Source organism: Agromyces sp. NPDC056389, from assembly GCF_042262385.1.
Taxonomy (GTDB): Bacteria; Actinomycetota; Actinomycetes; order Actinomycetales; family Microbacteriaceae; genus Agromyces.
Genome location: NZ_JBHJPN010000002.1, coordinates 223,383 through 661,618, shown reverse-complemented (window position 1 = coordinate 661,618; position 438,236 = coordinate 223,383). Strand labels below are relative to the sequence as shown.

General features: G+C 69.4%; 407 protein-coding genes, 5 tRNA genes, 1 rRNA gene and 2 riboswitches (1 of these 415 only partly in view). Of the genes, 244 read left to right on the top strand and 169 right to left on the bottom strand.

All coding sequences use genetic code 11. The features are described 5' to 3' along the window. From rrf to pnuC, 4 genes are all read left to right on the top strand, one after another. Positions 1–94, top strand: a 5S ribosomal RNA gene (gene rrf, locus ACFCVM_RS16080); the annotation flags it as partial. Positions 95–258: 164 nt separating this feature from the next. Continuing rightward, positions 259–2,184, top strand: a complete 1,926-nt coding sequence (locus ACFCVM_RS16075; RefSeq protein ID WP_375837620.1) for a thioredoxin domain-containing protein — start codon at positions 259–261, stop codon at positions 2,182–2,184. A gap of 52 nt (positions 2,185–2,236) precedes the next feature. Continuing rightward, entirely contained in the window at positions 2,237–2,707 is a 471-nt protein-coding gene (locus ACFCVM_RS16070; protein WP_375837619.1) for a DUF3054 domain-containing protein, read from the top strand. Further along, a complete protein-coding gene (gene pnuC / locus ACFCVM_RS16065; protein ID WP_375837618.1) occupies positions 2,704–3,387 on the top strand; it encodes a nicotinamide riboside transporter PnuC in 684 nt (227 codons plus the stop codon). Before ACFCVM_RS16070 ends, pnuC begins: the two co-directional genes overlap by 4 nt. Here the strand turns inward: pnuC and ACFCVM_RS16060 are convergent. Next, complete coding sequence (locus ACFCVM_RS16060) at positions 3,338–3,670, bottom strand: hypothetical protein (protein ID WP_375837617.1); 333 nt, start codon at positions 3,668–3,670, stop codon at positions 3,338–3,340. The two genes, pnuC and ACFCVM_RS16060, sit on opposite strands and share 50 nt — an antisense overlap. Before the next feature lie 198 nt (positions 3,671–3,868). On the opposite strand from ACFCVM_RS16060, the gene ACFCVM_RS16055 reads away from it, so the two are divergent. Together ACFCVM_RS16055 and ACFCVM_RS16050 are read left to right on the top strand one after the other, a co-directional pair. Further along, complete coding sequence (locus tag ACFCVM_RS16055) at positions 3,869–4,426, top strand: RBBP9/YdeN family alpha/beta hydrolase (RefSeq protein WP_375837616.1); 558 nt, start codon at positions 3,869–3,871, stop codon at positions 4,424–4,426. A 50-nt stretch (positions 4,427–4,476) separates the two neighbouring features. Then, complete coding sequence (locus ACFCVM_RS16050; protein WP_375837615.1) at positions 4,477–6,123, top strand: methyltransferase; 1,647 nt, start codon at positions 4,477–4,479, stop codon at positions 6,121–6,123. A gap of 26 nt (positions 6,124–6,149) precedes the next feature. Here the strand turns inward: ACFCVM_RS16050 and ACFCVM_RS16045 are convergent, their stop codons facing one another. Further along, the gene (locus tag ACFCVM_RS16045) at positions 6,150–6,578 is read right to left on the bottom strand and encodes a DUF1761 domain-containing protein (RefSeq protein WP_375837614.1); all 429 of its coding nucleotides are present in this window, start codon (positions 6,576–6,578) and stop codon (positions 6,150–6,152) included. 162 nt (positions 6,579–6,740) lie between these two features. Here ACFCVM_RS16045 and ACFCVM_RS16040 point away from each other — a divergent pair, with 162 nt between their 5' ends. From ACFCVM_RS16040 to ACFCVM_RS16030, 3 genes are all read left to right on the top strand, one after another. After that, positions 6,741–7,673, top strand: a complete 933-nt coding sequence (locus ACFCVM_RS16040) for a J domain-containing protein (protein WP_375837612.1) — start codon at positions 6,741–6,743, stop codon at positions 7,671–7,673. A 50-nt stretch (positions 7,674–7,723) separates the two neighbouring features. Then, entirely contained in the window at positions 7,724–8,992 is a 1,269-nt protein-coding gene (locus ACFCVM_RS16035; RefSeq protein WP_375837610.1) for a M18 family aminopeptidase, read from the top strand. Positions 8,993–9,095: 103 nt separating this feature from the next. Further along, complete coding sequence (locus ACFCVM_RS16030; protein ID WP_375837608.1) at positions 9,096–9,638, top strand: rhodanese-like domain-containing protein; 543 nt, start codon at positions 9,096–9,098, stop codon at positions 9,636–9,638. Between the two features lie 82 nt (positions 9,639–9,720). Here ACFCVM_RS16030 and ACFCVM_RS16025 read toward each other — a convergent pair whose 3' ends face one another. Both ACFCVM_RS16025 and ACFCVM_RS16020 read right to left on the bottom strand, forming a co-directional pair. Beyond that, complete coding sequence (locus ACFCVM_RS16025) at positions 9,721–9,918, bottom strand: hypothetical protein (RefSeq protein ID WP_375837607.1); 198 nt, start codon at positions 9,916–9,918, stop codon at positions 9,721–9,723. Between the two features lie 76 nt (positions 9,919–9,994). After that, entirely contained in the window at positions 9,995–11,368 is a 1,374-nt protein-coding gene (locus ACFCVM_RS16020) for an L-serine ammonia-lyase (protein WP_375837605.1), read from the bottom strand. Between the two features lie 225 nt (positions 11,369–11,593). On the opposite strand from ACFCVM_RS16020, the gene ACFCVM_RS16015 reads away from it, so the two are divergent. Then, entirely contained in the window at positions 11,594–12,601 is a 1,008-nt protein-coding gene (locus ACFCVM_RS16015; RefSeq protein WP_375837603.1) for an ATP-binding cassette domain-containing protein, read from the top strand. Then, on the top strand, positions 12,598–13,443 hold the full coding sequence (locus ACFCVM_RS16010) for an ABC transporter permease (protein WP_375837602.1): 846 nt from the start codon (positions 12,598–12,600) through the stop codon (positions 13,441–13,443). Before ACFCVM_RS16015 ends, ACFCVM_RS16010 begins: the two co-directional genes overlap by 4 nt. A gap of 9 nt (positions 13,444–13,452) precedes the next feature. On the opposite strand, the gene ACFCVM_RS16005 is transcribed toward ACFCVM_RS16010, so the two are convergent. Beyond that, positions 13,453–16,689: a BTAD domain-containing putative transcriptional regulator gene (locus ACFCVM_RS16005; RefSeq protein WP_375837601.1), complete on the bottom strand. Its 3,237-nt coding sequence runs from the start codon at positions 16,687–16,689 to the stop codon at positions 13,453–13,455. Between the two features lie 45 nt (positions 16,690–16,734). Between ACFCVM_RS16005 and ACFCVM_RS16000 the strand changes: the two genes are divergently transcribed. Next, on the top strand, positions 16,735–17,820 hold the full coding sequence (locus tag ACFCVM_RS16000) for a GNAT family N-acetyltransferase (RefSeq protein ID WP_375837600.1): 1,086 nt from the start codon (positions 16,735–16,737) through the stop codon (positions 17,818–17,820). 16 nt (positions 17,821–17,836) lie between these two features. Here the strand turns inward: ACFCVM_RS16000 and ACFCVM_RS15995 are convergent, their stop codons facing one another. Next, positions 17,837–18,268 carry a GNAT family N-acetyltransferase gene (locus tag ACFCVM_RS15995; RefSeq protein ID WP_375837599.1) on the bottom strand — a complete coding sequence of 144 codons (432 nt, stop codon included), beginning with the start codon at positions 18,266–18,268 and terminating at the stop codon, positions 17,837–17,839. Between the two features lie 83 nt (positions 18,269–18,351). On the opposite strand from ACFCVM_RS15995, the gene ACFCVM_RS15990 reads away from it, so the two are divergent. The 6 genes from ACFCVM_RS15990 (at position 18,352) to ACFCVM_RS15965 (ending at position 23,913) form a co-directional block, all read left to right on the top strand. Continuing rightward, positions 18,352–19,119, top strand: coding sequence for an alpha/beta hydrolase (locus tag ACFCVM_RS15990; RefSeq protein WP_375837598.1), 768 nt, complete (start codon positions 18,352–18,354; stop codon positions 19,117–19,119). A 116-nt stretch (positions 19,120–19,235) separates the two neighbouring features. Then, entirely contained in the window at positions 19,236–19,487 is a 252-nt protein-coding gene (locus ACFCVM_RS15985) for a helix-turn-helix domain-containing protein (RefSeq protein WP_375837596.1), read from the top strand. Further along, the gene (locus ACFCVM_RS15980; RefSeq protein ID WP_375837594.1) at positions 19,480–19,971 is read left to right on the top strand and encodes a Clp protease N-terminal domain-containing protein; all 492 of its coding nucleotides are present in this window, start codon (positions 19,480–19,482) and stop codon (positions 19,969–19,971) included. Before ACFCVM_RS15985 ends, ACFCVM_RS15980 begins: the two co-directional genes overlap by 8 nt. 28 nt (positions 19,972–19,999) lie before the next feature. After that, a complete protein-coding gene (locus ACFCVM_RS15975) occupies positions 20,000–20,953 on the top strand; it encodes an ABC transporter ATP-binding protein (RefSeq protein WP_375837592.1) in 954 nt (317 codons plus the stop codon). Next, entirely contained in the window at positions 20,950–21,795 is an 846-nt protein-coding gene (locus ACFCVM_RS15970; protein WP_375837590.1) for an ABC transporter permease, read from the top strand. Before ACFCVM_RS15975 ends, ACFCVM_RS15970 begins: the two co-directional genes overlap by 4 nt. Positions 21,796–22,011: 216 nt before the next feature. Further along, positions 22,012–23,913: a CocE/NonD family hydrolase gene (locus ACFCVM_RS15965; RefSeq protein WP_375837588.1), complete on the top strand. Its 1,902-nt coding sequence runs from the start codon at positions 22,012–22,014 to the stop codon at positions 23,911–23,913. A gap of 99 nt (positions 23,914–24,012) precedes the next feature. Here ACFCVM_RS15965 and ACFCVM_RS15960 read toward each other — a convergent pair whose 3' ends face one another. Then, on the bottom strand, positions 24,013–24,504 hold the full coding sequence (locus ACFCVM_RS15960; protein ID WP_374191138.1) for a CoA-binding protein: 492 nt from the start codon (positions 24,502–24,504) through the stop codon (positions 24,013–24,015). A 140-nt stretch (positions 24,505–24,644) separates the two neighbouring features. Next, positions 24,645–25,940 carry an O-acetylhomoserine aminocarboxypropyltransferase/cysteine synthase family protein gene (locus ACFCVM_RS15955; protein WP_375837586.1) on the bottom strand — a complete coding sequence of 432 codons (1,296 nt, stop codon included), beginning with the start codon at positions 25,938–25,940 and terminating at the stop codon, positions 24,645–24,647. A gap of 102 nt (positions 25,941–26,042) precedes the next feature. Between ACFCVM_RS15955 and ACFCVM_RS15950 the strand changes: the two genes are divergently transcribed. The 6 genes from ACFCVM_RS15950 (at position 26,043) to ACFCVM_RS15925 (ending at position 29,668) form a co-directional block, all read left to right on the top strand. Beyond that, positions 26,043–26,342 (top strand): antibiotic biosynthesis monooxygenase family protein, encoded by a 300-nt coding sequence (locus ACFCVM_RS15950; protein WP_375837584.1) that lies wholly within the window; start codon positions 26,043–26,045, stop codon positions 26,340–26,342. Between the two features lie 78 nt (positions 26,343–26,420). Next, positions 26,421–26,485, top strand: a riboswitch (guanidine-III (ykkC-III) riboswitch). 12 nt (positions 26,486–26,497) lie between these two features. Further along, entirely contained in the window at positions 26,498–26,824 is a 327-nt protein-coding gene (locus ACFCVM_RS15945) for a DMT family transporter (protein WP_375837583.1), read from the top strand. Between the two features lie 174 nt (positions 26,825–26,998). Continuing rightward, positions 26,999–27,430, top strand: coding sequence for a hypothetical protein (locus ACFCVM_RS15940; protein WP_375837581.1), 432 nt, complete (start codon positions 26,999–27,001; stop codon positions 27,428–27,430). After that, positions 27,424–27,675: a helix-turn-helix transcriptional regulator gene (locus tag ACFCVM_RS15935; RefSeq protein WP_375837579.1), complete on the top strand. Its 252-nt coding sequence runs from the start codon at positions 27,424–27,426 to the stop codon at positions 27,673–27,675. Before ACFCVM_RS15940 ends, ACFCVM_RS15935 begins: the two co-directional genes overlap by 7 nt. After that, a complete protein-coding gene (locus tag ACFCVM_RS15930) occupies positions 27,672–28,706 on the top strand; it encodes an NAD(P)-dependent alcohol dehydrogenase (protein WP_375837577.1) in 1,035 nt (344 codons plus the stop codon). Before ACFCVM_RS15935 ends, ACFCVM_RS15930 begins: the two co-directional genes overlap by 4 nt. After that, positions 28,667–29,668: an NAD(P)-dependent alcohol dehydrogenase gene (locus ACFCVM_RS15925; RefSeq protein WP_375837575.1), complete on the top strand. Its 1,002-nt coding sequence runs from the start codon at positions 28,667–28,669 to the stop codon at positions 29,666–29,668. The genes ACFCVM_RS15930 and ACFCVM_RS15925 overlap by 40 nt, the downstream gene beginning before the upstream one ends. Positions 29,669–29,693: 25 nt before the next feature. Here the strand turns inward: ACFCVM_RS15925 and ACFCVM_RS15920 are convergent, their stop codons facing one another. Next, complete coding sequence (locus ACFCVM_RS15920; RefSeq protein ID WP_375837573.1) at positions 29,694–30,674, bottom strand: YeiH family protein; 981 nt, start codon at positions 30,672–30,674, stop codon at positions 29,694–29,696. 90 nt (positions 30,675–30,764) lie between these two features. Here ACFCVM_RS15920 and ACFCVM_RS15915 point away from each other — a divergent pair, with 90 nt between their 5' ends. Next, complete coding sequence (locus ACFCVM_RS15915; RefSeq protein WP_375837571.1) at positions 30,765–31,901, top strand: epoxide hydrolase family protein; 1,137 nt, start codon at positions 30,765–30,767, stop codon at positions 31,899–31,901. Between the two features lie 18 nt (positions 31,902–31,919). Here ACFCVM_RS15915 and ACFCVM_RS15910 read toward each other — a convergent pair whose 3' ends face one another. Beyond that, on the bottom strand, positions 31,920–33,614 hold the full coding sequence (locus ACFCVM_RS15910; protein ID WP_375837569.1) for a dolichyl-phosphate-mannose--protein mannosyltransferase: 1,695 nt from the start codon (positions 33,612–33,614) through the stop codon (positions 31,920–31,922). Positions 33,615–33,665: 51 nt separating this feature from the next. Between ACFCVM_RS15910 and rsmI the strand changes: the two genes are divergently transcribed. The 11 genes from rsmI (at position 33,666) to ACFCVM_RS15855 (ending at position 45,401) form a co-directional block, all read left to right on the top strand. Beyond that, complete coding sequence (gene rsmI / locus ACFCVM_RS15905; RefSeq protein WP_375837647.1) at positions 33,666–34,490, top strand: 16S rRNA (cytidine(1402)-2'-O)-methyltransferase; 825 nt, start codon at positions 33,666–33,668, stop codon at positions 34,488–34,490. A 114-nt stretch (positions 34,491–34,604) separates the two neighbouring features. Continuing rightward, the gene (locus ACFCVM_RS15900; protein WP_375837567.1) at positions 34,605–35,717 is read left to right on the top strand and encodes an NADP-dependent oxidoreductase; all 1,113 of its coding nucleotides are present in this window, start codon (positions 34,605–34,607) and stop codon (positions 35,715–35,717) included. A gap of 9 nt (positions 35,718–35,726) precedes the next feature. Continuing rightward, a complete protein-coding gene (gene metG / locus ACFCVM_RS15895; RefSeq protein ID WP_375837565.1) occupies positions 35,727–37,286 on the top strand; it encodes a methionine--tRNA ligase in 1,560 nt (519 codons plus the stop codon). A 22-nt stretch (positions 37,287–37,308) separates the two neighbouring features. Next, positions 37,309–38,217 carry a TatD family hydrolase gene (locus ACFCVM_RS15890; RefSeq protein WP_375837563.1) on the top strand — a complete coding sequence of 303 codons (909 nt, stop codon included), beginning with the start codon at positions 37,309–37,311 and terminating at the stop codon, positions 38,215–38,217. Continuing rightward, positions 38,214–39,086, top strand: a complete 873-nt coding sequence (gene rsmA / locus ACFCVM_RS15885) for a 16S rRNA (adenine(1518)-N(6)/adenine(1519)-N(6))-dimethyltransferase RsmA (protein WP_375837561.1) — start codon at positions 38,214–38,216, stop codon at positions 39,084–39,086. The genes ACFCVM_RS15890 and rsmA overlap by 4 nt, the downstream gene beginning before the upstream one ends. Before the next feature lie 20 nt (positions 39,087–39,106). Next, a complete protein-coding gene (locus tag ACFCVM_RS15880) occupies positions 39,107–39,679 on the top strand; it encodes a hypothetical protein (protein ID WP_375837559.1) in 573 nt (190 codons plus the stop codon). Positions 39,680–39,688: 9 nt separating this feature from the next. Next, the gene (locus ACFCVM_RS15875) at positions 39,689–40,621 is read left to right on the top strand and encodes a 4-(cytidine 5'-diphospho)-2-C-methyl-D-erythritol kinase (protein ID WP_375837557.1); all 933 of its coding nucleotides are present in this window, start codon (positions 39,689–39,691) and stop codon (positions 40,619–40,621) included. A 26-nt stretch (positions 40,622–40,647) separates the two neighbouring features. Beyond that, the gene (locus ACFCVM_RS15870) at positions 40,648–42,498 is read left to right on the top strand and encodes an ABC-F family ATP-binding cassette domain-containing protein (protein WP_375837556.1); all 1,851 of its coding nucleotides are present in this window, start codon (positions 40,648–40,650) and stop codon (positions 42,496–42,498) included. A 183-nt stretch (positions 42,499–42,681) separates the two neighbouring features. Further along, on the top strand, positions 42,682–43,596 hold the full coding sequence (locus ACFCVM_RS15865) for a MetQ/NlpA family ABC transporter substrate-binding protein (RefSeq protein WP_375837554.1): 915 nt from the start codon (positions 42,682–42,684) through the stop codon (positions 43,594–43,596). 117 nt (positions 43,597–43,713) lie between these two features. After that, positions 43,714–44,742, top strand: a complete 1,029-nt coding sequence (locus ACFCVM_RS15860) for a methionine ABC transporter ATP-binding protein (RefSeq protein ID WP_375837552.1) — start codon at positions 43,714–43,716, stop codon at positions 44,740–44,742. Next, positions 44,742–45,401 carry a methionine ABC transporter permease gene (locus tag ACFCVM_RS15855; RefSeq protein ID WP_375837551.1) on the top strand — a complete coding sequence of 220 codons (660 nt, stop codon included), beginning with the start codon at positions 44,742–44,744 and terminating at the stop codon, positions 45,399–45,401. Before ACFCVM_RS15860 ends, ACFCVM_RS15855 begins: the two co-directional genes overlap by 1 nt. A gap of 63 nt (positions 45,402–45,464) precedes the next feature. Here the strand turns inward: ACFCVM_RS15855 and aztD are convergent, their stop codons facing one another. Further along, on the bottom strand, positions 45,465–46,709 hold the full coding sequence (aztD, locus tag ACFCVM_RS15850; RefSeq protein ID WP_375837549.1) for a zinc metallochaperone AztD: 1,245 nt from the start codon (positions 46,707–46,709) through the stop codon (positions 45,465–45,467). Between the two features lie 110 nt (positions 46,710–46,819). Next, positions 46,820–47,311, bottom strand: a complete 492-nt coding sequence (locus ACFCVM_RS15845) for a MarR family winged helix-turn-helix transcriptional regulator (RefSeq protein ID WP_375837547.1) — start codon at positions 47,309–47,311, stop codon at positions 46,820–46,822. A 132-nt stretch (positions 47,312–47,443) separates the two neighbouring features. On the opposite strand from ACFCVM_RS15845, the gene ACFCVM_RS15840 reads away from it, so the two are divergent. The 5 genes from ACFCVM_RS15840 to ACFCVM_RS15820 all read left to right on the top strand — a co-directional run bounded on the left by ACFCVM_RS15840 (position 47,444) and on the right by ACFCVM_RS15820 (position 52,242). Continuing rightward, a tRNA-Gln gene (locus ACFCVM_RS15840) sits at positions 47,444–47,515 on the top strand. A gap of 54 nt (positions 47,516–47,569) precedes the next feature. After that, a complete protein-coding gene (gene glmU, locus ACFCVM_RS15835; RefSeq protein ID WP_375837545.1) occupies positions 47,570–49,012 on the top strand; it encodes a bifunctional UDP-N-acetylglucosamine diphosphorylase/glucosamine-1-phosphate N-acetyltransferase GlmU in 1,443 nt (480 codons plus the stop codon). A gap of 38 nt (positions 49,013–49,050) precedes the next feature. Next, positions 49,051–50,028 carry a ribose-phosphate diphosphokinase gene (locus ACFCVM_RS15830; RefSeq protein WP_375837543.1) on the top strand — a complete coding sequence of 326 codons (978 nt, stop codon included), beginning with the start codon at positions 49,051–49,053 and terminating at the stop codon, positions 50,026–50,028. Between the two features lie 8 nt (positions 50,029–50,036). After that, the gene (locus ACFCVM_RS15825; RefSeq protein ID WP_375837541.1) at positions 50,037–51,737 is read left to right on the top strand and encodes a long-chain-fatty-acid--CoA ligase; all 1,701 of its coding nucleotides are present in this window, start codon (positions 50,037–50,039) and stop codon (positions 51,735–51,737) included. A gap of 10 nt (positions 51,738–51,747) precedes the next feature. Beyond that, positions 51,748–52,242, top strand: a complete 495-nt coding sequence (locus tag ACFCVM_RS15820) for a hypothetical protein (RefSeq protein WP_375837539.1) — start codon at positions 51,748–51,750, stop codon at positions 52,240–52,242. A 22-nt stretch (positions 52,243–52,264) separates the two neighbouring features. Here the strand turns inward: ACFCVM_RS15820 and ACFCVM_RS15815 are convergent, their stop codons facing one another. The 5 genes from ACFCVM_RS15815 to gndA all read right to left on the bottom strand — a co-directional run bounded on the left by ACFCVM_RS15815 (position 52,265) and on the right by gndA (position 55,346). Further along, positions 52,265–52,618 (bottom strand): VOC family protein, encoded by a 354-nt coding sequence (locus tag ACFCVM_RS15815; RefSeq protein ID WP_375837537.1) that lies wholly within the window; start codon positions 52,616–52,618, stop codon positions 52,265–52,267. A 67-nt stretch (positions 52,619–52,685) separates the two neighbouring features. Further along, a complete protein-coding gene (locus ACFCVM_RS15810; RefSeq protein WP_375837535.1) occupies positions 52,686–53,054 on the bottom strand; it encodes a hypothetical protein in 369 nt (122 codons plus the stop codon). Next, positions 53,051–53,389 carry a DUF202 domain-containing protein gene (locus tag ACFCVM_RS15805; protein ID WP_375837534.1) on the bottom strand — a complete coding sequence of 113 codons (339 nt, stop codon included), beginning with the start codon at positions 53,387–53,389 and terminating at the stop codon, positions 53,051–53,053. The genes ACFCVM_RS15810 and ACFCVM_RS15805 overlap by 4 nt, the downstream gene beginning before the upstream one ends. Before the next feature lie 12 nt (positions 53,390–53,401). Beyond that, on the bottom strand, positions 53,402–53,755 hold the full coding sequence (locus ACFCVM_RS15800; protein ID WP_375837532.1) for a YidH family protein: 354 nt from the start codon (positions 53,753–53,755) through the stop codon (positions 53,402–53,404). A 10-nt stretch (positions 53,756–53,765) separates the two neighbouring features. After that, on the bottom strand, positions 53,766–55,346 hold the full coding sequence (gene gndA, locus ACFCVM_RS15795; RefSeq protein WP_375837530.1) for an NADP-dependent phosphogluconate dehydrogenase: 1,581 nt from the start codon (positions 55,344–55,346) through the stop codon (positions 53,766–53,768). Between the two features lie 214 nt (positions 55,347–55,560). Here gndA and ACFCVM_RS15790 point away from each other — a divergent pair, with 214 nt between their 5' ends. Next, positions 55,561–56,193, top strand: coding sequence for a 50S ribosomal protein L25/general stress protein Ctc (locus ACFCVM_RS15790; protein ID WP_375837528.1), 633 nt, complete (start codon positions 55,561–55,563; stop codon positions 56,191–56,193). A 144-nt stretch (positions 56,194–56,337) separates the two neighbouring features. Continuing rightward, positions 56,338–56,922 carry an aminoacyl-tRNA hydrolase gene (pth, locus tag ACFCVM_RS15785; protein ID WP_375837645.1) on the top strand — a complete coding sequence of 195 codons (585 nt, stop codon included), beginning with the start codon at positions 56,338–56,340 and terminating at the stop codon, positions 56,920–56,922. 51 nt (positions 56,923–56,973) lie between these two features. Here pth and ACFCVM_RS15780 read toward each other — a convergent pair whose 3' ends face one another. Next, positions 56,974–57,705 carry an RNase H family protein gene (locus ACFCVM_RS15780; RefSeq protein ID WP_375837526.1) on the bottom strand — a complete coding sequence of 244 codons (732 nt, stop codon included), beginning with the start codon at positions 57,703–57,705 and terminating at the stop codon, positions 56,974–56,976. 153 nt (positions 57,706–57,858) lie between these two features. Here ACFCVM_RS15780 and mfd point away from each other — a divergent pair, with 153 nt between their 5' ends. Then, a complete protein-coding gene (gene mfd / locus ACFCVM_RS15775; protein WP_375837524.1) occupies positions 57,859–61,575 on the top strand; it encodes a transcription-repair coupling factor in 3,717 nt (1,238 codons plus the stop codon). Here the strand turns inward: mfd and ACFCVM_RS15770 are convergent. Both ACFCVM_RS15770 and ACFCVM_RS15765 read right to left on the bottom strand, forming a co-directional pair. After that, positions 61,572–61,868: a hypothetical protein gene (locus tag ACFCVM_RS15770; RefSeq protein WP_375837523.1), complete on the bottom strand. Its 297-nt coding sequence runs from the start codon at positions 61,866–61,868 to the stop codon at positions 61,572–61,574. The two genes, mfd and ACFCVM_RS15770, sit on opposite strands and share 4 nt — an antisense overlap. 20 nt (positions 61,869–61,888) lie before the next feature. Next, positions 61,889–63,088: a Na+/H+ antiporter NhaA gene (locus tag ACFCVM_RS15765; RefSeq protein ID WP_375837522.1), complete on the bottom strand. Its 1,200-nt coding sequence runs from the start codon at positions 63,086–63,088 to the stop codon at positions 61,889–61,891. A 166-nt stretch (positions 63,089–63,254) separates the two neighbouring features. On the opposite strand from ACFCVM_RS15765, the gene ACFCVM_RS15760 reads away from it, so the two are divergent. Further along, complete coding sequence (locus tag ACFCVM_RS15760; RefSeq protein WP_375837520.1) at positions 63,255–63,917, top strand: LysE family transporter; 663 nt, start codon at positions 63,255–63,257, stop codon at positions 63,915–63,917. A 47-nt stretch (positions 63,918–63,964) separates the two neighbouring features. Then, complete coding sequence (locus ACFCVM_RS15755; protein ID WP_375837518.1) at positions 63,965–64,630, top strand: MazG family protein; 666 nt, start codon at positions 63,965–63,967, stop codon at positions 64,628–64,630. Between the two features lie 18 nt (positions 64,631–64,648). On the opposite strand, the gene ACFCVM_RS15750 is transcribed toward ACFCVM_RS15755, so the two are convergent. Then, on the bottom strand, positions 64,649–66,115 hold the full coding sequence (locus ACFCVM_RS15750) for a 2-isopropylmalate synthase (RefSeq protein WP_375837516.1): 1,467 nt from the start codon (positions 66,113–66,115) through the stop codon (positions 64,649–64,651). A gap of 158 nt (positions 66,116–66,273) precedes the next feature. Between ACFCVM_RS15750 and ACFCVM_RS15745 the strand changes: the two genes are divergently transcribed. After that, a complete protein-coding gene (locus tag ACFCVM_RS15745; protein WP_375837515.1) occupies positions 66,274–67,068 on the top strand; it encodes a FadR/GntR family transcriptional regulator in 795 nt (264 codons plus the stop codon). Between the two features lie 65 nt (positions 67,069–67,133). Here ACFCVM_RS15745 and ACFCVM_RS15740 read toward each other — a convergent pair whose 3' ends face one another. Further along, entirely contained in the window at positions 67,134–67,907 is a 774-nt protein-coding gene (locus ACFCVM_RS15740; RefSeq protein WP_375837514.1) for an NAD-dependent epimerase/dehydratase family protein, read from the bottom strand. Between the two features lie 196 nt (positions 67,908–68,103). On the opposite strand from ACFCVM_RS15740, the gene ACFCVM_RS15735 reads away from it, so the two are divergent. The 8 genes from ACFCVM_RS15735 (at position 68,104) to ACFCVM_RS15700 (ending at position 75,589) form a co-directional block, all read left to right on the top strand. Then, the gene (locus tag ACFCVM_RS15735) at positions 68,104–68,544 is read left to right on the top strand and encodes a hypothetical protein (RefSeq protein ID WP_375837513.1); all 441 of its coding nucleotides are present in this window, start codon (positions 68,104–68,106) and stop codon (positions 68,542–68,544) included. Positions 68,545–68,650: 106 nt separating this feature from the next. After that, positions 68,651–69,919 carry a histidine--tRNA ligase gene (hisS, locus tag ACFCVM_RS15730; RefSeq protein WP_375837512.1) on the top strand — a complete coding sequence of 423 codons (1,269 nt, stop codon included), beginning with the start codon at positions 68,651–68,653 and terminating at the stop codon, positions 69,917–69,919. A gap of 157 nt (positions 69,920–70,076) precedes the next feature. Further along, on the top strand, positions 70,077–71,357 hold the full coding sequence (gene eno / locus ACFCVM_RS15725; protein ID WP_375837511.1) for a phosphopyruvate hydratase: 1,281 nt from the start codon (positions 70,077–70,079) through the stop codon (positions 71,355–71,357). A 78-nt stretch (positions 71,358–71,435) separates the two neighbouring features. Next, on the top strand, positions 71,436–72,101 hold the full coding sequence (locus tag ACFCVM_RS15720) for a septum formation initiator family protein (protein WP_375837510.1): 666 nt from the start codon (positions 71,436–71,438) through the stop codon (positions 72,099–72,101). Beyond that, on the top strand, positions 72,098–72,673 hold the full coding sequence (locus tag ACFCVM_RS15715) for a DUF501 domain-containing protein (RefSeq protein ID WP_375837509.1): 576 nt from the start codon (positions 72,098–72,100) through the stop codon (positions 72,671–72,673). Before ACFCVM_RS15720 ends, ACFCVM_RS15715 begins: the two co-directional genes overlap by 4 nt. 83 nt (positions 72,674–72,756) lie before the next feature. Beyond that, on the top strand, positions 72,757–74,004 hold the full coding sequence (locus ACFCVM_RS15710; protein ID WP_375837507.1) for a S8 family serine peptidase: 1,248 nt from the start codon (positions 72,757–72,759) through the stop codon (positions 74,002–74,004). A gap of 49 nt (positions 74,005–74,053) precedes the next feature. Next, a complete protein-coding gene (locus ACFCVM_RS15705) occupies positions 74,054–75,463 on the top strand; it encodes an NAD(P)/FAD-dependent oxidoreductase (protein WP_375837506.1) in 1,410 nt (469 codons plus the stop codon). 52 nt (positions 75,464–75,515) lie between these two features. Next, positions 75,516–75,589, top strand: a tRNA-Leu gene (locus tag ACFCVM_RS15700). A gap of 68 nt (positions 75,590–75,657) precedes the next feature. Here the strand turns inward: ACFCVM_RS15700 and ACFCVM_RS15695 are convergent. Beyond that, on the bottom strand, positions 75,658–76,098 hold the full coding sequence (locus ACFCVM_RS15695) for an iron chaperone (protein WP_375837505.1): 441 nt from the start codon (positions 76,096–76,098) through the stop codon (positions 75,658–75,660). A 179-nt stretch (positions 76,099–76,277) separates the two neighbouring features. Here ACFCVM_RS15695 and wecB point away from each other — a divergent pair, with 179 nt between their 5' ends. Beyond that, the gene (wecB, locus tag ACFCVM_RS15690; RefSeq protein ID WP_375837504.1) at positions 76,278–77,606 is read left to right on the top strand and encodes a non-hydrolyzing UDP-N-acetylglucosamine 2-epimerase; all 1,329 of its coding nucleotides are present in this window, start codon (positions 76,278–76,280) and stop codon (positions 77,604–77,606) included. Further along, positions 77,599–78,999, top strand: a complete 1,401-nt coding sequence (locus ACFCVM_RS15685) for a glycosyltransferase family 2 protein (protein ID WP_375837502.1) — start codon at positions 77,599–77,601, stop codon at positions 78,997–78,999. Before wecB ends, ACFCVM_RS15685 begins: the two co-directional genes overlap by 8 nt. A gap of 12 nt (positions 79,000–79,011) precedes the next feature. Here ACFCVM_RS15685 and ACFCVM_RS15680 read toward each other — a convergent pair whose 3' ends face one another. After that, on the bottom strand, positions 79,012–79,938 hold the full coding sequence (locus ACFCVM_RS15680; protein ID WP_375837501.1) for a Ppx/GppA phosphatase family protein: 927 nt from the start codon (positions 79,936–79,938) through the stop codon (positions 79,012–79,014). Between the two features lie 86 nt (positions 79,939–80,024). Between ACFCVM_RS15680 and ACFCVM_RS15675 the strand changes: the two genes are divergently transcribed. From ACFCVM_RS15675 to ACFCVM_RS15660, 4 genes are read left to right on the top strand one after another with little or no spacing between them, the layout of a single operon-like run. Further along, positions 80,025–80,621 carry a TetR/AcrR family transcriptional regulator gene (locus tag ACFCVM_RS15675; RefSeq protein WP_375837499.1) on the top strand — a complete coding sequence of 199 codons (597 nt, stop codon included), beginning with the start codon at positions 80,025–80,027 and terminating at the stop codon, positions 80,619–80,621. Further along, positions 80,618–81,898: an MFS transporter gene (locus ACFCVM_RS15670; RefSeq protein WP_375837498.1), complete on the top strand. Its 1,281-nt coding sequence runs from the start codon at positions 80,618–80,620 to the stop codon at positions 81,896–81,898. Before ACFCVM_RS15675 ends, ACFCVM_RS15670 begins: the two co-directional genes overlap by 4 nt. Continuing rightward, positions 81,898–83,145 (top strand): amino acid deaminase/aldolase, encoded by a 1,248-nt coding sequence (locus ACFCVM_RS15665; RefSeq protein ID WP_375837496.1) that lies wholly within the window; start codon positions 81,898–81,900, stop codon positions 83,143–83,145. The genes ACFCVM_RS15670 and ACFCVM_RS15665 overlap by 1 nt, the downstream gene beginning before the upstream one ends. Before the next feature lie 58 nt (positions 83,146–83,203). Then, complete coding sequence (locus ACFCVM_RS15660) at positions 83,204–84,517, top strand: D-arabinono-1,4-lactone oxidase (protein ID WP_375837495.1); 1,314 nt, start codon at positions 83,204–83,206, stop codon at positions 84,515–84,517. An 81-nt stretch (positions 84,518–84,598) separates the two neighbouring features. Here ACFCVM_RS15660 and ACFCVM_RS15655 read toward each other — a convergent pair whose 3' ends face one another. The 3 genes from ACFCVM_RS15655 to ACFCVM_RS15645 are packed head-to-tail and all read right to left on the bottom strand — an operon-like array spanning position 84,599 to position 86,776. Continuing rightward, a complete protein-coding gene (locus tag ACFCVM_RS15655; protein WP_375837494.1) occupies positions 84,599–85,333 on the bottom strand; it encodes an ABC transporter permease in 735 nt (244 codons plus the stop codon). Then, the gene (locus ACFCVM_RS15650) at positions 85,330–86,121 is read right to left on the bottom strand and encodes an ABC transporter ATP-binding protein (protein WP_375837643.1); all 792 of its coding nucleotides are present in this window, start codon (positions 86,119–86,121) and stop codon (positions 85,330–85,332) included. The genes ACFCVM_RS15655 and ACFCVM_RS15650 overlap by 4 nt, the downstream gene beginning before the upstream one ends. Next, on the bottom strand, positions 86,114–86,776 hold the full coding sequence (locus ACFCVM_RS15645) for a TetR family transcriptional regulator (protein WP_375837492.1): 663 nt from the start codon (positions 86,774–86,776) through the stop codon (positions 86,114–86,116). Before ACFCVM_RS15645 ends, ACFCVM_RS15650 begins: the two co-directional genes overlap by 8 nt. Positions 86,777–86,908: 132 nt before the next feature. On the opposite strand from ACFCVM_RS15645, the gene ACFCVM_RS15640 reads away from it, so the two are divergent. Together ACFCVM_RS15640 and ACFCVM_RS15635 are read left to right on the top strand one after the other, a co-directional pair. Continuing rightward, positions 86,909–87,475, top strand: a complete 567-nt coding sequence (locus ACFCVM_RS15640; protein ID WP_375837490.1) for a LemA family protein — start codon at positions 86,909–86,911, stop codon at positions 87,473–87,475. 9 nt (positions 87,476–87,484) lie between these two features. After that, positions 87,485–88,360, top strand: coding sequence for a M48 family metalloprotease (locus ACFCVM_RS15635; protein WP_375837489.1), 876 nt, complete (start codon positions 87,485–87,487; stop codon positions 88,358–88,360). 51 nt (positions 88,361–88,411) lie between these two features. On the opposite strand, the gene ACFCVM_RS15630 is transcribed toward ACFCVM_RS15635, so the two are convergent. Continuing rightward, positions 88,412–89,623: a winged helix-turn-helix domain-containing protein gene (locus ACFCVM_RS15630; RefSeq protein WP_375837488.1), complete on the bottom strand. Its 1,212-nt coding sequence runs from the start codon at positions 89,621–89,623 to the stop codon at positions 88,412–88,414. A gap of 106 nt (positions 89,624–89,729) precedes the next feature. Between ACFCVM_RS15630 and ACFCVM_RS15625 the strand changes: the two genes are divergently transcribed. Then, positions 89,730–90,953, top strand: coding sequence for an AI-2E family transporter (locus ACFCVM_RS15625; RefSeq protein WP_375837487.1), 1,224 nt, complete (start codon positions 89,730–89,732; stop codon positions 90,951–90,953). Further along, positions 90,950–92,203 (top strand): threonine ammonia-lyase, encoded by a 1,254-nt coding sequence (gene ilvA, locus ACFCVM_RS15620; protein WP_375837486.1) that lies wholly within the window; start codon positions 90,950–90,952, stop codon positions 92,201–92,203. The genes ACFCVM_RS15625 and ilvA overlap by 4 nt, the downstream gene beginning before the upstream one ends. 54 nt (positions 92,204–92,257) lie before the next feature. On the opposite strand, the gene greA is transcribed toward ilvA, so the two are convergent. Further along, positions 92,258–92,749 carry a transcription elongation factor GreA gene (greA, locus tag ACFCVM_RS15615; RefSeq protein ID WP_375837485.1) on the bottom strand — a complete coding sequence of 164 codons (492 nt, stop codon included), beginning with the start codon at positions 92,747–92,749 and terminating at the stop codon, positions 92,258–92,260. Between the two features lie 119 nt (positions 92,750–92,868). Further along, on the bottom strand, positions 92,869–93,309 hold the full coding sequence (locus ACFCVM_RS15610; RefSeq protein WP_375837484.1) for a DUF4307 domain-containing protein: 441 nt from the start codon (positions 93,307–93,309) through the stop codon (positions 92,869–92,871). Between the two features lie 113 nt (positions 93,310–93,422). Here ACFCVM_RS15610 and ACFCVM_RS15605 point away from each other — a divergent pair, with 113 nt between their 5' ends. Next, a complete protein-coding gene (locus ACFCVM_RS15605) occupies positions 93,423–93,734 on the top strand; it encodes a hypothetical protein (RefSeq protein WP_375837482.1) in 312 nt (103 codons plus the stop codon). Between the two features lie 6 nt (positions 93,735–93,740). On the opposite strand, the gene ACFCVM_RS15600 is transcribed toward ACFCVM_RS15605, so the two are convergent. Beyond that, a complete protein-coding gene (locus tag ACFCVM_RS15600) occupies positions 93,741–94,544 on the bottom strand; it encodes a hemolysin III family protein (protein WP_375837481.1) in 804 nt (267 codons plus the stop codon). A 73-nt stretch (positions 94,545–94,617) separates the two neighbouring features. On the opposite strand from ACFCVM_RS15600, the gene ACFCVM_RS15595 reads away from it, so the two are divergent. The 3 genes from ACFCVM_RS15595 to ACFCVM_RS15585 all read left to right on the top strand — a co-directional run bounded on the left by ACFCVM_RS15595 (position 94,618) and on the right by ACFCVM_RS15585 (position 98,139). Then, on the top strand, positions 94,618–95,403 hold the full coding sequence (locus ACFCVM_RS15595) for an isoprenyl transferase (RefSeq protein ID WP_375837479.1): 786 nt from the start codon (positions 94,618–94,620) through the stop codon (positions 95,401–95,403). A 70-nt stretch (positions 95,404–95,473) separates the two neighbouring features. Further along, positions 95,474–96,592, top strand: a complete 1,119-nt coding sequence (locus ACFCVM_RS15590; RefSeq protein WP_375837478.1) for an aminotransferase class V-fold PLP-dependent enzyme — start codon at positions 95,474–95,476, stop codon at positions 96,590–96,592. Positions 96,593–96,792: 200 nt separating this feature from the next. After that, the gene (locus ACFCVM_RS15585) at positions 96,793–98,139 is read left to right on the top strand and encodes a PhoH family protein (RefSeq protein WP_375837476.1); all 1,347 of its coding nucleotides are present in this window, start codon (positions 96,793–96,795) and stop codon (positions 98,137–98,139) included. Between the two features lie 48 nt (positions 98,140–98,187). Here ACFCVM_RS15585 and ACFCVM_RS15580 read toward each other — a convergent pair whose 3' ends face one another. After that, positions 98,188–98,814: a pyridoxamine 5'-phosphate oxidase family protein gene (locus ACFCVM_RS15580; RefSeq protein WP_375837475.1), complete on the bottom strand. Its 627-nt coding sequence runs from the start codon at positions 98,812–98,814 to the stop codon at positions 98,188–98,190. A 231-nt stretch (positions 98,815–99,045) separates the two neighbouring features. Between ACFCVM_RS15580 and ACFCVM_RS15575 the strand changes: the two genes are divergently transcribed. Beyond that, positions 99,046–99,564, top strand: coding sequence for an HAD-IA family hydrolase (locus tag ACFCVM_RS15575; RefSeq protein WP_375837474.1), 519 nt, complete (start codon positions 99,046–99,048; stop codon positions 99,562–99,564). A 59-nt stretch (positions 99,565–99,623) separates the two neighbouring features. Here ACFCVM_RS15575 and ACFCVM_RS15570 read toward each other — a convergent pair whose 3' ends face one another. The 5 genes from ACFCVM_RS15570 to xseA form a co-directional block, all read right to left on the bottom strand. Next, complete coding sequence (locus ACFCVM_RS15570; protein ID WP_375837473.1) at positions 99,624–101,036, bottom strand: class II fumarate hydratase; 1,413 nt, start codon at positions 101,034–101,036, stop codon at positions 99,624–99,626. Positions 101,037–101,104: 68 nt separating this feature from the next. Further along, complete coding sequence (locus ACFCVM_RS15565) at positions 101,105–101,761, bottom strand: carbonic anhydrase (protein ID WP_375837472.1); 657 nt, start codon at positions 101,759–101,761, stop codon at positions 101,105–101,107. 11 nt (positions 101,762–101,772) lie between these two features. Beyond that, positions 101,773–102,414, bottom strand: a complete 642-nt coding sequence (locus ACFCVM_RS15560) for a DUF4245 domain-containing protein (RefSeq protein WP_375837471.1) — start codon at positions 102,412–102,414, stop codon at positions 101,773–101,775. Next, entirely contained in the window at positions 102,414–102,662 is a 249-nt protein-coding gene (locus tag ACFCVM_RS15555) for an exodeoxyribonuclease VII small subunit (protein WP_375837470.1), read from the bottom strand. Before ACFCVM_RS15555 ends, ACFCVM_RS15560 begins: the two co-directional genes overlap by 1 nt. Position 102,663: 1 nt before the next feature. After that, a complete protein-coding gene (xseA, locus tag ACFCVM_RS15550) occupies positions 102,664–103,965 on the bottom strand; it encodes an exodeoxyribonuclease VII large subunit (RefSeq protein ID WP_375837468.1) in 1,302 nt (433 codons plus the stop codon). Positions 103,966–104,052: 87 nt separating this feature from the next. Here xseA and ACFCVM_RS15545 point away from each other — a divergent pair, with 87 nt between their 5' ends. The 4 genes from ACFCVM_RS15545 to ACFCVM_RS15530 all read left to right on the top strand — a co-directional run bounded on the left by ACFCVM_RS15545 (position 104,053) and on the right by ACFCVM_RS15530 (position 109,760). Then, a complete protein-coding gene (locus ACFCVM_RS15545; protein ID WP_375837466.1) occupies positions 104,053–105,087 on the top strand; it encodes a 4-hydroxy-3-methylbut-2-enyl diphosphate reductase in 1,035 nt (344 codons plus the stop codon). 157 nt (positions 105,088–105,244) lie between these two features. Next, entirely contained in the window at positions 105,245–105,907 is a 663-nt protein-coding gene (locus tag ACFCVM_RS15540) for a TetR/AcrR family transcriptional regulator (RefSeq protein WP_375837465.1), read from the top strand. Continuing rightward, positions 105,901–107,634 carry an ABC transporter ATP-binding protein gene (locus ACFCVM_RS15535; RefSeq protein ID WP_375837464.1) on the top strand — a complete coding sequence of 578 codons (1,734 nt, stop codon included), beginning with the start codon at positions 105,901–105,903 and terminating at the stop codon, positions 107,632–107,634. Before ACFCVM_RS15540 ends, ACFCVM_RS15535 begins: the two co-directional genes overlap by 7 nt. After that, positions 107,631–109,760: an ABC transporter ATP-binding protein gene (locus ACFCVM_RS15530; protein ID WP_375837463.1), complete on the top strand. Its 2,130-nt coding sequence runs from the start codon at positions 107,631–107,633 to the stop codon at positions 109,758–109,760. The genes ACFCVM_RS15535 and ACFCVM_RS15530 overlap by 4 nt, the downstream gene beginning before the upstream one ends. Before the next feature lie 136 nt (positions 109,761–109,896). Here the strand turns inward: ACFCVM_RS15530 and ACFCVM_RS15525 are convergent, their stop codons facing one another. Then, positions 109,897–110,550: a DUF6264 family protein gene (locus ACFCVM_RS15525; RefSeq protein WP_375837462.1), complete on the bottom strand. Its 654-nt coding sequence runs from the start codon at positions 110,548–110,550 to the stop codon at positions 109,897–109,899. A 7-nt stretch (positions 110,551–110,557) separates the two neighbouring features. Further along, positions 110,558–111,589 carry a class II fructose-bisphosphate aldolase gene (fbaA, locus tag ACFCVM_RS15520; protein WP_115961915.1) on the bottom strand — a complete coding sequence of 344 codons (1,032 nt, stop codon included), beginning with the start codon at positions 111,587–111,589 and terminating at the stop codon, positions 110,558–110,560. A gap of 105 nt (positions 111,590–111,694) precedes the next feature. Here fbaA and ACFCVM_RS15515 point away from each other — a divergent pair, with 105 nt between their 5' ends. The 4 genes from ACFCVM_RS15515 to ACFCVM_RS15500 all read left to right on the top strand — a co-directional run bounded on the left by ACFCVM_RS15515 (position 111,695) and on the right by ACFCVM_RS15500 (position 115,656). Next, the gene (locus ACFCVM_RS15515) at positions 111,695–112,660 is read left to right on the top strand and encodes a fructose-bisphosphatase class II (protein WP_375837460.1); all 966 of its coding nucleotides are present in this window, start codon (positions 111,695–111,697) and stop codon (positions 112,658–112,660) included. Between the two features lie 141 nt (positions 112,661–112,801). Continuing rightward, the gene (gene glpX, locus ACFCVM_RS15510) at positions 112,802–113,803 is read left to right on the top strand and encodes a class II fructose-bisphosphatase (RefSeq protein WP_375837459.1); all 1,002 of its coding nucleotides are present in this window, start codon (positions 112,802–112,804) and stop codon (positions 113,801–113,803) included. 48 nt (positions 113,804–113,851) lie between these two features. Then, positions 113,852–115,198 carry an MFS transporter gene (locus ACFCVM_RS15505; protein ID WP_375837457.1) on the top strand — a complete coding sequence of 449 codons (1,347 nt, stop codon included), beginning with the start codon at positions 113,852–113,854 and terminating at the stop codon, positions 115,196–115,198. A gap of 62 nt (positions 115,199–115,260) precedes the next feature. Further along, the gene (locus ACFCVM_RS15500) at positions 115,261–115,656 is read left to right on the top strand and encodes a VOC family protein (protein WP_375837455.1); all 396 of its coding nucleotides are present in this window, start codon (positions 115,261–115,263) and stop codon (positions 115,654–115,656) included. 40 nt (positions 115,657–115,696) lie between these two features. Here the strand turns inward: ACFCVM_RS15500 and ACFCVM_RS15495 are convergent, their stop codons facing one another. Beyond that, positions 115,697–116,572, bottom strand: a complete 876-nt coding sequence (locus tag ACFCVM_RS15495; protein WP_375837453.1) for a serine hydrolase — start codon at positions 116,570–116,572, stop codon at positions 115,697–115,699. Positions 116,573–116,761: 189 nt separating this feature from the next. Between ACFCVM_RS15495 and ACFCVM_RS15490 the strand changes: the two genes are divergently transcribed. Next, entirely contained in the window at positions 116,762–117,691 is a 930-nt protein-coding gene (locus tag ACFCVM_RS15490; protein ID WP_375837452.1) for an LD-carboxypeptidase, read from the top strand. 99 nt (positions 117,692–117,790) lie between these two features. Then, entirely contained in the window at positions 117,791–118,423 is a 633-nt protein-coding gene (locus ACFCVM_RS15485; protein WP_375837451.1) for a MurR/RpiR family transcriptional regulator, read from the top strand. A 27-nt stretch (positions 118,424–118,450) separates the two neighbouring features. On the opposite strand, the gene rmuC is transcribed toward ACFCVM_RS15485, so the two are convergent. Both rmuC and ACFCVM_RS15475 read right to left on the bottom strand, forming a co-directional pair. Then, positions 118,451–119,809, bottom strand: a complete 1,359-nt coding sequence (rmuC, locus tag ACFCVM_RS15480) for a DNA recombination protein RmuC (RefSeq protein ID WP_375837450.1) — start codon at positions 119,807–119,809, stop codon at positions 118,451–118,453. 55 nt (positions 119,810–119,864) lie between these two features. Then, positions 119,865–120,482 (bottom strand): 3'-5' exonuclease, encoded by a 618-nt coding sequence (locus ACFCVM_RS15475; protein WP_375837449.1) that lies wholly within the window; start codon positions 120,480–120,482, stop codon positions 119,865–119,867. A gap of 146 nt (positions 120,483–120,628) precedes the next feature. Between ACFCVM_RS15475 and ACFCVM_RS15470 the strand changes: the two genes are divergently transcribed. Continuing rightward, positions 120,629–121,426: a class I SAM-dependent methyltransferase gene (locus tag ACFCVM_RS15470; RefSeq protein WP_375837447.1), complete on the top strand. Its 798-nt coding sequence runs from the start codon at positions 120,629–120,631 to the stop codon at positions 121,424–121,426. A 10-nt stretch (positions 121,427–121,436) separates the two neighbouring features. Here the strand turns inward: ACFCVM_RS15470 and ACFCVM_RS15465 are convergent, their stop codons facing one another. Next, entirely contained in the window at positions 121,437–121,844 is a 408-nt protein-coding gene (locus tag ACFCVM_RS15465) for a hypothetical protein (protein ID WP_375837445.1), read from the bottom strand. 390 nt (positions 121,845–122,234) lie between these two features. Between ACFCVM_RS15465 and ACFCVM_RS15460 the strand changes: the two genes are divergently transcribed. Then, positions 122,235–123,140, top strand: a complete 906-nt coding sequence (locus ACFCVM_RS15460; protein WP_375837444.1) for a DMT family transporter — start codon at positions 122,235–122,237, stop codon at positions 123,138–123,140. Between the two features lie 26 nt (positions 123,141–123,166). On the opposite strand, the gene ACFCVM_RS15455 is transcribed toward ACFCVM_RS15460, so the two are convergent. Both ACFCVM_RS15455 and ACFCVM_RS15450 read right to left on the bottom strand, forming a co-directional pair. Further along, a complete protein-coding gene (locus ACFCVM_RS15455; RefSeq protein WP_375837443.1) occupies positions 123,167–123,610 on the bottom strand; it encodes an SRPBCC domain-containing protein in 444 nt (147 codons plus the stop codon). After that, positions 123,607–123,921: an ArsR/SmtB family transcription factor gene (locus ACFCVM_RS15450; protein ID WP_375837442.1), complete on the bottom strand. Its 315-nt coding sequence runs from the start codon at positions 123,919–123,921 to the stop codon at positions 123,607–123,609. The genes ACFCVM_RS15455 and ACFCVM_RS15450 overlap by 4 nt, the downstream gene beginning before the upstream one ends. A 104-nt stretch (positions 123,922–124,025) precedes the next feature. Here ACFCVM_RS15450 and ychF point away from each other — a divergent pair, with 104 nt between their 5' ends. Beyond that, entirely contained in the window at positions 124,026–125,099 is a 1,074-nt protein-coding gene (gene ychF / locus ACFCVM_RS15445; RefSeq protein ID WP_375837441.1) for a redox-regulated ATPase YchF, read from the top strand. A gap of 6 nt (positions 125,100–125,105) precedes the next feature. Here the strand turns inward: ychF and ACFCVM_RS15440 are convergent, their stop codons facing one another. The 3 genes from ACFCVM_RS15440 to ACFCVM_RS15430 form a co-directional block, all read right to left on the bottom strand. After that, a complete protein-coding gene (locus ACFCVM_RS15440; RefSeq protein ID WP_375837439.1) occupies positions 125,106–125,543 on the bottom strand; it encodes a VOC family protein in 438 nt (145 codons plus the stop codon). A gap of 32 nt (positions 125,544–125,575) precedes the next feature. Then, positions 125,576–125,920 carry a LysR family transcriptional regulator gene (locus ACFCVM_RS15435; RefSeq protein WP_375837438.1) on the bottom strand — a complete coding sequence of 115 codons (345 nt, stop codon included), beginning with the start codon at positions 125,918–125,920 and terminating at the stop codon, positions 125,576–125,578. Positions 125,921–125,999: 79 nt separating this feature from the next. Beyond that, positions 126,000–126,296 carry a DUF4190 domain-containing protein gene (locus tag ACFCVM_RS15430; RefSeq protein ID WP_375837436.1) on the bottom strand — a complete coding sequence of 99 codons (297 nt, stop codon included), beginning with the start codon at positions 126,294–126,296 and terminating at the stop codon, positions 126,000–126,002. A 156-nt stretch (positions 126,297–126,452) separates the two neighbouring features. On the opposite strand from ACFCVM_RS15430, the gene ACFCVM_RS15425 reads away from it, so the two are divergent. Beyond that, entirely contained in the window at positions 126,453–126,758 is a 306-nt protein-coding gene (locus tag ACFCVM_RS15425) for an NIPSNAP family protein (protein ID WP_375837435.1), read from the top strand. Between the two features lie 59 nt (positions 126,759–126,817). Here the strand turns inward: ACFCVM_RS15425 and ACFCVM_RS15420 are convergent, their stop codons facing one another. Both ACFCVM_RS15420 and ACFCVM_RS15415 read right to left on the bottom strand, forming a co-directional pair. Then, positions 126,818–127,531, bottom strand: coding sequence for a hypothetical protein (locus tag ACFCVM_RS15420; RefSeq protein WP_375837434.1), 714 nt, complete (start codon positions 127,529–127,531; stop codon positions 126,818–126,820). 53 nt (positions 127,532–127,584) lie between these two features. Then, the gene (locus ACFCVM_RS15415; RefSeq protein WP_375837433.1) at positions 127,585–127,812 is read right to left on the bottom strand and encodes a hypothetical protein; all 228 of its coding nucleotides are present in this window, start codon (positions 127,810–127,812) and stop codon (positions 127,585–127,587) included. 160 nt (positions 127,813–127,972) lie between these two features. On the opposite strand from ACFCVM_RS15415, the gene ACFCVM_RS15410 reads away from it, so the two are divergent. After that, positions 127,973–128,155 (top strand): CsbD family protein, encoded by a 183-nt coding sequence (locus ACFCVM_RS15410; RefSeq protein WP_375837432.1) that lies wholly within the window; start codon positions 127,973–127,975, stop codon positions 128,153–128,155. Positions 128,156–128,199: 44 nt separating this feature from the next. Beyond that, entirely contained in the window at positions 128,200–128,457 is a 258-nt protein-coding gene (locus ACFCVM_RS15405) for a DUF6458 family protein (protein ID WP_375837431.1), read from the top strand. 55 nt (positions 128,458–128,512) lie between these two features. On the opposite strand, the gene ACFCVM_RS15400 is transcribed toward ACFCVM_RS15405, so the two are convergent. After that, positions 128,513–129,721 carry a phosphotransferase family protein gene (locus tag ACFCVM_RS15400; protein ID WP_375837430.1) on the bottom strand — a complete coding sequence of 403 codons (1,209 nt, stop codon included), beginning with the start codon at positions 129,719–129,721 and terminating at the stop codon, positions 128,513–128,515. Positions 129,722–129,813: 92 nt separating this feature from the next. On the opposite strand from ACFCVM_RS15400, the gene ACFCVM_RS15395 reads away from it, so the two are divergent. The 9 genes from ACFCVM_RS15395 (at position 129,814) to ACFCVM_RS15355 (ending at position 138,072) form a co-directional block, all read left to right on the top strand. Continuing rightward, a complete protein-coding gene (locus ACFCVM_RS15395; protein WP_375837429.1) occupies positions 129,814–130,662 on the top strand; it encodes a DNA-formamidopyrimidine glycosylase family protein in 849 nt (282 codons plus the stop codon). Positions 130,663–130,711: 49 nt separating this feature from the next. Continuing rightward, positions 130,712–131,155: a hypothetical protein gene (locus ACFCVM_RS15390; protein ID WP_375837428.1), complete on the top strand. Its 444-nt coding sequence runs from the start codon at positions 130,712–130,714 to the stop codon at positions 131,153–131,155. Between the two features lie 130 nt (positions 131,156–131,285). Continuing rightward, positions 131,286–131,807 (top strand): RNA polymerase sigma factor, encoded by a 522-nt coding sequence (locus ACFCVM_RS15385; protein ID WP_375837427.1) that lies wholly within the window; start codon positions 131,286–131,288, stop codon positions 131,805–131,807. Positions 131,808–131,888: 81 nt separating this feature from the next. Continuing rightward, on the top strand, positions 131,889–133,235 hold the full coding sequence (locus tag ACFCVM_RS15380; protein WP_375837426.1) for a hypothetical protein: 1,347 nt from the start codon (positions 131,889–131,891) through the stop codon (positions 133,233–133,235). Between the two features lie 59 nt (positions 133,236–133,294). Beyond that, positions 133,295–134,155 carry an Fpg/Nei family DNA glycosylase gene (locus ACFCVM_RS15375; RefSeq protein WP_375837425.1) on the top strand — a complete coding sequence of 287 codons (861 nt, stop codon included), beginning with the start codon at positions 133,295–133,297 and terminating at the stop codon, positions 134,153–134,155. A gap of 46 nt (positions 134,156–134,201) precedes the next feature. Beyond that, positions 134,202–134,786: a GNAT family N-acetyltransferase gene (locus ACFCVM_RS15370; RefSeq protein ID WP_375837423.1), complete on the top strand. Its 585-nt coding sequence runs from the start codon at positions 134,202–134,204 to the stop codon at positions 134,784–134,786. 107 nt (positions 134,787–134,893) lie between these two features. Further along, positions 134,894–135,682, top strand: coding sequence for a GNAT family N-acetyltransferase (locus tag ACFCVM_RS15365; RefSeq protein WP_375837422.1), 789 nt, complete (start codon positions 134,894–134,896; stop codon positions 135,680–135,682). Positions 135,683–135,713: 31 nt separating this feature from the next. After that, on the top strand, positions 135,714–137,390 hold the full coding sequence (locus tag ACFCVM_RS15360) for an ABC-F family ATP-binding cassette domain-containing protein (protein WP_375837421.1): 1,677 nt from the start codon (positions 135,714–135,716) through the stop codon (positions 137,388–137,390). A 67-nt stretch (positions 137,391–137,457) separates the two neighbouring features. Continuing rightward, positions 137,458–138,072, top strand: coding sequence for a GNAT family N-acetyltransferase (locus ACFCVM_RS15355; RefSeq protein WP_375837419.1), 615 nt, complete (start codon positions 137,458–137,460; stop codon positions 138,070–138,072). A gap of 17 nt (positions 138,073–138,089) precedes the next feature. On the opposite strand, the gene ACFCVM_RS15350 is transcribed toward ACFCVM_RS15355, so the two are convergent. Beyond that, positions 138,090–138,563, bottom strand: coding sequence for a hypothetical protein (locus ACFCVM_RS15350; RefSeq protein ID WP_375837417.1), 474 nt, complete (start codon positions 138,561–138,563; stop codon positions 138,090–138,092). A 93-nt stretch (positions 138,564–138,656) separates the two neighbouring features. Then, positions 138,657–140,576, bottom strand: coding sequence for an anthranilate synthase family protein (locus tag ACFCVM_RS15345; RefSeq protein ID WP_375837415.1), 1,920 nt, complete (start codon positions 140,574–140,576; stop codon positions 138,657–138,659). 182 nt (positions 140,577–140,758) lie between these two features. Here ACFCVM_RS15345 and ACFCVM_RS15340 point away from each other — a divergent pair, with 182 nt between their 5' ends. Next, on the top strand, positions 140,759–141,562 hold the full coding sequence (locus ACFCVM_RS15340; RefSeq protein WP_375837414.1) for a putative protein N(5)-glutamine methyltransferase: 804 nt from the start codon (positions 140,759–140,761) through the stop codon (positions 141,560–141,562). A gap of 30 nt (positions 141,563–141,592) precedes the next feature. Here the strand turns inward: ACFCVM_RS15340 and ACFCVM_RS15335 are convergent, their stop codons facing one another. Both ACFCVM_RS15335 and ACFCVM_RS15330 read right to left on the bottom strand, forming a co-directional pair. Continuing rightward, positions 141,593–142,243 carry a phosphoribosyltransferase gene (locus ACFCVM_RS15335; protein ID WP_375837413.1) on the bottom strand — a complete coding sequence of 217 codons (651 nt, stop codon included), beginning with the start codon at positions 142,241–142,243 and terminating at the stop codon, positions 141,593–141,595. Positions 142,244–142,365: 122 nt separating this feature from the next. Further along, positions 142,366–143,490, bottom strand: a complete 1,125-nt coding sequence (locus ACFCVM_RS15330; protein ID WP_375837412.1) for an N-formylglutamate amidohydrolase — start codon at positions 143,488–143,490, stop codon at positions 142,366–142,368. Positions 143,491–143,642: 152 nt separating this feature from the next. Between ACFCVM_RS15330 and ACFCVM_RS15325 the strand changes: the two genes are divergently transcribed. Then, complete coding sequence (locus ACFCVM_RS15325) at positions 143,643–145,349, top strand: substrate-binding domain-containing protein (protein ID WP_375837410.1); 1,707 nt, start codon at positions 143,643–143,645, stop codon at positions 145,347–145,349. Positions 145,350–145,414: 65 nt separating this feature from the next. Here the strand turns inward: ACFCVM_RS15325 and ACFCVM_RS15320 are convergent, their stop codons facing one another. The 7 genes from ACFCVM_RS15320 to ACFCVM_RS15290 form a co-directional block, all read right to left on the bottom strand. Then, positions 145,415–146,935, bottom strand: a complete 1,521-nt coding sequence (locus ACFCVM_RS15320; protein ID WP_375837408.1) for an MDR family MFS transporter — start codon at positions 146,933–146,935, stop codon at positions 145,415–145,417. 178 nt (positions 146,936–147,113) lie between these two features. Beyond that, positions 147,114–147,248 (bottom strand): hypothetical protein, encoded by a 135-nt coding sequence (locus ACFCVM_RS15315; RefSeq protein WP_281371192.1) that lies wholly within the window; start codon positions 147,246–147,248, stop codon positions 147,114–147,116. Further along, the gene (locus tag ACFCVM_RS15310) at positions 147,245–148,390 is read right to left on the bottom strand and encodes a cysteine desulfurase family protein (RefSeq protein WP_375837407.1); all 1,146 of its coding nucleotides are present in this window, start codon (positions 148,388–148,390) and stop codon (positions 147,245–147,247) included. Before ACFCVM_RS15310 ends, ACFCVM_RS15315 begins: the two co-directional genes overlap by 4 nt. Continuing rightward, positions 148,387–149,241: a carboxylating nicotinate-nucleotide diphosphorylase gene (gene nadC / locus ACFCVM_RS15305; protein WP_375837406.1), complete on the bottom strand. Its 855-nt coding sequence runs from the start codon at positions 149,239–149,241 to the stop codon at positions 148,387–148,389. The genes ACFCVM_RS15310 and nadC overlap by 4 nt, the downstream gene beginning before the upstream one ends. Next, the gene (gene nadB / locus ACFCVM_RS15300; protein WP_375837405.1) at positions 149,241–150,773 is read right to left on the bottom strand and encodes an L-aspartate oxidase; all 1,533 of its coding nucleotides are present in this window, start codon (positions 150,771–150,773) and stop codon (positions 149,241–149,243) included. Before nadB ends, nadC begins: the two co-directional genes overlap by 1 nt. A 1-nt stretch (position 150,774) precedes the next feature. Then, positions 150,775–152,127 carry a quinolinate synthase NadA gene (gene nadA, locus ACFCVM_RS15295; protein WP_375837404.1) on the bottom strand — a complete coding sequence of 451 codons (1,353 nt, stop codon included), beginning with the start codon at positions 152,125–152,127 and terminating at the stop codon, positions 150,775–150,777. Continuing rightward, entirely contained in the window at positions 152,124–152,855 is a 732-nt protein-coding gene (locus ACFCVM_RS15290; RefSeq protein ID WP_375837403.1) for an NUDIX domain-containing protein, read from the bottom strand. The genes nadA and ACFCVM_RS15290 overlap by 4 nt, the downstream gene beginning before the upstream one ends. A gap of 166 nt (positions 152,856–153,021) precedes the next feature. Then, a riboswitch (glycine riboswitch) is annotated at positions 153,022–153,128 on the top strand. 165 nt (positions 153,129–153,293) lie between these two features. Between ACFCVM_RS15290 and gcvT the strand changes: the two genes are divergently transcribed. The 3 genes from gcvT to gcvP all read left to right on the top strand — a co-directional run bounded on the left by gcvT (position 153,294) and on the right by gcvP (position 157,823). Further along, complete coding sequence (gene gcvT / locus ACFCVM_RS15285) at positions 153,294–154,478, top strand: glycine cleavage system aminomethyltransferase GcvT (RefSeq protein ID WP_375837402.1); 1,185 nt, start codon at positions 153,294–153,296, stop codon at positions 154,476–154,478. A 67-nt stretch (positions 154,479–154,545) separates the two neighbouring features. Further along, on the top strand, positions 154,546–154,917 hold the full coding sequence (gene gcvH / locus ACFCVM_RS15280) for a glycine cleavage system protein GcvH (RefSeq protein WP_375837400.1): 372 nt from the start codon (positions 154,546–154,548) through the stop codon (positions 154,915–154,917). An 8-nt stretch (positions 154,918–154,925) separates the two neighbouring features. Beyond that, positions 154,926–157,823: an aminomethyl-transferring glycine dehydrogenase gene (gene gcvP, locus ACFCVM_RS15275; RefSeq protein ID WP_375837399.1), complete on the top strand. Its 2,898-nt coding sequence runs from the start codon at positions 154,926–154,928 to the stop codon at positions 157,821–157,823. Positions 157,824–157,848: 25 nt separating this feature from the next. Here the strand turns inward: gcvP and ACFCVM_RS15270 are convergent, their stop codons facing one another. Continuing rightward, entirely contained in the window at positions 157,849–158,364 is a 516-nt protein-coding gene (locus ACFCVM_RS15270) for a DUF2231 domain-containing protein (RefSeq protein ID WP_375837398.1), read from the bottom strand. Positions 158,365–158,464: 100 nt separating this feature from the next. On the opposite strand from ACFCVM_RS15270, the gene ACFCVM_RS15265 reads away from it, so the two are divergent. The 3 genes from ACFCVM_RS15265 (at position 158,465) to ACFCVM_RS15255 (ending at position 160,268) form a co-directional block, all read left to right on the top strand. Continuing rightward, positions 158,465–158,971 (top strand): sigma-70 family RNA polymerase sigma factor, encoded by a 507-nt coding sequence (locus tag ACFCVM_RS15265; protein ID WP_375837396.1) that lies wholly within the window; start codon positions 158,465–158,467, stop codon positions 158,969–158,971. Next, complete coding sequence (locus tag ACFCVM_RS15260; RefSeq protein ID WP_375837395.1) at positions 158,968–159,669, top strand: anti-sigma factor family protein; 702 nt, start codon at positions 158,968–158,970, stop codon at positions 159,667–159,669. Before ACFCVM_RS15265 ends, ACFCVM_RS15260 begins: the two co-directional genes overlap by 4 nt. A 104-nt stretch (positions 159,670–159,773) precedes the next feature. After that, positions 159,774–160,268, top strand: a complete 495-nt coding sequence (locus tag ACFCVM_RS15255; protein WP_375837394.1) for a hypothetical protein — start codon at positions 159,774–159,776, stop codon at positions 160,266–160,268. A gap of 12 nt (positions 160,269–160,280) precedes the next feature. Here the strand turns inward: ACFCVM_RS15255 and ACFCVM_RS15250 are convergent, their stop codons facing one another. Next, the gene (locus ACFCVM_RS15250) at positions 160,281–160,484 is read right to left on the bottom strand and encodes a hypothetical protein (RefSeq protein ID WP_375837392.1); all 204 of its coding nucleotides are present in this window, start codon (positions 160,482–160,484) and stop codon (positions 160,281–160,283) included. Positions 160,485–160,677: 193 nt separating this feature from the next. Between ACFCVM_RS15250 and ACFCVM_RS15245 the strand changes: the two genes are divergently transcribed. Then, the gene (locus ACFCVM_RS15245; protein ID WP_375837391.1) at positions 160,678–161,157 is read left to right on the top strand and encodes a hypothetical protein; all 480 of its coding nucleotides are present in this window, start codon (positions 160,678–160,680) and stop codon (positions 161,155–161,157) included. Here ACFCVM_RS15245 and ACFCVM_RS15240 read toward each other — a convergent pair. Further along, positions 161,103–161,867: a CPBP family intramembrane glutamic endopeptidase gene (locus tag ACFCVM_RS15240; protein WP_375837390.1), complete on the bottom strand. Its 765-nt coding sequence runs from the start codon at positions 161,865–161,867 to the stop codon at positions 161,103–161,105. The genes ACFCVM_RS15245 and ACFCVM_RS15240 overlap by 55 nt on opposite strands. A 207-nt stretch (positions 161,868–162,074) precedes the next feature. On the opposite strand from ACFCVM_RS15240, the gene ACFCVM_RS15235 reads away from it, so the two are divergent. From ACFCVM_RS15235 to ACFCVM_RS15210, 6 genes are all read left to right on the top strand, one after another. Then, a complete protein-coding gene (locus ACFCVM_RS15235; protein ID WP_375837389.1) occupies positions 162,075–163,697 on the top strand; it encodes an ABC transporter substrate-binding protein in 1,623 nt (540 codons plus the stop codon). 187 nt (positions 163,698–163,884) lie between these two features. Further along, positions 163,885–164,814 carry an ABC transporter permease gene (locus ACFCVM_RS15230; protein ID WP_375837388.1) on the top strand — a complete coding sequence of 310 codons (930 nt, stop codon included), beginning with the start codon at positions 163,885–163,887 and terminating at the stop codon, positions 164,812–164,814. Then, positions 164,804–165,757, top strand: coding sequence for an ABC transporter permease (locus ACFCVM_RS15225; RefSeq protein ID WP_375837387.1), 954 nt, complete (start codon positions 164,804–164,806; stop codon positions 165,755–165,757). Before ACFCVM_RS15230 ends, ACFCVM_RS15225 begins: the two co-directional genes overlap by 11 nt. Next, positions 165,754–167,523, top strand: a complete 1,770-nt coding sequence (locus ACFCVM_RS15220) for a dipeptide ABC transporter ATP-binding protein (protein ID WP_375837385.1) — start codon at positions 165,754–165,756, stop codon at positions 167,521–167,523. Before ACFCVM_RS15225 ends, ACFCVM_RS15220 begins: the two co-directional genes overlap by 4 nt. A gap of 234 nt (positions 167,524–167,757) precedes the next feature. Continuing rightward, positions 167,758–169,662 carry a translational GTPase TypA gene (typA, locus tag ACFCVM_RS15215; protein WP_375837384.1) on the top strand — a complete coding sequence of 635 codons (1,905 nt, stop codon included), beginning with the start codon at positions 167,758–167,760 and terminating at the stop codon, positions 169,660–169,662. A gap of 221 nt (positions 169,663–169,883) precedes the next feature. Continuing rightward, positions 169,884–170,720, top strand: coding sequence for a M23 family metallopeptidase (locus ACFCVM_RS15210; protein ID WP_375837383.1), 837 nt, complete (start codon positions 169,884–169,886; stop codon positions 170,718–170,720). 9 nt (positions 170,721–170,729) lie between these two features. On the opposite strand, the gene ACFCVM_RS15205 is transcribed toward ACFCVM_RS15210, so the two are convergent. Continuing rightward, positions 170,730–171,542 carry an enoyl-CoA hydratase/isomerase family protein gene (locus tag ACFCVM_RS15205; protein WP_375837381.1) on the bottom strand — a complete coding sequence of 271 codons (813 nt, stop codon included), beginning with the start codon at positions 171,540–171,542 and terminating at the stop codon, positions 170,730–170,732. 152 nt (positions 171,543–171,694) lie between these two features. On the opposite strand from ACFCVM_RS15205, the gene ACFCVM_RS15200 reads away from it, so the two are divergent. The 5 genes from ACFCVM_RS15200 (at position 171,695) to ACFCVM_RS15180 (ending at position 175,492) form a co-directional block, all read left to right on the top strand. Further along, positions 171,695–172,144, top strand: coding sequence for a hypothetical protein (locus tag ACFCVM_RS15200; RefSeq protein WP_375837380.1), 450 nt, complete (start codon positions 171,695–171,697; stop codon positions 172,142–172,144). Further along, positions 172,141–172,521, top strand: coding sequence for a hypothetical protein (locus ACFCVM_RS15195; RefSeq protein WP_375837378.1), 381 nt, complete (start codon positions 172,141–172,143; stop codon positions 172,519–172,521). Before ACFCVM_RS15200 ends, ACFCVM_RS15195 begins: the two co-directional genes overlap by 4 nt. A gap of 38 nt (positions 172,522–172,559) precedes the next feature. Then, complete coding sequence (gene fdxA, locus ACFCVM_RS15190) at positions 172,560–172,880, top strand: ferredoxin (RefSeq protein WP_056658762.1); 321 nt, start codon at positions 172,560–172,562, stop codon at positions 172,878–172,880. Between the two features lie 2 nt (positions 172,881–172,882). Beyond that, positions 172,883–173,998, top strand: a complete 1,116-nt coding sequence (gene dapC, locus ACFCVM_RS15185; RefSeq protein WP_375837376.1) for a succinyldiaminopimelate transaminase — start codon at positions 172,883–172,885, stop codon at positions 173,996–173,998. Positions 173,999–174,181: 183 nt separating this feature from the next. After that, positions 174,182–175,492: a citrate synthase gene (locus ACFCVM_RS15180; RefSeq protein ID WP_375837374.1), complete on the top strand. Its 1,311-nt coding sequence runs from the start codon at positions 174,182–174,184 to the stop codon at positions 175,490–175,492. Between the two features lie 60 nt (positions 175,493–175,552). On the opposite strand, the gene ACFCVM_RS15175 is transcribed toward ACFCVM_RS15180, so the two are convergent. Continuing rightward, the gene (locus ACFCVM_RS15175) at positions 175,553–178,135 is read right to left on the bottom strand and encodes a penicillin acylase family protein (RefSeq protein WP_375837373.1); all 2,583 of its coding nucleotides are present in this window, start codon (positions 178,133–178,135) and stop codon (positions 175,553–175,555) included. A gap of 149 nt (positions 178,136–178,284) precedes the next feature. Beyond that, on the bottom strand, positions 178,285–179,238 hold the full coding sequence (gene dapD / locus ACFCVM_RS15170; protein WP_375837372.1) for a 2,3,4,5-tetrahydropyridine-2,6-dicarboxylate N-succinyltransferase: 954 nt from the start codon (positions 179,236–179,238) through the stop codon (positions 178,285–178,287). Positions 179,239–179,299: 61 nt separating this feature from the next. Between dapD and dapE the strand changes: the two genes are divergently transcribed. The 3 genes from dapE (at position 179,300) to ACFCVM_RS15155 (ending at position 181,972) form a co-directional block, all read left to right on the top strand. Next, positions 179,300–180,400 carry a succinyl-diaminopimelate desuccinylase gene (gene dapE / locus ACFCVM_RS15165; protein ID WP_375837371.1) on the top strand — a complete coding sequence of 367 codons (1,101 nt, stop codon included), beginning with the start codon at positions 179,300–179,302 and terminating at the stop codon, positions 180,398–180,400. Between the two features lie 25 nt (positions 180,401–180,425). Then, positions 180,426–181,658, top strand: a complete 1,233-nt coding sequence (locus tag ACFCVM_RS15160) for a hypothetical protein (RefSeq protein ID WP_375837370.1) — start codon at positions 180,426–180,428, stop codon at positions 181,656–181,658. A 140-nt stretch (positions 181,659–181,798) separates the two neighbouring features. Then, on the top strand, positions 181,799–181,972 hold the full coding sequence (locus tag ACFCVM_RS15155) for a DUF3117 domain-containing protein (RefSeq protein ID WP_067875042.1): 174 nt from the start codon (positions 181,799–181,801) through the stop codon (positions 181,970–181,972). A gap of 67 nt (positions 181,973–182,039) precedes the next feature. Here the strand turns inward: ACFCVM_RS15155 and ACFCVM_RS15150 are convergent, their stop codons facing one another. Then, entirely contained in the window at positions 182,040–182,672 is a 633-nt protein-coding gene (locus ACFCVM_RS15150) for an O-methyltransferase (RefSeq protein ID WP_375837369.1), read from the bottom strand. Between the two features lie 91 nt (positions 182,673–182,763). Here ACFCVM_RS15150 and ACFCVM_RS15145 point away from each other — a divergent pair, with 91 nt between their 5' ends. After that, on the top strand, positions 182,764–183,156 hold the full coding sequence (locus tag ACFCVM_RS15145) for a sec-independent translocase (protein ID WP_375837368.1): 393 nt from the start codon (positions 182,764–182,766) through the stop codon (positions 183,154–183,156). 73 nt (positions 183,157–183,229) lie between these two features. On the opposite strand, the gene ACFCVM_RS15140 is transcribed toward ACFCVM_RS15145, so the two are convergent. After that, positions 183,230–184,780, bottom strand: a complete 1,551-nt coding sequence (locus ACFCVM_RS15140; protein WP_375837367.1) for a succinic semialdehyde dehydrogenase — start codon at positions 184,778–184,780, stop codon at positions 183,230–183,232. An 89-nt stretch (positions 184,781–184,869) separates the two neighbouring features. Here ACFCVM_RS15140 and ACFCVM_RS15135 point away from each other — a divergent pair, with 89 nt between their 5' ends. Further along, a complete protein-coding gene (locus ACFCVM_RS15135; RefSeq protein ID WP_375837366.1) occupies positions 184,870–186,261 on the top strand; it encodes an MFS transporter in 1,392 nt (463 codons plus the stop codon). Beyond that, complete coding sequence (locus ACFCVM_RS15130) at positions 186,258–187,829, top strand: pyridoxal phosphate-dependent decarboxylase family protein (protein WP_375837364.1); 1,572 nt, start codon at positions 186,258–186,260, stop codon at positions 187,827–187,829. Before ACFCVM_RS15135 ends, ACFCVM_RS15130 begins: the two co-directional genes overlap by 4 nt. A gap of 3 nt (positions 187,830–187,832) precedes the next feature. On the opposite strand, the gene ACFCVM_RS15125 is transcribed toward ACFCVM_RS15130, so the two are convergent. The 6 genes from ACFCVM_RS15125 to ACFCVM_RS15100 form a co-directional block, all read right to left on the bottom strand. After that, positions 187,833–188,210: a hypothetical protein gene (locus tag ACFCVM_RS15125; protein WP_375837363.1), complete on the bottom strand. Its 378-nt coding sequence runs from the start codon at positions 188,208–188,210 to the stop codon at positions 187,833–187,835. Between the two features lie 13 nt (positions 188,211–188,223). Further along, positions 188,224–188,511, bottom strand: a complete 288-nt coding sequence (locus ACFCVM_RS15120) for a hypothetical protein (RefSeq protein WP_375837362.1) — start codon at positions 188,509–188,511, stop codon at positions 188,224–188,226. Positions 188,512–188,613: 102 nt separating this feature from the next. Continuing rightward, positions 188,614–189,510 (bottom strand): hypothetical protein, encoded by an 897-nt coding sequence (locus tag ACFCVM_RS15115; RefSeq protein ID WP_375837361.1) that lies wholly within the window; start codon positions 189,508–189,510, stop codon positions 188,614–188,616. A 4-nt stretch (positions 189,511–189,514) separates the two neighbouring features. Further along, complete coding sequence (locus ACFCVM_RS15110; RefSeq protein ID WP_375837360.1) at positions 189,515–190,708, bottom strand: Mrp/NBP35 family ATP-binding protein; 1,194 nt, start codon at positions 190,706–190,708, stop codon at positions 189,515–189,517. After that, positions 190,695–191,216 carry a DUF1003 domain-containing protein gene (locus ACFCVM_RS15105; RefSeq protein ID WP_375837359.1) on the bottom strand — a complete coding sequence of 174 codons (522 nt, stop codon included), beginning with the start codon at positions 191,214–191,216 and terminating at the stop codon, positions 190,695–190,697. Before ACFCVM_RS15105 ends, ACFCVM_RS15110 begins: the two co-directional genes overlap by 14 nt. Then, entirely contained in the window at positions 191,203–192,531 is a 1,329-nt protein-coding gene (locus ACFCVM_RS15100; RefSeq protein ID WP_375837357.1) for a magnesium transporter MgtE N-terminal domain-containing protein, read from the bottom strand. The genes ACFCVM_RS15105 and ACFCVM_RS15100 overlap by 14 nt, the downstream gene beginning before the upstream one ends. A gap of 78 nt (positions 192,532–192,609) precedes the next feature. Here ACFCVM_RS15100 and ACFCVM_RS15095 point away from each other — a divergent pair, with 78 nt between their 5' ends. After that, on the top strand, positions 192,610–193,347 hold the full coding sequence (locus tag ACFCVM_RS15095) for a general stress protein (protein ID WP_375837356.1): 738 nt from the start codon (positions 192,610–192,612) through the stop codon (positions 193,345–193,347). Positions 193,348–193,412: 65 nt separating this feature from the next. Continuing rightward, positions 193,413–193,760 (top strand): TIGR02611 family protein, encoded by a 348-nt coding sequence (locus tag ACFCVM_RS15090; protein WP_375837355.1) that lies wholly within the window; start codon positions 193,413–193,415, stop codon positions 193,758–193,760. A gap of 3 nt (positions 193,761–193,763) precedes the next feature. Here ACFCVM_RS15090 and ACFCVM_RS15085 read toward each other — a convergent pair whose 3' ends face one another. The 3 genes from ACFCVM_RS15085 to ACFCVM_RS15075 all read right to left on the bottom strand — a co-directional run bounded on the left by ACFCVM_RS15085 (position 193,764) and on the right by ACFCVM_RS15075 (position 197,054). Continuing rightward, positions 193,764–194,369 (bottom strand): hypothetical protein, encoded by a 606-nt coding sequence (locus ACFCVM_RS15085; RefSeq protein ID WP_375837354.1) that lies wholly within the window; start codon positions 194,367–194,369, stop codon positions 193,764–193,766. Between the two features lie 67 nt (positions 194,370–194,436). Beyond that, the gene (locus tag ACFCVM_RS15080; RefSeq protein ID WP_375837352.1) at positions 194,437–196,008 is read right to left on the bottom strand and encodes an aminopeptidase P family protein; all 1,572 of its coding nucleotides are present in this window, start codon (positions 196,006–196,008) and stop codon (positions 194,437–194,439) included. A gap of 26 nt (positions 196,009–196,034) precedes the next feature. Then, a complete protein-coding gene (locus ACFCVM_RS15075; RefSeq protein WP_375837350.1) occupies positions 196,035–197,054 on the bottom strand; it encodes an endonuclease/exonuclease/phosphatase family protein in 1,020 nt (339 codons plus the stop codon). Positions 197,055–197,107: 53 nt separating this feature from the next. Here ACFCVM_RS15075 and ACFCVM_RS15070 point away from each other — a divergent pair, with 53 nt between their 5' ends. After that, complete coding sequence (locus ACFCVM_RS15070; RefSeq protein ID WP_375837349.1) at positions 197,108–197,977, top strand: PHP domain-containing protein; 870 nt, start codon at positions 197,108–197,110, stop codon at positions 197,975–197,977. Positions 197,978–198,021: 44 nt separating this feature from the next. Here ACFCVM_RS15070 and ACFCVM_RS15065 read toward each other — a convergent pair whose 3' ends face one another. Then, positions 198,022–198,528, bottom strand: a complete 507-nt coding sequence (locus ACFCVM_RS15065; RefSeq protein WP_375837348.1) for a MarR family winged helix-turn-helix transcriptional regulator — start codon at positions 198,526–198,528, stop codon at positions 198,022–198,024. A gap of 26 nt (positions 198,529–198,554) precedes the next feature. On the opposite strand from ACFCVM_RS15065, the gene ACFCVM_RS15060 reads away from it, so the two are divergent. Then, positions 198,555–199,028, top strand: coding sequence for a hypothetical protein (locus ACFCVM_RS15060; protein WP_375837347.1), 474 nt, complete (start codon positions 198,555–198,557; stop codon positions 199,026–199,028). 72 nt (positions 199,029–199,100) lie between these two features. Here ACFCVM_RS15060 and ACFCVM_RS15055 read toward each other — a convergent pair whose 3' ends face one another. Then, the gene (locus tag ACFCVM_RS15055; RefSeq protein WP_375837345.1) at positions 199,101–200,684 is read right to left on the bottom strand and encodes a DEAD/DEAH box helicase; all 1,584 of its coding nucleotides are present in this window, start codon (positions 200,682–200,684) and stop codon (positions 199,101–199,103) included. A 193-nt stretch (positions 200,685–200,877) separates the two neighbouring features. On the opposite strand from ACFCVM_RS15055, the gene ACFCVM_RS15050 reads away from it, so the two are divergent. Next, the gene (locus ACFCVM_RS15050; RefSeq protein WP_375837344.1) at positions 200,878–201,594 is read left to right on the top strand and encodes a ferritin-like fold-containing protein; all 717 of its coding nucleotides are present in this window, start codon (positions 200,878–200,880) and stop codon (positions 201,592–201,594) included. Positions 201,595–201,704: 110 nt separating this feature from the next. Here the strand turns inward: ACFCVM_RS15050 and ACFCVM_RS15045 are convergent, their stop codons facing one another. Further along, positions 201,705–202,010 (bottom strand): hypothetical protein, encoded by a 306-nt coding sequence (locus ACFCVM_RS15045; RefSeq protein WP_375837343.1) that lies wholly within the window; start codon positions 202,008–202,010, stop codon positions 201,705–201,707. Between the two features lies 1 nt (position 202,011). After that, positions 202,012–202,236, bottom strand: a complete 225-nt coding sequence (locus ACFCVM_RS15040; RefSeq protein ID WP_056014418.1) for a DUF3107 domain-containing protein — start codon at positions 202,234–202,236, stop codon at positions 202,012–202,014. A gap of 93 nt (positions 202,237–202,329) precedes the next feature. On the opposite strand from ACFCVM_RS15040, the gene ACFCVM_RS15035 reads away from it, so the two are divergent. Together ACFCVM_RS15035 and ACFCVM_RS15030 are read left to right on the top strand one after the other, a co-directional pair. Continuing rightward, positions 202,330–205,437: a PD-(D/E)XK nuclease family protein gene (locus ACFCVM_RS15035; protein ID WP_375837342.1), complete on the top strand. Its 3,108-nt coding sequence runs from the start codon at positions 202,330–202,332 to the stop codon at positions 205,435–205,437. Further along, entirely contained in the window at positions 205,434–208,721 is a 3,288-nt protein-coding gene (locus ACFCVM_RS15030) for a UvrD-helicase domain-containing protein (RefSeq protein WP_375837341.1), read from the top strand. The genes ACFCVM_RS15035 and ACFCVM_RS15030 overlap by 4 nt, the downstream gene beginning before the upstream one ends. On the opposite strand, the gene ACFCVM_RS15025 is transcribed toward ACFCVM_RS15030, so the two are convergent. Continuing rightward, positions 208,649–209,914 (bottom strand): phosphotransferase, encoded by a 1,266-nt coding sequence (locus ACFCVM_RS15025; RefSeq protein WP_375837339.1) that lies wholly within the window; start codon positions 209,912–209,914, stop codon positions 208,649–208,651. The genes ACFCVM_RS15030 and ACFCVM_RS15025 overlap by 73 nt on opposite strands. A 93-nt stretch (positions 209,915–210,007) precedes the next feature. On the opposite strand from ACFCVM_RS15025, the gene nudC reads away from it, so the two are divergent. Together nudC and ACFCVM_RS15015 are read left to right on the top strand one after the other, a co-directional pair. Next, a complete protein-coding gene (nudC, locus tag ACFCVM_RS15020) occupies positions 210,008–210,958 on the top strand; it encodes an NAD(+) diphosphatase (protein ID WP_375837338.1) in 951 nt (316 codons plus the stop codon). Beyond that, on the top strand, positions 210,943–212,757 hold the full coding sequence (locus tag ACFCVM_RS15015; RefSeq protein ID WP_375837337.1) for an ATP-dependent helicase: 1,815 nt from the start codon (positions 210,943–210,945) through the stop codon (positions 212,755–212,757). The genes nudC and ACFCVM_RS15015 overlap by 16 nt, the downstream gene beginning before the upstream one ends. Before the next feature lie 801 nt (positions 212,758–213,558). Here ACFCVM_RS15015 and ACFCVM_RS15010 read toward each other — a convergent pair. Continuing rightward, positions 213,559–214,884, bottom strand: coding sequence for a zinc-dependent metalloprotease (locus tag ACFCVM_RS15010; RefSeq protein WP_375837642.1), 1,326 nt, complete (start codon positions 214,882–214,884; stop codon positions 213,559–213,561). Between the two features lie 207 nt (positions 214,885–215,091). Between ACFCVM_RS15010 and ACFCVM_RS15005 the strand changes: the two genes are divergently transcribed. The 3 genes from ACFCVM_RS15005 to ACFCVM_RS14995 all read left to right on the top strand — a co-directional run bounded on the left by ACFCVM_RS15005 (position 215,092) and on the right by ACFCVM_RS14995 (position 220,056). Beyond that, positions 215,092–216,225, top strand: coding sequence for a PDZ domain-containing protein (locus tag ACFCVM_RS15005; protein WP_375837336.1), 1,134 nt, complete (start codon positions 215,092–215,094; stop codon positions 216,223–216,225). A 71-nt stretch (positions 216,226–216,296) separates the two neighbouring features. After that, entirely contained in the window at positions 216,297–219,188 is a 2,892-nt protein-coding gene (locus tag ACFCVM_RS15000) for a UPF0182 family protein (protein ID WP_375837335.1), read from the top strand. Position 219,189: 1 nt separating this feature from the next. Beyond that, complete coding sequence (locus ACFCVM_RS14995) at positions 219,190–220,056, top strand: class I SAM-dependent methyltransferase (RefSeq protein ID WP_375837334.1); 867 nt, start codon at positions 219,190–219,192, stop codon at positions 220,054–220,056. Positions 220,057–220,144: 88 nt separating this feature from the next. Here the strand turns inward: ACFCVM_RS14995 and ACFCVM_RS14990 are convergent, their stop codons facing one another. After that, entirely contained in the window at positions 220,145–221,554 is a 1,410-nt protein-coding gene (locus ACFCVM_RS14990) for a glycoside hydrolase family 18 protein (RefSeq protein ID WP_375837333.1), read from the bottom strand. Positions 221,555–221,828: 274 nt separating this feature from the next. Between ACFCVM_RS14990 and ACFCVM_RS14985 the strand changes: the two genes are divergently transcribed. After that, positions 221,829–221,905 (top strand) — tRNA-Met (locus tag ACFCVM_RS14985). A 416-nt stretch (positions 221,906–222,321) separates the two neighbouring features. Next, positions 222,322–222,398: transfer RNA gene (locus ACFCVM_RS14980), tRNA-Met, on the top strand. Between the two features lie 226 nt (positions 222,399–222,624). On the opposite strand, the gene ACFCVM_RS14975 is transcribed toward ACFCVM_RS14980, so the two are convergent. After that, positions 222,625–224,520 carry a hypothetical protein gene (locus ACFCVM_RS14975; protein ID WP_375837332.1) on the bottom strand — a complete coding sequence of 632 codons (1,896 nt, stop codon included), beginning with the start codon at positions 224,518–224,520 and terminating at the stop codon, positions 222,625–222,627. Then, positions 224,517–225,551, bottom strand: a complete 1,035-nt coding sequence (locus ACFCVM_RS14970) for a hypothetical protein (RefSeq protein ID WP_375837331.1) — start codon at positions 225,549–225,551, stop codon at positions 224,517–224,519. Before ACFCVM_RS14970 ends, ACFCVM_RS14975 begins: the two co-directional genes overlap by 4 nt. A gap of 124 nt (positions 225,552–225,675) precedes the next feature. Here ACFCVM_RS14970 and ACFCVM_RS14965 point away from each other — a divergent pair, with 124 nt between their 5' ends. The 4 genes from ACFCVM_RS14965 to ACFCVM_RS14950 all read left to right on the top strand — a co-directional run bounded on the left by ACFCVM_RS14965 (position 225,676) and on the right by ACFCVM_RS14950 (position 228,458). Continuing rightward, positions 225,676–226,080: a hypothetical protein gene (locus ACFCVM_RS14965; protein WP_375837330.1), complete on the top strand. Its 405-nt coding sequence runs from the start codon at positions 225,676–225,678 to the stop codon at positions 226,078–226,080. A 248-nt stretch (positions 226,081–226,328) separates the two neighbouring features. Beyond that, positions 226,329–226,571, top strand: coding sequence for a hypothetical protein (locus ACFCVM_RS14960; RefSeq protein WP_375837329.1), 243 nt, complete (start codon positions 226,329–226,331; stop codon positions 226,569–226,571). A 21-nt stretch (positions 226,572–226,592) separates the two neighbouring features. Further along, complete coding sequence (locus ACFCVM_RS14955) at positions 226,593–227,123, top strand: HAD domain-containing protein (protein WP_375837328.1); 531 nt, start codon at positions 226,593–226,595, stop codon at positions 227,121–227,123. Positions 227,124–228,032: 909 nt separating this feature from the next. After that, positions 228,033–228,458: a DUF6098 family protein gene (locus tag ACFCVM_RS14950; protein WP_375837327.1), complete on the top strand. Its 426-nt coding sequence runs from the start codon at positions 228,033–228,035 to the stop codon at positions 228,456–228,458. A gap of 11 nt (positions 228,459–228,469) precedes the next feature. Here ACFCVM_RS14950 and ACFCVM_RS14945 read toward each other — a convergent pair whose 3' ends face one another. Continuing rightward, positions 228,470–228,757 (bottom strand): hypothetical protein, encoded by a 288-nt coding sequence (locus tag ACFCVM_RS14945; protein WP_375837326.1) that lies wholly within the window; start codon positions 228,755–228,757, stop codon positions 228,470–228,472. 97 nt (positions 228,758–228,854) lie between these two features. Here ACFCVM_RS14945 and ACFCVM_RS14940 point away from each other — a divergent pair, with 97 nt between their 5' ends. After that, positions 228,855–229,019, top strand: a complete 165-nt coding sequence (locus ACFCVM_RS14940; RefSeq protein WP_375837324.1) for a hypothetical protein — start codon at positions 228,855–228,857, stop codon at positions 229,017–229,019. Positions 229,020–229,292: 273 nt separating this feature from the next. On the opposite strand, the gene map is transcribed toward ACFCVM_RS14940, so the two are convergent. Then, entirely contained in the window at positions 229,293–230,063 is a 771-nt protein-coding gene (gene map, locus ACFCVM_RS14935) for a type I methionyl aminopeptidase (protein WP_375837322.1), read from the bottom strand. 70 nt (positions 230,064–230,133) lie between these two features. Between map and ACFCVM_RS14930 the strand changes: the two genes are divergently transcribed. Next, a complete protein-coding gene (locus ACFCVM_RS14930) occupies positions 230,134–230,406 on the top strand; it encodes a helix-turn-helix domain-containing protein (RefSeq protein WP_375837641.1) in 273 nt (90 codons plus the stop codon). A 145-nt stretch (positions 230,407–230,551) separates the two neighbouring features. Here the strand turns inward: ACFCVM_RS14930 and ACFCVM_RS14925 are convergent, their stop codons facing one another. The 4 genes from ACFCVM_RS14925 to ACFCVM_RS14910 form a co-directional block, all read right to left on the bottom strand. Then, positions 230,552–231,256, bottom strand: a complete 705-nt coding sequence (locus ACFCVM_RS14925) for a hypothetical protein (RefSeq protein WP_375837320.1) — start codon at positions 231,254–231,256, stop codon at positions 230,552–230,554. 91 nt (positions 231,257–231,347) lie between these two features. Continuing rightward, positions 231,348–231,677: a hypothetical protein gene (locus tag ACFCVM_RS14920; RefSeq protein ID WP_375837318.1), complete on the bottom strand. Its 330-nt coding sequence runs from the start codon at positions 231,675–231,677 to the stop codon at positions 231,348–231,350. Positions 231,678–232,194: 517 nt separating this feature from the next. After that, positions 232,195–232,785, bottom strand: a complete 591-nt coding sequence (locus ACFCVM_RS14915; RefSeq protein WP_375837317.1) for a hypothetical protein — start codon at positions 232,783–232,785, stop codon at positions 232,195–232,197. Beyond that, on the bottom strand, positions 232,782–233,027 hold the full coding sequence (locus tag ACFCVM_RS14910; RefSeq protein ID WP_375837316.1) for a hypothetical protein: 246 nt from the start codon (positions 233,025–233,027) through the stop codon (positions 232,782–232,784). Before ACFCVM_RS14910 ends, ACFCVM_RS14915 begins: the two co-directional genes overlap by 4 nt. 354 nt (positions 233,028–233,381) lie before the next feature. On the opposite strand from ACFCVM_RS14910, the gene ACFCVM_RS14905 reads away from it, so the two are divergent. Next, a complete protein-coding gene (locus ACFCVM_RS14905; RefSeq protein ID WP_375837314.1) occupies positions 233,382–233,846 on the top strand; it encodes a MarR family winged helix-turn-helix transcriptional regulator in 465 nt (154 codons plus the stop codon). A gap of 110 nt (positions 233,847–233,956) precedes the next feature. Further along, entirely contained in the window at positions 233,957–235,477 is a 1,521-nt protein-coding gene (gene guaB, locus ACFCVM_RS14900) for an IMP dehydrogenase (RefSeq protein WP_375837313.1), read from the top strand. A 452-nt stretch (positions 235,478–235,929) separates the two neighbouring features. Here guaB and ACFCVM_RS14895 read toward each other — a convergent pair whose 3' ends face one another. Next, entirely contained in the window at positions 235,930–236,271 is a 342-nt protein-coding gene (locus ACFCVM_RS14895) for a hypothetical protein (RefSeq protein ID WP_375837312.1), read from the bottom strand. Positions 236,272–236,517: 246 nt separating this feature from the next. On the opposite strand from ACFCVM_RS14895, the gene ACFCVM_RS14890 reads away from it, so the two are divergent. Then, entirely contained in the window at positions 236,518–237,801 is a 1,284-nt protein-coding gene (locus ACFCVM_RS14890) for an MFS transporter (RefSeq protein ID WP_375837310.1), read from the top strand. 60 nt (positions 237,802–237,861) lie between these two features. On the opposite strand, the gene ACFCVM_RS14885 is transcribed toward ACFCVM_RS14890, so the two are convergent. From ACFCVM_RS14885 to ACFCVM_RS14865, 5 genes are read right to left on the bottom strand one after another with little or no spacing between them, the layout of a single operon-like run. Then, on the bottom strand, positions 237,862–239,040 hold the full coding sequence (locus tag ACFCVM_RS14885; RefSeq protein WP_375837309.1) for a M20 family metallopeptidase: 1,179 nt from the start codon (positions 239,038–239,040) through the stop codon (positions 237,862–237,864). Between the two features lie 7 nt (positions 239,041–239,047). Further along, positions 239,048–240,757 carry a DUF885 family protein gene (locus ACFCVM_RS14880; RefSeq protein ID WP_375837307.1) on the bottom strand — a complete coding sequence of 570 codons (1,710 nt, stop codon included), beginning with the start codon at positions 240,755–240,757 and terminating at the stop codon, positions 239,048–239,050. 15 nt (positions 240,758–240,772) lie between these two features. Next, a complete protein-coding gene (locus ACFCVM_RS14875) occupies positions 240,773–241,618 on the bottom strand; it encodes an alpha/beta hydrolase (protein WP_375837306.1) in 846 nt (281 codons plus the stop codon). Continuing rightward, a complete protein-coding gene (locus ACFCVM_RS14870; protein WP_375837305.1) occupies positions 241,615–242,007 on the bottom strand; it encodes a RidA family protein in 393 nt (130 codons plus the stop codon). The genes ACFCVM_RS14875 and ACFCVM_RS14870 overlap by 4 nt, the downstream gene beginning before the upstream one ends. Next, a complete protein-coding gene (locus ACFCVM_RS14865; RefSeq protein WP_375837304.1) occupies positions 242,004–243,254 on the bottom strand; it encodes an NAD(P)/FAD-dependent oxidoreductase in 1,251 nt (416 codons plus the stop codon). Before ACFCVM_RS14865 ends, ACFCVM_RS14870 begins: the two co-directional genes overlap by 4 nt. A 150-nt stretch (positions 243,255–243,404) precedes the next feature. Here ACFCVM_RS14865 and ACFCVM_RS14860 point away from each other — a divergent pair, with 150 nt between their 5' ends. Next, positions 243,405–244,565: a helix-turn-helix domain-containing protein gene (locus ACFCVM_RS14860; protein ID WP_375837303.1), complete on the top strand. Its 1,161-nt coding sequence runs from the start codon at positions 243,405–243,407 to the stop codon at positions 244,563–244,565. A gap of 101 nt (positions 244,566–244,666) precedes the next feature. Here ACFCVM_RS14860 and ACFCVM_RS14855 read toward each other — a convergent pair whose 3' ends face one another. Continuing rightward, positions 244,667–246,730, bottom strand: coding sequence for a ricin-type beta-trefoil lectin domain protein (locus ACFCVM_RS14855; RefSeq protein ID WP_375837302.1), 2,064 nt, complete (start codon positions 246,728–246,730; stop codon positions 244,667–244,669). A 148-nt stretch (positions 246,731–246,878) separates the two neighbouring features. Beyond that, positions 246,879–247,904, bottom strand: a complete 1,026-nt coding sequence (locus ACFCVM_RS14850; RefSeq protein WP_375837301.1) for a LacI family DNA-binding transcriptional regulator — start codon at positions 247,902–247,904, stop codon at positions 246,879–246,881. A 98-nt stretch (positions 247,905–248,002) separates the two neighbouring features. On the opposite strand from ACFCVM_RS14850, the gene ACFCVM_RS14845 reads away from it, so the two are divergent. The 8 genes from ACFCVM_RS14845 to ACFCVM_RS14810 all read left to right on the top strand — a co-directional run bounded on the left by ACFCVM_RS14845 (position 248,003) and on the right by ACFCVM_RS14810 (position 259,368). After that, a complete protein-coding gene (locus ACFCVM_RS14845; RefSeq protein ID WP_375837299.1) occupies positions 248,003–249,367 on the top strand; it encodes an ABC transporter substrate-binding protein in 1,365 nt (454 codons plus the stop codon). Positions 249,368–249,377: 10 nt separating this feature from the next. Then, positions 249,378–250,298: a carbohydrate ABC transporter permease gene (locus ACFCVM_RS14840; RefSeq protein WP_375837298.1), complete on the top strand. Its 921-nt coding sequence runs from the start codon at positions 249,378–249,380 to the stop codon at positions 250,296–250,298. Positions 250,299–250,300: 2 nt separating this feature from the next. Further along, positions 250,301–251,245, top strand: a complete 945-nt coding sequence (locus tag ACFCVM_RS14835; RefSeq protein WP_375837297.1) for a carbohydrate ABC transporter permease — start codon at positions 250,301–250,303, stop codon at positions 251,243–251,245. 2 nt (positions 251,246–251,247) lie between these two features. Further along, a complete protein-coding gene (locus ACFCVM_RS14830) occupies positions 251,248–253,374 on the top strand; it encodes a glycoside hydrolase family 2 protein (protein ID WP_375837639.1) in 2,127 nt (708 codons plus the stop codon). 716 nt (positions 253,375–254,090) lie between these two features. After that, the gene (locus ACFCVM_RS14825) at positions 254,091–255,332 is read left to right on the top strand and encodes an NAD(P)/FAD-dependent oxidoreductase (RefSeq protein ID WP_375837296.1); all 1,242 of its coding nucleotides are present in this window, start codon (positions 254,091–254,093) and stop codon (positions 255,330–255,332) included. A 17-nt stretch (positions 255,333–255,349) separates the two neighbouring features. Beyond that, positions 255,350–256,267 (top strand): dihydrodipicolinate synthase family protein, encoded by a 918-nt coding sequence (locus ACFCVM_RS14820; protein WP_375837294.1) that lies wholly within the window; start codon positions 255,350–255,352, stop codon positions 256,265–256,267. Next, positions 256,264–257,328: a proline racemase family protein gene (locus ACFCVM_RS14815; RefSeq protein ID WP_375837293.1), complete on the top strand. Its 1,065-nt coding sequence runs from the start codon at positions 256,264–256,266 to the stop codon at positions 257,326–257,328. Before ACFCVM_RS14820 ends, ACFCVM_RS14815 begins: the two co-directional genes overlap by 4 nt. Positions 257,329–257,403: 75 nt before the next feature. Beyond that, positions 257,404–259,368: a CocE/NonD family hydrolase gene (locus ACFCVM_RS14810; RefSeq protein ID WP_375837292.1), complete on the top strand. Its 1,965-nt coding sequence runs from the start codon at positions 257,404–257,406 to the stop codon at positions 259,366–259,368. On the opposite strand, the gene ACFCVM_RS14805 is transcribed toward ACFCVM_RS14810, so the two are convergent. Beyond that, positions 259,369–260,451: a LysR family transcriptional regulator gene (locus ACFCVM_RS14805; protein WP_375837291.1), complete on the bottom strand. Its 1,083-nt coding sequence runs from the start codon at positions 260,449–260,451 to the stop codon at positions 259,369–259,371. Between ACFCVM_RS14805 and ACFCVM_RS14800 the strand changes: the two genes are divergently transcribed. The 8 genes from ACFCVM_RS14800 to ACFCVM_RS14765 all read left to right on the top strand — a co-directional run bounded on the left by ACFCVM_RS14800 (position 260,419) and on the right by ACFCVM_RS14765 (position 269,890). Beyond that, the gene (locus ACFCVM_RS14800) at positions 260,419–261,369 is read left to right on the top strand and encodes an isoaspartyl peptidase/L-asparaginase (RefSeq protein WP_375837290.1); all 951 of its coding nucleotides are present in this window, start codon (positions 260,419–260,421) and stop codon (positions 261,367–261,369) included. The genes ACFCVM_RS14805 and ACFCVM_RS14800 overlap by 33 nt on opposite strands. Continuing rightward, positions 261,366–262,325 carry an ABC transporter permease gene (locus ACFCVM_RS14795; RefSeq protein WP_375837289.1) on the top strand — a complete coding sequence of 320 codons (960 nt, stop codon included), beginning with the start codon at positions 261,366–261,368 and terminating at the stop codon, positions 262,323–262,325. The genes ACFCVM_RS14800 and ACFCVM_RS14795 overlap by 4 nt, the downstream gene beginning before the upstream one ends. Further along, positions 262,322–263,185 carry an ABC transporter permease gene (locus ACFCVM_RS14790; protein ID WP_375837288.1) on the top strand — a complete coding sequence of 288 codons (864 nt, stop codon included), beginning with the start codon at positions 262,322–262,324 and terminating at the stop codon, positions 263,183–263,185. Before ACFCVM_RS14795 ends, ACFCVM_RS14790 begins: the two co-directional genes overlap by 4 nt. Continuing rightward, entirely contained in the window at positions 263,182–265,035 is a 1,854-nt protein-coding gene (locus tag ACFCVM_RS14785; protein ID WP_375837286.1) for a dipeptide ABC transporter ATP-binding protein, read from the top strand. The genes ACFCVM_RS14790 and ACFCVM_RS14785 overlap by 4 nt, the downstream gene beginning before the upstream one ends. Positions 265,036–265,174: 139 nt before the next feature. Beyond that, positions 265,175–266,752, top strand: coding sequence for an ABC transporter substrate-binding protein (locus ACFCVM_RS14780; protein WP_375837285.1), 1,578 nt, complete (start codon positions 265,175–265,177; stop codon positions 266,750–266,752). 79 nt (positions 266,753–266,831) lie between these two features. Further along, on the top strand, positions 266,832–267,698 hold the full coding sequence (locus ACFCVM_RS14775; protein WP_375837284.1) for an alpha/beta fold hydrolase: 867 nt from the start codon (positions 266,832–266,834) through the stop codon (positions 267,696–267,698). Continuing rightward, positions 267,695–268,960 (top strand): Glu/Leu/Phe/Val dehydrogenase, encoded by a 1,266-nt coding sequence (locus tag ACFCVM_RS14770; protein ID WP_375837283.1) that lies wholly within the window; start codon positions 267,695–267,697, stop codon positions 268,958–268,960. The genes ACFCVM_RS14775 and ACFCVM_RS14770 overlap by 4 nt, the downstream gene beginning before the upstream one ends. A 687-nt stretch (positions 268,961–269,647) precedes the next feature. Beyond that, entirely contained in the window at positions 269,648–269,890 is a 243-nt protein-coding gene (locus ACFCVM_RS14765; protein WP_375837282.1) for a hypothetical protein, read from the top strand. Positions 269,891–270,022: 132 nt separating this feature from the next. Here ACFCVM_RS14765 and ACFCVM_RS14760 read toward each other — a convergent pair whose 3' ends face one another. The 3 genes from ACFCVM_RS14760 to ACFCVM_RS14750 form a co-directional block, all read right to left on the bottom strand. After that, positions 270,023–270,388 carry a hypothetical protein gene (locus ACFCVM_RS14760; protein WP_375837280.1) on the bottom strand — a complete coding sequence of 122 codons (366 nt, stop codon included), beginning with the start codon at positions 270,386–270,388 and terminating at the stop codon, positions 270,023–270,025. Positions 270,389–270,471: 83 nt separating this feature from the next. Further along, positions 270,472–271,881, bottom strand: coding sequence for an aldehyde dehydrogenase family protein (locus ACFCVM_RS14755; RefSeq protein WP_375837279.1), 1,410 nt, complete (start codon positions 271,879–271,881; stop codon positions 270,472–270,474). After that, complete coding sequence (locus ACFCVM_RS14750; RefSeq protein ID WP_375837278.1) at positions 271,878–272,984, bottom strand: oxygenase MpaB family protein; 1,107 nt, start codon at positions 272,982–272,984, stop codon at positions 271,878–271,880. The genes ACFCVM_RS14755 and ACFCVM_RS14750 overlap by 4 nt, the downstream gene beginning before the upstream one ends. Positions 272,985–273,097: 113 nt before the next feature. Between ACFCVM_RS14750 and ACFCVM_RS14745 the strand changes: the two genes are divergently transcribed. Beyond that, positions 273,098–273,787, top strand: a complete 690-nt coding sequence (locus tag ACFCVM_RS14745; protein ID WP_375837277.1) for a TetR/AcrR family transcriptional regulator C-terminal domain-containing protein — start codon at positions 273,098–273,100, stop codon at positions 273,785–273,787. Between the two features lie 57 nt (positions 273,788–273,844). Here the strand turns inward: ACFCVM_RS14745 and ACFCVM_RS14740 are convergent, their stop codons facing one another. From ACFCVM_RS14740 to ACFCVM_RS14705, 8 genes are all read right to left on the bottom strand, one after another. After that, positions 273,845–274,159 carry a hypothetical protein gene (locus tag ACFCVM_RS14740; RefSeq protein WP_375837276.1) on the bottom strand — a complete coding sequence of 105 codons (315 nt, stop codon included), beginning with the start codon at positions 274,157–274,159 and terminating at the stop codon, positions 273,845–273,847. Continuing rightward, the gene (locus ACFCVM_RS14735) at positions 274,156–274,422 is read right to left on the bottom strand and encodes a hypothetical protein (protein ID WP_375837275.1); all 267 of its coding nucleotides are present in this window, start codon (positions 274,420–274,422) and stop codon (positions 274,156–274,158) included. Before ACFCVM_RS14735 ends, ACFCVM_RS14740 begins: the two co-directional genes overlap by 4 nt. 355 nt (positions 274,423–274,777) lie before the next feature. Next, positions 274,778–275,983 (bottom strand): PIN domain-containing protein, encoded by a 1,206-nt coding sequence (locus ACFCVM_RS14730; protein ID WP_375837274.1) that lies wholly within the window; start codon positions 275,981–275,983, stop codon positions 274,778–274,780. Positions 275,984–276,403: 420 nt separating this feature from the next. Next, complete coding sequence (locus ACFCVM_RS14725) at positions 276,404–279,961, bottom strand: SIR2 family protein (protein ID WP_375837273.1); 3,558 nt, start codon at positions 279,959–279,961, stop codon at positions 276,404–276,406. A 237-nt stretch (positions 279,962–280,198) separates the two neighbouring features. Further along, on the bottom strand, positions 280,199–282,523 hold the full coding sequence (locus tag ACFCVM_RS14720) for a hypothetical protein (RefSeq protein ID WP_375837272.1): 2,325 nt from the start codon (positions 282,521–282,523) through the stop codon (positions 280,199–280,201). Between the two features lie 318 nt (positions 282,524–282,841). Then, positions 282,842–283,879 (bottom strand): prolyl oligopeptidase family serine peptidase, encoded by a 1,038-nt coding sequence (locus ACFCVM_RS14715; RefSeq protein ID WP_375837270.1) that lies wholly within the window; start codon positions 283,877–283,879, stop codon positions 282,842–282,844. 98 nt (positions 283,880–283,977) lie between these two features. Next, the gene (locus ACFCVM_RS14710) at positions 283,978–284,676 is read right to left on the bottom strand and encodes an alpha/beta fold hydrolase (RefSeq protein ID WP_375837269.1); all 699 of its coding nucleotides are present in this window, start codon (positions 284,674–284,676) and stop codon (positions 283,978–283,980) included. 80 nt (positions 284,677–284,756) lie between these two features. Beyond that, positions 284,757–287,486, bottom strand: a complete 2,730-nt coding sequence (locus tag ACFCVM_RS14705; RefSeq protein WP_375837268.1) for an AAA family ATPase — start codon at positions 287,484–287,486, stop codon at positions 284,757–284,759. Between the two features lie 198 nt (positions 287,487–287,684). Here ACFCVM_RS14705 and ACFCVM_RS14700 point away from each other — a divergent pair, with 198 nt between their 5' ends. Then, a complete protein-coding gene (locus tag ACFCVM_RS14700) occupies positions 287,685–288,548 on the top strand; it encodes an alpha/beta hydrolase (RefSeq protein ID WP_375837267.1) in 864 nt (287 codons plus the stop codon). A gap of 133 nt (positions 288,549–288,681) precedes the next feature. Here the strand turns inward: ACFCVM_RS14700 and ACFCVM_RS14695 are convergent, their stop codons facing one another. Beyond that, entirely contained in the window at positions 288,682–289,821 is a 1,140-nt protein-coding gene (locus ACFCVM_RS14695) for an epoxide hydrolase family protein (RefSeq protein ID WP_375837265.1), read from the bottom strand. A 62-nt stretch (positions 289,822–289,883) separates the two neighbouring features. Here ACFCVM_RS14695 and ACFCVM_RS14690 point away from each other — a divergent pair, with 62 nt between their 5' ends. Continuing rightward, the gene (locus tag ACFCVM_RS14690) at positions 289,884–290,849 is read left to right on the top strand and encodes a helix-turn-helix transcriptional regulator (protein ID WP_375837263.1); all 966 of its coding nucleotides are present in this window, start codon (positions 289,884–289,886) and stop codon (positions 290,847–290,849) included. 81 nt (positions 290,850–290,930) lie between these two features. Here the strand turns inward: ACFCVM_RS14690 and ACFCVM_RS14685 are convergent, their stop codons facing one another. The 5 genes from ACFCVM_RS14685 to nhaC all read right to left on the bottom strand — a co-directional run bounded on the left by ACFCVM_RS14685 (position 290,931) and on the right by nhaC (position 296,813). Then, the gene (locus tag ACFCVM_RS14685; RefSeq protein WP_375837262.1) at positions 290,931–291,986 is read right to left on the bottom strand and encodes a mechanosensitive ion channel family protein; all 1,056 of its coding nucleotides are present in this window, start codon (positions 291,984–291,986) and stop codon (positions 290,931–290,933) included. A gap of 12 nt (positions 291,987–291,998) precedes the next feature. Next, positions 291,999–292,520, bottom strand: coding sequence for a hypothetical protein (locus tag ACFCVM_RS14680; protein WP_375837261.1), 522 nt, complete (start codon positions 292,518–292,520; stop codon positions 291,999–292,001). A 72-nt stretch (positions 292,521–292,592) separates the two neighbouring features. Beyond that, on the bottom strand, positions 292,593–293,843 hold the full coding sequence (locus tag ACFCVM_RS14675; protein ID WP_375837260.1) for an arginine deiminase: 1,251 nt from the start codon (positions 293,841–293,843) through the stop codon (positions 292,593–292,595). Positions 293,844–293,862: 19 nt separating this feature from the next. Continuing rightward, positions 293,863–295,305, bottom strand: coding sequence for a basic amino acid/polyamine antiporter (locus ACFCVM_RS14670; protein ID WP_375837259.1), 1,443 nt, complete (start codon positions 295,303–295,305; stop codon positions 293,863–293,865). Further along, the gene (gene nhaC, locus ACFCVM_RS14665; RefSeq protein WP_375837258.1) at positions 295,302–296,813 is read right to left on the bottom strand and encodes a Na+/H+ antiporter NhaC; all 1,512 of its coding nucleotides are present in this window, start codon (positions 296,811–296,813) and stop codon (positions 295,302–295,304) included. The genes ACFCVM_RS14670 and nhaC overlap by 4 nt, the downstream gene beginning before the upstream one ends. 555 nt (positions 296,814–297,368) lie before the next feature. On the opposite strand from nhaC, the gene ACFCVM_RS14660 reads away from it, so the two are divergent. Continuing rightward, entirely contained in the window at positions 297,369–298,619 is a 1,251-nt protein-coding gene (locus tag ACFCVM_RS14660) for a hypothetical protein (RefSeq protein WP_375837256.1), read from the top strand. 121 nt (positions 298,620–298,740) lie between these two features. On the opposite strand, the gene ACFCVM_RS14655 is transcribed toward ACFCVM_RS14660, so the two are convergent. Together ACFCVM_RS14655 and ACFCVM_RS14650 are read right to left on the bottom strand one after the other, a co-directional pair. Beyond that, positions 298,741–299,148, bottom strand: coding sequence for a nitroreductase/quinone reductase family protein (locus ACFCVM_RS14655; protein ID WP_375837255.1), 408 nt, complete (start codon positions 299,146–299,148; stop codon positions 298,741–298,743). A 66-nt stretch (positions 299,149–299,214) separates the two neighbouring features. Further along, the gene (locus tag ACFCVM_RS14650) at positions 299,215–299,460 is read right to left on the bottom strand and encodes a hypothetical protein (RefSeq protein WP_375837254.1); all 246 of its coding nucleotides are present in this window, start codon (positions 299,458–299,460) and stop codon (positions 299,215–299,217) included. Positions 299,461–299,571: 111 nt separating this feature from the next. On the opposite strand from ACFCVM_RS14650, the gene ACFCVM_RS14645 reads away from it, so the two are divergent. Together ACFCVM_RS14645 and ACFCVM_RS14640 are read left to right on the top strand one after the other, a co-directional pair. Beyond that, entirely contained in the window at positions 299,572–300,198 is a 627-nt protein-coding gene (locus tag ACFCVM_RS14645) for a TetR/AcrR family transcriptional regulator C-terminal domain-containing protein (RefSeq protein ID WP_375837638.1), read from the top strand. Between the two features lie 92 nt (positions 300,199–300,290). Beyond that, positions 300,291–300,773, top strand: a complete 483-nt coding sequence (locus ACFCVM_RS14640; RefSeq protein ID WP_375837253.1) for a universal stress protein — start codon at positions 300,291–300,293, stop codon at positions 300,771–300,773. A gap of 13 nt (positions 300,774–300,786) precedes the next feature. On the opposite strand, the gene ACFCVM_RS14635 is transcribed toward ACFCVM_RS14640, so the two are convergent. From ACFCVM_RS14635 to ACFCVM_RS14625, 3 genes are all read right to left on the bottom strand, one after another. Then, positions 300,787–301,179 carry an SHOCT domain-containing protein gene (locus tag ACFCVM_RS14635; protein ID WP_375837252.1) on the bottom strand — a complete coding sequence of 131 codons (393 nt, stop codon included), beginning with the start codon at positions 301,177–301,179 and terminating at the stop codon, positions 300,787–300,789. Positions 301,180–301,326: 147 nt separating this feature from the next. Further along, positions 301,327–302,244, bottom strand: coding sequence for a CorA family divalent cation transporter (locus ACFCVM_RS14630; RefSeq protein WP_375837250.1), 918 nt, complete (start codon positions 302,242–302,244; stop codon positions 301,327–301,329). 68 nt (positions 302,245–302,312) lie between these two features. Further along, a complete protein-coding gene (locus ACFCVM_RS14625) occupies positions 302,313–302,477 on the bottom strand; it encodes a hypothetical protein (RefSeq protein ID WP_375837249.1) in 165 nt (54 codons plus the stop codon). Positions 302,478–302,718: 241 nt separating this feature from the next. Here ACFCVM_RS14625 and ACFCVM_RS14620 point away from each other — a divergent pair, with 241 nt between their 5' ends. Continuing rightward, on the top strand, positions 302,719–302,883 hold the full coding sequence (locus ACFCVM_RS14620; protein ID WP_375837248.1) for a hypothetical protein: 165 nt from the start codon (positions 302,719–302,721) through the stop codon (positions 302,881–302,883). Further along, the gene (locus ACFCVM_RS14615; protein WP_375837247.1) at positions 302,880–303,152 is read left to right on the top strand and encodes a hypothetical protein; all 273 of its coding nucleotides are present in this window, start codon (positions 302,880–302,882) and stop codon (positions 303,150–303,152) included. The genes ACFCVM_RS14620 and ACFCVM_RS14615 overlap by 4 nt, the downstream gene beginning before the upstream one ends. Here the strand turns inward: ACFCVM_RS14615 and helR are convergent. Next, positions 303,113–305,323, bottom strand: a complete 2,211-nt coding sequence (helR, locus tag ACFCVM_RS14610) for an RNA polymerase recycling motor ATPase HelR (protein ID WP_375837637.1) — start codon at positions 305,321–305,323, stop codon at positions 303,113–303,115. The two genes, ACFCVM_RS14615 and helR, sit on opposite strands and share 40 nt — an antisense overlap. 163 nt (positions 305,324–305,486) lie before the next feature. Here helR and ACFCVM_RS14605 point away from each other — a divergent pair, with 163 nt between their 5' ends. After that, positions 305,487–306,764, top strand: coding sequence for an AI-2E family transporter (locus ACFCVM_RS14605; RefSeq protein WP_375837246.1), 1,278 nt, complete (start codon positions 305,487–305,489; stop codon positions 306,762–306,764). 74 nt (positions 306,765–306,838) lie between these two features. After that, on the top strand, positions 306,839–307,189 hold the full coding sequence (locus tag ACFCVM_RS14600; protein WP_375837245.1) for a carboxymuconolactone decarboxylase family protein: 351 nt from the start codon (positions 306,839–306,841) through the stop codon (positions 307,187–307,189). An 8-nt stretch (positions 307,190–307,197) separates the two neighbouring features. On the opposite strand, the gene ACFCVM_RS14595 is transcribed toward ACFCVM_RS14600, so the two are convergent. Continuing rightward, entirely contained in the window at positions 307,198–309,456 is a 2,259-nt protein-coding gene (locus tag ACFCVM_RS14595) for a LuxR C-terminal-related transcriptional regulator (RefSeq protein WP_375837244.1), read from the bottom strand. A gap of 238 nt (positions 309,457–309,694) precedes the next feature. Here ACFCVM_RS14595 and ACFCVM_RS14590 point away from each other — a divergent pair, with 238 nt between their 5' ends. After that, positions 309,695–310,102: a hypothetical protein gene (locus ACFCVM_RS14590; protein WP_375837243.1), complete on the top strand. Its 408-nt coding sequence runs from the start codon at positions 309,695–309,697 to the stop codon at positions 310,100–310,102. Between the two features lie 81 nt (positions 310,103–310,183). On the opposite strand, the gene ACFCVM_RS14585 is transcribed toward ACFCVM_RS14590, so the two are convergent. Continuing rightward, positions 310,184–311,644, bottom strand: a complete 1,461-nt coding sequence (locus ACFCVM_RS14585; protein WP_375837242.1) for an MFS transporter — start codon at positions 311,642–311,644, stop codon at positions 310,184–310,186. Positions 311,645–311,842: 198 nt separating this feature from the next. Here ACFCVM_RS14585 and ACFCVM_RS14580 point away from each other — a divergent pair, with 198 nt between their 5' ends. Beyond that, positions 311,843–312,685 carry a carbon-nitrogen hydrolase family protein gene (locus ACFCVM_RS14580; RefSeq protein WP_375837241.1) on the top strand — a complete coding sequence of 281 codons (843 nt, stop codon included), beginning with the start codon at positions 311,843–311,845 and terminating at the stop codon, positions 312,683–312,685. On the opposite strand, the gene ACFCVM_RS14575 is transcribed toward ACFCVM_RS14580, so the two are convergent. Then, on the bottom strand, positions 312,672–313,922 hold the full coding sequence (locus ACFCVM_RS14575) for an aminotransferase class I/II-fold pyridoxal phosphate-dependent enzyme (RefSeq protein ID WP_375837240.1): 1,251 nt from the start codon (positions 313,920–313,922) through the stop codon (positions 312,672–312,674). The genes ACFCVM_RS14580 and ACFCVM_RS14575 overlap by 14 nt on opposite strands. A 215-nt stretch (positions 313,923–314,137) precedes the next feature. On the opposite strand from ACFCVM_RS14575, the gene ACFCVM_RS14570 reads away from it, so the two are divergent. The 5 genes from ACFCVM_RS14570 to ACFCVM_RS14550 all read left to right on the top strand — a co-directional run bounded on the left by ACFCVM_RS14570 (position 314,138) and on the right by ACFCVM_RS14550 (position 320,210). After that, positions 314,138–315,892, top strand: a complete 1,755-nt coding sequence (locus ACFCVM_RS14570; protein ID WP_375837239.1) for a S1C family serine protease — start codon at positions 314,138–314,140, stop codon at positions 315,890–315,892. Positions 315,893–316,037: 145 nt separating this feature from the next. Continuing rightward, entirely contained in the window at positions 316,038–317,069 is a 1,032-nt protein-coding gene (locus ACFCVM_RS14565; RefSeq protein ID WP_375837238.1) for a glycosyltransferase family 2 protein, read from the top strand. Between the two features lie 5 nt (positions 317,070–317,074). Next, complete coding sequence (locus ACFCVM_RS14560) at positions 317,075–317,887, top strand: CDP-alcohol phosphatidyltransferase family protein (RefSeq protein ID WP_375837237.1); 813 nt, start codon at positions 317,075–317,077, stop codon at positions 317,885–317,887. Between the two features lie 58 nt (positions 317,888–317,945). Then, positions 317,946–318,791, top strand: a complete 846-nt coding sequence (locus ACFCVM_RS14555) for a glycosyltransferase family 2 protein (protein ID WP_375837636.1) — start codon at positions 317,946–317,948, stop codon at positions 318,789–318,791. A 120-nt stretch (positions 318,792–318,911) separates the two neighbouring features. Next, positions 318,912–320,210 (top strand): hypothetical protein, encoded by a 1,299-nt coding sequence (locus ACFCVM_RS14550; protein WP_375837235.1) that lies wholly within the window; start codon positions 318,912–318,914, stop codon positions 320,208–320,210. A gap of 39 nt (positions 320,211–320,249) precedes the next feature. On the opposite strand, the gene ACFCVM_RS14545 is transcribed toward ACFCVM_RS14550, so the two are convergent. The 5 genes from ACFCVM_RS14545 to ACFCVM_RS14525 are packed head-to-tail and all read right to left on the bottom strand — an operon-like array spanning position 320,250 to position 324,168. Continuing rightward, the gene (locus ACFCVM_RS14545) at positions 320,250–320,711 is read right to left on the bottom strand and encodes a GbsR/MarR family transcriptional regulator (protein ID WP_375837234.1); all 462 of its coding nucleotides are present in this window, start codon (positions 320,709–320,711) and stop codon (positions 320,250–320,252) included. Beyond that, entirely contained in the window at positions 320,704–321,510 is an 807-nt protein-coding gene (locus tag ACFCVM_RS14540) for an alpha/beta fold hydrolase (RefSeq protein ID WP_375837233.1), read from the bottom strand. The genes ACFCVM_RS14545 and ACFCVM_RS14540 overlap by 8 nt, the downstream gene beginning before the upstream one ends. 18 nt (positions 321,511–321,528) lie before the next feature. After that, positions 321,529–322,545 carry a hypothetical protein gene (locus tag ACFCVM_RS14535; RefSeq protein WP_375837231.1) on the bottom strand — a complete coding sequence of 339 codons (1,017 nt, stop codon included), beginning with the start codon at positions 322,543–322,545 and terminating at the stop codon, positions 321,529–321,531. A 38-nt stretch (positions 322,546–322,583) separates the two neighbouring features. Beyond that, positions 322,584–323,348 carry an ABC transporter ATP-binding protein gene (locus ACFCVM_RS14530; RefSeq protein ID WP_375837230.1) on the bottom strand — a complete coding sequence of 255 codons (765 nt, stop codon included), beginning with the start codon at positions 323,346–323,348 and terminating at the stop codon, positions 322,584–322,586. A gap of 1 nt (position 323,349) precedes the next feature. Further along, positions 323,350–324,168: an ABC transporter permease gene (locus ACFCVM_RS14525; RefSeq protein WP_375837635.1), complete on the bottom strand. Its 819-nt coding sequence runs from the start codon at positions 324,166–324,168 to the stop codon at positions 323,350–323,352. Positions 324,169–324,250: 82 nt separating this feature from the next. On the opposite strand from ACFCVM_RS14525, the gene ACFCVM_RS14520 reads away from it, so the two are divergent. Then, a complete protein-coding gene (locus ACFCVM_RS14520; protein ID WP_056014263.1) occupies positions 324,251–324,799 on the top strand; it encodes an ECF transporter S component in 549 nt (182 codons plus the stop codon). 87 nt (positions 324,800–324,886) lie between these two features. Here the strand turns inward: ACFCVM_RS14520 and ACFCVM_RS14515 are convergent, their stop codons facing one another. Continuing rightward, the gene (locus ACFCVM_RS14515) at positions 324,887–325,576 is read right to left on the bottom strand and encodes an NTP transferase domain-containing protein (RefSeq protein ID WP_375837229.1); all 690 of its coding nucleotides are present in this window, start codon (positions 325,574–325,576) and stop codon (positions 324,887–324,889) included. A 343-nt stretch (positions 325,577–325,919) separates the two neighbouring features. Here ACFCVM_RS14515 and ACFCVM_RS14510 point away from each other — a divergent pair, with 343 nt between their 5' ends. The 4 genes from ACFCVM_RS14510 to ACFCVM_RS14495 all read left to right on the top strand — a co-directional run bounded on the left by ACFCVM_RS14510 (position 325,920) and on the right by ACFCVM_RS14495 (position 330,526). Then, positions 325,920–327,635: an ABC transporter ATP-binding protein gene (locus ACFCVM_RS14510; protein ID WP_375837228.1), complete on the top strand. Its 1,716-nt coding sequence runs from the start codon at positions 325,920–325,922 to the stop codon at positions 327,633–327,635. Positions 327,636–327,863: 228 nt separating this feature from the next. After that, a complete protein-coding gene (locus tag ACFCVM_RS14505; RefSeq protein WP_375837227.1) occupies positions 327,864–328,391 on the top strand; it encodes a hypothetical protein in 528 nt (175 codons plus the stop codon). 262 nt (positions 328,392–328,653) lie between these two features. Beyond that, positions 328,654–330,228, top strand: a complete 1,575-nt coding sequence (locus tag ACFCVM_RS14500) for a hypothetical protein (RefSeq protein WP_375837226.1) — start codon at positions 328,654–328,656, stop codon at positions 330,226–330,228. A 10-nt stretch (positions 330,229–330,238) separates the two neighbouring features. After that, complete coding sequence (locus ACFCVM_RS14495; RefSeq protein ID WP_375837224.1) at positions 330,239–330,526, top strand: DUF3039 domain-containing protein; 288 nt, start codon at positions 330,239–330,241, stop codon at positions 330,524–330,526. A 37-nt stretch (positions 330,527–330,563) separates the two neighbouring features. On the opposite strand, the gene ACFCVM_RS14490 is transcribed toward ACFCVM_RS14495, so the two are convergent. Next, positions 330,564–331,883: a nicotinate phosphoribosyltransferase gene (locus ACFCVM_RS14490; protein WP_375837223.1), complete on the bottom strand. Its 1,320-nt coding sequence runs from the start codon at positions 331,881–331,883 to the stop codon at positions 330,564–330,566. A 55-nt stretch (positions 331,884–331,938) separates the two neighbouring features. On the opposite strand from ACFCVM_RS14490, the gene murI reads away from it, so the two are divergent. Genes murI through rdgB form a run of 3 tightly spaced genes read left to right on the top strand, consistent with a single transcriptional unit; the run spans position 331,939 to position 334,170 of the window. Next, a complete protein-coding gene (murI, locus tag ACFCVM_RS14485; protein WP_375837222.1) occupies positions 331,939–332,784 on the top strand; it encodes a glutamate racemase in 846 nt (281 codons plus the stop codon). Beyond that, the gene (gene rph / locus ACFCVM_RS14480) at positions 332,781–333,554 is read left to right on the top strand and encodes a ribonuclease PH (RefSeq protein WP_375837221.1); all 774 of its coding nucleotides are present in this window, start codon (positions 332,781–332,783) and stop codon (positions 333,552–333,554) included. The genes murI and rph overlap by 4 nt, the downstream gene beginning before the upstream one ends. Before the next feature lie 4 nt (positions 333,555–333,558). Beyond that, positions 333,559–334,170: an RdgB/HAM1 family non-canonical purine NTP pyrophosphatase gene (gene rdgB, locus ACFCVM_RS14475; RefSeq protein WP_375837220.1), complete on the top strand. Its 612-nt coding sequence runs from the start codon at positions 333,559–333,561 to the stop codon at positions 334,168–334,170. Positions 334,171–334,341: 171 nt separating this feature from the next. On the opposite strand, the gene ACFCVM_RS14470 is transcribed toward rdgB, so the two are convergent. Further along, positions 334,342–334,590 (bottom strand): WhiB family transcriptional regulator, encoded by a 249-nt coding sequence (locus ACFCVM_RS14470; RefSeq protein WP_022893204.1) that lies wholly within the window; start codon positions 334,588–334,590, stop codon positions 334,342–334,344. Between the two features lie 204 nt (positions 334,591–334,794). Between ACFCVM_RS14470 and ACFCVM_RS14465 the strand changes: the two genes are divergently transcribed. Continuing rightward, the gene (locus ACFCVM_RS14465; RefSeq protein WP_375837219.1) at positions 334,795–335,262 is read left to right on the top strand and encodes a hypothetical protein; all 468 of its coding nucleotides are present in this window, start codon (positions 334,795–334,797) and stop codon (positions 335,260–335,262) included. Between the two features lie 64 nt (positions 335,263–335,326). Here the strand turns inward: ACFCVM_RS14465 and bcp are convergent, their stop codons facing one another. The 3 genes from bcp to aroA form a co-directional block, all read right to left on the bottom strand. Further along, complete coding sequence (gene bcp, locus ACFCVM_RS14460) at positions 335,327–335,803, bottom strand: thioredoxin-dependent thiol peroxidase (RefSeq protein WP_375837218.1); 477 nt, start codon at positions 335,801–335,803, stop codon at positions 335,327–335,329. Between the two features lie 79 nt (positions 335,804–335,882). Continuing rightward, positions 335,883–336,971 (bottom strand): ribosome small subunit-dependent GTPase A, encoded by a 1,089-nt coding sequence (gene rsgA / locus ACFCVM_RS14455; protein WP_375837217.1) that lies wholly within the window; start codon positions 336,969–336,971, stop codon positions 335,883–335,885. Next, positions 336,968–338,338: a 3-phosphoshikimate 1-carboxyvinyltransferase gene (gene aroA / locus ACFCVM_RS14450; protein WP_375837215.1), complete on the bottom strand. Its 1,371-nt coding sequence runs from the start codon at positions 338,336–338,338 to the stop codon at positions 336,968–336,970. Before aroA ends, rsgA begins: the two co-directional genes overlap by 4 nt. Before the next feature lie 112 nt (positions 338,339–338,450). Here aroA and ACFCVM_RS14445 point away from each other — a divergent pair, with 112 nt between their 5' ends. The 3 genes from ACFCVM_RS14445 to ACFCVM_RS14435 all read left to right on the top strand — a co-directional run bounded on the left by ACFCVM_RS14445 (position 338,451) and on the right by ACFCVM_RS14435 (position 341,671). Next, the gene (locus ACFCVM_RS14445) at positions 338,451–339,113 is read left to right on the top strand and encodes a sigma-70 family RNA polymerase sigma factor (RefSeq protein WP_375837213.1); all 663 of its coding nucleotides are present in this window, start codon (positions 338,451–338,453) and stop codon (positions 339,111–339,113) included. Continuing rightward, the gene (locus tag ACFCVM_RS14440) at positions 339,110–339,361 is read left to right on the top strand and encodes a zf-HC2 domain-containing protein (RefSeq protein ID WP_375837211.1); all 252 of its coding nucleotides are present in this window, start codon (positions 339,110–339,112) and stop codon (positions 339,359–339,361) included. The genes ACFCVM_RS14445 and ACFCVM_RS14440 overlap by 4 nt, the downstream gene beginning before the upstream one ends. 75 nt (positions 339,362–339,436) lie before the next feature. Continuing rightward, positions 339,437–341,671 carry an MMPL family transporter gene (locus ACFCVM_RS14435; RefSeq protein WP_375837210.1) on the top strand — a complete coding sequence of 745 codons (2,235 nt, stop codon included), beginning with the start codon at positions 339,437–339,439 and terminating at the stop codon, positions 341,669–341,671. 75 nt (positions 341,672–341,746) lie between these two features. Here ACFCVM_RS14435 and ACFCVM_RS14430 read toward each other — a convergent pair whose 3' ends face one another. Beyond that, positions 341,747–345,565: a multifunctional oxoglutarate decarboxylase/oxoglutarate dehydrogenase thiamine pyrophosphate-binding subunit/dihydrolipoyllysine-residue succinyltransferase subunit gene (locus tag ACFCVM_RS14430; RefSeq protein WP_375837209.1), complete on the bottom strand. Its 3,819-nt coding sequence runs from the start codon at positions 345,563–345,565 to the stop codon at positions 341,747–341,749. Between the two features lie 140 nt (positions 345,566–345,705). Here ACFCVM_RS14430 and ACFCVM_RS14425 point away from each other — a divergent pair, with 140 nt between their 5' ends. From ACFCVM_RS14425 to ACFCVM_RS14410, 4 genes are all read left to right on the top strand, one after another. Next, complete coding sequence (locus ACFCVM_RS14425) at positions 345,706–347,145, top strand: GuaB1 family IMP dehydrogenase-related protein (protein WP_375837207.1); 1,440 nt, start codon at positions 345,706–345,708, stop codon at positions 347,143–347,145. Positions 347,146–347,281: 136 nt separating this feature from the next. After that, positions 347,282–348,610 (top strand): hemolysin family protein, encoded by a 1,329-nt coding sequence (locus tag ACFCVM_RS14420; RefSeq protein ID WP_375837205.1) that lies wholly within the window; start codon positions 347,282–347,284, stop codon positions 348,608–348,610. Next, the gene (locus ACFCVM_RS14415) at positions 348,607–349,644 is read left to right on the top strand and encodes a hemolysin family protein (protein ID WP_375837204.1); all 1,038 of its coding nucleotides are present in this window, start codon (positions 348,607–348,609) and stop codon (positions 349,642–349,644) included. The genes ACFCVM_RS14420 and ACFCVM_RS14415 overlap by 4 nt, the downstream gene beginning before the upstream one ends. Positions 349,645–349,724: 80 nt before the next feature. After that, positions 349,725–350,159 carry a VOC family protein gene (locus ACFCVM_RS14410; RefSeq protein WP_375837203.1) on the top strand — a complete coding sequence of 145 codons (435 nt, stop codon included), beginning with the start codon at positions 349,725–349,727 and terminating at the stop codon, positions 350,157–350,159. 45 nt (positions 350,160–350,204) lie between these two features. Here ACFCVM_RS14410 and ACFCVM_RS14405 read toward each other — a convergent pair whose 3' ends face one another. Continuing rightward, positions 350,205–350,846 carry an HAD family hydrolase gene (locus tag ACFCVM_RS14405; protein WP_375837201.1) on the bottom strand — a complete coding sequence of 214 codons (642 nt, stop codon included), beginning with the start codon at positions 350,844–350,846 and terminating at the stop codon, positions 350,205–350,207. Positions 350,847–350,869: 23 nt separating this feature from the next. Here ACFCVM_RS14405 and ACFCVM_RS14400 point away from each other — a divergent pair, with 23 nt between their 5' ends. Further along, positions 350,870–351,718 (top strand): NAD(P)H-hydrate dehydratase, encoded by an 849-nt coding sequence (locus tag ACFCVM_RS14400; RefSeq protein WP_375837200.1) that lies wholly within the window; start codon positions 350,870–350,872, stop codon positions 351,716–351,718. A gap of 15 nt (positions 351,719–351,733) precedes the next feature. Here the strand turns inward: ACFCVM_RS14400 and ACFCVM_RS14395 are convergent, their stop codons facing one another. The 3 genes from ACFCVM_RS14395 to ACFCVM_RS14385 are packed head-to-tail and all read right to left on the bottom strand — an operon-like array spanning position 351,734 to position 354,259. Beyond that, positions 351,734–352,495, bottom strand: coding sequence for an amino acid ABC transporter ATP-binding protein (locus ACFCVM_RS14395; protein ID WP_375837199.1), 762 nt, complete (start codon positions 352,493–352,495; stop codon positions 351,734–351,736). Then, a complete protein-coding gene (locus ACFCVM_RS14390) occupies positions 352,492–353,370 on the bottom strand; it encodes an amino acid ABC transporter permease (protein ID WP_375837198.1) in 879 nt (292 codons plus the stop codon). The genes ACFCVM_RS14395 and ACFCVM_RS14390 overlap by 4 nt, the downstream gene beginning before the upstream one ends. A gap of 58 nt (positions 353,371–353,428) precedes the next feature. Beyond that, the gene (locus ACFCVM_RS14385; RefSeq protein ID WP_375837197.1) at positions 353,429–354,259 is read right to left on the bottom strand and encodes an ABC transporter substrate-binding protein; all 831 of its coding nucleotides are present in this window, start codon (positions 354,257–354,259) and stop codon (positions 353,429–353,431) included. A 95-nt stretch (positions 354,260–354,354) separates the two neighbouring features. Here ACFCVM_RS14385 and ACFCVM_RS14380 point away from each other — a divergent pair, with 95 nt between their 5' ends. The 3 genes from ACFCVM_RS14380 (at position 354,355) to ACFCVM_RS14370 (ending at position 357,334) form a co-directional block, all read left to right on the top strand. Further along, positions 354,355–355,656, top strand: a complete 1,302-nt coding sequence (locus tag ACFCVM_RS14380) for a hypothetical protein (protein ID WP_375837196.1) — start codon at positions 354,355–354,357, stop codon at positions 355,654–355,656. Positions 355,657–355,668: 12 nt separating this feature from the next. Continuing rightward, positions 355,669–355,986 carry an MTH1187 family thiamine-binding protein gene (locus ACFCVM_RS14375; protein ID WP_375837195.1) on the top strand — a complete coding sequence of 106 codons (318 nt, stop codon included), beginning with the start codon at positions 355,669–355,671 and terminating at the stop codon, positions 355,984–355,986. 73 nt (positions 355,987–356,059) lie between these two features. Further along, positions 356,060–357,334: an MFS transporter gene (locus tag ACFCVM_RS14370; protein WP_375837194.1), complete on the top strand. Its 1,275-nt coding sequence runs from the start codon at positions 356,060–356,062 to the stop codon at positions 357,332–357,334. A gap of 7 nt (positions 357,335–357,341) precedes the next feature. Here the strand turns inward: ACFCVM_RS14370 and ACFCVM_RS14365 are convergent, their stop codons facing one another. The 6 genes from ACFCVM_RS14365 to ACFCVM_RS14340 all read right to left on the bottom strand — a co-directional run bounded on the left by ACFCVM_RS14365 (position 357,342) and on the right by ACFCVM_RS14340 (position 364,361). Then, positions 357,342–357,992 (bottom strand): response regulator, encoded by a 651-nt coding sequence (locus ACFCVM_RS14365; protein WP_375837193.1) that lies wholly within the window; start codon positions 357,990–357,992, stop codon positions 357,342–357,344. Beyond that, positions 357,992–359,254 (bottom strand): hypothetical protein, encoded by a 1,263-nt coding sequence (locus ACFCVM_RS14360; RefSeq protein WP_375837192.1) that lies wholly within the window; start codon positions 359,252–359,254, stop codon positions 357,992–357,994. The genes ACFCVM_RS14365 and ACFCVM_RS14360 overlap by 1 nt, the downstream gene beginning before the upstream one ends. Next, positions 359,251–360,408 (bottom strand): sensor histidine kinase, encoded by a 1,158-nt coding sequence (locus ACFCVM_RS14355; RefSeq protein WP_375837191.1) that lies wholly within the window; start codon positions 360,406–360,408, stop codon positions 359,251–359,253. Before ACFCVM_RS14355 ends, ACFCVM_RS14360 begins: the two co-directional genes overlap by 4 nt. A 100-nt stretch (positions 360,409–360,508) precedes the next feature. Then, a complete protein-coding gene (locus tag ACFCVM_RS14350; protein WP_375837190.1) occupies positions 360,509–361,714 on the bottom strand; it encodes a homoserine O-acetyltransferase in 1,206 nt (401 codons plus the stop codon). Between the two features lie 136 nt (positions 361,715–361,850). Continuing rightward, positions 361,851–363,173 (bottom strand): bifunctional o-acetylhomoserine/o-acetylserine sulfhydrylase, encoded by a 1,323-nt coding sequence (locus tag ACFCVM_RS14345; RefSeq protein ID WP_375837189.1) that lies wholly within the window; start codon positions 363,171–363,173, stop codon positions 361,851–361,853. Between the two features lie 135 nt (positions 363,174–363,308). Then, positions 363,309–364,361 carry an acyltransferase family protein gene (locus ACFCVM_RS14340; protein WP_375837188.1) on the bottom strand — a complete coding sequence of 351 codons (1,053 nt, stop codon included), beginning with the start codon at positions 364,359–364,361 and terminating at the stop codon, positions 363,309–363,311. 96 nt (positions 364,362–364,457) lie between these two features. On the opposite strand from ACFCVM_RS14340, the gene ACFCVM_RS14335 reads away from it, so the two are divergent. The 6 genes from ACFCVM_RS14335 to ACFCVM_RS14310 all read left to right on the top strand — a co-directional run bounded on the left by ACFCVM_RS14335 (position 364,458) and on the right by ACFCVM_RS14310 (position 368,710). Further along, positions 364,458–365,240, top strand: coding sequence for an SDR family NAD(P)-dependent oxidoreductase (locus ACFCVM_RS14335; RefSeq protein ID WP_375837187.1), 783 nt, complete (start codon positions 364,458–364,460; stop codon positions 365,238–365,240). Continuing rightward, positions 365,240–366,046, top strand: coding sequence for a potassium channel family protein (locus tag ACFCVM_RS14330; RefSeq protein WP_375837186.1), 807 nt, complete (start codon positions 365,240–365,242; stop codon positions 366,044–366,046). The genes ACFCVM_RS14335 and ACFCVM_RS14330 overlap by 1 nt, the downstream gene beginning before the upstream one ends. A 58-nt stretch (positions 366,047–366,104) precedes the next feature. Beyond that, entirely contained in the window at positions 366,105–366,629 is a 525-nt protein-coding gene (locus ACFCVM_RS14325) for a phosphoribosyltransferase (protein WP_375837184.1), read from the top strand. Then, a complete protein-coding gene (locus ACFCVM_RS14320) occupies positions 366,626–367,357 on the top strand; it encodes a Type 1 glutamine amidotransferase-like domain-containing protein (RefSeq protein ID WP_375837182.1) in 732 nt (243 codons plus the stop codon). The genes ACFCVM_RS14325 and ACFCVM_RS14320 overlap by 4 nt, the downstream gene beginning before the upstream one ends. Positions 367,358–367,366: 9 nt before the next feature. Continuing rightward, on the top strand, positions 367,367–368,053 hold the full coding sequence (locus tag ACFCVM_RS14315; protein WP_375837180.1) for a uracil-DNA glycosylase: 687 nt from the start codon (positions 367,367–367,369) through the stop codon (positions 368,051–368,053). Positions 368,054–368,131: 78 nt separating this feature from the next. Beyond that, a complete protein-coding gene (locus ACFCVM_RS14310; protein WP_375837179.1) occupies positions 368,132–368,710 on the top strand; it encodes a GNAT family N-acetyltransferase in 579 nt (192 codons plus the stop codon). A gap of 52 nt (positions 368,711–368,762) precedes the next feature. On the opposite strand, the gene ACFCVM_RS14305 is transcribed toward ACFCVM_RS14310, so the two are convergent. Further along, positions 368,763–369,380, bottom strand: coding sequence for a hypothetical protein (locus tag ACFCVM_RS14305; protein ID WP_375837178.1), 618 nt, complete (start codon positions 369,378–369,380; stop codon positions 368,763–368,765). A gap of 48 nt (positions 369,381–369,428) precedes the next feature. On the opposite strand from ACFCVM_RS14305, the gene ACFCVM_RS14300 reads away from it, so the two are divergent. The 5 genes from ACFCVM_RS14300 to ACFCVM_RS14280 all read left to right on the top strand — a co-directional run bounded on the left by ACFCVM_RS14300 (position 369,429) and on the right by ACFCVM_RS14280 (position 375,965). Further along, positions 369,429–370,853, top strand: coding sequence for an amidase (locus ACFCVM_RS14300; protein WP_375837176.1), 1,425 nt, complete (start codon positions 369,429–369,431; stop codon positions 370,851–370,853). Between the two features lie 116 nt (positions 370,854–370,969). Then, positions 370,970–371,842 (top strand): ABC transporter ATP-binding protein, encoded by an 873-nt coding sequence (locus ACFCVM_RS14295; RefSeq protein WP_375837174.1) that lies wholly within the window; start codon positions 370,970–370,972, stop codon positions 371,840–371,842. Positions 371,843–371,907: 65 nt separating this feature from the next. Further along, complete coding sequence (locus tag ACFCVM_RS14290; RefSeq protein WP_375837173.1) at positions 371,908–372,888, top strand: iron-siderophore ABC transporter substrate-binding protein; 981 nt, start codon at positions 371,908–371,910, stop codon at positions 372,886–372,888. Then, complete coding sequence (locus ACFCVM_RS14285) at positions 372,860–374,986, top strand: iron ABC transporter permease (RefSeq protein ID WP_375837172.1); 2,127 nt, start codon at positions 372,860–372,862, stop codon at positions 374,984–374,986. The genes ACFCVM_RS14290 and ACFCVM_RS14285 overlap by 29 nt, the downstream gene beginning before the upstream one ends. Positions 374,987–375,026: 40 nt before the next feature. Then, positions 375,027–375,965 carry a siderophore-interacting protein gene (locus ACFCVM_RS14280; RefSeq protein ID WP_375837171.1) on the top strand — a complete coding sequence of 313 codons (939 nt, stop codon included), beginning with the start codon at positions 375,027–375,029 and terminating at the stop codon, positions 375,963–375,965. Here ACFCVM_RS14280 and ACFCVM_RS14275 read toward each other — a convergent pair. The 9 genes from ACFCVM_RS14275 to ACFCVM_RS14235 all read right to left on the bottom strand — a co-directional run bounded on the left by ACFCVM_RS14275 (position 375,928) and on the right by ACFCVM_RS14235 (position 385,470). Further along, on the bottom strand, positions 375,928–376,359 hold the full coding sequence (locus ACFCVM_RS14275) for a Fe-S oxidoreductase (protein ID WP_375837170.1): 432 nt from the start codon (positions 376,357–376,359) through the stop codon (positions 375,928–375,930). The two genes, ACFCVM_RS14280 and ACFCVM_RS14275, sit on opposite strands and share 38 nt — an antisense overlap. Beyond that, entirely contained in the window at positions 376,356–377,882 is a 1,527-nt protein-coding gene (locus ACFCVM_RS14270; protein ID WP_375837169.1) for a dihydrolipoyl dehydrogenase family protein, read from the bottom strand. Before ACFCVM_RS14270 ends, ACFCVM_RS14275 begins: the two co-directional genes overlap by 4 nt. A 79-nt stretch (positions 377,883–377,961) precedes the next feature. After that, on the bottom strand, positions 377,962–378,813 hold the full coding sequence (locus tag ACFCVM_RS14265; protein ID WP_375837168.1) for an arginase family protein: 852 nt from the start codon (positions 378,811–378,813) through the stop codon (positions 377,962–377,964). A 145-nt stretch (positions 378,814–378,958) separates the two neighbouring features. Next, positions 378,959–379,696: a PspA/IM30 family protein gene (locus ACFCVM_RS14260; protein ID WP_375837166.1), complete on the bottom strand. Its 738-nt coding sequence runs from the start codon at positions 379,694–379,696 to the stop codon at positions 378,959–378,961. 88 nt (positions 379,697–379,784) lie between these two features. Next, a complete protein-coding gene (locus ACFCVM_RS14255) occupies positions 379,785–381,791 on the bottom strand; it encodes a TPM domain-containing protein (protein ID WP_375837164.1) in 2,007 nt (668 codons plus the stop codon). Between the two features lie 84 nt (positions 381,792–381,875). Next, positions 381,876–383,339: a hypothetical protein gene (locus ACFCVM_RS14250; protein ID WP_375837162.1), complete on the bottom strand. Its 1,464-nt coding sequence runs from the start codon at positions 383,337–383,339 to the stop codon at positions 381,876–381,878. A gap of 159 nt (positions 383,340–383,498) precedes the next feature. Then, a tRNA-Arg gene (locus tag ACFCVM_RS14245) sits at positions 383,499–383,571 on the bottom strand. Positions 383,572–383,637: 66 nt separating this feature from the next. Continuing rightward, positions 383,638–384,819 (bottom strand): ROK family protein, encoded by a 1,182-nt coding sequence (locus tag ACFCVM_RS14240; protein WP_375837161.1) that lies wholly within the window; start codon positions 384,817–384,819, stop codon positions 383,638–383,640. A 36-nt stretch (positions 384,820–384,855) separates the two neighbouring features. Beyond that, positions 384,856–385,470, bottom strand: a complete 615-nt coding sequence (locus ACFCVM_RS14235; protein ID WP_375837158.1) for an iron ABC transporter ATP-binding protein — start codon at positions 385,468–385,470, stop codon at positions 384,856–384,858. Between the two features lie 39 nt (positions 385,471–385,509). Here ACFCVM_RS14235 and ACFCVM_RS14230 point away from each other — a divergent pair, with 39 nt between their 5' ends. The 8 genes from ACFCVM_RS14230 (at position 385,510) to prfA (ending at position 396,837) form a co-directional block, all read left to right on the top strand. Beyond that, complete coding sequence (locus ACFCVM_RS14230) at positions 385,510–387,183, top strand: arginine--tRNA ligase (protein WP_375837156.1); 1,674 nt, start codon at positions 385,510–385,512, stop codon at positions 387,181–387,183. A gap of 26 nt (positions 387,184–387,209) precedes the next feature. Next, positions 387,210–388,238 (top strand): DUF2993 domain-containing protein, encoded by a 1,029-nt coding sequence (locus ACFCVM_RS14225; protein WP_375837153.1) that lies wholly within the window; start codon positions 387,210–387,212, stop codon positions 388,236–388,238. 201 nt (positions 388,239–388,439) lie between these two features. Then, positions 388,440–389,876, top strand: coding sequence for a diaminopimelate decarboxylase (lysA, locus tag ACFCVM_RS14220; protein WP_375837152.1), 1,437 nt, complete (start codon positions 388,440–388,442; stop codon positions 389,874–389,876). Then, positions 389,873–391,183: a homoserine dehydrogenase gene (locus ACFCVM_RS14215; protein WP_375837149.1), complete on the top strand. Its 1,311-nt coding sequence runs from the start codon at positions 389,873–389,875 to the stop codon at positions 391,181–391,183. Before lysA ends, ACFCVM_RS14215 begins: the two co-directional genes overlap by 4 nt. Continuing rightward, positions 391,180–392,280 carry a threonine synthase gene (gene thrC, locus ACFCVM_RS14210; protein ID WP_375837147.1) on the top strand — a complete coding sequence of 367 codons (1,101 nt, stop codon included), beginning with the start codon at positions 391,180–391,182 and terminating at the stop codon, positions 392,278–392,280. The genes ACFCVM_RS14215 and thrC overlap by 4 nt, the downstream gene beginning before the upstream one ends. After that, positions 392,277–393,266 (top strand): homoserine kinase, encoded by a 990-nt coding sequence (gene thrB / locus ACFCVM_RS14205; RefSeq protein WP_375837145.1) that lies wholly within the window; start codon positions 392,277–392,279, stop codon positions 393,264–393,266. The genes thrC and thrB overlap by 4 nt, the downstream gene beginning before the upstream one ends. A 282-nt stretch (positions 393,267–393,548) precedes the next feature. After that, positions 393,549–395,753, top strand: a complete 2,205-nt coding sequence (gene rho, locus ACFCVM_RS14200) for a transcription termination factor Rho (protein ID WP_375837142.1) — start codon at positions 393,549–393,551, stop codon at positions 395,751–395,753. Positions 395,754–395,760: 7 nt separating this feature from the next. Further along, positions 395,761–396,837, top strand: a complete 1,077-nt coding sequence (gene prfA, locus ACFCVM_RS14195) for a peptide chain release factor 1 (protein WP_375837141.1) — start codon at positions 395,761–395,763, stop codon at positions 396,835–396,837. A gap of 75 nt (positions 396,838–396,912) precedes the next feature. Here prfA and epsC read toward each other — a convergent pair whose 3' ends face one another. Continuing rightward, positions 396,913–397,491, bottom strand: a complete 579-nt coding sequence (gene epsC, locus ACFCVM_RS14190) for a serine O-acetyltransferase EpsC (RefSeq protein ID WP_375837140.1) — start codon at positions 397,489–397,491, stop codon at positions 396,913–396,915. 89 nt (positions 397,492–397,580) lie between these two features. After that, entirely contained in the window at positions 397,581–398,516 is a 936-nt protein-coding gene (gene cysK, locus ACFCVM_RS14185) for a cysteine synthase A (RefSeq protein ID WP_375837138.1), read from the bottom strand. Between the two features lie 87 nt (positions 398,517–398,603). Between cysK and prmC the strand changes: the two genes are divergently transcribed. Further along, positions 398,604–399,488, top strand: coding sequence for a peptide chain release factor N(5)-glutamine methyltransferase (prmC, locus tag ACFCVM_RS14180; protein WP_375837137.1), 885 nt, complete (start codon positions 398,604–398,606; stop codon positions 399,486–399,488). A gap of 24 nt (positions 399,489–399,512) precedes the next feature. On the opposite strand, the gene ACFCVM_RS14175 is transcribed toward prmC, so the two are convergent. Then, a complete protein-coding gene (locus ACFCVM_RS14175; RefSeq protein ID WP_375837136.1) occupies positions 399,513–400,520 on the bottom strand; it encodes a TetR/AcrR family transcriptional regulator C-terminal domain-containing protein in 1,008 nt (335 codons plus the stop codon). Positions 400,521–400,636: 116 nt separating this feature from the next. Here ACFCVM_RS14175 and ACFCVM_RS14170 point away from each other — a divergent pair, with 116 nt between their 5' ends. The 15 genes from ACFCVM_RS14170 to ACFCVM_RS14100 all read left to right on the top strand — a co-directional run bounded on the left by ACFCVM_RS14170 (position 400,637) and on the right by ACFCVM_RS14100 (position 413,538). After that, the gene (locus ACFCVM_RS14170; RefSeq protein WP_375837134.1) at positions 400,637–401,545 is read left to right on the top strand and encodes an ATP-binding cassette domain-containing protein; all 909 of its coding nucleotides are present in this window, start codon (positions 400,637–400,639) and stop codon (positions 401,543–401,545) included. 5 nt (positions 401,546–401,550) lie between these two features. After that, positions 401,551–402,387 (top strand): ABC transporter permease, encoded by an 837-nt coding sequence (locus tag ACFCVM_RS14165; RefSeq protein WP_375837132.1) that lies wholly within the window; start codon positions 401,551–401,553, stop codon positions 402,385–402,387. Positions 402,388–402,488: 101 nt separating this feature from the next. Continuing rightward, entirely contained in the window at positions 402,489–403,316 is an 828-nt protein-coding gene (locus ACFCVM_RS14160) for an L-threonylcarbamoyladenylate synthase (RefSeq protein ID WP_375837131.1), read from the top strand. Further along, positions 403,313–404,617 carry an MraY family glycosyltransferase gene (locus ACFCVM_RS14155; RefSeq protein ID WP_375837129.1) on the top strand — a complete coding sequence of 435 codons (1,305 nt, stop codon included), beginning with the start codon at positions 403,313–403,315 and terminating at the stop codon, positions 404,615–404,617. The genes ACFCVM_RS14160 and ACFCVM_RS14155 overlap by 4 nt, the downstream gene beginning before the upstream one ends. Next, the gene (locus ACFCVM_RS14150; protein WP_375837128.1) at positions 404,614–405,090 is read left to right on the top strand and encodes a hypothetical protein; all 477 of its coding nucleotides are present in this window, start codon (positions 404,614–404,616) and stop codon (positions 405,088–405,090) included. Before ACFCVM_RS14155 ends, ACFCVM_RS14150 begins: the two co-directional genes overlap by 4 nt. 181 nt (positions 405,091–405,271) lie before the next feature. Further along, complete coding sequence (atpB, locus tag ACFCVM_RS14145; protein ID WP_375837127.1) at positions 405,272–406,054, top strand: F0F1 ATP synthase subunit A; 783 nt, start codon at positions 405,272–405,274, stop codon at positions 406,052–406,054. A 45-nt stretch (positions 406,055–406,099) separates the two neighbouring features. Further along, a complete protein-coding gene (gene atpE / locus ACFCVM_RS14140) occupies positions 406,100–406,333 on the top strand; it encodes an ATP synthase F0 subunit C (RefSeq protein WP_022888426.1) in 234 nt (77 codons plus the stop codon). 28 nt (positions 406,334–406,361) lie between these two features. Further along, a complete protein-coding gene (locus ACFCVM_RS14135; protein WP_375837124.1) occupies positions 406,362–406,925 on the top strand; it encodes a F0F1 ATP synthase subunit B in 564 nt (187 codons plus the stop codon). Between the two features lie 3 nt (positions 406,926–406,928). Then, positions 406,929–407,723: a F0F1 ATP synthase subunit delta gene (locus tag ACFCVM_RS14130; RefSeq protein WP_375837122.1), complete on the top strand. Its 795-nt coding sequence runs from the start codon at positions 406,929–406,931 to the stop codon at positions 407,721–407,723. A gap of 77 nt (positions 407,724–407,800) precedes the next feature. Beyond that, complete coding sequence (gene atpA, locus ACFCVM_RS14125) at positions 407,801–409,441, top strand: F0F1 ATP synthase subunit alpha (RefSeq protein ID WP_375837121.1); 1,641 nt, start codon at positions 407,801–407,803, stop codon at positions 409,439–409,441. 94 nt (positions 409,442–409,535) lie between these two features. Then, complete coding sequence (locus ACFCVM_RS14120; RefSeq protein WP_375837119.1) at positions 409,536–410,444, top strand: F0F1 ATP synthase subunit gamma; 909 nt, start codon at positions 409,536–409,538, stop codon at positions 410,442–410,444. A 23-nt stretch (positions 410,445–410,467) separates the two neighbouring features. After that, positions 410,468–411,931, top strand: a complete 1,464-nt coding sequence (gene atpD, locus ACFCVM_RS14115; RefSeq protein WP_375837117.1) for a F0F1 ATP synthase subunit beta — start codon at positions 410,468–410,470, stop codon at positions 411,929–411,931. Between the two features lie 2 nt (positions 411,932–411,933). Beyond that, the gene (locus tag ACFCVM_RS14110) at positions 411,934–412,194 is read left to right on the top strand and encodes a F0F1 ATP synthase subunit epsilon (protein ID WP_056014040.1); all 261 of its coding nucleotides are present in this window, start codon (positions 411,934–411,936) and stop codon (positions 412,192–412,194) included. Positions 412,195–412,204: 10 nt separating this feature from the next. Next, positions 412,205–412,777 (top strand): AAA family ATPase, encoded by a 573-nt coding sequence (locus ACFCVM_RS14105; RefSeq protein WP_375837115.1) that lies wholly within the window; start codon positions 412,205–412,207, stop codon positions 412,775–412,777. Continuing rightward, the gene (locus ACFCVM_RS14100) at positions 412,777–413,538 is read left to right on the top strand and encodes a YaaA family protein (protein ID WP_375837114.1); all 762 of its coding nucleotides are present in this window, start codon (positions 412,777–412,779) and stop codon (positions 413,536–413,538) included. Before ACFCVM_RS14105 ends, ACFCVM_RS14100 begins: the two co-directional genes overlap by 1 nt. A 43-nt stretch (positions 413,539–413,581) precedes the next feature. Here ACFCVM_RS14100 and ACFCVM_RS14095 read toward each other — a convergent pair whose 3' ends face one another. Together ACFCVM_RS14095 and ACFCVM_RS14090 are read right to left on the bottom strand one after the other, a co-directional pair. Next, positions 413,582–414,172, bottom strand: a complete 591-nt coding sequence (locus ACFCVM_RS14095; RefSeq protein ID WP_375837634.1) for a DNA-3-methyladenine glycosylase I — start codon at positions 414,170–414,172, stop codon at positions 413,582–413,584. 5 nt (positions 414,173–414,177) lie between these two features. Further along, positions 414,178–414,669 carry a methylated-DNA--[protein]-cysteine S-methyltransferase gene (locus tag ACFCVM_RS14090; RefSeq protein WP_375837112.1) on the bottom strand — a complete coding sequence of 164 codons (492 nt, stop codon included), beginning with the start codon at positions 414,667–414,669 and terminating at the stop codon, positions 414,178–414,180. 188 nt (positions 414,670–414,857) lie between these two features. On the opposite strand from ACFCVM_RS14090, the gene ACFCVM_RS14085 reads away from it, so the two are divergent. Further along, a complete protein-coding gene (locus ACFCVM_RS14085; RefSeq protein ID WP_375837111.1) occupies positions 414,858–415,994 on the top strand; it encodes a DUF4192 family protein in 1,137 nt (378 codons plus the stop codon). On the opposite strand, the gene ACFCVM_RS14080 is transcribed toward ACFCVM_RS14085, so the two are convergent. The 3 genes from ACFCVM_RS14080 to ACFCVM_RS14070 are packed head-to-tail and all read right to left on the bottom strand — an operon-like array spanning position 415,981 to position 419,333. After that, positions 415,981–417,432 carry an NAD(P)/FAD-dependent oxidoreductase gene (locus tag ACFCVM_RS14080; RefSeq protein ID WP_375837110.1) on the bottom strand — a complete coding sequence of 484 codons (1,452 nt, stop codon included), beginning with the start codon at positions 417,430–417,432 and terminating at the stop codon, positions 415,981–415,983. The two genes, ACFCVM_RS14085 and ACFCVM_RS14080, sit on opposite strands and share 14 nt — an antisense overlap. After that, positions 417,432–418,820, bottom strand: a complete 1,389-nt coding sequence (locus ACFCVM_RS14075; protein WP_375837109.1) for an aspartate aminotransferase family protein — start codon at positions 418,818–418,820, stop codon at positions 417,432–417,434. Before ACFCVM_RS14075 ends, ACFCVM_RS14080 begins: the two co-directional genes overlap by 1 nt. A 30-nt stretch (positions 418,821–418,850) precedes the next feature. Further along, positions 418,851–419,333 carry an Lrp/AsnC family transcriptional regulator gene (locus ACFCVM_RS14070; RefSeq protein WP_375837106.1) on the bottom strand — a complete coding sequence of 161 codons (483 nt, stop codon included), beginning with the start codon at positions 419,331–419,333 and terminating at the stop codon, positions 418,851–418,853. A 191-nt stretch (positions 419,334–419,524) separates the two neighbouring features. Between ACFCVM_RS14070 and ACFCVM_RS14065 the strand changes: the two genes are divergently transcribed. From ACFCVM_RS14065 to ACFCVM_RS14020, 10 genes are all read left to right on the top strand, one after another. Then, the gene (locus ACFCVM_RS14065) at positions 419,525–420,583 is read left to right on the top strand and encodes an FHA domain-containing protein (protein WP_375837104.1); all 1,059 of its coding nucleotides are present in this window, start codon (positions 419,525–419,527) and stop codon (positions 420,581–420,583) included. Positions 420,584–420,608: 25 nt separating this feature from the next. Next, positions 420,609–421,436 carry a PP2C family protein-serine/threonine phosphatase gene (locus tag ACFCVM_RS14060; RefSeq protein ID WP_375837102.1) on the top strand — a complete coding sequence of 276 codons (828 nt, stop codon included), beginning with the start codon at positions 420,609–420,611 and terminating at the stop codon, positions 421,434–421,436. A 129-nt stretch (positions 421,437–421,565) separates the two neighbouring features. Further along, a complete protein-coding gene (locus ACFCVM_RS14055) occupies positions 421,566–422,984 on the top strand; it encodes a serine/threonine-protein kinase (RefSeq protein ID WP_375837100.1) in 1,419 nt (472 codons plus the stop codon). A gap of 2 nt (positions 422,985–422,986) precedes the next feature. Then, positions 422,987–428,872 (top strand): Ig-like domain-containing protein, encoded by a 5,886-nt coding sequence (locus tag ACFCVM_RS14050; protein WP_375837098.1) that lies wholly within the window; start codon positions 422,987–422,989, stop codon positions 428,870–428,872. Between the two features lie 12 nt (positions 428,873–428,884). After that, positions 428,885–429,856 carry an AAA family ATPase gene (locus ACFCVM_RS14045; protein WP_375837097.1) on the top strand — a complete coding sequence of 324 codons (972 nt, stop codon included), beginning with the start codon at positions 428,885–428,887 and terminating at the stop codon, positions 429,854–429,856. Then, positions 429,853–431,175: a DUF58 domain-containing protein gene (locus tag ACFCVM_RS14040; protein WP_375837094.1), complete on the top strand. Its 1,323-nt coding sequence runs from the start codon at positions 429,853–429,855 to the stop codon at positions 431,173–431,175. Before ACFCVM_RS14045 ends, ACFCVM_RS14040 begins: the two co-directional genes overlap by 4 nt. Then, on the top strand, positions 431,172–433,523 hold the full coding sequence (locus tag ACFCVM_RS14035; RefSeq protein ID WP_375837092.1) for a transglutaminaseTgpA domain-containing protein: 2,352 nt from the start codon (positions 431,172–431,174) through the stop codon (positions 433,521–433,523). The genes ACFCVM_RS14040 and ACFCVM_RS14035 overlap by 4 nt, the downstream gene beginning before the upstream one ends. Then, a complete protein-coding gene (locus tag ACFCVM_RS14030) occupies positions 433,520–434,131 on the top strand; it encodes a zinc-ribbon domain-containing protein (protein WP_375837090.1) in 612 nt (203 codons plus the stop codon). The genes ACFCVM_RS14035 and ACFCVM_RS14030 overlap by 4 nt, the downstream gene beginning before the upstream one ends. A gap of 144 nt (positions 434,132–434,275) precedes the next feature. After that, positions 434,276–437,269, top strand: a complete 2,994-nt coding sequence (locus ACFCVM_RS14025; protein ID WP_375837088.1) for an FtsK/SpoIIIE domain-containing protein — start codon at positions 434,276–434,278, stop codon at positions 437,267–437,269. 148 nt (positions 437,270–437,417) lie between these two features. Next, a protein-coding gene (locus ACFCVM_RS14020; protein WP_375837086.1) for a PotD/PotF family extracellular solute-binding protein crosses the window boundary here: on the top strand, positions 437,418–438,236 show its 5' portion. It continues 396 nt past the right edge of the window; 819 of the gene's 1,215 nt are visible here — the first part of the coding sequence; its start codon is at positions 437,418–437,420; the stop codon falls past the right edge of the window.

The following is a 438,236-nucleotide window of genomic DNA, read 5'->3' as shown; positions in this document are numbered from 1 at the left end:
AACGCCCGGACACATTCCGAACCCGGAAGCTAAGACTCGCAGCGCCGATGGTACTGCAGGGGGGACCCTGTGGGAGAGTAGGACACCGCCGGACATTATTTCGAAGAGAGCCGCCCAAGGTTGGGCGGCTCTCTTTGGTTTAACACGCGTACTGCAGCCGCTGAGCTGCACCACCACGCACACGACGAAAGGCCGCCCGAGAGGGCGGCCTTTCGCCGTTAACACGACCAACACACACCACATCGCTATCCTGAGGGCATGGGGAGCCGGCTCGGCGATGCGATGAGCCCCTATCTGCGCGCTCACGCGTCGAACCCGGTCGACTGGTACCCGTGGGGCGAAGCGGCATTCGAGGCGGCCCGGCAACGGGATGTGCCGGTGCTGATCTCCGTCGGCTACGCGACCTGCCACTGGTGCCATGTGATGGCCAGGGAGAGCTTCAGCGATCCCGCGGTCGCCGCGGTGCTCAACGACGGATTCGTGGCGATCAAGGTCGACCGCGAGGAGCATCCCGATGTCGACGCGAGCTACCTCGCGGCCGCGTCCGCGTTCACGCGCGACCTCGGTTGGCCGCTCACCGTGTTCGCCTCCCCGGAAGGGCGTGCGTTCTACGCCGGCACGTACTTCCCGCCGCACGAGCTCCGCGGCGCGCCCTCCTTCACGAACGTGCTGGCCGCCGTCAGCGCAGCCTGGCGAGATCGGCGCGCGGAGCTCGACGCGACGGCGTCGGCCGTGGCCGAGGCGTTGGCCGCGGCATCCGCTGTTCGAACCGAAGGCGCGCTGCCGCGTCGTGACGAGCTGGAGGGCGCTGTCGAGTCGCTCGCCGCTCAGGAGGATCGGGTGCACGGCGGGTTCGGCGGTGCGCCGAAGTTCCCTGTCGCGCCTGTGCTCGAGTTCCTGACGGCGGCCGGCGGGTCGGGCAGGGCACTGGCCGAGCGGACCGTGCGGCTCATGGGCGCTTCCCCGCTGCACGACCCGGTCGACGGCGGGTTCTTCCGCTACGCGACGCAGGCGGATTGGAGCGAGCCGCACTACGAGCGGATGCTCACCGACAATGCGCTGCTCCTCCGGGTTGCGACCGAGCTCGGGCGGGCATGGCCGAGCGATAAGCACACGCTGTCGATCGCCGACGGAATCGCGAGGTTCCTGATCGACCGGTTGCAATTGCCGAGCGGCGGATTCGCAAGCGCCCAGGACTCGGAGAGCATGATCGACGGCGAGCGGAGCGAGGGCGGGTACTACCGACAGGATTCCGACGGGCGGGCGCGGCTCGCACCGCCGCCCCTCGATGAGAAGGTGCTCACCGGGTGGAATGGGCTCGCGATCGCCGCGCTCGCGAGGCACGGCCTCGTGCGCGGGGATAGTCGGTCGGTGGAGGCGGCGAGGCGCGGCGCGGAGCTGTTGCTGGCCACGCACGTGCGGCCCGACGGCAGTCTCGTTCGGGCATCGCGCGATGGACTGAGCTCGACGGCCGTCGCGACCCTCGAGGACACGGGCATGTTCGCCGGTGGGCTCCTCGAACTCGCAGCGGTGACCGGCGAGCCGGGTTACGCGGTCGCAGCGCGTGCACTCGTCGATGCGGCGATGGCGGCCGCGAGTACCGATCGCGATCGAGACGGCGGGCTCCCGTTCGCAACTCCGGGCGGGGGAGACCCCGTGCTGCGGGCGCGCGGCCTCCAGCTGCCCGACGATCCGGCGGAGGGCGCAGCCCCATCGGGGTTCACCGCCTGTGCGGATGCCGCGTGGCGACTGCACCTGCTGGGAGCCGGCGATGCGTATCTCGCGGCGGCGGAGCAGGCGATGTCCTCAGTGGCGGGCATCGCACTGGAGCGCCCGCTCGCCTTCGGCGGCGCACTCGCGCTCATGACGAGGCTCGCGGCCCCGGCCGTGCAGCTCGTGACGGTCGTGCCCGAGCGCGTGGACGGCGATCGCGAGCAGGCGGAAACCGACGGCGCAGCACCCGAGGAGCCCGCGCTCGTCGCAGCGACTCGGGCGCATGAGGCATCCGTCGTCGTCATCGTCGACGAGCGGCAGGCACGCGAGTTCGCGGAGGCGGGATTCTCGCTGTTCGATGAGCGCACTGCGCGCAACGGGAAGGCCGTCGCGTACCGCTGCGAGGCGTTCGTCTGCGCGCTCCCGGTCGAGGACCCGTCGATGCTCGGAGCGCTCGGCCCGCTCGAGTGAGGGCGGGGCGTATCGGTGCGCACGAGAACTCCGGGATCCGTACGATGAGAGCATGACGCAGCCCGTGAAGCACCGTCCCGGCACGATCGCGATCGCGGCGATCCTCGATGCGGTGCTCGTCGTCGTCTTCGTGTCGATCGGCCGGAGCAGCCACGCGGAGGGCCTCGACCTCGCGGGGATCGCGGGCACGGCGTGGCCCTTCCTCGCAGCCCTCGTGGCGGGCTGGCTCGCGGCGCGAGCGTGGCGGCATCCGTTCGCCGTCTGGCCCACCGGCATCATCGTCTGGGCGGTGACGGTCGTGGGCGGCATGCTGCTGCGTGCGGTGAGCGGTCAGGGCACGCAACTCGCGTTCATCATCGTCGCGACCCTGACGCTCGCCGCGTTCCTGCTCGGCTGGCGGCTCATCGCGACGTTCGTGACGCGCAGCGCACGCGCCGGAGCCGATGCGAACGCCGCCGATTCGAGCGCCGAGTCAGTCGGTGCCGCCGACGCCGCCGACCCCTCGCGAGGCGATCCGGCATGAACCCCATCGAGTGGCTCTTCGACGCCCAGCTCGTGATCGGCGACCAGGTCATCCTCTGGCGCGAGATCGTCGGCAACGTGTTCGGGCTCGCGAGCGCGCTCGGCGGGCTTCGGCGCAAGGTCTGGGCGTGGCCCGTCGGCATCGTGGGCAACGCGCTGCTCTTCACGGTCTTCATGGGCGCGCTCTTCGAGACGCCGAACCCCGTGAACCTGCTCGGTCAGGCCGGGCGGCAGCTCATGTTCATCGCCGTCTCGATCTACGGCTGGGTGCGCTGGTCGCAGCACCGTCAGGTGAGCGACTCCGCGGTCGAGCCGAGATGGGCGAGCACGCGAGCCCGCATCCTGCTCGGAGTCGCACTCCTCGGCGGCACGCTCGTGCTGACCCCGATCTTCCGGGCCCTCGGCTCGTTCGAACCGGTCTGGGCCGATGCGTGGATCTTCATGGGTTCGCTGCTCGCCACGTGGGGCATGGCCAAGGGGTGGACGGAGTTCTGGCTCATCTGGGTCGCCGTCGACATCGTCGGCGTGCCGCTGCTCATCAGCGCCGGCTACTACGCCTCGGCGCTGCTCTACGTCTTCTACGGACTGTTCACGATCTTCGGCTTCATCACCTGGATGCGCGTGCAGCGGGTCACCAGCGCGACGGCACCCGGTCGAGCACCAACCACACCGCAGAGCTGAGCTCTGGATGCTCGAGGGCGATCTCGCGCAGCAACTCGTACTCGAACTTCGCGGCGTCGCCCTCGCGAGCGGCCGGGTGATAGGCGCGGGCCCGCACCGTGCGCCAGCGCTCGGAGTGGAGCCGGTCTTCACGCAGCGTCGCGACGACCTGTTCGTCGACCGATGGCAGGTCGGGCAGGAACACCCACGGGTCTTCGCCGAGGCGGCATCGGAGCTCGATGAGCGCCGCGAGCTCGTCGCGTGCGTCCTGACGCAGCCGCTCGAGTGTCGTCGACTCTGCCATGCGCACCTCCCCTCGCCTTGTCTCGATCGTAATCAACGCTAAACGCACCGTGTGACGGGCGGGTTACAGAGCGCAACCCGACATGTACTCCAGATGACGAATCGATGACGGTCGACATCGTCGTCGTGCCGACCACCTGCTTGAATGGTGCGCACTGCCGAGAGCCGTCATGGCGGCCGAACCCGAGGGGCACGAGTCTTGCACTACCTGATCCTGCACGGCTACGAGAACCGGCGCCCCGACGGGCACTGGCAACGGTGGCTCGCGTCCGAACTCGAGGAGAGCGGAGCATCCGTCCGCTACCCCCAGCTGCCCGATCCCGACGAGCCCGTGCTCGATGACTGGATCGCCGCGATCGAGGCCGAACTGGCCGACACGGACCCCGCGTCGCTGACCGTCGTGTGCCACAGCCTCGGCTGCGCGGCCTGGCTCGCCGTCGCGGCCCGGCGCGCGGCAGCAGGGCGAACGGATGCCGCGGCGACCCGTCTGCTGCTCGTCGCCCCGGTCTCGGACCCCGTGCTCCGAGGGATCCCGAATGTCGCGGGGTTCGCCCTCGACGGCGAGGCCGTGCACGCCGCCGCCGACCACGTGATCGTGGTCTCCGGTGACGCGGACCCGTACTGCCCTGAGGGGGCCGGCCGCGTCTTCGCCGAGCCGCTCGGTGCCGAGCACATCACCGTACCGGGTGGCGGTCACCTCACGATCGACGACGGCTTCGGCCCGTTCCCGCTCGTGCTCGACCTCGCGACCCGCTGACCGAGGCCCCTGATCGGATCGCCGCGGCACGGGTGCGCTTGAATGGTCGAATGAGCACCGAGCCGAAACCGTCGCCCCTCACCGCCGTCGATGAGGCTCGTGCGGACGAGCTGCTGGGCCTCCTGCGCGCCGACCTCGTCGCCGCCGACTTCACGGTCGCCGCGCTCGAGGCGCTGTGGGGCGAGGACGCCGCTGCGGCCCTGCATCGGGGCGAGCGCGTGCCCGCGAGGCGTGTGCTCGACGCCCGCAGGCGCGAGCACGGGGCATCCGCCGGTCTCGCGACACTCGCCGAGCTCTTCGTGCTCGGTGTCGCAGTGCCGCACGGCGAGCTCGCCGAGGCTCTCGTCGGGCTCGGGGTCGAGGGGGCCATCGAGCTCGGGCTCGTCGGCGATGCCGGCGACGGCCGCGACTCGACCGGCGAGGCATCCGTGCGCGCTCGGCTCGACCTGCGTCCGTATGCGTTCACCGACGCGTACGGCGCCGACGAATGGTGGATCATCTCGGACCTCGGAGAACTCGCCCTCGGACACGCACTCGGCGAGCGCCACGTGCTCGGCGTCGGGGGAGCGTCGATGACGCTCTCGGGACTCGTGCTGCCGACGCCCGCGAGGCGGGTGCTCGACCTCGGCACCGGCTGCGGGATCCAGGCGATGCACGCGTCACGGTTCGCCGAGCGCATCGTCGCGACCGACATCTCCGAGCGTGCGCTCGAGATCGCGCGACTGAACCTGGTGCTGAACGGCATCGGAGGCGTCGAGCTCCGGCTCGGCAGCCTCTTCGAGCCGGTCGCGGGGGAACGTTTCGACCGCATCGTCTCGAACCCGCCCTTCGTCATCACGCCGCGCATCGAGGGCGTTCCCGAGTACGACTACCGCGACGGCGGCATGGTGGGCGATGCGCTCGTCGAAGCCGTGATCCGTGGGGCCCACGACCACCTCGAGCCCGGCGGTGTCGCGCAGCTGCTCGGCAACTGGGAGTATCGGGGCGAGGGCGCTTCCAGCAGCGGTTCCGCCGGCGCAGGCGCCTCCGACGGCCTCGAACGCGTCGGTGACTGGGCCGCGATGCTCGAGCACTGGGTGATCGAGCGCGAGGTGCAGCACGTCACCGAGTATGCGGAGACGTGGATCCGCGACGGTGGCACGCGGCCAGGCAGCGCGGAGTTCGACCGCCTCTACGACGCCTGGCTCGACGACTTCGCGGCGCGCGGGGTCGAGCGCGTCGGCTTCGGCTACGTGCTGCTGCGACGAGCGGATGCCGCGGCATCCGCTCGCTCGGCGGGCGGGCTCATGCGACTCGAGCGCCTGCACGGACCCCTCGGCTCGAACGAGGCCGGGCTCGGCGCCCATCTCGTGGAGTGCCTCGCCGGACACGACCGGCAGGCCGCCCTCGACGACGCCGCGCTCGCCGCGACCCGGTTCACGGCTGCCGGCGACGTCACCGAGGAGCGTCACTACTGGCCGGGCGACGACGATCCGACGGCGATGCTGCTGCGCCAGGGCGGTGGCTTCGGGCGCGCGATCAGCCTCGACACGGGGCTCGCGGCGCTCGTCGGCGCGAGCGACGGCGAGCTGTCGGCCGGCGCGATCGTGGCCGCGCTCGCCCAGCTGCTCGAGGTCGATGAGACGGCGCTCGCGGCCGAGCTGCTGCCCGCGGTGCGCACGCTCGTCGACGACGGCATGCTCCGCTTCGCCGACTGAGGCGGAGCGAGCCGGGCGGCTCCCCGTCAGACGGTGCCCGCGGGCGGCCAGACTCCGATGATGAGCGCCATGACGACCACGGTCACGAACTCGTGCCCGATGTTGAGGATGGTGAGCCCTGGCGGGCGACCCTCGAACACGTCGTGCGTGATGAAGCGTGCGGCGGTGAAGCCCGCCCACAGCATGAGCCCGGTCGTAAACGCCATCAGCAGGTAGTTGCCGCCGAGCGCGGTCCACGCCACCTGGGTCGCGATCGCGAGCACCCATGCCGAGATGAAGCTCACGATGAGCGTCGTGAGGATCGGTCCGACCGCTCCGCGCTCGCCGGAGTCGTCGACCTTCGCGACCCGCATCCAGTAGTTGCCGAAGACCTTCGGCGTGTACCAGATCGACCCCACGAGCATCGTCGACAGCGTGGCGATGATCACGGCCCAGTAATTGACGTCGATCAGCATCTCAGCTCCTCCGACGAGTCACGCGCTCGGTCACGGCAATCTTGACGTCGATCAGCATCTCTGCCTCTCCTGCGACCCCCGCGGGCCCCTGTGGTCGGCAGTCTAGACCCGCGTACAGCCGCGCCGCGGTATTCTCGTGGTCGCACATTCGAAAGCGAGCCCATGCCCGACAGTCCGCTCTCCGCCTCACCGTACGAGGTGCTCGGCGTCGCGTCCGACGCCGACGACGCGACGCTGCGGCTCGCCTATCGTCGTGCGCTCCGGAGCGCGCACCCCGACACGGGCGGCGACGTCGTGCGGTTCCACGCCGTGCAACTCGCGTGGGAGCTCGTCGGAACACCCGATGCGCGTGCGCTCTTCGACCGCGGCGCCCGCGGCGGAGCCCCGGCGCCGAGCCGAGAGGCGTGGGCGCCGGCTGCGCCGAAGCCGCGTCGCGACTCGCGCCCGCTCGCCCGCACCTACGGCCACCCCGGCGGGCTGTCGCGCGAGCGATACCTCGGGCTGATCCGCGAGTGGGCCGGCCGCGGAGTGACCCTCGCCGACCCGTACGACCCCGCGCTCGTGCGAAGTGCGCCACGCGACATCCGTCATGTGCTCGCCGATGCGCTCGCCGAGGAGGCGAGCGCCCGCTCGCTGTCGACGCTGGGCATCGCCTACACCGTCTGGCACGACGTCGCGACGGATGCCGCGGGCCACGGCCTGCCGCCGAAGCTCGACCACCTCGTGCTCGGCCCGACAGGCCTCTTCGCGATCCAGTCCGAGGACTGGGGCGGGCCCGTCGCCATGAAGCGCGGCGAACTCGTCGGCGCGGCGCTCGACGGGGAACGCCCGGTGCGAGCGCTCGCCGCACGCGCGAAGGCGATCGGGCGCGCGGCCAAGGTCAAGCCGACCGCGCTCATCATCGTCGTGCCCGACGAGCACGCCGAGGAGTCCCTCGAGCTCGGCGGCACGAATCGCGGCGCCGTCGTCGCGCTCGTGCGTCGCTCGCGCCTCGCGAGCGCGGTGCGCGAGGGCCTGCCGGGGTCGGCCCACCTCGGCGGCACCGAGGTCATGGAGGTGCGTTCGCGCCTGCAGGCCGTCGTGCGGTTCGCCTGACGCCGAGCGGCGAACTCGACCACGGGCCGCGAGCGGTGTTGGATGGGAGGATGCCCGCATCACGCACTGACGCCTACATCGCCGACTTCGCCGATTTCGTCCGCGCCTCGCCGTCGTCGTACCACGCGGCGGAAGAGGTCGCGCGCCGCCTCGAATCCGCCGGCTTCGATCGACTCGACGAGCGCGACGAATGGCCGTCGGGCGGGGGGCGCCGCGTCGTGGTTCGCGACGGCGCCGTCATCGCCTGGGTGACGCCGGTGGCCGCCGACGGCACGACGCCGTTCCGCGTGCTCGGCGCCCACACGGACTCGCCCTCGTTCAAGCTGAAGCCGCGCCCGACCTCGAGCTCCGAGGGCTTGCTGCAGGCGGGGGTCGAGGTCTACGGCGGGCCGCTCCTGAACTCGTGGCTCGACCGCGAACTCGAGCTCGCGGGCCGCATCGCCACCGACGACGGCGCCACGCACCTCGTGCGGACCGGACCCATGCTGCGCATCCCGCAGCTCGCGATCCACCTCGACCGCGACGTCAACAAGGGGCTCACCCTCGACAAGCAGCGGCACGTGCAGCCGATCTGGGGCGCTGGCGGCACGGGAGACGTCCTCGAGGTGCTCGCGGCCTCGGCCGGGGTCGACGCCGAGCGGATCGTCGGTCATGACGTGCTCGTCGCCGACACGCAGGCGCCGGCGCGGTTCGGTCTCGACGACACCCTGTTCGCCTCGGGTCGCATGGACAACCTGAGCTCGGTCTACGCCGGGCTCGTCGCCCTGCTCGAGGCGCCCGGCGATGCCGGTCATGTGAGCGTGCTCGCCGCGTTCGATCACGAGGAGCTCGGCTCCGAGTCCCGCTCGGGTGCGAGCGGCCCGTTCCTCGACGACGTGCTCGTGCGCATCGGCGCCGGCCTCGGCGCGGGCGACATCGAGCGTCGGCGCGCGTACGCGGCATCCTGGATCGTCTCCTCCGATGCGGGCCATGCGGTGCACCCGAACTATCCCGAACGGCACGACCCGGCGAACCGCCCTTCGCTCGGCGGGGGTCCGCTGCTCAAGCTCAACGCCAACCAGCGCTATGCGAGCGACGCCGAGGGTGCGGCGTTCTGGGCGGCGGTCTGCCGGCAGGCGGGCGTCGAGACGCAACCGTTCGTCTCGAACAACTCGATCCCGTGCGGCTCGACCATCGGCCCGCTCTCGGCGACACGCCTCGGTATCCGCACGGTCGACGTGGGCGTGCCGCTGCTCTCGATGCATTCGGCGCGCGAGCTCGCGCACGTCGACGACCTCGCCGCACTCGGCGCCGCGGTCACCGCCTTCTTCGCGGGCTGATTCCCACTCGTCACGGGCCGACGACCACGAGTGGCGGGATGTCGCGCCACGACGGCGCGATTCACCCTGCCCTCGACCGGCGGCGCCTGACAGTGTGAACAGCATGACCGAGACGATCACGGCCACGACGCCGCCCGCCGCCCCTGCCTCCTCACCTGCACCCTCGCTTTTCGCGCACGTCGCCGACCGCGACGCGGCGATCGCGCACTTCCGGGGCCGGCTCGGTATCGAGGCCGACGTCTCGGATGTCGCCGCCGCGCTCGCCGGTTCCGAGCCGGGCTTCGTGCTCGTCGACACCCGCAACGACGCCTCATGGTCGCAGGGGCACGTGCCCGGCGCCGTGCACCTGCCGTGGCGCGGCATCGCGGCGGGGGCCGCTGCGCTGATCCCCGCGGGCGCGCCGGTCGTCGTCTACTGCTGGGGCCCGGGATGCAACGGGGCGACGCGCGCCGCGCTCGAGTTCGCGCTGCTCGGCCACCCCGTGAAGGAGATGATCGGCGGATTCGAGTACTGGGTGCGCGAGGGATTCGCCTACGACACCGCCGACGGGCCGGCCCAGCTCGCGGCCGACCCGCTCACGAACGTCGTCGAGACGGGACTCGGCGGCGGCGCTGTCGCCGACGGCGTCATCAGCTGCGCCTGCTGACGCGGGCGCATCGAGCTCGGGTGGGCGCCGGCCGGGACACCGGCACCCACCCGGCAGTCTCATGCGGCTGCCGGCCCCGGTCTCAGCGCAACGGGCCGCGCCGGCTCTCGAGCCACATCGTGTGGTCGCGCAGGCCGTTGCGCACCGCCGCCTTGATGATCAGGTAGCCGATCCAGAGCATGAGCCCGAGTACGGCGAGATAGATCACGAGGCCGATGACGAGGCCGATGAGGCCGGCGCCCCAGAGCAGATCGGGCATGTTCGGGTCGGGGGTGTCCATCCGCACAGCGTGCCAGACGCTCGCGTGCACCGCGAGAGTCCCGATCGGGGGACACGACGAGTGCCGTGACCGGCGGTCAGCACTCGATGACGTTGACCGCGAGCCCGCCCTCGCTCGTCTCCTTGTACTTCGTCATCATGTCGATGCCCGTCTGCCGCATGGTCTCGATGACCGTGTCGAGGGAGACGACGTGCGTGCCGTCGCCGTGCAGTGCGAGGCGTGCGGCGGAGACGGCGGTCGACGAGGCGATCGCATTGCGTTCGATGCACGGCACCTGCACGAGGCCGCCGACGGGATCGCAGGTGAGGCCGAGGTGGTGCTCCATGGCGATCTCTGCGGCGTTCTCGATCTGTCGGGGGGTGCCGCCGAGCACGGCGCAGAGCGCGCCGGCCGCCATCGCGCACGCCGAACCGACCTCCGCCTGGCACCCGCCCTCGGCACCCGAGATCGAGGCGTTCTTCTTGACGAGGGAGGCGATCGCCGCAGCGGTCAGCAGGTATCGACGGATGCCGGCGGCATCGGCACCGGGCACGAACTTCAGGTAGTAGTGGCCGACGGCCGGGATGATGCCGGCCGCGCCGTTCGTCGGTGCGGTGACGACCCGACCGCCCGAGGCGTTCTCTTCATTCACCGCGAGCGCGAACGCGTGCAGCCATTCGGTCGAGGTGTCGCGCAGGTGCTCGTCGCGGTCGTACTCCTCCAGGCGCTGTCGCACGAGCGATGCGCGCCGCTTGACCCGCAGGCCGCCGGGCAAGGTGCCGTCGGCCGAGAGCCCGTTCGAGACGCACTCGGCCATCGCCGCCCAGATCGCGTCGAGACCGTCGTCGATGCCCTGCTCGCCGTGGACCGCGACCTCGTTGTACCGCGCGACATCGCACAGCGAGACGCCGTGCTCCTCGCAGAGTGCGAGCAGTTCGTCGGCGCTCGAGTAGGGCAGCGGATGCCGCAGCGCCTCGGCCTCGGACGCGGTCTCGCCCTCGCGGCGGATGAACCCGCCGCCCACCGAGTAGTACGTGTCTTCGGCGAGGGGGAGCGGGTCGTCGCCCCAGGCCTGGAGGGTCATCGCGTTGGGGTGGCCGGGCAGGCGCGTGCGCGGTTCGAGGGCGACATCGCTGCGGAGCATCCGGATCGTGTGCGTGCCGGCGATGCGCACCTCGGCGCCGTCGTCGCCGAGGTCCGACCACGCGCCGCGCACCTCGTCGGGGTCGCAATCGTGCGGCTCGAGGCCGGCCAGGCCGGCGACGACCGCGTCGGGAGTGCCGTGCCCGAGGCCGGTGGCGCCGAGCGACCCGTACAGCGAGCACGTGATGCGGGTGACCCGGTCGAGCACGCCGTCGCGCGCGAGGCGTTCGGCGAACGCCCGTGCGGCCCGCATCGGGCCGACGGTGTGGGAACTCGAGGGGCCGATCCCGATCGAGAAGAGATCGAGGGCTGAGACGAACGCTGTCACCCTCCAAGGCTACGCCGCGGGACGCGCAGTGTTGTGGCGGGAACTCGCAGATTCATGCGCATCCGTCGTTCACGGCGCGGGTTCGGCGCAAGATCGGCGACTCGCACGCACGTCGCCGATCGGGGTATCCATCGCGGGCGGCTGCGGTCGGCCGCTGTCGCGACCGTCAGCGCGCTGTGAGCGCCGCGTGAGCGTCGTGCAAGCACGGGCGCGCACTGTGTACCCATGACCACACACACATCACCCGATTGGGCCGTCGAAGCCGAGGGGCTCGTCAAGACGTTCGGCGCGAATCGCGCCGTCGACGGCGTCGACCTCCGCGTCGCCACCGGGTCCGTCTACGGCGTGCTCGGCCCGAACGGCGCCGGCAAGACGACCACCATCTCCATGCTCGCGACCCTCCTCAAGCCCGACGGCGGCAGCGCCCGCATCTTCGGCCACGACGTGCAGCGCGAGGCGCAGGTCGTTCGCCAGCTCATCGGCGTCACAGGCCAGTACGCCTCCGTCGACGAGACGCTCTCGGCCACCGAGAACCTCTTCCTGTTCTCGCGTCTGCACGGCTTGAGCGCCGCGGACTCGCGTCGCAAGGCCACCGAGCTCCTCGAGGAGTTCGGCCTGACGGATGCGGCGAAGCGACCGCTGAAGAACTTCTCCGGCGGCATGCGCCGTCGTCTCGACCTGGCTGCGAGCCTCATCGCGCAGCCGCCGCTCATCTTCCTCGACGAGCCGACGACGGGCCTCGACCCGCGTACGCGCATCCAGATGTGGGACACCATCCGCCGCCTGGTGTCGTCGGGTTCGACGGTGCTGCTGACCACGCAGTACCTCGACGAGGCCGACCAGCTCGCCGATCGCATCGCGGTCATCGACCGCGGGCGCGTGGTCGCCGAAGGCACGGCCAACGAGCTCAAGGCGTCCGTGGGGGAGTCCACGCTCGAGTTGCGACTCGTGAATCTCGGGGACGCCGACGACGCTCGCGTCGCGATCCGGCGCGTGTTGGGGGTCGAAGCATCCGCCTCGCCGGAGGCCGGTCGCATCACCGCGCCCATGAACAACCCCGACCTCGTCACCGAGTTGCTCGTGACGCTCCGCGACGAGGGCATCCACCTCGCCGAGATGAGCGTGCAGAAGCCGACGCTCGACGAGGTCTTCCTCACGCTCACCGGTCACGGCGTCGAATCCGACGACGCGGGGACCGAGGCATCCGCCGAGCTCGAAGGGAGCCGCGCATGACCACCACCACGCTTTCCCCGAAGGCGACCGCCGCGTCGCCGATCACACCGGGCGCGCAGCGCACGCTCAAGAACCGCGTCTCGATCTCCGAGACCGTCTCGCACACGCTCACCATGGCGTACCGGGGCCTGCTGAAGATCAAGCGCACCCCGGAGCAGCTCGTCGACGTGACGGTCCAGCCGATCCTCTTCACCCTGATGTTCACGTACATCTTCGGCGGGGCGATCGCGGGCGACGTCGCGAGCTACCTGCCGATCATCATTCCGGGCATCCTCGTGCAGACCGTCATCACGACCTCGGTCGTCACCGGCGTGCAGCTGCGCGAGGACATGGACAAGGGCGTGTTCGACCGGTTCCGCTCCTTGCCGATCGCGCGGATCGCGCCCCTGTCGGGCGCACTGCTCGCCGACACCGTGCGATACGGCATCGCGACGAGCCTGACCTTCGTGATGGGCTACCTCATGGGATTCCGCCCCGAGGGCGGCATCTGGTCGGTCGTCGGGGCGGGGCTCCTCGTCATCGCCTGCTCGTGGGCGATCAGCTGGATCTTCGCGTTCTTCGGCGTGATCGCTCGAACGGCATCGAGCGTGCAGGGCGTCTCGATGATCGTGCTCTTCCCGCTGACGTTCCTCTCGAACGCGTTCGTGCCGGCCGACACGATGCCCGACTGGCTGCAGTGGTTCGTCGACATCAACCCGGTCTCGCACCTCGTGACCGCGGTCCGCGACCTCGTGAACACCGGCACCTGGGGGCCCGACGCGGCGGTCTCGCTGCTCGGCGCCGCCGTGATCGTCGCGGTCTTCGCACCGCTGACGGTGCGGGCGTACATGCGGAAGGCGTAGCCGCCTCGGCTACGGGAGTCGCTCCGAGAGGAGCTCGATGGCCCGGGCGACCGCAGCATTCGGAGACACGGATGCCGCGGCCGACCGGGCTTCGTGCACCCGTGCCGCACCGAGCCGCCGCACGGCGGCCTCGACGCGTGCGGCGAGCACGAGCAGCGGCAGGTCCTGGCGGGGCGACAGCCGCTCGGCGAGGGCGAGCAGTTCGAGCGCCCGGTCCTCGAGCGCAGGCAGCGTCATCGCCCAACTCGACCAGCCGACGAGCGCGGTACCGAGTACGGGCTTGTCGATGTACCCCGGCCTGGACCGGTGCATGGCGAGCGTTCGTGCACGGAGCTGCCGTGCCGTGTCGGCGACCTCGTGCCCGTCACGGTCGTCGTCGACCCCCGCGGCGACGAAGGCCGCGAGCGAGAGGACGTACCAGGGCGACGCCCGGCGGCCGGGCAACGCGTATCGTTCGAGCGCGCGATGCGTGTGCTCGACGGCCCCGGCGGTCTCCCCGCGGGCGCGCGCCACCTCGGAGAGCCCGAGTTCGCCGATCGCGCCGAGATCGAAGCGGATGTCGCCCGTGCGATCACCCTGCGTCATCCGTTCGAAGCGCTGCTCCGCCTCATCGAGTCGACCGAGCGAGAGCAACGCCACCGCCTCGATCCACTCGAGCTGCAGCAGGTCGGGGGCCGCACCGAACCGTCGCAGACGCCGCGCCGCCTCCTCGCTCCAGCGCAGCGCCTCGGAAGGCTGAGCCGTCTGGCTGGCGAGCTGGGCGAGGGTCATCGCCGCCATCGCGCCGATCCATGCCTCCCCGCTCCGCTCCGAGAGTTCGAATGCGCGACGTGCCGCCGTCGCGGCGCGATCGATCTCGCCCTCGTTCTCGGCGACCTGGGCGGTGAGGATGCCGCCGAGCAGCGCCTCGGCGAGGTCGTCGGACGCGGTCATCCGTTCGAGCGACGCGTGGGCGTGATCGAGATCGGAGAGGCTCAGCAGGAACTCCGCAGCTCCGCGCTGCCACGGCGCGAGCGTCGCACCCGAGCGGATGATCCGGCGCAGGCGTGAGAGCGCGATGAGCCCCTGGCGGTGCTCGGCGACGAGTGCCGTCGCCGACATCGTGATGTACGCCGTCGCCGCCAACTCGATGAATCGCGGTTCGGGCGTGTACCCGGTGCTCGCCGCCAGCAGATCGCCGATGAAGGAGAGCACTTCGTCGTGGTTGCCGCGCACCGACCACGAGTAGGCCAGCACCGCGAAGACGCCGAGCGCCACGCGCGCGTCGCACTCGGCGATCGCAGCCCTGAGGATCGACACCAGGTTGTCCTGCTCGAGCGCGACTCCGTGCAGCATCTCGATCTGGCGGTGGTCGGCGGTGCGCTCGACGCCGTCGAGCGCGAACTCCACGGCCCACTCGAACATCGCGTGGCGAGCGTTCTCTGCATCGCCGGCGGCGTCGAGCTCGAGCTGGCCGAACTCCCGCACGGTCTCGAGCATGCGAAAGCGCGGGGCGGTGGAGCCGGGCGGCTCGGCCACGGCGAGCAGCGACTGGGCGACGAGCGCATCGACGACGAGGTCGGCGGTCTCCGCCGTGGCCGCGGCGCCGTCGTCGCCGATCATGCGGGCAGCCGCGTCGACGCCGAATCCGTCGACGAAGAGCGAGAGTCGCGCGAGTGCACGCTGCTCGGCCGGTTCGAGCAGGCGCCAGCTCCATTCGATGACCGCTTGCAGCGTGCGATGCCGTTCGGGAGCCGACCGGTCGCCGGAGACGAGCAGGGCGAAGCGGTGCTCGAGGCGCGCCTCGATCTGCTCGACCGACATCGAGCGAACGCGTGCCGCCGCGAGTTCGATGGCGAGCGGGAGCCCGTCGAGGTGCGTGCAGAGTCGCTCGACGGCCTCGCGGGGGAGCGAGACCCCGGGTCGCGCCGAGTTCGCCCGGTCGCGGAACAGCCGCACCGCGGCACCGGGCACCCCGTCGGCGTTCACCGTCGGGAGGGCGCCGAGCGGATAGACGTGCTCCGCGGTGATCGCGAGCGGGCTGCGGCTGGTGGCGAGCACGCGGAGATGCGGAGCCGATGCCAGGAGCGTCGCGGTCCAGCGCGCCGCTCCGTCGATGACGTGCTCGCAGTTGTCGAGCACGAGCAGCGTCGGGCGCTCGGCGAGCTGCTGGATGACGCGGGTCGCGAGGTCGGGTCGAGGTGCGGCGTCGGCGAGACGGGCGCTCACCGACGGCTCGCCGATGCCGAGCGTCGAGGCGAGGGCGAGGGTGACATCGTCATCGCTCCGGATGCTCGCGAGTTCGACCACCACGACCGCGGGATCGTCGGCGCGAGCGGCGACCGCCTGCGCGAGCCGGGTCTTGCCGAGGCCGCCGGGGCCGAGCACGGTCACGAGTCGTGCCGACTCGAGCAGCGCGGCGATCGCCGCGACGTCGTGCTCGCGGCCGAGCAGCTCGTTGGGTTCGGCGCGGAGGCCGACACGCACGCGGTGCTCGATTCCCGGCTCATCGTCGAGGAGCCGGGTGTTGAGGGCGACGAGTTCGGCGCCAGGGGAGGCGCCGAGCTCGTCGCGGAGGCGAGCGCGGAATCGCCCGAATGCCTCGAGCGCCTCCTGGCGGCGTCCGTCGTCGGCCATGGCCTGCAGCAGGAGGAGCTGCCGCCGCTCGTTCAGCGGACGCGTCGCCGCGAGCCCGGCCGCATCGTCGGCGGCGCCGCCGGCGTCGCCGGTCGCGAGTCGGGCACGGGCCCGCACCTCGTGCAGCTCGTCGTTGACCGCTGCCGCGGACTCGGCGAGTTCGGCTCCGATCGGGGCATCGCCGAGGTCGGCGCCGGGTTCCCCTCGCCACAGCGCGAGGGCATGCTCGACAACAGCCAAGGCTTCGCCCGGCTCGTGGTCGAGGAGCGCTCGAGCGTCGGCGAGCAGCGATCGTGCCAGGGCGAGATCGCTCGACCGTTCGTCGGCCGCGAGTGCGTATCCGCTCGTCGTGGAGACGATGAGGCCTTCGACCGTCGCACCGCGGGCGCGTGAGACGAGCGTCTGCAGCGCTCCACGGGGGTTGCGCGGCTGGGCCTCGCCCCAGAGCTCTGCCGCGATCGCGTTCGTGCTCAGGCCGCGCCGGCCCGGCTGGTCGGCAGCCTCGGCGAGCAGCGCGATCAGCGCCTTCGCGAGGGTGCCGGGAGGTTCGACGAGTTCGCCGCTCGGGCCTGCCACGAGCACCGGCCCGAGGAGGGCGACTCGGGGCGCATCGGTCGTGGTCGGCGGCACGCTGTCGAGCCTAATGCCGGGCTGCCCGCCGTAGGCTGGACGGCGATGCAGACCGACAGCGCCCCGTTCACCATCCGTCCGATCCGCGACGCCGACCTCGCCGCCGAACCCGACCTCATCGCCGCCGCGTTCGCTGCGGGCCCGTACGGGCACCTGCCCGTGAGCGAGGAGCGACGCGCGCTCCAGCGCGACGTGTCGGGGCGCGCGGCATCCGGGGCCGTGCTCGTGGCCGTCGCCGACGGTGACGCTGCCGCAGGCGAGCGACTGCTCGGCACGGCGAGCGTGCTGCGCGCAGGCACGCCGTACTCGCGAGTCGCGATCGGCGACGAGGCCGAGGTGCGGCTCGTGGCCGTCGACCCCTCCGCCCAGGGCGCGGGCATGGGCGAGGCGCTGATGCGCGCGAGCATGGAGACCGCCCTCGGGTGGGGCGCCGACGCACTACTGCTCGACACCGGTGATCGCAACCTCCGGGCGCAGGCCCTCTACGCGCGGCTCGGGTTCGAGCGGCAGCCCGAGCGCGACGAGCACTTCGGCGACGTGCTGGCGTTCGCGTACCGCTTCGCCCTGCAGGAACAGGCCGACATTCGCGTGCGACTCATGCGCCCTGACGAGGTCGAGCCGGTCACCGAACTCGTCGAGGCCGCGTACGCAGCCGACTTCGAGCTGAGTGATGCGTATCGCGCCGACATCGTCGCGGTCACCGAGCGCGCACGCGACCACCAGGTCTGGGTGGCGACGGATGCCTCGAGCGGCGCGCTCCTCGGCACGGCCTCGACCCCCGTGGCGGGCGCGGCGATCTCGCCGCTCGCGCGGGCGGGGGAACTCGACTTCCGCTTCCTCGGGGTCGCCGCGGATGCCCGTCGCCGCGGCGTGGGCGAGGTGCTCGTCGAGCACGTGCTCCGGCTCGCGCGCATCCGCGGCCTCGAGCGGGTCGTGCTGAACACCGGGCCCGACATGCTGGCGGCCCAGCGGCTCTACGACCGCCTCGGGTTCCAGCGGTTGCACGAGCGCGAGTTCACGTTCGAACGACCCGACGGTACGAGCTTCCTCATGATGGCCTACGGGCGCGACGCCGACGGTGCCGTCGGCGATGATGCCGGCAGCGTTCGCCGGGAGTCGGGCGCCGCCTGAGGCGCCCTGCCGCGGGTCAGTCCGCGGTGACGGGCGCCACGCGTGCCATCCACTGGTCCGGTCGTTCCAGCGCCGCGAAGCCGAACCGCTCGTAGAGGCTGTGCGCGTCGGCGGTCGTGAGCCCGATGCGACGGAGCCCGAGCGGTTCGAGCGTCGCCATGACGTGCTCGACGAGTGCCACGCCGATGCCTCGACCTCGCGCGTTCGCATCGACGAACACGTCGCACAGCCAGGCGAACGTCACGCCGTCGGTGATCACCCGCGCATAGGCGAGCTGCGTGCCGCTCGCCCGGTCGTAGACGCCGTAGTTGCGCGACGCCGCGACGGCGGCCTCGAGCGCCGCACGCGTGCGGCCGAGCGCCCAGTACGACTCCTCGGCGAGCCAGGCGTGCACTCGATCGAGGTCGAGGCGTGCAGGGTCGGCGGAGAACTCGAGGTCGTCGTGCATGCTCCGATGGAACCGCGGCGGCTCCCGCGGGGCAACGGCCAATTCGAGGTCGGTGGCCTGCGCCGCTCTGGGAGACTGGTGCGATGTCGACCACCGCACCGCACCAGCCGAGCCGCACTCCGACGGGCCGTCGCGTCGGTCGAGTGCTGCTCGCGGCGCTCGTCGTGCTCGTGCTCGTCGTCGTCGGATTCCTGGTGTGGGCGAAGACCGTGATGCAGGGCGAGCGACCGGCCTCGCTCGAGGCGTGGACCGATGAGCGCGTGAGCATCGAGTCGTTCGACGACTCGATCGTCATGGCGCCGGTCGACGGCGCATCGGATCGCGGACTCGTCTTCATCCCCGGCGCCAAGGTCGATCCGTACGCGTACATGGCCAAGCTCGTCGACGCGGTGGCGGAGACCGGCGCGACGGTAGTCATCACCAAGCCGATCCTGAACCTGGCGTTCTTCGACCAGCGGCCGCTCGAGACCTTCACACGCCATGCGCCCGAGGTGTCCGAGTGGTACGTGGGCGGCCACTCGCTCGGCGGAGTGCGTGCCTGCATGATGGCGGGTGAGGAGGACGTCGCGGGCATCGTGTTCTTCGGCTCGTACTGCGCGAACGATGTCAGCGACTCCGGACTCGCCGTGCTCAGCATCGCCGGCACCGACGATGGGCTCAGCACCCCCGAGAAGATCGGAGCCGCGGCGCATCTGCTGCCCGCCGACGCGGCCTTCGTCGAGATCGACGGCGCCAACCATGCCAGTTTCGGCGACTACGGCGTGCAGCCCGGCGACGGTGTCGCGACCGCGACAGATCGCGAGGTGCGCGACGAGATCACTCGGGCGCTCGCCGAGTTCTGGGCCGAATAAGAGGACGAGTTCCGGGGGGCGGACTCGCGCGCCGTTCCAGCCCGTGAGCGAGCGCGTTCCAGCACCTGTTAGCAACTTCGGTTGACAAATCAGAATAAGCAACCTAAGTTGCTCTTATGACCCCGCCTCCGCCGCCTCAGCAGATCCCGGATCCCACCGGCGCCGAAGCCGACGACCTCGCCGCAGTCGTCGCACTGCGCGAGCTCGCCGACCGACTCGAGGACGCAGCCGTCGAGCGCGCGATGCGCGAGGGGTGGAGCTGGACGCAGGTCGCCGAGGCCCTCGGCGTCACCCGGCAGGCCGTGCACAAGAAGCACCACCGTCGGCTCGAACTCGCCGGCATCGAACTGAGGAGGCGCAATGCCTGACCGCCTGGACGACGACGCACTCGACCCGACGCTGAAGCAGGTCATCATCAACGCGATCGACGAGGCGATCGATCGCGGCGCGTCGAGCGTCGAGGCCGAGCACCTTCTGCTCGCGATCTCGGCCGGCCACGACGCGGCCGGCCGCACACTCGCCGAGTTCGGTCTCGACCACGACGGCGTGGACGCCGCGCTTCGCGGTGAACGCGAGCGGTCGTTGCGGGCGGCCGGCATCGAGCCCGTCGCCGAGGAGCGACTCGCCGCCACGCGGAAGTCGCGGCCGGCCTGGGGCGCGACGGTGCGCGAAGCGCTGCGGCGTGCCGACTTCACGGCTCACCGGAACCGTGGCCGAGCCGAGCGCGAACGACTCGCGGTCGCCGACGCGCTCGTCGGAATCCTGCGTGCCGATCTCGGCACCGTCCCCCGTGCGCTCGCCTACGCGGGTGTCGATCGAGCCGAGCTCATCGACGCACTCGGACGAGCCTGACCACGCCGAGCACATGTCAGGGGCGGAGATGATGACGCAGGCCGATGGACTCGCGATCGAGGTCGAGGGACTCCGGCTGCGGTACGGCACGACCGACGTGCTGCACGACGTCGCGTTCCAGGTGCGCCGGGGTGAAGTGCTGGCGCTGCTCGGCCCGAACGGAGCCGGCAAGACGTCGACGATCGAGATCCTCGAGGGGTTCCGCATGCGATCCGCGGGACGCGCCGAGGTGCTGGGCACCGACCCGGCCCGCGGCACCGAGCAGTGGCGTGCCCGCATGGGCATCGTGCTGCAGTCGTGGCGCGACCACCCGAAGTGGCGCGTGCGCGAGCTCCTCGCGTTCCAGGGCTCGCTCTACGAGCCGTATTCGACGCCACTGGTCCGCCGGCCGTGGGACGTCGACGACCTCCTCGCCGCAGTCGGGCTCACCGAACAGGCCGAGCGACCGATCAAGGTGCTCTCGGGCGGCCAGCGACGACGGCTCGACGTCGCGATCGGCCTCGTGGGCCGCCCCGAGCTCGTCTTCCTCGACGAGCCGACGACCGGACTCGATCCGAAGGCGCGACGCGACTTCCATGAACTCGTCCGGCGGATCCGCGACGACTTCGAGACCACGGTGCTCATCACGACGCACGATCTCGACGAAGCGGAGAAGCTCGCCGGTCGGATCGTCGTACTGGCCCGCGGGCGAATCGTCGCCGACGGCACGTCCGAGCAGCTCACCCGGCAGATCGCCGGGCACGACGAAGTGCGCTGGGTCCAGGGCGGCGAGCGTCACGTGCGGCACGTTCCGGACTCGACCGCATTCGTGCGCGAGCTGTTCGCACGCGACGGTGCGGACGTTCGCGACCTCGAGCTCCGCCGCGCATCGCTCGAGGACGCCTACCTGGCGCTCGTGAAGGACGCCGAGTCGGACGACGGCCCAGACCCCGAGCTCGAGCCCTCGGACGCCGTTCCCGAACCGAATGGAGCACCGCGATGACCGCCGTCGCCCCCGCCCTCCGCGCCGGGATCGGACGCGGCCTCATCGAGCTTCGGCAGGCGTTCACCGGCATGGAGCTCGTGGGTCAGCTGCTGTGGCCGGTGGCCACGCTGGTGGCCGTCTACTTCCTCCGCGACGTCGCCATCGGTAGCACCGCGTACTCGCTCGGCACGATCATCCTTCCGGGTGCGCTCGGCATGTTCGTCGCGTTGGGCATGCTGCTCGTCGTGCAGCAGCTCGCTGCCGATCGCGAGGATGGCACACTCCTGCGCGCCAAGGCGACCCCGAACGGCATCCGCGCCTATCTCGTGGGCAAGCTCGTGCAGATCTCGGCGACGATCCTCGCCTACCTCGCCATCATCCTGATCCCCGGTCTCGTCCTCGTCGACGGCCTCGAGATCGCGGACCCGTACTCGTGGATCACCTTCGCGTGGGTGCTGGTGCTCGGTCTCGTCGCGACGCAGGCGATCGGCGTGCTCCTCGGATCCGTGATCGCGACGCCGCGCGGCGCGGGATACCTCTCGCTCCCGATCCTCGGGCTGATCGCGATCTCGGGCATCTTCGCCCCGATCACCGGATTGCCCGACTGGCTGCAGTGGATCGCCCAGGTGTTCCCGATCTACTGGCTCGGGCTCGGCATGCGCGCGTCGTTCCTGCCCGACGACGCGGTGGTCGTCGAGATCGGCGAATCGTGGCGCCAGCTCGAGACGGCGGCGGTGCTCGGCGCCTGGGCGGTCGTCGGGCTCGTGCTCGCGCCGATCGTGCTGCGACGCATGGCTCGGCGCGAGTCGGGATCGCGCGTCGCTGCGCGGCGCGAGCAGGCCATGCGGCGGGTGGGATAGCACCCGACCCACCGATCGAGATTGTTGACCAATCTCGGTCGCGCACCGTAGGTTGCCACATAACATCCCGGAAATCACCGGAGTGGCACGGAATCCGGTGCGCTCTTCGACACCAGTCGCCGAAGAACGCCAGCGTCCGACGTTGCCGCCGCTCCCGAAGGAAGAGCTCAGCACTCCCACTGGGACGATCTCGTCCCGCGACGGAAGGACCTCATCGTGAAATCCAGAATTCTCGCCCTCGCGGGCTCGGTGGCCATCGCGGCGCCGCTCGCGCTCGGTGCGGCGACGATGGCGAGCGCGGCACCGGGCGACAACCCACCGGTCACGCTCGTGGACGACGTCACCGCCCCGATCTACGACTACCCCGGCGCCATCCGGGAGACGGTCTGGGTCACCGCCCCCGACCTCGACGGCGATGGCGTCGACGAACGGATCGCCACCGACATCATCCGACCCCGCGAACTCGACGGCATCGCACAGGTTCCGGTCATCATGGACGCGAGCCCGTACTACCTGAGCTCCGGGCGGGGCAACGAGGCGGAGCGCAAGGTCTACGACGCCGACGGCAACCTCGTCAAGTTCCCGCTCTACTACGACAACTACTTCGTGCCCCGGGGGTACGCCTTCGTCGCGGTCGACATGGCGGGCACGGCCCGCTCGACCGGCTGCACGGATGAGGGCGGCCGTTCCGACATCGAGTCGGTCAAGGCCGTCGTGGAGTGGCTGAACGGCACGGGCGTCGCCCTCGATGCCGATGGCGCGGTCGTCGACGCCGACTGGAGCAACGGCAAGACCGGCATGATCGGCAAGTCCTACGACGGGACCCTGGCCAACGGCGTCGCCGCCACCGGGGTCGAGGGACTGAAGACGATCGTGCCGATCAGCGCCATCAGCTCGTGGTACGACTACAACCGCTGGCAGGGCGCGGTGAAGTCCTTCAACTACCCGAGCAGCCTGTCCCGGTCGGTCGCCTCCAACCGGACCATCGCAACGGACTGCTCGGCGCGGCTGAACTGGATGAACGCCAACGACGGCGACGAGACCGGGGCCTACACCGACTTCTGGGCCGAGCGCGACTACCGCGAGGGATCCTCCTACGACGTGTCGAAGGTCACGGCCAGCGTGTTCATCATGCACGGGCTGCAGGACACCAACGTCAAGACCATGAACGCGTCGAAGTGGTGGGAGGACCTCGGCGAGCAGGGCGTCGACCGCAAGATGTGGCTCACCCGCCTCGGGCACGTCGATCCATTCGACTCCGAGCGCGCGCTGTGGGTCGAGACCCTGCACCGATGGTTCGACCACGAACTCATGGACATCGACAACGGAATCGACCAGGAGCCCGCCGTCAGCGTCGAGACCGCGCCGAACCAGTGGGAGCAGTCGGACACCTGGCCGATCTCGTCGGCTCGCACCCAGACGCTGAACCTGCATGCCGACGGCACGATGATGCTCGGCAAGAAGGATCGCTCCACGGCCGGCTATGTCAACTCCACGTCGCTGAGCGAGGCGAACGCCGTCAGGATCGGCGCCAATGCCAACCGGCTGCAGTTCCTCACCGGCACGATCAAGCACGACGTCCGGATCTCGGGCACACCGACCCTCGACCTCGATGTCACGCACACGGCACCGGTCGGGCAGGTGTCGGTCATGCTGGTCGACTACGGAGTGATGGATCGCGTCAGCGCCTCGGGTGACGGTGCGCAGACGCTCAGCACCGAGTCCTGCTGGGGCCCGGCGATCGCGACCGACGACGCCTGCTACCTGGACGTCGCCAAGCGCATCTCGAGCACCGAGCTGCAGGTGCTGGCCCGCGGCTGGGCCCGCCTCGACGGGGCGGGCAACCACAAGGTCACGGTCGAACTGGCCGCCAACGACGTCGTGGTGCCGGCAGGTCACCAGCTCGGCATCGTGATCAGCGGCAGCCGGAACGGTGTCGTGGCCGTGGACAATGCGGCGACCCCGTACACGGTCGCGCTGAGCGGTTCGAGGTTGAACCTTCCGGTCTCCGGCCCGATGGCCGGCTTCGGTCCCGGCCACCTGACGGAGAAGGACACCGCGACCCTGAGTCCCGGAACCCTGGCCAACCTCGATGAGACGGTGTGGCCCGGACGCTGACGCTCAGGAGACGAGTCCCGCCGGTCGCGCGGCGACCGGGTCGGCTCAGCGGCGGACGGCCGATGTCCGTTCGCCGCTGGGCCGGCTCGTGTCCGTCGCTCAGCGAACGGTCTTGCGCGCCGTGATCTGGCCGGTGTCGAAGCCGAGCAGGTGCAGGCCCCCGTGGAAGCGGGCGTGCTCGACCTTGATGCAGCGGTCCATGACGACGGTGAGCCCCTGCTCCTCGCCGTAGTACGCGGCCTCCTGGTTCCAGATGCCGAGCTGCACCCAGATCGTCTTCGCGCCCGAGGCGAGCACTTCGTCGACGACCTGCGGGATGTCGGAACCGCGGCGGAACACCACGACGATGTCGGGCACCTCGGGCAGGTCGGCGAGGCTCGCGTAGGCGGGCTGGCCGAGGATCTCGGTCTCCATGGGGTTCACGAAGTACAACCGGTAGTCGCTCGACTGCTGCAGGTACGTGCCGACGAAGAAGCTCGAGCGCTGCGGCTTCGGCGAGGCGCCGACGATCGCGACCGACTTCGCTGCGTTCAGGATCTTCAGCCGCTGCTTCGCATCGGGCCCGGTCCAGGTGCGCTGCGACTTCAGCAGCCTCGCGAGCGGCGAGCTCGCCGGGAGTTCGCACGAGAGGCCGTTGACGAGGCGCACGGTCTCGAGATCGCCGGTTTCGAGGGCAGCGGATGCCGCGCCATCCGTCGCGCTCAGCGCTGCCGTGCTCGTGGCCTGCGTGGTCATCGTGCTGCTCCCGTCGCGATCGTGAGGGCCTGGTCGAGGTCGTCGATGATGTCCTCGACATCCTCGATGCCGACCGACAGTCGCACAACCCCCGGCAGGACGCCTGCGTCGACGAGCTGCTGCTCGGTCAACTGCGCGTGGGTGGTCGATGCGGGGTGGATGATGAGCGTCTTGGCGTCGCCGATGTTGGCGAGGTGGCTCGCGAGGTTGACGTTCTCGATGAGGGCCTGGCCGACGGCGCGGCCGCCCTTCACCTCGAAGCTGAACACCGAGCCCGGGCCCTTCGGCAGGTACTTCAGCGCCCGGTCGTGGTGCGGGTGGCCGGGCAGGCCCGCCCACAGCACGCGCTCGATGCGCGGGTCGCTCTCGAGCCACTCGGCGACGACACGGGCGTTGTCGATGTGCGCCTGGATGCGGTACGGCAGGGTCTCGACGCCCTGCGCGAGCAGGAACGCCGAGTGCGGCGCGAGCGCGGGGCCGATGTCGCGCAGCTGCTCGGCGCGGAGCCGCGTGAGGAACGCGTACTCGCCGAAGTTGCCCGACCACTGGAGTCCGCCGTAGCTCGGCACGGGCTGGCCGAAGAGCGGGAACTTCTCGGAGTGCCAGTCGAAGCGGCCCGACTCGACGACGACGCCGCCGAGCGTGGTGCCGTGTCCGCCGAGGAACTTCGTGGCGGAGTGCGTGACGATGTCGGCGCCCCACTCGATCGGTCGGTTCAGGTACGGGGTCGCGATCGTCGAGTCGACGATGAACGGGATGCCGTGCGCGTGCGCGACGTCGGCGAGCGCCTCGAGGTCGGCGATCTCGCCCGAGGGATTCGCGATGGTCTCGACGAACAGGGCCTTCGTCTTGTCGGTGATCGCGGCGGCGTAGTCGGCGGCGTCGGCGGACTGCACGAACGTCGTCTCGATGCCGAAGCGGCGCAGCGTGACATCCAACTGGGTGATCGAGCCGCCGTAGAGGTTCGCCGAGGCGACGATGTGGTCGCCGGTGCCCGCGAGGCTCGCGAAGGTGATGTACTGCGCCGAGAGGCCGCTCGCGGTGGCGACGGCGCCGAGGCCGCCCTCGAGGCTCGCGACGCGCTCCTCGAAGCTCGCAACGGTGGGGTTCGCGAGGCGCGAGTAGATGTTGCCGTACTTCTGCAGGGCGAACCGAGCTGCAGCGTCGGCCGTGTCGTCGAAGACGAAGGCGCTCGACTGGTAGATCGGCAGCGCACGGGCGCCCGTCACCTGGTCGGGGATGTTGCCCGCGTGGATGGCGCGGGTCTTGAAGCCGTATTCGCGGTCTGCCATGCGGCAACGCTACTGCGGGCGGCCACCCGCACCGCCCGGCGTCGTAACGCAGGGCAACGGATGGCGCGCAGGGGAATGCGCCCGACGCGCTACCGTGGGCCCGTGATCCTCGAACACGCACTGCTGCCCGTCGTCCCCGGCCACGAGGCCGACTTCGAAGCGGCGTTCGCCGAGGCGAAGGCGATCATCGCCGGCATGCCCGGCTTCATCGAGTTGCAGCTCTCGCGCTCGATCGAGACGCCGAACGAGTACCTGCTGCTCGTGCAGTGGGAGAGCGTCGAGGCCCACGAGGTCGGGTTCCGCGGATCGCCCGAGTACGGCCGCTGGCGAGAGCTGCTGCACCGGTTCTACGATCCGTTCCCGGTCGTCGAGCACTTCGCGGAGGTCGCTCGCGTTGCATGACCCGAGCAGATGACGCGCGCCGCGGCATCCGCTCGATCTGCTGCACAGTGCCTGCCCAGCCCCGGTTGCTAGCATCATCTCAGGCCGCCGACTGCGGCCCCGGACGAGGGATCAGTACCCGGAACGCGACAAGACTGGCCACGGGAGTGAACAACATGGCCTGGGTCATCCTCATCGTGTCCGGCGTGCTCGAAGCCGTCTGGGCCACCGCGCTCGGCAAGTCCGAGGGCTTCACGAAGCTCTGGCCGTCGGTCGTCTTCTTCGGTGCACTCGCGCTCTCGATGGCGGGCCTCGCCTGGGCGATGCGCGACATCTCCACGGGCACCGCCTACGCGGTCTGGGTCGGCATCGGCGCGGCGCTCACCGTGATCTGGGCGATGATCACGGGCGACACGGATGTCTCGTGGCTGAAGATCGTCCTGCTGTTCGGGCTCGTCGGCTGCGTCGTCGGCCTCAAGTTCGTCGACGGCGGCAGTCACTAGGCCCGCCGATCGCACTCGCTGAACGCGCGGCTCGGATCTCGAGTCGCGCGTTCGTCGTCCGATGCGGGTTCGACGTCTGGTGCGGGTCCGACGGATGTAAAAAATCATTGACATGATGTCGCCTGCGCTTTACATTGGGATGTAAACAATCTTTGACACGCAAGGGAGACGGCCATGTCGTACGAGGAGAAGGGCACGTGGGTCTACCTCGTGGTCGCCATCGTGGGCAGCACGGTGTACCTCTCGCTCGTGCTGCCGCAGCTGTTCGGCGGCACCGCGGCCGCGCAGATCGACTACGTGCCGGCCATGCTCTGGGTGATCGGCGGCGCGATCGTCGCCTCGATCGTCGGGCGCATCCTCGTCGAGATCCTCTCGCCGAGCGAGAGCACGCGAGGTGACATCCGCGACAAGGAGATCGACCGGCTGGGGGAGCGCGTCGGCAGCTCGTTCGTCGTGATCGGCGCCCTCGGGGCGCTCGTGCTCGCGATGTTCGATGCCGACGGGTTCTGGATCGCGAACACCGTCTACCTGTGCTTCGTGCTCTCCGCCGTCGTCTCGAGCATCACCAAGCTCGTCGCCTATCGCAGGGGAGTACCGGCATGGTGAAGCCCACGAGGGTCACGAACGAGATCCGCTCGCTGCGGTTCAGGGCCGGCGAGATGACCCAGGCCGAGCTCGCGAAGCGTCTCGGGGTGACCCGTCAGACCATCATCGCCATCGAGCAGGGGCGCTATTCGCCCTCGCTCGAGATGGCCTTCCAGCTCGCGCGGATCTTCGGGGTGCCGCTCGACGACGTCTTCCAGTACCCCGAACACGACGCGGCAACGGACGCGGAGGAGTCGGCATCATGAGAATCGCAGTCTACGAACGGTACGGCCCGCCCGAGGTGGTGCACCTGCAGCAGGCCGCCGATCCCGAGATCGAAGCGAACGAGGTGCTCGTACGGGTCGAGGCGAGCACGGTCGGCCCGTCCGACAGCGCCGGGCGCAGCGGTACACCGCGCTTCGCCCGCCTCTTCTTCGGACTCACGAGACCGAAGCATCCCGTGCTGGGGTCCGACTTCGCCGGCGTCGTCGAGCGCGCGGGCGCCGACGTGACCCGATTCGCGCCGGGCGACCGCGTCTTCGGCACGCTCGCGCCGGCGATGGGCGCGCACGCCGAGCTGGTGAAGATCGCCGAGGACGCGCCGATCGCGCACATCCCCGGCGGGCTCGACGCGGCCGAGGCCGTCGCAACGGTCGACGGGTTCCTCACGGCCCTGCCCTTCCTCCGCGATCTCGCCGAGTTGGCGCCCGGCCAGGTCGTGCTCGTCAACGGGGCGTCCGGCACGGTGGGATCTGCGGCGGTGCAGCTCGCGAGGCACTTCGGCGCGACGGTCGTCGGCGTGTGCAGCACCGCGAACGCGCCGCTCGTCGCATCGCTCGGCGCCGACCGCGTGATCGACTACACGAGCGAGGACTTCGCCGAGGCGCGCGGCGCCTACGACGTGATCTTCGACGCGGTCGGCAAGCGCTCGTTCGGCGCGGCCCGGCGCGCGCTCACGCCCCACGGCATCTACCTCACCACGGTGCCGTCGGCGGCGATCATGGTGCAGTGGCCGGTCACACGCTGGGTCAGCCGCGGGCGGCGGGCGGCGATCGCCTTCACCGGACTCCGCGACATCCGGCTCAAGGCGACGGAACTCGCCCTGCTCGTCGAACTCATCGACGCGGGGGAGTTCGTGCCGGTCATCGATCGCATCGTCGCCATCGACGACATCGCGGAGGCGCACCGCCGCGTCGACACCGGGCACAAGGTCGGCAGCGTCGTGGTCGCGGTGTCGCCGGCGGCATCCTCGTCGTCATGGTCTCCGTCGCCGTCACCGAAGCGGGCCGCAGCATGAGGGCGGTCGTGCAGCACCGCTACGGCGGCCCCGACGAGCTCGCGCTCGCCGAGGTCGATGCGCCGGAACCCGCGGCCGACGAGGTCCTCATCCGCGTCGCGGCGGTCGCCGTCAGCATGGGCGACGTGCTGCTCATGCGCGGCGAACCGCGGGCGGTGCGACTCGCCTACGGCCTCCGGCGGCCGAAGCGGTCGATCATCGGCCGGGATGTCGCGGGCGAGGTCGTCGCGGTCGGCGCCTCCGTCACGCGGTTCGCGGTCGGCAACGCCGTCTTCGCCGAATCCGATCAGGGCGGCTTCGCCGAGTTCGTCGCTGTGCCCGAGCGTTTCGTCGCCGCCCGACCGACCTCGGTCGACGCCGTGCACGCCGCCGCCGTCGTGGTCTCGGGTACGACGGCCCTGCAGGGCCTGCGCCTCGCGGGTGTCGCCCAGGGCCGGCATGTGCTCGTCAACGGAGCCTCGGGCGGTGTCGGCGGATTCGCCGTGCAGCTCGCGAAGGCGGCGGGCGCCGAGGTGACCGGGGTCTGCCGCGGCGCGAAGGCCGAGCATGTGCTGGCGATCGGCGCCGACCATGTGATCGACTACACGGCCGAGGACTTCACCGCGAACACCGGCCGCTACGACATCGTGTTCGATCTCGTCGCCGACCACGCCCTCGGTCGCGTGCGTCGCTCCCTCGCGCCGCGCGGCACGCTCGTGCTGTCGTCGGGCCGCGGCGGCACGGTGCTCGGGCCGATGAGTCGACTGGCCGCGGCATCCGTCATCTCGCCGTTCGTGTCGCAGCGTCTCCGGCCGCTCGCGGCGGTGCGCAGCGGCGACGACCTCGCCGAACTCGCGCGGCGCATCGACGTCGGCGAGGTGCGTCCGGTCGTCGACCGGGTGTTCCCGCTCGAGCAGGCTGCTGCGGCGGTCGCCATGCTGGAGTCGGGCGAGGTGCGCGGCAAGATCGTCATCGCGGTGTGACGGGCGACCGAGCGGGCGTCGCGGCTCAGCCGAGCAGCACGGCGCCGTAGGCGAGCCCCGCGACGAGCACCCACGAGGTGAGGCCGACGACGAGGGCCCGCCACCCGGTGCTCGCGAGCTCGCCGAGACGGATCGAGGCGCCGAGCGCGAAGAGGGCCATCGCGAGCACCGCCGTCTGCAGCGCGTCGGCGCCCGTCAGCACCCACTCGGGCAGCGGCACGAAGGTGTTCAGCAGCACGGCGGCGAGGAACCCCGCCACGAAGAGCGGCACGATCGCGGGGCGAGGGCCCTCGACCTCGACCGCCCGTCGCCGCTCGACCGCGACGGTGATCGCGACCATCGGGGCGAGCATGAGCACCCGGGTGAGCTTGACGACGACGGCAACGGCGAGCGCCGCCGTGCCGGCGATCTGCGCGGTGGCGACCACCTGGCCGACGTCGTGCACGCTCGCACCCACCCAGTGCCCGAACTGCACGTTCGAGAGCCCGAGCGGATGCCACAGGGCCGGCAGCACCGCGATCGCGAGGGTGCCGCACAGGGTGACGAGGGCGACCGGCACGGCCTGCTCCTCATCGCGGGCACGCACCGCGGCGCCCATCGCACCGATCGCCGATGCCCCGCAGATCGAGAAGCCGCTCGCGACGAGGAGCGGCTGGTGGCCAGGCAGGCCGAGCGCCCGGCCGAGGCCGATCGTGCCGACGAAGGTGAGCACCACCACGGTGATCGTCGTCGCGATCGTGATCCAGCCGAGCGACGCGATGTCGACGAGGCTGAGCTTCAACCCCAGCAGCACGATGCCGATGCGGAGCAGCCGACGGGCGGCGACCCGCATGCCCGGCGCGAGGGTGCCGCCGAGGCTCGGCCGAAGTGCCGGGATCTGCCCGACGACGATGCCGAGTGCGACCGCGGCCGTCAGGAGCGGCACGGCGGGGAAGGCCAGGTGCGCGAGCCACGCGATGAGCGCCGCGGATGCCGCGACGACGAGTCCCGGCAGCAAACGTCGCACCGCACAACGGTATCCGACGCGGACGCCGACGCCGGTATCGATCGGCGAGCTCCCGGGCCGATCGTCGGCGGTCGGCGGTAGCGTCGCCGCATGGAGCCGTTCAAGGTCGACATCGCCGACGACGTGCTGATCGACCTGCGCCGACGCATAGCCGGGCGCCGGCTCCCGCCGCCGACGCCGGGGGTGCCGTGGTCGGCCGGCACCGATCCCGCCGAGCTCGAACGCCTGCTCGCCTACTGGGGCGGTGCCTTCGACTGGCGTGCGGTCGAGCGCCGACTGAACTCGGTGCCGCAGTTCAGCGCCGATGTCGGCGGCGGCCGCGTGCACTTCGCCTGGATCCGCGCGGAGCGGCGCGACCCGGCGCCGGTGCCGATCATCCTCAGCCACGGCTGGCCGTACACCTTCGCCGAGATGCTGCCGATCGTGCCGTACCTCGTCGACCCCGTGCGTCACGGCGGCACGGCGGGCGACGCCTTCGACGTGGTCGTGCCGTCGCTGCCCGGTTTCGGGTTCTCGGATGCCCCGGGCGAAGCGCAGTTCGTCGCGAACGAGATCGCCGAGCGATGGCATGCGCTCATGCACGACGTGCTCGGCTACGAGCGCTACGCGAGCTACGGCGAAGACGTCGGCACGTGGATCAGCGATTGGACGGCGGCGCTGCATCCGGAGTCGGTGCTCGGACTCTTCGCGACCCACGCCGCGTTCCCCTCGGTCGAACGGCGCGCCGATCCCACCGAGGAGGAGCTCGCGTTCCGGGAATGGCTCGATGCGAAGTGGCTCGGCGAGTCGGCCTACAGCGATCTGCAGTCGACGAAGCCCGACACCCTCGCCGCGGCGTTGAACGACTCGCCCGCTGGGCTCGCCGCGTGGCTCGTCGAGAAGTTCCGCACCTGGAGCGGCGGCGACGACGCGTACCGGGCCGCGTGGAGCGACGACGACGTGCTCACGACGATCACCCTCTATTGGGCGACGCAGAGCATCGGCACCTCGTTCCGCGCGTACTACGACGATCGGTTCGACACCGCGCCGATGCCGCCGGTCGAGGTGCCGGTGGGCGTGGCCGTGCAGTACGGCGAGCGCGGGTTCCCGCAGAGCTACGCCGCACGCACCTACCGCGACATCCGCGACTGGCGGCAACTGCCGAGCGGCGGGCACTTCACCGTCAAGCAGTCGCCCGCGCCGGTCGCCACCGCGATGCGGGAGTTCTTCCGGCCGCTCCGCGACTGACGCCCGCCGGCCGACGCGTCATCCCCAGCTCGGCAGCCAGAAGTGCAGCTGGCGGAACGTCGGCACCACGGGAACACCAGACCAGATCGGGAAGAAGAACGCCGAGACGGCCAGTACGAAGCCGAGGTAGATCACGACGGTGGCGATGCCGCGCTCGCGTCGCCAGTACGGGTCGTCGCGCCGACCGAGCACGAGCCCGATGACGAAGACGAGCGCGAGCACCATGAAGGGTTCGAACGCGATCGAGTAGAACTGGAAGACCGTGCGGTTCAGGTAGCCGAGCCACGGCAGGTACCCCGCCGCGAGCCCGACGAGGATCGCCCCGACCTGCCACTCGCGGTACCGCACCAGCCGGTAGGCCAGGTAGAAGCACGCCGCCGCCGCCGCCCACCAGATGAGCGGATTGCCGACCTCGATGATCGACGACCAGCACGTGTCGGCGCCGCAGCCCCCCGAGCCGTCCTCCGTCGAGGAGAAGTACATGTTCGTCGGGCGGATCATGAAGAGCCAGGTGAGCGGATTCGACTGCCACGGATGGGGGCTGTGCACGCCGACGTGGTAGCCGTAGGCCGCCTCGTGGTAGTGCCAGAGGCTCTGCAGGGCGAGCGGAACCCACGAGAACATCCCGGTCGCGGCGTTGCCCGCCTCTTCGGCCCAGTGCCGGTAGTAGCCGCCGTCGGTCACGAGCCACCCCGTCCACGACGCGAGGTACACGACGGCGGCGACGGGCACGAGGAGCAGGAACGTGACCGGACCCTGTTTCAGGATCGACGCCGACAGCCAGAAGGGGACCCCGGCACGGCGGCGGGCGACCGCGTCGACGATCACGAGGTAGATGCCGAACGCGGCGAGGAACCAGAGGCCCGACCACTTCACCGCGCTCGCCGCGCCGAACGCGGCGCCGGCGGCCACCACCCACGGGCGGGCCCAGAGCGCCGGCCCGTAGTGCGGCTCGCGGCCCCAGGCGCGGGCTTCCTCGAGGCGGCCTTCGAGCAGGCGGTTCGATCGGCTGCGGTCGAGCAGCACGAACCAGAACCCGAGGAGCGAGAAGAGCATGACCCAGTTGTCGAGCAGTGCGACGCGCGACATCACGATCGCGTTGCCGTCGACCGCGAACAACAGGCCGGCGATGACCGCGAGCATCGTCGACGCGAACAGGCGGCGAGCGATGAGCGTCATCAGGAAGACGGCGATCGTGCCCGCGAGCGCGGTCGAGGCGCGCCACCAGAACGCGTCGCCGGCGCCGAAGGCGGCCATGCCGAGCGAGATCATCCACTTGCCGAGCGGCGGATGCACCACATAGGAGGGGGCGTCGTTGAAGACACCGGTGTCGCCCGCCGCGAAGTCGGCGTCGGCGCCCTCGGGCCAGCTCGACTCGTAGCCGTTCTGCAGGAGCGTCCACGCGTCCTTCACGTAGTACGTCTCGTCGAAGACGATCGCCTGCGGATGCCCGAGGTTCCAGAACCGCAGCACCGCGGCGATGAGCGTGACGAGGATCGGTCCACCCCAGTACCAGAGCACGCGCCGGCGGGGGGTCGACAGCACCCGTGCCCACCAGTCGTCGAGGCGTGTGCCCCGGCGCTCCTCGACCGGATCGTCGATCTCGTCGGTCTCGTCGGTCTCGGCGGCGACGGCGTCTGCCGGTTCGTCGTGAGCGGATGCCTCGCCGATGCGTTCATCGCGCGTCTCGGCGGCGCCCGGCTCCACTCCCATGGGCCAACCCTAAACGAGTCCGGCCGACGGGCTGGTGTCATGCTTGAGACCATGATCATCCTCGCGGCGACGCCCATCGGCAATCTCGGCGACGCTTCCGCCCGTCTGCGCGACGCCCTCGAGGCGGCGACCGTCATCGCCTCCGAAGACACCCGGGTGACGCAGCGACTGCTCGCCGGCCTCGGCATCGAGAACCGTCCGAAGCTCGTCGCCCTGCACGAGCACAACGAGCGGCAGAAGGCGGCCGAGCTGGTCGAGCTCGCTCGCGACACCGACCTGCTCGTGCTGAGCGACGCCGGCATGCCGACCGTGTCGGACCCCGGGTTCCCGCTCGTGGCAGCGGCCGCCGAGGCCGGAGTCGAGGTCACCGCGCTCCCGGGGCCGTCGGCCGTGATCACCGCGCTCGCCGTGTCGGGGCTGCCGACCGACCGCTTCGCGTTCGAGGGGTTCCTGCCGCGCAAGGCGGGTGAACGGAGCCGGCGCCTCGCCGAGCTCGCGGGCGACCGCCGCACCCTGCTGTTCTTCGAGGGGCCGTCGCGGCTCGCCGCGAGCCTCGCCGCGCTCGCCGAGGCGTTCGGGCCCGACCGGCCCGCCGCCGTCTGCCGTGAACTCACGAAGATGTACGAGGAGGTGCGTCGCGGCCCGCTCGGGGAGCTCGCGGCGTGGGCCGAGGCCGGGGTGCGCGGCGAGATCGTGATCGTGGTCGGGGGCGCAGCAGAGCAGGAGGCGAACCCCGAGAACGCGCTCGCGCGAGTGCTCGAGCTCGCGGCATCCGGCACCCGGTTGAAGGACGCGGCCGCGCTCGTCGCCGCGGAGAGCGGCCTCAGCACCCGCGATCTCTACGAGGCGGCGCTGCAGGCGCGGAAGCGAGGCTGAGTCGGGCAGGGCGCCGGCCCCTCTTACCGGGAGCGGGCGCCCCGTGTCCAGCCCTGTCGGAATCCACCCGGCAGGCGGAGAATGGCAGTACCCGGAGAGCGGTGGAGGTGCGAGATGTCTCACGACCCGACTCACGACCTGGCTCACGTCGTCCGATTCTCGGAGCACGGAGGACCCGAGGTGCTCGAGGTCGTCGAGGAGCCGATGCCGGTTCCGGGCGAGGGAGAAGTGCTCGTCGCGGTCTTCGCGACCGGGCTGAACCCCGTCGAGAGCTCGATCCGGCGCGGCGACCATCCCGATCGCTGGCCCGTGACCTTCCCGTCGCTGCAGGGTCGCGATCTCGCGGGAGTCGTCGCCACGACCGGCCCCGGCGTGTCGTCGTTCTCGCACGGCGACGAGGTCATGGGATTCGTCGATCGCGGCGCCCATGCGACCCACGTCGTCGTGCCCGAGACGCAACTGCTGACGAAGCCGCCCGAACTCACCTGGGAGGTGGCGGGCTCGCTCTACGTGGCGGGCACGACCGCATGGACGGCCGTCGAGGGGCTCGCGCTGGGGCCGTCCGACACGGTCGTCATCACGGCGGCGGCGGGCGGCGTCGGATGCCTCGCGGCCCAGTTCGCCCGAATGCGGGGCGCAACCGTGATCGGCACGAGCATCGAGACCCGCTTCGACTTCCTGCGGCAGTTCGGCGTGCTGCCCGTCGCGTACGGGCCCGACCTCGCCGAGCGTGTACGGCCGGTCGCTCCCGGGCCGGTCACCGGTTTCCTCGACTTCCTCGGCGGCGAGACCGACGCGGCGATCGCGCTCGGCGTGCCGCGGGCGCGGATCCTCACGGTGCTCGATTGGGATGCCGTGCAGGAGGAGGAGGCGGTCAAGCTCTACGCCGGCGACGTCGTGGCGCTCGGACGCGTCGCCGCGCTCGTCGCGGCGCGGCGGGCGCGGCTGCCCATCGCCGACATCTTCCCGCTCGAATCCGTCGCCGACGCCTATCGGGCGCTCGACCGGCGCGAGGCGCCCGGAAAGATCGTGCTCGGCATGCGGGTCGTCGGCTACGCCGGCCAGAAGGTGCACGAGCCCGCGATCAAGGAGCAGGACGTGACGCTCGGCGTGCCGACCCCGCACGAGCACATGGAGGTGGAGGAGGCGGTGCCCCCCGCCATCCTCGACGGGAGCGTTCGTCGGCGCCGGCGTAACCGGGACTCCGGGACATCCGGTCGCCCGTAGGATTGGGGGATGGCCGACGGCTCCTCGTTCTATATCACCACGCCCATTTTCTACGTGAATGACGTGCCCCACATCGGGCACGCCTACACGGAGGTCGCTGCCGACGTGCTCGCACGCTGGCACCGCCAGGCGGGCGACGACACCTGGATGCTCACGGGTACCGACGAGCACGGCCAGAAGATCCTGCGCACGGCGACCGCGAACGGCGTGACGCCGAAGCAGTGGGCCGACAAGCTCGTCGCCGAGGCGTGGATCCCGCTGCTCGAGACGGTCGACATCGCCAACGACGACTTCATCCGCACCACTGAGGCGCGGCACGAGCAGAACGTGCAGAAGTTCCTGCAGAAGCTCTACGACGACGGCCACATCTACACCGGCGAGTACGAGGGCTACTACTGCGTGGGCTGCGAGGAGTACAAGCAGGCCTCCGACCTCGTTGCGGGCACGGGCGAGTACGAAGGTCAGCTCGTCTGCGCGATCCACTCGAAGCCCGTCGAGCTGCTGCACGAGAAGAACTACTTCTTCCGCATGTCGGCGTTCGCCGACAAGCTCCTCGCCCTCTACGAGGAGCGGCCCGATTTCGTGCAGCCCGAGTCGGCGCGCAACGAGGTCGTCTCGTTCGTGAAGTCGGGCCTCGCCGATCTGTCGATCTCGCGGTCGACGTTCGACTGGGGCGTGAAGGTGCCGTGGGACGAGTCGCACGTCGTCTATGTGTGGTTCGACGCGCTGCTGAACTACATCACCGCGGCCGGCTACGGCGAAGACGACGCCGAGTTCGCGCGGCGCTGGCCCGCCCAGCACATCATCGGGAAAGACATCCTGCGCTTCCACGCCGTGATCTGGCCCGCGATGCTGCTCGCCGGCGGCCTCGAGGTGCCGAAGGGCGTCTTCGCCCACGGCTGGCTCCTCGTCGGCGGCGAGAAGATGTCGAAGTCGAAGCTCACGGGCATCGCCCCCGAGCAGATCACCGAGACGTTCGGCTCCGACGCCTTCCGCTACTACTTCCTGCGCGCGATCGCGTTCGGCCAAGACGGCTCGTTCTCCTGGGAGGATCTGGCGGCGCGCTATCAGGCCGAGCTCGCGAACGGCTTCGGCAACCTCGCCTCGCGGGTGATCGCGATGATCACCCGCTACTGCGACGGCGCCGTACCGACCGCCGGCACGCTGACGGCCGCCGACATCGAGATCGCGGGCGTCGAGCGCCGGGCGACGGATGCCTCGTGGCAGGCGATCGACCGACTCGCGATCCACGAGGCGATCGGCGCAGCCTGGGAGCTCGTCGACGCCCTCAACGGCTACCTCACGATCGAGGAGCCGTGGACGCTCGCGAAGGACCCGGCGCAGCGCGACCGACTCGAGACGGTGCTCGCCACGGCGTACCACGGCCTCGGCACCCTCGCCGTGCTGCTCTCTCCCGTGCTGCCGGTCGCGACGGCGAAGCTCTGGACCGCGCTCGGCGCCCCCGGCACCGTGCAGGGGCAGCGCATCGATCAGGCGGACTCTTGGGCGACCGGCACGCAGGTCGCGCCGCTCGAGGCGCTCTTCCCACGTGTCGAGGTGGCCGAATGATGCGGTTCGGAGCAGCAGCGGCGTGAGCGACCCCTCGCCCGCACACCTCCGCACCCGCTCAGACGGCGGCCGTGCCGCCGAGTACCCGCCGGCGCCCGAGGCGCTCCCCGTGGCCGTGTACGACAACCACACGCACCTCGAGATCGCCGACGGCGCGCTGCCCATCGACGTGCACGAGCACCTCGAGCGCGCGGCATCCGTCGGCATCGCCGGTGCCGTGCAGGTCGGAACTGATGTCGCGACGTCGCGCTGGTCGGCCGAGGTCGCGGCGGTCGAGCCGCGGCTGCTCGCCGCCGTGGCGCTGCATCCCAACGAGGCGCCCGAGCTCGAGGCCGCGGGCACGCTCGACGAGGCCCTCGCCGTGATCGACGAGCTCGCCGCGCGCCCGCGCGTGCGTGCGGTCGGCGAGACCGGGCTCGACTTCTTCCGCACCGGCGAAGGCGGGCGGGGCGCGCAGTTCCGTTCCTTCGAGGCCCACATCGACATCGCGAAGCGGCACGGGCTCGCCCTGCAGATCCACGATCGCGACGCGCACGACGACGTCGTCGAGACGCTGCGCCGGGTCGGCGCACCCGACCGCACGGTCTTCCACTGCTTCTCGGGCGGCGAGGAGCTCGCGCGGCTCGCCGCCGACGAGGGCTGGTACCTCTCGTTCGCTGGCAACGTCACGTTCAAGAACGCCGAGAACCTCCGCGAGGCGCTCCGGGTCGCCCCGCGAGACCGCATCCTGGTCGAGACGGATGCCCCGTACCTCACGCCCGTCCCGCTCCGCGGCCGCCCGAACGCCCCCTACCTCGTGCCGCACACGGTGCGATTCATGGCCGAGGTGCTGGGGACCGACCTCGACGAGTTCTGCGAACAGCTCGCGGCGAACACGGTGGCGGTGTACGGCTCGTGGCAGGATGAGCCCGTGATGGGGGCGACGGCGTGAACGCGCATCGACACGCGGCCGAGGGTGCCGAGACGGAGCCGCGCCTGCTGGGGCCGGCGGAGATCCGCGATCTCGCGCAGCTGCTCGATGTCACGCCGACGAAGAAGCTCGGCCAGAACTTCGTGCACGATGCGAACACCGTACGCCGTATCGTGCAGACCGCGGGCGTGCGCTCGGGTGAGACGGTGCTCGAGATCGGGCCCGGCCTCGGCTCGCTGACCCTCGGGCTGCTCGAGGCCGGCGCATCCGTCATCGCCGTCGAGATCGACAAGCGCCTCGCCGCCCAGCTGCCGCACACCGCCGGCATCATGCAGCCGGGGACCTCGCTCACGGTCGTGACTGAAGACGCGATGCGCGTCACCGAGCTGCCCGGCGACCCCGTGCGGCTCGTCGCGAACCTGCCGTACAACATCTCGGTACCGGTGCTGCTGCACCTGCTCGAGCACTTCGACTCGCTGCAGTCGGGCATCGTCATGGTGCAGGCCGAGGTCGGCTACCGGCTCGCCGCCGAACCCGGTTCGAAGGTCTACGGCGCACCGAGCGTCAAGGCGGCCTGGTACGGCGACTGGCGCACGGCCGGTCAGGTCTCGCGCATGGTCTTCTGGCCGGTGCCGAACGTCGACTCCGTGCTCGTGGGTTTCGAGCGGAGGGATGCCCCGGGAACCGAGGCCGAGCGCCTCGCCACCTTCGCCCTCGTCGATGCCGCATTCCAGCAGCGACGCAAGATGCTGCGGCAGTCGCTCTCGACGGTGCTCGGCGGGGGATCGGCGCAGGCGACGGCCGTGCTCGAAGCCGCCGGGGTCGACCCGCAGGAGCGCGGCGAGCAACTCACCGTCGCCGACTTCCTGCGCATCGCCCGCGCGGCCTGATCACGCGCTAGCGTGGTGCCGTGGGGACGCAGGGCACGGGGAAGGACGCCGTCGGCGGCAGCGTCGACGGCGTCGGCGACGACGCGGTCGTCAGCGCGACCGGGAAGTCGCGTGACGAGTGGTTCGCGCTGCTCGACGCGGCGGGCGCAGCAGAGTGGAAGCACCAGGCGATCGCGACCTGGCTCGTGCGAGACCAGGGCGTCGACTCGTGGTGGGCTCAGGGCATCACCGTCGGGTACGAGCAGGCACGAGGCATCCGCCTGCCCGGTCAGCGGCAGGACGGCACGTTCGAAGTGAGCGTCACGCGCACGATCGCGGGCGACGTCGAGCCGGCGCTCCGCGCGCTCGTGGCGGTCGTCACCGCACGGACCGGTGTCGAACCGCTCGCCCTGAACCTCGCGGCGAAGTACCCGACCGCCCGATTTCCGCTCGAGGGCGGCGAGTTCCTGCTCGCGTCGGCGTCCGCGCGCAGCGCAGGGAAGACGTCGATCGGGCTCGTGCGCGGGCGGCTGCCGAACGGCGACGACCTCGCCGAGGTCAAAGCGACCCTGCGCAGCTGGCTCGGCGCAGTGACCGTCGAAGCGGTCGGTTAGCGTGGAGTCATGACGATCGCGGCGACCGACGAGGCAGTGCACGTTCGGGCACCCGGCAAGATCAACCTCTTCATGCGGGTCGGCGCGGTGCAGGCCGACGGCTACCACGACGTGGCCACCGCGTACCAGGCGGTCTCCCTCTACGAAGACGTGCGCGCCTGGCCCGACGACCGGTTCAGCGTCTCGTTCGGCGGCAGCGTCGACACCTCGGGGCTGCCGACCGACCGCTCGAACCTCGCCATCAAGGCTGCGAAGCTCCTCGCCCGCACCGCGGGCGTGCCGGGCGGCGTGCACCTCGAGATCGAGAAGCACGTGCCGATCGCGGGCGGCATGGGCGGCGGATCGGCGGACGCGGCTGCTGCGCTCGTGGCCTGCGACGCGCTGTGGGACACCGCGCTCTCCAAGGAGGAGCTGCACGCCCTCGCCGCCAAGCTCGGTGCCGACGTGCCGTTCGCCCTCTCGGGCGGCACGGCGATCGGCACGGGCCGCGGCGACCAGCTCAGCCCCGCGCTCGCGACGGGGTCGTTCCACTGGGTGCTCGCGGTCGCGGAGTTCGGGCTGTCGACGCCCGCCGTGTACCGGGAGCTCGACCGCCAGCGGGAGTCGCGGCTCGGACTCGTGCACGACGGCACGGCGCCCGTCGTCGATGCCGCGGTGCTGCAGGCGCTCCGCGCCGGCGACGCCCACCGCCTCGCAGCGTCACTGCACAACGACCTCCAGAGCGCGGCACTGAGCCTCGCACCGGGCCTCGGCGGCATCCTCGACCTCGGCGCCGCCCACGGGGCGCTCGCCGGTCTCGTCTCGGGGTCGGGTCCGACCATCGCGTTCCTCGTCGACGACACCGATTCGGCGCTCGAACTGCAGGTCGCGCTCTCGGCCGCACGCCTGCACGCCGTGCACGTGCACGGGGCGGTGCACGGGGCGCGCATCATCTCGGGCTGAGCGACTGCAAGTAGGCTCAGGGGGACATGGCACATCTTCTGGGCGCCGAGCGCCTGCACCTCGAATTCCCGACGCGCGTCGTCTTCGACGAGGTCACCCTCGGCATCGACGAGGGCGACCGCATCGGCGTGGTCGGCCGCAACGGCGACGGCAAGTCCACGCTCCTGAAGCTCCTCGACGGTCGGCTCGCGGCCGATGGCGGCCGTGTCACGCATCGCCGCGGCATCCGCATCGGCACGCTCGACCAGTCCGACGTCGTCGACCCCGGCAAGACCGTCGCCGAGTTCGTCGTGGGCGGCATCGAGGAACACGTCTGGGCGGGCGACGCGAAGGTGCGCGACGTCATCGCCGGCCTCCTGGGCGACGTGCCGTGGCACGGGCAGATCGCGAGCCTCTCCGGCGGTCAGCGCCGCCGTGTCGGCCTCGCGGCATTGCTCGTCGGCGATTGGGACGTCGTCTTCCTCGACGAGCCGACCAACCACCTCGACGTCGAGGGCATCGCCTGGCTCGCCGGGCACCTGAAGCGTCGCTGGCCGGCCGACTCCGGCGCGCTCGTCGTCGTGACCCACGACCGCTGGTTCCTCGACGAGGTCTGCACCGCGACCTGGGAGGTGCACGACGGCATCGTCGAGCCGTTCGAGGGCGGCTACGCGGCCTACGTGCTGCAGCGCGTCGAGCGCGACCGCTCCGCCGCGGCATCCGAGGCGAAGCGCCAGAACCTCATGCGCAAGGAACTCGCGTGGCTGCGTCGCGGCGCCCCGGCGCGCACCTCGAAGCCGAAGTTCCGCATCGACGCGGCGAACGAGCTCATCGCGAACGAGCCGCCCATTCGCAACAAGGTCGAACTCGACCGGCTCGCAGTCTCGCGGCTCGGCAAGGACGTCGTCGACCTCATCGACGTCTCGGTGCAGTTCCCGATGGTCGACCCCGTGACCGGAGAGCCGGCGACCCGCACGGTGCTGCACGACGTCGAATGGCGTATCGCGCCCGGCGAGCGCACCGGCATCCTCGGCGTCAACGGCGCCGGCAAGTCGACGCTGCTGGGGCTCGTGACGGGTGCCGTCGAGCCCACGAGCGGCCGGGTCAAGCGGGGCAAGACGGTGCGCATCGCAACCCTCAGCCAGGAGCTCAACGAGCTCACCGAGTGGGCCGACTCGAGAGTCTCCGCGGTCGTCGCCGAGCAGCGGTCGAGCTATCAGGTCGGCGACAAGGAGATGACGCCCGGGCAGTTGCTCGAGCGCCTCGGCTTCACGACGGCGCAGTTGTCGACGCCCGTCAAGAACCTCTCGGGCGGCCAGAAGCGTCGCCTGCAGTTGCTGCTCATCCTGCTCCAGGAACCGAACGTGCTCATCCTCGACGAACCGACCAACGACCTCGACACCGACATGCTCGCGGCCATCGAGGACCTGCTCGACTCGTGGCCGGGCACGCTGCTCGTCGTCTCGCACGACCGCTACCTCATCGAGCGCGTCACCGACCGCCAGTTCGCGATCCTCGACGGGCACCTGCGCGACCTGCCACGGGGTGTCGAGCAGTACCTCGAGCTGCGCAGGGCATCGGATGCCGCGTCCGCCGCGACTCCGGTGGCATCGACGACGTCGCAGCCTGCTGGAGCGGCCACTGCGGCGACCGGGGGAGCGGGGAGCTCGCTCGCAGGCGCCGACAAGCGCAACGCAGAGAAGGAGCTCGCCTCGATCGATCGCAAGCTCGAGAAGCTGTCGGCCCAGATCGCCGCGCAGCACGAGAAGCTCGCGGTGCACGACCAGGGCGACTACGTCGGCCTGGCGGCACTCGGCGACTCGTTGCGCGAGCTCGAGGCAACCGTCGCCGACCTCGAAACGCGTTGGCTCGAAGTTTCCGAGTCATTGGAGGCCTAGCGTCGCAGAAGCTGTGACGCACTGTGACTCTGGCGTCGAGCAGGCAAAGATTCTTCGCCTAGCGTTGTTCATGCACCCGCGATCGCGGCATCGAAGCCCCCACCGTCAACAACTGTGGCGGAGCCATGCCTGCTCCACGCCAACAGCACCCGATCGCGTGCAATACAGCGAAAGGGAACCACCATGTCACGTCAGCACCCGTCCTCCCGTCAGTCGAAGCTCATCGCCGCACTCGCCGCAGTGCCGCTCGTCTTCGGTCTCGCCTCCTGCGCCACTCCGGCTGCCGGTGAGGGCGACGCCGCGAACGAGGTCATCAAGATCGGCGTCGTCGGCAAGGCCGATCCCCAGTGGACCGCCTTCGAAGAGGCCGCCGCCGACGAAGGCATCGAGATCGAACTCGTCGACTTCACCGACTACGCCCAGCCGAACCCGGCGACCACCGAGGGCGAGCTCGACCTGAACCAGTTCCAGCACATCGTCTACCTCGCCGACTACAACGTGTCGGCCGGCGAAGACCTCGCGCCCATCGGCTCGACCGCGATCTACCCGCTCGGGCTCTACTCGACGAAGTACGACTCGGTGAAGGACATCCCCGAGGGCGAGACCGTCGCCGTGCCGAACGACGCCTCGAACCAGGCGCGCGCACTCCTCGTGCTGCAGTCGGCCGGCCTCATCGAGCTGAAGAGCGGCGGCACGATCTTCTCCGACCTGGCCGACGTCGACGAGTCGGCGTCGAAGGTCAAGGTCACCGCACTCGAGGCCTCGCTCACGCCGACCTCGCTGCCCGACCTCGCCGCCGCCGTCATCAACAACGACTTCGTCGCCGACGCCGGCCTCACCTTCGAGGACGCGATCGCGCAGGACGACCCGTCCGACCCGAACGCGCTGCCCTACGTCAACATCTTCGCCACGCGCGCCGAAGACAAGGACAACGCGACGTACAAGAAGCTCGTCGAGATCTTCCAGACCGACCCCGAGGTGCAGGCCGGCCTCCTCGAGGCCTCCGGCGGCACCGGCGTCCCGGTGCAGACCCCCATCGCCGACCTCGAGAAGTCGCTCACCAAGGTCGAGGCCGACACCAAGGCATTCAAGGGCTGATCTCCCGAGTTCCGACCGGAGCGATCCGGCTCAGCTCTCGCGATCGACCACCCGCCGACGGGCGGCGGGCACCGACTCCGGTGCCCGCCGCCCGGTTCGGCGTTGAAGGAGAACACCATGGCGCTCGTCGCCCTGCGCAACGTCACCAAGACGTACCCTGCGCCCGAGAAGGGCGCCCCGCCGGTCGTCGCGATCGACGGCGTGACCCTCGAGGTCGAACCCGGTGACGTGTACGGCATCATCGGCTACTCGGGTGCCGGAAAGTCCACGCTCGTGCGGCTCGTGAACGCACTCGAACCCGCGACCTCGGGCTCGATCGAGGTCGACGGCCGGGAGATCACGACCATGCCCGAGCGCGAGCTCCGCAGCATCCGGCTCGGCATCGGCATGATCTTCCAGCAGTTCAACCTCTTCAACTCGAAGACGGTCTGGGCGAACATCGCCTATCCGCTGACGGTCGCGGGTGCGTCGAAGAGCGAGGTCGCGGCTCGCGTCGCCGAACTGCTCGAGTTCGTCGGCCTCACCGACAAGGCCAAGAACTACCCCGACCAGCTCTCGGGAGGGCAGAAGCAGCGCGTCGGCATCGCCCGTGCGCTCGCGACCTCGCCGCGGCTGCTGCTCGCCGACGAGGCGACGAGCGCGCTCGACCCCGAGACGACGCAGGAGGTGCTCACCCTGCTGAAGCGAGTGAACCGCGAGTTCGGGGTCACCATCATCGTCATCACGCACGAGATGGACGTCATCCAGTCGATCGCGACGAAGGTCGCCGTCATGGACGGCGGCCGCGTGATCGAGCACGGCGACGTGTTCGACGTCTTCTCGAACCCGCAGAACCCGTCGTCCCAGCGCTTCGTCGGCACGGTCGTGAAGGGCATCCCGTCGCCCGCAGAGCTCGACGTGCTGCGCGAGCGCCATGAGGGTCGCATCGTCACGATCTCGTTCCGAGACGGCGACGCCTCGCAGGCCGCGGTCTTCGTCGCCCTCGCGACCGCCGGGGTCGAGTTCGAGCTCGTCTACGGCGGCATCAACGACATCCAGGGCCGGGCGTTCGGTCACCTCACGCTCGCGATCAGGGGCACGGATGCCGCAGTCGACGCGGTCCTCGCCGAGATATCCTCCCGCGTCGACGTGACGGAGGTGTCGTGATGGATCGCCTGTTCGATCTCGGCTCCGAGTTCTGGGTCGCTGCCGTCGAGACCCTCTACATGGCGAGCCTCACGCTGCTCATCGGCGGGCTCGGCGGGTTGCTGCTCGGCCTGGTGCTCTACACGACGCGGCCGGGCAGCCTGCTGTCGAACCGAGCGGTGTTCAACATCGTGAACGTCGTCATCAACTTCTTCCGTCCGATCCCGTTCATCATCTTCATCGCCGCCGTGCAGCCGCTGTCGCGACTCGTGATCGGCACGGGCATCGGCAATGACGCGCTCATCTTCGCGCTCTCGATCGCAGCCTCGTTCGCGATCGCCCGCATCGTCGAGCAGAATCTGCTCACAGTGTCTCCCGGCGTGATCGAGGCGGCACGGGCGATGGGTGCCGGTCCGTTCCGCATCCTCCGAACGGTCGTCGTCCCCGAGGCGCTCGGCCCGCTCATCCTCGGCTACACCTTCGTGCTCGTCGCGATCGTCGACATGACCGCCATGGCGGGTTTCATCGGTGGCGGCGGGCTCGGCAACTTCGCTCTCGTCTACGGCTACCGCCAGTTCGAGCCGGCCATCACCTGGGCGGCGGTCATCATCATTGTCGTGTTCGTGCAGGGCGTGCAGTTCCTCGGCAACTGGCTCGCTCGCAAGGTCATGCGCCGATAGCGGCGCACGGATGCCGCCGAGTGCCATCGCTCGGCGGCATCCGCTGCGCTCACGCAGCCCGGCTCATTCGCCGACGGTCGACAACTCGATCGGCACGTGCGGCAGCTCGGCGCTCGCCGTGATCTCCCCGGACTCGAGGTCGACGACACGCACCGTCGACGTCGCCGGGTCGGTGACGTACGCGCGGTGCGCGTGCGTCTCGAGCGACGGACGCGCCTGCTGCCAGTCGATCGGCTCCGTCCACGCGGCGACCACCTCGATGCGCTTCGTCACCGTGCCCGTCTCCGGGTCGATGACATGGATCGCCCCGTCCGTGCCGAGCACCAGCGCTTCGCCGTGCGGTCCGCGGGCGAGCGAGCGGAACGTGTAGCTGGTGCCGAGGTCCACGAGTCGCAGCGTCGCGGCGTCGGTGTCGATGAGGCTCACCCGTTGCGGGCGCTCGAGTTCTGCCTGGGCGTCGACCTTGTAGTCGCCGAGCACGATCGCCGACTCGGGGGAGCCGGCCTGGTTGCCGATGCGGCCGTAGGCGTCGGGCGAGGCGACCTTCGTGAAGACACCGTCGCGGTACAGCACCGCGCCGTTCTCGCAACCGATCACGACGACGTCGTCGGCGGCGACGGTCTCGCCGTGCACGCCGGGGCAGTCCTCCGTGCGGGCGATCTCGGCGCCCGAGGAGTCGAGCGCGACCGCGCCCGTTCGGAGCTCGCTCGTTCCGATCGTCGTCAGCAGGCCGCCGCCGTCGAGTGCGACCGCGACGCCATGGTGCGCGTCGGGGCCCTCGTAGGTGGTCGAATCGGCGTCGCCCCCGACGAGGGCGGCGGGGTCGAAGAGCTCGACGCGTCCGGTGCCGTCGGCGAAGAGCGCGGTCGTGCCGGCGTGCGTCGTGACGTGTCCGGGGTGCTCGGCCGCGAACTCGAGGTCCGTGAGCTCGGGGGCCTCGGCGTAGTAGTGCGCGTGGTCGCCGTGCCGCTCGATCGTCACTCCGGTATCGAGCACGCGGAACGCGTCATCCGTCGACACCACGACGTGGCGCTCGTCGCCGGCAGGATTCAGGCGCAGGAAGCCGCCGAGCGGCACCTCGTCGACCGGCTCGAGCGAGTCGCCCTCGAGCAGGAGGAGCCCGCCGTCATAACTCACGACGACGCGCGGCGCGCTCACCTCCGTCGCGGTCGCGTGGTCGTCGGATGAGGCGGGGTCGCTCTCGTCGTCGGCGCCGGCCGAGCTCGAGCAACCGGCCAGGGCCAGCGCGAGGACGGGGGCCGCGACAGCGGCGAATCGGAGAGGGGATCGTCTCTTGAGTGTGTTCACGCCGTCACCGTATCGTTAATGATAATCATTATCAAAACTGTGCGTGAGTCGGCACGGACTGAGTCGGCATGGACTCAGCCGGCATGGACTGAGCCGATGGAGGGCAGGTCTCAGTCGAACCCGAGGCTGAGCTTGCGCAGCAGCCCGGCGAGTCGCTTCTGCTCGGCGGCCGGGAGGCTGCGGAGCAGCTCGGCCTCTGCGTCGACGAGTCGCGTGATGGCGGCGTCGACCCGCGTGAGCCCGGCGGCGGTCATCTCGACGAGGATGCCGCGACCGTCGTTCGGGTCGGTCTGCCGGTTCACCAGCCCGCGCTCGACGAGCCGGTCGATGCGGTTCGTCATCGTGCCACTCGAGACGAGCGTCTGCTGCAGCAGCTGCTTGGGGGAGAGCCGGTACGGCGTGCCCGCGCGGCGCAGGGCGGAGAGCACGTCGAACTCCGACGACTCGAGCTCCGAACGGGCGAACGCCTGACGCCGCGCACGGTCGAGGTGCTTCGAGAGCCGCGCGACGCGCGAGAGCACCTGCAGCGGCGAGAAATCGAGGTCGGGGCGCTCGCGTTCCCAGTCGTCGACGATCCGGTCGACCTCGTCAGCATCGGTCATCCCGTCATTATCCCGTGACCGCGCGGGGTGCCGTGGCAGAAGTCGCCGGATGCCTCGAAGCGTCAGTGGGCTCATGGGCGACCGCCCGCTCATGGCAGACTGGTTGTCGCGCGCGGCCACGCGCCCGCGCGATCCGCCATAGTGTAACGGCAGCACGGCAGCCTTTGGAGCTGTTCGGTCCAGGTTCGAATCCTGGTGGCGGAGCCGGAACGCCCGCCCGATCGATCCCACAGACCGCACCGATAGGAATCCGCGCGAATGACCGACCAGAACCTCGCCATCATCGTCCTCGCTGCAGGCCAGGGCACGCGCATGAAGTCCGCGGTGCCGAAGTTGCTCCACCCGCTCGCGGGCGCCCCGATCGTCGCGCACGTGCTCGCGACGGCGCGGGCGCTCGACGCCGTGCACATCGTCGCGGTGGTGCGGCACGAGCGCGACCTCGTCGCCACGGTCGTCGAGCGCGAACTGCCGGGCACGATCATCGTCGACCAGGACGAGATCCCCGGCACGGGCCGCGCCGTCGAGCAGGCGCTCGCCGCGCTCCCGGCGGACTTCGACGGGGAGGTGCTCGTGCTGAACGGCGACGTGCCGCTCCTGAACGCCGACACGCTCGCCGCCTTCCTCGAGCAGCACCGTGCGGATGCCGCCGAGGCATCCGTGCTCTCGGCCGTCTACGACGACCCCTCCGGCTACGGACGTGTCGTGCGCGACGCGGCCGGCCTCTTCGACCGCATCGTCGAGCAGAAGGACGCGACCGCCGACGAGCGCGCCATCGCCGAGATCAACGCGGGCATCTACGCATTCGGTGCGGCGGCGCTCCGCGACCAGCTCGCGAACCTCACGACCGACAACGCCCAGGGCGAGAAGTACCTCACCGATGTGATCGGCCTGCTGCGCGCCGCCGGCTCCGAGGTGGAGGCGGTTCCCGTCTCCGAGCCGTGGCTCGTGGCGGGCATCAACGACCGCGCGCAGCTCTCCGAGACGGCGGCCCGCCTGAACGCCCTCATCGTGCGCGGCTGGCAGCTGAACGGCGTCACGATCGAAGACCCCGCAACGACCTGGATCGACCTCGCCGTGCGCATCGAGCCCGACGTCACGATCCGCCCCGGCACGCAGCTCAAGGGGGCGACGCTCATCGCCACCGGCGCGCTCGTCGGCCCCGACACGACGCTCGTCGACTGCGAGATCGGCGAGAACGCCGAGGTGAAGCGCACCGACGCCACCCTCGCGGTCATCGGCGCCGGGGCCGCCGTCGGGCCGTTCTCCTTCCTGCGACCGGGCACGGTGCTCGGCGCCGACGGCAAGATCGGCGCCTTCGTCGAGACGAAGAACGCGAACATCGGCGAGGGCAGCAAGGTGCCGCACCTCAGCTACATCGGCGACACGACGATCGGCGAGCACTCGAACGTCGGTGCCGGTTCGATCACCGCCAACTACGACGGCGTCGACAAGCACCGCACCGAGATCGGCTCGCATGTGCGCACCGGCTCGCACGGCGTCTTCGTCGCGCCCGTTAGGATTGGGGACGGCGTCTACACGGGCGCCGGCACGGTCGTTCGCAAAGACGTCCCCGCCGGAGCACTCGCCGTGAACGTGGCGCCGCAACGCAATATCGAGGGATGGGTCCAGACGCATCGCGCCGGCACTGCGGCTGCTGAGGCAGCCGCCGCCGCCGAGACGACGGGCCCCGCTGCCGACTGACGCACCGGCCGAGGCGGGTGGAGAGGACACACCGAGACATGTCGGGAATCGAGACCACCGGTTCGAAACGCCTCGTACTCGTGTCGGGGCGGGCACACCCGTCGCTGGCGAATGAGATCGCAGCCGAGCTCGGCGCCGACCTCGTGCCGACCGACGCGCGCACCTTCGCCAACGGCGAGATCTACGCCCGCTACGACGAGAGCGTTCGCGGCTCCGACGCGTTCGTGATCCAGTCGCACACCTCGCCCATCAACGAGTGGCTCATGGAGCAGCTCATCATGATCGACGCGCTGAAGCGCGCGTCGGCCAAGCGCATCACCGTCGTGGCGCCCTTCTACCCCTACGCGCGGCAAGACAAGAAGGGCCGCGGCCGCGAGCCGATCTCGGCACGCCTCGTCGCCGACCTGTTCAAGGCAGCCGGCGCCGACCGCATCATGTCGATCGACCTGCACGCCGCGCAGATCCAGGGCTTCTTCGACGGCCCCGTCGACCACCTCTTCGCGATGCCCGTGCTGCTCGAGGAGTTCAAGAACTCCCTCGATCCCTCGACGCTCGCCGTCGTCTCGCCCGACATGGGCCGCGTGCGCGTCGCCGACATCTGGAGCGACAAGCTCGGCGCACCGCTCGCGATCATCCACAAGCGTCGCGACCCCCTCGTGCCGAACCAGGTCTCGGTGCACGAGATCGTCGGCGACGTGAGCGGCCGCGTCTGCCTTCTCGTCGACGACCTCATCGACACGGGCCGCACGATCGTCAAGGCGGCCGAGGCGCTGAAGGCGAACGGCGCGATCGGCGTGGTCGTCGCAGCGACCCATGCGGTCTTCTCCGACCCGGCGACGCAGATCCTGCAGTCCGAGTTCATCGACCGCGTCGTCGTCACCGACACGCTGCCGATCCCCGAAGAGAAGCGCTGGGACCGCCTCACGGTGCTGCCGATCGCGCCGCTCCTCGCCCGGGCCATCCACGAGGTCTTCGAAGACGGCTCGGTCACGAGCATGTTCGACGGCGCGGCATAGGCCCGACCATGGAGATCACGACACCTCGCCCCTGGCTCTCGAGCTACGCCGCGGGGGTGCCGACCGACCTCCCCGCCGAGACGGGTTCGCTCGCCGACCTGATCCGCACGTCGGTCGAGACCTACCCCGACAACGTCGCGCTCGAGTTCTTCGGCCGCACGACGAGCTATGCCGAGCTCGGCGAGCAGATCGAGCGCGCGGCCGAGGGCCTGCGACTCCTCGGCGTGCAGAAGGGCGACCCGGTCGCGCTCGTGCTGCCGAACTGCCCGCAGCACATCGTCGCCTTCTACGCGGTGCTGCGACTCGGGGCGATCGTCGTCGAGCACAACCCGCTCTACACCCCGCGCGAGCTCCGCCACCAGTTCGAAGACCACGGCGCACGCATCGTCATCGCCTGGAACAACGTCGTCGAGACCATCCAGGAGTTCCCGCCGGATGTCGCGGTGCGGACGATCATCTCGGTCGACGTGACCCGGGCCATGCCCTTCACGATGCGAGCGATGCTTCGGCTGCCGGTCGCGAAGGCCCGCGAGTCGCGCGCGGCGCTCACGACGACGGTGCGCGGCACGACCCCGTGGGAGAAGATCGTCGGTGCCGAGCCGATCGATGCGCACATCATCGGCCCCGAGGTCTCCGACGTCGCCGTGATCCAGTACACGAGCGGCACGACCGGCAGCCCGAAGGGTGCGACGCTCACGCACGGCAACCTCGGCGCGAACGCGGCCCAGGCTCGTGCGTGGGTGCCCGAGATCGAACGCGGCACCTCGGTCGTCTACGCGGTGCTGCCGATGTTCCACGCCTACGGGCTCACGCTCTGCCTCACCTTCGCGATGAGCATGGGCGCCCGCCTCGTGCTGTTCCCGAAGTTCGATCCCGACCTCGTGCTGAAGGTCGTGAAGCGGCATCCGCCGACGTTCCTGCCCGCAGTGCCGCCCATCTACGACCGGCTCACCCGGGCCGCGGTCGCCGAGGGCGTCTCGCTCGACGGCATCCGCATCGCGATCTCGGGCGCCATGCCGCTCTCGCCCGCCGTCGTCGAGCCGTGGGAGGCCGAGACCGGCGGGTACCTCGTCGAGGGCTACGGCCTCTCGGAGTGCTCGCCCGTGCTCATGGCCAACCCGGTCGCGCCCAACCGCAAGGCCGGCACCGTCGGCCTGCCGCTGCCCTCGACCGAGGTGCGCGTCGTCGACCCCGAGTCGCCCGACGCCGACGTGGCGACGGGCACCGAGGGCGAACTCATCGTGCGCGGCCCGCAGGTGTTCTCGGGCTACTGGCGCAAGCCCGAAGAGACCGAGGCCGTTTTCGTGCCCGCGACCGACGGCGGAGCCGACTGGTACCGCACGGGCGACATCGTCGCGATCGACGACGAGGGCTTCGTGCGCATCGTCGATCGCATCAAGGAGCTCATCATCACGGGCGGCTTCAACGTCGCACCGAGCGAGGTCGAGGAGGCACTGCGCGCGCATCCCGACGTCGAGGAGGCCGCGGTCGTGGGCCTGCCCGACGAGCACTCGGGCGAGCAGGTCGTCGCCGTGGTCGTGCTGCGCGACGGCGCCGCCCTCGACGAGGCGGCGCTCCGCGACTTCGTGCGCGACGGGCTCACGCCCTACAAGGTGCCGAAGCGCGTCGTGCAGGCCGACGAACTTCCGAAGTCCCTCATCGGCAAGGTGCTGCGCCGCCAGGTGCGCAACGACCTGCTGAACGGCTGAGCCGGTCGCCGTGTCGTTCCTCTCCGCCGAGACCGCCCGCGCGCTCGCCGAGCTCGTGGGGCTCGACGCGCTGCACGGCGACGTCTCAGACGACGAGACGGATGCCTCGCCGCTCGAGCGGCTCCGGGGCATCCGCTCGCTCGTCGCCGCGCTCGAAGCCGACCCGGCGTCGCTCGCCTCGGTGCGCGACGCACTGGCCGACGGGCGCACCTGGGACGAGATCGCGGATGCCGCGGGCCTCAGCTCCTCGGCGGCGAAGTACCGCTGGGCCGGTGACGACGACGAGATCGCGGCGAGGAACGAGGCCAGCCGCAAGCGCAAGCGCGAGCGCCCGTCGAGCGTGCCGACCGAGCTGCCTGGCCTCTCGGTGGCCGAGGCGGCCGCGAAGCTCGGCGTGACGCCGCAGGCGATCTACCAGCGGGTCACTCGAGGCCTGCTGCGTGCCGAGACGGTCGAGCTCGCCGACGGCCGCAAGTACAAGCGCGTCTTCCTGCCAGAGGAGTGAGCCGGGCGAACCGCCGCAGGCCTCAGGCGACCGGTTCGAGGAACTCGAGCCGGTTGCCGTTGCAGTCCTCGCTGTAGAAGCGGCGCATGCCCGGGAAGTCGTCGTCGAACCGCACGGGGTAGCCGGCGCTGCGGAGTCGGCCCGCCCACTCGTCGAGGTCGGTGACGAGGACCCCTGGATGGGCCTTCGTCGCCGGGCGGAAGTCGGGGTCGACGCCCAGGTGCAGCTCGATGCCGTCGCGGCGGAACCAGCACCCGCCACGCCCGGCGAGCATCGGAGGCTTCTCGAGTTCGGCGAATCCGAGCACGCCGAGGTAGAACTCGCGCAGTTCGGCTTCGCGGCCCGGGGGACAGGCGAGTTGGACGTGATGCAGCATGGGCGACCTCCAAAGTATCTCGATGTCAAGATACCTCGAGCCGCGGCGCGGCACCATCGGGCGAGCCTCAGGCGTCGCGTTCGTCGGGGTCGATCGGGCGGGGGGCCCCGGGCAGGAGCCCGAGCTCGGCGATGAGGGTCTCGGTGCCGTTCTCACCGACCGAGAAGCACTGCCAGCCCGGCCCGCCGCGGGCGAAGAGGTCGAACGAGACGCGCGCGCCTGCGGCATCCGTGTCGAACTGGGCCGCAGAGACCGCGCACGAGCGCTGCGCCGCCGATTGGGCGGTGCCGAAGACCGAGAGCACGATGGGCAGCAGCATGGCGCAGAGTGCCACGAGCACCGTGATGCGGATGGCGCGCCGCCGGCGTTCACCGAAGACGGGGCCGCGCGGGTCGTCGTCGTCGGCGCCCTGCAGCTCGGGGTGCGGTTCGCTCACACTGCACCCCCTGCGAAGATCGAGGCGATGCCGCCGAGGCTCGCGAGCAGGGTCGCGGCCGCGACACCCACGAGTGCGCCGCGCGGGGGAGTGATGACGAGCCGATGCCCCGCGAGCTGACGGCGCCGCACCGTGCCGATCGCGACGGCAGCACCGGATGCCGCGAACAGCACCACCCCGACGGCGACCAGCAGCGGCTGGCCGGCCACGAACCCGGCGCGCATCGAGAGCAGCGCGTTGACCGCGAGCGCGAGCGCCGTACGGCTCCACGCGAGCGCCGTGCGCTCGGGTTGGAGCCCCGGGTCGCCCGTCGCGGGAATGCTGTACGCGGCCATGTCAGTCGCCCATCACGCCACGAGGAGCAGCACCACGAGCACGGCGCTCGTCAGGAGGCACACGGCCGCCAGCGCGGGCAGCACCCAGCTGAACGGCAGCGGACGGCCGTTCCTGATCGCGATCTCGTTGGCGCGCCACCGCGTGTACGACACGACGCTGAGCACGGCGGCGACGACGCCGAGGCACGTCGACAGCAGCGTGACGACGAGACGCGGATCGAGCTCCGTCGCGAACTGGTGCAGCAGCACGCCGCCCGCGAGGAGCGCGAGCGCCGTGCGGATCCACGCGAGGAAGGTCCGTTCGTTGGCGAGGGTGAACCGGTAGTCGGGTTCCTCGCCCTCGTCACGCCATTTCGGGTCGCGCATGACCGGCCCCTCAATGCGAGGAGGGCGTCGTCTCGATCTCCGAGCGGTCGCCCGACCAGAGCGTGTGGAAGACGCCGGGCTTGTCGACGCGCTTGTAGGTGTGCGCACCGAAGAAGTCGCGCTGACCCTGGATGAGCGCGGCGGGCAGGCGCTGCGCACGCAGGCCGTCGTAGTAGGCGAGTGACGACGAGAACGCGGGCGTCGGGATGCCGGACTGCGCCGCGATCGCGACGACTCGGCGCCACGACTCCTGCGCGCCGGCGACGGCGTCGCGGAAGTACGGTGCCACGACGAGCGCGACGAGCGCGGGGTCGTCGGCGTAGGCGTCGGCGATGCGGTTCAGGAAGCGGGCGCGGATGATGCATCCGGCGCGCCAGATCTTCGCGATGTCGCCCTTCTTGACGTCCCAGCCGTACTGCTCCGCGCCGGCGATGATCTCGTCGAAGCCCTGCGAGTAGGCGATGATCTTCGATGCGTAGAGCGCGAGGCGCACGTCTTCGATGAATGCGTCGGCATCACCCTCGGCGACGGTCCATGCCTCGGCCGGGCCGGGCAGGTCGGATGCCGCTTCGCGCTGTGCGCGCTTCGAGGAGAGGCTGCGGGCGAAGACCGCCTCGGCGATGCCCGAGGTCGGCACGCCGAGGTCGAGGGCGTTCTGCACGGTCCACGCGCCGGTGCCCTTGGCGCCCGCCTCGTCGAGGATGACGTCGACGAGCGGCTCGCCGGTCGCGGCATCCGTCTGGCGCAGCACCTCGGCCGTGATCTCGATGAGGTAGCTTTCGAGCTCGCCGGTGTTCCACTCGGCGAAGATGTCGGCGATCTCGGCGGGGGACTTGCCGGTGCCCTGGCGGATGAGGTCGTAGGCCTCGGCGATCAGCTGCATGTCGGCGTACTCGATGCCGTTGTGCACCATCTTGACGAAGTGGCCGGCGCCGTCGGTGCCGACGTGCGTGACGCACGGCTCGCCCTCGGCGACCGCCGCGATCGACGCGAGGATCGGGCCGAGCGTCTCATAGGACTCGACGGATCCGCCGGGCATGATCGAGGGGCCGTTCAGTGCGCCCTCTTCGCCGCCCGAGATGCCGGTGCCGACGAAGTGGATGCCGCTGGGAGCGATCTCGCCCTCGCGGCGGATGGTGTCGTGGAAGTTCGCGTTGCCGCCGTCGACGATGATGTCGCCCGGCTCGAAGCGGGCGACGAGCTCGGAGATGACCGCGTCGGTGCCCTTGCCGGCTTGCACCATGATGATCGCGGTGCGGGGCTTGGCGAGCGAGGCGACGAAGTCGTCGTAGCTCTCGGAGGCGACGAAACCGGCCTCGGGGTGTTCGGTCGTCAGCGTTCGCGTGCGCTCGGGGGAGCGGTTGAACACCGCGACGGTGTTGCCCTCACGGCTCGCGAGGTTGCGGGCGAGGTTCGACCCCATGACCGCGAGTCCGACGACGCCGATGTTTGCTGATGCTGATGCAGGCACGAACACTCTCCTCGTGAGTTTCTTGGGATCGACTCCAGCGTACTGTGAGCGAGGCTCACCGTTGCGCGGCGTTGCTGAGAGGTCTCGGCGACGCGCGTCGGCAGGGCTGGTAGACTTCATGGTCGGTCATGCGCACTTCTGGTGCACGGGCCGTGAACTTCGGCGAGGGAGGCCCGGGTTCGTCCGCGAGAGCGGGCGCGAGGGCATCCGTGATCGACGCGGTAGGAGCAGGCTCCACGGCTTTTCCTCACGCTTCTGCGCAGTCCGACTGCGCGCGTTCGAGTCGAAAACAACAGACAACGATCTGGGCCGCGAGCCCGCAAGGAGACACATCATGGACGAAGACAACAAGGTCGTCGCAGACACGCGCGAGTCGTTCGGCAAGGGCGCTGCCCGCAAGCTGCGCGCCACCGGCAAGATCCCCGCCGTCGTGTACGGCCACGGCACGGAGCCGCGTCACATCGCGCTGCCCGCGCACCAGATCGGCCTGATCCTGCGCAAGGCCAACGCCGTGCTCGACCTGCAGATCGAGGGCAAGAGCCAGCTCGCGCTCGTCAAGGACGTCCAGAAGGACCCGGTGCACCAGGTCATCGAGCACCTCGACCTCATCGTCATCAAGAAGGGCGAGAAGGTCCAGGTCGAGGTTCCCGTGCACGTCGAGGGTGAGAGCGCCCCCGGCACGATCGCCGACGTCGACCAGCACACGCTGTCGCTCGAGGTCGAGGCGACGCACATCCCCGAGAACGTCGTCGTGAACGTCGAGGGCCTCGAAGAGGGCACCCAGATCCACGCCGGTGCCGTCACGCTGCCCAAGGGCGCGACGCTGCTGACCGACCCCGAGTCGCTCGTCATCAACGTGCACACCCCGCAGAAGGTCGACCTCGGCGAGGAGGCCGCTGAGGCCGCAGCCGAGGGCGAAGCCACCGAGGAAGCGGCCGAGGCCGCTGCCGAAGAGGCCGCCGAGTAGCACTCGAAGCACCGCGACGAGGCCCCGCCTCCCGCACCCGGGTACGCTCGGACTGCGGGGCGCGGGGCCTCGCCCGTTCCACACACGTACGGAGATCCGATGGGATTCCTCGACCTGCTGCGCACGCGCCGGAAGGACGACGCCATGCCCCAGAACACCTGGCTCGTGGTCGGCCTCGGCAACCCCGGTGCCCAGTACGCCGCGAATCGGCACAATGTCGGCCAGATGGTCGCCGACGAGCTCGCCGAGCGCATCGGCGCGCCGTTCAAGAGTCACAAGACGCCGTCGCGCGTGGCCGAGGGATTCCTCCGCCCCGGCGGACCGAAACTCGTGATCGCGAAGCCCAACAGCTACATGAACACCTCGGGCGGGCCGGTCTCGGCGCTCCTGAAGTTCTACTCGCTCAGCCCCGAGCAGCTCATCGTCGTGCACGACGAGCTCGACCTGCCGTTCGACACCGTTCGACTGAAGCAGGGCGGTGGCCACGGCGGGCACAACGGCCTCCGCGACATCCAGAAGGCGACGGATGCCGCGCCGTTCCTGCGGGTGCGCGTCGGCATCGGCCGCCCGCCCGGACGTCAGGACCCGGCCGACTTCGTGCTCAAGGACTTCTCGGCCGCCGAACGCCAGACCCTGCCGAACCTGCTGTCGGATGCCGCCGACGCCGTCGAGGCGGTCGCGAGCGACGGTCTCGTGGCGGCGCAGCAGAAGTTCCACGCACCGAGCTGAGCCCGCTCGGCGCCAGGTGTCCGTACCGGCATCGGCAGGCCGGCCGGCCGATCAGATCAGCCGGCGGAGGAACTCCTCGGGCGAGAGGCCCTCGGCCTGGGCGCGAACGCGCAGCCGATCGATCTCCTCGGTCGACAGCTCGAGGGTGACGCTGTGCCAGGCCTCGGGCTCTTCGTCGAGGCTGAACAGGGCGTCATCGAGCTCGGGCTCGACGAGCGCGAGCTCGGGCGCTCCGAGGTCGATCGGTTCGGGCAGTTCTTCGGCCACGACCGGCTCCACCGCGCGCGTGATCGGGGCCATCGAGGCCGCGTCGTCTTCGCAGTCGCCGCTCCACCCGGGCCCGGCCGGGATCTCGCGGCCGCGCTGGTAGGCCTCGGCGACGGCGCGCGCACGGGTGTCCGCCGCCTCGTTGAGCGGGTGGCCGATGTGGCCCTTGACCCACTCGAAGCGGTAGCGGCGGCCGGCGATGGCCTCGTCGATCTCCTGCAGCAGCTCGACGTTCATGACGGCCTTGCCGTCGGCCTTGCGCCAGCCCTTGCGCTTCCAGCCGGGCATCCACTTCGTCACCGAGTTGATCACGTACTGGCTGTCGCACTGCACGAGCAGCTCGTCGTCGAGGTGCGCCGTCGCGCGGAACAGCTCGAGCACGGCCTTCAGTTCGCCCTGGTTGTTGGTCGCGTGCTTCCAGCCGCCGGCCGCCCAGCACGAGTCGTCGACGTACCAGGCCCAGCCGGCAGGTCCGGGGTTTCCGAGGGCCGATCCGTCGGCGGCGGCGGTGATCATTGCGGAGGGCCTCCTGGCGTTTCGTCTGCGGCGCCCATCGTATCGGCCGGCACCGACGCACCCTGTCGACCGAAGCCGTATCGGCCGGCACCACCGCGGGCGTCGTCGGCAACCAGCGGGAGTGGTGTCGGATGCGCCGCGTAGACTCGACGGGTGAACCTCCAGGGCTTTCTCGCGGCGCTTTCGCGTGCCGAAACCGTCGACGCCGCACTCGCCGAAGCCCAGCGGAACGCAGACTTCTCGGCACCCGCAGGCCTCGACGCCCCGCTGATCGCGGGCCTGCTGCAGCGTCGGGCCGATGCCGGCCTGCCGCCTGCGCTGCTCGCCATCACCGCCACGAGCCGTGAGGGCGAGTCGCTGCGCGCCTCGCTCGCTCCCTACCTGCCCGACGCCGAACTCATCGAGTTCCCGGCATGGGAGACGCTGCCGCACGAGCGACTGAGCCCCTCGGCCGAGACGGTCGGCCGGCGCCTCCATGCCCTGCGACGCATGCACGACTGGGCCGAGGCCGGCTCGCGGCATCCGCTCGTCGTCGTCGCCTCGGTGCGGGCCGCCCTGCAGCCCCTCGCCGACAACCTGGCATCGCTCGACCCCGTCGAGCTCGTCGCCGGCGGGCGCGGGTACAACCTCGCCGAGCTCGCGGTGCGACTCGTCGACCTCGCGTATGCACGAGTCGACATGGTCGCCAGGCGCGGCGAGTTCGCCGTGCGCGGCGGCATCCTCGACGTCTTCCCGCCCACGGCCGACCACCCGGTCCGCGTCGAGTTCTTCGGCGACGAGGTCGAGGAACTCCGCGCGTTCTCGGTCGCCGACCAGCGCTCGCTGCCCGACGTGATCGAGCGGGTGTCGCTGCCGCCGAGTCGTGAGCTGCTGCTCACCGAGCCGGTGCGACAGCGCGCCCGCGAGATGGTGCACGAGTTCCCGAGCCTCGCCGGCCTCCTCGAGAAGGTGTCGGAGGGCATTCCCGTCGAGGGCATGGAATCGCTCGCCCCGGCACTGCTCGAACGGCTCGTGCCGCTCGCGCACTACCTGCCACCGGGCGCCGCGGTCGCAGTGCTCGAGCCCGAGCGCGTCGCCGGGCGCGCGGTCAACCTCGGGGAGACGAACCGCGAGTTCCTCGCCGCCGCGTGGAACGCCGCGACGGTCGGCGCCGCCGCGCCGATCGACCTCGCCGCCGGCGACTTCCTGACGGTGCGCCAGCTTCGCGATGCCGTGCTGTTCAGCGCTCCCGGCGAACCAGACCCCCAGCGCGTGTGGTGGAACTTCTCGGGCTTCGACATGGGCGACGCCGCCGAGGTCGTCGCCGCAGCCGGCGGCGAGGCCGAGTCGCACCTGACGAGCTCCTCCGCGACCGTGCGTGTCGCGGCGAACGCGATGCCGAGCTTCCAGGGCAACGTCGCCGGTGCCGTCGACCACGCGGCCGAACGTCTGCGCGACGGGTGGTCGCTCGTCGTGGCATCCGCCGGTCACGGCCTGGTCGAGCGAGCCCGCGACGTGCTCGCCGAAGCGGGCCTCGCGGCCCGGCTCGTCGACGAGGTTCCGGCCGAACTCGAGGCCGGCGTCGCCTACCTCGTGCAAGCCGACGCCGCGCACGGCTACGAGGTGCCCGAGGTCAAGCTCGGGCTCCTCGCCGAATCCGAGTTCTACGGCCGCGCCGCGGGCTACGACGCCCGTCAGGGCAAGAAGCTCGCGAGTCGCCGTCGCAACGTCGTCGACCCGCTGCAGCTGAAGGCCGGCGACTTCGTCGTGCACCAGACGCACGGCATCGGCAAGTTCATCGAGATGGTGCAGCGCGAGGTCGCCACGGGTGCACGGCCCACCGGACCGAGCCGAACCGCCGGCATCCAGCAGCAGCCCACAGCGGTGCGCGAGTACCTCGTCATCGAGTACGCGCCCTCGAAGCGCGGCCACGCCGGCGACCGGCTCTTCGTGCCGACCGACCAACTCGACCTGCTCTCGCGCTACGTCGGCGGCGAGGCGCCGTCGCTCTCGAAGATGGGCGGCAGCGACTGGGCGCAGGCCAAGGGCAAGGCCCGCAAGGCCGTGCGCGACATCGCCGTCTCGCTCGTGAAGCTCTACTCGGCGCGCATGGCGTCGAAGGGGCACGCGTTCGGGCCCGACACCCCGTGGCAGCACGAGCTCGAAGAGGCGTTCCCGTTCACCGAGACGCCCGACCAGCTGCAGACGATCGACGAGGTCAAGGCCGACATGGAGCGGTCGATCCCGATGGACCGCCTGCTCGCGGGCGACGTCGGCTTCGGCAAGACCGAGGTCGCCGTGCGCGCGGCGTTCAAGGCGATCCAAGAGGGCAAGCAGGTCGCGATGCTCGTGCCGACCACGCTCCTCGTCAAGCAGCACCTCGAGACCTTCGCCGAGCGGTACGCGGGCTTCCCGGTGCATGTGCGCGCACTCAGCCGGTTCCAGACCGACAAGGAGGCGCGCGACACGATCGCCGGTCTCGCCGACGGCACCGTCGACATGGTGATCGGCACGCACCGCATCCTCACCGAGAAGGTCACGTTCAAAGACGTCGGCCTCGTCATCATCGATGAGGAGCAGCGGTTCGGCGTCGAGCACAAGGACGCACTGAAGAAGCTGAAGACCAACGTCGACATCCTCGCGATGAGCGCGACGCCGATCCCGCGTTCGCTCGAGATGGCGGTCACCGGCATCCGCGAGATGTCGACGCTCGCGACGCCGCCCGAAGACCGCCACCCGATCCTGACCTTCGTGGGGCCCTACTCCGACCAGCAGGTGGCCGCCGCCATCCGCCGCGAGATGCTCCGCGAAGGGCAGGTCTTCTTCGTGCACAACCGGGTCTCTTCCATCAGCCGGGTCGCGGCCCAACTCGCCGAACTCGTGCCCGAGGCGCGCATCGCCGTCGCCCACGGCCAGCTGAACGAGCACGTGCTCGAGCAGATCGTGAACGACTTCTGGGAGCGCAAGTTCGACGTGCTGGTCTCGACGACCATCATCGAGACCGGCCTCGACATCACGAACGCGAACACGATCATCATCGACCGGGCCGACAAGTACGGGCTCAGCCAGCTGCACCAGCTGCGCGGCCGGGTCGGGCGAGGTCGCGAGCGCGCCTACGGCTACTTCCTCTACGACCCGGCGAAGCCGCTCTCCGAGACCGCGCACGACCGGCTGTCGACGATCGCCGCCAACAACGAGCTCGGCAGCGGCATGCAGGTCGCACTGAAAGACCTCGAGATCCGTGGTGCCGGCAACCTGCTCGGCGCCGAACAGGCCGGTCACATCGCGGGCGTCGGCTTCGACCTGTACCTGCGCATGATCGGCGAGGCGGTCTCGGCGTTCCGCGGCGACGTCGCGACCGGCCAGACCGAACTCCGGCTCGAGCTGCCGGTCGACGCGCACATCCCCGAAGACTACGTCGACTCCGAGCGACTGCGCCTCGAGGCGTACCAGAAGCTCTCCGCGGCGAGCGGGCCGGCCGCGAAAGACGGCCAGATCGACCAGGTCGTCGACGAACTCGTCGACCGCTACGGCGAGCCGCCCGAGCAGGTCAAGCACCTGGTGGCGATCTCGAGGCTCCGCCGCGAGGCGCAGCGGGCCGGGCTCTCCGACGTCATCGCGACCGGTTCGAAGCTGCGCATCGCGCCCGCGAACATCCCCGACTCGCGCCGTGTGCGCCTCGAGCGCATGTACCCGGGTGCCAAGCACTTCGCGCAGAACGACGTGATCCTCGTGCCGTTCCCCGTCACGAACGGCGAGCTGCCGGGCGACGCCGACCTCATCGACTGGGTGTCGCGGCTCATCATCGCGATCTTCCCGGTTCCCGAGGCTCCGGCGACGGATGCCGCGGGCTCCGGCGGTGCCGCAATCGTCGACGGGGCCGCCGGTTAGACCTTCAGGTGGCCCCACTCGGCGAGGAACTCCTCGACCGACATCCGCTCGAGATCGGCGTTGATCGCGCGGAGCAGCGCGTCGGCCTCATCGAGCGAGCCTGCCCGCGTCCGGATCACCGGGGCGTCGGTTCCCGTGCGCACGACCACGAGGTCGGCGATCGACGGCCCGCCCAGACCGGTCGCCTCACCGGCGATCAGCAGCGCCGTGTGCCAGGCCTTGCCGAGACCGCGGCGGCGGGTCTCCTGGAGTTCGGCTCGGAGGAACCGGGCGGCCGGTGTGCTGTCGCTCATCGTTCGAGTGTCGCACGCGGTCAGCGCGAGAACGCGCCGCCGACGCCCGCGTGACCGCCGTGGCGCTTGTAGTGGCGCGAGCGCAGGCTCACGACGATCGCCGAGACGACGATCGCGACGCCCGAGCCGAGCAGCACCGCGAGGGTGCCCTCGTCGGCGACCTCGGGAAGCCCGATGAATGCGAGCTCGTTCATGAGCAGCGACACCGTGAAGCCGATGCCGCCGAGCGCGCCGACGACGAAGAGGTCGCCGAGGGTGAGCGGGATGCCGGCACGACGTCGCACGACGAGCGCGCCGAGGCCGCCCGCCACCATGATGCCGATGATCTTGCCGACCGGCAGTCCGATGAGGATGCCCCAGAACGCCGGATCGAGCTCGCTCGGCCGCACCTGCGGCACGGCGACCATCGCCGCCGAGAACGCGAACAGCGGCAGGATCACGCCGTTCGACCAGGGCTCGAGCGCGTGCACGGCACGGCCGCCGGGGCGGCGGGCCATCACGAGGCCGAGCGCGACGCCCGCGATCGTCGCGTGCACGCCCGACTGGTAGACGAAGTACCAGGCGAGCGCTCCGAGCACGATCAGCACGAGCACGATCGGCCACTGGGGCTTCCGCGAGAGGATCCACGCCGACCGCGGCTTCATCATGCGGCTCACCGCGCCGAACAGCGCGATCGCGATGCCCGCGAAGCCGATCGACGCGAGGTTCGCGTCGGCGGTGAAGAAGAACGCGATGATGAGGATCGCGATGAGGTCGTCGAGCACCGCGAGGGCGAGCAGGAACACCCGCACGCGGGTCGGGATCCACGTGCCGAACATGGCGAGCACGCCCAGGGCGAAGGCGATATCGGTCGCGGTGGGGATGGGCCATCCGTTCACCGTCTCGGTGCCCACCGTGAACGCGAAGAAGATGAGCGCGGGCACGACGACCCCGCCGATCGCGGCGATCGCCGGCAGCAGCGCCTTCGACAGGCTGTTGAGCTCGCCGATGACGAGCTCCCGCTTCAGCTCGACCGCGACGATGAAGAAGAAGATCGCGAGCAGGCCGTCGCTGATCCAGTGGCCCGCCGACAGGTCGAGGCCGAGCCATGGTAGGTCGAGGTGGGCGTTCTTCAGCTCGATGAGCGCCGGCCCGAACGAGAGGTTCGCGACCAGGAGGCCGAGCGCGGCGGCGATGAGGAGGAGAGCGGCGGCCCAGCGCTCGGAGCGGAGGAAGTTCATGTTGGACTCCAGGAAGTCGCGTGCACGAGCTGCATGAGGAGCGCGCACGGCGTCGGCGGGACGGTGACGACGGTCTCCCGTCGGCCGACCAGACTTCCCGGCACTCCTCAGGGCAGTCTACGGGCGACGGACATTCGGGGCCGATCGCCGCGCCTACGCTGGTGCAGTGACCCTCTCGCTCTGGGCGACGCTCCTCGCCGCCTGTTTCGTCATCAGCTTCACCCCGGGCGCGGGGGCGATCAACACGATGGGCAACTCACTGAACGTGGGCTTCCGGCGCTCGATCTGGGGCATCATCGGCCAACAGGCCGCCCTCGTCGTGCACATCCTGATCGTCGCCGCCGGCCTCGGCGTGCTCGTCGCCGGGTCACCCGTCGCGTTCGAGGTCATCCGCTATGCGGGTGCCGCCTACCTCGTCTACCTCGGCATCCGGCAGCTGATCGCGAAACCGCAGCCGCCGACGGTCGGCGACGAGGAGGTCGAAGGCGAAGCGGATGCCGCGCGGCAGGCGCCGAATGCGCGCGCCGAGTCGCGCTGGTCGATGTTCCGCCGGGGGCTCTGGGTGAACCTCCTGAACCCCAAGGCGATCGTGTTCTTCCTCGCCTTCCTGCCGCAGTTCATCCGCCCCGAGCTGCCGCTGCTGCCGCAGTACCTGATCGTCGGCCTGACCGTCGTGGTCGTCGACGTGATCGTGATGTGGGGCTTCTTCGCGGTCGCCGCGCACAGCCTGCGGCGCTTCACCCGCTCGGTGCGCGGCCAGCGCACCCTGAACAGCGTCTTCGGTTCGCTGTTCATCGCCGTCGGGGTGCTGCTCGCCGTCGTGCACTGAGCCTGAATCCGGGGCCGAGTGGCGGACGGGGCACCTAGGCTGCCGGTATGACCGCAGCGCACCCCGGGCTCGACGAACTCATCGACACCGTGGCCCTGCTCCGGGCTCCGGGCGGCTGCCCGTGGGACGCGGATCAGACCCACGAGAGCCTCGTGCAGTACCTCGTCGAGGAGAGCTGGGAGCTCATCGACGCCATCGAGTCGGGCACTCGCGAGGAGATGATCGAGGAGCTCGGCGACGTGCTCTACCAGGTGCTCTTCCACGCGGACCTCGCCGCTCACACCGACGGAGAACGCTTCGACATCGACGACGTGGCCCGTCACATGACGGCCAAGATGGTGTCGCGGCATCCGCATGTCTTCGGCGATCGCGAGGCGGAGACGGCCGCCGACGTCGTCGCCTTCTGGGACGACCTGAAGGCCGACGAGAAGCCGCATCGCACGAGCGTGCTCGACGGCATCCCGCGCGGCATGCCCGCGCTCGCGCTCGCGCAGAAGGTGCTCGGCAAGGCCGAGAAGGTGGGGGTGGCGGATGCCTCGGCGACGGCCCCGCCCGCGACCACCGCGCCCACGGACGAGGACGAGCTCGGCCGGGTGCTGCTCGGGCTCGTGGCATCCGCTCGATCGCAGGGCCTCGACGCGGAGCGGGCGCTGCGGGCCGCCGTGCGCAGCCTCGAAGCCGAGGTGCGCACGGCGGAGGCGACCGCGAGCTGATCGCGCCGAGCGCGGCGGTCAGTCGTGCGCGTCGACCCCGCCGACCATCACCGCATGCGCGGCGGCCAGCTGGGGGAACGACTCGCGGAACAGCTCCCAGAGTTCGTCGCGGTCGAGCTCGCGGCCGCTCGCATCGGTCACACCCTGCACCACGCGCGCGAACGATACCTCGGTCTCACGGGACATCCGAAGCCCGGTGCGCTCCTCGATGAGGTGGGCGATGCCGCCCTTGCCCGACTGGCTGTTCACGCGGATGACGGCTTCATAGCCCAGCCCGAGGTCGGCCGGGTCGATGGGCAGGTAGGGCACGTGCCAGGCGATCTCCGATTCCTCGGCCCCGAGTGCCGCCGCTCGTACGGCGTGCTCGGCGAACCCCTTGCGGATCGCATCCTGGTGGGTGCCCGAGAACGCGGTGTGCACGAGCTCGCCGGCGTACGGGTGCCGCGGGTGCACCGGGATGCGGTTGCAGGATTCGACGACCTCCCGTACCCGCGCGAGGTCGGAGAAGTCGATCTCCGGGTCCACTCCCTGCGCATGCAGGTTGAGGGCGAGGGTCACGAGATCGACGTTTCCCGTGCGTTCGCCGTTGCCGAAGAGGCATCCCTCGACGCGCTGGGCTCCGGCGAGCACGGCGAGCTCGGCGCAGGCGACACCAGTTCCCCGGTCGTTGTGCGGGTGCACCGAGAGGATGACGCCGTCGCGACGCGGGAGGTTGCGATGCATGTGCTCGATCTGATCGGCGTAGACGTTGGGCGTGGCGATCTCGACGGTTGCGGGCAGGTTCAGAATGACGGGTCGCTCGGGTGAGGCGTCCCAGATGCCGGTGACGGTGTCCGCGAGCTCGAGCACGAAGTCGGGCTCGGTCTGGTTGAACACCTCGGGCGAGAACTCGAAGCGGACGCGAGGATCGTCGCCCGCCCCGCGTCGTACGCGCGCGCTCTCGTCGGCGACGAGCCGGGCGATCTGCTCGCGGTCCCTGCCGAGCACGTGCTGTCGCCAGATCGGAGCCGTGGCGACGTAGAGGTGCACGACGACCGGGTTTCGGATGCCGCGGATCGAGGCCATGGTGCGGTCGACGAGTTCGGGGCGGGCAGGGGTGAAGACGACGAGCGTCACGTGCTCGGGCACCGGCTCGCGCTCGGCGAGCAGGCGCACGAAGTCGAAGTCGGTCTGCGAGGCGGAGGGATAGCCGATCTCGATCTCGGTGTAGCCGAGCTCGACGAGCAGCCGGAAGAAGCGGAGCTTGCGGGCGGGATCCATCGGCTCCGCGAGGGCCTGGTTGCCGTCTCGGAGGTCGACGGGCACCCACAGCGGGGCCGCGGTGAGCCGGTTCGCCGGCCAGTCGCGAGGCGGGGCGCCGGCGCGCGCCGCCGCGATTTCGACGCGCTCGTGCACCTCGCGATATCGGTGCGAGGGCATCTCGGACGGGCGCTGGCGATTCCAGTGGGGGTGATCAGCGGCGGTGGATGGGGCGACGGCGGGCATGTGCGGACTCCTTCGGTGCGGTTCGGCGATCGGCAGCACGAACCCCGCGACGAGGAGCCGATCGGATCAGGCCCCGCCGCGGCGGCGAAGGAGAAGCTGCCATGCCATGGAGGTAGGCTATGACATATCAGCTTGTCTGACAAGTAAGGACGAACCGCATGCCCCCAGCTCGACGCCGGACCGCCGTCACGATCTCGCCGAATCCGCCGGACGGTGCAGGTCGCACCCCGCTCCCCGGGCTCTCGCGACTCCCCCTCGCCGAGCAGGCGGCCGCGGTGCTGCTCGAACGCATCGTCGCGGGCGAATGGCCGGTCGGCGCGCGCCTGCCCGGCGAGACGACGATCGCCGCCGAACTCGGCGTCGGCCGCTCCACCGTGCGCGAAGCCGTGCGCGAGCTCGCAGGTCGCGGGGTGCTCGAGAGCCGGCAGGGTGCCGGCGTGTTCGTCGTCGCGACCGACGCCGACGCCGACTGGGGCGCAACGCTGCGCCGCGCCGAAGTGAGTCAGGTGCTCGAAGCGCGTGTGGCGATCGAGGTCGAGGCTGCGCGCCTCGCCGCCGTGCGCCGCACCGCAGACGAGCTGGCCTCGCTCGAGACGGCGCTCGACGCGCGAGCGCTCGCGGCTCGAGATGACGACGACGAGGCCTACGTCGGCGCCGACATCGCCCTGCATCGGGCGATCGTCCTGGCCGCGCACAACCCGGTGCTGGCCGAGTTGTTCACCGCATTCCTGCCGAGGCTGCGCTCGGCGATGCTCGACATGCTCCGACTCGGCCGGGCCGAACCCGCCTACCGCGACGACCACGGCGAACATCGTGACATCGTCGCCGCGATCGCCGCGGCCGACGGCGAGCGCGCGGCACGGACGAGTCGCGACCACCTCACGAGCGTCGAGGCGCGCGGACACGGACGGCGCACCGATGCGTCGATGGCGGAAGCTCCGGGTTCGGCGTAGCGTCGGCCGGCCCGGAGCGAGGAGACGACGCCAGTGCCTGGTTCGTGTGACGCCGCACCGCCGGGCTAGGCCAGCCCGAGCCCCGCGCGCCAGCTCGGCCGCGTCGGCGTCCAGCCCCGCGAGCGCGCCAGGCTGTTGTCGGCGAGGCGGCCGGGGCCGCGGCTCGTCGCCCGAACCGCGCCGTCGTATCCGGCGCGACGGGCGAGCACCGTCGCCCACTCGATCAACTCGGCGGGTTCATCATCGACGAGGTCGACCGGGCCGGCCGGCCAGTCGAGGGCGGGCAGCACCGCCGCGACGGCGTCGTCGACGTGCACCCAGTTCGTGATGGGCGTGATGCCCTCCACGATGCCGGTCGCGGCCTGAGCGGTGAACGCGCCGTCTGGCGCGTACCAGGTGCGGGCGCCGTAGAGCAGGCCGAATCTCAGCACGACACCGTGCGGGAGGCGCGCGAGATCGCGCTCCAGTGAATCGACGGCCGGGTCGGCGTCCGTCCACGATACGCTCTCGGCCAGCACCCGCCAGATGCCTGCCGACAGCGCCGCGTCGACGAGGTTCGAGGTTCCGACGCTCCGCAGGTTCGCGTTGCCGGCGTAGTCGAGGTCGGCGAGGTCGGTCGCGAGGTGCACGACCGCGTCGGGCCGGATCGCGTCGAGCGCTGCGTCGACCGTGGCCCGGTCGAGCAGGTTCACCGTGACGCCCCGGATGCCCGCGGCCTCGAGGGCGGCGAGCTTCGCCGAGCCGCGGCTCGTGCCGATGACCTCGTGGCCCGCTGCCGCGAGCGTCCGCGCTGCGGGAGCACCGAGCACGCCGGTCGCCCCGATCACCAGGATCCTCATCTGCCGACTCCGTCCGTGCCACGTCGCTGCCCTCGGCAGCGGAGAAGACCGACCGTAGCCGAGATCGTGTCGCCGACGCGCGGACGATGACGCGGAATTGCGAGAGTTCACGCGCCGGCAGACGCGCCGGTGCATGGCTCGCGGATGCCTCGGCGCGGGCGTAGCGTCGGATGAGACTCACTCCCGAGGGGGACGCATGGGCATCGAGGACTGGCGGCTCGAGGAGTTCTTCGACCGGTACGCCGAGGCGCAGCGCGACTTCGACGCCGACGCCACCGCCCGGTTCTGGGGACTGCCGGGCATGGTGATCACCGACGAGTTCGCCGGTGCGCTCGAGAGCCGGGCCGACATGGCGGCGGGGCTCTCGGCGTCGTACCCGCTCCACCGCCGGCTCGGCTTCGCAGGGATCGTGCCCGAACTGCGAGCGGTGAGCTCGCTCACCGACGTGCTCTCGCTGGTGCGTGTGCGCTGGAGCCATCTCGACGCGGACGACGAGCTCATCGTCACGAGCGACGTCGAATACCTCGTGCGCGACGACGCCGACGGACTGCGCATCTACGTCGCCGTCGGCATCGACGAGGCCGACGCGCTGCGGCGGGCCGCGGCAGCCAAGGGCATCGAGCTCGACGCCGACTGACTCGATCTGCGGCACCCCACGGCGACATGTGCGAGCGGGTCGCGCGCGGGCCGCGGCGTCCGGTTCGCGCATCGCCCGACGCCCGCGTGCTGGAAGAATGGTCGGCATGGCTGCCTCCGTCACCCCTCCGCGCGGCATGCGCGACTTCCTCCCGGCCGAGAAGGCCCGGCGCGAGCACGCCCTCGGCGTGATCCGCGGGGTGTACGCGGCGCACGGCTTCGACGAGATCGAGACGCCCGTCATGGAGGACTCCTCGCGGCTGCACGCCGGACTCGGCGGCGACAACGAGAAGCTCGCCTTCGCCGTCATGAAGCGCGGTCTCGGCGCCGACGATCTCGCGCGCGCCGCGGCATCCGGCGACGCGCTCTCGCTCGCGGACCTCGGGCTGCGCTACGACCTCACCGTGCCGCTCGCCCGGTTCTACGCGACGCACCGGGCCGCCCTGCCTCCCGTGTTCCGCTCGATCCAGATCGCGCCCGTATGGCGCGCCGAGCGCCCGCAGAAGGGCCGCTACCGCCAGTTCGTGCAGTGCGACATCGACATCATCGGCGAGGAGGGGGCGCTCGCCGAGCTCGAGCTGCTCACCGCGACGGTCGCCGCGCTCGACGCGCTCGGCCTGTCGGGCTGCACGATCCGCCTGAACGACCGGCGCATCCTGGCCGGCATCCTCGGCTCGTGGGGTGTGCCCGACGAGCTTCGCGAACGCGCGCTCATCACGATCGACAAGCTCGACAAGATCGGCACCGGGGGAGTGGCGGCCGAACTCGCCGACCTCGGCATCGTCACCGGCGATGCCGATGTCGCGGGCGAACTCGAGGCGCTCACCACCGCCGACTGGCACCTCGCCGATGGGGTCGTACCGCCGCCGTCGTGGCTCGACGGCGAGGCCTACGCCGAGCTGCTCGCGCTTCGCGCCGCGCTGCCCGACGCCGCCATCGAGTTCGACCCGACCCTCGTGCGCGGCATGGGGTACTACACGGGCACGATCTTCGAGATCGCCCACCCCGACTACGGCTACTCGCTCGGCGGCGGCGGCCGCTACGACGGCATGATCGGGCGCTTCCTCGGCCAGGAGGTGCCGGCCTGCGGCTTCTCGATCGGCTTCGAGCGCATCGTCGACCTGCTCGCCGTGCGCGACGAGCAGCGCCCGCGCGCCGTCGTGCTCGTCTACGACGCGGAGGTCCCGTCCGGACGCCTGCTCGCGCTGAAGCAGGAGCTCGTGGCATCCGGTTCGAGGGTTCGCCTCGAGCGCCGGGTCAAGAACCTGCGCGCCCTGCTCGACCGCGTCACCGCCGATGGCTTCGACGCGTTCGCGCCGGTCGGCCCCGAGACGACGGATGCCGCGTCGCTCGCGTTCCGCGAACTCGGCGCGTAGTACTCGCGGCCTCTTGCGCGGCACCCGTTCCCCGGTCGGCACGACCGTGCACGGGTGGCTCGCGCCGCAAGCACGAGACATCCTCGACCTCTAGACTGGCTGGCGGATCACGACGGAGTCGTCCGCTGCATACCCACCCATCACAGAGGAGTTCACTGTGGCAATCATCGAAGCTGTAGGCGCACGCGAGATTCTCGACTCGCGCGGCAACCCGACCGTCGAGGTCGAGGTGCTGCTCGACGACGGTTCGCTGGCCCGCGCTGCGGTGCCCTCGGGCGCATCGACCGGCGCCTTCGAGGCGTACGAGCTGCGCGACGGCGACAACGACCGCTACCTCGGCAAGGGCGTGCAGAAGGCCGTCGACGCCGTGCTCGACGACCTCGGCCCCGCCATCGAAGACCTCGACGCCGCCGACCAGCGCCTCGTCGACGCCGCGCTCATCGAGGCCGACGGCACCGAGAACAAGAGCCGCCTCGGCGCCAACGCCATCCTCGGCGTGAGCCTCGCCGTCGCGAAGGCCGCCGCCGACTCGGCCGACCTGCCGCTGTTCCGCTACCTCGGCGGACCGAACGCCCACGTGCTGCCCGTGCCGATGATGAACATCATCAACGGCGGCGCGCACGCCGACACCGGTGTCGACATCCAGGAGTTCATGGTGCTGCCGATCGGCGCGCCGAGCTACTCCGAGGGCCTCCGCTGGGGCGTCGAGACCTACCATGCCCTCAAGAGCCTGCTGAAGGCGAAGGGCCTCTCGACGGGCCTCGGCGACGAGGGCGGCTTCGCGCCCGACTTCGCGCACAACCGCGCGGCACTCGACTTCATCTCCGAGGCGATCGAGAAGGCGGGCTTCAAGCTCGGCACCGACCTCGCGCTCGGCCTGGATGTCGCGGCGAGCGAGTTCTACGAGAACGGCGTCTACAAGTTCGAGGGCAAGGACCGCACGTCGGCCGAGATGAGCGCGTACTACGCCGAGCTCGCCGCCGCGTACCCGCTCGTGTCGATCGAGGACCCGCTCGACGAGTCCGACTGGGACGGCTGGGCGCAGCTCACCGCCGAGCTCGGCACGAAGCTCCAGCTCGTCGGCGACGACCTGTTCGTCACCAACCCGAAGCGTCTCGCCGAAGGCATCGCGAAGCACACCGGCAACTCGATCCTCGTCAAGGTGAACCAGATCGGCACCCTGACCGAGACGCTCGACGCCGTCAAGCTCGCGCAGCGCTCGGGATACACCGCCGTCATGTCGCACCGCTCGGGCGAGACCGAGGACACGACGATCGCCGACCTCGCGGTCGCGACCGATTGCGGTCAGATCAAGACGGGCGCGCCCGCCCGCAGTGAGCGAGTGGCCAAGTACAATCAGCTTCTGAGGATCGAAGAGGAACTCGGTGAGGCCGCGGTGTACGCCGGCCGCACGGCGTTCCCCCGCTACACGGCCTAGACAGCATCACGCGTGACGGGGGCGGCCGAGTGGCCGCCCCCGTCGTCGCGTTTCCGGGTGCGATGACGAGGAGGGGCGATGCGCGATGACACCGGTCGCTCCGGCCGCACCCCCAGGCGCCCGACCGTGCCGACATCGAAGCCCGCCGCCAAGCGCGGTGCAGCCGCTTCGAGTGCCGGCGTGAAGGCCTCGCCCGCGAAGCCGACGGCAGCGAAGAAGTCCGCCGCATCGCGGCCCTCGTCCCAACAGGCCGCTTCCGCCCGATCGGGTTGGCTCAGCGGCATCCGATTCTCAGGTTTCTCCCTCATCATGATGGGAGTGCTCGTGCTCGCCGTCGTGGTGCTCGCGCCGACGATCGCGGCGTTCGCACAGCAGCGGCAGCAGATCGCCGAGCTCCGCGCCGCCGTCTCCGCACAGGAGGAGGAGGTGCAGCGCCTGCGAGACGAACGCGAGCGCTGGAACGACGACACGTTCATCGTGACCCAGGCGCGCGAGCGCCTCTACTACGTGATGCCGGGCGAGGTGAGCTACCTCGTCATCGACGACCGAACGGCAGCGGCGAAGGCGGATGCCACGACCGAGGTCTCCGCCGAAGTGACCGAATCGAAGGGCGACTGGATGACCACCCTGCTCGACTCGGTGCTGACGGCGGGCCTCGCGCCCGATGCGGCGCCGCCGGCGGACCCGGCCACCGACCCCACGACCCAGCCGCCCGCAGATCCAGCAGCCGAGGAGACCCGATGACCCGCCCGCCCTTCGAACCGGTGAGCGAGCGCGACGTGCGCATCGTCTCGGCGCAGCTCGGCCGCCCGGCCCGCGACGTCGTGGGCATCGCGGCGCGCTGCGTGTGCGGCGCCCCGACGGTCGTGGCCACGGCGCCGCGGCTCTCCGACGGCACGCCGTTCCCGACCTTCTACTACCTCTCGCACCCGACCGCCACCGCTGCGATGTCGTTCCTCGAGGCCGCGCAGCTCATGGTGGAGTGCACCGAGCTCCTGGCTTCCGACACCGACGTCGCCGACGCCTACGGCCGCGCCCATGCCGACTACCTCGCCGATCGCGAGTCGATCGCCGTCGTGCCCGAGCTCGCGGGCATCTCCGCGGGCGGCATGCCCACGCGCGTGAAGTGCCTGCACGCGCTCGTCGCGCACTCGCTCGCCGCGGGCCCCGGGGTGAACCCCATGGGTGACATCGCGCTCGAGCGATCGACCTGGTCGCCCGAGGTGTGCCGCTGCCCCGACTACGGCGTCGACGACACCACCGGGTCAGCCGGTGAGGCGCCTGCGGCCGACCCCTCCGAAGGACCGATCGGGTGAAGCCGCCGACGCGCCTGAACCACTCCGAGCGCCCAGCGCGTTCCGGAGGTTCCCGGCGCGCCCGCCGAACGATGGCGCTCGTCGTGCGCGCCACAGCGACCCTCGCGGCCGCGACGATGCTCGCACTCACCGGAGCCGGCGCGGCACACGCCGACCTGGTGCGCGACTACGAGTACTGGCTCGCCGACTACGGCTTCACGGCGGCCTGGAACACCAGCAAGGGCGACGGCGTGACGGTCGCGGTCATCGACACCGGGGTCAACGGCAACGTCGCCGAACTCCGAGGTGCGGTCGTCGGCGGCACGGATGTCTCGGGCCTCGGCACGCCCGACGGCCAGACGCCCGTCGGGGACGACGACACCCACGGCACGATGGTCGCCGGCCTCCTCGCCGGTCGTGGCACGGGTGAGGGCGCCGGCGTCATCGGAACGGCGCCCGAGGCCGACCTGCTCACGATCTCGGTCGCATTCGGCCAGGACACCGGTGCCGCGAAGTCGAACGACGACCAGATCGCCGAAGCCGTGCGCTGGGCCGTCGACAACGGCGCCGACGTGATCAACATGTCGCTGACGCGCAACACTCCCGACTGGCCCGAGAGCTGGGACGACGCGTTCATGTACGCGTTCGAGAACGACGTCGTCATCGTCGCCGCCGCCGGCAATCGCGGCAGCGGCACGAGCCAGGTCGGGGCGCCGGCGACGATTCCGGGCGTGCTCACCGTCGCCGGCGTCGACAAGGCGAAGAACGCGAGCCTCGACGCGAGCTCGCAGGGCATCACGATCGCCGTCGCGGCGCCGAGCGAAGACCTCGTCGGCGTCCTCCCCGACGGCAGCCACGTGCAGTGGGACGGCACGAGCGGTGCGGCCCCCATCGTGACCGGCCTCGTCGCGCTGGTTCGCGCCGAGTACCCCGAGCTCGACGCGGCGAACGTCATCAACCGGCTCATCACGACGGCCGACCCCAACGGGCAGACGGTTCCGAGTGCCCTCTACGGCTACGGATTGATCGATCCGGTCGCCGCCCTCAGAGCGGACGTGCCGAAGGTCGACGAGAATCCGCTCGGCAGTCTCGCCGAGTGGATCACGCTGCACCGCCGTGCGGAGGTCGAGACTCCAGACGAGGCCAGCAGCGTCGATCAGCCCATCGTGCCCATCGCCGACCCCCCGTTGCCGCGATCGGACGGCGCCCAGACGCTGCTTCCGACGCAGTGGACGCTCGCCTACATCACCGTGCCGCTCTCACTGGTCGCAGGATTTGGTACGCTAGCAGCGCTGTTGGGCATCGGCGCCACTCGGCATACCAAGCGGACTGTCCGCATTCGCGAGCAGTGATCGCACGCAAATCAGCCCGCACGTTCCAAAACTGAGGAGTCCATTCACCGTGCCCAAGATTCTCATCGTCGGCGGTGGCTATGCGGGGTTCTACACGGCGTGGAAGCTCGAGAAGTGGTTGCGTGCCGGCGAGGCCGAGGTGACGATCGTCGACCCGCTGCCGTACATGACGTACCAGCCGTTCCTCCCCGAGGTGGCTGCAGGGTCGATCGAGCCGCGGCACTCCGTGGTCGCGCAGCGTCGTCACCTGAAGAAGACCAACGTGGTGACCGCCAAGGTCACGCGCATCGATCACGCGGCCAAGACCGCGACGATCACGCCCGAGCTCGGTGAGCCGTGGCAGTTCGACTACGACATCGTCATCGTCACGGGTGGTGCGGTCTCGCGCACCTTCCCGATTCCGGGCATCGCCGACAACGCGATCGGCCTCAAGTCGATCGAGGAGGCCGTCGCGATCCGCGACCGCGTGCTGACGAACTTCGACAAGGCCTCGAACCTTCCCCCCGGCCCCGAGCGCGAGCGCCTGCTCACGTTCGTGGTCGTCGGCGGCGGGTTCGCGGGCATCGAGGTGTTCGCAGAGCTCCGCTCCTTCGCGAGCTCGTTGCTCGAGTACTACCCGCAGCTGACCTTCGATGAGACGCACTTCCACCTCATCGAGGCCATGGGCCGCATCATGCCCGAGGTCTCCCTCGAGACCAGCCACTGGGTCATCAAGCACCTCGCTCAGCGCGGTGCCGAGATCCACCTCGACACGCAGCTCACGAGCGCGGTCGACGGCGTGATCGAGCTGTCGACCGGTGAGAGCTTCGAGACCGACCTCATCGTCTGGACCGCCGGTGTCATGGCGAACCCGGCGATCGTGCGTTCGAGCGACCTGCCCGTCGAGGAGCGCGGCCGCATCAAGACCCGCGCAGACCTGCGCGTCGGCGACGACGACGAGTTCGTGGCCGACGCCTGGGCCGCCGGCGACATCGCCGCGGTCCCCGACCTCACGGGCGGCGGCGTCGGCGGCTACTGCGTGCCGAACGCCCAGCACGCCGTGCGTCAGGGCAAGCTGCTCGCGAAGAACGTCGTCGCGGTGCTCCGCGGCGAGGAGCCGAAGCAGTACTTCCACAAGAACCTCGGTGCGGTCGCCGGCCTCGGCGTCGGCTCGGGCGTCTTCCAGTCGGGCAAGATCGCGATCAAGGGCCTCATCGCCTGGTTCGCCCACCGCGGGTACCACGGTCTGGCCATGCCGAGCTGGGAGCGCAAGTTCCGCGTCTTCTGGGGCTGGTGGAACAACTTCTGGCTCGGTCGCGACATCGTCTCGCTGAGCGCCCTGCAGCAGCCGCGTGCCCAGTTCGAGCTCTTCGCAGCCCGTCCGAAGCCTCCGGCTGTCGAGGCCCCGGCCCCGGCCGCAGATGCCGCTGCCGCGAAGGCGAGCACGTCGACCAAGAAAGAGGCCGTCGCCGCGAAGTAGCGACGAGCCCTGACTATGCTGTGACGCGGCGCCGCCCATCGGGCGGCGCCGCGCTCCCGTAGCCCAACCGGCAGAGGCAGGCGACTTAAACTCGCCTCAGTCTGGGTTCGAATCCCAGCGGGAGCACCTCGTAGGCGCGCCGCCTCGATGCCGACCGCTGTCTGCGAGCCGGCCGTGCGGTCAGCGCGGCCCCGTCAGCCGACGGCCTTTCGCACGAGGTCCGCGACCTTCGCCTCGACCGCGGGCGTCCAGTTGCGCACCGCGAAGCCGATCGGCCAGAGGTCGCCGTCGTCGAGGTGCGCACGATCCTCGAAGCCGATGGTCGCGTAGCGAGTCTTGAACTTCGCGGCCGCCTGGATGAAGACGACCATCTTGCCCTCGTCGTTCGCGAAGCCGGGCATGCCGTAGTAGGTCTTCGGCACGAGGTCGGGAGCGACTTCGGTGACGACCTTGTAGAGCCCCTCGGCGAGCGACTTGTCCGCGGGCTCCATCTCGGCGATCGCGTCGAGCACCGCCTTGTCGCCGGCGGCTCGGTTCTTGCCCGCCTTCTCCTGCTCGCGCAGCTCCTTGGCGCGCTGCTTGACGGCGTCGCGTTCTTCCTTGCTCAGTCCGCCGGACGTATCGGTCTTCGACATCTCGTGGTCCTTCCGGGATCCTCATCGGTGCCGCCGCCGTGGGCGGGGCGTCGTTGTCAGGCTATTCCGATGCGACCGCCGTGCGCTTCTCCATTCCTGATCGATCCGGAATCCGAGTCCGAGCGATCATCGACGAGTGCCTCCACCACTCCTCCCTGCTCGTGTTCTACGGTGGGCGGGTGGGGGAGAACACCGTTCAGAGAACGCTCGTCGCCGTCTTCGTGGTGGGCACGCGACCCGAGGCGATCAAGATGCTGCCGGTCATCCGCGCCTTCCGAGAGAGCAGCCGTTTCGGTGCGTTCGTCGTCTCGACGGGGCAGCACGCGGAGCTCGTCGCGGACGTACTCGCCCTCGGCGGAATCGAGCCCGACGTGACCTTCGCGCGGGCGGCGCCGGGGCGTGGCCTCAACCAGCTCTTCGCCGACGTGCTCGGCGGCATGAGCGGGGTCTTCGAGGCATTCGGGCCCACCCGTGAGACGAATTACGGTGCACCGCCAGAGGGGTTTCCGGTCGCGTGCTTCGTACACGGTGACACCTCCAGCGCTGCGGCAGCGGCGCTGGCGGCATTCCACACGAGGGTGCCGGTCGTGCACGTCGAGGCCGGACTGCGAACGGATGACACGCTCTCGCCGTTTCCCGAGGAGCTGAACCGCCAGCTCATCTCGCGCATCGCGGCGCTCCATCTCGCCCCGACTTTCCGGAACGAGCAGAACCTGATCCTCGAGGGGATCGACGAGGGGCGCATCTTCGTGAGCGGCAACACCGCGATCGACACGCTGTTCTTCGCTGCCTCGCTCGACGTGCCCTACGGGGTGGCGGGGCTCGACGATCTCGAAGACGACGTCACGACGCGCGTCGTGGTGGTGACCGCGCACCGGCGGGAGAACTGGGGCGATCCGCTCGAGCGCATCGCGGGCGCGGTCGCGACACTCGCCGAGGCGTATCCCGACGTGCGATTCGTCGTGCCGCTCCATCCGAATCCGGCGGTGCAGGAGGTGCTGCGTCGCCACCTGGCACCGCACGCGAACGCATCGCTGGTGGCGTCGATGGGCTACGCCGGATTCTCACGCCTGCTCGGTCGCGCCGCATTCGTCATCAGCGATTCGGGGGGCATCCAGGAGGAGGCGCCGGCACTCGGAAAGCCCGTGCTGGTGCTGCGGGAGACCACTGAGCGCCAGGAGGGCGTCGAGGCGGGCACCGTCGAACTCGTGGGCTCCGACTCCGAGCGCATCGTCTCCAGCGCCTCGCGCCTGCTCGACGACCCGAGGGAGTACGCCCGGCGCTCCGCCCGCTCCAACCCGTACGGAGACGGGCACGCGGCCGAACGGATCCGCGCGCTCAGCGAGCACATCGTGTTCGGCGGGCGGGCTCCGCAGCAGTTCGGCGCGGGCATCGATCGGATGGGCGTGCTGCGAGCGGCGGGATACCTCGAGGATCCAGCCGACGGGTTGGGCGAGCTGTACCACGACGGCGTCGCCGACGGCCTCGGCGGTGTTGCGGGTGCTTGAGCCGGTCGTCTGGAGCGAGCTGTTCGCCGGGGTGCCGGTCGCCTTCCAGGTGCTCTTCTGGATCGCGCTGACCCTGACGGTGATCTCCTTCGTCTCGATCACGGGCCTGGCCATCGCCGGCTTCCGGTACCGCCGGGGCCGTCGGCGACGGATCCCCGAAGGTGCGCCCGGCGAAGACGACTTCCTCTGGGTCTTCGTGGTGCCGGCACTCGACGAGGAGGTGACGATCGCCGACAGCGTGGCTCGGCTCCTCGACGCCGAAGCGCATCGCGCGGTCATCCTGGTCGTCGATGACGGTTCGACCGACCGAACGGGTGAGATCCTGCGCGGCATCGACGACCCGCGCCTTCGAGTGCTGACCCGCACCGCGCCGAACGCGCGCCGCGGCAAGGCGGCGGCCCTCAACGAGGCGTATCGGCACATCCGAGACGAGCTGCTGACCGAGCCGGGATTCAGCGGGATCGCCGAGGATCGGGTGATCGTCGGCATCATCGACGCCGACGGCCGCCTCGAACGGCATGCGCCGGACCGGGTCGCCTGGCACTTCGCCGACCCGCTCACGGCCGGGGTGCAGGTGCTCGTGCGCATCTACAACGCGAACCGGTTCCTGACCTGGGCGCAGGACGTGGAGTTCTCGTCGTTCGGGTTCGTCTACCAGGCCGGTCGCGCGTCGTGGGGGACGGCGAACATGGGCGGCAACGGTCAGTTCAACCGGCTCTCGGCGCTCACCTCGATCGCGGTCGACGACGGGCCCTGGCGCGACCGCCTCACGGAGGATCAGGACCTGGGCGTGCGTCTCATCCAGGCCGGTTGGCGCGGCGCGCAGGAGAACGGCGCCGCCATCGACCAACAGGGCGTTCCCGCGCTCCGGCGGCTCTATCGGCAACGCGTGCGCTGGGCGCAGGGCGGCTGGCAGGCGCTCGGACTGATCGGCGGATCCACTCGCCTCGAGCAGGGGATGATCGCGAGGATCGACGCCGTGCACTACCTGCTGACACCGGTGCTCATCTCGATCGCCGGGCTCGACTTCTTCGCCACGATCGTGTTGGCCGTCGCGCTGCAGGTGCCGATCATCCCGGCGTCGTTGACGGTCCTCCTGCTCTTCCTGACGCTCGGCTTCGGTCCCGGCTTCATCACGCTCTTCCTGCGGGGTCGAGGCGTTCGAGGCTTCCTGCTCGCGCTCGTGGAGACGGTGCCGTACGCGGCCTACACGTGGATCGTGTTCCCCGTCTTCCTCTCCGCGCTCGTGCGGCACTGGACTGGTCGGACGAGCTGGGCGAAGACCGCACGCGAGGCGATCGATTCCGGCCTGCCCGAACCGGTCGACCCGCTCACGGCCGAACAGGTGGAGCCGGAGGGTTCGGGCGACATCGCGGGTCGGGCCGCACGATGAGTACGACCCGGGTCAGGTGAGCCGATCGAGGCGCCGGAGGATGAGCCCCTCGCGGAGCGCCCACGGCGACACCTCGAGCTCGTCGACGCCGAAGGCGCGCATCGTCTCGGAGAGCACGACGGCGCCGGCCACGATCTGGAACGTGCGGTCGGCCGTGATGCCGGGCAGTGCCGGCCGCGCGTCGGCGGGGATGCGCGCGAGGCGGGGCGTCCAGTCGTCGAGGCCCTCGCGGGTCAGGATGCTGCGCTCGGTGTCGCCGAATCCGTCTTCGACGCTGCCGGCGAGCCGGGCGAGCGAACGGATCGTCTTCGAGGAGCCGACGACGTGGTTCGGCGACGGCAGCGACTTGAACGGTTCGACGGCTTCGGCGAGCACCGCGCGCGTGTGGGCGCGGAGGCGCGCGACCTGTTCGGGCGAGGGCGGGTCGTCGGGCAGGAACGAGATCGTGGAGCGCCCGGCCCCGAGGGGGAGCGATCGCGCGACATCCGGCACCTCGTCGATGCCCTGCGCGAGCTCGAGGGAACCGCCGCCGATGTCGAAGAGCAGCAGGCGCCCTGCCGACCAGCCGTACCAGCGGCGCACGGCGAGATAGGTGAGGCGCGACTCGTCGTCGCCTGAGAGCACTTGCAGTCGCACGCCCGTTTCGCGCTCGATGAGATCGAGCACGGCCTCGCCGTTCGCGGCCTCGCGGATGGCGGAGGTCGCGAAGGCGAGCAGCTCCTCGATGCCGGCATCGCGAGCAGCGGATGCCGCGCCGCCCACGGCGGTGAGGATGGCGGCGACACCCTCGTCGCTGATGGCGCCGTCGGGCTCGAGGTACCGCATGAGCCGCAGCACCGACTTGTGCGAGGCTGTCGGTATGGGGCGTGCGCCGGGGTGCGCTTCGACGACCAACAAGTGCACCGTGTTGGAACCGACGTCGAGGACTCCGAGGCGCATGCTGCGAGCGTAACGGTTTTCGTGCATACTGATGCGACTGGGACGATCGTCCCACTTCAGTCGTCGAAGGTGTCGAAAGGAGTCGCATGGCCCGCATCCCCGCTTCAGAACGGCGTGCCGCGCTCGTACAGGCGGCACTCCGCGTCGTGTCCCAGCGCGGAATCGCACATGCAACCACGCGTGCGATCGTCGCAGAGGCCGGCATGTCGCTCGCGAGCTTCCACTACGCGTTCGACTCTCGCGACGAGCTCATCGACGAGCTCATCACGACGGTCGTCGCCAGAGAGCAGGAGGCGGTGCTGCCCGACGACCTCCAGGGTCACGACATCCGCGACATGCTCGAGGCGGGCTTGCTGCGCTACTTCGAGCACCTCCGCGGCGATCCCGAGCACGAGCAGGCGATGCTCGAGCTCACGCAGTACGCGCTGCGCTCGCCCGAGCGGCATCCGCTCGCCGTCGCGCAGTACGACAAGTACACCGAGCTCGGAGCGCGGTCGCTCGCGGCTGCGGCCGAACTCGCGGGCGTCGTCTGGACCACTCCGGTCGAGCAGGTCGCGCGCGTGCTCATCGCCTTCACCGACGGGCTCACCCTCACGTGGCTCGTCACCCGCGACGACGACGTCGCACGAGCGGTCGCACACGCGGCCGCCGACGCCCTTTCGAGAATGGCCGAGCCCCGATGACGAGCCTCGATTCCGCGCCGCACCAGGCGCAGCCGACGACCGCCGCGCTCGGCGAGCCGGTCCGCCGCGTCTCCGCCGGCTGGATCGCCTCGTTCGCGACGGTCTGGCTCGGCATTTGGATGGCGCAGCTCACGCCCGTGCAGCTGCTGCTGCCGGCGCAGATCGACGCCCAGCTCAAGCCCGACAACTGGGTCGACAGCGTCGTCGCGTTCGGCATCATCTCGGGCATCGCCGCGATCGCCACGATCATCGCCTACCCGCTGACCGGAGCGCTCTCCGACCGCACGACGTCCCGATTCGGCCGTCGTCGCCCGTGGATCGCGATCGGTGCCGTCGTCTTCGGCCTCTCGCTCGTGACGCTCGGCCAGCAGACCGAGATCTGGGCCATCGGGGCGACGTGGGTCGCGGCATCCGTCGGCTTCTGCATCATGACCGCCGCGCTCACGGCGACGATCTCCGACCAGGTGCCCGTGAACCAGCGCGGCTTCGTCTCCGGCTGGATGTCGGCACCGCAAGCGGTCGGCATCATCGTGGGGCTCGTGCTCGTGACCGAGCTCGTCACCGACGCCTCGCTCGGCTACATCCTGCTCGCGGTGATCCTCGTCGTGCTGGCGGTGCCGTTCCTGTTCCGCGCCGACCAGCCGCTCGCGCCGACCGAGCGCGTCCGCGTCACCGCCAGGGGCATCCTCAGCGGCTTCTGGATCAACCCGCGCAAGCACCCCGACTTCGGCTGGACCCTGCTCAGCCGGGTGCTCGTCTCGGTCGGCAACGCGCTCGGCACGAGCCTGCTCCTGTACTTCCTGATGTTCCAGCTGAAGGACGAGAACGCCGAAGACGACCTCATCGTGCTCACGCTCATCTACATGGTGTTCGTGATCCTCGCCTCGCTCATCCTCGGCAAGCTCTCCGACAAGCTCGGACGCCGGAAGCTCTTCGTCTTCATCGCCTCGGGGCTGCAGGGCGTCGCCGCGCTCATGCTCGGCCTCTTCCCCGACCTCACGGTCGCGATGGTCGGTGCCGGGCTCCTCGGCCTCGGCTACGGCTGCTTCCTCTCCGTCGACCAGGCGCTCGCCACCCAGGTGCTGCCCGACGCCGCATCCCGCGGGAAAGACCTCGGAATCATGAACATCGCCTCGGCCGTGCCGCAGGCGATCGCCCCGATGATCGGTGCCGCCGCGGTCGTGGTCTCGGGCTCGTTCATGCTCGTCTTCCTGCTGGGAGCCGCGTTCTCGTTCGCCGGCGCGTTCGCCGTCGCCCGGGTGCGGAGCGTGCGCTGATGACGATCGACCTCCGCAAGACCGGTTCGCCGGCATCGGATGCCTCCGAGTGGCTGCGACCCGAGCGGTACTGGCCATCGCTGACCGCCGCGACCGCCCACCTCGACGCTCCCGTCGGCGTGCTCCATCTCGGGGCGCTGCGACACAACGCGCTCGACATGCTGCGCCGAGCGCACGGCACGCCGATCCGCGTGGCCTCGAAGTCGCTGCGCGTGCGCGGCGTCGTCGAGGCGCTGCTCGCCATGCCGGGCTACCACGGGGTGCTCGCGTACACGCTCGCCGAGGCGCTCTGGCTCGCCGAGACGGTCGACGACGTGGTGGTCGGCTACCCGACCGCCGAGCGGGCGGCCATCCGCCGGCTCGCGAGCGACCCCGAGCTCGCGAAGCGCGTGACGCTCATGGTCGATTCGCCGGCGCAGCTCGATCTCGTCGACGCGGTGCTGCCGCCCGGCAAGCGCGAGTCGATCCGCGTGTGCCTCGAACTCGACGCCTCGTGGAACGCACCGCTCCTCGGGCACCTCGGCGTGCGCCGCTCGCCGGTGCACGCACCCGAGGACGCCGCCGCGCTCGCCGCGTACATCGTGAAGCGCCCGGGCTTCGAACTCGTCGGCATGATGGCCTACGAGGCGCAGATCGCCGGTGTCGTGAACCAGCCCGCCGGTCGACCGATCGACGGCGCCGTGAACCGCTGGATGCAGTCGCGCTCGATGCCCGAACTGCGCGAGCGCCGCGGCCGCGCAGTGGCCGCCGTTCGTGAGATCGTCGAGCTCGAATTCGTCAACGGAGGCGGCACCGGCTCGCTCGAAGCGACCGCGGCCGACACCTCCGTGACCGAGATCGCGGCTGGATCCGGCATCTTCGGTGGTCACCTCTTCGACGGCTACCAGCATTTCACCCCGGCGCCGGCGGCCGCATGGGCGCTCGACATCGTGCGCCGCCCGAGTCGCGACCACGCGACGATCCTCGGCGGCGGCTGGGTCGCCTCGGGCCCGCCCGCCGTCGACCGGCTGCCGAAGATCGTGTGGCCCGAGGGCCTCGTGATGGAATCGCGTGAGATGGCGGGAGAGGTGCAGACCCCCGTGAGCGGCGAGGCCGCCCGTCGCATGAAGGTCGGAGACCGCGTCTGGCTCCGCCACACGAAGTCGGGCGAGCTGGCCGAACACCTGAACGAGTTCGCCCTGGTCGATGCGGGCGAAGTCGTCGACACCATCCCGACGTATCGGGGAGAAGGGAAGGCGTTCCTGTGACCGTTGCGGGAGCCATCTGGCATGTGAGTACGGGTCGTCTCGGCATGGAGGTGCACCTGTGACCGCGACGGGAGCCGTCTGGCGCAACTGGGGTCGCACGGAATCGGTGCGGCCCCTTCGTGTGGAGCGTCCGGCGTCGGCCGAGGCGGTGCAACGGGCGGTCGCGTCCGCCGCGGCCTCCGGCCTGGCGATCAAGCCCGTCGGCTCCGGCCACAGCTTCACCGGCATCGCGGTCGCACCGGGCGTGCAGCTCGACATGACCGGTGTCTCCGGCGTCCTCGATGCGGATGTCGGGGCCGCTCGTGTCACGCTCGGTGCCGGCACCCGGCTGCACGAACTGCCCGAGCTGCTCGCGCCCTACGGCCTCGCACTCGCCAACATGGGCGACATCGATCGGCAGACCATCTCGGGCGCGACCTCGACCGGCACGCACGGCACCGGCCTCGGCTTCGGCGGCCTCGCCACGCAGATCGTCGCCGCCCGGCTCGTGACCGGCACGGGCGAGCTCATCACCGTGAGCGAGACCGAGCGCCCCGAGCTGCTGCCCGCCGTGCGTCTCGGCCTCGGTGCACTCGGCGTGCTCGTCGACGTGACGCTGCAGCTCGTGCCGCGGTACGTGCTGCACGCCGTCGAGAAGCCCGAGCCGCTCGGGGACGTGCTCGACGGGTGGGAGGAGCGCGTGCGCGGCGCCGACCACTTCGAGTTCTACTGGTTCCCGCACACCGAGGCGGCCCTGACGAAGACGAACACGCGCCTGCCGGGCGATGCGCCTCGGCGTCCGCTCGGGCGCCTCTCGCGCTGGGTCGACGACGAGCTCCTGGCGAACGGCGCGTACCGCGGCGTCTGCGCCCTCGGCACCGTCGCGCCGGGAGTCGTGCCGGCGTTCGCTCGCCAGGTCGAGAAGCTCACGGGCGACCGCGACTTCGCCGACTTCTCGCCGAAGGTGTACATCACGAACCGCACGGTGCGGTTCCGTGAGATGGAGTACGCGGTTCCGCTCGAGGCCGTGCCCGCCGCGATGCGCGAGGTGCGCGAGCTGATCGAGCGGAAGGGCTGGCGCATCAGCTTCCCGATCGAGGTGCGGGCCGCGGCATCCGATGACAACTGGCTCTCGACCGCCCACGGCCGCGAGTCGGGCTACATCGCCGTGCACCGCTACTTCCGCGAGGACCCGACCGAGTACTTCGCCGCGGTCGAGGCGATCATGCGCGGCTACGGCGGCCGACCGCACTGGGGCAAGATGCACACGCGCGACGCCGAGTCGCTGCGGGAGGTCTACCCGCGCTTCGACGACTTCCTGCGGGTGCGCGACGAGCTCGACCCCGAGCGCCGCTTCGCGAACCCGTATCTCGACCGGGTGCTCGGCGCCTAGGTCGCCGACCAGACGAGGGGCGGATGCCGCGGGGCATCCGCCCCTCGTTCGTGCGCGCCCGCCGTGCCCGCCTGCAGAGCGTCAGGCCGTGCGGCGGCGCAGCGTGATCGAACCGAGCACGATCGACCCGACGATCCACGCCACGATCACGAGGATCTTCGCCGTGATCCACGCGGCGCTCTCCGAATCGGCGGCGACGGCCTGCAGGGCGTCGATCGCGAAGCTCAGCGGCAGCCACTCGCTGATCACTTCGAGGGCTTCGGGCAGTTGGTCGCGCGGGATGAAGATGCCGCCGAGGAGGATCTGCGGGAAGACGATGAGCGGCATGAACTGCACCACCTGGAACTCGGAGCGCGCGAACGCGCTCGCGAGCAGGCCGAGGGCGGTGCCGAGCAGCGCGTCGGCCACGGCGACGGCGAAGAGCAGCCAGATCGAGCCCTCGATCTCGAGCCCGCAGACCCACACGGCGAACGAGACGGCGATGGCCGTCTGGAACACCGCCAGCAGGCCGAAGGCGAGGGCGTAGCCGAGGATGAAGTCGCCCTTGCCCATCGGCATCGAGAGGAGCCGTTCGAGCGTGCCGCTCCGGCGTTCCCTGAGCGTCGAGATGCTCGTCACGAGGAACATCACGATGAACGGGAAGAGCGCGATCATCGCCGGGCCGATGTCGGTGAAGTAGTCGGTGTCGACGAAGATCCACGCGACGAGGCCGATGAGCAGGCTCGGCACCACGAGGAGCAACGCGACGGTGCGGTGGTCGTGGCGGATCTGGCCGAGCACGCGCCCGGCGGTCGCGAAGGTGCGGGTGAGGTTCATCGCTGCGACTCCGTCTCGCTCGTGGGCCGCAGATCGGGTTCGCCGCGTTCGATGAGGCGCAGGAACGCCTGCTCGACGTCGTCGGTGCCGGTGATCTGGAGCACGCCCTGCACGGTGTCGTCGGCGAGCAAGGCGCCGTCACGGAGGAGCAGCAGGCGGTCGCAGCGCTTGGCCTCGTCCATGACGTGACTCGAGATGAGGAGCGTCGTGCCGTCGTCGGCGAGGCTGCGGAACAGCGCCCAGAGTTCGACGCGGAGCACGGGGTCGAGGCCGACGGTGGGCTCGTCGAGCACGAGCACCTCGGGCTCGCCGAGCAACGCCGCGGCGAGCGAGACCCGACTGCGCTGTCCGCCCGAGAGCGAGCCGACGAGTCGGCCGGCGACCGAGCCGAGGTCGGTGCGCTCGATGACGCGGTCGATGTCGGATGCCGGTGCGCCGATGACGCGGCGGAAGTAGGCGAGGTTCTGCCGCACCGAGAGGTCGTCGTACACGCTCGCCTGCTGGGTGACGTAGCCCATGCGGGTGCGGAGGGCCCGGCTGCCCGCCGGCAGGCCCAGCACCTCGATCGTGCCCGACTTCACGATCTGCACGCCGACGATCGCTCGCATGAGGGTCGTCTTGCCGCTGCCGCTCGGGCCCAGCAGCCCGATGATGCGACCGCGCGGCACGGCGAGGGAGAGCCGGTCGAGCACGGGCGTTCCGCCGCGGACGACCGTCAGGTCCTGCACGATGACCGCGGCCCCGGGCGCTGCGCCGGACACGGACCCCGCGGCATCCGAGTTATTCATCATGTGACGAATCTTTCGCCGCCTCAGCTGCGCTGTCAAGCGAATCCGGACTCCCGGTCAAGTGCCATTGCACGGCCGGGCCGACCCGGCGCACGAGTTCGTCGATGTCAGCCGACGCGACGGGTTCGAATTCGAGCACGTACCGCACCATGATGACCCCGACGAGCTGCGAGGCCGCGAGTTCGGCCCTGAGCTCGGCGTCGTCGGCGTCGCCCAGTGCGGTGGCGATGCGCTGCATGATCTCGTGGCGGAGGAACTCGCGAAGCATGCGGGCGACGGGCCCCTGTCCGATCGCCGATCGGAGCGCCGCGACGGCGGCGGGTCGCACCGCGCCGGAGTCCCATGCCGTGAGCACCGCGCGCACCAGGCGCCCCCCGAGCTCGTCGATCGGGGCGGCGAGCGCCTCGCGCACGATCCGCTCGGGGCGCAGCGGCACCTCGACGACCTCGGCGACGAGCGCCTGCTTGCCGTCGAAGTAGTGGTGCACGAGCGCCGGGTCGACCTCCGCCCGGCGCGCGATCGCCCGCATCGAGGCGGCCTCGTACCCGTGCTCGGCGAATTCGGCGGTCGCGGCGGCGAGGATGCGCGACCGCGTGTCGCCCGCGTTCGCTCCGCGGGGACGGCCGCGCCGACGGCGCTCCGAGTGCTCGGTCACAGCCTGAGCCTATGCCCGGAGAACGCCCTCCGGTTCCTCCGAGTCTCATGGGAAGCACAGCTCACGCGGAGGCTCGCTCGGTACACTGGATCCACACAGCAACCGTGCTCAGAGCGCTTAGGAGTCCGTGCCATGGAATGGCTCATCCCCGTCATCATCGTCGTCGCGCTCGTGGTGATCATCGGCATCTACCTCTGGGCAACGTACAACTCCCTCGTCACGCTGAACGTGCGCGTCGATGAGGCGTGGAGCGACATCACGGTGCAGCTGAAGCGCCGTGCCGACCTGATTCCGAACCTCATCGAGGCGGTCAAGGGCTACGCGGCGCATGAGAAGTCGGTGTTCGAGTCCGTCACCCAGGCGCGAGCCGAGACGCTGTCGGCTCAGGGCCCCGCAGAGGCCGGTGCTGCCGAGAACCACATGCAGCAGGCGCTGAAGTCGATCTTCGCCGTCGCCGAGGCGTACCCCCAGCTGCAGGCCAGCCAGAACTTCCTCCAGCTGCAGTCCGAGCTCGTCGACACCGAAGACAAGATCCAGGCCTCGCGCCGGTTCTACAACGGCGGCGTGCGTGAGCTCAACACGAAGATCAAGGTGTTCCCGAACACCCTGTTCGTGCGCAACCTCGGGTTCCACGAGCGCGACTTCTTCGAGGTCACGGAGCCGGCGGCGATCGCCGAGCCCCCGCGCGTGCAGTTCTAAGGGCCGGCGTTGTACCGCGCGATCGCGAAGAACAAGCGCAACACCGTCTTCATCGTCCTGTTCTTCCTCGCCATCATCGGCGGGTTGGGCTGGCTGGCGGCCGTCATCTATCAAGACGTCACCATCGTGGTGGTGACGCTCGTGATCGCGACCGCCTACGCGCTGTTCCAGTACTTCACGGCCGACCGACAGGCGCTGTCGATGTCGGGCGCGGTCGAGCTGCACTCCAAGGCCGACCACCCGAGGCTCTGGCGCACGGTCGAGAACCTCTCGATCACGACCGGCACCCCGATGCCGCGCGTATTCGTGATCTCCGACCCCGCACCGAACGCCTTCGCCACCGGCCGTGACCCCGAGCACGCCGTCGTCGCCGCGACCACGGGCCTGCTCGAGATCATGGACGACGCCGAGCTCGAGGGCGTCATGGCTCACGAGCTCGGGCATGTGCGCAACTACGACATCCGCCTCTCGATGGTCGTGTTCGGCCTCGTCGTGGCGGTCGGCTTCATCTCGGACATGCTCGTGCGCATGGCCTTCTTCGGCCGCGGCAACAACAACAGCAATCCGATCGTCATGATCTTCGGTCTCGTCGCGATGCTCATCGCACCGCTCGTCGCGAGCCTCGTGCAGCTCGCCGTGTCTCGCCAGCGCGAGTACCTCGCTGATGCCACGGGAGCGATGACGACCCGTCACCCCGACGCGCTCGCCCGAGCGCTCCTGAAGCTCGAGACCTACGGCCGGCCCATGAAGCGGCAGAACTCGTCGATGGCCCACCTCTGGATCGCCGACCCGCTGAAGCCCGGCCTGATGGACAAGCTCTTCGCCACCCACCCGCCGATCACCGACCGCGTCAAGCGGCTCGAAGAGATGGGCGGCGCCTTCTAGGCGTTCGAGGCGGACAGGCGCTCCAGGCGACCGCTCAGTGAGTTCAGGCGCTCAGGCCGTGGCTCGGAGTTCGGCGGCGAGAGCCGGGGAGAGGTCGCCCCGCCCGGTCACGCTCACCTCGCCGAGCCCCTGCCAGGTGGCCGCACGCTGCAGCACCGGCACGAGCCGCGCTGCAGTCTCGGCCGGAGCACCGGGCTCGCTCCACGCCGATTGCACTCGGAGGATGCCGGCCTGCCGATCGCTCTTCAGGTCGACCCGCCCGACGACGCGGTCGTCGATGAGCACGGGCAGCGAGTAATAGCCGAACTTGCGGTCGGGCTCGGGCGTGTAGATCTCGATGCGATAGTGGAAGTCGAAGAGCCGCTCGGTGCGCGGCCGGAACCACACGACGGGGTCGAACGGCGAGAGCACCGCCGCCGTCTCGATGCGGCGCGGCCGCTTCGCGTCGCGGTGCAGCCAGGCCGGTATCTGGCGGGACCCGGTCTTCCACCCCGGAACCTCGACCGGCAGCAGCACCCCGGCCTCTTCGAGCTCGGTGATCGCCTGCCGCACGGGCGCGCGCTTCATGCGCCAGTAGTCGGCGAGGTCTGCTTCGGTCGCGATGCCCTGAGCGGATGCCGCGAGTCCCACGAGCTCGCGCACGGCGTCGGCCTCGGTCGGGGCGGTGCCGAGCAGCTCGCCCGGCAGCGCCTGCTCGGGCAACGCGTAGACGCGCTCGAAGCGGCGCCGCTCGACGCACACGACGTCGCCAGTGCGGAACATCATCTCGAGTGTGCGCTTGACGTCGGACCAGCCCCACCACGGGCCGCGCCGTTCGTTGGCGTCGTGCTCGATCTCACTCGCCCGCATGGGGCCGTTCGCGGCGAGCTCGGCCCTGAGCCACTCGGCCAATGGGGCGTCTTGGGAGACCCACCCGCCCCAGTCGCTGCCGTTCGCCCGGAACGCCGCGCGGCGGAAGTCGAAGAGCGGCCAGAGCTCGCGCGGGATGAAGGCGGCCTGGTGCGCCCAGTACTCGACCATGCGCCCGCGGCGGCCCGTGGTGATGCGATCGAGTGCGGTGCGGTCGTAGGCTCCGACCCGGCTGAACGCGGGCAGGTAGTGGCTGCGTTCGAACACGTTGACCGAGTCGATCTGCAAGAGGGCGAGCCGGTCGATGACGCCGTTGACGGCGCGGGTGCCGGGCGCCTCGGGCAGCGGGCGCGCGAATCCCTGCGCGGCGAGTGCGATGCGGCGAGCGAGGGCGGGGCTGACGACGTCGACCATGATGCCTCGACGATAGCGGGGACGACCGACACCGACGCGCGACCCGGATGCGCGGCATCCGCAGGCCCATGCCGCCCCGTTCATACGCCGCACCTAGACTGGAGCGATGACGGACTCCACGGGGCGGAAACGGGGCCGGTTGTCGCGGGGTGCGACGGACACGCAGACTCCGGCGCAGCAGGCGGAGTCCGCTCCGCGCGAGGTGACCGACAGCATCCCCTTCGGGGTGAGGCTCGCCGCAGGCTGGTCGTGGCGACTGCTGCTCATCGGCGGCGTGCTCGCGGTCGTCGTCTTCCTGATCATCCAGTTGCGGCTGATCGTCATCCCGATCCTCGTCGCCGTGCTCATCGGTGCGCTGCTGGTGCCGTTCTCGGGCCTGCTGCAGCGGCACCGCTGGCCGAAATGGCTCGCCGTCACCACGGCCATGCTCTCGGCGCTCATCGTCGTCGGCGGGCTGCTCACGCTCGGCATCACGCAGATCGTGCGCGGCTCCGACGAGCTCGCCGCGCAATCGCTCGTGGCGTGGGAGAAGTTCCGCGAGTGGCTGCTCGAAGGTCCGTTCCACATCACCGAGTCCCAGCTGAACGACTGGGTCGATCAGATCATCCAGTCGGTGCAACAGGACACCGGCGTGCTCGTCAGCGGCGCGCTCTCGCTCAGCTCGAGCCTCGGCCACTTCCTCGCGGGCATGCTGCTCGCCCTCTTCGCGACGCTCTTCATCCTGATCGACGGCCGCGGCATCTGGAACTGGATCGTCGGCATCTTCCCGCGCCGCGGGCGCGCCGCCATCGACGGCGCGGGTCAGGCCGGATGGACGACGCTGCAGAACTTCGTGAAGGTGCAGATCCTCGTTGCGACGATCGACGCCATCGGCATCGGCCTCGGAGCGTTCTTCCTCGGAGTGCCGCTCGCGGTGCCGATCGCGATCCTCGTCTTCCTCGGCTCGTTCATCCCGATCGTCGGCGCGGTCGCCACGGGAGCGCTCGCCGTCTTCGTCGCGCTCGTCTACAACGGACCGGTGATCGCCCTCATCATGCTCGGCATCGTGCTGCTCGTGCAGCAGGTCGAGGGCCACGTGCTGCAGCCGCTCATCATGGGCACCGCCGTCAAGGTGCACCCGCTCGGCGTCGTCGTCGCGGTCGCGACCGGTTCGCTCCTCGCAGGCATCCCCGGTGCGCTCTTCGCGGTGCCCGTCGCCGCGGTCGTGAACGTCATGATCCTCTCGGTCGCGAGCGGTGCCTGGAAGAACGACACGGCTCCCCAGCCGCCGCCCCGTTCGGCGCTCTGGCGCACGGTGCCGCAACGCCCCGGCTACAAACGAGGAGAATGAACGAGTTGACGACCACGACCACGATCGCAGGACCGAGCCTCGCCGACTTCGAGCGCGCGCGAGGCGTGGTCTCCGCCGTCGCCCGGCAGACGCCGATGGAGTCGTCGCGGTTCCTCGCCGACCTGCTCGGCGTGCCCGTGCACCTCAAGTGCGAGAACCTGCAGCGCACGGGATCGTACAAGCTGCGCGGCGCCTACCACCGCATCGCGGCGCTGACCGAGTCCGAGCGCGCCCGCGGCGTCGTCGCGGCCTCGGCCGGCAACCACGCCCAGGGCGTGGCATTCGCCGCGCGCGAGCTCGGCATCAGCGCCACGATCTTCATGCCCGTGGGCGTCGCGCTCCCGAAGCTCGAGGCGACCCGTGCCTACGGTGCAGAGGTCGTGCTCCGCGGCGACTCGGTCGGCGAGACGCTCGAAGCCGCGGCGGCGTACGCCGACGAGACCGGCGCGGTCATCATCCCGCCGTTCGACCACCCCGACGTGATCGCCGGGCAGGGCACGCTCGGACTCGAGATCCTCGAGCAGGCGCCCGACGTCGCCACGATCGTGGTTCCCATCGGCGGAGGCGGACTCGCCGCCGGCATCGCGAGCGCCGCGAAGCAGCGCGCCGCACAGCTCGGGCGCACGATCCGCATCGTCGGCGTGCAGGCCGAGAACGCCGCGCCCTACGTGGCATCACTCGCAGCGGGCTCGCCGCAGCGGGTGCCGGTCGTGCCGACGATCGCCGACGGCATCGCCGTCTACCGACCGGGCGAGTTGAACTTCGAGATCATCCGCGAGGCGATCGACGAGATCGTCACCGTCTCCGAAGACGACATCGCGCGGGCGCTCCTGGTGCTGCTCGAGCGGGCGAAGCTCGTCGTCGAGCCCGCCGGTGCGGTCTCGGTCGCCGCGATCATGACCGGCCAGATCACGTCCGACGGCCCGGTCGTCGCGATGCTCTCGGGCGGCAACATCGACCCGCTGCTCATGCAGCGGGTGATCGCACACGGGCTCGCGGCATCCGATCGCTATCTCACGCTCCGCATCGGCATGCCCGATCGTCCGGGTCAGCTCGCCCGCATCGCCGAGCTGCTCGCCGAGGCGAACGCCAACGTCATCGAAGTGCTGCACACGCGGCACGGGTCAGGGCTGCAGATCTCGGAGGTCGAGCTCAAGCTCTCCATCGAGACGCGCGGCCCCGAGCACCGGGCCGAGGTCGTCGAGGTGCTGCGACGTGCCGGCTACGAACCGGTCGTCGACAACGACTGACCGCCGGCACGGCGCTCCCGATGCCGGCGGTGGTCACGCGCAGAGTCCTCGGGCCTACTGGCCGCCCCAGGTCTCGACGCTCGTGATCTCGACGGCGATCTCGCGGCCGTTCGGCGCGGTGTAGCTGGTCTTCTCGCCGACCTTCAGGCCGAGGATCGCAGCGCCGAGCGGGCTCTGCGTGCTCCAGACGTCGAGCTCGGAGTCTCCGGCGATCTCACGGCTGCCGATGAGGAACGTCTCTTCGTCGCCCGCGATGATCGCGGTGATGACGGTGCCAGCCTCGACGACGCCCGACGACTGCGGCGCGTCGCCGACCTCGGCGGTGCGGAGCAGCTCCTTCAGCTGACGGATGCGGGCCTCCATCTTGCCCTGCTCGTCTTTGGCCGCGTGGTAGCCGCCGTTCTCCTTGAGGTCGCCCTCCTCGCGCGCGGCCTCGATGCGCTTGGCGATCTCTTCGCGGCCGTGGGTGGAGAGGTGCTCGAGTTCCGCTGCCAGGCGGTCGTAGGCCTCCTGGGTGAGCCAGGTGGCGGTGACGTCCTGCGCCATGATGCACACTCCCGTGTATGAGGACCCGTGCGACGGGTACTCGGTCTGTTCGTTGGTTCGGTCGACTTCACGCCGTATAGACGTGTCGCCCCGACGGATGTCGGAGCGAATGCCCCATGTTAGGTGAGCCAGCAGCCGTAAATCAAACCGGTGTTCGCCTCCTGGGCGACCCGCACGGTCTCGGTGAGGCTGCGCAGGTGCCGATCGGACGCCGGAACCTCGATGATCTTCCAGCCCACGACCGTGAAGTCCTCGTTGAAGGCCTGCACGGCGCACGCGGTCTCGTTGCCGGGCGGGACCGACAGGGTCCAGGTGACCTCCACGGCGCGGTTCTCGTTCATGAGTCGGTGGCCCGTGTCGGTGACCTCGATCTGCGGCTTCTGGCCGTCGAGGCCGGCCCAGAGCACCCACGCGACGAGCACGATCGCGAACGCGATGGCGCCCCCGATGAGCAGCATCCGATCGCGAGTGCGGTGCGAGCGGGTGCGCCCGTATCGCGCGTCGAGCACGTCGTTCGTGGGCGCTGTGCTCGGCGGCGCTTCGTTCCGGGGCGCGGTCACCGCAGGCTCCTTCGAGGTCGATCGTCTAGGCTTGGATTCAAGCCTAACGCGCCCGGCGCAGGCCGAAGCTCGCCAGTGCAAGCTGATCAAGTGCACGCGTGAAAGAGAGTCCGATGCTCGTCGTTCCAGCCCTGACCTTCCTGGCGGAAGACGAGGAGTTCGACCCCAACACGGTGACGCCCGGCATCTGGGGCTTCGTCATCACGTTCCTCATCATGGTCGTGGTGCTCCTGCTCGTGCTCGACATGGTGCGCCGCATCCGTCGCACGAACTACCGCATCGAGGTGCGCGAGCAGCTCGAGGCCGAGGCGCGCGATGCCGAGATCGCCGAGGCCGACGGCCAGGTGACGGATGCCTCGGGCACCCTGCCGCCCGCCGAACCCGGTTCGACCGACGACGGGCCCGACGAGGCATCCGCTCGCTGACGAGCCTCAGCCCACGTGGTAGACGGGCGCGATCGCGATGAGCAGCGTCGCCGTCCAGTGGCACATGAACGCGAGCACCGTGCAGGTGTGGAAGATCTCGTGGAACCCGAAGACCCCGGGCCACGGGTTCGGCTTCTTGAGGCCGTAGACGATGGCGCCGCCCGTGTAGAGCAGCCCGCCGACGATGACGAGCACCATCATCGCCGCGTTCGCCGCGAGCAGATCGCCGAGGTACATCACGGCCGCCCAACCGAGCAGCAGGTAGAGCGCGACGTAGAGCCAACGCGGTGCGCCGATCCAGAACACGCGGAAGCCGATGCCCGCGAGCGCCCCGGCCCAGACGACGCCGAGCAGCAGCCAGCCCTTGTCGGGCGGCAGGGCGAGCACGGCGAGCGGCGTGTAGGTGCCCGCGATCAGCAGGAAGATGTTGGCGTGGTCGATGCGCTTCAGGACGAGCTTCGTCTTCGGCTTCCAGTTGAAGCGGTGGTAGAGCGCCGAGTTGCCGAAGAGCAGCATCGAGGAGAGCACGAAGACCGCCGACGCCCACTTCGCCGGTGCGCCCTCTGCGAGCACGATGAGCACGATGCCGGCCGCGATCGTCACCGGGAAGGTGCCGGCGTGGATCCAGCCGCGCCACGTGGGCTTGACCTCTTCGGGGTGCGCGAGCGAATCGTCGAGCAGCGGGATGTTCGGCAGGTCGGGGCCGTGCTCGCTCCGCGAGACGGCCAGGTCGCCCGGGTCCTCCGTCGCGACGGGGCGGGAGAGTTCGTCCACTGCATCGTGTGATGCGCGCCGGCGCTTCGAGGTCATGCTCACAGCGTAGGACCTCGCCGGTCACGACCGGCTGTGAGTGTCGGATGCACCTTGGGGGTAGCGTAGTCCCGTGCAGACGAGCGATCAGCCCCTCGGTCGCGGCCTCCTCTACCGCCTCTATCAGAACCGGCTCCGGCGCGGACTCGATCCCGAGGCCATGCCGCGCCACGTTGCGATGATCATCGACGGCAACCGTCGATGGGCGAAGCAGCTCGGCTACGACACCGCGGCCCACGGCCACCGTGCCGGTGCGGCGAAGATGCGCGAGTTCCTCGAGTGGTGCGACGACGCCGGCATCAAGACGGTCACGCTGTACCTGCTCTCGAGCGACAACCTCGGCAACCGCCCCTCGGCCGAACTGGCCGACCTCATCGAGATCATCGCCGAGCTCGCCGAGGAGCTCTCGCACTACCGCGACTGGCGTGTGCAGCACGTCGGGTCGGATGCCGGTCTCCCCGAGCCCCTCGTCGCTGCGCTCGACGCGGCGGAGCACCGCACCGCCGACAAGCACGGCCTGCACGTCAACCTCGCGGTCGGCTACGGCGGCCGCAAGGAGATCACCGATGCGATGCGCTCGATCGTCGCCGAGCATCACGCAGAGGGGCGGAGCCTCGACGACCTCGCCGAACGGCTGACGCCCGACCTCATCGGCCAGCACCTCTACACGGGCGGCCAGCCCGACCCCGACCTCGTCATCCGAACCTCGGGCGAGCAGCGGCTCAGCGACTTCATGCTCTGGCAGTCGGCGCACAGCGAGTTCTACTTCGTCGAGGCCCTCGGCCCCGACCTCCGCAAGGTCGACTTCCTGCGGGCCCTCCGCGACTACACGAAGCGTCATCGCCGATTCGGCGGATGACTCGCGACATCCTCGTCTGCGAGACTATGCGCGCCGAACATCTCCGCCTCGATGAAGGGGGCACCTCCACGTGACCATCGACGATTTCATTGCCGGATTCACCCAGGAACCCGGGTACCTCGACTACGGTCGGGTCGGGCCGCTCTCGACGGCTGCCGCCGAGGAGTCGCTCGTCTTCACCCAGGTGCTGCAGCGCGCCCGCCACGGCAGCCTCGACGAGATCCGCGAGCAAGACGGCCGGGTGCGGGCGGCGGCCTCGGCGGTCACCGGATTCCCGGCCGACCAGATCGTCTTCGAGCCCAACACGACGACCGGCATCATGCACGCGATGTTCGGCCTCACGGGCGGCGTGCTGCTATCGGCTGACGAGTTCCCGAGCCTGCCCATCGCCGCGGTGCGCGCCCAGGAGGCGCTGCACACCGTGCAGCCCGTGTGGCTCGAGACCGACCACGGCAAGGTGACGCCCGGCCAGATCCGCGAGCAGCTCGAGTCGAACGTCGCCGCCGTCGCGGTGAGCCTCGTCGACTCGCGTTCGGGGTACCTCTGCGACATCGAGGGCATCCGGCAGGTCATCGGCGACCGCCTGCTGATCGTCGACGCCATCCAGGGCTTCGGTGTCGTCGACGCGCCGTGGGAGGTCGCCGACGTCGTGCTGACCGGTGGGCAGAAGTGGTGCCGTGCCGGCTGGGGCACGGGGTTCATGGCCCTGTCGCCGCGCGCACTCGATCAACTGACCCCCGTGTTCTCGGGCTTCACCGGCACCGAGGAGGACGAGCCGTGGGGCGAGGTGCCCCCGCCCGCTCCCGACGCGCGCGCCTACCGGGTGTCGAACCCCGACCCGCTCGCCGAGGCCAGGTTCGCCGCGAGTCTCGAGGAGATCGCCGGCGTCGGCGTCGGCGCGATCAACTCCGCGATGGCCGAGCGGGTCAGCCAGACCATCGAGCTCGCCGACGAGTTCGCGATCGCCGTCGTCTCCTCGCGCGACGAACGCGAGCGCGCCGGCATCGTCGTGCTCGAACCGCCGACCGAGCAGGTGACCCTGCTCACTGCGTCGCTGCACAACCACGGCGTCACGGCGACGATGCGGCAGGGGCGGATCCGGTTGTCGGTGCACGCCGCGACCTCCGACGAGACGCTCGAGATGCTGCGCGCGGCGTTCGTCTCGTACGGCACCGCGGCGTCGTACTGAGCGGGCCGCAGAGGGCCGCGGCATCCGCTCGCAGGTGAACGGCATGTGTCGCCCCGCGTGTCGCTCATGCCGATTCGACGGCACCGTCGTAGCGTCTGTGGCATCGGACAAGTCGTCCGATCGAGTCGGCTCGTGAACCGCTCGTGGGAGGATCACCGCCGACGCGGAATGCCGAGCTGAAGCTCGGGGCGGGAGCTGGCGTGTCACTCTCTACCTCCAAGTCGACCGATCTCGCGGCGGGTGCCGCAGCAGCACAGCAGGAGCGCACGTATGTGCTCGACACCTCGGTGCTGCTCTCCGATCCGAAGGCCCTGTTCCGCTTCGACGAGCATGCGGTCGTGCTGCCCGTCGTCGTGATCACAGAGCTCGAGGCGAAGCGGAACGACCCCGAGATCGGCTACTTCGCCCGTCAGGCACTGCGCATCCTCGATGAGCTGCGCGTCGAGCACGAGCGTCTCGACTTCCCGATCACCGTCGGCGACGGCGGGTCGCTCCGCGTCGAGCTGAACCACAGCGACCAGAGCGTGCTGCCGTCGGGGCTGCGGCTCTCCGACAACGACTCCCGCATCCTCGCGTGCGCGCTGAACCTCGCCAACGACGGGCTCGCCGTCACGGTCGTCTCGAAGGACCTGCCCCTCCGTGTGAAGGCCGCATCCATCGGCCTCGACGCCGCGGAGTACCGGCACGAGCTCGCGATCGACTCGGGCTGGAACGGCATGGCGGAGCTCGACCTCGGCTCCAACGACATGGCGAAGCTCTACGAGCACGAGCACCTGACGGTGGGCACCGACCTGGAGCAGCCGATCAACACCGGACTCGTCATCCACTCCGATCGCGGCTCGGCGCTCGGCCGGGTCGTGGGGGAGCGGGAGGTGCGACTCGTGCGCGGCGATCGCGAGGTCTTCGGCCTGCACGGGCGATCGGCCGAACAGCGGCTCGCGATCGACCTGCTGCTCGACCCCGAGATCGGCATCCTCTCACTCGGCGGCCGGGCCGGCACCGGCAAGTCGGCCCTTGCCCTGTGCGCGGGCCTCGAGGCGGTGCTCGAACGGCAGCAGCACAAGAAGATCATGGTGTTCCGCCCGCTCTACGCGGTGGGCGGCCAGGAGCTCGGCTACCTGCCGGGCGACCAGGGCGAGAAGATGAACCCGTGGGGTCAGGCCGTGTTCGACACGCTCGGCTCGGTCGTCTCCGACAACGTGCTCGAAGAGGTGATCGATCGCGGCATCCTCGAGGTGCTGCCGCTCACGCACATCCGCGGGCGCTCGCTGCACGACGCGTTCGTGATCGTCGATGAGGCCCAGTCGCTCGAGCGGAACGTGCTGCTCACGGTGCTCTCGCGCATCGGGCAGAACTCGCGCGTCGTGCTCACCCACGACGTGGCCCAGCGCGACAACCTGCGCGTCGGCCGGCACGACGGCGTCGCGAGCGTGATCGAGACGCTGAAGGGGCATCCGCTCTTCGCCCACATCACGCTCACCCGCTCGGAGCGCTCGGCGATCGCGGCGCTCGTCGCCGAGATGCTCGACGGGCACGAGCTGGCCTAGTCGACGAACGGCACGCGCGGGCCCCGGGCGACCGGGGCCCGCGTCGCGTCAGCCGTAGAGCTTCGCGTCGTACGTGGGGCCGTAGTACGCGTCGAGCTCTTCGACGGACTCGTTCGGGCGCTCGAGCGCCTGGGCGATCACAGCGCGGCGGGGCGCGGCAGCGGGATCCCAGGTCTCGGGCTTCCAGGTCTGCGAGCGCAGGAACGCCTTCGAGCAGTGGGAGAAGACCTCGTCGATCGCGACCTCGAGCACGAGCAGGGGCTCGTGCCCACGCACCTGCATGCGACCGGCGTAGGGGGCATCGCGGAGGAGTCGACCGCGGCCGTTGATGCGCAGCGTGTCGCCGCGGCCCGGGATGACGAAGAGCAGCCCGACGTGCGGGTTCTCGAGCACGTTGTGGAAGCCGTCGGCACGGCGGTTGCCCGGTCGCTCGGGAATCGCGATCGTCGTGTCGTCGAGCACGAGGGTGAAGCCGGCCGGGTCGCCCTTGGGGGAGACGTCGGCGTTGCCGGCGGCATCCGCTGTCGAGATGAAGCAGAGCGGGGATGCCGCGAGCCACTGCCGATCGAGGTCGTGCAGTCGGTCGCGCGACTTGTCGCGGGCGGCGGGCAGTGGCCGGCCGACGATCTCCTCGAGTTCGGTCGAGGTCGTGACGGGGGTGCCTCCGTGGTCCATGGTTCCACGCTACGCCCGCGACCGACCCGGTCGATGCCGGCACCGATCGTATCCACGGCCGCGACCGGCTGAGGCGCCGCGCCTGAGATGATCGGACGATGCGGGCGAATCGGGCGGTGCTCTTCGATGTCGACGGCACGCTGATCGACGCGATGGGCGGGCCAGCGACGCATCTGGCACGAGTGGGCCGAGCGATTCGACCTCGACCCGGCGGTCGTGTACGAGGCGGCCATGCGCACACGGCCGATCGAGACGGTGGCCGAGCTGCTGCCGGGGCGCGACCCGGCTGCGCTCGTCGCCGTGTTCGACCGGCTCGAAGACGTCGAGGCCGAGCTCGGGCCGTTGCGCGGCATCGACGGTGCCGCGCTGCTCCTCTCGTCGCTCGCGCCGAACACCTGGGCCCTCGTCACGTCGAACGCCGAGCGGCGAGTGGAGACGCGCTTCCGACGGCTCGGACTGCCGTTGCCCGGGGTCGTCGTCGACAACCTGGCAACCCGCGCCGGCAAGCCGTCGCCCGAGCCCTACCTGCTCGCGGCGCGGCGTCTCGGCGTCGACCCTCGCGACTGCCTGGTGATCGAGGACGCCCCAGCGGGTGTCGCCGCGGGGCTCGCCGCGGGCATGACGACCTGGAGCGTCAACGGCGATGTGCCGGTCTCGGGCGCCCATCGGCACTTTCGCACGCTCGCCGACGCAGCCGCCGACATCGTCGGCTTCGTCGCGGGCAACAACGTGCACGCGACATCCGCCTGACGCCGTCGACGCCGAAGGCCCCCGCGGGTTGGGGGGGGCGCTTCGAGGTTCGCCGAGGCTCAGGCCTGCGGCGGACGCGTCATCGAGAGCAGGTCGAGCGCGGTGTCGAGCTGCTCGATCGTGAGGTCGCCGCGCTCCACGTAGCCGAGGTCGATCACCGCTTCGCGCACCGTGATCCCCTTGGCCACCGAGTGCTTCGCGATCTTCGCCGCGGCCTCGTAGCCGATGAGCTTGTTGAGCGGGGTGACGATCGAGGGCGACATGCCCGCGAGGGCGGTCGCGCGCTCGACGTCGGCCTCGAGGCCGTCGATCGTCTTGTCGGCCAGCACGCGCACCGAGTTCGCGAGCAGGCGGATCGATTCGAGGAGCGCGGTGCCCATGACCGGGATCTGGACGTTGAGCTCGAAGGCGCCGGATGCACCGGCCCACGCGATCGTCGCGTCGTTGCCGATGACCCGCGCGCACACCATGAGCACGGCCTCGGGCACGACGGGGTTGACCTTGCCCGGCATGATCGAGGAGCCGGGCTGCAGGTCGGGGATGCGCAGCTCGCCGAGACCCGTGTTCGGGCCGGAGCCCATCCAGCGGAGGTCGTTCGAGATCTTCGTGAGGCTCACGGCGATCGTGCGCAGCGCGCCCGAGGCGTCGACGAGACCGTCGCGGTTGGCCTGGGCTTCGAAGTGGTCGGCGGCCTCGGTGACCGGCAGTTCGGTCTCGGACTGCAGGAGCGAGATGACGAGCTGCGGGAAGCCGGCCGGCGTGTTGATGCCGGTGCCGACGGCGGTGCCGCCGAGCGGGACCTCTGCGACGCGGGGGAGCGCCGTGCGCACGCGCTCGATGCCGAGGCGGATCTGGCGCGCGTAGCCGCCGAACTCCTGGCCGAGGGTGACGGGCGTCGCGTCCATCAGGTGGGTGCGGCCGGCCTTGACGACGCCGGCCCACTCGACGGCCTTCACCTCGAGGGCGACGGCGAGGTGGTCGAGCGCCGGGATGAGCTCGTCGATGAGCGCCGCGGTCACGGCGATGTGCACCGAGGTCGGGAAGACGTCGTTCGACGACTGCGAGGCGTTCACGTGGTCGTTGGGGTGCACCGGGCTGCCGAGCTTGCCCGTCGCGATGGTGGCGAGCACCTCGTTCATGTTCATGTTCGACGAGGTGCCCGAGCCGGTCTGATAGACGTCGACCGGGAAGTGCTCGGTGTAGCCGTGCACGCCGGCGATGACCTCGTCGGCGGCGTCTTCGATCGCCTTCGCGATGGCCGGGTCGAGCACGCCGAGCTGCGCGTTCGCCTGCGCGGCCGCCTTCTTGATGCGTGCGAGCGCCTGGATCTGCTGGGGCTCGAGGCCGGCTCCGGAGATCGGGAAGTTCTCGACGGCGCGCTGCGTCTGCGCCCGGTAGAGGGCCGATGCGGGCACCCGCACCTCGCCCATCGTGTCGTGCTCGATGCGATAGTCGGCGGCGTTGTCCACCACGGTGTGTTCCCTTCGATGTGCTTGCCGGATGTCCCGGCCGATGCCGCTCGTTCGTTCGGCGTGAGCCGTCAGACCGAGCCGACGACGATGTCGGTCTCGACGCGACCCTCGAAGAGTCGGTAGTTCGCTCCGACGATAGCCAGCGTACCCGCTGCGATCGCGTCGCTGATCATCTCGGAGGCGGCCACGAGCTCGGTCACGGTGTTGCGCAGGTGCTCGCGGCCGACGAAGCCGGTGTCGACGTGCACGGGGTCGACCGGGGAGTCTGCTGCGCCGCCGGCGACCTTGCGCACGGCGGGCACGATCTTCTCCACGAGGCCGGCGATGTGCACCGGGAGCGGGGCAGCGTCGGCGCCTTCGGAGTCGATTGCGGCGCGCACGGCGCCGCACTCGTCGTGCGCCAGCACGATGACGAGCGGCACGTGAAGGAGGCCCACGGCGTACTCGAGCGAGCCGAGCGACGACGGGGTCACGACCTGGCCGGCATTGCGCACCACGAAGGCGTCGCCGAGGCCGACGTCGAAGATGATCTCGGCCGCGAGGCGGGAGTCGCTGCATCCGAAGATCGCGACGAGCGGGCGCTGCGAGTGCGCGAGCGACGCGCGGCGATCGACGTCTTGCCGGGGGTGGAGCGGCTTGCCCTCGACGAAGCGCGCGTTGCCGCTGCGGAGCTCGCGCCACGTCTCAGCCGGAGTCTGCGGACGATCTTTCGGCTGCGTGGTCACGTGGTGCCCTTTCAGTCCTGCGCCTCGATCGTCGGCGTGAGCGCCGACGCGAGCGTCTCGAATTCCTCGGGAGTCGCGGTGCCGAGCAGCACGAAGGTGCTGCCGCCCGCTTCGGTGGTGAGGCCGTACCGGGCGTTGCCGACGTCTTCGGGTGACTCCCGGTTGTCGTACACCGTCCACTCGACGCCGTCGATCGTGGTCGTGCCCACGGCGAGGGTGCGTGCGAGCAGTCCGGCGACCCACGTGGGGTTCGCGTCGAGGCCCTGATAGAGCCCGATGAACTCGTCGCCGGGGGTGAGGTAGCCGACGTACCATGCGGTCACGTCGTCGGCCTTGCTGACGCGGAGCTCGGCGGCATTGGCGCGCCAGCCCTCGGGCAGCTCTGGCACCGCGAGCGGGTCGAGGCTCGCGCCCTGGGCCTGCTGGGCGAGGGAGGCCACGTCGACGTCGCGCTCGATGGGCGTGTCGCTGCGCGGCACGAGCAGCACGATGACGAGCATGATCGCGAGGCTCGCGCCCAGCGCGAGCAGGAGGTTGCGCAGCGTCTGGCGCTGGCGGTGCTTGAGGGAGTTCTCGGCCTTGCGGGCCGCGGTCTCTTCGGGGGTCTCGGGCCGGCCGAGCTCGGCGACGACCCGCGGTGCGCGCTCCGCCATCAGCGGTCGCCGCTGTCGTCGGATGCTGCGCGAGACGAGCCGGCGCGCGCCGCCTCGAGGCGCGCCTTCGCGCCGATCAGCCACTCCTCGCAGCGGGCTGCGAGGGCCTCGCCGCGCTCCCACAGGGCGAGCGACTGCTCGAGCGCCGCCGAACCCTGCTCGAGTTCGCCGACGACCTGCACGAGCTCGTCGCGCGCCTGCTCGTAGCTGAGCTCGGAGACATCGGTGGGGGAGGGCATGTCGTCCATTCTATTCGGCGTGGTCGTGAGCGCCGTCCGGCGCCGTGAGCGCCTCGGCCGGCGGTTCGACGAGCGGCTCCGCGGCGAGGTCGTGCACGGACGGCACGGCGCCCCGGGAGACGGCGGCGAAGGCGCCCTCGGCGAGGGTGACGGTGATGTCCGCGCCGTCGGGCGCGCCCGCAGGGCCGCGCACCACGTGGCCGTCGGCGCCCTGCACGATCGCGTAGCCGCGGTCGAGGGTGGCCTGCGGCGAGAGGGCGCGGAGGTGCCCGCGCAGTTCGGCGACGCGATGGGTCTGCCGGTCGATCGTGCGTTCGACGAGCTCGGCGCCGCGCGCCACCCAGCGGGTCAGGTCTTCGGCACGGCGGTCGACGATCCAGGATGTCTCGGCGAGTGCCGGCCGCGAGCGCAGGTGGCCGATGCGGTCGATCTCGCGGGAGAGGATCGCCTGCAGCCGCATGCCGAGCCGGGCGCGGGCCTGCTCGACCCGCACGAGTTCCTCGTTGACGTCGGGCACGACGCGCTTGGCAGCATCGGTCGGAGTCGAAGCGCGCAGGTCGGCGACCTCGTCGAGGAGCGGCCGGTCGGCCTCGTGCCCGATGGCCGAGACGATGGGGGTGGATGCCGCGGCCGCCGCGCGTACGACGCGCTCGTCGCTGAAGCCCAGGAGGTTCTGGAAGTCGCCGCCGCCGCGGGCGATGATGATGACCTCGACCTGCGGGTCGGCGTCGAGCCGCTCGATCGCCGCCACGACCTCTGAGACGGTGCGATCGCCCTGCACGGCGGCGTGCACGACGCGGAACTCGACGGCCGGCCAACGCAGCCGAGCGTTCCGCAGCACGTCTTTCTCGGCGTCGCTGTCTTTGCCGGTGATGAGGCCGACGACCCCCGGCAGGAACGGCAGGCGCCGCTTGCGCCCGGCGTCGAACAGCCCCTCGGCCGCGAGCTGGGTGCGCAGTCGCTCGAGTCGCTCGAGCAGATCGCCGAGCCCGACGTGCTTCAGCTCGAAGACCTGCATCGACAGCGAGCCGCCCTTGACCCACCAGTTGGGCTTCACGAGCGCGATGACCCGGTCGCCCTGCTTGAACTGCTCGTCGAACCGGGCGCGCACCGACGACCACACCTGGAACGAGAGGGTCGCCTCGGCGTCGAGGTCCTTCAGCTTGCCGTAGACGTTGCCGCCGGAGACGCCCCACTGGGTGATCTCGCCCTCGACCCACACCGTGCCGAGCCGATCGATGTACGCCTTGAGCTTGCCCGAGAGGAGCGCGACCGGCCACGGAGCATCGCGTGTCGCCGGTGCATCCGTCATGTGGGCCTCCCAGCCGTCGGCCCGCGTCAGCCGCGTAGGATGGGCACCGTGACGAGCACTACGGAAACCCCGCGAATCGGCCTTGGCATGCCCCGAGTTCCGGGCGTGCGCGGCCGGCTCAAGGATAACCCCGTCCCCGGACAGAAGCGCGTGCTGCTCGCCGCGCCGCGCGGCTACTGCGCGGGCGTCGACCGCGCCGTGATCGCGGTCGAGAAGGCCCTCGAGCACTACGGCGCCCCGGTGTACGTGCGCAAGCAGATCGTGCACAACATCCACGTCGTCACCGAGCTCGAGGCGCAGGGCGCGATCTTCGTCGAAGAGGTCGACGAGGTGCCAGAGGGCGCCCACATCGTCTTCAGCGCGCACGGCGTCTCGCCGGCCGTCGTGAACGCCGCCGCCGACCGAGGCCTGCACGCGATCGACGCGACCTGCCCGCTCGTCACCAAGGTGCACCGCGAGGCCGTTCGCTTCGCGCGCGACGACTTCGAGATCCTGCTCATCGGCCACGAGGGCCACGAAGAGGTCGAGGGCACTGCAGGCGAGGCGCCCGACCACGTGACGATCGTCAACAGCCCCGACGACGTCGACAACATCGAGGTGCAAGACCCCGACAAGGTCGTGTGGCTCTCGCAGACCACGCTCTCGGTCGACGAGACCATGGAGACGGTGCGCCGCCTCCGCGAGCGGTTCCCGAATCTTCAAGACCCGCCCTCCGATGACATCTGCTACGCCACGCAGAACCGCCAGGTCGCGATCAAGAAGGTCGCACAAGACGCCGACCTCGTGATCGTCGTGGGCTCTGCCAACAGCTCGAACAGCGTGCGCCTCGTCGAGGTCGCGCTCGAGTACGGCGCCAAGGCCGCCTACCGGGTCGACTACGCGAGCGAGGTCAAGCAGGAGTGGCTCGACGGCGTCGAGACCGTCGGCGTGACGAGCGGCGCATCCGTGCCCGAAGAGCTCGTGAAGGAGCTGCTCGACGCGCTCTCCGACGCCGGCTACGGCTCGGTCTCCGAGGTCAAGACGGCCGAAGAGGACCTGATGTTCTCGCTCCCGAAGGAGCTGCGAAAAGACCTGCAGGGCAACCGCGACGAGCGCGCGCTCGGCGGGCGCGTGCAGCGCTGATTCCAGGCCTGACGAGCGGATGCCTCGCGGCACGCGCGAGGCGATGAAGCGGATGCCGCGGCGCCGCGTTCAGCCATCGGCGAACGTCGCCGCGCGCCGCCGATCTTCCGCCTTCCGAGGGATGGAGTGAGCGCTCACTCCGCGTAACATCGCTCGCATGACATCGAGTACCGATCGCGCGACGCGCGCGAAGCCGATGCCGGTCGAGGAGCGTCGAGCGGCGATCGCCCAGGCGACGCTGCCGCTGCTCGTCGCCCACGGCCGCGACGTCACGACCCGGCAGATCGCCGATGCGTCGGGCGTCGCCGAGGGCACGCTGTTCCGCGTGTTCGACGACAAGGAGTCGATCATCGACGCGGCCGTCGAGCACTTCCTCGACCCAGAGCCGTTCCGGGCGGCACTCCGCAGCATCGATCCGTCGCTGCCGCTCGAGCCGAAGATCGAGCTCGTGCTCGCTCGCTTCCTCGACCGGTTCAGCGGCATCTTCGGCGTGTTCGCCGCGCTCGGCGGCCGCCCCCGGCCGCCGGCCCAGAACCTCGAGATCATCACGGGCATCTTCGAGGAGCTGCTCGCCCCCGACCTCGAGGCGCTGCGCGTGCCGCCGGCCCAGGTCTTCAAGTTCGTGCGGCTCGTCGCGTTCGCGTCGGCGATGCCGCAGTTCGGCCCGACGATCGGGCTCGACACCGACGAGCTCGCGCACCTCATCGTGCACGGCATCGCGACACCGGCGGGGGCACCTGCGCGCGCGGCATCCGCTGCACCGCTCGAACCGAACCACCAGACCACCTCGACCAGCCCGATGGGAACCACTCCATGCTGATGAAACTGCTGCGCCGGCACCTCCGGCCGTACTGGGCGCTGCTCCTCGGCGTCATCGTGTTCCAGCTCGCGCAGTCGATCGCCTCGCTCTACCTGCCGACGCTGAACGCCGACATCATCGACGACGGCGTCGCGAAGGGCGACACCGGCTTCATCATCTCGACGGGCGGCGTGATGCTCGCCATCACGCTCGCCCAGGTCGCATGCGCCATCGCGGCCGTGTACTTCGGCGCGAAGGCGGCGATGGCCTTCGGCCGCGACCTGCGGGTGGCGGTGTTCCGCAAGGTCGCCGACTTCTCGGAGCAGGAGGTGTCGCGCTTCGGCGCCCCGAGCCTCATCACGCGCTCGACGAACGACGTGCAGCAGGTGCAGATGCTCGTGCTCATGTCGTGCACGATCCTCGTCTCGGCGCCGATCCTCGCGATCGGCGGCGTCATCATGGCGCTCCGCGAAGACCTCGCGCTCTCGTGGATCATGGTCGTCGCGGTGCCCGTGCTGCTCGTCACGGTCGGACTCATCATCAGCCGCATGGTGCCCCTCTTCCAGTCGATGCAGAAGCGCATCGACGGAGTGAACCGAGTGCTCAGGGAGCAGCTCACCGGCATCCGCGTCATCCGCGCGTTCGTGCGCGAAGGCGTCGAGAGCGAGCGCTTCGACGAGGCCAACGACGCGCTCACCGACACCGCGCTGAAGGCGGGGCGCCTCTTCGCCCTCGTCTTCCCGGTCGTCATGCTCGTGCTGAACGTCTCGAGCATCGCGGTGCTCTGGTTCGGCGCGTACCGCGTCGAAGACGGCTCGATGCAGATCGGCTCGCTGACCGCGTTCCTCAGCTACCTCATCCAGATCCTCATGGCCGTCATGATGGCGACGATGATCGCATTCCTGCTGCCCCGTGCCGCCGTCTCGGCGGGGCGCATCGGCGAGGTGCTCGAGACCGCGTCGAGCGTCGTCGACCCCGAGCAGCCCGTCTTCGCCCTCACCGCTCCCGGCACGGTCGAGTTCCGCCACGTCGACTTCGCCTACCCCGGCGCCGAGGAGCCCGTGCTGCACGACCTGAACTTCGTCGCAGAACTCGGCCAGGTCACGGCGATCATCGGCGCCACGGGCTCGGGCAAGACGACCATCGTCAACCTCGTCGCGCGACTCTTTGACGCCACGGGCGGATCCGTGCGCGTCGGCGGCGTCGACGTGCGCGAGCTCGACCCCGAGGTGCTCGGCGCCCAGCTCGCCCTCGTGCCGCAGAAGCCCTATCTCTTCGCCGGCACCGTCGGCTCGACGCTGCGCTACGGCGACCCCGACGCGAGCGATGCCGAGCTCTGGAGCGTGCTCGAGACGGCGCAGGCACGCGACTTCGTCGCCGCGATGCCGGGCCAGCTCGAGGCGCCCATCGCGCAGGGCGGCACGAACGTCTCGGGCGGGCAGCGACAACGACTGTCCATCGCCAGGGCCCTCGCGAAACGACCGCCGATCTACCTGTTCGACGACTCCTTCTCGGCCCTCGACACGGCGACCGACGCCCGCCTCCGCGCGGCGCTGTCGCGCACGGTGTCGGATGCCACGATGATCGTCGTCGCCCAGCGGGTCGCCACGATCGTCGGCGCCGACAAGATCCTCGTCGTCGAAGACGGCAGGATCACGGCGCAGGGGACGCATGAAGAACTGCTCGCGAGCTCCGAGGCGTACGCCGAGATCGTCGAGAGCCAGCTGAGCGTGGAGGAGGCGGCATGAGCGCGTCGCAGGGACGGCCCCGGGAATCCGCTGACGAGCAGGTGCCGCAGGAGACGCCGGCTGCTCCGGCGCGCCCGGTCGGCCCGCCCCGTCGCGGTCCGATGGGCGGAGGCCCGATGGGTGGCATGGGCATGCCCTCCGAGAAGTCGATGAACTTCTGGCCGTCGGCCAAGCGCCTGCTCCGCCGGCTGAAGCCCGAGCGCACCCTCGTGGTGGCCGTGGTACTGCTCGGCATCGTGAGCGTCGTCTTCTCGGTGCTCGGCCCGAAGATCCTCGGTGGAGCCACGAACATCATCTTCGAGGGCTTCCTCTCGTCGCAGATGCCCGCGGGTGCCACCCAGCAGCAGGTCGTCGACCAGCTGCGGGCGTCGGGCGACACCCAGCAGGCCGACATGGTCGCCTCGATGCACCTCGTGCCCGGCCAGGGCATCGACTTCGCCGCCCTCTCGACCGTGCTGCTCTGGGTGCTCGCGCTCTACGTGCTCGCCTCGCTCTTCGGCTGGGCGCAGGGCTACGTGCTGAACGGCGTGACGCAGCGCACCGTCTACCGGCTGCGCCAGGAGGTCGAGGAGAAGCTCCACCGCCTGCCGCTGTCGTACTTCGACAAGATGCAGCGCGGCGAGCTGCTCTCGCGCGTGACGAACGACATCGACAACGTCTCGCAGTCGCTGCAGCAGACGATGAGCCAGCTGCTGACGTCGCTCCTGACCGTCATCGGCGTGCTCGTCATGATGTTCGTCATCTCGCCGCTGCTCGCCGCGATCGCGCTCGTCACGATCCCGCTCACGATCCTCATCACGACGGTCATCGCGAAGCGCTCGCAGAAGCTCTTCGTCGCGCAGTGGACGCACACCGGCACGCTCAACGCGCAGATCGAGGAGGCCTACTCGGGCCACGCGCTCGTGCGCGTCTTTGGCCGCCGCCGCGAGGTCGAGCGCGGCTTCGACGACAAGAACGACCAGCTCTACGAGGCGAGCTTCGGCGCGCAGTTCGTGAGCGGCATCATCATGCCCGCCATGATGTTCGTCGGCAACCTCGTCTACGTCGCGATCGCCGTCGTCGGCGGGCTCATGGTCGCAGCGGGCGGCATCAGCCTCGGCGACGTGCAGGCCTTCATCCAGTACTCGAGGCAGTTCACCCAGCCGCTCAGCCAGCTCGGCTCGATGGCGAACCTCCTGCAGTCGGGTGTCGCGAGCGCCGAGCGGGTGTTCGAGCTGCTCGACGCCGACGAGCAGGTGCCCGATCCGGCCGAGCCCGAGGCCGCGGCAGATGCCGATGCCGATGAGGGCGCGGCATCCGGTCGTCTCGTCTTCGAAGACGTCTCGTTCAGCTACGACCCCGAGAAGCCGCTCATCGACGACCTCTCGCTCACCGCCGAACCCGGGCAGTCGATCGCGATCGTCGGCCCCACCGGGGCGGGCAAGACCACCCTCGTGAACCTCATCATGCGCTTCTACGAGCTCGACTCCGGGCGCATCACGCTCGACGGCGTCGACATCACGCACATGACGCGCGACGAGCTGCGCGGCCGCATGGGCATGGTGCTGCAGGACACCTGGCTGTTCACGGGCACGATCCGCGAGAACATCGCCTACGGGCGGCCGGATGCCTCGGAGGACGAGATCCTCGAAGCGGCCCGGGCGACCTACGTCGACCGCTTCGTGCGAACGCTCCCCGACGGCTACGACACGGTGCTCGACGACGAGGCGTCGAACCTCTCCGCCGGTGAGAAGCAGCTCATCACGATCGCCCGTGCGTTCCTGGCCCAGCCGGCGGTGCTGATCCTCGACGAGGCGACCAGCTCGGTCGACACCCGCACCGAGCTGCTGCTGCAGCACGCCATGAACGCGCTGCGCAAGGACCGCACCTCGTTCGTGATCGCGCACCGCCTCTCGACGATCCGCGACGCCGACCTCATCCTCGTGATGGAGGACGGGCACATCGTCGAGCAGGGCACCCACGCCGAGCTGCTCGCTCAGGGCGGCGCGTACACGCGGCTCTACGAGGCGCAGTTCGCGGCGCCGGCCGATGCGCAGGCGCTCGTCGACCCAGAGGAGGCCGGGGGACCGGTCGCGGGCCCGGCCACGGGCGGCATGGAGGCGGTGCCCGAGGGCGCCGCGAGCTGACCCTCAGGGAGGTCGCCGAACCCTCGCGGTCGGCTTCTGCCGAAACGTCGAAATCCGCTCTTCCGATGCGTTCGGAGAGCGGATTTCGACGGTTCGATGCGGTGCTTCGCGCCAGGGTCGAGGCCTGGGCTCGGCGTTACGACCCGGAGGGCGTCAGCGACGTGAGGAACGACGGGTCGCTCGCGAAGACGAGCATTCCGACGACGACGACCACCACGAACGCAGCGACGCCCGCGAGGAGCGGGATCCACCAGGCCAGGCGACCGGCGCGCATGCGCGCGCGCGACCAGAGCAGGGCTCCCACCCACAGCGCGAGTTGCAGTGCGATGCCGACGAAGATGAACGTCGGCACGGCGGGCCCGGGAACGAAGTCCGCGGGAGCCTCGACGCCGAGCATCGATGCGGAGAGCCTCGCCGACTCGAGCGCCGTCGTCGGCAGCTGGAAGAGCGACAGGCTGTTGTAGAGCCCGCCGAACACGCCGAACACGAGCAGCGTGATCGTCCACATGCGATCGATCGGGTGCCTGCCGGCGGCCGCACTCGTGACGGTCGAACCCGGGGCGACCACCGGAGCGGCCGCCGCGGGCTGCGCGGGCTCGGCGCTCGCCGCAGCGGCACGCTCATCGACGGGCGGCGTCCACGTCCATCCCTCGGGGGCGTACTCGCCGTATTGCGGACGAGGCCGCTCGTCGCGCTGCGGCGACGGCGGGGCGGGCGGGGTCGCCCCTCCGCGGGTCACTGCTGCGTCGCCCGACTCGTCGGGCGTTCGAGCGGCCTCGTGCTGCGACATCCGTGCCCTACGCGCTGATCGACTGCGCGGCGGAACCGAGCTGACGCGTCGACTCGCCGACGCGAACGGCCATGGCGGTCTCGGCGACCTTGCCCCAGGCGCGCGGGTCGTACTGCTTCTTGTTGCCGACCGAACCGTCGACCTTCAGCACGCCGTCGTAGTTCTTGAGCATGTAGTCGGCGACCGCACGCGTGTACGCGTACTGCGTGTCGGTGTCGATGTTCATCTTCACGACGCCGTTCGCGACCGCCTCTGCGATCTCGGCGTCGGTCGAGCCCGAGCCGCCGTGGAAGACGAGGTCGAGCGGCTTCGCGGCCGTGCCGTACTTCGCCTGCAGTCCGTCCTGGATCTCCTTCAGGAGCGCGGGGCGCAGCTTCACGTTGCCGGGAGCGTAGACGCCGTGCACGTTGCCGAAGGTGAGGGCGGCCATGTAGCGGCCCTGCTCGCCGAAGCCGAGCGCCTCGACGGTCGCGATCGCGTCGTCGAGCGTCGTGTAGAGCGCGTCGTTCGAGCCCTCGTGCTGCACGCCGTCCTCCTCGCCGCCGACGACGCCGATCTCGACCTCGAGGATCGCGTTGATCGCCTTCATACGGGGGAGGATCTCCTTGGCGATCTCGAGGTTCTCGGTGAGCGGCACAGCTGAGCCGTCCCACATGTGGGACTGGAAGATGGGGTTGCGACCGGCCTTGACCTCGGCCTCGGACGCCTCGATGAGCGGGAACACGAAGTCGGCGAGGGCCGGCTTCGGGCAGTGGTCGGTGTGCAGCGCGACCGTGATCGGGTAGTTCTTGGCGACCTCGTGGGCGAAGCGCGCGAAGGCGAGAGCGCCGGTCGCGCGCGCCTTGACGGTGTGGCCGGCGAAGTAGTCGGCGCCACCGGTGGTGACCTGGATGATGCCGTCGGAGCCCGCTTCGGTCAGACCCTGCAGCACCGCGTTGAGCGTCTGCGAGGAGGAGACGTTGAAGGCCGGGAACGCGAAGCCCTTGGCCTTCGCGGTGTCCAGCATCTCGGCGTACTGCTCGGGGGTGGCGATGGGCATGGTGCTCCTTCGGACGACAACGGGTTTGGCGTCGAGTCTACCGACTTGCCGAGGGGTGCTCAGGTGTCGGATGTCGCGGCGCCCGCAGCACGGCAGGATGGACCCGTGCCGACCGACCAGCTCCGCCTCGCCGAACTCGGGCTCATCGACGGTTTCCGCCGCGCGACGGCCCTCGCCGCCCTCGCGGCATCGCCCCTCGTCGGCTCGGGCGACGGTCACGCCGTCGATGCGCTGGCAGTGGAGGCGTTGCGGGCGGCGCTCGGGGAACTCGACGTCGACGGTGTCGTCGTGGTCGGCGAGGGTGAGAAGGACGAAGCGCCGATGCTGTACGTCGGCGAGCGGTTCGGCCGCGGCGGGCCAGGCGCGCCCGTGCTCGACCTCGCCGTCGATCCGGTCGACGGCACCCGCCTCGCGGCGGCCGCTGAACCCGGCGCGATGGCCGTGCTCGCCGTCGCTCCGCGCGGCGCACTCGCCGCCCTCGGTGCGGCCCACTATCTCGAGAAGCACGTCACGTGGCTTCCGGATGCCCCGGCCGGCGCCTCCGTCGGCGAACTCGTCGGCCGCATCGCTGCGGCACGCGGCGTGGCCCCGACCGAGGTGCGTGTCGCCGTGCAGGAGCGGTCGAGGAACGACGGGTTCGTCGCCGCGGCCAGGGCGGCGGGGGCATCCGTCGAGCTCTTCGTGCACGGCGACGTCGAGCGCAGCCTGCGTGCAGCCGGCGGCGACGCGGGCCTCGACCTCGTCTCGGGCATCGGCGGCGCCCCCGAGGGCGTGCTCACGGCGGCGGCGGTGCGGGCGCTCGGCGGCTCGATGTGGGCGCGGCTCGCCCCGCAGTCGGCCGGGGAACGGCAGCGCGTGGTCGCCGACGGTCTCTCGATCGATCGCGTCTGGTCGCTCGAACAGCTGTGCAGCGCTCCCGCCTGGGTGTTCCTCAGCGCGGTGACCGAGTGCGCACCCGGCGTCGCGACGCTGCCCGGCGTGCGAACGGGGCCCGACGGCGCGGCCGCCGTGAGCACGTGGCACGCGGGACCGGGCATCGATGCAACGGCCGGCGAGCTGCGCGTGGCGTGAGCACCGGCTTAAGAATGCACATTCTTTCATCGCCGTCGACCTGAAATCGGGCGAGATCGGCGCGCGCGCTGCATAGGCTTGAACCATCGTTCCATGGCCGCCCCGACTGGCCGGCCGCACTAGCGTCCGGGAGGACCCTCGATGGTGAGCACCGACACGGCAAGCCTGTTCTTGCACCCCGACCGAAACATCGCGATCGAACTCGTGCGTGCCACCGAGGCTGCGGCGATCCGCTCGTACCCGTGGATCGGCAAGGGCGACAAGCTCGGCGCCGACGGCGCCGCGGTCGACGCGATGCGCGCGTTCCTCGGCACGGTGGACTTCGAGGGCGTCGTCGTCATCGGCGAGGGCGAGAAGGACGAAGCGCCCATGCTCTTCAACGGCGAGCGCGTCGGCACCGGGCGCGGCCCTGCCTGCGACATCGCGGTCGACCCGATCGACGGCACCTCGCTCACGGCGGCCGGCCGCCACAACGCGCTCTCGGTCATCGCCGTCTCCGACCGCGGCACGATGCTCGACGCCTCGACGGTCTTCTACATGGACAAGATCGTCACGGATGCCACGGGCATCGGCGTCGTCGACATCCGGAAGCCGATCGGCGAGAACCTGCGGGCGCTCGCCGCGGCGAAGGGCAAGGACGTGAGCGAGCTGCGCGTCGCGGTGCTGAACCGCGATCGCCACGAGCAGCTCATCGCCGACATCCGCGAGGCCGGGGCAGGCACTCGCCTGATGAGCGACGGCGACGTTGCCGGCGGCATCAACGCGGCCCGCTACGAGTCGCGCATCGACATGTGCGTCGGCATCGGCGGCAGCCCCGAGGGCATCACCACCGCGTGCGCGATCAAGGCGCTCGGCGGGTTCATGCAGGGCGTGCTCGCGCCGAAGGACGACGCCGAGCGCGCGCGCGGTGAAGCCGCCGGCCTCGACTGCGACCGGGTCTACGAGCTCGACGACCTCGTGCGCGGCGACAACACGTTCTTCGTCGCGACCGGTGTGACCGACGGCGAACTGCTCGACGGCGTGCGCCGCAAGGGGCCGGTCGTGCGCACCGAGTCGATCGTGCTGCGCGGCAAGTCGGGAACGATCCGCCGCATCGTGGCCGACCACCTCGTCGAGAAGTGGCTCGTCGACGACGTGCTGTGACGCCCGGCAACGGGTGACCATGTCGGTGGGCATCGCCAAGATGGACAGGTGATCGCCGCCGCCCGACTTCCGCGCGCCCTCCGACCGTTCGGCTCGGGCCAGTACCGCCTGCTGACGGCGGCCCTCGCGGCGTCGCTCCTGAGCGCCGGGGCGTGGATCGTCTCGGCGGTCTGGCAGGTCGTCGAACTCGGCGGCACTCCCGTCGACCTCTCCTTCGTGGCGGTCGGCTCGAGCCTCGGACTCGTGCTCGCCGTGCTCTTCGGAGGCGTCGCCGCCGACCGCATCCCGCAGCGGCGCATCCTCCTCGGCGTCGAGGTGGTGCGAGGCGTCGCGTTCTCGGTGGCGGCCGTGCTCGCGGCCACCGGGCAGATCGAGGTCTGGCACCTCGCGGCGCTCTCGTTCGTGCTCGGCCTCGCCGACGGGTTCTTCTACCCGGCCTACTCGGCGTGGCTGCCCGCCATCCTGCCGCAGGAGCAGCTGCTCGCCGCCAACGGCATCGAGGGCGTGCTGCGGCCATCGGTCATGAACGCTGCCGGTCCGGCGGTCGCGAGCGCCCTCATCGCCGTGCAGGGGCCGTGGCTCGCGTTCGCGGTGGTCGCGGGGCTGCAGGTCGTCGCCGCGGCGGTGCTCGGCGTGATGCGCACGACTGCCGTGCGTCGTGTGCTCGACGGGCCGCCGGTGCATCCGGTTCGCCAGACCTTCATCGACCTGCGCGACGGCTTCGCCTACCTGATGCGCACGAAGTGGCTGCTCGCCACGCTCATCTTCTCGATCCTGCTCGTCTTCGTCATCATGGGACCGATCGAGGTGCTCCTGCCGTTCGCCGTGAAAGACCAGACGGGCGGTGGCGCCGGCGCATTCGCCCTCGCCCTCGCCGCCTTCGGCGTGGGCGGTGCTCTCGGCTCGCTCGCCGTCGCCTCGATGCGGCTACCGCGGCGGTACCTGACGCTCATGATCCTGGCGTGGGGGTTCGGATGCCTCCCGCTCGCGATCATCGGCTTCACCTCGTGGCTCTGGGTGATGGTCGTGGCGCTCTTCATCTGCGGTGTGCTGTTCTCGGCCGCGAGTGTGGTGTGGGGCACGCTGCTGCAGCGGCGCGTGCCGCCGGCGATGCTCGGCCGGGTGTCGAGCCTCGACTTCTTCGTCTCGCTCGCGCTCATGCCGATCTCGATGGCCGTCGCAGGTCCGGTGGGCGAGTGGATCGGCATTGCGCCGGCCTTCCTCATCGCGGGGCTCGTGTCGCCGCTGCTCGCGATCGGCACGCTCGCGTTCGCGCGCCTCGGTCAAGACGAGCTCGCGCATCCGCTCGACGCCACGGCAGACGCCGTGCCCGTGACCGGTGCGGAGGCCGCAGCAGGGTTCGAGCCGCCCGTTGACGAGCCCGAGCCCCGGTGAGGGGTCGACGTCGCCAGTGCATCGTGCGAGTCTGGGCAGCACGCACGTGAGAGGGGATCAGGATGGTCACGGTTCGAGATGCGTTTCCGGGATTCAGCGTCGACGACGTCGAGGCGGCCCGTGAGTTCTACGGCACGAGGCTCGGGTTGCCGGTGAGCGATGAACCCGGCGCCGGGGCGCTGCGCGTCACGCTGCCGTCGGGTCAAGGGGTCTTCATCTACCCGAAGCCGAACCATGAGCCGGCGAGCTTCACGATCCTGAACCTCGTGGTCGACGACATCGATCGCGCCGTCGACGAACTGAACGCGGCGGGTGTGGTGACGAAGATCTACACCGCTCCTGATGACTTCGGCACCGACGAGCGGGGCATCGCCCGTGGTTCCGTCACCGGGCAAGGGCCCGACATCGCCTGGTTCACCGATCCGGCCGGAAACGTGCTGAGCGTGCTCACGGCCTGAGCGTGCTCACGGCCTGAGCGCGCTCAGCGCCTGAGCATGCTCAGCTCCCGGTTGGGGCGGTGGTGATCGATTGCTCGAGGGCGCCACGGAGTTCGGCGCCGATCGCCGTCATGCGCTCGAGCACGTCGTCGCGCAAGTCGACCTCGTCGCCCCAGTTCGCGAGCACTGCCCACGCCAGTCCGCCGCTGCCTCCATCGACGTCGCACGTGCCGATGTCGATGCGGGCGGTGCTGATGGTGCCGGTCTTGTTGCGCAGCACGAAACCGTTGTCGGGCTCGGTGTGCGCGAGTGGATCGACGCCGAACGGAGCCGCCACCATCGACTGGTCGGTATTCAGGGCGAGCCACCCGAGCACGCGGGCCGAGACCGCGGGCGACACGATGCGGCCTCGAGCGAGGTCGGCCATCAGCCGCACGAGTTCGGCGGCGTTGCCGCGTGAGAGCGTCGGCGGATGCTGCGGGCCGCGGTCTTCTCGCACCCGGTCGAGCAATGCGGAGGCGGTGAAGCCGAGCGATCGGCCGGTGTCGCCGATGCGGTCGATGCCGAGGCGGCGCACGAGCACGTTGGTGGCGAGATTGTCGCTCACCGCGCCGATCAGTGCGCAGGCGTCGCGGATGCTCAGTGCGCCGACGTCGAGCACGTGCCAGAGGCCGGAGTCGGCGACGAGGTCTTCGGGCAGCCGTTGCACCTGCTCGTCGAGGTCGAGCTCGCCGGCCTCCGCTTGGCGAGCCGCCTCGATGAGGAGGAACACCTTGCCCACGCTCGCGGTCTTGAGAACGCGGTCGGCGTGATGCGACCACAGCACCTCGCCGGTACCCGCGTCGGCGACCGCAGCCGACCACTCGACCGAGCCCAGCTTCGCTGCGTCGGCAGTGATCGCCGCGTCGAGCCCCTGCACGTTCCACTGCTGCGCCATCGCGGCTCCTCACATCGGCTTGCGGGTGACACGATGCCCAACCGCCTGTTACGCACCGTATCATCGAGCAACGCGGCCGTGTTGTTCGCGTCAGGTTCGCTGCGCTGACGCTGGGCAGTCGGGCATCGATCTGATTCGACCCCCGGTTGAGGCGATGCCATGCGAAACGTAAGATGCCAGATTCGACGAATGGACTCCAGCTTGACCGCTTCAGAACTCGGCCCGCTCACCCCAGGAGCGCGCGTCGCCATCGTCGCCCCGAGCGGGCCGCCGCCGTCGGAGTTGCTCGCCCGGTCACTCGACCTGCTCGTCGAGTGGGGGCTCGAGCCGGTCGTGTTCTCGAGCGCGACGGCGACTCATCCGCGTGCGCGGTACCTCGCCGGGTCCGATGCGCAGCGGGCCGCAGACCTCCAGACCGCGTGGTGCGATGCGACCATCGATGCGGTGTTCTGCGCTCGCGGCGGCTACGGCTCCGTGCGGATGATCGACCTACTCGACCCTGATGCGCTCGCCGCTGCGACGCCGAAGCCGTTGTACGGCAGCTCGGACGTGACGGGCATCCACGAGTACTGGCTCGAGCGGCTCGGGCTGGCGACCTGGTTCACGCCGATGACGGCGACCGCAGCGCTGCTCGACGATGCCGAGGCCATCGAGAGCCTGCGGCGTGCGGTCTTCGAACCGGCCGGGGGTCGGCGCTTCACCGCGTCGGGTGCCGAGACGCTCGTCGCCGGAGAGGTGACGGGTCGGATCATCGGCGGCAACCTCAGCCTGCTCGCCATGACCCTCGGGGCGCACGGTCGGCCGGTCGCCGATCACAGCGGATGCATCGCACTGCTCGAAGACGTCGAGGAGGAGCCGTACCGTCTCGACGGCCTGCTGACCTCGCTCCTCAGGGCGGGCTGGTTCGACGGCGTCACGGGCATCGCCCTCGGGAGCTGGCACGACTGCGGCGACCTCGGCGAGGTGCGAGCGCTCGCCGAGGAGCTCCTCGCTCCGCTCGGGGTTCCGCTCGCGTGGGAGCTCGGGTTCGGCCACGGACCGCACGCCGCGAGCATTCCGCTCGGGGTGCGCGGGACGCTGTTCGCCGGCACCGCACCCGAGCTCGTGATCGAGGAGTGACCCGCTGACGGCATGATTGTCCCCAATCCGGGGCCCCGCAGGGTGTCGCTGTTGGTGGTGCCCCCCTCGACCGTGCACGATTGCATCGGAAAGGGTGACATGGCGCCAGATGATCTCGGGAGTCCGCACGAACGATACGACGCGCGCGTGCAGCGGCGCTCTGCCGTGCTGCTGAAGCGTCGCATCGTCGAGCAGGAGCGCGAGCACTTCCTCGCTGCCCTCGACTGGGCTCACGACGAGGGTGCCTTCGAGCGCATCGCCGCGGCGATCGTGGCCTCGCGTCGCCGGTTCATCCTCGGCGCGGCGAAGTCGTTCACGTACGCCTCCCTGCTCGCGATGGACCTGAGTGCGGGGCTCGCCAACGTGTCGCTCATCGACGGCACCATCGTGCGGCCGCTCGACGTACTGAGCGACGTGCGCTCGACCGACGTGCTCGTCGCGATCTCGCTCTCGCGGTACCGCAAGTACACGGTCGACATCGCACGTCGCTTCGCCGAGGCGGGCGGAACGGTGATCGTCATCACGGATTCGGCGGATGCGCCGCTCGTCGACGTGGCGCAGGAGCTGCTCATCGTCGACACCGAGAGCGCATCGTTCGCCAACTCGCCGACGTCGGTCGCGCTCGTCATCCACCTGCTCGTCACATTGACGACCGCGAGCGCGAAGGGCGCAGGGCGTCGCCTGCAGGAACGCGACCGGCTGAGCGAGAGCCTCGACCTGTACTACGACTGAGGCCGGCAGCGGCCCCCGCAGCTCGAGTCAGTCGGCGTCGCCGGAGGCCTCGAGCTGGCGACGCAGCTCGGGGTCGAGATCGGCGCCAGTCGTCGAGACGAGCTCGTACGCCGTGAGTTCGCGTGGCGCCTCTTCGATGCCCGTGAGCGGTGCGAGCACCTTCGACTCGTCGAGCGCGCCGAGCTTGCGAGCCGTCGGCAGCACCTGACGCTCGAGGGAGCCGACGAAGGCGTTGTAGTCCTTCACGCTTCGCTCGATCGTGCGACCCAGCTTCTCGATGTGACTCGCCGTGGTCGAGAGGCGGGAATAGAGTTCGCGGCTGAGGTCGAACAGGGTCTTCGCCTCGTTGGTGAGCACGTCTTGCTGCCACGAGAACGCGACCGTCTTCAGCACCGACCACAGGGTGACGGGGGAGGCGAGCGCGACCCGCTTCGAGAACGCGAACTCCATGATCGTGGGGTCGGCCTCCATGGCCGCCGAGACGAGGGACTCGCTCGGAATGAACGCGATGACGAGCTCGGGTGAGGCGTCGAGGCCGTTCCAGTAGCCCTTCGTGCCGAGTGCCGTGACGTGCGCGCGCACCGCGGCGACGTGCTGCTTCATGAACTCGGCACGCCGCGCCCCCTCGGCTCCGGTCGCCGTGGCCGGAATCTGGCTCGCCTCGAGATAGGCGTTGAACGGCACCTTCGCGTCGACGGCGATCGACTTGCCGCCGGGCAGGCGCACGACCATGTCGGGGCGGCCGTGGCCCGAGTCGCTCGTGATACTCGACTGCACGTCGAAGTCGACCCGTTCGATGAGGCCGGCAGCCTCGACGACGCTGCGCAGCTGGGTCTCGCCCCAGACACCGCGGGTGCTGTTGGAGCGGAGGGCCGATGCCAGGGACTCCGCCGTGGAGCGGAGGCGTTCTTCGGACTCGGCGGCCGACTTCAGCTGCTGGGTCAGCTCGCCGTGCTGGAGCGTGCGCTGGCTCTCGAGCTGCGTGACCTTCGACTGCATCTCGGTGAGCGACTGCTTCACGGGGGCGAGCGCCTGGAGGACCTTGCTCTCGGCGGCGTCTCGCGCCTCGCGGGCCTGGACCTCGGCGCGCTGGCGCTCGACGAGCTCGCGGTACTGCTGCTGCGCCGAGAGGATCTGCTCGCGGAGCGCCTCTGCCGTGGCCTGAGTGGAGGCGAGCTCTTCTCGGAGCACGGCCTTCGCGGCCTCTTCGCCGACCCGCACCTCGGCGAGCCGAGCCTGCAGGCGCGCCTCGACGAGTGCCGGGTCTTCGGCGACGGGTGCCTCGGCCGCGGCCTGCGCAGCACGGCGCTGCAGTACGAGGGCCGCCACGAGGGCGCCGAGCGCGATGCCGACGAGGAGGCCGATGAGGAGGGCGAGGATGTCCATGTCCACAGTGTCGCAGGGGCCGCGGACATCGCCCGGCCAGGGCCCCGGCGGGCCGCTACTGCAGGGCCATCGGGCCGTGCGCTGCACGGTCGTCGCGCGTGGCGACGGGACCGATCGCGCCGACCTTCACGCGCGTGATGTGCGCGAGCCGGTCGAGGTCGTCGACCTCGTGGCGGGCCGCGGAGTGCACGATGATCGCGGCACAGGCCTCGGCATCGGCGAGCGCGTCGTGGTGGGAGAAGCCCTCGAAGCCCGCGGCCATCGCCGCGACCGGCAGCCGGTAGGACTCGAGGTGGTAGGTGCGCCGGGCGACCTGCAGGCTGCAGAGATAGCGGAAGTCGGGCACATCGAGCCCGAGCGCCGTGGAGGTCTTCGCGATGACGCCCATGTCGAAGCCCGCGTTGTGGGCGACGAGCATGTCGTCGCCGGCGAATTCGCGCAGCGCCGGCAGGTGCACCGACCAGTCGTCGGCGTCGGCGACCATCTCGGGCGTGATGCCGTGGATGCGCACGTTCCACTCGGAGAACTCGTTGTGCGGGAACGGCGGGCGGATGTAGCGATGCTCGCGCTCGACGACCCGGCCGTCTCTCACCTTCACGAGGCCCACCGAGCAGGCGGAGGCGCCAGAGGAGTTGGCGGTTTCGAAGTCGATCGCGGTGAAGTCCACTGGCACACAGGCATCGTCGCATGCCGCGCCGACACCGCCCGCCGCCCGCGCCGCGAACCGCGAGGTTGACGGATGCCCCGGGCTGGGCGTGGAATGGCGGTGGCCCGGCTCCGCCGGGGCGATACGAGCAGGCCGGTGAGAAGAGGATCGCGATGAATGAACGACCCGAGGTGGCCGAGCCCCGCGAGCACGGACTCGTCACCGACCCCTCAGACCCCGCGACGCGGGTCAGTGCGCGTTCGTTCGGCGCCGCGGCATCCGTCTACCATCAGGCCCGGCCCGGCTACCCGGCCGAGGCGATCGCTTGGCTCATCGGCGACGCGACCCGCGTGCTCGACCTCGGCGCGGGCACCGGCAAGCTCACCGAGGCGCTCGTCGCGCTCGATCGCGAGGTGATCGCGGTCGACCCCGTCGAGGAGATGCTCGAGGAGCTCGAGGTCGCGGTGCCCGGCGTTCCGCGCCTCCTCGGCACCGCGGAGGAGATCCCGGTCGAGGATGACGCCGTCGACGCGGTGGTGGCGGGGCAGGCCTGGCACTGGTTCCAGCCCGAGCGGGCGATCCCCGAGATCGCACGGGTGCTGAAGCCGGGCGGCGTGCTCGGACTCGTCTGGAACAGCCGCGACACACGCGTCGACTGGCTTCGCGAGGCGGGCGCGATCATGCACGAACGGCACGACGCGAGCGCCACCTTCGAGAGCTACGTGAACGTCGGGCCGCCGTTCGGCGAGATCGTCGAGCACACGGTGGAGTGGGGGGCGCGGATGTCGCGGGAGGCGTTCCTCGACCTCGTTCGATCGCGGAGCTACTTCATCATGTCGTCGCCCGGGGAGCAGCAGGCGACGATCGGCGCGCTCGAGACCCTGCTCTCGACACACCCCGACCTCGCGGGCGCCGAGGAGCTCGTCGTGCCGTACGTCACGCGCTGCTTCCGCACAATGCTGACCGCGTGACCGGGCGGCCTCAGAACGGGTAGTACGACAGGATGGGCGCTTTGAGGCGTGTGATCGTCGTGTCTGCCGGGTCGGCCAGCAGTTGCACCATGTCGGTGATCTCGCCGCCGTCGACGTACGGCACCGCGGCAGGGTCCACCGGATCGACCAGGTAGGCGAAGTACGCGGCGCCTTCGTCGGCCGAACGAATGAGCGGCTCGATGCCTTCGACCGAGGCGACCGTCGAGCCGACGCCGACCCCGCTCGCAGCCAGCACGGCGATGCCCTCGATCTCGGATTCGGTGACTTCCACCAACGAGGGAAGGAAGTAGTCTGCACGCGCCTTCTCGAGGCCCACCGCGTCGCCAAGCGTGAAGGCTCCCCAGGTGTACAGGTCGAAGTCCGCGTAATGGCCGCCGCTCCCGTCCCGGGTCGACATCGTCGGCTCCGACTGGAATGCATCACTGAGCACTGCGACTGCCGGGGCGACCTCATCAGCCCAGACGTGGGTGAAGACGGTCGCACCGGCGCTGTCGATGACCGAGAAGCCGGCCCCGCTCACGATGATCTCGGAGGCCACGGGCTCGGGCTCTGGAGTCGGTGTCGCATCGGTGGCGGGCGACGTCGGCGACGGCGAGCTCGATTGAGGCGTCGACGTGCAACCCGCGAGTGCGAGTGCGAGTACGGCGAGCGCGACCACTGCGGCACGAGGCGGTTTCATCCGCCCATCCTGCCGGATCGCATCAGCGCGTGGGATGACCCTCCGATAACGAAGTCGCTACGAAGCGACCGGCACGAGACAGCGCGGGAGAGCCCGTATCCTGACCTGATGCATCGCGGACGGGCGTACCTGGCACTCACGCTCGCCAGCCTCTTCTGGGCGGGCAACTACATCTCCGGCGAGATGGTCACCGCCGAGATCAGCCCGGTCTCGCTCACCTTCTGGCGGTGGGCCTTCGCAGCGCTCCCGCTGCTCGTGCTCGCGTGGGCGATCGAGCGGCCCGACTGGCGAGGGGTCGTCCGCGAGTGGCCGTGGCACCTGCTGCTCTCGGTGCTCGGGCTCACCGGGTACACGCTCTTCCTCTACACCGCGCTGGGCCTCACCGGTGCGGTCACCGCATCGGTGATCTCGGCGATCAACCCGGCGACGATCGCCCTCGCCGCGGCGATCTTCCTGCACGAGCGCCTGCGCGGCGTGCAGATCGTCGGCCTCGTCGTCGCATTCCTGGGCGTCACCGTCGTGCTCACGGGCGGCGACGTGCTCGCCGTGCTGCGGCAGGGATTCCGGATCGGCGACCTCCTGGTCGTCGGCGCCGTCATCGTCTGGAGCGCCTACGTGATCGTGTCGCGGCGGCTCGCGACGCCGCCGATCACGGCGACCGCCGTGCAGGCCGTGATCGCGGTCGTGACGATGCTGCCGCTCGTCGCCGTCGTCGGCGTCGCCCTGCCGACCTCGGCGGGCGGCATCGCGGGACTCGCCTACATCGTGATCTTCCCGTCGATGCTCGGCTACGCCCTCTGGAACCTCGGTGCCGCAGCGGTCGGCCCTGCTCGCGCCGGCATCTTCCTGAACCTGCTGCCCGTCTTCACCGTGCTCATCGCACTCGTGCTCGGCCAGTCGATCGAACCCGTCGCGATCGCGGGCGGAGCGCTCGTGCTGCTCGGCGTCTACCTGACGCTCAGGGTCGGGCGAGTCAAGCGAGCGGATGCCGCGACCGACCTGCCGGTGCGGTAGACGCCGGGGCGGCCGCAGGAACGGGATCAGCGGGCGGCGGTGAAACGGCCGAGCACGAGATCCCACCCGGTGTCGTACCCGAGCCGCGCGGCATCGCCGTCGCTCCGGTGCGCCCATCCGTCGTGCGTGAGCCGCACGACCGTGCCTCCATCGACGGGTTCGAAGCCGACGTCGACCGAGGTCGCTTCATCGGGCGAGCCGCCCGGATGCCAGGTGAATGCCACCCGGGCGGGCGGATCCCAACGCGTGACGGTGCCCCACACGCTGGAGCTGCCGTCCCGCAGGCGTTCGACGATCTCGCCGCCCGCGGACCCCGGGAAGGTGACGTCGAGGGCATCCTCGAGGCCGACGGAGAAGGCGTCGAGCGGCCACCACGACGACATCCGTGCGGTGAATAGCGCGAACGCCTCGGACTGTGGGAGCGGGACGCGCACGGTCTTCACGATCGCGTCGAGGCTCGTGTGCTTCATGACGGTCTCCTTGACTCCTGCTCCGCCTGCCCGGCGAAGCGGTTGAGGGCGGTCGTCCAGAATCCGTCGAGCCATGAACGGAGCGCGTCGACGCCGGGGTCGTCGAGGCGGTACACGTTGCGTGTGCCGACCGACTCGCATACGACGAGCCCGCTCTCGGCGAGGACCCGCAGATGCTGCGAGACCGCAGGCCTGCTCACGGGCAGGCGTTCGGCGAGTTCACCGACCGCGTGGGGCCGATCGCCGAGCAGCTCGATGATGCGACGTCTGGTCGGGTCGCCGAGCGCGTTCAGGACTTGGTAAGCCTCCACGAACCGTAAGTTATCACTTACGGACTGGATCGGCAACGGTTCGGGACGAGCTCCCGGAGGTGCCCGGACCGCCTGGGAGGTGCGTGCCGGTACGATAGACCCCTGTGGCTCTCACTATCGGCATCGTCGGCCTGCCCAACGTCGGCAAGTCCACCCTCTTCAACGCCCTCACCAAGAACCAGGTGCTCGCGGCGAACTACCCGTTCGCGACGATCGAGCCCAACGTGGGCGTGGTGAACCTGCCCGATCCGCGGCTCGAGACGCTCGCCGGCATCTTCGGCTCGGAGCGCATCCTGCCCGCCGCGGTGTCGTTCGTCGACATCGCCGGCATCGTGCGCGGTGCGTCGGAGGGTGAGGGGCTCGGCAACAAGTTCCTCGCCAACATCCGCGAGGCCGACGCGATCGCACAGGTCGTGCGCGGCTTCGAAGACGCCGATGTCGTGCACGTCGAGGGCACGGTCGACCCGAAGTCCGACATGGAGACCATCAACACCGAGCTGATCCTCGCCGACCTCGAGACGCTCGAGCGCGCCATCCCGCGGTTCGAGAAGGAGATCAAGGGCAAGAAGCTCGACCCCTCGGTGCTCGAGGCCGCGAAGGCCGCGCAAGACGTGCTGCAGCGGGGCACGCCGCTCTCCGCGGCATCCGTCGACCTGACCCCCGTCAAGGAGCTCGGCCTGCTCACGGCCAAGCCCTTCATCTACGTCTTCAACGTCGACGAGACCGTGTTGACCGACGATGCGAAGAAGACCGAGCTCGCGGCGCTCGTCGCCCCTGCCGAGGCCGTGTTCCTCGACGCGAAGATCGAGTCCGAGCTCATCGACCTCGACCCCGCGGATGCCGCGGAGCTGCTGGCCTCGACCGGCCAGGAGGAGTCCGGCCTCGACCAGCTCGCCCGCATCGGCTTCGACACGCTCGGGTTGCAGACCTACCTCACGGCCGGCCCCAAGGAGTCGCGCGCGTGGACGATCCACAAGGGCGACAAGGCGCCACAGGCTGCCGGCGTGATCCACACCGATTTCGAGCGCGGCTTCATCAAGGCGGAGGTCATCTCGTTCGAGGACCTCGTCGAGACCGGTTCGGTCGCCGAGGCCCGCGCGAAGGGCAAGGCCCGCATGGAGGGCAAGGACTACGTCATGCAGGACGGCGACGTGGTGGAGTTCCGCTTCAACGTGTAATGGCGCTCAGCCGAGCTCCTCGGCGAGCCCGACGAGAATGCCTTCGGGGCCGCGCACGTAGCAGAGTCGGTACACGTCTTCGTAGCGGACCACCTCGGTGCTGACGAGTTCGGCGCCGTGCCTGCGGAGACGGTCGAGGGTCGCATCGAGATCGTCCACTGCGAACATGACGCGCAAGTAGCCCAGCGCGTTCACAGGCGCGTTGCGATGATCGGCGACGACGGCCGGCTCGATGAAGCGCGAGAGCTCGATTCGGCTGTGGCCGTCGGGGGTGCGCATCATCGCGATCTCGACGCGCTGATGGCCGAGGCCCGTGACGCGTCCGGCCCATTCGCCCTCGACGACGGTCTGCCCCTCGAGCTCGAGTCCGAGTTCGCGGAAGAACTCGATCGCCGCAGCGAGATCTTCGACGACGATGCCGACGTTGTCCATCTTCACGGTCATGGAGTCACCCTACAGAGGTGAAACTCCGTCGGTCAGCGGCCCTGGCGCTTCTTGTAGGGCTTCGGCTTCCCCTTGACGATGGGGGCGCGGCCCTTGCCCTTCGAGGCCTTCGCCTTGCCGCCGGCCTTCACGACGGGCTTCTCGACGGGAGCGGGCGCCGCGGCGATCTCCGCCTTCGCCTCGTCGAGGAGGAGGACGCCGACCTTGGTCAGCTGTGTCTCGCCCTGCCGGGTGAAGAGCGGGTGCCCGACCTCGGCCTCGAGTTTCTCGATCGAAGTGTAGAGCGAAGCGAGCGGAATGCCGAGGGCGTCCGCTGCGCGCGGGAAGTGCAGCTCCTCGGCGACTGCGACGAAGCGTCGAAGCAGGGTGATGTTCACGGGGAGCCTTTCGTCGGTCCGCGCGAATCGCGGCCCTTCCTCAGGGTACGTGAGTCGGTGCTCGACGCGAGCCCGACGGCTATCGCGCTGCGAAACCCGTGCCCGTGAGAATGCTGATGAACATGGTGAGCCACACGACGAGGAACAGCACCGAGAACGCGGTGGCGACGTAGCCGACGATCAGGCCCGTGAGCGCGAGGCCGCGGCCTTCCTCGTTCGTGCGCTTGATCTGCGAGAGCGAGACGTAGCCGAGAATGATGCCTGCGATCGGAACCATGAACCCCGCGATCAGCGCCACGATCGACAGCGTGTTGGTTCGAGGCGGCATCGGCGCGACGACCGCCTCGGGAGCTCGAAGGGTTGCTGCGTCGGTCATCCTCGTGATGCTAGTCGCTCCGCGGTCGAAGCGAAGCGCACGCGTGCACGTCGACACGCCTCGACTCCGATTGGACTGGACTGCGTCGCCACCGGGATACTCGTTGCGAGCTCGCGCAGCGCCGAGTTCGCCGCCGACAGAAACGAGTCGCCCCTGATGATCACCGTGCACCTGCGCTATGAGATCGATGCCGACAAGCTCGCCGAGTTCCGTGAGTACGGGGAGCGCTGGATCCGCCTCGTCAACAAGCTCGGCGGCATGCACCACGGGTACTTCCTGCCGAGCGAGGGCGACAGCGACGAAGCGTTCGCGCTGTTCACGTTCCCGTCGCTCGCCGATTACGAGCAGTACCGCCTGGCCGCGGCCGACGACGCCGAATGCATCGAGGCGTACGAGTACGCGGTCGAGACGAAGTGCATCCGGCGCTACGAGCGACGGTTCCTCTCGCCCGTCTTCGACTGACTCGCGACCGACCCTCCAGATCTCCGACATCGCAGTCGTGCCGTCCAGACGGGAGATGGCTACTCTTCGGCGTCGAGGCAGCGGACATCGCTGATCCAGGCCGACTCGGCGGCGTTGTTCCAGAAGACCACTATCGACGGTTCCCCAGCGCGCGCGTCGTTGAACTCGCGTTCCTCGTAGGTCGATACGGGATCGGCGGGAGTGCCGGTGAATCCGAGTTCGACGAGCATTGCATCGCAGTCGTCTTCCGGGATCACGGCGACGTCCCAGCAGCCGTTGATGGCATCCGTCGGGCACTGATCGAGGTGTCGTCCGTCGCTGTACCATTCGATCGAAGCGGGAAACGTGAACATCAGCTCGTTGGAGGGAATGAACTCCGCCGGCTCCCACTCGCCCTCGGGCTGCTGCTTGGCGAGCTCGGTGAACCGCTCGGTGAGCGCCGTGACGCCGAATACGAGCCCGACGATGAGCCCGATGACGACGACGGATGCACCTGCGACGATCCCAGCGATCCAGCCCTTCGAGAGGCCGCGCCGTGGGGCAGGGCTCCCCGGATCCGCGGGTTCGGAGACGGAGCTCTCAGCCAGGAGGGTCGCGCGCGCCTGCTGCAGTGTCGTCGCCCACAGCTCGGCGGCGTGCCGACTCTCGGCGTCGGGATAGCGTGACGGATGCCGCGCCCAGGCGGCGGTGCGGTACGCCGCATCGATGCTCTCGGGAGTCAGCGTGATCGCCGGGTCGAGGTTCAATGCGGCACGGGCGGCGATGGATTCCACGACGAGATCATATGGGTCCGCGGGGGCCCGAAGCACCATGAATTCTCGCGGAATCAGGCGACGTGCTGCGCAGCCCCGCTGCGCCCGCCGCTGAGTACCCGACTGATCGCCTCGGGGGCGGCCGTGAATCGACCCTCTGCGCCGTCGTCGGCGACGTAGTGCACGCGGATGCCACGGCCGACGCGCGTGAGCTTCGTGACCTCGTAGTTGCGGCCCGAGACGTTGACGAGCGTGTCGCCCACGGCGAGGTGCCGGGTCTCTCGCAGCTCGATCGTCGCCATAGTGAGAGTGTCTCAGTACCCACTGACACCCGCGCGCGACGCGTAGGTGCCGTCGGTCGCGTTGTCAACCCGTTGTCGACAATGTGGCGCTCTGCCTAACGTGGAGGAGCCGACGCACTGAACAGGTGCGCCGGCGATATCGATTCCCGAGGAGGACGCCATGAGCGCCAAGGACGACATCGGCAACACCGCCGAACGACTGACCGGAAAGGTCAAGGAGGGCGTCGGCAAGATGACCGACAACGAGCGCCTCGAGGCCGAGGGCAAGGCCGACCAGGTCAAGGCCGACGCCAAGAAGGCGGCCGACAAGGTCAAGGACGCGTTCGAGGACGGCACGAAGTAGCCCCGCAGGGCCACCCGACCAACGACTGAACCGGAGGACACGACATGAGCATCGGCCTCGGCATTCTGCTCGTGGCGATCGGCGCTGTTCTGACCTTCGCGCTGAACGTCACCGTCGACTGGATCGACCTCGATCTCGTCGGCTACATCCTGATGATCGCGGGAGCGGTCGTCATCATCTTCGGTCTCGTGTTCATGATGCGACGTCGTCGGAGCATCTCCACGACGAGCACGACCACCGATCCGGTGGCGGGCCAGCGCGTCACACGGACCGAGGACCAGGCCGCACCTCCCGAGGTGTGAGGCCTGCAGGGGAGCGGATGCCGCGCCGGGGGGCGCGGCATCCGCGTGCCCTGCATCAGCTCGACCTGAACGCCTCAGCGGCACGGCGCAGCCAGAGCGGCGGATCCTCGGCGTGGTACACGCGCTCGTCGGGTTCGATCCGGTCGAGGAACCCCTGGTAGACGATCGCCTGTCGCAGAGCCGCCACCGGCGCGATCAGGGTCGCCGCGCGAGCCGCGTCCGAGCCGGGGACGGCTGTGCTCCATGCCTCCACCCAGTGCCGTCGCACCGCCTCGGCATCGGCGGGCGGCATCCGCTCGGTGAAGGCGGCCACGTCGAGCAGCGGATGCCCCACGCCCGAGTCGCCCCAGTCGAGCAGGGTCAGCTCGAGGCCGAGGCCGCGCACGTTGCCTCCGTGGAAGTCGCCGTGCACGAGCGTGTCGGGCAGGCCGCATTCCTCCAGGCGAGCGGCGCGCGCGTCGAGTGCGTCGACCAGTTCGGCGACCGCCGCGCGATCGGTGGAATCGAGTGCCGAGCCCCAGGCGTCGAGCAGACGACCGGCAGGTGTCACGAGCGCCGGCAGGCGCCAGTCGGGCAGCCCGATGGCGAACAGCTCATCGAGACGGCCGACCGTGTCGAGTTGCATGGCGACGAGCAGGTCGACCATCGCGCAGGACTGCGCGAGGGTGGGTTCGTAGAGGTCGTCACCGGGGATCTCCTCGAGCAGCAGCATGCCATCCGCATGGGCGAGCACTCGGGGAACGGGGTGCCGTGACATCCGCTCGATCACGGCGGCCTCGTGCGCGAAGAACGGAGGGACGACCTTCAGCCAGTGCGTGCCGTGCGTCGTCGGCAGGCTCCAGAGACTCGAGAGGTTCCAGGAGCGCACCTGGCGGGGCGGCGCGGTCTGCGCGATGCCGGCCGCCTCGAGTTCGCGGCGAGCCCAGTCGAGTTGCCGTGCCGGACCACCCGGCCGAGCCCAGGGCATGCGGTGCGATTCGTTCGCGACCGCGGCGGTGCCGGCGGATGAGAGCGAAATGGCGGGCGGGGCAGCGATCTCGGCGAGGTATCGCACGAGGTCGGCCCCATCGCCCGCTCGATGCTCGATGTCGAGGAGCCGGAGCATCGTCACCTCGATGCCGAGGTCGGTGCGAGCCGCGTCGACGAGCGGGCCGGCCTCCTGCGGGTACGGCGACGGCACCTCGAAGACGGTGGTCTCGCCGAGCAGCTCGCCGGTCGGCAGGCACAGCACGAGGGCGGCATCCCGGCGGTCGCGACTCGTCATGCTCCGCACGATAGTGCACAGGGCTCGCGTCGGACCGATGCCCGACGCCTGGAGGGTATCCCCGCCACCGGCCGGTGTGCGATGCTGGCGGCATGCCCGAGTCGCCCGAGGTGGAGGCGCTCGTCGAGGATCTGGGCACGCGATTGGCGGGCCGCGAGATCACCGACGTCGACGTCGTGGAGTTCCGTGCGGCCAAGACCCGCAGCCGGCCGCCGTCGTCGCTGCGCGGCGAACGCGTGCGCGGTGCCGCCCGTCACGGCAAGCACGTCGATCTCGAGGTCGGCGACGCGGAGCATCTCGTGGTCTCGCTCGGCCGGCACGGCTGGGCGCGGTATGCGAACGGCGAGGCCGACGCATCCGTCGTCGATGCGCCGCCGACCCTCGTCGTGCTCACCTTCGACGACGGCACCGTCGTCGAGTTGACGGATGCCGGCGACTGGGTGTCGCTCGGATGCTGGGTGGTCGATGATCCGAGCGAGGTGCCGGCGATCGCGAAGCTCGGGCCCGACCCCGCCGACCCCGGGTTCTCGCGGCAGGACTTCGACCGCGTCGTCATCGGGCGCCGCAAGCAGGTGAAGGCCGTGCTGCAGGAGCAGGAATCGCTCGCGGGCATCGGCAACGCATACTCCGACGAGATCCTGCACCTCGCGAAGATCTCGCCGGTCACCCACGCCGCGGGGTTGACCGAGGCGGAGCTCGATCGACTCTTCGACGCCACGATCGGCACCATCAGGGGCGAGATCGAGCTCCAGCGGGGAGTACCGATCGACCAGCTCAAGGCCGCGAAGGTCGCGTCGATGCGCGTGCACGGCCGGGCCGGCGAGACGTGCCCGGTGTGCGGTGACACCGTGCTCGACTTCTCGTTCGCCAGCACGACGGCGCAGTACTGCCCGACATGCCAGACGGGCGGCGAGCGCTTGCCGCTGCGCACTGCGGACTAGCGCGATCGGGCGTCGGCAAGACTCGCGGCCGACGCGACACATACCAGGTGTGAGGATCGCCAGCACGGATGCCGTCCGCCTCCGGCCGTTGGTCGGAATCGCCGCACTCGGCCTGTGCATCGCCGTTGGCGGAGTCGGGTGCGCGGCCGGGGTTCCGCCGTTTGCATGCACCGCGATCGGGTATCCCAGCACCGTCGAGGTCGTCGTCGAGGGAGCGGCGTCGGCCGATGTCGACCGCGTCGCCGTGGTGACACCGGACGGGACCGACGAGTCGATCTCCTCGGTCACCGAGCTCGACGGCTCGCGTTGGCAGGTCGACTTCCCCACCGGTGCACCGTCGGAGGTGACGGTCGAGGCGTTCACGGCCGACGGCGCCCGGCTCGGGAGCACGACGACCGCGCTCGACTGGCGACGCGTCGGCGGCACGGAGGAGTGCGGCGGCCCTCGGGAAGCCGGGCCCGTCGTGATCGAGGCCGCCCGCGAGGACGGCTGAGCCGGGGCGCGCCTCAGACATGCTCGATGCGCGATCGCGTGTCGTGCAAGACTCGCGGCTGACGCGACATATACGTGGTGTGAGGATCGCCAGCACCGCAGCACGCGCCGATGCAGCCGAGGAGGTGGCGATGCCCGAGCCCGCAGATCCGACCGCGACGAGCGCGGAGACGGCATGGTTCACCGAGATCGTCCGCGAGCATTCGACCGCCCTCGTCCGCTACTTCGCCCGTCGAGGTCCGCGCCAGGACGCGGAGGACCTCGCAGCCGACGTCTTCGCGACCGCGTGGCGTCGCCGCGCCGACATGCCTCGCGAGGCGGTGCTGCCGTGGCTCTACCGCACCGCGGGCTTCACCCTCGCGAACGGACGCCGCAAGCACGTCGACCTGCCCGTCGACGAGGTGCCCGAGACCGGAAGTGTGCGCGTCGAGCACGACCCCGAGCTCAGCGCGCTCTTCGACGCCGAACTGCGCGGTGCGCTCGAGAGCGTCGGCGAGCGCGACCGTCGCATCCTCCTCCTGCACGCGTGGGAGGGGCTCGACGGCCAGGAGCTCGCGGAGGTGCTCGGCATCTCCCGCTCCGGAGCGGATGCCGCGCTCTCACGTGCCCGCAAGCGCCTGCGTGAGGCGTGGGGTGAGCGGTTGACGTTCTAGCTCCGAACCGGCCGCTGCTGCAAGGTTCTGTCGCGTCCCGACATATCCCCAAGTGAACCGCACGCACGAAGGGTGTTCGACATGAACGACGACAACGATCTCGACCCGGTCGCACGACTGCGCGCCGCCGACCCCGCGGCCGGCGTCGAACCTCGCCAGGGATTCGCCGACGACGTCATCGCGCAGACCACGGCCGAGGCGACAGCAGGTTCGGCGACGGCGGCCGCATCGGCCGAAGTCGCCGATCTCGACAGCGAGCGTGCCCGCCGTCGCCCGCGTTGGCTCGTCGTCGCTGCGGTCGCGGCATCGGTCGCGATCGTCGGCGGTGCCGGGTTCGGCCTCGGTACGGCCACGGCCGGATCGTCCGAACTCGCCGCCGCTCCGATCTCGTTGGGTGCCCCGCAGGACGGCGCGACGCAGGACGAGTCCGCGGCGTTCGGCACCGGCAACCGCAAGATGGCCGGGTCGGGCGTCAACGACATGATGATGCCCTACGGATACGGTCGCAATAGCTTCAGCGCCTCCGGGCTCGCCACCACCGGCGGCGGCGTCGCCGCTGCGTTCGCATACGATGCGCGTGCCGCATCGAACCCCGAGACCGTCGCCGCGCTCGCCGCGGCACTCGGCGTCGAGGGCGCCCCCGAGCTGAAGGACGGCAGCTGGACGGTCGGCCCGCAGGACGGCTCCGGCCCGGCGCTCTACGTCAGCCTCGACGGCACGCTCGGCTTCTCGTACTCCGACCCGGGGATCAACCCGTGGAACTGCGGGCCCGCGGTCATCGAGCCGGCGATTCCCGATGGCGAAGTCATTCCCGAGATGCCGGTGTGCGAGCCGCCCGTCGCCGACCTGCCGAGCGAGGCCGCTGCGATCGATGCGCTCCGGTCGCTCATCACGGCCGCCGGGCGGGACGCCGACGCGTTCGAATACACCTCGGAGACCTGGGAGGGCGCGGTGACGCGGATGGCGCAGGCCTGGCCGGTCGTCGACGGTCAGCGCATCGACCGGGCATGGTCGCTCGAACTCTCGAAGGCGGGCGTCGTCAACGCGTCCGGCGCCCTCGCAGATCTCGTCACGATCGGCGACTACGACGTCGTCAGCGAGCAGGAGGGCTTCGAACGGCTGTCCGACCCGAGGTTCGGTGCGCAGATGACCGCGATACCCTTCGCCGCGGCCGACGCTCCGACCGATCTCATGACCGAGGAATGGGTGCCGCCGACCGAGCCGCCCGCGACGCCGACAGCCGGAAGCTCCGTCTCGTGGCCCGTGAACGACGTGAAGATCGTCAGCGCACGCCTCGGGCTCTCGAGCCAGTGGCAGCCCGACGGCAGCGTGCTCGTCGTTCCGGCATACGAGTTCACCGACGCCGATGGGGTCACCTGGTCGGTCATCGCCGTCACCGAATCGAAGCTCGACTTCTCGACCGACTGAGGTGCCGCTGAGGTGCCGCTGAGGGTGCGACCGTCGGCGGCAGGGTGCAGGATGTTCGTGTGCCGGAGCTTCCCGAAGTGCAGGCGCTCGCCGCGTTCCTCGGCGAGCGGGCCACCGGGCACGCATTCGCCTCCCTGCGCGTCGCGGCGATCTCGGCGCTCAAGACCTTCGATCCGCCGCTCTCCGCACTCGAGGGGCGGCGCATCGAGCGGGCGAACCGCCACGGCAAGTTCGTCGACCTCGATACCGGAGAACTGCACCTCGTATTCCACCTCGCGCGCGCTGGTTGGCTGCGCTGGTACGACGAGGTGCCGTCGACCCCGGTCAAACCAGGTCGGTCGCCGCTCGCACTGCGCGTGCGGCTCGACGACGGTTCGGGCTTCGACCTGACCGAGGCCGGCACGAAGAAGTCGCTCGCCGTGTACGTCGTGCGCGATCCGGCCGAGGTGCCCGGCATCGCTCGCCTCGGGCCAGACCCGACCGCGCCCGACTTCGCACTCGCGGACTTCGCCGCAGTGCTCGACGGGCGCCGCACCCAGGTCAAGGGAGTGCTGCGCGACCAGTCGGTGTTCGCCGGCATCGGCAACGCCTACTCCGACGAGATCCTGCACGCCGCGAAGATGTCGCCGTACGCGCTCGCCGCCAAGCTCACGCCCGAGCAGGTCGAGACGCTCTACACCGCGATGCGCGAGACCCTCGCCGAGGCGGTTGCCGTGGCATCCGGTCGCCCGCCCGCCGAGCTCAAAGACGCGAAGCGTCGCGGCATGCGCGTGCACGGCCGTAGCGGCGAGACCTGCGAGGTGTGCGGTGACACGATCCGCCAGGTCATCTTCGCCGATTCGACGTTCCAGTACTGCCCGGGCTGCCAGACCGGGGGCAAACCGCTCGCCGACCGCGTGCTCTCCAGGCTCGTGAAGTAGTTCCTCCGACTCGTGCTCCGGCGCGCTCGCCTGCTAAGCAGGAACCATGACGACCCCAGACCTGCAGTGGCCGCGCCCAGCCGGGCCGTTGGTCCTCCGCCAGCCCACGGACGCCGATCTCGACCGGATCCTCGAGTGGCGCAACGCCCCCGAGGTCACTCGCTGGCTGATCCGCACCGAGGTGGAGCCCGGGGCGTTCCGCACGACCTGGCTCGACGGCGTCGACGACCCGAACGACCACTCCGCCGTCGCGGTGCTCGGCGACGAGGTGGTCGGCACGGGCGCCCTCTGGATCACCGACGCGATGGGGCAGTCGCACGTCGACGACGGCCCGTGGCGCCGAGCGGAGGCGGGCATCGGGTACCTGCTCGATCCCGCCCACGCGGGCAACGGCTACGCCACCGAGATCGCCCGCGCGCTGCTCGATCTCGCATTCGGGGAGCTCGGCGTGCACCGGGTCACCGCCGGATGCTTCGCCGACAACACGGCATCGTGGCGGATCATGGAGAAACTCGGCATGCGGCGCGAGCAGCACGGCGTGCGCGACTCCTGGCACGCGGAGCTCGGCTGGATCGACGGGTACACCTATGCGATGCTCGCCGACGAGTGGCGCGCACCGCGAACGCCCTGATCTCCTCGAGCGACGGAACAGGACTGCACAGCGCGGCACGGGCTGAGTTCCGCGAGCATTCCTCGGAGCTTTGCGACATGCAACCCCATGGCCCCAGTATGGGGGCCATGATCCTCGCCGATGAGTTGCTCCGCGCCTATGACGACCAACTCCGCACCGACGCTGAGACGCCGAGTGCGATCTCGGTCGAGCGCCTCGGTCCGCTGCGACTCGTGACCTTCGCGGGAGGCCGCGGATTCGTGACCTATCGCGACCTCGACGGCGCGACCGCGACCGAGATCGCGGGCCTCGTCGTCGGGGCGCTCGCGCACTACCTCGCAGATCCCGAGATCACGCGAGTGGAGTGGAAGACCCGTGGCCACGATGCCGCGCCCGGCCTGCACGGCAGCCTTCTGGCCAACGGATTCGAAGCCGATGAGGCCGAATCGATCATGATCGGCGAGGCGAGTGCGCTCGCCGGCGACCTGCAGCTGCCCGATGGGGTCACGGTGCGACGGGTGACCGAGGAGTCCGACGTCCGCGCCATGTGCCGCATGCAGGGCGAGGTGTTCGGAGACCCGCTCTCCGAGGAGACGGCCGATGCGGTGCTCGCCCGCCTCTCCCGCGGCGACGGCATGGAGCTCTGGGTCGCCGAGGCCGACGGCGCCATCATCAGCGCCGGCCGGCTCGAACCGGTGCCGGGCACCGAGTTCGCCGGCATCTGGGGCGGCGCGACCCGCGAGGAATGGCGCGGTCGCGGCATCTACCGTGCACTGACCGCCGCACGCGCGAAGTCGGCGATCGCGATGGGCAAGCGGCTCGTCAACTCCGACTCCACCGAGTTCTCTCGGCCGATCCTCGAGCGGTCGGGACTCGTCAAGGTCTCGACGACGACGCCCTACCGCTGGCGGCGCTGAACTCACAGCCCTCGCTGACTAGGGTTGACCGGTGACTGCAACACTCGTGGCCCAGGGCCTCGCCGGTGGCTACGCCCACCGCACTCTCTTCGACGGCCTCGACCTCACGGTCGCCCCCGGCGACGTCGTCGGCATCGTCGGCGTCAACGGGGCGGGCAAGTCGACGCTCCTCCGCATCCTCGCGGGCGAGCTCGAACCGCAGGCCGGCACGGTGCACCTCTCACCGGCCGACGCGTTCGTCGGGTGGCTGCCGCAGGAGCACGAGCGCGTCGCGGGCGAGACGATCGCGGCCTACGTCGCGAGACGCACGGGTGCGGCCGAGGCATCCGCTCGCCTCGAGGCCGCCGCGCTGGCACTGGGGTCGACGGATGCCCCGGCGCCCGGCGCACCCGACCCCGCCGACGAGTACTCCGTCGCCCTCGAGCGCTGGCTCGCCTCGGGCGCCGCCGACCTCGACGAGCGGCTGCCGGCCGTGCTCGCCGAGCTCGGACTCAGCCTCGGCGGCGCCGACGCCCACCTGACGGCCGACTCGATGATGACCTCGTTGTCGGGCGGCCAGGCCGCCCGCGTCGGCCTCGCAGCCCTGCTCTGCTCCCGCTTCGATCTGGTGCTGCTCGACGAGCCAACGAACGACCTCGACCTCGACGGGCTCGAGCGGCTCGAGTCGTTCGTCCGCGGCATCCGCGGCGGCGTCGTGCTCGTGAGCCACGACCGGGAGTTCCTCGCCCGCTCGGTCACCCGGGTGCTGGAGCTCGACCTCGCCCAGCACTCGAACCGCATCTACGGCGGCGGTTACGACGCCTACCTCGAGGAGCGCGCGACCGCCCGTCGACAGCAGCGCGACGACTACGAGGAGTTCGCGGCGAAGAAGGCCGACCTCGTCTCTCGGGCGCGCACCCAGCGGGAGTGGTCGAGCCAGGGTGTGCGCAACGCGATGAAGAAGTCGCCCGACAACGACAAGATCCGGCGTAAGGCCGCGACCGAGTCGAGCGAGAAGCAGGCGCAGAAGGTGCGGCAGATGGAGAGCCGCATCGCGCGCCTCGACGAGGTCGAGGAGCCGCGGAAGGAATGGCAGCTCGAGTTCATGATCGGCCGGGCGCCCCGCTCGAGTTCGGTCGTCTCGACGCTGAACGAGGCCGTGGTGCAGCAGGGCGACTTCACGCTCGGCCCGGTCTCGCTGCAGGTCGACGCGGGGGAGCGCATCGGCATCACCGGTCCGAACGGCGCGGGCAAGTCGACGCTGCTCTCGCTGCTGCTCGGGCGGCGGGCGGCCGATTCCGGTACGGCGAGCCTCGGGGCATCCGTCGCCATCGGCGAGATCGACCAGGCGCGTTCCCAGCTGACCGGGGAGGAGCCGCTCGCCGACGCGTTCGAGGCGCTCGTGCCCGAGTACTCGGCGGGGGAGGTGCGCACCCTGCTCGCGAAGTTCGGGCTCAAGGCCGACCACGTGCTGCGGCCGGTCGACGCGCTCTCGCCGGGCGAACGCACCCGCGCCGGGCTCGCGCTGCTGCAGGCGCGCGGCGTCAACGTGCTCGTGCTCGACGAACCGACGAACCACCTCGACCTCGCCGCGATCGAGCAGCTCGAAGAGGCCCTCGATTCGTACGAGGGCACGCTGCTGCTCGTCACGCACGACCGCCGCATGCTCGAGCACGTGCGCCTCGATCGCCGCTGGCATGTGGAGTCCGGCGGGGTCACCGACGGTTGAGTGTCGGCTGCCGCTGCGAGACTCGACAGCGATGATGGAAACGAACCAGACGTCGTCTGCTGCTCAGATGCCCACGGTGCAGACCCTGCGAACCGAGCGATTGGCGCTGCGCCCCCTCGCCCTCGACGACGTCGACGCGTACTACGCCGTCTACGGCGACCCGCGCACGTGGGAGCACCTGCCGAGCGGCCGTCACACGAGCCGTGACGAGTCGGAGCGCGCCATCACGGCCTCGATCGACAGTCGCCGACGATACGGATTCGCGCACTGCGCGGTGCTCCTCCGCGAGCCGCTCGGCGAGCTGCGCGCCGGCGTCTTCCTCGGCTCCGCCGGAGCCAAGATGCTCGACTTCGACGCGTGGAACCTCGGCTATCGCTTCGCACCTGAGGCGTGGGGCCACGGATTCGCGACGGAGGCCGCTGCGGTCGCGCTCGCCACTGCGCAGTCGACGCGCCCCGGCACCCCGGTCACGGCCAGGGTGCTCGGCAACAACGCAGGCTCGATCCGCGTGCTCGAACGCATCGGCCTCGAACGGCAATGGCGCGGGCGATCGGCGCACCGAGACGGCACCGCAGACGCCCGCCCATCGACGCCCGGAGGCACGACGCACCTCGAACGCGTGATCTACGCCGACCGAGTGCTCGACGACGAGACCCTCGACGCCGTCATCGCGCTGGGCTGAATCCCGCGGCTCGCGCGTCAGATGGCGGGCGGGGCTCCGTGCCGGCCGGTGCCTTCGGGTCCGGTGGCTTCGCTCGCGGTGCCGTCATTCGCGGCGCCGGCAGTCCTGGCGTCCGTGTCGACCGATGTGTCGACGTCGGGATCCAGGGTGTCCGCCTTGCGGAGACGATCGTCCGCCTCGGAGTGGAGGTCGGCCGCGTCGGCTCGGTGATCGGTGCTCTCACGGGCCAGACGATCGGAGTCGAGGCGAGCCTGGGCAGCCGCGGCCTCGGCCTGCTTGGCATCGGCAGCTGCCATCGCGGCATCCGCTTCACGCTGGCGTGCTGCTGCCTCCGTCTCCGCCGCGCCCTGCCTGAGGTCCGCGGCCCGGCGCCGATCGGCCTCGATGCGCGCCTCTCGGCGCCCCTTGCCCGTCGCCATGACGATGACGACGACGATCGCGATGACGACGACGATGCCGACGATGATCCAGATGATGGTGCTCGTGTCCATGGTGATCCGCCTCCTCTGGTCGGGTCGCTCACAGCCAATCGCGCTCGGGGCCCATCGGCAACGCCTTGCGGAATCGGGCGCAGTGCGGGATCATCACGCCCGCGACGGCGTCCCGTGAAGGTCGACAGCCGGATCCCCGATCGCTCCGGGTGCTAGCAGACCGTCGACGATCCGTTCGAGCGCTGCGAGCCCGTCGGGCGAGAGCACCGACTCGAGATGGCCCTGCACCGATGCCACGCGCGTTCCGCGGAGCGCGTGCACCACGCCCGTCGCGGCATCGGCCGCGACCTCGAGACCGAGGCGAGGAGTGGTCGAGCCGTTCGACGCCGTCGCCGTGAAGGTGTTGTAGTACCCGATGGTCGCGGGCTCGCCGAACAGGTCGACATCGAGCTGAACCCCCTGGCGCGGTGCGGGCAACGGCCCGATCGGCAGCCCGGCGAGGGTCGCGAGTACCTGGTGGCTGAGGCACACGGCGAGCATCGGCGCGTCGCTCGCGAGCCGCTCGACCATCAGCTCGCGCAGGCGGGCGACCCGGGGATCGGTCTCGTTGCGGGGGTCGCCCGGTCCCGGGCCGAAGACCACCAGATCGTCGGATGCCGCCGGCACGGCCTCGTTCCACGGCGCGACCCGCGCCGCGACGCCGAGGTGCCGCAACTGGTGGGCGAGCATCGTCGTGAAGTCGTCGCCCGCGTCGATGACGAGTGCGGTCGCCCCGCGCGAGGGGTGGGCGGCCTGCGGCGAGCTCCAGAAGGTCGCGAGGTAGTCGTTGCGTGAATCGAGGAGCGTGGCGATGCGGTCATCCTCCCGGCGCGCGTCGCCGACGGCCGCGGCCAAGGTGGCGGCGGCCGGCAGGGCGGGCGCACCCATCGCGCGCGGTATCGCCCCGAGCGCCGTCAGCACCCCTGCGGCTTTCGCGTGCGTCTCCGCCACCTCGCCGAGCGGGTCGGAGTGCCGCACGAGCGTGGCCCCCACCGGCACGCGCAGCCCGCCGTCGCCGTCGACGTAGGCCGTGCGGATGAGGATCGGCGCGTCGAGGTCGTAGCCGCCGGCGCGCGGCGTGAAACGCGCCAGCACTCCCGCGTAGTAGCCCCGCGCCGTCGACTCGTGGCGCGCGATCACCGTGCAGGCGTTGCCCATCGGCGACCCCGTCACGGTCGGTGCGAACATCGTGAGCCGGAGCACTTCGCGGGGGTCGAGGTCGCTGCGTCCCTCGAGAAGGTATTCGGTGTGGGTGAGCCGCGACATCCGCTTCAGGAAGGGACCCCGGATGCGCCCGCCGTCGGGGCAGACCGCGCTCATCATCTTGAGTTCCTCGTCGACGACCATCACGAGCTCCTCGCGCTCCTTCACGTCATCGAGGAACGCGACGAGGTCGTCGTCGGCGGGCGGCCCCGCGAGGTGACGGAACGTGCCGCTGATCGGGTTCATCGAGACGATCCCGTCGATCGACGACACGTGCCGCTCGGGCGTCGCGCCGACGGCCGAGAGACCCGGCGTGTGGATCGCGAACGTCCAGTAGGCGCCGGCCTCGTGCTCGAGCAGCGCGCGCATCCATCCGAGCACGGCCCGTGCAGCGGATGCCTCGATCCGCCCCGTGAACTCGCGGCGGATGACGAAGTTCGCCCCTTCGCCGCGCCCGATCTCCTCGTCGATCACTCGGCGCACCCGATCGGCGTACTCGGCATCGCTCACGTCGACCCCGAGGTCGTCGACGGCGATCGGATGCTCCGGCAGCAGGCCGATCGCCACGTCGAGGTCGATCGTCTCCCGCTCGCGCACGACGAGGCAGCGCAGCGGCGCCCCGTCGTCGTGGGCGATGAAGCCGCGTTCGCGCACCTGGCGGAACGGCACGAGGGCGAGCACCTCTGCGCCGTCGAGCGGAATGTCGGCGAGGCGCTCGACGTCGACGATGTCGCCGACGAGCACGTCGAGCGTCGGTTCGTGCTCCCGGCGCACGACGGCGAATGGCACGGGGTCGGTGGCGTCGAGCAGGGCGGCGAGCAATCGCGTCATGGGGGTCTCCGGTCGGGCCGTCGGGCGCCGACCTCCGCATACGCGAAACGACCGCCCTCGGGCGGTCGTCAGTACGTCGAAACGCGTGGCCGCCTAGGAGGCGGGCCACCAGTTCTGGTTCGACGAGGTCATGTCGAGGACTCTAGCATCAGCACCCCGGCGGCGCCGATACGCTTCGAGTGATGCCGACTGAGACTGAGACTGCGATCGTGACCCGACTGCGCGCCGCCGGATGCGTGTTCGCCGAAGACGAGGCGGCCCTGCTGCTCGAGACGGGTGCCGAAGGCGGCGAGCTCGAAACGCTCGTCGAGCGCCGCGTCGCCGGCGAACCCCTCGAGCAGGTGCTCGGATGGGCCGAGTTCGCGGGCCTCCGACTCCGGGTGCTGCCCGGTGTCTTCGTGCCGCGGCGGCGCACCGAGTTCCTCGCGGCCGAGGCCGCACGCCTTGCGAGGAGCGCGGCTCACGCCCATCGGCCCGTCGTCGTCGACCTCTGCTGCGGTGCGGGCGCCATCGGTGCGGCGATCGCGGATGCCGCGGGGCCGGTGCAGCTCGTCGCGGCCGACCTCGATCCCGTCGCCGTGCAGGCGGCGCGCCTGAACCTCGAACCGCTCGGCGGCCTCGTCTGCGAAGGCGACCTGTACGACGCGCTGCCCGCAGCACTCCGCGGCCGCGTCGACGTGCTCGCCGTCAACGCCCCGTACGTGCCGAGCGATGCGATCGCCATGATGCCGCCCGAGGCGCGCGACCACGAGGCGCGCATGGCACTCGACGGCGGGGGAGACGGGCTCGACGTGCATCGCCGGGTCGCGGCATCCGCTCGCTCGTGGCTCGCCCCCGGCGGTGCGCTGCTGATCGAGACGAGCGAGCGCCAGGCGCCCGTGGCCGTGGCGTTCTTCGAGGAGGGCGGGCTGGACGCCCGGATCCTCCACGATGACGAGGCCGACGCGACCGTCGTCGTCGGCGTGCGCGGCGCCGACCACGAGTAGCCGCGACAGGCCCGGCGGCCGCCGCCCGGGTCAGTCGCCGGCCCGCGCCGCCGCGAGCAGTTCGGCCACCTGCGCATCGGTGGTCTGCGCGAAGTCGAGGTAGTGCATGCCGACGGCCATGAACCCCGGCGGCACCGACAGACACACGATCTCATCGACGGCAGGGTCGGCGGCGAGCGACCCCAGCGAGTCGGACGCGCCGACGGGAACCGCGAGCACCACCCGTGCGGCCCCCCTGGCCTTCGCGACGACTGCGGCGACTCGTGCGGTCGCACCCGTCGCGACGCCGTCGTCGACGATCACCGCGGTTCGGCCGTCGAGCGGCACCGGTGGGGCCCCGCCGCGGAAGCGGGCGACCCGCGCCTCGAGCTCCGCTCGCTCGACGCGTTCGATGTCGCGCAGCTCGCCCGGCGAGACGTAGGCCGAGTCGACGATGTCGTCGTTCAGCACTCGGGCGCCCTGCTCGCCGATCGCGCCCATCGCCACTTCGGGCTGACCCGGCACGCCGAGCTTCCGCACCACGAGCACGTCGAGCGGTGCGCCGAGCGCTCGCGCGACCGGTGCAGCGACCGGAACTCCGCCGCGCGGGAGGCCGAGCACCACGGGCTTCCCGAGGTCGACGCCCTCGAGTGCCGCGGCGAGCCGCCGACCGGCGTCGGCCCGATCAGTGAAGTGCTCCATGTCGTGCGCCCATCGAGCCGAACAGCGATCGATGGCGACCGCCGGCTCTCTTCCATGCTCCCACCGCGGCGGCGCCCGGCCAAGGGGCGGGATCGCGCGATCCCGGATGTCTCGGCCGCGCGTCAGGCGGCCGGTGTCACGAGGCCCGGCCGCACCTCGTCGAACATCTCCTTGCAGGCCTGCGCGACGGCATCGACGCGGTCGCGATCGGGTTCGATCCACCCGGTGCCGGGCTGCATGAGCGTGCGGGTGTTCGCCTCGCCGAGCAGGAACTCCCGGCGGAACTCGGCCTGCACCGCGCTCAGCACGACGCCCGCGGCATCCGCTCGCCCGTCGAGCTCCCTGAAACGACGCCCCGCGGCGATGATCTCGTAGCTGCCCAGGTAGGGCTGGTTCGGTGCGACCTCGGCGGGGTCGGCGACGTCGAATGCGTGACGGGCGGCGTCGGCCAGTCGCCGCAGCAGTTCGGGGCGCATCGTGACGGGAGCGCCATCGATCGGCTCGCCTCGATGATCGCCGCGGTTCGAGAGGGCGACGACGCCGGGAAGGCGATCCTCGGGCGCGCGATCCACCGAGATCGCGCCGTCTCGGGTCGTCGTGTGGTTCATCGTGTCGTGGAAGGCGAGCATCGTGAACGCCGTCGGCGCTCCCGGGGCGGCGAGGGCGAACGCCTGCTCGGTGAAGCGCTCGATGAGCTCGTCCCGAGTGCGCTCGTACACGCCGAGCCCCCGCTCGGCGACGGCTGAGAAGCGCTCGACGAGCTCCTCGAGCTCGCCGTCGGTCTGCGGCACCCGCAGGAGGGGGAAGAAGGAGAAGGTGACCGGTCGGATCGCGTCGACGCCCGAGAGGTCGACACGGTTCCAGGCGCCCGCCGCGCGAACGCGTGCGAAGGCCTCGCGGAGCGTGGCCGCGAGATCGGCCGGCTTCTCCCGGTTGGGGTCGCGGATCATGCGCGGATGCGGATTCTCGACGACCACGATGCGCGGATCGATCTCGGCCCAGCGCCGCACGACCGGGCTCGTCGAGCAATCGGTGAAGTCGAACTGCAGGCGCCGGGTGAACTCGGGGGCGAGGAACGGCACGAGTTCCTCGGGGATGGCGGCACCCGCATGCGGCGCGGTGACGAGCACGTCGGCCCGGGCGATCGCCTCGTCGAGCCCCACTTCGCCCTTGCCTGCGTAGTGCGTGAGGTCTCGCGCCGAGTACGCGGTTCCGGCGGGAATCAGCAGCGGTGAAGCGGCATCCATGCCTCCGACCCTAGTCGGACGGTCGCCGAGCGGAATTCGAGCGAAGTTCGCTTCTGGGAACTCGTCGCTTACACTGAACCAAATCCCTCCCCGATCTGGGGAACCCGAACTGAGGATTCGACGAGGCCCCCACTCGTCGGCTTGGAGTGTCCGTGGGACGTCACAGTGAAGCGGCAACGGCGAAGAAGCCGGGCCGCAGATTCATCCTGTCCATCATCGGTGCAGTCGTCGTCGTCGGTCTCGTGGCGTCCGGCGTCTTCCTCTGGGTCGGCGGCTACCTGAACCCCATCTTCGCGTCGGCAGACTCCGGCTGCGCCGAGACCGAGCAGCTCGCGATCGTGGCCGACCCGTCGATCGCGCCGGCGCTCGCCGAGATCGCCGAGAAGTTCGACGCCGACCCCGATCATTGCGTGGCGACGGAGGTCACTGCGCAGGACTCGGCCGACACCGCCGCAGTCGTCGCCTCGGGCGGGGTGAAGATCGACGCCTGGGTGCCGGACTCGAGCGTCTGGATCGACCGCACGAACGCGACAGCCACCTCGCTCGGCCAGCCGCTGCCCGAACTCGACGTGCGCGCTTCGATCGCATCGTCGCCCGTCGTCTTCGCCGGTGCGGCGACCAAGGCGACCGCGCTCGCGGCCGAGCCCGTGAGCTGGGCTCGCGTGCTCGGCGGCACGTTGCCGGCGATCCTGCCGGACCCCGAGGCATCCGCCGCGAGCCTGGCCGGACTCCTCGCCCTGCGCGGCCACTCCTCGCCCGACGACCCACGCCAGTTCGCGGGCGCCATGATCGAGCTCGGCAAGTCCATCCCCGCATCGACGGGCGCCGCGTTCGGCACAGTGAGCGCGGCGCAGCAGCCGGTCGTCGTCGTCACGAGCGAGGTGCAGATCGCCGCGTACAACCTCGACGATCCGGCGGAGTCGCTCGTCGCCGCGTACCCCGCCGACGGCACCGTCGCGCTCGACTACCCCTTCGTGCGCACGGAGGCGCCGGTCGCGGCCGAATCCGGTTCCGCGGAGACCGCTGAATCGGGTGCGGGCGCCAAGGTCGAGCTGCTCGACGCCCTCGAGGACTCCATCCGCGAGAGCCGGAAGACCCTGGCCGCGAAGGGGTTCCGCGCCCCCGACGGCACCGGTGCACTCGATATCGTCGGGCTCGGGGCGCAGGCCCCCTCTGCCACGGCGGCCCTCGACGGCGGGGCGGAGATCGAGATTCTCCGCGCCTGGTCGGTGTTGACGCTGCGCTCGCGCATGCTCGCCGTCATCGACGTGTCGGGTTCGATGGAGGAGCCGGCAGCGAACGGCCTGCGCCGCATCGACATCTTCCAGCAGGCCGCCGTCGGTGCGATGCAGAAGTTCTCGGGCGAGGTCGAGCTCGGAGTGTGGGTCTTCTCCACCGCTCGCAACGGCGACCTCGACTACGAGGACCTGTCGCCGATAGCACCGCTCGGCGACGCCGCCCATTCGCAGGAGATCGCCGGGATCATCCAGTCGCTGCCGGGGCGGCTCGGCGGGGCGACCGGACTCTACGACACCACCCTCGCCGCGGTGCAGCGGGTGCGCGAGACGTACGACCCGGAGAAGGTCAACTCGGTGCTGCTCTTCACCGACGGCAAGAACGAAGACGAGAACGGCATCGACCTCGACACGCTGCTCGCCGAGCTCGCGAAGATCGACGACCCCGAGAAGCCCGTGCCGGTCATCATGATCGGCTTCGGCCCCGACACCGACCTCGCGGCGATGCAGCGCATCGCCCAGGCGACGAAGGGCGCCGCGTACTCGGCATCGGAGCCCGAAGACCTCGGTACGGTGCTCGTGGACGCCCTCACGCAACGCAGCTGCCGCCCGAACTGCGGCTGACGACGACGAAGGGGGCCTGGCAGATGCCAGGCCCCCTTCGTCGTCTGCGTCGCAGTGCCGAAGCGTCAGTGCGCCGTCGGCGCGCCCTCCATCATGTCGGCGGGCTTGCGCACGAAGAAGGCTCCGACGATCGCGAGCAGCGAGAGGATCGCACCCACCATGAACGCCGACCGGATGCCGGATGCCGCGGCGGCCTCTGCGGTTGCGCCCGCCGCGGTCGCGGTCAGCGACTGCGTCGCCATGATCGTCACGAAGAGCGCCGTACCGGCCGCACCGGCCACCTGCTGCACGGTGCCGACGATCGCCGAGCCGTGCGAGTAGAACTTCGGGTCGACCGAGCCGAGCGCCGAGGTGAACAGGGGGGTGAACATGAACGCGAGACCGACAGAGAGCACGACGTGCGCGACGAGCAGCAGCCACGGCGAGGTCGTGTCGGTCACGAGCGTGAGCGACCACAGCACGCCGCTGACGACGAACGCGCCCGGCACCAGCAGCGGAGTCGGCCCGAGTCGGTCGAAGAGCCGGCCGACGGTCGGGCCGAGCAGGCCCATCGTGAGGCCGCCGGGCAGCAGCAGCAGACCGGTCATGATCGGCTCGAGGTGCAGCACGTTCTGCAGGTAGATCGGCAGCAGGATGATCGTTCCGAACAGCGCCGCCATCATGATCGTCATGAGGCCGATCGAGATCGAGAAGTTGCGCGACAGGAAGGTGCGCAGGTCGAGCAGCGCGCGGTCGTGCCGCTGCAGGATCAGCTGGCGCCAGATGAACCCGGCGATCGCGATCGCCCCGACCCCGAACGCGATCCACATGGGTGCAGCGCCGAGGCTGCTGCCGGCGGTCTCGGCGCCGATGAGGCTGAGTCCGTAGACGAGGCCGCCGAAGCCGAAGGCCGACAGCACCACCGAGAACACGTCGATGGGGATCTTGCGAGGTTCGCTGACGTTCTCGACCCGGCGGATGCCGATGACGAGCATCACGAGGGCGATCGGCAGCACGAGCCAGAACATGAACCGCCACGAGAGCGAGTTCAGGATGAGGCCCGAGATGGTCGGGCCGATCGCGGGAGCCACCGACATCACGATCGCGACGCGGCCCATGAGCCGTCCGCGATCGCTCGGGGCGACCAGGGTCATGAGGGTCGTCATGAGCAGCGGCATCATGATGGCCGTGCCGCTCGCCTGCACCACGCGGCCGACGAGGAGCACCTCGAAGCCCGGAGCCATGGCCGCGATGAACGTGCCGGTCGAGAAGAGGCTCATGGCGGCGATGAAGATCGGCCGCGTCGCGAAGCGCTGCAGCAGGTAGCCGGTGATCGGGATGACGACGGCCATCGTCAGCATGAACGCGGTGGTCAGCCACTGCGCAGCGGAGATCGAGATGCCGAGGTCGACGACGAGGTGCGGGATCGCCACGCCCATGATCGTCTCGTTGAGGATGACGACGAAGGAGGCGGCGAGGAGGAGCCAGATCACCCGGTTGTTGCGGGCGCCGTGCAGCGCCTCGACATCGGAGTGCTCGTGCGTGCTGGTGTCGCCCGCAGGAGCGACGACGGGGTCATGGAGTTCGGGAACGGCGCGTTCGGTCAAGGAAGATGCGTCCAATCGATGTCGGCGCAGAACTGCGCCGGAGAATTGCGTCGAATACGTTGGTCAACCCGCGTCGGGTGACTCGCTATTCCCCGATTCCGACATCGATCGGAATGCATGGAACCGAGCGCTCCGAGAGCGCATCGGTCGGTTGGGAAACTCGGTCGCGCGGGGCGGCTTACGGAGCCGGAGCCGGGCCGTCGGTCGGGGTGGGCCGGGGGAGCCAGCCCTCGAGGAGCTGCTCTTCGGGAGCGAGCTCGTTCTCGATGCGCCGCTCGTTCGCCTTGTCAGCTGCAGGTGTCGATTCGCTCATGTCGCCACGATACCGCGTACGGCCGACACGGCACGAGCGACGGATGCCGCGGCATCCGCCACCTCTGCGGCCGTGGTCTCCGCGCCGAGCGTGAATCGCACGGCCGTCTGCGCGAGTTCCGCAGGCAGTCCGATCGCCGTGAGCACGTGCGAGGGATCGTCGCTGCCGGCCGCGCAGGCCGATCCGCTCGAGCAGATGACACCCTCTCGTTCGAGCTCGAGCAGCACGGCCTCGCCACTCGTGCCGGGGAAGACGAAGGAGACCGTGCCCGGCAGCCGGTGCTCGGAGTCGCCGGTCGGCTGCGCACCTGGAACGGTGGCGGCGATCGTCGCCGTGAACTCCGAGCCGAGCGCGGCGACGCGTGCCGCGGCATCCGCTCGATCGGCCTCTGCGAGCCGCAGGGCGGTCGCGAAGGCGACCGCGCCCGCGACGTTCTCGGTTCCCGACCTCCGGCCGCGTTCCTGCCCGCCGCCGTGCAGCACGGGCTCGAGCTGGAGCCGGCCGCGCACGACGAGCGCGCCCGTGCCCTTCGGGGCGCCGACCTTGTGGCCGGCGAGCGAGAGGGCGTCGACCCCGAGCGCATCGAGTGAGAGGGGGAGCCAGCCGGCGGCCTGCACGGCGTCGGTGTGCGTGAGCGCCCCGACGGCATGGGCGACGGCGGCGAGCTCGGCGATCGGCTGCACCGTGCCGATCTCGTTGTTCGCGAGCTGCACCGACACGAGTGCGGTGTCGGGCCGGACGACCCGGGCGAGCGCCTCGGGCGTGACGAGCCCGCCGGCATCGACCTCGACCCGGGAGACCTCGAAGCCGTGCACCCTCGCGAGGTACGCCGCGGACTCGAGCACCGCCTCGTGTTCGATCGGCGAGACGACCAGGTGCCGGCCCCGGGGATTCGCCAGGGCGAGGCCCTTCACCGCGAGGTTGTCGGCCTCGGTGCCGCCGCTCGTGAAGACGACGTCGCCGGGGCGGCATCCGACGACCGCGGCGACGGCGGCGCGCGCGTCGGCGAGTGCGCGGGACGCCTCATCACCGAGCGCATGATGGCTCGACGGGTTGCCGAAGGACCCCGACAGGAACGGCCACATCGCCTCGAGCGCCTCTCGGCGGACGGGCCTCGTGGCCGCGTGATCGAGGAAGATCACGTCGCGACCGCCACATCGAGGCCGAGGTCGAGCGAGCGCACCGAATGGGTGAGCGCGCCGACGGAGATCACATCGACGCCCGTCGCGGCGATCTCGCGCACCGTCTCGAGTGAGACGCCTCCGGAGGCCTCGACGATCGCACGGCCCGCGATGAGCGCGACGCCCGCCCTGAGCCCGTCGGGCGTGAAGTTGTCGAGCATGACGGTGTCGGCGCCGCCTGCGAGCACGGCCTCGACCTGGTCGAGGCGATCGACCTCGACCTCGAGGTGGGCCGTGTGCGGCATCCGCTCGCGCGCGGCACGGAGCGCGGTCGCGAGGTCGTGACCGCCCGCGGTGAGCACGGCGAGGTGGTTGTCCTTCGCCATCACCGCATCGGAGAGTGAGCGGCGATGGTTGCGGCCGCCACCGTCGCGTACCGCCTGACGCTCGAGGCTGCGCAGCCCCGGCGTCGTCTTGCGGGTGTCGACGATGCGCGCCCGCGTGCCGGCCGTCTCGGCGACGTAGCGCGCGGTGAGCGTGGCGATGCCCGACATGCGCTGCACGAGGTTCAGGCCGACGCGCTCGGCGCGCAGGATGCCGCGGGCGGGGCCGCTGACCCGGGCGAGCACCGCGCCCGCCTCGAACGGCTCGCCGTCGGCCGCGAGCCGTTCGACGACGACGCCCGGGTCGACCAGGCGGAACGCCGCGGCGAACACCTCGATGCCGCTGAGCACGCCGGGTTCGCGCGCCATGAGCACCGCGCTCGCGGTCGCGGTGGCGGGGATCAGCACCTCTGAGGTCAGGTCGCCCCAGGGCGCGTCCTCGTCGAGCGCGGCTCCGACGATGCGGTCGATCTCTCGTGCGTCGGTCATCAGGCGGCCTCTCGTTCGAGCGGGATCGGGAGCGTGACGACGTCGGGATCGTCGGTGCGGAAGTGCGCGCCGCAGCTTGCGCGTCGAGCACGTGCGGCCGCGATGGTCAGTCGTGCAAGGTCGAGCAGGTTGCGATCCTCGGCATCGCGGCGGTCGTCCGGCTCGGGCGCACGCCATGCATCGAGCCGAGCGGATGCCTCGGCGAGCCCCGCCTCGTCGCGCTCGAGTCCGACGTGGCGCCACATCAGCACACGGAGTTCGTCGCGGTCGACGGGCGCTTCGCGCGCGACGTCGGAAGACCGCGCCGAGACGCCGGCCGTCGTCGCCGCCGCGTGGGCGTGCGCCCCGGCATCTCGTGTCGACGACTCCCACGCCGTGATCGCCCGTACGGCGCGCTCGGCGAACACGGCCGCCTCGAGCAGCGAGTTGGATGCGAGTCGGTTCGCCCCGTGCACGCCCGTGCGGGCGACCTCGCCGACGGCGTAGAGGCCGGGCAGGCTCGTGCGGCCGTCGAGGTCGGTCGCGACGCCGCCCATCGCGTAGTGCGCGGCGGGGGTCACGGGAACCGGTTCACGGGCCCAGTCGAAGCCGGCCGCACGCACGACGGCGTCGAGTCCCGGGAAGCGCCGCACGAGCTCTGCGCCGCCGAGTGCCGTCGCGTCGAGCAGCACGGGAGCGCCGCCCTGCTCGAGCGATCGCCGCCAGACCGCGCGGGCCACGACGTCGCGCGGAGCGAGTTCGCCGCGCGGGTCGACGTCGAGCATGAAGCGGTGTCCGTGCGCGTCGCGCAGCACTGCGCCCTCGCCGCGCACCGCCTCGGAGATGAGCGGGGTGCCCGGTGCGGCCAGCGCGGTCGGGTGGAACTGGGTGAACTCGAGGTCGGCGACGCGCGCACCGGCCCGCCATGCCGCCGCCACGCCGTCACCGGTCGCGACCGCCGGGTTCGTCGTATGCCGGAAGAGGTATCCGCTGCCGCCCGTCGCGAGCACGACCGCGTCGGCGCGGCGTTCGACGAGGGCGCCGGATGCCCCGAGCAGCCGCGCCCCGATCACGCGCCCGCCCTCGACCACGAGGTCGACGAGCATCGTCTGCTCGTCGATCGCGACCGCCCGCCGCCGTACGGTCGCGACGAGGGCGTGTTCGATCGCCGCGCCCGTGGCGTCGCCACCCGCATGCAGGACGCGGGCGCGGGAGTGCGCGGCCTCGAGGCCGCGCTCGAGGCCGGATTCGCCGCGGTCGAACGCGACCCCGAAGCGGATCAGGTCGCGCACACGATCGGGGCCCTCCTCGACGAGCACGCGCACGGCCGCCGGATCGGCGAGACCGGCGCCGGCCTCGATCGTGTCGGCGAAGTGGCGCTCGGCGGAGTCGTCGGGAAAGAGTGCCGCCGCGATGCCGCCCTGCGCGTAGCGCGTGTTGCCCTCGGCGAGCTCCGCCTTCGTGACGAGCTCGACGGAGTGCCCGGCGTCGGTGGCCTTGACCGCGGCCCAGAGCCCGGCGATGCCGCCGCCGATCACGAGCACGCGAGCCATGTCAGGCTCCCGCGACCGGCTGCTGGGCCACGGGCGGCTTCGCCGCGAGCATCCGCTCGAGCGCGACGCGCGCGGGCTCTGCGACCTCGTCGGCGACCGTGATGCGGTTGACGATGCGGCCCGCGACGAGTTCCTCGAGCACCCACGCGAGGTAGCCCGGGTGGATGCGGTACATCGTCGAGCACGGGCAGACGACGGGGTCGAGGCAGAAGATCTCGTGCTGCGGGTACTCGGCCGCGAGACGCTGCACGAGGTTGATCTCGGTGCCGATCGCGAAGGTCGAGCCGGCGGGCGCCGCCTGGATCGCCTTCACGATGAAGTCCGTCGAGCCCGCGGCATCCGCTGCATCGACGACCGGCATGGGGCACTCGGGGTGCACGATGACCTGGACGCCGGGGTGGTCGATGCGCGCCTGTGCGATCTGGTCGACCGTGAAGCGCCGGTGCACCGAGCAGAAGCCGTGCCAGAGGATGACGCGGGCGTCGCCGAGCTCGTCCGCCGTGTTGCCGCCGAGCGCCTTGCGCGGGTTCCACATCGGCATCTGCTCGAGCGGCACGCCCATGGCCTTCGCGGTGTTGCGGCCGAGGTGCTGGTCGGGGAAGAAGAGCACCCGCTGCCCGCGCTCGAACGCCCACTCGAGCACGGTCTTCGCGTTCGACGAGGTGCAGACGATGCCGCCGTGCCGGCCGACGAAGCCCTTGAGCGCCGCCGAGGAGTTCATGTAGGTGACCGGGATGACCGGCACCTTTCCCTCGGCGTCGGTCGCCGAGAGGTCGCCGTAGACGTCGGCGAGCTGCTCCCAGCACTCCTCGACGCTCGACTCGTCGGCCATGTCGGCCATCGAGCAGCCGGCGGCGAGGTTCGGCAGGATCACGGCCTGCTCGGGCGTCGAGAGCAGGTCGGCGGTCTCGGCCATGAAATGCACGCCGCAGAAGACGATGGCCTCGGCATCGGGCCGGGTGAGCGCGGCGTTCGCGAGCTGGAACGAGTCGCCGACGAAGTCGGCGTGCTCGATGACCTCGTCGCGCTGGTAGAAGTGGCCGAGCACGACGGCGCGGTCGCCGAGCATCGCCTTCGCGGCGCGGATGCGTGCGTGCAGCTCGTCGGCGGAGGCCGTGCGGAACGACTCGGGCAGCGCGCCCTGCCGGGGCGAGCCCGTCGGGATGATGTCGCCCATCGACGAGCCCGGGCCGTACGCGACGGGGCCGGCGTCGAACTCCCACGGACCCTTCGCGAGTTCGGGCGAGCACGACTCGCCCGCTGCCGCTCCGGCCGTGATGAGCCTGATGGTGCGGTCGACGGATGCCGCGGCGCGCGTGTCGTCGATCTGCGGATCTTCGATGGAGATGGTCATGATGCCGGTCGCTCCCTCAGGGCTTCGGTTCGGGCGGTCGGTTCGGGGGTCGCGTCCGCGAGGGCGGAGGAATCGTAGCGGTACAGCTTCGGGGGCCGGTTGCGTGCGCCGGCCAGGCGCTCGCCGGTCTCGTGGAGCCGGCCCGAGGCGAGCATCGTGCGGCGGAAGTTCGCCGGGTCGAGCGGACGCTGGAGCACCGCCTCGACGACCTCGCGGAGTTCGGCGAGTGTGAAGGTCTCGCCGAGGAAGGCGTGGGCGATCCAGGCGTACTCGACCTTGGTTCGCAGTCGCCAGAGGGCGTACTCGATGATGCGGTTGTGGTCGAACGCGAGGCCGGGCAGCGTGTCGGCGGGCACCCAGCGCACGTTCGGGCCGGCGGTGGCGCGGGCGGCCTCGTCGCGCTGCACGAGCGCCCAATACACGACCGAGACGACGCGGGCGTCGGGGGAGCGGTCGACCTCGCCGAAGGTGTAGAGCTGCTCGAGGTAGGTGGGGGCGAGGCCGGTCGTGAGTCGCAGGGTGCGAGCGGCAGCGGCCTCGAGCTCCTCGCTGGGCGGCAGCCAGCCTCCGGGCAGGGCCCAGAGGCCGAGTTGGGGCTCGCGGGTGCGGCGCACGAGCGGCGTCCAGAGCACGGGGCGACCGGTGCGATCGGGGCGCAGCGCGAAGATCACCGTCGAGACGGCGAGGCGCGTCACGGCGTCGCCGCCGGGCTCGGTCTGGTGCGACATCCGAGGCCTCCGCTCTTCTGGTCAGGTTGACTCGAAGTGTGTCGGAAGTAGCTTACAGTCGCATTGACCAGAACACGAACGCGGGCGGCGCGGATCACAGTCGATGCCCAGCCGGCACCGGAGCGACCCGCTGCTAGGATCGAGGCACAACCTCATACCGGGCCATCGACGCGTCGCGGGAGAGCCGGTCAGCACCAACGAACAGCGCCCGACCGGCACCGAAGGAGCAAGCCTCCCCGCCAATCTCTCAGGTCACTACACCGCGATGACGAGGCCGCTCTGAAAAGTGGATTCCGCGACGCTTCGCGGCCTCCCGCCCACGGTGAAAGCGCTTCCGCGTGAAACTCTCAGGCTCATGACAGAGGGGGAGTTCCCACACGGCGCCGCTTCCGCGACCGTGACAACGCCGGCGCACGCCGGCACGTCTGGAGAACTCTCGTGACCAACGAACCCGGTACCGCCAGCCTCGAACACTCGAGCTCCGAGCGGCGCAGCCCGCTCGATGCCGTGCACCGCGCCGCGGGTGCGAGCTTCACCGACTTCGCCGGCTGGCAGATGCCGGTGCGTTACTCCAGCGACCTCGCCGAGCACCACGCCGTGCGCACCGCAGCCGGCCTCTTCGACCTCTCGCACATGGGCGAGATCGTGCTCATCGGCCCGCAGGCCGCAGCCGCGCTCGACCACGCGCTCGCCGGCAAGCTCTCGGCCATCGAGATCGGGCAGGCCAAGTACTCGCTGCTGCTCGCCGAAGACGGCGGCATCATCGACGACCTCGTCGTCTACCGCACGGGCGACGACCGGTACATGGTCGTCGCGAACGCCTCGAACGCGGCCGTCGTCGCCGATGAACTCCGCGCGCGCGCGGCCGACTTCGACACGATCGTCTCCGACGAGAGCGACGACGTCGCGCTCATCGCCCTCCAGGGTCCCGACGCGCGAGCGGTGCTGCTCGAGACGCCGGGCTTCGGCGTCGACGGCCCGGGCAACGACGAAGAGGACTTCGACGCGAAGCTCGAGGCGCTCAAGTACTACCGCGCCTTCCCGGCCACGTTCGAGGGCGAGCCCGTGCTCGTCGCACGCACCGGCTACACCGGTGAAGACGGCTTCGAGCTCTATCTCGCCCCCGAGCGCGCGACCCGACTGTGGGAGGCGCTCGCCGAGACCGGCGGGCCCCGAGTGACGCCCTGCGGCCTCGCGAGCCGCGACACGCTGCGCCTCGAGGCGGGCATGCCGCTCTACGGCCACGAGCTGAGCCGCGACATCCTGCCCGTGCAGGCCGGCCTCGGTCGCGTGGTCGCACTCGCCAAGCCCGAGGACTTCGTCGGTCGTGCCGCCATCGAGCATGGCCCCGCAGCGGATGCCCCGGTGCTCGTCGGCCTCGCCGCCGAGGGCCGCCGCGCGGCGCGCGCCGAGTACGAGGTCTTCGACGGCGACAACGCCGATGCCGCGCGCGTCGGCGTCATCACGAGCGGGGCCCTCTCGCCCACGCTCGGCCACCCGATCGCCATGGCGCTCGTGGCACCCGGCGTCGCCGAGCCGGGCCGCGAGCTCTTCGTCGACGTGCGGGGAACGCGCGTCGCGGCATCCGTCGTCGCCCTGCCGTTCTACAAGCGCACCGCCTGAGCGGCGCGACCGCAGGCTCGACCCCACCAACGATCGCACCCACCGCACGAATCACGAGGAGCACGACATGACCGACCAGACCGCACTGCACTACACCGAAGAACACGAGTGGATCGCCATCGACGGCGACGTCGCGACGATCGGCATCACCGACTACGCCGCCGACAAGCTCGGCGACGTCGTGTTCGTCGAGCTGCCCGGGCCCGGCACGACCGTGACCGAGGGCACCGTCGTCGGCGAGATCGAGTCGACGAAGTCGGTCGGCGAGCTCTTCGCCCCCGTCAGCGGCGAGGTCGTCGAGGCGAACCAGGCCGTGGTCGACTCGCCCGAGCTCGTCAACAGCGACCCCTTCGGCGAGGGCTGGCTCATCAAGGTGAACGCCTCGAGCCTGCCGAAGTTCCTCACGCACGCCGAGTACCGCGCACTGGTCGGAGAGTAAGCACCACGATGAGCACCCCCACCTCCTCAGCATTCGACCTCGACGCCTTCGGGCGTCGCCACATCGGCACCAGCCCGAGCGACCACGGGCTCATGCTCGCCGAACTCGGGTACGACTCCCTCGACGCCCTCATGGCCGCCGCGGTGCCCACGTCGATCCGCATGGGGGAGGTGCTGAACTCGGCGATCCCCGCCGCAGCCACCGAGCGCGAGGCGCTCGCGGAGCTCGCCGCGCTCGCCGAGCAGAACACCGTGCGCACGTCGATGATCGGCCTCGGCTACTTCGGCACGGTCACGCCGTCGGTGATCCAGCGCAACGTGCTCGAGAACCCGAGCTGGTACACGGCCTACACGCCGTACCAGCCCGAGATCTCGCAGGGCCGCCTCGAGGCGCTCATCAACTTCCAGACGATGGTCACCGACCTCACCGGGCTCGACACCGCGAACGCGTCGATGCTCGACGAGGGCACCGCGGTCGTCGAAGGCATGCTCCTCGCCCGCCGCGCCTCGAAGTCGACCTCGAACCGGTTCATCGTCGACGCCGACGCACTGCCGCAGACGCTCGCGCTGCTCGAGTCGCGCTCCGAGGCGGTCGGCATCGAGCTCGTCGTCGCCGCGTTCGACGAGCAGACGGATGTCGCCGCCTTCGGCGACCACTTCGGCCTCTTCGTGCAGTACCCGGGCGCTTCGGGTCGCGTGTGGAACCCGGCATCCGTCATCGCCGCGTCGAAGGCGCAGGGCGGCCTCGTCGTCGCAGCCGCCGACCTGCTCGCCCTCGCCCTCATCACGAGCCCCGGAGAGCTCGGTGCCGACGTCGCCGTCGGCACCTCGCAGCGCTTCGGCGTGCCCATGGGCTTCGGCGGGCCGCACGCCGGCTACATGGCCGTGCGCAAGGGCCTCGAGCGGCAGCTGCCGGGCCGCCTCGTCGGCGTCTCGAAGGACGCCGTGGGCGCACCCGCGTACCGCCTCACCCTGCAGGCGCGCGAGCAGCACATCCGCCGCGAGAAGGCGACGTCGAACATCTGCACCGCGCAGGTGCTGCTCGCCGTCATGGCGTCGATGTACGCCGTGTACCACGGGCCCCGCGGCATCCGTCACATCGCGGTCTCGACCGCTGCCAAGGCGACGGCGCTCGCCGGAGTGCTGACCGGCTACGGCCTCACCCTCGCGCACGACACGTACTTCGACACGATCCGGGTGCACGTGCCGGGGCTCGCCGGCAATATCGTCGAGCGCGCCCGCGCCCTCGGCGTGAACGTGTGGGAGGCCGATGAGGCCACCGTGCACGTGGCCGTCGACGAGACGACGACCGAGGCCGAGCTCTCGCTCGTCGCGCAGGCGTTCGGGCTGCCCGAGCGCACCGAGGTCGCGGTCGACACCGCGAGCCTGCCGGCCGTCGCGAGCGGCGAGCTGCGACGCACGAGCGGCTACCTCGAGCACCCCGTCTTCAACACGCACCACTCCGAGACGCAGATGATGCGGTACCTGAAGACCCTCGCCGACCGCGACTACGCGCTCGACCGCGGCATGATCCCGCTCGGCTCGTGCACGATGAAGCTCAACGCCGCCACCGAGATGCAGTCGGTCACCTGGCCCGAGTTCGCGAACCTGCACCCCTTCGCGCCCGAGGCCGATGTGGTCGGCACGCTGGGCCTGATCGAGCAGCTCGAGACCTGGCTCGCCGAGGTCACGGGGTACGACACCGTCTCGCTGCAGCCGAACGCGGGCAGCCAGGGCGAGCTCGCGGGCCTCCTCGCGATCCGCGGCTACCACCACGCCAACGGCGAGACCGAGCGCACGGTGTGCCTCATCCCGTCGAGCGCGCACGGCACCAACGCGGCATCCGCGGTGCTCGCCGGCATGCGCGTCGTCGTCGTGGCGACCGACGAGCTCGGCAACGTCGACCTCGACGACCTGCGTGCGAAGATCGCCGAGCACGCCGCGAGCCTCGCGGCCCTCATGATCACCTACCCGTCGACGCACGGCGTCTACGAGCACGAGGTGAAGACCATCACGCAGGCCGTGCACGACGCCGGCGGCCAGGTCTACGTCGATGGCGCGAACCTCAACGCACTGCTCGGCTTCGCCCGCTTCGGCGATTTCGGCGGCGACGTCTCGCACCTGAACCTGCACAAGACGTTCTGCATCCCGCACGGCGGCGGCGGCCCCGGCGTCGGCCCGGTCGCGGCGAAGGCGCACCTCGCCCCCTACCTGCCCGGCCACCCGATGGCCCAGCGCGCCGACCACTCGGGCGGCGTCACGCACGACGGCGGACCGGTCTCGGCCGCGCCCTACGGCAGCCCGTCGATCCTGCCGATCTCGTGGGCCTACGTGCGCATGATGGGCTCCGAGGGCCTGAAGCAGGCGACCGCGTCGGCGGTACTGGCAGCCAACTTCGTGGCCTCGCGCCTGCGCGAGCACTACCCCGTGCTCTACACGGGCGACAACGGGCTCGTCGCGCACGAGTGCATCCTCGACCTGCGCCCGCTCACCGCGGCGACGGGCGTGACGGTCGACGACGTGGCGAAGCGCCTCGTCGACTACGGCTTCCACGCGCCGACGATGTCGTTCCCGGTCGCGGGCACGCTCATGATCGAGCCGACCGAGTCGGAAGACCTCGCCGAGCTCGAGCGCTTCGTCGAGGCGATGGTCGCCATCAAGGCCGAGGCCGACGCCGTCGCAGCGGGCGAGTGGCCCGTCGACGACAACCCGCTCGTGAACGCGCCGCACACCGCGGAGTCGGTCATCGCGGGGGAGTGGACCCACGCCTACACCCGCGAGCAGGCCGTGTACCCGGTGCACTCGCTCGTGCGCGGCAAGTACTGGGTGCCGGTGCGCCGCATCGACCAGGCCTACGGCGACCGCAACCTCGTGTGCGCCTGCCCGCCCGTCGAAGCCTTCGCCTAGCGAGCGCCGTCGGCTCGGAAGCCGGTCAGCTCAGGAGCCCGCCCCACACGGCGCGGGCTCCTGAGTCGCCGATGAGCACGAGCAGCACGGCGGTGCCGACCCCGACCACGACGGATGCCGCCGCGAGCCCGATGCGCACCGCCCGTGCCGCACCGGGCGAGCCGCGGCGCATCCGCTCGTCGCCGTAGCGGAACCACGCCCACTGGGCCGCCGCGACGACGAAGAGCGCGATCGCCCACGGCAGGAGCATCTCGCCGAACTGCTGGTGCCGCGCGACCGCGGGAACCGGCCCGATCCGTTCGGCGAGCGACTGGCCGGCGGCGACCGTGATCGGCACGAGCACGAGCACGAGGGCGGCGCCGAGCGCGGTCACGATGCCGAGTCGGCGGCGGGCCGCCGGCCAGAATGCGCCGAGCAGCAGGGCGAGTACCGTGAGTGGCGTGAGCACGACCACGGCGTGCACGATGAGCGGATGCAGCGGCAGCCCCGCGATCTGGAGGACGTCCTCCGAGGCGACGGGCGCGAGATTCGTGGGATCCATGCCGTGAACACGACGCCGACGCCGCTCGGGTTCACCCTCGCGGCGAATGAACGATTCGGAGCGCGCTCTCGTTCTCAGGGCAGAGAACCGGAGGTGATGGATGCCGCTCGATGACGACAGTCGTCTGGCCGCGCTCTACGACGCGCACGGGCCGTCGGTGTGGAGGTACGTGGTGCACCTCACCGGCGACGCCGCCGGCGCCGACGACATCGTGCAGGAGACCCTGCTCCGTGCGTGGCGGAATCCTCGCATCATGGCCCAGGAACCGGCGTCGACGAGATCGTGGATGATCACGGTCGCCCGGAACCTCGTGATCGACGAGGCGCGGAGCGCGCGTCGCCGGCACGAGATCGGCGTCGCGGAGACCCCCGAACGCGCGGAGCACGACGCGACCGACGCGCTGTTCGAGAGCCTGCTCGTCGAGGAGGCGATGGCGACGTTGAGCCTCGAGCATCGGGCGGTGATCGTGCATGCCTACTACGGCGGATGCAGCGTGGCCGAGGTTGCTCGGCGGCTCGGCATCCCCGAGGGTACGGTGAAGTCCCGGTTGCACTACGGGCTTCGGGCCCTGCGGCTCGCGCTGCAGGAGAAAGGGGTGACGCGATGAACCCGGATCACGCGCGCTTCGCCGACTGGGACTCGGCCTACGTGCTCGGCGCGCTCTCGCCCGCCGAGCGCGGCGAGTTCGAGCAGCACCTCGAGACGTGCGAGCTCTGTCGCCGGTCCGTCGCCGAGCTCGCCCCGATGCCCGGGCTCCTCGCACGGCTCTCGCCCGAACGCGCCGAGGCGCTCCTCGGCGAGCCGGGTGCCGAGCCCCTGCCGGCACCCCGCGACGACCTCCTCGACGCGGTGCGGGTGGAGGATCGCCGGCGCCGTCGTCGGCGGGCGCGCACCTGGTGGACCGCCTCCGCGGCGGCCGCGGTGATCGTCATCGGCGCGATCGCGGTGCCGCTCGCCGTCACCCGGCCGCAGTTCTCCTCCGAATCGGTCGCGTTCGAGGCGGTCGCCGACCTGCCGCTCTCCGCGACGGCGACGCTGACGCAGGTCGCATGGGGCACGAGGATCGAGCTCGACTGCAGCTACGCCGATGCCGAGGCATCCGATGCCCCGCCCGGCGGCTGGCCGTACGCGCTCGTCGTCGTCGGTCGCGACGGCGAGCGCACCGACGTGTCGAGCTGGCGGGCCAGTCCCGGATCCTCCGCCCGGCTGTCGGCGGGCGCCGCCCTCGATCTCGACGAGATCGCGTCGCTCGAGATCCGGGCGATGGGCAGCGGCGACGTGCTCATGCGGAGCGAGTTCGACTGAGTCGGAGCGGGTTCGAGCGAGTCGGTGTGAACCATCCGGCGCTGCGTCTCGTGCTTCTGGAGAGGTCGCACATCGCGGCCGCGAGCACGAGAGAAGGACCGGATATGAAGCTGCGCATCGCAACAGGACTGGCCGTCATGGGCCTCGTCGTCGCACTCGCAGGGTGCTCCGCCCCCGCGGCAGAGGAGCCGACGGACGCGGGCACCTCGGCGGAGACCGAGTCGCCCGACATGGGCGAGTCGCCCGAGGCACTGCTCACCACCGCCGACTCGGACCTCGGCGAGATCGTGGTCGACGGTGAGGGAATGACGGTCTACATGTTCGACAACGACACCCAGGGGGCGGACGCGAGCAGCTGCGAAGGCGAGTGCGCGACCAACTGGCCCGCGGTGACGACCGAGTCGGATGCCCCGGAGGTCGAGGGCGTGACCGGTGAGATCGGCACCATCACGGGCGTCGACGGCTCGACGCAGGTGACGCTCAACGGCTGGCCGCTCTACTACTTCGCGGGCGACAGCGCCTCGGGCGACACGAACGGCCAGGGCGTGAACAACGTGTGGTGGGTGCTCACGCCGGCAGGGGAGAAGATCGGCGGCTGACGTGTCGGCGGTCTAGGCGGGGCGCGGCGCCGCGTGGCGACCGCGCTCCGTGTAGTCGCGACGTTCGGGAGCCGGGGCGGTGACCGCGACGAGGGCGCGGCGTCGAGCCGCGACGCGCTCGTGCGCGGCGTCGATCTCCGCCTCCGTCGCGCGGAAGCGGCGGTCGGTGGCGCGGGCCGCGAGGTGGCCCGCGGCGAAGGCTGCGGCGAGTGACATGGTTCGGTTCCATCCCTGGTGTCCGGCGGTGCCCGCCGCCCCCTCGTGGTGAGGGGTGCCTCCATGCTCGCGAGCAGCACGATCCGACGGATCAGGGCGACCCCGAGGGGCGCGCCCGGGAGTACACTGAGGTTCTCTCGGATTACCCACGGGTTCTGTCGGAGGGCCCGGGTTCTCTCGAAGCAGAGGGGGCATGATGTCCGTTGATCTGATCACGGTGCTCACGACCGTCGGGTTCGTGGGCTTCCTCGTCGGCACCTCGATGCTCGCGGGTCGCGGCCTCGGGCTCGAGCAGCGGGCCGGTCTCCTCGAACGACGAGATCCCGCCACGGCCGAGGCGCTGCGAAGAGCCCAGTCGATCACCGACTTCTCGAGCGGCAGCGTCTTCGGCGACGAGGGCTTCTACTCTCCCGTCTGCTCGCCGTCGCGGCGCAGCGGGCTCGACCTGGCGCGCGTTCGGGCGACGGACTCCGACCTGCGGGTCGAGCCGGCCGAGGAGGTCCTGCCGCCGATGCCGACGACGGTCGTCGCGCTCGGCAGGAGCGAGCACATGCCGAGAACGACCCGCACGCGGCATCCGATCCGCACGGACCAGCCTGATCGGACCGTCCGACCCGCTCAGTCGGCCGAGGCGGCGAAGAGCCCCGGCCACCAGCCGAGCGCGAGCGGATAGCCGACGAACGACACGATGTCGAGGATCCAGTGCGCGATGACGAGCGGCATCGTGCGACCCCAGCGCTGGTAGCACCAGCCGAAGACGATGCCCATCGCGACGTTGCCGAAGAACGGCCCGATGCCCTGGTAGAGGTGGTACGTGCCGCGCAGCACGGCGCTCGAGAGGATCGTCGCCCACGGGCCGACGCCGAGCTCCCTGAACCGGGTGAAGAGGTAGCCGACGACGATGACCTCTTCGGTCAGCGCGGCCTCGAGCGCCCGGAACACGAGGACCGGTACCGTCCACCACAGCCACTCGGCCGGTGACGCCTCGACCGCCACGGTCAGGCCGAGGGATCGGCCGAGCGCGTAGAGCGCGAGTCCGGGCACGCCGATGGCGAGCACGAGCAGCACGCCGGATGCCGCGTCGCGCCCCGGTCTCGTCAGGTCGAGGCCGATGCGGCGGAACGGGTTCGTGCCGGGCGCCCAGAGCAGGTAGAGCACGAGCGCGACGGCGAAGAGACCGAAGAAGACGTCGAGGAACTGGTACGTGAAATCGAGCCACTCGCGAGGCGCGCGCGAGGGGTTCAAGGCGACCGTCTGCTCGCCGAGCGGCGTCTCGGCGGTGAGCTTCGCGATGATCGAGACGATCGAGTAGACGGCGGATGCCCCGAGCGAGAGTCCGAGCACGATGACGACCTCGAGCCGCAGCCGCCGTGCAGAAGACATGCGGCAATCATCGCATGAGCGGCTCAGACGCAAGATTCGTGCGGATTCGCGACGGAATCCGCCGAGGCGTGTGTCGCTAGGTTGCGCGTCGGTAACGGTTTGCCCTTCTGGTTTGCTTACCGGAGGTCGGGTTCATAGTCTCGATCTACCAGCGCTCCAGCGCGGCCACGAGCCGTGCTGTCGTCGCACATCTCATCAGGAGGAACATTGAAGATCAAGAGAATCGGCGTTGCAGCCATTGCTCTTGCTGCCGCCGGCGCATTGACGCTGTCGGGCTGCACGAGCGGCGGCGCTGACCCGTCGGCACCCGCCGGAGATGCCACCGCGGTCATCACGACCAACGGCTCCGAGCCCCAGAACCCGCTGATCCCCACCAACACCAACGAGGTCGGTGGCGGCAAGATCCTCGACGCGATCTTCGCGGGCCTCGTCTACTACGACGCCAAGGGTGCTGCGCACAACGACGTCGCCGAGTCGATCGAGACCGACGACGCGCAGAACTACACGATCAAGCTCAAGGCCGACCAGAAGTTCACGAACGGCGAGCCCGTCACGGCCGCTTCGTTCGTCGACGCCTGGAACTACGGTGCAGACACTGCCAACGAGCAGCTCTCGCAGTACTTCTTCGAGTCCATCGAGGGCTTCAGCTACGACGAGTCGGTCCCCGAGCTTCCGGGCCTCGAGGTCGTCGACGACACGACCTTCACGGTCGCGCTGTCGCAGCCCGAGTCGGACTTCCCGCTGCGCCTCGGCTACTCGGCCTTCTACCCGCTGCCCGAGTCGGCCTTCGAGGACCTCGCGACCTTCGGTGAGAACCCGGTCGGCAACGGCGCGTACATGCTCGACGGCGAAGACGCCTGGAAGCACAACGAGAAGATCGACCTCGTCGTGAACCCCGACTACGACGGCCCCCGCAAGGCAGTCAACGGCGGCCTCGACATCATCTTCTACGCCTCGCAGGACGCCGCGTACGCCGACCTCCAGGGCGGCAACCTCGACGTGCTCGACGCGATCCCCGACTCGGCTCTGGCCACGTTCGAGGACGAGTTCGGCGACCGTGCGATCACGCAGGCGGCTGCGATCTTCCAGTCGTTCACGATCCCCGCGCGTCTCCCGCACTTCTCGGGTGAAGAGGGCAACCTCCGCCGCCAGGCGATCTCGATGGCGATCAACCGCGACGAGATCACCGACGTGATCTTCTCCGGCACCCGCACCCCGGCGCACGACTTCACGTCGCCGGTCATCGACGGCTACTCGGAAGAGATCCCCGGCTCCGAGGTGCTCGAGTACAACCCCGAAGAGGCGAAGAAGCTGTGGGCCGAGGCCGACGCCATCGCTCCTTGGGACGGCACCTTCAAGATCGCGTACAACGCCGACGGTGGCCACCAGGCCTGGGTCGACGCTGTTGCGAACGGCCTGAAGAACGACCTGGGCATCGACGCCGCCGGCGACCCGTACCCCACGTTCGCTGAGGCGCGCACGAAGATCACCGACCGCACCATCCAGACGGCCTTCCGTTCGGGCTGGCAGGCGGACTACCCGGCGCTCTTCAACTTCCTCGGCCCGCTCTACGGAACCGGTGCCGGCTCGAACGACGGCGACTACTCGAACCCCGAGGTCGACACGCTGCTCAGCGAGGGCCTCGCCCAGACTGACATCGCTGCCGCGAACGAGAAGTTCCAGGCCGCACAGGAGATCCTGTTCCAGGACCTCCCCGCCGTTCCGCTGTGGTACTCCACGGTCAACGGTGCTTGGAGCGAGGTCGTCAACGACGTCGAGTTCGGCTGGAACTCGGTGCCGCTGTACTACCAGATCACCAAGAGCGAGTAATTCTCGATCAAGGACGACTCGGGGTTAGACTCTGAGGCGCCCGTGGGGCGGCAGCCGAGCAGGCTGCCGCCCCACTCCCACGTATCCACGGTGTTCACCTGATCGGCGTAACATCGTGGAGTCGAACTCGCACAACGGTGAGGTTTCTTTCAACATGTCCACATTCGCAGAACGCAGGGCCTGATCCATGGCCGGCTATATCCTGCGCCGACTGCTGCAGGCGATCCCTGTCCTGCTCGGCACCACATTCCTGATCTATTTCATGGTCTTCGCCATGCCCGGCGATCCGATCGTCGCGCTCTTCGGCGACAAGACCCCGCCCCCTCAGGTCATCGAAGCCCTGCGCGAGCGGTACCACCTGGACCAGCCGTTCATCGTCCAGTACTTCATCTTCCTCGGCAACATCTTCAAGGGTGACCTCGGCGTCTCGTTCTCGGGTCAGCCGGTTTCCGAGATCCTGATGGCCACCTTCCCGGTGACGCTTCGCCTCGCTGCGATGGCGGTCTTCTTCGAAATGGTGGCCGGCATCTCGATCGGCCTCATCTCGGGCCTCCGCAAGGGCGGCATCTTCGACGCCAGCGCGCTCGTCGTGAGCCTCATCCTCATCTCGCTGCCGATCTTCGTGCTGGCGTTCGTGATGCAGTGGTTCTTCGGCATCTATCTGGGGTGGTTCAGAACCACGGTCGGGCCAGGGGCTCCAACGCAAGACCTGATATTGCCGGCCATCGTGCTGGCCACCATCAGCTTCGCCCAGATCGTTCGACTGACACGGGCGTCGGTCATCGACACCGACGGACAGGACTTCGTTCGCACTGCCGCGAGCAAGGGCCTCTCCCGTGGGCGCATCGTCCCCGTGCACATCCTGCGCAACTCGCTCATCCCCGTCGTCACCTACCTCGCCGTCGACTTCGGCACGCTGATGGTCGGTGCCACCGTGACCGAGGGCATCTTCAACGTGCCCGGCGTCGGCCGCACGCTCTACCAGGCGATCATCCGAGGTGAGGGGCCGACCGTCGTCTCCTTCGTGACGATCATGGTGCTGATCTACCTCGTGGTGAACCTGCTGGTCGATCTCCTGTACGCCGTTCTCGACCCGAGGATCCGTTATGCCAAGTAACACCAGACCAGACCAGCAGCACTACGTCGCTCCGCTGGAAGAGACGCCGCTCGTCGCCATCGACTCGGTCAAGGCCGAGGGCAAGCCCTCGAACCTCTGGACCGACGCATGGAACGACGTGCGCAAGCGCCCGATGTTCTGGATCTCCTCCGTGCTGATCCTCCTCGTCGTGGTCGTCGCCCTGTTCCCCGGCCTGTTCACGCAGACGCCGCCGAACAACGGCTGCCTCCTCGCGAACAGCAACGCGGGTCCGACCGAGGGCCACCCGCTCGGCTTCACGAAGCAGGGCTGCGACATCTACTCGCGCATCATCCACGGCACGTCGACGTCGCTGGCCGTCGGCCTCATCGTCACGTTCCTCGTGGCGCTGCTCGGCATCGTCTTCGGCGCGTTCGCGGGCTTCTACGGCGGATGGCTCGACTCGGTGCTCTCGCGCCTGGGCGACATCTTCTTCTCGATCCCCTACATCCTCGCCGCCGTCGTCATCATGTCGGTGCTCTCGGCCTACCGGAACGTGTGGGTGATCTCGCTCGCGATCGGATTGTTCGCGTGGCCGGCGACGGCTCGTGTGCTCCGTGCCGAGATCCTGCGGGTGAAGAACGCCGACTTCGTCATGGCCTCCACGGCGCTCGGTGTCTCGCGGTTCCGGATCCTCGTGCGTCACGTGCTGCCGAACTCGATCGCACCGGTCATCGTCATCACGACCATCTCGCTCGCCTCGGCGATCGTCGCGGAGGCGACCCTGTCGTTCCTCGGCGTCGGATTGCCGACCGACATCATGTCGTGGGGCAACGACATCAGCCAGGCGCAGACCTCGCTGCGTACCGCGCCCCAGACGCTGATCCTGCCCTCGATCGCACTGTCGGTCACCGTGCTGAGCTTCATCATGCTCGGCGAGGTCGTGCGCGACGCGCTCGACCCGAAGGCGAGGGCGCAGCGATGAGCGAGACTTCGAACGGATCGAACGTGCAATCAGAACGCGCCACCGGCGCCGAACGCCCGCTGCTCGAGATCAAGGATCTCCAGGTCGGCTTCAACACCCAGGACGGCCTCGTCAAGGCCGTCGACGGGGTCAACATCACCCTCTACCGCGGGCAGAGCCTTGCGATCGTGGGGGAGTCGGGCTCGGGCAAGTCGACGACCGCGCACGCGATCATCAACCTGCTTCCCGGCACGGGCCACGTCTCGGGGGGCCAGATCCTCCTCGACGGTCAAGACCTCACGAAGGCGTCCAAGAAGGACATGGAGGCCGTTCGCGGCCGCAAGATCGGCTTCGTCCCCCAGGACCCGATGTCGAACCTGAACCCCGTGTGGTCGATCGGATTCCAGGTCGAGGAGGCCATCAAGGCCAACGGCATCGCCACCGGTCGCAAAGAGGTCAAGAAGCGCGCCGTCGAGGTGCTGAAGCAGGCGGGGCTCGGCGACGCCGACCGTCGCATGCGTCAGTTCCCGCACCAGTTCTCGGGCGGCATGCGTCAGCGTGTGCTCATCGGCATGGGCCTCGCGGCGAACCCGCAGCTGCTCATCGCTGACGAGCCGACCTCGGCGCTCGACGTCACCGTGCAGCGCGTCATCCTCGACCACCTCGAGTCGCTGACCCGCGAACTCGGCACGACCCTGCTCTTCATCACGCACGACCTCGGTCTCGCCGCAGAGCGTGCCGAGCAGCTCGTCGTCATGTACAAGGGCCGCGTCGTCGAGTCGGGCCCGTCGGTCGAGATCCTGCAGAACCCGCAGCACCCCTACACGCAGCGACTCGTCGCCGCGGCACCGAGCCTCGCCTCGCGCCGCATCCAGGCGACGGGTTCGATCTCGGCGGCCGAGTCGTCGATCGCCGAGGGCGCAGCGACCGCGGCGGGCGACTCGATCGACCTGATCGCGACCGCCGAGGCGCGTGCCGAGGCACTCGCCGCCGCTCCCGCGGCAGCGCCGGCGATCGTCGTCGAAGACCTCACCAAGGTCTTCAAGATCCGCGGCTCCGGCGACTTCACCGCGGTCGACAAGGTCTCGTTCGAGATTCCCAAGGGCACCACCATGGCACTCGTCGGCGAGTCGGGTTCGGGCAAGTCGACCGTCGCGAAGATGCTGCTGAAGCTCGAGGACGCGACGAGCGGCAAGATCGTCGTCGGCGGCAAAGACCTCGCGAGCGTGACCGGCAAGGAGCTCTTCAACCTCCGCAGCCGCATGCAGCCGGTCTTCCAGGACCCGTACGGTTCGCTGAACCCGCTGCGGAACATCGGCAACACCATCGCCGAGCCGCTGTTCACGCACAAGGTCGGCACCAGTGCCAGCCGCCGTGAGCGGGTCTACGAGCTGCTCGACCAGGTGTCGCTGCCGCGCACGCTCATCAGCCGCTACCCGAACGAACTCTCGGGCGGCCAGCGCCAGCGCATCGCGATCGCGCGTGCGCTCGCGCTGAAGCCCGAGATCGTCGTGCTCGACGAGGCCGTTTCGGCGCTCGACGTGCTCGTGCAGGCTCAGATCCTGCGCCTGCTCGCCGACCTGCAGGCCGAACTCGGACTCACGTACCTCTTCATCACGCACGACCTCGCGGTCGTGCGCGTCATCGCCGACCACGTCTGCGTGATGCAGAAGGGCCGCATCGTCGAGGCGGCGACCACCGACGAGGTGTTCGACCACCCCCAGGAGCAGTACACGAAGGATCTCCTCGCGGCGATCCCGGGTGCCAGCATCGAGCTCGGCGCCTAGGCACCGAGCGCGACGCGCACGACGCGAGCGCCCGGCATCCGATCACTCGGAGGCCGGGCGCTTTCGCGTTCTCAGCTTCGCAGGGCGCGGGGCAGGGTACGCTAGAGGGGCGCACGCCGTCACTGCGGCATCCTGCGCTCCCCACAGACCTTCATCTCAGCGCTTCCACGCTGTCTCCGTGCGCTGAACTCTTGCTCGGGGGCGACGGGGGGCCGGCACCCTCGAGGACCAAACATGGCCAACGCCACCCGGAACGATCTGCGAAACGTCGCGATCGTCGCTCACGTCGACCACGGCAAGACCACGCTCGTCGACGCGATGCTCAACCAGACGAACTCCTTCGACGCGCACGCGCACGTCGAAGAGCGCGCCATGGACTCGAACGAGCTCGAGCGCGAGAAGGGCATCACGATCCTCGCCAAGAACACGGCGATCTCGTACAAGGGCAAGCACGCCGTCGACGGCCCGATCACGATCAACGTGATCGACACCCCGGGTCACGCCGACTTCGGCGGCGAGGTCGAGCGCGGCCTGTCGATGGTCGACGGCGTCGTCCTCCTCGTCGACTCGAGCGAGGGCCCGCTGCCGCAGACCCGCTTCGTGCTCCGCAAGGCGCTCGAAGCCCGCATGCCGGTGATCCTCCTCGTCAACAAGACCGACCGTCCCGACGCCCGCATCGACGAGGTCGTCGCCGAGAGCCAGGACCTCCTGCTCGGCCTCGCCTCCGACCTCGCCGACGACGTGCCCGACCTCGACCTCGACGCGATCCTCGACGTGCCGGTCGTCTACGCCTCGGGCCGCAACGGCGCAGCGAGCCACAACAAGCCCGGCAATGGCGAACTCCCCGACAACGACGACCTCGAGCCCCTCTTCGAGGCGATCCTGCAGCACATCCCGGCGCCGGTCTACGACGACGAGCACCCCCTGCAGGCGCACGTCACGAACCTCGACGCCTCGCCGTTCCTCGGTCGCCTCGCCCTGCTCCGCGTCTTCCACGGCACCATCAAGAAGGGCCAGACGGTCGCCTGGGTCAAGCACGACGGCAGCGTCCAGAACGTGCGCGTGACCGAGCTCTTCCTCACGAAGGCGCTCGACCGCTTCCCCGCCGAGAGCGCCGGCCCGGGCGACATCGCCGTGGTCGCGGGCTTCGAGGACATCATGATCGGCGACACGCTCGCCGACCCCGAAGACGTGCGTCCGCTCCCGATCATCGCGGTCGACGAGCCGGCCATCTCGATGACGATCGGCACGAACACCTCGCCGCTCGTCGGCAAGGTCAAGGGCCACAAGCTCACCGCCCGCATGGTGAAGGACCGCCTCGACCGCGAGCTCGTCGGCAACGTCTCGCTCAAGGTCCTCGACATCGGCCGCCCCGACGCGTGGGAGGTGCAGGGCCGCGGCGAGCTCGCGCTCGCGATCCTCGTCGAGCAGATGCGCCGTGAGGGCTTCGAGCTCACCGTCGGCAAGCCCCAGGTGGTCACCAAGCAGATCGACGGCAAGGTGCACGAGCCCTACGAGCACCTCACGATCGACGCCCCCGAGGAGTACCTCGGTGCGATCACGCAGCTGCTCGCTGCTCGCAAGGGCCGCATGGACAACATGTCGAACCACGGCACCGGCTGGGTTCGCATGGAGTTCATCGTCCCGAGCCGCGGCCTCATCGGCTTCCGCACGGAGTTCATGACGACGACCCGCGGCACCGGCATCGCGAACGCGATCTCGCACGGGTACGACGTGTGGGCGGGCCAGATCGTGACCCGCAACAACGGCTCGATCGTGGCCGACCGCTCGGGCGTCGTGACGCCGTTCGCGATCATCGCCCTGCAGGAGCGCATGACCTTCTTCGTGAACCCGACCGAAGAGGTCTACGAGGGCATGGTCATCGGCGAGAACTCGCGCAACGACGACATGGACGTGAACATCACGAAGGAGAAGAAGCTGACGAACATGCGTCAGTCGACCTCCGACACGTTCGAGTCGATGACGCCCTCGCGCCAGCTCTCGCTCGAGGAGTGCCTCGAGTTCGCCCGTGAAGACGAGTGCGTCGAGGTCACGCCGGCCGCCGTGCGCATCCGCAAGGTCGAGCTCGACGCGACGGCCCGTGCCCGCACGACGTCGCGTCTGAAGAAGCAGAACTAGCAGTCGCCGACGCAGACGAGCGGATGCCCCGGGGTCGAACGACCCCGGGGCATCCGCTCGTTTCGCGTTCTGCCTGCTCTCTCGCGTCCTGACTGGGGGAGAACGCTCTCACGGGTTCCGGGGGAATATGCATGTGCATCGGAGGTTCCTCCCAGAGTCGGTGCGTACCGTAGCTGAGGTTGTCTCGAACCTGACTCAGAAAATACGTAACGCACCCCCATATGACTCCCCCCAAGCACGGCCGCCGCGCGGCCACCTCCAGCCCTGCCCGCCCCACCCCCGCACTTCGCACCGGCCTCGCCGGAATCCGGAACCGTTTCGCCCGCACGGGTGCTGCTCGTTCCGGCGCTGCGACGCTTCGGCCGGTCCTCTCCGTGATCGCGATGTCGTTCGCCGGCGCCATGATGGTCGCCACGAGCGTCCCCGCGCTGGCCGTGACCGCGACCGACACGATCGCCCGCGCCTCGGTCTACGCGCCGGCTGAGGACACGATCGAGTACGCGCCCCAGACCGTCGAGGTCGGCAGCGAGGGCATCATGTCCGAGCTCGCCGCCGAGCAGTACGACGTGGAGGTCGCACCGCCGCCCATCACGTCGCAGGTCGCGAGCCTCGGCAGCGTGCAGCTCATCGACACCGACACGATCGTCTGGCCGGTGCAGACGCCCGAGAAGCGCAGCGGCGGCTACGGGCCGCGTTCGGCACCCTGTGCCGGATGCTCGACCTTCCACGACGGCGTCGACTTCACTCCCGGCAACGGCACGCCCGTGATGTCGATCGCCGACGGCGTCGTCGTGCTCGCCACCGAGAACGGCGGCGGGCTCGGCGTCAACGTCGAGGTGCAGCACAACATCGGCGGTGAGCTCATCACGAGCTCGTACGCGCACATGCAGTTCGGCTCGATCGCCGTCTCGGTCGGGCAGCAGGTCACCGCAGGTCAGCAGCTCGGAGTCGTCGGTACGACCGGTCAGTCGACCGGCCCCCACCTGCACCTCGAGATGTTCGGCGGCGACGGTGCGCGCTTCGACGGCTTCGCCTGGTTGTCGGCGCGGATCGGCTGATTCGGCGAGCTAGGCGCCGGTGAAGGCCGGGTCTCGCTTCTCGATGAAGGCCGCGACGCCCTCGCGCATGTCGTGAGTGCGGAACGCGTCGCCGAAGGCCGCGATCTCGAGGTCGCTCGCCGACTCGGTGCGGCGGCCCGCGGCGTCGACGAGCACGCGCTTGGCGAGCCCGACGGCCGGCGCGGCGTTCGCTCCGACCTCGTCGAGGGTCGCTCGCGCACCGGCGAAGAGCGACTCGCGGTCGGGGAACGACCGCACGACGAGCCCGATCGCGACCGCCTCGGCGGCGTCGATGCGGCGTCCCGTGTAGATGAGTTCCTTGGCGCGGGCGAGCCCGACCGCGCGGGGAAGCCGCACGGTGCCGCCGAAGCCGGGGATGAGGCCCAGGTGCACCTCGGGCTGACCGAAGCTCGAGGCATCCGTCGCATAGATGAAGTCGCACGAGAGCGCGAGCTCGAGGCCGCCGCCGAGTGCGAAGCCGTCGACGCACGCGATGACGGGGGCGGAGAGTCCTTCGATCGCCGCTGCCACCCGGTGGCCGAGTCGTGACGACTCCTCGCCCTGCTCGGGCGTGAGCCCCGCCATCGCCCGGATGTCGGCGCCCGCCACGAAGGCGCGTCCGCCGGCCCCGGTGAGCAGCACGCCGCGAACGGCGCTGCCCTCTGCGGCGAGGGACTCGAATGCGCCGAGCAGTGACGCGAGCACGTCGGGGGAGAGGGCGTTCAGCGCCTTGGGGCGGTCGATCGTCACGATCGCGAGACTGCCGTCGCGCTCGACGCGCACGTCGGGCCCGTTCTCCTGAGTGCTGGGCTCGGCCATCATCGGTCCTCTCCGCACGGTCCGTTCCGTGTCCCGGCCCACGCTACGCCATCGCCTCGCGATGGCCGGGCGGTAGAATTCCGAACGGGGCGATCGGATGCCGCGTGGTGCCGACCCGCCCCATCGCCCAGATCGCTGCACACGAGGAGCCGGCCATGCGACAGTCCATCACCCGCCGTCGGGCGGGCAGCGCCGCGGTGATCGCCGTACTGGCGCTGACCATGCTCTCGGGCTGCTTCCCGAATCCGGGCGACCTCGTCAACCAGGGCGTCGAAGACGCCATCGAAGGCGCCACCGGCGGCGACGTCAGCCTCAGCGGCGAACTGCCCGCCGACTTCCCCGAAGCGGTCGCGCTCATCGACGGCGAGATCAGCTTCGCCGCGGGAGCTGGGGCCAGCGAGGGCTGGGTCGTGATGGTCACGTCGAGCGCGGCGGATCCCGTCGCCGACGCTGCCGCGAAGCTCGAAGCTGCAGGCTTCACCGAGGACACCACGTTGAACGGTGACACGGCGAGTGCCGTCGTGTACTCCAACGGCGAGTACATCGTGCTGCTCGCGGGCGACGGCGACGTCGTCTCGTACACGGTCACCCAGCAGCCGAAATGACGAGTCGAACGAGTCTCGGCACGATCGTCGTCGCCTTCCTGGTCGGGCTCGTCTACGGCGCGCTCGGCACCGTCGGGCATCGAGCGTCGCTCAGCATCGGCGAGGTCTCGATCCCGTGGGGCCTCGCGGCGGCGCTCATCGGCGTCGCGGCGCTCCTCGTCGGAATCCGTCTCGTCGCCGGCGGCCGGTGGGCCGCTGCGGCGGCCGGGGCCGGTGTCATCGTCGCGGTCGCCGTGCTCACGCTGCCGGGGCCGGGTGGTTCGGTGCTCATCGTCGACGATCTGACGGGCACCATCTGGTCGGTCGCGCCCGCCCTCATCGCGGTGCTCGTCGTCGCGTGGCCGAAGCTGCCGTCGGCCCGTCCGCGCGACGCATAGACTGGGACTCCCAGCCTTTCGAAGGGACAGCGAACACCGTGACCTATGTCATCGCCCTTCCGTGCGTCGACGTCAAAGACCGCGCCTGCATCGACGAATGCCCTGTCGACTGCATCTACGAGGGTGAGCGCTCGCTCTACATCCACCCCGACGAATGCGTCGACTGCGGTGCATGCGAGCCGGTCTGCCCCGTCGAGGCCATCTACTACGAAGACGACCTGCCCGAGATGTGGGCCGACTACTACAAGGCGAACGTCGAGTTCTTCGACGACATCGGCTCGCCCGGCGGTGCCGCCAAGATCGGCGTGATCCCGAAGGACCACCCCGTGATCGCGGTGCTCCCGCCCCAGGCGCACTGAGCATGGCTCGCGGCGAACTGCCCGACTACCCGTGGGACCTCATGGCGCCGTTCCGTGAGCGCGCCGCAGCTCACCCCGAGGGCGTCGTCGACCTGTCGATCGGCTCGCCGGTGGATCCCACGCCGGCGCTCGTGCGCGAGGCGCTCGCGAACGCGACCGATGCCCACGCCTACCCGCTGACGACCGGCACTGACGAGCTGCGCGGTGCCATCATCGACTGGTTCGCCCGTCGCCGCGGCGTCACCGGACTCACCGAGGCGAACGTGCTGCCGACGGTGGGCTCCAAAGAGCTGGTCGCGCTCCTGCCCTTCCTGCTGGGGCTCGGCGAGGGCGACGTCGTCGTGCACCCCCGAGCGGCGTACCCGAGCTACGAGATGGGCGCCGTGCTCGTCGGCGCCACGTCGATGGCCTCCGACGACCCGGCAGAGTGGCCCGCCGAGACGAAGCTCGTGTGGCTGAACAGCCCCGGCAACCCCGACGGGCGGGTGCTCACGATCGACGAACTGCGAGCGGCTCGCGAGCGGGCACTCGAGCTCGACGCGATCATCGTCGGCGACGAGTGCTACGCGGAGCTCGGGTGGGAGGGCGAGTGGGCGGATGCCCCGATCCCGAGCCTGCTCGACCCGCGCGTCGTCGGCGACAGCCGTCGCAACACGCTCGTGGCCTACTCGCTGTCGAAGCAGTCGAACATGGCCGGCTACCGAACGGCCTTCATCGCGGGCTGCCGGAGCGTCATCGGGCGAATCACGACCGTGCGCAAGCACGCGGGGCTCATGCTTCCGCAGCCGCTGCAGGCCGCGATGATCGCCGCTCTTCGCGACGACGTGCACGTCGCCGAGCAGAAGGCGCGCTACCGCGCGCGGCGCGAACTGCTGAAGCCCGCACTCGAGGCCGCAGGGTTCCGCATCGACCGCAGCGAGGCCGGGCTCTACCTCTGGGCGAGCGAGGGGCGCGACGCGTGGGAGTCGATCGGCAGGCTCGCCGACCTCGGCATCGTCGCCGGCCCCGGCCACTTCTACGGGGTGCACCACCCCGAGCATGTGCGACTCTCGCTGACGGCGACCGACGAGCGCATCGCGGCTGCGGCCGAGCGGCTCCGGGCCGCGGCTGCGGCCTGACATCCGGGAGATCGCGGCTGGAACGACCCCGTCGGCTGTGACTCTCACCAACGGATAAGATGATCTGTTGGCGGGTGCGACAGTGTGTTCGGAGCCCGTCTAGGCTGTATTCGGACCGCGGCCGCCCTGAGGGCCACGACCGGAAAGCAGGTGACCGCGCAAGTGACGATCACAGGAGGCGCCGTGAGCGACGTCGTGAACAATGCGGCTGGGGAGACCCCCCAGACCGCGACCCTGAAGTTCGGCAGCACCACCGCCGAACTGCCCGTCCACCGTGCGGTGCAGGGCAACTCGAGCATCGACGTTTCGACGCTGACCCGGCAGACCGGGCTCACCGCGCTCGACTACGGGTTCGTGAACACCGCGTCGACGCGGTCGGCGATCACCTACATCGACGGCGAGCAGGGCATCCTGCGATACCGCGGGTACCCGATCGAAGAGCTCGCAGCGAACTCGACGTACCTCGAGGTGGCGTGGCTGCTCATCTACGGCGAGCTGCCGACGGCCGATCAGCTTGGCGAGTTCGACGAGAAGATCCGGCACCACACGCTGCTGCACGAAGACCTGAAGCGCTTCTTCTCGTCGCTGCCGCACACGGCGCACCCGATGTCCGTGCTCTCGAGCGCGGTGTCGGCGCTCTCGACCTACTACGAGGACTCGACGGACTCGAACGATCCCGAGCAGGTCGAGCTCACCATGATCCGCCTGCTTGCGAAGCTTCCGGTGATCGCCGCCTACGCGCACAAGAAGTCGATCGGCCAGGCGTTCCTGTACCCCGACAACTCGCTGTCGTTCGTCGACAACTTCCTGAAGCTGAACTTCGGCAACATGGCCGAACCGTTCCAGGTCGACCCGGTGCTCTCGACCGCGCTCGACCGGCTCCTGATCCTGCACGAGGACCACGAGCAGAACGCCTCGACGTCGACCGTCCGCCTCGTCGGCTCGACCGGCGCGAACCTCTACGCCTCGATCTCCGCGGGCATCCAGGCGCTCTCGGGCCCGCTCCACGGCGGTGCCAACGAAGCAGTGCTGCAGATGCTCGCCCGCATCCGCGACTCCGGCGAAGGCGTCGAGAAGTTCGTCGAGCGCGTGAAGAACAAGGAAGACGGCGTGAAGCTCATGGGCTTCGGGCACCGCGTCTACAAGAACTACGACCCCCGCGCGACGATCGTCAAGCAGTCGGCCGATGAGGTGCTCGCCGGACTCGGCGTCGCCGACCCGCTGCTCGACATCGCGAAGGAGCTCGAGCAGTTCGCCCTGCAGGACGACTACTTCAAGGAGCGTCGTCTCTACCCGAACGTCGACTTCTACACGGGTGTCATCTACAAGGCGATGGGCTTCCCGACGCGCATGTTCACCGTGCTCTTCGCGATCGGCCGCCTGCCCGGCTGGATGGCGCACTGGCGCGAGATGAACGTCGACCCGCAGACGAAGATCGGGCGCCCGCAGCAGCTCTACATCGGCGAGGCCGAGCGGCACTACCCCTCGGTCTGATCCGCACCACGACGACGCCGGTTCCGCCTTCGGGCGGGGCCGGCGTCTCGTCGTTCGAGGTCAGCCGGCGGGGTTCAGCGTCAGGGTGTCGCGGGCGTCGGCCTCGATCGCCTCGCGGCTGACGGCCCAGTCGCGCAGCTCGCCGTGCTGCCAGAGCGGGGCCTGGTCGGCGTAGTTCGCGTGGAATGCGTGGCCGGAGGCGCCGGTCAGGTTGATCCAGCGTGAGGCGTCGCGGTCGGCCAGGTCGACGACCATGCGCATCGACGGCACCCAGTCGACGCCGTAGCCGATGCTCGCATCCCACCCGATCGCGTTCACGACCGCCGAGCCGCCGCCGAGCTCGTACGGGCCGCGGTTGAACAGCCACTCGATGGGCGCGATGCCGGATTCGCCGAAGCTCTGGTTCGTGAGTGTCAGCGTGTGCAGGCGGCCCCAGCGCCAGGAATCGGTGTTCGACCCCATGCGGTCGGTCGACTCGGCCCATGCGGCACCGAGGGCGTGCGCGATCATCCCGTCGCGGCCGGCGACGTCGAGCTCGTCGTTCGCCCACCACGTGGACTCGGGCTCGTCGAGCAGCGTGCCGACGACGCTGAACCAGCGGTCGCCGCCCTGCGGCCGCGTCGACTCGGGCAGCCCGCCGAACATGTCGTCGAGCAGGGTGCGCCAGAACACGGCGAAGTAGGCGGCCTGCGCGCTGTCGGCGTCGGCGCTGCCGTCCCAGCCGCGGAGGAGGTCGGCTCCGCGTCCGGCGTCGCCGATGAGATCGAGCGACGCGATGACCGGGAGGAGGGCATCGGCGTTGGCATCACCGGTGTCGAGCTGGATCTCGGCGAGCGAGTCGACCGTGAACTTCTCGCCGGCGTCGATGCGTTCGCGGATCAGGCGGTCGATGCCGGCAGCGCGGTAGCCGTAGTCCCAGTCCTTCGTCAGCATCGGACCGTCGGGGCCGGCGGCCGCGTTGTTGGCCGTGACGAGGTACCCGGCGGGCGGGTTCAGCACCGAGGGCAACTGGTCGAACGGGATCGTGTCCGACCAGCCGTTCTCGCTCGTCCAACCGGGCAGCGGCAGCGTGCCGTCGCCTGCCTTGCGCACGGGGATGCGGCCGGGCGCCTGATAGCCGATATTGCCCGAGGCATCCGCGTAGATGAGGTTCTGCGCCGGCACGTCGAAGAGTGCGGCGGCGGCCCGGAAGCCGTCCCAGTCCTGCGCCCGGTCGAGTGCGAAGATCGCGCCGGCGGTGGTGCCGGGCGTCAGCGCGGTCCACTGCAGTGACACGGCGTAGTCGCCTTCGGGCTGGCCGGATGCCGCGGGGTACTGCGCGCCGACATCGCCGAAGTCGTCTCGGATGTCGGTCACGATCGGACCGCGTGCCGTGGAGCGAACCGTGATCGTGACGGGGTCGCCGCCCGCGACCTCGATCACCTCATCGCGGATCGTGAGCGGCATCTGCACGCCGTCGAGTTCGTAGGTGTCGCCGCTGATGCGTTCGAGGTACAGGTCGGCGACATCGGGTCCGAGGTTCGTGAAGCCCCAGGCGACGGCTTGGTTCTGCCCGATGACGATGCCGGGCAGGCCCGAGAACGAGTACCCGGCGACGTCGAATCCGCATGCCTCGGTTACCTCGACGCAGTGCAGGCCCATCTGGGTCCAGATCGAGGGCATCGCCGGCCCGAGGTGCGGATCGTTCGCGAGGAGGGGCAGGCCCGACTCGGTCAGCGCGCCGCCCACGACCCAGGAGTTCGAGCCGATGTCGCCGCCCTCGGGGCCGAGCAGTTCGGGTACTCCGTCGATCGCAGCGCGCAGCGTGCCGAGGGCGGCGACGTAGTCGGAGGCCGGCGCGGAGGCCGCGGCGGCTTCGGTCTCGATCGTGTCGGCAGCGCCGGAGATCGGGGTCGTGGAGAGGGCGGCGGTCGCCGCCACGGGCTGGCCGCCGACGATCGTGGGCATGGTGTCCCACGAGAAGTCGGGGTGGAGGCGCGCGACCTCTTCTGGCGGGAGCACGGTCGAGAGCATCGCGCGGTCGATCTCGTCTCCGAGGTTCGAGCGCAGGTCCCACGCCATGGCCTTCAGCCACGCGATCGAGTCGACGCCCGACCACGGCTCGGGGGAGTAGCCGGGGTTCTGCAGCCCGAGCACCGCGTACTCGAGCGAGAGGTCGGCACCGCTGCGCTCGTCGAGGTAGGCGTTGACGCCCTCGGCGTAGGCGTCGTAGTAGGCCTTCGGCACCTCGCCGAGCGCGTCGTACTCCTGCTGGGCGATGCCCCGCCAGTCGAGCGTTCGGATGAACGTGTCGGTGCCGACCTGCGATTCGCCGAACATCTCGGCGAGCCGGCCGGCCGTGACGTGCCGACGGAAGTCCATCTCCCAGAAGCGGTCCTGCGCGTGCACGTAGCCCTGCGCGAAGAACAGGTCGTGGTCGGTCTCCGCGTAGAGCTGCGGGATGCCGGCATCGTCACGGATGACGGTCACCTCTGCGCCGAGCCCCGGGACGTCGATCGCACCGTTCGTGGTCGGGAAGGATCGCTGCACCGTCCACCAGCCGAGTCCGGCCGCGACGACTGCGAGCACGAGCACGGTGACGAGCAGGCCGATGACGAACCGCATCGCCCGATGCCGACTGGTTCGCGGTGCGTCGGTACCCACGTCACTCCTTCGTGATGCGCAAGCGGGAGGGCCGCCCCGTGGCGGCCCGAGTCACCAACTGTAGCCGAGACGGCGGGAGTTGCGACCGGTCGTTGCAGGGCTGTGATGTGGCACGACCCGCGAGGCCCGAGCCGCGCGATTCCGGGGGGCTACGCGTGCAGCGCGGCGTTCAGTTGCACACCCTCGCCCGAGCGGGAGAGAGCCTCGACCTGGCCATTCAGCGAGTTGCGCCGGAAGAGCAGGTTCGGCACGCCCGAGAGCACGACGGCCTTGACGGTGTTCGGTCGTTCGCCGGGGCCGCCGTGCAGCACGACCTTCGTGCCGGCGGTGACGTAGAGCCCCGCTTCGACGACGCTGTCGTCGCCGATCGAGATGCCGATGCCCGAGTTCGCGCCGAGCAGCGCACGCTCGCCGATGACGACGCGCTGCGTGCCGCCGCCCGAGAGGGTGCCCATGATGGATGCCCCGCCGCCGATGTCGGAGCCGTCGCCGACGACGACACCCTGCGAGATGCGGCCCTCGACCATCGAGGCGCCGAGCGTGCCGGCGTTGAAGTTCACGAAGCCCTCGTGCATCACGGTGGTGCCCGGCGCGAGGTGCGCGCCGAGGCGCACGCGTGCGGCGTCGGCGATGCGCACCCGCTCGGGCGTGACGTAGTCGAGCAGGCGCGGGAACTTGTCGACGCTGACCGCGTGGATGCCGGCGCGCTGCAGCGCCGGGCGCAGACGGTCGAAGTCGGTCGGATGCACCGGGCCCGCGTTGGTCCAGACCACGGCGGGCAGGTGGGCGAAGATGCCGTCGAGGTTCACCGTGTTCGGCGCTGCGAGCAGGTGCGAGAGCACGTGCAGCCGCAGGTACGCGTCGCTCGTGCCCGTCGGGGCCGCATCGAGGTCGATCGTGAGATCGACGGCTTCGACGGTGACGGCGCGGCGCTCGTCGGCACCGGCGAGTGCGAGGTGCTCGGCCGTGAGCGGCGCGGCGTCGACACCGAGCACCGGTGCCGGGAACCACGTGTCGAGCACGGTGCCGTCTGCGGCGACGGTCGCGAGTCCGGTTGCGGAGGCGAGACGGGCAGGGCTGGGCGCGACGTCGTTCGTGGGCATGGTTCAAGGGTACCGAGCCCGGTCGGGCTGTGACGCTGCGCGGCATTCGTAGACTGGGGGCATGCCTCCCGCCGCAACACCGCTCACGCTCGACCTGACCGCCGATTCCGTCGCCATCACGCAGGCGATCTGCGACGTGCCGAGCGTGTCGGGCGACGAGTCGCTGCTCGCCGACCTCGTCGAGCAGGCGCTCGCCGGGGCATCCCATCTCGAGGTGATCCGCGACGGCGACACCATCGTCGCGCGCACGAACCTCGGTCGTGACCGCCGAGTCGTGATCGCGGGCCACATCGATACCGTGCCGATCAACGAGAACCTGCCGACCCGGTTCGAGACCGAAGACGGCGTCGAGTACCTGTGGGGGCGCGGCACGGTCGACATGAAGGCGGGGGTCGCGGTACAGCTGAAGCTCGCGCTCGAGCTCACCGATCCCATCGTCGACCTCACCTGGATGTGGTACGACAACGAGGAGGTCGCGGCCTCGCTCAACGGCCTCGGGCGGCTCTCGCGCACTCGTCCCGACCTCTTCGCCGGCGACTTCGCCATCCTCGGCGAACCGTCGAACGGGCAGGTCGAGGGCGGCTGCAACGGCACCCTGCGCGCCGAGGTGTGGACGACCGGGCTGCGGGCGCACTCGGCACGCAGCTGGGTGGGCGAGAACGCGATCCACAAGCTCGCACCGGCGCTCGCGAAGCTCGCGGAGTACGAGGCAGAGACCGTCGAGGTCGACGGGCTCGCGTACCGCGAGGGCCTGAACGCCGTGCTCGTCTCGGGCGGCATCGCGGGCAACGTGATCCCCGACGAGGCCGTGCTCACCGTCAACTACCGGTTCGCGCCGAGCCGCAGCGTCGCCGAGGCATCCGCCTTCGTCACCGAGTTCTTCGACGGCTTCGAGGTCGCGATCGTCGACAGCGCCGAGGGCGCACGCCCCGGCCTCGACGACCCGCTCGCACAACAGTTCGTGCGTGCGGTCGGCGCCGAGGCACGCCCCAAGTACGGCTGGACGGATGTCGCGCGCTTCAGCGCCCTCGGCATCCCCGCGGTGAACTTCGGCCCGGGCGACCCGCTCAAGGCCCACGCCGACGACGAGCGGGTCGACGTCGCCCAGATCCTGCACACCGAGGTCGCGCTCCGCGCCTGGTTGACCGGCACCACCGCCTGAGCCGCCCGGCCTCGAAGAGCACCCCGTGACCACGCCGTCGGCCGCCCTCCGCGAACCCGACCCGTTCCGCGCGACGCGTTGGTCGCCGCGGGTGCGCTGGCGGGTGGCTCCATGGTGGGCGAAGGTCGCCCTGATCTTCCTGGGGGCCCGCGCGATCACCACGTCGATGGTGCTCGTGATGGCGAGCCTCCAGGGCTCGAACCCCTGGACACAGGCCCGCCCCGGCTACTTCGAGTACGCGAACCTCTGGGATGCGCGGTGGTACCAGATCATCTGGCTGGGCGGCTACCCGGCCGACCTCCCGCTGACCGAGACCGGTCAGGTCGCCGAGAACGCGTGGGCGTTCCTGCCCGTCTACCCGATGTTCGTCGGCCTCGTCACCTCGTTCGGGGTGCCGTGGAACGTGGCATCCGTCATCGTGTCGCTCGCCGCCGGTCTCGGAGCGGCACTCATCACGTACCGGCTCATGTCGCGGTTCCTCGAACCCGACCGGGCGCTCTTCGCCGTCGTGCTCTTCTGCGTGGCGCCGGTCTCGCCGATCATGCAGTTCGGCTACGCCGAATCGCTCGGCCTCCTGTGGCTCGCGCTCGCGCTGCTCCTGCTCGTCGATCGACGATACGGATGGCTCGTGCCCGTGCTCGCCGTGTGGGCGTTCACGCGGCCCGGGGCGCTCGCCTTCGCCCTCACGCTCGGCCTGCACTGGCTGTGGCGCTGGTTCTCGCGGCGGAGCGACCCGTTCCCCATGCGGGAACGGGTGCTCGCGGCATCCGTGACGGTGTTCGCGGGAGTCGTCGGCCTCGCCTGGCCCGGCGTCGTCTGGGCGGCGACGGGAGAGCTGCACGGGTACACGGCCACCGAACTCGCCTGGCGCTCGGCGTACATCGGCTACCAGGAACTCGTGCCGTTCACGGCGTGGTTCCAATCGGCCGACTGGTGGCTCGGCCAGCCGCTCGGCCCGATCGTGGTCATCGCGCTCATCGCCGGATTCGCGGTGACGCTGTTCCTGCCGGCGGTGCGCCGGCTCGGCGTCGACCTGCGGCTGTGGCTCGCGAGCTACGCGCTGTACCTGCTCGCGGTGTTCTTCCCGCAGTCGAGCACCTTCCGCCTGCTCGCGCCGATGTTCCCGCTCGTCGGTGCGATGGCGCAGCCGAGGGCGCGCTGGTACCGCTGGGGCATGGTCGCGCTCTCTCTCCTGCTCCAACTCGGTTGGCTGCTCATCGCCTGGGGGATCGACGGCAGGGATTGGACGCCTCCCTGATCGGAGGGTGAATTCGACGAACGGAGAATGCCCTCCGTCTGTGGGATGTCGTCAATCGGCTTGTCCACAGGCTCGCGGCGATTTCCCAGCACCGCCTGTGTTAGCAGATAATGGAATCTCAGCCACGAAAGGGGAGCTCAATGGCGGCCATGAAGCCACGCACCGGAGACGGGCCAATGGAGGCTGTGAAGGAGGGTCGACTCATCATCGTTCGAGTTCCACTCGAGGGTGGCGGTCGCCTCGTCGTCTCGGTGAACGATGCTGAGGCCAAGGAGCTGTACGACGTCCTCGGTGGCGTCGTGAATCCCGCCTGAGTCACATCACTCGAAACGAGCCCCGAGATCTCTCGGGGCTCGTTTCGTTTCCATGCGCTTGCGGCCGCTAGACGCCGAGCTTGACGATCTGCAGCAGTCCGTCGCCGGCCGGGGAGATCGCCGTCGCAACCGCCGTCGAGGTCGAGAGCTCCGAGATAAGGGTGCGGTAGGCGCTCGCCGACTCGTCGCGTCGCGCAGGGTCGGCCACGCGGCCCTTCCAGAGGGCGCGCGCGACGAGCACGATGCCGCCCGGTTTGGCCAGACGCAGGCCGTGTTCGGCGTATTCGATGACCGACGGGGCGTCGGCGTCGATGAAGACGATGTCGTACGAGCTCTCGTTCATGCGCGGCAGCACCTCGCTCGCGCGCCCGGCGATCAGTCGCACTCGGGCGGCGGCGATGCCGGCGTCGGCGAAATGCTGGCGGGCGTGCTGCTGGTACTCGTTCTCGGTGTCGATCGAGGTGAGGAGCGCACGACGTGCGGCCTGCAGCATCCAGAGGCCCGAAACGCCCACTCCGGTGCCGACCTCGATGATCGACTGGGCGCGCGATGCGGCCGCGAGCACTGCGAGTTGCGCACCCACGGCAGGCGAGACCGGCTCGACGCCGAGCTCGAGCGATTGCTGACGGGCCTTGGCGATCGACTCGGTCGGGGCGACCGAGTCGTCGACGTACTTCCAGTTCAGGTCGTGATCTGACACGTGGCGGCTCCCGGGTGGATCTCTCAGTGCCTAAGCCTAAGGTGAACGCGCCGTGGCGTTTGCACGCCTCGCCGCCCACTATCCTGTAGGGGTGTTCGGTCTGACGTTCGAGAAGCTCCTCATCATCGGGGTGATTGCCGTCTTCCTGCTCGGGCCGGAACGACTGCCGCATTACGCCGCGCAGCTCGGCCGACTCGTGCGCTCCCTGCGCGACATGGCCAACGGTGCGAAAGACCGCATGCGCGACGAGATGGGCCCCGACTTCGACGACGTCGACTGGAAGAAGCTCGACCCGCGCCAGTACGACCCGCGCCGCATCATCCGCGAAGCGCTCACCGATGTCGACCCGTTCGCCGAAGAGGCGCCCGCGCCCGTCGTCGCGCGGGCGTCGGTCAACGACAATTCGGCCTACCTGCAGCGCAAGCGCAAGCGTGAGGGGCTCGGCGCCGACGAGCCGGCGCCGTTCGACTCCGAAGCGACCTGATCGCCGCGGCGCTGCCGCGGGGCAGGGCCGAGCGGATGCCGCGTGGCAGCGCGACGCCGGGCAGGCCCGCCGCTCAGCGCAGGCGCGCGACCTTCAGCGCTTGCGCGAGCAGCACGAGGAGCGGCGCCTTCTGCTCGTACTCCTTCGCGGTGCGGGGCAGTTGCAGCAGCCCCGTCACCGATGAGATCGTGACGGGCTCGACGAAGCGCAGGAGCCCGGCCTCGCCGTTGCGACGGCCGAGACCCGACTGCTTGACGCCGCCCATCGGCGCCGCCACCGAGGCGAACGAGCCGCGGTACCCCTCGTTGACGTTGACGCTGCCGGCCTCGAGGGCGTCGGCGACGCGGCGTGCGCGCCCGGCCGACGCGGTGAAGACCGAGGCGTTCAGGCCGTACTCGCTCGCATTGGCCGCGAGCACGGCCTCTTCATCGCTGCCGATGAGGTAGAGCGAGGCGATCGCGCCGAAGGTCTCCTCCGCATACACGAGCATGTCGGGAGTGACTCCCGTGAGGACCGTCGGTTCGAAGAACCACGGGCCGATGTCGGGGCGATGCTTGCCGCCGACGAGCACGACGGCGCCCTTCGCGACGGCGTCGTCGAGGTGCGCCTGCACCCGCGCGAGCTGCGCGGCGCTCGCGAGCGAGCCGAAGTCTGCGCTGAAGTCGAGGCCGGACCCGAGCTTGGCCGACCACAGCCGCTCGACGATCGCCTTCTGGAACGGGCCGGCGACCTTCTGGTGCACGTAGATGCGCTCGATCGAGACGCAGAGCTGGCCCATCGCCGAGAAGGCGGCGTGCGCGGCATTCGCCGCGGCCGTCGCGGGGTCGACGTCGTCGAGCACGAGCAGGGCGTTCTTGCCGCCGAGCTCGAGCGAGGAGCCGACGAGACGACGGCCCGCCTTCTCGCCGATCTTGCGGCCGGTCGCCGTCGAGCCGGTGAAGCAGATGTAGTCGGCGACATCCGTCAGCGCCTCGCCGACCTCGGAGGCCGGGCCGGCGACGACGGCCCAGAGTGCTGCGGGTACACCGGCGTCGATGAAGGCGCGGCGGAGGGCGAGGATCGAGAGCGCGCCCTGGTCGTCGGCCTTCTGCACGACGCCGCACCCGGCGGCGAGGGCGGGCACGACGTCCATCGCGGCGAGGCTCAGCGCGAAGTTCCACGGGGTGATGACGCCGACGACGCCCTTCGGACGGAACTGCACCCGGCTCGTCGCCACGGTCGGAAGACCGGAGCGGATGGGGCGGCCGTGCAGCACCTTCCGGGCGGCCAGTGCGTTGTACCGGGTGACCGACACGGCCTCGAAGATCTCTTCGAACGCCTGACCGCGCGTCTTGCCGCTCTCGAGCTGGATGAGGTCGAGCAGCATGTCGCGCCGCTCGAGGATGAGGTCGTGCGCACGCAGCAGCACGCGCCGGCGCTCGGCGAATCCGGCACGTGCCCAGGCGAGCTGGGCGAGCCGTGCCCGGGCGAACGCGTCGAGCACGTCGTCGGCGCTCGAGCGCGGCAGTTCGTGCAGGATCTCGCCCGTCGACGGGGTCGGGACGGAGGTGGTCTCGGAACCGGAAGCGACGACGTCGTCGCTGAGGCTCGCGTACAGGTCGGGGGAGGCCGTGGGGGCGCGCATGCGCACAGTCTAGGACAGTGAACCCCGTTCTAGGTCAGTTGACCCAGTTCGCGTGCCGACGGGTGCCGACGGGTGAGTACACTGCCTCCATGACCGCATCGGTGCGAACCCTGTCCCGCGGTGTCGTGACCCGCTATGCGATCGGATCCATCGGCACAGGCGGCTTCGCCACGCTGCCAGGCCTCGTGCTCGTCTACTACCTGACCGACACCCTCGGGGTGACCGCGCTCGCCGCTGGCCTCGTCGTCACGGCCGCCAAGGTGTGGGACGTCGTGATCGACCCGTGGATCGGCGAGCGCAGCGACCGCGCGCTCGCGCGCACCGGCACGCGGCGCAGGTGGATGATCGTGGGCGCCATTGCGCTGCCCGTCGGCTTCATCCTCACCTTCGCCGTGCCGACGGGCCTCGACCCCGGGGCATCCGGCATCTGGGTGTTCCTGGCCTTCCTCGCGACGGCGACGGCCTTCAGCCTGTTCCAAGTGCCCTACATCGCGCTGCCGGCCGAGCTCACGTCCGACTACGACGCCCGCACGCGGCTCCTCACCTGGCGCGTCGTCGTGCTCACGATCGCGATCCTGCTCTTCGGGGCCGGCGGACCCGAGGTGCGCGCGGCGTTCGCCGACGAGCACACCGGGTACCTCGTGATGGCGATCGTCGCGGGCGTCGTCATCGGGGCGGGCATGCTCGTCGCCACCACCACCGCTGCGAAGGCCGGTGCGTCCAAGCCCAGTGCATCGACGGATGCAGCGCCGCGCCGCGACATCCGTGCCGGCTACGCCGAGGGCTTCGCCGCACTCAAGCGCAGCGCGGCGTTCCGCGCGCTGCTCGCGGCCTTCGTGCTGCAGGGGCTCGCGACGGGCCTCATGCTCGCCGGCGCGCAGTTCGTCGCGACGTGGGTGCTCCGCGACGAGCGCGCGGTGACCTTCCTCTTCGTCGCGCTCATCGGCCCGGCCGTGCTCTTCGCGCCCGTCTGGCAGGCCGTCGCCCGCCGCGTCGGGAAGGAGCGCGGGTTCGCGCTCGCGAGCACGCTCTTCGGCATCGCCGCCCTCAGCCTCGTCGGCATGATCTGGGCGCCGGGCGCGTGGGTGTACGTGCCCGTCGCGCTCGCGGGCGCCGGCTACGCGGGCATGCAGTCGCTGCCGATGGCGATGCTGCCCGACGTGATCTCGCACGACGCCCGCACGCACGGCCTCGGCCGCGCGGGCAGCTTCGGCGGGGTTTGGACGGCGGGGGAGACCGCGGGCATGGCGCTCGGCGCCACGGTGCTCACGATCGTGCTCGCGCTCACGGGCTACGTCGAGTCGATCGGCTCCCAGACGGTGACCCAGTCGCCGGCCGCGGTCGCGGGCATCGCGATCAGCTTCAGCGCGATTCCCGCGCTGCTCGTCGCAGCGAGCCTCGTGGCGCTGCGCAGGTACCCGCTCCGACGCGCCGACATCGAAGCCGATGCCGCCGCATCCACCGCAGAGACGATGGCATGATGACCGAACTCCGCCGCGAGACAGCCGAGATCCTCGCCGAACTCGAGGCGATGCGCGCCCTCGACGCACCCACGCACGGCGGCCGGGTGCTCTCGTACGTCTACGACTCGGGCCTCGCCGAGCTCGACGAGCTCGCCGCCGGCGCAGCGCGCCTCGTGCAGCCCGTCAACGGCCTCGACCCCACGACGTTCACCTCGGTCGCCGCGATGGAGGCCGGTGTCGTCGGCTTCGCCCGACGCGTGCTGGGCGGCGCCGGCGACGACGAGATCGTCGGCTCGGTCACCTCGGGCGGCACCGAGAGCTGCCTCCTCGCGGTGAAGTCGGCGCGCGACCTGTGGCGATCGGTGCGTGCGGGCAGCCCGCGGGTGCCGCGCATCGTCGCCCCGGTGACCGTGCACGCCGCGTTCCACAAGGCCGCCGAGTACTTCGGGCTCGAACTCGACCTCGTGCCGGTCGACCCGATCACGGGCGTCGTCTCGGTCGCCGCCATCGAGGAGCGACTCGGCGACGACGTCGCCCTCGTCGTGGTGAGCGCGCCGTCGTACCCGTTCGCGGCGCTCGACCCCATCGCGGATGTTGCGGCGATCACCGGCCAGCGCGGCATCGCGCTGCACGTCGACGCCTGCATCGGCGGCTTCGCCCTCGCCTTCTGGCCCGATGACCTGCCGGCGTGGAACCTGTCGGTTCCCGGCGTCACGAGCCTCTCGGCCGACCTGCACAAGTACGGGTACGCGCCCAAGGGCGTCTCGGTGCTGCTCACCCGCGGTCGCGACCGCCAGCGCTTCCAGTACTTCGCGACGACCGCCTGGCCGGGTTACCCGGTCGTGAATCCCACGCTCACCGGGTCGAAGCCCGCCGGGCCGCTCGCCGCGGCCTGGGCGATCATCGAGGCGCTCGGCGAAGACGGGTTCGCCGAGCTCACCGCCCAGGCGGCGCGCGCGACCGAGGCGCTGCGCGAGGTCGTCACCGGCATCGAGGGACTCGCGGTCGTCGGCGCGCCGACCGGGCCGCTCTTCGCGGTCGCCACCGACGAGTCGGTGCCCGCCGAGCTGCGGGTCGACCCGCACCACTGGGCGGATGCCGCGCGCGGGGCCGGTTGGCACCTGCAGCTGCAGCCCGCGCTGACGCAGGCCGACGGCACCCGACTGCCCCATACGACCCACCTCACGGTGACGCCGGTGACGGAGGCCGTGGTCGGCGAGCTGTCGACGGCGCTCGTGGCGGCAGCCGATGCCGTGCGCGGCGAGCCGCCCGTCGACGGACAGGCGCTCGTGGCCGGGCTCGCCGAGACGCTGCCCGGTGGCCTCGACGCGCTCACGGGGGCATCCGCAGGCCTCGACTCGGAGCATGCTGCGGGTCTGCTCCGCGCCTTCGGGCTGCTCGGCGGTGCCGAGGCCCGAACCGCGGACCCCGGCGGGGGCGCGGCGGGTGCCGACGGCGCCCTGCCCGACCGGCTGGCCCCGGTGCTCGCGCTCGTCGGTGCACTGCCGCCGCAGCTCACCGAGCGCCTGCTCGTCGAGCTGCTCGCGCGGGTCGTGGAGCCGCCGTCGACTCGCGACCTCGCCTGACCGTCAGAGGTCGAGGATGAACGCCCGCTCGCCGGTCAGAGGCCGGAGGCGGTCGTCGATCGGGAACGGCACCTCGTACTCGACCACGGGCACGTCGATGGCCCCGAAGTCGTCCTTCTTCAGCTTGAGCACCGAAGCGGAGACCTCGGTGATGCGAACGCGGAGCCAGGTGCCGTCGTCGAGTCGCAGCTCGTACAGATCGGCGAGGTAGCCGATTCCCGTCGCCTCGAGCGCCTCCTCGGCGCTCAACCAGTCGATCGAGTCGGTCAGCGGTCGTCCGAGCAGGTCGATGACCACGAAACCCTCGCCGTCGGGGCGCATCCACCCGAGCAGTTCACCGTCGCCGCGCCGATGCGCGATCCAGTCAGCGGGTACCGTCATCCGTCGAGCATAGTCAGCTCGTGCGGATCCGCCCCGCAGGGTCGACCGTGATGACGACGGTCTCCACCTTGCGATTGAGGGCACGGTAGACCACGTAGATCAGCCACAGGCCGCCGGTCAGCAGCACGAGGATGAGGTTCCAGAACCAGCCGATGCGCTTGTTCTTGGAGACCACCGCCTGGCCGGCGGCGACGGACTGCACCGTCCAGCCGCGCTGCGCGTACCTCGCCACCTCGGCGTTGAGCAGTTGAGCGCGCGACTCGTCGGACAGCGCGGCGGGAGAAGGATTCGGGGTGCTCATGCCCGGATTCTATCGAGCCTCGGCCCGCGCGCGCCTGTTCGGTTCGCGGGGCTCGCGGGGTTCGCGACGGTGCGCGTCACCGGCGCCCGTCACCGGCGCCCGTCACTGCAGCTCGCATCGTTCGCCGTAGTACGCGTAGAGCTCGGCCTTCAGCGTGTCGCCCGAGGATCGGTCGAGCCGGCCCTCGCGCCCATCGCCCGTGCGGATCTCGAACGGCAGGATCGTGCCGCGCTTGTCGTCGGCGATCGCATGGGCGTCGCAGCGCGCCGGGCGCACTGGCAGCGTGATCGTCACGGGTGCGCTCCCGGCCGTGACCTCGGCGCCGAGCGGCCAGTCGACACCGCCCTCGGCGTTCAGCAGGGTCGTTCCGTACACGCGGTCGATGACGAACGAGCCGTCGCCGGATGCCGCCGGCACGACCTCGACGTCGATGAACGCGCGCTGCTCCGCACCGACGCCGGTCGTGCGCAGGTGCTCGGGCATCTCGATCGCGGCGACCCGCTCGACCGACTCGGCGAGGCAGTCGGAGTTCGCGACGCGGGCGAGCGTGCCGTGGGGGTCGTCGGCGATGAGCTCGCCCGCGGCGCCGCCCGTCGGCGTCGCGACCTCGAGCCGGATCGTCGCCTCGGGGTCGGGCGTCACCTCGCCGTCGCCGCATTCGCTCGCCGACAACGGCATCCGGATCTGCAGGGCGTCGCCGGGCGCGACCTCGAACGGCTGGTCGCGCACCATGCCCGGGGCGAGCGTCGGCGAATCGACCTCCAGGCGCTCGACGGTCACCGTTTCGTCGCCGTCGTTCTCGATGCGCACGACGAGCCGGTGGGCCTCGATGTCGAGACGACCCTGCTGCACCCGTGCCGAGAGCCCCGCGGGCAACTCGCCGGCGGGTTGCCCCGTCTGCTGCGCGCACGCGGCGAGCCCGAGGGCGAGCGCCCCGGCGGCGGCAGCCGCGACGGCGACGTCGATCGCGAGCCGGCGGGTCAGGCGGGCGCGCGACATCCGTTCACCGGACCGTGACGTCGAGTCGTCGACCGGCGAGCGATCGGGGCACCGCGGCGAGCTGCGCGGCGACGTGTTCGATCGCGCGGGCCGCCGGGTCATCGGGTTCGGCGAGCACGACGGGCATGCCGTCGTCACCGCCGCGTCGGAGGGCGACGCTGAGTGGGACGCTTGCGAGGAGCGGCACGGGCGTCGGCTGCCCCGCCGACAGGCGCTCGGCGACGATCTCGCCACCGCCCGCGCCGAACAGGTCGAAGATCTCGCCGCCGGGCTGGGCGAAGCCGGCCATGTTCTCGACGACGCCCACGATCTTCTGTCCGGTCTGCCGTGCTACCACGCCGGAGCGCTCTGCGACGTCGGCGGCCGCAGGCTGGGGGGTCGTCACGACGACGACCTCGGCGTTCGGCAGCAGCTGCCCGAGCGAGATCGCCACATCGCCGGTGCCCGGCGGCAGGTCGACGAGCAGCACGTCGAGGTCGCCGAAGTACACGTCGGTGAGGAACTGCGAGAGCGTGCGGTGCAGCATCGGCCCGCGCCAGGCGACGGCGACGGATGACGCGCGCCCGCCCTCCTCGCTCGGCTCGACGAACATGCCGATCGAGATGACCTTCACGCCGTGTGCGACGGGCGGCAGGATCATCTCGTCGACGCGCGTGGGTCGGGCGGCGAGCCCCGATTCGTCGACGAGGCCGAGCAGGCCGGGGATCGAGAAACCGTGCACGTCGGCGTCGACGAGTCCGACCGAGAGACCGCGGGCGGCGAGCGCCACGGCGAGGTTCGCGGTGATGGTCGACTTGCCGACGCCGCCCTTGCCGCTCGTCACGGCGATCACCCGGGTGAGGCTGCCGGGGCCGAAGGGGTTGCCGCGCGCTGCCTTGCCGCCGCGGAGGCGCTCGGTGAGAGCGGCGCGCTGCTCGGGCGTCATGACCGAGAGCACGACCTCGGCGTTGCCGTCGCCGACGACCGTCTCGGCCGCCTGCCGGACATCGCGTTCGATGCGGTCGGAGGCAGGGCATCCGACGATCGTCAGGCGGATGCCGACCTCGACCCGGCCGTCGTCACCCACGACGACGCGATCGACCATGTCGAGCTCGGTGACGGGCTTGCGGATCTCGGGGTCGATGACGCCCGTGAGCGCCGCGCGAACGGCAGTCTCGAGCGCGGCCGGGTCGGCCGTGGCGGGGTCAACGACCGGCATGCTCAGCGTCCTCCTCGTCGCGTCGGTCGAGCTCCTCGATGATCGAGCGGAGCTCCGAACGGATGAACTCGCGCGACGCCAGGTCCTTCATCGCGAGGCGCAGCGCCACGACCTCGCGGGCGAGGTACTCGGTGTCGGCGAGGTTGCGCTCGGCGCGCTGGCGGTCCTGCTCGATCTGCACGCGGTCGCGGTCGTCCTGCCGGTTCTGTGCGAGCAGGATCAGGGGGGCGGCGTAGGAGGCCTGCAGGGAGAGCACGAGCGTGAGGGCGGTGAAGCCGATCGCGATCGAGTCGAAGCGCCACTCCTCGGGTGCGAAGGTGTTCCACACCATCCAGCCGATCGCGAACACCGACAGCCCGAGCAGGAAGCCGGGGGTGCCCATTCCGCGCGCGACCCACTCGGTGAAGCGACCGAACCGGTCGCTGTCGCCGGAACCGCGGAAGGACGGGGCGCGGCGCGTGCCCTTCGGGGTGTCGAATCGCCGGTCGTCGGCGTCAGCGCGTGCCATCTCCTGCCCTCCTTCCGTTCGAGATGGGGATACTCCCCGTCGTCAGCTGGGCTCGCGCGGCTGCGCGGCGCCCCACCTCGGCATCTTCGGGATGACTTCGCCAGTCATCGGGCAGGAGGTAGTCGAGCACGTCGTCAATCGTCACCACCCCGACGAGTCGATGCTTCTCGTCGACGACCGGCACCGAGACGAGGTCGTAGCTCGCGAGGATGCGGCTGACCTCGGCGGCCGAGGTGTCGGCGCGCACGGGCTCGAGCCCCTGGTCGATCAGGGTGCCGAGCCGCTCGTGCGGCGGATAGCGCAGCATGCGCTGGAAGTGCACGATGCCGAGGAAGCGCCCGGTGGGCGGCTCGTACGGCGGAAGCGTCACGCAGACTGCGGCGCCGAGCGCGGGCGGCAGGTCGTGGCGGCGGATGAGCGCGAGGCCCTCGGCGACGGTCGCGTCGGCCGAGACGATGATCGGCTCGGGGGTCATGAGGCCACCGGCGGTGTCGGGTCCGTACGAGAGGAGGAAGCGCACGTCTTCGGCCTCTTCGGGCTCCATGAGCTCGAGCAGGTGCTCGCCGCGCTCCTCGGGGAGCTGCGCGATGAGGTCGGCGGCGTCGTCGGGCTGCATGTGGTCGAGCACGTCGGCGGCGCGGTCGTCGCCGAGGCCGGCGAGGATCACGACCTGGTCGGACTCGGGCATCTCCTCGAGCACGTCGGCGAGACGGTCGTCGGAGAGCTCTTCCGCGACTTCCTGACGGCGCTGGGCGGGCAGGTCGAGGAGCGTGTTCGCGAGGTCGGCGGGCTTCAGCTCGGAGTACGAGGCGATGAGGTGCTCGGCGGACTGCGCCTCACCGGGCGGGTTCACCTCGCGCACCTCGCGCCACGTGACGTAGGCCGACTGGCCCTTGGAGAACGGTGAGGCGCCCTTGGGCCGGCGCACGAACAGCTGGTCGACCTGCCATTCGCCGGGCTCGAGCTCTTCGATCGCGACGTCTTCGATCGAGGCGTCGCCCGAGCCGTCGATGAAGGCGACCTTGCGGCCGAGCATCTCGGCGATCACGCGCACCTCGCCGCCGCGCTGCTCGAAGCGGCGCAGGTTGATGAGGCCCGTCGTGATGATCTGGCCGCCGCCGATCGACGTCACGCGGCCGATCGAGAGGAACACGCGGCGCTTGCCGGGAATCTCGACGATGAGGCCCACGACGCGAGGAGGGTCGTTCTTGCGGTACACGACGAGGACGTCGCGCACCTTGCCGACCCGATCGCCGGCGGGGTCGAAGACGGCGCACCCGGCGAGTCGGGCGACGAAGACTCTCGTTGCGCTCACGGTTCCAACTTAGTCCCGGATGCCTCGTGCGCGGCCCGTTCCCGGCCGCGGGCGGGCGCGTCGTGGGAGAATGACCGGGTGAGCACTCAATCCCCGTTCGGCGGCCGAGTCGGCCGTGCCTACCCGATCCTGCCCAAGGGAGAGACGGTGGCGAGCTTCGAGACCTATGCCGAGGCGCAGGCCGCGGTCGACGCGCTCGCCAAGGCGGAGTTCCCCGTGAAGGAGCTCGCGATCGTCGGCACCGACCTCACGAGCGTCGAGCGCATCACGGGCAAGCTCACTTGGGGCCGCGCCGCCGGCGCAGGCGCCCTGTCGGGTGCCTGGTTCGGCACCTTCCTCGGGCTCCTGTTCTTCATCTTCGCCCCGACCGGCGCGTCCGTCGGCATCCTCATCTCGGCGGTGCTCATCGGCGCCGGCTTCGGCATGATCTTCAGCGTCGTCTCGTACTCGATGAACCGGCGTCGCCGCGACTTCACCTCCGTGGGGCAGGTGCTCGCGACCAAGTACGCGATCATCGCCGAGAGCGCGCACGTCGATCGTGCTCGCAGCGTGCTCGGCGTCGACGCGCCCGCCCCCGAGCGACCCGCTGCGAACCTGCCGGTCGAGAACGGCGGGCGTCCGCTCAGCTACGGCGAGGCGACGGATGCCGCGAAGCGCGCCGCCGCAGAGGCGGCTCGGGCGGCGCAGGCTCCCGCTCGCCCGCGATACGGGGAGCTCGCTCCGGCGGCCGACGCCGGCGACGCGGCATCCGCTGCGCCGCAGGCCGACGGCGCGGATGCACCGGCGACGTCCGAACCACCTGCCGCGGAGCGCTGAGCGCGTCCCTCGGCGACGTTCGGTGATCGAGGCGACTTCTCAGACTCGCGATATAGCGTGACCGAATGGTGACGCAGGACGAGATCGCAGCGGAGATCGCCGAGGGCGAACGACCCGATCGGCCGATCATGCGGTTGCTCCGATCCATCCGTCGCCGCATCGAACGCAGGCCGGGTCTGCGTCGCGCCTACCGTGTCGCCGTCGCCGTGCTCGGCGGCCTGATCGCGACCGTCGGCCTGCTGCTCGTGCCGCTGCCGGGGCCCGGGTGGCTCATCGTCTTCCTCGGCCTCGCGATCCTCGGCACGGAGTTCGCGTGGGCGAAGCGGGTCGCCGCCTTCGCCAAGCGCCAGCTCGCCCGCTTCTGGGCGTGGTGGCAAGCGCGCCGGGCCGCTCGCCCGGTCGTCGGCGACTGACGGCTACCAGGCGTCGATCGCCGCGGCCGACAGCGCGAAGCCATGACCGCTCGCGGTGTCCGCGCAGCGCACGCCGTCGTCGACCGGTTCGCACGACACGTCGCCCACGGTGATCCGTTCGCCCGCGGCGAGCACGTGCGACGCCGTGAATCCACCGAAGTCGGCATCGGTGTTCCGGCGCGGAATCGGGGCCTCTGCGCCACGCACGACGAGTCCGTCGCGGCAACCGATCACCTCCGACTCGAGCTCTGCGCAGTAGTCCGCGAACGAGGTGTCCTCCCACTGCCAGGTCTTGGCCTCACCGACGGCGCAGCCCCATGCTGCGACGGCCGGGTCGCCGGACGGCTCCTGGATCTGGCAGTTCACGGCTCCGGACCCGACGCCGAACACGACGCCCGGCACGTACTCGTCGACGTACAACGCGGGATCGACCTCGATCGGAGCCGGGGCTTCAGCCGTCGGGACCGGCTCGGCTGTGGCGATCGCCGTCGGTGTCGAGGTCGCGTCGTCGTTCGGAGTGCTCGACGCACCTGCCGCGCAGGCGCTCAAGAGGAGGGGGATCGTCACCGCTGCGAAGAACGCGGCGGTGATCGACGGGAGTCGGGTCATTCCGCGAATCTAATCGGCCGAAGCCGAGATCGATTCAGGGGCCACCCCGACGCGCATCACGATTCGATCACCGAGTGCTGCCGCGCACCCACGCCTCGACCTCGTCGGCCGTGCGGGGGATGCCGGCCGAGAGGTTCTCGGCGCCGTCGGCGGTGACGAGGATGTCGTCTTCGATGCGCACGCCGATGCCGCGGAACTCCTCGGGCACGGTGAGGTCGTCGGGCTGGAAGTAGAGGCCCGGCTCGATCGTGAAGACCATGCCGGCCTCGAGCACGCCGTCCATGTACATGTCGCGTCGCGCCTGCGCGCAGTCGTGCACGTCGAGGCCGAGGTGATGGCTCGTGCCGTGCACCATGTAGCGACGGTGGAACTGGTTGTCGGGCTCGAGCGACTCTTCAGCCGAAACGGGCAGGAAGCCCCACTCGGCGGTCTTCCGGGCGATGACCTGCATCGCCGCGGCGTGCACCTCGCGGAACACGATGCCGGGCTTCACGATCGCGAACGCGGCGTCGGCGGCCTCGCGCACGGCCTCGTAGATCTTGCGCTGCACGTCGGAGAACGTGCCGTTCACCGGGAAGGTGCGGGTGATGTCGGCGGTGTAGTAGCTGTCCATCTCGACGCCGGCGTCGAGCAGCACGAGGTCGCCGGGCACGACGGGGCCGTCGTTGCGGGTCCAGTGCAGGATCGTGGCGTGCGGGCCGGCGGCGGCGATCGAGTCGTAGCCGACATCGTTGCCGTCGAGGCGGGCACGAGTCGCGAAGACGCCCTCGATGACGCGCTCGCCGCGCACCTCGGCGGTGATGCGGGGCAGCTCGCCGATGACCTCGGTGAAGCCGCGCTGCGTCGCGTCGATCGCCGCGCGCATCTCGGCGATCTCGAATGCGTCCTTCACGAGGCGCAGTTCGGAGAGCACGCGGGCGAGCTCGGCGTCGGGCTCGTGCGAGCCGCCGACCTCGAGCGAGAACGGAGCGTCGGAGGCGTTCGTCGACAGCGCCTGCTCGGCCGCGAAGCGGATGCGGGCGTGATCGACGCGCTCGGTGACGGATGCATCGGCCTCGCGCAGCACGAGGGTCGCCGTGTCGACGGCGTCGATGACCCGGTCGAACTCCTCGAGGCCGCGGGTCGCGAGGTCGAGGTCGGCGGCGACATGCACGAGCGACGGACGCGCGCCGATCCAGAACTCGCCGATCGCGGGGTTCGCGTAGAACTCCTCGGAGTCGCGGCCCGCGCGCTCGCGGAAGTAGACGGTGGTCTCGTGGCCATCGGTCGTCGGCTCGAAGACGAGCACGGCGCCCGGCTCCGAGTCGGAACCCCAGCCGGTCAGGTGCGCGAATGCCGAGTGCGCGCGGAACGGGTAGTCGGTGTCGTTGGCGCGCTGCTTCATGTCGCCCGCGGGCACGATGAGTCGCTGGCCGAGGTAGGCGGCCGAGACCTTCGCACGGCGTGCAGCGGCGAACGACGCTTGCTCGCGCGCCTGGGGCAGCGCCTCGTCGCGCTCAGCCCAGCCGCTGCCGATGAAGTTCTTGAAGCCCTCGGAGCCGGGCGTCGTCGAACGGTTCGCGTTGCGGCCGCCCTCCTCGCTCGCGGTCGTCACGGAACCCGTGGTCTCGGTCGTGGAGGTGTCGCTGGTGTTGGCCATGCGAACCATTCTCGCACCGTCGCCTGTCAGTCGGCCTCGACGAGTGTGGACACGATCGGTCGGTGATCGCTGCCGGCGTCGTCGTATCCGTCGAGCACCTCGAACGCCTCGACGCTCCAGTTCGGGGTCGCCATCACGTGGTCGATCGGGCTGCCGAAGAACGGCGGCACATCGGTCGGCCAGGTGCCGAGGCCTGCGGCGCCGGCCTGCACCGCGGCATCCGCGCAATTACCCATGTCGCCGCCGTCGGTGCCGTGACCGGCGAAGTGATCGACCGTCGCGTTGAAGTCGCCCGCCATGATGACGTCGTCGCCGACGCACTGCTCGGCCAGCCAGTCGAGGTCGCTGCGCCAGTTGCGCAGCTCCCAGCGGATGGGGGCGACCGCGTGCACGGCGATGATGCGAGGGCCGACGCCGTCGGACGGCTCGGCCACGACGCTCGGCAGGGTGTTCGTGTTGCCGGGCGGGCCGGGCACCTCGGGCGAGACGACGTCGTAATCGCCGAGGTCGGGGCTGATCAGGATGGTCGTCGAGCGTGCCTTCGCGATGTCGTCGTACGCGGCCGTGTGCACCCACATTGGGCTGCCGCCCTCGCGCATCGCGATCGCGACCTCCTCGCCGAGCGGTTCGGTGGTCTCGGGCAGCACCACGACATCGGCACCCCGCTCGATCGCGAGATCGGCGATGGTCGACGCCTCCGGCACCTCGCCGAGGGTGTTCCAGGAGAGCACCGTCACGGAGTCGGGACCCGACTCGGCGGTGGATGCCCCGAACCCGCGGGCGGTCAGCACGGCCACGTTGCCCACGGCGAAGAGCGCGAACACGGCGGCCATCGCGAACGCGAAGACTCGGAGGGGTCGTGCGAGGGCGAGCAGGAGGAAGAGGACGAGGGCCACGACGCCGGCAGCAGCCGCGGTGCCGCGCAGGGCGACGACGTGCGCGGCCACCCACTGGTTCTGCAGGCCGAAGGCCTGCGGCCACACGAGCACGAGCGCGACGGCGGCGGTGCCGAGCACGATGGCCCAGCCGAGGATGCGGGGGAGCATTCAACCAACCCTAGGCGAGGTGGCTCGTGGCGCGCCCCGGATAGCATTGCAGGATGCCAGAAGCCACCGTCGTCGCGGGCGAAGCCGACCTGCACACGCACTCGACGGTCTCCGACGGCACCGAGGCGCCGGCGGAGCTCATGCGGCAGGCCGCGCGCGCCGGTCTCTGGGGCGTCGCGCTCACCGACCACGACTCGACGAGCGGATGGGCCGAAGCGGCCGCGGCCGTGCCCGAGACGGGCGTCGCGCTGATTCCCGGCATGGAGCTCTCGACCCGCGAGGGCTACACGAGCGTGCACATGCTGGCCTACCTGATCGACCCGCTCGACGAGGCGCTCATCGCCGAGACGGCGCAGATCCGCGAATCGCGGCTCACCCGCGCCGAGGCGATCGTGCGCAGCATCGGCCGCGACTACGCCCTCACATGGGACGACGTGCTCGCCCAGACCGTCGAGGGCACGACGATCGGCCGGCCGCACATCGCCGACGCCCTCGTGGCCCGAGGCCACGTCGCGACGCGCTCGGCGGCGTTCGACGGCATCCTGCACCCTCGCGCCGGCTACGCGCGGCCGCACTACGCGCCCGATCCGCTCACGGGGGTGCGACTCATCCGCGAAGCCGGCGGGGTGCCGGTGCTCGCGCACCCCGGCACGCGCGGCGCCGAGCGGGTCATCCCGCCCGAACGGCTTGAGCAGCTCGTCGAGGCCGGCCTCTTCGGGCTCGAGATCGACCACCCCGAGAACCGTGAAGACGCGAAGCCGCGATTGCGCGCGCTCGCCTCGCGCTTCGGGCTGCGCATCACCGGCTCGAGCGACTATCACGGCACCGGCAAGCCGAACCGGCTCGGCGAGTGCCGCACCGCACCCGAGGTCGTCGAGGCCATCATCGCCGAGGGGCGTGGCTCGTCGCCGGTACTGCCGTAGCGGGCGGGAATTCTCGAAGGCAGCACGGTGGCGGGCGGCGCTGATCAGGTCGGGGCGGGGCCTTCGACTGGTTGACGTGCGGAGCTCGGGGCCAATGTGCGCTCGAGGATCGACTTCAGCATGCCGAGTTCCTGCGGGCTGACGGCGTGGAAGAGTTCTGCTGACACGCGCTTGGTGTGCTGCTGCGCATTCCGCAGGGCCTCGTCGCCCTCGCTCGTCAGCGCGAGGATCGTGACCCGGCGGTCCTGTGTCGAGGGCGTTCGAGTCACGTAGCCGAGCCGTTCGAGGTCGTCGATCACTCGGACCATGCCGGTCTTGTCGGTGTTCAGTCGCGCGACGAGGTCGCGCTGGGTCTGCACGCCATCCCGGATCAGGAACATCACCGTGACGTGCCGGCTGGCAAGGTTCAGCGGCAGTAGCGCGTCGTTCAGTCGTTGCGTCGCCAATGTGTAGACCTGGTGGAGCAGCAACCCCACCTCGATCGAGGCTTGCCCGCTGTCATCGCTCATGGTTCGATTCTCGCAAATTCGATCCAGTTGCAATTGATCCATTTGGATCTATTCACTAGGCTCCGATCATGTCCTCACTCAATGACGCAGCTCGCGAACCCCGCCGGTGGCCGATGCGGTTCCTGCGGATCTCGCTGACGGTGACCGCGATCCTCATGTTCGGACAGTCGGTGCTCGCCGGTCTGTTCATGGGCGGGCAGCCGTCGGCGTTCGCGCTGCATCGCGAGATGGCGACGGTGGCTGGCATCGCGTTGATCGTCAGCATCGTCGCAGCGATCCTCGCGCGACGCCTCGGCCAAGCGCCGAGCTGGCCGATCTGGGCCACGGTCGCCCTGCTCGCGCTCATGTCCCTGCTGGCGTTCGCCGGGTTCCGTTCCCTGACCGCCCTGCACGTTCCCCTGGCCGTGATCGTGATCCTGCTCGCTGCCGGTCTGGCCGCGTGGGCGTGGAGGTATCGGCCGGCCCCTGCGGCCGAGACCGACCAGCTCGCGCCTGAAGACAGCGCGCGAACCGAATCGTCGACGCCGACGCACGCGTTCTAAGAGAGACACGCGTCCGAGACGCACAGCGCCCGCCCGGCCGAAGCCGAGCGGGCGCTGAAACGTCAGTGCAGGTTACGCCTGGGGCGTGGTGCCACCGGTGCGCGGGCCGCGGCGACGGCGGCGACGCGGGGGAGCGGCGTTGCCGTCGTGGTGCTCGTGGCCCTTGCCGTCGTGCGTGCCCGTGCCGGGCTCCTTGACGGCGACGGCTTCGGCGGGAGCAGCGTGAGCCGCGGGCGCTCCGGCGGCCTCGGTCGACGCGGACTCGGGAGCAACACCAGTGGTCTCACCCGCGGGCTTGCCGCCGCGCGTGCGGTTGCGGCTGCGGGTGCGCGGGGCGCGCTCCGCGCCGGCATCCGCTCGCTCGGAACCGCCCTCGGAGCGACCGCCGGAGCGACCCTCTGAGCGACCGCCGGAGCGGCCCTCGCTGCGACCGGCCGTGGCCGAGCGCGTCGGCGCGGCGACCGCGGACGACGGCTTGAGACGGCCCTTGGTGCCGGCCGGGATGTCGAGGTCGGTGAAGAGGTGCGGGCTCGACGAGTACGTCTCGGTCGGCTCGGGCTGGCCGAATTCGAGGGCGCGGTTGATGAGCGCCCACTTGTGCAGGTCGTCCCAGTCGACGAACGTCACGGCGATACCGGTCTTGCCGGCGCGGCCCGTGCGGCCCACGCGGTGCAGGTACGCCTTGTCGTCGTCGGGGATGGTGTGGTTGATGACGTGGGTCACGTCGTCGACGTCGATGCCGCGCGCGGCGACATCCGTGGCGATGAGCACGTCTTTCTTGCCGGCCTTGAACGCGGCCATGGCGCGCTCGCGCTGGTCCTGGTTCAGGTCGCCGTGCACCGCTGCGGCGTTGAACCCGCGGTCGTTGAGCTCTTCGACGAGCTTGGCCGCCGCGCGCTTCGTGCGCGTGAAGATCACGGTCTTGCCGCGACCCTCGGCCTGGAGGATGCGCGAGATGACCTCGTCTTTGTCGAGCGAGTGCGCCCGGTAGACGAGGTGCTTGATGTTCGCCTGCGTGAGGCCCTCGTCGGGGTCGGTCGCGCGGATGTGGATGGGGCGCACCATGAAGCGGCGCGCGAGCGCGACGATCGGGCCCGGCATGGTGGCCGAGAACAGCATCGTGTGGCGGGTCGCCGGCGTCTGGGCCATGAGCTTCTCGATGTCGGCCAGGAAGCCGAGGTCGAGCATCTTGTCGGCCTCGTCGAGCACCATCTCCTGAACGTTCTTCAGTGAGAGGAGGCGCTGCGACGCGAGGTCGAGGAGGCGCCCGGGGGTGCCGACGACGATCTGCGCGCCGGCCTTGAGCTGCTCGATCTGGCCTTCGTAGGCCTTGCCGCCGTAGATCGACACGATCTTGGTCGGGCGATTGGATGTCGCGAGCTCGAGGTCTTCGGTGACCTGAACGCAGAGCTCGCGGGTCGGCACGACGACGAGCGCCTTGACGCCGGGCTCGGGGTCGTCGCCGAGTCGCTGGATGATCGGCAGGCCGAACCCGAAGGTCTTGCCCGTGCCGGTCTTGGCCTGGCCGATGATGTCCTGGCCCGAGAGGGCGAGGGGGATGGTCTGTTCCTGGATGGGGAAGGCATCGATGATGCCCTTCCCGGCGAGGGCGTCGACGATGTCGGACGCGATGCCGAGGTCGGTGAATGTGGTCAAAAGTCTGCCTGTTCGTGTTGCTCGAGGTGGCGGTCGGATGCGCGCCCCGTTCTCAACCCCAGGCGCACGGCTGCGGATCCATCGCCCGCATGCACCCTCTACCCTATCCGAGACTCCCTGAACGCCTCGGATGGGCCGTCTGCGTGGCCTTCCGGATCCGAGTCGCACTGCACCCGTCGGTAAGCTGTCTGCTGTGGTCCTCTGGTCGAATCGGCGCCTCCCGCGCCCCGAGCTGCCTCGACTGCGCCCCCGGGGCGCTTCGAAGGAGCTCGAGAAGGTCGATTTCACGGAACTCGTGCCCGAGCCGGTGCCGTTCCTCGGGCAGGCCGCGTACATCCAGCTCGAGTTCTTCGAATCCCTCGCGCGCTCCGTCGCGACCGCGCCGACGCTGTCGGCGAAAGAGGGGCTGAGCCGTGCAGCAGGCGGTGCGCTGCGCCAGCATCATGCGCTGATCGCCGAGCTGCGTCGACTCGACGTCGAGCCCGTCGAGGTCATGGCGCCGTTCGCGCCGGCAGCGGAGCGGTTCCGTCAGGCGAGTGCGGGCGCGGACTGGTACGAGTTGCTGCTCGGCATCCACGTCACCGCGGGCATGCTCGACGACTACTTCTCACGGCTTGCGGCCGGCCTGCCCCGCGAACTCGCGACGCGGGTGCGCGCGATCCTCGCCGAAGACGAGGCATCGGCCGGCGTGCTGCACGACGAACTGTTCGCCGCGATCGCGGCCGAACCCGGCCTCGCCGATCGGCTCGCCCTGTGGGGCCGCAGCCTCGTGGGCGACACCCTGCTGATCGCTCGATCTGCGCTCCGCGCGTCGGACTCGAATGATCGCGGTGCCGATGTCGAGCCGGTCTTCACCGAGCTCATCGCCGCGCATACACGCCGCATGGACGCGCTCGGCCTCACGGCCTGAGCGGGCTCGCCTTCAGGGGCTGAGCGCGATCGACCCACGGATGACGGCGCGCAAGCGCGCTTCACGGCCGATCGGCGCGCCGGTGCGTTTCGCGCCCGGCGCGTTTCGCGTCAGGCGCGGACGACACCGGGGCGGGAGAGGCGCTCGAAGAGCGCGGCATCCGCGTGCTCACGGCGCGGCGAGATGAGGTACAGCACCGCCGCCGGCACGAGTGCCGAGGCGACGAGGGCCGCGACCCAGATCCATCCGCCGTCCCACGGCCAGCCGAGCCAGGTCAGTGCGACCCACACGACGGCGGCGACGCCTGCGCCGATCGCCGAGCCCACGGCCACGCCGCGGAGGTGCCGGAGCGGCACCACGAACTGGGTCGCGAGACCCAGGATGGCGCCGCCCACGACGACGAAGATGAGCTCCATGTCAGGCGACGAATCCGACGCGACGCGACTCCTCTGAACCGATCTCGACGTAGGCGAGTGCGGCCGAGGGCACGACGTAGCGGGTGCCCTTGTCGTCGGTGAGCGTCAGCAGCGGCGACTGGCCGGCGAGGGCCGCGGCGACCGCCTGCTCGACCTCCGCAGCTGACTGCGAAGTCTCGAAACCGAGTTCACGGGGGGAGTTCTGAATGCCGATACGAACGTCCACGGTACGCCTTTCTGCTCTTGCGCCAACCCTACGACACCGGCTCGCGGGGCCGGTGCAGGTTCACTGTCGGCGGAACCCGTTAGCGTTGCCCACATGCAGGTCACCGCGACATCCGACGCCCCCGTTTCGAGGCTCGCGGCAGACGAGCACGTGGCGGTCTTCGGGGCCCCGGGCAGCGGCAAGACGACGTTCGCGATCGAGCTCGTCGCCGACCGCATCGAGCGCCTCGGGCAGGCCACCGACGAGGTGCTCGTGCTCTCGGCGACACGAGTCGCGGCCACCGCGCTGCGCGACCGGCTCGCGGTGCGGCTCGGTGTCACCACGCGGGGCCCGCTGGCCCGCACGGCGAACTCGCTGGCCTTCCAGCTGGTGCGCGCGTTCACCGGAGCACCGGTGACGCTGCTCACCGGGGCGGAGCACGACCAGATCATCGGCGAGCTGCTCGACGGCGGCATCCGCGATGGATTCGGCCCCGTCTGGCCCGACCCGCTGACGCCCGAGGTGCGAGTGCTGCGCGGCTTCCGTTCGGAGCTCCGCGACCTGCTCATGCGCGCCGTCGAGCACGGGGTCGACGCGCCCACCCTCGCCGCGCTCGGCGAGCGCACCGGTCGACCCGAGTGGGTCGCGGCGGCCGCCTTCCTCGAGGAGTACGACGAAGTGAAGGCGCAGCTCCGCCCCGACCAGTACGACTCGTCGGAACTCGGCGCGTTCGCTGCCGCGATCGTGCGGCGCAGCACGACGGATGCCTCGGCCGAGGCGGCTCTCGGCCTGCTCGCACGCGTACGCCTCATCGTCGTCGACGACGCGCAGGAGGCGACCGAGTCGACGGCCGCGCTGCTCGGCGCATTCGCGGCCCGCGGCGTCACGGTGATCGCGCTCGGCGACCCCGACGTCGCCTCCAACGGATTCCGCGGCGGGCGCGCCGAACTGCTCGGCTCGCTCGGCTCGGTGCTCGGCACCGGCGCCGTGCAGCGCGTCGAATTGCCCGTCGTGCACCGGGGCCGCCCCGAGCTGCGGTCGATCGTGCAGTCGGTCAGCGGCCACATCGGCACCGCGCTCGGCGGCACGCACCGTTCGGCCGTGCGCGAGGAGCCGGCCGACGCCGAGAGCGACCGCCTCGCCGCCGTGCTCGGCATCGAGGCGCCGTCGCACGCCGCCGAATGCCAGGCCGTCGCCGCCGTGCTGCGCGAGCGCCACCTGCTCGACGGCGTGCCATGGTCGTCGATGGCCGTCGTGCTGCGCTCGGGCGGCGACGTGCCGGCCTTCGAGCGCGGGCTCGCGCTCGCCGACGTCCCGACCGCCGGCAACGCGGCGCGCACCGCGCTGCGCGACGCTCCGGCCGCTGCTGCGTTGCTCGCGGCCGCTTCGCTCGTGCTCGATCGCGAACCGCTCACGCCCGAGCTCGCGGTGACCGTGCTCACCGGTCCGATCGGCCGGCTCGACAGCGTGGGCCTGCGCCGACTCCGGCTCGCTCTGAGACACGAGGAACTCGCGAACGAGGGCGCGCGCACGGCCGACGAACTGCTCGTCGAGGCGCTCGGCGCCCCGGGTGGGTTCGAGACCATCGATGCAGCGCCGACTCGTCGTGCGGCCCGACTCGCGAAGCTGCTCGCGACTGCGCGCGGCGTCGCGCTGCGCGGCGGCACGATCGAAGAGGTGCTCTGGTCGATCTGGGAGGGCAGCGGACTCGCCGCCGAGTGGTCGGCGCAGGCCGCGGCCACGGGCGTGCTGGCCGAAGAGGCGAACCGCGCACTCGACGCGGCCGTGGCCCTGTTCGCCGCAGCGCAGCGCTTCGTCGAGCGCGAGCCCGATGCGCCGGCCGTGCGGTTCGTCGACGAGGTGCTCGCGAGCGAGCTGCCCGAAGACTCGCTCGCGCCGCAGCGCTCGGCCGAGACCGTCGTCGTGACCACCCCGCCCGCCGTCATCGGCCGCGAGTTCGAGGTCGTCGTGATCGCGGGCCTGCAAGACGGCGTCTGGCCGAACCTCCGCCCCCGCGGCACCCTGCTGCACGCCGCGCTCCTGCCGCGCGTCGTCGCGGCGGCCCGTGCCGGAGCGCCGCTCCCTGCGCCCGAGACGGTCGCCGAGGCGCGAACGTCGGTGCGCGGCGACGAGCTCAGGCTCTTCGTGCTCGCGGCCTCACGGGCGAGCCGGCAGCTCGTGCTGAGCTGCACCGCCAACGACGACGAGCAGCCCTCGATGCTGATGGGCTACGCGAGCGAGCGCATCAAGACCGCCCGTCGTCGCCCGCTGCACCTGCGCGGACTCGTCGGCGCCCTGCGCGAGGAGGCGACGAGTTCGGGCGGCGGCGAGGCCCCCGCGGCACTCGCCCTGCTCGCCGAGCAGGGCGTGCCCGGCGCGCACCCCGACGAGTGGTACGGGCTCGCCGAGCCGTCGACCACGGCGCCGCTCGTCGACCTCGAGGGCGACCCCGAGGCGCTCGTCTCGGTCTCGCCGTCGCAGATCGACCGGGCAGAGGAGTCGCCGCTCGGCTGGTTCATCGACCACGTCGCGTCGCCGCCGTCGGGCCTCGCCGCCTCGATCGGCACAATCGTGCACGCCGTCGTCGAAGAGGCGGGCGCCCGCGACGACGGCGACACGAGCATCGAGACGCTGTGGGCCGCCGTCGAAGAGCGTTGGCGCGAGCTGCGCTTCGAGGCCGGCTGGGTGGCCGAGCGCGAGCGTCGCGGCGCACGGCGCATGGCCGAGGGGGCCTCCGACTATCTCGCGAATTTCGTCGACGATGGCAAGGTGCTGCTCGGCGCAGAGGGGCGTTTCACACTCATCGTCGATCGGGTGCGCATCTCGGGCACGATCGACCGCGTCGAGGCCTCGGCCGACGGCACCACGGTCATCGTCGACCTGAAGACCGGTCGCACGCCGCCGTCGGCCGCCGAGACAGCCGCCCACCCGCAGCTCGCCGCATACCAGCTCGCGGCGCGGGCCGGGGAGGTGCCGAACAGCGGCACGCTCGGCGGCGCGAAGCTCGTGTACCTCGCCAAGCCCACGCGCGGCAACGCCTTCACCGAACGCGCCCAGCAGCCGTTCGACGACGAGGCCGAGGCCGAATTCCGCGCGCGGCTCGGCGATGTCGCCCGCACCATGTCGGGCAGCGAGTTCGACGGCCCGGCCGAGCTCGGATACCGCTCGAGATTCGGCGGCTGGCAGTACCGCGTGCACCTCGTGCCGGCGGTGTCGGCATGACGGCCGCAGCGGGCCTCGCCGCCGCCGACATCGCCGCGCGGCTCGGCCTGCACGCGCCGACCGCCGAACAGCGCGCCGTGATCGAGGCCGACCCGCGCGGCCAGAGCATCGTCGTCGCGGGGGCCGGCAGCGGCAAGACCGAGACGATGGCCAACCGCGTGGTCTGGCTGCTCGCGAACGGGCACGTCGCCGTGCCCGAGGTGCTCGGGTTGACGTTCACGCGCAAGGCCGCCGGTGAACTCGCCGAGCGCATCCGCGAGCGCATCGCCCAGCTCGTCTCGCTCGGCATCGCCGATGTCTCGCTCGACCCGCTCGAGTCCGCGTCGGTCGGCACGTACAACGCCTTCGCGAGCGCCATCTACCGCGAGCACGCGATGCTCATCGGGCGTGAACCCGACGCGGCGGTGCTCGGCGAGGCATCCGCCTGGCAGCTCGCACGCTCGGTCGTCGCGGCCTCGGCCGACCCGAGGCTCGTCGAACTCGACGCTTCGCTCGACAAGGTCACCGGCGCCGTGCTCTCGCTGAGCCGCGCGCTCGCCGAGAACGTCGCCGACAGCCGCGACGTTCGAGCGATGACCCGCGACTTCCTCGCGATGGAGGGGCTGCCCATCGAGGCGCCGCGCAAGCGCACCGACTTCGCGTCGTTCGTCGACGCCCTGGGCATCGTGGGGGCATTGCCGCCGCTGCTCGAACTCGCCGACGCGTACGCCGAGGCGAAGCAGCAGCAGGGCTTCGTCGAGTTCTCCGACCAGGTCGCCCTCGCCCTCGCGATCTGCGAGCGGCATCCCGAGGTCGTCGCTGCCCACCGCGAGCGCTACCGCACCGTGCTGCTCGACGAATATCAAGACACGAGCGTCGTGCAGACGCGGCTGCTCTCGGCACTGTTCGGCGAACAGTCGGTCATGGCGGTGGGCGACCCCGACCAGTCGATCTACGGATGGCGCGGCGCGAGTGCTGCGAACCTCGCGCGCTTCGGCCGTGACTTCGCGCCCGGGGGCGAGGCCGCCGTCTACGACCTCTCGACGAGCTGGCGCAACCCGAAGATCGTGCTCGAAGGGGCCAACACGCTGATCCTTCCGCTCGATGCCGGAATTCCGAAGGCGCCGCTCGGAGCATCGCCGTTCGCGCAGGCTGGGAGGCTCGAGGCGGCGTGGGCGGAGACGATCGAGCAGGAGGCCGACCTCGTGGCCTCGTGGTTCGCCGAGCGCCTGGGCCGGTCGGGTCGCGGTGCAGCGCCCGAATCGGGTGCCCGAAGCGGGGCGCTCCTCTGCCGCACGTTCGCGAACGTCGGCATCTTCACCGCGGCGCTGCGTGCCCACGGCGTTCCCGTGCATGTGCTCGGCATGGCGGGTCTGCTCGACCAACCCGTCATCGCCGACCTGGTGTGCGTGCTGCGCGTGCTGAACGATCCCACGGCAGGCTCCGAACTCGTGCGGGTGCTCGGCGGCGCGCGTTGGCGCATCGGCCCGGCCGACCTTGCGGCACTCCACTCGCTCGCGAAGTGGCTCGCCGATCGCGACCTGTCGACGCGGCGCCTCGGCGACGAGGTCCGCGCAGGGCTCCGCGCGTCGATCGCACCCGACGAGTCGCCCTCGATCGTCGACGCCCTCGACTTCCTGCTCGTCGCTCCCGACTCCCACTCGGCGCTCGCCGCGTTCAGCGAGGTTGGCCTCGCCCGCATGCGGCGTGCCGGCGCGCAGCTGCAGTCGCTGCGCCGCCGGGCCGGACTCGGGCTCGTCGACTTCGTCAGCCTCGTGCAGCAAGAGCTGCTGCTCGACATCGAGGTCGCCGCGAACTCCGGCCAGCCACTCGGGGCGCCGAGCCTCGAGGCGTTCGATGAGCTGCTCGCAGGCTTCGCCGAGGTCTCGGAGCACGCCACGCTCGGCGCCTTCCTCGGCTGGCTCACCGAGGCCGAGCAGCGCGACCGGCTCGCACCCCGCCAAGACGAGCCCGAGCCCGGTGCCGTGCAGGTGCTCTCGATCCACGGATCGAAGGGGCTCGAGTGGGACGTCGTGGCGATCCCGCGCATGGTCGACGACGAAGTGCCGTCGAAGCCGCGCTCATCGAAGGGCTGGCTCTCGTTCGGCGAATTGCCCAACGAGTTCAAGGGCGATGCCGACGAGCTGCCCGAACTGCAGTGGCGGGGCGTGCAGAGCCAGGCCGACTTCGACCGTGCGGTCGGCGACTTCGCCGAAGAGAACAAGCTGCGGCATGCCGAAGAGGAGCGGCGCCTCGCCTACGTGGCGCTCACCCGCACGCGCAGCGACCTGCTGCTGACGGGATCGTGGTGGGCGAGCCAGAAGGCCTCACGCAAGCCGAGCCCGTTCCTGCGCGAACTCGTGGCCGCTGGAGTGCTCGAGGCCGGCGTGCTGCCCGGAGCCTCCGAGCACGACGAGAACCCACGGGCAGGCGGGGCCGAACGCGTGCGCTGGCCGCTCGACCCGCTCGGCGTGCGCCACCACGCGGTCACCGCGGCGGCCGACGCCGTGCGAGCCGCTGCCGCACGACCGAGTGGTGAGGGTATTGGGCCCGTGCTCGCCGACCGCATCCGACTGCTGCTCGAGGAGCGCCGCCGTCGTGCCGAAGGGCCGGCCACAGCCGAGGTGCCCGTGCGCGTCCCGGCGTCGCGATTCAAGGACTACGTCGACGACCCGGCGGCGGTCGCCGCGCAGCTGCGCCGACCGATGCCGCAGCGGCCCTATCGGGCGACGCGCATCGGCACCCTGTTCCACCAATGGGTCGAGCAGCGCTCGACCGGCGAGCTCGAGGCCGCCGCCATCGACGCGCTCGACGGCCTCGAGGCGTACGCCGAGCTCGACATCCCGCTCGACGAGCGGGTCGCCGACCCCACCGCCGAGCGGCTGCGGGCGTTGCAGACCACCTTCGAGGCATCGGAGTGGGGCGGCCGCAAACCCTCGGCCGTCGAGATCGAGCTGCACCTGCCGATCGGCGACAACGTCTTCGTCTGCAAGCTCGATGCCGTGTTCGACGTCGAGCCGTCGAGCGAACTCGGGCGACGCGGCATCCGACACCAGGTGGTGGACTGGAAGACCGGCAAGGCTCCGCGCGACGCGCGCGACCTCGAACTGAAGCAGACGCAACTCGCGCTCTACCGGCTCGCATACGCGAACTGGGCGGGCGTCGAGCCCGACACGATCGACGCCGTCTTCTACTTCGTCGAAGACGACCAGGTCATCAGACCCGACGCGATCTACGACGAGGCGGCGTTGCGGCGCGCCTGGGCGTCGGTGGCGGCATCCGAACCGGCGGCGGCGTCGCGCTGAGCTCCAGCTGCGGCATCGCGCTGACCCTCGGCCGTCTCCGCGGGTGCGGGTGATGCGTCGCCCCAGTCCGAGAGGTCGAGCGGGATCGGCGCGGTCGCATCGAACGGCGCCGCGTCGCGTTCGCCCGCCTCACGGCGTTCGAGCTCGGAGAAGTCGTAGCTGTCGGTGAGCAGGCTCGCCCCGGCCTCGCGCGGCAGGCCGTCGCGCGGTGTCTCATCGAGCAGGCGCTCGACGTCGCCCACCGTGAGGATGGGCCCGGTCTCGGGGGAGAGCGGCTCGCTCGAGCGGTCGTGCACGCTCTCGACGAGCCCGTCGAGCAGTCCGACCGCGTCGGCGATGATCGCGTCGTCGCGCACCTCGACGCCGTGCAGCAGCCACCGCGCGAGTTCGAGCTCGCCGTAGAGCAGCGCGCGCTGCGGCAGGTGGCCGTCGGCCTCGCCGGACCGCGCACCGAAATAGGCGTCGAGCGCGCGCTCGGCCGCCGCACCGCGCGAGGTGAGCAGCCAGTGCAGGTCGCGGGCGGGATCGCCCTGAGCGAGCGCCGACCAGCCGACCAGACCGGTCACGGCATCGCCGTCGACGAGCAACGAGTCGGCGGCGAGTGCGCCGTTGACGACGGTCGGGCGGAACCGCCAGAGCGCGGCGTCGTCAGTCGCCTCCTCCCAGCGCCGGAGCAGCGCTGCGGGCAGGTGGCCGGTGTCGGCGGCACGGTCGATGAGGTCGACGACGGCGTCGTGCGACTCGTCGGCGGTCTGGCGGGGAAGCCCGGCGTCAGCGATGAACCCGGTCGGCAGCGCGTGCACCGCGGCGAGGGCGAGGCCGACCGAGGTAGCGATGCCGTCGTGTTCGGTGAGCTCGTCGGCGGAGCGCACGGCGCCGGGAACGAAGGTCGTGACGACGGCCCGGGTGCCGTCGACGGGTGCCTGGCCGACGAACTCGGGCATGGCGAACGGCAGGCGGGAGCGGATGCCGGGGGTGAGCGCGCGCAGCGACACCAGATCGGCGGACTGCTCGGATTCGGCGGCCTGGGAGCGGGGTACGCGCAGCACGAGCATGCGGTCGTCGGTGCTGCGCAGCAGTACCGCGTCGAAGGCGCCATGGCTCTTGCGGGAGTGCGCACGCACGGCTCGCACCTCGAGTCCGGGCACCGCCGCCGTGGCCAACGCGGCTAGAGTGAGAGGAGGTCTGGCCATGGCATTCAGCTTAAGCAGGCAACTCGCGGCTGCGGGCGACCGCCACGCCTTCCGGCCGACTCCGACTCCGACCCGGGCATCGAGGGGTGGTACGTGAACGATCCGACATCGCCGGTGTTCGCGCGTTCGACGATCGACCGGGATGCCGCGTCGCGCGCCGATCCCGAGCTCGAGACGTCGCTCGACGCCGACCCCGAGACGCGCGTCGTCGCGGTGCACCGGGGCCAGGCGTTGATCGCCGAGCGCATCGACGGCTCGGCCCCGGCGCTGCAGCTGACGCACCCGCAGGGGCTGCCCGATCCGGTGCTGCGCTGCTACCTCGGTCGGGCCGACGGCTCCCGCTTCGAACTGCGGGTCTTCGATGCCGAAGCCGCGGCGGCGATCGAGCCCGAAGCCGCCAGGTGGCAGGGGCTCCGCGAGGCGGCGGCCGTACTGGGCGATCGCGACGCGAGCCTCCTCGTCGAGGCCGTCGCACTCGCGAACTGGCACGAGCGTCACGGACACTGCCCGCGCTGCGGTGCCGCGACGGTTCCCGTGCAAGCAGGGTGGGCGCGCCGTTGCACCGTCGACGACAGCTTGCACTTTCCACGCACCGACCCCGCCGTCATCGTGCTCGTCACCGACGACGACGACCGCGTGCTGCTCGGATCGAACGCACTCTGGGCGCAGCACCGCTACTCGCTGCTTGCAGGATTCGTCGAGCCGGGCGAGGCGCTCGAGGCCGCCGTCGTGCGTGAGATCGAGGAAGAGGCGGGGGTCCTCGTCGACCGGGTCGAGTACGTCGCGTCGCAGCCGTGGCCGTTCCCCGCGAGTCTCATGCTCGGATTCACGGCTCGCATCGCGGCCACGGCGTCGCCGGCATCAGCGGTGCCCGACGGTGAGGAGATCCTCGAACTCCGCTGGTTCTCGCGCGACGAGATCGTGGCGGCGCAGGCCGAGATCGGCCTGCCGGGCGGCATCTCGATCGCGCGGTGGCTGCTCGAGCGCTGGTACGGCGGCCCACTCGACGCCGAGGGGGCCGGTCTCGCATGGTCGACGTCGTGACCGCCTCCGACCCCCTGCTCGACGCGCTCGACGACGAGCAGCGCGTCGCCGCCGAGGCGCTGCTCGGACCGGTCTGCGTGCTCGCGGGCGCGGGCACCGGCAAGACCCGCGCAATCACCCACCGCATCGCGTACGGGGTGGCGTCGGGCACGTACGATCCCGCGCGGGTGATGGCGCTCACCTTCACGTCGCGGTCGGCTGCCGAGCTGCGGGCGCGGCTCAGGGCGCTCGGCGCGGGCGCCGTGCAGGCGCGCACGTTCCACGCGGCAGCGCTCGCACAGCTCAATCATTTCTGGCCGATCGTCGTCGGCGGCGGAGCGCCGCGGGTGCTCGAGTTCAAGGGCCGCCTGCTCGGCCAGGCCGCCGAACGCGCCCGCGTGCGGGTCGACACGGCGACCCTGCGCGATGTCGCGGCCGAGATCGAGTGGCGCAAGGTCTCGGGCGCGGGTCCCGAGAGCTACGCCACGCGCCTCGCCACGCGCGGTGCACCGGGCAACCTCACCGCCGAGCAGTTCCTCTCGGTCGTCGACGCCTACGAGTCGCTGAAGGACGAGCGGCGAATGCTCGACTTCGAGGACGTGCTGCTCGCCATGGCCGGCATGATCGAGTCCGAGGCATCCGTCGCCATGCACGTGCGCGAGAGCTACCGGCACTTCATCGTCGACGAGTATCAAGACGTCTCGCCCGCCCAGCAGCAACTGCTCGACCTCTGGCTCGGCGGTCGTCGCGACCTCTGCGTCGTGGGCGACGCCAGCCAGACCATCTACTCGTTCGCCGGCGCGAGCGCCGACTACCTGCTCGACTTCGAGCGCCGGTACGAGGGTGCGACGGTCGTGCGGCTCGAGCGCAACTACCGTTCGACGACCGAGATCGTCGACACGGCCAACCGGCTCATGCGGGGTCGCGCGGGCGCCCTCCGGCTGGCGGCGGTCACCGCGCAGCCCGACGCGGATGCCGCGGCGCCGGCGTCGCAGGTCGCGACGAAGTCGCCGGGCATGCCGAAGCCGAACGCCGAGCCCTCGATCACCGAGTACGCCGACGATCTGGCCGAGGCGCGCGGCGTCGCGACCCGGATCCGCGCGAGCATCGACGCCGGCGCCGCGCCCGAGTCCATCGCGGTGCTGATGCGCGTCAACTCGCAGACGGCGATCCTCGAGCGGGCGCTCGACGAGGTCGGAGTGGCCTCGCGCGTGCGCGGCGCCTCGCGCTTCTTCGATCAGCCCGAGGTGCGAGAGGCGGTGCACGCCCTGCGCGCCGCAGCACTCACGGTCGCGGGCGAACCGCTCTTCAAGTCGGTCAGCGACGTGCTGCGCGCGCTCGGGTGGAGCGCACAGGCGCCCGACGGCCCCGGTGCCGTGCGTGCGCGCTGGGAGTCGCTGAACGCGATCGCCCGCCTCGTCGACGACGCACCTCCCGGGACGACGTTCCGCATGTTCGCCGACGAGTTGCGCGCCAGGGCCGAGGCGCAGCACGAGCCGACGGTCGCCGCCGTGACGCTCGCGACCATGCACTCGGCCAAGGGCCTCGAATGGGACCAGGTCCACATCGTGGGGCTCACCGAGGGCATGCTCCCGATCGCGTACGCGAAGAGCTTCGACGCGATCGACGAGGAGCGGCGACTGCTCTACGTCGGCATCACGCGGGCACGGCGGCGCCTCGAGCTGAGCTGGCCGCGTCAGGGCGGCGGCTATCGAGGCGAACGGGAGCCGTCGCGCTTCCTGCAGGAGCTCGGCACCCGCACTCGGGGTGCCACGGGTGCCGGTTCGGCGGCGCGATCGCGCCCCGACGGCCGAGCCTGATCGAGGCGCCGCGCAGGGGGTTGCACGACTGGGTGAGGCGGTCGTCGACGAGTGCCGCCACGAGAGCGGCGGCGTCGTGCACAGCCCTCGGCGTGCAGCTCGCCGCCGGGCGACCCGCGAGCTGGGCGGCGATCACCGGCCAGGCGGGGTCGCCATCGCGCCGTGTCAGCTCGAGGCAGCGCAGGCACGGCCCGTCGCCGGGTTCGATGAGCGGGCCGACGCGCGTGCCCTCGTCGTCGAACACGACCGCGAGGTGCGGCACATCCGCTCGCAGCCATGGCAGGTGCCGTGCAGGGGAGACGACCCAGGTCGCCGCGACGACCGCGAGTGCCGTTCCCTCGACCTCGGCGTCGACGGCTGCCACCGGTTCGCAGCCGAGCATCGCGAGGTGCTCGCCGAGGCGGTCGCCGAACTCGCGCGGTGCGTCGACGGCGACGCGTCGCGGTCGAGCGGATGCCGCGGCATCCGCTCGCCTGGTGCCGTCAGGTTCGAACGCCGGGGCGACCAGCTCGAGGAATGCCTGCACGGCCTCGTGAGTGCCGCCGAGGGCGATGCCGATCGTCTCGAGGGTCGACGCCGAGGCGCCGTGCCGGAGTGCGGACAGCAGCCCGCTCTCGAGTTCACCCGGATCGTGGACGACGACGCGCGGGGTCGCACCGAGTTGCAGCTCGGTAGGGGAGCGCCACACGATGGGCAGGACCGGATCGATGCGCGGTGACATGCCGAGAGCATGCCGGAATCGCTCCGTGGGCCGTGGAATCCCTCCACAGGGTGGGCCGCTCCCGCATCTGGAGCGCCGGGTCAGCTCGCGGGGTCTTCGCCGTCTTCACCGGGGGCCGCGGGTGTCTCGCCGCGGAGCAGCTGCTCGAGCGCCTGGTCGAACTCGTCGTCGGCCTCCGCCTCGGCGGTGTCGGTGCCGGTGAGCCGGGCCACGAGCCGTGCCGGATCGTCGAGGTCTTCGGAGGTCGGCAGCAGATCGGGGTGCGACCAGAGTGCGTCGCGTGCCTCGACGCCCACCGCATCGGTGACCGCGCGCCACATGGCGGTCGCCTCGCGGAGACGACGGGGCCGCAGTTCGAGGCCGACGAGGGTCGCGAAGGCGGACTCGGCCGGTCCGCCGGAGGCGCGGCGGCGACGGATGGTCTCAGCGATGGCGACGGACTTCGGCAGTCGGGCGGTGGCGTCGGCCGTCGCCGCGTCGACCCAGCCCTCGACGAGCGCGAGCATCGTCTCGAGGCGGGCGAGCGCGGCCTGCTGCGATTCGCTCTTCGCGCGGATGAGGGCGCCGTTGACGACGGCGTTGCGGAGATCTTCGGTGTTCGACGGGTCGAAGCCCTCTGCGAGCTCTTCGAGTCGCTCGGTGTCGATGTCGATGCCCCGCGCGAACGCCGTGATCGCCGTGATGAGGTGGAGCCGCAGCCAGCGTGCGTGCCGGAACAGGCGCGCGTGCGCGAGTTCGCGCACCGCGAGGTAGAGCTCGATCTGGTCGGTCGGGATGTCGAGGTCGTTGCCGAACTCCGCGACGTTCTGCGGCAGGATCGCGGCGCGACCGTCGTCGAGGAGCGGAATTCCGACGTCGCCGCCGGAGACGACCTCGGTCGCGAGCTGGCCGACGACCTGCCCCAGCTGCATCGCGAAGAGCGCCCCGCCGATGCCGCGCATCATGCGGCTCGCGCCCTCGATCATCGAGCGCATCTCTTCAGGAGCCTGCTCGCTCATGACACGCGTGAGCGCATCGGAGATGGAGAGGGCGACAGGCTCGGCCAGCTGCGACCAGATCGGCATCGTGGCTGCGACCCACGCTCGCCGCGTCAACAGTTCGGGTGTGGTCGGCAGCGCACCGAAGTCGACGGCCTCGTCGAGCCACAGCGAGGCGACCTGGAACGCCTGGTCGAAGCGCGCCCGCTCGTCGTCGGCGATCTGGCGCTGGCCGGTCGCGGCGCGCTCCTCGCCCTGCCGCACGGCGACACTCCAGTCGATGCCGTCGTCGGCCTTGTTCATCGCCTGCTGCAACTGCGAGAACAGGGCAGCGAGGCTCGCCGGGTCATTGGGCAGTCCGGCTGCTCCTGCCAGGCTCGACGGGTCGATGCCGCCGGCGCCTCCGCCGGAGAGCATCTCGCGGAGCATTTCGCGGAACTCGTCTTCGGGGCTCCGGTCGTCGGGCTCATCATGCCGATCGGCCACTTTGGCCACCTCCCAGTCGCGTCTGGTTCAACCGTAACGCGGGGGCACGGCGGAGTGTCTGGGAAATGGCCTAGGCTGGGCGTTCCGGGTGTCCGCCCTTCGCGAACAGGGCCGGCACGCGAGTTCGAATCCCGCCCGGAAGGATGTCGGTTGAGCATCTTCGACGACGAGACCCCAGTGTCGGAGGAGTCCCGTTGGACGTCCGATCCGATCACGGGGCGGCGCCCCCTGCGCGAGCGCATCGGTTGGAGCGCCCTCACGGTCGCGATCGTGATCGGAGTCGTCTTCGCGTTCATCCCCTCGCCGTACGTGATCGAGCAGCCGGGCCCCGTCTACGACACCCTCGGCGTCGCCGAGAACGGCGATGACGAAGAGGTGCCGCTCATCGCGATCCCCGACGAGACCACCTACCCCACCGACGGCGAGCTCAACCTGCTGACGGTCTCCGTCGTCGGTCGACCGGGCCAGACGCCGAACTGGCTCGAGGTCATCGCCGCGTGGTTCGATCGCACGCGCTCGGTCATCCCGGTCGAGGCGATCTTCCCGCCCGGCATCAGCAGCGAAGACCGCGACGCCCAGAACCAGGCCGCGATGGTCGACTCGCAGCAGGACGCGATCGCCGCGGCCCTCGTCGAGCTCGGCTACGACTTCCCACGCGAGGTGACCGTCGCCGGACTCCTCGAGGACTCGCCGGCCGACGGCATCCTCGAAGAGGGCGACGTCATCGTCACGCTCGACGGCACGGCGGTGCACTCGATCAACGAACTGCAGACGGCGGTGCAGGAGCACGGTGCCGACGAACCGGCGGAGCTCGAGATCATCCGCGACGGCGAGCCGCTCACCGTCGAGGTGACTCCCACCGAGCGCGACGGTCGAGCCGTGCTCGGCGTCGGCGTGCGCATGGTCTACGAGTTCCCGATCGACGTCGAGCTGCAGCTCGACGACGTCGGCGGCCCGAGCGCCGGCATGATGTTCGCGCTCGGCATCGTCGACAAGCTCACGCCCGGGCCCATGACGGGCGGCGAGATCATCGCGGGCACGGGCACGATCGACTCCGCGGGTCGTGTCGGGCCGATCGGCGGCATCCGCCAGAAGCTCTGGGGCGCCGAACGCGCCGGCGCCGACTGGTTCCTGGCGCCCGAGTCGAACTGCGACGAGGTGGCCGGCAACGTGCCCGACGGCGTCACCGTCTTCGCCGTCGAGACCCTCGACCAGGCGCGCTCGATCGTCGAAGACGTCGCCGACGGCGACGTGACGGGGTCGTACCCCTCCTGTTCCGCCTGAACAGGCGATTCCAAGGAACGCAACTCTAGGATGGAATCCCGATCCCATCCCGACCGAACACGAGGCCGAGAGTGTCAGCACAGCCGCAAGAACCGAGGGTCCAGCGCAGGCGCGCTCCGATCGCGATCACGATCGGCGTCGTGGCCGTGCTCGTCATCGCGTTCTTCGCCTTCGCCGGCATCTATGCCGATGTGCTCTGGTACGACCAGCTCGGCTTCCTCTCGGTGCTCACCACCGAGTGGATCGCACGCATCGTGCTCTTCCTCATCGGCTTCGTGGCCATGGCGCTGCCCGTGTGGGGATCCATCCAGATCGCCTACCGTTCGCGCCCGGTCTACGCGAAGCTGAACTCCCAGCTCGACCGGTACCAGGAGGTCTTCGAGCCGCTGCGCCGCCTCGCGATGTACGGCATCCCCGTGGTGCTCGGCATCTTCGCCGGCGTCTCGGCTTCGACCCGCTGGGAAGGCACGCTCGCGTGGCTGAACCGGACGCCCTTCGGCACGACCGACCCGCAGTTCGGGTTCGACGTCGGCTTCTACGTGTTCGAGCTCCCGTTCTACCGCTCGCTCGTGGGCTTCGCCTCGGCTGTCGTGCTGCTGTCGTTGCTGCTCGTGATCGCGACGAACTACCTCTACGGGGCACTCCGGGTGAGCGGCCGCGAGATCGTCATCTCGAAGTCGGCGCGCATCCAGATCGCCGTGACCGCCGGCATCTACCTGCTGCTGCAGGCGGTGAGCATCTGGCTCGACCAGTACGCGACGGTGACCGAGACGGGCTCGCTCATCACGGGCGCCTCCTACACCGACGTCAACGCCACGATCCCCGGCCGCGGCATCCTCGCGGCGATCGCGGCCGTCGTCGCCGTGCTCTTCTTCATCACCGCGATCATCGGGCGCTGGCGCCTGCCGCTCGTCGGCACGGCCCTGCTCGTCGTCTCGAGCCTCCTCATCGGATCGCTCTACCCCTGGGTCATCCAGCGCTTCCAGGTCGACCCGAGCGCCCGTTCGCTCGAAGAGCCCTACATCCAGCGCAACATCGACCTCACGCGCGATGCGTACGGCATCGCCGACGTCGAGGAGATCCCGTTCGAGGCGAAGACCGACGCCGAGCCAGGCGCGCTGCGTTCCGACGCGGCGACGACCGCGAGCATCCGCCTCATGGACCCGCTCGTGATCGGCCCCGCGTTCCAGCAGCTCGAGCAGTTCCGCCAGTACTACCAGTTCCCGTCTGCGCTCGACGTCGACCGCTACGAGATCGACGGCACCTCCCAAGACACCGTCGTCGCGGTGCGCGACGTGAACCTCTCGGGCCTCGGCGACGCCGAGACGTGGTTCAACTCGCACCTGGTCTACACGCACGGCTACGGTCTCGTCGCGGCCGCAGGCAACCAGCGCTCGGTCGACGGCCAGCCGGTGTTCCTGCAGTCGGGCATCCCGTCGTCGGGTGTGCTCGGCGACTTCCAGCCGCGCGTGTACTTCGGCGAGTCCTCGCCGCAGTACTCGATCGTCGGCGCGCCGAAGGACGCGAAGCCGATCGAGCTCGACTACCCGTCGGGTTCCGAGGGCGCCGACCAGACGCAGACGACGTTCGAGGGCGATGGCGGCCCGAAGCTCGACAACGCCTTCACGAAGCTCGTCTACGCGCTGAAGTTCCAGTCCGAGCAGATCTTCCTCTCCGACCAGGTCACGACCGACTCGCAGATCCTCTACGACCGCGACCCCGTGCAGCGCGTGCAGAAGGTCGCCCCGTACCTGACGCTCGACTCCGACACCTACCCGTCGGTCGTCGACGGCAAGATCGTCTGGGTCGTCGACGGCTACACGCTCTCCGACCAGTACCCGTACTCCAACAAGGTCAGCATGAGCGAGGCGATCGCCGACAGCGAGACCCAGGCGCCGACCCTCGCCTTCGACGAGGTCAACTACATCCGCAACTCGGTGAAGGCCACCGTCGACGCCTACGACGGCACGGTGACGCTCTACGCCTGGGATGAGGAGGACCCGATCCTCCAGACCTGGCAGAAGGTCTTCCCGACCACGGTCGAGCCGATGAGCAAGATGTCGGGCGACCTGATGAGCCACGTGCGCTACCCCTCCGACCTGTTCAAGGTGCAGCGCGAGGTGCTCGGCCGCTACCACGTGACCGACGCGATCCCGTTCTACTCGCGTGAAGACGCCTGGACGACGCCGAAGGACCCGACGGCCGACGCCGGCAGTACGCTGCTGCAGCCGCCGTACTACCTCACGATGCAGATGCCCGGTCAAGACGAGCCGAGCTACTCGCTCTACTCGACGTTCATTCCCGAGGCCCGTGGCGAGCAGAGTCGCAACGTGCTGCGCGGATACCTCGCGGTCGATGCCGATGCCGGCGCGACCGACGGCAAGCGCGCCGACGGCTACGGCAAGCTCAGGCTGTTGACCCTGCCCGAAGACGACAACGTGCCGGGCCCCGGCCAGGTGCAGGCGAAGTTCAACTCCGACCCGACCGTCTCCCAATCGCTGAACCTGCTGAAGCAGGGCCAGTCCAACGTGATCAACGGCAACCTGCTCACCGTGCCCGTCGGCGGCGGCCTGCTCTACGTGCAACCCGTCTACGTCGAGTCGACCGGCAGCACGAGCTATCCGCTGCTGCAGAAGGTGCTCGTCGCCTTCGGCGACCAGATCGCCTTCCAGGACACGCTCGACCTCGCGCTCGATGTGCTCTTCGGTGGCGACTCCGGCGCCGACGCCGGCGACAACGAGGTCGATCCCGGCGCGACGCCCCCGCCCGATGAGGGCGGCGACGGCGGCGAGACCCCGGTGGCCCCGAGCGACGAGGTGCAGGCACTGCTCAACCAGGCGTCGCAGGCGCTGAAGAACAAGCAGGCCGCCCTCGCCGAGGGTGACTGGGCCGCATACGGCGCCGCCGATGCACAGCTCGCCGAGATCATCGCGAAGCTGCTCGAAGCCACCAAGGACGAGTGACGTGACCGTCGACCTGCGCGGGGGAGAGTGGCTCGACGACAACCTCGCGAACTGGGACGAGCGCGTCGCGGTGCACGTCGCGTCGGAGATGTACGACCGCTCGCGGCTCCGCGAGGGCGGCGACGTGCTCGACCCGATCGTGCGCGAGGCGATCACTCGCCTCTACCCCGACGGGCTCGAGGGGGTGCGGGTGCTGCACCTGCAGTGCCACTTCGGCTCCGACACCCTGTCGCTCGCGAACCTCGGCGCCACGGTCGTCGGCATCGACTTCTCGTCGCAGGCGGTCGCCGAGGCGCGTCGCATGGCTGAAGAACTCGGTCTCTCGCATCGTGCTCGATTCATCGAGGCGAACGTCTACGACGCCCGCCACATGCTGCCCGAGCCCGAGTCGTTCGACCTCGTCTTCACCTCGTGGGGCACGATCGGCTGGCTTCCGGATGTCGCGGAGTGGGCGCGCATCGTGTCGTGGTTCGTGAAGCCCGGCGGCCGCTTCCTCTTCGCAGACGGGCACCCCGCCGCGTTCGTGTTCGACGGCGACAGCGGGCCCGGCGGCCTGCCTGCGTTCGCCTACCCGTACGCGAACGAGTCGCCCGACATCATCGACGACCCGAGCGACTACGCCGACCCCGAGGCGGCACTCGCCAACGCGCGCACGTGGGAGTGGATGCATCCGCTCGGTGAGGTCTTCGCCGCATTGCGCGGCGCCGGCCTCGACGTCGAGACGTTCACCGAGCACTACCGCGTGCCGTGGCGCATCTTCCCGGCAACGGTCGACGTCGGCGACGGCATGTACGGCTGGCCTGCCGAGCAGTGGCTGCCGCTCTCGTACGAGCTCGTCGCGGTGCCGCGCCCCCCGACGGTCGCGTAGCGCGACGCGCGAATCGAGGGTACGGCACCGATCGGCGCCGATGCCTCGGAGCGAGTCCGCTCCGAGGCATCCGCCATTTTCGGGGTGATCAGTCGAGCGGACCCTCGTCCGCCGAGCGGAGCGCGTCGCCGAGAGCGTCGCCGAGCTCGTTGCGGTAGTCGCCCGAGAGGTCCCACCACATCGCGCCGCCGTAGCCCTGCTCCGCGAGCCATTCGGCCTTCGCCGTGACGGAGCTCGGGTCGTCGAGGCTCCACCACTGACCGCTCGCCGCGTCGAAGCGCCACGAGGCGCCGAGCGCGGGGTCGAAGTAGCCCTCGCCGATGTCGCGGATCTCGTAGTACGGCTTCGTGCCGATCGAGGAGACAGCGGGGTCGGGGGTCCACCCGGCGCGGTCGCCGACCGTCACGCCGGTCCAGCCCTGCCCGTACGCCGCGAGGCCCACGTTCAACTGGTCGGGGCGCGCACCGCCCGCGGTGTAGAGCGCGATGGCGTTGTCGATCGCGAGACCCCAGTTGTTGGCGCCGTCGGGGTGCAGGTTGCCCTGGTGGCCGGTGTTGCCGGTCCATCCGCCGGCGTAGTCGTAGCCCTGCACGTTCAGCCAGTCGATCGAGGCGAAGAGCCGAGCGGTGTTCCATCCGCCCGCGTTGGTGTTCCAACCGCCGGCGGGGCCGAACGCGGTGAGCAGGTAGTCCTCGCCGGTCTCGGCGCCGTATGCATCGAGCTGCGCGCGGAACTCCTCCATGAGGGCGAGGAAGTTCTCCTTGTCTTCAGGCTTCGCGTTCGCCGTCTCGCCGCCGTTGACCGGCCACTCCCAGTCGACGTCGATGCCGTCGAAGATGCCGGCCGCGGCGCCCGGGCCGCCGAGGTCGCCGACCTTCGGCAGGTTGCCCTTGAGATAGACGTCGATGCACGAGGACACGAGTGCGGTGCGGCTCGCCGGGGTGGACGCCGCCTCCGAGAAGTTGTCCGACCAGGTCCAGCCGCCGAGCGAGATGAGCACCTTCGTGTCGGGGCTGACCTCCTTGAGCTTCTTCAGCTGGTTGAAGTTGCCCGCGAGGCGCTGGTGCTTGTTCGCCTTGTCCTTCTTGCCGTCGACCGAGTCGGCGGCCGGCACGAGGCGCAGGTAGTCGTTCCGGGCATCGCCTTCGCCCGGAACATCCGTGATCTCGCACTTCAAGTTCGTCGTGACGTTGCCGAAGGCGTAGTTGATGTGCGTGACGTCTTCGATCGCGCCCGTGCGAAGCAGGTCTTCGATCTGGTAGTCGCGGGTGACCGGGGTGTCGGACATGAGGTAGCCGACGGAGCGGTAGCCGTTGATGTCGGTCGGGCCGGCCGATTCGGCGTGGCCGTGGTTGCCATGCGAGTTGCCGTGGCCGCCGTGGTTTCCGTTGCCATGGCCGTTGCCGTGCGCGAGTGCGGGGGAGGCCGCCGAAGCGGCGACGAGAGCGGTGGCGGCGGCCGCGATGGCCGCTCCGCGGAGCAGTTGGCGTGGTGACATTGAATCCTCATCGATCGTCGTCGGGGCCGTGCTGGGTGAACGGTTGCGGTGAACGTAGCAATGGTCGATCGAGTTTGGAAAGAGTCTTAACAAAGAATGGGGGATCGGCTACGTGGTTCGACGGGATCATTGAGGATTCCTCCATTGAATCGCGCGAAGTGTGCAACATCTGCACACGTCGCGAGAGTGCGAGAGTGGATGCCGCGGGCCACTGTCACCGCCGCCGGCTCGATTCGACGGGGCTGAAATGTCGTGATAGTGTTTCTTCTTGTGCCGCGGGGTGGAGCAGTTCGGTAGCTCGCTGGGCTCATAACCCAGAGGTCGTAGGTTCAAATCCTGCCCCCGCAACCAACGTGTTCGTCAGAACGCGCACGAAGTCCCGGTCTCGAAAGAGACCGGGACTTCTGCGTTAACGGGATTCCCCGTTCACCCGCGAGACAGTGTCTCGATTCGCGGGCAACTGGTCCCGCGTCGCATCTGCGAGCCGCGGGACCAGCCGATTGCCGCATGGTGCACGGCACGCGCCCGTACCGGTCTGGGGAGAAGGGCGGGCGAATCCGACGAACGTACTGAACGCCCGAGGTCGCTGTCGACCGGATCGGGACATCTGGTCGGACCAGGCGAACCCTTGTTCCGACTCGATCGAGCTCCGGCCTCGGGCGAGATGGGTCGAGCGGACCCCGGCCGTGACGTAGACTGAAGGGACCATCGCAAGCAGCCCTCCGGGGGATCTTGCGAGGAGGTGACCGCCGTCAGGCGGTCGGTGACGCGGGGTGGAGCAGTTCGGTAGCTCGCTGGGCTCATAACCCAGAGGTCGTAGGTTCAAATCCTGCCCCCGCAACCAAGGCGGCATTGGAGAATCAGATTCTGGTTCTCGGTAAATTGCCCAGAAGAGGCCGGGACTGAAGAAATTCAGTCCCGGCCTCTTCTGTTTTCTGCTTGTGTAGTTCTCGTTGGTGGCTCACGCCTGTTCGTGGCTTGCCGACGGGTCGTTAACGACGAAAAGCCCGCCCTTTGGGCAGGCTGAAGCGTTCGTGGGCTTCGCGAATCTGCTGTCAGTGGAGCTGCGATTATCGCGGCGGGCCGTTGTCTAGCGGCTGCCGACGAGGCAGCGGACTGCCGTTGGCGTCCTTTCGTCGGCGGGCACGCGTCTTCGGTGCGTCCGTTCGTTCGGCGTCCGCATGGAAGAAGCTACGGATGCGGTGGATGTTGTCTGCCACGACGGCTAGTGCCGACGCGAGGTAGGTGAACGCGTAGCCGCGGCCTGATCGGAGGTCAGGTTCCTCGATGTCGAACTTTGTCGCCTTCTTCAGAAGTCGATTGGAGGCTTCGACCAGGCTTCGCATGCCTTTGTGCTTGTTCCATTCGAGAGATTCATAGGCGAACTTCTGCACATGCTTGATCGGTTGAGGCTTTCTGGGGGAACCGGACCTCTTCGCCTTGGGCGGCGAACTAGTTGGGACCAGCGCAGATAGATGCGACGGTGCTTCCCTTTCAGGCACGAGCATTGGGATCGTGATCGACGATCGGTTGGCGATTGGTCTCGGAGTGACGAGAGATAGCTTCGGGTCCGGATACCGGAACCTCTGTGCTCCGTCCGAGTCGACGTGGCCGTGCTCCTTCATGCGATAGCGCGTCCGGTTCGCGATGAGTATTTCTAGCTCCGCGCGGATGCTCGGACCTTCGGCAAGGAGCCGTTCGTGCTGCACTATCAGTTCAAGTTGCTCGGGGGAATGTGAGGTCGAGCGTGAATACCCCTTAAGCGCTCCGCGGGCGGCCTTCATTTCGTCCTTCAACACGCGCAGCTTCTTTCCGGCAGACACGAGCTTGTCCGGCATCCAGTTGGTGTACCAGTTTCCGTCGACGAGGATGAGGTCTTCGAACCAACCTTGCAGTCCGAGGTCAGGTGCCTTGTAGTCCAAAATAAGCTCTGCGCCCGCGAGTCGTGCCGGGATGTGGAAATTCTCGATCTTCTCGCCGTTGTAGGCGCGATCCACGCCCAACAGGAACCGATCGAAGCCGAGCCGCTTGTGATGGGCGATCAGCCGGGCAGCGTGGCCGATGAGCTGCCCGGGTCGGTGCATCGAGACGGCTGTGACGAGCGTCGGGAATCGGGTGCTCTCTCCAGGCTTGTTCCACATCGTGAGGGCCGTTTCGAGTTCGTAGGCAGCGACGTCGGTTGAGGCGCCCTTGCCGTCGTGCTTGCCTTCTCGGCGGTATCGACCGGACAGTGGGTCGGGGTTCGAACGATCACCGAGTTTGGAGGAGGAATTGGGGGAGCCGGCGATAATGATCTTGGTGGCGTCGATGATCAGGCCGCCGTCGTACTCCGTCCAGATGTCACGCGGCAATAGGTCGATGCATGCACGAAGAATACTGTTTACGAGTTCGTCGAAGCGCTCGAGCATGCGTTCTGAATTCTCGACATAGCGGGGTTGCTCAGTAGTCCTTCGGTATTCCTCCCAGGCAGATCCCCTCAACTTCTTGTTTCGGGGCCCGGGGTACGGGTCAACGAGTTCGATAAGCCGGTTCACCGCGGCCCACATGCGGTCGTACCACTGGTTGTGAGTACCCGACTTGTGTGATACCCCCAGCAGAACACGCTGATCGTGCTTGAGTCGAAGTCGAAGGGTCCGCGCGAGCTCGTAATAGGTGAGCGGTTTGCCGGCAAGGGCGTGCGCGACGAACAGAATGAGCACTGCCGCCATCGGGACGAGCGGTTTCGCACCCGCGTTCGACTTTCGTGCCTCGTCCTTCCATCTGGCGAGCATGTCGGGCGCGCTGGATGCGGTCACGACTTTGTGAGCAAGCTCCAGGAACACCCTCGGCAGCGCGGCTTCGGCCACTTCTTGTTCGTAGTCCTCGACCGACCGTCCGAACACCGCTTGCATCCGCTGTTCGAGTTGGGCGGCGCCGCTGCGTTCCGCAACCGTCGCCGCGGAAGGCGGTGTTGGTTTCGTGGTCAATGCTCAGCCGATCCACGGAGCACAGCCCGGTAGGCCAGCGGGCCGACATCGTCCACGTATGCGAGGTAATGGTGCAGGTTGTTGAACTGGACCATGCCGGCCGCGCGCATGAGTTCCTTGATGGGGGTGCCTGCCGCGAGGTGGGCAACAATCCAGGTCGCCCGCAGCCGCGCGCCGTTCGGTGCCTTGCCGCTGGTCTTCTCGGTGAACGAGTTCAGCAAGCTCTTGTTCTTCCGTTGTCTGTCGCTCATCCAGAGCGGTCCGTCCACGGGGAGCTTCTCGAGTTCTGCCGTGATCCAGGATTCCCATCTACTGAGGACGGGGATGTCCCGGGGGGCTTCGCTGGAGCGAAGGTTCAGTACGACGCCGCGGTCGTCGACCGTGACGTCACTGCAGAGCAGGTCGAGCTCTCCGGGGCGAAGCCCGGCACCGGCGCAGAGGGCGAGCATCAGCCGAGCCTTCCGGGTCTTGATGTCGCTGGCCTGAAAGTTGGCCCAGTTCTCGAACTCGGTCATCTCACTCTGGCTGTAAGGTGCGGCGATGGAGCGGCGCCCGATTCGCTCCATGCGCGGCGGGAACCCGTTCGGATTCAGACGCTCGGCGGTGTCGATCAGCTTGGAGCGATAGGTGGCCTTTGTGCCGTCCGCGCGTTCGAGACTGCCGACGTATGCGTCGATGATGCGCGGGGTGAGCAGATCCTCCGTGGTCATCGGAAGACCTTGTTCGGTGATGCACCACAGGAGGAATGGGCTCAGAATCACCATCGTGCGGGCGGCGCTGGCCGGGTTGTCGGATGCGCGAGCGGCGATATCTCGGGCGAATGGGCTGATGCGCTCCCATCCCGGCGTCGGGCGCTTTGGCTTGTAGCGTTCCACGGCCAGGATCACCTCCGCTGAAGCAGCGCTGTCATAGCGGTCGTTCGCGACGAGATCGGGTGCGGTGAGGTGCCGCGGACGCGTCGCGGTGCTCGGATGTGGCAGGCGTGTGGGGCGAGTGCGCCCGGTGGACGTGGTGGCCGCGGGGGAGTTCATGCAAGATGCGTGTGTGGCTACATGTTGGTCTCATTCGGACCGCCTGGCGAATAGTGGTAACGCGTGGCGATTCCACCGGCGTGTTCCTAGAAATTCTGCCCATAGCAGGGCGGATAATCTCCCCATGAGTGCTTCAAAGAAGACGATTCGAGATCGAACTCCGTCGAAGACCGGGTTCGCGTTCGAGCCGAGGTCGCTCTGCATGGTGCCGACGGTGTTCGGACGCACGAGCGCGCTGTTCGTATCGGTTGACGGATTCAATGTGGGGGATCCGCGGTTGCGGGCGGCGCAGCTGCAGCACCGCGTTGCCAACGCGGTGCGCGAGGAGATTCTCGCTAGGGGCCAGACGCTCGAAGAACATCTCGCGGAGATTGATGCGAACGTTCCAGGGCTGAGCTATGACCGCATGGTCCGATTGCTTCGAGGCAAGACTCAGATGCAGCTGGCGGACGTATTGTTCTGGGCAGATCAGTTCGATCGTGTCCGCGCGGTCGCAGTAGAGGACTTCCTGCATGGCTTCGGTGAGTAGGCATCACCTCCAGTTTGCGCCGCAATGGTTAATCAAATTACCAGACGATTTCTCACTTCCGCTAGCCGCTCTTTCTATCCAACTCCTGCCGCCCGGTTCGCCAGTTGCGCGGTTCAGTCTTGGCTAATAGATTAACCGGATGGCAGCATCCCGGCACTCGCGAGTTCACTTGCGAGGACTCGCGCCCCATCACCCTCTACGCTTGACCCATGCCCCGGACTTCACGGCCACGGCCTCACGAGCTGACCGTGTCCTGGCCTGACGAGACCGCAAATGAACCGCCCGGTGAAGTGGCTCGCAGGTTCGCGAACAACTTGCGCACGGCAATCGGCGATCGCAGCATTCGATCCGTTGCCGCCGCTTGCGAGATCAACCACGCCACCCTCCTCGGGATCCTCGCCGGGAGAGTCTGGCCGGATCTCTACACGATCTCGAAACTGGAAACCGGTCTCGACGCTGATTTGTGGCCGGGGCGTATTCGCCGGAGCTGACCGATTCGGTATCGGGGACGGATGAAGCTCACGCGGGTCTTCCTCGACATTGACGGGGTCTTGTCGAGCCCCGGTTCAGCTGACGTGTGGGGCGGCGAGCTCCAGAGGGCAACGGTGTCGGTGGCCCCGTACGCCCGCGCCCATGAAGCCCAGGTCGTCGTCGAGTGGTCGCCGAACGCGATCGACGCGATCCGGCGGATCGCCGCACGGCCGGACGTCGAAGTTGCCTGGTTCTCGACGTGGGGCGGTCAGTCTCATTCCGTCTTCGCGCCGCTCGTCAACCTACCTCAGATCCGATACGCGGTCCTGCCGCCAGACAACGCGCTCGCGCTGACCGGCGCATGGAAGTACGTCGCGATCGCCGATGAGATCTATCGAGGCTCGCCGCCGTTGATCGTCATCGACGACCAGCTTGATGATTCGGTGCTCGCTGGGATTCGAGCTCGGGCCCGCGGCCTCGGGTCGAGGTTCCATGTGGTGAGGCCGGACCCTGAGGTCGGCATCACGCCCGAGGACGTCGAGCGGATCGTGGCGTGGATCGAGCGAGAGTAGCCGGCTGAGCGGTTCGTGCTTCGTGGCCAAGAAGTATCCGAGGCGGGTTGCTCGTCGATGTGCGACTCGGGCGGGTGTGAATGATGTGGCTCGGGCGCCTGACATCGCTGCGAAGTTGGATCGATGGCATCCCGGCGTGTCCCCTGTTAGCCTCGGCGGTACCAGCACATCCGGCGGCGGCTCTGTTTCGGGTACTTAGCCTCCTCACTACCGGGAGTGTTGTTTCGGACGAAGAGGCAAGAGGGGGGCAACAACTCTTCGCCCCTGAATGACGCGAGCGCTAGTGCGTGCGCCATCGATGGAACCGCGACCCTACCCGCGTAGGACATCGATGGCCGGGCTGGTGAACCTCTACACCGGCCCGGCGGCTCGCACTCCTGTCACGATTCGAGGGAGGCGGTGTGGGGCAGCTGGTCTACGATCGCGAATCTCGCGTGATCGAGATCGACGATCGAACGTTGGCTCATTTGCAGGTGGTGATCCTGAACAAGCTTCGACGCCAGGAGAGTTTCCCGTTCTCGTGGAGTGGTGCAGGCGGAATTGTGTCGTTTTGGATGCATCCGAGCGTCGCGCTGCAGTTCGTGTATTCGGGGAGTCGTCAGCCGGCGCTGAATCGTACGTGGCTCGAGATCCTCGCGGATTCTGCGAACTCGACCGCCGGTCTCGTCATGATTCCAGAGCCGCCCGAACATGGCGTTGGAGTGATCTTCGCGTCGCTGTCAAGTCCCTCCCGTCGGACCGCGTCGAGATCGATACTCGAAGGGTCGGGTTGCCGAGAGCCCGGCGGAAGGGTCGCACTGAGGAGTGCGCGTCGACGTACTTCGTCCACTTCCCCCCAAGGATTCGGATGTGCGGCCCTTCACTGACTGATCAGGGAAGGACTGGCGGACTGCAGATCAAGGTATCTGCATGCGTCTGCGTACTGAGATGCGCGTGCTTTCAAGGCTCGATGAGCTTGAGCAAGAACTGGGAGGACGGCCGCTGTACGTGCGGTACTCGGAAGGCCCCGAAGAGGATCGTGACGGAGCATCGATCGATACCGAGAGTGGTGTCGAGCTTCCGGGCCTCTCCGTCAACCCGCTCGACCCAGAGCCGTGGTGGACGCGGCCCGTTCAGGATTGGCTTGCGCGCCAGCTCTGCCAGTACAAATACCTTCGCGACCGCAACACCAACCGCCGCGCATGGCTTGTCCACGGCGACGAGGTCGGCCGCGGCCCGGATTGCGAGCCGCTACTCCAGCCTGTGCGATTCGTCGCGCTGCTGAGCGACGAGCTGCTCGCTGAGTCCGAGGAGAGATACCGCGAACGGTTCGAGGCGGGCAACGGCCCGGAGTAGGTCTGCTCGCTCTATACGTTCACTACCTGCAGAAGCAGGTAGCCATCAGGCACCTGCTCTCGGAGCGCCGCTGTGGCGGCCGTATAGTTGGCGCCCTCAGCATCGACGGGTTCGGTGCGATCTGGCCGGATGACGCCGGTCGCGGTCGTGACGCCGGCCGCCATGTCGAAATGCGCGCGGAGCAGGGAATGGCCGGGCGGCACCTGGGCGACCAGTGCCTCGTACGCGGAGCCGCGGTCGTGTCCTGCGGCGACGAGGTCAGCGGTCGAGGAGGGGCGAATGAGACCAGTCAAGCGCATGTCTTGAGCCTACGACGAGCCGAGGTCCCAAAAGGGTCGAGCGGTGGCCCCGAAAGGGAGGTAGCGCGCGCCCATACGCCGCTCTTACGGTCGCTCCATGCCGAACATGGTCGATGTCATCCTGCAAGGCTTCGCGAACGCGTGGACTGGGATGGTTCGCGCGTTCGAGCTGGACCCCGGGCCGTTCGTGTTCGTCGCTGCGTTGTTCGGCTTGACGATCGCGTGGCCGTTCGTGCGGCGTGCGGCTCGTCGTCGCTCCTAACTGGGCTTGCGCGCACCGCGACGAGTAGGGGTCGTCGCGGTGCGCGGAGCCAAAGGGAATAGGCTCGCGGCCCAGTCTGGCTGGCGCTCGAAATGGTCCCGCTCTCATTTCCTCATGTTGAGGGAGCCGGAGGCGGGCCTCCGGATTCGGGTTAGGCAGCGCGAAAAACGCCTGAATCTAGCTCTGCATAGGGCGTTGCTCTACAGGGCTACATTTCGCTCCAAATCAGAACAAATTGCCAATGAGTTGCCCGTGCTGAACTTCCGGGTTTCGCTATCGCGGTGAAGTGAGGATCTCGGGGGCGCCGGCGGTGATAGCGATGGTGTGTTCGCTGTGCGCAGTACGACAACCGGTGGCGCTACGTAGAGTCCACCCATCAGCGTCAGTGATCAGAGCATCCGTATCTTCCATCACCCAAGGTTCGAGGGCCAGAAGCAGACCAGGCCGCAACTTGTAGCCACGGCCAGGGCGGCCGGTGTTGGCCACATGGGGGTCGCCGTGCATGACGGAACCGATGCCGTGCCCGCCGAACTCTGCATTGATCGAGTAGCCAGCCTCCTCGAGCACGGAGCCGATGGCGTGAGAAATGTCGCCGACGCGGTTCCCCGGGCGAGCTGCGTCGATAGCGGCCGCAAGGGCCTGCTCTGTGGCCTCGATGAGTCGGAGGCTACTGGCGGGCTTGTTCGGACCGACGATGAAACTGATTGCGGCATCGGCCGCCATTCCATCCTTGAGCACGGCGAGGTCGAGGGTGAGAAGGTCTCCGTCTTCGAGCGAATAGTCGTGCGGCATGCCGTGGAGAACGGCGTCGTTCACTGCCGTGCAGATGTAGTGACCGAAGGGCCCGTTCCCGAACGACGGCGCGTAGTCGACGTAACAGGACCGCGCGCCCGCCTTGGTAATGAGCTGACGTGCCCATTCGTCGATGTCCAGGAGGTTCACCCCTACCGCCGCTCGTTTCCGCAGCTCGTTCAGTGTGTTTGCGACCACTGCGCCGGCCGATCGGGCGCGGTTGACTTCCGAGGGCGGGAAGATCTCGATCATCGGGGGCTCCAACCAGAGAGTGGTATGAAAATACCGGTCAAACTATACCGGTAAGCTCGGGCTCATGATGATGGTTCGCTTGCCGCACAGCCCCGAGGCCATCGAGCACGGCCGACGTCTCGGTGCTCTGCTGCGGCACGCCCGCGGGAGCCGTTCGATTCTCGACGTCGCCTCGGCGGCGAGAATCTCACCGGAGACCCTCCGCAAGATCGAGACCGGCCGATTGGTCACCCCCTCCTTCGCCACCGTCACAGCGGTCGCATCGGCTCTTGATCTCTCGCTTGATGCGCTCGCTGCTGAGTCCGGCGCGGGCGCCGACGCGGAGAAGCGCCTCTCTGCCTGAGGTCGACCAACGGGCGATCAACGACCGGCTCCCGGGCCAGCTGACCCTTGGGGCTGCGGTCGTGGCCTACCGCGACGAGCCCACGGGGCGGGGCGGATGGTGCCGGTCAAGCGCATGGCTTCGAGACTCTTTGCCGGGTTGACCGTCACTCGCGTATTTGGATCGTCGTTCGCTTGCTTGAGAGCCGGTCGAGCAGATCAACGATCGTGTCGAGTTCGGCGTCCGGAACCGCTGTATCGAACCGATCAGCCAAGTCGTCGCCCCAAGCTGAGCGGATCTCTCGTCGAAGGCTTGCGTGCTGCTCGTCCTCGGATGGGGCCGCTTCGATCCCGACCGACTCGAGATCGTCGATCCGGCGGTGGGCCTCCGCGAGCATCTTGATCAGCTCCGCCTGTTGAATACGGAGGCTGGCCATTTCATTGTTGTCGGCCGCAGTTGCGGAGGCGAGTGCGGTCTCTGCCTCCGCGAGCATTCTGTCTGTGTCTACGTTCGCTCGGCGTGCCTCTGCCCGCTTCATCGATGCATCAGCGATGTTGCGGATTCCGGCGGTCGTGCGCTCAAAGAAGAGAGCAAGGCCACCCATCACAAGGAGCGCTTGCGGGGCCATGCCGAGGACTACTTCGAGGGGGCTGCCGTACCGGACTGCAACGACCTTAGTTCGCAGGTCCTCGTTGTCGTCCTCCGTGGTCGGGGACAGGTCCAGTTGGCGGCCGTACGACATGCGCTCGACGAGATGAGCCAGCCGGCTGATGTCGGTCAGATCGTGGACGAACGAGTCGAGCGGCACTCGACCCTGCTCGTCCAGGCGAATCGTTGCGGTCTCAGCCCGTGTCACAGTCGCTGTGCTCATGGGTGGAGCGTATCGCTCAAGGCGAGTGCCAACTCTCTTGAGTGGGGGCCAGAACATACGGAAGTCCGTTAGGCGGGCTTGGCATCAGCCTTCAGCGTCCAGTTGTCCAAAGGATCCGAGTGACCGGCGTCGTGCGGCGGGTCGTCGCTATGTACCCAGGCATGTCCATTCGGTCGTCACGGATGAACACAATGATCGCTGGTTCACCGAGACGGACCGGCCCGATTTCGCATCGGATCTCTAGTTCGTCTCGGTACAGCGCGTACTGGTCTCGGGCATCGTCGTCGATCGCGGGATGCCGGATCATCTCGACCCGTGATTCACTGACCCGGATTTCGTAGATGGTTCCGCTCTCGGTGGTCACCAACCAGGTGCCGTGCTGCTGTTGGTCGAGCTCGTCGTATTGGGCGGCAGAGGTCATCGCTGCTTCGCCAGACGGAATAGCAGCCTCTTCCGACGGCGTTCCACCACTCTCGACTGCGCGTGCCCTAACCACGCACGCAAACGCCCACGCACCGTTCCGTCGTCGTACCCAACGTCCCAATGCACCGGCACACTCGACCAAGAAGGCTCGACGAAGCACATCGGGCAGAATCCCTTGATTCGTTCTTCGTGGTGACAGCGTGAGCAGCAAACTTTGTCGAGGGTGATCGACACGATCCTCGCGGAGAGACGCCAGGTGTTCCCGTACAAGTAGCTGCCATCGCTCAACTCCACGTAGCCGCGGCCCCCGACGGCCCAGTTCTCGTCGAGCCGGCGAATCGGGATGGGTCCGGACGGGGAGGCACCGACCGGGAAGCGCTGCCACGTTGGCCGCCGCGTCGACGTCTCGAACCGGTGGACGGTCGCGGACAATGTGGTTACGAGATAGATGCCGTGGTCGAGCTTTGGAAGTCGGTCGAATGACCGAACTTCGTTGGCCTTTGATCGCCGGTCAGTCATCTCGACGTCTCGCGGGCGCACCCGCCACCTAAACGTGCCACCGCCTGTGCGGCGCGGGTGACAGGTGTGCCGGCGATCTGGATGCCTCGTTCGAAGATCGCGGTTTCCAGGTCTCCTCCAAAGTTGAGCGCATACCAGAACTCACTCTTCCGGCACGCGTTGACTGAAATGCGTGGTCCTACGCTCGTCTGATCGGCGATGGCGTCGGCTGCCGAGTCGGGAAGCACGACCACAACGTCAAGGACGAGTAGCTCGTCGTTCCACGCGACGGCGACCGATGTGTCTGGCGCCTGGGGTGATCGAGGGTTGATCGTGAACCTTGGCCGACCGTGCAGAATTTCCGAGATCGTGCGAACAGCTGGATGGTCCCGGATCAGTCGTACCGCGGAAGTTCCGTGTGTCTCGGAAACCGTTGCCAGGCCGGCCTCACGCAGCCGTTCGACCAGCGTCTGCACGCGCCCCCGGGTTAGGCCGGTTATCTCGCACAGCTGCGACTCTGTAATCGGGGACGGCGCTGCGAGAAGTACACAGAACAGGCGTGCGCGCTTCTTACCGAAGAGCACTGCGCCCCACGTCTCGACGTTCACGGCCGGTCCAGAGCTTCGGTGCGCGTGGGGCCAGTGTCGCCGTTCACGACGCGCTCGAGGATCGAACGGCCGCCGGGCGTCAAGTCTTGGGGAAACAGCAAGCGGATCGCGGCCTGAATCCGCTCCGTCAAGTCAGCGCAAGCCGAGATCAGTGGGCGAAGCTCCTCAAGGGTGGCCTCGGCCGTCGCCGCATGCTCGTCGTATCGGCGAAGAGCATGGTTCATGCGATCGAGTCGATTCACCGAAGCCTCCAGAACCGAATAGCAACGGTTAAACAAATAACCTATCTGTCGATGGCTGTCAACCTTGGCGTCAGCGACCCCGGCACCCCAACAAGGCTCGCCATGCATCCGCCGCAGCTGCCGCCAGACGGGAGCATCGAGGCGCTCGGATCGACGGTATCTGCCTGTTCGCGGCGAGGCCTCGGGAGTGTCTTCATTCGTTTGTCGGTTTTCGACAGCGCGGTCCGGCGGGACGGCCGTCTGTCGTCTGCCGTGAGCTGATGATCCGTAACGGGTTCTAGGCACGGGAAGACATATGGTTGTGCCTTCGCAAATAGTTTGCGCTTAACAAACTATTTGTGACATGCTGGGTGGATGGCCTTGCCGGTGATGGGATATGCGGGACACACGCTGCCTCTTGCGAGCCACCTGGCTCGTGCAGGATGGCGCGCCCTCGATCTGTCCGCGCAGCCTGGAGACGTCACCCACCGACAGCTTCTCGTGCTGACGCTCATTCGGGACCGTGGACGGATGGCGCAGAAGGACATCAGGGACGTGTTCGGTCTTGATTCGAGCAACGTGGTTGGGCTCCTCAATGAGCTAGAAGAGCGAGGGCTAACGGTTCGTCGTCGAGATCCGTCGGATCGTCGCCGACACATAGTCGAACTCACCGACGCTGGAATCAAGGTCCTCGAAGCCGCCTACGCGCGATTGGCGGCCGTTGAAGACGATCTGTTGCACTCGCTGACAACAGACGAACGGCAACAGCTTCATCAACTCTTGCTGCGTGTCATGGCCAGCAGGCCGCCAGGGAGATCTTCCGCTGAGGCAAGAGGCTGACCTGACCTGAGCAGCGAGGCGAGCGGAGTGGCGTCGCGCCGACAAGACCACCCCGGGCAGAGGGGCCTCGGCGTGCTGCCCCCAAACGCACTGAGATAGGAAAGAACTTCATGCTCCACGAGGAAAACACTGCGAGCCGTTCCGACCCATTCGGCACAGTTGGACTTACCTACGACGACGTCACGCTGCTTCCCGGGTACACAGACGTCATTCCGAGCGAAGTTAGCACGGGCACTTTGCTGACGAAGAGAATCTCGCTGAGTGTCCCACTCGTCTCAGCCGCGATGGACTCTGTTACAGAGGACAAAATGGCCGTATCCATGGCGCGTCAGGGCGGGCTGGGCGTTCTCCATCGAAATCTGTCGATCTCCGATCAGGCTGCGATGGTTGATCGCGTCAAGCGTTCGGACGGACCGATCTTGAATCCCGTCACGATCGCTGCCGAAGCGACCGTTGCCGATGTTGACAGGTTGTGCGGAGAATTCTCTGGCTCCGGCTTGCCTGTTGTCGATGAGGGCGGAGTACTCATCGGGATTGTCACAAATCGCGATACGCGGTTTGTAGCAGAAGGCGACCGTCGCACAACCAGCGTGCGCGACGTCATGACGAGAGCCCCGCTGGTCACGGCGCCGGTGGGCTCCACTCAACGTCAGATGCGGTCCCTTCTCGTCGCGCATAAAGTCGAGAGGATTCCGATTATCGATGCTGCTGGAAGAATCGCCGGCCTCGTCACGGCCAAAGAATTCGAGAACATCGAGAACCACCCGCACGCAACGAAGGACACTCAGGGGCGTCTCCGAGTTGGCGCCGCAATCGGCTTCTTTGGCGACGGTTGGGCACGGGCAGCTGCGCTCCTCGAAGCGGGAGTCGATGTTCTCGTTATTGATACCGCGAACGGGCAGAGCCAAGGCGTTCTGGACATGGTCCGACGAATCAAAGGTGATAGAGCGTTCGCGGAGGTCGATGTGATCGGCGGACAGGCCGCCACTCGCGCCGGGGCGGAGGCGCTGATCAAAGCCGGCGTCGATGCCATCAAAGTTGGTGTTGGTCCCGGCTCGATCTGCACGACTCGCGTCGTCGCTGGCGTGGGGGTTCCTCAGATCACGGCAGTCTATGAGGCGTCTCTCGCCGCGGGCAAAGCAGGCGTCCCAGTGATCGCGGACGGAGGGCTGCAGTATTCTGGCGACATCGCGAAAGCCCTTGTCGCGGGGGCCGACAGCGTCATGCTTGGGTCCCTTTTGGCCGGGACAGAAGAAAGCCCAGGCGAATTGGCATTCGTTGACGGTAGACCGTTCAAGACCTACCGGGGGATGGGTTCCCTCGGGGCGCTAGAGACGCGCGGCCAGCGCACGTCCTATTCAAAAGATCGCTACTTTCAGGCGGATGTCACGTCGAACGAGGAGCTTATCGCCGAGGGTGTTGAGGGGCGAGTGAGCTATCGTGGTGCGCTCGATGGTGTGCTGCATCAACTCATCGGCGGCCTGCGGCAGTCAATGTTCTACGTCGGGGCGGCGAACGTCGCTGAGCTCAAGTTACGGGGACGATTCGTTCGGATGACCGCGGCAGGGCTCAGGGAATCGCATCCACATGACATCGAAATACTTGCCGAAGCACCCAACTATCGGGATTAAGGGCGCGGTGGTACGAAGGCAGACGCAGAACTAGTGCTTCACCTGCGACGGCCTCGCACCCCGCGGACCGCCTGGACCCCTGTCAACGGCGACTGTGCCCACGAAACATCTGCGAGGCGCGAAGGGCGGTGCGGCATGAACGAGACTCCCGGGGCCCCAACCCTCAGAAACCGTTGCCATTGGGCGGGCCTGAAACTCAGCAACATTTCCGGCCAAAACCACCCGAGCATCTCAGAACTCAGCAACAAACGCTGTCGAAACTCACGAACGTAACCATACGCACCCGCCTCATTGGCGAGGTAGCGTCGAACCTCCGGTCGGTCTGAATTGTTCAAACCTTGTCGATTCTGAGGCGACGCCGCGGTCTGCGTTGATGGTGTCGTTCGCGCAAGCTTCGTCGGTGAGACAGCCGAATCCCAGCTTGGACCCGCTGCCTTGGCGACTCGGACGGTCTACGCCGCAGTAAGCGCGCTGCTGATGATCGCGCGGACGTTGACGTCATCCACCGCACCGTTACTCGCGTAGGGTTCCCAGCGGTCCAGCTGTGACAACACCCATTCCCAGTGCGCGAGTCGCAGTGTGATCGCCAGCGGATGTTCGCGAGACGGCCACCCATACAAGTCACGCTCACCCTCGTACGCGGCGGATGCACGCCATCCCTCGTCGCGGATGCAGGAACCAGCGATCACCGTGTCCATGATCCCGTTGACTACGTCGATCGCCATCGAGTTGTCAACACACCCGTCGATGCGTTGCCACAACTGCACGGGAATCTCGATCGTCAGATAGCGCACGCCATCCTCGCAGAAGCACCAGGGCGCGTGGCCTCCGGGTCTACACACACGACCTAGCCCGTTGCTCGACTGCCTGGGTGGATTCAGAAGGGGCGTCCGGGTCTCGATTCGCTTCGACATCTGTCGAAGCGAGGTTCAACAATCTGCCGTGGCCGCCTTCTGTTCCGCGTCTATACGGTGAGGGAAATTCACGGGAAGAGGCGATGAAGCCGACACCCCGCAGCCCGCCCATGAAAGAGGAGAGCTTTGTTTACCCAAAAATCCGGAGTCGGCGATGACCCCCGCGCCACAGCCGGCTCAACGGTGAGTCCCGGTCCGCGCACGCCGAAAGCACTGTTGCCGTCCATCGCGCTCACAGCGGCCGCTCTGTTCGCGACATACCTAGCCGTCTCCAGCATCCTTCTGCCGACTCAGGTTGCGCAGGTTGATGAGGAGAACAAGGTCACGAACCTCGCGATCGTGATCTCCGCATCCTTCGTCGCCGCGTTGATAACTCAGCCAATCGTCGGCGCGCTGAGCGATCGGACGCGTTCCCGGCTCGGACGTCGAGCGCCGTGGATGCTGATCGGGGCCGCAGTCGCAATGATCTTCCTGCTTGGGATGGGCGGCCTGCGCAACCTGCTCTGGATCACGGTCTTCTGGGTCGTGGTCCAAGTGGCGTTGAACGCGCTCCAGAGCCCCCTCTCTGCCGTCGTTCCTGACCGTTTCCCCCGGTCGCGTCGCGGAATCGCGTCAGCGATGATGGGCATCGGAACGATGATCGGCACGGCGTTCGGTACGGTGATCGCCAGTCAGTTCGTCAACGACATCGGCCTCGGCTACGCCGCATTCGGTATCGGCATCCTCGTGGTGACCGTACTCTTCGTCGCGTTCAACAGGGACACTTCCAGCGTTGAAGTCGACATCGAACCGTTCCAATGGAAACGGTTCCTCGCCGGATTCTGGGTCAGCCCGAAGAAGAGCCCCGATTTCGCGTGGGCCTTCGCCGCGCGCTTCTTCCTGATCATGGGCTACTTCGTCGTCGCCACTTTCAACCTCTACATCCTCACGGACTACCTCGGGATGCCGCTCCAGGAGGCCGCGGCTAGTGCGGGACTGCTCGCCCTGGCCGGACTGATACCGACCATGATCGCCATCATGCTCTCCGGCTGGTGGAGCGACAGGATCGGCCGTCGGAAGGTCTTCATCTATGCCGCGTCTGTTTTCATGGTCGCCGGTCTCTCGATGCCCCTGCTCTTCCCCAGCCTGACCGGGATGATCGCGATGAGTGTGCTCAACGGGTTCGGATTCGGGCTCTACATGGCCTGCGATGCAGCTCTGATGACCGAGGTGCTGCCCGCGGATGGCGTCGCCGCAGGCAAGGATCTCGGAATCCTCAACCTGGCGACGAGCATCCCGCAGGCTGCGAGCCCCGCCGTCGCGGGTATCATCATCGGCTCGTTTGGCGGGTACTCTCCGCTCTTCGTGTTCGGGATGATCGCAGTGGTCGTGGCGGCGCTGCTGATCGTTCCTATCAAGGGTGTTCGCTGAGAAACGCAACACTTGAACGGCTGAGCCCCCAGCGGGTTCAGCCGTTCACTTCGTCGCCGACTACGTCTGGATGCGGAGCAATCGCTGGCGTTCTGCGGAGTCAAGGGCGAGGTCGATGCAGGTCCAGGCGAGGGCGAGGGCGCCGTCGCGGATCGCTGCTTCACCCGAAGGGGTGATGCTGTGCGCGGCGAACTCGGCGCTGTGGATCGTCGGGGTGTCAGGTCCGAGGCCGATCATTGGGTGGATGGTTGGAAACGCGTGGGACACGTTACCCATGTCGGTCGACGCCGAGATGCCTTGGGCGCGGCGAGGGTTCCGGCCGAGTGCGCGCAGATTCGCGGCGAAGCGCTCCTCGATCGCGTCATCATTGTCGAGCTCCGCATATGGGTGTCCCTCCATCCTGACGGCCAGTCGGCCGCCGGTCGCGACGGCGCCTGCCTCGAGGCATCGCATTAGGACCGCGGTGACTCGTTCCAGGGATTCCTTGTCCGGCGCCCGCACCATGTATCGCGCCACGGCGCGATCAGGGATCACGCTGGCAGAGTCGCCGCCGTGGGTCACGTGCCCGTGCAGTTGTTGTCCCGGCTCGAGGTGCTGTCGTGCCAGCCCGATGGAGACCATCGCCACTGTCAAGGCGTCGAGGGCGTTCACACCCTCATGAGGTGCGGCGGAGGCGTGGGCGCTCCGGCCGTGGTAGATGATCTCGTACGAGGCGCAGGCGTACGACCTGAACCCGACGAGGTCTTCGGCGTACGGGTGGACCATCAGTGCAGCGTGTGTGCCGGCGAAGTCTCCTTGACCGAGCATGACGACTTTGCCGCCGAGGGACTGCTCCTCGGCCGGGGTTCCGAGGAGGCGAAGTGTCACGTCGAGTTCATCGACGACGCCGCTGAGCGCGGTGAACGCGCCGAGGGTGGCGCCGGCGATGATGTTGTGGCCGCATCCGTGACCGATCTCCGGCAGGGCGTCGTACTCGGCGCACAAGGTGAGCACGAGTTTCCCGCGCCCGACGTCGGCCCGCACCGCCGTGGGAAGAGTCCCGAGGCCGCGAACGACCTGTGCGCCGTCGATCCGAAGGAGCTCGTCGGTGAGCATCCGGCTGGCCTTGTTCTCGTGGAAGCCGAGTTCCGGTTCGTCGTGGAGCGCGCGGGCGAAGGCGAGAATCCGTGGCTCAGCGTTGCGATACACCGCACCCGCACGTTCTTTGAGAGCATTCCTGCCGCCCAGCGTCTCTGACATCGCTGCTCTAGTCGGCGAAGATCTGTTGGATGTTCCACGCGAGAAGTGGCAACGGCATCCCGCCGTGCTGGAGGACGGCGCGGTGGAACGCCCGGATGTCGAAGGCGTCGCCGAGTCGCGCGCGGGTCTCCTCACGAAGTCGCAGGATTTCGGCGTCGCCGAGTTTGTACGCCAAGGATTGCCCGGGGATGTCGCATGAGTAGCGGATGGTCTCGCTCTCGATCTCGACCTCCGAAAGGAACGAGTTCTCACGAAGGTAAGTGCGCGCATCTTCGAGAGTCCAGCCGAGTGCGTTCATGCCGGTGTCGACCACCAGCCGGCAGTTCAGGAACGCTCGCATGACGAGCAGCCCGAAGCGCTCTGCCGGTTCACGGTACATACCCGCCTCACCTGCCAAAGTTGCCGCGTACTCACCCCATCCTTCGTTGAACGCGTTGAAGAAGGCGTCGTTGTGTAGCGGATGAACGTTCTCGATCTGTTGCTGGGTGCTGATGTGCAGATGGTGCCCCGGTACGAGTTCGTGGTAGGTGAGAGCTGCGACGTTCGACAGTTGTGTTTGCGTGAGATTCGCGGCGTTGAAGAGGTAGTCGCCTCGAAGCTTGTCGGGACGCGGCATGTCGTAGAAACCAAAGGTCATGCCGGACTCCAGTGAATCCGGAAGTGCACGCACACCGTACGGAACAGGACATTCGAAATCGAAGTACTCGTCGTACACCGGCTTCATCCGGTCGATGTACCGCTGGAAGAACTCCGACACCCCTTCGGCGGTCTCTGCGCGCCAGAGCGGATCCTCGCGAAGGCTCTTGAGGTATGCCTGGTCGTCGCCCGCAAAGCCCGCCTCGGCACGGATCTCCGCCATCTCCGCACGCATGCGCTTCATGAGGTCCACGCCGAGGTCATGAATCTGCTCAGGTGAGAGGTCGAGGGTCGTGTGGAACCTGACGAGATCGTCGTACACTTCTCGGCCACCGGGGTACTGGTCGAGTCCAACGGCCTCCGGTGCTTTGCCCTGCGAGGTCGTCTCTAGGGTTTCGATGGCGTGCGCGAAGACTGGGCCGGTCAGGATTTCGATCCTCCGCCCGAGCTCTTCGGGGAAGCCGGGCGCATCGATGCCGGCGAGACGATCGGGAACGACCCGAAGCCGCTCGCCCAGCATCGTGCGGAGTCCTTCGAGGAGCGGGAACGCCTTTTCCAGCTGCGCGCGGGGCATTACGATGCCACGATCGGCTTGACCGCGGGTTCGTGTGTCGAGCTGCTCGATCAGCACCGCGATATCGGAGATGAACCCGAGGTAGCGGTCGGCATCGCTCGCCTTTTCGAAGTTGAAGCCTTGGGCGTGGCTCGCGATCAGGTTGGTCAGGAAGCCGCAGTTGTAGGCGGTCCAGGCGAACATTCCGTAGTACCCGATGCCGAGGCCGTCGACGGCGAGCCAATACCGCCCGGCATCGCCGGAGACTCGGTCGAGGTAGTAGCGGATGAGACGCAGGGTGAGACCGATCTCATGAGGCACGGAATCCAGATCGACTCGGTCCAAACGCTCGAGAAGTTCTGAGGCCCGGGCGGACCTCGCTTCGACACCAGCCAGACTGAGATCTGGCATGCGCTGGTCAGCTGGCTTGAGTGCAGTCATTGGACTACCGATCGTGGGCCGGCTGAACTCGGTTGCCTCGTGGATGATCCGCAGGATGGTTCCGAACGACGGGGATGAGGTGGTCATGTTGTCCTTATCGGTTCACAGGGAGCTGAGGGCACGGGCGAGGCTGGGCGCGGCGGTCTGGATGTGGTTCGCATCGGGGACGAACCAGCTGAGGAGACGGAGCCCTGGGTAGTGACGAGAGTGCAGCTTCTCGATGAGCGTCGCGGTGTTGCTCACGATCCGAAGAGGATCGGTCACCTCACCCTGTCCTGCTGAGAACTGGACTGCGACGGGGAGGTCGTCGTGGGCGTTCGCCCACGCCTCTTCCAGACGGAAGATCTCTCCGTCCGGGATGCCGGGACTGACGATGACGTAGTCGGTGAAGGTCTCGGGTCGTGTGAGCAGGGTGTAGCAGCCGAAGGTGCCGCCGGCTGATTGGCCGAAGAGCATGCGGCGAGACGGGTCGACGCGGTAGTTGCGCTCGATCAACGGCAGGATCTCCCTCGTCAGCACCTCGAGGAAGACGGCGGCGCCGCCAGAGCGTGCCTCACGGCCTGTCAGCTCCACCACGCGTTCGAGATACGCCTTCATCTCGGGCGCGTATTCCTCGGGGTGCCCTTCGGGCATGTACTCGAAGTTGCGGCGGAAGGCATCGACGTGCCGGTCGGGGAATGAGATACCGACCACGATGAACTCCTGTGCCGGTTTCGCGCCGGAGCGGGGAGCGGAGGCCCACATCGCTTCCAGTACCGTCGTCTCATACGCGATGCCGAAGGAGAGGTCCGCGTCGAGTACGACGAGCACCGGGTAGTGCGCGGAGCTCGATCGGTACGTGGCCGGCAGTCCGATCCTGATCTCGTAGTCGCTGCCATTCAGATCGGATCGCAGGTCGATCGCCTCGACGAACGGGTCGATGTACGGCTGGGGTTCGGTCGTGCTCACGGGTGTGTTCCCTTCTCGGGTGCAATTGCAGGGGCTGGCTTCTCTGCCACGATTTCGATCTCGAAACGGAACGGCGGGTGCAAGGTCGCCCCGATTGTCGTGCGAGGCGGTGCACCGGGGCCGAAGAAGGCCTGCCAGGCGACATTGAAGTCGGCGAAATCGGCGAAGTCGGTGAGGTAGCAGCGAGCGGAGACAACACTGTCGCGATCGAGTCCGGCATCGGCCAAGTTGCTGTTTAGTCGGGCGAAGACGGCAGCCGCCTCGTCGAGGAACGAACCTTTCACAGGCCGCCAGGCATCGTCGACCCCGACGACGCCGGCGAACATCACAAGTGTCCCCGTGACAGCACGGAACGTCTGGGCGGGCGGTGGCGTCAGCGCGGCGCTCATGCGATTCTCCCTTCGAGCGCGAAGGCTTCGATCGGCGAATGAGGTGCGCTTCCGGTGATGAGATCCGCGATCGCCTCGGCGGTCGCGGGCGCCAGCGTGAGACCGAGCATTCCGTGGCCGGCCGCAACGTACAGGCCAGGCCGGCCCGGTACCTCACCGATGAACGGCAGGCTGTTGGGGGTGGCGGGTCGCAAGCCAGCGCGTGCGGTGGAGACATCCGCCCGGAGGTCGGATCCTGCGCCCGCGATGTAGGGGCGCAGCTGGTCGACGAGGGCGCGGATCCGCCGGTCGTCGACGTGGTCGTCGGTGCCTGGCAGATCGAAGGCGCCGGCGATACGCACCCCTTCCGCAAACGGACTCACGCCGAGCTTAGCCTCCATGAGATAGAACGAATGGGCTGGTGGAGTCTCGAATCCTCGGACCGTCACGGAGTATCCCTTGGCTCCCAGGATCGGCAACTTCGTGCCGACCGTGCGGAGTACCTGGTTGGTGGCGGCGCCGAGAGCCACGACTACATGTTCGGCAGCTTCAACCCCTTGGGTGTGCTCCACTTTCCACCCGGCGGGGCGGCGCTCCACAGATCGCACCGCCGCATGCTCGGTCACCTTCACTCCGGCGTCGTTCAACCAGCGCTTCAGCCCGGCGAGGAGCGAATCTGGTTGGACGTGCCGGTCGATTGTCGTGTGCGCCGCGGCGGCCACGTTCTCGCCGACAGCGGGATCGAGTTCCCGTGCCTCGGCGGCGTTCAGGTAGTGGATGCCGCCGGTGAATCCCATCGGTACGAGTTCGTCGAAGAGTTGTCGGAACCAGCCGAGGCCGCCTGGTTCGAGTGCCAGCGCCAGCAATCCGGCTTCGTGCGATTCGAACTCCACCCCCGTGTCCTCCAGCTCGTCGAACAGGTCGAGCGTGCGGTGGTTGAGATCGAGGAGGGCGCGGACGCCCGCGTGGTATTCGCGTGGTCGCGACGCCCGCTGGAACTGCCATAGCCAGTGCAGCCATCCGACGTCGAGTCGCGGTCGGATTCGGAGGGCGCCATCCCGCTGAAACGCGTGCTTGAGCCCCGTGGCCAGGATGCCCGGGGAAGCCAACGGCGTCGACAGGGACGGAGTGACCCAGCCGGCGTTGACCGCCGATGCGGACTGACCGACGGTGCTGGCCTCCAGGACCTGCACTTCGACTCCGCGACGATGCAGGCTCCAGGCGGTGCAGAGTCCGATGATTCCGCCTCCGATGACAACGGTCGTCATACGTGTTCCACTTCCAATCTTGCGACGCCCCGCGTGTCCGAGGCGTTCTCCACTATGCGGAAGGCGTCTCAACAGCGACTACGGCAAACTGTCTACGATGCATTCGACATTTGTTGAATGCGGAGGGAGGGCTGGATCGCGATGGCGGGTGTGCAAGAGATCCTCGACGATCTGAGCAACCGAACGGGACGGTCGCTCGCCGTCGACGACCCCGACTATCGGATCCTCTTCGCAAGCGCCCAACGCGAACCGGTCGACGAAGCGCGCACTACGGCGATCCTCGACCGGGAGCTCCCCGAAGGCCTCGTCGCGTGGCTACGTTCACTCGGGTTCGATCGTGCAGAGGGGCCGCGCCGGGTACCGGGAAATCCCGCCTACCACTCCCTTCCTCGAGTGTGTTTCCCGCTCCGCCTGGGCGGCCGGCCCGCCGGCTACCTTTGGGCCTTCGACGAGCCGCCCCTAACCGACGCTGAGTGGACGACGATCGCTGAATCCGTAGATGCGATCACGGCTCAACTCGAGTGGGAAGGGCGGCCCGTATCCCACTCGATCGCCGAGGCGTCCCGTCTGGCGACGGAATACCTCGTGGAGAACAGGCGAACTGCGCTCGACGAAGCCGCGGCACGCCAGCTGCTCCCGCGAACCGGGCCGATCGACGTGTGGTGCGCGGTCTTTCGAGAATCTTCAGGTGATCGCGCGTCACGAGTTCGTCTTCAAGCGCTCCTAGTTGACATTCTCAAGGGAGAACACGCCGCTCATGCGATCGGCACTGTTATCGACGACAGCGTGACGTTGATCACCCGACATGGTGCAGCGGAAGCTCCTCTGCTCACCGAACGGCTCTCGACAGGGGCGAAGCGGCACCATCTGGTCCTCGACGCGATCGGCCACACCGAGACGGATGCCACGGCCGAAGGCGCGGTCCTCTTCAAGCAGGGCCGGTTCGCCGCACGTACGCTCTTCCGCACGGATCCGGCGTCAGTGCGCTCCTGGAACGAGCTCGGCGCGTGGACGCTCTTGGGCCTGCACGAGTGGAACTTCGAGACGGTGAAGAGCCTCAGCCCGGCAGTCGCAGAACTCATCGGGCACGACCGCCTCCTGGCTGCCACCTGGCTCACGTACCTGGACGAGGATCGCGACGCTCGGAGAACCTGCGCACGGCTCCATATCCACCGCACCACCCTCTACCACCGCCTCGGACGTGTACGCGAACGCGTCGGCACGCACATCTTCGAGGACGGATGGTCGACCACCTCCGCGCACGTGGCGCTGCGCCTCTGGACGGTCCTCAGTTCGGATGCAGAAGGCTGATGCGCATGACTTCCAGCAACGGCGCGCGCTCCATCCGTTCTGTGCGAAGTGCGACCGCCGAGCATCGAGGCAACCCTCGATGCTCGGCAGTCGCTAGGTGATCAGACCGGAGTCTTCCATTCCTGCGACCAGAGTCCGTTGCAGTCGTAGATTGTGAGATCTGTGCCGGACACAGCGTTGCCGGCCGGCGTGTCTAGGCAGCGACCCGACTGAGGATTCCGAAGTGCATTGCCCGAATGCGCGACCCACTGCTGTCCGCCGGATCCGTCGCAGTCCCACAGCTTGACGGGCGTGCCGTTGACGGTCGCGGTGCCTGAGCCGTCGACATCGAGGCACTTTCCGAACGCTCGGACGGTGCCGTCGGCGTGCATCGACCACTGCTGTCCGGGCACGCCGCTGCAGGTCCAGAGTTGAATCGCCCTGCCGTTCACGGGGGTGTTGGTGTCGACATCCACGCAGAACGAGTTCGCGGCGGGTCCGGTGATCGGCCCTGTCGGGTATCCCGGCAGGTTCCAGACCTGCGGCCAAAGGCCATTGCAGTCATAGATCTGCAGATCGGTGCCGTCGGCCGTGTTCCCTTGCGGAAGGTCGAGGCAGCGACCGGATTGCGGGTTCACGAGTGAGCCGTTGGATTGGGTGCGCCACTGCTGTGCTCCGGATCCGTTGCATTCCCAGAGTTGAACTTTGGTGAAGTTCGCGGTGCCGTTGCCGTCGACGTCGAGGCATTTGCCGAACGCGCGGATCGTGCCGTTTGCCGATACGGACCAATCCTGACCCGTTGCGGTGCCGCAGGTCCAGAGCTGAGCGGCTCGGCCGTTGTTGGCGGTGTTCGTGTCGACGTCGAGGCACTTCCCTGCGGGGCCGACGATCGCGCCGGTTGGGCCAGGGAGGGCGCCTATGCCAAAGCGCAGCTCGCATTGATTGCCAGTGCCAAGCCAGGTAGCGGCGAGGTAGACGTAGCTGGTGCCATCTTCGCGGGGAATCATCGGCGTGGAGTATCCGGGACATGAGGGGACGCCCGCGCCGTATCCGCCGGTTGGGCTCACGGTGACTGGTGTCTCCGCTTCGGTCCAATCGCCGACGCCGAGGTTGGTGTTGGCGAACAGAACGGTACCGGATTCGGCGAGTACGGTCTTGCTGCCCGTCGGGCCGGCGACCACTCGCTGCCCGGAGATGAGGAGAGTGCCGTTGGGGCCGCCACCGGGCGTCCATGAGACATACGGGGTGTGCAGAAGCTCACGGTCGTCCGATGTCTGGATGAGCGTGCCGAGGCTGCCAGCGGCGCCCCAGTTCAGGCCGTCGTTACTGAACTTCAGGTACACCTCGCAGGCATGGTCGGCGTTCGTCGCGTCACGGCACAGCTCGTAGGTCATCGCGACGCGACCGTCGGGCAGATCGGCGAACGTTTGCATGCCAGGGCGGGCCAGGTTGTCAGCCGGGAAGCTGACGTCGGGGGTGAGCGTGGAGCTCCAGGTGACGCCGCCGTTGGTGGAGGTGTAGTGGCCGATCAACTGGTTGTTCGTCGGGGTGTTGGCCGGTCGCTCGTCGGAGATGAAGCAGGCGAGCGTGTCGTTGTCGGCGACGAGAAACGTGGGTTCCCAGATGCCGTGACCCCACCCGTTCGGCTGGCCTGTCGTTTGGGTACAGTTCGACAGGAACTGCCAGGTTGCGCCGTCGTCGGTGCTTCGGAAGACTTCGACTTTCTGTGCGCTGTAATCGCCGACGTCCCAGGCTGTGCCGGCGGCGAGGATGTCACCCTGGTTCAGCCCCGGGATGTTTCGCGGGACCTCGAACAAGGTGGGCGCCTCGAGGTCCCAGCCGGGCGTGTTGGACGAGACAGTGGAGACCTGGGTCCAGTTGAGACCGCCGTTGGTGCTGCGGTATATCGGCAGGCTCGTTGGCGCGTTGTGCCCGCCTTTCGCGAATGTCGCCAGCATGGTCTGCGCGCTGGAGCCGTCATGGTCGAGACGGATAGCGCGCGGATATCCGGCCGTCCCGTTCGGATAACTGGAGAGGTTGGGCGTATACAGCACGTTGCCGGGCTGTGCCGCTTCGGCTGGCGGGGCATCCGCCACCGCCGTGATTCCGGTGAACGCGAGCAGTGCGACGGCGGCAATAGTCAGGCGCCTTGCCGTCGTTCGCGCTCGTCGATCGGTTCTCACCATGAGCAACTCCTTCGTTGATGTGGTGCAGCGTGGCCGATTTGCGCACGTTGCAAACACCATGGCACTCATTTGCGCACGTTGCAAGCGTTCGCGACGATGACTCGGTTCGTCCGCTCGGATGCGATGGGGTCAGGTGAGGGGCATCGCGTCAGATGCGGGGACTCGCACCGATCGTGCTCTCCCTGGCCACAAGGCGATGCGGCGCGACGACTTCCTGCGCGGGAGAGGCAGGGTCATCGATTCGTGCGGTGATGCGCCGCACGGCTTCACGGGCGATGAATGGCGTGTCGAGCGAGACGGTGCTGAGCGATGGCCGGGCGAACCTGCCCTCTTCGATGTCGTCGATGCCGATCACCGCGATGTCGTCCGGAACGCGCAGGCCGGCGTCGAAAATGGCGCGCATGGCACCCATAGCAAGCAGGTCCGAGAAGCAGAAGATGGCATCCGGGCGCGGGCTCAGCTCAAGGAGTGCGGCGGCTGCGGTGTAGCCGTCGCCGCGGCTGTAGTGGGCGGCGGATCGCTCATAGTCGGGCATGGGTTCGATGCCAGCGTCTCGGAGTGCCGTTTCGTACCCGGCGGTGCGCTGCAGCGGCGTCGCGTACTCTTCAAGCGGCTGGGTGCCGATGGCCGCGATGCGGCGGCGACCGAGGCCGATGAGGTGCGAGACAGCATCGTGCGCCGCGCGTACGTTGTCGATCGCGACGTGATCGAATCGGCCGTCGAACTCGTGCTCCCCGAGGAGTACGAGCGGCATTCGGGTTGCGCCATTCATGGCGAGCAGCTCCGCCTTCGTCACCAGTGGGCTGAAGAGCAGCCCGTCGAACAGCATCGATCGGTCCTCGCCCATGAGGAGTTCGCGTTCACGTTCGTGGTCGTGACCGGTCTGGTCGATCATGACCCGGTAGCCGAACTCGGCGGCCGCGTCGATAACGTCGCGGGCGAGTTCGCTGAAGTATGGCACGTCGATCTCTGGAACGATGAGCGCGAGCATGCCCGTGCGTCCGGTGCGCAGCGTGCGGGCCACGGGGTTCGGGCGGTAGTCGAGCTCTTCGATCGCCTTCAGTACGCGCTCGCGCATACGCTCGCTCACGTGGGTGTAGCCGCTCACCACGTTGGACACGGTCCGCAAAGAGACCTGTGCTCGGTCGGCGACGTCGCGCATCGTGGAAGGCATGAAGCCATACTAACGTTTGCAACGTACGCAAAATCGTCATACAGTTTGCGTACGTTGCAAATCCCGACGACGTGCAACGACAACACGAAGGAGTGTCCATGCACCGCCACACGAACCGGCGCGGCACGCGCCTTGCCACGGTTGGAGTCATCGCGATCGCCGCGATGACGTTGACCGCTTGCGGCCCCGAGGTCACCAGTGATGCCACGGGGGTGGAAGGCAACCGCCTGCAGGTGCCCACCGCCGCGCAGCCCGAGGGCGAGATCACGATCTGGGACCGTTCGGGCGACCTGTTCGAAGTCTTCGAGGCAGCGATCGACGACTTCAATGAGAAGTACCCGAACATCACCGTCAACCACGAAGCTGTCGACATCGATGCGAAGCTGCAGAACACGCTCATCACGGGCACGGACGTGCCCGACGGCGTATTCCTCGACGACGCAAAGGTCGCCGGGTTCGCCGACTACCTGTGGGACCTCGGCGACGTGCTCGACCCGTACGTCTCCGACATCGCGCCGCAGAAGGTCGACGTGAACTCAGTCGACGGCGGCATCTTCGGGGTCCCGTTCGACCTCGACCCGGGACTGCTCTGGTACAACGCCGCCGCGCTCGAGTCGGCGGGAGTCGACGCCTCGCAGATCGAGACTTACGACGATCTCCTCGACGCCGCCCGCGCCTACCAAGTCGCCAAGCCGGGCTCGAAGCCCATCCACCTCGAGCAGTCCGCCTTCCTCGGCCAGTTGCAGCTCGAGATGTACGCGAACCAGCTCGGCACCTCGATCGCCGATGCGAACGGTGAACTCCGGCTCGACAGCCCGGAGTACGAGCAGATCCTCACCTTCCTCGACACCGTGCAGACCGAGAGCCTCGGGACTCGCGCCGAGTATCTCAGCCCGACCGATATCGCCGAGCTCGAGAACGGCAACCAGGTGTTCTATCCATGGGCGATCTGGTTCAGCTTCGCTCCGCAACAGCTGCTGCCCGAGACCAGCGGCGACTGGCGCGCGATGGAACTGCCCGCTTGGGAATCCGGCGGCGCACGAAGCGGCGCGATGGGCGGATCGTCGTTCGTTCTTCCGAAGGGCGGTGAGAACTCCGACCTCGCATGGCTCTTCTATGAGTTCCTGATGTTCGATGAGGCCGGGTACACCGCCGTCTGGGGACCCAACGACGTCTATCCGACCGGCCTCAACACCTCGATCCCGAGTTACCTGCCCGCGGCGGACCCGTCGGCTCCGCTCTTCGAGCCCGTCGAAGCTCTCGGCGGCCAGGATCTGTGGGCCGTCGCAACGAAGGCCGGCGCCCAGATCCCGGGCGGCACGCCGATTCCGAGCTGGTGGGCCGGCGCGGTCGACTACCTCGGCAACGACGTCCAACGCATGCTCGACGGCGACCTCACGCCCGAACAGGTGCTGACCGGTTCGTCCGAGGCCATCCAGACCAACCTCATCGATCGGCAGTGACCGCAGCACCATGACCACCATCCCAGCCACCCGCTCCGCGGTTCGCCCGCAGCGGCGTCGTCCAGGCGGCGCGATGATCCGTCGGCGCCTCGCCCCATATCTGTTCGCGCTGCCGTTCCTCGCGATCTTCTTCGCCTTCAGCGTCTATCCGCTCGTGTTCACCGCGCGCCTGAGCTTCACGAACTGGCGCGGTACCGGTGCCGCGGAGTGGGTCGGCTGGGACAACTACACCTATCTGCTCTCGAACCCCGGCTTCTGGGGCTCCCTCGGCAACTCGGCGACGCTCTGGTTGCTGATCGTCCCCATCCAGTTGGTGATCGGTGTCATCGTCGCCGTACTTCTCAACTCGGCGACGTTGACGTTCCGCGGCATGTACCGGGTCGCGTTCATCGTTCCGTTCGTCACGCCGCTCGTCGCTGTCGCCCAAATCTGGATCGTGCTCTTCGATCAGCAGTACGGGGCGGTGAACGCGGTTCTCGGGACCTTCGGGCTGCCGGACGTCGGCTGGCTCACCACGAGCGCGTGGTCGAAACCGACGCTCGCGCTGCTCTTCCTCTGGAAGACGACGGGGTTCATTGTGATCATCCTGCTCTCGGGGCTGCAATCGATCGACAGCTCGCTCTACGAAGCAGCAGATCTCGACGGCGCCTCCCGTTTCCGTCAGCTCTGGAGCATCACCGTGCCGTTGCTGCGCCGAACGATCATGTTCGCGGTCGTGCTCCAGACGCTCGCGGTGTTCCAGATGTTCGCCGAACCCTTCGTGGTCACGCAGGGCGGACCGTACAACTCGACGACCACCGCCGGGTACTACCTCTACAACCACATCACCCGTGCGGACCTCGGTACCGGCGCTGCGAACTCGTTCCTCCTCGTCATCCTCGTGATGGCGCTCTCCCTGTTCTTTGTCCGGTTGCTGCGAGCAAAGGACTGACCATGACCGACACCGCATTCAGTACGCATACCCCGCACGAGACATCGAACCCGGCATCGTCGCCGCCGACGGTTACGCCGCCGGTGAACGAGCGCGCCCGCCGACGGCCCCCGCTCCGGATCGGCACGCATGCGTTCCTCCTCATCCTGATGGTCGGGTTCCTCGCACCTGTCGCGTGGGCGCTGATCTCCTCGTTCAAGCCCGCCAACGACATCATCCGTTCGCCGCTCGCGTTCGATCCCGGAACGTTCACGCTCGACAACTACATCGCGATGTTTCACGACGTGCCGATCGCGCACGGCTTCGTCAATACCGCGATCGTGCTCGTGTTCAAGGGGGCGATCACGATGTTCTTCGCTCCGCTCGCCGCCTTCGCGTTCGCCAAGTACGAGTTCGCGGGCAAGAACGTCATCTTCGGCGCGGTCCTGATCACACTGATGCTGCCCACGATCGTGCTCATCATTCCCCTCTTGCTGGAGATGAAGACGTTCGGCTGGGTGAACACATACCAGGCGCTGATCCTGCCTGGCGCGGTCGATGCCTTCGCGATCTTCTGGATGCGGCAGGTCATCAGCGCCGTGCCCGACGAACTCCTCGATGCCGCGAGGGTCGACGGATGCAGCGAGTTCGGCATCTTCTGGCGCGTGGTCGTGCCGGTCATCCGTCCGGGGCTTGCCGGGCTCGCGGTGCTCACGATCATGAACATCTACAACGACTTCGTGTGGCCCGTCGTCATCGCGAGTTCCGAGCAGATGGCGACGCTGCAGGTTGTGCTCTCGACGCTCGCCCAGAACATCACGGGAAATCGGATCGGCGCGGACTACGCCTCCGTCACCGGCGAACTTCTCGCGGCGAGTTCCATCGCCCTCATTCCACTGCTGGTGCTCTTCATCGTGCTCCAGCGTCACTTCATCAACGGCATCCTCGCCGGAAGCGTGAAAGGTTGAACATGTCATTGCTCCCCTCTGAGACCACGACGGTGCGCGCCGGTTCCCCGGCCGTCACGGCGATTCCTCGCCCTGAGTACCCGCGACCCGATCGTGATCGCTCCGCTCGGTGGCTGAACCTCAACGGCCGGTGGTCGTTCGAAGCCGACGGCTACGCCGGCGAGATCACTGTTCCGTTCGCGTGGGAGAGCGAGGCGTCGGGCGTCAACCGTATCTGGCTCGAGCGGGGCGTCTATCGTCGGCGCGTTGCGGCACCGCTCGCCTGGGCCGGTGCACGACTCGTGTTGAGCTTCGGCGCGGTGCACCACCATTCGGTGGTGCGGATCGACGGCGACTTCGTCGGCGAGCATGTCGGCGGGTACGAGTCCTTCGAACTCGATGTCACCGACTTCCTGCTGCCGGGGATTGAGTCGGAGCTAACGGTGGAGGTGACGGCGCCTGCCGACAAGCGGGCGATCGTCCACGGCAAGCAGCGATCGATTCCGCGAGACGATTACGACGGCGTGTCTTTCACCCCGACCTCGGGAATCTGGCAGACCGTGTGGCTCGAGGCTCGCGGGCGCACGCATGCGCGATCGGTGGTTCTGCGCGGTGACAGCCTGACCGGAATCGACATCACCGTCGAGCTCGCCGGAGACGCACCCGAGGGCGCTTCCGTCTCTGCACGAATCTCCTCGTCAGACGAGGCGATCACCATGACCGCGGATAACTCGGGGCACGCGACCGGGCGCATTGAACTCGCCGCCCCGCGGCTATGGTCTCCGGAAAACCCGCACCTGTACCAGGTCGAGGTGGCGGTCGGCGTCGGGGAGGGGGCGGACGCCGTTGTCGCAACCACCGGTCTGCGTCGTATCGAAGTACGCGGCGAAGACCTCTTCCTCAACGGTTCCCGGATCTACGTCCGCGGCATCCTCGACCAGGGCTACTGGCCCGACACTGGCCTCACCGCGCCCAGCGCCGATGCGCTCCTCCGGGACATCCGGCTCGCTCGCGACCTCGGCTACAACCTCGTGCGCAAGCACCTCAAGTTCGAGGAGCCGATTTGGCTGCACGAGGCGGACCGCACCGGGACGCTCGTGTGGGCGGAACCCGCCTGCCCGAGCCGATTCTCACCGGAGGCGGCCGACGCGTTCGACGCGCAACTGCCGGCGATGGTGGAGCGTGACGGCAACCACCCGAGCATCGTGATCTGGGGCCTCTACAACGAGGAGTGGGGCCTCGACTGGGACATCCCGGGCAGCCCCGCGCGAGCCGCCGCTGCGGCACGCGCCTATGATCGGCTCCGCGAGCTGGACACGAGCCGACCCATCGTCGAGAACTCGGGCTGGTCGCACGTGAAGAGCGATCTCGTCGACTGGCACTACTACGAGCCCGACCTCGGAGAATGGCGGCGCGCGGTCGCGCGGATGGCCGCGGGCGAGCAGGAGACGTTCCCGGTCCGGCTTGGCCCCGATTTCACCGTAGACAAGTCGCTCTACGGTTCGCCGGACTTCCCTCGCACAGGAGTGCCGATCATCAACAGCGAGTACGGCGAAGGCTTCACTAGTCTCGAGCGCGCATGGCACCTGCGGTGGGAAACACAAGAGCTGCGCCGGCACGACCGGTTCACCGGGTACGTCTACACGGAATTCGCCGACGTCGAGCACGAGGCAGCGGGCCTGCTCACGGCCGACCGTCGCGCGAAGGACTGGGGTGGCTGCATCCCCGCCGACGTCAACGCCGACACCGTGCTCGTGCTCGACCTCGTGCCGCTAGCCGCCGGCGCCGACATCGTGCCACCCACCGAGCCCTTCTCCATCGACGTCCAGATCTCGCACCACGGTGCGGCCGGGCTTCACGCGCGCGTGCACGCCGCCTGGGTTCCGCCGGGGTCACCGGTCGAAGATCTCCCGACCCAAGTGGATGCTTCGTCCGAGGCGTTCGGGATCGTTCCGTTCTCCTTGTCCGACGCCGTCACGATCACCGTTCCGCCGAGTGGTGGACCGGCGCGGCTGGTGTTGTGGCTCCTCGATGAGCACGGCGACCTCGCGGCGCGGTCGTTCCTCGACGCCGCGGAGGTCGAGCCGCCGAACCGGCGCGGCGCACGACCAGGCGAGTTCCTGGGCGCACCGCTCGTGGGAGGCGAATAGCAGCTCCGTACTTATGGATCTTGAGCAGCGGCCCGTGTACGGCGGGGGCAACTGCGCGGAGGGGGCGGGCGAGGAAGACATCTCTTTCGGCAACTGGCCTCGCGGAAGAATATGGGGCTCTCTGAGTTCGTCGCACTCGAGTCCGTGAGAACCTCCTCGAAGCGGCGGGGCCGCCGTGTACGCACTTCGCGCTGCTTGGAACCCGATCCCATCGCTGCCTCGGGTCGAGAGGGAGCCCGCGGCGTTGCTCCGCCGTGACCAGGTCGTCGATGGGTCGGCCCGCGATCGCGGCGGCGATGGTCCGGGCTTCCTCAACCTCGATGGTCGGGGCTTCCATTCGGGACGAACAATCGAGGTGGGGGAGCCCGGTATCGAGGCCTGCCCAGCGGGTGGCCGGGTCCCAGGTCGTGTCGGCACTCGCCAGTACCCTGCGGGCACGCATCCAGATGAGCAGTTCGGTCAGTCAGCTCGGCTGCGCGGCCCGCTGCAGAAAATGCGAGGCGATGCGCACATCCCGAGGTGTGAGACGCTCGACCGCGTCGCATACTCCCGCCGAGGTCGGCGAATCAGCACGGAACAAGCTTTAGCCTCCGCCATTTGGCCAAGTTCTAGTTTCGCCTTCTAAAGGAAACTAAACCTACCTTGTTGAGTCCCGCCGTGGAAGTCTCAACGAGGGGGCCGAGGGAGGGCCGGCCCCGCTAAGCGAAAAGGGGCACATGCACATCGTGGTCATCGGCGGAGGCGTCATCGGGCTCGCCACTGCGTACCATCTCGCTCGCGAAGGCGCACAGGTGACACTTCTCGACGCACGAGAGACCGGTCTCGGGGCGTCTGATGTAAACGCCGGATGGATCGTGCCAGCGGAGGCGGCGCCGGTGCCCGGGCCGGGCGTGGTGCTCACGAGCTTGAAGTGGATGCTACGGCCCGACAGCCCGCTCTACATCCGGCCGTCGTTGCATCCTCAGTTCCTGTCATTCATGTTCGGACTGTGGCGGGCGTCCAACGCTCGGGATCAGCGGGCAGGCTTCGCGGGACACCTCGCGCTTGCTGAGGGAACCATCGAGTCCTTTGATGACTATCGGGCGGACGGTATGGATTTCGAGATGCACACCGCCGGCCTGCTCATGGCTTTCACACGACGTGCGAACCTTGACCACCACCTCACCCATCTCGATCTGGTGAAGCGCTACGGGCTCGAACCGTCAGTGCTCGAAGGTGATGCCGTCCGCGACCATGAACCATTGCTTTCTGACGCAGTGGAGGGCGGTCTATTCTTCCCGAAGGAGCGGCACGTCGATCCGAGTGCGCTGGTCGGAGCGCTGCACCGGCGTCTAGTCGAGATGGGCGTCGAGCTCGTTGAGGCGGCGCCGGTCGATCGCGTCGAGCGCTCCGGAGAACGCATTACCCGCGTCGCCGCAGCTGGACGGTCGTTCTCGGCGGATGCCTTCCTGCTCGCGGCGGGAGCCTGGACGGGCGGACTGTCGCGGCGATTCGGGGTGCCGCTACCGGTGCGGCCAGGGAAGGGCTACAGCATCGACATCGAGCCGCTCGGCCTGCGGAGCGCGACCAACCTCTCCGATGCCAAGGTCGCCGTCTCCCCGCTCAGCCGCAACCTCCGCCTCGCCGGCACGATGGAGTTCGGTGGTCTCGACGAGGATGTCAACCCCGTCCGGGTCGAAGCAATCCTCCGCGCGCCGGAGGCGTACTTCCGCAACTGGATCCCGCCGCAGGCTCCGGTTGCAGCACGAGCGGGAATGCGCCCCATGACGCCGGACGGCCTTCCGATCATGGGCAAGCTCGGCCCGCTCTCGAACGCATACGTCTCGACAGGGCACGGGATGCTCGGCGTCACCCTCGCGCCCGGCTCCGCGGCCGCGATGACCGATCTCATGCTGCGCGGCACCGACTCGCAGCGTCTGGCCCCCTTCACCCCCCGCCGCTTCCGCGGCGCCCGTTGAGTCACGAGAGGACCATCATGAATCGTCGCAGGACAGTTGAGCTGCGCGGCATCCTCGCCGCCGTCACCACCCCGTTCACCGCAGACGGGGCTGCCGTCGACGAGGAGGAAATCGCCCGGCAAGTCGAGCGCCTCGTTGGCGCGGGAATCCACGGGCTGGTTCCGACCGGAACTACCGGCGAGTTTCCCACCCTCACCGACGCCGAGTACAAGCACGTGACCGAGGTGTACGTACAGGCCGCCGCCGGACGCATCCCCGTGGTCTCCGGCATCGGAGCAATGTCGACCGAGAAGGCCATCGAGCTCGCCCAGCACGCCGAGGCCGCCGGGGCGGACGCCATCATGCTCGTCCCGCCCTTCTACGACCCACTGAGCTTCGACGCGCTGAAGGTGTTCCTACGCGACGTCGCCGAGAGCATCACGCTGCCGATCGTCTACTACAACGTGCCCGGCGCGACCGGGATCCGGCTCGCGGCGGCGCAGATCGCCGAACTCGGCGACATACCCGGCATCGACTACCTCAAGGACACCTCGGGCGACGCCGTCGAATTCGCAGCCCTCCTCGCCGGCTACGGCGACCGGATCACCGCCTTCAACGGATGGGACACGCTGACGTACTTCGGCATCGCCTCCGGCGCACAAGCATCGGTGTGGGGGCTCGCAGGCATCGTGCCCGAACTCGCCGTCGAGTTCTGGGACGCACTCGCGGTGCGCAAAGACCTCGACGAAGCCCGTGCGCTCTGGACGCACCTTTGGAAGCTCAGTGACTTCCTGGAATCGGTCAACTACGTCGCCGGCGTCAAGGCCGGCCTCGAACTCGTCGGCCATCCGGTCGGCCCGCCGCGCCGCCCGATCCAGTCGCTCCCCGCCAACGACCGCGAGCGACTCGCCCACATCTTGGAGGATGCTGGCGTCCTGACCGGCCAGGCCGCATGACTGTCCTCACGCTCGACACCGTCGAAGTGCATGCCGAAGGTGAGCCGGGACGGGTCGTGATGAACGCAGACGTCCTCGTCCAGGGGGCGACCATGGCCGAGCGCTTGATGTACTGCCGCGACAATCTGGACGACCTCCGGAAGGTTCTGCTCCACGAGCCACGCGGGTATCCGGGGCTGTGCGGCGTCTTCGTCTTGAGCCCCGTCACGCCCGGATCCGACTTCGGCATCGTCATCCTCGAGCAGGGCGGATTCACGCCAATGTCAGGAAGCAACACGATGTGTGCAGTGACTGCCGTGCTGGAGACCGGGTTGATCACCATGCAGGAGCCGATCACGGAGGTGACCATCGACACCGCTGCGGGTGTGGTGCGCGCGGTGGCACACGTGTCCGGCGGAAAGGTCACGTCGGTCACCGTCGCAAACGTGCCCGCGTTCGTAGTCGGCCTGGATGTTCCGCTACAGGTCCCCGGCATCGGCACAGTGGCGGCCGACATCGTCTTCGGAGGCCAGTTCTTTGCACAGGTGAAGGCAGAGGACTGCGGGATCGAGCTCCGGCAGGAACACGGCCGGGAACTCGCCCGTATCGGTGCGCTCATCAAACTCGCGGCGTCAGAGCAGGTCCGGGTCGCTCATCCGCTCCATCCCGAGATCGACGGCGTGAATCTCGTCATGCTCCACAGTGGTGACCGCGAGCCCGGCCGGGAGGACCGCAACACGGTGGTCATCACGAACGGCCCAATGCGTGCCGATGATCCCGCGACGTGGACCGGGACGCTCGACCGGTCGCCGTGCGGCACGGGTACGAGCGCGCGAATGGCGGCGCTCCACGCTCGCGGGCAGCTCGCTCTCGGTGAGGAATTCCGGCACCGCAGCATCGTCAACAGTGAGTTCCTCGGGCGGCTTACCGGTGAGACGGAAGTCGCCGGGTTGCCCGCCGTGCTCCCCACGGTCACCGGCCGAGCGTGGATCACCGGCCGCGCACAATGGGTCGTCGACGAGACAGACCTGTTCCCGACCGGCTACACGGTCGGAGACATCTGGTCTTCGGTAACGGCATGACGGGCGCGACCGATCTGCAGCCATCGGTGGTGTCCGTCCCTGGGACCGCGGCGTGTTCGCGGACCATGTTCGGTGATGATGAGACGCGAGCGGGCAGGCGTCGAGCTGCCCGCGGAATCGAAGAACGAGAGGACGAGATCGATGTCACTGGATGAGGCCTACTGGCAGAGTGCGCTCCCCGAAGCGACCTTCGTCGACTTCGAGGTCGAGAAGGAAATCTACGTCCCCATGCGCGATGGTGTACGGCTGTCGACGGATGTCTACCTGCCCACGGGTGCAGACGGGAAGCTGCCCACCGTGCTGGTGAAGACGCCCTACGACAAAGACGTCGGTGAAGGTTCGGTGCGCACGAAGTGGGTCGACTACTTCGCCCGGCAGGGTTACGCCGTCGTCGTACAGAACGAGCGCGGCCTGCTCCTCTCAGAGGGGAGCTTCGACAACTACCTGCAGGGCGCGAGCACCGACGGATCCGACACAGTTGACTGGATCGTGCGGCAGTCGTGGTCGAACGGCCGAGTCGGCACGATCGGCTGTTCGAGTTCCGGAGAGCATCAGTGGGCGATGGCATCGGGGAACAACCCTGCTCACTCGGCGATGGTGCCTGGCTCGTCCGGCACCGCGGTAGGCAACTTGCCAGGAAACGACACCCGCGGCGCGTTCTACCGCGGCGGCATCCCGATGTTGGCGAACTGGGCGCTGTGGTACGGCCGGTACGTCCCCACTGAACGGCTAATGCTCCCGTCGGGCTCGACACAGGAGGAGCGCCAGCGCATCCGCGCGTACTTCGCGCTCTCGGGTCGGCGCGGGTGGCGCCCTGACTCTCCGGAGCGGCTGCGCCACCTGCCCAGCAAAGACGTCCTCCGCGAGGCCGGAGGCCCATTGACGCCCTTCGACGACTACATGACCAGAACTCCCGCGGACCACGCGTGGGACGAGGTCGAGTTCATCGGAGCCGGCGATGAGCCTAGAGTTCCCGCCCTGCACATCAACAGCTGGCACGATCTCGCCTCCGGTGAAACCACGCGCCTGTTCGCCTACCTGCAGAGCCTGAACACCCCCGACCAGTACCTGATCATGGGCGGAGGACCGCACTGCGCAATCTGGCAGGAGCTCCCGTACCAAATCACGAAGGCGCTCGCGAAGGAGATGTTCGCGGGGATGACGACGACCGAAATGGACGCGACACCCGCGCCCGACATGCGGTCGTTCACCTTTGGCGACCTCGAACTCGGTGACGTGCGCTACCGCGGCGTCGACCACGGTTACCCCAAGCTGTACCTGGCATGGTTCGACAAATGGGTGCGCGGTCGCGAGAACGGCATCACCGACATGCCGAAGGTGCAGCTGTTCATCATGAACCAAGGCTGGGTCGGCGCCGACACCTGGCCGCTGCCACGGACAGTGCCGACGACCTACCACCTCACGGAAGACCCGGATGCCTGGCGTCGAAACGAGGCCGGCGGTCTCTCGACCGACTCGCCGGCAAACGACCTCGTCGACAGTTTCGTTTACGACCCGATGAACCCGACGCCGAGCCTCGGCGATGAGCTCGGCTTCCACGCCGCGATCGATCAGCGCCCCGTTTCCGCCCGCAGGGACGTACTGGTCTACAGCACCCCACAGCTCGAGCATGCGGTCACCGTCGTAGGACCAATCAAGGTGGACCTGCACGTCTCGACATCAGTCAAGGACACCGACTTCATCGTGCGCCTGGTCGACGTGTACCCCGACGGCCGGGCGATTAACCTCGCCCACGACGGGCTCCGCCTGCGGTACCGCGACGGGTTCGACGCACCCGAGCCCGCCGAGGAGGGGACGGTGTACCAGATCGTCCTGCCGAACATGGTCACTGGCAATCGGTTCCTCGAAGGGCACCGCATTCGGCTTGAGATCGCGTCGAGCAGCTTCCCGATGTACGAGCGCAACCTCAACACGGGCGGCAACAACTTCGACGAGACAGAAGGCGTAGTCGCCCGCAACTCAGTCCACTATGGAGCGGTGCACGGATCGAGCATCACCCTGCCGATTCTGCCGGACTAATCACACATCTGGGGCGGCCGGCGCCTTACGGACCGGGTTCGCTACGGTGCGCATGTGACGGACGACGAGACGAACGAGCTCGCGCGTCGCGGGTGAGATCCGGGACCCGCGCCTCGTGATGATCGCGAAGGTATCGTACATCGGCGGCTCGAACGAGCAGGTCGAGAGGTTGCCGGGGAACCCCGGGGAGCTCGTCACCGCTCGCGGCACGTACGTGTTCGCGACCCCGCCCGAGGCCAGCTGCACCGCGGTGTCGAGGTGCTCGACCTCGAAGTGGGGCTCGAGGCGTATGCCCTCCGATTGTGCGCGCTCGGCGAGCTGACGACGCGTTGGGTCGTGCTCCGCGAATTGTGCCTCGTAGAGCACCATCGGCGTGGCGGCGATCATCGCCATTGTCATGGGGAGCCGAGTCTGCGCGGGATCGGCGCTTGTGTAGAGCACCTCGTCGCGCGCGATCGGCTCGACGTCGATGCCGTCGTCATTGACCGGTAGTACGACGAGCGCCGCCTCGACGTCGCCCGCCCGCACGGCATCGGCGACCTCCGAGGAGTTTCGGCCCTTGAGCCGGAGCCGCACGGCAGGGTGGGCTGCGGCGAAGTCGCGAACCAGCTCGGCGACCCCATAGTGCGCGGGGGCGCCGAACGATCCGAACGTGACCGTACCGCCGAGGAGCTTTCGCATCCCGACCACACTGTTCTGGGCGTCCTCCGCCGCCGCAGTCACCCGTCGGGCGTGGGCGAGGAACTCCTCGCCGGCCTGGGTGAGTCGGACCCCGCGACCGAGGCGCACGAACAAGTCGACTTCAAGGAACCGCTCGAGCTGCCGGATCTGCTCGGCCACGGCCGGCTGTGTCACCTGCATTCTCACTGCGACGGCTGTGAACGAACCGAGTTCGGCGGCTCCGAGGAAGTAGAGCAACTGGCGTAGAGTCAAAACTACTCCTTGGGTTTCGCTAAGGAAAACAAAGCTACCACCGCTAACTTGCCTGTGCCAGACTCGACCAATCGCGAGGCCGCTGGTGCTCTCGCGGCTGGTCGTTGGGAGTCGGAATTGTCGTACGATGCAGTAGTCGCTGGGAGTCACAACGCTGAGATCGGATTGCCGGCGGCGTGGGCGATCCTGAGCGCTGGAGGGAGCGCGATCGACGCCGTGGAGGCGGCGACGCGCCTGGTCGAGGACAACGAGGCGGACCACTCCGTTGGTTACTCCGGGTACCCCAACCTGCTTGGGCAAGTGCAGCTTGACGCCGCGATCATGGACGGTGCCCGCCGCCGCGTCGGTGCAGTCGGCGCGCTCGAGGGGTTCCGGCATCCTATCTCCGTTGCGCGGGCCGTCATGGAACGGCTGCCCCACACCTTCCTCGCCGGCGCAGGCGCCGCGCGCTTCGCTGGCGAGATCGGGATGTCGTCCGAGGAACTGCTCACTGATGAGACTCGGCGCATTTGGCAGGACGGCATCGATGGTCTCCTCCCCGGCAAGCTCGAGCTGTTCCGCGGACCACTCGCTCAGTTGACCGCGCTCGCCGCCGATCCCGAGCACGTCCACGGCACTGTGAACGTCGTCGCCCGTGATGTCCACGGCAATCTCGCCAGCGCCGTCAGCACTAGCGGCTGGGCCTGGAAACACCCCGGCCGCATTGGCGACTCACCCGTGGTCGGCGCGGGGATCTACGCCGACAACCGGTATGGAGCCGCTGGATGTACTGGGCTCGGCGAGGTGTCGATCCGCGGGGGGCTCGTGCGCGACTTCATCTCGCGGCTCGCGGCTGGGCAGCCCCTCATCGAGGCGGGCCGGGCAGCGATCGAGGACCTCCTGCCGATCGCGCTCGACTTCCCCGACTCCGCCATCATGAACATGCTTGCGATCACCCGGGACGGTGAGGTCACCTCGTTCACAACGGGCCCCGAGCTCGGCTGGGTGGTCATGCGCGAGGGCGACGAGGCACCCGTCCGAGAGCAGAGCACCCGTGTCGAATGGCCGGGCGTCGAGCTTCGCCGATGAACCGCGCCCTCCTTGCTTTCATTGCGCGACGACTGCTCGCGCTCGTCGCACTGCTGTTCGTCGTGTCATTCCTCGTGTTCTCGCTCGTCTATCTCGCGCCGGGTTCGGCCGTCGATGTCCTCCTCGGCAACCAGCCGAGAACGCCCGAGACGGTTGCGCTGCTTGAGGCGAAGTACCACCTCGACGAGCCCTTCCTCGCCCAGTACTGGTACTGGCTCCAGGGCGCCCTTCACTTGGATTTCGGCGAATCAATCCAGACCACGCTCCCAGTGACCGACGAGATCCTCGCGCGCCTCCCCGTCACCGTGTTCCTGGCGGTCTACGCGTTCATCCTCATGCTGGTCATCGGCCTGACGATCGGCGTCATTGCCGCGTTCCGGCAGCGGTCGACGATCGATCGGGGCCTCGTGGGGCTCACGATCGTCGGCCTCAGCACCCCGGCCTTCGTCAGCGGGGTGTTCGTCCTCTACATCTTCTCCGTTGCGCTCGGGTGGTTCCCGGCGTTCGGTGCCGGTGACGGCTTCCTCGACCGGCTGTGGCACCTGACCCTCCCCGCGGTGGCTCTCGCGGTCGTCGGGTCCGCCTTCATCGTGAAGAACACCCGCGCTGCCGTGATCGCAGTGCTCGACCAGGACTTCGTCATGTTCGCCCGAGCGCGCGGACTCGGCAACGCCGACGTGCTCTTCCGTTATGTGCTCCGCAATGCACTGATCCCGATCCTCGGTATCAGTGCGATGCTGCTCGCGAACGTCCTCATCGGTGCGGTGTTCGTCGAGGTGACCTTCTCCATCGCCGGCATCGGCGACCTGGTCGTACAGGCGGCGAACTCGCAGGACCTGCCGATGATCCAGGGGGTCACCGTCTTCATCGCCCTCATCGTGATGGGATTCAACTTGCTCGCAGATCTCGCCTACATCGCCGTTGACCCGCGCGTCAGGAACCGGGCACTCGCATGACCGCGCTATTGGCAACCGCAGCAGCCGCGCGTCTCGAACGTCCCCGATTCAGGCCAAACTGGGCGGTAGCGGTCAGCCTCGCCATCGTCGCCGCGACCGCCTTCCTCGCTTGTTTCGGGAGCATGATCGCCCCGATTGATCCGGCGCAGCAAGACCTCGCGCTCGGCCTGTCAGCGCCGTCGCCCGAGCATTGGCTCGGTACCGACTCCCTCGGCCGGGACGTCTACTCCCGCATCCTCGCCGGAACGCGCAGCGCAGTCGTCGGGCCGCTCGTGATCGCGCTCGGCGGAGCGCTTATCGGCAACATCCTCGGGCTCATCGCCGGGTACCGTGGCGGTCGCACCGACTCGTTCGTCATGCGATGGGTCGACCTCATGTTCGCGCTGCCGGGCACGCTCGTCGTCATCGTCTTCGCTGGAACGTTCGGTGGCGGGTACTGGCTGTCTGTGGTGCTGCTCATCATCCTTTCGGCGCCCGCCGACGCGCGGCTCATCCGCGGGGCCACACTCGAGCAAACCCCCCGCCCATACGTCGAGGCCGCGAGGTCGATCGGCGTCTCCGACCGGAGGATCATGCTGACCCATATCTGGCCGAACGTCGCGCCAATCGCAACCGCCAACCTAAGCCTCTCCTTCGCTGGCGCACTCGTCGCCCTGGCCGGGCTGTCCTTCCTGGGACTCGGCGTCCCAGCCGGCACGCCCGACTGGGGCCTCATGGTCAGTGAGAGCCGCAGCGTGCTCTTCGTCAACCCAGTGGCTGTGCTCGCACCAGCCCTGATGATCGTCGTGACGGCGACGTCCGTGAGCATCGTGGGCGACTGGCTCTACGAGCGCCTTTCGAGCCGGGGAGCGAACCGATGACCGAACGTGCAGGTCTCAAGGTCGAAGGGCTGCGGATCACCGGGGGGATAGGCGAGGCCGGCCGCTTCATCGTCGACGACGCGGCGCTCTCCGTCGCACCCGGCGAGTCGCTGGCGATTGTCGGTGAATCCGGCAGCGGCAAGTCCATGACCGCGAAGGCGCTGGTGGGCCTGCTGCCGCGAGGCCTCGAGGCGGTCGGCTCGGCGACGTTCGACGGGATCGACCTGCTGTCACAGACCGAGGCGGAATGGCGGACTGTACGCGGACGACGCATCGGGCTCATCATGCAGAACCCATTCACGATGCTGAACCCGGTCTTCCGTTGCGGCCGCATCATCGAGGAATCGCTGCGCGCCGAGGACCGCAAGCGGATGAGCCGTGCCGAGCGTCGGCGCGAGGTGATCCGGCGGCTCGCAGAGGTCGGAATCACCGACGAAACGGTCGTCGATCGCTACCCGTTCCAGCTCTCTGGCGGCATGCGGCAGCGCATCGCCATCGCGGCAGCGCTCGCTCGCGAGCCCGATTTGCTGATCGCAGACGAGCCCTCGACCGCCCTCGACGTCACGACGCAGCGCGAGATCCTTGCGCTTATCAAGCGACTGCAAGAAGCGAGGGGCATGGGGCTCATCCTCATCACCCACGACCTCCGAATTGCATTCTCGATGTGCGATCGCGTGCACGTCATGTACGCCGGCGTGATGGTCGAGGCTGCGGGGGCCGAATCGCTCGAAGTGGAGCCGCTGCATCCCTATACCCAGGGGCTGCTGTTATCCGAGCCGCCCGCGGATCGGCGCGTGGCCGAGCTCGTAGCGATCCCGGGCTCCGTCCCACCCGCCGCCGAGGTTGCCGGCGTCTGCCCGTTCTCGGCGCGGTGTGCGTGGGCGACTGACGCGTGCCGGGAGGGCCGGCCGCCACTTCACGAGGTCGGCACGGACCGGCACACGCGGTGCATCCGAATTGGAGAGATCCGCGATGAAATGCGGATTGTTCGGAACTCGGCAGAGGCCGAAGCCGTCATTCCCGCGGTGCGGGAGCCGGCAGAAGCGCTCGTCGTGGTCTCCGAGGCGCGGAAAGAATTTGGCGGCAGCCGGGGCCCGGTAGTGGCCCTCGATTCCGTCTCCATTGCGGTGGGCCCAGGCGACGGTGTCGGCCTCGTCGGCGAGTCCGGTTCGGGCAAAACGACCCTCGGCCGGGCGATTGCCGGCCTCGAGACCTTGACCTCGGGCCACATCGAGATCGCCGGGATCGACGCATCCGACTGGTCGAGTCTCAGCGCACGCGATCGCATCCGACTGCGCGGCACAGTCCAAATGATCTTCCAGGACGCATACTCGTCGCTCAACCCCATGCGCACGATCGGCTCGACCTTGGCTGAGGCGGTGAGCATCCACGATCCGTCCGGCCGAAACGTCCAGCGCCGAGTCGGCGAGCTATTGGAGTCCGTCGGCCTTGATGCTGGCTACGCCCAACGCAAACCGGTCGCACTGTCGGGCGGCCAGCACCAGCGGGTGGCGATCGCGCGGGCACTCGCCGTGCGTCCACAACTGCTGATCTGCGATGAACCCGTCGCGGCGCTCGACGTGTCGGTGCAGGCGCAGGTGCTCAACCTGTTCTCGGCGATTCGCGAGGAACACGGGATCGGGTACCTCTTCATCACGCACGACCTCTCGATCGTCCGCCAGGTCGTCGATCGGCTATACGTCATGCGGCACGGAGCAGTGGTCGAGTCGGGAGACGTCGACGCAGTGCTGGGCGCCCCAAGCCACCCGTACACGAAGACGCTGCTCGAGTCCGTACCGCACGCCTCGGCGAGCTGGCTCGACGGTCGCGCGGCGGCTCTCACCTCATAGCGGATCAAACGACCGGGTCGTGAGCTCAAAGTTCGCCTTTGCCTTTCGGAAACCAGGTCCGTCTACCTCGCCCATGGCAACCGTGAGACCGTTGCACAGCCAGAGGCTCCACGCAATCACAGAGAACAGGTGGCAAGCAATGAAGCGAAACCGACTCCGAACCCGCGGGCAGCTGGCCGCTGCAGCGCTGGCGGTGGCCCTCTTCGTTAGCGGGTGCACGAACACGGGAAATACGAGCAGTGGCTCAGCCGAACAGCTCCGTATCGCCGCGGTCGGCCTCGACGTGTCGAATATCGACCCGGGCCGCGGTATGGCAGCTCAGGTGAACTCCTATGTACAGGAGTTTCTTATGAAGCTCAGCCCGACCGGCGAGGTCGAGCCGAATCTGGCCGAGTCCGTGGAGCAGGTCGACGACGTCACCTACGTGTACACGTTGCGGGACGACGTGACCTTCTCGAGCGGCCGTAGTCTCACTGCCGCCGACGTGGTCGCCTCGCTGGACCACGAGCGCGACCCGGAGTTCTCGGAATCGTGGAGGTACGCGGCGATTGCAGACGTGACCGCCCAGGACGAGCAAACCGTGGTCATCACGCTCAACGCCCCGACAGCGAGCTTCCAGTACGTCCTCGCCATGAACGGGTACATCTTCGATGCCGAACACCAAGCGGAGCACAAGGACGACTTCGGGAAGCCAGGAGTCGGAGTGATTGGGACCGGGCCGTACGTCATCGAGAAGATCGACGCGACGAATGGGGTCGCGACCTTCGTAGCGAACCCGGACTATTGGGGAGGTACGCCCGAGATCGCCAAGGTCACCTTGCAGTCGTTCTCCGATGAGAACAGCGCTGCGCTGGCCTTCCGTACGGGTGAGGTCGACCTCGCCTTCCCCACCGACGTCCGCTCGTTCGAGACGACCGCTGACACCGAGGTCACGAGCGTGCCCGGTACCCGCCAGGGCCTGTTCATCATGAACAACACTGTGGCACCTTGGGATGACGTGCACGTCCGACGGGCGGTGGCCTATGCCATCAACAAGGCGGATCTCATCAACGTCATGGGCGGCACCGCCGAGCCCGACTCGACCATCATCCCACCGACGCAGCTGCTATCGATCGCCTCGCAGGACGAGGTCGACGCCCTGATGAAGTCGCTGCCAAGCTACGAATTCGACCTCGCGAAGGCGGAAGAGGAGCTCGCGCTCTCAGCCTATCCGGACGGGTTCAGCGCGGAATTGAAGACGTCCGCCCGCGGCGGTTTCACCGAGACCAGTCAGGCGATCGCCGGACAGCTGAAGGAGATCGGCATCGATCTCGACGTGAAGGTGCTGTCCGACGCCGAGTACCAGACCAGCTTCTCGAAGCCGCACACTGACATGCCACTCTGGTACACCTACTTCAACAACACGACGCCTGATGCGGGAGGCATGCCCAGCATCGCGTTGGATAGCTCCGCGACCGCCGTCGGAATGAACAACTTCGCCGACTACGTCAACCCTGAGGTCGACGCGCTCATCAAGGCCGCCGACGCGACGACCGACCCGGCCGCGCGATTCGTGCTCTACTCCGAGCTGCTTGCGATCGTCGCCGACGATATGCCCTACGTGCCCCTGTACGCCGGCGATATCAATGTTGCTCTGGCAGACGGGTTCGCGTGGCCGGATTTCAACGCCTACTCGACCGATCACACGCCGTTCGTCACGCAGATCTCACCGAAGTAGTACGCAGCGCGGATTGATACACCGGGGTGGGTCGGCCGCTCGGCCGCCCCACCCCGAGGTTCCATGAGGAGGAAACGAGATGTCGTCACGGGATGCTGGCGAGGGGCTGTCCGAACACCGAATTCGCCTGTCGGATGGCCGATCGATGCGCTACGTGACGGGAGGGGATTCCGGGCCGCTGGTCGTGTTTGAATGCGGCGGCGGCGATGCGGCCGGCATATGGGTCGCAGTTCAGGAGCTCGTCTCGAAAACCTCCCGGACGCTCGCCTACGACCGTGCCGGTCTCGGCGGCAGCGATCCGTCTCGCGCCCCCCGCACGCTGGAGAACCTCACGTCCGATGCCCTGCAGCTGCTCGACTCACTCGGCATCGACGAGCCGGCGGTGTTCGTCGGCCACAGCTGGGGTGGGAACATCATTCGGCTGCTTGCGGCAAGAGCGCCCGAGCGGGTGAAGGCGCTCATGTACGTCGATCCCACATTGTCCGCAGTATTCGATGGGCCCTCACTTCGTCCAGTCCGCGTCATGCACTGGTGGTGGCATCTCCAGGTGCTGCTCGGTGGGCGGTCAAGGCTGCTCCGGCGATTCCGAGACGGCCGCTGGCCGAGGTACACCGAGCGACAGTTCGACATCGCGCTACAAGACCATTGGACGAGCGCCGACCTCAGGACGACAAGCCGCGAGCTGAAGCACATCCGGGAGAGTCGCCCGCTGATCATGCAGCTCGAGGCGAAGCCCGACCCGATGCCCGTTCGGTATCTCATCGGATTGCGAGGCGATCAGCAGGTGCGTTCGGTGATGCTCGACGCGGCCACGCGACTTGCGGCGCTTGCCCCCAGTGGCAGCTGCGTAGGTATCGAAGACACAGGGCACTCGATCGGGCAAGAACGACCGCTGCGGACCGCCGACGAAGTGCAGCAGTTCGTCGCGGAGGTGACGGTCCGATGACGGTCCTGACTGCCGCGCCCGAAGCGACGCCTCTGCTTGACGCGCGCGCCCAGCTCGCCGAGGCGGTGGGCCTGCTCGGCTACACCGACGGACTGCACCAGATGCTCGCGACCCCGCGCCGCGAGCTCACGGTCGCGGTGCCGCTGCGCATGGACTCGGGTGAGAGCCGGCTCTACATCGGCCACCGCGTGCAGCACAACTTCTCGCGAGGACCGGCCAAGGGCGGCCTGCGCTACGCGCCGAACGTGAACCTCGACGAGGTCCGGGCGCTCGCGATGTGGATGACCTGGAAGTGCGCCCTGCTCGACGTGCCGTACGGCGGCGCGAAGGGCGGACTCGCGATCGACCCCCGCGAGCACTCCAAGGCCGAGCTCGAGCGCGTGACCCGTCGCTACACGAGCGAGATCCTGCCGATCATCGGCCCGGAGCGCGACATCCCCGCGCCCGACATCGGCACCGACGAGCAGACGATGGCCTGGATCATGGACACCTACTCCGTGACCAGCGGCTACACGGTGCCCGGCATCGTGACCGGCAAGCCCATCGCGCTCGGCGGTTCGCAGGGGCGGGCGAGCGCGACTTCGCGTGGGGTGACCCACATCGCGCTCGCCGCGCTCCGCCACCGCGGCATCGAGCCGTCGCGCGCCAGCGCAGCGGTGCAGGGCTTCGGCAAGGTCGGTGCGGATGCCGCGCGGTTCCTCGCAGAGGCCGGCGTCACCGTCGCCGGGGTCAGCGACCAGTACGGCGCGGTGTTCAACGCTGCGGGCCTCGACATCGAGGCGCTCTCCGACCACGTGCGCGCCACCGGTTCGGTCGTCGGCTTCGCCGGCGCCGAGGCGATCGACGGCGCACAGCTCATCACGCTCGACGTCGACCTGCTCGTGCCGGCCGCCGTCGAGGGCGTGCTGCACGAGGGCAACGCGGCGACGGTGCGGGCCACCGTCATCGTCGAGGGCGCGAACGGCCCGACGACGCCCGGTGCCGACCGGATCCTCCGCGAGAACGACGTGCTCGTCGTGCCCGACATCCTCGCGAACGCGGGCGGCGTCATCGTCTCGTACTTCGAATGGGTGCAGGCGAACCAGGCCTACTGGTGGCGCGCCGACGAGGTGGAGTCCAGACTGGAGGAGCGGATGCTCAGCGCGTGGCAGCACGTGCTGGGCTACGCCGAGGCGCGGGGGCTCTCGCTTCGCACCGCCGCGACGGCGCTCGCCGTCGAACGCGTCGCCGAAGCGCACAAGCTGCGCGGGCTCTACCCCTGATCGCGGCATCCGAGCCTCGGTGTTTCACGATGGATCCCGATCCCACGCGCTTAGAGCAGGGGACTTCCAGCTGCGGTTGATTCGGAGACGGTGACCAAGCCTGTCATGCGGACGCGGTCGATCGGCTGGTGGAACGTTCGCTTCAGGTCGGTGTTCGCAAGGGACTGCGAGCCGGTGACCGGGATAGCGCGGCGAGCGCGTGAGGAAGCAGGCAGAACTTCTTGCCGAACGGCGCGGCGCCCGCGTTCCCGAGGACTTCACGCCCACGAACAGTGACGAAGCGCTCGTGTTCGCTCTGATCCCGGTACTCGTCGAGGCGGAGCGAAGTACGCTCTCGGGCATCACAACCGACTGAATGGAATCCCCGGCCGGACAAGCATGTGGGATGCTGGCCCGGCCAGCACCGCAACCTCACCGAGCATGCGTGTTCGATCACGACGATCGAGGTGGAAGTCCGCCAACAAGTACGCGCCTAGGGTCGGTTCCTCGAGGTCGACCCTGTCGAAGGCGGCGTGACAAATAGCTACGCGAGTTGACCTCCGGCTCCATCCGTTGTTGTCAACGCTGAGCACACCAGGCGTCGGGTGGTGGCACACATGAGACGGAGCCACCGCAGTCGTTTCGAATCTTGGGGGCTATCGTGCGTCGCTGAACGAGGACCGGTACCGCGTACTGCAGAATCGAACGATGCTGACTATTCGAACCGACCGAGCCAACCGTCAAGTTGACGTCATCTTCGCCGGCGGCGATCGTCCGGATCTCATTGACGACCTACACGACAACATTCTTCCGAGCGTTCCGGGTGCGTCTCAGCTCCGCAATGTCCGCGACTCAGTCGTAGCGATCCAGAGCTTCGACGACATCGTCCAAGCTCTTGCGGACGCATATCGAGCACGAGGCGAAATCGTGGAGATCACGGCCGTCGAGTAGCCAGCGGGAATCCTTGACGCGGGTCGGGATGACGGAGAAAAGCCCGCCACCGTGACAGGCTCCCGCGTCGGTACGCGCGTGGGTCTTCGGTCGAGGTGCAGCCTCTGAAGAGCGCCTCGGCCAGGATGCCGATCAATCCGAGCGCCGCTGAACCGCGCTCGACCAAACCCACATGTAGCAGTCGTGACCGTTCCGCTGCCATCGGACGAGCACCGCACCGTCGGTCCAAGCGACAGCCTCACTTTGCACGAGTCGCGGGTCTTCGTAAATGACGCGATGCCGAGTCCACGCGTCCACCTGAATCGGTTTCGCTGCTTCGACACGCCTGCTAGCCAAATGCCGCAGCCGACGTTCGGCGAACGGCGCCGCGTCGAGTTCATCGAACATGCCCAGAGCATCGTCGACTTGCTGCTCAGCGACACTGACCTCCCAGTCGACCTGCGACGCCAGATCCGCATCCGCCGATCTCTTTTCGGCAAAGTAGCCGCCCCACATCATGGACGCGTGACCTCGAGAAGAAGTGCCAGCGAGGTTCCGCGAAGCTGTATGGGACCGGCTACCGGCGAGGGCTGGTCGAGTCGTCAGCCGCCGGCGGTTTTCTGCGCGATTCGGCGGCTGAACGGTGTGTACGGAGGTTGCACCATCTTGATGGTGTCCGCGAAGTGCGGTTTGCGCAGTACCGGCTTGAGGTGGCTGAACGTGCGGATGGAGAATTCGCCGTGGTAGGCGCCCATGCCGCTTTCGCCGACGCCGCCGAAGGGCAGGCTCGGCACGCCGGCGTGGATGAAGGGCACGTCGAGTCCGACCGCACCCGACGAGGTTTCGTCGACGAAGCGGTCGCGGGTCGTGCGCGCCCCGGCGAAGATGTACATCGCGAGCGGCTTGTCCCCGGCGTTGATGTGACGGATCGCTTCCGAGGCTGACGCGACCGGCAGGATCGGCAGGATCGGACCGAAGATCTCGTCGCGGAGGACGGCGAGGTCCTGTCGTTGTGCTCCCTGCGCGAGCTGCAGGATCGTCGGTGCCAGGTACCGGGTCGAGGCATCGGCATCCCCGCCGTACGCGACGTGCCCGTCGGCGAGGTATCCGACCAGGCGGGCGTGGTGGCGCTCGTTCACGATCCGCCCGAAGTCCGCGATCTGGCTCGGGTCTTCGCCCCACATCTCGGTGGTCGCTGCGGCGATCGCATCGGTCAGTGGCTGGACGCGGTCGGGGGTGGTGAGCACGTAGTCGGGTGCGATGCAGGTCTGGCCGGCGTTGGTGAACTTCGCCCACGCGATGCGGCGGGCGACCTGGTGGATGTGCGCGTCGTCGTCGAACCAGACCGGGCTCTTGCCGCCGAGCTCGAGCGTGGTCGGGGTGAGGTGCTCCGCGGCGGCACGGGCGACCACACGGCCGACGGTGCCGTTGCCGGTGTAGAAGATGTGGTCGAACTTCTGCGCGAGCAGCGCGGTGGTCTCAGCGACCGCACCCTCGACGACGTGGACCGCGCGCCGGTCGAGGTAGCGGGGGATCAGCTCCGCCAGGACCGCGGAGGTGCGCGGCGCCAGTTCGCTCGGCTTGAGCACGACCGCGTTTCCGGCCGCAATCGCGCCGATCAACGGTGCGATCGTCAGTTGGATCGGGTAGTTCCACGGCGCGATGATGAGCACCACGCCAAGCGGTTCGGTCACGAGCTTCGCCGTCGCCGGCGCGAGCGAGGCCTGCACCCTGACGCGGCGGGGTTTGGTCCAGGCACGAAGGTGCTTGCGGGTGTGCGCGATGTCGGACAGGACACTGCCGAGCTCGGTGAGCTGGGCCTCCGTGGCGCTCTTGTGCAGGTCGGCCCAGAGGGCTTGCTCGAACCGGGTCCGGTGCCCTCGCAGCATCTCGGCGAGCTGGTTCAGCTGGTTCAGGCGCCAGGCGATCGGCCGGGTCGCCCCGGTCTCGAAGTACGCGCGGGCGTCGTCGACGGTGTCGACGACGTCGGCGAGGGCTGCGATCGCGTTCACGGCTTCCGCGGGCGACGGTTCGCGGCTGCGTGCTGGGCCTCGAGGCGGCGCGCGGACTCGATCAGGTTCACGCCGTCCGGTCCCCACATGAGGCGCATGTAGTGGCGCTCGAACGGTCCGCGCTGCAACATCCACACGAACGGCATCCAGAACTTCAGGCTGCGCACCGACTTGGCGGACTTCTTCTCGCTCCAGCCGAGGGATTGGCGCATCCGGCCTGACGAGGACGCGGCGGCGATCTGACGGAAGATGCCGTGGTCGAGCGCGCCGGCGTAGATCGCCGCGGGGATCTGGGAACGGTGGAAGTTCTTCTTGAACAGACCGAACATCGCCTCGGCGAAGTTCTCGCCGGTGTCGGGCCAGAGCGCCATCGAGTCGCTGGTGCCGAAGTAGGCGTCGTACTTCTTGTAGAGCGCGTCGAGATCGGCCTTGCTGTGAGGGATCTCTTCCTCGCTCGCGCCGACGAGGCGGCAGTATGCTGCCGACTCGGCGAAGTACTGGTCACGCTGCTCGGGGGTGAGCTTGTGCGGCTTCTTGCCGTCGCGGTAGGCGAGGTTCTCGTAGAGCCAGAGCATGGAGTGCATCTCGGTCAACGCAGCCCACATCACGTCGCGCGGTTCGGTCGCGGCGAAACCGCCGAGCTCCGGGTCCTCGACATCGATGATCGGCCCGGCGACCTTGGTGTGGATGTTCTTCAGGTGCTTGGCCATCCGGGCCGCGGACTCAGTGTCGGCAAGCCACATCGGGGCGTGCATGCCCGAGTTGCGCTGCCCACGCTCGAACAGGTCGAAGATCGTGACCGTACCCTTCAGGGTCTTCCGTGACAGCGGGTCATGGTCACGGACACCGGCGATGACCGGCTTGTACGTCGACTGCAGCAAACCCTGGAACGCGTACTGGAAGACGATCGTCGCCGGGTGCAGCAGCACCTGCCACACCATCGAGCCCGGGCCGAACAGGCCGTAGTCCGGAGTGCCGTCCTCGTTGAACGACTGCCCGGCCGGGACCGGCTCGCCGAATCGACGCCAACGCGCAGCGTTGCCTTCGAGGCGTTCCTTCGTGATGATGCGGAAGTCGTCGTCCCGCGTGATGGTGCTACTCAATGCTCACTCCCTTGTACGCCTGAGCGCTTCTTGATCACAGTTCCCGGGTGGGAACTGATGAAATGACAGCGTAGGCTCGAGAACGACGGACGTCAAACCGCAGCAGAGGACGCATGAATACATCCACCGATCGGAAGCCCGCCGGCCCGCGCCGCGCCGTCGGCGTCTACGCAGGACTGACGTTGGATCGCATCATCGAGGCGGCTCGCTCACTCGACGCAGACGCGCTCACCATGCAAGCCCTGGCGAGAGAACTCGGCGTCGACCGAAAGGCACTGAACCACCACGTCAGCGACCGCGAGACCCTGCTCGCCCTGGTGGCGATGGATGCCTTCTCCGAGAGCTTCTCCGGCGTCGACATCGCCGAGCAGGCGACATGGCAGGACGCCTGCCGGAACTACGCCCACGGATTCACACGCAGCGCCGTCGCCACAGGTTCCCTGGCCGAGCACATCCGGCTCACCGACGCGTATGTGACCGACGTGCTCGATCCGACCGAGGCCGTCCTCGCAAAGATGGTCGCCGCCGGCTTTAACGACGAAAACGCGATGAGATCACTCTCGCTGCTCACGAACATCTGCCTGGCATACGCGCGGGACGCAGTCCTCCAGGCTCGTAGCGGCGTCCCAGCTCGCACCGTGATCCTACGCGGAGCGCTCGAGAAACGGGACCCGACTGCATACCCGACACTGACGCGAATCGCGGACCTGCCGGTCAATACGTACGACCACCGCCAGCTGGACCTGGGCATCGAGCTCTTCATTGCCGGAGCGGAAAGAATGCAGTTCGAAACCACCGTCTAGATTCCCGTATCGCATCCGCCCGGAAGTCGATCCGCTTCTGCATAGTTGTTGAACAACTCAAGTGCTCCGCCGCTGAACAGCGTTTGCCCAAACCCACGTGTAGCAGTCGTGCCCGTTGCGTTGCCATCGAACGAGCACCGCACCGTCGGTCCAGGCGACGGCTTCGCCATGCACGAGTCGCGGGTCTTCGTAGATCACGCGATGCCGGATCCACGCGTCGACTTGGATCGGTTCTGATGCTTCGACACGTCGGCCCGTTGTGTTCAGCTCCTCGGTTGTCAGCGCGATCGGTGTGCCTTGTGCTTCGTCGAGTCGTTCTGCTCGAGCGAGGTTCTCGTCGAGGCGCGTGCCGTAGCGGCGGTTCTGGGTCACGGTTCGACGCGTTCCACGATCCAGCCGGCGTCTGAACGGATCAGGTCAGTTGTCAGCGACCTACCCGCCTCGGATCGGACGAGCAGCCGCCAACCAACGTGGCGCGATGGGGGATGGGTGAGCCCTTCGGGAAGCGCATCGGGTTCCTTGATCAATGGCACCAGGGGTCCCATCACTCGCCAAATTTCGCCACGGAATTCGAGTCGTGTCGGCGCACCGTTCTGCTCCCAGACGGTCGCCGGCTCTGTGGTGGTTTCTGCCATCGCGTCCTCCCGGATTCGAACACTTGTTCGAATGTTAGCTGGCGGTCGATCGACACGCCCAATCCACTGCCGCAACAGCGATACACCCGTGTCAGTAAGCTGCGACACATGGTCAAGGTCCAGACCATCGACTACAGCAAGCTTCGAGGGCGCGACATCACCCGCCTCGAGGCGCGTCGAATGCGCATCCGCGGCACGGCCTCCTTCTGGACGCCGACTACTTCGGTCGCAGGCCGAGCGGGAAGACGAGGGGAGAAAGGGAGTTAGCGCGCAGACTGCGCATGATTGCGAGGAGCGGCCGAGCCGTGCCGGCTTGAGTTCGTGCACTCGGCAACCGGGTCAACTTTGTGCAGCCCTAATCTTCTCCGCGCAAGTCATCCGGTTCTGTAGCTCGGGCATCACGCAACTCCGCCTGGGCTCGAGCGATCTCGACTGCCGCCGCCGCCAGCGAGTTCTGCGGTCCGGGATGCTGCGCTGCTTTCACTGCCGCAGCGGCGAGCGCTGATTGGGGGCCGAGAAGAGCCGTTGTGCGCCATGACGGCGTGAAACCAACCAAGTTAGCCGCTTCAACCATCTTTGCGATGGTTTCTGAGGCGAGGCCCAGGGACTCGTACGTGGACAGGAACTGGCGAACATCTGGCACTACCTCCGCGGCGTGCTGCAGTGTCGAAATCGAAGGCAGCAGAGCCTCGTAGGCGGATTCACGCGTTGCGGCGGTCTCGCGCAGTTCGTCGGCTGCTGCCTTTGCGGCGTCATTGGCCCCGAACCTCTCGACGAATGCTGTCGAGTCGACGATGAGAATCCGTTGTCCAGTCCGCTCGGCGAACTCGCTCACGAGCTCAGGAAGGGGCCCTCCGTCCGATGTACGCCAATCATCCTTGCGATCGTCGGTGACGAGAACTACGTCAGCCCCGAGCTTCTTTGCTCGCTTCATGATCTGTGCCCACAGGTAGTAATCACCGAATGCTGCATCGCCGCTTTTTTGGCCGTCGGTGAAACCAGGCGCTTGGCGAGCGAGGAGCCGCTCGGCACCCAACGCGCGGTGCTTCGTGCGTTGTTTCGTAGTGAAGGGCTTGCCGACACGCCGGTCGGGGTAGAGTTCCTCGACTGTCTTGAGGATCGGGTCGCTACCGTTCTTCTTCTCGGCGTTGAAACGGCCTTTGGATTCCTTGAGCTTGGCATCGAGTGCTTTGATCTGTGTCTCGATGGCGTCGAACTCTTCGCTGAAGTCGAGCTCGTTGTCTCGCACCTGGATCTGATCGAGCTGTTTGCGCGCAGAACGCACTTCGGAGCGGAGCTTCTTGGTGGCTTCGTTGTGATCGGCGACGACGCCATCCCAGACGCGCCTGCGATTCCTATGGAACTCGAGGGCGACCTGGTGAGGCAACCACAGTCGCTCCTGAACACTTTCGAGCGCGGCCACGTAGACGACCCTCGTGGCCGCAGTCTGCTCGTAGAGCCCGAGCAGTGCGTTGGCGTCGAGCACGACGATGCCGTTCTCCCAGACTGCATCAACCTGGTCCTGAAGTATCGGGTAGTAGCCGGGCAACCGCTTCTTCACAGTCTCACGCTATCTGTAGCCATCGACACTTTGCTCCCGCGAGGAGCACGAACACGACGCCAGTCGTGCTGAGCTCGAGAGGTCCGCTGTGCTCAGTCTTCGAGATGATCGTTCCGTCGACGTTCCGTCGACGATCGTCGCCTCGCCTCGCCTCGCCTGCATGCTTGGCTATGAGTTCGTGTGCATCTTCGAGTCGCATGCCCGAATTGAAGCAGGGATCACCCACGGCGCGCATGCGATCCTTCCGAATCGAACAGGATCGGGCAAGATCGCGCCCGCATCCGTCCAACCTGGCGCGGTGTTCCAGCGCGAGCGCCGTACTGGTAGGTCGAGCCAGTCTCGATCGACAGCGACCAGTTGCGGGTGCGTGCCGCGCCTTCGGCGAGAGTGTCTGGTAGGTCGAACCGCAAAACGGGTCCTTCAGCGAGACAGGAAGCCTCCATCCGCGCACGCCACCGCCAGCGGTTCGATTGCCTCATCACCCAAAACCGTCCGCAAACTGGCAATCAGCTCCTGGAGTTGAAATTGAAGGCGACGGCCGCTGTTTGACGTGTTCCGAACCCGTCCGACGTAATGCTCGACCAGTGCGTTCCCATGCTCGGCGATAACTCCTTCGGCGAACACCGGGCTGAGGAAGTCTTCGCCCAGACCGATCTGAGAGTTACGAAGCAACTCCGTTGCTTCCGGAATTGCGGTGCCAAGGTGCGGAACAACGTCGGCCCAGCTCGTCAGCTCGGGCGCGCCAGCGATGCGGGGAACTCCTGCAATCCGTTTTCTAAGGTGATCGCGAAGCCAGAGGTTCCAAATCTCCGCTCCATCAACACCTTCTGAGGCAGCGAGTTGCACAGTGCAGCTCGCGAAGTCCGCGGCGTAGGCGCCACCCCCTGCCAGCACACTGCGGTCGAGCAGGGCTTGGCGTGCGTCGGCATCGATCCCAGCGAACGACACGACGGATGCAGTCAGACCAAAGAACTGTTTGCGCAGCTCATGATCCAGGCTAGAGAGGCGGTCCCACTCAACGGTGAGGCCCTCGAGCAGGCCAGCGGCGAGGAGCCTGTCGTCGTATCTGGGACCATAGAGGAAGGGCGTCCAAGCCAGCTTCGCCGTTTCGACATCTAGGAACAGCGGCAGGATGTGTTGGATGGTGAAATCGGGGTCAGCTGCGAACATGAAATACAATTCGGCCGCGACTGCTGGCTGGGTCGCGTCGCGCGCATACCGTGACCCTCCGAGTAGGGCAGTAAGCGCGGTAGATTCGTCGTCGCTAAGGCCGGCCCAGCCATCGCGGTCGCTCCGCCACCGTCGGTCAATCTCGCTCATCCAATACTGAGTGAGTGCGCCAGGCCACGAGTTCAGGTAGAGGGACACAATTGCAACGGGGTCAACGTCGTCTGCGTGGCGGAAGGCTTCGCCCTGTTCCTGCCAAAGAATCTGGGCGATCCTGCGTAGTGCAGCAAGCGCAGAGGAATCATCGTCGTCAACTCGCTTGCGAATCTGATCCAACAAGAACCTGCCGATCGCATCAGCAGATTCGGGATCAGAAATCTGGCCCTCAACACGATCGAAGATGGGTTCGGCGAGCCTCGCAGCGTCGGCTTTCGCCCACCCCTCGATAATCGCGCGGAGGAGCTCACACCTCGTATCGAGATCTGTTCGGCTTTCGATAGCCGTCCAGATCCGGTCGCCGAGGTCGGGCCGGGACTCGGCCAGACGGCTTACGAGTGTAAGCGCCTCATGCCATGTTGGCTGATCGAAATCCTGTTCCGAGTAGTCATGAGCCAGAAGCTCGTCAAGGGCCTCAGTAGGGTCTTCGTCTACAGCCGCTTCGAACTCATCCGGCTCAACTGGTAGCTTTCCGCCCCAAGTTCCCGTTGTTGTCCAATGGTCGAGGTCCGGGTGTTCACTAGGGCTAAAGCCAGGATTTGACTCCTGCGAAGCGGCCAGCAGTTGCACGGCCTCGGTCCAATCGGGCTGAACCATAACTAGCCAGGCCAACAGGCGGTATGTCCCGTGCGCCTTTCGCCGCTCGGCGTCCGGGACGTCATCCGAGAGATCGGGGCCTCCTGATGCGACGTCAAGGATTCGCTCGCGGAAAGGGCCCGAGGCTGACTTGATCGCAACTCGGAGCACGCCGTAGGTCTCATGGCGAACGTCACTGGCGAACAGCAGGGAGCGGTCAAGAATCCACTGGAGTTTCTGGTCGGACGTACGCGATTCGTCTATTGCAATTAGGTGAAGCGCGAGTCGCTGAAAGAGTGTTCTCCCGAGCGCCCACCACGTCTCGATCAGATCAGGATGCGAGCTCAGAGCCTTCTCTCCAAAGGTTCGCAATCCGTCGATCATCGCGTCAACCTGGTCACGGTGTCGATCTTGCTCGTGTGGCTCGATTGCCGACCGACCAAAGCTGAGGCTGTCCCAGTGTTGGTCACCGTGGTACGCCTCGAGTAAGTCGTAACCGGCGGACAGTGCATCCTCGAGGATCGCCGCGAGAACCGGGTCCCCGGGCGGTCTCGCGTCGACCGCTCCTGCAATATGTGCGGCGAGGCTCTCCGGTGCGGTCGTCCAATAGACCTCGGCGTCCGGCGGGCGGGTCATGTTTTCGGATTCGCTAAAGGACCATCGCCGTTTCAGTGAAAGGGATGGTCGAAGTGCTGACCGCAATACCGATACATGCTCGGTGTGGTCGTCAGGCATATAACTAAGCAGGAACTCGGTTGCGACAGGTGCAGAGTGCCCACGAATCGACGTTGAGAGGATGGCTTTCCAGCGCCGCCCTGCCTCTGGATCCAGCTTTCTCAGCTCGTCGGCAGCAAAGCACGCGTCGCGAAAGAGCCCAAGCGAGAACGCCTGACCGAGCCTGAGAACCGTCTGCAGAGCGGCCCCGTGGAGGTCAGGGGAGATGACGAAGGTCTGACAGAACCAATAGCTGAGCGTTGGTGCTGCGTCCGAGCCATCCTCGCCTATGAAGATCTTTTTGAAATCAGGGAACTCTTCGACCCAGCGGAGCCACTCAACCTGACGGTCTGGACCAAGGCTCGTTGTAGCGTGGGCGAACTCACGTGCGCCTTGAACGGACTTCAGTCGCACAGCCAAGTAGTCGCGATCAACCGGTGTGAGGGTGGGCCCGGCATTGACGATTTGTGTCATCTGGGCGAGATGTTCGGTCTGTCCCATTCGGGAGCGAGCGTCCCAAGCGCCTAGGGCCGCTACGAGCGCGCCGTGATCGCGACCAACCACTGGGTATCCGATCGTCTTCACTTTGAGTCGTGCCCACTTCGGGTCGCCCACACGATCGATGCTCGTGAAGGCGAATCGAGGCGTACCAGTTGGTAGACCCAGTCCGAGGTAGCGCATGATCGGGTCGTCGTGGCTGTACCCAACGAAGAGCACCGTGAACTTCTGGAACATCGACATCAGAAACCTGGTTGCCCATGCGTGAGTCAAGTACGCTCGCCCGAAATCACTGTCCGTGAGTACGAGCTCACGTGGATCGCGAAGGACCGATCCATGAAGGTGGACAATGCCGCAGAAATCATCACCAAGCGGTAGAGCAGGGCCGATCCATTTGTCTGCCACCTCGATGTCCCTACTGGCTGCCGCTACCGACAGATGGTCGTCGAAGTTCGTCGTCACTATTCTCATCTGACCCTTGGCCGTGGCGACTCTGACCAGTACTTGGTGCGTTGGATTGGGGGCTGAGCTTTCGTTCGCGATGAGGTCGCGAGCGTGGAGGTGCGTGTCGAAATCCTCAGGCATTGAGCCAAGGAAGAAATCGACTGCGGCGTCCTTGTCGAACGGCACGTGCGCCATCTCAGCCAATTGTTGAGCAAGATCGCTGAAGAGCGGGAGGTTGGAAGGATCATCCATAGATGCGCCAGCACCAACGAAGAAGACAAGCGTTCCCTCGGTGTGAGCTCTAATGACGGCTTCGGGTAGGCGAACATCCCCGGTGATCCACGTCCCGTCTGCGTCATTCATTCGATCACAGTATCGATGGCGCGCACCGAAGATGGCCATTGAAAATGCGTTGTCGATAGCTGCGACCACAACTAGGTACACACGGGCGAGAACGGTGTGGCCCCTGCCGACGGCAGCCTCGCCTCTTGTCCCCGGACTCGGAGACAAGAGGCGAGGCATGACGTGGGCGCGTGAAATGCCGCGATGCGATGGTCGACGAGCGAATGCCCCGCGTCCAACTCAGATGCGTCGACGCCGTCAGCCGATCGGCGTCCTCGGTCGTTTGGCGTTTGGATGGAGGCGTCTGGTGAGGGCTGTTGCCGGTTTGAGGTAGCTCATCAGCGCTGTCGCTGCCGCGTCCGGTTCGCCTAGGTGTCCGTCATAGATCACGTCGATGAGCTCGCGAGTCTTTTCGTCGTAGAGCAGCACTGCTGCGCGTGGGATGCCGAGCTGATGCTTCTTGGCACGGATGTAGTCGCGTAGATTCGAAGCTTCGTGGGCAAGATCAGTTCCGGGCGGGTGTGTCGCCCACACCATCAGCCACGCCGACGCTTGGTCCACTGTTGGCATGGGGACCGCAAGTCTGCGGCCGCGGCCAGGCAATGGGTTGTCGAGTAAGTCGTCGGCGTTTCGTGCGAACTGCTCCTGCGTTCCACCCGCGACCGATAAAAGCGTCGCTCCAATGCTGAGCCAGTTCGGTGAGTTGCGCATCTGTAGTTCGTCAATCAGCGGGTGAAGCATCGAAGGTGCCATGGCTGGTTTAGGTGCGGGTGCGTCGCGCAGCGGCTCTCGGCGTCGGGTGTAAAACCACGCGTCCAGTGCATCGGTCTGGCTCAGGATGAATCCCGGACGTCGTCCCCGGTAGCGGCGAAGCTCACCCGGCGTGGGCGCGGGGAGGAACGGGAAGCTCGTACGCACGAGTGCTGGATCGGGTTCGATCCAAAGGCCGTCACGAAGGAAGTAGAGGAAGAGGTCAAGCTCATCCGGTGCCGCGAACATGACCGTCGCGTCGGGCTCGCGGCGGCGTCGAAGGTAGAGGAGGAACTCGGCCGGTCGGTCCACGAGTTGAGTGATGAGGTCCAGATCGTGGAGTGACACCGTCCAAGGGATGTTGTCCAAATCGAGCAACCCGGCATCGACGAGGTGCGCGGTTGCTGTAAGGATCGACACGTCATCGAGGCTGACGGCGATGGTGTGGATCTCCCTGATGTGAGATAGATCTACCCACCCCTCATCTTCGATACGCAGTCCGCCATCGCGTTCGATGCAGTCTCGTAGTCGTCCTGCCTGCTGGGCAGCCTTCGTGATGATTCCGGTGAGGTCGCTGCGTAGCCGAGTGGCCTTTCCGCCTCGAGCGAGCGGACTGAATGCGACAGCCTTGTCTTCGACGATGATCGCAACGTCGCCGAGAACGACGAGGTGATCCGCTTCTGCCCGCTTCGTATACTTTTCTGGCTGGCCTGCCGTCTCTTCTGCCGAGTTCGCCGGCACATAGTAAAGAAAAGCATCACGATATGTCGCGCCGGGAAGCACTCGGTCAAGCGCGCGGCGCGTTCGAGCTTCGAGCCGGTCGCCACGGTGCTTCGCGTACATGTCCCACACCGAGGTCGTCTTCAGGAACTCCTCGAGGTTCTCTCGTACGGCGAACGGTGTGAGCACGTCGTGCGGAAGAAGGACACGACCGCTCGGCGCGACGATGACGGGGCGGCTTCGCAGCGGATTGTTGCCAGTGAAGAACGCGTCCACAGCATCGGCCGTAGACAGGTCGCCCAGATCGAGCCGGAACCTTTGGATGACCGCATGAACGGTCTGTTCTGGCATCCCAGACTTACCCGCGATGTCTATGACGGACACGGTCGATGACTCAGATCGCGGTTCGAAGACGTTCATGAAGGCCGCGCCGGCATCCGCTATTTCCTGCGGACTTGGAGAACTTCCGCTTGCGCTCTCGGTGAAAGCATCTTGCATCCGGCTCATGCGATCGTTCAAACTCTGCATCTGCAACTCGTGACATGCGTCCAGCACGGCGAGAGCCTGGCCGGCATCGAAGCCCAGACTCGCTCGCATCGCTTGACGGACCTTCGTGTGTCCGTCCAGCAAGTCGATGTTCGTTTCGCTGACGAGCTCGCGGTATGAGGTGTTGCGGACCCATACCTCGCTGCCCCGAAGAAGCAAGCTAATCAGAGCGAGCTTGTCATTCGAGTCCACGGTGAAGGTGCCCCGTAGCTGAGCGAGCTGCGCGAGATCCATCAGGGCAGGCGGCGCTTCGGAGACGAACTCACTCATCTCCTGCGGCTCGACCCCGCCGTCTTCGTACGGTTTTGAGGCTGAGGTCAGCGCGAGCAGAGCGATGAGCTCGATCTGCGCCGGGATCGCTTGGGCTGACGCGGCGGCCATTCCGCCCGGACCGAAGGGTAGGTATGCCAACCGCGCAACTTCGATAAGCCTGAATGGATCGAATCGGCGAACTTTCTCACCGAGTTCTTCGACTGCCGCAGCGAACGCCGACGCGACGGCTGAACCCGGGTCGGTGGCGTCCGCGAAACGAGTGATGAGCTTCTCAAGGCTCGCGACCGAGTCCATCGCTACGTTCATATGTGGATTGAATTGTGCCCCCGCCCCTTGCTGGGGCCGTCGACGCTTTCGTTTCAGCGCGCGGCGTTTGGTTCTCGAACCCATTTCTCCACTTCAGCACATGAGAGTCACACAATGTGGGCAGGCGCATGCCCGTGTCTCTTCGGTGCTGGAATTTTTTCGCGCTTAGCCTGGAACGCCGATACTCCGACTTTGAAAGTGCCCTGCAACTACAAGGCCTTCCCGATTTACCGAATGCGCCACCAACGATGCGTCCGTCAGAACGTACGAAGAATCCCGGCCTCGCACGAGGCCGGGATTTCTGCGTTACGGGATGGATCGGCGAAACTCTGCGTCCGTGTCGTCCGGGTCGAGATGCCGATCGAGGAACTCGGTCATGAACCTCAGCATCTGCTCGGTCGTCCAGAATCGTTCCTCGCCGCCCTTGACCGCCAGGTCGCCGTGTCCGGCGCCCGTGACGAGGTATCTGGTGCTGTCGGCGCCGGCCTTCCGGAGGGCGCGATGAAGCAATGCGGTCTGCACCGGGGAGATGATGCGATCGTCGCTGCCGTGGAAGATCAGGAATGGCGGTGACGCTGCCGTCACGTAGGTGATGGGGTTGGCGGCGTCGACCGCTGCCGGGTCGTCCGTGATGCGCACCGCTCGCGGCCCGTGGACGTATCGGGCGACCGCGTTGCCCGGCGCATCGACGGCATCGATCGTGGCGGGGTCGAACCCGTCGGCGATCCTGCTCAGGTCGGAGCCGCCGAACTTGTCGATGACGGCCTGGACTCGACCGCCGCCTTCTGGATCGAATCGAGGGTCGCCGTTCGTCGCGCCGGCCATCGCGACGAGGTACCCGCCGGCCGACTCTCCCCAGAGCGCGACGTGGGCGGCGTCGATGCGGTACCCAGCGGCGTTCGCACGGAGGAACCGCACGGCGGCACGTACATCGGCGAGCCCGTCGAGGTAGGTGGCGTTGTGGCGGGTGGTTCGGTACTCGATGCTGGCCACCACGTAACCAGCGGCGGCGAGCGCTCGACGCATGCGCCGACCCCCAGCCTTCGGCGACATGACGAAGCCGCCGCCGGGGACGAAGACGACGAGCGGGTGGGCTCCTGGCGCGTCGGGCATGACGATGTCCATCCTCAGGCTCAACGGTGCGCCGTTCCTTCCTGCAGACGGGTGGCGCGCGAACACCGTGTTGCGGACCTCGCGCACGGCCCGGGTGCGCCGGACCTGGCCTGCGGCATCCGCAGGAATGACGTGACTGCCGTCTGCATCCAACGGAGCGGGACGCTTCGAGGTCGGGATCGGATGCCCGCTCAGGGCGGCGACCTTGGTCATGAGGGTGGGAATGTTCAATGCTGTTCCTCGTGGTCTCGCCGGGTTCAGATGCTGCGGGTGACACGACTTTCACGGGCCGGAGCCCGCCGAAGCGGACTCCGGCTCGATGACTGCGACTAGGCCGCAGCGGATGCGTCGACCTCCGCCGCCGCCGTGCGAATCAGGTCGGCGACCACCTTGGGCCGGGACACGTAGATCGCGTGGCTGCCCGGAGTCTCGGCAACGGTCGCACCGATGCGTTCGGCCATCGACGACTGGGCTGCGGGCGGAATCATCCGGTCTTCGCTGACGTGCAGGTACCAGCTCGGCTTCACCCGCCATGCGGCCTCGGTGACATTGCCGCCGAGGGCTTCGAGGCCCCACGGCACTTGCGAGTCGGCCATGAATGCCGACTCCTGCGGCGAGACGTCGGCGGCGAACGAATCGGCGAACTTGTCGCGGTCGAGGAAGAGGTACCCGTTGACGGGGGGCAGGATCGGCGGCTGGGGGCCGTCGGGCGGGAAGGTGGCGAGCAGGGAGTTCACGGACTCGCCCTGATCCGGTGCGAATGCCGTGACGTAGACGAGGGCGGCGACCTTCTCGTGGGTGCCGGCTTCGGTGATCACCGCGCCGCCGTAGGAGTGGCCGACGAGGACGACGGGGCCGTCGACCTGGTCGAGGATGTCGCGGGTCGTCGCGGCGTCGTCGGCAAGAGACTTGGTGGGGTTCTGCACGACGCGGACGTCGAAGCCGTCACCTCGCAGCTCGTCGTAGACACCGCGCCATCCGGTTCCGTCGACGAATCCGCCGTGGACGAGGACGATGGTGGCACTCATGTTGACTCCTTCTCTCGTGGTGTGGACACGAGTGAATCTACGGAGCGCGCACACCCCAGGAATCCGTCAGATGACGTATCTCAATGACGCAGCTCCGGCTCCTGCCGGTCGAGGGCGTCGCGAAGGGCGCTTCGCGACATGATGCCGAGTTTCGGGAACACCCGTGACAGATGCGTCGACACGGTTCTGGGGGAGAGGAACAGTTGTGCTGCGATCTCCTTGTTGGAGAGGCCGGTTGCAGCGAGCCGGGCAATGGCGGACTCCTGGGGGGTGAGCCCCTCGGCGGTCTGGTCGATGCCGCCCGCTGCGCGGAGCTCCCGGCGGGCTCGATCGATCCACGCCGTCGCTTCGAGGCGTTCGAAGCCCTCGATCGCTGCAGCCAGCTGGTGGCGAGCCTCGGCCGGCGCCTGAGCGCGTCGCAGTTGCTCGCCGTAGACGAGGTGCACGCGGCTGCGGTCGAACACCCATCGTTCGCTGCCCGGGGTGGCGAGCGCCTGCTCGAAGCCCTCGCGCCAGTTCTCGGCGTCGACGAGTGCGGCCGCGGCAGCGATGAGGAGCGCGAGGCGCGACGAGAGGCCGCCGAGACCGGCTTCCCGGGCCGCGACCACATGGGCCACGGCCTCTGCGTGTCTTCCGGATCTCGCTGCCGCCTCAACGAGGTCGAACACGAGCCAGACGGCGTGGGGCAGGGCCTGCTGCAGCGTGCCGGCGGGACTGACGGATGCCGCGTGCCGGTATGCGGATTCGAACCGTCCGTGGGGCAGTTGCAGCATGCAGCGGATCTGGGAGGCGTAGGCGGCGAGTGTGTACAGGCGGCGCGGCGCGGCCCAGAGCAGGATCTGCTCCGCGGCCCGATCAGCGGCAGCATCCCGCCCTCTCGCGGCATCGACGAGCGCCCGGAGAAAACGGCCAGGCGCTGCCGTCAGGGTGTAGCCGAGCTCGTCGCAGAGCCGCAGGCCGTCGTCGGTGAGCTGCTCGAGCTCATCCCACTCGCCCGCGAAGTAGTCGTCGTTCGACAGGAGGAAGAGCGCCTCGATCTCCTTCGCTACCGCGCCGCCGCGGCGCCCGTCGTCAACGATGCGCCAGAGCGGCTCGCGCGCGCGCTCGATGCGGTCGAGGTACGCACCGGCCGTGGCGATCCTCGTGATCTGGACCGGATCGGAGGTGAATCGCAGCGCATCGACAGCGGCATCGAGGCGATGAACAGCGGATGCCTCGGTGCGGGCGGGGTCTGCGAAGGTCGAGTCGAGCAGGGTGAGCGTTTCGGGCGGCTCGGGCGTGACGCGAGAGATCTGCCGCCGCGTCTCACTCCAGAATTCGGGGCGACCCGCATAGAAGCCCACGAAGACGAGGGTCTGCAGCGCTTCCATCACATCGTCGTTCGCGGTATCGAGGGGACCGGGGGTCGCGTCGAGCGCCGCGATGAGCAGACGCTGTGCGCTCGAGGCGTCGCCCTCGCCGTTCAGCAGATGGAACGCCGCTGCCGTCACGGCGGCGATGGATGGGGCATCGGTGATCTCATGCTGGGCCGCGACCAGTAGGCGGGGACTGGCCTGCAGCTCGCCGGTCACGAGCGAGCCGAGGTAGGCGGCGCGAGCGAGGCGACGTGCACGGTCCGGCCGAGCAGGGCTCAGCTCAGCTGCTCGGAGCATCGCTGCCGTCGCGCGCGTGCTGTTGCCGGTGTGGAGCAGATCGTCGGCGACGGCTTCGAGGAGATGAGCGACCTCTTCATCGGGCGCTGACGCCGATTGGCCAAGATGCCAGGCGCGCCGCTGCGGGTCGTCCGCGAACGCCTCGGCGAGGGCGGCGTGCGCGCCGCGGCGGTCGTCGCTCGTCGACAGCTCGAAGACGGTCGAGCGGATCAACGGATGACGGAACTCCATGCGCCCCGTGCGCTGATTCATGCGCACGAGGCCCGCCCGCTCGGCGGGCGGGAGGTCGGCTCGGCCCTCCGGCGTCGGCAGGCAGTCCTCGATCGTCCCGCTGTTCTCGGCACCGGCGAGCACCACGAAGAGCAGGAGCCCTCGAGTGGCCTCTGGGAGGTCCCGGATCCGCTGTGCATAGAGGTTCGTGAGGCGATCCGTCAGCGGCAGGGTCTCGCGGAGCGGCCGCGCGGAGGCGTCGAGCGCAGCGGGCAGATCCAGGAGCGCCAGCGGGTTGCCGAGTGCCTCCTCGCGGATGCGACGACGTACGTTCGGTGCGAGGGCTGGAAAGCGTGCGACGAGCAGGGCATCGGCGTCGATCTCGTCGAGCGGTTCGAGGACATGCGCATCGAAGCCGCTGCGGACGAAGAGGTTCTCGAGTTCCGATCGGGCGGCGATGAGGAATCGGATGTCGGTGCTCTGTACGCGCCGGGCTACGTAGGCGAGAGCCATGCCGCTCGCCAGGTCGAGCCACGGCGCGTCGTCGACGATGAGGAGTAGCGGCGTCGTCTTCGCAGCCTGGGTGAGGAGGGCGAGGGTTGCGGCGCCGGCGATGAGCTGGGTCGGTGGCGGGCCGGATTCGAGCCCGCAGATCACCGCGATGGCATGCCGATGGACCTCGTCGAGCGATGAATGATGATCGAGCAGGGGAAGCAGCACCTGGTTCAACGCGCCGTAGGTGAGATCGGCCTCGTACTCGAGGGCCGTCGCGCGCAGCGCGGTTCGGCCGGCCCGCTCGGATACCTCGGTGGCGCTGTCGAGCAGGGCGGTCTTGCCCACGCCCGGCTCGCCGCTGAACATCAGAACGGGTGGTGGAGCCGGTCTGGGCGGTCCAACCTGTACGAGCGCGCGGATCAGCTCGAGCTCGGCATCGCGCCCGAAGAGCATGCATCACCGCCAACCGCCCAGCACACGCAGGGCCTGATCCACAGAACCTACGAGCCATTGACCGGTTGCCGCAACCGCGACTCCTGCCTCTCGCCCGGAACGCTGGGCCGGGCGCTCTGGTGGCCTGATCGTCATCGTCCTACGCTGGTCGCGGTCTCGGCCGCGCAACGGGCACGGCCACCGTTGAGAGGACGACACATGAGTGACAGCACCTCCACCCTCGCCGACTGGGAGCTCGTCGAGATCGCTCGAGCGAACGAGTCGGACCGCACTCCGGTCGTGTTCGTGCATGGTCTCTGGTTGCTCTCGAGCAGTTGGGCGCCGTGGCGGGAGTTCTTCGAGGACAACGGGTTCGTGACGCTCGCCCCTGGCTGGCCGGACGACCCGGCCACCGTCGCCGAAGCTCGCGAGCATCCCGAGGCGTTCGCGAAGAAGATGGTCCAGCAGGTCACCGACCACTACCTCGAGGCCATTGCCGCACTCGACCGGAGTCCTGTCGTGATCGGTCACTCCTTCGGTGGGCTCATCGCGCAGAAGATCGCCGGCGAAGGAGTGGCGGCCGTGACTGTGTCGATCGACAACGCACCGTTCAAGGGTGTGCTGCCGCTTCCGGCGTCGTCGCTGAAGTCCGCGGCCCCCGTGCTTGCGAACCCTGCCAACGCGGGGCGTGGTGTCGCGTTGACGTGGGAGCAGTTCCAGTACGGCTGGGTCAACGCGCTGAGTGAGGAGGAAGGGCGACGACTCTATGAGGAGCACCATGTCGCGGCTGCAGGGATTGCACTGTTCCAAGCGGCGTTCGCGAACTTCAATCCGTTCGGCGGCGACACTGAAGTCGACTCGAAGAACCCCGCCCGCGGACCGCTGCTCATCATCGGTGGGGAGAAGGATCACACGGTGCCGCCGGCGATCACCAACGCCAGCTACAAGATCCAGGCGAAGCACAATGTCGGGATCACTGAGGAGATCATCATCCCGAACCGGGGGCACTCCCTGACGATCGACTCGGGTTGGCGCGACGTCGCCGACGAAGCCCTCGCGTTCGTCCAGCGCTTCGTCGACTAGAGCGCAGCGCCGGTGTCCGCGCCGCCAAGAACGAAGGACCCCCGCCGCCCGATGAGGGCGACAGGGGTCCGGTCAGGAGAGGGGCAGCTCAGGGTCGGCGCTCACGCGGCGGCGAACGCGGAGGACGCGACGGTCAGCGAATGCTGTGAACGAAGTCGCGGATGTCCTGCGCGAGCAGGTCGGGTTCCTCCAGCGCCGGGAAGTGGCCGCCCTCGGCGAACTCTGTCCAGTGGCCGATCGACCGCTGCGGATCCATAGCTCGGCGCACGAGCGGATTCGCGTCGAAGACAGCCCAACCGGCCGGCACTGCCGCACCCATCGCGGGCGGCATTCCGGAGTGCGTCGCCTCGTAGTAGAACTGCGCGCTCGACTCCCCACTGCGGGTGAACCAATAGAGACTCACGTTCGTGAGCAGGTCATCGCGGTCGACCGAGTCGCTCGGCGTGGCGTGGCGATCGCCGCGGGTCTTGAACTTCTCCGCGATCCACGCGAGCTGTCCGACGGGCGAGTCAGTGAGGGCTGCGCCGATGGTGTCGGGCTTGTGGTTCTGCATCTCGAGATACCCGCGGTCGGATGCCGCCTCAGCACCCATCGTCGCCAGCTCGGTCTCCTCCTGCGCGGAAAGGTCATCGGGTGCGGGGAAGATCACGCCCACCAGGCCCAGCAGACGCTGCTCACACGCGAGGTGCATGCCGAGGACGCGCTCGGGGTGGGTAGTGGCTAGCTGAGCGACGATGCCCGATCCGGTGTCGGTGCCGTGGGCGACGAAACGGTCGTACCCGAGGCGGGTCATGATCTCCGCATATGCTTCGGCCGTGCGACCGATTTCCCAGCCGGTCGACGACAGCGGGGTCGAGAACCCGAACCCTGGCGGCGACGGGACGACGACGTGGAAGTCATCGGCCAGCAGCGGCATCAGTCGCCGGTACTCGACGAACGAGCCCGGCCAGCCGTGGCACAGCAGCAGCGGGGTCGCATCCGGGTTCGACGACGCGACATGCACAACGTGGAAGGTCTGCTCGTCAACGGTGGTCAGGAGTTGCGGGAAGACGTTGAGCGCCGTCTCCTGCGCCCGCCAGTCGAAGCCTTCACGCCAGAGTTCGGCGAGCTCGCGAAGATAGGGCTGGGGGATGCCACGGCTGAAATCTGTGCGGTCGTCTCGTCCCGGCACGGTAGCCGCCCATCGGGTGCATTCGAGTCGATCCTTGAGGTCGTCGACGGCGGCCTGAGAGATGTCGATCCGGAACGGCGTGAGCTGAGAGTCGTTGTTCATGTCTCTACGCTCCTCGGTGATGCGGAAGGTTTTGTTCCGCGATTGCTGAAATGATCGTGAGCATGTTGGGGACCTCGGCGCGACTCCTCGAGTTGCTGTCGCTGCTCCAGCTGCACCGCGACTGGACGAGCGCCAACCTCGCCGAGCGTCTGGGAGTAAGCACCCGCACGGTGCGCGCCGACATCGGCAAGCTGCGCTCCCTCGGGTATCCGGTGATTGCGCGTCCCGGTGTCACCGGCGGCTACCGGCTGAGCGCAGGCACGGCCATGCCGCCCCTGCTGCTGGACGACGACGAAGCCATCGCCGTCGCGGTAGGGCTCGGCGCAGCCGCGGGCGGAAGCCTCGGCATCGAGGAGACCTCGCTCACTGCGCTCGCGAAGCTTGAGCAGGTGCTACCGTCTCGCCTTCGGCACCGCGTTGACGCGCTGCGTCATGCCGCGAGCGTTGTCCCCGGCGCCGGGCCGGCGCTCGACCTCACCGTCGTCAGCGGTGTCGCCGCGGCGATCCGCGGACACGAGCGCCTGCGATTCGGCTACACCAAGCCGGGCGGGCCGGAAGAGCCGCGCCACGTGGAACCGCAGCGCCTGGTCGGGTGGGGCTCGCTCTGGTATCTGCTCGCGTGGGATCTCGACCGCGACGACTGGCGTGTGTTCCGTGTCGATCGGATGCGCCTCCGCGCGCCGACGGGAAGGAGGTTCCGTCCGCGCGTGATCCCCGAGCGCGACGAGGTGGACTTCGTCGTCGAGCGGGTGCTCCGCGCGGGTTGGGTCCACCGCGCCCGCATCCTCGTGCACGCTCCTGCGGATGTGGTTGCCGCCAAGCTCGTCGTTCCGGTCGAAATCGTACGGGTCGACGACACCTCGTGCCGCGTCGAACTCGGGTCCGACGACCCCGACCGTCTCGCGCTGTGGGTCACGCAGCTCGGAGTCGACTACGAGGTGATCGAGGGCGACGGCCTCATCGCCGCGCTCGAGCGACTCGGCGCCCGCCTGCAACGCGCGATAGGTCGCACCCCCGACGCGGGCTGACGCCCGTCGTGCCGTCCGGCCAGTCGTGGACGTCACAGCGTCGCTGGGCGTTGCCGGCGAGGTCAGCGCTCGGAACGAGACTCAGGATGCCTCGTCGCGCGGGTCGGTGTCGGGAGAGCGATCAATGCGAACTCGTTGCCGCGGGATCCAATCGGGGTGGTCCGTGCGGACCCACCCGGCGAGCTCCTCGCGCACATGGCAGCGGAGCTGCCAGAGCGTGGGCGCGTCGGCCGCACTGATGAGGACGCGAACCCGCACGCTGTCGGCGGCGATGTCCGTGACCTGGACGCGCGCGACGTCCGCATCCCACAGATCCGTCGCGGCGAGAATGAGGTCGAGTTGCTCGCGAAGCGCCGGTATCGACGCCTGCCAATCCAACAGGATTTCGACGGTGCCCGACAGTTCGGACTGCAGCTTCGTCCAGTTCTCGAACGAGCCCGTCGTGAAGCGGGTGCACGGCAGCACGAGCACCCGCCTGTCCCAAGTGATCACGACGACATAGCTGAGGGTGATCTCGTGGACGCGGCCCCACTGCTCCTCGATGACGACGACATCGCCAACACGGATGGCTTCGCTGAATGCGAGTTGGACCCCGGCGAAGAGGTTCCCGAGCAGCGACTGCGCTGCCAGACCGACGACAACGGACACGATGCCAGCGCTTGCGAGCAGGCTCGCGCCGACGGCGCGTACTGATTCGAATGACAGGAAGATCGCGCCGAGGGCGACGATCGCGATGAGAGCCACGACGAGGCGCCGCAGCACTTGCACCTGCGTGCGGAGTCGGCGGCCTTCTTGCGAGTCGGAGGCTGCGAGGCTGGATCGCGAGAGCGCGTGATCGGCCACGACGAGGAAGGCTCCCGCGATGAGCCAGGCGCCGCTGACGATGAGGAGGACCGCGAATGTGTGGCTGAGCGGTTCAGCCCAGTCGGGGTCGGGCAGGTAGGTGACGGCGATCGCCGCAGCCGCCAACGGGGCGGAGATCGCGAGCGGCCACCGGATTCTGGTGAGCAGGGCCGTCGCGAACGGACTGTGCCGGCCGGCCAGGCGCAGGCCCACTTCAACAGTCGCGAAGACGGCGACTGCGATGAGCAGTGCGACCGCGAGCTCTACCCAGAACACCATCCAGGCGTCATCCATGGGCAATCCCGTCTATTCGGAGGCTGCGCGCCTCGGTTGGCTGATGGCGACGACGATCGGCCGACCGGGGCGCGCGGGCACGAGGATCTCGATGGTTGCTTCGCCGGAGATCCAGCCGCGCCGATCGGACAACCGCAGGACTCGGTTCGGTGACGGCCAATACGGCTTGGCGATCGGCTTGTACCGGGTCGCCTTGTCGATGAGCTGCCACGGCACGTCGTAGTTCTCGGCCACGCGGGTCGCGACCTCGCCCAACCACCATTCGTGCATGTACCGGGCGAAGCGACCCATGACCATCGCGGCGGCGAGGCAGGCGAGCAGGAGCAGACACCAGAAGACAGCGCTGCCAATGGCTTCCGGGGTCGCCGCCTCGTCGTAGGGATGCACCACCGCCGTCACCAAAGACGGGATCGCACCGAAGTAGGCGACGAGGAATGCGGCCAGCTGTACAGCACCTCGCGCAGCGACGCCCGCGGTGAGGATGCCGACGCGCCGGAGAGGTGGGGATGTCGCCGCGGCGGACCTCGGGGGCATGACCGGAAGCGTCGGGGCTATCGAGCTGAGCGATCTGAACGGACTCATGGCTGGGCCGACCATCTGGGAACGTCAGTAGTCGACGGCGTCCCTGATGATCGGGGAGGTCATGCAGTGCCCGCCGCCTCGCCCTCGCCCGAGTTCACCGCCGACGATCGGGATGACCTCGATGCCGGCCTTGGTCAGCAGGTCGTTGGTCTGGGTATTGCGGTCATAGGTGTAGACAACACCGGGCTTCAACGCTACGGCGTTGTTGCCGCTGTCCCACTGCTGGCGTTCGGAGGCGTAGACGTCGCCGCCCGTCTCGATGACCTGCAGTCGGGGGAGTCCGAGACCCTTCGCGACGACGTCGACGAACGGGGTGTGGCCTTCGTCGGTGAGGTGCAGCCCACGAGCGGTGCCGCCCGGTCGAAGTGAGAACGAATGGATGCTGTCCACGATGTTCGGAAACAGGGTGACGATGTCGCGGTCTGCGAACGTGAAGACGGTATCGAGGTGCATCGCGGCCCGGAGCTTCGGCATGCCGGCCACGATCACCTGCTGGGCGGCGCCCTCGTCGAACAGGGCCGCTGCGACCTGCGTGATGGCGTGGCGGGAGGTGCGTTCGCTCATGCCCATGAGGACGACGCCGTTGCCGACCGGCATGATGTCGCCGCCTTCGAAGGTCGCCTGTCCCCAGTCCTTTTCCGGGTCGCCCCACCAGATGGTCGAACCGACGAAGTCGGGGTGGAACTGGTAGATCGCTTTCATGAGCAGCGTCTCATCATGACGGGCCGGCCAGTACAGCGGGTTGAGCGTGACCCCGCCGTACAGCCAACACGTCGTGTCGCGCGTGTACAACGTATTCGGAAGCGGCGGCATCAGGTACTCGCGCACCCCGGTCGATTCACGTGCGAGGGCGGCGTAGTCGGATCGGTACTCATCGGGCACATCGGAGGTGGCCAGCCCCCCGATCAGGAACTCGGCCAACTCTGCGGGGGTCAGGGTTTCGAGGAATCCGCGCGTTGCGTCGATCAGTCCGAGTCCGACCTCGTTGGCCGTGATCTTGCGGTCGAGGAGCCAGTTGCGCGCATCGGGGATCGCCATGGTCTCGGCGAGCAGTTCGTGCAGTTCGACGACATCGACTCCGTTGGAGCGGAGGCTCGCGACGAAGTCAGCGTGGTCGCGCTGGGCATTCTCGACCCAGAGTACGTCGTCGAACAGGAGCGAGTCCGCGTTCGTGGGGGTCAGACGCCGGTGCGCCAGCCCGGGTGCACAGACCAGTACCTTGCGCAGTGCACCGACTTCGGAGTGGACGCCGTATGCGGCGGACGTTGTGTTCATTGGGATGCCTTCCTGACTGCTAGATGCTGACGAAGCCGGTGATGAGGCCGATGATGCAGGCCACTGCGCCGATGACCACGATGATGAACACCACCCACCCTGGCGTGGTGAACAGGCGCTGCTGTTGCTCGCGGCGTGCGAACCCGTACAAGAGCGTTGCCGGGGCGAGCAGCAGGCAGGCGAGCAAGAGGAATTGCAGCCCGGCGGCGAAGACGAGGAACAGTGTGTACACCACGGCGATCGCTGCGACGATGAGGTCGCGGGTGCGGGTGGATTTCGGGAGATCCGTGTATCCGTCGCGGGTGATCGCGATCTTCAGGGCATACCCGGCTGCGAGGGCGAACGGCATGAGCGCCAGCGCTGCGGTGAGGTCGAGCATGAAGTCGAGTGCGCCTTGGACGAACAGCACGACGACGAGCAGGAGCTGGATGAACAGCGTCGAGATGAGCAGCGCATTGCCGGGCACCCCCTTGGGTGTCCAGTTGGCGAGGAAGGCCGGCATGTCCTTGTCCTTGGCTGCCGCGTACAGGACTTCGGCAGCCATGAGGCTCCACGCGAGAAAGGCGCCGAGCACCGAGACGATGAGGCCGGCGCTGATGAACCAGGCGCCCCACGGGCCGACCACGGCTTCGAGCACGCTGCCGACCGAGGGCTGGCGCAGTTCGGCGAGCTCGGCCTGCGGGAGGACGCCGTAAGAGAGGATGGAGATCGTCGCGAACAGGGCGAGCACCGAGAGGAAGCCGAGCACCGTTGCCCTGCCGACATCCTTGCGCTTCTTCGCGTACCGCGAATACACGCTGGCGCCCTCGATGCCGAGGAACACGAACACGGTCACGAGCATGGTGCCCTGCACCTGGCCGAAGAGGGTCTCGCCACCGATGTCGTAGCCGCCGGTGAGGTTCCCGATGAACACAGCTGGATCGAACGCGAAGATCACCACGACGACGAACAGCACGAGTGGCACGATTTTTGCGACGGTGACGATCGCGTTGATGCCGGCGGCCTCCTTCACGCCGCGCATGATCAGGAGGTAGAAGCCCCAGACGAAGACCGATGAGACGGCGACTGCCCAGATGGTGTCGCCGTCGCCGAACGCCGGGATCAGGGGCTTGAGCGTCGAGGTGATGAGCACCCAGTAGAACGTGTTGCCCGCGCAGGCGCTCGCCCAGAATCCGAACGCCGAGAGGAAGCCGGGGTACACGCCGAACCCGGTACGGGCGTACACGTACACGCCGTTGTCGAGGTTGGGCTTTCGCACTGCGAGGCTCTGGAATACGAACGCGAGCATCAGCATCCCCGTTCCGGCGATCGCCCAGGCGATGAGTGCTCCATAGACACCGGTTTGGCTCGCGAACCGTTGCGGGAGCGTGAACACGCCTGCACCCACCATCGAGCCCACCACCATCGCGGTCAGTGCTGGGACGCTGAGCTTTCCGGGTGCCGTCGATGTCGTGCTCATCATTGGTGCTCCTCGCTGGTGGTGTCGTCAACGTTGGAATCGGACGACGGTTCGGGACGAAATCGCTCGATCCTGAATCCGGTGAACCCGTACAGGACGCTCAGGATCGGGCTCGCGATGTTGAAGAAGGCGTACGGCAGGTACGCGAGCGTGGGCACGCCGAGTACGGCCGCCATGAACGCGCCGCACGAGTTCCACGGGACCAGCGGTGAGGTGACGGTGCCGCTGTCGGCCGCCAGGCGCGAGAGCATCGTCGGTGCGAGGCCACGGGTCTCGAACTCTGCGCGGAACACGCGCGTCGGAAGCACGAGCGCGATGTACTGGTCGCCGGCGACCAGGTTGAGGCCGACAGCACAGCCGAACACCGTCAGGAACAACTGCCCGGTGCTCTTGGCCCGATGGATCAGGGGATCGATCAGGCGCGAGATCAGGCCGAATTTCTCGAGCACGGCTCCGAACGTCACCGCACCGAGGATCAGCCACAGTGTGGTCAGCATGCTGTCCATGCCACCGCGTGAAACCAATTGATCGATCTCGGCGATGCCGGTGTCGATCGAGAAACCGTTCGCCATTGCGATCCAGGCCGCCCTGATCCCGTCGAGGACGGCCGATCCCGTGTCGCCCGCGAACTGGAGGACTACCTCAGGCTGGAGGAACGGGGCGAGCAATCCGGCGAAGAGTGCCGAGAACGCCAGCGCGAGAGATGCCGGCACCTTGCGGATCGACAACACGATCAACAGGACCAGTGGCAACAGGTTCCACGGGGTGATGTTGTAGATCGAGCTGAGGCTGCTCAGTTCGGTATCGATGCCGACCGGGTTCTCAACGCCGGGCGCTCCGATGAAGCCGAGAGTGAGGAATCCGGCGAAGGCCAGCACGAAGGCGGGGATCGAGGTCCACGCCTGGCGTTTGATGTGTTCGTAGATGTCGACCTTCACGAGCTGAGACGCGAGCACGGACGTTTCGGACAGCGGTGAGAGCTTGTCGCCGAGGTACGCGCCCGAGATCACTGCGCCTGCGGTGATGGCAGGGGAGACGCCGAGCATGAGCGCGATTCCGACGAGCCCCACGCCGATGGTCGCCGCTGTCGTCCATGAACTCCCGATGCTCAACGCGATGAGACCGCAGATCAACGCAGCGGCCGCGTAGTACCACGATGGTTGCAGCACCTGAATGCCGTAGTACACGAGCGTCGGGATCGTCCCCGAGAGGTTCCACGTGCCGATCAGCGCGCCGACCGCGAGCAGGATGAAGATCGCGCTCGTGATCGACGACAGCGCCTCTTGACCGGCCTCCTGGACCGACGACCACGGGTGACCGTTCTTCACGGCGATGAGGGCGGTGATCATCGCGCAGAAGATGAGGGCGACCTGAATCGGACCATCGAGCGCATCCAACCCGAATACGGCAAGCGATCCCGCGAGGAGTACAGCCAAGGCAAGGAGCGGGATCAGGGCGTCGAGCAACGACGGCCTGCGAATCGCGCGTTGTGTTGCTCTCTTCTTGGTCAAATAGTCCCCCCAAAGTGGACCGCCTGTGGCGAATCTACGCAGGTGCGTGGGTTCTTGTCGAGAGGGGGGATGAAATCGCTCTCACGCCTGTCACAGCGCGACGGCGCAATCTCTGGAGGCTGATGCGCTGGCGGCATGTTCACACAGGTGTGCGCCGTCACCCAACCAGACCGCATCGAGTGCAGCGCATGGGTAGCGTCCGCGGGGTGCCGGGCGTACGGTGACAGGATGCGAAAGCGGCTCACTGGCGTGATTGCGTTGGTTGGGGGTGCAGCGCTCCTTCTCTGCTGTGCTGCGTCATCCGTTGGTGGCGCGCCCGCGGCGCACGCCCAAGCCACCGGCCCCTTGCTGCTGGACGAGGACTTCACGGGCGCGACCGCGATCTCCGAGTTCACAGGGTACGGGACCGCGTGCCTGACTGGCGCCCCAGTCGTCGGTGGTCTCGGCGCGGCGGAGCATCCACTCACCGGGTGCCCAATGCAGGGCCCACCACCAGCCGGATTCGAGGGTCTCTTCCCCGTATCACCTCCACTCGGATCCGCCCCGAACGGGTACTTGCGCCTCACCGACGCCCTCCCCGATCAAGCCGGCGCGGTGCTCTACGACACTCCGATCCCAGCGACCGACGGGGTCGAGATCACCTTCGAACAGTGGCAGTACGGCGGATACTCCACGATCCCGCAGTTCGCGGATCAGACCGCTGACGGCATCGCCTTCTTCCTCGTCGATGCGACGGCCACGCTCGACGCACCGGGCGCATTCGGCGGAAGCCTCGGCTACGCCAAGAAACTCCCCGACGACAACCCCGCCAACGCGATGGTGCCCGGCGTGGCCGGCGGCTACCTCGGGTTCGGGTTCGACGTGCTCGGCAACTTCTACGGAGACTGGGAACAGCGAGGCGCAGGCTGTCCGCCCGACCAACTGTCCCCGGCCGGGTCCAGCTTCCTGATACCGGCGCCGGGCCAGAACATGGTGACCGTCCGAGGCCCCGTTGGCACCGACCAGACCCTCGGGTACTGCTTCCTCACCGCGACCGCTACTGGGCCGAATGCATCCACGTTGCCGGGCATGCTCCACGGCCCCACTACCGGCCCGGTCACCACCGACCCGGTGGCCGCTGTCGCAGCCCTGGAACCGTCACGGCGCACCGTGACGATGCTCCTCGAGCCGGAACCCGTGCACACCATCACCGTGTTCATCGACTTCCACGACGGCAGCGGTTCCCAGCAGGTCCTGTCCATGGAGGCTCCGACGCCCGTACCTCCAGCCGTCAAGTTCGGATTCGCCGCATCAACTGGCGCATTCACCGACGTTCACCTCATCCGCACCCTTCGAATGCAAGCCATCGACCCGGAACCCGCGCTGACCCTCACCAAAACGGTCGAACCGGTCGTGCCGGGGGACCTCGTCGAAGGATCCGAGCTCCGCTACAGCTTCGTCATCACGAATACCGGCGGAGGTACCGTCACCGACATCGTGATCGACGACCCGATGCTCGGACCGGTGGCCTGCCCCGAGACGTCCCTCGCCGAAGGCACCACCATGACGTGTACGGCCCTTTACACAGTCACTGAGAAAGATGTCACAGGGGGAGGGATAACGAACGTCGCAACGGTCACGGGCAACGGACGAGGCGGACCCGTTCCTCCTCAGAGCTCCACCGCGCAAATCTCTCTCGCTGCCCTTGCCCGAAGCGGCGTAGACAGTGGCGCCCTTGCGCCGCTGGTGGCGGTCGGTCTGCTCCTCATCGCCGTTGGAACAGGCGTGATCAGGCCGCGTCGGCGCATCACGAACGAACGTTCCTGATGCGCTGATGCCAGGTCGACCTGATGTCAGGTGAACAGCGACCCTTGAGTCGCCCCAGTTCTGGGTCGCCGTTGGCACAGCCCGTGCTCGAGACGCGGGGACGCCGGGCGAGGATGGTTCGCTAGCGACGGGTGAGCTGCAGCACCGGGATCCGGCGATCGGTCTTCTCGAGGTAGCCGCCGAACTGCGGTTCCTCGGCCGTGATCGCGCCGTACGCTTCCTGCCATTCGTCGCCTGCGATCTCGGTCGCCGTCACCGGCACCGTGACGATCTCGCCGTCGACGAGCGCTTCGATCTCGAATGACGGGTTCGCTCGCAGGTTGTGGTACCAGGCGGGATTCTCTGGTGAGCCGCCCTTCGACGCCACCACGCGCCATCCATGCTCGTTGCGGAAACCGACGACGGGATTCAGGCGGGTCTCGCCCGACTTCGCCCCGATCGAGTGCAGGATGATCAGCTTCGGACCCCAGAAGTTCTCGGTGCCCTTGCTGCTGCGGAACGTCTCTATGACATCGTCATTCCAACCCATGCAAGCGACAACACAGGTGGAGCCCGGAATCTTCCCTTCCTCAGCTCCGTCGATGCCGCTCTGTGTTCAGGCCCGTTCCCGACCGAAGAACTCGGCGATCCGCCGCTGCCACGCCACCAGCACGCGAGGCGGCCGGGCCGGGTGGTTCCCTCCGCTTCCGTGCGCACGTCGACCGGCGGTCGCGACCTGGGCGGTGCGACCGTGGCGGGTGTCGCCCTGGTGCCCGGCGTGCCGCATCGCATGAGCGGGAGCGCCGGGGATGCGGTGGGTCGCCTCGTGCAGTTCGTCGAGGAGTGTGTGCTTGTCGGTCATCGTCGTCGCTTCCCTTTCAGGCTTCGCTCGGTCGGAGAGACCGCGACTCTATCACTGATAGAGATGGTTCTCAATCGCTGATAGAGTGACCGCGGAGGTGGGCTCGTGGCGTTGAACAAGCGGCAGATCGTCACCGAGGCCGTCGCGCTGCTCGACGCCGACGGCTTGGACGGGGTGACGCTGCGCAAGCTCGCGGCGAGGCTCGGCGTTCAACAGCCGACCCTCTACTGGCACCTGCCCAACAAGGCGGCACTGATCACTGCGATCGCCGATGCCATCCTCGAACAGCAATTTCCCGAGCTGGTGCCGCCGAAGCCCGACGAGCAGTGGCAAGGCTGGCTGGTCGATCTGGCCGAGCGACTGCGCCGCGCGCTGCTGGCCCACCCCGACGGCGCGCGGATCATCTCGACCTCGCAGACGTCCCTGAGAATGGCGGCGATCTCCGAACTCGCGATCAGCACCCTCGTGGCTCGCGATGTCCGCTTGCGACAGGCCCGGCTCATCGTCTTGACCGTTGAGCATTTCACGGTGGGCCACGTCCTCGAGGAGCAGACGGGACCGCCCGCCGCGGCCGCTGATCAGGAGTTCGACATGGCGGCCTTCGCCGCGGCGTATCCGACGGTCGTCGCCGGCATCGCCGAGTACTACCGCGACGACCGGACGCCTGACGACCTCTTCCGCGATTGCCTGGGCGTGATCATCCGCGGCGCAGCGGCGACGGCCGGTCTCGCGTCCTGACGGCCGCGTCCGGCACTGGTGCAGCGCCGGCCCTCGTGTTTGACTGACCGAAGGCGTTCCATGGTGCTCATCGGAGAACTGGCGGTAGCGACATGTCGGAATCAGACACCCACCTTGATGACGGGCCGATCGTGGTGGGCATCGAGCCGGGCCTCCCGCCGCGGATCATCGAGACCGCCGAGCGCACCGCACGCGCGTTCGACTGCGAGGTCGTCTTCGCCTACGTCGAACTCAACAGCGCCCTCGTCGAGCTCGAGTACACGGAGCCGCGCACCCACGACTCGCTCGAGCCCGAGATCGACGAGGAGATGACGGGCGTCGCTGCCGCACTCAGCGACAGGCTCGCGGCGGCGCTCGCCAACAGCGATGTCGACTGGTCCTTCCGCGTGCTCGCAGGGGATCCGGCGAGTGCGCTGTCTCGATTGGCCGCCGATCTGGACTCGCGGATGCTCGTGGTCGGTACGAGGCGGCGCGGAGGCCTCCATCGCGTCGAGGAGTTCTTCGCCGGCTCAGTGGCGAAGGCGCTCGCGATGGGACAGGAGCGCCCAGTGCTGCTCGTGCCGTTGAATCGCTGACCACTCGCGCGGGCTACGCCGACTGCAGCGCCTTCGCCTTGAGCGCGTCGAACTCCGCCTGCGTGATCGCCCCGCTGTCGAGCAGCTGCTTGCCCTTCTCGATCTCCGCCGCAGCAGACGACGAGGAGGAACCGGCGACGCTCCGGATGTAGTCGGCGCTCGCCGCCTGCGACTCCGCCACCCTTGCCGCGTTGCGTTCGGCCATGCCGCGACCGCGCGCGATCAGGTAGATGAAGGCCGCGAGGAAGGGCACGAAGACGAGGAACAGCACCCAGAGCGCCTTCGCCCAGCCGTTCAGCGAGTGGTCCCTGAAGATGTCGACGATCACCGTGATGAAGACCCAGATGCACGCGATGACCACGTAGAACCAGAAGAGCCAGATGATGAAGTCCCAGAAACTGTTCATGGCGATGGCCTTTCGTCTCGTCGGACGCAGTTTCACTGCGACTGCCGCGAGAGTACGGCTTCCGTTTCAGGCGCACATCATTCGATTCGGATGATTCGTCTGCGCAGTCCCTCCATCGGCGCCGGCAGGCAGCGACACATCGAGGGATCAGCCCGTGCCGGCGTCTCGGCGGTCGCCGGACCTCGCGCCGAGCCATCCGCGCCGCCTGAACGCGAGGTAGACGACGAGGTCGAGGGCGAGCACCGCGACTCCCACTGCGACCCAGCCGTACTCCCACGTGATGAGTGGGAGGTTCTTGAAGTTCATGCCGTAGAGACCCGCGATGACGGTCGGGATCGCGAGCAGCGCCGCGAACGCCGAGATCGTGCGCATGTCCTGATTCTGGCGGGTGGCGACGTTGCTCTCGTGGCTGGAGACGACGGCGTCGAGTGCAGCATGCTCGGCCGACGCGAGACGCGCCGCACCCTCGGCAGCGAGCTCGAGATGCATGAGATACGGGCGCAGTGCGGGTTCGAGCGTGAAGATCGTCTCGAACTCCGCATTGCCTGCGCGAAGCGCGTCGGCGAGTCCCGACGCCGCCCGATCGATCCTGCCGATGCGATGTCGCAGACGGTAGATGCTCCGGTAGTCCTCGTGGATCCGACTGTCGAAGACCTCGGCCTCGACGGCGTCGAGATCCTCCTCGACTCCCGCGCACAGTTCGATGAAATCGTGAACAACGGCATCGAGGATGCGATAGACGGCCGAGAGCGGCGACGTCACCGGCAACAGCGGCTCGTCGGCCCCACCTGGCGCATCGAGCAGGGCGGAGATGTCCCGCATGCCGTGGTCGGGTCCGCATTGCACGACGAGGAGTGCTTTGTCGTGCAGGATCATGGCGATCTCGGTCTCGGCGCGGGTGGCGCCGTCGCCGCTCGGGTGGAGGTCCCAGATGGTCAGGGAGAGATGGCCGTCGAAGAGCTCGAACTTCGGATGCTGTCGCCCTCCGAGGAGATCGGCCACGACGAGGGGGTGCAGGCCGAATCGCCGGCGCACGTCGTCCAGCCCCTCCCTGCTGGGGTTCACGAGGATGACCGGTTGGAATGCCGGCGGCGTTCGTCCCGACGGGGATGGGCCCGCAGGGGCCTCGACGCTCACGCGCTGTTGCGACCGGCGATCATCCGGATGAGCCAGGCGATCACCGCGATCGCGAGGAGGACGAGTCCGACCCAGAGCAGGAAGTTCAGCGATTGCACGAAGCCGCCGGTGATCGCCAGGATCACGGCGACGATGACGACGATGATCAGCAGGATGTTCATGGGGTTCCCTTCGCCCGCCCCTGCGCTGGAGACGGCAGGGACCATGGTGTCGCAAGGTTAGATCGCCCTGCAGGACGACGTCGAGGGCTTGACATGCAGCCGATTCGAGGGGGTTGCCGCCGCTACCGCCGCGCGGCGTGCTCCCCGGCGGAATGTCAATCCCTATCCGGACGCCGCACCCGCGCGTAGCTTCGAAGTGTCGGCCCCGATGTCGTGGCCGGCCGGAACGAGGAGCACAACGATGAGAGACCCCTTCCCTACGGAGTCGAGCGCTGACGAGGAACTCGATCAGGCCGTCGATGCGGCGGAGCAGCACCAGCGGGCCGAAGAGGACGCCGACCCCGACGAGCACGTCGTCGTCCGCGACCTGGAGACGGGTCGCACGAGCGAGGAGCCGGCGCAGTGAGCTCCGTGATCGATGAACCGGCCCACGACGAACGTGCGTCGCGGGCGGACGGGCTTCCGCCGATCGGACTGTGGTGGCCCATGCTCGAGCGCCCGCTCCGACGAGAGGTGATGGAGAACCTCGACGCGCCGTTGCGGGCGGTCGTCGTGCGTCGCATCTTCGAACTGTGCGATCTCGACCCCGGTCGGGCGCCGCGCCTGGGGGTCCGGCTCGGAGAGAACGAGCGCGCCTACATCGCAGGCTGGATGCACTCGGTCGACTGGACCTGACCCGCGGTCGTGAGGATCACGAGTCGCTGCGTCGCGCGCGTCATCGCGACGTAGCGGTCGACCGCGCCCTCGATGCCGGTGCCGTACGACTCGGGGTCGATGAGCACGACGAGGTCGAACTCGAGCCCCTTCGCGAGTTCGGGCGTCAGCAAACTGACGCGCGCGGGCCGACCGGATGCATCCCTGCCCAGGTCGCCCGACTCGATGCCGTCGCCGGCGATCACGCAGGCGGTGCCCTCGGCGTGCTCGGAGAGCCAGGCGCCGAGGACCTCGTCGAGTTCGGCCACCGAGCCGTGCGCGACCGGCACTCCGCTGCTGCGCACCGACGTCGGCACGTTGGCGTCGGGAATCGCAGCCCTGATGACGGGCTCCGCCTCGGCCATGACCTCCTCGGGAGTCCGGTAGTTGATGGTGAGGTGCGCAAGGGTGACATGGTCGAGCCCGACGCGCGCGAGCCGTTCCTGCCACGACTCGGTGAATCCGTGCCTGGCCTGGGCACGATCTCCGACGATCGTGAGGCTCCGCGACGGGCAGCGGGCGAGCACCATCCGCCACTCGGCATCCGTCAGCTCCTGCGCCTCGTCGACGACGATGTGCGCGAACGGGCCGGCGAGTTCGTCGGCATCACGGCTCGGCAGCTCGGCCTCGTCGATCAACGAGTACTGCACGTCCTGCCCGCGGAGCATCGTCATGACGCCCTCCCCGTCGTCGTGCACCTGCGACTCGATCAGGTTGTCGATAACGCGCGACATCTCCTCCCGCTGGGCGGCCGCGACGGCCTCACGCCGCCGGCGGTCGCGGGATGCCTCCGGGTCGCCGATGCGCTGTCGTGCCGCGTCGAGGTACGGGAGATCGGCGACCGTCCAGGCGCGGGCGTCGGCGCGTTGCAGCACCTGCAACTCGTCGTCGGAGAGCCAGGGCGCGCACCGCCGCAGGTAGGCCGGCACCGCCCAGAGGTCGGCGATGACGCCGGCGGGGTCGAGCACTGGCCATGCGCGGTTGAAGGTCGTTCGCAGTTCGTGGCTGTCGGCGAGCGCGGCGCGGAGCTCCTCGGGCTCCACGTCGTCGTCGTGCCGATCGCTCAAGATGCCCAGCAGTTCCTCCCAGACCTGCAGACGCGCCTCGTTGTGCGGGGTGCCGGGCTCGGGCGCGTCGAACGCCTCGGCCCAATCGTCGGCATCGACCGACACATCGGCCCACGGCGTCTCGACCGTCATCCCGGCGCGAGGCGGCCGCTCGTAGTACCCGACCGCACGCTCGACGGCCTGCACGAGCTCGGCCGACGATTTCGCACGGGCGACTGCGGGGTCGCCTTCGCTCCCGGCAGCAGCCCCCTCCGGCACGAGGTCGCGGAGGGTGCACGTCGCCACGCCCTCCTCGCCGAGGCCCGGAAGGATGTCGGCGACGTAGTCGAGATAGGGCTGATGAGGCCCGATGAAGAGCACTCCGCCGCGCCGGTGCCCGAGCCGTGGATCGGAGTACAGCAGGTAGGCCGTGCGGTGCAGGGCGACGACCGTCTTGCCGGTGCCCGGTCCGCCGTCGACGACGAGCGCGCCGCGGGAGCCGGCACGGATGATGGCGTCCTGGTCGGCCTGGATGGTGCCGAGCACGTCCTGCATGCGAGCCGAGCGGGAGCTGCCGAGGCTCGCGATGAACGCGGACTGGTCATCGAGCGCGGCGTGCCCGGCGAGCGCTTCGGGGGTGAACACCTCATCCCAGTAGTCGGCGATGCGGCCACGGGTCCAGCGATACCTGCGGCGGCTCGTCAGGCCCATCGGGTCGCCGTGCGTCGCGCCGAAGAAGGGTTCGGCGGCGGGTGAGCGCCAGTCGAGGAGCAAACGGCGACCGTCGGGCCCGGTGAGGCCGAGGCGCCCGATGTAGACGGGCTCACCGCCGTCGGCGCCGACGATCCTGCCGAGGCACAGGTCGAGGCCGAAGCGGCGGAGCGTTCGCAGCCGCCCGCTCAGCCGGTGGATCTCGAGGTCGCGGTCGAGCGCCGCCTGGCCGGTCCCACCGGGCGATCTCAGCTCGACCGCGAGGCGGTCGGAGACCTCCGCGATGGAGAGCCGGAGCGCCTCCGCGATCGCGGCGAAGTGCTCTTCGTCACGCGCGATGAGCGCCGGGGCGGCTTTGGCGGCGAGGGTGTCGGGCAGGTCGAATACGCGCGAAATCAGTGCAGCTCCTCTGTGTCGCGAGCGGATGCCTCCGGCTCGGCCGACCAGTATGCGCCGCCGAGGGGGCCTTGCCGCAAGCCCCCCTCCCCGCGATATCCTGAGAGTGGAGAGCAGAGGTGCTCTCCACTTCTGTCTCACCAGCACGGTGCTTTCATCCGGAATGGGTGATGACCGCGACTCCGACCGGTCGTACGGTGTGGCTGCGTGCGGCACCCACGGCACGCGGATCGGAGTCCTCATGTGGTGGACGAAGAAGCGCTCACCGGCCGTGACGGCGCCACTCGAGCCGTCGGCGGCATCGGCCCCGCCCGAGGCGATCGTGGTGCGCGACGAGCACCGCAACGCATTCATCCTCATGGGCATCGGCGGCGGCGCGGTCGCGATCTTCGGCCTTGCGGCGATCTCGGGCATCTTCGCTCCGGTGTTCCTCGCCTTCGTGCTCACGATCTGCGTGCATCCGCTGCGACTCTGGCTCGAGGGCCGCGGCGTGCCCCGGGGCATCGCGACGGGCTCGGTGATCCTCGCGGTGACGCTGCTGCTCGTGGCCCTCGGCTACGCCATCCTCATCGCCATCGGTCAGTTCGGCACGCTGCTGGCCGACTTCAGCGATGAGATCGCGGCATTCGGTCAATCCGTCGCGACGTGGCTGAACTCGATCGGCATCGATTCCACCGAGGTGAGCGCGATGTCGGCCGACTTCGATCCGTCGGCGCTGATCGGATTCCTCGGCGGCATCGTCGGCGGCCTCACCGGGTGGGTGTCGGGCCTCGTGATCATCTTCACGATGCTGCTCCTCATGGCGATGGATGCGGCTTTCCTGCCGCACCTGCACCGGCAGCTGCAGCCGGTCCGTCCGCTCATCGTCACGGGATTCGTGAACTACGGCGACAACGTGCGCCGGTACATGGTCGTGACGACCGTGCTCGGGCTCGTGCAGGGCGTCATCAACTGGGTCGCGTTGCTCATCCTCCAGGTGCCCGGAGCGTTCATCTGGGGCCTGCTGGCATTCATCTGCTCGTTCATCCCGAACATCGGGTACTTCCTCGCGATCATCCCGCCGATCATCTTCGGCGCGCTCGTCGGCGGGTGGCCGACGGTGATCGCCGTCGTCATCGTCTATGGAGTCATCAACGCCGTCATCCAGTCGGTCATCCAGCCGCGTGTCGTCGGCAGGGCGGTGAGCCTCAGTCAGACCATCACGTTCTTCTCCGTGCTGTTCTGGGCGGTCGTGATCGGGCCGATCGGTGCGATCCTCGCCATCCCGCTCAGCCTGCTCGTGCGGCTCCTGCTCGTGGATGCGAACCCGTCGATGGCGTGGATACGGCCGATGCTCGGAGAACTCGACGAGACGAAGCAGATCATGGCGGAGTCCGATGCGGAATCCAAGGCGGCTCGACAGGAACGGAAGGCCGCGAAGGCGGCGAATCATCCCTTGTAGGTGATGCGGCAGGCGGCGCGCAGGGGTTGCCTGTCAGAGGAAGGCTGCGACCGACGAATCGAGGGAGGCGTCTCATGGACTACACCGACCGACTGCGACGGCTCGCGATCAACGACGAACGGCTCGCCGAGACGGAGGCCGAAGACGCCGCCGGCGGCTCGGGCCGGCTCGACCCCAAGTCGCTCGCCCTCGCCAGGATCGCCGCGCTCGTGTCGATCGGCGGGGCCGAGCCGTCGTTCGGGGCGCAGGTCGACGCGGCGATCAGCACCGGCACGACGCCGGCGCAGATCGTCGACGTGCTGGTCGGCGTCATCCCCATCGTCGGCCTTCCCCGGGTCGTCGCAGCCGCACCGAAGGTCGCACTGGCGCTCGGCCACGACCTCGAGATCGATGTCGACGAACTCGGGGCCGGCACGACCCGTTAGTGCGGCGCTCAGAGTCCCGAACCGAGCAGGCCGAGCTGGGTCGCCCGCTCCACCGCGTCGCTCCGGGCGGAGACGCCGAGCTTGCGGTAGATCGATCCGAGTTCGGAACTCACGGTGTTGCGTGAGACGAAGAGTCGCTCGCCGATCTCCCGGACCGAGAGGTGCGTCTGCAGGTACGGCAGCAGGCGCAGTTCCGCCGGGGTGAGCGGCGGGCCGCTGTCCTCGCCCTGCTGCTCGCTCATCGTCACGAGGCGCTGGAACTCGTCGACCTGATCGGCGAGCGCGCCGAGCTCCGGCCGACGGAGGCGGATGTCGTCGATCTCGCGCAGCAGGTGGTGCGCGGTCGCATGATCGGCCATGGCCCAGAAGACCTTGGCGAGCTGCAGCCGCGCGCGAACGGCGAGGTACGGGATCGCATCGGTGGAGGTGGGGCGTGCGCGCATCGCGCGGGTGAGCTCTCGGCGCACGGCGGGGAGGTCTCCGCGATGGAGCGCAAGACGTGCCGCCTGCGTGAATGCGAGCACTGCGGTCGCGTAGTCGTACATGTGTCGATCGTCGATCGCGTCGAGCGCCGCCGTCATGTGTGCCGCGGCCTCCTCCCACCGTCCGGCATCCATCGACAGCAGGGCGAGCTCGGCCGCGCAGACGACCAGGCCCTCGGCGTTCCCCGTCGCCGACGCGATCGTCGCGCTCTCACGGAGCGCCGTCACGGCACCCGGGATGTCGCCGACGAGCAGTCGGGCCTCACCCAGCAGCTGCAGCGCCTGGTCGCGCCACGGGCTCCAGCTCGGCTCCGCGGCGCACGCCAGCTCGGCGTCGGCCAGCGCCTGTTCCGGGCCCGCGGGGCACATCGCCGACCGCAGCATCGCCCTGGCGGAATCGAATGACGCCGAGCCGTCATCGGGCTCGCCGTCGTAGGAGCTGCGCTCGAGGGCCGACGCCCACCGCGCCGCCTCCGTCGCCTGCCCCGAGAGCGCCATCACCCAACCCGCGAGCACGGCGAGCGGAGGGTACGCCTCGATCGCCGGGTCGCCGATCGTCCGCATCCAGCGCTGCACCGTGGCGAGCTGTCCCGACTGGTAGCTCGCCAGCGCCGTCGCGGCGATCAGGCGGGCGGTCCGGGGGCGTTCGGCGGGCTGGTCGAGCAGGAGCTCGATCGCCATGGCCGTCGAGCCCTGCGCCTCGAACCAGGTCGCCGCACGGTTCCGGAGTTCCGGCACCGACTCCGGTTCGAGACGACGAAGCTCGCCGAGCAGGAACTCGCGGTAGAGCGCGTGGTAGCGGTACCAGCCCCGACTTCGATCGAGCGGCACGATGAAGACGTTCGACGCATCCAGCTCGCCGAGCACGAGCTGGGCGTCATGGCTCTCGAGGATCGCATCGCAGAGCGGAGCCGACAGGGTGTTGAGCACTGCAGTGCGCCGGAGGAACCGCTGGTGATGCTCCGGCAGGTTGACGAGGGATTCCCGGTACAGGTAATCGGCGACATAGCGGTCGTCGCCGGTGACGGTCGTGGGCGGTCGCTCTCCATCGCTCGCGATCGCGGCCGCGAGCACGACGCCGACGGGCCAGCCCTCGGTGCGTTCGACGAGCTCCCGCGCATCGTCGGACGAGAGCGGAACTCGCGTGTTCGCGAAGATCTTCTGAACGCCGGTCGCATCCAGCGCGAGGTCGCCTGCCGTGATCTCGAACGCATCCCCTTCAGCACGGGCGCGCGGCAGGTGCCATGGCTCGCCGCGGCTGGCCACGACGAGTTGCGAGCCGTTGGGGATACCGGCGAAGACCACGCTCAGCACGTCGCGGCAGGCGGGATCGCGCAGTTCCTGCAGGTCGTCGAGCATCAGCACGAACGGCGTCGGGGCGCGCCGCAGCGCGGCGGCGAGCAGTGGCGCCTCGCGGCCGAGCAGCGCGACACCGTGTCCGGTCATCTGGAGGGGCAGCCGTGCGGCGCCCGGCTCCACCCGTGCGAACGCTGCTGCGAGCAGTGTCAGCAGTGCGGCCGGATCGTCGTCGTATCGGTCGAGCGACACCCAGGCCACAGGCCGGTTCTCACGGCGGGTCCACTCGGCGAGCAGGCTCGACTTGCCGTAGCCGGCCGGTGCCGTGACCCCGATGAAACGGCGTCCGCTCGAGCGCGCGGCATCGATCTGCGCGGCGCGACTGACGTAACCCCGGTCCTGCGGCTCCGGGGCGGAAAGCTTCGCGTCGAGCAGCTGCTGATCGAGCTCGACGTCCGGCGTCTCCGCCGGCGGGGCATCACCGCGCACGGTCGAAGCATATTGACCGGCAGACCGCGCAACAACGCCCCGATGCGGGTGTGTCGGCATTGCGTTCAGGTGACGCCTCAGGCGACGGAAGGCCCGTTCGTCGCCGTTCGGCGACGATTCGAGCATTCATGCGATCTGAATGATGCCCCGCGCGCCGATCAGCGCCACGCTGTCGAGTGTTCAACCGAATCGCCGGCGACGCCTCGTCGACGGCGCCCGAGCAGGAGGGCAGACGACCATGAGCACTGCACCACAGCAGACCGGGTGGATCGGATGGATCGGCTTCGCGGCCATCATCCTCATCCTGAACGGTGCGTTCAGCGCCCTGCAGGCGTTCGTCGCACTGCTCGGCTCCAACACGTATTACACGGTCACCGAAGAGGGGCTCTTCCTCTTCGACATCACGGGCTGGGGGTGGTGGAACCTCATCATCGGCCTGCTGCTCGTGCTCACGGGCGTCGCCCTGCTCTCGGGTGCGACCTGGGCGCGGATCGTCGCGATCATCGTCGTCTCGCTGAGCGCACTCGGACAGCTGCTCCTGATCCCGGCGCAGCCCTGGTGGTCGATCATCGTCATCGGTGTCGACATCCTCGTCATCTACGCGATCACCGCCCACGGTCGGGAGCTCGCGCAGGCGAACGGGTAGTCGCCGCCGGGTCGAGGCTGCTGCAGGCACTGGGACCGGGGGGTCCAGTGCCTGCGGCCGTGTCGTCAGGCCCGCGCCGCGTCACCGATCGATGGAGACCGCCTCCACAGCACCCGACGGCGTCTCTCCGGCATGCGCCGCGGCATCCGTGCGATTCGGGCGGATCAGCACGATCGCGAGCACGCAGCCGATGACCATGGCGATCGAGGCGGCGACGAAGGCCGCCGAATAGCCGTTCACGAAGGCGTCGAGCCGGCTCGCGGTGTTCGTGACGTCGATCGCACCCGAGGCTGCCGCATACGCGGCGGTGAAGATCGAGAGGCCGAGCGACCCGCCGATCTGCATCGCGGCGTTCGCCGTGGCGCTTGCGGCACCTGCGTCATGCCCGGCGACACCGGCGAGGGCGAGGTTCTGCATGGGCACGAAGAGCAGGGACATGCCGATGGCGAGCAGCACGAGCCCCGGAAGCACCTGCGTGAAGTAGTTGCCGCCGACCGTGATGAAGCTCATCAGGAAGAGTCCGGCCGCTGCGAACAGCGGGCCGGTGATCATGAGCGGGCGTGCGCCGAAGCGAGTCAGGAGCTTCGTGGCGATCGGCGCGACGAGCGCGATCACGATCGGGAGCGGAAGGCTCGCGAGCCCGGCCGTCAGCGGCGAGAAGCCGAGCACGATCTGCAGGTGGAACGTCAGGTAGACGGTGGCGCCGATCATGACGCTGCCGGCGATCGCCTGCAGCAGGAACGCGCCGCCGCGCACCTTGTCGAGCACGATGCGCAGGGGAAGCAGCGGCTGGGCGACACGCGATTCGATCCACACGAACAGGGCGAGCAGCACGACGCCGGCCGCGATGAAGCCGAGGGTGTCGAGCGCGACCCAGCTGTGCTCGGCGAGCGTGAAGCCGTAGACGAGCGAGCCGAGACCGAGCGCCACAGTGATGACCCCGAGCCAGTCGTAGCGGTTGTCGCCTTCGGCCTTGCTCTCGGTGACGAGCAGCAGGCCGGCGATGATGGTGACGATCACGATCGGCACGTTGACGAGCAGGCACCAGCGCCAGTCGACGAACTCGGTGAGCACGCCGCCCAGCAGGAGGCCGACGCCGGCGCCGGCACCCGCGACCGACCCGAAGACGGCGAACGCCGTGTTGCGCTCGCGTCCGCCGGGGAAGGTGACGGTGAGCAGCGCGAGTGCAGCGGGAGCCATCATCGCCGCGAACACGCCCTGCAGGCCGCGGGCGAGGATCAGCTCGCCGCCCGTCTGGGCGATGCCGCCGATGATCGAGGCGACGCCGAAGCCCACCATGCCCACGATGAATGTGCGCTTGCGGCCCCAGTAGTCGGCGATACGGCCGCCGAACAGCAGCAGGGCCCCGAAGGCGAGTGCGTACGCCGTGACGACCCACTGGCGCTCGACGTCGGTGAGACCGAGAGCGCGTTGCGCCTCGGGCAGCGCGATGTTGACGATGGTGCCGTCGAGCACGACGACCAGCTGCGTCAGCGCGAGGATCCCGAGGACCCACCAGCGCCGGGACGTGGTTTTGGACATGGGCGTAGCCCGCCTTTCGAATGAGAACGCGTGAATGCCGGGGTTTCCAGCCCGGATCGTTGCGCCCTCCGGCGGCTCGACCACGCCAACATCGGAGTTGGCCAGAGGATCACCGTAACAAACGAGACTGGGAATTCGGGCACGTCGGCGAGCTTCCGATGACTGGGGCGCGACGGCCCGGCGTCGTAGGCTGAGCGGATGCAGCACATGCAGAGCACGACCGAGGGGTTCGGCGTCGCCGTCGCGCAGTTCGTGCCGAATGCCGACGCTGCCGCCAACCTCGGAGAGATCGAACGGCTCGCCGCGCTCGCCGCATCACGAGGCGCTCGGCTCGTGGTCTTTCCCGAGTACTCGAGCTATTTCACGCCCGAGCCCGGCGAAGACTGGCTCACTGCGGCCGAGCCCGTCGACGGCGCATTCACGGCCCACCTCGCCGGGGTCGCCGACCGACTCGGCGTGCACCTCGTCGCCGGCATGATCGAACGCCTCGATCGCGCGGGCGACGACCCCGCCGACCGACGCGTCGCGAACACGGTGGTCGCGGTCGCACCGGGCGAGGGCATCGTCGCCAGCTACCGCAAGCTGCACCTCTACGACGCGTTCGGGCAGCAGGAGTCGGCCTGGGTGGCGCCGGGGGCGATCGAGGAGCCCGAGACGTTCGAGGCCGGAGGCATCCGCTTCGGTCTGCAGACCTGCTACGACGCGAGGTTCCCCGAAGTCACGCGCCGCATCGTCGATGCCGGCGCCGACGTCGTGTGCATGCCGGCCGAATGGGTGCGCGGCCCGCTGAAGGAGGCGCACTGGCGGGTGCTCACGACCGCGCGGGCGCTCGAGAACACGATCTACGTCGCCGCGGCCGACCAGGCGCCGCCGATCGGCGCGGGCAACAGCATGATCGTCGACCCGATGGGCGTCGAGCTCGCCACGATCGGCGAGACGACGGATGTCGCGGTCGCCTGGATCTCGAAGGCGCGCATCGACGCCGTGCGCCGGGTGAACCCCGCACTCGCGGTGCGGCGGTTCACCGTCACCTCGCGCTGAGCCCGGAGAGCCGGGCGGAAGCCTCCTCGAGCACGTCGCGTCGCTTGCAGAACGCGAACCGCACGAGGCTCGAGTAGGCGCCCTGGCGATCGGGGTGCACGAACGCCGTGACCGGCACGCCGACGACGCCCGCAAGGCCGGGCAGGGCGCGGCACAGCTCGGCGCCGTCGGTGTAGCCGAGGGGCGCGGCATCCGCGATGACGAAGTAGCCGGCCTGCGGGAGCGAGAGCGTGAAGCCGGCGGCCTCGAGACCCGTGGCGAGCAGGTCTCGCTTGGCCGCGAGGGTTGCCGCGGCATCCGAGAAGAAGGCGTCGGGCAGGCCGAGCCCGGTCGCGATGGCGGGCTGGAACGGGGCGCCGTTGACATAGGTCAGGTACTGCTTGACCGCGAGCACGGCGGTCACGAGCGGCGCAGGCGCGGTGAGCCAGCCGACCTTCCATCCCGTGGTCGAGAAGGTCTTGCCGCCCGACGAGATCGAGATCGTGCGCTCACGGGCACCGGGCAGGGTCGCGACGGGGATGTGCGCCGCGCCGAACACGAGGTGCTCGTAGACTTCGTCGGTGACGATCAGCGCATCGTGCCGTTCGGCGAGTTCGACGACGAGCGCGAGCGTCTCGGCGTCGAGGACCGCACCCGTCGGGTTGTGCGGCGAATTCACGAGGATCACGCGGGTGCGGTCGGTCACGGCCGCGCGCAGCTCGTCGTGATCCGGCTGCCAGCCGGAGCCGGACGCCCGCTCGCCCGACCCGTCGCGCGCCCAGCGCAGGGGCACGGTGCGGTGCACCCCGCCGGCGCGGGCGATGATCGCGGCGTACGCGTCGTAGTACGGCTCGAAGGTCACGACCTCATCGCCGGCGTCGACGAACGCGAGCAGCGTGGCCGCAAGCGCCTCCGTCGCGCCGGCCGTCACGAGCACTTCGGATGCCGCGTCGAGCTCGATGCCGTACCACCGGCGCTGGTGGGCGGCGATCGCCTCGCGCAGCACCGGCATGCCGATGCCGGGCGGGTACTGGTTCACCCCGTCGGCGATCGCCCGCCGCGCCGCCTCGAGCACCTCGGCCGGGCCGTCTTCGTCGGGGAATCCCTGCCCGAGGTTGATCGCGCCGGTGCGGGCGGCGAGCGCGCTCATCTCGGCGAAGATCGTCGGGGCGATCGAGCCGTCGGCGGCAAGGAGGCCGGCGCCGGCCGCGGTTCGTTGCCACGGCGCGAGGCCCGACGCGGGAGAGAAGTCGCTCACACTCACACCGTACGCGAGGGGTCGCGCCGTCCGGGGCGACGATCGCTCCCGTTCTCACCGAATTCGAGGGTGCTGCCGATACGCTGGCGCAGGCAGCGCAGCCCCCGGCACGGCATTCGGAGAAATCCCGGCGCGGGGATAGCAGAGTCATAGACTCCGCCGGTCGGGCACACAGCTTGCTTCGGGATGCTGGCATCGCTTGGAAGGAGCACACCATGACCGACACCACGAACGGAGCCGCGGGGGAGCCCCGCGAGGACGACATCGTTCCGACGCCCGCGGCCGCCGAGAGCGCTGCGCCCGTCACCCCAGAGACTTCCGCCGCAGCGAACGAGACCGCGGCGCCGATCGAGGCCCCGGCCCCCGAGGCCGGCCCGACGGATGTCGCGGCGCCCGCCGCACCCGAGACCCCGGCCGCACCCGCTGCGCCTGCCGCACCCGCAGCCCCTGTCGCTGCACCGGCAGCACCGGTCGCCGCGCCTGCAGCACCGGCCGCCCCCGCCGCGACCGGCACCGTGTACGAGCCCGGGCAGGAGCCCCAGCCGTACAGCGCACCCCAGTACACGAAGCAGCCGGTCCAGCCCGTCGCCGCGGCATCCGCTGCCCCCGCGCAGCCCGGCCAGGTGCCGCCGGCCTTCGGCGGCCCGGCTGCACCGCAGAACCAGACGCAGCCGACCGTGCCGCTCACCGGCCTTCCGGCCGAGGCCGCAGCGCCCGCTGCGCCCAAGCAGCGCCGCGTCGGGCTCGGCGTCGCCGCCGCGATCGTCGCCGCCGCCCTCATCGGCGGTGCGTCGGGCGCGGGCATCACCGCCCTGCTCACGAACGACAACGGCACGCCCACGAGCGATGCCGCGAACTCCGCGCAGAACATCGTCGTCAACGACACCGACTCGGTGAACCAGATCACCGCCGTGGCCGCCAAGGCGAGCCCGAGCGTGGTCACCATCTCGGTCTCGGGCGGCCAGTCCGGCGGCACCGGCTCGGGCATCATCCTCTCCGAGGACGGCTACGTGCTGACGAACACCCACGTCGTGACGCTCGACGGCGCGACCGGCGACCCGACCATCCAGGTCAAGACGAACGACGGCCACCTCTACACGGCCGAGCTCGTCGGCACCGACCCGCTCTCCGACCTCGCGGTCATCAAGCTGGTCGACGCCTCGGGCCTGACACCGCTCGAGTTCGCCGACTCCGACAGGCTCAACGTCGGCGACACCGCGATCGCGATCGGCGCTCCGCTCGGCCTCTCGGGCACCGTCACGAACGGCATCGTCAGCGCGCTCAACCGCTCGATCGACGTGGCCTCCTCGGCCGCGCCGTCGACGCCCGACGACTCGCAGAGCGATCAGGGCGACCAGGGCGGCGAGGGCGACGGCTCCGACAGCCCGTTCGACTTCTTCTTCGATCTGCCCGACCCCGAGGGCGGCGAGACGCAGCAGCAGCCGAGCGCTTCGGCTGGTCAGGTCTCGCTTCCGGTCATCCAGACGGATGCCGCGATCAACCCGGGCAACTCCGGTGGCGCGCTCGTCGACTCCGACGGCAAGCTCATCGGCGTGAACGTCGCGATCCTCTCCACGGGCAGCTCCGCCCAGGGCGAGACCGCCGGCAACATCGGCGTCGGCTTCGCCGTGCCGTCGAACCTCGCCAAGCGCATCGCCGACGAGATCATCGAGAGCGGCTCGGCAACGCACGGCCTGCTCGGTGCCACCGTGACGTCGGCCGAGGCCGACGGTTCGAGCGACACCGTCGGCGCGCTGATCGCCGAGACGCCCGATGGAGGCGCGGCTGCCGCCGCAGGCCTGCAGAAGGGCGATGTCGTCACCGAGTTCAACGGCGTGCCGATCACCGACCAGACCGACCTCACGGCCCAGGTCCGCGCACTCCCCGGGGGTGCGAAGGCCGAGCTGACCTTCACTCGCGACGGCTCGTCGCAGACGGTCACCGTGACCCTCGGCACGTTCGAGGGCTGATCGACCGACCGACCGACCGGCGGGTCCGGGTCCGAAGGGACCCGGGCCCGCCGTCGTGCGCCAGCGGTCGCCCGAAGTCGCTGCTGCTAGGCTCGATCGACCCGAGCGACGAGTGAGGAACATGCCCGAGAACCACCCTGAAGCGATGCCCGCATCGCTCCTCGGCGTCTCCTATGTCATGCCGGTGCTGAACGATGCGACCCACGTTCGAGCTGCCGTCGAGTCGATCCTCGCGCAGGACTACACGGGGCCCGTCGAGGTGCTCATCGCACTCGGCCCGTCGATCGACGGCACGAACGAGCTGGTCGCCGACCTCGCGGCCCGCGACCGACGGGTGCGCGTGCTCGAGAACGAGGTCGGCTCGACGCCGGCCGGGCTCAACATCGGCATCCGCGCGGCGCAGTACCCCGTCGTCGTGCGCGTCGACTCGCATTCGATGCTGCCGGCCGACTACGCCCGCATCGCGGTCGACGAACTCGAGCGCACCGGAGCCGACAACGTCGGCGGCATCATGGACGCGCGTGGCGAGACCCCCTTCGAGCGTGCCGTCGCCCTCGCCTACACGACCAAGGTCGGACTCGGCGGCTCCGCGTTCCACGTGGGCGGCTCGGCCGGCCCCGCGGACACCGTGTACCTCGGGGTGTTCCGCCGCGAAGCCCTCCTGCGCGTCGGACTCTTCGACGAGACCATCAAGCGCGGCCAGGACTGGGAGCTGAACCGGCGCCTGCGGGAGACCGGCGGCGTCGTCTGGTTCACCCCGCGGCTCGGCGTCACCTACCGACCGCGCTCATCGCTCGATCGACTCGCTCGGCAGATGTTCTCCACCGGGCTCTGGCGCGGTGAACTCGCACGTCGGTTCCCGTCGGCGAACGGCATCCGCTACTTCGTGCCGCCCGTCATGGTGCTCGGCGTCGCGCTCGGTCTCCTCGTCGGCATCGCCGGCCTCGTGCAGGCGGCGCTCGGCGCTGCGCCGTGGCTGCTGCTCGGCTTCATCGTCCCGGTCGTCTACCTGCTCTTCGTGGTCGCGGCCACGCTCGCGTATGCGAGCGGGCGCGGCGCACGCACCGCGGCCTGGTTTCTCGTAGTGTTGCCCTGCATACACGTCTCGTGGGGGGTGGGCTTCGTGCTCGGATACCTCTCGCTGACGAGCAACATCGCCAGGCACACGGGAAGGTGACGCGGATGTCGCAGACCGGTCCGGTCACCACGAGACCCACGAGCATCGCCGAGCTCCGCGAGGTGACCCAGCCGCCCGAGGTGCGCGGTCGCCGCAACGCCGAGCACTGGACGGCGTCGCTGTACCTGCGCAAGCTCTCCCCGTATCTGACGTGGATGCTGCTGAAGACCTCGATCTCCGCGAACGGCGTGACGGGGCTCATGATCCTCGTGGGCTGGTCGACGGCCGCAGCGCTCCTGATCCCCGGCATCTGGGGTGCGCTGCTCGCCGTCGTGCTCGGCCAGCTGCAGATGCTCGTCGACTGCTGCGACGGCGAGGTCGCCAGGTGGCGGCGCACCTCCTCGCCCGCCGGCGTCTTCCTCGACAAGGTCGGGCACTACACGACCGAGGCGCTCATCCCGCTCGCCCTCGGCATCCGCGCCGCCGCATACCCGCTCGAGTTCCCCGCCGACTTCCTGTGGACCACGATCGCCGCGCTCCTCGCCCTCGTCATCGTGCTCAACAAGGCGCTCAACGACATGGTGCACGTCGCGCGTGCGAACGCCGGGCTCGCCAAGCTCGCCGACACCCACGGCGAGACCGCTCCGCGCGGGGGTCTCGTCGCCAAGCTCCGCAAGGTCGCCCGATTCCTGCCGTTCCACCGCCTGTACCACTCGGTGGAGCTGACGCTCATCGCCTTCGCAGCGGCGCTCGTCGGGCTCGTCGCCGGGCAGCCGACCACCGACCGCATCGTGCTCGCAGTCCTCCTGCCGCTTGCGGTGCTCTCCGTGATCGGGCACTTCGTCGCGATCATGGCCTCTCGTCGTGTCCGGTCCTGATCCCGACCCTCGCGTCGTCGACTCCGCCCGGCCACGCGTCGGCGTGGTCGTGCTCACGATGGGCAAGCGGCACGACGACCTGGCCCGCGGCATCCGCAGCATCCTCGACCAGCAGGGCGTCGATGTCGACGTGGTCTGCGTCGGCAACGGGTGGGACCCGGCGACCGCTGAGCCCGCGCTCCCGTCGGGCGTGAAGACGCTGCACCTGCCCGAGAACCTCGGCATCCCGGCCGGCCGCAATCGAGGCGTGCCGCTCGTGACGGGCGACGGGCTCTTCTTCCTCGACGACGACGCCTTCCTGCCGAGTGAGACCTTCCTCGCCGACGGATGCCGGATGCTGGCCGAACGGCCCGAGATCGGGCTCATCCAGCCACGGGTCGTCGATCCGACCGGACGTGTCTCGCCGCGCCGGTGGATCCCGCGCATCCGAAAGGGCGATCCGTCGCACTCGAGCAACGTCTTCTCGTGCTGGGAGGGTGCCGTGCTCATGCCGCGTGCGGTGTTCGACGCGACCGGCGGCTGGGCCGACCCGTTCTTCTACGCGCACGAGGGCATCGAACTCGCCTGGCGGGTCTGGGACACCGGGCACGTCGCGTGGTACGCGGGCGACCTCGAGGCGGGGCATCCGGTCATCGACCCCGCCCGGCACGCGTACTACTACCGGCTGAACGCCAGGAACCGCGTCTGGCTCGCCCGACGCAACCTCCCCGCCGTGCTCGTGCCGTTCTACGTCGGCTCGTGGACCGCGATCCAGGTGCTGCGCTGGGCACGGCAGCCGGCAGCGCTGAAGGCGTGGTTCGCCGGATGGCGCGCCGGTTGGCGAGAACACCCGGGGGAGCGCCGACCGATGCGGTGGCGCACGATCTGGCGCATGACGCTCGCCGGGCGCCCGCCCGTGGTGTGAGCCGACCCGCAGGGGGCGACCCGGCAGCGGAGCACTGCGTGCGGTAACGATCGGCTCTCAGTGCTGCCGCGGCGCGGGCGACGGGGCATCCGCTCAGCCCGACCTCGCTACCCTTGGACAGTGGGATTGAGGAAAGACGCGCGACGCGCCGTCAAGCTGGCCAAGGACATCATGTGGTCCAGACGCGCGCAGCGATCGCTCGGTGTGAAGCTCGCCGAGCAGGAGCCGCTGCCGCCGCATCGCTTCCGCGTCGGCGTCTACTTCGCCGACGGCAAGGTCAACCTCTATCAGCTGCGCCAGTGGTACGCGCCGCTTGCAGAACTGGCCGAGCGGCACCCCGTGCTCATCCTGAGCCGTGCGTCCGGTGCTGCCCTCACGCTGCTCGACGAGTCGCCGGTGCCCGTCGCCTACGTGCGCCGAGTCGCCGATCTCGAGCGGGTGATCGCCGAGCAAGACCTGCATGTCGTCTTCTACGTGAACCAGAACGCCAAGAACTTCCAGATGATGCGGTACGGCCGTCGCTGGCACGTGTTCATCAACCACGGCGAGTCCGACAAGATGTACATGACGACGAACCAGTTCAAGGCCTACGACTACTCGTTGATCGCGGGCGACGCGGCCCGGGCACGACTCGAGAAGGTGCTCTGGGACTACGACTTCGACAAGCGGGCCATCCCCATCGGGCGCCCGCAGGCCGACCACTACCTCGATGGTGCGGCGCTGCCGTACACGCCCGACGAGCGCGAGGTCGTGCTCTACGCGCCCACCTGGGAGGGCGATCGCGGCGCGGCGGCATACGGATCCATCGCGACGCACGGCGTGCCGCTCGTGCAGGGTCTGCTCGCGACCGGCCGCCACAGAGTCATCTACCGGCCGCACCCGCGATCAGGCGTCGTCGATCACGAGTACGGCGCGGCGAATCGCACCATCATCTCCGCGATCGAAGCGGCGAACGCCGCCGACTCGACGGCGCAGCACGTCTACGACGACGGTCCGAAGCTCGGCTGGCAGCTCGCCGCGGCCGATGTCGCGGTCGTCGACATCTCCGCGATGGTCTACGACCGACTGGCGGCGGGCAAGCCGCTCCTGATCACCCGACCGGCCAATCCCGAAGCGCAGATCGACACGTCGGGCTACCTGCAGGCGTGCGAATGGCTCGACGTGACCGATGCCGCGGCGATGGTCGCCCGCGTCGACGACGTCGCGCACGACGTTGAAGCACTCGAGCGGCTCGGATTCTGGGTCGAACGCTACTTCGGCGACCCCACCCCGGGCGTCACGACGGCGAGGTTCCATGCGGCGGTCGACCACCTCATGGCCGAATGGGAGCGGTTCGCCGCCCTGCACGCCGCAGACGGCGACATCGACGAGCGCGACATCCGCGCCGGCGAACAGGACGACGAGGAACTCGAGGCGTAGCTGCGTCGCAGATCGTCGGGCGATGGCGTCGATGCGGAGTCAGCGCTGCGGATCGCCGTCGTCGACGTGATGCCGTCGCAGCATCCGATCACCCGCGTCGACATAGCCCTCGAAGAGGTCGACGACGGCGCGGAGGCGTTCGCGCGCTGGTTCGCCCTCGGTGAGCGCCGCTCCCGAGCGCAGCGTGCGGATGAAGGTTCGCGTTCGCTCGTGACTCGCGGCGAGCAACTGCTCGAATCCGCCGACGGCCTCTACGCGGAGGCGGCGGCTGCCGGGCTGGGGGATGGTTCGTGCGAGCCCCCACGACACGAGCTCGCGGACCGCGGTGCTGACTCCGCCGGCGCTGAGGCTCAGCTCCGCGGCGATGGTGTCGAGCGTCTCCGGTTCGCTCCTGAGCAGCAGGAACCCGTACACCCTCCCGGTCGCGCGGGAGAGGTGCCAGGAGGCGAGGGTGTCGCCGACCGACTCGATGAACTCGGCACGTTCGTCGCGCTCAGGCATGGGGCACCGATGCGAGCAGGTCGAGGAGCGCGATCGTCGTGGCTTCGGGCGCATCGAGGGTCACCACGTGGCCGGCATCCGCGACCACCCGTTCGCCGACGCCCTCGGCCTTCGCCCACGCGGGCATGGCCGTCGCGATGTTGCCCGTGCGATCGAGTTCGCCGCGGATGAGGCCGAGGGGAACGGGCACCCGGTAGTCGGGGTCGGGTTCGACGAACGCGACGGTCGCGCGCCAGACGTCGAGGAACGAGCGCTTCGGCATGCGGGCGAACATCGCCTCGGTGGCCGCGATCGCCCCCGGCGTGACCGCCGAGGCGCGAGCCAGCATGCCGGGCAGTCGCGACGCTGGAATGAGCGACAGCGCGGGGGCGGCGAGGCGGAGCGCGGTGCGTTCGCCGCGGGAGAGCGGCCCGGTGTTCCAGGTCGAGTCGATCACGATGAGCGCGCCGGCTCGGCCCGGGTCCCGGCGTACGAGCGCCTGTGCGACGTTGCCGCCGAGCGAGTGCCCCACGAGTGCGGGACGATCGAGGGCCAGGTGGTCGAGGAGCGCCGCGAGATCGTCGAGTGCGGCCTGCCCGGTGAAGCGGGTGCCGGGTTCGAGGCTCGAACCGCCGTGGCCGCGCTGATCGAAGGCGACGACCGCATGGCCGGCCTCATGAAGGGCGAGCGCCTGCGCGGCGAACATGGAGTGATCCATGCCGGCGCCGTGGACGAGCACGACCGGTCGCAGATCACCGTCGAGCATCGTGAAGCGGAGCGTCGCGCCAGGGCGGGGCAGGGTGCGATCCAGATTCAGCATATTCTGAATATAGCGAATCTACGGTGCGTCGGGTGACTCTCCGGTGCTGTCGGCGGATTCCGGGGCCGTTCCGTCACCAGGTCGTCGGGTGATCGCGCCGCGCGCGGCCCGTCCTGCGGCCTTGCCCGCGGCCTGACCCGCCGATTGGATGCCGCGGCCCGCGGTGAGCACGACGCCACCGACGACGGTGCCGGCGCGCGACAGCCGCGACGCGGCCGAGCTCAGCATGGAGTCGCCCTCACGAGGCTCGAGGTCGGGCGGCAGCACCGGGGGAGCCTGACCGAACGCCAACCGGGACTGCTTCAGCACACGACGCCCGAGCACGCTGTTGCCGATGCCGCCGATCGCGGCGCCGATGCCGAAGGGGATCGCCTTGCCGATGATGCCGGCGCCGCCACGGACCGCGAACTGCTTGATGAAGACGCTGCGGAGCTTGTCGACGACCGGGCCCATGATCGCCTTGGGCATGCTGTTCGTGATGAGTTCGCCCCAGTAGACGTTGCGGGCGGCGCCCGAGCCCGTGGCCTGACCGGCGAGCTGGCGAACCAGGTCGACGCCCTCGTTGCCGAGCATGAGGGTCATCACGAGGGCGCGCGCGCGGTCGGGATTGTCGATGGCGATGCCGTGCACCTCGGCGACCGACTGCGCGAACAGCGCGGTCGCCTCGAGGAACCCGGCCGTCTCGACGCCGGACAGTGCGAGCGTCACGCCCGTGCCGATGCCGGGGATGACCGCGGTCGCGCCGACGGCGGCGCCGCCCGTCGTGACGGCAGCGAGATAGCGGCGCTCGAGGATGCGTACGATCTGCTCGGGGCTCGCAGCGGGTGAACGCCGACGGATGGCGCGGAGGTGGGCGACCACGATCGGCCGCTGGATCGCGAGCACGCGGTCGATTCCGCGCTCGACGCCGTGGGCGCGGCCCTCGTCGGCGGGGAAGCCCGGGGGCGCGGTGCTCCCGGAACGGTCGGAGTCGGGGCCGCCCTCTCGCGGCGCGCCCGAGCCCATCGAGGTGATCGTGTGCACGCGGTCTGCCATGGTGGGTCGATCATACGAGATCGACCCGTGCGAACCCGCTACCCGACCCCGTGCTCGGCGTTGTAGCGGGCGAGCACGTCGTCGATCGGACCGTCGAGCACGAGTGAGCCCTTGTCGAGGTAGAGGCCGCGAGTGCAGAATCGGCGGAGGTCCCGTTCGTTGTGCGAGACGAAGAACAGCGTGCGGCCGCCGGCGAGCAGCTCGTCGATGCGGCGGTAGCACTTCTCGCGGAACGCCTTGTCGCCCACGGCGAGCACCTCGTCGACGAGCATGATCGGCTCCTCGAGCTGCGAGATCACCGCGAACGCGATACGCACCTTCATGCCGCTCGAGAGGTGCTTGTAGGGCGTGTCGAGGAAGTCGCCGATGTCGGCGAACTCGATGATCTCATCGAACTTCGCGTCGATCTGGGAGTTCGTCATGCCGTGCAGGCCGGCCGTCAGGTAGACGTTGTCGCGAACGGTGAGGTCGTCGACGAACCCGCCGGTGATCTCGATGAGGGGGGCGACGCCGCCGGTGATCTCGACCGTGCCCTCGTCGGCGATCATGACGCCGGCGACGAGCTTCAGCAGGGTCGACTTGCCCTGGCCGTTGCGACCGACGACGCCGATCGCCTCGCCGGGGCGCACCTCGATCGAGACGTCGCGGAGCGCCCAGAACTCGCCCGGGCGCGTGCGGCGGCGACGGCCGGCCAGCAGGTCCTTGAACGAGCGGCGACCGCGGCGATTGCGCCGGAAGCGGATGCCGAGTCCGGTGGTGCGAATCGCGAAGGGAGCCGAGGAGACGGCGGTCGTGGCATCCAACTCAGATCTCCTTCAGCACTTGACGTTCGGCGGAGCGGAACACCCAGAGGCCCACCGCGAGGATCGCGAGCGACATCCCCGCGGAGATGGCGACGTTGAACCAGTCGAGTTCATCGGGGTAGAACCCGGCCCGGTAGATGCCGAAGATGCCCGAGAGCGGGTTGAAGGCCGCCCAGAAGTGCAGTTGCGAGGGCAGGTCGGTGACGCCGTAGATGATGGGGGAGGCGTAGAACAGGAACCGCAGCGCGAGCTTGACCGCCCGTTCGAGGTCGCGGAAGAAGACCACGAGGGGCGCCACGATCAGTGCGACACCTGCCGTCAGCACGGCCTGCAGCACGATCGCGATGGGGAAGAGCGCGAGCTCCCAATGCAGCTGGATCTCGTCGCGGAAGATCACGACGAAGAGCGCGAGCACGGGCAGCGCGAGCAGGAACTCGATGCCCTTCGAGAGCACGATGCGGTTGACCCAGATCGTGCGCGGGATCATCGTCGAGCGCACGAGCTTGGCGTCCTTCAGGAACGCGCGGGTGGAGTCGGAGACCGACCCGTTGAACCACATCCACGGCAGCAGCGCCGACAGCAGGAAGACGAGGTAGGGCTCGGTACCCACCGGGCGCTGGAAGACCTGGGTGAAGACGAACCAGTAGATGCCCGCCATCACGAGGGGGTCGAGCACCGACCACACGTACCCGAGGGCGGAGGTCGAGTAGCGCACCTTCAGGTCGCGGGTGGTGAGGAGCCACAACGAATGGCGGTACCTGGCCCACGGCGTCCGCTGCAGCGGATGGGCATCACCGTATGCTCTCGACACCGTGCTCATCACGCTCTCATCGTAGATGCCGCACCGGGGTAGATTTGTATCCGACGGGTGGCAAGTGCCGAGCCCAGTCGGAAGGAACCTCGTGCACCGCACCAGTACCCGTGTGATCCTCAGCTGCGCCGCGATCGGCGTCGGCGGCGGGCTGTTCGCCGCCGGTGCGGGGTACGCCGCCGGACTCATCGCCGGCATCGCCCCGATGCTCTACGGCATCACGATCGGCTCGCACTTCCTGCCGAGCGCCGTGGCGCTCGCACTCCTGAAGCGCCCGGGCGTCGGCATCCTCACCGGATTCATCGCGGGCCTCGTCGGCGCGGCCTTCGCCCCCCACTGGATCCTGCGATTCCTCGGCACGGGCCTCCTCGTCGGTGCGCTGCTCGAGCTGCCGTTCTTCATCACCCGGTACAAGAACTGGTCGCCGTGGCTCTACTACGTCGCCGCAGGGGCGTCCGGCCTGATCCTCGCCGCCGGCACGTTCATCGCCCTCGGACCCGAGCACTACGCGCCCTGGTTCTGGGCGCTCTACCTGGCGATGTTCGCCCTGAGCCCCATCGCCTTCACCTGGCTCGGCCGGGTGATCGCGGCATCGCTCGCCCGAGCTGGCGTCGCGCGCACCCTCACGACGGGGCGCTGAGCCACCGAGCACGAGGAACGACAAAAAGAAGAGAGCGGATGCCTCGGGGCGTCCGCTCTCTTCTCTTGTTCAGTGCTGTGGTGCAGGTCACACGAAGTGGTTCGCGCGCTCCAGGTCTTCGGCGAAGTCGATCTCGACCGCGTAGAGGTCGGAGATGTCCATCGGCTCGACGAGGAGGCCGTTCTGCTCGATCGCGAGCTCGAGGCCGCGCTCGAAGTAGTCCTGGTCGCCGACGCGGTGCAGGTGCGCGAGGAACGTCGCCTTGTCACGGCTCGAGATGTAGTTGATGCCGACGGCCTCGCCGAGACCGCCCTTGACGGTCTTCGAGAGCGCCTTGATGTAGCCCTCTGCGCTCGTCGTGTACTTCACCTCTTCGTCGGACACCTTCGAGGTGTTGACGGTGACGAAGGACTGGTCGCGAGCGATGTACGGCAGCGCGCGGTCGAGGATGCTCGGGTCGAAGACGACGTCGCCGTTCATCCACAGCACGCCGCCGGACTGCGACGCCGCGAGGGCGCGCATGAGGCTCTTCGAGGTGTTCGTCTGGTCGTACTCCTCGTTGTAGACGAACGACGCCTGCGGGAACGCCTCGATGATGTGCTCGAGCTTGTAGCCGACGACGATGGTCACGTCGGCGTTGCCGCCGAACGCGTGCTCGATGTTGTCGAACTGCTGGCGCATGATGGTGCGGCCGTCGCTGAGCTCGGTGAGGGGCTTGGGGAGGGATCGCCCGAGCCGGCTCCCCATGCCGGCCGCGAGAATCACGATCTGGGTCACTGCATCTCCTTCGGTGGGTCGGATGCCCCGAGCGTCGCCCTCGTCGCCGAGGGTTCGCCCGGATTTCATCCGGAAGTTCACATATGGACACGCCGTTATGCCGGTATTCAGGATATCGGGGCCGCTCGTTGCCCACCATCTGGGGGGCAAGGTCGTAGCGCGATCGTGATACGACGCTCAGCCGATACCCAGTCTCCCCCTCCAATCACCTTGCGACAAGGCTCGCAACGGCGGCGCTGATTGATAGGTTGTCTGGGTGACTTCCGTTTCGCGCTCCGAACACGACGACGAAACTGCCGAAGGCACCGGAGCGGGGGCGTCCGATACACCGGAGTCCCAGCCGGTGCGATCGGCAGCGACGGCGAAGCGCCCCGCGCGCACGGCCGCACCGAAGACGACCGCCGCGGCGTCGACTGCGAAGTCGACGGCGGCGAAGTCGACCGCCGCGAAGAAGGCCGCCGGTGCTGCGACGGGGGCGAAGAGCACCGCCGCGAAATCGACGGCCGCCGCCAAGACCTCGGCAGCGAAGACGACGGCGGCCAAGACCGCTGCCGCGAAGAAGCAGGCCGCAGCAGCCGAGGCCGCTGCCGAGGCCGCCGAGTCGGCCGAGGGCGAGGCGACCCCGAGCCGCCCGGCCTCCAAGCGCACCGCCGCGTCGCGCACGGCCTCGGCGAAGGCCGCCGCCGCACGCGGTGAGGCCGCGAAGACCACGCGGGCGCCGCGAGCGACCGCGACCAAGAGTGCGACCGGTGCGGCGAGCACCCGCACCGAGGCCGTGGCGACGGCGGCGGCGACTCGACGCCAGTCGCAGCAGGTCGCGGCGGCGCTCACCACTGAGACCACGGCCGCCGAGCGGTCCACGCGCAAGGCCCCCGACACGGCCGCGGCGACGGTGTCCGAGCCCCCTGTCGCGCCCGAGACCGCGTCCGCCGTCGCGTCCGAGGCCGAGGCCGCGTCCGAGGCCGCGTCCGTCGTCGCGCCCGAGACCTCCGCCGTACGGTCGGAGATCGACGAGGAGACCGTCGAGCGCGCTCCGAAGCGCCGCCCTGCTGCCGCTGCGGTGGTCGCGGCCGTCGCCGCCACCGAGGTCGTGGAGGCCGCCGCCGAAGACGTCGCGACCGCGGCACCGGAAGCGCCCGTCGCCGAGCCCGCGTCGCCCGTGGTCGAATCGGGCGAGGCCGCCGTCGAGGCATCCGGCAGTGCCGCTCAGGCCGTCGCCGTGATCCAGCCCGTCAAGAAGCCCACGGCGCGCAAGAAGCGCTCGCTGCGGCCGGCTCGCAGCGCACCGCCGGCGACCGCGCCGAAGGTGCTCGCGATCGAGGGGCTCGTGAAGAAGTTCGGCGAGAACACCGCCGTCGACGGCATCAGCCTCGACGTGCGCGCCGGATCGTTCTTCGGCATCGTCGGTCCGAACGGCGCCGGCAAGACGACGACCCTCTCGATGGTGACGGGCCTCCTCCGCCCCGACGCCGGCACCGTGCGCATCCACGACATCGACGCGTGGGCCAACCCGCGTGCCGCCAAGCGCGCCACGGGCGTGCTGCCCGACCGGCTGCGCCTCTTCGACCGACTGACCGGCGCCCAGCTCCTCTACTACTCCGGCGTGCTGCGCGGCCTCGACAGCCGCACCGTGCGCGAGCGCAGCGCCGACCTGATCGCGGCATTCGGCCTCGATGATGCCGTCGACCGGCTCGTCGCCGACTACTCCGCGGGCATGACGAAGAAGATCGCGCTCGCCTGCGCCATGATCCACTCGCCGCGCCTCCTCGTGCTCGACGAACCGTTCGAGTCGGTCGACCCCGTGTCGGCCGCGAACCTCACCGAGATCCTCGAGCGCTACGTCGCAGGCGGTGGCACGGTCGTGCTCTCGAGCCACGGCATGGACCTCATCGAGCGCGTCTGCGACTCGGCGGCGATCATCGTGGCCGGGCGCGTGCTCGCGGCGGGAACGCTCGACGAGGTCCGCGCCGGACAGACCCTCGAAGACCGATTCGTCGAGCTCGCCGGCGGACGCAAGGCTGCGGAAGGCATGGAATGGTTGCACAGTTTCTCCGACTGAGCGCAGCCCTTTCCTAACCTGAACCGAACTCGCCCGAAGCGCCCGTCTCGTAGGCTGTTCTCGCCCGTAATTCCGGGGAAGTTGGACACTCGAATCCGGGCCTGCTCGGGCGACGCTGGGGCACGCCAGAACTCCTCGGTAGGGCGCAGGCGCGGGGAGTTCGCGGGGTTTCTGCCGAGTGGCTGCGAGGGCGCGGCGCGGATCGAACCGTCGCGCTAGCATTCGTGCGTGCCACGTTCCAGTGCCCTCAAGCCCGCCCGCGCGTTCCGGCCTGCTTCAGACCCGTTCAAGATCGTGCGCCCGGTTCCCGTTGCGGTTCAAGTGGGCTTCTGGATTCTGCTGCTCCTGTCGATCATTCAGGCGGTGACCATCGTCTGGTCGCTGGTGGTGTTCGACTGGGACGGGTACCTGGACGAGTGGGTGCACAGCTTCGAGAGAGACGGCGAAACGTTGCAGGTGACGCCTGCGATCGCGATTACGACGGTCATCGCAGGGTTCGTTGCGACCTCGATTGGGATCGCTTCCCGTCTCGTCTTCACACTTCTTCTGCGGCGAGGCTTCAACTGGGCGCGGATCGTTGCGACCGTGCTTTTCGGTTACTTGCTGCTTCCGCCGTACAGCTTGGACGTCATCAGCGTTCTCGTCATGGTTCTGGCGATCGCGGGGATCGTGTTGGTTTGGCTCCCGCAGTCGAACGCCTTCTTCCGGGCCGTCAAGCAGGATCGAATCACGCACAGCGCGAAGCAATTCGGCTGAGCCGAGCGCGTCGCGCGAGCTGGTGCGAAGCTGTCAGCATGGCGACACGAGCAGAGCCGCGATCTGCCAGTCCATGTCTTCCGGAACCGCGTACTGCGCAGCCTTGGCACGGCCATGGCCGAGAGCTCGTCGAATGGGTATGAGTCTGAGGCCTCGAACAAAGTAGGCTCGAAGCACGGCAACGAGGGAGCGCGGGGTTTTCGCGGGGATGACACAGGCGACACTGACCGAACAGCCCAGTAAGACACGGGGAAGCAGCGGTATGACAGCACAGTTTCTCCGACTGAAACTGCGTCTGCTCGGCAACATCTTCCAGCGAAGCGCGTGGCAGGTCGTCGGCATCGTCCTCGGCCTGATCTACGGTCTGGGCCTGGCTGCCCTGCTGTTCGCATCGCTCGTCGGGCTGCGCTTCGTCGATGACGTCGAGGTCATCCGCGACGCCTTCGTGGTCGCCGGGTCGATCACCGTGCTCGGCTTCATCATCGTGCCGCTGATCTTCGGGGTCGACGACACGATGGATCCCCGGCGCTTCGCGCTCTTCGGCCTGCCCGACCGGAGGCTCGCGATCGGCCTCGCCGTCGCGGCCGTCATCGGAATCCCCGCGCTCGTGCTCGCCATCGTGCTGCTCGGCACCGTCGTCACCTGGTCTCGCGGCGTCGGCGAGACCCTGCTCGCGATCATCGCCGCAGCGATGGCGTTCGCCACGTGCCTCCTCATCGCTCGCGTCGCGACCGGCGTCGCATCCCTGCTGCTCGCCACTCGACGGGCCCGCGAGCTCAGCGGCGTGCTCGGGCTGCTCCTGATCGTGATGGCGTCGCCGATCATCGTCGTGCTCGTCTCGGTCGACTGGGAGAGCTCGGGCGCCTCGGTCATGGAATCGATCGCAGGCGTGCTCTCCTGGACCCCGTTCGGCGCGGCCTTCGCGGTGCCGGGCGACGCGGCCGCCGGCCAGTGGGGCCCGGCGATCGTCAAGTTCCTGATCGCCGCGGCGACCCTCGTGGTCATCTGGTTCGGCTGGCAGGCCCTCGTCGCCAAGATGCTCGTGACCCCCGGTCGCGAGGCCTCGGCCAAGAGCTACCGCGGACTCGGCTGGTTCGACCGGCTGCCGCACGGCGCCGCCGGCGCGGTCGCCGCGCGCAGCTTCACCTACTGGTTCCGCGACGCACGCTACTGGGTCTCGCTCGTCATGGTTCCGATCGTTCCGATCATCGTGATGGTGCCGCTCAGCCTCGCCGGCGTGCCCACGGAGTACCTCTGGCTGATCCCGGTGCCGCTCATGTGCCTGTTCCTCGGTTGGAGCCTGCACAACGACACCGCCTACGACTCGACCGCCATCTGGCTGCACGTCGTCTCCGGCGTACGCGGGGTGTCCGATCGCATCGGCCGGCTCGTGCCGGTGCTCATCGCCGGCGTGCTGGTCATCGGCCTCGGCAGCGCGGTCACGGTCTTCGTGCTGAACGACTGGCGACTGCTGCCGTCGCTCCTCGGCGTGAGCACGGCGCTCCTGCTGGCCGGACTCGGCGTCGGGTCGATCACCTCGGCCCGGTTCCCGTATCCGGCGGTCAAGCCGGGCGACAGCCCGTTCCAGCAGCCGCAGGCGACCGGCACCATCACGGCGCTCGTGCAGTCGATCACCATGCTCGGTTCGCTGCTCATCGCGCTGCCGGCGCTCGTGTTCGGCTGGCTCGGCATCTTCGTCGACCCTGCCTGGCACGCGGCATCCTTCGCCTCGGGCATCGGCCTCGGTCTCCTCGTGCTCGTGATCGGCGTGACCGCCGGCGGCAGGGTCTTCGACCGTCGCGGGCCCGAGATCATCGGTGCCGCGATCCGCGCGTAGAATCGAACGCATGATCTCCTCCGTGCGCGTGAGCATCGCCGACCCTGGTTCGCCCGGCGGCGGCACCGACGTTCTCGACCGCGAACTCGAGAAGCTCCTGAACAAAGAGGCCATCGAGCCCGGCGATCACGAGCGCTTCTCGCACTACGTGCAGAAAGACAAGATCCTGCAGTCGGCCCTCACCGGCAAGCCCGTGAAGGCGCTGTGCGGCAAGAAGTGGACCCCGGGGCGCGACCCCGAGAAGTTCCCGGTCTGCCCGACCTGCAAAGAGATCTACGAGAAGATGAAGGCGGAGTAGCCGCACTCAGCGGTACGCCCGCTCAGCGGTACGTCGCTCAGCGGTACGTCGTCGGAATCACCGGTTCGCCGCGACCGAGGCGGAACGCCTCGATCGGCAGCTCCTGCATGACCGTCGCGCGGTGCTCGCGCGCGGCCTCGGTGCCCGCCTCGCCGAGGAATGCGGGGTCGGCTTCGCCGCCGCTCATCAGCTGCACCATGAGTGGGCGCAGCTGGCTGCCCGCCTCGTACTCGGCCTCACCGCCGGGGCCATCGCCGACGAAGACGAGTTCTTCGCGCGCCGTCAGCGTCGCGTCGAGCCGGCGTGCGGCGTTCTTGCGGCCGCCGACGCTCGCCTTCTGCGTCGACGCCTTCGCCACCGAGACCCATTCGCCCGCGTCGTCACGGCGCGCCACGAGCTTGAACACCATGCCGGCGGCCGGGAAGCCCGAGCCGGTCACGACGGCGGTGCCGACGCCGTAAGCGTCGACGGGAGCGCCGGAGAGACCTGCGATCGTGAATTCGTCGAGGTCGCTCGTGACGGTGATGCGCGTGTCGACGGCACCGAGGGTGTCGAGCTGCTCGCGCACGGCGGCGACGACGGTCGGCAGGTCGCCGGAGTCGATGCGCACCGCGCCGAGCTCGGGGCCGGCGACCTTCACGGCGAGCTCGACGCCCTTCGTGATGTCGTAGGTGTCGACGAGCAGGGTCGTCTTCGGGCCGAAGGCCTCGACCTGGGCGCGGAACGCGCTCTCTTCCGTGTCGTGCAGCAGGGTGAAGGCGTGCGCAGCGGTGCCCATGGTCGGAATGCCCCACGTGCGCCCGGCCTCGAGGTTCGAGGTCGCGTCGAAGCCCGCGATGTAGGCGGCGCGCGCGGCGGCGATCGCCGAACCCTCGCTCGTGCGCCGCGAGCCCATCTCGGCGATCGGTCGGCCGAGGGCGACGGAGACCATGCGGGCGGCGGCGCTCGCGACCGACGAGTCGTAGTTGAGGGTCGAGAGCACGACGGTCTCGAGCATGACGGCCTCGGCGAACGTCGCCTGGATCGTGAGGAGCGGCGAGCCCGGGAAGTACGCCTCGCCCTCGCGGTAGCCCCAGATGTCGCCCCGGAACCGGTAGTCGGCGAGCCAGTCGAGGGTCGCGGGTCGCACCACCTCGTGCTCGCGGAGCCACTCGAGCTCCGCCTCGTCGAAGCGGAACCGCTGGATCAACTCGATCAGGCGCCCGGTGCCCGCCACGATGCCGTAGCGCCGCCCATCGGGCAGACGCCTCGCGAAGGCCTCGAAGAGGCTCTCGCGGTGGGCGGTGCCGTCGAGCAACGCGGCATCGACCATCGTCAGTTCGTATCGGTCGGTGAAGAGCGCTGCTGAGCCGGTCACCCGCCAAGCCTATCGAGGAGGGCACGCACAGCGGGGAGCGCTACGCTTGCATGTCGTGACGGATGCACCGATCGGAATCTTCGACTCCGGGGTCGGCGGGCTCACCGTCGCCCGGGCCGTGAAAGACCAGCTGCCCAACGAGTCGATCCTCTACATCGGCGACCTCGAGCACTCGCCGTACGGGCCGAAGAAGATCGCCGACGTGCGCGGGTACGCGCTCGCGGTGCTCGACGACCTCGTCGCCCAGGGCGTCAAGATGCTCGTGATCGCCTGCAACACGGCCTCCGCCGCGATGCTCCGGGATGCGCGCGAGCGATACGACGTGCCCGTCGTCGAGGTGATCCAGCCTGCCGTCAGACGCGCCGTCGCGGCGACGAAGACCGGCAGGGTCGGCGTGATCGGCACCGCCGGCACGATCGGTTCGCGGGCCTACGACGACGCCTTCGCGGCGGCGCCGCACCTCGACCTCTTCTCGCAGGCGTGCCCGAGGTTCGTCGAGTTCGTCGAGGCGGGCGTGACGACGGGCGACGAACTGCTCGCGATCACCGAGGAGTACCTCGCCCCGCTGAAAGAGGCCCGCATCGACACCCTCGTGCTCGGGTGCACCCACTACCCGTTCCTGAAGGGCGCGATCTCCTACGTCATGGGCGAAGAGGTCACGCTCGTCTCGAGCGACGTCGAGACGGCGAACGACGTCTACCGCGTGCTCGTCGGCACCGGCGCCGAGCGCCGAGCCGCGACCCCGCCGAGCTACCGCTACGAGGCCACGGGCCGCTCGACGAGCGCGTTCCTCGACCTCGCCCACCGCCTCATCGGCCCCGAGATCCCGAGCGTCGAGCTCGTGCAGACGGGTGCCGTCACGATTCCAGACCACGTACGGCTTCGACAGGAGAACGCATGACCGAGGCATCCGAGCCCACCACCATCATCCGCGCCGACGGGCGCACCGCCGACCAGTTGCGCGAGGTGACCATCGAGCGCGGCTGGAGCGAGCACGCGGAGGGCAGCGCCCTCATCTCGTTCGGCAAGACCAAGGTGCTCTGCACCGCGTCGTTCACGAACGGCGTGCCCCGGTGGATGAACGGCAAGGGCAAGGGCTGGGTCACCGCGGAGTACTCGATGCTGCCCCGCGCCACGAACACGCGCAACGACCGCGAGGCCGTCAAGGGCCGCATCGGCGGGCGCACCCACGAGATCAGCCGCCTGATCGGCCGCAGCCTTCGCGCGGTCGTCGACACGAAGGGTCTCGGCGAGAACACGATCCAGATCGACTGCGACGTGCTCCAGGCCGACGGCGGCACCCGCACCGCCGCGATCACGGGCGCCTACGTGGCGCTCGCCGATGCGATCGAATGGGCTCGCGACAAGAAGTTCGTGGGCCAGCGCGCCCAGCCGCTCATCGACACCGTCTCGGCCGTGTCGGTCGGCATCATCGACGGCACGCCGATGCTCGATCTCGCCTACGTCGAAGACGTGCGCGCCGAGACCGACATGAACGTCGTGGCGACCGGGCGCGGCCTCTTCGTCGAGGTGCAGGGCACGGCCGAGGGCGCGCCCTTCGACCGTCGCGAGCTCGACTCGCTGCTCGACCTCGCCCTCGCAGGCACCGCCGAGCTCACGCGCATCCAGCAGCGCGTGCTCGCCGAGACCATCGCCGCAGCGGGGGAGTGACGCCGTGAGCCTCGAGATCGTGCTCGCGACCCACAACCAGCACAAGGTCGACGAGTTCCAGAAGATCCTGGGCGAGCGGATGCCGGGACTCAGGGTGCTCGCCTACGACGGGCCAGAGCCGGTCGAGGACGGCACCTCGTTCGAGGAGAACGCCTTCATCAAGGCGCGGGCAGCAGCGGCGCACACCGGTCGCATCGCCCTCGCCGACGACTCGGGCATCGCGGTCGACGTCATGGGCGGGTCGCCCGGCATCTTCTCGGCCCGATGGGCCGGGCCAGGGCGGGGCGCACAGGCGAACCTCGACCTGCTGCTCGCGCAGCTCGGCGACATCAGCGACCCGAACCGAACCGGACACTTCCACTGCACCATCGCGCTCGTGGTGCCCGAGTCGGCCGGCGGCCCGCACGAGTACGCGGCCGTCGGGCTGTGGCCCGGGCGCATCGCGCTCGAGGAGTCGGGAGCGCACGGGTTCGGGTACGACCCGATCTTCATGCCCGAGGGCTTCGAGGTCTCCGCGGCCGAGCTCGCGCCCGAGGTGAAGAACACGCACAGTCACCGGGCCCGCGCGTTCGCGGCGCTCGTACCCGAGCTCGAACGGATCATCGCCGCTCGGTGAGATCGGGTTCGCCGGGTCCCGGGATCGCGGTGCGCGGGGCGCGGCGGATCCCGTCGACCCGTCGGGTCGCGAGGACCCGTCGTGTCGCGAGCGGGCCGGCGAACGGACGGGCCGTGGCCGTGGGAAGCGGTGAGCGGAGGACGGCGGCCGGGTCGACCGGCCACCGACTCGCTAGGAGGCGCGGCGGGCGCGGGCGGCGCGGCGCTTCAGGGCGCGGCGCTCGTCTTCGCTGAGGCCACCCCACACGCCCGAGTCCTGGCCGGTCTCGAGGGCGTACTGCAGGCAGATCTCGGTGACGGTGCAGCGACCGCACACGGTCTTCGCCTTCTCGATCTGGTCGACGGCGGGGCCGGTGTTGCCGACCGGGAAGAAGAGTTCCGGGTCTGCGGTGAGGCATGCGGCCTTGTCGCGCCAATCCATATGGGGATGCTCCTTGCGGGGTGTACTTCGATCGCAGACGCGCACGATTGCGCTTGCCGAAACCGGCTGCTGCAGGGGGAAAGCCGAATCTCGGGAAGTAGGATCAGTGACTGATCGGCTCACGTCCCTGTGAGCATCAATTCGGCCTCATAAATGGTCGCATAGCGGAGAGATCGAATCAATAGCTGTGTATGGGATAACCCTGTGAATCGGCGCGACGACGCCCCACTCGATGCGCGAGACGCCTCGTCCGGCGAGGCGGCAACCCCCGAATCCGGTGTGCGCGCCGCGCTCGTCGTCGTGAGCGTGCTGCTCTTCCTCGAGGCTGCGGCGATGGTGGCACTCGTGATCTGGCTCGTGATCGACCTGTTCTCGCTCGAACCGTCGTCGTACGCCACCGCGATCGCGCTGCTCGTGCTCGTCGCGATCGGCGCGATCTGGGTCGTGACCGTCGCGTTCGGCTCGCTCCGGCAGGCGCCGTGGTCGCGCGCCGCGGCCATCGTCTGGCAGATCCTGCAGGTCTCGATCGCCGTCGGCGCCTTCCAGGGGCTCTTCGCGCGTCCCGACGTCGGCTGGGCCCTGCTGGTGCCCGCGATCACCGTCGTCGGCCTGCTGCTTTGGACTCCCGTGCGCCTCGCGTACTCGCGCCCCGAGGATCACGCCGCGGCGTGACCCCCGCGGCGGGCGGTCGGATTCGGGAGTCGGCGCGGTCTCCGGTTCCGGAGCCGGGTTCGACTCAGCCGTCGAGGCCGAGGTCGCGGCGCAGCCGAGCCACGTGGCCGGTCGCCTTGACGTTGTAGAAGGCGCGCTCGATGCGGCCGTCCTCGGCGATCACGAACGTCGACCGGATGGAGCCGACGACGATCTTGCCGTAGAGCGACTTCTCGCCCCAGACGCCATAGGCCTGCTGAACCGCGAGGTCGGCATCGGAGAGCAGCGTGTAGGTCAGGCGGTCGCGGGCGGCGAAGGCGGCGAGCTTCGCGACGTCGTCCTTCGAGACGCCGAGCACGCGGATGCCCGCGCTCGCGAACGAGTTCAGGTTGTCGCGGAAGTCGCAGGCCTCGGTCGTGCAGCCCGGGGTCATCGCCTCTGGGTAGAAGTAGAGCACCACCTTCGAACCGCGGAGCGCCGAGAGGGTGACCGGGTCGCCGTTCTGGTCGAGCAGTGTGAAGTCTGGAGCGAGGTCGCCGGGGGCGAGTCGTGCATCGGTCATACCTCCATGGTAGGCATGTCGACGGATGCCGCGGGGCCGCCGTGCGCCCGTCAGGGGGCGCCGGGGCCTCGCCGCGGTGTCAGACCGCCCCGCCGCCCGCGAACGTCGTCAGCAGGCGCTGCAGGGACTCCAGGCGGGCCGGGCCGGTCTCTCCGAGCTCACCGGCCGCAACGGCCTCGGCGATCGCGCAGTCGGGGGCGTCGGGCAGGTGCGTGCACCCGCGCGGGCAGCGCTCGGCGAGCCGGTCGAGGTCGGTGAAGGCGCGCAGGATGTTCGCGCGATCGATGTGGCCGAGCCCGAACGAGCGCACGCCGGGAGTGTCGATGACCCAGCCGGTGCCGGTCTCCGCGCCGGGTGCGTCGGCGCCCGGCAGATCGGCCGCGTCGAAGCGCAGCCACACCGTGGACGACGAGGTGTGGCGTCCGCGGCCGGTCACGACGTTGACGTGGCCCGTGGCGCGCTTGGCGCTCGGCACGAGCGCGTTGACGAGCGTGGACTTGCCGACGCCGGAATGGCCCACGAACACGGTGCGATGGCCGACGAGCACGCGGGCGATGTCGTCGAGCGGCATCTGGTCTTCACCGCTCAGGAACACCGTCAGGTCGAGTCCGGCGAAGTTGCGGAGGAACTCGTCGGGGTCGGCGAGGTCGGTCTTCGTGATCACGAGGAGCGGGCGGATGCCGGCGTCGAACGCCGCGACGAGGTAGCGGTCGAGCAGCCGGATTCGCGGTTCGGGGTTCGCCGCGGCGACGACGATGAGCATCTGGTCGGCGTTGGCGACGATGACGCGCTCGACCTCGTCGGTGTCGTCGGCGCTGCGTCGCAGCAGGGTGGTGCGTTCGCCGACCCGCACGATGCGGGAGAGGGTGCCCGGCTCGCCGGTGGTGTCGCCGACGAGGTCGACGTGATCACCGGTGACGACCGACTTGCGCCGCAGTTCGCTCGCTCGCGCCGCCGTGATGACGCGCTCGTCGGGGCCGTTCTCGTCGATGAGCACGCTGTAGCGACCGCGGTCGACGCCGATCACCATGCCGGCGACCGCATCGGCGTGCTCGGGCCGCTGCTTGGTGCGCGGCCGGCTGCCGCGGCGGCTCGGCCGCACCCGCACATCGGACTCGTCGAACTCGGGCTCGTCGTCCTCGTCGTCGTCGGTGCTCCACCAGGTCATGCCAGCATCTGCTCCCAGAGTGCGGTGAACTGGGGGAGCGTCTTGCCGGTCGACGCGATGTCGTCGACGACGACGCCGGGCACGGCGAGGCCGATGATCGCCCCGCTCGTGGCCATGCGGTGGTCGGCGTACGCGCGCCACGGTCCGCCGTGGAGCGGGGCCGGGGCGATGCGCAGGCCGTCGTCGAGCTCGGTGACGTCGCCGCCGAGCCCGTTGATCTCCGCCGTGAGGGCGGCGAGCCGGTCGGTCTCGTGGTGACGGATGTGGCCGATGCCGGTGATCGTCGACGGCTCGTCGGCCAGCGCCGCGAGCGCGACCAGATTGGGCGCGAGCTCTCCGGCCTCGGACAGGTCGAGGTCGACACCGCGGATGCCGCGGCCGCCGTCTTCGCCGCGCTCCGGCGCGTGCACGGTGAGCCGGTCGCCCTCGACGGCGACGCGGGCTCCGAACAACGGCAGGATCTGCGCGAGCTGCGCGCCCACCTGCGTGGTCTCCGCGGGCCAGCCGGTGATCGTGACGGTGCCGCCGGCGACGAGCGCCGCGACGAGGAACGGTGCGGCGTTCGAGAGGTCGGGCTCGATGTCGACGTCGATCGCACGGATTGGCCCGGGTGCGACCGTCCAGCGGCCGGGCTCGGGGCTCGTCACCTCGACCCCGCGGGCGCGGAGGGTGTCGATCGTCATCTCGATGTGCGGCAGGCTCGGCAGGCGTTCGCCGCTGTGGGTGAGATCGAGACCACGATCGAACCGCGGGGCCGACAGCAGCAGGGCGGAGACGAACTGGCTCGAGGCCGATGCGTCGATCTCGAGCGGACCGCCGCCGACCGAGCCGGTGCCGTGCACGGTGAAGGGCAGGGTGCCGCGCCGGTCGTCGTCGAGGTCGACGTCGAGGGCGTGCAAACCGTCGATCACGCCGGCCATCGGGCGACGGCGGGCGTGCTCGTCGCCGTCGAACATCGTGGGACCCAGAGCGAGCGCTGCGACGGGCGGCAGGAACCGCATGACCGTGCCGGCGAGCCCGCAGTCGATCGTGGTCGAGCCGAGCAGCTCCTCGGCGGGCGTCACGCGGAGGTCGTCGCCGAAGCCGCCGCGACCCGGAACGCGCTCGAACCGGGTGCCGAGCGCGCGCAGGCCCTCGACCATGAGTTCGCTGTCGCGCGACCAGAGCGGGGCGTGAAGGGTCGACGGCCCGTCGGCCAGGGCCGCCAGCACGAGCTCGCGATTCGTGAGCGACTTCGAGCCCGGCAGGCCCAGCACCGCGGAGAGAGGGGCCGTTGCGACCGGCGCGCGCCATCCGACATCCGTGTCGGTCTGCCGTGCATCGCCGTACGGATCGAATTCGGGTGCGGAATACTTCGAAATCTGCATCGGTTATCAACAGTAGCGTCAGGAAACGCGGAAGGAGTCGGTGTTGCGCATGTCGATCGGAGTACTCGAACGCCCCGCGGTCGCAGGGGTCGACGATCTAGGATTGCCGGTGATGACTGCCGATCAGATCGATGCGACGCCGAACGACCCAGTGGCCGAGGCTCCCGAAGCGGAACCGACCGCACGTCCGCTCACCGAGCTCTTCGAGGAACAGGCGCTGCCGTTCCTCGACCAGCTCTATGCGGCCGCGCTGCGCATGACGAAGAACCCGGCCGACGCGCAGGACCTCGTGCAGGAGACGTTCGTCAAGGCGTTCGCCGCGTTCGGGCAGTTCACCCAGGGCACCAACCTGAAGGCGTGGCTGTACCGGATCCTCACGAACACCTTCATCAACAGCTACCGCAAGAAGCAGCGCGAGCCCTATCAGGGCACGATCGACGACCTCGAGGACTGGCAGCTCGGCGGCGCCGAGTCGACCACCGCTCGGGCGAGCCGTTCGGCCGAGGCCGAGGCGATCGACCATCTTCCCGACAGCGCAGTGAAAGACGCGCTGCAGGCGCTGCCGGAAGACTTCCGCCTCGCGGTGTACTTCGCCGACGTCGAGGGCTTCTCCTACCAGGAGATCGCCGACATGATGAACACCCCCATCGGGACCGTGATGAGCCGCCTGCATCGTGGCAGGCGCCTGCTCCGCGAATCCCTCGCCGACTACGCCCGCGAACAGGGATTCGCCGCGGGAGCGAAGACGGCCAAACCCACCAGGAGCACGAAATGACCGACTGCGGCTGCGACAAGGCGAGGGCCGAACTCGAGGAGTACCTGCACAACGAGCTGCGGGCGGCGGATGCCACCGACATCCGCGACCACGTCGCGAACTGCGCAGACTGCCAGGCGGAGCTTCGCGTGGGCGTGGCGATCACCGAGGTCGTGCAGCGCGCATGCCGCGAGAGCGCGCCCGAGCAGCTCCGCGTGCAGGTGCTCACGCAGATCCGGCTGTACCAGTCGACGCACACCGTCGGTTGACCGGGGCGAGCCGACCGCACCACTCAATCGTTCGTTCGATGCGGGCGACGACGGTCGACCCGTAGCGTCGACGATGTGATCGACAACTCCGACGACCGAACGGTGAAGCGACGCGTGCCCACGTGGCTGCGCGTCACCATTCCCGCCGCCCTCATTCTCATCTGGTTCGCCCTGTTCGGCGCCGGCGGTGCCGCGTTCGGCTCGCTGAGCGACGTGTCGACGAACGATCAGGCCCAGTTCCTGCCCGCTTCGGCCGAGGCGACCGAGGTGACCGAGCTGCAGGAGGGGTTCCGCGACTCCGAGGACATCCCGGCGATCGTCGTGATCGCGGGCGACGAGAGGCTCGACGAGGGCCAGCTCGCGGCGATCGACGATCTGAGGGACGAACTGCTCGCGGTCGACGGCGTGAACGCCGACGGTGCGTCGCCGGTGCTGCCCTCTGACGACGGCGCCGCGGTGCAGATGATCCTGCCGATCGAGAAGGTCGACGGCGGCGAGAAGCCGGCCGAGATCGTCGCGGAAGTACGCGAGGTGCTGGCCGACAACCCCGTCGACGGCACGACGGCAGCCGTCACCGGCCCGGCGGGCTTCACCGCCGATCTCTCCGCCGCGTTCAGCGGAATCGACGGACTCCTGCTGGCGGTCGCCCTCGCTGCGGTGTTCCTCATCCTCATCGTCGTGTACCGCTCGCCCCTCCTCCCGTTCATCGTGCTCTTCACGAGCCTCACTGCGCTCTGCGCCTCGGTGTTCACGGTCGTGGCGCTCGCACGCGCCGACATCCTGCTGCTCTCGGGGCAGACCCAGGGCATCCTGTTCATCCTCGTGATCGGCGCGGCCACCGACTACGCACTGCTCTACATCTCGCGCTACCGCGAGACGCTGGCGCGTCACGAGCGCAAGTGGGATGCGACATGGGCGGCGCTCAAGGGTTCGTGGGAGCCGATCGTGGCCTCGGGCGGCACGGTCATCGTCGGGCTCCTGATCCTGCTCGTGAGCGAGCTGACGTCGAACAAGGTGCTCGGGCCGGTCGCGGCGATCGGCATCGTGTTCGCCGTGCTCGCCGCGCTGACCCTCCTGCCCGCGCTGCTCCTCTGGGCAGGGCGCGCCGCCTTCTGGCCGAGGAAGGTCGCCCACGTCGGCGACGCGACCGAGGTGCACGCCCGCCACGCGGCAGGCGTCGTCGACGCGTCGGCGCCCGACGAGGCCGACCTGCCCGATCGCGGCATCTGGGCCGGCGTCGGCCGACTCGTCTCGAAGCGTCCGCGCACCGTCTGGATCGTGTCGGTGCTGGCGCTCGGCGCCATGTCGCTCGGCCTCGCGCAGCTCGACGCCGACGGCGTCGCCTCGAGCGAGTTCGTGCTGGGCGAGTCGCAGGCGCGCGACGGCCAGGCGATGCTCGGCGAGCACTTCCCGGCGGGGTCGGGCACGCCGGCGATCGTGATCGGCCCTGAAGACGAGCTGCAGCAGATGGCGGATGTCTCGCTCGACACGGGGGGCGTCGACTCCGTCGCCGTGGTGAGCGCCGACTCGCCGGCCGGTACCGCGCCGGTCACGAGCGACGGCATCGAGGCGTTCGGTCCGCCCGGCACGCCTGCGCCCGCGCCGACCGTCGTCGACGGCGAGGTGCAGCTGCAGGTCACCCTCACCGATCCGTCGGACTCCCTCGAGGCGGAGGCCACGGTCGAGCAGCTCCGTTCGAACCTCGACGAGGTCGGCACCGACGTGCTCGTGGGCGGGCAGACCGCGGTCGCGCTCGACACGAACGCGGCAGCGATCGCCGACCGCACGCTCGTCATCCCGCTCGTGCTCGCCGCGATCCTCGTGATCCTGATGCTCCTGCTGCGGTCGATCGTGGCGCCGCTCATCCTGATCGGCAGCGTGGTGCTCTCGTTCACGGCGGCGCTCGGCGTCTCGGCACTCGTGTTCGAGCATGTGTTCCACTTCCCCGGGGCGGACCCGTCGGTGCCGCTCTTCGGGTTCGTGTTCCTCGTCGCCCTCGGCGTCGACTACAACATCTTCCTGATGACCCGGGTGCGCGAGGAATCCCTCCGATTCGGCACCCGCTCCGGCATCATCCGGGGTGTGCGGCTCACCGGCGGTGTGATCACCTCCGCCGGTCTCGTGCTCGCGGCGACGTTCGCGGCGCTCGGCGTGCTGCCGATCCTGTTCCTCGCGCAGATCTCGTTCATCGTCGCCTTCGGCGTACTGCTCGACACCTTCCTCGTGCGCACGCTCCTCGTGCCCGCGCTCGCATACGACATCGGCCGGGCCATCTGGTGGCCGAGTCGACTCGGTCGCGGCAAGGACTGAGCGGCCGGTAACGACGAAGCGAGCGGATGCCCCGGGGCATCCGCTCGCTTCGTTCGTTCGTCCGTGCCGTGCCGGCTAGAGCGTCGTCGCGGTCCGCACGAGCTCAGCCTGCTCGGTGGCGTGCCGCTTCGCGGAACCGGTGGCGGGGGAGGCCGCGGCCGTTCGCGCGACGACGCGCACCGGCCGGTCGCCGAGCTTGTTCGTCTCGATGATGAAGTACGGCCACGCGCCCTGGTTCTCGGGCTCGTCTTGAGCCCACATCAGCTCGGCGTTGGGGTACGACTCCGCGACGTCCTTCAGCTCGCCGGCGGGCAGCGGGTAGAGCTGCTCGAGGCGCACGAGTGCGACCTCGGTGTTCTGCTGCTTCTCGAGCTCGGCCACCAGGTCGTAGTAGATCTTGCCCGAGACGAACACGACGCGCTTGACCGCGGCCTTGTCGGTGATGCGGGCGTCGTCGATGACCGGTTCGAAGCGGCCGCTCGTGAAGTCGGCGACCTCGCTCGTGGCACCCCGCAGGCGCAGCATCGCCTTCGGGGTGAAGACCACCAGGGGGCGCCGCGGCCGGGCGTAGGCCTGACGGCGCAGGAGGTGGAAGTACGACGCGGGCGTCGACGGACGCGCCACCGTCATGTTGTTCTCGGCGCAGAGCTGCAGGTACCGCTCGATGCGGGCGCTCGAGTGGTCGGGGCCCTGGCCCTCGTAGCCGTGCGGGAGCAGGAGCACGACGCTCGAGCGCTGGCCCCACTTCTGCTCGGCCGAGGAGATGAACTCGTCGATGATGGTCTGCGCGCCGTTCGCGAAGTCGCCGAACTGCGCCTCCCACATGACGAGGGCATCGGCCCGTTCGACCGAGTAGCCGTACTCGAAGCCCATCGCCGCGTACTCGGAGAGCAGCGAGTCGTAGATCCAGAACCGTGCCTGGTTCTCGGAGAGGTTCTGCAGCGGCAGCCACTCCTGGCCGTTGACCCGGTCGTGCAGCACGGCGTGACGCTGCACGAACGTGCCGCGACGGGCGTCTTGACCGGCGAAGCGCACCGGGGTGCCTTCGAGGAGCAGGGAGCCGAGGGCGAGCAGCTCGCCGAAGCCCCAGTCGACCTTGCCGTTGCGGCTCATGTCGAGGCGCTTCGTCAGGAGCTGCTGGATCTTCGGGTGCACCGTGAAGCCCGAGGGCTTGTTGTTGAATGCGTCGCCGATGGCGTGCACGACCTCGGTCGAGACGCCCGTGGTCTCGAGTTCGCCCGAGACCGGCTCCGCCGGCGCCGTCGACTCGGTCGCGCCGATGATCGGGATCGCCCCGGTCTGTGCGGCGTGCGTCTCGGCGAAGGCCCGCTCCAAGCGGTCCTGGAAGTCGCGGTGCGCCTCTTCGTACTCGGCCTCGGTGATGTCGCCGCGACCGACGAGGGCCTCGGTGTAGAGCTTGCGCACCGAGCGCTTCGCCTCGATGAGGTTGTACATCAGGGGCTGGGTCATCGACGGGTCGTCGCCCTCGTTGTGGCCGCGTCGCCGGAAGCAGACGAGGTCGATGACGACGTCGCGCTTGAACTCCTGGCGGTAGCGGAACGCGAGTTCCGCGACGCGCACGACGGCCTCGGGGTCGTCGCCGTTCACGTGGAAGATCGGCGCCTGGATGGTCTTGGCGACATCCGTCGAGTAGATCGACGAGCGGGCGTCGCCCGGCACCGTGGTGAATCCGACCTGGTTGTTGATGTTGACGTGGATGGTGCCGCCGGTGCGGTAGCCGCGGAGCTGCGACATCTGCATCGTCTCGAGCACGACACCCTGACCGGCCATCGCCGCGTCGCCGTGCACGAGGATCGGCAGCGTCGAGAACGTGCCGATCGGCTTCCGGTCCTGCTTGGCGCGCACGATGCCCTCGAGCACGCCGTCGACCGCCTCGAGGTGCGAGGGGTTCGCCGCGAGCGAGACGGGGATCTGGTGCCCGTCGTCTGCGGTGAAGGTGCCCTGGGTGCCGAGGTGGTACTTGACGTCGCCCGAACCCGAGAAGCCCTTCGACTGCTGGGTGCCCTCGAACTCGCGGAACACCTGGCCGTACGTCTTGCCGGCGATGTTCGTGAGCACGTTGAGGCGACCGCGGTGGGCCATGCCGATGGCGACCTCGTCGAGGCCCTCCTTCGCGGCGCCCTGCAGGATCTCGTCGAGCAGCGGGATGACCGACTCGCCGCCCTCGAGGCTGAAGCGCTTCTGGCCGACGTACTTCGTCTGCAGGAAGGTCTCGAACGCCTCGGCCTCGTTGAGCTTGCCGAGGATGCGCATCTGCTCGTCGTGCGTCGGCTTCTCGTAGCTGCGCTCGACCTCGTTCTGGATCCACTTGCGCTGCACCGGGTCCTGGATGTGCATGTACTCGATGCCGATGGTGCGGCAGTACGAGTCGCGGAGCACGCCGAGGATGTCGCGCAGCTGCGCGGTGCGCTTGTCGCCGAAGCCGCCGGTGACGAACTCGCGATCGAGGTCCCAGAAGGTCAGGCCGTGGCTCGCGATGTCGAGGTCGGGGTGGGAGCGCTGCACGTACTCGAGCGGGTCGATGTCGGCCATCAGGTGCCCGCGCACGCGGAACGCGTTGATGAGCTCCTGCACGCGAGCGGTCTTGTCGATCGCGCTCGCGATGTCGACCGAGATGTCGGGTGCCCAGCGGATGGGCTCGTAGGGGAGGCGGAGCGCGGCGAACAGGTTCTCGTAGAAGCCGCGCTGGCCGAGGAGCAGCTCGTGCACCTTCTTCAGGAACTCGCCCGAGCCGGCTCCCTGGATGACGCGGTGGTCGTAGGTCGACGTCAGCGTGATCGTCTTGCCGATCGCGAGGTGGGCGAGCGTCTTCTCGGACGCGCCCTGGAACTCGGCGGGGTACTCGAGGGCGCCGGCGCCGATGATGCAGCCCTGACCCTTCATGAGGCGGGGCACCGAGTGCACGGTGCCGATGCCGCCGGGGTTGGTCAGGGAGACCGTCGCGCCGGCGAAGTCGTCGGCCTTCAGCTTGTTCTGGCGGGCGCGCTGCACGAGGTCTTCGTAGGCTGCGAGGTACTCGTTGAACGTCATCGTCTCGGCGCGCTTGATCGCGGGCACGAGCAGGGCGCGGGTGCCGTCGGGCTTCGGGATGTCGATCGCGATGCCGAGGCCGATGTGCGCGGGCTTGACGAGGCTCGGCTTGCCGTCGGGTTCGGCGTAGTAGACGTTCTGGCTCGGGAACTCCTTGAGCGCCTGGATGAGCGCCCAGCCGATGAGGTGGGTGAAGGAGATCTTGCCGCCGCGCGAACGCCGCAGGTGGTTGTTGATCACGATGCGGTTGTCGATCATGAGCTTCGCCGGGATCGTGCGGACGCTCGTGGCGGTCGGCACGGTGAGCGAGGCGTCCATGTTGGCCGCGAGCGCCTTCGGCATGCCCTTGAGGGTGACGACCTCGTCTTCCTTCGGAGCGTCGGCCACGATGGGCTGCGGGCTCGTGACCGGCACGTCGGCAGGCACGGGCTGCGTGCGGGGGGCGACCGAGGTCGTGCGCGCGGCCGGGGTCTGCCCGATGACGGGCACCGGGGCCGTGGACGGCGCCGTGGGCTCGGCAGCCGATGCTGCGGCCGCGGAGGGGTCTGCGATTGCAGCGGCCTCAGCGGGTGCAGCGGCCTCAGCGGGCGCCGCAGGTGCAGCGGGCGCGGCGTCGGCCGGGGGCGTCGCCGCCGCGGCATCCGTCGCCGGCGCACTGTTCGATGGGTCGCCGCCCTCGGTCTTCACCTGGCGGTAGTGCTCGAGCACCGGCCACCAGGTCTTGTCGACCGATTGGGGATCGACGAGGAACTTCTCGTACATCTCGTCGACGAGCCATTCATTGGCTCCGTATTCGCCCGACGTCGTCTCGTCGGATCCCGACCCGGTCAATTGGCTCGACACAGCCTCTCGCCCACTCTCTCCATTGATGCTGGATTACCTGCTTCGCGGTCTCGCCATACGCGCGGGCATGACGAATCACCGCCTCCCAGCCTAATCCCCTGAATGGGGCCCCGAGCACGGCGCGGCGGTAGCGTGGCGACATGGAGTTCTACCGGACGACACCCAGCCACGACCTCACCTACTCGGACGTGTTCCTCGTTCCGAGTCGTTCCGCGGTCACGAGCCGTCTCGACGTCTCGCTCGCACCCGATGACGGTTCGGGCGCCTCCATCCCGCTCGTGTCGGCGAACATGAACTCGATCACCGGGCCGCGCCTCGCGGCGACGCTCGCCAGACGGGGCGGACTCGGGGTGCTGCCGCAGGACATGCACCTGCAGGATCTCGACGAGGCGATCCGCACGGTCAAGGCGCAGTCGCCCCGCTTCGACACTCCGCACGAGTTCAGTCCGGATGCCTCGGCCGCCGACGCCCTCGAAGTGCTGCCGCCCATCACGGGCCACGGCATCGTGCTGCACGACTCCCGCGGCGAGTACGTCGGATGCATCCCGGCCGAGCGGCTCGCGACGGCGTTGCCCGATGCGCGGCTCGGCGACCTCGTGCACGGCGGACTCGCCTCGCTCGACGCCGACGACGTGTCGACGCCGCGCCGGGCCTTCGACCTCATGGTCGAGGCGGAGCTCGAATTCGCCCCCGTGCTCGAGCACGGGCGGGTGGTCGGCACGCTCAGCCGCCGGAGCGCGCTGCGCGGCACGATCTACGAAGCGAACGTCGACGCCGACGGACGGCTGAGGGTCGCCGCCGCGGTCGGCATCAACGGCGACGTCGCGGCGAAGGCGACGGCCCTCGCCGCCGCCGGGGTCGACATGCTCGTCATCGACACCGCGCACGGGCATCAGGAGGGCATGCTCCGCGCCGTGTCGATCGTGCGCGACCTCGGCCTCGACATCCCGATCGTCGCCGGCAACATCGTGACCGCCGACGCGGTCGCCGACCTCGTCGAAGCGGGTGCCGACGTGCTGAAGGTGGGTGTCGGCCCCGGCGCCATGTGCACGACGCGCATGATGACCGCGGTCGGCCGCCCGCAGTTCTCGGCGGTGCTCGAGACGGCGGAGGCCGCCCGGGAGCTCGGTGCGACCGTGTGGGCCGACGGCGGGGTGCGCTACCCCCGGGATGTCGCGCTCGCGCTCGCCGCCGGCGCTGCCTCGGTCATGATCGGGTCCTGGTTCGCGGGCACGATCGAGGCTCCGGGCCTGCTGCGGCACGATGCATCCGGCCGCCTGTACAAGGAGAGCTGGGGCATGGCGTCGACGAAGGCCGTGCGCGAGCGGTTCGACCGTCTCTCGCCGTACGAGCTCGCGCGCAAGGAGCTGTTCGCCGAGGGCATCTCCTCGTCGGCGATCTCGCTCGATCCGCTGCGGCCCTCGATCGAGGACCTGCTCGACATGATCACCTCGGGAGTGCGCAGCTCGTTCACGTATGCCGGTGCACGTACGCTCGAGGAGTTCCGCGACCGCGCGCTCGTCGGCATCCAGTCGGCGGCCGGATACGAGGAGGGCAAGGCGCTGCCGGTCAGTTGGTGAGACCCGTGCGACGCTCCGCCCGCATCCGGGCGATCGCACAGAACGCGCCGATATACTGAGGCGACAATGGACGATCCTCCCTCTGCCGCTGCCCCAGGTCATAGACCCCCGCCCGTGACTGCTCGCGGAGGTGGCGATGTCTGAGTGGATACTCCTCGGCATCGGACTCCTCCTCACGATCGGCACGGGCTTGTTCGTCGCCAGTGAGTTCGCGCTCGTCAATCTCGACCGGGCCGACCTCGAGGCGCGGCGCGCGAGGGGTGAGACGAAGCTCGCACTCACCATCTCGGCGCTGAAGATCACCTCGACGCACCTGTCGAGTGCGCAGCTCGGCATCACGCTGACCACGCTGCTCACCGGATACACGATGGAGCCGGCGATCTCGTCGCTCCTCACCGGGCCGCTCACCGCGATCGGCGTGCCCGACGCGTTCGTGCGCCCCATCGGCACGATCACCGCGATCGTCGTGGCGACCCTCCTGTCGATGGTGATCGGCGAGCTCGTGCCGAAGAACTTCGCGCTCGCACTCCCGCTCGCGACCGCGAAGTTCGTGATGCCGTTCCAGACGGCGTTCACGTGGGTGTTCCGGCCCGCCATCACCCTGCTCAACGGCAGCGCCAACGGGCTGCTCCGCGCCGTCGGCATCGAGCCGAAGGAGGAGCTCTCCGGCGCACGATCGGCCGAGGAGCTCTCATCGCTCGTGCGCCGTTCGGCGAGTGCGGGCATGCTGGAGCAGGACACGGCGACGCTCCTCGGCCGCACCCTGCGCTTCGCCGACCACGATGCGTCAGACGTCATGACCCCGCGACCTCGTGTCGCCGCCGTGCAGCGGCAGGAGCCGGCCGAGGCCGTGCTCGAGCTCGCGCGCACGACCGGCTACTCGCGCTTCCCGGTCTACGACGAGAACCTCGACGACGTCGTCGGCCTCGTGCACGTCAAGCAGGCCGTCGCGGTCCCGCGCGAGAAGCGCTCGGAGGTGCCGGCATCGGCGCTGCAGTCCGATGCGCTGCGCGTGCCCGAGACGATGAAGCTCGACACGCTCCTCGAGGAACTCCGCGGCCGCGGCTACCAGATGGCCGTCGTCGTCGACGAGTACGGCGGCACCGCGGGTGTCGCGACGCTCGAAGACCTCGTGGAAGAGCTCGTCGGCGAGGTCGCCGACGAACACGACCGCACGCGGGCCGGCATCGTCCGCCGCGGCGACGACGTGAGCTTCCCGGGAATACTGCGACCCGACGAACTGCTCGAGCGCACCGGCATCCGCGTGCCAGAGAACGGAGACTACGAGACCGTGGCCGGATTCGTCATGGCCGAGCTCGGGCGACTGCCCGTCGTCGGCGACGAGGTGCTCATCGACGAGGGCACGCTCGTCGTGCAGCGACTCGACGGGCGCCGCATCGACCGCGTGCGGTTCGTGCCGAACCCGCCGCCCGAAGCCGATGACATCGACGGGGGGCAACGATGAGCGACTGGGCCGGCATCGCCTGGCTGATCGTGCTGCTGATCGCGAACGCCTTCTTCGTCGGCGCGGAGTTCGCGGTCATCTCGGCGCGGCGATCGCAGATCGAACCGCTCGCCGAGCAGGGCAAGCGCAGCGCCAAGACCGCCCTGTGGGCGATGGAGCATGCGACGCTCATGCTCGCGATGAGCCAGCTCGGCATCACGATCTGCTCGCTGCTCATCCTGAACGTGTCGGAGCCGGCGATCCACCACTTGCTCGAGGTGCCGCTGCACCTCACCGGCTGGTCGGCCGAGGTCGTCTCGACGATCGCGTTCATCGTGACGCTCGTGCTCGTGTCGTACCTGCACGTCGTGTTCGGCGAGATGGTGCCGAAGAACCTCTCGTTCTCGGTGCCCGACCGTGCCGTGCTGCTGCTCGCGCCGCCGCTCGTCTTCCTCGCCCGCATCTTCAAGCCGATCATCGTCGCGTTGAACGCCACCGCCAACGGCGTGCTCCGGCTCTTCGGCGTCGAGCCGAAGAACGAGGCGAACTCGACCTTCACGCTCGAAGAGGTGCAGACGATCGTGCACCAGTCGCGTCGCGAGGGCGTGCTCGACGACGCGAGCGGCACGCTGACCGCCGCCTTCGAGTTCACGACCAAGCGGGTGCAGGATGTCGCGGTGCCCCTCGAATCGCTCGTCAGCCTGCCGCCCGGGGCGACGCCGGCCGACGTCGAGCGCGCCGTGGCCCGTCGCGGGTTCTCGCGCTATCCGATCCTCGACGAGTCGGGGGAGCCCGACGGCTATGTGCACCTGAAGGACGTGATCGACCTCGACGACGACGAGTTCGACGATCCGATCCCGGCCAAGCGGGTTCGCCGCCTCGTGTCGATCTTCGCCGGCACCGACCTCGAAGACGCGCTCGCGACGATGCGCCGCCTCGGCACGCACGTGGCCAGGGCATTCGACGAGGACGGCACGACGACCGGTGTGATCTTCCTCGAGGACATCATCGAGGAGCTCGTCGGAGAGGTGCAGGACGCCACCAGGCGCGGCTGACGGGCGACCTCGGAATCGTCGGCACGGCCATCTTCGGGTCGGCGTAGACTGACGCCGATCCGAAGAACCGAGGAATCATCATGTTTGAGAAGCTCATGGCGACGGCCGTGCTCGCGGCCTCCGACACCGCACGTGCCAAGCAGTGGTGGCACGACGTGCTCGGCCGCGACCCCGTGTACGAGGATGAGGAGGGAGAGGCCCTGTTCTACGACATCGGCGGCACGGGCGTGATGGTGTATCGGAGCGACTTCGCAGGCACTGCGAAGAACACGTCGCTGAACCTCATGACCGACGACCTCGACCGCGACATGACGCAGTTGCGCACGCACGGGGTCGTATTCCACGACTACGACATGCCCGGCCTGAAGACGGTCGACGGCGTCGCCGAGATCGGCGAGGAGCGCAGCGCGTGGTTCAGCGACAGTGAGGGCAACATCTTCGCCATCGGGCAGGTGGCCCCGCAGATGATGGAGATGGCCATGAAGATGCGGGCCGCCGCATCGGGAATGACCTGATCCGGTCACCGCCTCCGAGCCGTCGTCTCGCTGCGCCGGTCGTGGTCAGGCGGCGAGGTCGCGGAGCCATGCCTCGAGTGCTGCGGCGTCCGTGAAGACGTGCCCGTCGCCGCCGACGGCCTTCGCGCCCTCGACGTTCTCCGCCTTGTTGTCGATGAAGACGAAGTCGGAGGCCGCGATGCCGAGTTCGTCGATGACGAGCTCGTAGATCGCGGCGTCGGGCTTGACGAGGTGCAGCTCGCCGCTGACGAACACGCGCTCGAAGAGCGGTGCGAACGAGCCGTTGCGCAGCCAGCCCGAGAAGTCCGCCCCGGCGTTCGAGAGCAGTGCCAGGCGCGTGCCTCCCGCCGCGAGGGCGTGCAGCACGCCGAGGGTGCCCGGGTCGACCGAGAGCCACCCGCGATGGTCGAGAGCCCAGAGCTCGTGCACGTCGATCGCATTCCACTCCGCCCCGAGGTCGGCCGCGACGGCGTGCCAGTACTCGGCGATCGAGGTGGTGCCCCGGTCGAGGCCCAGGCGGTGCGCCCAGTACGACGCCCAGAACGGCTCGGGGGCCGCCGTCGCACCGGCCCGTTCGACGAGGGCCGCGCGATCGGCATCGGTGGGCTCCCGCGAGATGACCTCCCCGTAGTCGAACACGACGACGCGAGGGGAGAGGCTGATCGGTGCGGGAACTGTCGGAGTCATCCACCTCAACCTATCGTTGGAGCATGGATATGTCGTGGCAGGAATGGACCGCCGTCGATGCGCGGAAGTGGGTCGTCGCGCCGGTCGCCGATGACGACAAGTACTCGCGCGGCGTGCTCGGCATCGTGGCGGGTTCCCCCGACTACCCGGGCGCGGCGGTCCTGGCCGTCGAGGCCGCGCACCGTGCCGGCCTCGGCATGGTGCGCTACACCGGTCCCCGGGCCGTGCGCACCGCGGTGCTCGCACGTCGACCTGAGACCGTCACCGCGCCCGGCCGTGTGCAGGCCTGGCTGATCGGCTCCGGCATCGACCCGGGGCGCCGCTCGTTCATGCTGCTCGGAGACCTGCAGGGTTCGCTCGCGTCCGGCCTGCCGGTCGTGCTCGACGCCGGCGCGCTCGACCTCGTCGGCACGCACACCGCGCCCACGGTGATCACGCCGCACGCCAGGGAGCTCGCTGCGCTGCTCGCTTCCCGCGAGATCGACACGACCATCGCGCAGGTGCGTTCGGCCCCCGCGGATTGGGCGCTCAGGGCGGCGAGGGAACTCGGCGTCGCCGTGCTGCTGAAGGGCGCGGTGACCCACGTCTGCGATCCCGACGGCGGCCGCTACACGATCACGGCTCCGACGCACTGGCTGGCTTCGGCCGGCACCGGCGACGTGCTCGGTGGGATCCTCGGAGCGCTCGTCGCCACGCACCATGAGCGGATCGCGGCGGACGCCGAAGTGCTGACCGTGCTCGCGGCGACCGCTGCGTGGGTGCACGGCGAGGCCGCGAGGCGCGCGACGGCCGCAGTCGACGGCGGACCGATCACGGCGCTCGACATCGCCGAGGCGATTCCGCCCGTCATCGGGGCCCTGCTCGCGCACTGAGCGGCTCGGCAGGCGTCAGTCGGCGAGGAACCTCGCGAGGAATTCGCGGGTGCGCTCTTCGCGGGGCGACTCGAAGAACTGCCGCGCGGGGGCGTCCTCGATGATCCGGCCGGCGTCGAGGAAGACGACACGGTCGGCGACCTCGCGTGCGAAGGCCATCTCGTGCGTGGCCATGACGATCGTCGTGCCGCCGTCGGCGAGCGAGCGCACGAGGGCGAGCACCTCGCCGACGAGCTCGGGGTCGAGCGCGCTCGTCACCTCGTCGAGCAGGAGGAGCTCGGGGCCCGTCGCGATCGCGCGCACGATCGCCGCGCGCTGCTGCTGGCCGCCCGACAGTCGGTCGGGGAACGCCCGGGCGAAGTCGGCAAGCCCGATCGAGGCGAGCAGTTCGAGGCCCTGGCGCTCGGCCTCGGCGCGGCGCACGCGGTGCACGAGGCGCGACGCGAGCGTCACGTTGTCGAGCACGCTGAGATGCGGGAAGAGGTTGTAGTGCTGGAAGACCACGCCGATGCGCGCCCGCACGCCGTCGGCGTCGACGCGCGGGTCGCTGACGTCGCGCCCGCGGAGCAGGATCTCACCGTCGTCGATGCGCTCGACGAGGTTGATCGTGCGGAGGAGTGTCGACTTGCCCGATCCGCTCGCACCGACGAGCGCGACGACCTCGTGGGCCGCGACATCGAGGTCGATGCCGTCGAGCACGAGGTGATCGCCGAACGCACGCCGAACGCCACGGAGCCGGAGCACCGGCTCGGCGACCGAGGCGGATGGCGCGTTCATACGATGCTCCCGACCTGCTCGCGAGCCCGCATGCGCGCCGATACCCAGTCGGTGAGCCGGATCATCGGCCAGGCGAGCAGCACGAAGAGGAGGCCCGCCACGACGTAGGGCGTGAAGTTGAAGTAGTGCGCCGTCTCGATCTGCGCCGCCCGCACGGCGTCGACGGCCCCGAGCACCGAGATCAGGCCGACGTCCTTCTGCATGGCGACGAAGTCGTTCATGAGGGCGGGCGTCACCTTGCGGAACGCCTGCGGCAGCACGATGCGCCGCATGGTCTGCCCGTGGCTGAGCCCGAGCGATCGTGCCGCGAGGCGCTGCGACGGATGCACCGCCTCGATGCCGGAGCGGAACACCTCGGAGACGTATGCCGAATAGGTGAGGATGAGGGCGATCGCACCCAGCACGGCGACGGGCACGCGGGGGAAGAAGTCGAGGCCCGGTACGCCGTAGCCGATCAGGTAGAGCACGATGATGAGCGGCATGCCGCGGAAGAGGTCGGTGTAGCCGGCCGCGAGTGCCCGCAGCGGGAAGTACACCGCGCCTCGCAGCGTGCGGAGCGTGGCCAGCAGCAGGCCGAAGACCACGACGCCGATGCTCGCTGCGACGAGCACCTGGATGTTCAGCCACAGGCCCTCGAGGATGCGGGGGAGCGATGCGAGCGCGACCGCCGGATCGAAGAACGTCTGCTGCACCTGCGCCCAGCCCGGCGAGCCGATGAGCGCCCATGCGAGGAGTCCCGCGAGCACGATCGTCGACAGTGCGCTCACGAGCACGGAGCGACCCGTCTGGCGCTTCCGGAACGCGCGCCGCTCGAGCTCGAGCGCGCTCGGCCGCCATGCCGTCGACGCGTCGCGGGGGTCGGTCGTGTCGGTCACGGATTCACGTTATCGGCGGTCTGCGGATGCCGCGGCATCCGTGGTTCGGAGCACGGCGTCACTCGAGGACGGGCGCGCCGCCCTCGCCGCCCAGCCACTCGGCGGCGAGCTCGTCGAGCGTGCCGCGCTCGCGGAGTGCGTCGACGGCTGCCGTGACGTCGGCGGTGAGCGGCGAGCCCTTGGCGAGCACGAGACCGAATGCGTCGCCGCCGCCAGCGGTCGCCGGGAGCTGGCCGATGATCCTGCCGCCGTCGAGTTCGACGCCCGTGAGGTAGAACGCGGTCGGCAGGTCGACCACGATCGCATCGACCGTGCCGCTCTGGAGCGCGAGCTTGGCGTCGTCGTTGGTGTTGAAGACCTGTGCGCCCGCGGTCGGGGCGATGACCTCTTCGACGGCGTCGAAGCTCGTCGTGCCCGTCTGCGCGCCCACGAGGAGGTCTTTCAGGTCGGCGATCGAGGTCGCCGCCGCCGCCGGCGAGGAGTCGACGGTGATGACGACCTGCGTGGTCTCGTAGTACGGCGATGAGAAGTCGACGTTCTGCTCGCGTTCGTCGGTGATCGAGAACTGCTGCAGGTTGACGTCGAAGTCCTTCGGCCCGGGGGCGATGGCCTGCTCGAAGGTGGAGCGGACCCAGACGACGTCGTCGGCGGAGAAGCCGAGTTCGTCGGCCACGGCGTAGGCGACCGCGGCCTCGAAGCCCTCGCCCGATTCGGGGGCGTCGTCGAGCACCCACGGGAAGTACGCCGGCTCGCCCGTCGCGATCGTGAACTTGCCCTCGGTCACGTAGTCGCCGCCGCCCGAGGCATCGCCTGCGCCGCCGGCGCAACCGGCGAGTGCGAGGGTCGCTGATGCCGCGACGATGATCGCGGTGAGGGAGCGTCGGGTCATGGTGGCCTCCGTACGGGTGTGCCTCCAGCATTGCGGATGCCACTGCCGGTCGGGCGGCGCGTGGCGGAATGTGACGCTCGGCTAGGCTCGTCGCCATGACGGACGGGGTACGGCGCGAGGCATCCGCTCACCGCACCCGCCGATTCCTCGGCTCCCGGGCCGCCCTCTGGACGGGCTTCGCCCTCGTGCACGTCGCGCTCATCTGGCTGAACCTGGCCGCCCCCGGCTATCCGCTCGGCGACGTGACGGCGGTGTACCGGCTGTGGGCCGAGAACGCCGCGCACGGCTGGCTGCGCATGGGCATCGATGCGCCGTGGGTGTACCCGATCCTCGCGTTCGCACCAATGACCGCGGCGCTCGCGTTCGGTTCCGCCTGGTACGCGCAGACCTGGCTCGCGATCGTCACGGTGCTGAACGCCCTCGCGTTCGGCGTGCTCATCGGCCGGGCAGGGCTCTCCCGCCCGCGCCGCATCGCGGCCTGGTGGTGGCTCGGCTTCCTGGCCCTGCTCGGCCCCATCGCCTTCGGTCGCATCGACGCGATCACGGTGCCGTTCGCGATCACCGGGCTGCTCTGGGCGGCCGGCCGGCCGCGTGTCGCGGCGGTGCTGCTCACGATCGGCGCGTGGATCAAGGTCTGGCCGGCGGCCCTCGTCGCCGCGCTCGTGATCGCGGCGCGCCGACGGCTCGAGGTGCTCACCGTCGCGGTGTCGCTCAGCGTCGGCATCCTCGGCGTGAGCCTGCTCGCGGGCGCCGGCGAGAACGCGATCGGCTTCGTCGCCGAGCAGGCCGGGCGCGGTCTGCAGATCGAGGCGCCGCTCGCGGTCGGCTGGCTCTGGCAGATCGTCGCCGGCTCGAAATCGGTGCGGATCGTCTACGACCGCCAGATCCTCACCTTCCAGATCGACGGCCCGGGCGCGGATGCCGCGGCGGCACTGACCACTCCGCTCATGGCGCTCGGAGTGCTCGTCGTCGTGCTGATCGGCATCCGCGCCGTCCGCCGGGGCGCCGCGTTCGGGCGGCTGCTGCCGCCCCTCGCGCTGTCGTTCGTGGTGGTGCTCATGCTCGCGAACAAGGTCGGTTCGCCGCAGTTCGCGACGTGGCTCGCCGCACCCGTGATCCTCGGTCTCGTGCTGCGCCCGGCGCGGTTCGCGGTGCCGGCGCTCGTGGCCGCGTCGATCGCGCTCCTCACGCACATCATCTACCCGTACTGGTACGGCTGGCTCCTCATCGCCGACCCGGCCTTCGTCTTCCTGCTGACGATCAAGTCGCTCCTGCTCGTGGTGCTGCTCGTGTGGGGCATCCGCTCGCTCTGGAGGCTCGGGTCGTCTCGGTCGCGGCGGTCGCCCGTTCGCGACGTCGGTGCCGTGAGCACCACAATGGACCTCGACGACAACTGAAGGAGACGGAACATGCTGGTGGCATTCTCAGTCGCGCCGAGCGGCACGGGCGGCAGCGACGGGTCGGTGCACGACGCCGTCGCCGCAGCGGTGCGCGTCGTGCGGGAATCGGGCCTGCCGAACCGCACCGATTCGATGTTCACGACGATCGAGGGGGAGTGGGACGAGGTCTTCGACGTCGTGCGTCGTGCCACCGAGGCGGTCGGTGCATACGGCTCGCGGGTCTCGCTCGTGCTGAAGGCCGACATCCGCCCGGGATACGTCGGCGAGCTCGAGGGCAAGCTCGAGCGGCTCGAGACGGCGATGGACGCGCTCGACGCCGACGACTGAGGCGCGCGGTCGTCGGACCGCATCGCGGGTGAGCGGTATCGAATCGATTCGATTTCTGTGCGAGAATCGATGGGTGACCCACCCCATCGACGGGCCGACGACATTGTCGCCGGCCCGTATCCGTTTCGCGCTCCTGGCGCTCGCCCTCGGCGGCTTCGCCATCGGATCGACCGAGTTCGTCGCCATGGGCCTGCTGCCGAACATCGCGCACGACCTCCTGCCCGAGCTCTCCGCGCAGTCGTCGGCCGACGCGAACGCGAATGCCGGCTGGATCATCTCGGCGTACGCCCTCGGCGTCGTCGTCGGCGCACCGACGATCGCCGCAGGAGCCGCGCGCTGGCCCCGCAAACGGCTCCTGCTCGCGCTGCTCACCGCCTTCACCCTCGGCACGATCGCCTCGGCCGTGCTGCCGACCTTCGAGCTCGTGCTCGTCGCCCGGTTCATCGCAGCGCTCCCGCACGGCGCGTACTTCGGCATCGCCTCGCTCGTCGCGGCGAGCCTCATGGGCCCCGGCAAGCGTGCACGGGGTGTCGCACTCGTGCTCTCGGGGCTCACGATCGCGAATGTCATCGGGGTGCCCGCGATCACCTGGCTCGGCCAGATCGCCGGATGGCGCATCGCCTACGTCGCGGTCGCGGTGATCTTCGCCCTCACGTTCGTCGCGGTGCTCATCGCCGTGCCGTGGCAGGCCGGCGACCCGGGCGCGACGATGAAGCGGGAACTGAAGGCCTTCACCCGAGCCCAGGTGTGGTTCGCCCTCGGCATCGGTGCGGTCGGCTTCGGCGGGCTCTTCGCCGTCTACAGCTACGTCGCACCGCTCGCCACCGACGTCACAGGGCTCCCCGAGGAGTTCGTGCCGGTCGTGCTCGTCGCGATCGGCGTCGGCATGACGATCGGCAACTTCGCGGGCGGGCGACTCGCCGACTGGAGCGTTCGCCGGGCGATGTACCTGTTCTTCGCCGTGCTCGCAGGCGCGCTCGTGCTGCTCGGCCTCACCGCATCGAACCCGATCGGCCTGCTCACCGGCGTGCTGCTCGTCGGTGCGGCATCCTCTGCACTCTCTCCGACCATCCAGGCCCGACTCATGGATGTCGCGCGCGACAGCCAGTCGATCGCGGCCGCGCTGAACCACTCGGCGCTGAACATCGGCAACAGCCTCGGCGCGCTGCTCGGCGGCATCGCGATCGCGGGCGGCCTCGGCTACGTCGCACCGATCTGGATCGGACTGCTGCTGACGCTCGCCGGCGCGCTGCTGGCCGTCGTCTCGTTCGCACTCGACCGTGCGCGCGTGCGTCGCGGCGTCGCGGTGCCGTATGCGACCGGCGCGATGCACGCCGTCGAGGTGTGAGCCCGGCTCAGTCGGACTGCAGCAGGATGCCGTCGAGGATCGCCCGCTTGCGGAGCGCCACCTTGGTGCCGACGTCGTAGCCGGCAGCGCGGTACTTCTCGCGGATGCGCTTGAGGTAGCTCTTCGCGGTCTCCTCGGAGATGCCGAGCTGGAACGCGACGGCCTTGACGGGCTGGCCGGCGCCGTAGAGCGCCATCACACGGCGCTCCTGCGCCGAGAGCTTCGGTGACGAACCCTCTGTGGTGAGCGCGAGCTCGAGTTCGGGGGTCAGGTAGGACTCGCCGAGCCTGGCCGCGCGGATCGCCTCGATGATCGTCTCGACGGGCTCCGACTTCACGAGGTAGCCGAGGGCACCCGATCCCAGTGCCTCGCGCACGACGGTCGGCTCTGAGTACGTGCTCATGAGCATCGTCTGCACGCCCGCCGACTTCAGCATCGACAACTTCAGCGAGATGGGGATGTTGTCTCGCAGGTCGAGATCGAGGAGGACGACGTCGACCGGGAACTCGGGGTGGGCGAGCAACTCGGACCACGACGGCACCGCTGCGAGGAGCTCGATGTCGGGGGCGGCGTTTCGGATCCACTCCGAGAGCGCGCCCAGCAGCATGCGGTGGTCGTCGACGATCGCCAGACGGATCGGTGGAGCGCTCTCTGCCATCAGATTCCCCTTTGACGGGCCGCCCCGCGGACGGCCGTGACTCCTGCAGAGACGTTCGGGTCGACTCGGCAGTCGATGTTGATCCGGAATGACTCTGGCCCCGCAACGACATCGTGTGTACCGACTGTACCGAGTGCATCCCACGTTGCGGGGTCGACGCGACGTTGAACGACACCGGAGACGTCGATCGAGAATTGCAGATCGGGCGATTCGGGGTCGGATGCGTCGTCGGGCTCACGGCACGAGACATGCGCCGCGAGTTCCGCGGATCCCTTCGACTGCTCTCCGACGAGGAACCACAGGGCGAGCAGGAGCCCGTCGCGCTGGTCGGACGAGAGCACCCCGGCGAGCCCGCCGGGATCGTCGACCGTGACCCGGTTGCTGAGGTAGGCCGACTCGGTGACGGCGTGTCGGAGCCAGGTGTCGTTGCGGCCCTCGATGAGCCGTACCCGGAGCCGTGCGGCGAGGTTTCCGGCGCGTTCGGCCGCCTCGGCCGGGAGCGGGATCGCGATGCGTCCCGAGCCGACATCGTCGAGCAGCGACTCCGCGTCGAAGTCGAGTTGGGCGAGCTCTTCGGATGCGCGCATCCCGACCGCCGTGTGCGGAGTCGCGACCGTGCTCTGCACGAGGGAGAGGTCGAGCTCGCGCCGGATGAGCCGGCGGAACCCGCCGATCGCGATCACGGCGATGGCCATGGGCAGCACCGTGGTGCCCGCGACGGCGAGTCCGGTCACCGTGTAGTGCCCGGCCGTGGCGACCTGGAGGAGCGCCGAGCCCGCGATCACCGCACCGATCATGCTCGCCACGAGCATCGGGATGCGCGTGCCGCGGATCGCGGCCACCGGCATCAGCACGGCGCCGGCCGCCGCGGCAGCGGTCGGCGTGACGCCGAGGTGCAGCAGCCCCATCGACGAGGACACGTCGAGCCACACCGGCGCGATGAGCGCGATGAGCAGCACGACGTAGAGCACGTCGGGCAGCGGGGTGTTCCGCGACACGAGGCGGGAGATCACGCCGATGCCGACGACCCCGGCCAGCGCGAGCCAGGCCGGCCACGGACTCTGCCCGGGCGGGAAGAGCGGGGCCACGGTCACGGCGTGCGCGAGGTGCCCGATGATGATGAAGGCCGAGGCGATCGTGATGCCGGTGGCCAGGCGGCGGCCGCCGTGGCTCTCGCGCACGTCGCCGGCGGCCCGCGCCGATCGGCTCGGCCGCCGGAACTGGCGCCCGAGGGTGGTGGCTGCGATCTGGGGTTCGCTCATGGCTTCGGCACCTCGAGCATGACCGTGGTGCCCGAGCCCGGTGAGGAGAAGATGCGTGCGCGCCCTCCGACGACGCTGAGCCGGCCGACGACGGATTCCGCGTACCCGAGGCGGGCGCCGTCGACCGCAGCGGGTTCGAAGCCCGAACCGGCGTCGGTGACCATCGCACGGACCGTGCGTTCGTCGTCGCTGACGGTGACATCCGCCTCGGAGACCCCGGAATGCCGGCGAACGTTCTCGAGGCACTCTCCGAGCGCGCCGAGGAGCGCGTCGAGGGTGTCCCGCGGCAGCGCGAGCCTGCCGGCGCCATGCCAGTTCACGTCGAGGCCCATGCGTGCGAACCGCTGGCGCACCGACTCGAAGGTCACCCCGAGGCTGTCGTCGTCGGCCTCGGGGGAGAAGATCGCGGTCGAGCCGCGGTCGAGTGGCGCGCCGAGCCGCAACTGCTTGAGCAGGCGGGCATCGTCGCCGGCCTGCTGCCGGAGTGCCCCGGCGCCGACCCCGACGCCCGAATGGGCGAGGAGGCTCAGCGTCGCGAGCACGGTGTCGTGCAGCACGCGTGCGTCTTGACGCTGCTGCGACTCCAGCTCGCTCGCGAGCCGCTCGGCCTCGTGCGCGCGACCGACCTCGTGGATGCGGTCGGACGCCGCGGCGATCGACCGATCGAGCCAGATGCCGATCGTGGAATTGGCGGCCCACCCCATGAGGGCGCCGATCGCGACGACCTGCATCGCATGGCCGGTGATCGCGACGACCCCGACGGCGATGAGCACGGCCGCGACGAGGGCGAGCACGATGAAGGCGCCGTCGGCCCTGACGATGAGCGGGATCGCGACCGAAGCGGACGTCACCGACGCCGTGACGGCCATTGCGGAGGCGGCGACGGGATCGATCACGGGCGCTGCGCCGAGCACGCTGATGAACGCGACGGAGCAGGCCACCGCCGCGATCGCCGGCATGAGCGCGCCTCGAGCCGTGTGCAGGATGAGGAAGAGGATGGTGCCGGCGCTGAGCGCGGCAGCGAGCAGGAGTTCGAGGCCCGTCGACGCGCCCGGCACGAGGAGGCACAGGAACGACCCGACCGCGCCGCTCAGGCCCGAGATCCTTGCGAGTCTGCGGAGCAGCCGGTCGCGTTCCTTGTGGATGCGCTTCATGACACCCCCTCGGCCCGTTCGGCGGCGTTGAGCACACGCCGTCATTCGAAGAGTAGCGGAGTCGACGGGGTGCTGGGGAGGCCGGGACCCCGGCAGGTGCTCAGCTCGAGAGCAGCTCGCCGATCGCTGCGGCGATCGCGTCGTCTTCGATGAGGAAGGCGTCGTGGCCGTACTCGGAGGAGACGACCAGCGGCGCGGAACCGTGGATGCTCGCACGCAGCCCGGCGGCGATCTCGGCCTGGCCGGCGAGCGGGAAGTAGCGGTCGCTGTCGATGCCGAGCACGAGGCTGCGCGCCTCGACCCGCGCGAGCGCCGCGGCGACCCCGCCGCGGCCGCGCGCGATGTCATGCGAGTTCATCGCCTGCGTGAGCACGATGTAGCTGTTCGCGTCGAAGCGCCGCGTGAACTTGTTCCCGTGGAAGTCGAGGTAGGACTCGACGGCGAAGCGGCCGTCGCCGCCGAGCGGGTCGAGGTCGGACTGCCAGCTGCGCGCGAATCGCTGGTTGAGCTCGCTCGCGGTGCGGTAGTTGAGCATCGCCATGCGCCGGGCGAGCGCGAGCCCGCGAGTCGGGCCGTCGCCGTCGGGTGCGTCGTAGAACTCGCCGCCGCGGAATGCGGGGTCGGTGCGGATGGCCTCGATCTGCACCGAGTTCAGGGCGATCTGGTCGGCCGAAGTCGCGGCGGGGGCCGCGAGCACCGCGATGCGCTCGACCGCGTCGGGTGCCATGATCGCCCACTCGAGCACGTGCATGGCGCCCATCGAGCCGCCGACGACAGCGGCGAAGCGCTCGATGCCGAGCTCGCGGGCGAACGCGATCTGCGCGCGCACCTGGTCGCGGATCGTGAGGAAGGGGAAGCGGACGCCCCACTCGGCGCGGTCGGCCGCGAGGGAGGCGGGGCCGGTCGAGCCCTGGCAGCCGCCGAGCACGTTCGGCGCCACGACGAACCAGCGGTCGGTGTCGATCGAGAGGCCGGGACCGACGATGCCGGGCCACCAGCCGGCGCTCGGATGCGCGGGGCCGGCCGGACCCATCACGTGGCTGTCGCCCGTCAGCGCGTGCAGCACGAGGATCGCGTTGTCGCGCCGGGGTGAGAGCGTGCCCCATTGCTCGTAGGCGATGCGCACCGAGGGCAGCACTCGGCCGGAGTCGAGGGCGACGTCGCCGATGCTCGCGAACCGGCGGTCGCCGACGGCGTCGCCTTCGCGCCAGGCACCCGTCGCGGGGGCACGGCCGGCGAGCGACGCGGCGCGCGCCTCGGTGACGATGCTCGCGGGCACCGCATCGGCTGTCGTCTGCCAGTCCATGCTTCGATTCTTCCCGAGGCCGGCGACCTGTCGTGCATTGTTACGCCGGTCCCGGGCTGCGCAACGCGACGAGCACGCGAAACAGCGGATGCCGCGGGCCCGTGCAGGCCCGCGGCATCCGCTGTTCGTTGCGGCGTCAGACGCGAGCGGCCTCCGTGGCGGCGCGCGCGGCGGCGAAGCCCGCCTCGAGGTCGGCCTTCAGGTCGTCGATGTTCTCGATGCCGACCGACAGGCGCACGAGGCCCGGCGTGACACCGGTCGTGAGCTGCTGCTCGGGAGTCAGCTGCGAGTGCGTCGTCGACGCCGGGTGGATGACGAGCGAGCGCACGTCGCCGATGTTGGCGAGGTGGCTGAACAGCGAGAGGTTGTCGACGAGCGCACGCCCGGCGTCGACGCCGCCCTTCAGCTCGAACGAGAGCACCGCGCCGACGCCCTTGGGAGCGTACGTGTTCGCGGCCGCGTACCAGGGGCTCGACGGCAGGCCCGAGTAGTTGACGCTCGCGACGTCGGGGTGGTTGTCGAGCCACTCCGCGATCTCCTGGGCGTTCTGCACGTGGCGCTCGATGCGGAGCGAGAGCGTCTCGATGCCCTGGATGAGGAGCCACGCGCTGTTCGGCGCGATCGCCGCGCCGAGGTCGCGGAGCAGCTGCACGCGCGCCTTGATGACGTAGGCGAGCCCGTCGCCGACCGCGGCCGTGTAGCTCGCGCCGTGGTACGAGGGGTCGGGCTCGGTCAGCCCGGGGAACTTCTCGACGTTCTTCGACCACTCGAACTTTCCGCCGTCGACGATGACGCCGCCGATGGTGGTGCCGTGGCCGCCGAGGAACTTCGTGGCCGAGTGGATGATGATGTCGGCGCCGTGCTCGAACGGGCGGATGAGGTACGGCGTCGCGATCGTGTTGTCGACGATGAGCGGCACGCCCGAGTCGTGGGCGACGCCCGAGACGAGGCCGATGTCGAGCACGTTGATCTTCGGGTTGCCGATGGTCTCTGCGAAGAAGAGCTTCGTGTTCGGGCGCACGGCACGGCGCCACTCGTCGGCGTCGTCCTGGTTCTCGACGAAGGTCGTCTCGATGCCGAGCTTGGCGAGCGTGTACTTGAAGAGGTTGTAGGTGCCGCCGTAGATCGACGACGACGAGACGATGTGGTCGCCGGCCTGCGCGATGTTCAGCACTGCGAACGTCGACGCCGACTGGCCCGACGCCACGAGCAGGGCACCGGTGCCGCCCTCGAGCGCGGCGATGCGCTCTTCGACGACGGCCTGCGTCGGGTTCTGGATGCGCGTGTAGATGTTGCCGAACTCGGCGAGCGCGAAGAGGTTCTGCGCGTGCTCCGCGCTGTTGAACACGTATGAGGTGGTCTGGTAGATCGGCGTGGCGCGGGCGTTGGTCACGGGGTCGGGAGCGGCTCCCGAGTGCACCTGCTTGGTCTCGAAGCGCCAGTCGGCGGTCTCGGTCATTGACGTCTCCTCAGGAACGGCTCGGGCGGGTTCGCCGCAGCTTTCGAGTCACGTTAGGCGGGCGCGCCGGGACGGGCAACGGAGGTCGCAACACGGCGTCACGCACGCGGCATCCGCTCGACCGGTGGAGACGGCCTACCGAGGCCCTGCATCGGGTGGCAGCACGATCGTGCCGGTCGCCGTCGACGGCTCGGGGCGGAACAGCCAGCGCGCCTTCGGCTCGACGAGCGGACGGAAGACCCGCCGCACGGGTTTCAGCGAGAGCACGATCGAGATCGCGACGCAGAAGAGCATCATCGCCGGCAGCACCCAGAAGGGCTGGTCGCCGGCGAGCACCTCGGTCTCGCGGAACGGGAACAGCACGAAGGTGTGCAGCAGGTAGATGTACATCGTGGCCGTGCCGAAGGGCGTGAACCAGTGCGCGCCGCGCGGCATGAGCACGAGGAACGCGACCGACAGGAGCATCGCGAAGAGCAGGAGCCCCAGCCGGATGGCGCCCGACCACGGCTCGTCGTAGCCGATCGCCTGGTACGACTCGTCGTAGAGCATGAAGCGGCGCAGCTTCAGGTCGCGCCACGTCTCGATCGCGAGCGGCATGAGCACGAGCGTCACGCCGAACAGCGCGATGGCACCGGCCCGCCAGCGCCATGCGACGGCGGCGCGGAGTTCGAGCCAGCGGCCGGTGAGCTGCCATTGGCGCAGCTTCCAGCCGAAGACGAAGAAGGGCAGCATGCCGAGCGTTCGCGACAGCGCGAGCGTCGAGTCGATCGTCTCCGTGTAGCCGGCCCCGATCGAGATGAGGATCGCGATCAGGAGCGGATAGCGCAGGAGCACGAGGTAGGGCAGCACGATGCGCCACACGGCCAGTGCGATGAGGAACCAGAGGGTCCACGACGCCGTCGTGAAGTCGAGCGCGAACTCGCCGCCGAGGAGCCACCTGATGATCGTCCAGATCGTCTCGAAGATGAAGAACGGGAACACGATGTCGGTGAGGATCTGCCGGAGCGCCCTGGCGTTCGGCGGACCCGATTTCGCGAAGTAGCCGCTGACCACGACGAAGACCGCGACGTGGAACGAGTAGATGAACAGGTACACGCTGTACGCCGAGTTCGATTCGGCGATCAGCGGCAGGATGCCGTGGCCGACGACGACGAGTGTGATCGCGATCCAGCGGGCGTTGTCCCACATGGGGACACGTCTGCGCTTGGTCGGGGTTGCCGGCGGTCGCGAATGCATCAGTCCATTCAACCGCACGGGGGGCGCTCGGCAGGGCAGAATGGGCGCATGAGCGAGCTTCGAGTGGTCGTGACCGGTGCGAGTTCCGGCATCGGTGCAGCGACCGTGCGCGCGTTCCGCGCGGCAGGCTGGGACGTCGTCGGGGTCGCGCGCCGAGAGGAGCGCCTGCAGGCGCTCGCCGAGGAGACCGGGGCATCCGTCGTGGTCGCCGACCTCACGAAGCAGGCCGACGTCGACCGCCTCCGCGACCACCTCGAGGCGACGGGCCCCGTGCACGCGCTCGTCAACAACGCGGGCGGCGCCAAGGGGCTCGATTCGGTCGAGGCCTCCGACGTCGACGACTGGGCGTGGATGTTCGAGGTGAACGTGCTCGCGCTGAAGCGCGTGACGAGCACGCTGCTGCCGTTGCTGCGGCGCGGTGCGGTCGAGCGCGGAGTGGCCGACATCGTGAACATCACCTCGATCGCGGGGCACACCGCCTACGTCGGCGGCGGCGGGTACAACGCCGCCAAGTTCGCCGCGCACGCGCTCACCGAGGTGCTGCGGCTGGAGCTGAACGGCGAACCCCTGCGGGTCATCGAGGTCGCGCCCGGCATGGTGAAGACCGACGAGTTCGCGCTCGTGCGCTTCGGCGGCGACCGCGCCCGGGCCGAGGCCGTCTACGACGACGTGCCCGAGCCGCTCGTCGCCGAGGACATCGCGGCGGTCGTCGCCGACGCCGTGCTGAAGCCGCGTCACGTCGACCTCGACCTGATCATCGTCAAGCCCGTCGCCCAGGCCGCTCCGTACCGACTGACCAAGGGGCCGCTGACCGTGCGCGGCGAGGGATGATGGCCGAGGAGCCGGCGACCGAGGCGCGGCGACGCACCGACTGGGAGCGCGTCACCACGGTGCCGCTCGTCGTGCTCGGCGTCGTCTTCATCGTCGCGTACACGATCTACGTGCTCGCACCGTGGATTCCGCGGGGTCCGGGTTCGCCGCTGTTCTTCGCGCTCATGGCGGCGTGGCTGGTCTTCGTGATCGACGTCGTGGTGCGCGTGTCGCTGACACCGCGCGGCGGCAGGTGGAAGTGGATCCGCACGCATCCGATCGACGTCCTCTCGGCGATCATCCCGGTGTTCCGCGCGTTCCGGGTGCTCTCGCTGCTGCGCGAGGTGCCGTACCTGCAGCGACGGAGCGGCGCGGCGGTGCGGGCGAACATCATCATCTTCGGCTCCACGTACGCCATCGTCTTCGTGTACTTCATCGCGTTGGCGACGCTGCAGGCGGAGCGCAATGCCCCGGGCGCCACCATCACCACGTTCGGCGACTCCGTGTGGTGGGCCATCGTCACGATCGCGACGGTGGGCTACGGCGACATGTATCCGGTCACCACCGAGGGGCGCTTCTACGCGGTGTTCCTCATGGGCGGCGGCGTCGCCATCGTCGGCACCGCATCGGCGACGATCATCTCGTACATCGGCGACAAGGTGAGCCAGGTGCGAGCGCACCACGGAGGCGGCACAGGCGCAGTGCTCGACATGCTCGGGACGCCGGATGCCGCCGGCGAGCCGCCTCTCGACGAACCACCTGCCGACGAGCCGCCTGTCGACGTGCCGCTCGCTGACGAACCGCGTTCGGACCAACCGCCGCGCTGACCGGGTCGCGCATCGACCCGCCACCGAGCGCGCGCCCGGCGGCGACTAGCCTTGGAGCATGACCTTCGATGCGAATGACGCCGGCACGGCCGACGATGGGATCCGGCGCGAGATCCTGACCTGGGATGATTTCGCCGAGGCCGCTCGGCAGGTCGCGGCCGACGTGCTCGGATCCGGGTTCCGGCCCGACGTGGTGATCGCGATCGCACGCGGCGGACTGCTCTTCGCGGGCGCCATCGCCTACGCGCTCGGCACCAAGGCCTGCGGTTCGATCAACGTGGAGTTCTACTCGGGCGTCGACGAACGCCTGCCCGAGCCCGTGCTGCACCCGCCGATGCTCGACGCGCCGGCGCTCGGCGGCAAGCGCGTGCTCCTCGTCGACGACGTCTCCGATTCCGGCCGCACGCTCGCGAAGGTCGTCGGCATCCTGGGCGAGGCCGGTGCCGACGTCCGCAGCGCGACGCTCTACACGAAGTCGCACACCGTGCTCGAGCCCGACTTCGATTATCGACGCACCGACGACTGGATCGTCTTCCCGTGGTCGGCACTGCCGCCCGTCGTGGTCGGCGAGGGCGCCGCATGAGCGTGCACCTCATCGGCGGCGGGGCGACCACCAGCGCGGATGCCGCGTTGCACGCGCCGTTCGTCGCCGAAGCCGCAGCCCGGGCGAGTGCAGCGGGCCGCGCCCGGCCGCGCATCGCCGTGATCTCCCTGCACCCCGAGTCCGAGGAGAAGGCCGCGGCGCTCGCCGAGCTCCTGACTTCGGCCAGCGACGGCGACGGGATCGAGGTGCATGCGACCGCGGGGCGGCCCGGTGAACCGGTCGCGCTCACCGCGATCGCCGACGTCGACGGCATCGCCGTGGGCGGCGGGTTCGTCGAAGACGTGCGCGCCGGACTCGAACCGCTGTTCGGCGAGCTGCGCCGGCAGGTCGCCGACGGCGTGCCCTACCTCGGCGTCTCGGCCGGCGCGATGGTCGCAGCCGAGGGTTCGCTCGGAAGCGGCACGCGCATCGGCGGCGTGCAGGTCGCACCGGAGGACCCCGACGACGAGGACGAGCCGCTCGAGCTCGAGATCGAGTCCGGGATCGGCCTGGTCGACGTCGCCATCGAGGTGCACGTCGCTCAGCGCGGCATGCTCTCCCGCCTGGTCGCCGCCGTCGAGTCCCGTCTCATCGCCGGCGGGCTCGGCATCGACGAGCGCACGGCGCTGATCGTGGGCGACGGCCGCCTCGGTTCCGCGGGGAAGGGCAGCGTCTGGCGGGTGCTGCCGACCGAGGGCGGCGTGCTGGTCTCCACGATCGGCATCTGAGTGGACTCGGTGCAGTTGCCAGACGGGTTCGCGGCCGGCCTGCTCGACCCGGGCTGGGCCGAGGCGCTCGCTCCGGTCGCACCCGACCTCGCCGCACTCGATCGCTTCCTCAGGGTCGAGACCGCTGCCGGGCGCGGGTACCTCCCGGCGGGTGACGACGTGCTCCGCGCGTTCCGTGCGCCGCTCGACGACGTGCGGGTGCTCATCGTCGGCCAGGACCCATACCCCACGCCGGGGCATCCGATCGGCCTCTCCTTCGCCGTCGACGGCCACGTGCGCCCGCTGCCGCGGAGCCTCGCGAACATCTCCCGCGAACTCGTCGACGACCTCGGCACGGCGCCGCTGCCGCACGGCGACCTCACGCGCTGGAGTGAGAACGGGGTCATGCTGCTGAACCGTGTGCTGACGGTCGGCCCGGGCGCGGCCGGCTCGCACCGGGGCAAGGGGTGGGAGGCGGTCACCGACCATGCCATCCGCACGCTCGTCGCGCGCGACCGGCCCCTCGTCGCGATCCTCTGGGGGCGCGACGCCCAGCGACTCGCGCCGCTGCTCGGCTCGACCCCGCTGATCGAATCCGCGCATCCGAGTCCGCTCTCGGCGTCGCGCGGCTTCTTCGGGTCGAAGCCGTTCAGCCGGGCGAACGCGCTGCTCGAGGCGCAGGGCGCCGAACCGGTCGACTGGAGCCTGCCGGCCTGACCGGCCACACCGTCGCGCCGCACGGCGGCCACGCGTCGACGTAACCCGGCGGCAACATGCCGCGGGTATTCTGGCCGCATGCTCGAAGAGGAATACCAGGAGCGCCGCGTGCTGCCGCCCCACCTTCGGAAGCCCGTGCCCGCCGAGGCGCCGTTCGAGTACGCGCTCCGCGAGGCCCGCGCCACCGACCTGCCCGCCGTCCGCGAGATCTACAACTACTACGTCGCCAACTCCACGGTCACCTTCGACGAAGACGCGATGACGCTGAAGGAGTGGAAGACGAAGTTCGCCTACCTCGAGAAGCTCGGCATGCCGTTCATCGTGGCGGAGTCGCCGAGCGGCCAGTTGCTCGGCTACGCGCTCGTCTCGCCGTGGAAGCCGAAACGCGCGTATCGGTTCACGGTCGAGAACTCGATCTACCTCGGCCCCGCGGCATCCGGCAAGGGACTCGGCCGTGTGCTGCTCGCCGAGCTCATCGACCGATCGAAGGCCGCCGGACTCAAGGAGATGATCGCGGTCATCGCCGACCAGGGCGCCGAGGCGTCGATCGCGCTCCACGAGAAGTTCGGCTTCGAGGAGATCGGTCGCATGGGCCGGGTGGGCTTCAAGTTCGACCGCTGGCTCGGCACGGTGTTGTTGCAGCGGTCGCTCAAGTAGCCGAGCGGATGCCGCGGCGCGAGTGCCGCGTGCACCGACCGCGCCCTCCGGATCAGGTGAAGAAGCTGAGCTCGACCTCCGCGGCGAGCATCGCGAGGAGCGCCGATGCGAGCCCCGTCGCGAGCAGGAGACCGGGGTGCGCGAGGCCGATCGCGATCCGCCGCAGGCTCGGGCGGTTCGCGAGCAGGGTCTCGGGGACCTCGCTCGTCGCGGGCGCCTCGCCCCAGCCGCGGAGTCGCGCGAGGAACCACGAGCACCGAACGACGAGCGCGGCCCAGAGCACGGTCGCCGCGATCGGAGTGAGCGCGGAGAGCACGTCGAACCCGATGCCCATGAGCTCATCCTCCTTGCCCTCGGCGGCGAGCTGGATCGAGGTCGAGATGGCGGCACCGAGCACCACCGATCCCGACCAGGCGAAGAAGGCGAACACGAGCGTCAGGTAACGCGCGAAGAAGTGCCCGAACACCGAGGTGCGGTGCTCGAGGTGGTCTCGGGGCGTCGCCCGCAGCACGACGATCGTCGCGGTGAGACTCGGGGCGACCAGTAGCACGACGAGCAGCGACCACGCCCACGTCGGCCAGTCGAGGAATGCGGCGACGACGATGACAGCGCCGAGCAGGGCCGCCCACGCGGCGCCCCAGATGAGCGGGTGCCTCGTGATCGCCTGCATGGCCTCACGATAGCGTCGCCGCACCGCATGCGGCCGTAGGCTCGGGGCATGACGTCCCTGCACGATCACACGGCCCTCGAACTCCACCAGATGCTGCAGCGGGGCGACATCTCGCCCGTCGAGCTGACGGAGCACTATCTCGCCCGGGTCGAGCGATTGGATCCCGAGGTCGGCGCGTTCGCCGTCGTGACACCCGAGGCGGCGCTCGAACGGGCGCGCCACGTCATGTCCGACGTGCCGAGGACCGCACCGCTCTGGGGCCTGCCGCTCGCCGACAAGGACCTGCACCTCCGGGCCGGCGTGCCCGCCCGGTTCGGCTCCCGGGCGTTCACGGACTTCGTGCCGGATGCCTCCGACGAACTCGTGCAGTCGGTCGACGCGGCCGGCGCGGTGAGCCTCGGCAAGTCGCAGACCCCCGAGTTCGGGCTGCCCTCGTACACCGAGGGCGTCGGAGCGATCCCGACCAGGAATCCGTGGGATCTCTCGCTCGGCGCCGGCGGTTCGAGCGGGGGAGCGGCGGCGGCCGTGGCATCCGGAATGCTGCCCTTCGCACCCGGATCCGACGGCGGCGGGTCGATCCGCATCCCGGCCGCCTCGTGCGGACTCGTGGGCGTCAAGCCGAGCCGCGGCCGGGTGCCTGCGGGCTCCGGGATCACGAGCCTCGCGGGGCTCGGCGTCGCCGGACCGCTCGCCCGCACGGTCGCCGATGCCGCCCTGCTCCTCGACGGACTGATCGCTCCGACGGGGTACCCGGCGGCGCATCGTTTCGCGATGCGCGCGCCCGGCGACGACGGGCCGTTCCTCGGCGCGGCGATCCGGGGCGAGGGCAGGTTCCAGCTCGGCGTCATGACCGATTCGCCGTGGGACGACGCCTACGACATCGTGATCGATCCCGAAGCGCGGTCGGCGCTCGACGTCGCGATCGAAGCGCTCGAAGGCCTCGGCCACGGCATGGAGGCGATGGCGCCGCAGCCCGAGCCCGGATACTCCGATGCCTTCCGCACGATCTGGCAGGCGGGAGCGGCGACGATCCCCGTCGACGGGGAGGCGGAGGCGCTGCTCGAGCCGCTCACGCGCTGGCTGCTGGCCCGCGGCCGTGCGCTTCCGGCTCGACGGCTCGCCGAAGCGCTCGCCTGGCTCACGGGCTTCGAGGAGCGGGTCATCCGCCGGTTCGCCTCCTACGACGCGGTGCTCACCCCGGCCCTCGCGCTCACGCCGCGTCCGGTCGGCTGGTACGACCCCGCCGACGGTGAGCGCAACTTCGCGCAGCAGGTGCAGTTCACCCCGTTCACCTCGTTCGTGAACGTCTCGGGTCTGCCGGCGATCACCGTGTCGGTCGCCGAGACCGCGGGAGGGGTGCCGATGGGCGTTCAGCTCATCGGGCGGCCGGGCGGCGAGGAGGCGCTCTTCTCGATCGCCGCACAGCTCGAGCGGCGTGTCGGGCGGAGCCGTCGGCATCCGGAACTCTGGTGACCGGGGCGCGCACGGCACCGTCGTTCGGGTCATGGCCGCCTGTGAATGACGCGTGTGACGGTCGATTGCGACGCCCGAGTTGACGAGGTTAGGTAAGCCTCACCTATAGTGGAGCCATGCTCGGTCTCGACCTCACCCTCTCCTACGACGGCGCCCCCGTGGTGCACGGAGCGGAGATCCACCTCGAACCGGGCAAGGTCACCGCGCTCGTCGGTCCCAACGGCAGCGGCAAGTCGACGCTCCTGCGCTCGCTCGCCCGACTGCACCGCCCCGACGCCGGCCGCGTGCTCCTCGCTGCCGACGACGGCCACACGATCAGCGATGGCGCGCACGGCACCGAGCCCGCCGACCTCCTCGAGCACGGCATCGACGCGGCCTCGCTGAACGGCCGCGAGTTCGCGCGGCGCGTCACCCTGCTCGCCCAGAGCCGGCCGACGCCGGGCGGCATCACCGTGCGCGAGCTCGTCGAGTTCGGCCGGCACCCGCACCGCGGCCGGTGGATCGCCGGTGACGCCGACGGCGCCGCGATCGTCGTGCGAGCGATGGAACTCACGGGCGTCGCCGAGTTCGCCGAGCAGTCCGTCGACCGTCTCTCGGGCGGCCAGCTGCAGCGAGTCTGGCTCGCCTCGTGCCTCGCGCAGGACACGAGCGTGCTCCTCCTCGACGAACCGACCACCTACCTCGACCTGCGCTACCAGGTCGAACTCCTCGACCTGATCCGCGAGCTCGCCGACGAGCACGGTGTCACGATCGGCGTCGTGCTCCACGACCTCGACCAGGCGGCCGCCGTCGCCGACCGGGTCGTGCTGCTCGAATCCGGCCGCGTCCGCGCCGTCGGCACTCCCTCCGAGGTGCTCGTCTCCGACGTGCTGAGCTCGGCCTACGGCATCCGCGTCGACGTCGAGGTCGACGATCGCGGCTGCATCACGACCTGCCCCATCGGCCGCTACAACACGCGTCAACGCGTCGAGCGCCTCGCCGTCGCCTGAAACCTGCGTTCCATCCACCCCCCTCGCGTGGGACACCCATGCCCGCGCACCGATCGAAGGACACCATGAGAAGAGCTGCCGCAACCCGGCCGACCATCGCCCTGACCGCTGCCGCTGCCGCCTCCGTGCTGCTGCTGACCGGCTGCGGCACGACCGAGGAGGCCGGCGCCGCGAGCGGCGATGCGGCGATCGTCGTCACCGACGACCGCGGTGAGTCGATCGAGCTCGCCGCCCCCGCGGAGAAGATCGTCGCCCTCGAGTGGAACACCGCCGAGAACCTCGTCGCGCTGGGCGTCATGCCGGTCGGCGTCGCCGACGTCGAGGGCTACGGCGACTGGGTGAAGTCCGAGGCCCTCGACGACAGCGTCACGGATGTCGGCGGCCGCGGCGAGCCCTCGGTCGACGCCATCGCGGGCCTCGCGCCCGACCTCGTGCTGACCACGACCGACCTCTCCGACTCGGTCATCGCCCAGATCGAGGAGTTCGCACCGGTGCTCGTCGTGCGCGGCGCCGATGCCTCGAACCCCATCGGCCAGATGGAGTCGAACCTCGAGCGCATCGCGACCGTCACCGGCCACGAGGACGAGGGCGAGGAACTGCTTGCGGGCTTCGACGAGAAGCTCGCAGAGGGCAAGGCCGCGCTCGAAGCCGCAGGCCTCGCCGGCGCCCCGTTCATGATGAGCGACTCGTGGGCGAGCGGCGGCCAGGTCTCGATCCGCCCCTTCGCCGAGGGTGCGCTGCTGACCGCGGTCACCGAGGAGCTCGGGCTCGAGAACACCTGGACGGACGAGGGCGACGCCGACTACGGCCTCGACTCGACCGACGTCGAGGGCCTCACGGCCGTCGGTGACGTCGAGTTCCTCTACATCGCCAACGGCGAGACCGACGCGTACCAGAACGAGCTCGCCGACAACGCGGTGTGGACCTCGCTGCCGTTCGTGCAGAGCGGCAAGGTGCACCGCCTGCCCGACGGCATCTGGATGTTCGGCGGCCCCTCGTCGATGAACGACTACGTCGATGCCGTCGTCGCGACCCTTGCCGGCTGAACAGGCCCATTCGGTTGAGCAGGCTCAGCCACTGATTCCCGCTCGAGGCGGGGCCACCCGGCCCCGCCTCGGTGCGGTGCTCCTGCTCGCACTCGGCCTCGTGGTCGCGACGCTGCTCGCGGCGGTGCACGTGACGCAGGGGTCCGCCGACGTCGGCCTGCCCGAGCTGCTCGGCCTGCTGGGCGGCGGATCCGACGACCAGGCTGCGGCGGTGCTCGTGGCGTCGCGGATGCCGCGGCTGGCAGCGGGCGTGCTCGTGGGCGTCGCCCTCGGCGTGGCCGGTCTCGTCATGCAGAGCATCTCGCGAAACGTGCTGGCCTCGCCCGACACCCTCGCGGTCAACGCCGGCTCGTACCTCGCCGTCGTCGTCGTGGCGGCATTCGGCATCGCGTTGCCGGTCGCGGGCGGCGGCGCCGTCGCCTTCCTCGGCGGCCTCGCGGCGGCCGGGCTCGTGCTCGCCCTCTCGGCGGGCGGCGGTCGCGGCGGCGGCACCGTTCGCCTCGTGCTCGCCGGGTCGGCGATCGCGCTCGCCCTCGCCGCGATCACCACGATGCTGCTGCTGCTCTACCCCGAGCGCACGGAGGGCCTCTTCGCGTGGGGCAACGGCACCCTCGCCCAGACGGGCATGGCGCCGATGCTCCAGCTCGGCCCGGTCGTGCTCCTCGCCGTCGGCGCCCTCTTCGTCTTCGCGCGCCAGTTCGACCTCATCGCGCTCGGCGACGACACCGCGACGGTGCTCGGCGTGCCCGTGCGCCGCACCCGCCTCATCGGGCTCCTCCTCGCCGTGCTGCTGTCGGCGGCCGCGGTCACGGTCGCGGGACCCATCGGCTTCGTCGGTCTCGCGGCACCCGCGATCGTCCGTCTCATCGCAGTGCGCGTGCCCGGCATGCAGCGGCACGTGCTCCTCATTCCCGCCGCCGCCCTCATGGGCGTCATCGTCGTGCTCGGCGCCGACGTGCTGCTGCGCCTCGCCTTCGGCGGCCAGGCGGCGGTCGAGGTGCCCACCGGTGTCGTCACCACGATCTTCGGTGCGGTGTTCCTCATCGCGCTCGCCCTGCGTGCCCGCGCCTCATCAGAGAGCGGCACCGGGTTCGTCATCGGCGCCGGACTCTCGCCTCGAGGGCGGCGGCTCGTGATCGCGGCATCCGCTGTGCTGCTCGTCGTGCTCGCCTTCGTCTCGCTCCTCCTCGGCGATGCCAAGATGCTCGGCGGCGACGTGCTCAACTGGGTGACCGGCCAGGCCGGGCCCCTCGTCGAGTTCGTGATGAACACGCGTGCACCGAGGGTCGCCGCGGCGATCCTCGCCGGCGCCGCACTCGCACTCGCCGGCACGGTCGTGCAGGCCGTCTCGCGCAACCCGCTCGCGGAACCCGCCATCCTCGGCGTCACCGGCGGCGCCGGGGTCGGCGCGGTGATGGTGATCACCTTCTGGCCGCTCGCGACGTTCCTCGGCGTGACGGTCGGCGGACTGGTCGGTGCGGCGCTCGCGGCGCTCATCGTGTTCGGACTCGCGATGCGGGGCGGCCTCGCCTCGACCAGGCTCATCCTGATCGGGCTCGGGGTCTCGGCCGCGACGGCCGCCATCACCTCGATGCTCATCATCGCGACCGACCCGTACAACGCGGCGAAGGCGCTCACCTGGATGTCGGGCTCGACCTACGGTCGCACCTTCCAGCAACTGATCCCGCTCGCGATCGTGACGCTCATCGCCGTGCCGCTCCTCGCCTCGGCCCGCCGCGAGCTCGACCTGCTCGCGTTCGACGACGACACCCCGCGGGTGCTCGGCGTGCGGCTCGGCTCGGCGCGACTCGGCCTGCTCGCCGTCAGCGTCGCCCTCACGGCGACCGCGGTCTCGGCGGTGGGCGTGATCGGGTTCGTCGGCCTCGTCGCCCCGCACGCCGCGCGGGCGCTCGTCGGCTCGCGCCACGCCCTCGTGCTCCCGCTCGCGGCGCTCCTCGGCGCGCTGCTCGTGTGCGTCGCCGACACGCTCGGCCGCACCGTCATCGCGCCGGCCCAGCTCCCGGCGGGCCTGCTCACCGCGGTCGTCGGCGCTCCATACTTCGTCTGGCTCCTCTGGCGCTCGCGCCGGAGCGCCTGAGCGACGACTGCTTCACCCCCTTCCGACAGGAGAGATTCGCATGGCAAAGCCCGGATACCGAGTGTTCGACACGAGGGTCGCCGAGATCCGGCGGCTGTCGCCGCACTTCGTGCGCGTGACGTTCCGCTCCGACGACCTGCGGGACCTCGGGTGGGACGGCCCCGACCAGCGCATCAAGGTCGTGCTCCCGCTCGCGTCGAGCGGATTCGACGACGTGCCGTTCGAAGGCGATTGGTATGCGTCGTGGCGCGCGCTGCCCGACGACCGTCGGAACCCCATCCGCACCTACACGATCCGGGCGACGCGCCCGGTGCTCGGCGAGCTCGACGTCGACTTCGTCTCCCACGGCGACAGCGGTCCGGCCTCGCGCTGGATCTCGGCTGCTGCCGTCGACGACCGCATGCTGATCATCGGTCCCGACGCGACGAGCGACGAGGAGTCGGGCGGGTGGGAATGGCACCCCGGCGCAGCGCGGACGCTGCTCATCGCGGGCGACGAGACCGCGGTGCCAGCGGTCGGCGCGATCCTCGAGCAGCTGCCCGCGGATGCTCGGGGAGCGGTGTTCCTCGAGGTGCCGGAGGCCGGCGACGCGCTCGAACTGCCAGCGCCGGCGGGCGTCGACGTGCACTGGCTCTCGCGCGGTGACGCGGCGGCTGCGCCGGCAGCGGAGGAGCGGTACGGCGAGCGCCTCGTCGAGGCCGTCATCGAGTGGGCGGACGCCTGGGTCGCGGCAGACCCCGCAGCCGCCGCCGTGCCGGCCGCGGCTCCCGCTGCGGCGCGTGAGCTGCCGACGCTCGACGACGACGAGATCCTCTGGGAGGTGCCGGCCGCCACCGACGACGGCGGGCTCTACGCGTGGCTCGCGGGTGAGGCCTCGGCGATCACGACGCTCCGACGCCACCTCGTGAAGGAGATCGGCGTCGATCGGCGCCGGGTCGCATTCATGGGGTACTGGAAGCTCGGCCGCGCCGAGGGGTAGGCAGGTAGCCGCCCGCCTCGAGTCCCGCCTCGATCTCGAAGCGGTTCTTCAGCGGGTCGCGCCCCGCGAAGAGGTAGAGCAGCGGGAAGAGCATGCCGTACTTCAGCCACTGCTCCTTGTGCACGGCCTCGTGGCCGAGCACTCGGTCGCCGGCGTTGCGGTTCGTGAGGTAGCAGCCGCCGACGCACGAGCCGCCCCGGCCGAAGGTCCACTTCGGCATGCCCGTGAACACGAGGAGTCCGTGCCGGCGCTCGATCGGGCCGGTGCTCCAGATGAAGCCCCAGGTGAAGCCGACGGCGGTCGCCCACCAGTAGCCGAGGCGGCTGATGGGGGAGTCGGTCAGGCGGATGCGGAGCGTTCGGTCGCCCGAACGCTCGGGGCGGTCGCCGGTCACGCCGCAGCCTCGCCGTCGGCGCGGTCGTCGTCGGATGCCTCGTCGTCGGATGCCTCGGCATCGCCCTGCGCCGAGGCATCCGCCGCCCCGGGTCGGCCGAGCGCCTCGAGCAGTCGCAACCAGACCTCGCTCATCGTCGGGAACGCCGGAACGGCGTGCCAGAGCCGATCGACCGGCACCTCTCCGACGATCGCGATGGTCGCCGCCTGCAGGAGCTCCGCGACGTCCTGACCGACGAAGGTCGCGCCGACGACGGTGTTCCGCTCGGCGTCGACGACGAGTCGAGCCTGCCCCTCGTAGTCGTCGGCGAGGATCCCGGCGCCGCTGACCGAAGAGAGCGAGACGTCGGCGACGCGCACCCGGCGACCGTCGCGCTCGGCCTCCGTCGCGGTGAGGCCGACCGAGACGGCCTCGGGCTCGGCGAACACGACCTGGGGCACCGCGGAGTGGTCGGCCGTCGCGACGTGCGCGCCCCACGGCGCCGTCTGTTCCGCCCGGCCGAGGGCGCGAGCGGCGACGAGGTCGCCCACGGCTCGCGCCTGGTACTTGCCCTGATGCGTGAGCAGCGCGCGGTGGTTGAGATCGCCCGCCGCGTAGAGCCACGGCTGCTCGTCGTTGCCGGTGGCCCTCGTGGCAAGCAGCGTGTCGTCGACGGCGACCCAGTCACCGGGTTCGAGGCCGACGGTCTCGAGGCCGAGCCGATCGGAGCGGGGCCGGCGCCCGGTCGCGACGAGCACCTCGTCGGCGGTGATGGTCTCGCCGCCGGCGAGGGTCACGACGACCTCGCCCGAGGCCGTGCGCTCGACGCGCTCGATCGAGGCATCGAGGCGAACGGATGCCCCGAGCCCTCGCAGTCCCTTCGCCACCGCTTGGCCGGCGAACGGCTCCATGCCGCTGAGCAGCCCGCTGCGCGCGAGCACCGTGACCTCGGTGCCGAACCCCGCGAAGGCGGTCGCCATCTCGACGCCGGTGACCCCGCCGCCGATGACGATGAGCCGTTCCGGCGGCTCTGCGACGCTCGTGGCGTCGCGGCTCGCCCACGGGGCGGACTCGGCGAGTCCGTCGATCGGCGGAATGACGGGATCGGAGCCGGTGGCGACGATCACGGCGTGGCGTGCCAGGTAGGCGACCTCCCCACCGCCGGTGCGTTCGACGACGACGCGGCGCACGCCGTCGAGGCGGCCGTGCCCCCGTTCGAGGCCGATGCCGATGCTCTCGAGCCAGTCGACGCCGCCCTGGTCGCTCCAGTCGGAGACCCAGTAGTCGCGCCGGGCGAGCACCGCCTGCACGTCGAGCTGTCCGGTGACGGCCTGCTTCGCTCCGTCGACGCGCTGGGCGGCACGGAGTGCGGCCGCGCTCCGCAGCAGCGTCTTCGACGGGATGCACGCCCAGTATGAGCACTCGCCGCCGACGAGCTCCCGTTCGACCAGCACCACCTCGAGTCCTGCCGCTCTCGCCCGGTCGGCGGCGTTCTCTCCGACCGGTCCGCCGCCGATGACGATGACGTCGACTTCGCGTTCCATCCCGTTCCCCTCCGGTGCCGGCGCGCGCCGACGGCCTGACCCCCAGCCTAGGCAGAAGACGGTACCGGAGGGGCGGTGATCAGCGCGTCGCGGCGTCGCCCGAGGTCAGCGCGCCGACCAGGCGCAGGATCGTGGGCAGGTCGTCGTCGGCCGCTTGCGGCGATGCGGGCGCGAAACCGGCGATCGCGGCGCCGGCGATCGGGAAGCGCGCGGCGACGGCGCGCACGAGCGCGACGAGTTCGGCGGCGCCGATGCCGAACGGCATCGGGTACGAGAGCCCCGCGAGGGCCGCGGGGTCGAGCACGTCGAGGTCGATGTGGATGAACACCTGCGACGCGCCCGTCGCTTCGAGGGCCGCGATCACGACCGAGGGGTCGGAGAGGTCTTCGACGGTGAGCGTCGTCACGTCGTGGGCCGCGATGAACCGGCGCTCTTCATCGTCGATGGCGCGGATGCCGCCGAGCACGATCCGCTCGGGCGCGACGCGCGTCTCGGGGTCGAGGGCGAGGCCGTCGGCACCCTCACCCGTGATCGCCCGCAAGGTCATGCCGCCGAAGCCGCCCGACGGCGACGACTCGGGGGTGTTCAGGTCGGGGTGCGCGTCGAGCCACAACACCGCGAGGTCGCCGTTCGCGCGTGCCGATGCATGGCCGACCGATGCGAGCGAGGCGCCGCAGTCGCCGCCGATCGTGAGCGCCCAGTCGGGGACATGCGACAACGTCGAGGCCGTGCGCTCCCGCACCCGCACCAGGGTGCTGTACCGCTGCACACCGGTGCCGAGCGATTCGCCGGCCTCGACGGGCACCTCGACGACCATGGTCGAGAAGCTCGGGAGGTCGCCGAGGATGGCGTCGGCGCCGTCGGCGTGGCTCATGGCGCGGGAGGAGACGGATCCCTGCCAGAGCGGGACCACCACGAACGTTGCGGGCATGTTGTCAAGTATCGCGCTCGCGGCCGGAATTCGGGTCCGGCTGGTCGGACACTCGAGTCCGCGTGCCGCGAACACGACACGGCCGCGCCGCGCGAATCCTCGCGCGACGCGGCCGTGGCGACTCCGGTCACTCGGAGTGGTTCGATCAGCCGCCGATGGCGCCCTGGCTCGAGCCGCCGGCCTTCAGCGCGGCGAGCCGGGCGTCGACCTCGGTGAGCTCACCGAGGTCGTCGAGCTCGTTGAACTGCGCGTCGAGGCTCGATGCGGCGAGCTCCGCCTGGCCGCGGACGACCGCCTCCTCGCGGCGGATCTTGTCTTCGAAGCGGCCGATGTCGCTCGTCGGGTCGAGGATGTCGATCGACTTGACGGCGTCGTGCACCTGCTTCTGCGCCTGCGCGGTCTTCGCGCGCGCGACGAGCTCCGAGCGCTTGTTCTGCAGCTGGACGAGCTTCTCCTTCATGCCGTTCAGGCCCGACTTCAGCTTGTCGACGACCTCGGTCTGCGCGGCGATCTGCGGCTCAGCGGCCTTCGCCTCGTTCTCGGACGAGATCTGGCGGCTGAGGGCGACCTTCGCGAGGTTGTCGAACTTGTCGGCGCCCGACGCGTCGCCGGACGAGCGCAGTTCGTCGCCCTTTCGGCTCGCGGCCACGGCCTTCTCGCCCCACTCGCGTGCGGCCTCGACGTCTTCGCGGTGGTCGTCCTCGAGGAGGCGCAGGTTGCCGATGGTCTCGGCGATGGCGGCCTCGGCGTCGGCGATCGAGTTGGTGTAGTCGCGCACCATCTGGTCGAGCATCAGCTGCGGGTCTTCGGCCTGGTCGATGAGGTTGTTGACGTTGGCTCGCACGAGCTGCGAGATCCGTCCGAAGATGGACTGCTTGGTCATGGTGGTTCCTTTCGTGGTGATCAGGGTTCGGTCGTGCCGGTTCGTGGTCGGCCGTGGACTGCGGCCGTCCCGCGGTTGGTCGAGTGGATCAGAATCGGCCTCCGCTTCCGCGCCGCGACCGGGTCGCGGAGCCGCCGAAGCTGCCGGCCGAGCGGCCGCTGCTGCGCCCGCCGCCGAATCCTCCGGACGAGCGCCCGCCGCCGAAGCCGCCGCCCCCGCCGCCACCGAGGACGGAGTTGATGAGGATGCCGCCGAGCACGGCGCCGAGGACGTCGCCTCCTCCGCCGGACGAGCCCGCGCCGGTGCCGCCGTAGCCGCCCATGCCGCCGCCGTAGCCGCCGACGTCGCGTTGCGCGAACGACATGGCCTCCGCTGCGAGCCGCTCCGCGCGTTGCGCGGAGGCGAGTGCGGCGGCGGGGTCGGCCGTTGCGGCGCCTTGAGCCTCGACGAGCAGTCGGCCGGCCTCGGCGAGGCGGGTACGCGCCTCCGCGCCGATCGCTCCGCGGCGGGCGACCAGGTAGTCCTCGGCGGCCTGCACCTGGGATCGCGCCGTCGTGAGCGATCGGGAGAGCTGCGCCTGCACGCGAGCGGCCTGCTCGGCGGCGTCGCGCACGCTCGTGATCACGGCGTCGATCTCGGCGTCGACCTGTTCCAGCTTCGCCTGCAGCGCGATCGGATCGCGGCCGGGAGCGCTGATCGCCGCGCGCAGGGCTGCCGACTCGGCGGCCACTCGATCGGCGACCGCCGACGCTTCGGCGTTCGCCAGGCCCCGGGCGGTCGCGACGTCTCGGTCGAGCTCGTCGACGCCGGCGGCGACAGCGGCGTCCGCCGCCGCGAGATCGGCGGCGTGCCGCTCGACGGCGGCCGTCAGCAGGTTCGTCTGGTCGACGGATTCCTCGGCCGCGCGGATGCCGACCGCCGCCTGGGCGGCATCGCCCGCCGCGACATCCGTGCCCGCGGCCGCGAGCGCCTCACGGGTGAAGCCGACGCGCGACCGCGCCTGCGTCAGGTTGTCGCTGACGGGTGCGACGGCGGATGCCGCGTACTGCCCGCCGAGCGCGGCGAGACGCTGCTCGGCCGGTGCGATGGTCGCCTCCGCCGCGGCGGCCGCCGCCTGCACCCGTGCGAGCTGCGCGGGGGCGTCGCGTTCGAGCGCTCGCAGCTCGTCGAACTGCTCGGCCTGCTCGTCGAGCATGGCATCGGCCTCGCCCGTGAGCCGGATGATGCCGCCGTACCATTCGCGGCGCTCGTCGTCGGTGTCGGGCGTGGCGTCGTCGAGCTGCTGCTGCAGCGTGAACGCCTGGGCGACCTTGGCCTTCGCGGCGTCGAGCGCGGCGCGGAAGGACTCGGTCGAGGCTTCGCCGTACGAGGCGACCGCGAAGCCGAGCTCCTCTTCGCTCGTCTTCACCGCATCGTCGATCTGCACGAGGGCGCTGCCCGCCTGACGGCGCAACTCGTCGATCGAGGGGAGCGGCACTTGGCCGGCACCGCCCTCGCCGGCGCCCGCAGCGCGCTTCTTCTTCCGCCGTGCCAGCACGATCGCGATGATCACGACGATGACCGCGGCGATGACGATGAACCAGACGAAGCCCCAGCCGCTGCCGCCGCTGCCGCCGGCCGATCCGTCGGCGATCGCGTTCGCGCCCGCAATCGCGGCGCCAGCCCAATCCTCATCGCGGAGCTTCGGCTCGATGACGTCTTGGGCGATGCGGTCGACCTCGTCGAGACTGATGCTGCCGTCGACGGGCGGGTTGAGGTCGTAGCCGCGGCCCTCGACCGCGACGACGAGCAGGTAGTCGTTGTTCCCGAGTCCGTTGGCCGTCGCGGTCTCGAAGGCCCACTCGGCGGCTGCCGAGGGATTCGTGAACTCGTCGACGTATGCGACGAAGAGCTGGCGCCCGCTGCGGTCTGCGGCGGCGTCGAGCGCTGCGACGACGTCGGCGGTCTCGCCCCCGAGCGCATCCACGGTGTCGACGACGGGGGAAGAGGTGAACGAGACGGGGTCTTCAGCCCATGCGAGCCCGGTCGCGCCGGTTCCGATCGCCACTCCGGCGACGATCGCGAGCGTCGCGGACCACTTGCGTACTGCGTGCATGCACCAGTGCCTTTCCCCCGTCCGAGCGGACGAATCCGAGTCTATGGGGAGGCGCAGCGCCTCGTCCACGATCTGATGTGAGTGTCAGTTGCGGCCGGGTCGCTCGGCAGCGTCGCGCTCGTCGGCGCGTTCGAGGAGCCCGGCCACGAGGCCGCCGAAGAACCCGTCGCCGCCGGGTTCGCGGTCGAAGAGACGCCCGCCCGAGGCCGGAGTGCCGGCCACGTCGTCGCGTGCGATGGCCATCGCACGCCGAGCGAGGTGCGCCGCGGCATCCGCCTGATCGCGGGCGTCTCCGGGAGCGAGGTCGGCGCGTGCCGCGCCGGCGAGCACCTCGCGCGCCTCGACCAGCAGCACGGCGGCCTCGTCTCGACGAATGCGGGCGGCACCGTCGACGGGAACTGCCGCGAGCGTGTGCTCGGCGGTGCCCACGAGCATCCGAGCGGCGGCGAGGGCGCTCGACCGTTCGGCGAGCACGCGCTGCGACAACTGGCCGGCACTCGTGCCGGCACGGATCTCGGCGTCGATCGCGGCATCGGCCCGCACGACGCGTCGTCCGAGCGCGAGGGGGTTGCGCCCCGCCGCCGCGAGCGCCTCCCGGAGGGAGACGGCCTCGGCGGCGAAGTGGTCGGCGACGGAGCGCATCCGCTCGCCGTCCATCGCGCGGGCGAGCTCGATGTCGCGCTCGAGTGCGGCGATGGCGTCGGCGACCGCGAGGTCGTTCGCTGCGAGCGACGCGAGATGAGCCTCGGCGGCGGCGACCCGATCGACGGCCCGCCCGAGATCCGCCCGGGTCGAGGTCAGGCGTACCGCCGCAGCGGTGCCGACTGCCGTCGCCGCGGGCGCCGAGATCTCCGCTCGCGCATCGCCGAGTGCGTTGCGCGCCGCAGCGAGGGCGGTCGCGGCGGGGTCGAGGGCGTCGGGGTCGTAGCGGTCGGCCGCGTCGGCGAGTCGGGCCGTCGCGCGGGCGAGGTCGCGGTCGGCCGCCGCGAGCTCGCCGATGAGCGACGCGCGCTCCTCGACCGCGCGGGCGCCGAGCGCGCGCAACTGCTCGAGCGAGCGGGCGTCGCGGTCGAGGGAGGCATCGACGGCGGCCGTGAGGCGGAGGATCCGCTCGTAGGCCGCGCGCCGTTCGGCGACGGAGGTCGTCGTGAGGCCCGCGTCGCGCTGCAGCGCGAATGCCTCGGCGAGCTGCTCCCGCGCGTCTGCGTGCGCCGCGCCGAGCACGGCGGCCACCTCGTCGCCGTCGAGTGCACCCGCGTAGTCGACGTCGGCGGCGGCAGCCGTGACGCGGTCGTCGGATGCCACGAGCGCGAGCCCCGCCCGACGCTCGAGCTCCTCGAGTCCGACGGTCGGCGGCGCCTGGGCCGCGCGACGGCCGCTCGGCGCGAGCTCGCGCCGCTTCGCCCGGGCATCGAGCAGGCGGAGCACGATCATGGCGACCACCACGCCGCCGACGATGAGGAAGGGGAGGAGCCGGTCGAAGCTCCACGGATTCATCCAGCCGAGGGGAGCGGCCATGAGCTGCAGTGCTCCGGTGCTGACGTGCATGCGCGAGGCCTTCCTCGTCGGGCGAGTGCGACCAGCCGAGTCTACGGGCGTCGCCGCCTCCGCAGGGGCGTACGGGAGAAGCCCCGGCGAATGGCCGAGGCTTCTCGAACTCCCGTGCTGGATGCCCGACGCGAAGCGCCGGCACCACCACTCACAACGTGCCCCCGGAGGGATTCGAACCCCCGACCTACGGTACCGGAAACCGGCGCTCTATCCCCTGAGCTACGGAGGCGCACAGCTAGAGACATTACCACTTCGCGGGGCTCGTGCCCGACCCGTCGCGCGGCAGCGGGCCGGGTCAGGAGAGGCTCAGGCGGGCGACCGTGCCGAGCAGGTCGTCGCGCACCTTCGCGGTCAGGAAGGCGCGTGCGCCGTGCAGGACGGGGTCGTGGTCGATGCGCGTCGCGACGACCTCGGGGTACCACCTGCTGATGCTGCGGATGCCCCGTTCCACGGCTTCCGCGAGGGGCTGGCCGCCGACGATCGCCGTCGGCCCCGCGAGCACGAGGCGGCCGGGGTCGAGCGTCGCGATGAGCGGCAGCGAGATGTGCGCGACGCGCTCGCCGATCTCCTCGACGATCGCGGCGCGGTCGGGGCTCGCGGCGATCGCCTCGAGCGCCGACCGATGGTCGGTGTCGTCGAGTCCGTGGGCGGCCGCGATGCGGCGCACGGCCACTGCGCCCGCGAGGTCCTGGCTCGTGACGGCGTGCTCGTCGAGCGCCTGCGCGGCGGCCGACAGCGGGAGGAAGCCGATCTCTCCGGCGCCGCCGAAGCTGCCGCGGTGCAGGTCGCCGGCGACGTCGAACGATGCGCCGACGCCGTTGCCGAGCCAGAGCAGCGCGAAGACGTCTCGGCCCTCTCCCGCCCCCGACTCGCGTTCGGCGATCGCCGCGAGGTTCACGTCGTTCTCGACGAAGACCGAGACGCCGAGCTCGGTCTCGAGCGTGTGCCGAAGGCCGCTGATGGGCCAGCCGGGGAGCGTCTCGCTGAAGAGCGTTCCCTCTTCGCCCGGGTCGACGTAGCCGGCGGTGCCGATGCAGACCGTGTGCACGACCGACGGGTCGGTGCCTGCGGCCTCGCTCGCGGCATGGATCGCCGCGGAGACCTCGCGCACCGCGTCGCGCTCCGCCGCGTCGCGGGAGAGCGTCGTGCGGATGACCGGACGCTCCCCACCCGCCGCGTCGACGACGGAGGCCCGGAGCTCGTCGGCTTCGATCGCGATCGCGACGCCGAGGGGACGATCGGTGCGGGCGGCGTACAGCGTGGCGCTGCGGCCGGGGTTGCCGGCGACCTGCCCGCGCTCCTCGACCACGCCCGCGGCGATCAACCGGGTCATCATCATCGAGGCGGTGGGCTTGGACACTCCCACGAGCTCGCAGATGCGGTTGCGGGTGAGCGGCCCGTGGTCGAGCAGCGCCGAGAGTCCGACGCGGTCGTTGACCGCACCGAGCCACGAGGGGGTGCCCTGTGCCGATCTCATCGTCGCTCGTCGCGTCTCATCGTCGCCGGCCGCGCGTCAGGCTGCCGGGAGGTTGCCGAGCACGTCGGCGACGAGCTGGCCGGCATCGCCGGGTTCGAAGAGCGCTGCGGAGCGGACCACGATCCAGTAGGGACCGCTGAAGACCTGCACCTCACCGCTGCCCGCGGCCTGCGTGAAGTAGCCCTCGAGGGTGGGAGGAGTGCCATAGGTCGGCACGGGGGTCGAGTCCATCGCGGCGTCGCTCTGGTGGGCGAGCAGTGCGGCGGGCGGGGGAGTCGAGACGCCGACCTCGATGATCTCCCCGCTCGTCTGGTTCAGCCAGCCGCACGCGGTTCCCTCCTCGGCGACCACGGCGACGACGTGGTCGCCCGACGGTTCGAAGTCGGGGGCGGTGCCGAAGTTCGGGTTGAACGCGTACACCTGATCGGGCGTGAGCAGCGCATCGCAGTCGATCGCGAACGGCACGAGGGGCTCCGCGGTCTCGGTCGGCTCGGCCGATGCGGTCGGCGTCCCGCTCGCCTGCGGCGGTGCGGTCGTCTTCTCGGGGTCGGGTGCTTCGCCGGTGCATCCGCTCAACAGCATCACGGATGCCGCGACCACGAGTGCGACGGCGGCGGGGCGGGTGCGGGACAGATGGGGCGAGCGCAGCATGTGACGAACCTTACCAATGGCGGCGGGTAGGATTTGCGGGTGACTCCCGCCGACCTTTCGCACGCCCTGTACGCCCTCGTCCTCGCCATCGTCGAGCGACGTCGCGCCGCGGGTGACGAAGTCTCGTTCGGCCTCACCGAGAGCGACGTCGCCCTCGAGCGCCCGAAGAACCGGGAGCACGGCGACTGGGCCTCGAACATCGCGATGCGCGTGGCGAAGCCGCTCGGCGTGAACCCGCGCGAACTCGCGACGGAGCTCGCCGCAGGGCTGACGGACGTCGACGGCGTCGCGAGCGCCGAGGTGGCCGGCCCGGGCTTCATCAACATCCGCCTCGACGCCGCCGCAGCCGGTGCGCTCGCGAAGACCATCGTCGAGGCCGGCCCCGGCTACGGCACGAGCGACACCCTCGCGGGCAGCGTCATCAACCTCGAGTTCGTCTCGGCGAACCCGACCGGCCCGCTGCACATCGGCCACACCCGCTGGGCTGCGCTCGGCGACTCCATCGGCCGGGTCCTCCGCGCCGCGGGCGCCGAGGTCGCCAACGAGTACTACATCAACGACGCCGGCAACCAGATGGAGAACTTCGGCGCGTCCGTGCTCGCCGCGGCCAAGGGCGAGCCGACCCCCGAGGGCGGCTATCCGGGCGCCTACATCGGCGAGCTCGCCCGCCAGGTGCTCGAGCGCGAGCCCAAGCTGCTCGAGCTCGACGACGCCGTTGCGCTGCACACGGCGACCGAGATCGCCTACGAGCTGCAGCTCGCCGAGATCCGCGCCTCGCTCGCACGGTTCAACGTGCACTTCGACGTGTGGACGAGCGAGCGCCGCCTGCACGCCAAGGGCGACGACGGCCTCTCCGACATCGACACGGCCGTCGAGCGACTGCGCGCCCAGGGCCACGTCTTCGACCTCGACGACGCCGTGTGGGTGCGCACGACCGACTTCGGCGACGACAAAGACCGGGTCATCCGCCGGGGCAACGGCGTCTACACCTACTTCGCGGCCGACGCCGCCCTCTACCTCGACAAGGGCGACCGCGGCTTCGGCCACAAGATCTACCTGCTCGGCGCCGATCACCACGGCTACGTGCACCGCCTGAAGGCGCTCGCCGGCGCCGCCGGAGACGACCCAGAGCGCGACGTCGAGGTGCTCATCGGCCAGCTCGTCTCGATCAACGGCGCGAAGCTCTCCAAGCGCGCCGGCAACATCATCGAGCTCGACGACCTGCAGGCCTGGCTCGGCACCGACGCGCTGCGCTACACGCTCGGCCGGTATCCCGCCGATTCGCCCCTGACGATCGATCCCGAGATCCTGCAGCGCCGCACGAACGACAACCCCGTGTTCTACGTGCAGTATGCGCACGCCCGCACGTGCGCGGTCGATCGCAACGCGGCATCCGTCGGTCTCGACCGCTCGTCGTTCGCCCCCGAGCTGCTGACCCACGAGACCGAGTCGGCGCTGCTCGGCGCGCTGCAGGAGTTCCCCCGCATCGTCGCCCAGTCGGCCGAGCTTCGCGAACCGCATCGGGTCGCGCGCTACATCGAGGAGCTCGCAGGGCTCTACCATCGCTGGTACGACAACTGCCGCGTGCTCCCGCTCGGCGATGAGCCGATCGGCGACCTCCACCGCACGAGGCTCTGGCTGAACGACGCGACGGGCCAGGTCATCCGCAACGGCCTCGAGCTGCTCGGCGTGTCGGCACCCGAACGCATGTGACCCACCACCCCGACCCGGAGGCCCCGATGGCGAAGCACGGCGACGAGCACGACGCGGGCGAGGCCCCCGAGACGACGGCGCCCGCCGTACCGGTCGAGGCCGACGACGCGCAGCCGACGGCGGTCATCGACACGGGTGACGACGCGCTGGGCGCCACCGCGGTCATCGAGCCCGATGCCGCGGACGCGCAGCCGACCGAGGTGTTCGAGCCGTATGCGGCCGCGGGCGCAGCAGCAGGTGCCTCCGCCGCTGCCGTCGGTACGGCTGCCGCGACTTCGAACGATGCCGACGCCGGTGCGCCCCGTGAGCGGCGGGGGCTCGGTCGCGGCGCCCGCATCTGGATCGTCGTCGGCGTGGTGCTCGCGGTGGTCGTGGCGCTCGTCGTCGTGGCCGACATCCTCGCCCGCGGCATCGCCGAGCAGCGGGTCGCCGAGGAGATCGAGGCCAACCTGCCCGACGGCGTCGAGGGCGACGTCGACGTCGCCATCGGCGGGTTCTCGGTGATCGCGCAGTACCTCTCCGGCACCATGCAGCACGTCGAACTCGATGCAGCCGAGCTGACCGTCGACGGCACACCCCTCGCCGTCTCGGTCGTCGCGGAGGGCGTGCCGGTCGATCTCGCGTCGTCCGTCGATCGCCTGACGGCGACGATCACCGCCGATGCCGACGCGGTGAACCAGCTCGTCACGGTCGCGGGCGTCGAGACCGGGCTCACCCTCGGCGAGGGCACTGTCGGCTACGAAGGCCGCATCGAGGTCTTCGGACTCCCGATCACCTATCAGGTGACGGCCGCCCCGGTCGCCGCCGGCGGCTCGGTGCTCCTCGAACCCGAGGCCGTCGAGGTCGGCGCGGTCGGCGCATCCATCGACGTGTCCGGCATCGTCGAGCGGCTCCTCGGCGGCGACCCGCTCGAGGTCTGCATCGCCGACCGACTGCCCCAGGGCGTGCAGCTCGAGTCGATCGCGGTGACACCGGGTGCCGCGGCGGTGCGGCTCCAGGCCGACGGCCTCGTGCTCGACTCCGCGAGCCTCGAGCAGAAGGGCACGTGCGGATAGAGACCCCGTGCTGCCGCTCACGGGCGAGCGGCACTCGGCGGCAGCGGGAGCGGGCATGTCGAGTGCTCGATTCGGCTCGGCATACGCCCCTCGATAGACTCGCGGTACGCCGACTCACGAGGTCGACGCGCACAGCAGGCTTCAGGAACCGATCCGGGTTCGCTCGCCGCGAGCGATCCATGCCTTCGATTTTCCGTTCCCGTGAGGTTCCCCGTGGCATCCACCGCACCCCTCCCCGGCTGGCTCCGTGCGCCCGACGACGCCAACGCGCTCGCTCCGCTCGTCTGGCCCTCCACCGCTTCGCGCGATGAGGCCGGCCGCCTCGTGATCGCCGGCCGCGATGCGTCCTCGCTCGCCGCCGAGTTCGGCACCCCGCTCTACGTCGTCGACGAGGCCGAGGCGCGCGCCCGGGCCGCACGCACCAAGCGCGCCTTCGACGACGCCGCGGCCTCCATCGGCACGACTGTGACGGTCTATTACGCCGGCAAGGCCTTCCTCTCGGGGGCGATCGTGCGCTGGGTGACCGACGAGGGCCTCGCCGTCGACGTGTGCACCGGCGGCGAGCTCGCCGTCGCACTCGCCGCGGGCGCCGACCCCGCCCGCATCGGCTTCCACGGCAACAACAAGTCGATCGCCGAGATCGAGCGCGGCATCGCCGCCGGCGTCGGCGCGATCGTCATCGACAGCGAGATCGAGATCGAGCGGGTCGCGGATGCCGCGGCGCGCGCCGGCCGGGTCCAGGCCGTGCGGCTCCGCGTGAACAGCGGCGTGCACGCCTCGACGCACGAGTTCCTCGCGACCGCGCACGAAGACCAGAAGTTCGGCGTTCCGCTCGACCGGGCGGTCGAGCTCGGCGCACGCATCCGCTCGCACCCCTCGCTCGCCTTCCTCGGCCTGCACTGCCACATCGGCTCGCAGATCTTCGACGCCGCCGGCTTCGCCGAGTCGGCCGAGCGCCTGCTCGCCGTGCACGCCGAACTCTCGAAGTCCGCCCCCGTTCCCGAGCTGAACCTCGGCGGCGGCTTCGGCATCGCCTACACCTCCGCCGACGAGCCCGCCCCGATCGAGGAGATCGCGTCGGGCATCGTGGCCGCCGTCGCCGCAGGATGCCGCGAGCACGACGTGGCCGTGCCGAAGCTCGCCTTCGAGCCGGGCCGTTCGATCATCGGCCCGGCGGGCGTCACGCTCTACACGGTCGGCACCATCAAGCCCGTGCCGATCGAAGGCGGGGTGCGCCACTACGTCTCGGTCGACGGCGGCATGAGCGACAACGCCCGCACCGCGCTCTACGGGGCCGAGTACTCGGCGCGCATCGCCTCACGCGTCTCCGACGCTGCCCCCGCGCTCGTGCGGGTCGCCGGCAAGCACTGCGAATCGGGCGACATCGTCGTCGACGCCGAGTACCTGCCGGGCGACGTCGCGCCGGGCGACCTGCTCGCGGTGCCGGCCACCGGCGCCTACTGCTGGCCGCTCGCGTCGAACTACAACCACGTGCCCCGGCCGCCGGTCGTCGCGGTCCGCGACGGCGCGGCGCGCGTCATCGTGCGCGGCGAGACCGAGGAGCAACTGCTCGCGCGCGACGCCGGGCTCGAGGCATCCGCCGGCGACGACCGCGCCATCGAAGGGAACCCTGCATGATCGAGTACCGCTCCATCCGAGTGGGCCTGCTCGGAGCCGGCTCCGTCGGCTCGCAGGTGGCACGCCTCCTGCTCGAGCACTCCGACGAGCTCGCCCAGCGCATCGGCGCCCGCATCGAGCTCGTCGGCATCGCCGTGCGCGACGTCGACGCGAAGCGCGACACCGAACTGCCGCGCGAGCTCCTGACGACCGACGCCGACGCGCTCATCCTCGGCTCCGACATCGTGATCGAGCTCATGGGCGGCATCGAGCCGGCGCGCACGCTCGTGCTGCAGGCGATCGCCTCGGGCGCCGACGTCGTCACGGGTAACAAGGCGCTGCTCGCGAACCACGGCCCCGAGCTCTTCGCCGCTGCCGAGCAGGTCGGGGCGCAGCTCTCGTACGAGGCCGCCGTCGCCGGAGCCATCCCCATCATCCGGCCGCTGCGCGACAGCCTCGCAGGCGACCGCGTCGACCGGATCCTCGGCATCGTCAACGGCACGACGAACTTCATCCTCGACCGCATGGACCAGACCGGGGCATCCCTCGAAGACGCCCTGGCGACGGCGACGGAGCTCGGCTACGCCGAGGCCGACCCGACCGCGGACATCGGCGGCTACGACGCCGCGCAGAAGGCGGCGATCCTCGCGAGCCTCGCGTTCCACACGAGCGTCCCCGTCGAGGCCGTGCACCGCGAGGGCATCACGGGCGTCTCGGCCGAGCAGGTCGACTCCGCGCGCCGTGCGGGCTACGTCGTGAAGCTCCTCGCGATCTGCGAGCGACTGACCGATGCCGAGACCGGCGAAGAGGGCGTCTCGGCGCGGGTCTATCCGGCGCTCGTGCCCCGCAGTCACCCCCTGGCGGCCGTGCACGGCGCGAACAACGCGGTGTTCGTCGAGGCATCCGCTGCCGGCCCGCTCATGTTCTACGGCGCGGGCGCCGGGGGAGTGCAGACCGCCTCCGCCGTGCTCGGCGACCTCGTGGCGATCGCGCGCCGGCACGTCATCGGCGGCCCGGGCACGGCCGAGTCGACGCACGCGGCGCTGCCCGTGCTCGAGATCGGCCGCATCACCACGCGATACGCCATCACGCTCGAGGTGGCCGACGAGCCGGGCGTGCTCGAGCAGATCGCGCGCACTTTCGCCGCCCACGGCGTCTCCGTCGAGCAGTTGCAGCAGACCGTCAGCGAGGGCTCCCAGCGGGCTACGCTGGTGATCGGGACGCACGAGGCGAAGGAGTCCGCGCTCGCCGAGACCGTCGCAGCCCTCGCCCAGAGCCCTGTCGTCGCATCCGTCGCGTCCGTCCTCCGAGTCGAAGGAGCAGTGTGAACACCCCCATCACCCCCAAGGCCAACTCGCGTCAATGGCGCGGAGTCATCCGCGAGTACGCGCACCGGCTCGACGTCACCGACGCGACGCCGATCGTCACCCTCGGCGAGGGCGGCACGCCGCTCCTGCCGGCCCCCGCGCTCTCGGCCCGCACCGGCGCCGACGTCTGGGTGAAGTTCGAGGGCATGAACCCCACGGGCTCCTTCAAGGACCGCGGCATGACCATGGCCGTCACGAAGGCCGTCGAGCACGGCGCGAAGGTCGTCATCTGCGCGTCGACCGGTAACACCTCCGCCTCGGCGGCCGCCTACGCCACCCACGCCGGCATCAAGGCCGCGGTGCTCGTGCCCGAGGGCAAGATCGCCATGGGCAAGCTCAGCCAGGCCATCGCCCACAACGCGGAGTTGCTGCAGGTGCAGGGCAACTTCGACGACTGTCTCGACATCGCCCGCGACCTCGCGGCGAACTACCCCGTGCACCTCGTGAACTCGGTCAACAACGACCGCATCGAGGGGCAGAAGACGGCGGCGTTCGAGGTCGTCGAGGCGCTCGGCGACGCGCCCGACTTCCACTTCATCCCCGTCGGCAACGCCGGCAACTACACCGCGTACACGCGCGGCTATCGTGAAGACATCGCGGCGGGCAACGCCACGAGGATGCCGCGGATGTTCGGCTTCCAGGCCTCGGGCTCCGCACCGATCGTGCGCGGCGAGCCGGTGAAGGACCCCGACACCATCGCGAGCGCGATCCGCATCGGCAACCCGGCATCGTGGGAGCTCGCCCTGCAGGCGCGCGACGAGACCGACGGCTACTTCGGCGCGATCGACGACGACAAGATCCTCGAAGCCCAGCGCATCCTCTCGGCGGAGGTGGGCATCTTCGTCGAGCCCGCGTCCGCCATCTCGGTCGCCGGTCTCCTCGAGCGCTCGGCTGCGGGCGTCGTCCCCGCCGGCGCGCGCGTCGTGCTCACGGTCACCGGTCACGGCCTGAAGGACCCGCAGTGGGCGCTCCGCACGGCCGACGGCTCCGACGTGCAGCCGACGATCGTGCCGGTCGACACCGCGCAGATCGCCTCGGTGCTCGGGCTCTCCTCATGACCGGCGCTGCTGCCGTCGCCGGCGCCGGCGCATCGGGAGCCGACGTCGCGACCTCGTTGACCGGGCGCCGCGTGCTCGTGAAGGTCCCTGCGACCTCGGCGAACCTCGGCCCCGGCTTCGACACGCTCGGTCTCGCGCTCGCGAGGTACGACGAGCTCGAGGTCTCGGTTCCCGATTCCTCGGCGGCGCCGGGTGCCCCGACACTCGAGGTCGAGGTGCACGGCGTCGGCGAGGGTGAGGTGCCGCTCGACGAGTCGCACCTCGTCGTGCGCGCGATCGCCCACACCTTCGCCCGTGCGGGCGTGCCGATGCCGGCGCTCAAGCTCGTGGCGCACAACGTCATTCCGCATGGCCGAGGCCTCGGCTCCTCGGGCGCCGCGATCGTCGCGGGCGTCGTGGCGGCCAAGGGACTGCTCGACGGCATCGTCGACTTCAGCGCCGACGAGCTGCTCGACCTCGCCACCGAGCTCGAAGGGCACCCCGACAACGTGGCGCCCGCGCTGTTCGGCGGGCTCACGATCGCCTGGGTGACTCCGGAGGGCCCGCGGCACAAGAAGCTCATGGTGCACCGCGGTGTCTCACCGCTCGTGCTCGTGCCCGAGCACGAGATGTCGACGGCGCTGGCCCGTTCGCTGCAGCCCGAGTCGGTGCCGCACGAAGACGCCGTCTTCAACGTGTCGCGCTCGGCGCTGCTCGTCGCCGCGCTCATCCAGAGTCCCGAGCTGCTCTTCCAGGCCACGGAGGACAAGCTGCACCAGCACTACCGCGCTGCGGCGATGCCCGAGACCGATCGGCTCATCCGAGTCCTCCGCGAGGCGGGGCATCCGGCGGTCGTCTCGGGCGCAGGGCCGTCGATCCTCGTCCTCGCGAGCGACCCGAGCGAGCGAGCAGCGGCCATCGCCCTCGTCGAGGCCTCCGCCGACACCGCCTGGCAGGCGTTGCCGCTCGCGGTGGACTTCAAGGGCGCGACGGTTCAGAGCGCGTAGCGCGTCGCGGAGGACCGGCGGACGATCGCCGGTCCTCCGCCGTGCGGCATCCTCTCCACAGGCGCGTCGCGTGGCGGGACGAACGGCTCGGTGATGGTAGACTGACCACGCACCCGGCAGGTGACGCACTGTTCGCGTCCCAGCTCGCTCGTGCAATTCCCGGCAATCTATTGCTTTCGCTCTCGCGCGTGTCTGCGCCATCGTGCGCACCGGCATCGCTCGTGCCAGCGATCAGCTCTCCTGAATCCGCAACTCTTGCGACAGGGGAAAGGAACATACCCAGTGACCAACGGAACCGACCACGCCGATCGCGTGGCCAACACCGCCCGTCTGTCCGCCATGAAGGTCGCCGAGCTCCAGGAGCTCGCCGCATCCCTCGGCCTCGCGGGCGGCTCGAAGCGCCGAAAAGGAGAACTCGTGGAGTTGATCTCCGAGCACCAGGCCTCGGCGGCCGACGGCGGGTCCGCCGCTTCGGCTGACCAGACCGAGGCTCCGGCGGCCGAGCAGGCCGCTCCCGTCGAACTCGACGTGCCTGCTGCGGCCGAGCCTCCGGCAGAGCCGGAAGCCCCGGCCGAGCCCGAAGCTCCGGCTGCCCTTGCAGCCGAGGCCGTGGCCGAAGCACCCGCGACCACGCCGACGCGTCAGCGTCGTCAGCCGCGTCGTGCCACGAGCGCGACCACGTCGGCCGTGCAGCACGTCAACGCCGGCGGTGCCGGTGTCGGCCTCGTGCCCGAGACCGCAGCGCCGACCGAGACCGACGAGGCCCGCGAGGCCGCTCGTGCCGCAGTGCGCGAGGAACTCGCCGCAGCGACCGGTGAGGGCGCTCGCGGCGCCCAGTCCGCCGAGGGCGACGGCGAGGCCGCAGCGTCCGAAGAGCCCCGCCAGGGCCGCAGCCGCAACCGCGGTCGTCGCGGCGGCGAGCGTGGCGATCGCGCCGAGCGCGGTGACGACGCCCAGAAGGGCGAGCAGAAGCAGGGCGAGCGCCAGTCGGGTCGACAGAACGACCGTCAGAACGCCGACCAGGGCCGCAAGGGCGACGAGCAGGGCGTCAAGTCCGGCGAGTCCCGCCAGAACGGCGACGCCGACAAGTCCAAGCAGCAGGGCGAGGGCCGCGGCCGCGACCGCGACAACCAGGCTCGCGACGGACAGGGCCGTGACGGTCAGGCACGTGACGGCCAGGGCCGTGACGGCCAGTCGCGCGACCCCCAGGCGCAGCTCGACGGCGAAGGCGGCCGTCGCAACCGCTATCGCGACCGCAAGCGTCGCGGCCAGGGCATGGGCGACGAGCTCGAGCCCGAGATCCTCGACGACGACGTGCTGATCCCCATCGCGGGCATCCTCGACGTGCTCGACAACTACGCATTCGTGCGCACGACCGGCTACCTGCCGGGCCCGAGCGACGTCTACGTCTCCCTCGGTCAGGTGAAGAAGTACAACCTGCGCAAGGGCGACGCGGTCGTCGGCGCCATCAAGCAGCCGCGCGACAACGACTCGAGCAGCCGTCAGAAGTACAACGCGCTCGTCAAGGTCGACTCGATCAACGGTCAGACGACCGACGAGGCGGCGGCCCGCGTCGAGTTCCAGAGCCTCACGCCGCTCTACCCGCAGGAGCGTCTGCGCCTCGAGACCGAGCCCACCAAGCTCACGCAGCGCATCATCGACCTCGTCGCGCCGATCGGCAAGGGCCAGCGCGGCCTCATCGTCGCGCCCCCGAAGGCCGGCAAGACGATCGTGCTGCAGCAGATCGCCAACGCGATCTCGATCAACAACCCAGAGGTCCACCTCATGGTCGTGCTCGTCGACGAGCGCCCCGAAGAGGTCACCGACATGCAGCGCACGGTGAAGGGCGAGGTCATCGCCTCGACCTTCGACCGTCCGGCCGAAGACCACACGACGGTCGCCGAGCTCGCCATCGAGCGCGCCAAGCGACTCGTCGAGCTCGGTCACGACGTCGTCGTGCTGCTCGACTCGATCACGCGCCTCGGCCGTGCGTACAACCTGGCCGCACCGGCATCCGGTCGCATCCTCTCGGGCGGTGTCGACGCCTCGGCGCTGTACCCGCCGAAGCGCTTCTTCGGTGCTGCGCGCAACATCGAGAACGGCGGCTCGCTGACCATCCTCGCCACCGCGCTCGTCGAGACCGGGTCGAAGATGGACGAGGTGATCTTCGAGGAGTTCAAGGGCACCGGCAACTCCGAGCTGCGCCTCTCGCGTCAGCTCGCCGACAAGCGCATCTTCCCGGCGGTCGACGTCAACGCGTCGTCCACGCGCCGCGAGGAGATGCTGCTCTCGGCCGACGAGGTCAAGATCACCTGGAAGCTGCGCCGCGCCCTCGCAGGGCTCGAGCAGCAGCAGGCGCTCGAAGCCGTGCTCGGCCGTCTGAAGGAGACGCAGTCGAACGTCGAGTTCCTCATGCTCATGCAGAAGTCGATGCCGGTCGCGACCGGTCACGGCAACTCGCACGGGCACGAGACCGACCACCGCTGAGGCATCCGTGTTCGAGTCCGTCCAGAGCCTGCTCGCCGAGCACGCGAAGCTGCAAGAGGAGCTCGCCGACCCGGCGCTCCACGCCGATGCTGCGCGGGCGAAGAAGGTCAACCGGCGCTACGCCGAGCTGAGCCGGATCGTCTCCGCGCACTCGGCGTGGCTCGAGGCGCAAGACGACCTCGCCGCCGCGCGTGAACTCGCGAAGGAGGACGAGGCGTTCGCCGAAGAGGTGCCGGCGCTCGAAGAGGGGCTCGCCACGGCGCAGGAGCGGCTCCGCCGACTCCTGATCCCGCGCGACCCCGACGACGGCCGCGACGTGATCATGGAGATCAAGGGCGGTGAGGGCGGTGCAGAGAGCGCCCTCTTCGCCGGCGACCTGCTGCGCATGTACATGCAGTACGCGCAGTCGAAGGGCTGGAAGATCGAGCTCCTCGATCAGAACGAGTCCGACCTCGGCGGCTATAAAGACGTACAGGTCGCGATCAAGTCGAACGCGACCGATCCGTCTCAGGGCGTGTGGGCGCACCTGAAGTACGAAGGTGGCGTGCACCGCGTGCAGCGCGTGCCCGTCACCGAGACGCAGGGGCGCATCCACACCTCGACGACGGGCGTGCTCGTCTTCCCCGAGGTCGACGAGCCCGAAGAGGTCGACATCAACCAGAACGACCTGAAGATCGACGTCTACCGTTCCTCGGGCCCCGGCGGCCAGTCGGTCAACACGACCGACTCCGCGGTGCGCATCACCCACCTGCCCACGGGCATCGTGGTGTCGATGCAGAACGAGAAGTCGCAGCTGCAGAACCGCGAGGCCGCGATGCGCGTGCTGCGCGCCCGCATCCTCGCGCGTCAGCAGGAGGAGATCGCGGCCGCGGCGTCCGACGCCCGCAAGTCGCAGATCCGCTCCATGGACCGGTCCGAGCGCATCCGCACGTACAACTTCCCCGAGAACCGCATCGCCGATCACCGCACCGGGTACAAGGCCTACAACCTCGACCAGGTGATGAACGGCGCGCTGGAACCGATCATCGAGTCGGCCATCCAGGCCGACGAAGAGGCGCGACTGGCTCACCTCGGCGACCAGTAGTCGCAACGAGACGGATGCCCCGGACACCTCGAGTGTCCGGGGCATCCATCGTCTCGGGGCGAGGGTGCCGAGCGTTCAGATGTGCCAGTCGTGCACGCCGCGAGCGGCGTCGGCCGTCTCATGCGAGAGCGGCTTGAACGTCGCGGGGATGCCGACGATGAGCGAGTGAGCCGGGGCATCCTTCGTGACGACGGCGTTCGCGCCGATCGCGCTCCACGCGCCGATCGTGATGTCGCCGAGCACCTTCGCGCCCGCTCCGACGGTGACCCCGTCGTCGAGCGTCGGATGCCGCTTCGCCCCGCGGTCGGCGCCGCGGGCGGCCTTCCCGCCGAGGGTGACACCGTGGTAGAGCATGACGTCGTCGCCGACGACCGCCGTCTCGCCGACGACGACGCCCATGCCGTGGTCGATGAAGAACCGGCGGCCGATCGTGGCGCCGGGGTGGATCTCGACACCCGTGAGGAATCGCACGAGCTGCGAGATGAGCCGGGCGGGCAGGCGCAGCCCGCCGCGCCAGAGCTTGTGGGCGAGTCGGTAGCCCCAGATCGCGTGCAGGCCCGAGTAGGCGAGGAACACCTCGAGGTTTCCGCGGGAGGCGGGGTCGTGCGCGCGCGCCGTCGCGATGTCTTCGCGGAGAGCTCGGAAGAAGGTCACGTCGTAAGTCAATCAGTCCGCACGTCGTTCGGATGCCACGAGCGCCCGGGACAGCATCAGCGGATGCTGCGCCGGGCGCTCACGATCGTTCAGTCGCGCAGGTCTTCGTAGAGCACGGTCGAGACGTACCGCTCGCCGAAGTCGGGCACGACGACGACGATCGTCTTGCCGTCGTTCTCGGGGCGCTTCGCGACCTCGAGGGCTGCCCAGACGGCCGCGCCCGACGAGATACCGCCGAGGATCGCCTCGTCGGTCGCGAGGGCGCGTGCCGTGGCGATGGCGTCGCTCGTCGCGACGTCGATGACCTCGTCGTAGACCTCGCGGTCGAGCACGTCGGGCACGAAGTTCGCGCCGAGGCCCTGGATCTTGTGGGGGCCGGGCGTGCCCTGCGTGAGGATGGGGGAGTCGGCGGGCTCGACGGCGACGACCTGGAGGCCCGGCTTCTGCTCCTTGAGGTAGCGGCCGGCGCCTGTGATGGTGCCGCCCGTGCCGATGCCGGAGACGAGGATGTCGACGCCGCCGTCGGTGTCGTTCCAGATCTCGGGACCGGTCGTCGCGTAGTGGATCGCCGGGTTCGCCTCGTTCTCGAACTGGCGTGCGAGGATCGCACCGGGCGTGGCCTCGACGATCTCGTTGGCCTTCGCGACCGCGCCCTTCATGCCCTCCGAGCCGGGGGTGAGCACGATCTCCGCGCCGTAGGCGCGCAGCAGCACGCGGCGCTCGACGCTCATCGTCTCGGGCATGGTGAGGATCACGCGGTAGCCGCGAGCAGCGCCGACGAGTGCCAGCGCGATGCCGGTGTTGCCGCTCGTGCCCTCGACGATCGTGCCGCCCGGGGCCAGCTCACCCGACTTCTCGGCCGCATCGATGATGGCGACGCCGATGCGGTCCTTGACGCTCGCGGCGGGGTTGTAGAACTCGAGCTTCGCGAGCACCGTGGCGCCCGCGCCCTCGGTGAGCCGGTTCAGGCGCACGAGCGGCGTGCGACCGACGACCTCGGTGATGTTCTCGTAGATCTGCGCCATGTGGCTTGCCTCTCGGGTCAGGTGGTGGACGACGGCCTCAGCCTAGGCTTCGGCTCGCACGGAGGCGAGTGCGTTACATTCCATTGCGTGGATACGACGACCCCCGACGCCCGTGCGCGATCCCTGCGCGAGCTCCGAGACGAGATGGCGTCGACGCTCGCCTCCGCCGGCGTCCCCGACCCGGAGGTCGATGCCGAGCTCCTCATCGGTCACGTGCTCGGCCTCTCCCGCGGCGCGGTGCAGGCGCGCATGGTCGTCGGCGGAGAGGTCGATGCAGCGGATGTCGCGACGCTCGCCGAACTCGTCGGCCGCCGTTCCCTGCGCGAGCCGCTGCAGCACATCACGGGGCGTGCGGCGTTCCGCAATCTCGACCTCCAGGTCGGCCCAGGGGTCTTCGTGCCGCGGCCCGAGACCGAGCAGGTCGCCCAGCTCGCGATCGACGCGCTCGCCTCCGCGGCCGAGCCCGAGCCGATCGGCGTCGACCTCGGCACGGGCAGCGGGGCGATCGCCCTCGCACTCGCGACGGAGGTGCCGCACGCGAGGGTGTGGGCGGTCGAGAAGTCGCCCGAGGCGTTCGTCTGGACGAAGCGCAACGTCGCCGAGGTCGCGGCGCCCAATCTCGAGCTCGTCTTCGGCGACCTCGCCGACGCCCTGCCCGAACTCGACGGCCGGGTGGCGGTCGTGGTCTCGAACCCGCCCTACGTCCCGCTCCGCGAGATGCCGCGAGACCCCGAGGTGCGCCTCCACGACCCCGAGCAGGCGCTCTACGGCGGTGCCGACGGACTCGACGTCGTCCGGGTGCTCTCCCGGCGTGCGCTCGCGCTGCTGCGCCCGGGCGGCGCGCTCGTGATCGAGCACGGCGAGGAGCAGTCTGCGGCGATCGCCGAGATCCTCGCGGCTGACGGTTGGCGAGCGATCGCGCATCACCGCGACCTGACGACGCGCGATCGGGCGACCTCCGCGGTGCGCTGAGCGGGCCGCGCCCAGCACCGCCCGCTAGTCCTTCTTCGCCCGCTCCGCCTTCTCGCGCGCGTTCCGCTCACGTTCGAGCGCGTTCCTCTCGCGCTCGAGGGCGTGCCTGATCGCCTCGCGTTCGCGCTTCTGCGCCTCGCGCAGGGCCTTCTCCGCCTCCCGCCGTGCCTTCGCCGCCTCACGGACCTGCTTGTCGCGCGGCAGCTCGAGCGTCGGCGGCAGCGGTTCCTCAGCGGGAGCGGCGGCGCCCGACTCGACCCGGCCCACGTGGTACTCGATGCCGTCGAGGATGCGCTCGAGGCCGAACGAGAAGTCGTCGTCGCTCTCGTCGGGGCCGGTGCCGGGTTCCGCGACGTAGCCGCCTGCGGCGAGGAGCGGGCTCAGGTACGGGAACCGTTCGGGGGTCACGAGCTCGGCGAGCGCCTCGAAGTAGTTCGCCCCGGTGACGTCGGCCGGGTCGGCCGCTGCCGCCGCGGCGACGCCGAGGTCCCGCTCCTGCGCGCCGGTGGCGCGTGCGTAGCTCGTGAGCAGCAGCAGGGCCGACATCTTCTCGCCGTCGCTGAGGGGGAGCGCGCGCACCTCGCGCAGGAACCAGTCGACGATGAGCAGGCTGTTGGGCGTGATCGGCGCTCCCGAGATCGGGATGTCGACGAGCCAGGGGTGCTCGCGGTAGGTGGCTCGCATCGCGCGCACCCAGGCCGAGATGCCGGCGCGCCACTCGCGTTCGACCGTGTCGTCGGGCACTGGCGGCGTGGCCGCGCCCTCCTGCATCAGCAGGATCAGGTCGTCCTTGCTCGTGACGTAGCGGTAGAGCGACATGGTCGTGAAGCCGAGCGACGCCGCGACACGGCTCATCGACACGGCGCCGATCCCCTCGGCGTCGGCGATCTCGATGGCGGCGTCGACGATGCGCTCGATCGAGAGCTCCCGCTTCGGCCCCCGCTGCGGGTTGGCCGCGACGCCCCACGCGAGCGCCACCGCTCGAGGGAGTTCGGGGTCGCGTCGCTCGGGACTCACACGCTCAGGGCTCACAAGGGGTCCGTTCTCGAGAAGGTGTTGACGACAGTCTAGAACTGTGTATTACTTAAACAACAGTGCACCGCATAAACAGTTTGCACCATACGCAGACGAGAGAACAGGAGAGATCCATGTCAGTCGCGATCGACACGCACGGGCTCCGCAAGCGATTCGGGTCGACCGAAGTGCTCGCCGGCCTCGACCTCAGCGTGCCCGCGGGCTCGGTGTTCGCCCTGCTCGGCCCGAACGGCGCCGGCAAGACGACCACCATCAACATCCTGACGACGCTCGTGAAGCCCGACGCCGGCGTCGCGCGGGTCGCGGGCTTCGACGTCGCCGCATCGCCAGAGGAGGTGAAGCAGCGCATCGCCCTCACCGGTCAGTCCGCCGCCGTCGACGAGGTGCTCACCGGCACCGAGAACCTCGTCATGATGGGCAGGCTCTCGGGACTCGGCCGACAGCAGGCACGGCGCCGGGCCGCCGAGCTGCTCGAACGGTTCGACCTGACGGATGCCGCGCGCCGACGTCTCGGCACGTACTCCGGCGGCATGCGCCGACGTCTCGACCTGGCCCTCAGCCTCGTCGTCGACGTGCCGATCCTCTTCCTCGACGAGCCGACCACGGGCCTCGACACGCGCAGCCGTCAAGAGCTCTGGAACGTCATCCGCGGGCTCACCGAGACCGGCACGACGGTCTTCCTCACGACGCAGTACCTCGAGGAGGCCGACCGGCTCGCCGACCGCATCGCCGTGCTCGACCGGGGCCACATCGCAGCCGAGGGCACGGCCGACGAGCTGAAGGCGCGCATCGGCGGCGACGTCGTCGAGCTCCGCGGCGCCGACGGCGAGCTGCTGCTCGAACTGCCGACCGACGGCAGCGTGCACGGACTGCGCGCCGCCATCGACCTGCTCGACCGCTCGCCGGCCTCTGCGGTCGCCGGGGCGCAAGTGTCCATCCGCCGCCCGAGCCTCGACGACGTGTTCCTCGCGATCACCGCCGGCTCAGCGGCATCCGCCCCCGAACTCATCGAATCGAAGTGACCGACATGACGACCCTGACGACCACCACCACGACCTCGACGACGTCGGGCGCCGGCATCGCGCCAGCACCGGCCCGAGCGAAGCTCGGCCCGTTCACGGCCGAGACGACGTTCATCGCACGCAGCTTCCGACACTCGGTGCGCGATGTCGACGCCATGCTCATGGCGGTGCTGCTGCCGACGATGCTCATGCTGATGTTCACCTTCATCTTCGGCAACGCGATCGACCCGTCGGGCGGCTACGTCGACTACGTCGTACCCGGCATCATCCTGCTCTGCGCGGGATTCGGCGCCTCGTCGACCGCCATCTCGGTCTCCCGCGACATGACGACGGGCATCATCGACCGGTTCCGCACCATGCCGCTGCGGAGCGGAGCCGTGACCACCGGTCACGTCGTCGCGAGCCTCGCCCGCAACCTGGTCGCGACGGGCGTCGTCATCGCGGTGGCGCTCCTCGTGGGCTTCCGGCCGAGCGCGACGCCGCTCGAATGGCTCGCGGTGCTCGGCCTCGTCGCCCTCTACATCCTCGCGATCACCTACCTCTTCGCGGCGATCGGACTCGCGGCGTCGAGCCCCGAGGCCGCGAGCGGCTACGGATTCATCCTGCTGTTCCTGCCCTACCTCTCGAGCGCGTTCGTGCCGGTCGAGACGATGCCGGAGTGGCTGCAGTGGATCGCCGAGAACCAGCCGATCACGCCGGTCATCGAGACGATCCGGGGCCTGCTCATGGGCACGCCGATCGGCGACTCCGCGTGGTGGGCGATCGGCTGGTGCGTCGGAATCGTCGTCGTCTCGGTCGTCTGGGGCGGCTGGCTGTTCCGGCGCAAGGCGGGTCGCCGCTGACGCGGTCGAACGGCAGCGGATGCCGCGGCGCACGCCTGCGCCGCGGCATCCGTCGACCGTCGCGGTTCCGCACCGGACTGCTGGTCTAGAATCGGCAGGTCATGACTGCCATCTACGACTGTTCGGTCGACTCAGAGCTCCTCACCGGCATGCGCCTCGCACGGAGCGCCATCGGACGGGGGGAGCTCGTCGTCATCCCCACCGACACCGTGTACGGCGTGGCCGCCGATGCCTTCGCCCCCAAAGCCGTCTCCCGGCTCCTCGACGCCAAGGGGCGCGACCGCACCTCGCCGCCGCCCGTGCTGATCCCGGGCATCCCGACCCTCGATGCGCTCGCGAGCGAGGTGCCGGCGGCCGTGCGCGAGCTCGTCGGCGAGTTCTGGCCCGGCGGCCTGACCGTGATCCTCCACGCCCAGCCGTCGCTGCAGTGGGACCTCGGCGAGACGCGCGGCACCGTTGCGCTCCGCATGCCGGCCAACCCGATCGCCCTCGAGCTCCTGGCCGAGACGGGCCCGCTCGCGGTGTCGTCGGCGAACCGCTCGGGCGAGCCCTCGGCGACCACGGCGGCGGATGCCGCGGAGATGCTCGGCGACTCGGTGAACGTCTACCTCGACGGCGGGCCCGCCGGTGGTTCGTACGAGGCGATCGGGGAGCGCGAGGGCGACACGTCCTCGACGATCGTCGACGCGACGGCGCTCGCCCGCGAAGGCGGACGGCTCCGCATCGTGCGCGCCGGCGTGATCTCGCGGGAGCGCATCGCAGCGGTCGTGGGGGAGGACCTCCTCGAGCCCGAGGCCGCGCCTGAGCCCGCGTCCGCGCCTGAGCCCGCCGCCGCGGAGATCGAGCCCTCCGCCGAATCGCCCGCGACGACTGCCGACGCCGAGTCCGCGATCTCCGCCGCCGACGACGGGGACGCTGCCGCCTCATGACCCTCTTCCTGGCCATCGCACTGCTGACGGCGCTCGTCACCTTCGGCGGATCGATCCTCGTCTGGAAGCTGAGCCTGAAGTACAAGCTCTACCCGAAGATCCGCGAGCGCGACGTGCACACGCGGCCGACGCCGCGTCTCGGCGGCGTCGCGATGTTCGTCGGCATCCTGATCGCCTTCGGCGCCGCGGCGTTCGTCTCCACGCTCGGTTCGTCACGGTTCTCGAACATCGCGATCGTGTTCCAGAACCCGGGCCAGATCCTCGCGATCCTCGGCGCCGCGCTCCTCATCGTGATCGTCGGCGTCGCCGACGACATCTGGGACCTCGACTGGACGACGAAGCTCGCCGCCCAGTTCCTCGCCGCCGGGCTCATCACGTGGCAGGGCGTGTCGATCGTGTCACTGCCGATCGGCGGCATCACCGTCGGCTCGTCGTGGATGTTCGCGATCATCACGGTCTTCGTGATCGTGCTCGTGATGAACGCGGTGAACTTCATCGACGGTCTCGACGGACTCGTCGCGGGCGTCGCCCTCATCGCGAACGGCGTGTTCTTCCTCTATTCCTACCTGCTCGTGCAGCAGACCTCGCCGACGAACTATTTCAACCTCGCCTCGCTCGTGGCGATCATCCTCGTCGGCGCGTGCGCCGGATTCCTGCCGCTCAACTGGCATCCCGCGAAGCTCTTCATGGGCGACGCGGGCGCGCTCCTCATCGGGCTCCTCATGGCCACCTCCGCCGTCGCGGTCACGGGCCAGCTGAACCCGACCGGCGTCGGCCTCAACCAGTTCGTGGCCGCGTTCATCCCGATCCTGCTGCCCTTCGCGGTGCTCGTGATCCCGCTGCTCGACTTCGGCCTGGCGGTGATGCGGCGCCTGCGCGCCGGCAAGTCGCCGTTCTCCGCCGACCGCAAGCACCTCCACCACCGGCTGCTCGACATGGGCCACTCGCACCTGCACGCGGTGCTGATCCTCTACGGCTGGACGGCGGTCGCCTCGGTCGGATGCCTCCTCACCTACGTCTTCCCGGTCTACTTCAAGATCTCGTCGCTGTGGGCGCTCCTCGCGCTGTTCATCGGCTTCGTCATCTGCGCCGTCATCACGCTCGCCCCGCTCGGCCGCCGCAAGCGCCTCACCGTCGCGGCCGAGGCGGAGGCGATCGACGAGGCCCCCGAAGCGGATGTCGCGGGGCTCGACGAGCTCGCCGGTGACGAGGCATCCGTTCCTGCCGGCCCGCGGCAGGGCCCGGCGTCCGCTCAGGACGGCTCGGTAGAATCCGGCGACCCCGAACCTGGAGCACGATGAACGACGCACGTCCCGAAGCAGACCGAACGCCGACCTCGAATCCCGTGTTGCGGAGGGCGCTCGTCTGGGGCAGCATCCTCGCCGGGGTGATCCTCGTCGTGGGAGCCATCCTCGGCTACGTGCTCGCCGGCGTGCCCGGACTGCTGGGCGCCCTGATCGGCACGCTCATGGCCGTCGTCTTCATGGGCATCACCGCGGCGAGCATCCTCGCCGCCAACCGCTTCGCGTCGAGCGACCTCTTCGTCGGCGCCTTCTTCGGCATCGTGCTCGGCGGCTGGATCCTGAAGTTCATCGTCTTCATCGTGCTCGTCGTGGTGCTGCGCGATGCCGAATGGCTGAACACGACGGCCCTCTTCCTGAGCCTCGTCGCCGGGGTGCTCGCCTCGCTCGCGGTCGACGTGATCGTCGTCGCGAAGTCGCGGCTGCCCTACGTCAGCGACGTCGAGCTGCCGAAGGCGCCCACCGAAGAGTGAGACCCTCTCGGCGATTCGTCGGCTGCCCGAAGTATTGCTAGAGTAATGGGGATCCCCCCACGGTACTGCCCTGCTTGCGCACGGGCTGCCGAGGTCCATGTTCGTCGCCGCGAGAGCCGAGCTCCACGCCCCGAAACAGGAGAAAGCGCTGCTAGCTAACGCTCTGAACCTGCTGGTTCCGATGTCAACCGATGATGGTGGCTTCCACGGGCCGTCGATCGACGAATTCTTCCCCGGAGCGCTGTTCTTCGAGGGCAACGAGTTCCTCGAGATCAACCGCATCATGCTCGTCCGCTTCGTCGCGGTCGTCGCCCTGCTGCTCGTGTTCTGGCTCGGCACCCGTCGCATGAGCGTCGTGCCCGGGCGGTTCCAGAGCCTCGTCGAGATGGGTCTCGACATGGTGCGCGTGAACATCGCCGACGACCTGCTCGGCAAGAAGGACGGCAAGCGGTTCCTGCCGATCCTCACGACCATGTTCTTCATGATCCTGTTCATGAACCTGACGGGTGTCATCCCGTTCCTGAACATCGCCGGCACCTCCGTCATCGGCGTGCCGCTCGTGCTCGCGATCGTCGCGTACGTCACCTTCATCTACGCGGGTGTCAAGAAGAGCCCCAAGAACTTCTTCAAGAACTCGCTCTTCCCCTCGGGTGTGCCGTGGCCGGTGTACATCATCGTCACGCCGATCGAGCTCATCTCGACGTTCGTGATCCGCCCGATCACCCTCACGCTCCGACTCATGATGAACATGATCGTCGGCCACCTCCTGCTGGTCCTCTTCTTCGCGGCGACGCAGTTCTTCGTCGTGCAGATGAGCGGATGGTGGACCCTGCTCGGTGTCGGAACGCTGGCCTTCGGCCTCGCGTTCACGCTGTTCGAGGTCCTCGTCGCAGTCCTGCAGGCGTACGTCTTCGCCCTCCTCACCGCGGTCTACATCCAGCTCGCGGTCGCAGAAGAGCACTGAGCCCGGGCATCCGCCCAGAACATTCCCTAGGAAAGGAAACCCAACGTGGACGCAACCACCGTTCTCGCTGAGATCAACGGCAACATCGCGACGGTCGGCTACGGCCTCGCCGCCATCGGCCCGGCCATCGGCGTCGGCATCGTCGTCGGCAAGACGATCGAGGGCGTCGCCCGCCAGCCCGAGCTGGCCGGCCGCCTCCAGGTCCTGATGTGGATCGGTATCGCCTTCACCGAGGCGCTCGCCTTCATCGGCATCGCCACCTACTTCATCTTCGTCTGATCCACCCGCCGCAACTGAGGAGGCCAACGTGCTTCATGCAGTACTGAGCGCTGCAACCGAGGGTGGCGAGACCCACAGCCCGGTGATTCCGGAGTGGTACGACATCATCTGGTCGTCGGTCTGCTTCATCATCATCCTCATCTTCTTCTGGAAGTACGTGCTCCCGCGCGTGCAGAAGCTGCTCGATGAGCGCGGCGAGGCGATCGAGGGCAACATCGCGAAGGCCGACGAGGCGCAGCGCAAGGCCGAGGCGGCACTCGAGGAGTACACCGCCCAGCTCGCCGACGCGCGCACCGAAGCCGGTCGCATCCGCGAGACGGCTCGCGACGACAGCAAGAAGATCGTCGCCGAGGCGAAGGACGCTGCGACCGTCGAGGCCGCTCGCGTGACCGCGAGCGCGCAGGCGCAGATCGAGGCGGAGCGCCAGACGGCACTCGTCTCGCTCCGCTCCGAGGTGGGCACGCTGGCCATCGACCTCGCATCAGGGGTCATCGGCGAGTCGCTCTCCGACGACGCCAAGGCGACCGCGGTCGTCGACCGGTTCCTCGCCGACCTGGAGGCCTCCGAGGCCGCCGCCGGAGGGAAGAAGTAGTCCATGGGTAGCGCTACGAGAGAGGCCATGGCCGGCTCGAAGGCCGCGCTCGCGGAACTCGGCCGCGCCGAGCTCCCCGTCGCCGAGGCACTCCTCGCCGCCGGCCGTGTCATCGGCGAGTCCGCGCACCTGCGCACGGCGCTCGTCGACACCGAGGCCGATGTCGCGCAGAAGCGCGCGCTCATCGAGGCCGTCTTCGGCTCCCGCATCCCGGCCGAGGCCGCCTCGCTCCTCGTGAGCGCGGCTTCGCGCCGGTGGTCGTCGGGCGACGACTTCCTCGCCGGCATCGAAGAGATCGGCATCCGCGTCGCCGCTGACTCCGCTCCCGACGGCGTCGACCTCGACGCCGAACTGCTCGCGTTCGAGCGGGCCGTCGCGGGCGACGCCGAACTCGAGCTCGCGCTCGGATCGAAGCTCGGCGAGACCGTCGCCAAGACGCAGATCGTCGACCGGCTCCTCGACGGCAAGGCATCGCCCCAGACCGTCGTGATCGTGCGGCACCTCGTGCAGCAGCCTCGCGGCCGCCGCATCGGCGAACTGCTCCGCCACGGGGCGACCGTCGTGGCAGACCAGCGCGGATTCGACATCGCGACGGTCACGAGTGCCGTTCCGCTCACCGCCGCCCAGCTGGGCCGGCTCGAGCAGGGCCTCGCCGCCCAGGCGGGCCGCCGTGTCCGCTTCGACACCATCGTCGACCCCGCCGTGCTCGGCGGAGTCCGCGTGCAGATCGGCGACGACGTCATCGACGGCAGCGTCGCCTCGCGCCTCAGTTCGCTGCGGCAGAAGCTTGCCGGCTGACGCCGGTTGAAACGACCGGCGCTCGCGCCGCGACACACCAGTAGCTGTACAACCGGTACAGAAAAAGGGAAAAGACAATGGCAGAACTCACCATCAGCCCCGACGAGATCCGTTCGGCTCTCTCGGAGTTCGTCTCGTCGTACGAGCCGGGACAGGCGGAGAAGACCGAGGTCGGGTACGTCACCGACGCCGGCGACGGCATCGCGCACGTCGAAGGTCTTCCCTCGGTCATGGCGAACGAGCTGATCCGCTTCGCGGACGGCACGCTCGGTCTCGCGCAGAACCTCGACGAAGACGAGATCGGCGTCGTCGTGCTCGGCGAGTTCACCGGCATCGAAGAGGGCATGGAGGTGACCCGCACCGGCGAGGTCCTCTCCGTCCCCGTCGGTGAGGGCTACCTCGGCCGTGTCGTCGACCCGCTCGGCAACCCGATCGACGGCCTCGGCGAGATCACCGGCATCGAGGGCCGTCGCGCCCTCGAGCTGCAGGCGCCCGGCGTCATGCAGCGCAAGTCGGTGCACGAGCCGCTGCAGACCGGCATCAAGGCCATCGACGCGATGATCCCGGTCGGCCGCGGCCAGCGCCAGCTCATCATCGGCGACCGCCAGACCGGCAAGACGGCCATCGCGATCGACACGATCATCAACCAGAAGGCCAACTGGGAGTCGGGCGACCCGTCGAAGCAGGTCCGCTGCATCTACGTCGCCGTCGGCCAGAAGGGCTCGACCATCGCCTCGGTGAAGGGCGCCCTCGAAGACGCCGGAGCCATGGAGTACACGACGATCGTCGCGGCTCCCGCCTCCGACCCGGCCGGCTTCAAGTACCTCGCGCCGTACACCGGCTCGGCCATCGGCCAGCACTGGATGTACGACTCCAAGCACGTCCTCATCATCTTCGACGACCTGTCGAAGCAGGCCGAGGCCTACCGTGCCGTGTCGCTGCTGCTGCGTCGTCCGCCGGGACGCGAGGCGTACCCCGGTGACGTCTTCTACCTGCACTCGCGTCTGCTCGAGCGTTGCGCGAAGCTGTCCGACGAGCTCGGCGCCGGTTCGATGACGGGCCTGCCGATCATCGAGACCAAGGCGAACGACGTCTCGGCATACATCCCGACCAACGTGATCTCGATCACCGACGGCCAGATCTTCCTCCAGTCCGACCTGTTCAACTCGAACCAGCGTCCGGCCGTCGACGTCGGCATCTCGGTCTCCCGAGTCGGCGGTGACGCACAGGTCAAGTCGATCAAGAAGGTCTCCGGCACGCTGAAGCTCGAGCTCGCCCAGTACCGCTCGCTCGAGGCGTTCGCGATGTTCGCGTCCGACCTCGACGCCGCCAGCCGCCGCCAGCTCGCTCGGGGTGCACGCCTCACCGAGCTGCTCAAGCAGCCGCAGTACTCGCCGATGTCGGTCGAGAAGCAGGTCGTCTCGATCTGGGCCGGCACCAACGGCAAGCTCGACGAGGTCCCGGTCGAGGACATCCTCCGTTTCGAGAGCGAGCTGCACGACTTCCTCGCCCGCAACACCGAGGTGCTGAACTCGCTCCGCGAGACCAACGTGCTCTCCGACGAGACCGCGGCCGAGCTCGCGACGGCCGTCGACACGTTCAAGCTCGAGTTCCAGACGGGCGAGGGCAAGCCGCTCGCCTCGGTGGGGTCCGAGCAGTTCGAGGCGATCGCTGAAGAAGAGGTCGTCCAGGAGAAGATCGTCAAGGGTCGCCGCTAGTCATTCCGAGGTTCCCTGAGGCTCTCGACGGGAACTGACCTCACGGGGTCGAGTCGAGAGCCTCAGTACCAGGAAGACAGGACACAGGAGAAACATGGGAGCGCAGCTTCGGGTCTACCGGCAGAAGATCAAATCTGCCCAGACGACCAAGAAGATCACGCGGGCGATGGAGCTCATCTCCGCCTCGCGGATCCAGAAGGCTCAGGCGCGCGTTGCGGCGTCGGAGCCGTATTCGACCGCCATCACTCGGGCCGTCTCGGCCGTTGCGAGCTACTCGAACGTGGCACACGTGCTGACGACCGAGCCGGAGCGCATCGATCGCGCGGCGATCGTGATCTTCACGTCCGACCGCGGCCTGGCCGGTGCGTTCAACTCGCAGGTGCTGCGTGAGGCCGAGGAGCTCACCGAGCTCCTGAAGAGCCAGGGCAAGGCGGTCGAGTACTTCCTCGTCGGCCGCAAGTCCGTCGGCTACTTCAACTTCCGGCACCGCGCCTTCGAGCGCAGCTGGATCGGCGGCACCGACAACCCCGACTTCGACACGGCGAAGGAGATCGCCGACGCGGTGCTCGAGGCGTTCCTCCGGGACGCGAGCGACGGTGGCGTCGACGAGATCCACATCGTCTACAACCGCTTCGTGAGCCGCATCACGCAGGTTCCGGTGGTCACCCGCCTGCTCCCGCTCGAGGTCGTCGAGAGCGACGAGGTCCCCGAGGCCTCGACCAAGCACGAGGTCTTCCCGCTCTACGAGTTCGAGCCCGACGCGGAGACCGTCCTCGACGGGCTCCTGCCGGTCTACATCGAGAGCCGCATCTACAACGCGATGCTGCAGTCGTCCGCGGCGAAGCACGCGGCGACGCAGAAGGCGATGAAGTCGGCCTCCGACAACGCCGACAAGCTCATCACCGACTACACGCGTCTGGCGAACAATGCACGCCAGTCCGAGATCACCCAGCAGATTTCCGAGATCGTGGGCGGCGCTGACGCGCTGTCGTCCGCCAAGTAGCCCCTTACGAAGAGAGAGAACACATGACTGACACCGCTACCGCCTCGGCCGCGGCCGCGCCTGTGGCCGGCGCCGTCGGCCGCGTCGCCCGGGTCACCGGCCCCGTCGTCGACATCGAGTTCCCGCACGACTCGATCCCCCCGATCTACAACGCGCTGAAGACCTCGATCACGATCGACGACGTCACCACGGTGCTGACGCTCGAGGTCGCCCAGCACCTCGGTGACGACCTGGTCCGCGCGATCGCCCTGAACCCGACCGATGGTCTCGTCCGTGGCCAGGAGGTCACCGACACCGGCGCATCGATCTCGGTTCCCGTCGGCGATGTCACCAAGGGCAAGGTCTTCAACGTCATCGGCGATGTGCTGAACGCCGAGCCCGGCGAGCAGATCGAGATCACCGAGCGTTGGCCCATCCACCGCAAGGCTCCGGCATTCGACCAGCTCGAGTCCAAGACCTCCATGTTCGAGACCGGCATCAAGGTCATCGACCTCCTCACGCCGTACGTGCAGGGTGGAAAGATCGGCCTCTTCGGTGGTGCCGGTGTCGGCAAGACCGTCCTCATCCAGGAGATGATCCAGCGCGTCGCGCAGGACCACGGTGGTGTGTCGGTGTTCGCCGGTGTCGGCGAGCGCACCCGTGAGGGCAACGACCTCATCCACGAGATGGAGGAGGCGGGCGTCTTCGACAAGACCGCCCTCGTCTTCGGGCAGATGGACGAGCCGCCGGGAACGCGTCTCCGCGTCGCCCTGTCAGCCCTGACCATGGCGGAGTACTTCCGCGATGTGCAGAAGCAGGACGTGCTCCTCTTCATCGACAACATCTTCCGCTTCACGCAGGCCGGTTCCGAGGTCTCCACGCTCCTCGGCCGCATGCCGTCGGCCGTGGGTTACCAGCCGAACCTCGCCGACGAGATGGGCGTTCTGCAGGAGCGCATCACCTCGACTCGTGGACACTCGATCACCTCGCTGCAGGCGATCTACGTTCCCGCCGACGACTACACCGACCCGGCCCCGGCGACGACCTTCGCCCACCTCGACGCGACGACCGAGCTCTCGCGCGCCATCGCGTCGAAGGGCCTCTACCCGGCCGTCGACCCGCTGACGTCGACCTCGCGCATCCTCGACCCCCGTTACCTGGGCGAGGACCACTACCGCGTCGCCACCACGGTCAAGCAGATCCTCCAGAAGAACAAGGAACTGCAGGAGATCATCGCCATCCTCGGTGTCGACGAGCTCTCCGAGGAAGACAAGATCACGGTGTCGCGTGCGCGCCGTATCGAGCAGTTCCTCTCGCAGAACACCTACATGGCGAAGAAGTTCACCGGTGTCGAGGGTTCGACCGTTCCGCTCAAGGACACGATCGAGTCGTTCGATGCGATCGCCAAGGGTGACTTCGACCACGTGGCCGAGCAGGCATTCTTCAACGTCGGTGGAATCTCCGACGTCGAAGAGAAGTGGGCGCAGATCCAGAAGGAGAATGGCTGAGCATGGCCAGCCTCAACGTGAGTGTCGTCTCGGCCGACCAGCAGGTCTGGTCGGGCGAGGCGACCATGGTGGTGGCACGCACCGTCGAGGGCGAGATCGGCATCCTGCCGGGTCACGAGCCGATGCTCGCGATCCTCGCCGGCGGCGAGGTGCGGGTCACCCTGCCCGGCGGTGAGAAGATCACCGCCAACGCTGATGACGGATTCCTGTCGGTGCAGGCGAACGCGGTGCAGGTCGTCGCATCCCGCGCCGAGCTCGTCTGAGGAGTAGCGGATGCAGGGGGAGCAGCCGATCGAACGCCAGTTCGGTGACTTGAGTGTCACCCAGCTCATCGTCATGGCCGGGTTGCCGGGCGCGGGAAAGTCGACGATCGGCGAGATCGTCGGCGCCCGGCTCGGCGCCACGGTCGTGTCGGTCGACCCGATCGAGTCCGCGATCCTGCGGGCCGGTATCGACGCCGACCAGCCGACCGGTCTCGCTGCCTACCTCGTGGCCGAGGAGATCGCCGAGAAGGAGCTCGACTCCGGCCGCACCGTGATCGTCGACGCGGTCAACGCCGGTGAGGCGGCCCGACTCCAGTGGCGCGACCTCGCTGAGCGAGCCGACGTGCGCCTGCGCGTCATCGAGGTCGTCTGCTCCGACGAGGCTGTGCACCGCACCCGCCTCGAGAAGCGCGAGCGCAAGCTCCCGCACTTCGAGGAGACCACCTGGCGCGCCGTCGAGCAGAGCCTCGAAGGGTATGCGGCCTGGACCGGCCCGTCGTCGGCACTGCCTCGCGTCACGATCGACAGCATCGGTTCGCTCGGTTCGAACGTCGACGCGGCGCTCGCCTTCATCGGCTCGTAGTGCGGCTGCTCCTTCCGCCGTCCGAGACCAAGCGCGACGGCGGTGCCGATGCCGCGCTCGACCTGAACGCGCTCTCGTTCCCTGTGCTCACGATGGCGCGGGCGGCGACCACCGCTGCCGTGGCGGAACTGGCCCTGCAGCCCGCCGAGATGATGCGAGCACTGAAGCTCGGCCCCCGACAGGCGCACGAGGTCGACCGCAACCGCGATCTGCTCGGCTCGCCGACGATGCCGGCGCTCGATCGCTACACCGGTGTGCTCTTCGATGCCCTCGACGCACCGACGCTCGACGCTGAAGCGCGCGCGTACGCCGCGACGCACGTCGTCGTGCATTCCGCATTGTTCGGTCTGCTCGGTGCGATGGATCCCATCCCGGCCTACCGGCTCTCCCACGACTCGCGCCTGCCGGCGGTTCGGCTGAAGGCGCTCTGGCGCGACCCGATCGCGACCGCACTCGAGTCGGAGAGGGGTGTGATCCTCGATCTCCGTTCCGAGGCCTACGTCGACCTCGGACCGGCGCCGGCGCGCGTCGATACGGCCTTCGTGCGTGTGGTCTCGGTCGACGGGTCGGGACGGCGACGCGCACTCAACCACTTCAACAAGCGAGCGAAGGGGCTCTTCACCCGCGCCGTGCTGGTGGCCAGGCCCAGGATCGACTCGATCGGCGAGCTGATCGACTGGGCGCACGAGGCCGGCTTCTCGCTCGCGCTGAGCCCGGTTCGCGACGATTCAAGCGTTCGCGAACTCGAACTCGTGGCCTGATGTCGACGATGCCCGGCGGCGGCCTCAGCGGTCGGCGAGCGGATCACGCTGCAGCGGCACTCGCCGATCGGTGACACCCTGCGAGGTGGTCGTCGACCATGCCCGCAGCCTGCATGAGCGCGTACATCGTGGTCGGCCCGACGAAGCGGAACCCTCGACGACGCAGGTCTTTGCTCATCGCAGCCGACTCGGGCGTCGTCGCCGGCACCTCGGCGAACGTGGCGGGGGCGACCGCGCGGGGTTCGGGTGCGAAGCTCCACAGCAGTTCGTCGATGGGCAGTTCGAGCTCGAGGGTGGCACGGGCGTTCTGGATCGTCGCCTCGATCTTGCCGCGGTGACGGATGATCCGCTCATCGCCGAGCAGGCGTGAGACGTCGTCGTCGGTCATGGCGGCGACGCGTTCGGCATCGAATCCGTGGAAGACCTCGCGGAACGCCGGACGGCGCCGGAGGATCGTGATCCAAGACAGGCCGGCCTGGAATCCCTCGAGGCAGACCTTCTCGAAGAGCCGCACAGGATCGTGCTGCGGCGTGCCCCACTCCTCGTCGTGATAGCGGCGGTACTCGGGGTCGGACGCCCCCCACCCGCACCTGGCGAGACCGTCGTCCCCGACGACGATCTCGGGTCTGGGGATGACGCTCACGCGGCGAAGCCGATCTGCTCGTGGCCGAGCAGCCAGAGCTTCGTGGGAACGCCTTCGCCGCCGGAGTATCCGGTGATGCGCCCGTCGCTCGCGAGCACCCGGTGGCAGCCCACGATGATCGGCACGGGGTTCGCGCCGACCGCGCCGCCGATGGCGCGTGCGGAACCCGGCTTGCCGACCGCGGCGGCGAGAGCGCCGTACGATGTGGCCTCACCCCACTGGAGGCGCTCGAGCTCGGCCCAGACCGACTGCTGGAAGGGGGTGCCGACGAGGCGCACCGGGATGTCGAAGTCGAGGCGGCGCCCCGCGAAGTACTCGGCCAGCTGGTCGCGAGCGGCACGGAGCACGTCGTTGGGGCGTTCGGGAGCATCATCGTGGGGGAGCCGGCCGCCGCTCTCGATGGAGAGGCTCGTGACGGCCTCGTCGTCGGCGACGAGTTCGAGACGCCCGATCGGGCTGTCGAGGCGGATCAGATACACGTTCGTCATGGTTCGAGCGTAACCCCGGCGTCCGACGCGGGCTCGCGGGAATCGGACATCGCGGACTCGGGGCGGATCGACGGGTTGTGGAGGGGGAGTCGGCGCGACTCGCCCTCCACAACGGCGACCGAGTCGCGCTCGGGCACCGACCGGCGACCGCACCGCGTCGCCGACCCGGGCGAAGGCACGCTCGGCGTATGACGACCATCATCCGCGCCGAAGCGGCGCACGACTTCCTCGCCCTCGTCCCGTCGCTGGCCGGATTCCATCCGATGAGGTCGCTCCTCTGCGTGGCATTCAGCGGCAACCGCAGCGCGGGCGTCCTGCGATACGACCTGCCGCGCCGTGCGCGCGATCGCGCCGCGCTCGCCGCGATGATCGTCGGAACATTGTGTCGGATGCGGGGCGTCGACGCCGTCGTGCCGATCGTCTACACCGAGGCCCGATTCGGCGCCGGTCGCGGGATGCCGCAACGCGCCCTGCTCCGAATGCTCACGGCACGGGCGGAGGAGGCTGGCTTCCTCGTGCGGGATGCGTTGTGCCGGGCAGCCGATGGCTGGGGTTCGCTCCTCGATCCCACGACGCCGGCCGCGGGGCATCCGCTCGCGCTCATCGATGAGAGCCCGGTGGCGAGGCTCGCCGGCGAGGTGGCGTCCTCGCCGACCGCGAGCGCCGCGCTGCCGCCTGCCGAGCCTGAGGTCGCACCTCGCATTATCGACGCCCTCGCCCAGCTCACCGGCGAGGACGAGCGCGAGCACGCCCTGAGGCGGCTCGGCGAGCACGGTGATCCGGTGGCGCTCGTCGAGTCGCTGCTCGTGGGTGGCCGCGTGCAACCGCCGCTCCGCCTTGCCTGGTTCCTTCACCTCGCGTCCATCCCGGCCGTGCGCGATGCAATGATGCTGCAGATCGGATTCGGTGCGCTGATCGGCGAGGCGGCCCACGACGACGCGATCGCCACCGCCGAGCGTGCAGCAGCGCACGAGGAGACCATCGACGGCCTCGTCGTGCGGGAGCTGGCGACCGGCACGACCCGCGAGGTGAGTGAGATGCTCTCGCGGCTCATGATCGGCCAGTCCCAGTTGCGTCCCGACGCGAGTCGGGTGGAACGGGCGCTCACCATGCTCCGCCGACTGATCGCGAACGCGCCGCCGAGCCTCCGCGTCGGCCCGCTCTGCATCGCGGCCTGGCTCTCGTGGGCGCTTGGCCGAGGCTCGGCGGCCGGGGCGTTCATCGACACCGCGGTCGACCTCGATCCCGACCACTCGATGGCGGGACTCCTCTCCGCGCTCATCGGCAGCGGCACGCTGCCCGAGTGGGCGTTCAGTGGCCGATGAGTCCGCCGACCGCTCGGGCGAGCAACGACGGCCGTCCGGTGAGCCGCTCCTCGGCGTCGGAGAATCGCATCCCGAGCACGCCGAGGTTCGCCCCGAGGTACCGAAGCGGTTCGGGCTCCCACAACGGCGATCGGTGATTCACCCAGGGGAGTGCGGTGAGCCCGCTCTGCACGCCCCGCACGAGGTCGGCCATCGTCCGGCCGGCGAGGTTCGTGGTCGAGAGGCCGTCGCCCACGTAGGCGCCGGCGAAGCCGACACCGGTCTTCGGGTTGTAGCTCACGGACGCGTTCCAGTCACGAGCGACACCGAGCGGGCCGCCCCAGCGATGCGTGATGCGGGCGCCGCCGACCGCGGGGAAGAGTTCGAGCAGGGCGGCGTGCAGCCGGCCGAACACCGCCTCCACCCGTTCGAACGCGGGATCCAATGCGCTGCCCCAGTGATAGCTCGCGCCGCGCCCGCCGAATGCGAATCGGTTGTCGGCGGTGCGCTGTCCGTAGACGAGCAGGTGGCGGAAGTCGCTGAAGGTCTGGCCGTGGGTGATGCCGATCTCGTCCCACACCTCGTCGGAGAGCGGTTCGGTGGCGATCATGAGCGAGTAGAGCGGCAGGATGCGCCGGCGGACTCGTGGCAGGCCGGCGCCGTACCCCTCGGTCGCGACGATCACGTGACGCGCCGAGAGCGTGCCCTCGAAGTCACCGCCGTCGAGCGCACGGAAGTGCACCCGACCCGCAGACCAGTCCACGACCTCGGTCTGCTCGAACAGCGAGACGCCGAGGCCCTCGACCACGCGTGCCAGGCCGCGCACGAGCTTCGCGGGGTGCACCCGTGCGCACGACGGATCGAAGACCGCATCGGGCGCGCGGCCGTCGAGGCCGGTGGCGCCGAACCGTGCGGCGACGGTGCTCCCACTCCAGTACTCGAGCGCGTCGACGCCGAACCGCCGCGCGTCGTCGACCTCGGCCGTCGCGAGTTCGCGCTGCGAACCGCTCCGCGCGTACGTGACGGTCCCGCCCTTCGCGAAGTCGCAGTCGATGCCCTCGCGCGCCGTGACGCGTCCGACCTCGTCGACGGTGTCGAGCATCGCGCGACGCATCGCGATCGCCTGGTCGTAGCCGTGATCGCGTTCGATCGAAGCGGCCGACTGGGGAAACAGCGCCGAGCACCAGCCGCCGTTCCGACCGGACGCGCCGAAGCCCGAGAACTCGCGCTCGAGCACGGCGATGCGCAGGCTCGGATCCGCCTTGGCGAGGGTATAGGCGGTCCAGAGCGCCGTGAGCCCGCCGCCGATCAGGCCGACGTCGAACCGCGCACTCGAGGTCAGGGCCGCGCGCGGACGGAGCTCGTCGAGCCCGCGCACGACCAGATCGTCGAGCCAGAAGCTCACCCGACGGGAGGATTCCGGTGCGGCATCCGTCACCGTCGGGCGAGCGACCGCCATCAGAGGCGGTTGGAGGCTTCGGTCAGCACCCCGCGCAGCTTCTGCTCGATCTCGGAGAACTCGGCAGGGCCGATCGTGAGCGGCGGTGCGAGCTGGATCACGGGGTCGCCACGGTCGTCGGCACGGCAGTACAGGCCCGCGTCGAACAGCGCCTTCGAGAGGAACCCGCGGAGCAGGCGCTCGGACTCGTCGTCGTCGAAGGTCTCGCGCGTCTCCTTGTCCTTCACGAGTTCGATGCCGAAGAAGTACCCGTCACCGCGCACGTCGCCGACGATCGGCAGGTCGAGCAGCTTCTCGAGCTCGGCGCGGAACAGCGGCGAGTTCTCGCGGACCCGTTCGTTCAGCCCCTCCTCTTCGAAGATGTCGAGGTTCTCGAGCGCCACCGCGGCGGAGACCGGGTGACCACCGAAGGTGTAGCCGTGGTAGAACGACGTGTTGCCCTCTGCGAAGGGAGCGTAGATCTTCTCGGAGACGATCGTCGCGCCGATCGGTGAGTAGCCCGAGGTCATGGCCTTCGCGCACGTGATCATGTCGGGAACGTAGCCGTAGGCGTCGCACGCGAACATGTGGCCGAGTCGTCCGAATGCGCAGATGACCTCGTCGGAGACGAGCAGCACGTCGTACTGGTCGCAGATCTCGCGGACGCGCTTGAAGTAGCCCGGGGGCGGCGGGAAGCAGCCGCCCGAGTTCTGCACCGGCTCGAGGAACACGGCCGCGACCGTCTCGGGGCCTTCGAAGAGGATCATCTCCTCGATGCGGTTCGCCGCCCAGAGGCCGAAGGCCTCGAGGTCGTCGGCGGGGGCGCCCATCTCGGCCGCGCGGTAGAAGTTCGTGTTCGGCACGCGGAACCCGCCGGGGGTCACCGGCTCGAACATCTCCTTCATGCCGGGGATGCCCGTGATCGCGAGCGCACCCTGCGGCGTGCCGTGGTAGGCGACCGACCGGGAGATCACCTTGTGCTTCGTCGGGCGGCCCTGGAGCTTCCAGTAGTACTTGGCGAGCTTGAAGGCCGTCTCGACGGCCTCGCCGCCGCCGGTCGAGAAGAACACTCGGTTGAGGTCGCCGGGCGCGTACCCCGCCAGCCGGTCGGCCAGCTCGATCGCCGAGGGGTGGGCATACGACCAGATCGGGAAGAAGGCGAGCTGTTCGGCCTGCTTGGCGGCCACCTCGGCGAGACGTGCGCGCCCGTGACCGGCGTTCACGACGAAGAGGCCGGCGAGTCCGTCGAAGTACTCGCGGCCCTGCACGTCGTAGACGTGGTGGCCCTTTCCGCGAGTGATGATCGGCACCCCCGACGTCTCCATCGTGGACTGACGGGCGAAGTGCATCCAGAGATGATCCTTCGCCTTCTGCTGCAGCGCATCGTTGTCATAGACCGTGTCGGTCATGGCGTTCCTTTCTCGATGAGCACCCGCCTCTCAGCGGGTGCCCCAGTTGTAGAACTGCTTCTGAAGCTTCAGGTAGACGAACGTCTCGGTCGACTGCACGCCCTCCAGCACGCGGATGCGCGTGTTCAGGAGCTCGAGCAGTTCGTCGTCGTTCTCGCAGACCACTTCGGCCATCACGTCGAAGCTGCCTGCGGTCAGCACCACGTAGTCGATCTCGGGGATCTCGGCGAGTCGTGCCGCGAGCACGCGGGTGTCTCCCGTGGTGCGGATGCCGATCATGGCCTGCGTGGTGAATCCGAGCTGCATCGGGTCGGTCACGGCGACGATCTGCATCACGCCCGACTCGGTGAGCCGCTGCACGCGCTGGCGAACCGCGGCCTCAGACAGGCCGACGGCCTTGCCGACATCGGCGTAGGAGCGCCGCCCGTCGGCCTGCAGCTGCTCGATGATCGCCTTCGAGACGTCGTCGAGTTGCACGGGTCGGGGCTGCGAGGAACGCCCGTTGTTCGTCATGGCACGATTGTGACAGTGGCGGATGCCTCATGCAAGCGATTCCGTTGATTTCAGGTTCGAATTCGACTGAATCCACAGCCGCCATCGATGTTTCACTGCGGATCGCGACACTGCAGCATCGCGGCGGACGTCCTCGACCGAACATGCGCCTCCTCTCGTGGCGACGCCCACGCGGTGCCAGAATGTTCCGCATGGTCTCAGGCGCTGTCTCGAGTTCGGCGGTGGCCGGCGCACGAGCGTGGGACGTGATCGTGGGTGATCGCTTCATCGCCGCACTCGTCGCGCCCGCTCCCGAACGCGTGCTGAGCGCACTCGCCGAGGCGGCGAGCGACGAGCGGCTGGCGCTCGAGACGCTCGTCGGCATCGTCCCGTCGGGTCGCGTCGATCCGGTGGAGTCGTTCGGACTCGTGTGGTGGGCGGAGGGGGCGACGACGAGCGTCACCGCCGTCGTTCGCGGTGATGCCGTCGTCGACCTCGCCTCGCCCGGTGGGAGCCGCCGGTTCGACGCGCGAGGCATCCGGCCATGGCATCTCGCCGACTTCGACGACGTGACGGGGCTGCGCATCACCGATGCCGCGGCACCACTCGATCGCGCGCAGGCTCAGGGCGAGACCGTCGTCCATCAGCGCGCGAGCCTGCGCACCTCATCGGTCGAATGGGCGGCGACGGCCCGAACAGCGGATACCCCGCCGGCGCCGTGGGTCGATGCGGACACCCTGCTCGCTCCGCGCCGTCATGAGCCCGAGTTCGAGGCATCGATCGCCGACACGATCGTCGCCCCGCGAACGACCGGGCGGGTCGGCCACGTACCGCCCCCCGCGTCGGCCGGGAAGGGCGGGCCCGATGCATCCGCGTCGTCCGCACCCGCCGGTGCCGCGGCCGATCCCGCCGACGGCGGACCTCGGTTCCGGATCGGCGACGGTGCACCGCTCACGGTCACGGGTCCAGTGCTCATCGGCCGGAAGCCGCTGCTGCCGCGCATCGCGAGCAGCGGGGTACCGCCCGAACTCCTCGCGGTGGACTCGCCGGCGGCGGTCGTCTCAGGCACCCACCTCGAACTCCGGCTCGTCGGCACCCGCCTCGTCGCGACCGACCTGCACTCGACCAACGGCACCGTGCTCCGCACCGCGTCGGGCACGCGTCGGCTGCGGGCCGGGGAGTCCATCGTCGTGCTTCCCGGCGCCATCCTCGACCTCGGAGACGATACGATCATCGAGATCCTCCTCGCCCAGGGTGCTCCCGGCGCATGACCCGAACAGACAGCAGGCTTCACAGGTGACCCAGATCGGCAATGGCAACGCTCGCCATCGGATCACGCTGCCCGACGGCACCGAGGTCACCCTCGCCTGGGCGGCGGTCACCGACACCGGACTCCGCCGCGAGGTCAATGAAGACAGCTTCATCGCGCAGGCGCCGATCTTCGCGGTGGCCGACGGCATGGGCGGCCACGCCGCCGGCGACTTCGCGAGCGCCGCGGTCGTCACGCGGCTCGCCGAGCACGGCGGCAAGACGCTCGTCGGCACTCCCGAGATCGACCACGCGCTCCGCCTCGCGGTGCAGGACATGGGCCGCGGTGCCGGCGTCACCGACGAAGGCAGCGGTACGACGGTCACCGGAGCGGCGCTCGGAGCGATCGCGGACGAGCCTGCGTGGATCGTCTTCAACATCGGCGATTCCCGTGTGTACCGCCTGGTCGGCGGCGTGCTCGAACAGCTGACGGTCGACCATTCCATCGTGCAGGAGCTCGTCGATGCCGGGCAGATCACGCGCGAGGAGGCCGACACCCACCCGCACTCGAACGTGATCACCCGCGCCGTCGGCTTCCACGAGGCGCCGATCCCCGATTACCGCGCGATCGCGGTCGAACCCGGCATGCGGCTGCTGATCTGCTCCGACGGGCTCACGAAAGAACTCACGAGCTACGGAATCCGCCACTTCCTCGTCGCCAATGCGAAGGCCGAGAAGGCCGCCCACCAGCTGCTCGAGGCGGCCCTCGGCAACGGCGGTCGCGACAACGTCACGGCCATCGTCGTCGACGTACTGAAGGTCGTTCGCCCCCCGGGCGCGCAATCCTCGGACGAGGTCGAGCCGGCGCGCCGCTGACCCGGGTCGTCTCGAATCGGTGCTGTGAACAGCACCGATGAGGCATCCGCCGCCCGCGGATACAATGATGGCACCGCGCGCCGGCCACCGGGCGGCGTCAAACCGACCCAGAGCAGGCAGGAGGATCGTGTGTCTCGACGACTCCCGTCCACACCGCCGAACCTGCCGGGATTCGCGTTCATCCGCGTGCTGGGCTCCGGCGGCTTCGCCGACGTCTTCCTCTACGAGCAGAACATGCCGCGTCGCCTCGTCGCGGTGAAGGTGCTGCTGGCCGAGGTCGTCAACGACGACCTGCGGCAGATGTTCCAGGCCGAGGCGAACCTCATGGCCCAGTTGTCGTCGCATCCCTCGATCCTCACGGTGTACCAGGCCAGTGTCGCGGCCGACGGCCGGCCGTACCTCGTGATGGAGTACTGCTCGGCCTCGCTCGGTCAGCGCTACCGCGCCGTGCAGCTGCCGCTCGCCGAGGTGCTCTCCGTCGGCGTGCGCATCGCGAGTGCGGTCGAGACCGCCCACCGTCAGGGCGTGCTCCATCGCGACATCAAGCCGTCGAACATCCTCACCACCGCCTACGGCCACCCGGTGCTCTCCGATTTCGGCATCGCGGCCACGCTCGGCGAAGCCGAATCCTCCGACGCCGTCGGGCTGTCGATCCCGTGGTCGGCGCCCGAGGTGCTGCACGACGACGTGTCCGGCAGCGTCGCGAGCGAGGTCTGGTCGCTCGGCGCCACGGTGTACTCGCTGCTCGCAGGGCGCAGCCCGTTCGAGACGCCGGGCGGCGACAACGGCTCCGGCGCGCTCATGGGCCGCATCGACAAGGCGAAGTACGTCCCCACCGGGCGGATCGACGTGCCGAAGAGTCTCGAGCACGTGCTCGCGCGGTCGCTGTCGCTGCGGCCGTCGGCCCGGCAGTCGAGCGCACTCGAGTTCATCCGCGACCTGCAGTCGGTCGAAGAGGAGCTCGGGCTGTCCCAGACGCCGCTCGAGGTCGCGATGGACGACTGGGCGCTCGCCACAGCCGTCGACGTCGACGAGCAGACCCGCATCAGCGGAGCCCACGGCACCGGCGAGGTCGCGCCGCGGAGGCGACGTGCGCGCGGGGGATCGCCCGGCTCCGCCCGGTCCGAGGCGGACTCCCGCCCCCACGATCACGGCACGAGCCGGAGCCGAACGCCACCGCCGACGTCGGCCCGCCTGGCCTGGGGCATCTCCCTCGTCTCGGTGCTCCTGATCGCGCTCGTCGGCGCCGGTGCGTACTTCGTGATCCAGGGCACGAGGTCGATCCCGGTCGTGTCCGACGTGCAGGGCGTCGACGCCGGCGAGACCGTGACCTTCTCCTGGAACGACCCGGGCCTGCAGAGTTCCGATGCCTACCTCGTGACCGTCGACGGCGAGACGCTCCCGCTGCAGCGAGAGGCCCGGGTGACCGTGCAGGCCGAAGACGGCGACCGGGTCTGCGCGAGCGTCAGGGTCGCGCGAGACGGGAAGACGGGTGCCTCGAGCGCGGAACGCTGCGTCGAGGTGTCCGTCGAGATCGATCAGGGCTGATCATGCCGAAGCTTCCCGATCTCACCCGACTCCCCAAACCGCGATCCGCGGCGATCACCGCCGCGGCGACCACCGCAGTGGTGGCACTCGTCGCGGGGGTCGCGATCGCATCGGGCGGGTATGCGGCGCAGCGGGTCGACCTCGGCGACGCCGCGGTGTGGGTGAGCAGCAACGGGCATCAGGCGATCGGGCGCGCGAACACGGCCCTGCTCGAACTGAACTCGGTCGTCGAGACGGGATCCACCGGGACCGAGATCGTGCAGCAGGGTTCCACCGTGCTCGCGCTCGACCGCGCGCGGGCCACGGTCCGCGTGATCGATGCGACGACGTCGAGCCTCACCGAGACCGTCGCGGTCCCTCCCGACGACACGATGCTCGCGCTCGCCGGGTCGAGGGTCGTCATCGCCTCCGACGGCGACGTCTGGACGACACCGGTCGACCGGTTCGCCGAGTTCGATGCCGATTCCGAGGCGATGCTCGCGTTCGGTACAGGATCGATGACGTCCGTGGACCCCGACGGCACGCTCTTCGCGTACACCCCGTCGACCGGCGACATCACCCAGGTCGACGCGGCAGACGCAGAGACCGTGGGCACCAAGTGGCAGGTCGAGCCCGTCGACGGCGACCCCGACGTGCAGATCACCTCGGTCGCCGACCACTGGGCCGTGTTCGACGCGGGCACCCGAATCCTGCAGCTCGAACGCGGCCCCGTCGATCTCACCGAGTTCATCTCGGCCGGTGACGCGCCCGTGCTCCAGCGGCCGTCGAGCGACGGCGACGAGGTCGCGATCGCCACGCGTCGAGGTCTCGTCACCGTCGGCCTCGACGGTGACGCGCCGCGCACCCGCGTCGACGGGCGGTCGGGCCTGCCCGCCGCGCCGTTCGTGCACGACGGCTGCCTCTACGCGGCGTGGGCGGCGGGAACGGCATCGCGATCCTGCGCGACCGGCCCCGACGAGGTCGTCGAGCTGCCGTCGGCGACCGAGACCGGCGACTACGCGTACCTCGCCAACGGCGCAACGCTCGTGCTCAACGAACGGCGCAGCGGCAAGACCTGGGCCGTGGGCGCCGGGTTCGGCCTCATCGACAACTGGGACGAGCTCCTCGAGATCGAGCGCGACGAGGAGACGATCGAGCAGAACGACCCCGAGACGCCGCCGACGATCGAGAAGAGCCAGGTGGCGCCCGTCGCCGCAGACGACGAGTTCGGCGCCCGTCCCGGTCGGACGACGCCGCTGCCGGTGCTGCTGAACGACTACGACGCCAACGGCGACGCCCTCGTGGTCGATGCCGTCGACGGCGCGCTGCCGCCCGGAGCGGCGCTCGCCAGGATCGCCGACAACCAGCAGCTCCAACTCGTGCTCGACGAGGACGTCTCGGGTGTCATCTCCTTCGGCTACACGGTCGACGACGGCTTCGGCGGCACCGCTCACGCGGCGGTGAACGTGACGGTGCGCGATGTCGAGGAGAATTCGCCGCCCGAGCAACGCAGGCAGACCAAGGCCCTCGTGCAGGCAGGGGGTCGCGTCAGCACGGCGGTGCTCGGCGACTGGGTGGACCCCGACGGCGACCCGTTCTTCCTCGCGCGGTCCACCACGGCCGAACCGGACGCGCTGTCGTCGACGGCCGACGGCGTGGTGGTGTTCGACGAGAAGGGCGGCGCCGGGTCCGACCGGACCATCTCCCTCGAAGTCTCCGACGGGCGCGACACTGCGATCGGCGTGCTCGGCGTCGGAGTTCGAGCGCCCGGTGACGTGCCGCTCGTCGCCGACCCCTTCGTGGTGCTCGCGACGGAGGGCCAAGAGGTGCGCATCGACCCGCTGCGACACGTGCGCGGCGGTTCGGGCCAGATCCAGCTGAGCGCGGTCCCCGCGAAGCCCGACGTGCAGTTGACCCCCGACTTCGACGGCGGGAGCTTCCGTTTCACGAGTTCGGCTGTGCGCACGCATTCGCTCGAGTACACGGTGACCGACGGTGTCTGGACCACGACGGGTCGCGTCCGGGTCGACGTCTCTGCAGAGCCCGATCTCGACACCACGCCCATCACCGTGCCGCACACGGCCTTCGTCCGCGTCAGTCAGCCCGTCGACGTCGACGTCCTCGCGACCGACATCGACCCGACGGGCGGCGTGCTGATCCTCACCGGTCTCGGCGAACCCGAGGTCGAACCGGGCGTGCAGGTCGAGGTCGTCGACCACCGCATCCTCCGCGTCACCCTCACCGGACCGCTCGAGACCGGTTCCACGGTGTTCGGTTACCGGGTGAGCAACGGCCTCGCCGAGGCGGTGGGCGAGGTGACGGTCGTCGAGGTGCCCGAACTCGAGTCGAAGCAACCTCCCGTCGCCGTGCCCGACAAGATCTCGGCACGCACCGGCGACGTCGTCGACATCGCCGTGCTCGCGAACGACGAGCACCCCGATGCGTTGCCGATCACGCTCGACCCGGCGCTCGAGCGGGCGCCGCAGGCCGGCCTCCTCTTCGCCGACGGAGACCGTCTCCGGTACTTCGCCCCCGAGACGCCGGGCGAATACGAGGCGATCTATCGAGTGATCGGTCCCGACGGGCAGTCGGCCACCGCGACCGTGCAGATGTCGGTGCGCGACGCCGACCCGGTCACGAACACCCCGCCCGTTCCTGCGACCGTCACCGCACGAGTGCTCTCGGGCGAGACTGTGCGGATCCCCGTGCCGCTCGGCGGATCCGACCCCGAGGGCGACAGCGTGCAGCTGCTCGGCCAGGGCGGCAACCCCGAGCTCGGCAACGTCGCCGCGCACGGGCCCGACTGGTTCGAGTACCAGGCCGGCGAGTACTCGGCCGGCACCGACCAGTTCGAGTACGAGGTCGTCGACGCGCTCGGCGCCCGAGCTGTCGGCACCGTGCGCGTGGGCATCGCCCCGCGTCTCGACGGAGCCCGATCGCCGATCGCCGTCCCAGATGTCGTCGAGGTGCGGCCCGGCCGTACCCTCTCGGTCCGCGTCCTCGAGAACGACTCGGACCCCGACGGCGGCGCACTCACGTTGACGGGCGTCGAGGTGACGGCGGGCGATGCCGTCGCCGAGGTCGTCGACGATCGGATCGAGGTCGAGATCCCCGACGGTGAGGACGACTACGGCTTCGTGTACACCATCGAGAACGAACAGCTCGGTCAGGCGTCGACATTCCTCAGCATCATGGCGCGTGCCGACGCGCCACTGGCGCGCCCCGAGGCATCCGACACGGTCCTCACGCTGAGCGACATCCTCGACGAGGACGTCGTCGACGTCCCGGTGCTGCGGAACGTGTTCCTCGCCGACGCCGACGTCTCGGATCTCGTGGTCGGCCTCGTCGACGGCTACGACTCGGGAGCCGAGGTGCGTCGTGACGGGAGCATCCGGGTGCAGGTCGAGGACCGCCGCCGTGTCATCCCCTTCGCGGTGGCTCACCCCGAGGACGCCTCGATCGTCGCCTATGCGTTCATCTGGGTGCCCGGACGCGACGACGCGCTGCCGCAGCTCCGCGCCGACGCCCCCGACGTCGAGGTCGTGAGCGGTGAGGAGGTCGTGCTCGAGCTCGAGGACTTCGTCATCGCGGCATCCGGCCGGCCGGTGAAGATCACGGATGCCGCGACCGTTCGCGCCTCGCACAGCGACGGCTCGGATCTCGTCGTCGACCAGGACACCCTGCGATATCGCAGCGAAGAGGGGTACTTCGGACCTGCGTCGCTCTCGTTCGCGGTCATCGACGGAGAGTCGACGGCCGACCCGTCCGCACGCACCGGGACCATCGTGATCCCGATCGACGTGGCGCCGACCGACGATCAACCGCCCGTGTTCACGGGCGGGGTCATCGACTTCGAACCCGGGCAGGCCAAGGACATCGACCTGCTGAAGCTCACCAACTATCCGCCCGACGCTCGCGACGAACTCGTCTACCGACTGCTGCCGCCGCCGACGGAGGGGTTCCGGTTCTCGCTCGACGGCTCGAAGCTCACGATCGAGGCGGACGCTTCGACGTCCAACAAGACTCGGGCGACCGTGGCGATCGGCGTCGCCGACGACGCGGGCGACGGCAAGCCCGGGCGTATCGAGCTGCGGGTGGTGCCGTCGACGCGGCCGATCGCACGGCCCGCCGCCGATACCGCGGTCGTGCAGCGCGGACGAACGACGACGATCGACGTGCTCGCCAACGACGACGCGACCAACCCGTTCCCCGACGTGCCCCTCCGCGTCGTCGACGTCCGCGGCGCCGACGCCGACAGCCTGCCCGACGGCGTCTCGATCGAACCGAGCGACGACCGTTCGAAACTCGAGGTGACCGTCGCTCCGGGGGCGGCACCGGTGAATTCGACGGTGCAGTACGAGGTGGCCGACGCGACCGGCGACGCAGCCCGGAACGCGTGGGGGCTCGTCACGATCTCGGTGCAGGACCGGCCCGACCCGGTCACCGGTGCGCGGGTCACGGGCTTCGGCGATCGCACGCTCGACGTCGTGTTCGGGGCGGGCTCGTACAACAACTCGCCGATCACGGGGTACGAGATCGAACTCGTCGACCCGGCCACGGGCGACGCCGTGGTCACCTCCGAGTGCGCCGCGACGACCTGCACGGTCCCGACTCCGGGCAACGGGCAGGCCGAGGCCGTGCACGTCAGGATCCGGGCGAAGAACTCGATCGGCCTCTCCGACCCCGTCGATGCGCCGGGCCCCGTCTGGTCCGATGTCATCCCGCAGCCGCCCACCGGGGTACGGGCGCTTCCGCGCGACGGGTACCTCCGTATCGAATGGGATCCGGTTCCGGCGGGCGCCGGCAGCGTCATCGGATCGTACGTGGTCACCGTCGCCGGCGTCTCGAACGAGGTCTCGGCGGGTGCCGTCTGCACGGCGACGCTCTGCGCGACGGACTCGCAGCCGCTCGAGAACGGAAGCCAGGTGCCGATCACGGTCGGCGCCAGGAACCAGGCCTTCCCGGCGCTCGCGGCCTGGACCGAGGCCGGTGCCAGCGGGACCCCGTTCGGACCGCCGATCGCCGGAGCAGTCGCCGTCACCGGCGATGCCGCCGCAGGCACCGTCACGGTCACCTGGGACGCGTTCGGCGGCAACGGGGACCCGATCGGAGGGTACTTCGTGCAGCGCCTCGCCGATGGGGCCACGGGCGTGCCCAGCGGCGCGCAGGCATGTTCGGTGACGAGTCCCGCGCCCGGGTCCGTCATCGCGCCATCGGGCGGCGGAACCGTCGCCGAGGTCGTGCACGTCGGGCCTGCCGCGACGAGCGTCCAGTTCGCCGGAACGGGTGCGGAGGCCACGAGGTACTCGTTCCTCGTCTGGGGGTACAACCGGGCCGCGTGTGCGCACACCGACGTCGTCGGCACCGTCGTGCGGCCTTCGCCCGACGCCATCCGGAGCGTCGACAGCCGGATGGACTGGCGCACCGCCGACCTCTACGACCGCTACATCTCGAGTGTTGCGCCGGGGGCGTGGCGGTACGACATCGTCGCCGTCGACGGCAGTGGCGCACAGATCCCCGGCACGTTGCAGAGCTTCGGCGGGTCAGGGTGGGCGCAGGACCTCTTCGCGAGACCGTTCGGCGAGACAGTGCGGTTCCAGGTGCGCAGCTGTTCGGCCTGGGGGAGCTGCGGCCCGTGGTCGGGGGTCCTGCCCGCCGACGCACGTCCCTCCCTGACGTTCGCGCTCCCGAGCCGGTCGTGGAACGAGGCGGCGCAGACCTGGTCGTGGACCTCCGCGCCCGCGAACTCCGGGATTCCGGTGACGTTCTCCTGCGGCGTCGACGGCGACGGCAACGGCAGGCAGGCGCAGACTCCGACGAGCTGCCAGATCCCCGAGGCGAAACCGGGCGACCTCGTCTGGTTGGATGTTGAGATCGCGGGTGTCGTCGTCCGGTACCCGAATCGCTGAGAAGGAGCCGAGATGACCATGACCCCCGATGAGGCAGCGCGGTTCGCCGCGACGCTCGATCGACTCGTCGGCGCGGTCGAGGAGGTGCTGCTCGGCAAGAACCGGGTCATCAGGCTCGCATTCACGGCGTTCCTCAGCGAAGGGCATCTGCTGCTCGACGACGTGCCGGGCACGGGCAAGACCTCGCTCGCCCGGGCGATGGCCCAGTCGATCGACGGCTCGAGCAATCGCGTCCAGTTCACGCCCGACCTGCTGCCCGGCGACATCACGGGAGTCACCGTGTACGACCAGCGCTCGGGTGTGTTCGAGTTCCACCCCGGTCCGGTGTTCGCGAACATCGTGCTCGCCGACGAGATCAATCGCGCGAGCCCGAAGACGCAGTCCGCGCTCCTCGAGGTCATGGAGGAGGGCCAGGTCACCGTCGACGGGCAGACGCATCCCGTGGGGCATCCGTTCATGGTGATCGCGACGCAGAACCCCGTCGAGCAGGCGGGAACCTACCGCCTCCCCGAGGCGCAGCTCGACCGGTTCCTGATGCGCACGTCGATCGGCTACCCCGACCACGCCTCGACCATCCGCATCCTCGAGGGCGCCGACCAGCGCGCCCACGAGCACCGCGTCCCCCCGCAGCTCGCGGCGGAGGAGGTCGTGGAACTGGCTGCGGTCGCCCGCACGGTCTACGTCGACCCCACGATCCACGACTACGTCTCGCGCATCGTCGACGCCACCCGCACGGCTCGCGAGGTGCGCCTCGGGGTCAGCGTACGGGGTGCGCTCGCGCTCATCCGTGCCGCCAAGACCCACGCCGCCGGTCGCGGCCGTCACTACGTCGTGCCCGACGATGTCAAGGCGCTCGCGGAGCCCGTGCTCGCGCACCGGCTGATCCTCGATCCCGAGGCCGAATTCGACGGCGTCACAGCCTCGAACATGATCGCCCAGGTGTTGATCGAGACGCCTCCACCCTCGACCAGGCAAGCGGTGTGACGCTCACCCAGACCCGAACGACCATCCCCGAGGACGCCCGAAGAGAGGGCGTGCTCGCGGTGGTCATCGGGCTTGCCGTGATGGCGGCGAGCCGTGCAGGCACGGCAGTCGTTCGGGCCGCCCGCATGGTGCAGGGCGTCGTGACGCCCCTCGGCTGGTCGGTGATCGTCGTCGCGGCGCTCGCGCTCATCGGCGGCTACACCTGGGGATGGCTCGAGCTCATCGCGCTCGGGTGGGGGCTCGCGGTGCTCTCGGCCGCGGCATCAATCTGGCTGATCGGCCGAGGTGCCGGAGCCATCCAGCTCGTGCTCCCCTCACCGCGCGTTGTCGTCGGCGAGCCTGCCGAAGCGCGGTTGATCGCCGCGAACCCCGGTCGTCGGCGATTCGGCGGAGTGCAGCTCGAGCTTCCCGTCGGACGCCGCATCGTCGAACGGGTCCTGCCGGGGCTGCCGCGAGGCGGCGTGTTCGACGAGCAGTTCTCGATCCCCACCGAGCGGCGGGGCGTCGTGCCGGTCGGTCCGGCACGCACCGTGCGCGCCGACCCGATCGGCCTCATGCGCCGGGAGCACGTGTGGTCGGAGACGGCAGAACTCCATGTTCACCCGCGCACCGTGCCGATCAACGCGCTCAGCACGGGATTCATCCGCGATCTCGAGGGAACCCCGACCCGCGACCTCACGGCGAGCGACATCGCCTTCCACGCGCTGCGCGAGTACGTGCCCGGCGACGATCGCCGGTTCATCCACTGGCGGAGTTCCGCCAAGACCGGCACCTTCATGGTGCGCCAGTTCGAGGAGACCCGGCGCAGTCGCCTCATGGTGCTGCTCGATCTCGACCCGGGCGCGTACGTCGACGCGGCGGAGTTCGAGCTCGCCGTCAGTGCCGCGGCATCCGTCGGTGCACGGGCGATCCGCGATGCGCGGACCGTGTCGTTCGTCGTCTCGGGAGGCAGGCGCGCCGCCGGTGCCGTGCGCAGTGCCATGCGCGAGCTGCCGACGGTCTCCCGCGACCGACTCCTCGATGCGCTCTGCCTCGTCGAGACCGAGGCCGATGCGGTGATGCTCCCCGACGTGGCCCGAGCCGCGGCCGAGACACTGGCGGGCGTCTCGCTCGCCTTCATCGTCACCGGAACCGCGCGCGGGGTGGCGCCCCTCCGCGCCGCGGCGACCCGACTGCCGCCGGGGGTCGAGAGCGTCGCGGTGCTGTGCTCGCCCGAGGGGGAGGCGAATGCCCGCACGATCGCCGGCCTCACCGTCTTCCGCATCGGCTACCTCGAAGACCTGCGCGCGATGCTCGCGAGATCGGCGTCGGTCACATGACGTCCCGCGCACCCGCCGGTGCCCACCGGATCGCGCCGACCCTCGTCACCGTGGTCCTGGTCGTCGCCATGCTCGCCGCGGCGATGCTGCCGTGGTGGCCCGTCTACGAGAGTCCCGCGTTCCTGGTCGCCGCGGGGGTCGCGATCGCCGCCGGGGTCGCCATCGGCGTCGCCGGAGCCCGATTCCGACTTCCCTCCTGGATCATCGTGCTCTCCGTGTTCGGCGCCTACCTCGTGCTCGGCGTGCCGGTGGCCGTGCCGGGGGCCGCGATCGCCGGCGTCCTGCCGAGTCCGTCGGGCATCGTCGAACTCCTCGCGGGCGCGGCGCTCTCATGGAAGCAGCTCGTCACGATCTCGGTCCCCGTCGGCTCCTACCAGGCACTGCTCGTACCGCCCTTCCTGCTCGGTCTCGTCGCCGCCACCGCAGCGATCTCGATCGCGTTGCGCAGCAGGCGCCCTGCCGCTGCCGCGCTGCCGCCGGCAGCGCTCCTCATCGCAGGCATCGCGCTCGGCGTCGTGCATTCCGCACTCGCGGTCGAGGCCGGCATCGCGTTCCTCATCACCGCGGTCGCGTGGCTCGTTCGGGTCGCCATCGCAGCCCGGCGGGCGATCACCGGCGGCCGCCGAGTCGAGGCCGCGCTCACCGATGCACGTCGCGTGCTCGGTGCGTCGGCACTCGTGGCCATCGCCGTCGTCGGTGCGACCGCGGCATCCGTGGCCCTGCCGGTGCCTGCACGCAGTGTCGTACGGGCCGAGTTGCAGCCGCCGTTCGAGCCGAGGCAGCACGACAGCCCGCTCGCAGGCTTCCGCGCCGCGTTCCGCGAAGAGGTCGTCGACGACGTGATGCTCGACGTCCGCGGCCTCCCCGACGGTGCGGGCGTGCGTCTGGCGACGCTCGACTCGTACGACGGCATCGTCTACACGGTCGGAGGTGCGGAGGGCGCGTCGGCATCGGGGCGTTTCACTCGGGTGCCCTACCGACTCGACCAGTCGGGGGTGAGCGGCGAAACCGAGCGGCTCGCGATCGAGGTCGAGGTCGCCGGCTACTCCGATGTCTGGGTGCCGGGGCTCGGTCGCCTCGAACGCATGACGTTCGGCGGGCCGCGTGCCGAGACGCTCACCGAGTCGTTCTTCTACAACGAGGTCACGAGCACGGGTGCGGTGCAGCGTCCGCTGCAGACCGGTGATCGCTACGCGGCGACCTCGGTGGTGCCCGTGGACCCGTCGGCGCTCGACGGACTGAACCCGGGTACGAGCGTGCTGCCCGCGGTACCCGAGATACCGAAGAAGCTCGCGCAGTTGCTCGACGAGTGGGCGCCCGCTTCCGATGACCCGGGGGCGCGCCTGCGGGCGGTCGTCGAGGGCTTCCACGCGAACGGGTTCGTGAGTCACGGCCTCGGTGACGACGCGCCGCCGAGCAGGTCGGGTCATTCGCTCGACCGCCTCGCGGATCTCGCGACCGACCGGCCGATGGTCGGCGACGGCGAGCAGTACGCGGTCGCCGCGGCTCTCATGGCCCGCCGCATCGGCTTTCCGGCCCGGGTGGTCGTCGGCTACCTGCCCGGCATCGCCGATGAGGCGGCAGCGGCCGCTGGCGAGACCCCAGGCGAGACGGATGTCGCGAGCGAACCCGTCCCCGACGGTGTCACCCGGTTCGTGAGCGGCGACAAGCAGGCGTGGATCGAGGTGCAGGGGGCCGACGGCAACTGGATCGCGGTCGATCCGAACCCCGTGCCGAGCGAGATTCCCGAGCGCGAGCCCGACCAGCCCACGATCGTGTCGAGGCCGCAGTCGGCGCTGCCTCCGCCTGCCGAGCGCACGCCTGTCGACGACCTGTCGAACGAACCCGAGTCGCCGCCCGACGACCCCGACGACGATGCCGCCGCCTGGGTGCAGACACTGCTCGCGGTGCTCGGGGTCTCGGGCATCGTGCTCGGTGTGCTCGCGATCATCGCGAGCCCGTTCCTCGCGATCATCGTCGCGAAGCTGCGGCGGCGACGGCTGCGGCGGAAGGCACCGACCGCCGTCGAGCGCATCGAGGGCGGCTGGGAGGAGTTCGCGGACGCAGCCGCCGACTACGGATACCCGATCAGGCCCATGGCCACGAGGGCCGAGCAGGCGGCGACGGTCGGCGGGCTCGCGCCGCTCGTGCTCGCGTCGGTCGTCGATCGCGCAGTGTTCGCGCCCGACGGGCCGACCGAGGGCGACGACCTCCTGGTCTGGGATTCGGTCGACGAGCTGCAAGAGCGGCTCGGAGCGCCGCGGTCGTTGCGCGAGCGCCTGCGGGCGGCGGTCTCGCTCACCTCGCTCGGCGGGTACGCTGTGACCCGGAGAGGAGCGCGTTCGTGACGTGTCGGATCTGCGGAGCAGAGCTGCCCGATGGGGCGATGTTCTGCGGCGAATGCGGAAGCTCGACGAGCGCGACCCCCGAGTCCCGCCGGCGGCCCGATCCGAGGCCTGGCGACACGACCGTGATCGAACGGCCCGCTCGGCGCAACAGCGGCGTGATCTCGATCCCGGTCGACGGCTTCCGCGCAGCGGTCGCGATCGAGTCGATGGATGCCGCGGTCGGCGAGTTCTTCGCGACCGCAGCGCACGAGCCGCACGGGCAGGCGCCGGCGGCGCCCGCCGCGACGCGGTTCGTGCTGACGTTCAGCACCGGCGAGACGCGCACGGTCTTCGGCTCCGGCCTGATCGGCCGTCGTCCGCTGCCGCAACCCGGTGAGGTGTTCGACCATCTCGTGCAGATCGCCGATCGATCCCTGTCGGTGTCGAAGACGCACGTCGAGTTCGGGGAGCATGACGGCACGCTCTGGATCGCCGACCGGTTCTCGGGAAACGGTACGATCGTGCGGCGTCTCGACGACGGCGCGATGCGGTGCGAGCCCGGCAGGCGCTACCTCGTGCCGAGGGGGACCCGAGTCGAACTCGCGGAGCAGTTCTTCACCGTCACCTGACGCATTCCAGTCCGCGACGCGCTGAGCCGGCGTGATCCTTGATGCACCGTCGACTCGCCCTCGACAGGGCGCCGTCGACCGATGCTGCGCCAGGGCGACCGCCTCCGATCGTTCGCAGGGCGATTCGCGTGATCGGATCGCACGGTGGACCGATTCGACATCGCACCCGTCTCGCTGGACACCCCGCTCGTGCTGCCCCCGGCGCCGACCGATCCCGCTCGAGTCGGGTTCCCCTTCATCGGGGCGTTCGCACCCGTCGTCGGAGCGCTCGCACTGTGGGCGATCACGGGTTCGCCGTTCTCGCTCGTGTTCGCGGTGCTCGGTCCCATCGTCGCGGTCGGTTCGATGCTCGATGCCCGTCGTTCGGCCCGGTGCCTGCGGCGACGGGCGGCCGTCGATCGGCGACGCCTGCTCGATGAGCTCGAGGCCGAGATCGACGAGCGGCACCATCTCGAACGACAGGCGGCGTGGCATCGCTCGCCGTCATCCCGACGCCTGCTCGAACAATCGGAGCACCCTGCGTGGCGAGAGGTGACCACGCCGACGCTCGTGCTCGGCCGAGGGTCGGCCGCGAGCGGGCTGCGAGTCGAGGGCACGCCCGTCGACGACGGGGATCGAGCGCTGCTGCTCCGCGCGGCTCGACTCGACGACGCACCGGTGTCCGTCGACGCCGGCGCAGGGCTCGGATTCGTCGGCGACCTCCACCTCGCGCGAGCGGCCGCTCGTGCGACTGTCATCCAGTTCGCGCATCTCGCCCATCCGCAACGATTCTCGATCGATGCGGCCGAGGGGGTGCACGACGACAGCTGGGCGTGGCTGCGCCTCCTGCCGCACCGCGGGGGTCGTACGTCGACCCGCGTGATCGTCATCGAGCCGCGCGACGGAAGACAGCCGCCTGCATCGGTGCCGTCAGCGCTCGCCCCTCATGCGGAGCGGCCGCTCATCGTCGTCGCCGTCGCGCGCACCGCGTCCGAGCTTCCGCCGGGCCTCGGCACGATCGTCACGATGCAGGCCCCCGACGCCGCGGTCGTCCGTCGGCAGCACGGCACTCCCGAGACCCGCGTGGTGCCGTCGCTCCTCGGCGTCGCGGAGGTCGCCGGCCGGGCGCGCGCCCTGGCCGCGGCCGCCGAGCGGGCGGGCTTCGACGATCGCTCGAACGAGCTTCCTCGACGGCTGCACCTCGAGGGGCTGTCGCGCCCGACCCGCACGGGAGCCCTCGACCGGTCGAGCCTCGCCGTGGTCGTCGGACAGGTCGCGGGCGGTGCACTCGAACTCGACCTCGCACGCTGCGGCCCGCACGCGCTCGTGGCGGGCACGACGGGCAGCGGCAAGAGCGAGTTCCTGCTCGCGTGGATCGTCGCGCTCGCCGCGGACCACCCCCCGAACCGAGTCTCCTTCCTCCTCGTCGACTTCAAGGGCGGCGCGGCGTTCGAGCCCGTTCGGGGTCTGCCGCATGTCACGGGCATCGTGACCGACCTCGACGAGTCCGAGGCGGAGCGAGCGGTGCAGAGCCTCAGGGCCGAGCTCCTGCATCGCGAGGCCATGCTCGCTCGTGCCGGAGCACGCGACATCGCGGGGCTCGACGACGGCGTCGACCTGGCGCGACTCGTGATCGTCGTCGACGAGTTCCAGGCGATGATCGAACGCTTCCCCGAGCTCGGAGCGGTCATCGGGGACATCGCCGCACGGGGCCGTTCGCTCGGGGTGCACCTCGTCCTCGCCTCGCAGCGCCCCAACGGCGTCGTCCGCGAGCAGGTCACCGCCAACTGCGCGATCCGCGTGTCGTTGCGCGTGCTGCAGCGGGCCGACAGCGACGCCGTCGTCGGAACGCCCGCGGCGTCGGAGATCCCGCCGGACCTGCCCGGGCGAGGGATCATCGATCGGGGCGACGGCCGCCCCGTGCTCTTCCACTCGGCGATCGCCACGCCGGCTGCGATCACCGACGTCCGCGACCGCTCGGCCGGACTCCCGCGCGCCCGCCGCACGTGGCTCGATCCGCTGCCCGCGAGCATCGACCGCGACGCGATCTTCGAGCTTCTCGGCGAAGGGCGGTCCGCGGCATCCAGCGGACCTCCCGCGGGTGGGCCTGAAGGTGACGGACTCGGATTCGGCGTGATGGACGAGCCCGAGCAACAGCGCCGGAGCCTCGCCCGATGGTCGCCGCAGCGCGACGGCGGACTCCTCGTGCTCGGTGCCCCCGGCAGCGGACGGACCACGGCGCTCGCGTCGGTCGAACGAGCGGCGGCCGACTCGATCGCCATCGGTCATGCCGGCGGAGCGGCTTCGCCGGCTGACAGCACGGCGTCGGGCACGCTCCGGCTCCACGGACCGTCGAGCGCCGTCTGGGACGGACTGCTGGCAGCCCAGTCCGCGGTGCGCGGGGCGGCGGTGCCGCCTGCCCTGGTCGCGATCGACGACCTCGACATGCGATTCAGGGCGTGGCCCGAGGAGTACCGCAACGCCGCGTTCGGAATGGTGGAATCCCTGATCAGGGAAGGCCGCGCGAGAGGTGTCGCCGTCGCGGCATCGGCCACGAACCCACTCGCGCTCGGCAGCGGCCTCCGCGACGCGTTCGGTTCGCGGCTGCTCCTGCGTCATGCAACTCGCTCCGACCTCGTGCAGGCCGGGGGCCGCGGCGAGCTCTGGCGCGCGAGCGACGGTCCGGGTGCCGGCCAATGGCGCGGGAGTCGAGTGCAGGTCGTCGAGACGACGGATGTCTCGGCCCCGGAGACCGCAGTGACCGCGCCCCTCGAGTTGCTGCCCGACCATCCGTACGCCGTCGCGACGGCCACGCCGCGCGCGGCAGCGGCGACGATCACCGCGATGGGACGCACGACGATCCTCCTCGTGGCCGGCGGAGAATCCGCGGTCAGAGCCGCCGTCGCTGCGCATCCGATCGATGAACCACCGCCGGTGATCGTCGGCGACGCCGAGGCATGGGGGGCGAGCTGGTCGCTGACGGCCGGCCTCCGCGAGCAGGCCGCGATCGTCGTGCACGGCGGCGTGGGGGAGTACCGCGCCGTGATGCGGTCCCGGGAGCTCCCTCCGCTGCTCGACGACGCGGCGGGCCAGTGCTGGGTGATCGAACCGGAGAAGAGCCCGCGACGAGCAATCTGGCCGATCGGCCGCAGCCACTGAATCGGTCGCAGGATCGGGCGAGAAGCGCTGATTCCGAACGAGATGTTCGCAGAAATTAACGATTCGGACATCATCGAGTGAATTCCGCCCAGCAGTGTGGCAGTATCTTCCCACCCTTGCACTGCAGCAACCCGAAACGGAGTCCCCCGTGAATCGACGCCCCCTGCCCCAGGACCCGATGATGCGAGCACTCATCGCCCAGGCTCGACAGATGCAGCTGAATCGCCGCACGCTGCTCGCGGGAGCCGGTGCCGGGGCGACCGCTCTGGCACTCGCAGCGTGCTCGACGGGTGGCGCCCAGGGCAAGCCCACCGCCGCAGCCGACACCTCGGCCACCGACAAGACCCTCAACTGGGCGAACTGGGCCGCCTACATCGACGAAGACGACAGCGGCGCGTACCCCACGCTCGAGCGCTTCACCGAAGAGACCGGAATCGCGGTCAACTACGAGGTCGCCGTCGACGACAACAACACCTACTACGGCAAGGTGAAGGACCAGCTCGCCCTCGGCAAGGACATCGGTGCCGACACCGCTGTGCTCACCGACTGGATGGCCGCCCGCTGGATCCGCTTCGGCTACACGCAGGAGCTGAACCACGACAACATCCCGAACATCGTGAACCTCAACCCCGCACTGCGCGACCCCGACTTCGACAAGGGACGCGTGCACACGCTGCCCTGGCAGGGCGGCTTCGCCGGCATCTGCTGGAACAAAGAGGCGATTCCCGGCGGCATCGAGTCGGTCGAAGACCTCTGGAACTCCGAGCTCAAGGGCCGGGTCGGCGTGCTCTCCGAGATGCGCGACACGATGGGGCTCATCCTCCAGCAGAACGGCGTCGACATCGCCGGCGATTGGGGCGACGTGGAGTTCGACGCGGCCATCGAGGTGCTCCGCGAACAGGTCGAATCCGGCCAGGTGCGCAACATCAAGGGCAACTCCTACCTCGAGGACCTGAAGAGCGAGGAC

Excerpts from the sequence above, each read along its gene's own strand:
- ACFCVM_RS16075 (WP_375837620.1), top strand. The coding sequence starts at position 259 with ATGGGGAGCCGGCTCGGCGATGCGATGAGCCCCTATCTGCGCGCTCAC.
- ACFCVM_RS16070 (WP_375837619.1), top strand. The coding sequence starts at position 2,237 with ATGACGCAGCCCGTGAAGCACCGTCCCGGCACGATCGCGATCGCGGCG.
- pnuC (WP_375837618.1), top strand. The coding sequence starts at position 2,704 with ATGAACCCCATCGAGTGGCTCTTCGACGCCCAGCTCGTGATCGGCGAC.
- ACFCVM_RS16060 (WP_375837617.1), bottom strand. The coding sequence starts at position 3,670 with ATGGCAGAGTCGACGACACTCGAGCGGCTGCGTCAGGACGCACGCGAC.
- ACFCVM_RS16050 (WP_375837615.1), top strand. The coding sequence starts at position 4,477 with ATGAGCACCGAGCCGAAACCGTCGCCCCTCACCGCCGTCGATGAGGCT.
- ACFCVM_RS16045 (WP_375837614.1), bottom strand. The coding sequence starts at position 6,578 with ATGCTGATCGACGTCAATTACTGGGCCGTGATCATCGCCACGCTGTCG.
- ACFCVM_RS16040 (WP_375837612.1), top strand. The coding sequence starts at position 6,741 with ATGCCCGACAGTCCGCTCTCCGCCTCACCGTACGAGGTGCTCGGCGTC.
- ACFCVM_RS16035 (WP_375837610.1), top strand. The coding sequence starts at position 7,724 with ATGCCCGCATCACGCACTGACGCCTACATCGCCGACTTCGCCGATTTC.
- ACFCVM_RS16030 (WP_375837608.1), top strand. The coding sequence starts at position 9,096 with ATGACCGAGACGATCACGGCCACGACGCCGCCCGCCGCCCCTGCCTCC.
- ACFCVM_RS16025 (WP_375837607.1), bottom strand. The coding sequence starts at position 9,918 with ATGGACACCCCCGACCCGAACATGCCCGATCTGCTCTGGGGCGCCGGC.
- ACFCVM_RS16015 (WP_375837603.1), top strand. The coding sequence starts at position 11,594 with ATGACCACACACACATCACCCGATTGGGCCGTCGAAGCCGAGGGGCTC.
- ACFCVM_RS16010 (WP_375837602.1), top strand. The coding sequence starts at position 12,598 with ATGACCACCACCACGCTTTCCCCGAAGGCGACCGCCGCGTCGCCGATC.
- ACFCVM_RS16000 (WP_375837600.1), top strand. The coding sequence starts at position 16,735 with ATGCAGACCGACAGCGCCCCGTTCACCATCCGTCCGATCCGCGACGCC.
- ACFCVM_RS15995 (WP_375837599.1), bottom strand. The coding sequence starts at position 18,268 with ATGCACGACGACCTCGAGTTCTCCGCCGACCCTGCACGCCTCGACCTC.
- ACFCVM_RS15990 (WP_375837598.1), top strand. The coding sequence starts at position 18,352 with ATGTCGACCACCGCACCGCACCAGCCGAGCCGCACTCCGACGGGCCGT.
- ACFCVM_RS15985 (WP_375837596.1), top strand. The coding sequence starts at position 19,236 with ATGACCCCGCCTCCGCCGCCTCAGCAGATCCCGGATCCCACCGGCGCC.
- ACFCVM_RS15980 (WP_375837594.1), top strand. The coding sequence starts at position 19,480 with ATGCCTGACCGCCTGGACGACGACGCACTCGACCCGACGCTGAAGCAG.
- ACFCVM_RS15975 (WP_375837592.1), top strand. The coding sequence starts at position 20,000 with ATGATGACGCAGGCCGATGGACTCGCGATCGAGGTCGAGGGACTCCGG.
- ACFCVM_RS15970 (WP_375837590.1), top strand. The coding sequence starts at position 20,950 with ATGACCGCCGTCGCCCCCGCCCTCCGCGCCGGGATCGGACGCGGCCTC.
- ACFCVM_RS15955 (WP_375837586.1), bottom strand. The coding sequence starts at position 25,940 with ATGGCAGACCGCGAATACGGCTTCAAGACCCGCGCCATCCACGCGGGC.
- ACFCVM_RS15945 (WP_375837583.1), top strand. The coding sequence starts at position 26,498 with ATGGCCTGGGTCATCCTCATCGTGTCCGGCGTGCTCGAAGCCGTCTGG.
- ACFCVM_RS15940 (WP_375837581.1), top strand. The coding sequence starts at position 26,999 with ATGTCGTACGAGGAGAAGGGCACGTGGGTCTACCTCGTGGTCGCCATC.
- ACFCVM_RS15935 (WP_375837579.1), top strand. The coding sequence starts at position 27,424 with ATGGTGAAGCCCACGAGGGTCACGAACGAGATCCGCTCGCTGCGGTTC.
- ACFCVM_RS15930 (WP_375837577.1), top strand. The coding sequence starts at position 27,672 with ATGAGAATCGCAGTCTACGAACGGTACGGCCCGCCCGAGGTGGTGCAC.
- ACFCVM_RS15925 (WP_375837575.1), top strand. The coding sequence starts at position 28,667 with ATGGTCTCCGTCGCCGTCACCGAAGCGGGCCGCAGCATGAGGGCGGTC.
- ACFCVM_RS15915 (WP_375837571.1), top strand. The coding sequence starts at position 30,765 with ATGGAGCCGTTCAAGGTCGACATCGCCGACGACGTGCTGATCGACCTG.
- ACFCVM_RS15910 (WP_375837569.1), bottom strand. The coding sequence starts at position 33,614 with ATGGGAGTGGAGCCGGGCGCCGCCGAGACGCGCGATGAACGCATCGGC.
- rsmI (WP_375837647.1), top strand. The coding sequence starts at position 33,666 with ATGATCATCCTCGCGGCGACGCCCATCGGCAATCTCGGCGACGCTTCC.
- ACFCVM_RS15900 (WP_375837567.1), top strand. The coding sequence starts at position 34,605 with ATGTCTCACGACCCGACTCACGACCTGGCTCACGTCGTCCGATTCTCG.
- metG (WP_375837565.1), top strand. The coding sequence starts at position 35,727 with ATGGCCGACGGCTCCTCGTTCTATATCACCACGCCCATTTTCTACGTG.
- ACFCVM_RS15875 (WP_375837557.1), top strand. The coding sequence starts at position 39,689 with ATGACGATCGCGGCGACCGACGAGGCAGTGCACGTTCGGGCACCCGGC.
- ACFCVM_RS15870 (WP_375837556.1), top strand. The coding sequence starts at position 40,648 with ATGGCACATCTTCTGGGCGCCGAGCGCCTGCACCTCGAATTCCCGACG.
- ACFCVM_RS15865 (WP_375837554.1), top strand. The coding sequence starts at position 42,682 with ATGTCACGTCAGCACCCGTCCTCCCGTCAGTCGAAGCTCATCGCCGCA.
- ACFCVM_RS15860 (WP_375837552.1), top strand. The coding sequence starts at position 43,714 with ATGGCGCTCGTCGCCCTGCGCAACGTCACCAAGACGTACCCTGCGCCC.
- ACFCVM_RS15855 (WP_375837551.1), top strand. The coding sequence starts at position 44,742 with ATGGATCGCCTGTTCGATCTCGGCTCCGAGTTCTGGGTCGCTGCCGTC.
- ACFCVM_RS15845 (WP_375837547.1), bottom strand. The coding sequence starts at position 47,311 with ATGACCGATGCTGACGAGGTCGACCGGATCGTCGACGACTGGGAACGC.
- glmU (WP_375837545.1), top strand. The coding sequence starts at position 47,570 with ATGACCGACCAGAACCTCGCCATCATCGTCCTCGCTGCAGGCCAGGGC.
- ACFCVM_RS15830 (WP_375837543.1), top strand. The coding sequence starts at position 49,051 with ATGTCGGGAATCGAGACCACCGGTTCGAAACGCCTCGTACTCGTGTCG.
- ACFCVM_RS15825 (WP_375837541.1), top strand. The coding sequence starts at position 50,037 with ATGGAGATCACGACACCTCGCCCCTGGCTCTCGAGCTACGCCGCGGGG.
- ACFCVM_RS15815 (WP_375837537.1), bottom strand. The coding sequence starts at position 52,618 with ATGCTGCATCACGTCCAACTCGCCTGTCCCCCGGGCCGCGAAGCCGAA.
- ACFCVM_RS15805 (WP_375837534.1), bottom strand. The coding sequence starts at position 53,389 with ATGGCCGCGTACAGCATTCCCGCGACGGGCGACCCGGGGCTCCAACCC.
- ACFCVM_RS15800 (WP_375837532.1), bottom strand. The coding sequence starts at position 53,755 with ATGCGCGACCCGAAATGGCGTGACGAGGGCGAGGAACCCGACTACCGG.
- gndA (WP_375837530.1), bottom strand. The coding sequence starts at position 55,346 with ATGAAGTCTACCAGCCCTGCCGACGCGCGTCGCCGAGACCTCTCAGCA.
- ACFCVM_RS15790 (WP_375837528.1), top strand. The coding sequence starts at position 55,561 with ATGGACGAAGACAACAAGGTCGTCGCAGACACGCGCGAGTCGTTCGGC.
- pth (WP_375837645.1), top strand. The coding sequence starts at position 56,338 with ATGCCCCAGAACACCTGGCTCGTGGTCGGCCTCGGCAACCCCGGTGCC.
- ACFCVM_RS15780 (WP_375837526.1), bottom strand. The coding sequence starts at position 57,705 with ATGATCACCGCCGCCGCCGACGGATCGGCCCTCGGAAACCCCGGACCT.
- ACFCVM_RS15770 (WP_375837523.1), bottom strand. The coding sequence starts at position 61,868 with ATGAGCGACAGCACACCGGCCGCCCGGTTCCTCCGAGCCGAACTCCAG.
- ACFCVM_RS15765 (WP_375837522.1), bottom strand. The coding sequence starts at position 63,088 with ATGAACTTCCTCCGCTCCGAGCGCTGGGCCGCCGCTCTCCTCCTCATC.
- ACFCVM_RS15755 (WP_375837518.1), top strand. The coding sequence starts at position 63,965 with ATGACCGCAGCGCACCCCGGGCTCGACGAACTCATCGACACCGTGGCC.
- ACFCVM_RS15750 (WP_375837516.1), bottom strand. The coding sequence starts at position 66,115 with ATGCCCGCCGTCGCCCCATCCACCGCCGCTGATCACCCCCACTGGAAT.
- ACFCVM_RS15745 (WP_375837515.1), top strand. The coding sequence starts at position 66,274 with ATGCCCCCAGCTCGACGCCGGACCGCCGTCACGATCTCGCCGAATCCG.
- ACFCVM_RS15740 (WP_375837514.1), bottom strand. The coding sequence starts at position 67,907 with ATGAGGATCCTGGTGATCGGGGCGACCGGCGTGCTCGGTGCTCCCGCA.
- ACFCVM_RS15735 (WP_375837513.1), top strand. The coding sequence starts at position 68,104 with ATGGGCATCGAGGACTGGCGGCTCGAGGAGTTCTTCGACCGGTACGCC.
- hisS (WP_375837512.1), top strand. The coding sequence starts at position 68,651 with ATGGCTGCCTCCGTCACCCCTCCGCGCGGCATGCGCGACTTCCTCCCG.
- ACFCVM_RS15720 (WP_375837510.1), top strand. The coding sequence starts at position 71,436 with ATGCGCGATGACACCGGTCGCTCCGGCCGCACCCCCAGGCGCCCGACC.
- ACFCVM_RS15715 (WP_375837509.1), top strand. The coding sequence starts at position 72,098 with ATGACCCGCCCGCCCTTCGAACCGGTGAGCGAGCGCGACGTGCGCATC.
- ACFCVM_RS15695 (WP_375837505.1), bottom strand. The coding sequence starts at position 76,098 with ATGTCGAAGACCGATACGTCCGGCGGACTGAGCAAGGAAGAACGCGAC.
- ACFCVM_RS15680 (WP_375837501.1), bottom strand. The coding sequence starts at position 79,938 with ATGCGCCTCGGAGTCCTCGACGTCGGTTCCAACACGGTGCACTTGTTG.
- ACFCVM_RS15675 (WP_375837499.1), top strand. The coding sequence starts at position 80,025 with ATGGCCCGCATCCCCGCTTCAGAACGGCGTGCCGCGCTCGTACAGGCG.
- ACFCVM_RS15670 (WP_375837498.1), top strand. The coding sequence starts at position 80,618 with ATGACGAGCCTCGATTCCGCGCCGCACCAGGCGCAGCCGACGACCGCC.
- ACFCVM_RS15665 (WP_375837496.1), top strand. The coding sequence starts at position 81,898 with ATGACGATCGACCTCCGCAAGACCGGTTCGCCGGCATCGGATGCCTCC.
- ACFCVM_RS15655 (WP_375837494.1), bottom strand. The coding sequence starts at position 85,333 with ATGAACCTCACCCGCACCTTCGCGACCGCCGGGCGCGTGCTCGGCCAG.
- ACFCVM_RS15650 (WP_375837643.1), bottom strand. The coding sequence starts at position 86,121 with ATGAATAACTCGGATGCCGCGGGGTCCGTGTCCGGCGCAGCGCCCGGG.
- ACFCVM_RS15640 (WP_375837490.1), top strand. The coding sequence starts at position 86,909 with ATGGAATGGCTCATCCCCGTCATCATCGTCGTCGCGCTCGTGGTGATC.
- ACFCVM_RS15630 (WP_375837488.1), bottom strand. The coding sequence starts at position 89,623 with ATGGTCGACGTCGTCAGCCCCGCCCTCGCTCGCCGCATCGCACTCGCC.
- ACFCVM_RS15625 (WP_375837487.1), top strand. The coding sequence starts at position 89,730 with ATGACGGACTCCACGGGGCGGAAACGGGGCCGGTTGTCGCGGGGTGCG.
- ilvA (WP_375837486.1), top strand. The coding sequence starts at position 90,950 with ATGAACGAGTTGACGACCACGACCACGATCGCAGGACCGAGCCTCGCC.
- greA (WP_375837485.1), bottom strand. The coding sequence starts at position 92,749 with ATGGCGCAGGACGTCACCGCCACCTGGCTCACCCAGGAGGCCTACGAC.
- ACFCVM_RS15605 (WP_375837482.1), top strand. The coding sequence starts at position 93,423 with ATGCTCGTCGTTCCAGCCCTGACCTTCCTGGCGGAAGACGAGGAGTTC.
- ACFCVM_RS15600 (WP_375837481.1), bottom strand. The coding sequence starts at position 94,544 with ATGACCTCGAAGCGCCGGCGCGCATCACACGATGCAGTGGACGAACTC.
- ACFCVM_RS15580 (WP_375837475.1), bottom strand. The coding sequence starts at position 98,814 with ATGGACCACGGAGGCACCCCCGTCACGACCTCGACCGAACTCGAGGAG.
- ACFCVM_RS15575 (WP_375837474.1), top strand. The coding sequence starts at position 99,046 with ATGCGCACACGGCCGATCGAGACGGTGGCCGAGCTGCTGCCGGGGCGC.
- ACFCVM_RS15560 (WP_375837471.1), bottom strand. The coding sequence starts at position 102,414 with ATGGCGGAGCGCGCACCGCGGGTCGTCGCCGAGCTCGGCCGGCCCGAG.
- ACFCVM_RS15555 (WP_375837470.1), bottom strand. The coding sequence starts at position 102,662 with ATGGACGACATGCCCTCCCCCACCGATGTCTCCGAGCTCAGCTACGAG.
- xseA (WP_375837468.1), bottom strand. The coding sequence starts at position 103,965 with ATGACGGATGCACCGGCGACACGCGATGCTCCGTGGCCGGTCGCGCTC.
- ACFCVM_RS15545 (WP_375837466.1), top strand. The coding sequence starts at position 104,053 with ATGCCCCGAGTTCCGGGCGTGCGCGGCCGGCTCAAGGATAACCCCGTC.
- ACFCVM_RS15540 (WP_375837465.1), top strand. The coding sequence starts at position 105,245 with ATGACATCGAGTACCGATCGCGCGACGCGCGCGAAGCCGATGCCGGTC.
- ACFCVM_RS15535 (WP_375837464.1), top strand. The coding sequence starts at position 105,901 with ATGCTGATGAAACTGCTGCGCCGGCACCTCCGGCCGTACTGGGCGCTG.
- ACFCVM_RS15530 (WP_375837463.1), top strand. The coding sequence starts at position 107,631 with ATGAGCGCGTCGCAGGGACGGCCCCGGGAATCCGCTGACGAGCAGGTG.
- ACFCVM_RS15525 (WP_375837462.1), bottom strand. The coding sequence starts at position 110,550 with ATGTCGCAGCACGAGGCCGCTCGAACGCCCGACGAGTCGGGCGACGCA.
- fbaA (WP_115961915.1), bottom strand. The coding sequence starts at position 111,589 with ATGCCCATCGCCACCCCCGAGCAGTACGCCGAGATGCTGGACACCGCG.
- glpX (WP_375837459.1), top strand. The coding sequence starts at position 112,802 with ATGGTGAGCACCGACACGGCAAGCCTGTTCTTGCACCCCGACCGAAAC.
- ACFCVM_RS15500 (WP_375837455.1), top strand. The coding sequence starts at position 115,261 with ATGGTCACGGTTCGAGATGCGTTTCCGGGATTCAGCGTCGACGACGTC.
- ACFCVM_RS15495 (WP_375837453.1), bottom strand. The coding sequence starts at position 116,572 with ATGGCGCAGCAGTGGAACGTGCAGGGGCTCGACGCGGCGATCACTGCC.
- ACFCVM_RS15490 (WP_375837452.1), top strand. The coding sequence starts at position 116,762 with ATGGACTCCAGCTTGACCGCTTCAGAACTCGGCCCGCTCACCCCAGGA.
- ACFCVM_RS15485 (WP_375837451.1), top strand. The coding sequence starts at position 117,791 with ATGGCGCCAGATGATCTCGGGAGTCCGCACGAACGATACGACGCGCGC.
- rmuC (WP_375837450.1), bottom strand. The coding sequence starts at position 119,809 with ATGGACATCCTCGCCCTCCTCATCGGCCTCCTCGTCGGCATCGCGCTC.
- ACFCVM_RS15470 (WP_375837447.1), top strand. The coding sequence starts at position 120,629 with ATGAATGAACGACCCGAGGTGGCCGAGCCCCGCGAGCACGGACTCGTC.
- ACFCVM_RS15465 (WP_375837445.1), bottom strand. The coding sequence starts at position 121,844 with ATGTCGACCCGGGACGGGAGCGGCGGCCATTACGCGGACTTCGACCTG.
- ACFCVM_RS15460 (WP_375837444.1), top strand. The coding sequence starts at position 122,235 with ATGCATCGCGGACGGGCGTACCTGGCACTCACGCTCGCCAGCCTCTTC.
- ACFCVM_RS15455 (WP_375837443.1), bottom strand. The coding sequence starts at position 123,610 with ATGAAGCACACGAGCCTCGACGCGATCGTGAAGACCGTGCGCGTCCCG.
- ACFCVM_RS15440 (WP_375837439.1), bottom strand. The coding sequence starts at position 125,543 with ATGACCGTGAAGATGGACAACGTCGGCATCGTCGTCGAAGATCTCGCT.
- ACFCVM_RS15430 (WP_375837436.1), bottom strand. The coding sequence starts at position 126,296 with ATGACCGACGCAGCAACCCTTCGAGCTCCCGAGGCGGTCGTCGCGCCG.
- ACFCVM_RS15425 (WP_375837435.1), top strand. The coding sequence starts at position 126,453 with ATGATCACCGTGCACCTGCGCTATGAGATCGATGCCGACAAGCTCGCC.
- ACFCVM_RS15415 (WP_375837433.1), bottom strand. The coding sequence starts at position 127,812 with ATGGCGACGATCGAGCTGCGAGAGACCCGGCACCTCGCCGTGGGCGAC.
- ACFCVM_RS15410 (WP_375837432.1), top strand. The coding sequence starts at position 127,973 with ATGAGCGCCAAGGACGACATCGGCAACACCGCCGAACGACTGACCGGA.
- ACFCVM_RS15405 (WP_375837431.1), top strand. The coding sequence starts at position 128,200 with ATGAGCATCGGCCTCGGCATTCTGCTCGTGGCGATCGGCGCTGTTCTG.
- ACFCVM_RS15400 (WP_375837430.1), bottom strand. The coding sequence starts at position 129,721 with ATGACGAGTCGCGACCGCCGGGATGCCGCCCTCGTGCTGTGCCTGCCG.
- ACFCVM_RS15395 (WP_375837429.1), top strand. The coding sequence starts at position 129,814 with ATGCCCGAGTCGCCCGAGGTGGAGGCGCTCGTCGAGGATCTGGGCACG.
- ACFCVM_RS15385 (WP_375837427.1), top strand. The coding sequence starts at position 131,286 with ATGCCCGAGCCCGCAGATCCGACCGCGACGAGCGCGGAGACGGCATGG.
- ACFCVM_RS15380 (WP_375837426.1), top strand. The coding sequence starts at position 131,889 with ATGAACGACGACAACGATCTCGACCCGGTCGCACGACTGCGCGCCGCC.
- ACFCVM_RS15370 (WP_375837423.1), top strand. The coding sequence starts at position 134,202 with ATGACGACCCCAGACCTGCAGTGGCCGCGCCCAGCCGGGCCGTTGGTC.
- ACFCVM_RS15365 (WP_375837422.1), top strand. The coding sequence starts at position 134,894 with ATGATCCTCGCCGATGAGTTGCTCCGCGCCTATGACGACCAACTCCGC.
- ACFCVM_RS15355 (WP_375837419.1), top strand. The coding sequence starts at position 137,458 with ATGCCCACGGTGCAGACCCTGCGAACCGAGCGATTGGCGCTGCGCCCC.
- ACFCVM_RS15350 (WP_375837417.1), bottom strand. The coding sequence starts at position 138,563 with ATGGACACGAGCACCATCATCTGGATCATCGTCGGCATCGTCGTCGTC.
- ACFCVM_RS15345 (WP_375837415.1), bottom strand. The coding sequence starts at position 140,576 with ATGACGCGATTGCTCGCCGCCCTGCTCGACGCCACCGACCCCGTGCCA.
- ACFCVM_RS15340 (WP_375837414.1), top strand. The coding sequence starts at position 140,759 with ATGCCGACTGAGACTGAGACTGCGATCGTGACCCGACTGCGCGCCGCC.
- ACFCVM_RS15335 (WP_375837413.1), bottom strand. The coding sequence starts at position 142,243 with ATGGAGCACTTCACTGATCGGGCCGACGCCGGTCGGCGGCTCGCCGCG.
- ACFCVM_RS15330 (WP_375837412.1), bottom strand. The coding sequence starts at position 143,490 with ATGGATGCCGCTTCACCGCTGCTGATTCCCGCCGGAACCGCGTACTCG.
- ACFCVM_RS15315 (WP_281371192.1), bottom strand. The coding sequence starts at position 147,248 with ATGAGCGAATCGACACCTGCAGCTGACAAGGCGAACGAGCGGCGCATC.
- nadC (WP_375837406.1), bottom strand. The coding sequence starts at position 149,241 with ATGACCGACGCACGAGAGATCGACCGCATCGTCGGAGCCGCGCTCGAC.
- nadB (WP_375837405.1), bottom strand. The coding sequence starts at position 150,773 with ATGGCTCGCGTGCTCGTGATCGGCGGCGGCATCGCCGGGCTCTGGGCC.
- nadA (WP_375837404.1), bottom strand. The coding sequence starts at position 152,127 with ATGACCATCTCCATCGAAGATCCGCAGATCGACGACACGCGCGCCGCG.
- ACFCVM_RS15290 (WP_375837403.1), bottom strand. The coding sequence starts at position 152,855 with ATGTCGCACCAGACCGAGCCCGGCGGCGACGCCGTGACGCGCCTCGCC.
- gcvH (WP_375837400.1), top strand. The coding sequence starts at position 154,546 with ATGACCGACCAGACCGCACTGCACTACACCGAAGAACACGAGTGGATC.
- gcvP (WP_375837399.1), top strand. The coding sequence starts at position 154,926 with ATGAGCACCCCCACCTCCTCAGCATTCGACCTCGACGCCTTCGGGCGT.
- ACFCVM_RS15270 (WP_375837398.1), bottom strand. The coding sequence starts at position 158,364 with ATGGATCCCACGAATCTCGCGCCCGTCGCCTCGGAGGACGTCCTCCAG.
- ACFCVM_RS15265 (WP_375837396.1), top strand. The coding sequence starts at position 158,465 with ATGCCGCTCGATGACGACAGTCGTCTGGCCGCGCTCTACGACGCGCAC.
- ACFCVM_RS15260 (WP_375837395.1), top strand. The coding sequence starts at position 158,968 with ATGAACCCGGATCACGCGCGCTTCGCCGACTGGGACTCGGCCTACGTG.
- ACFCVM_RS15255 (WP_375837394.1), top strand. The coding sequence starts at position 159,774 with ATGAAGCTGCGCATCGCAACAGGACTGGCCGTCATGGGCCTCGTCGTC.
- ACFCVM_RS15250 (WP_375837392.1), bottom strand. The coding sequence starts at position 160,484 with ATGTCACTCGCCGCAGCCTTCGCCGCGGGCCACCTCGCGGCCCGCGCC.
- ACFCVM_RS15245 (WP_375837391.1), top strand. The coding sequence starts at position 160,678 with ATGATGTCCGTTGATCTGATCACGGTGCTCACGACCGTCGGGTTCGTG.
- ACFCVM_RS15240 (WP_375837390.1), bottom strand. The coding sequence starts at position 161,867 with ATGTCTTCTGCACGGCGGCTGCGGCTCGAGGTCGTCATCGTGCTCGGA.
- ACFCVM_RS15230 (WP_375837388.1), top strand. The coding sequence starts at position 163,885 with ATGGCCGGCTATATCCTGCGCCGACTGCTGCAGGCGATCCCTGTCCTG.
- ACFCVM_RS15225 (WP_375837387.1), top strand. The coding sequence starts at position 164,804 with ATGCCAAGTAACACCAGACCAGACCAGCAGCACTACGTCGCTCCGCTG.
- ACFCVM_RS15220 (WP_375837385.1), top strand. The coding sequence starts at position 165,754 with ATGAGCGAGACTTCGAACGGATCGAACGTGCAATCAGAACGCGCCACC.
- typA (WP_375837384.1), top strand. The coding sequence starts at position 167,758 with ATGGCCAACGCCACCCGGAACGATCTGCGAAACGTCGCGATCGTCGCT.
- ACFCVM_RS15210 (WP_375837383.1), top strand. The coding sequence starts at position 169,884 with ATGACTCCCCCCAAGCACGGCCGCCGCGCGGCCACCTCCAGCCCTGCC.
- ACFCVM_RS15205 (WP_375837381.1), bottom strand. The coding sequence starts at position 171,542 with ATGATGGCCGAGCCCAGCACTCAGGAGAACGGGCCCGACGTGCGCGTC.
- ACFCVM_RS15200 (WP_375837380.1), top strand. The coding sequence starts at position 171,695 with ATGCGACAGTCCATCACCCGCCGTCGGGCGGGCAGCGCCGCGGTGATC.
- ACFCVM_RS15195 (WP_375837378.1), top strand. The coding sequence starts at position 172,141 with ATGACGAGTCGAACGAGTCTCGGCACGATCGTCGTCGCCTTCCTGGTC.
- dapC (WP_375837376.1), top strand. The coding sequence starts at position 172,883 with ATGGCTCGCGGCGAACTGCCCGACTACCCGTGGGACCTCATGGCGCCG.
- dapD (WP_375837372.1), bottom strand. The coding sequence starts at position 179,238 with ATGCCCACGAACGACGTCGCGCCCAGCCCTGCCCGTCTCGCCTCCGCA.
- dapE (WP_375837371.1), top strand. The coding sequence starts at position 179,300 with ATGCCTCCCGCCGCAACACCGCTCACGCTCGACCTGACCGCCGATTCC.
- ACFCVM_RS15155 (WP_067875042.1), top strand. The coding sequence starts at position 181,799 with ATGGCGGCCATGAAGCCACGCACCGGAGACGGGCCAATGGAGGCTGTG.
- ACFCVM_RS15140 (WP_375837367.1), bottom strand. The coding sequence starts at position 184,780 with ATGCGCGCCCCCACGGCCTCCCCCGACCTGTACGCGAGCCTCAGCGAC.
- ACFCVM_RS15135 (WP_375837366.1), top strand. The coding sequence starts at position 184,870 with ATGACCGCATCGGTGCGAACCCTGTCCCGCGGTGTCGTGACCCGCTAT.
- ACFCVM_RS15130 (WP_375837364.1), top strand. The coding sequence starts at position 186,258 with ATGATGACCGAACTCCGCCGCGAGACAGCCGAGATCCTCGCCGAACTC.
- ACFCVM_RS15125 (WP_375837363.1), bottom strand. The coding sequence starts at position 188,210 with ATGACGGTACCCGCTGACTGGATCGCGCATCGGCGCGGCGACGGTGAA.
- ACFCVM_RS15120 (WP_375837362.1), bottom strand. The coding sequence starts at position 188,511 with ATGAGCACCCCGAATCCTTCTCCCGCCGCGCTGTCCGACGAGTCGCGC.
- ACFCVM_RS15115 (WP_375837361.1), bottom strand. The coding sequence starts at position 189,510 with ATGTCGCGCGCCCGCCTGACCCGCCGGCTCGCGATCGACGTCGCCGTC.
- ACFCVM_RS15110 (WP_375837360.1), bottom strand. The coding sequence starts at position 190,708 with ATGCCGGTCGTTGACCCCGCCACGGCCGACCCGGCCGCGCTCGAGACT.
- ACFCVM_RS15105 (WP_375837359.1), bottom strand. The coding sequence starts at position 191,216 with ATGGCACGCGCTGACGCCGACGACCGGCGATTCGACACCCCGAAGGGC.
- ACFCVM_RS15090 (WP_375837355.1), top strand. The coding sequence starts at position 193,413 with ATGGTGACGCAGGACGAGATCGCAGCGGAGATCGCCGAGGGCGAACGA.
- ACFCVM_RS15085 (WP_375837354.1), bottom strand. The coding sequence starts at position 194,369 with ATGACCCGACTCCCGTCGATCACCGCCGCGTTCTTCGCAGCGGTGACG.
- ACFCVM_RS15080 (WP_375837352.1), bottom strand. The coding sequence starts at position 196,008 with ATGGCCAACACCAGCGACACCTCCACGACCGAGACCACGGGTTCCGTG.
- ACFCVM_RS15075 (WP_375837350.1), bottom strand. The coding sequence starts at position 197,054 with ATGCTCCCCCGCATCCTCGGCTGGGCCATCGTGCTCGGCACCGCCGCC.
- ACFCVM_RS15070 (WP_375837349.1), top strand. The coding sequence starts at position 197,108 with ATGCCAGAAGCCACCGTCGTCGCGGGCGAAGCCGACCTGCACACGCAC.
- ACFCVM_RS15065 (WP_375837348.1), bottom strand. The coding sequence starts at position 198,528 with ATGGATCAATTGCAACTGGATCGAATTTGCGAGAATCGAACCATGAGC.
- ACFCVM_RS15060 (WP_375837347.1), top strand. The coding sequence starts at position 198,555 with ATGTCCTCACTCAATGACGCAGCTCGCGAACCCCGCCGGTGGCCGATG.
- ACFCVM_RS15045 (WP_375837343.1), bottom strand. The coding sequence starts at position 202,010 with ATGGAGCTCATCTTCGTCGTCGTGGGCGGCGCCATCCTGGGTCTCGCG.
- ACFCVM_RS15035 (WP_375837342.1), top strand. The coding sequence starts at position 202,330 with ATGCAGGTCACCGCGACATCCGACGCCCCCGTTTCGAGGCTCGCGGCA.
- ACFCVM_RS15030 (WP_375837341.1), top strand. The coding sequence starts at position 205,434 with ATGACGGCCGCAGCGGGCCTCGCCGCCGCCGACATCGCCGCGCGGCTC.
- ACFCVM_RS15025 (WP_375837339.1), bottom strand. The coding sequence starts at position 209,914 with ATGGCCAGACCTCCTCTCACTCTAGCCGCGTTGGCCACGGCGGCGGTG.
- ACFCVM_RS15015 (WP_375837337.1), top strand. The coding sequence starts at position 210,943 with ATGGTCGACGTCGTGACCGCCTCCGACCCCCTGCTCGACGCGCTCGAC.
- ACFCVM_RS15010 (WP_375837642.1), bottom strand. The coding sequence starts at position 214,884 with ATGCTCCGCGAGATGCTCTCCGGCGGAGGCGCCGGCGGCATCGACCCG.
- ACFCVM_RS14990 (WP_375837333.1), bottom strand. The coding sequence starts at position 221,554 with ATGTCACCACGCCAACTGCTCCGCGGAGCGGCCATCGCGGCCGCCGCC.
- ACFCVM_RS14970 (WP_375837331.1), bottom strand. The coding sequence starts at position 225,551 with ATGAACTCCCCCGCGGCCACCACGTCCACCGGGCGCACTCGCCCCACA.
- ACFCVM_RS14965 (WP_375837330.1), top strand. The coding sequence starts at position 225,676 with ATGAGTGCTTCAAAGAAGACGATTCGAGATCGAACTCCGTCGAAGACC.
- ACFCVM_RS14955 (WP_375837328.1), top strand. The coding sequence starts at position 226,593 with ATGAAGCTCACGCGGGTCTTCCTCGACATTGACGGGGTCTTGTCGAGC.
- ACFCVM_RS14950 (WP_375837327.1), top strand. The coding sequence starts at position 228,033 with ATGCGTCTGCGTACTGAGATGCGCGTGCTTTCAAGGCTCGATGAGCTT.
- ACFCVM_RS14945 (WP_375837326.1), bottom strand. The coding sequence starts at position 228,757 with ATGCGCTTGACTGGTCTCATTCGCCCCTCCTCGACCGCTGACCTCGTC.
- ACFCVM_RS14940 (WP_375837324.1), top strand. The coding sequence starts at position 228,855 with ATGCCGAACATGGTCGATGTCATCCTGCAAGGCTTCGCGAACGCGTGG.
- map (WP_375837322.1), bottom strand. The coding sequence starts at position 230,063 with ATGATCGAGATCTTCCCGCCCTCGGAAGTCAACCGCGCCCGATCGGCC.
- ACFCVM_RS14930 (WP_375837641.1), top strand. The coding sequence starts at position 230,134 with ATGGTTCGCTTGCCGCACAGCCCCGAGGCCATCGAGCACGGCCGACGT.
- ACFCVM_RS14925 (WP_375837320.1), bottom strand. The coding sequence starts at position 231,256 with ATGAGCACAGCGACTGTGACACGGGCTGAGACCGCAACGATTCGCCTG.
- ACFCVM_RS14920 (WP_375837318.1), bottom strand. The coding sequence starts at position 231,677 with ATGACCTCTGCCGCCCAATACGACGAGCTCGACCAACAGCAGCACGGC.
- ACFCVM_RS14905 (WP_375837314.1), top strand. The coding sequence starts at position 233,382 with ATGGCCTTGCCGGTGATGGGATATGCGGGACACACGCTGCCTCTTGCG.
- guaB (WP_375837313.1), top strand. The coding sequence starts at position 233,957 with ATGCTCCACGAGGAAAACACTGCGAGCCGTTCCGACCCATTCGGCACA.
- ACFCVM_RS14885 (WP_375837309.1), bottom strand. The coding sequence starts at position 239,040 with ATGTCAGAGACGCTGGGCGGCAGGAATGCTCTCAAAGAACGTGCGGGT.
- ACFCVM_RS14880 (WP_375837307.1), bottom strand. The coding sequence starts at position 240,757 with ATGACCACCTCATCCCCGTCGTTCGGAACCATCCTGCGGATCATCCAC.
- ACFCVM_RS14870 (WP_375837305.1), bottom strand. The coding sequence starts at position 242,007 with ATGAGCGCCGCGCTGACGCCACCGCCCGCCCAGACGTTCCGTGCTGTC.
- ACFCVM_RS14865 (WP_375837304.1), bottom strand. The coding sequence starts at position 243,254 with ATGACGACCGTTGTCATCGGAGGCGGAATCATCGGACTCTGCACCGCC.
- ACFCVM_RS14855 (WP_375837302.1), bottom strand. The coding sequence starts at position 246,730 with ATGGTGAGAACCGATCGACGAGCGCGAACGACGGCAAGGCGCCTGACT.
- ACFCVM_RS14850 (WP_375837301.1), bottom strand. The coding sequence starts at position 247,904 with ATGCCTTCCACGATGCGCGACGTCGCCGACCGAGCACAGGTCTCTTTG.
- ACFCVM_RS14845 (WP_375837299.1), top strand. The coding sequence starts at position 248,003 with ATGCACCGCCACACGAACCGGCGCGGCACGCGCCTTGCCACGGTTGGA.
- ACFCVM_RS14840 (WP_375837298.1), top strand. The coding sequence starts at position 249,378 with ATGACCACCATCCCAGCCACCCGCTCCGCGGTTCGCCCGCAGCGGCGT.
- ACFCVM_RS14835 (WP_375837297.1), top strand. The coding sequence starts at position 250,301 with ATGACCGACACCGCATTCAGTACGCATACCCCGCACGAGACATCGAAC.
- ACFCVM_RS14830 (WP_375837639.1), top strand. The coding sequence starts at position 251,248 with ATGTCATTGCTCCCCTCTGAGACCACGACGGTGCGCGCCGGTTCCCCG.
- ACFCVM_RS14825 (WP_375837296.1), top strand. The coding sequence starts at position 254,091 with ATGCACATCGTGGTCATCGGCGGAGGCGTCATCGGGCTCGCCACTGCG.
- ACFCVM_RS14820 (WP_375837294.1), top strand. The coding sequence starts at position 255,350 with ATGAATCGTCGCAGGACAGTTGAGCTGCGCGGCATCCTCGCCGCCGTC.
- ACFCVM_RS14815 (WP_375837293.1), top strand. The coding sequence starts at position 256,264 with ATGACTGTCCTCACGCTCGACACCGTCGAAGTGCATGCCGAAGGTGAG.
- ACFCVM_RS14810 (WP_375837292.1), top strand. The coding sequence starts at position 257,404 with ATGATGAGACGCGAGCGGGCAGGCGTCGAGCTGCCCGCGGAATCGAAG.
- ACFCVM_RS14795 (WP_375837289.1), top strand. The coding sequence starts at position 261,366 with ATGAACCGCGCCCTCCTTGCTTTCATTGCGCGACGACTGCTCGCGCTC.
- ACFCVM_RS14790 (WP_375837288.1), top strand. The coding sequence starts at position 262,322 with ATGACCGCGCTATTGGCAACCGCAGCAGCCGCGCGTCTCGAACGTCCC.
- ACFCVM_RS14785 (WP_375837286.1), top strand. The coding sequence starts at position 263,182 with ATGACCGAACGTGCAGGTCTCAAGGTCGAAGGGCTGCGGATCACCGGG.
- ACFCVM_RS14780 (WP_375837285.1), top strand. The coding sequence starts at position 265,175 with ATGAAGCGAAACCGACTCCGAACCCGCGGGCAGCTGGCCGCTGCAGCG.
- ACFCVM_RS14775 (WP_375837284.1), top strand. The coding sequence starts at position 266,832 with ATGTCGTCACGGGATGCTGGCGAGGGGCTGTCCGAACACCGAATTCGC.
- ACFCVM_RS14770 (WP_375837283.1), top strand. The coding sequence starts at position 267,695 with ATGACGGTCCTGACTGCCGCGCCCGAAGCGACGCCTCTGCTTGACGCG.
- ACFCVM_RS14765 (WP_375837282.1), top strand. The coding sequence starts at position 269,648 with ATGCTGACTATTCGAACCGACCGAGCCAACCGTCAAGTTGACGTCATC.
- ACFCVM_RS14760 (WP_375837280.1), bottom strand. The coding sequence starts at position 270,388 with ATGATGTGGGGCGGCTACTTTGCCGAAAAGAGATCGGCGGATGCGGAT.
- ACFCVM_RS14745 (WP_375837277.1), top strand. The coding sequence starts at position 273,098 with ATGAATACATCCACCGATCGGAAGCCCGCCGGCCCGCGCCGCGCCGTC.
- ACFCVM_RS14735 (WP_375837275.1), bottom strand. The coding sequence starts at position 274,422 with ATGGCAGAAACCACCACAGAGCCGGCGACCGTCTGGGAGCAGAACGGT.
- ACFCVM_RS14725 (WP_375837273.1), bottom strand. The coding sequence starts at position 279,961 with ATGAATGACGCAGACGGGACGTGGATCACCGGGGATGTTCGCCTACCC.
- ACFCVM_RS14720 (WP_375837272.1), bottom strand. The coding sequence starts at position 282,523 with ATGGACTCGGTCGCGAGCCTTGAGAAGCTCATCACTCGTTTCGCGGAC.
- ACFCVM_RS14710 (WP_375837269.1), bottom strand. The coding sequence starts at position 284,676 with ATGAGTGCCACCATCGTCCTCGTCCACGGCGGATTCGTCGACGGAACC.
- ACFCVM_RS14705 (WP_375837268.1), bottom strand. The coding sequence starts at position 287,486 with ATGCTCTTCGGGCGCGATGCCGAGCTCGAGCTGATCCGCGCGCTCGTA.
- ACFCVM_RS14700 (WP_375837267.1), top strand. The coding sequence starts at position 287,685 with ATGAGTGACAGCACCTCCACCCTCGCCGACTGGGAGCTCGTCGAGATC.
- ACFCVM_RS14695 (WP_375837265.1), bottom strand. The coding sequence starts at position 289,821 with ATGAACAACGACTCTCAGCTCACGCCGTTCCGGATCGACATCTCTCAG.
- ACFCVM_RS14690 (WP_375837263.1), top strand. The coding sequence starts at position 289,884 with ATGTTGGGGACCTCGGCGCGACTCCTCGAGTTGCTGTCGCTGCTCCAG.
- ACFCVM_RS14685 (WP_375837262.1), bottom strand. The coding sequence starts at position 291,986 with ATGGATGACGCCTGGATGGTGTTCTGGGTAGAGCTCGCGGTCGCACTG.
- ACFCVM_RS14680 (WP_375837261.1), bottom strand. The coding sequence starts at position 292,520 with ATGCCCCCGAGGTCCGCCGCGGCGACATCCCCACCTCTCCGGCGCGTC.
- ACFCVM_RS14675 (WP_375837260.1), bottom strand. The coding sequence starts at position 293,843 with ATGAACACAACGTCCGCCGCATACGGCGTCCACTCCGAAGTCGGTGCA.
- ACFCVM_RS14670 (WP_375837259.1), bottom strand. The coding sequence starts at position 295,305 with ATGATGAGCACGACATCGACGGCACCCGGAAAGCTCAGCGTCCCAGCA.
- ACFCVM_RS14655 (WP_375837255.1), bottom strand. The coding sequence starts at position 299,148 with ATGGGTTGGAATGACGATGTCATAGAGACGTTCCGCAGCAGCAAGGGC.
- ACFCVM_RS14650 (WP_375837254.1), bottom strand. The coding sequence starts at position 299,460 with ATGACCGACAAGCACACACTCCTCGACGAACTGCACGAGGCGACCCAC.
- ACFCVM_RS14640 (WP_375837253.1), top strand. The coding sequence starts at position 300,291 with ATGTCGGAATCAGACACCCACCTTGATGACGGGCCGATCGTGGTGGGC.
- ACFCVM_RS14635 (WP_375837252.1), bottom strand. The coding sequence starts at position 301,179 with ATGAACAGTTTCTGGGACTTCATCATCTGGCTCTTCTGGTTCTACGTG.
- ACFCVM_RS14625 (WP_375837249.1), bottom strand. The coding sequence starts at position 302,477 with ATGAACATCCTGCTGATCATCGTCGTCATCGTCGCCGTGATCCTGGCG.
- ACFCVM_RS14620 (WP_375837248.1), top strand. The coding sequence starts at position 302,719 with ATGAGAGACCCCTTCCCTACGGAGTCGAGCGCTGACGAGGAACTCGAT.
- ACFCVM_RS14605 (WP_375837246.1), top strand. The coding sequence starts at position 305,487 with ATGGGTGATGACCGCGACTCCGACCGGTCGTACGGTGTGGCTGCGTGC.
- ACFCVM_RS14600 (WP_375837245.1), top strand. The coding sequence starts at position 306,839 with ATGGACTACACCGACCGACTGCGACGGCTCGCGATCAACGACGAACGG.
- ACFCVM_RS14590 (WP_375837243.1), top strand. The coding sequence starts at position 309,695 with ATGAGCACTGCACCACAGCAGACCGGGTGGATCGGATGGATCGGCTTC.
- ACFCVM_RS14585 (WP_375837242.1), bottom strand. The coding sequence starts at position 311,644 with ATGTCCAAAACCACGTCCCGGCGCTGGTGGGTCCTCGGGATCCTCGCG.
- ACFCVM_RS14580 (WP_375837241.1), top strand. The coding sequence starts at position 311,843 with ATGCAGCACATGCAGAGCACGACCGAGGGGTTCGGCGTCGCCGTCGCG.
- ACFCVM_RS14570 (WP_375837239.1), top strand. The coding sequence starts at position 314,138 with ATGACCGACACCACGAACGGAGCCGCGGGGGAGCCCCGCGAGGACGAC.
- ACFCVM_RS14565 (WP_375837238.1), top strand. The coding sequence starts at position 316,038 with ATGCCCGCATCGCTCCTCGGCGTCTCCTATGTCATGCCGGTGCTGAAC.
- ACFCVM_RS14560 (WP_375837237.1), top strand. The coding sequence starts at position 317,075 with ATGTCGCAGACCGGTCCGGTCACCACGAGACCCACGAGCATCGCCGAG.
- ACFCVM_RS14555 (WP_375837636.1), top strand. The coding sequence starts at position 317,946 with ATGGGCAAGCGGCACGACGACCTGGCCCGCGGCATCCGCAGCATCCTC.
- ACFCVM_RS14545 (WP_375837234.1), bottom strand. The coding sequence starts at position 320,711 with ATGCCTGAGCGCGACGAACGTGCCGAGTTCATCGAGTCGGTCGGCGAC.
- ACFCVM_RS14540 (WP_375837233.1), bottom strand. The coding sequence starts at position 321,510 with ATGCTGAATCTGGATCGCACCCTGCCCCGCCCTGGCGCGACGCTCCGC.
- ACFCVM_RS14535 (WP_375837231.1), bottom strand. The coding sequence starts at position 322,545 with ATGGCAGACCGCGTGCACACGATCACCTCGATGGGCTCGGGCGCGCCG.
- ACFCVM_RS14525 (WP_375837635.1), bottom strand. The coding sequence starts at position 324,168 with ATGAGCACGGTGTCGAGAGCATACGGTGATGCCCATCCGCTGCAGCGG.
- ACFCVM_RS14500 (WP_375837226.1), top strand. The coding sequence starts at position 328,654 with ATGACAGCACAGTTTCTCCGACTGAAACTGCGTCTGCTCGGCAACATC.
- ACFCVM_RS14495 (WP_375837224.1), top strand. The coding sequence starts at position 330,239 with ATGATCTCCTCCGTGCGCGTGAGCATCGCCGACCCTGGTTCGCCCGGC.
- rph (WP_375837221.1), top strand. The coding sequence starts at position 332,781 with ATGACCGAGGCATCCGAGCCCACCACCATCATCCGCGCCGACGGGCGC.
- ACFCVM_RS14470 (WP_022893204.1), bottom strand. The coding sequence starts at position 334,590 with ATGGATTGGCGCGACAAGGCCGCATGCCTCACCGCAGACCCGGAACTC.
- bcp (WP_375837218.1), bottom strand. The coding sequence starts at position 335,803 with ATGACCGATGCACGACTCGCCCCCGGCGACCTCGCTCCAGACTTCACA.
- rsgA (WP_375837217.1), bottom strand. The coding sequence starts at position 336,971 with ATGACCTGGTGGAGCACCGACGACGACGAGGACGACGAGCCCGAGTTC.
- aroA (WP_375837215.1), bottom strand. The coding sequence starts at position 338,338 with ATGCAGATTTCGAAGTATTCCGCACCCGAATTCGATCCGTACGGCGAT.
- ACFCVM_RS14445 (WP_375837213.1), top strand. The coding sequence starts at position 338,451 with ATGACTGCCGATCAGATCGATGCGACGCCGAACGACCCAGTGGCCGAG.
- ACFCVM_RS14440 (WP_375837211.1), top strand. The coding sequence starts at position 339,110 with ATGACCGACTGCGGCTGCGACAAGGCGAGGGCCGAACTCGAGGAGTAC.
- ACFCVM_RS14425 (WP_375837207.1), top strand. The coding sequence starts at position 345,706 with ATGGAGTTCTACCGGACGACACCCAGCCACGACCTCACCTACTCGGAC.
- ACFCVM_RS14420 (WP_375837205.1), top strand. The coding sequence starts at position 347,282 with ATGTCTGAGTGGATACTCCTCGGCATCGGACTCCTCCTCACGATCGGC.
- ACFCVM_RS14415 (WP_375837204.1), top strand. The coding sequence starts at position 348,607 with ATGAGCGACTGGGCCGGCATCGCCTGGCTGATCGTGCTGCTGATCGCG.
- ACFCVM_RS14410 (WP_375837203.1), top strand. The coding sequence starts at position 349,725 with ATGTTTGAGAAGCTCATGGCGACGGCCGTGCTCGCGGCCTCCGACACC.
- ACFCVM_RS14405 (WP_375837201.1), bottom strand. The coding sequence starts at position 350,846 with ATGACTCCGACAGTTCCCGCACCGATCAGCCTCTCCCCTCGCGTCGTC.
- ACFCVM_RS14400 (WP_375837200.1), top strand. The coding sequence starts at position 350,870 with ATGGATATGTCGTGGCAGGAATGGACCGCCGTCGATGCGCGGAAGTGG.
- ACFCVM_RS14395 (WP_375837199.1), bottom strand. The coding sequence starts at position 352,495 with ATGAACGCGCCATCCGCCTCGGTCGCCGAGCCGGTGCTCCGGCTCCGT.
- ACFCVM_RS14385 (WP_375837197.1), bottom strand. The coding sequence starts at position 354,259 with ATGACCCGACGCTCCCTCACCGCGATCATCGTCGCGGCATCAGCGACC.
- ACFCVM_RS14380 (WP_375837196.1), top strand. The coding sequence starts at position 354,355 with ATGACGGACGGGGTACGGCGCGAGGCATCCGCTCACCGCACCCGCCGA.
- ACFCVM_RS14375 (WP_375837195.1), top strand. The coding sequence starts at position 355,669 with ATGCTGGTGGCATTCTCAGTCGCGCCGAGCGGCACGGGCGGCAGCGAC.
- ACFCVM_RS14365 (WP_375837193.1), bottom strand. The coding sequence starts at position 357,992 with ATGGCAGAGAGCGCTCCACCGATCCGTCTGGCGATCGTCGACGACCAC.
- ACFCVM_RS14360 (WP_375837192.1), bottom strand. The coding sequence starts at position 359,254 with ATGAGCGAACCCCAGATCGCAGCCACCACCCTCGGGCGCCAGTTCCGG.
- ACFCVM_RS14355 (WP_375837191.1), bottom strand. The coding sequence starts at position 360,408 with ATGAAGCGCATCCACAAGGAACGCGACCGGCTGCTCCGCAGACTCGCA.
- ACFCVM_RS14350 (WP_375837190.1), bottom strand. The coding sequence starts at position 361,714 with ATGGACTGGCAGACGACAGCCGATGCGGTGCCCGCGAGCATCGTCACC.
- ACFCVM_RS14345 (WP_375837189.1), bottom strand. The coding sequence starts at position 363,173 with ATGACCGAGACCGCCGACTGGCGCTTCGAGACCAAGCAGGTGCACTCG.
- ACFCVM_RS14340 (WP_375837188.1), bottom strand. The coding sequence starts at position 364,361 with ATGTGGGACAACGCCCGCTGGATCGCGATCACACTCGTCGTCGTCGGC.
- ACFCVM_RS14335 (WP_375837187.1), top strand. The coding sequence starts at position 364,458 with ATGAGCGAGCTTCGAGTGGTCGTGACCGGTGCGAGTTCCGGCATCGGT.
- ACFCVM_RS14330 (WP_375837186.1), top strand. The coding sequence starts at position 365,240 with ATGGCCGAGGAGCCGGCGACCGAGGCGCGGCGACGCACCGACTGGGAG.
- ACFCVM_RS14325 (WP_375837184.1), top strand. The coding sequence starts at position 366,105 with ATGACCTTCGATGCGAATGACGCCGGCACGGCCGACGATGGGATCCGG.
- ACFCVM_RS14320 (WP_375837182.1), top strand. The coding sequence starts at position 366,626 with ATGAGCGTGCACCTCATCGGCGGCGGGGCGACCACCAGCGCGGATGCC.
- ACFCVM_RS14310 (WP_375837179.1), top strand. The coding sequence starts at position 368,132 with ATGCTCGAAGAGGAATACCAGGAGCGCCGCGTGCTGCCGCCCCACCTT.
- ACFCVM_RS14305 (WP_375837178.1), bottom strand. The coding sequence starts at position 369,380 with ATGCAGGCGATCACGAGGCACCCGCTCATCTGGGGCGCCGCGTGGGCG.
- ACFCVM_RS14300 (WP_375837176.1), top strand. The coding sequence starts at position 369,429 with ATGACGTCCCTGCACGATCACACGGCCCTCGAACTCCACCAGATGCTG.
- ACFCVM_RS14295 (WP_375837174.1), top strand. The coding sequence starts at position 370,970 with ATGCTCGGTCTCGACCTCACCCTCTCCTACGACGGCGCCCCCGTGGTG.
- ACFCVM_RS14290 (WP_375837173.1), top strand. The coding sequence starts at position 371,908 with ATGAGAAGAGCTGCCGCAACCCGGCCGACCATCGCCCTGACCGCTGCC.
- ACFCVM_RS14285 (WP_375837172.1), top strand. The coding sequence starts at position 372,860 with ATGCCGTCGTCGCGACCCTTGCCGGCTGAACAGGCCCATTCGGTTGAG.
- ACFCVM_RS14280 (WP_375837171.1), top strand. The coding sequence starts at position 375,027 with ATGGCAAAGCCCGGATACCGAGTGTTCGACACGAGGGTCGCCGAGATC.
- ACFCVM_RS14270 (WP_375837169.1), bottom strand. The coding sequence starts at position 377,882 with ATGGAACGCGAAGTCGACGTCATCGTCATCGGCGGCGGACCGGTCGGA.
- ACFCVM_RS14265 (WP_375837168.1), bottom strand. The coding sequence starts at position 378,813 with ATGCCCGCAACGTTCGTGGTGGTCCCGCTCTGGCAGGGATCCGTCTCC.
- ACFCVM_RS14260 (WP_375837166.1), bottom strand. The coding sequence starts at position 379,696 with ATGACCAAGCAGTCCATCTTCGGACGGATCTCGCAGCTCGTGCGAGCC.
- ACFCVM_RS14255 (WP_375837164.1), bottom strand. The coding sequence starts at position 381,791 with ATGCACGCAGTACGCAAGTGGTCCGCGACGCTCGCGATCGTCGCCGGA.
- ACFCVM_RS14250 (WP_375837162.1), bottom strand. The coding sequence starts at position 383,339 with ATGCACGTCAGCACCGGAGCACTGCAGCTCATGGCCGCTCCCCTCGGC.
- ACFCVM_RS14240 (WP_375837161.1), bottom strand. The coding sequence starts at position 384,819 with ATGAGATCGGCACAGGGCACCCCCTCGTGGCTCGGTGCGGTCAACGAC.
- ACFCVM_RS14235 (WP_375837158.1), bottom strand. The coding sequence starts at position 385,470 with ATGCTGCGCTCGCCCCATCTGTCCCGCACCCGCCCCGCCGCCGTCGCA.
- ACFCVM_RS14225 (WP_375837153.1), top strand. The coding sequence starts at position 387,210 with ATGGCGAAGCACGGCGACGAGCACGACGCGGGCGAGGCCCCCGAGACG.
- ACFCVM_RS14215 (WP_375837149.1), top strand. The coding sequence starts at position 389,873 with ATGATCGAGTACCGCTCCATCCGAGTGGGCCTGCTCGGAGCCGGCTCC.
- thrB (WP_375837145.1), top strand. The coding sequence starts at position 392,277 with ATGACCGGCGCTGCTGCCGTCGCCGGCGCCGGCGCATCGGGAGCCGAC.
- cysK (WP_375837138.1), bottom strand. The coding sequence starts at position 398,516 with ATGGCGCAGATCTACGAGAACATCACCGAGGTCGTCGGTCGCACGCCG.
- ACFCVM_RS14170 (WP_375837134.1), top strand. The coding sequence starts at position 400,637 with ATGTCAGTCGCGATCGACACGCACGGGCTCCGCAAGCGATTCGGGTCG.
- ACFCVM_RS14165 (WP_375837132.1), top strand. The coding sequence starts at position 401,551 with ATGACGACCCTGACGACCACCACCACGACCTCGACGACGTCGGGCGCC.
- ACFCVM_RS14160 (WP_375837131.1), top strand. The coding sequence starts at position 402,489 with ATGACTGCCATCTACGACTGTTCGGTCGACTCAGAGCTCCTCACCGGC.
- ACFCVM_RS14155 (WP_375837129.1), top strand. The coding sequence starts at position 403,313 with ATGACCCTCTTCCTGGCCATCGCACTGCTGACGGCGCTCGTCACCTTC.
- ACFCVM_RS14150 (WP_375837128.1), top strand. The coding sequence starts at position 404,614 with ATGAACGACGCACGTCCCGAAGCAGACCGAACGCCGACCTCGAATCCC.
- atpB (WP_375837127.1), top strand. The coding sequence starts at position 405,272 with ATGTCAACCGATGATGGTGGCTTCCACGGGCCGTCGATCGACGAATTC.
- ACFCVM_RS14130 (WP_375837122.1), top strand. The coding sequence starts at position 406,929 with ATGGGTAGCGCTACGAGAGAGGCCATGGCCGGCTCGAAGGCCGCGCTC.
- atpA (WP_375837121.1), top strand. The coding sequence starts at position 407,801 with ATGGCAGAACTCACCATCAGCCCCGACGAGATCCGTTCGGCTCTCTCG.
- ACFCVM_RS14120 (WP_375837119.1), top strand. The coding sequence starts at position 409,536 with ATGGGAGCGCAGCTTCGGGTCTACCGGCAGAAGATCAAATCTGCCCAG.
- atpD (WP_375837117.1), top strand. The coding sequence starts at position 410,468 with ATGACTGACACCGCTACCGCCTCGGCCGCGGCCGCGCCTGTGGCCGGC.
- ACFCVM_RS14110 (WP_056014040.1), top strand. The coding sequence starts at position 411,934 with ATGGCCAGCCTCAACGTGAGTGTCGTCTCGGCCGACCAGCAGGTCTGG.
- ACFCVM_RS14105 (WP_375837115.1), top strand. The coding sequence starts at position 412,205 with ATGCAGGGGGAGCAGCCGATCGAACGCCAGTTCGGTGACTTGAGTGTC.
- ACFCVM_RS14090 (WP_375837112.1), bottom strand. The coding sequence starts at position 414,669 with ATGACGAACGTGTATCTGATCCGCCTCGACAGCCCGATCGGGCGTCTC.
- ACFCVM_RS14085 (WP_375837111.1), top strand. The coding sequence starts at position 414,858 with ATGACGACCATCATCCGCGCCGAAGCGGCGCACGACTTCCTCGCCCTC.
- ACFCVM_RS14080 (WP_375837110.1), bottom strand. The coding sequence starts at position 417,432 with ATGGCGGTCGCTCGCCCGACGGTGACGGATGCCGCACCGGAATCCTCC.
- ACFCVM_RS14075 (WP_375837109.1), bottom strand. The coding sequence starts at position 418,820 with ATGACCGACACGGTCTATGACAACGATGCGCTGCAGCAGAAGGCGAAG.
- ACFCVM_RS14070 (WP_375837106.1), bottom strand. The coding sequence starts at position 419,333 with ATGACGAACAACGGGCGTTCCTCGCAGCCCCGACCCGTGCAACTCGAC.
- ACFCVM_RS14065 (WP_375837104.1), top strand. The coding sequence starts at position 419,525 with ATGGTCTCAGGCGCTGTCTCGAGTTCGGCGGTGGCCGGCGCACGAGCG.
- ACFCVM_RS14050 (WP_375837098.1), top strand. The coding sequence starts at position 422,987 with ATGCCGAAGCTTCCCGATCTCACCCGACTCCCCAAACCGCGATCCGCG.
- ACFCVM_RS14045 (WP_375837097.1), top strand. The coding sequence starts at position 428,885 with ATGACCATGACCCCCGATGAGGCAGCGCGGTTCGCCGCGACGCTCGAT.
- ACFCVM_RS14035 (WP_375837092.1), top strand. The coding sequence starts at position 431,172 with ATGACGTCCCGCGCACCCGCCGGTGCCCACCGGATCGCGCCGACCCTC.